Source organism: Pseudomonas hunanensis (assembly GCF_013393325.1).
Classification (GTDB): domain Bacteria; phylum Pseudomonadota; class Gammaproteobacteria; order Pseudomonadales; family Pseudomonadaceae; genus Aquipseudomonas; species Aquipseudomonas putida_P.
The window spans coordinates 1-451,049 of the sequence record NZ_QJRC01000095.1 but is presented as its reverse complement, the minus strand read 5'-3'; the positions used below and the strand labels follow the sequence as shown (position 1 = coordinate 451,049).

At 62.1% G+C, this 451,049-nt stretch carries 425 protein-coding genes, 9 pseudogenes and 1 riboswitch (1 of these 435 running past the window's edge); of the genes and pseudogenes, 226 read left to right on the top strand and 208 right to left on the bottom strand.

Annotation, left to right across the window (positions count from 1 at the left end; genetic code table 11):
* Window positions 1-282: the 5' end (the start) of a LysR family transcriptional regulator gene (locus DM807_RS18835; RefSeq protein ID WP_012272580.1), read on the bottom strand. 633 nt of this gene lie to the left of the window's left edge; 282 of the gene's 915 nt are visible here — the first part of the coding sequence; it begins with the start codon at window positions 280-282; the stop codon falls past the left edge of the window.
* A gap of 206 nt (window positions 283-488) precedes the next feature.
* On the opposite strand from DM807_RS18835, the gene DM807_RS18830 reads away from it, so the two are divergent.
* The 3 genes from DM807_RS18830 to DM807_RS18820 all read left to right on the top strand — a co-directional run bounded on the left by DM807_RS18830 (window position 489) and on the right by DM807_RS18820 (window position 4,769).
* Window positions 489-1,511, top strand: a complete 1,023-nt coding sequence (locus DM807_RS18830) for a zinc-dependent alcohol dehydrogenase family protein (RefSeq protein WP_012272579.1) — start codon at window positions 489-491, stop codon at window positions 1,509-1,511.
* A 520-nt stretch (window positions 1,512-2,031) separates the two neighbouring features.
* A complete protein-coding gene (locus DM807_RS18825; RefSeq protein WP_179027708.1) occupies window positions 2,032-3,417 on the top strand; it encodes a hypothetical protein in 1,386 nt (461 codons plus the stop codon).
* The gene (locus DM807_RS18820) at window positions 3,417-4,769 is read left to right on the top strand and encodes a GntR family transcriptional regulator (RefSeq protein ID WP_012272577.1); all 1,353 of its coding nucleotides are present in this window, start codon (window positions 3,417-3,419) and stop codon (window positions 4,767-4,769) included. The genes DM807_RS18825 and DM807_RS18820 overlap by 1 nt, the downstream gene beginning before the upstream one ends.
* 111 nt (window positions 4,770-4,880) lie before the next feature.
* Here the strand turns inward: DM807_RS18820 and DM807_RS18815 are convergent, their stop codons facing one another.
* Together DM807_RS18815 and DM807_RS18810 are read right to left on the bottom strand one after the other, a co-directional pair.
* Window positions 4,881-6,182 carry an MFS transporter gene (locus DM807_RS18815; protein WP_012272576.1) on the bottom strand — a complete coding sequence of 434 codons (1,302 nt, stop codon included), beginning with the start codon at window positions 6,180-6,182 and terminating at the stop codon, window positions 4,881-4,883.
* Between the two features lie 66 nt (window positions 6,183-6,248).
* Window positions 6,249-7,562: an L-fuconate dehydratase gene (locus DM807_RS18810; protein ID WP_012272575.1), complete on the bottom strand. Its 1,314-nt coding sequence runs from the start codon at window positions 7,560-7,562 to the stop codon at window positions 6,249-6,251.
* A 101-nt stretch (window positions 7,563-7,663) separates the two neighbouring features.
* Between DM807_RS18810 and DM807_RS18805 the strand changes: the two genes are divergently transcribed.
* The 9 genes from DM807_RS18805 (at window position 7,664) to DM807_RS18765 (ending at window position 20,354) form a co-directional block, all read left to right on the top strand.
* Window positions 7,664-8,611 carry a LysR family transcriptional regulator gene (locus DM807_RS18805; protein WP_012272574.1) on the top strand — a complete coding sequence of 316 codons (948 nt, stop codon included), beginning with the start codon at window positions 7,664-7,666 and terminating at the stop codon, window positions 8,609-8,611.
* A 27-nt stretch (window positions 8,612-8,638) separates the two neighbouring features.
* On the top strand, window positions 8,639-9,592 hold the full coding sequence (locus DM807_RS18800) for a LysR family transcriptional regulator (protein ID WP_012272573.1): 954 nt from the start codon (window positions 8,639-8,641) through the stop codon (window positions 9,590-9,592).
* A gap of 185 nt (window positions 9,593-9,777) precedes the next feature.
* Window positions 9,778-11,319, top strand: a complete 1,542-nt coding sequence (locus tag DM807_RS18795; protein WP_012272572.1) for a UxaA family hydrolase — start codon at window positions 9,778-9,780, stop codon at window positions 11,317-11,319.
* A gap of 35 nt (window positions 11,320-11,354) precedes the next feature.
* Complete coding sequence (locus tag DM807_RS18790; RefSeq protein ID WP_179027707.1) at window positions 11,355-12,413, top strand: Ldh family oxidoreductase; 1,059 nt, start codon at window positions 11,355-11,357, stop codon at window positions 12,411-12,413.
* Between the two features lie 20 nt (window positions 12,414-12,433).
* Complete coding sequence (locus DM807_RS18785; RefSeq protein WP_179027706.1) at window positions 12,434-13,651, top strand: fumarylacetoacetate hydrolase family protein; 1,218 nt, start codon at window positions 12,434-12,436, stop codon at window positions 13,649-13,651.
* 99 nt (window positions 13,652-13,750) lie between these two features.
* On the top strand, window positions 13,751-15,052 hold the full coding sequence (locus tag DM807_RS18780; protein ID WP_244965071.1) for an MFS transporter: 1,302 nt from the start codon (window positions 13,751-13,753) through the stop codon (window positions 15,050-15,052).
* Window positions 15,053-15,280: 228 nt separating this feature from the next.
* Window positions 15,281-16,930 carry a VRR-NUC domain-containing protein gene (locus DM807_RS18775; RefSeq protein WP_069942473.1) on the top strand — a complete coding sequence of 550 codons (1,650 nt, stop codon included), beginning with the start codon at window positions 15,281-15,283 and terminating at the stop codon, window positions 16,928-16,930.
* Entirely contained in the window at window positions 16,927-19,188 is a 2,262-nt protein-coding gene (locus tag DM807_RS18770) for an ATP-dependent DNA helicase (protein WP_179027704.1), read from the top strand. The genes DM807_RS18775 and DM807_RS18770 overlap by 4 nt, the downstream gene beginning before the upstream one ends.
* A 134-nt stretch (window positions 19,189-19,322) precedes the next feature.
* Window positions 19,323-20,354, top strand: a complete 1,032-nt coding sequence (locus DM807_RS18765) for a hypothetical protein (protein ID WP_244965056.1) — start codon at window positions 19,323-19,325, stop codon at window positions 20,352-20,354.
* A gap of 31 nt (window positions 20,355-20,385) precedes the next feature.
* On the opposite strand, the gene DM807_RS18760 is transcribed toward DM807_RS18765, so the two are convergent.
* The gene (locus DM807_RS18760) at window positions 20,386-21,567 is read right to left on the bottom strand and encodes an NnrS family protein (protein ID WP_179027703.1); all 1,182 of its coding nucleotides are present in this window, start codon (window positions 21,565-21,567) and stop codon (window positions 20,386-20,388) included.
* Window positions 21,568-21,781: 214 nt separating this feature from the next.
* On the opposite strand from DM807_RS18760, the gene DM807_RS18755 reads away from it, so the two are divergent.
* The 9 genes from DM807_RS18755 (at window position 21,782) to ureG (ending at window position 28,533) form a co-directional block, all read left to right on the top strand.
* Complete coding sequence (locus DM807_RS18755; protein ID WP_012272565.1) at window positions 21,782-22,696, top strand: site-specific integrase; 915 nt, start codon at window positions 21,782-21,784, stop codon at window positions 22,694-22,696.
* Window positions 22,697-22,969: 273 nt separating this feature from the next.
* On the top strand, window positions 22,970-23,803 hold the full coding sequence (locus DM807_RS18750) for an urease accessory protein UreD (RefSeq protein WP_012272564.1): 834 nt from the start codon (window positions 22,970-22,972) through the stop codon (window positions 23,801-23,803).
* A 9-nt stretch (window positions 23,804-23,812) separates the two neighbouring features.
* Complete coding sequence (locus DM807_RS18745; protein ID WP_003253929.1) at window positions 23,813-24,115, top strand: urease subunit gamma; 303 nt, start codon at window positions 23,813-23,815, stop codon at window positions 24,113-24,115.
* Between the two features lie 19 nt (window positions 24,116-24,134).
* On the top strand, window positions 24,135-24,452 hold the full coding sequence (locus tag DM807_RS18740) for an urease subunit beta (protein WP_012272563.1): 318 nt from the start codon (window positions 24,135-24,137) through the stop codon (window positions 24,450-24,452).
* Entirely contained in the window at window positions 24,449-26,152 is a 1,704-nt protein-coding gene (ureC, locus tag DM807_RS18735; RefSeq protein WP_012272562.1) for an urease subunit alpha, read from the top strand. Before DM807_RS18740 ends, ureC begins: the two co-directional genes overlap by 4 nt.
* Before the next feature lie 10 nt (window positions 26,153-26,162).
* Entirely contained in the window at window positions 26,163-26,660 is a 498-nt protein-coding gene (ureE, locus tag DM807_RS18730; RefSeq protein WP_012272561.1) for an urease accessory protein UreE, read from the top strand.
* An 18-nt stretch (window positions 26,661-26,678) separates the two neighbouring features.
* Window positions 26,679-27,224, top strand: coding sequence for a HupE/UreJ family protein (locus DM807_RS18725; RefSeq protein WP_012272560.1), 546 nt, complete (start codon window positions 26,679-26,681; stop codon window positions 27,222-27,224).
* Window positions 27,224-27,898, top strand: coding sequence for an urease accessory protein UreF (locus DM807_RS18720; protein WP_012272559.1), 675 nt, complete (start codon window positions 27,224-27,226; stop codon window positions 27,896-27,898). The genes DM807_RS18725 and DM807_RS18720 overlap by 1 nt, the downstream gene beginning before the upstream one ends.
* An 11-nt stretch (window positions 27,899-27,909) precedes the next feature.
* On the top strand, window positions 27,910-28,533 hold the full coding sequence (gene ureG, locus DM807_RS18715; protein WP_010953755.1) for an urease accessory protein UreG: 624 nt from the start codon (window positions 27,910-27,912) through the stop codon (window positions 28,531-28,533).
* Between the two features lie 18 nt (window positions 28,534-28,551).
* On the opposite strand, the gene DM807_RS18710 is transcribed toward ureG, so the two are convergent.
* The 11 genes from DM807_RS18710 to mcpP form a co-directional block, all read right to left on the bottom strand.
* The gene (locus tag DM807_RS18710) at window positions 28,552-29,280 is read right to left on the bottom strand and encodes a DUF899 domain-containing protein (RefSeq protein WP_179027702.1); all 729 of its coding nucleotides are present in this window, start codon (window positions 29,278-29,280) and stop codon (window positions 28,552-28,554) included.
* A 94-nt stretch (window positions 29,281-29,374) separates the two neighbouring features.
* Window positions 29,375-31,576: a sulfatase-like hydrolase/transferase gene (locus DM807_RS18705; RefSeq protein WP_179027701.1), complete on the bottom strand. Its 2,202-nt coding sequence runs from the start codon at window positions 31,574-31,576 to the stop codon at window positions 29,375-29,377.
* Window positions 31,577-31,712: 136 nt separating this feature from the next.
* Window positions 31,713-32,993 carry a hypothetical protein gene (locus DM807_RS18700; RefSeq protein ID WP_012272556.1) on the bottom strand — a complete coding sequence of 427 codons (1,281 nt, stop codon included), beginning with the start codon at window positions 32,991-32,993 and terminating at the stop codon, window positions 31,713-31,715.
* A 46-nt stretch (window positions 32,994-33,039) separates the two neighbouring features.
* Window positions 33,040-33,792, bottom strand: coding sequence for a hypothetical protein (locus tag DM807_RS18695; protein WP_012272555.1), 753 nt, complete (start codon window positions 33,790-33,792; stop codon window positions 33,040-33,042).
* A gap of 45 nt (window positions 33,793-33,837) precedes the next feature.
* Window positions 33,838-34,518, bottom strand: coding sequence for a C39 family peptidase (locus DM807_RS18690; RefSeq protein WP_012272554.1), 681 nt, complete (start codon window positions 34,516-34,518; stop codon window positions 33,838-33,840).
* 62 nt (window positions 34,519-34,580) lie between these two features.
* Complete coding sequence (locus DM807_RS18685) at window positions 34,581-36,032, bottom strand: autotransporter outer membrane beta-barrel domain-containing protein (protein WP_012272553.1); 1,452 nt, start codon at window positions 36,030-36,032, stop codon at window positions 34,581-34,583.
* A gap of 49 nt (window positions 36,033-36,081) precedes the next feature.
* The gene (locus DM807_RS18680) at window positions 36,082-36,660 is read right to left on the bottom strand and encodes a hypothetical protein (RefSeq protein ID WP_012272552.1); all 579 of its coding nucleotides are present in this window, start codon (window positions 36,658-36,660) and stop codon (window positions 36,082-36,084) included.
* Window position 36,661: 1 nt separating this feature from the next.
* On the bottom strand, window positions 36,662-37,102 hold the full coding sequence (locus DM807_RS18675; RefSeq protein ID WP_012272551.1) for a hypothetical protein: 441 nt from the start codon (window positions 37,100-37,102) through the stop codon (window positions 36,662-36,664).
* Between the two features lie 297 nt (window positions 37,103-37,399).
* Window positions 37,400-37,969, bottom strand: coding sequence for an AAA family ATPase (locus DM807_RS18670; RefSeq protein WP_012272550.1), 570 nt, complete (start codon window positions 37,967-37,969; stop codon window positions 37,400-37,402).
* Window positions 37,966-38,532 carry a nicotinamide riboside transporter PnuC gene (pnuC, locus tag DM807_RS18665; RefSeq protein WP_012272549.1) on the bottom strand — a complete coding sequence of 189 codons (567 nt, stop codon included), beginning with the start codon at window positions 38,530-38,532 and terminating at the stop codon, window positions 37,966-37,968. The genes DM807_RS18670 and pnuC overlap by 4 nt, the downstream gene beginning before the upstream one ends.
* Before the next feature lie 194 nt (window positions 38,533-38,726).
* Window positions 38,727-40,361, bottom strand: a complete 1,635-nt coding sequence (mcpP, locus tag DM807_RS18660; RefSeq protein ID WP_060514105.1) for a methyl-accepting chemotaxis protein McpP — start codon at window positions 40,359-40,361, stop codon at window positions 38,727-38,729.
* 299 nt (window positions 40,362-40,660) lie between these two features.
* On the opposite strand from mcpP, the gene DM807_RS18655 reads away from it, so the two are divergent.
* Complete coding sequence (locus tag DM807_RS18655; RefSeq protein ID WP_012272547.1) at window positions 40,661-41,491, top strand: undecaprenyl-diphosphate phosphatase; 831 nt, start codon at window positions 40,661-40,663, stop codon at window positions 41,489-41,491.
* Window positions 41,484-41,897 (top strand): DUF1294 domain-containing protein, encoded by a 414-nt coding sequence (locus DM807_RS18650; RefSeq protein ID WP_069942478.1) that lies wholly within the window; start codon window positions 41,484-41,486, stop codon window positions 41,895-41,897. Before DM807_RS18655 ends, DM807_RS18650 begins: the two co-directional genes overlap by 8 nt.
* Window positions 41,898-41,935: 38 nt before the next feature.
* On the opposite strand, the gene DM807_RS18645 is transcribed toward DM807_RS18650, so the two are convergent.
* Both DM807_RS18645 and DM807_RS18640 read right to left on the bottom strand, forming a co-directional pair.
* On the bottom strand, window positions 41,936-42,295 hold the full coding sequence (locus tag DM807_RS18645) for an MmcQ/YjbR family DNA-binding protein (RefSeq protein WP_012272545.1): 360 nt from the start codon (window positions 42,293-42,295) through the stop codon (window positions 41,936-41,938).
* Window positions 42,288-43,190, bottom strand: a complete 903-nt coding sequence (locus DM807_RS18640) for a LysR substrate-binding domain-containing protein (protein ID WP_012272544.1) — start codon at window positions 43,188-43,190, stop codon at window positions 42,288-42,290. Before DM807_RS18640 ends, DM807_RS18645 begins: the two co-directional genes overlap by 8 nt.
* 133 nt (window positions 43,191-43,323) lie before the next feature.
* Here DM807_RS18640 and DM807_RS18635 point away from each other — a divergent pair, with 133 nt between their 5' ends.
* A complete protein-coding gene (locus tag DM807_RS18635) occupies window positions 43,324-43,935 on the top strand; it encodes an FMN-dependent NADH-azoreductase (RefSeq protein WP_012272543.1) in 612 nt (203 codons plus the stop codon).
* A gap of 61 nt (window positions 43,936-43,996) precedes the next feature.
* Here DM807_RS18635 and DM807_RS18630 read toward each other — a convergent pair whose 3' ends face one another.
* The 3 genes from DM807_RS18630 to DM807_RS18620 all read right to left on the bottom strand — a co-directional run bounded on the left by DM807_RS18630 (window position 43,997) and on the right by DM807_RS18620 (window position 47,871).
* Window positions 43,997-45,199, bottom strand: a complete 1,203-nt coding sequence (locus DM807_RS18630) for an NAD(P)/FAD-dependent oxidoreductase (protein ID WP_069942480.1) — start codon at window positions 45,197-45,199, stop codon at window positions 43,997-43,999.
* Window positions 45,200-45,279: 80 nt separating this feature from the next.
* Window positions 45,280-45,879: a helix-turn-helix domain-containing protein gene (locus tag DM807_RS18625; RefSeq protein ID WP_069942481.1), complete on the bottom strand. Its 600-nt coding sequence runs from the start codon at window positions 45,877-45,879 to the stop codon at window positions 45,280-45,282.
* A 39-nt stretch (window positions 45,880-45,918) separates the two neighbouring features.
* Window positions 45,919-47,871 (bottom strand): oxidoreductase, encoded by a 1,953-nt coding sequence (locus DM807_RS18620; protein WP_179027700.1) that lies wholly within the window; start codon window positions 47,869-47,871, stop codon window positions 45,919-45,921.
* 177 nt (window positions 47,872-48,048) lie between these two features.
* On the opposite strand from DM807_RS18620, the gene DM807_RS18615 reads away from it, so the two are divergent.
* The 5 genes from DM807_RS18615 to DM807_RS18595 all read left to right on the top strand — a co-directional run bounded on the left by DM807_RS18615 (window position 48,049) and on the right by DM807_RS18595 (window position 51,387).
* A complete protein-coding gene (locus DM807_RS18615; protein WP_179027699.1) occupies window positions 48,049-49,092 on the top strand; it encodes an ABC transporter substrate-binding protein in 1,044 nt (347 codons plus the stop codon).
* Between the two features lie 240 nt (window positions 49,093-49,332).
* On the top strand, window positions 49,333-50,217 hold the full coding sequence (locus tag DM807_RS18610; protein ID WP_012272538.1) for an O-acetylserine/cysteine exporter: 885 nt from the start codon (window positions 49,333-49,335) through the stop codon (window positions 50,215-50,217).
* Between the two features lie 70 nt (window positions 50,218-50,287).
* Window positions 50,288-50,608 (top strand): YbjQ family protein, encoded by a 321-nt coding sequence (locus DM807_RS18605; protein ID WP_012272537.1) that lies wholly within the window; start codon window positions 50,288-50,290, stop codon window positions 50,606-50,608.
* A gap of 138 nt (window positions 50,609-50,746) precedes the next feature.
* A complete protein-coding gene (locus DM807_RS18600; RefSeq protein WP_003253897.1) occupies window positions 50,747-50,935 on the top strand; it encodes a hypothetical protein in 189 nt (62 codons plus the stop codon).
* 140 nt (window positions 50,936-51,075) lie between these two features.
* Entirely contained in the window at window positions 51,076-51,387 is a 312-nt protein-coding gene (locus DM807_RS18595; RefSeq protein ID WP_179027698.1) for a hypothetical protein, read from the top strand.
* A 46-nt stretch (window positions 51,388-51,433) separates the two neighbouring features.
* Here DM807_RS18595 and DM807_RS18590 read toward each other — a convergent pair whose 3' ends face one another.
* The gene (locus tag DM807_RS18590) at window positions 51,434-51,766 is read right to left on the bottom strand and encodes a hypothetical protein (protein WP_012272535.1); all 333 of its coding nucleotides are present in this window, start codon (window positions 51,764-51,766) and stop codon (window positions 51,434-51,436) included.
* Window positions 51,767-52,067: 301 nt separating this feature from the next.
* Window positions 52,068-53,210 (bottom strand): class C beta-lactamase, encoded by a 1,143-nt coding sequence (gene ampC, locus DM807_RS18585; protein ID WP_179027697.1) that lies wholly within the window; start codon window positions 53,208-53,210, stop codon window positions 52,068-52,070.
* Window positions 53,211-53,316: 106 nt separating this feature from the next.
* Here ampC and DM807_RS18580 point away from each other — a divergent pair, with 106 nt between their 5' ends.
* Entirely contained in the window at window positions 53,317-54,321 is a 1,005-nt protein-coding gene (locus DM807_RS18580) for a bile acid:sodium symporter family protein (protein WP_179027696.1), read from the top strand.
* Between the two features lie 46 nt (window positions 54,322-54,367).
* Here the strand turns inward: DM807_RS18580 and DM807_RS18575 are convergent, their stop codons facing one another.
* Both DM807_RS18575 and DM807_RS18570 read right to left on the bottom strand, forming a co-directional pair.
* Window positions 54,368-54,961 carry an eCIS core domain-containing protein gene (locus tag DM807_RS18575; protein WP_012272532.1) on the bottom strand — a complete coding sequence of 198 codons (594 nt, stop codon included), beginning with the start codon at window positions 54,959-54,961 and terminating at the stop codon, window positions 54,368-54,370.
* Entirely contained in the window at window positions 54,948-55,511 is a 564-nt protein-coding gene (locus tag DM807_RS18570) for a TetR/AcrR family transcriptional regulator (protein ID WP_179027695.1), read from the bottom strand. The genes DM807_RS18575 and DM807_RS18570 overlap by 14 nt, the downstream gene beginning before the upstream one ends.
* Window positions 55,512-55,600: 89 nt before the next feature.
* Between DM807_RS18570 and DM807_RS18565 the strand changes: the two genes are divergently transcribed.
* Together DM807_RS18565 and DM807_RS18560 are read left to right on the top strand one after the other, a co-directional pair.
* Window positions 55,601-56,332: an SDR family oxidoreductase gene (locus DM807_RS18565; RefSeq protein ID WP_060493133.1), complete on the top strand. Its 732-nt coding sequence runs from the start codon at window positions 55,601-55,603 to the stop codon at window positions 56,330-56,332.
* A 29-nt stretch (window positions 56,333-56,361) separates the two neighbouring features.
* Complete coding sequence (locus DM807_RS18560; RefSeq protein ID WP_012272529.1) at window positions 56,362-56,976, top strand: 2-hydroxychromene-2-carboxylate isomerase; 615 nt, start codon at window positions 56,362-56,364, stop codon at window positions 56,974-56,976.
* Here the strand turns inward: DM807_RS18560 and DM807_RS18555 are convergent.
* The 5 genes from DM807_RS18555 to DM807_RS18535 all read right to left on the bottom strand — a co-directional run bounded on the left by DM807_RS18555 (window position 56,949) and on the right by DM807_RS18535 (window position 60,752).
* Window positions 56,949-57,248 (bottom strand): DUF7693 family protein, encoded by a 300-nt coding sequence (locus DM807_RS18555; protein ID WP_012272528.1) that lies wholly within the window; start codon window positions 57,246-57,248, stop codon window positions 56,949-56,951. The two genes, DM807_RS18560 and DM807_RS18555, sit on opposite strands and share 28 nt — an antisense overlap.
* A gap of 2 nt (window positions 57,249-57,250) precedes the next feature.
* Complete coding sequence (locus tag DM807_RS18550; RefSeq protein WP_003248033.1) at window positions 57,251-57,796, bottom strand: cupin domain-containing protein; 546 nt, start codon at window positions 57,794-57,796, stop codon at window positions 57,251-57,253.
* An 81-nt stretch (window positions 57,797-57,877) separates the two neighbouring features.
* Entirely contained in the window at window positions 57,878-59,083 is a 1,206-nt protein-coding gene (locus DM807_RS18545) for an MFS transporter (RefSeq protein ID WP_012272527.1), read from the bottom strand.
* Between the two features lie 86 nt (window positions 59,084-59,169).
* Window positions 59,170-59,703, bottom strand: a complete 534-nt coding sequence (locus DM807_RS18540; RefSeq protein WP_012272526.1) for a cytochrome b — start codon at window positions 59,701-59,703, stop codon at window positions 59,170-59,172.
* Window positions 59,700-60,752 (bottom strand): catalase family peroxidase, encoded by a 1,053-nt coding sequence (locus DM807_RS18535; RefSeq protein ID WP_179027694.1) that lies wholly within the window; start codon window positions 60,750-60,752, stop codon window positions 59,700-59,702. The genes DM807_RS18540 and DM807_RS18535 overlap by 4 nt, the downstream gene beginning before the upstream one ends.
* A 124-nt stretch (window positions 60,753-60,876) precedes the next feature.
* Here DM807_RS18535 and DM807_RS18530 point away from each other — a divergent pair, with 124 nt between their 5' ends.
* Together DM807_RS18530 and DM807_RS18525 are read left to right on the top strand one after the other, a co-directional pair.
* Window positions 60,877-61,398, top strand: coding sequence for a sigma-70 family RNA polymerase sigma factor (locus tag DM807_RS18530; RefSeq protein ID WP_012272524.1), 522 nt, complete (start codon window positions 60,877-60,879; stop codon window positions 61,396-61,398).
* The gene (locus DM807_RS18525) at window positions 61,395-62,147 is read left to right on the top strand and encodes an anti-sigma factor family protein (RefSeq protein WP_012272523.1); all 753 of its coding nucleotides are present in this window, start codon (window positions 61,395-61,397) and stop codon (window positions 62,145-62,147) included. Before DM807_RS18530 ends, DM807_RS18525 begins: the two co-directional genes overlap by 4 nt.
* A gap of 39 nt (window positions 62,148-62,186) precedes the next feature.
* Here the strand turns inward: DM807_RS18525 and xthA are convergent, their stop codons facing one another.
* Window positions 62,187-62,999 carry an exodeoxyribonuclease III gene (xthA, locus tag DM807_RS18520; protein ID WP_012272522.1) on the bottom strand — a complete coding sequence of 271 codons (813 nt, stop codon included), beginning with the start codon at window positions 62,997-62,999 and terminating at the stop codon, window positions 62,187-62,189.
* Between the two features lie 162 nt (window positions 63,000-63,161).
* Between xthA and DM807_RS18515 the strand changes: the two genes are divergently transcribed.
* From DM807_RS18515 to DM807_RS18505, 3 genes are read left to right on the top strand one after another with little or no spacing between them, the layout of a single operon-like run.
* Window positions 63,162-63,812, top strand: a complete 651-nt coding sequence (locus DM807_RS18515; RefSeq protein ID WP_012272521.1) for a GNAT family N-acetyltransferase — start codon at window positions 63,162-63,164, stop codon at window positions 63,810-63,812.
* A gap of 52 nt (window positions 63,813-63,864) precedes the next feature.
* Window positions 63,865-65,607: an autotransporter assembly complex protein TamA gene (locus DM807_RS18510; RefSeq protein ID WP_012272520.1), complete on the top strand. Its 1,743-nt coding sequence runs from the start codon at window positions 63,865-63,867 to the stop codon at window positions 65,605-65,607.
* Complete coding sequence (locus DM807_RS18505) at window positions 65,604-69,278, top strand: translocation/assembly module TamB domain-containing protein (RefSeq protein WP_179027693.1); 3,675 nt, start codon at window positions 65,604-65,606, stop codon at window positions 69,276-69,278. The genes DM807_RS18510 and DM807_RS18505 overlap by 4 nt, the downstream gene beginning before the upstream one ends.
* A 19-nt stretch (window positions 69,279-69,297) precedes the next feature.
* On the opposite strand, the gene DM807_RS18500 is transcribed toward DM807_RS18505, so the two are convergent.
* The 4 genes from DM807_RS18500 to DM807_RS18485 all read right to left on the bottom strand — a co-directional run bounded on the left by DM807_RS18500 (window position 69,298) and on the right by DM807_RS18485 (window position 71,724).
* A complete protein-coding gene (locus DM807_RS18500) occupies window positions 69,298-69,852 on the bottom strand; it encodes a DUF2589 domain-containing protein (RefSeq protein WP_012272518.1) in 555 nt (184 codons plus the stop codon).
* Between the two features lie 74 nt (window positions 69,853-69,926).
* Window positions 69,927-70,571: a DUF2589 domain-containing protein gene (locus tag DM807_RS18495; protein WP_012272517.1), complete on the bottom strand. Its 645-nt coding sequence runs from the start codon at window positions 70,569-70,571 to the stop codon at window positions 69,927-69,929.
* A gap of 64 nt (window positions 70,572-70,635) precedes the next feature.
* Window positions 70,636-71,016 carry a Mor transcription activator family protein gene (locus tag DM807_RS18490; RefSeq protein ID WP_012272516.1) on the bottom strand — a complete coding sequence of 127 codons (381 nt, stop codon included), beginning with the start codon at window positions 71,014-71,016 and terminating at the stop codon, window positions 70,636-70,638.
* A 249-nt stretch (window positions 71,017-71,265) separates the two neighbouring features.
* Window positions 71,266-71,724 (bottom strand): hypothetical protein, encoded by a 459-nt coding sequence (locus tag DM807_RS18485; RefSeq protein ID WP_012272515.1) that lies wholly within the window; start codon window positions 71,722-71,724, stop codon window positions 71,266-71,268.
* A gap of 151 nt (window positions 71,725-71,875) precedes the next feature.
* Between DM807_RS18485 and DM807_RS18480 the strand changes: the two genes are divergently transcribed.
* Window positions 71,876-72,064: a hypothetical protein gene (locus DM807_RS18480; RefSeq protein WP_003248064.1), complete on the top strand. Its 189-nt coding sequence runs from the start codon at window positions 71,876-71,878 to the stop codon at window positions 72,062-72,064.
* 36 nt (window positions 72,065-72,100) lie between these two features.
* Here DM807_RS18480 and DM807_RS18475 read toward each other — a convergent pair whose 3' ends face one another.
* Complete coding sequence (locus DM807_RS18475; RefSeq protein ID WP_012272514.1) at window positions 72,101-72,475, bottom strand: hypothetical protein; 375 nt, start codon at window positions 72,473-72,475, stop codon at window positions 72,101-72,103.
* A 196-nt stretch (window positions 72,476-72,671) separates the two neighbouring features.
* Here DM807_RS18475 and pvdQ point away from each other — a divergent pair, with 196 nt between their 5' ends.
* A complete protein-coding gene (gene pvdQ / locus DM807_RS18470; RefSeq protein WP_179027692.1) occupies window positions 72,672-74,981 on the top strand; it encodes a bifunctional acylase PvdQ in 2,310 nt (769 codons plus the stop codon).
* 66 nt (window positions 74,982-75,047) lie between these two features.
* On the opposite strand, the gene DM807_RS18465 is transcribed toward pvdQ, so the two are convergent.
* Window positions 75,048-75,770 (bottom strand): UDP-2,3-diacylglucosamine diphosphatase, encoded by a 723-nt coding sequence (locus DM807_RS18465; RefSeq protein ID WP_012272512.1) that lies wholly within the window; start codon window positions 75,768-75,770, stop codon window positions 75,048-75,050.
* On the bottom strand, window positions 75,767-76,267 hold the full coding sequence (locus DM807_RS18460; RefSeq protein ID WP_012272511.1) for a peptidylprolyl isomerase: 501 nt from the start codon (window positions 76,265-76,267) through the stop codon (window positions 75,767-75,769). Before DM807_RS18460 ends, DM807_RS18465 begins: the two co-directional genes overlap by 4 nt.
* A 248-nt stretch (window positions 76,268-76,515) precedes the next feature.
* Here DM807_RS18460 and DM807_RS18455 point away from each other — a divergent pair, with 248 nt between their 5' ends.
* Window positions 76,516-78,219: a glutamine--tRNA ligase/YqeY domain fusion protein gene (locus DM807_RS18455; RefSeq protein WP_179027691.1), complete on the top strand. Its 1,704-nt coding sequence runs from the start codon at window positions 76,516-76,518 to the stop codon at window positions 78,217-78,219.
* A gap of 9 nt (window positions 78,220-78,228) precedes the next feature.
* A complete protein-coding gene (cysS, locus tag DM807_RS18450; protein ID WP_060514113.1) occupies window positions 78,229-79,611 on the top strand; it encodes a cysteine--tRNA ligase in 1,383 nt (460 codons plus the stop codon).
* Window positions 79,612-79,644: 33 nt separating this feature from the next.
* On the opposite strand, the gene DM807_RS18445 is transcribed toward cysS, so the two are convergent.
* From DM807_RS18445 to csiR, 3 genes are all read right to left on the bottom strand, one after another.
* Complete coding sequence (locus DM807_RS18445) at window positions 79,645-81,036, bottom strand: sensor histidine kinase (RefSeq protein WP_012272508.1); 1,392 nt, start codon at window positions 81,034-81,036, stop codon at window positions 79,645-79,647.
* Complete coding sequence (locus tag DM807_RS18440) at window positions 81,014-81,694, bottom strand: response regulator transcription factor (protein ID WP_012272507.1); 681 nt, start codon at window positions 81,692-81,694, stop codon at window positions 81,014-81,016. Before DM807_RS18440 ends, DM807_RS18445 begins: the two co-directional genes overlap by 23 nt.
* Window positions 81,695-81,768: 74 nt before the next feature.
* On the bottom strand, window positions 81,769-82,464 hold the full coding sequence (gene csiR, locus DM807_RS18435; RefSeq protein ID WP_012272506.1) for a DNA-binding transcriptional regulator CsiR: 696 nt from the start codon (window positions 82,462-82,464) through the stop codon (window positions 81,769-81,771).
* A gap of 196 nt (window positions 82,465-82,660) precedes the next feature.
* Here csiR and glaH point away from each other — a divergent pair, with 196 nt between their 5' ends.
* The 6 genes from glaH (at window position 82,661) to proP (ending at window position 90,317) form a co-directional block, all read left to right on the top strand.
* Window positions 82,661-83,638, top strand: a complete 978-nt coding sequence (gene glaH, locus DM807_RS18430) for a glutarate dioxygenase GlaH (protein WP_012272505.1) — start codon at window positions 82,661-82,663, stop codon at window positions 83,636-83,638.
* A gap of 114 nt (window positions 83,639-83,752) precedes the next feature.
* Window positions 83,753-85,003, top strand: coding sequence for an L-2-hydroxyglutarate oxidase (gene lhgO / locus DM807_RS18425; protein WP_012272504.1), 1,251 nt, complete (start codon window positions 83,753-83,755; stop codon window positions 85,001-85,003).
* A gap of 150 nt (window positions 85,004-85,153) precedes the next feature.
* Window positions 85,154-86,545 (top strand): GABA permease, encoded by a 1,392-nt coding sequence (gene gabP / locus DM807_RS18420; RefSeq protein ID WP_060493701.1) that lies wholly within the window; start codon window positions 85,154-85,156, stop codon window positions 86,543-86,545.
* Window positions 86,546-86,632: 87 nt separating this feature from the next.
* The gene (locus tag DM807_RS18415) at window positions 86,633-87,526 is read left to right on the top strand and encodes a PA4780 family RIO1-like protein kinase (protein ID WP_012272502.1); all 894 of its coding nucleotides are present in this window, start codon (window positions 86,633-86,635) and stop codon (window positions 87,524-87,526) included.
* Between the two features lie 173 nt (window positions 87,527-87,699).
* The gene (hemB, locus tag DM807_RS18410) at window positions 87,700-88,674 is read left to right on the top strand and encodes a porphobilinogen synthase (protein WP_012272501.1); all 975 of its coding nucleotides are present in this window, start codon (window positions 87,700-87,702) and stop codon (window positions 88,672-88,674) included.
* 140 nt (window positions 88,675-88,814) lie between these two features.
* Window positions 88,815-90,317, top strand: a complete 1,503-nt coding sequence (gene proP, locus DM807_RS18405; protein WP_179027690.1) for a glycine betaine/L-proline transporter ProP — start codon at window positions 88,815-88,817, stop codon at window positions 90,315-90,317.
* Here proP and DM807_RS18400 read toward each other — a convergent pair whose 3' ends face one another.
* The 6 genes and pseudogenes from DM807_RS18400 to DM807_RS18375 all read right to left on the bottom strand — a co-directional run bounded on the left by DM807_RS18400 (window position 90,318) and on the right by DM807_RS18375 (window position 100,350).
* Complete coding sequence (locus DM807_RS18400) at window positions 90,318-91,019, bottom strand: YoaK family protein (protein ID WP_012272499.1); 702 nt, start codon at window positions 91,017-91,019, stop codon at window positions 90,318-90,320.
* 9 nt (window positions 91,020-91,028) lie between these two features.
* On the bottom strand, window positions 91,029-91,658 hold the full coding sequence (locus DM807_RS18395; RefSeq protein WP_060493702.1) for a riboflavin synthase: 630 nt from the start codon (window positions 91,656-91,658) through the stop codon (window positions 91,029-91,031).
* Between the two features lie 133 nt (window positions 91,659-91,791).
* Entirely contained in the window at window positions 91,792-93,948 is a 2,157-nt protein-coding gene (locus tag DM807_RS18390) for a hypothetical protein (RefSeq protein WP_179027689.1), read from the bottom strand.
* A gap of 256 nt (window positions 93,949-94,204) precedes the next feature.
* Complete coding sequence (locus tag DM807_RS18385) at window positions 94,205-97,189, bottom strand: autotransporter outer membrane beta-barrel domain-containing protein (protein ID WP_179027688.1); 2,985 nt, start codon at window positions 97,187-97,189, stop codon at window positions 94,205-94,207.
* Between the two features lie 89 nt (window positions 97,190-97,278).
* Window positions 97,279-99,345, bottom strand: a pseudogene (treS, locus tag DM807_RS18380) (maltose alpha-D-glucosyltransferase).
* A gap of 87 nt (window positions 99,346-99,432) precedes the next feature.
* Window positions 99,433-100,350 (bottom strand): LysR family transcriptional regulator, encoded by a 918-nt coding sequence (locus tag DM807_RS18375; RefSeq protein ID WP_012272494.1) that lies wholly within the window; start codon window positions 100,348-100,350, stop codon window positions 99,433-99,435.
* A gap of 120 nt (window positions 100,351-100,470) precedes the next feature.
* Here DM807_RS18375 and DM807_RS18370 point away from each other — a divergent pair, with 120 nt between their 5' ends.
* The 3 genes from DM807_RS18370 to DM807_RS18360 all read left to right on the top strand — a co-directional run bounded on the left by DM807_RS18370 (window position 100,471) and on the right by DM807_RS18360 (window position 103,177).
* A complete protein-coding gene (locus DM807_RS18370; RefSeq protein WP_012272493.1) occupies window positions 100,471-101,229 on the top strand; it encodes a 5-oxoprolinase subunit PxpA in 759 nt (252 codons plus the stop codon).
* Window positions 101,230-101,321: 92 nt separating this feature from the next.
* Entirely contained in the window at window positions 101,322-102,209 is an 888-nt protein-coding gene (locus DM807_RS18365; protein ID WP_179027687.1) for a 5-oxoprolinase subunit B family protein, read from the top strand.
* A complete protein-coding gene (locus DM807_RS18360; RefSeq protein ID WP_060493706.1) occupies window positions 102,206-103,177 on the top strand; it encodes a 5-oxoprolinase subunit C family protein in 972 nt (323 codons plus the stop codon). The genes DM807_RS18365 and DM807_RS18360 overlap by 4 nt, the downstream gene beginning before the upstream one ends.
* A 136-nt stretch (window positions 103,178-103,313) precedes the next feature.
* On the opposite strand, the gene DM807_RS18355 is transcribed toward DM807_RS18360, so the two are convergent.
* Together DM807_RS18355 and DM807_RS18350 are read right to left on the bottom strand one after the other, a co-directional pair.
* Complete coding sequence (locus DM807_RS18355; RefSeq protein ID WP_060493707.1) at window positions 103,314-104,162, bottom strand: TIGR03915 family putative DNA repair protein; 849 nt, start codon at window positions 104,160-104,162, stop codon at window positions 103,314-103,316.
* On the bottom strand, window positions 104,153-105,373 hold the full coding sequence (locus DM807_RS18350) for a putative DNA modification/repair radical SAM protein (RefSeq protein ID WP_012272483.1): 1,221 nt from the start codon (window positions 105,371-105,373) through the stop codon (window positions 104,153-104,155). Before DM807_RS18350 ends, DM807_RS18355 begins: the two co-directional genes overlap by 10 nt.
* A 145-nt stretch (window positions 105,374-105,518) precedes the next feature.
* Between DM807_RS18350 and mqo the strand changes: the two genes are divergently transcribed.
* Entirely contained in the window at window positions 105,519-107,084 is a 1,566-nt protein-coding gene (gene mqo, locus DM807_RS18345) for a malate dehydrogenase (quinone) (protein WP_060514120.1), read from the top strand.
* Here the strand turns inward: mqo and DM807_RS18340 are convergent.
* From DM807_RS18340 to DM807_RS18320, 5 genes are read right to left on the bottom strand one after another with little or no spacing between them, the layout of a single operon-like run.
* Window positions 107,065-108,591 (bottom strand): ArnT family glycosyltransferase, encoded by a 1,527-nt coding sequence (locus DM807_RS18340; RefSeq protein WP_069942497.1) that lies wholly within the window; start codon window positions 108,589-108,591, stop codon window positions 107,065-107,067. The two genes, mqo and DM807_RS18340, sit on opposite strands and share 20 nt — an antisense overlap.
* 4 nt (window positions 108,592-108,595) lie before the next feature.
* Window positions 108,596-108,868 carry a lipid-A-disaccharide synthase N-terminal domain-containing protein gene (locus DM807_RS18335; RefSeq protein WP_012272480.1) on the bottom strand — a complete coding sequence of 91 codons (273 nt, stop codon included), beginning with the start codon at window positions 108,866-108,868 and terminating at the stop codon, window positions 108,596-108,598.
* Window positions 108,865-109,608: a glycosyltransferase family 2 protein gene (locus tag DM807_RS18330; protein ID WP_069942498.1), complete on the bottom strand. Its 744-nt coding sequence runs from the start codon at window positions 109,606-109,608 to the stop codon at window positions 108,865-108,867. Before DM807_RS18330 ends, DM807_RS18335 begins: the two co-directional genes overlap by 4 nt.
* 34 nt (window positions 109,609-109,642) lie before the next feature.
* Complete coding sequence (locus tag DM807_RS18325) at window positions 109,643-110,617, bottom strand: NAD-dependent epimerase/dehydratase family protein (protein WP_179027686.1); 975 nt, start codon at window positions 110,615-110,617, stop codon at window positions 109,643-109,645.
* Window positions 110,605-111,942, bottom strand: a complete 1,338-nt coding sequence (locus DM807_RS18320; RefSeq protein WP_060514122.1) for a UDP-glucose dehydrogenase family protein — start codon at window positions 111,940-111,942, stop codon at window positions 110,605-110,607. The genes DM807_RS18325 and DM807_RS18320 overlap by 13 nt, the downstream gene beginning before the upstream one ends.
* Window positions 111,943-112,186: 244 nt before the next feature.
* Here DM807_RS18320 and DM807_RS18315 point away from each other — a divergent pair, with 244 nt between their 5' ends.
* Window positions 112,187-113,233, top strand: a complete 1,047-nt coding sequence (locus DM807_RS18315) for a class I SAM-dependent methyltransferase (RefSeq protein ID WP_060493712.1) — start codon at window positions 112,187-112,189, stop codon at window positions 113,231-113,233.
* 57 nt (window positions 113,234-113,290) lie between these two features.
* Here DM807_RS18315 and DM807_RS18310 read toward each other — a convergent pair whose 3' ends face one another.
* The 6 genes from DM807_RS18310 to yghU all read right to left on the bottom strand — a co-directional run bounded on the left by DM807_RS18310 (window position 113,291) and on the right by yghU (window position 120,308).
* Window positions 113,291-114,535 carry a saccharopine dehydrogenase family protein gene (locus tag DM807_RS18310; protein ID WP_016394970.1) on the bottom strand — a complete coding sequence of 415 codons (1,245 nt, stop codon included), beginning with the start codon at window positions 114,533-114,535 and terminating at the stop codon, window positions 113,291-113,293.
* A gap of 33 nt (window positions 114,536-114,568) precedes the next feature.
* Entirely contained in the window at window positions 114,569-115,666 is a 1,098-nt protein-coding gene (locus DM807_RS18305) for a carboxynorspermidine decarboxylase (RefSeq protein ID WP_060493713.1), read from the bottom strand.
* Window positions 115,667-115,851: 185 nt separating this feature from the next.
* Window positions 115,852-116,769: a pyridoxal-phosphate dependent enzyme gene (locus DM807_RS18300; protein WP_060514123.1), complete on the bottom strand. Its 918-nt coding sequence runs from the start codon at window positions 116,767-116,769 to the stop codon at window positions 115,852-115,854.
* Window positions 116,766-117,440 carry a helix-turn-helix transcriptional regulator gene (locus tag DM807_RS18295; protein ID WP_012272473.1) on the bottom strand — a complete coding sequence of 225 codons (675 nt, stop codon included), beginning with the start codon at window positions 117,438-117,440 and terminating at the stop codon, window positions 116,766-116,768. The genes DM807_RS18300 and DM807_RS18295 overlap by 4 nt, the downstream gene beginning before the upstream one ends.
* A 184-nt stretch (window positions 117,441-117,624) precedes the next feature.
* Window positions 117,625-119,328: an amidase gene (locus tag DM807_RS18290; protein WP_012272472.1), complete on the bottom strand. Its 1,704-nt coding sequence runs from the start codon at window positions 119,326-119,328 to the stop codon at window positions 117,625-117,627.
* A gap of 140 nt (window positions 119,329-119,468) precedes the next feature.
* Complete coding sequence (gene yghU, locus DM807_RS18285) at window positions 119,469-120,308, bottom strand: glutathione-dependent disulfide-bond oxidoreductase (RefSeq protein ID WP_012272471.1); 840 nt, start codon at window positions 120,306-120,308, stop codon at window positions 119,469-119,471.
* Window positions 120,309-120,507: 199 nt separating this feature from the next.
* Here yghU and DM807_RS18280 point away from each other — a divergent pair, with 199 nt between their 5' ends.
* Window positions 120,508-121,554, top strand: coding sequence for an alpha/beta hydrolase family protein (locus tag DM807_RS18280; protein WP_012272470.1), 1,047 nt, complete (start codon window positions 120,508-120,510; stop codon window positions 121,552-121,554).
* Here the strand turns inward: DM807_RS18280 and DM807_RS18275 are convergent.
* From DM807_RS18275 to DM807_RS18265, 3 genes are all read right to left on the bottom strand, one after another.
* Window positions 121,516-122,697 (bottom strand): MFS transporter, encoded by a 1,182-nt coding sequence (locus tag DM807_RS18275; RefSeq protein ID WP_179027685.1) that lies wholly within the window; start codon window positions 122,695-122,697, stop codon window positions 121,516-121,518. The genes DM807_RS18280 and DM807_RS18275 overlap by 39 nt on opposite strands.
* A 196-nt stretch (window positions 122,698-122,893) precedes the next feature.
* The gene (locus DM807_RS18270) at window positions 122,894-124,480 is read right to left on the bottom strand and encodes an ABC-F family ATPase (RefSeq protein WP_012272468.1); all 1,587 of its coding nucleotides are present in this window, start codon (window positions 124,478-124,480) and stop codon (window positions 122,894-122,896) included.
* A gap of 32 nt (window positions 124,481-124,512) precedes the next feature.
* Window positions 124,513-125,727 (bottom strand): site-specific integrase, encoded by a 1,215-nt coding sequence (locus DM807_RS18265; protein WP_179027684.1) that lies wholly within the window; start codon window positions 125,725-125,727, stop codon window positions 124,513-124,515.
* 38 nt (window positions 125,728-125,765) lie between these two features.
* Between DM807_RS18265 and DM807_RS18260 the strand changes: the two genes are divergently transcribed.
* Window positions 125,766-125,936 carry a hypothetical protein gene (locus DM807_RS18260; RefSeq protein WP_176729441.1) on the top strand — a complete coding sequence of 57 codons (171 nt, stop codon included), beginning with the start codon at window positions 125,766-125,768 and terminating at the stop codon, window positions 125,934-125,936.
* Window positions 125,937-126,164: 228 nt separating this feature from the next.
* Window positions 126,165-126,557: an NUDIX hydrolase gene (locus tag DM807_RS18255; protein ID WP_179027683.1), complete on the top strand. Its 393-nt coding sequence runs from the start codon at window positions 126,165-126,167 to the stop codon at window positions 126,555-126,557.
* Window positions 126,558-126,617: 60 nt separating this feature from the next.
* Here DM807_RS18255 and DM807_RS18250 read toward each other — a convergent pair whose 3' ends face one another.
* From DM807_RS18250 to DM807_RS18225, 6 genes are read right to left on the bottom strand one after another with little or no spacing between them, the layout of a single operon-like run.
* Window positions 126,618-127,022, bottom strand: coding sequence for a phage protein NinX family protein (locus DM807_RS18250; protein ID WP_179027682.1), 405 nt, complete (start codon window positions 127,020-127,022; stop codon window positions 126,618-126,620).
* Entirely contained in the window at window positions 127,019-127,279 is a 261-nt protein-coding gene (locus DM807_RS18245) for a phiTE_015 family protein (RefSeq protein ID WP_179027681.1), read from the bottom strand. The genes DM807_RS18250 and DM807_RS18245 overlap by 4 nt, the downstream gene beginning before the upstream one ends.
* Before the next feature lie 5 nt (window positions 127,280-127,284).
* Complete coding sequence (locus DM807_RS18240) at window positions 127,285-127,542, bottom strand: hypothetical protein (protein WP_179027680.1); 258 nt, start codon at window positions 127,540-127,542, stop codon at window positions 127,285-127,287.
* Window positions 127,539-127,904: an HNH endonuclease gene (locus DM807_RS18235; RefSeq protein ID WP_179027679.1), complete on the bottom strand. Its 366-nt coding sequence runs from the start codon at window positions 127,902-127,904 to the stop codon at window positions 127,539-127,541. Before DM807_RS18235 ends, DM807_RS18240 begins: the two co-directional genes overlap by 4 nt.
* A complete protein-coding gene (locus tag DM807_RS18230; protein ID WP_218647992.1) occupies window positions 127,895-128,584 on the bottom strand; it encodes a morphogenetic protein in 690 nt (229 codons plus the stop codon). The genes DM807_RS18235 and DM807_RS18230 overlap by 10 nt, the downstream gene beginning before the upstream one ends.
* Window positions 128,581-128,904, bottom strand: a complete 324-nt coding sequence (locus tag DM807_RS18225; RefSeq protein WP_179027678.1) for a hypothetical protein — start codon at window positions 128,902-128,904, stop codon at window positions 128,581-128,583. Before DM807_RS18225 ends, DM807_RS18230 begins: the two co-directional genes overlap by 4 nt.
* Before the next feature lie 161 nt (window positions 128,905-129,065).
* Here DM807_RS18225 and DM807_RS18220 point away from each other — a divergent pair, with 161 nt between their 5' ends.
* Window positions 129,066-129,365, top strand: a complete 300-nt coding sequence (locus DM807_RS18220) for a hypothetical protein (RefSeq protein ID WP_179027677.1) — start codon at window positions 129,066-129,068, stop codon at window positions 129,363-129,365.
* A 377-nt stretch (window positions 129,366-129,742) separates the two neighbouring features.
* Here the strand turns inward: DM807_RS18220 and DM807_RS18215 are convergent, their stop codons facing one another.
* Window positions 129,743-130,003, bottom strand: a complete 261-nt coding sequence (locus tag DM807_RS18215) for a hypothetical protein (protein WP_179027676.1) — start codon at window positions 130,001-130,003, stop codon at window positions 129,743-129,745.
* On the bottom strand, window positions 130,000-130,620 hold the full coding sequence (locus DM807_RS18210) for a Lar family restriction alleviation protein (protein ID WP_179027572.1): 621 nt from the start codon (window positions 130,618-130,620) through the stop codon (window positions 130,000-130,002). The genes DM807_RS18215 and DM807_RS18210 overlap by 4 nt, the downstream gene beginning before the upstream one ends.
* 130 nt (window positions 130,621-130,750) lie before the next feature.
* Between DM807_RS18210 and DM807_RS18205 the strand changes: the two genes are divergently transcribed.
* Complete coding sequence (locus DM807_RS18205) at window positions 130,751-131,935, top strand: HNH endonuclease (protein ID WP_179027675.1); 1,185 nt, start codon at window positions 130,751-130,753, stop codon at window positions 131,933-131,935.
* 110 nt (window positions 131,936-132,045) lie between these two features.
* On the opposite strand, the pseudogene DM807_RS27755 reads toward DM807_RS18205, so the two are convergent.
* Window positions 132,046-132,138, bottom strand: a pseudogene (locus tag DM807_RS27755) (DNA cytosine methyltransferase); the annotation flags it as partial.
* 7 nt (window positions 132,139-132,145) lie between these two features.
* Window positions 132,146-132,925 (bottom strand): DUF2786 domain-containing protein, encoded by a 780-nt coding sequence (locus tag DM807_RS18200; RefSeq protein ID WP_179027674.1) that lies wholly within the window; start codon window positions 132,923-132,925, stop codon window positions 132,146-132,148.
* A 148-nt stretch (window positions 132,926-133,073) separates the two neighbouring features.
* Between DM807_RS18200 and DM807_RS18195 the strand changes: the two genes are divergently transcribed.
* Complete coding sequence (locus DM807_RS18195; protein WP_179027673.1) at window positions 133,074-133,799, top strand: hypothetical protein; 726 nt, start codon at window positions 133,074-133,076, stop codon at window positions 133,797-133,799.
* Window positions 133,800-133,855: 56 nt separating this feature from the next.
* Here DM807_RS18195 and DM807_RS18190 read toward each other — a convergent pair whose 3' ends face one another.
* From DM807_RS18190 to DM807_RS18165, 6 genes are all read right to left on the bottom strand, one after another.
* Complete coding sequence (locus DM807_RS18190; protein ID WP_179027672.1) at window positions 133,856-134,671, bottom strand: DUF2303 family protein; 816 nt, start codon at window positions 134,669-134,671, stop codon at window positions 133,856-133,858.
* 26 nt (window positions 134,672-134,697) lie between these two features.
* Entirely contained in the window at window positions 134,698-135,045 is a 348-nt protein-coding gene (locus DM807_RS18185; RefSeq protein ID WP_014756073.1) for a hypothetical protein, read from the bottom strand.
* 88 nt (window positions 135,046-135,133) lie between these two features.
* On the bottom strand, window positions 135,134-135,592 hold the full coding sequence (locus DM807_RS18180; protein WP_179027671.1) for a hypothetical protein: 459 nt from the start codon (window positions 135,590-135,592) through the stop codon (window positions 135,134-135,136).
* The gene (locus DM807_RS18175; protein ID WP_179027670.1) at window positions 135,589-135,858 is read right to left on the bottom strand and encodes a hypothetical protein; all 270 of its coding nucleotides are present in this window, start codon (window positions 135,856-135,858) and stop codon (window positions 135,589-135,591) included. The genes DM807_RS18180 and DM807_RS18175 overlap by 4 nt, the downstream gene beginning before the upstream one ends.
* Window positions 135,859-135,877: 19 nt before the next feature.
* Window positions 135,878-136,261, bottom strand: coding sequence for a response regulator transcription factor (locus DM807_RS18170; RefSeq protein WP_179027669.1), 384 nt, complete (start codon window positions 136,259-136,261; stop codon window positions 135,878-135,880).
* 127 nt (window positions 136,262-136,388) lie between these two features.
* On the bottom strand, window positions 136,389-136,589 hold the full coding sequence (locus tag DM807_RS18165) for a hypothetical protein (protein WP_179027668.1): 201 nt from the start codon (window positions 136,587-136,589) through the stop codon (window positions 136,389-136,391).
* 441 nt (window positions 136,590-137,030) lie between these two features.
* On the opposite strand from DM807_RS18165, the gene DM807_RS18160 reads away from it, so the two are divergent.
* Window positions 137,031-137,348 carry a DUF1654 domain-containing protein gene (locus tag DM807_RS18160; RefSeq protein WP_179027667.1) on the top strand — a complete coding sequence of 106 codons (318 nt, stop codon included), beginning with the start codon at window positions 137,031-137,033 and terminating at the stop codon, window positions 137,346-137,348.
* Window positions 137,349-137,378: 30 nt separating this feature from the next.
* On the opposite strand, the gene DM807_RS18155 is transcribed toward DM807_RS18160, so the two are convergent.
* On the bottom strand, window positions 137,379-138,260 hold the full coding sequence (locus DM807_RS18155) for a LexA family transcriptional regulator (protein ID WP_179027666.1): 882 nt from the start codon (window positions 138,258-138,260) through the stop codon (window positions 137,379-137,381).
* Window positions 138,261-138,365: 105 nt separating this feature from the next.
* On the opposite strand from DM807_RS18155, the gene DM807_RS18150 reads away from it, so the two are divergent.
* A complete protein-coding gene (locus DM807_RS18150) occupies window positions 138,366-138,560 on the top strand; it encodes a Cro/CI family transcriptional regulator (RefSeq protein ID WP_244965055.1) in 195 nt (64 codons plus the stop codon).
* 256 nt (window positions 138,561-138,816) lie between these two features.
* On the opposite strand, the gene DM807_RS18145 is transcribed toward DM807_RS18150, so the two are convergent.
* Window positions 138,817-139,224, bottom strand: a complete 408-nt coding sequence (locus tag DM807_RS18145; protein ID WP_179027664.1) for a hypothetical protein — start codon at window positions 139,222-139,224, stop codon at window positions 138,817-138,819.
* A 239-nt stretch (window positions 139,225-139,463) separates the two neighbouring features.
* On the opposite strand from DM807_RS18145, the gene DM807_RS18140 reads away from it, so the two are divergent.
* The 38 genes and pseudogenes from DM807_RS18140 to DM807_RS17955 all read left to right on the top strand — a co-directional run bounded on the left by DM807_RS18140 (window position 139,464) and on the right by DM807_RS17955 (window position 171,971).
* Window positions 139,464-140,192, top strand: a complete 729-nt coding sequence (locus DM807_RS18140; protein WP_179027663.1) for a DnaT-like ssDNA-binding domain-containing protein — start codon at window positions 139,464-139,466, stop codon at window positions 140,190-140,192.
* Window positions 140,189-140,872 (top strand): replication protein P, encoded by a 684-nt coding sequence (locus DM807_RS18135; RefSeq protein WP_179027662.1) that lies wholly within the window; start codon window positions 140,189-140,191, stop codon window positions 140,870-140,872. Before DM807_RS18140 ends, DM807_RS18135 begins: the two co-directional genes overlap by 4 nt.
* A 27-nt stretch (window positions 140,873-140,899) precedes the next feature.
* Entirely contained in the window at window positions 140,900-141,196 is a 297-nt protein-coding gene (locus DM807_RS18130; RefSeq protein ID WP_179027661.1) for a nuclease domain-containing protein, read from the top strand.
* Window positions 141,193-141,621 (top strand): VRR-NUC domain-containing protein, encoded by a 429-nt coding sequence (locus DM807_RS18125; protein WP_179027660.1) that lies wholly within the window; start codon window positions 141,193-141,195, stop codon window positions 141,619-141,621. Before DM807_RS18130 ends, DM807_RS18125 begins: the two co-directional genes overlap by 4 nt.
* Complete coding sequence (locus DM807_RS18120) at window positions 141,618-142,907, top strand: tyrosine-type recombinase/integrase (protein WP_179027659.1); 1,290 nt, start codon at window positions 141,618-141,620, stop codon at window positions 142,905-142,907. Before DM807_RS18125 ends, DM807_RS18120 begins: the two co-directional genes overlap by 4 nt.
* Window positions 142,904-143,224 carry a hypothetical protein gene (locus tag DM807_RS18115; protein WP_179027658.1) on the top strand — a complete coding sequence of 107 codons (321 nt, stop codon included), beginning with the start codon at window positions 142,904-142,906 and terminating at the stop codon, window positions 143,222-143,224. Before DM807_RS18120 ends, DM807_RS18115 begins: the two co-directional genes overlap by 4 nt.
* An 11-nt stretch (window positions 143,225-143,235) precedes the next feature.
* Window positions 143,236-143,922, top strand: coding sequence for a hypothetical protein (locus DM807_RS18110; RefSeq protein WP_179027657.1), 687 nt, complete (start codon window positions 143,236-143,238; stop codon window positions 143,920-143,922).
* Complete coding sequence (locus tag DM807_RS18105) at window positions 143,923-144,363, top strand: DUF2513 domain-containing protein (protein ID WP_179027656.1); 441 nt, start codon at window positions 143,923-143,925, stop codon at window positions 144,361-144,363. It abuts the gene before it with no gap.
* 97 nt (window positions 144,364-144,460) lie between these two features.
* Window positions 144,461-144,784, top strand: coding sequence for a phage holin, lambda family (locus DM807_RS18100; RefSeq protein WP_179027655.1), 324 nt, complete (start codon window positions 144,461-144,463; stop codon window positions 144,782-144,784).
* Window positions 144,784-145,122, top strand: a complete 339-nt coding sequence (locus DM807_RS18095; protein WP_179027654.1) for an HNH endonuclease — start codon at window positions 144,784-144,786, stop codon at window positions 145,120-145,122. Before DM807_RS18100 ends, DM807_RS18095 begins: the two co-directional genes overlap by 1 nt.
* A 156-nt stretch (window positions 145,123-145,278) precedes the next feature.
* Window positions 145,279-145,779 (top strand): terminase small subunit, encoded by a 501-nt coding sequence (locus DM807_RS18090; RefSeq protein WP_069942532.1) that lies wholly within the window; start codon window positions 145,279-145,281, stop codon window positions 145,777-145,779.
* 3 nt (window positions 145,780-145,782) lie between these two features.
* Window positions 145,783-147,462, top strand: coding sequence for a terminase large subunit (locus DM807_RS18085; protein WP_069942533.1), 1,680 nt, complete (start codon window positions 145,783-145,785; stop codon window positions 147,460-147,462).
* 150 nt (window positions 147,463-147,612) lie between these two features.
* On the top strand, window positions 147,613-148,911 hold the full coding sequence (locus DM807_RS18080) for a phage portal protein (RefSeq protein ID WP_069942534.1): 1,299 nt from the start codon (window positions 147,613-147,615) through the stop codon (window positions 148,909-148,911).
* Between the two features lie 16 nt (window positions 148,912-148,927).
* The gene (locus tag DM807_RS18075) at window positions 148,928-149,785 is read left to right on the top strand and encodes a head maturation protease, ClpP-related (protein WP_069942535.1); all 858 of its coding nucleotides are present in this window, start codon (window positions 148,928-148,930) and stop codon (window positions 149,783-149,785) included.
* Between the two features lie 2 nt (window positions 149,786-149,787).
* Window positions 149,788-150,969: a phage major capsid protein gene (locus tag DM807_RS18070; protein ID WP_069942536.1), complete on the top strand. Its 1,182-nt coding sequence runs from the start codon at window positions 149,788-149,790 to the stop codon at window positions 150,967-150,969.
* A 47-nt stretch (window positions 150,970-151,016) separates the two neighbouring features.
* Window positions 151,017-151,544 carry a hypothetical protein gene (locus DM807_RS18065; RefSeq protein ID WP_179027653.1) on the top strand — a complete coding sequence of 176 codons (528 nt, stop codon included), beginning with the start codon at window positions 151,017-151,019 and terminating at the stop codon, window positions 151,542-151,544.
* A 4-nt stretch (window positions 151,545-151,548) separates the two neighbouring features.
* A complete protein-coding gene (locus DM807_RS18060; protein WP_060494748.1) occupies window positions 151,549-151,890 on the top strand; it encodes a head-tail connector protein in 342 nt (113 codons plus the stop codon).
* Window positions 151,887-152,213, top strand: coding sequence for a phage head closure protein (locus DM807_RS18055; protein WP_179027652.1), 327 nt, complete (start codon window positions 151,887-151,889; stop codon window positions 152,211-152,213). The genes DM807_RS18060 and DM807_RS18055 overlap by 4 nt, the downstream gene beginning before the upstream one ends.
* Before the next feature lie 8 nt (window positions 152,214-152,221).
* Window positions 152,222-152,392 (top strand): hypothetical protein, encoded by a 171-nt coding sequence (locus DM807_RS18050; protein ID WP_179027651.1) that lies wholly within the window; start codon window positions 152,222-152,224, stop codon window positions 152,390-152,392.
* 3 nt (window positions 152,393-152,395) lie between these two features.
* On the top strand, window positions 152,396-152,896 hold the full coding sequence (locus DM807_RS18045; protein WP_069942539.1) for an HK97 gp10 family phage protein: 501 nt from the start codon (window positions 152,396-152,398) through the stop codon (window positions 152,894-152,896).
* Complete coding sequence (locus tag DM807_RS18040; RefSeq protein ID WP_069942540.1) at window positions 152,889-153,275, top strand: DUF3168 domain-containing protein; 387 nt, start codon at window positions 152,889-152,891, stop codon at window positions 153,273-153,275. The genes DM807_RS18045 and DM807_RS18040 overlap by 8 nt, the downstream gene beginning before the upstream one ends.
* Before the next feature lie 56 nt (window positions 153,276-153,331).
* Complete coding sequence (locus DM807_RS18035; protein WP_069942541.1) at window positions 153,332-153,832, top strand: hypothetical protein; 501 nt, start codon at window positions 153,332-153,334, stop codon at window positions 153,830-153,832.
* Between the two features lie 39 nt (window positions 153,833-153,871).
* Complete coding sequence (locus DM807_RS18030; protein WP_069942542.1) at window positions 153,872-154,201, top strand: hypothetical protein; 330 nt, start codon at window positions 153,872-153,874, stop codon at window positions 154,199-154,201.
* 337 nt (window positions 154,202-154,538) lie between these two features.
* Window positions 154,539-154,979: a hypothetical protein gene (locus tag DM807_RS18025; RefSeq protein ID WP_141729044.1), complete on the top strand. Its 441-nt coding sequence runs from the start codon at window positions 154,539-154,541 to the stop codon at window positions 154,977-154,979.
* A 77-nt stretch (window positions 154,980-155,056) separates the two neighbouring features.
* The gene (locus tag DM807_RS18020) at window positions 155,057-158,257 is read left to right on the top strand and encodes a phage tail tape measure protein (RefSeq protein ID WP_179027863.1); all 3,201 of its coding nucleotides are present in this window, start codon (window positions 155,057-155,059) and stop codon (window positions 158,255-158,257) included.
* Window positions 158,258-158,302: 45 nt separating this feature from the next.
* Window positions 158,303-158,887 carry a hypothetical protein gene (locus tag DM807_RS18015; protein ID WP_179027650.1) on the top strand — a complete coding sequence of 195 codons (585 nt, stop codon included), beginning with the start codon at window positions 158,303-158,305 and terminating at the stop codon, window positions 158,885-158,887.
* Window positions 158,887-159,492 carry a hypothetical protein gene (locus DM807_RS18010; RefSeq protein ID WP_069942545.1) on the top strand — a complete coding sequence of 202 codons (606 nt, stop codon included), beginning with the start codon at window positions 158,887-158,889 and terminating at the stop codon, window positions 159,490-159,492. Before DM807_RS18015 ends, DM807_RS18010 begins: the two co-directional genes overlap by 1 nt.
* A gap of 2 nt (window positions 159,493-159,494) precedes the next feature.
* On the top strand, window positions 159,495-159,893 hold the full coding sequence (locus tag DM807_RS18005; protein WP_060494409.1) for a DUF6950 family protein: 399 nt from the start codon (window positions 159,495-159,497) through the stop codon (window positions 159,891-159,893).
* Window positions 159,890-161,938 (top strand): annotated as a pseudogene (locus DM807_RS28260) (phage tail tip protein J-related protein); the annotation flags it as partial. The gene DM807_RS18005 and the pseudogene DM807_RS28260, both read left to right, overlap by 4 nt.
* Before the next feature lie 462 nt (window positions 161,939-162,400).
* On the top strand, window positions 162,401-167,068 hold the full coding sequence (locus DM807_RS18000; RefSeq protein ID WP_434169844.1) for a phage tail tip fiber protein: 4,668 nt from the start codon (window positions 162,401-162,403) through the stop codon (window positions 167,066-167,068).
* The gene (locus DM807_RS17995) at window positions 167,068-168,129 is read left to right on the top strand and encodes a hypothetical protein (RefSeq protein WP_179027648.1); all 1,062 of its coding nucleotides are present in this window, start codon (window positions 167,068-167,070) and stop codon (window positions 168,127-168,129) included. Before DM807_RS18000 ends, DM807_RS17995 begins: the two co-directional genes overlap by 1 nt.
* A gap of 9 nt (window positions 168,130-168,138) precedes the next feature.
* On the top strand, window positions 168,139-168,663 hold the full coding sequence (locus tag DM807_RS27750; protein ID WP_244965053.1) for a hypothetical protein: 525 nt from the start codon (window positions 168,139-168,141) through the stop codon (window positions 168,661-168,663).
* The gene (locus DM807_RS17980; RefSeq protein ID WP_244965052.1) at window positions 168,663-169,262 is read left to right on the top strand and encodes a tail fiber assembly protein; all 600 of its coding nucleotides are present in this window, start codon (window positions 168,663-168,665) and stop codon (window positions 169,260-169,262) included. The genes DM807_RS27750 and DM807_RS17980 overlap by 1 nt, the downstream gene beginning before the upstream one ends.
* A 61-nt stretch (window positions 169,263-169,323) precedes the next feature.
* The gene (locus DM807_RS17975) at window positions 169,324-169,554 is read left to right on the top strand and encodes a hypothetical protein (RefSeq protein WP_179027647.1); all 231 of its coding nucleotides are present in this window, start codon (window positions 169,324-169,326) and stop codon (window positions 169,552-169,554) included.
* Window positions 169,555-169,613: 59 nt separating this feature from the next.
* Window positions 169,614-170,060 carry a structural protein P5 gene (locus tag DM807_RS17970; RefSeq protein ID WP_179027646.1) on the top strand — a complete coding sequence of 149 codons (447 nt, stop codon included), beginning with the start codon at window positions 169,614-169,616 and terminating at the stop codon, window positions 170,058-170,060.
* Window positions 170,057-170,575, top strand: coding sequence for a DUF2514 domain-containing protein (locus DM807_RS17965; RefSeq protein WP_179027645.1), 519 nt, complete (start codon window positions 170,057-170,059; stop codon window positions 170,573-170,575). The genes DM807_RS17970 and DM807_RS17965 overlap by 4 nt, the downstream gene beginning before the upstream one ends.
* Window positions 170,576-170,740: 165 nt before the next feature.
* Window positions 170,741-171,535, top strand: a complete 795-nt coding sequence (locus DM807_RS17960) for a DNA adenine methylase (protein WP_179027644.1) — start codon at window positions 170,741-170,743, stop codon at window positions 171,533-171,535.
* A gap of 211 nt (window positions 171,536-171,746) precedes the next feature.
* Window positions 171,747-171,971, top strand: coding sequence for a hypothetical protein (locus DM807_RS17955; protein ID WP_123109291.1), 225 nt, complete (start codon window positions 171,747-171,749; stop codon window positions 171,969-171,971).
* A 62-nt stretch (window positions 171,972-172,033) separates the two neighbouring features.
* Here DM807_RS17955 and DM807_RS17950 read toward each other — a convergent pair whose 3' ends face one another.
* Together DM807_RS17950 and DM807_RS17945 are read right to left on the bottom strand one after the other, a co-directional pair.
* Window positions 172,034-172,354, bottom strand: a complete 321-nt coding sequence (locus DM807_RS17950) for a hypothetical protein (protein WP_179027643.1) — start codon at window positions 172,352-172,354, stop codon at window positions 172,034-172,036.
* A 28-nt stretch (window positions 172,355-172,382) separates the two neighbouring features.
* Window positions 172,383-173,102 (bottom strand): SOS response-associated peptidase family protein, encoded by a 720-nt coding sequence (locus tag DM807_RS17945; protein ID WP_179027861.1) that lies wholly within the window; start codon window positions 173,100-173,102, stop codon window positions 172,383-172,385.
* A 102-nt stretch (window positions 173,103-173,204) separates the two neighbouring features.
* Between DM807_RS17945 and DM807_RS17940 the strand changes: the two genes are divergently transcribed.
* From DM807_RS17940 to DM807_RS17920, 5 genes are all read left to right on the top strand, one after another.
* Window positions 173,205-173,633: a LexA family protein gene (locus tag DM807_RS17940; RefSeq protein WP_054886490.1), complete on the top strand. Its 429-nt coding sequence runs from the start codon at window positions 173,205-173,207 to the stop codon at window positions 173,631-173,633.
* On the top strand, window positions 173,623-174,897 hold the full coding sequence (locus DM807_RS17935; RefSeq protein WP_179027642.1) for a Y-family DNA polymerase: 1,275 nt from the start codon (window positions 173,623-173,625) through the stop codon (window positions 174,895-174,897). The genes DM807_RS17940 and DM807_RS17935 overlap by 11 nt, the downstream gene beginning before the upstream one ends.
* The gene (locus DM807_RS17930) at window positions 174,891-175,100 is read left to right on the top strand and encodes a hypothetical protein (protein WP_179027641.1); all 210 of its coding nucleotides are present in this window, start codon (window positions 174,891-174,893) and stop codon (window positions 175,098-175,100) included. Before DM807_RS17935 ends, DM807_RS17930 begins: the two co-directional genes overlap by 7 nt.
* 373 nt (window positions 175,101-175,473) lie before the next feature.
* Window positions 175,474-176,487: a MerR family transcriptional regulator gene (locus DM807_RS17925; RefSeq protein WP_179027640.1), complete on the top strand. Its 1,014-nt coding sequence runs from the start codon at window positions 175,474-175,476 to the stop codon at window positions 176,485-176,487.
* Window positions 176,488-176,545: 58 nt separating this feature from the next.
* On the top strand, window positions 176,546-177,400 hold the full coding sequence (locus tag DM807_RS17920) for an SAM-dependent methyltransferase (protein ID WP_179027639.1): 855 nt from the start codon (window positions 176,546-176,548) through the stop codon (window positions 177,398-177,400).
* Between the two features lie 275 nt (window positions 177,401-177,675).
* Here the strand turns inward: DM807_RS17920 and DM807_RS27955 are convergent, their stop codons facing one another.
* The 3 genes and pseudogenes from DM807_RS27955 to DM807_RS17910 form a co-directional block, all read right to left on the bottom strand.
* Entirely contained in the window at window positions 177,676-178,224 is a 549-nt protein-coding gene (locus DM807_RS27955; RefSeq protein WP_179027638.1) for a DUF4145 domain-containing protein, read from the bottom strand.
* 414 nt (window positions 178,225-178,638) lie between these two features.
* A pseudogene (locus DM807_RS27745) lies at window positions 178,639-178,904 on the bottom strand (site-specific integrase); the annotation flags it as partial.
* Window positions 178,889-179,578: an SOS response-associated peptidase gene (locus DM807_RS17910; RefSeq protein ID WP_069942563.1), complete on the bottom strand. Its 690-nt coding sequence runs from the start codon at window positions 179,576-179,578 to the stop codon at window positions 178,889-178,891. The pseudogene DM807_RS27745 and the gene DM807_RS17910, both read right to left, overlap by 16 nt.
* Window positions 179,579-179,822: 244 nt before the next feature.
* Between DM807_RS17910 and DM807_RS17905 the strand changes: the two genes are divergently transcribed.
* The 5 genes from DM807_RS17905 to DM807_RS17885 all read left to right on the top strand — a co-directional run bounded on the left by DM807_RS17905 (window position 179,823) and on the right by DM807_RS17885 (window position 182,239).
* A complete protein-coding gene (locus DM807_RS17905) occupies window positions 179,823-180,110 on the top strand; it encodes a hypothetical protein (protein WP_060493082.1) in 288 nt (95 codons plus the stop codon).
* Between the two features lie 376 nt (window positions 180,111-180,486).
* The gene (locus DM807_RS17900) at window positions 180,487-180,627 is read left to right on the top strand and encodes a hypothetical protein (RefSeq protein ID WP_171577247.1); all 141 of its coding nucleotides are present in this window, start codon (window positions 180,487-180,489) and stop codon (window positions 180,625-180,627) included.
* A 156-nt stretch (window positions 180,628-180,783) separates the two neighbouring features.
* Window positions 180,784-181,152: a hypothetical protein gene (locus tag DM807_RS17895; RefSeq protein WP_179027637.1), complete on the top strand. Its 369-nt coding sequence runs from the start codon at window positions 180,784-180,786 to the stop codon at window positions 181,150-181,152.
* Window positions 181,153-181,305: 153 nt separating this feature from the next.
* On the top strand, window positions 181,306-181,836 hold the full coding sequence (locus DM807_RS17890) for a DapH/DapD/GlmU-related protein (protein WP_012272462.1): 531 nt from the start codon (window positions 181,306-181,308) through the stop codon (window positions 181,834-181,836).
* A gap of 94 nt (window positions 181,837-181,930) precedes the next feature.
* Window positions 181,931-182,239 (top strand): hypothetical protein, encoded by a 309-nt coding sequence (locus tag DM807_RS17885; protein ID WP_179027860.1) that lies wholly within the window; start codon window positions 181,931-181,933, stop codon window positions 182,237-182,239.
* Window positions 182,240-182,477: 238 nt separating this feature from the next.
* Here the strand turns inward: DM807_RS17885 and DM807_RS17880 are convergent, their stop codons facing one another.
* The 3 genes from DM807_RS17880 to DM807_RS17870 form a co-directional block, all read right to left on the bottom strand.
* Window positions 182,478-182,693, bottom strand: coding sequence for a hypothetical protein (locus tag DM807_RS17880; RefSeq protein ID WP_012272459.1), 216 nt, complete (start codon window positions 182,691-182,693; stop codon window positions 182,478-182,480).
* A 103-nt stretch (window positions 182,694-182,796) separates the two neighbouring features.
* A complete protein-coding gene (locus DM807_RS17875; protein ID WP_179027636.1) occupies window positions 182,797-182,997 on the bottom strand; it encodes a hypothetical protein in 201 nt (66 codons plus the stop codon).
* A gap of 111 nt (window positions 182,998-183,108) precedes the next feature.
* On the bottom strand, window positions 183,109-183,423 hold the full coding sequence (locus DM807_RS17870; RefSeq protein ID WP_060493085.1) for a hypothetical protein: 315 nt from the start codon (window positions 183,421-183,423) through the stop codon (window positions 183,109-183,111).
* Between the two features lie 259 nt (window positions 183,424-183,682).
* Here DM807_RS17870 and DM807_RS17865 point away from each other — a divergent pair, with 259 nt between their 5' ends.
* The gene (locus tag DM807_RS17865; protein WP_071984425.1) at window positions 183,683-184,042 is read left to right on the top strand and encodes a hypothetical protein; all 360 of its coding nucleotides are present in this window, start codon (window positions 183,683-183,685) and stop codon (window positions 184,040-184,042) included.
* Between the two features lies 1 nt (window position 184,043).
* Here DM807_RS17865 and osmE read toward each other — a convergent pair whose 3' ends face one another.
* Together osmE and DM807_RS17855 are read right to left on the bottom strand one after the other, a co-directional pair.
* Complete coding sequence (gene osmE / locus DM807_RS17860; RefSeq protein ID WP_012272455.1) at window positions 184,044-184,400, bottom strand: osmotically-inducible lipoprotein OsmE; 357 nt, start codon at window positions 184,398-184,400, stop codon at window positions 184,044-184,046.
* A gap of 65 nt (window positions 184,401-184,465) precedes the next feature.
* Window positions 184,466-185,701 carry an NADH:flavin oxidoreductase/NADH oxidase family protein gene (locus DM807_RS17855; RefSeq protein WP_179027635.1) on the bottom strand — a complete coding sequence of 412 codons (1,236 nt, stop codon included), beginning with the start codon at window positions 185,699-185,701 and terminating at the stop codon, window positions 184,466-184,468.
* Between the two features lie 112 nt (window positions 185,702-185,813).
* Here DM807_RS17855 and DM807_RS17850 point away from each other — a divergent pair, with 112 nt between their 5' ends.
* The 7 genes from DM807_RS17850 to DM807_RS17820 all read left to right on the top strand — a co-directional run bounded on the left by DM807_RS17850 (window position 185,814) and on the right by DM807_RS17820 (window position 191,778).
* Window positions 185,814-186,230: a MerR family transcriptional regulator gene (locus tag DM807_RS17850; protein WP_012272453.1), complete on the top strand. Its 417-nt coding sequence runs from the start codon at window positions 185,814-185,816 to the stop codon at window positions 186,228-186,230.
* A gap of 156 nt (window positions 186,231-186,386) precedes the next feature.
* Window positions 186,387-187,367 carry a quinone oxidoreductase family protein gene (locus DM807_RS17845; RefSeq protein WP_012272452.1) on the top strand — a complete coding sequence of 327 codons (981 nt, stop codon included), beginning with the start codon at window positions 186,387-186,389 and terminating at the stop codon, window positions 187,365-187,367.
* Between the two features lie 13 nt (window positions 187,368-187,380).
* On the top strand, window positions 187,381-188,229 hold the full coding sequence (locus tag DM807_RS17840; protein WP_012272451.1) for a TauD/TfdA dioxygenase family protein: 849 nt from the start codon (window positions 187,381-187,383) through the stop codon (window positions 188,227-188,229).
* Window positions 188,230-188,274: 45 nt separating this feature from the next.
* Window positions 188,275-189,327 (top strand): beta-keto acid cleavage family enzyme, encoded by a 1,053-nt coding sequence (locus DM807_RS17835; protein ID WP_012272450.1) that lies wholly within the window; start codon window positions 188,275-188,277, stop codon window positions 189,325-189,327.
* A 192-nt stretch (window positions 189,328-189,519) separates the two neighbouring features.
* Window positions 189,520-190,800, top strand: a complete 1,281-nt coding sequence (locus DM807_RS17830; RefSeq protein ID WP_012272449.1) for an MFS transporter — start codon at window positions 189,520-189,522, stop codon at window positions 190,798-190,800.
* Window positions 190,801-190,804: 4 nt separating this feature from the next.
* Window positions 190,805-191,458: a DsbA family protein gene (locus DM807_RS17825; protein WP_012272448.1), complete on the top strand. Its 654-nt coding sequence runs from the start codon at window positions 190,805-190,807 to the stop codon at window positions 191,456-191,458.
* Window positions 191,455-191,778 (top strand): Rieske (2Fe-2S) protein, encoded by a 324-nt coding sequence (locus DM807_RS17820; protein WP_012272447.1) that lies wholly within the window; start codon window positions 191,455-191,457, stop codon window positions 191,776-191,778. Before DM807_RS17825 ends, DM807_RS17820 begins: the two co-directional genes overlap by 4 nt.
* A gap of 24 nt (window positions 191,779-191,802) precedes the next feature.
* Here the strand turns inward: DM807_RS17820 and DM807_RS17815 are convergent, their stop codons facing one another.
* Window positions 191,803-192,810 carry an AraC family transcriptional regulator gene (locus tag DM807_RS17815; protein WP_179027634.1) on the bottom strand — a complete coding sequence of 336 codons (1,008 nt, stop codon included), beginning with the start codon at window positions 192,808-192,810 and terminating at the stop codon, window positions 191,803-191,805.
* 193 nt (window positions 192,811-193,003) lie between these two features.
* Between DM807_RS17815 and DM807_RS17810 the strand changes: the two genes are divergently transcribed.
* The 9 genes from DM807_RS17810 to DM807_RS17770 all read left to right on the top strand — a co-directional run bounded on the left by DM807_RS17810 (window position 193,004) and on the right by DM807_RS17770 (window position 205,465).
* Window positions 193,004-193,582 carry an RBBP9/YdeN family alpha/beta hydrolase gene (locus tag DM807_RS17810; protein WP_060493090.1) on the top strand — a complete coding sequence of 193 codons (579 nt, stop codon included), beginning with the start codon at window positions 193,004-193,006 and terminating at the stop codon, window positions 193,580-193,582.
* A gap of 74 nt (window positions 193,583-193,656) precedes the next feature.
* On the top strand, window positions 193,657-195,612 hold the full coding sequence (locus DM807_RS17805) for a DUF1302 domain-containing protein (RefSeq protein ID WP_179027633.1): 1,956 nt from the start codon (window positions 193,657-193,659) through the stop codon (window positions 195,610-195,612).
* Window positions 195,613-195,650: 38 nt separating this feature from the next.
* Window positions 195,651-197,009 carry a DUF1329 domain-containing protein gene (locus tag DM807_RS17800; protein WP_179027632.1) on the top strand — a complete coding sequence of 453 codons (1,359 nt, stop codon included), beginning with the start codon at window positions 195,651-195,653 and terminating at the stop codon, window positions 197,007-197,009.
* 21 nt (window positions 197,010-197,030) lie between these two features.
* Entirely contained in the window at window positions 197,031-198,026 is a 996-nt protein-coding gene (locus DM807_RS17795) for a WD40/YVTN/BNR-like repeat-containing protein (RefSeq protein WP_179027631.1), read from the top strand.
* 15 nt (window positions 198,027-198,041) lie between these two features.
* Window positions 198,042-200,507: an efflux RND transporter permease subunit gene (locus DM807_RS17790; RefSeq protein WP_012272441.1), complete on the top strand. Its 2,466-nt coding sequence runs from the start codon at window positions 198,042-198,044 to the stop codon at window positions 200,505-200,507.
* On the top strand, window positions 200,500-202,278 hold the full coding sequence (locus DM807_RS17785) for an acyl-CoA dehydrogenase C-terminal domain-containing protein (protein ID WP_060514551.1): 1,779 nt from the start codon (window positions 200,500-200,502) through the stop codon (window positions 202,276-202,278). The genes DM807_RS17790 and DM807_RS17785 overlap by 8 nt, the downstream gene beginning before the upstream one ends.
* 11 nt (window positions 202,279-202,289) lie before the next feature.
* On the top strand, window positions 202,290-203,930 hold the full coding sequence (locus tag DM807_RS17780) for a fatty acid--CoA ligase (protein ID WP_179027630.1): 1,641 nt from the start codon (window positions 202,290-202,292) through the stop codon (window positions 203,928-203,930).
* A gap of 163 nt (window positions 203,931-204,093) precedes the next feature.
* On the top strand, window positions 204,094-204,894 hold the full coding sequence (locus tag DM807_RS17775) for a hypothetical protein (protein WP_060493093.1): 801 nt from the start codon (window positions 204,094-204,096) through the stop codon (window positions 204,892-204,894).
* Window positions 204,895-204,964: 70 nt separating this feature from the next.
* Entirely contained in the window at window positions 204,965-205,465 is a 501-nt protein-coding gene (locus tag DM807_RS17770; protein WP_012272437.1) for a methylated-DNA--[protein]-cysteine S-methyltransferase, read from the top strand.
* A gap of 4 nt (window positions 205,466-205,469) precedes the next feature.
* Here the strand turns inward: DM807_RS17770 and DM807_RS17765 are convergent, their stop codons facing one another.
* The 3 genes from DM807_RS17765 to DM807_RS17755 form a co-directional block, all read right to left on the bottom strand.
* Window positions 205,470-205,712, bottom strand: coding sequence for a hypothetical protein (locus tag DM807_RS17765; protein WP_012272436.1), 243 nt, complete (start codon window positions 205,710-205,712; stop codon window positions 205,470-205,472).
* Window positions 205,709-206,452: a carbon-nitrogen hydrolase family protein gene (locus DM807_RS17760; protein WP_012272435.1), complete on the bottom strand. Its 744-nt coding sequence runs from the start codon at window positions 206,450-206,452 to the stop codon at window positions 205,709-205,711. Before DM807_RS17760 ends, DM807_RS17765 begins: the two co-directional genes overlap by 4 nt.
* 75 nt (window positions 206,453-206,527) lie before the next feature.
* Window positions 206,528-207,043, bottom strand: a complete 516-nt coding sequence (locus DM807_RS17755) for a DUF3016 domain-containing protein (RefSeq protein ID WP_012272434.1) — start codon at window positions 207,041-207,043, stop codon at window positions 206,528-206,530.
* 75 nt (window positions 207,044-207,118) lie between these two features.
* Here DM807_RS17755 and DM807_RS17750 point away from each other — a divergent pair, with 75 nt between their 5' ends.
* Window positions 207,119-207,844: a serine/threonine protein phosphatase gene (locus DM807_RS17750; RefSeq protein WP_179027629.1), complete on the top strand. Its 726-nt coding sequence runs from the start codon at window positions 207,119-207,121 to the stop codon at window positions 207,842-207,844.
* Here the strand turns inward: DM807_RS17750 and DM807_RS17745 are convergent.
* Window positions 207,792-208,406, bottom strand: coding sequence for a LysE family translocator (locus tag DM807_RS17745; protein WP_179027628.1), 615 nt, complete (start codon window positions 208,404-208,406; stop codon window positions 207,792-207,794). The genes DM807_RS17750 and DM807_RS17745 overlap by 53 nt on opposite strands.
* Window positions 208,407-208,521: 115 nt before the next feature.
* The gene (locus tag DM807_RS17740) at window positions 208,522-209,331 is read right to left on the bottom strand and encodes a helix-turn-helix transcriptional regulator (RefSeq protein ID WP_060514554.1); all 810 of its coding nucleotides are present in this window, start codon (window positions 209,329-209,331) and stop codon (window positions 208,522-208,524) included.
* A gap of 131 nt (window positions 209,332-209,462) precedes the next feature.
* Between DM807_RS17740 and DM807_RS17735 the strand changes: the two genes are divergently transcribed.
* Window positions 209,463-210,086 carry a LysE family translocator gene (locus DM807_RS17735; protein ID WP_060493096.1) on the top strand — a complete coding sequence of 208 codons (624 nt, stop codon included), beginning with the start codon at window positions 209,463-209,465 and terminating at the stop codon, window positions 210,084-210,086.
* Here the strand turns inward: DM807_RS17735 and DM807_RS17730 are convergent.
* The 15 genes from DM807_RS17730 to DM807_RS17660 all read right to left on the bottom strand — a co-directional run bounded on the left by DM807_RS17730 (window position 210,083) and on the right by DM807_RS17660 (window position 227,683).
* Window positions 210,083-212,539, bottom strand: a complete 2,457-nt coding sequence (locus DM807_RS17730) for an autotransporter family protein (protein WP_179027627.1) — start codon at window positions 212,537-212,539, stop codon at window positions 210,083-210,085. The two genes, DM807_RS17735 and DM807_RS17730, sit on opposite strands and share 4 nt — an antisense overlap.
* Before the next feature lie 120 nt (window positions 212,540-212,659).
* A complete protein-coding gene (locus DM807_RS17725; protein ID WP_012272428.1) occupies window positions 212,660-212,935 on the bottom strand; it encodes a peptidylprolyl isomerase in 276 nt (91 codons plus the stop codon).
* Between the two features lie 32 nt (window positions 212,936-212,967).
* Window positions 212,968-214,926: an acetoacetate--CoA ligase gene (locus tag DM807_RS17720; protein WP_179027626.1), complete on the bottom strand. Its 1,959-nt coding sequence runs from the start codon at window positions 214,924-214,926 to the stop codon at window positions 212,968-212,970.
* Window positions 214,927-214,993: 67 nt separating this feature from the next.
* Complete coding sequence (gene eco, locus DM807_RS17715; RefSeq protein ID WP_012272426.1) at window positions 214,994-215,473, bottom strand: serine protease inhibitor ecotin; 480 nt, start codon at window positions 215,471-215,473, stop codon at window positions 214,994-214,996.
* Window positions 215,474-215,528: 55 nt separating this feature from the next.
* Window positions 215,529-216,299: a 3-hydroxybutyrate dehydrogenase gene (gene hbdH / locus DM807_RS17710; RefSeq protein ID WP_012272425.1), complete on the bottom strand. Its 771-nt coding sequence runs from the start codon at window positions 216,297-216,299 to the stop codon at window positions 215,529-215,531.
* Window positions 216,300-216,309: 10 nt separating this feature from the next.
* The gene (locus tag DM807_RS17705; protein ID WP_060493100.1) at window positions 216,310-217,701 is read right to left on the bottom strand and encodes a GntP family permease; all 1,392 of its coding nucleotides are present in this window, start codon (window positions 217,699-217,701) and stop codon (window positions 216,310-216,312) included.
* Between the two features lie 269 nt (window positions 217,702-217,970).
* A complete protein-coding gene (locus DM807_RS17700; protein ID WP_179027625.1) occupies window positions 217,971-219,359 on the bottom strand; it encodes a sigma-54 interaction domain-containing protein in 1,389 nt (462 codons plus the stop codon).
* A 19-nt stretch (window positions 219,360-219,378) separates the two neighbouring features.
* Complete coding sequence (locus tag DM807_RS17695) at window positions 219,379-220,395, bottom strand: ABC transporter permease (protein ID WP_012272422.1); 1,017 nt, start codon at window positions 220,393-220,395, stop codon at window positions 219,379-219,381.
* Window positions 220,395-221,453 (bottom strand): microcin C ABC transporter permease YejB, encoded by a 1,059-nt coding sequence (locus DM807_RS17690; protein WP_060514558.1) that lies wholly within the window; start codon window positions 221,451-221,453, stop codon window positions 220,395-220,397. The genes DM807_RS17695 and DM807_RS17690 overlap by 1 nt, the downstream gene beginning before the upstream one ends.
* Window positions 221,450-223,378, bottom strand: coding sequence for an extracellular solute-binding protein (locus DM807_RS17685; protein ID WP_179027859.1), 1,929 nt, complete (start codon window positions 223,376-223,378; stop codon window positions 221,450-221,452). Before DM807_RS17685 ends, DM807_RS17690 begins: the two co-directional genes overlap by 4 nt.
* Window positions 223,379-223,389: 11 nt before the next feature.
* A complete protein-coding gene (locus tag DM807_RS17680; RefSeq protein WP_003258780.1) occupies window positions 223,390-223,671 on the bottom strand; it encodes a peptidylprolyl isomerase in 282 nt (93 codons plus the stop codon).
* A gap of 79 nt (window positions 223,672-223,750) precedes the next feature.
* Window positions 223,751-224,812, bottom strand: a complete 1,062-nt coding sequence (locus tag DM807_RS17675; RefSeq protein WP_179027624.1) for a 3-deoxy-7-phosphoheptulonate synthase — start codon at window positions 224,810-224,812, stop codon at window positions 223,751-223,753.
* A gap of 554 nt (window positions 224,813-225,366) precedes the next feature.
* The gene (locus tag DM807_RS17670) at window positions 225,367-225,918 is read right to left on the bottom strand and encodes a YbhB/YbcL family Raf kinase inhibitor-like protein (RefSeq protein WP_012272418.1); all 552 of its coding nucleotides are present in this window, start codon (window positions 225,916-225,918) and stop codon (window positions 225,367-225,369) included.
* Window positions 225,919-225,966: 48 nt separating this feature from the next.
* Window positions 225,967-226,275, bottom strand: a complete 309-nt coding sequence (locus DM807_RS17665; protein ID WP_012272417.1) for a hypothetical protein — start codon at window positions 226,273-226,275, stop codon at window positions 225,967-225,969.
* Window positions 226,276-226,387: 112 nt separating this feature from the next.
* Window positions 226,388-227,683, bottom strand: a complete 1,296-nt coding sequence (locus DM807_RS17660) for an MFS transporter (RefSeq protein WP_012272416.1) — start codon at window positions 227,681-227,683, stop codon at window positions 226,388-226,390.
* 426 nt (window positions 227,684-228,109) lie between these two features.
* Between DM807_RS17660 and DM807_RS17655 the strand changes: the two genes are divergently transcribed.
* Window positions 228,110-228,985: an AEC family transporter gene (locus DM807_RS17655; protein WP_060493105.1), complete on the top strand. Its 876-nt coding sequence runs from the start codon at window positions 228,110-228,112 to the stop codon at window positions 228,983-228,985.
* Window positions 228,986-229,101: 116 nt separating this feature from the next.
* On the opposite strand, the gene DM807_RS17650 is transcribed toward DM807_RS17655, so the two are convergent.
* From DM807_RS17650 to DM807_RS17560, 19 genes are all read right to left on the bottom strand, one after another.
* Entirely contained in the window at window positions 229,102-231,519 is a 2,418-nt protein-coding gene (locus DM807_RS17650; RefSeq protein WP_179027623.1) for a TonB-dependent receptor, read from the bottom strand.
* A 101-nt stretch (window positions 231,520-231,620) separates the two neighbouring features.
* On the bottom strand, window positions 231,621-232,583 hold the full coding sequence (locus DM807_RS17645) for a FecR domain-containing protein (RefSeq protein WP_179027622.1): 963 nt from the start codon (window positions 232,581-232,583) through the stop codon (window positions 231,621-231,623).
* Window positions 232,583-233,089: a sigma-70 family RNA polymerase sigma factor gene (locus DM807_RS17640; RefSeq protein WP_179027621.1), complete on the bottom strand. Its 507-nt coding sequence runs from the start codon at window positions 233,087-233,089 to the stop codon at window positions 232,583-232,585. The genes DM807_RS17645 and DM807_RS17640 overlap by 1 nt, the downstream gene beginning before the upstream one ends.
* Window positions 233,090-233,176: 87 nt before the next feature.
* The gene (locus tag DM807_RS17635; protein WP_060493108.1) at window positions 233,177-235,693 is read right to left on the bottom strand and encodes an excinuclease ABC subunit UvrA; all 2,517 of its coding nucleotides are present in this window, start codon (window positions 235,691-235,693) and stop codon (window positions 233,177-233,179) included.
* A 114-nt stretch (window positions 235,694-235,807) separates the two neighbouring features.
* On the bottom strand, window positions 235,808-236,905 hold the full coding sequence (tssA, locus tag DM807_RS17630) for a type VI secretion system protein TssA (protein ID WP_060493109.1): 1,098 nt from the start codon (window positions 236,903-236,905) through the stop codon (window positions 235,808-235,810).
* Between the two features lie 83 nt (window positions 236,906-236,988).
* Window positions 236,989-237,507 (bottom strand): Hcp family type VI secretion system effector, encoded by a 519-nt coding sequence (locus DM807_RS17625; protein ID WP_012272409.1) that lies wholly within the window; start codon window positions 237,505-237,507, stop codon window positions 236,989-236,991.
* 143 nt (window positions 237,508-237,650) lie between these two features.
* Entirely contained in the window at window positions 237,651-240,146 is a 2,496-nt protein-coding gene (gene tssM, locus DM807_RS17620) for a type VI secretion system membrane subunit TssM (protein WP_179027620.1), read from the bottom strand.
* A complete protein-coding gene (gene tagF, locus DM807_RS17615; protein WP_060493111.1) occupies window positions 240,143-241,051 on the bottom strand; it encodes a type VI secretion system-associated protein TagF in 909 nt (302 codons plus the stop codon). Before tagF ends, tssM begins: the two co-directional genes overlap by 4 nt.
* The gene (locus tag DM807_RS17610; protein ID WP_179027619.1) at window positions 241,048-244,845 is read right to left on the bottom strand and encodes a type VI secretion protein IcmF/TssM N-terminal domain-containing protein; all 3,798 of its coding nucleotides are present in this window, start codon (window positions 244,843-244,845) and stop codon (window positions 241,048-241,050) included. Before DM807_RS17610 ends, tagF begins: the two co-directional genes overlap by 4 nt.
* Window positions 244,846-244,875: 30 nt before the next feature.
* Window positions 244,876-245,592 (bottom strand): type IVB secretion system protein IcmH/DotU, encoded by a 717-nt coding sequence (gene icmH, locus DM807_RS17605; RefSeq protein WP_012272405.1) that lies wholly within the window; start codon window positions 245,590-245,592, stop codon window positions 244,876-244,878.
* Window positions 245,589-246,932 carry a type VI secretion system baseplate subunit TssK gene (tssK, locus tag DM807_RS17600; protein WP_179027618.1) on the bottom strand — a complete coding sequence of 448 codons (1,344 nt, stop codon included), beginning with the start codon at window positions 246,930-246,932 and terminating at the stop codon, window positions 245,589-245,591. Before tssK ends, icmH begins: the two co-directional genes overlap by 4 nt.
* The gene (gene tssJ / locus DM807_RS17595) at window positions 246,929-247,651 is read right to left on the bottom strand and encodes a type VI secretion system lipoprotein TssJ (RefSeq protein WP_012272403.1); all 723 of its coding nucleotides are present in this window, start codon (window positions 247,649-247,651) and stop codon (window positions 246,929-246,931) included. The genes tssK and tssJ overlap by 4 nt, the downstream gene beginning before the upstream one ends.
* Before the next feature lie 24 nt (window positions 247,652-247,675).
* Window positions 247,676-250,273, bottom strand: a complete 2,598-nt coding sequence (tssH, locus tag DM807_RS17590) for a type VI secretion system ATPase TssH (protein WP_012272402.1) — start codon at window positions 250,271-250,273, stop codon at window positions 247,676-247,678.
* Entirely contained in the window at window positions 250,270-251,340 is a 1,071-nt protein-coding gene (gene tssG / locus DM807_RS17585; protein ID WP_060493115.1) for a type VI secretion system baseplate subunit TssG, read from the bottom strand. The genes tssH and tssG overlap by 4 nt, the downstream gene beginning before the upstream one ends.
* Window positions 251,304-253,124 (bottom strand): type VI secretion system baseplate subunit TssF, encoded by a 1,821-nt coding sequence (gene tssF, locus DM807_RS17580; RefSeq protein WP_179027617.1) that lies wholly within the window; start codon window positions 253,122-253,124, stop codon window positions 251,304-251,306. The genes tssG and tssF overlap by 37 nt, the downstream gene beginning before the upstream one ends.
* The gene (tssE, locus tag DM807_RS17575; RefSeq protein ID WP_012272399.1) at window positions 253,124-253,606 is read right to left on the bottom strand and encodes a type VI secretion system baseplate subunit TssE; all 483 of its coding nucleotides are present in this window, start codon (window positions 253,604-253,606) and stop codon (window positions 253,124-253,126) included. The genes tssF and tssE overlap by 1 nt, the downstream gene beginning before the upstream one ends.
* Before the next feature lie 26 nt (window positions 253,607-253,632).
* On the bottom strand, window positions 253,633-255,135 hold the full coding sequence (gene tssC / locus DM807_RS17570; RefSeq protein ID WP_012272398.1) for a type VI secretion system contractile sheath large subunit: 1,503 nt from the start codon (window positions 255,133-255,135) through the stop codon (window positions 253,633-253,635).
* A gap of 14 nt (window positions 255,136-255,149) precedes the next feature.
* Complete coding sequence (tssB, locus tag DM807_RS17565) at window positions 255,150-255,689, bottom strand: type VI secretion system contractile sheath small subunit (RefSeq protein WP_012272397.1); 540 nt, start codon at window positions 255,687-255,689, stop codon at window positions 255,150-255,152.
* A 64-nt stretch (window positions 255,690-255,753) separates the two neighbouring features.
* Entirely contained in the window at window positions 255,754-256,503 is a 750-nt protein-coding gene (locus DM807_RS17560) for a hypothetical protein (RefSeq protein ID WP_179027616.1), read from the bottom strand.
* Window positions 256,504-257,410: 907 nt separating this feature from the next.
* Here DM807_RS17560 and tre1 point away from each other — a divergent pair.
* From tre1 to DM807_RS17500, 12 genes and pseudogenes are all read left to right on the top strand, one after another.
* Window positions 257,411-258,898, top strand: coding sequence for an NAD(+)--protein-arginine ADP-ribosyltransferase Tre1 (gene tre1 / locus DM807_RS17555; protein WP_060514566.1), 1,488 nt, complete (start codon window positions 257,411-257,413; stop codon window positions 258,896-258,898).
* Complete coding sequence (gene tri1 / locus DM807_RS17550) at window positions 258,895-260,010, top strand: ADP-ribosylarginine hydrolase Tri1 (RefSeq protein WP_012272394.1); 1,116 nt, start codon at window positions 258,895-258,897, stop codon at window positions 260,008-260,010. Before tre1 ends, tri1 begins: the two co-directional genes overlap by 4 nt.
* A gap of 192 nt (window positions 260,011-260,202) precedes the next feature.
* Window positions 260,203-262,044 carry a type VI secretion system Vgr family protein gene (locus DM807_RS17545; RefSeq protein WP_179027615.1) on the top strand — a complete coding sequence of 614 codons (1,842 nt, stop codon included), beginning with the start codon at window positions 260,203-260,205 and terminating at the stop codon, window positions 262,042-262,044.
* A 21-nt stretch (window positions 262,045-262,065) separates the two neighbouring features.
* Window positions 262,066-262,659 (top strand): DcrB-related protein, encoded by a 594-nt coding sequence (locus tag DM807_RS17540; protein ID WP_060493879.1) that lies wholly within the window; start codon window positions 262,066-262,068, stop codon window positions 262,657-262,659.
* The gene (locus DM807_RS17535; protein WP_082421418.1) at window positions 262,656-263,876 is read left to right on the top strand and encodes a PAAR domain-containing protein; all 1,221 of its coding nucleotides are present in this window, start codon (window positions 262,656-262,658) and stop codon (window positions 263,874-263,876) included. The genes DM807_RS17540 and DM807_RS17535 overlap by 4 nt, the downstream gene beginning before the upstream one ends.
* Before the next feature lie 11 nt (window positions 263,877-263,887).
* Window positions 263,888-264,607 (top strand): hypothetical protein, encoded by a 720-nt coding sequence (locus DM807_RS17530; protein ID WP_179027614.1) that lies wholly within the window; start codon window positions 263,888-263,890, stop codon window positions 264,605-264,607.
* A gap of 174 nt (window positions 264,608-264,781) precedes the next feature.
* Window positions 264,782-265,901: pseudogene (locus DM807_RS17525) on the top strand (type IV secretion protein Rhs); the annotation flags it as partial.
* Window positions 265,902-266,564: 663 nt separating this feature from the next.
* Window positions 266,565-267,158 (top strand): annotated as a pseudogene (locus DM807_RS17520) (hypothetical protein); the annotation flags it as partial.
* Window positions 267,159-267,355: 197 nt separating this feature from the next.
* Window positions 267,356-268,531, top strand: coding sequence for a M20 aminoacylase family protein (locus DM807_RS17515; protein WP_012272389.1), 1,176 nt, complete (start codon window positions 267,356-267,358; stop codon window positions 268,529-268,531).
* 83 nt (window positions 268,532-268,614) lie between these two features.
* The gene (locus DM807_RS17510; RefSeq protein WP_179027613.1) at window positions 268,615-269,925 is read left to right on the top strand and encodes a citrate-proton symporter; all 1,311 of its coding nucleotides are present in this window, start codon (window positions 268,615-268,617) and stop codon (window positions 269,923-269,925) included.
* Window positions 269,922-271,379: an amidase gene (locus DM807_RS17505; protein WP_179027612.1), complete on the top strand. Its 1,458-nt coding sequence runs from the start codon at window positions 269,922-269,924 to the stop codon at window positions 271,377-271,379. Before DM807_RS17510 ends, DM807_RS17505 begins: the two co-directional genes overlap by 4 nt.
* A 65-nt stretch (window positions 271,380-271,444) precedes the next feature.
* Window positions 271,445-272,218 (top strand): IclR family transcriptional regulator, encoded by a 774-nt coding sequence (locus DM807_RS17500; protein ID WP_012272386.1) that lies wholly within the window; start codon window positions 271,445-271,447, stop codon window positions 272,216-272,218.
* Between the two features lie 26 nt (window positions 272,219-272,244).
* Here the strand turns inward: DM807_RS17500 and DM807_RS17495 are convergent, their stop codons facing one another.
* Window positions 272,245-273,117, bottom strand: a complete 873-nt coding sequence (locus DM807_RS17495) for a helix-turn-helix domain-containing protein (RefSeq protein ID WP_179027611.1) — start codon at window positions 273,115-273,117, stop codon at window positions 272,245-272,247.
* Window positions 273,118-273,294: 177 nt separating this feature from the next.
* Here DM807_RS17495 and DM807_RS17490 point away from each other — a divergent pair, with 177 nt between their 5' ends.
* The 5 genes from DM807_RS17490 to DM807_RS17470 all read left to right on the top strand — a co-directional run bounded on the left by DM807_RS17490 (window position 273,295) and on the right by DM807_RS17470 (window position 277,878).
* Window positions 273,295-274,122 carry an SDR family NAD(P)-dependent oxidoreductase gene (locus DM807_RS17490; RefSeq protein ID WP_179027610.1) on the top strand — a complete coding sequence of 276 codons (828 nt, stop codon included), beginning with the start codon at window positions 273,295-273,297 and terminating at the stop codon, window positions 274,120-274,122.
* The gene (locus tag DM807_RS17485; protein WP_179027609.1) at window positions 274,119-275,837 is read left to right on the top strand and encodes an FAD-dependent oxidoreductase; all 1,719 of its coding nucleotides are present in this window, start codon (window positions 274,119-274,121) and stop codon (window positions 275,835-275,837) included. The genes DM807_RS17490 and DM807_RS17485 overlap by 4 nt, the downstream gene beginning before the upstream one ends.
* Entirely contained in the window at window positions 275,837-276,160 is a 324-nt protein-coding gene (locus DM807_RS17480) for an NIPSNAP family protein (RefSeq protein ID WP_012272382.1), read from the top strand. Before DM807_RS17485 ends, DM807_RS17480 begins: the two co-directional genes overlap by 1 nt.
* Window positions 276,161-276,194: 34 nt before the next feature.
* Window positions 276,195-277,544 carry an MFS transporter gene (locus DM807_RS17475; protein WP_179027608.1) on the top strand — a complete coding sequence of 450 codons (1,350 nt, stop codon included), beginning with the start codon at window positions 276,195-276,197 and terminating at the stop codon, window positions 277,542-277,544.
* 124 nt (window positions 277,545-277,668) lie between these two features.
* Window positions 277,669-277,878 (top strand): hypothetical protein, encoded by a 210-nt coding sequence (locus tag DM807_RS17470; protein WP_370739302.1) that lies wholly within the window; start codon window positions 277,669-277,671, stop codon window positions 277,876-277,878.
* 36 nt (window positions 277,879-277,914) lie between these two features.
* Here DM807_RS17470 and DM807_RS17465 read toward each other — a convergent pair whose 3' ends face one another.
* The gene (locus tag DM807_RS17465) at window positions 277,915-278,826 is read right to left on the bottom strand and encodes a LysR family transcriptional regulator (RefSeq protein WP_012272379.1); all 912 of its coding nucleotides are present in this window, start codon (window positions 278,824-278,826) and stop codon (window positions 277,915-277,917) included.
* 15 nt (window positions 278,827-278,841) lie between these two features.
* Window positions 278,842-279,498: an HAD family hydrolase gene (locus tag DM807_RS17460; RefSeq protein WP_179027607.1), complete on the bottom strand. Its 657-nt coding sequence runs from the start codon at window positions 279,496-279,498 to the stop codon at window positions 278,842-278,844.
* A 101-nt stretch (window positions 279,499-279,599) separates the two neighbouring features.
* Here DM807_RS17460 and lexA point away from each other — a divergent pair, with 101 nt between their 5' ends.
* The 4 genes from lexA to DM807_RS17440 are packed head-to-tail and all read left to right on the top strand — an operon-like array spanning window position 279,600 to window position 285,330.
* Window positions 279,600-280,208 carry a transcriptional repressor LexA gene (lexA, locus tag DM807_RS17455; protein WP_085985452.1) on the top strand — a complete coding sequence of 203 codons (609 nt, stop codon included), beginning with the start codon at window positions 279,600-279,602 and terminating at the stop codon, window positions 280,206-280,208.
* Entirely contained in the window at window positions 280,208-280,828 is a 621-nt protein-coding gene (gene imuA, locus DM807_RS17450; protein ID WP_012272376.1) for a translesion DNA synthesis-associated protein ImuA, read from the top strand. Before lexA ends, imuA begins: the two co-directional genes overlap by 1 nt.
* Before the next feature lie 6 nt (window positions 280,829-280,834).
* Window positions 280,835-282,253, top strand: coding sequence for a Y-family DNA polymerase (locus tag DM807_RS17445; protein WP_179027606.1), 1,419 nt, complete (start codon window positions 280,835-280,837; stop codon window positions 282,251-282,253).
* Window positions 282,250-285,330: an error-prone DNA polymerase gene (locus tag DM807_RS17440; protein WP_179027605.1), complete on the top strand. Its 3,081-nt coding sequence runs from the start codon at window positions 282,250-282,252 to the stop codon at window positions 285,328-285,330. The genes DM807_RS17445 and DM807_RS17440 overlap by 4 nt, the downstream gene beginning before the upstream one ends.
* Before the next feature lie 58 nt (window positions 285,331-285,388).
* Here DM807_RS17440 and DM807_RS17435 read toward each other — a convergent pair whose 3' ends face one another.
* Both DM807_RS17435 and DM807_RS17430 read right to left on the bottom strand, forming a co-directional pair.
* Window positions 285,389-286,210, bottom strand: coding sequence for an aldo/keto reductase (locus DM807_RS17435; RefSeq protein WP_012272373.1), 822 nt, complete (start codon window positions 286,208-286,210; stop codon window positions 285,389-285,391).
* Window positions 286,198-287,103 (bottom strand): LysR family transcriptional regulator, encoded by a 906-nt coding sequence (locus DM807_RS17430; RefSeq protein ID WP_069942606.1) that lies wholly within the window; start codon window positions 287,101-287,103, stop codon window positions 286,198-286,200. The genes DM807_RS17435 and DM807_RS17430 overlap by 13 nt, the downstream gene beginning before the upstream one ends.
* A 140-nt stretch (window positions 287,104-287,243) precedes the next feature.
* Here DM807_RS17430 and DM807_RS17425 point away from each other — a divergent pair, with 140 nt between their 5' ends.
* The 9 genes and pseudogenes from DM807_RS17425 (at window position 287,244) to DM807_RS17385 (ending at window position 295,613) form a co-directional block, all read left to right on the top strand.
* On the top strand, window positions 287,244-287,942 hold the full coding sequence (locus DM807_RS17425) for a CoA transferase subunit A (RefSeq protein ID WP_004374230.1): 699 nt from the start codon (window positions 287,244-287,246) through the stop codon (window positions 287,940-287,942).
* Window positions 287,943-287,976: 34 nt separating this feature from the next.
* Window positions 287,977-288,633 carry a CoA transferase subunit B gene (locus DM807_RS17420; RefSeq protein ID WP_012272371.1) on the top strand — a complete coding sequence of 219 codons (657 nt, stop codon included), beginning with the start codon at window positions 287,977-287,979 and terminating at the stop codon, window positions 288,631-288,633.
* A 152-nt stretch (window positions 288,634-288,785) separates the two neighbouring features.
* Window positions 288,786-290,203 (top strand): annotated as a pseudogene (locus DM807_RS17415) (short-chain fatty acid transporter).
* 79 nt (window positions 290,204-290,282) lie between these two features.
* Entirely contained in the window at window positions 290,283-290,825 is a 543-nt protein-coding gene (locus DM807_RS17410) for a helix-turn-helix domain-containing protein (RefSeq protein ID WP_012272369.1), read from the top strand.
* A 251-nt stretch (window positions 290,826-291,076) separates the two neighbouring features.
* Entirely contained in the window at window positions 291,077-291,253 is a 177-nt protein-coding gene (gene eppA, locus DM807_RS17405) for an EPS-associated small membrane protein EppA (RefSeq protein ID WP_012272368.1), read from the top strand.
* A 261-nt stretch (window positions 291,254-291,514) separates the two neighbouring features.
* Complete coding sequence (locus DM807_RS17400; RefSeq protein WP_012272367.1) at window positions 291,515-292,072, top strand: polysaccharide biosynthesis/export family protein; 558 nt, start codon at window positions 291,515-291,517, stop codon at window positions 292,070-292,072.
* A 25-nt stretch (window positions 292,073-292,097) separates the two neighbouring features.
* On the top strand, window positions 292,098-293,213 hold the full coding sequence (locus DM807_RS17395) for a hypothetical protein (protein ID WP_012272366.1): 1,116 nt from the start codon (window positions 292,098-292,100) through the stop codon (window positions 293,211-293,213).
* A gap of 19 nt (window positions 293,214-293,232) precedes the next feature.
* Window positions 293,233-294,795 (top strand): GumC family protein, encoded by a 1,563-nt coding sequence (locus DM807_RS17390; protein WP_012272365.1) that lies wholly within the window; start codon window positions 293,233-293,235, stop codon window positions 294,793-294,795.
* Between the two features lie 11 nt (window positions 294,796-294,806).
* Window positions 294,807-295,613: a CpsD/CapB family tyrosine-protein kinase gene (locus DM807_RS17385; RefSeq protein ID WP_012272364.1), complete on the top strand. Its 807-nt coding sequence runs from the start codon at window positions 294,807-294,809 to the stop codon at window positions 295,611-295,613.
* A gap of 132 nt (window positions 295,614-295,745) precedes the next feature.
* On the opposite strand, the gene galE is transcribed toward DM807_RS17385, so the two are convergent.
* The 3 genes from galE to DM807_RS17370 form a co-directional block, all read right to left on the bottom strand.
* Window positions 295,746-296,720, bottom strand: coding sequence for a UDP-glucose 4-epimerase GalE (gene galE, locus DM807_RS17380; RefSeq protein ID WP_012272363.1), 975 nt, complete (start codon window positions 296,718-296,720; stop codon window positions 295,746-295,748).
* 105 nt (window positions 296,721-296,825) lie between these two features.
* Entirely contained in the window at window positions 296,826-299,426 is a 2,601-nt protein-coding gene (locus DM807_RS17375; RefSeq protein ID WP_179027604.1) for a cellulase family glycosylhydrolase, read from the bottom strand.
* Between the two features lie 4 nt (window positions 299,427-299,430).
* The gene (locus tag DM807_RS17370) at window positions 299,431-300,957 is read right to left on the bottom strand and encodes an O-antigen ligase family protein (RefSeq protein ID WP_060514983.1); all 1,527 of its coding nucleotides are present in this window, start codon (window positions 300,955-300,957) and stop codon (window positions 299,431-299,433) included.
* A 95-nt stretch (window positions 300,958-301,052) separates the two neighbouring features.
* Between DM807_RS17370 and DM807_RS17365 the strand changes: the two genes are divergently transcribed.
* From DM807_RS17365 to DM807_RS17315, 11 genes are all read left to right on the top strand, one after another.
* Window positions 301,053-302,429, top strand: coding sequence for an oligosaccharide flippase family protein (locus DM807_RS17365; protein WP_012272360.1), 1,377 nt, complete (start codon window positions 301,053-301,055; stop codon window positions 302,427-302,429).
* A 236-nt stretch (window positions 302,430-302,665) separates the two neighbouring features.
* Window positions 302,666-304,132: a GMC oxidoreductase gene (locus tag DM807_RS17360; RefSeq protein ID WP_012272359.1), complete on the top strand. Its 1,467-nt coding sequence runs from the start codon at window positions 302,666-302,668 to the stop codon at window positions 304,130-304,132.
* A 104-nt stretch (window positions 304,133-304,236) separates the two neighbouring features.
* Window positions 304,237-304,854, top strand: a complete 618-nt coding sequence (locus DM807_RS17355; protein WP_012272358.1) for an acyltransferase — start codon at window positions 304,237-304,239, stop codon at window positions 304,852-304,854.
* Window positions 304,847-305,803, top strand: a complete 957-nt coding sequence (locus DM807_RS17350) for a glycosyltransferase family 2 protein (protein ID WP_179027603.1) — start codon at window positions 304,847-304,849, stop codon at window positions 305,801-305,803. The genes DM807_RS17355 and DM807_RS17350 overlap by 8 nt, the downstream gene beginning before the upstream one ends.
* A gap of 8 nt (window positions 305,804-305,811) precedes the next feature.
* Window positions 305,812-306,336: a serine O-acetyltransferase gene (locus DM807_RS17345; protein WP_012272356.1), complete on the top strand. Its 525-nt coding sequence runs from the start codon at window positions 305,812-305,814 to the stop codon at window positions 306,334-306,336.
* A 5-nt stretch (window positions 306,337-306,341) separates the two neighbouring features.
* Window positions 306,342-307,319: a glycosyltransferase family 2 protein gene (locus DM807_RS17340; protein ID WP_060514984.1), complete on the top strand. Its 978-nt coding sequence runs from the start codon at window positions 306,342-306,344 to the stop codon at window positions 307,317-307,319.
* A 9-nt stretch (window positions 307,320-307,328) separates the two neighbouring features.
* Window positions 307,329-308,333: a VirK/YbjX family protein gene (locus DM807_RS17335; protein WP_179027602.1), complete on the top strand. Its 1,005-nt coding sequence runs from the start codon at window positions 307,329-307,331 to the stop codon at window positions 308,331-308,333.
* A 49-nt stretch (window positions 308,334-308,382) separates the two neighbouring features.
* The gene (locus DM807_RS17330; RefSeq protein ID WP_069942609.1) at window positions 308,383-309,585 is read left to right on the top strand and encodes a glycosyltransferase; all 1,203 of its coding nucleotides are present in this window, start codon (window positions 308,383-308,385) and stop codon (window positions 309,583-309,585) included.
* On the top strand, window positions 309,582-310,769 hold the full coding sequence (locus DM807_RS17325; protein WP_012272352.1) for a glycosyltransferase family 2 protein: 1,188 nt from the start codon (window positions 309,582-309,584) through the stop codon (window positions 310,767-310,769). The genes DM807_RS17330 and DM807_RS17325 overlap by 4 nt, the downstream gene beginning before the upstream one ends.
* A complete protein-coding gene (locus tag DM807_RS17320) occupies window positions 310,769-311,521 on the top strand; it encodes a WecB/TagA/CpsF family glycosyltransferase (protein WP_060494289.1) in 753 nt (250 codons plus the stop codon). Before DM807_RS17325 ends, DM807_RS17320 begins: the two co-directional genes overlap by 1 nt.
* A gap of 177 nt (window positions 311,522-311,698) precedes the next feature.
* Entirely contained in the window at window positions 311,699-313,120 is a 1,422-nt protein-coding gene (locus tag DM807_RS17315; protein ID WP_060494290.1) for an undecaprenyl-phosphate glucose phosphotransferase, read from the top strand.
* Between the two features lie 10 nt (window positions 313,121-313,130).
* On the opposite strand, the gene DM807_RS17310 is transcribed toward DM807_RS17315, so the two are convergent.
* A complete protein-coding gene (locus DM807_RS17310) occupies window positions 313,131-314,072 on the bottom strand; it encodes a LysR substrate-binding domain-containing protein (RefSeq protein ID WP_012272349.1) in 942 nt (313 codons plus the stop codon).
* Between the two features lie 146 nt (window positions 314,073-314,218).
* Here DM807_RS17310 and DM807_RS17305 point away from each other — a divergent pair, with 146 nt between their 5' ends.
* Window positions 314,219-315,595, top strand: coding sequence for an L-serine ammonia-lyase (locus DM807_RS17305; protein ID WP_179027601.1), 1,377 nt, complete (start codon window positions 314,219-314,221; stop codon window positions 315,593-315,595).
* A gap of 69 nt (window positions 315,596-315,664) precedes the next feature.
* Here the strand turns inward: DM807_RS17305 and DM807_RS17300 are convergent, their stop codons facing one another.
* The 4 genes from DM807_RS17300 to DM807_RS17285 form a co-directional block, all read right to left on the bottom strand.
* Window positions 315,665-316,342 carry a DUF3313 domain-containing protein gene (locus DM807_RS17300; protein ID WP_012272347.1) on the bottom strand — a complete coding sequence of 226 codons (678 nt, stop codon included), beginning with the start codon at window positions 316,340-316,342 and terminating at the stop codon, window positions 315,665-315,667.
* Between the two features lie 169 nt (window positions 316,343-316,511).
* A complete protein-coding gene (locus tag DM807_RS17295) occupies window positions 316,512-317,807 on the bottom strand; it encodes an NAD(P)/FAD-dependent oxidoreductase (RefSeq protein ID WP_012272346.1) in 1,296 nt (431 codons plus the stop codon).
* 13 nt (window positions 317,808-317,820) lie between these two features.
* The gene (locus DM807_RS17290) at window positions 317,821-318,909 is read right to left on the bottom strand and encodes a polyamine ABC transporter substrate-binding protein (RefSeq protein WP_060514988.1); all 1,089 of its coding nucleotides are present in this window, start codon (window positions 318,907-318,909) and stop codon (window positions 317,821-317,823) included.
* Window positions 318,910-318,974: 65 nt separating this feature from the next.
* The gene (locus DM807_RS17285) at window positions 318,975-320,333 is read right to left on the bottom strand and encodes a glutamine synthetase family protein (protein ID WP_012272344.1); all 1,359 of its coding nucleotides are present in this window, start codon (window positions 320,331-320,333) and stop codon (window positions 318,975-318,977) included.
* Between the two features lie 183 nt (window positions 320,334-320,516).
* Here DM807_RS17285 and DM807_RS17280 point away from each other — a divergent pair, with 183 nt between their 5' ends.
* Window positions 320,517-321,416, top strand: coding sequence for a helix-turn-helix domain-containing protein (locus tag DM807_RS17280; protein WP_012272343.1), 900 nt, complete (start codon window positions 320,517-320,519; stop codon window positions 321,414-321,416).
* A 59-nt stretch (window positions 321,417-321,475) separates the two neighbouring features.
* Window positions 321,476-323,386 carry a DEAD/DEAH box helicase gene (locus DM807_RS17275; protein WP_179027600.1) on the top strand — a complete coding sequence of 637 codons (1,911 nt, stop codon included), beginning with the start codon at window positions 321,476-321,478 and terminating at the stop codon, window positions 323,384-323,386.
* Window positions 323,387-323,424: 38 nt separating this feature from the next.
* On the opposite strand, the gene DM807_RS17270 is transcribed toward DM807_RS17275, so the two are convergent.
* Window positions 323,425-324,810 carry an aldehyde dehydrogenase family protein gene (locus DM807_RS17270; RefSeq protein ID WP_012272341.1) on the bottom strand — a complete coding sequence of 462 codons (1,386 nt, stop codon included), beginning with the start codon at window positions 324,808-324,810 and terminating at the stop codon, window positions 323,425-323,427.
* 107 nt (window positions 324,811-324,917) lie between these two features.
* On the opposite strand from DM807_RS17270, the gene ptrR reads away from it, so the two are divergent.
* The 4 genes from ptrR (at window position 324,918) to DM807_RS17250 (ending at window position 327,883) form a co-directional block, all read left to right on the top strand.
* The gene (gene ptrR, locus DM807_RS17265; protein WP_012272340.1) at window positions 324,918-325,787 is read left to right on the top strand and encodes a putrescine utilization regulator PtrR; all 870 of its coding nucleotides are present in this window, start codon (window positions 324,918-324,920) and stop codon (window positions 325,785-325,787) included.
* Between the two features lie 133 nt (window positions 325,788-325,920).
* On the top strand, window positions 325,921-326,364 hold the full coding sequence (locus DM807_RS17260) for a hypothetical protein (protein WP_012272339.1): 444 nt from the start codon (window positions 325,921-325,923) through the stop codon (window positions 326,362-326,364).
* Between the two features lie 54 nt (window positions 326,365-326,418).
* The gene (locus DM807_RS17255) at window positions 326,419-327,165 is read left to right on the top strand and encodes a phytanoyl-CoA dioxygenase family protein (RefSeq protein ID WP_069942667.1); all 747 of its coding nucleotides are present in this window, start codon (window positions 326,419-326,421) and stop codon (window positions 327,163-327,165) included.
* Window positions 327,166-327,361: 196 nt separating this feature from the next.
* On the top strand, window positions 327,362-327,883 hold the full coding sequence (locus DM807_RS17250; RefSeq protein ID WP_012272337.1) for an acyloxyacyl hydrolase: 522 nt from the start codon (window positions 327,362-327,364) through the stop codon (window positions 327,881-327,883).
* A 71-nt stretch (window positions 327,884-327,954) separates the two neighbouring features.
* Here DM807_RS17250 and DM807_RS17245 read toward each other — a convergent pair whose 3' ends face one another.
* Entirely contained in the window at window positions 327,955-328,845 is an 891-nt protein-coding gene (locus tag DM807_RS17245; protein ID WP_060514990.1) for a universal stress protein, read from the bottom strand.
* A gap of 288 nt (window positions 328,846-329,133) precedes the next feature.
* Between DM807_RS17245 and mntP the strand changes: the two genes are divergently transcribed.
* The 3 genes from mntP (at window position 329,134) to DM807_RS17230 (ending at window position 331,509) form a co-directional block, all read left to right on the top strand.
* The gene (gene mntP, locus DM807_RS17240; RefSeq protein ID WP_012272335.1) at window positions 329,134-329,700 is read left to right on the top strand and encodes a manganese efflux pump MntP; all 567 of its coding nucleotides are present in this window, start codon (window positions 329,134-329,136) and stop codon (window positions 329,698-329,700) included.
* 62 nt (window positions 329,701-329,762) lie between these two features.
* Complete coding sequence (gene hisN, locus DM807_RS17235; protein ID WP_012272334.1) at window positions 329,763-330,554, top strand: histidinol-phosphatase; 792 nt, start codon at window positions 329,763-329,765, stop codon at window positions 330,552-330,554.
* A 223-nt stretch (window positions 330,555-330,777) separates the two neighbouring features.
* Entirely contained in the window at window positions 330,778-331,509 is a 732-nt protein-coding gene (locus tag DM807_RS17230; RefSeq protein ID WP_179027599.1) for a hypothetical protein, read from the top strand.
* A 2-nt stretch (window positions 331,510-331,511) separates the two neighbouring features.
* Here the strand turns inward: DM807_RS17230 and DM807_RS17225 are convergent, their stop codons facing one another.
* Both DM807_RS17225 and DM807_RS17220 read right to left on the bottom strand, forming a co-directional pair.
* Complete coding sequence (locus DM807_RS17225) at window positions 331,512-332,396, bottom strand: alpha/beta hydrolase (protein WP_012272332.1); 885 nt, start codon at window positions 332,394-332,396, stop codon at window positions 331,512-331,514.
* A gap of 93 nt (window positions 332,397-332,489) precedes the next feature.
* Window positions 332,490-333,470, bottom strand: coding sequence for a LysR substrate-binding domain-containing protein (locus tag DM807_RS17220; RefSeq protein WP_179027598.1), 981 nt, complete (start codon window positions 333,468-333,470; stop codon window positions 332,490-332,492).
* Window positions 333,471-333,831: 361 nt separating this feature from the next.
* Between DM807_RS17220 and DM807_RS17215 the strand changes: the two genes are divergently transcribed.
* From DM807_RS17215 to DM807_RS17140, 16 genes are all read left to right on the top strand, one after another.
* The gene (locus tag DM807_RS17215) at window positions 333,832-334,992 is read left to right on the top strand and encodes a quaternary amine ABC transporter ATP-binding protein (protein WP_179027597.1); all 1,161 of its coding nucleotides are present in this window, start codon (window positions 333,832-333,834) and stop codon (window positions 334,990-334,992) included.
* Between the two features lie 43 nt (window positions 334,993-335,035).
* Window positions 335,036-335,989 carry a glycine betaine/L-proline ABC transporter permease ProW gene (gene proW / locus DM807_RS17210; RefSeq protein ID WP_012272329.1) on the top strand — a complete coding sequence of 318 codons (954 nt, stop codon included), beginning with the start codon at window positions 335,036-335,038 and terminating at the stop codon, window positions 335,987-335,989.
* A gap of 70 nt (window positions 335,990-336,059) precedes the next feature.
* Window positions 336,060-337,088, top strand: coding sequence for a glycine betaine/L-proline ABC transporter substrate-binding protein ProX (gene proX / locus DM807_RS17205; RefSeq protein ID WP_060493653.1), 1,029 nt, complete (start codon window positions 336,060-336,062; stop codon window positions 337,086-337,088).
* Window positions 337,089-337,166: 78 nt separating this feature from the next.
* On the top strand, window positions 337,167-338,222 hold the full coding sequence (locus DM807_RS17200; protein WP_012272327.1) for a GlxA family transcriptional regulator: 1,056 nt from the start codon (window positions 337,167-337,169) through the stop codon (window positions 338,220-338,222).
* A gap of 223 nt (window positions 338,223-338,445) precedes the next feature.
* Window positions 338,446-339,402: an AraC family transcriptional regulator gene (locus tag DM807_RS17195; RefSeq protein WP_012272326.1), complete on the top strand. Its 957-nt coding sequence runs from the start codon at window positions 338,446-338,448 to the stop codon at window positions 339,400-339,402.
* Window positions 339,403-339,529: 127 nt separating this feature from the next.
* Window positions 339,530-340,888, top strand: a complete 1,359-nt coding sequence (gene benA / locus DM807_RS17190) for a benzoate 1,2-dioxygenase large subunit (protein WP_060493655.1) — start codon at window positions 339,530-339,532, stop codon at window positions 340,886-340,888.
* Window positions 340,885-341,370, top strand: coding sequence for a benzoate 1,2-dioxygenase small subunit (gene benB, locus DM807_RS17185; protein ID WP_012272324.1), 486 nt, complete (start codon window positions 340,885-340,887; stop codon window positions 341,368-341,370). Before benA ends, benB begins: the two co-directional genes overlap by 4 nt.
* Window positions 341,371-341,442: 72 nt before the next feature.
* A complete protein-coding gene (gene benC / locus DM807_RS17180; protein WP_012272323.1) occupies window positions 341,443-342,453 on the top strand; it encodes a benzoate 1,2-dioxygenase electron transfer component BenC in 1,011 nt (336 codons plus the stop codon).
* 145 nt (window positions 342,454-342,598) lie between these two features.
* Window positions 342,599-343,360 carry a 1,6-dihydroxycyclohexa-2,4-diene-1-carboxylate dehydrogenase gene (locus DM807_RS17175; RefSeq protein WP_012272322.1) on the top strand — a complete coding sequence of 254 codons (762 nt, stop codon included), beginning with the start codon at window positions 342,599-342,601 and terminating at the stop codon, window positions 343,358-343,360.
* Between the two features lie 57 nt (window positions 343,361-343,417).
* Window positions 343,418-344,746, top strand: a complete 1,329-nt coding sequence (locus tag DM807_RS17170) for an MFS transporter (protein ID WP_012272321.1) — start codon at window positions 343,418-343,420, stop codon at window positions 344,744-344,746.
* A gap of 28 nt (window positions 344,747-344,774) precedes the next feature.
* Window positions 344,775-345,689 carry a catechol 1,2-dioxygenase gene (catA, locus tag DM807_RS17165; protein ID WP_012272320.1) on the top strand — a complete coding sequence of 305 codons (915 nt, stop codon included), beginning with the start codon at window positions 344,775-344,777 and terminating at the stop codon, window positions 345,687-345,689.
* 120 nt (window positions 345,690-345,809) lie between these two features.
* Window positions 345,810-347,009 (top strand): benzoate/H(+) symporter BenE family transporter, encoded by a 1,200-nt coding sequence (locus DM807_RS17160; RefSeq protein WP_060514999.1) that lies wholly within the window; start codon window positions 345,810-345,812, stop codon window positions 347,007-347,009.
* A 54-nt stretch (window positions 347,010-347,063) separates the two neighbouring features.
* The gene (locus DM807_RS17155) at window positions 347,064-348,314 is read left to right on the top strand and encodes an OprD family porin (protein WP_179027596.1); all 1,251 of its coding nucleotides are present in this window, start codon (window positions 347,064-347,066) and stop codon (window positions 348,312-348,314) included.
* A gap of 74 nt (window positions 348,315-348,388) precedes the next feature.
* On the top strand, window positions 348,389-349,447 hold the full coding sequence (locus tag DM807_RS17150) for a metal-dependent hydrolase (protein ID WP_179027595.1): 1,059 nt from the start codon (window positions 348,389-348,391) through the stop codon (window positions 349,445-349,447).
* 69 nt (window positions 349,448-349,516) lie between these two features.
* Window positions 349,517-350,428 (top strand): LysR family transcriptional regulator, encoded by a 912-nt coding sequence (locus DM807_RS17145; protein ID WP_012272316.1) that lies wholly within the window; start codon window positions 349,517-349,519, stop codon window positions 350,426-350,428.
* Between the two features lie 100 nt (window positions 350,429-350,528).
* A complete protein-coding gene (locus DM807_RS17140) occupies window positions 350,529-351,509 on the top strand; it encodes an LLM class flavin-dependent oxidoreductase (RefSeq protein WP_179027594.1) in 981 nt (326 codons plus the stop codon).
* 47 nt (window positions 351,510-351,556) lie between these two features.
* Here the strand turns inward: DM807_RS17140 and nemA are convergent, their stop codons facing one another.
* The 4 genes from nemA to DM807_RS17120 form a co-directional block, all read right to left on the bottom strand.
* Window positions 351,557-352,654: an alkene reductase gene (nemA, locus tag DM807_RS17135; protein WP_179027593.1), complete on the bottom strand. Its 1,098-nt coding sequence runs from the start codon at window positions 352,652-352,654 to the stop codon at window positions 351,557-351,559.
* 95 nt (window positions 352,655-352,749) lie between these two features.
* On the bottom strand, window positions 352,750-353,760 hold the full coding sequence (locus DM807_RS17130; RefSeq protein WP_179027592.1) for an aldo/keto reductase: 1,011 nt from the start codon (window positions 353,758-353,760) through the stop codon (window positions 352,750-352,752).
* Window positions 353,761-353,832: 72 nt separating this feature from the next.
* Window positions 353,833-355,353 (bottom strand): FAD-dependent oxidoreductase, encoded by a 1,521-nt coding sequence (locus tag DM807_RS17125; RefSeq protein ID WP_069942619.1) that lies wholly within the window; start codon window positions 355,351-355,353, stop codon window positions 353,833-353,835.
* Window positions 355,354-355,539: 186 nt separating this feature from the next.
* A complete protein-coding gene (locus DM807_RS17120) occupies window positions 355,540-356,868 on the bottom strand; it encodes an MFS transporter (RefSeq protein ID WP_012272311.1) in 1,329 nt (442 codons plus the stop codon).
* A gap of 163 nt (window positions 356,869-357,031) precedes the next feature.
* Here DM807_RS17120 and DM807_RS17115 point away from each other — a divergent pair, with 163 nt between their 5' ends.
* Together DM807_RS17115 and DM807_RS17110 are read left to right on the top strand one after the other, a co-directional pair.
* The gene (locus DM807_RS17115) at window positions 357,032-358,129 is read left to right on the top strand and encodes a sugar diacid recognition domain-containing protein (protein ID WP_012272310.1); all 1,098 of its coding nucleotides are present in this window, start codon (window positions 357,032-357,034) and stop codon (window positions 358,127-358,129) included.
* A 125-nt stretch (window positions 358,130-358,254) separates the two neighbouring features.
* Window positions 358,255-359,400: a glycerate kinase gene (locus tag DM807_RS17110; protein ID WP_060493664.1), complete on the top strand. Its 1,146-nt coding sequence runs from the start codon at window positions 358,255-358,257 to the stop codon at window positions 359,398-359,400.
* Window positions 359,401-359,406: 6 nt separating this feature from the next.
* Here the strand turns inward: DM807_RS17110 and DM807_RS17105 are convergent, their stop codons facing one another.
* Window positions 359,407-360,306 (bottom strand): LysR family transcriptional regulator, encoded by a 900-nt coding sequence (locus DM807_RS17105; RefSeq protein WP_012272308.1) that lies wholly within the window; start codon window positions 360,304-360,306, stop codon window positions 359,407-359,409.
* Window positions 360,307-360,433: 127 nt separating this feature from the next.
* Between DM807_RS17105 and DM807_RS27740 the strand changes: the two are divergent.
* Window positions 360,434-361,003: pseudogene (locus DM807_RS27740) on the top strand (SDR family NAD(P)-dependent oxidoreductase); the annotation flags it as partial.
* Between the two features lie 45 nt (window positions 361,004-361,048).
* Window positions 361,049-362,158: an SMP-30/gluconolactonase/LRE family protein gene (locus tag DM807_RS27735; protein WP_223296415.1), complete on the top strand. Its 1,110-nt coding sequence runs from the start codon at window positions 361,049-361,051 to the stop codon at window positions 362,156-362,158.
* Here the strand turns inward: DM807_RS27735 and DM807_RS17095 are convergent.
* The 5 genes from DM807_RS17095 to DM807_RS17075 form a co-directional block, all read right to left on the bottom strand.
* A complete protein-coding gene (locus DM807_RS17095) occupies window positions 362,148-363,098 on the bottom strand; it encodes a site-specific integrase (RefSeq protein WP_179027591.1) in 951 nt (316 codons plus the stop codon). The genes DM807_RS27735 and DM807_RS17095 overlap by 11 nt on opposite strands.
* A gap of 65 nt (window positions 363,099-363,163) precedes the next feature.
* On the bottom strand, window positions 363,164-364,036 hold the full coding sequence (locus DM807_RS17090; protein ID WP_069942620.1) for a phosphate/phosphite/phosphonate ABC transporter substrate-binding protein: 873 nt from the start codon (window positions 364,034-364,036) through the stop codon (window positions 363,164-363,166).
* Window positions 364,024-366,351, bottom strand: a complete 2,328-nt coding sequence (locus DM807_RS17085; protein ID WP_060493667.1) for a putative bifunctional diguanylate cyclase/phosphodiesterase — start codon at window positions 366,349-366,351, stop codon at window positions 364,024-364,026. The genes DM807_RS17090 and DM807_RS17085 overlap by 13 nt, the downstream gene beginning before the upstream one ends.
* 81 nt (window positions 366,352-366,432) lie before the next feature.
* Complete coding sequence (locus DM807_RS17080) at window positions 366,433-367,416, bottom strand: SCO family protein (RefSeq protein WP_060493668.1); 984 nt, start codon at window positions 367,414-367,416, stop codon at window positions 366,433-366,435.
* A 61-nt stretch (window positions 367,417-367,477) separates the two neighbouring features.
* Window positions 367,478-370,873 carry an Ig-like domain-containing protein gene (locus DM807_RS17075; RefSeq protein WP_012272302.1) on the bottom strand — a complete coding sequence of 1,132 codons (3,396 nt, stop codon included), beginning with the start codon at window positions 370,871-370,873 and terminating at the stop codon, window positions 367,478-367,480.
* A 251-nt stretch (window positions 370,874-371,124) separates the two neighbouring features.
* Window positions 371,125-371,239, top strand: a riboswitch (TPP riboswitch).
* A gap of 79 nt (window positions 371,240-371,318) precedes the next feature.
* On the opposite strand from DM807_RS17075, the gene DM807_RS17070 reads away from it, so the two are divergent.
* Window positions 371,319-371,966, top strand: coding sequence for a TenA family protein (locus DM807_RS17070; protein WP_060493669.1), 648 nt, complete (start codon window positions 371,319-371,321; stop codon window positions 371,964-371,966).
* Between the two features lie 2 nt (window positions 371,967-371,968).
* Window positions 371,969-372,628, top strand: a complete 660-nt coding sequence (tenA, locus tag DM807_RS17065) for a thiaminase II (RefSeq protein ID WP_060493670.1) — start codon at window positions 371,969-371,971, stop codon at window positions 372,626-372,628.
* 118 nt (window positions 372,629-372,746) lie between these two features.
* Here tenA and DM807_RS17060 read toward each other — a convergent pair whose 3' ends face one another.
* The 8 genes from DM807_RS17060 to DM807_RS17025 form a co-directional block, all read right to left on the bottom strand.
* Window positions 372,747-374,363 carry a dipeptide ABC transporter ATP-binding protein gene (locus DM807_RS17060; RefSeq protein ID WP_179027590.1) on the bottom strand — a complete coding sequence of 539 codons (1,617 nt, stop codon included), beginning with the start codon at window positions 374,361-374,363 and terminating at the stop codon, window positions 372,747-372,749.
* A complete protein-coding gene (locus DM807_RS17055) occupies window positions 374,360-375,202 on the bottom strand; it encodes an ABC transporter permease (RefSeq protein WP_012272298.1) in 843 nt (280 codons plus the stop codon). Before DM807_RS17055 ends, DM807_RS17060 begins: the two co-directional genes overlap by 4 nt.
* A complete protein-coding gene (locus DM807_RS17050) occupies window positions 375,199-376,158 on the bottom strand; it encodes an ABC transporter permease (protein WP_179027589.1) in 960 nt (319 codons plus the stop codon). The genes DM807_RS17055 and DM807_RS17050 overlap by 4 nt, the downstream gene beginning before the upstream one ends.
* A complete protein-coding gene (locus DM807_RS17045; RefSeq protein ID WP_179027588.1) occupies window positions 376,155-377,762 on the bottom strand; it encodes an ABC transporter substrate-binding protein in 1,608 nt (535 codons plus the stop codon). The genes DM807_RS17050 and DM807_RS17045 overlap by 4 nt, the downstream gene beginning before the upstream one ends.
* 9 nt (window positions 377,763-377,771) lie before the next feature.
* Entirely contained in the window at window positions 377,772-379,091 is a 1,320-nt protein-coding gene (locus tag DM807_RS17040) for an LLM class flavin-dependent oxidoreductase (protein WP_069942625.1), read from the bottom strand.
* 50 nt (window positions 379,092-379,141) lie between these two features.
* Window positions 379,142-381,577 carry a TonB-dependent receptor plug domain-containing protein gene (locus tag DM807_RS17035; RefSeq protein ID WP_060492358.1) on the bottom strand — a complete coding sequence of 812 codons (2,436 nt, stop codon included), beginning with the start codon at window positions 381,575-381,577 and terminating at the stop codon, window positions 379,142-379,144.
* Between the two features lie 174 nt (window positions 381,578-381,751).
* Complete coding sequence (locus DM807_RS17030) at window positions 381,752-382,720, bottom strand: ABC transporter substrate-binding protein (protein ID WP_012272293.1); 969 nt, start codon at window positions 382,718-382,720, stop codon at window positions 381,752-381,754.
* Window positions 382,721-382,730: 10 nt separating this feature from the next.
* Entirely contained in the window at window positions 382,731-383,555 is an 825-nt protein-coding gene (locus DM807_RS17025; protein WP_012272292.1) for a class II aldolase/adducin family protein, read from the bottom strand.
* A 490-nt stretch (window positions 383,556-384,045) separates the two neighbouring features.
* Here DM807_RS17025 and codB point away from each other — a divergent pair, with 490 nt between their 5' ends.
* From codB to DM807_RS17005, 4 genes are all read left to right on the top strand, one after another.
* A complete protein-coding gene (gene codB / locus DM807_RS17020) occupies window positions 384,046-385,311 on the top strand; it encodes a cytosine permease (RefSeq protein WP_179027587.1) in 1,266 nt (421 codons plus the stop codon).
* Complete coding sequence (locus tag DM807_RS17015; RefSeq protein ID WP_060515526.1) at window positions 385,308-386,525, top strand: PucR family transcriptional regulator; 1,218 nt, start codon at window positions 385,308-385,310, stop codon at window positions 386,523-386,525. The genes codB and DM807_RS17015 overlap by 4 nt, the downstream gene beginning before the upstream one ends.
* A gap of 4 nt (window positions 386,526-386,529) precedes the next feature.
* Window positions 386,530-387,771, top strand: a complete 1,242-nt coding sequence (gene codA / locus DM807_RS17010; protein WP_012272290.1) for a cytosine deaminase — start codon at window positions 386,530-386,532, stop codon at window positions 387,769-387,771.
* A gap of 233 nt (window positions 387,772-388,004) precedes the next feature.
* Window positions 388,005-388,985: a DNA-binding protein gene (locus DM807_RS17005; protein ID WP_012272289.1), complete on the top strand. Its 981-nt coding sequence runs from the start codon at window positions 388,005-388,007 to the stop codon at window positions 388,983-388,985.
* Window position 388,986: 1 nt separating this feature from the next.
* Here DM807_RS17005 and DM807_RS17000 read toward each other — a convergent pair whose 3' ends face one another.
* Window positions 388,987-389,496, bottom strand: coding sequence for a GNAT family N-acetyltransferase (locus DM807_RS17000; protein WP_069942628.1), 510 nt, complete (start codon window positions 389,494-389,496; stop codon window positions 388,987-388,989).
* Window positions 389,497-389,513: 17 nt separating this feature from the next.
* The gene (locus DM807_RS16995) at window positions 389,514-390,227 is read right to left on the bottom strand and encodes an MgtC/SapB family protein (protein WP_012272287.1); all 714 of its coding nucleotides are present in this window, start codon (window positions 390,225-390,227) and stop codon (window positions 389,514-389,516) included.
* Between the two features lie 396 nt (window positions 390,228-390,623).
* Between DM807_RS16995 and DM807_RS16990 the strand changes: the two genes are divergently transcribed.
* The gene (locus DM807_RS16990; protein ID WP_041166491.1) at window positions 390,624-391,091 is read left to right on the top strand and encodes a sterol desaturase family protein; all 468 of its coding nucleotides are present in this window, start codon (window positions 390,624-390,626) and stop codon (window positions 391,089-391,091) included.
* A 15-nt stretch (window positions 391,092-391,106) separates the two neighbouring features.
* Here the strand turns inward: DM807_RS16990 and DM807_RS16985 are convergent, their stop codons facing one another.
* The gene (locus DM807_RS16985; RefSeq protein WP_012272285.1) at window positions 391,107-392,000 is read right to left on the bottom strand and encodes a bile acid:sodium symporter family protein; all 894 of its coding nucleotides are present in this window, start codon (window positions 391,998-392,000) and stop codon (window positions 391,107-391,109) included.
* Between the two features lie 184 nt (window positions 392,001-392,184).
* Here DM807_RS16985 and DM807_RS16980 point away from each other — a divergent pair, with 184 nt between their 5' ends.
* From DM807_RS16980 to ku, 6 genes and pseudogenes are all read left to right on the top strand, one after another.
* A complete protein-coding gene (locus DM807_RS16980; RefSeq protein ID WP_012272284.1) occupies window positions 392,185-393,048 on the top strand; it encodes a Dyp-type peroxidase in 864 nt (287 codons plus the stop codon).
* An 89-nt stretch (window positions 393,049-393,137) separates the two neighbouring features.
* Window positions 393,138-394,049, top strand: coding sequence for an aldo/keto reductase (locus tag DM807_RS16975; protein ID WP_012272283.1), 912 nt, complete (start codon window positions 393,138-393,140; stop codon window positions 394,047-394,049).
* Window positions 394,050-394,053: 4 nt separating this feature from the next.
* Window positions 394,054-395,337 (top strand): NTP/NDP exchange transporter, encoded by a 1,284-nt coding sequence (locus tag DM807_RS16970; RefSeq protein ID WP_060515529.1) that lies wholly within the window; start codon window positions 394,054-394,056, stop codon window positions 395,335-395,337.
* A 204-nt stretch (window positions 395,338-395,541) separates the two neighbouring features.
* A pseudogene (locus tag DM807_RS16965) lies at window positions 395,542-395,667 on the top strand (con-10 family general stress protein); the annotation flags it as partial.
* A gap of 137 nt (window positions 395,668-395,804) precedes the next feature.
* Window positions 395,805-396,392, top strand: coding sequence for a 5'-methylthioadenosine/S-adenosylhomocysteine nucleosidase family protein (locus DM807_RS16960; RefSeq protein ID WP_012272280.1), 588 nt, complete (start codon window positions 395,805-395,807; stop codon window positions 396,390-396,392).
* An 88-nt stretch (window positions 396,393-396,480) separates the two neighbouring features.
* On the top strand, window positions 396,481-397,302 hold the full coding sequence (gene ku / locus DM807_RS16955; protein ID WP_012272279.1) for a non-homologous end joining protein Ku: 822 nt from the start codon (window positions 396,481-396,483) through the stop codon (window positions 397,300-397,302).
* Here the strand turns inward: ku and DM807_RS16950 are convergent.
* From DM807_RS16950 to ligD, 5 genes are read right to left on the bottom strand one after another with little or no spacing between them, the layout of a single operon-like run.
* Entirely contained in the window at window positions 397,297-397,995 is a 699-nt protein-coding gene (locus tag DM807_RS16950) for a glycosyltransferase family 2 protein (RefSeq protein WP_060492369.1), read from the bottom strand. The two genes, ku and DM807_RS16950, sit on opposite strands and share 6 nt — an antisense overlap.
* A complete protein-coding gene (locus DM807_RS16945) occupies window positions 397,992-398,591 on the bottom strand; it encodes a class I SAM-dependent methyltransferase (RefSeq protein ID WP_069942631.1) in 600 nt (199 codons plus the stop codon). The genes DM807_RS16950 and DM807_RS16945 overlap by 4 nt, the downstream gene beginning before the upstream one ends.
* A gap of 10 nt (window positions 398,592-398,601) precedes the next feature.
* Window positions 398,602-399,354 (bottom strand): PIG-L deacetylase family protein, encoded by a 753-nt coding sequence (locus DM807_RS16940; RefSeq protein ID WP_179027586.1) that lies wholly within the window; start codon window positions 399,352-399,354, stop codon window positions 398,602-398,604.
* Window positions 399,351-400,394: an acyl-CoA dehydrogenase family protein gene (locus DM807_RS16935; RefSeq protein ID WP_179027585.1), complete on the bottom strand. Its 1,044-nt coding sequence runs from the start codon at window positions 400,392-400,394 to the stop codon at window positions 399,351-399,353. Before DM807_RS16935 ends, DM807_RS16940 begins: the two co-directional genes overlap by 4 nt.
* 40 nt (window positions 400,395-400,434) lie before the next feature.
* A complete protein-coding gene (ligD, locus tag DM807_RS16930; RefSeq protein WP_012272274.1) occupies window positions 400,435-402,936 on the bottom strand; it encodes a DNA ligase D in 2,502 nt (833 codons plus the stop codon).
* Between the two features lie 127 nt (window positions 402,937-403,063).
* On the opposite strand from ligD, the gene DM807_RS16925 reads away from it, so the two are divergent.
* On the top strand, window positions 403,064-403,528 hold the full coding sequence (locus tag DM807_RS16925; protein WP_060492371.1) for a hypothetical protein: 465 nt from the start codon (window positions 403,064-403,066) through the stop codon (window positions 403,526-403,528).
* A 45-nt stretch (window positions 403,529-403,573) separates the two neighbouring features.
* On the opposite strand, the gene DM807_RS16920 is transcribed toward DM807_RS16925, so the two are convergent.
* From DM807_RS16920 to DM807_RS16910, 3 genes are read right to left on the bottom strand one after another with little or no spacing between them, the layout of a single operon-like run.
* Window positions 403,574-404,527 carry a lysylphosphatidylglycerol synthase domain-containing protein gene (locus DM807_RS16920; protein WP_179027584.1) on the bottom strand — a complete coding sequence of 318 codons (954 nt, stop codon included), beginning with the start codon at window positions 404,525-404,527 and terminating at the stop codon, window positions 403,574-403,576.
* Window positions 404,527-405,729, bottom strand: a complete 1,203-nt coding sequence (gene clsB / locus DM807_RS16915) for a cardiolipin synthase ClsB (protein ID WP_060492373.1) — start codon at window positions 405,727-405,729, stop codon at window positions 404,527-404,529. The genes DM807_RS16920 and clsB overlap by 1 nt, the downstream gene beginning before the upstream one ends.
* Window positions 405,726-406,499: an endonuclease/exonuclease/phosphatase family protein gene (locus DM807_RS16910; protein ID WP_012272270.1), complete on the bottom strand. Its 774-nt coding sequence runs from the start codon at window positions 406,497-406,499 to the stop codon at window positions 405,726-405,728. Before DM807_RS16910 ends, clsB begins: the two co-directional genes overlap by 4 nt.
* A 152-nt stretch (window positions 406,500-406,651) precedes the next feature.
* Between DM807_RS16910 and DM807_RS16905 the strand changes: the two genes are divergently transcribed.
* The 4 genes from DM807_RS16905 to DM807_RS16890 all read left to right on the top strand — a co-directional run bounded on the left by DM807_RS16905 (window position 406,652) and on the right by DM807_RS16890 (window position 408,306).
* Window positions 406,652-407,026 (top strand): low affinity iron permease family protein, encoded by a 375-nt coding sequence (locus DM807_RS16905; protein WP_012272269.1) that lies wholly within the window; start codon window positions 406,652-406,654, stop codon window positions 407,024-407,026.
* Window positions 407,027-407,048: 22 nt separating this feature from the next.
* Window positions 407,049-407,600 (top strand): ATP-dependent Clp protease proteolytic subunit, encoded by a 552-nt coding sequence (locus DM807_RS16900; protein WP_012272268.1) that lies wholly within the window; start codon window positions 407,049-407,051, stop codon window positions 407,598-407,600.
* A gap of 120 nt (window positions 407,601-407,720) precedes the next feature.
* The gene (locus DM807_RS16895) at window positions 407,721-407,930 is read left to right on the top strand and encodes a con-10 family general stress protein (RefSeq protein ID WP_012272267.1); all 210 of its coding nucleotides are present in this window, start codon (window positions 407,721-407,723) and stop codon (window positions 407,928-407,930) included.
* Window positions 407,931-408,036: 106 nt separating this feature from the next.
* Entirely contained in the window at window positions 408,037-408,306 is a 270-nt protein-coding gene (locus DM807_RS16890) for a DUF6555 family protein (protein WP_012272266.1), read from the top strand.
* 48 nt (window positions 408,307-408,354) lie between these two features.
* Here the strand turns inward: DM807_RS16890 and paaZ are convergent, their stop codons facing one another.
* From paaZ to paaF, 15 genes are all read right to left on the bottom strand, one after another.
* The gene (paaZ, locus tag DM807_RS16885) at window positions 408,355-410,409 is read right to left on the bottom strand and encodes a phenylacetic acid degradation bifunctional protein PaaZ (RefSeq protein ID WP_179027583.1); all 2,055 of its coding nucleotides are present in this window, start codon (window positions 410,407-410,409) and stop codon (window positions 408,355-408,357) included.
* A gap of 38 nt (window positions 410,410-410,447) precedes the next feature.
* Window positions 410,448-411,680, bottom strand: a complete 1,233-nt coding sequence (locus tag DM807_RS16880; RefSeq protein ID WP_179027582.1) for an OprD family porin — start codon at window positions 411,678-411,680, stop codon at window positions 410,448-410,450.
* A 39-nt stretch (window positions 411,681-411,719) separates the two neighbouring features.
* Complete coding sequence (locus DM807_RS16875; protein WP_244965051.1) at window positions 411,720-413,282, bottom strand: cation acetate symporter; 1,563 nt, start codon at window positions 413,280-413,282, stop codon at window positions 411,720-411,722.
* Window positions 413,279-413,587: a DUF485 domain-containing protein gene (locus tag DM807_RS27580; RefSeq protein WP_012272262.1), complete on the bottom strand. Its 309-nt coding sequence runs from the start codon at window positions 413,585-413,587 to the stop codon at window positions 413,279-413,281. The genes DM807_RS16875 and DM807_RS27580 overlap by 4 nt, the downstream gene beginning before the upstream one ends.
* A gap of 169 nt (window positions 413,588-413,756) precedes the next feature.
* Window positions 413,757-414,833 (bottom strand): 1,2-phenylacetyl-CoA epoxidase subunit PaaE, encoded by a 1,077-nt coding sequence (paaE, locus tag DM807_RS16870; RefSeq protein ID WP_012272261.1) that lies wholly within the window; start codon window positions 414,831-414,833, stop codon window positions 413,757-413,759.
* A gap of 15 nt (window positions 414,834-414,848) precedes the next feature.
* A complete protein-coding gene (paaD, locus tag DM807_RS16865) occupies window positions 414,849-415,382 on the bottom strand; it encodes a 1,2-phenylacetyl-CoA epoxidase subunit PaaD (protein WP_012272260.1) in 534 nt (177 codons plus the stop codon).
* Window positions 415,369-416,127, bottom strand: coding sequence for a 1,2-phenylacetyl-CoA epoxidase subunit PaaC (paaC, locus tag DM807_RS16860; RefSeq protein WP_179027581.1), 759 nt, complete (start codon window positions 416,125-416,127; stop codon window positions 415,369-415,371). The genes paaD and paaC overlap by 14 nt, the downstream gene beginning before the upstream one ends.
* Window positions 416,128-416,135: 8 nt before the next feature.
* On the bottom strand, window positions 416,136-416,417 hold the full coding sequence (gene paaB, locus DM807_RS16855) for a 1,2-phenylacetyl-CoA epoxidase subunit PaaB (RefSeq protein ID WP_004374528.1): 282 nt from the start codon (window positions 416,415-416,417) through the stop codon (window positions 416,136-416,138).
* Window positions 416,418-416,442: 25 nt separating this feature from the next.
* Entirely contained in the window at window positions 416,443-417,432 is a 990-nt protein-coding gene (gene paaA, locus DM807_RS16850) for a 1,2-phenylacetyl-CoA epoxidase subunit PaaA (protein WP_060492378.1), read from the bottom strand.
* A 205-nt stretch (window positions 417,433-417,637) separates the two neighbouring features.
* A complete protein-coding gene (gene paaK, locus DM807_RS16845) occupies window positions 417,638-418,957 on the bottom strand; it encodes a phenylacetate--CoA ligase PaaK (RefSeq protein ID WP_012272257.1) in 1,320 nt (439 codons plus the stop codon).
* A gap of 121 nt (window positions 418,958-419,078) precedes the next feature.
* Window positions 419,079-420,299 (bottom strand): 3-oxoadipyl-CoA thiolase, encoded by a 1,221-nt coding sequence (gene pcaF / locus DM807_RS16840; protein WP_012272256.1) that lies wholly within the window; start codon window positions 420,297-420,299, stop codon window positions 419,079-419,081.
* Window positions 420,292-420,732: a hydroxyphenylacetyl-CoA thioesterase PaaI gene (gene paaI, locus DM807_RS16835; protein WP_012272255.1), complete on the bottom strand. Its 441-nt coding sequence runs from the start codon at window positions 420,730-420,732 to the stop codon at window positions 420,292-420,294. Before paaI ends, pcaF begins: the two co-directional genes overlap by 8 nt.
* Complete coding sequence (paaH, locus tag DM807_RS16830) at window positions 420,725-422,242, bottom strand: 3-hydroxyacyl-CoA dehydrogenase PaaH (RefSeq protein ID WP_179027580.1); 1,518 nt, start codon at window positions 422,240-422,242, stop codon at window positions 420,725-420,727. The genes paaI and paaH overlap by 8 nt, the downstream gene beginning before the upstream one ends.
* Before the next feature lie 2 nt (window positions 422,243-422,244).
* Entirely contained in the window at window positions 422,245-423,036 is a 792-nt protein-coding gene (gene paaG, locus DM807_RS16825) for a 2-(1,2-epoxy-1,2-dihydrophenyl)acetyl-CoA isomerase PaaG (RefSeq protein ID WP_012272253.1), read from the bottom strand.
* A 33-nt stretch (window positions 423,037-423,069) separates the two neighbouring features.
* Window positions 423,070-423,843 (bottom strand): 2,3-dehydroadipyl-CoA hydratase PaaF, encoded by a 774-nt coding sequence (paaF, locus tag DM807_RS16820; protein ID WP_060515272.1) that lies wholly within the window; start codon window positions 423,841-423,843, stop codon window positions 423,070-423,072.
* Window positions 423,844-424,197: 354 nt separating this feature from the next.
* On the opposite strand from paaF, the gene paaY reads away from it, so the two are divergent.
* Both paaY and paaX read left to right on the top strand, forming a co-directional pair.
* Window positions 424,198-424,797, top strand: a complete 600-nt coding sequence (gene paaY / locus DM807_RS16815) for a phenylacetic acid degradation protein PaaY (RefSeq protein ID WP_012272251.1) — start codon at window positions 424,198-424,200, stop codon at window positions 424,795-424,797.
* 77 nt (window positions 424,798-424,874) lie between these two features.
* Window positions 424,875-425,798 carry a phenylacetic acid degradation operon negative regulatory protein PaaX gene (paaX, locus tag DM807_RS16810; RefSeq protein ID WP_179027579.1) on the top strand — a complete coding sequence of 308 codons (924 nt, stop codon included), beginning with the start codon at window positions 424,875-424,877 and terminating at the stop codon, window positions 425,796-425,798.
* 137 nt (window positions 425,799-425,935) lie between these two features.
* On the opposite strand, the gene rfaD is transcribed toward paaX, so the two are convergent.
* The 6 genes from rfaD to DM807_RS16780 all read right to left on the bottom strand — a co-directional run bounded on the left by rfaD (window position 425,936) and on the right by DM807_RS16780 (window position 430,635).
* Window positions 425,936-426,967: an ADP-glyceromanno-heptose 6-epimerase gene (gene rfaD, locus DM807_RS16805; RefSeq protein WP_179027857.1), complete on the bottom strand. Its 1,032-nt coding sequence runs from the start codon at window positions 426,965-426,967 to the stop codon at window positions 425,936-425,938.
* A gap of 267 nt (window positions 426,968-427,234) precedes the next feature.
* Window positions 427,235-427,432: a hypothetical protein gene (locus DM807_RS16800; RefSeq protein WP_069942638.1), complete on the bottom strand. Its 198-nt coding sequence runs from the start codon at window positions 427,430-427,432 to the stop codon at window positions 427,235-427,237.
* Between the two features lie 271 nt (window positions 427,433-427,703).
* The gene (locus DM807_RS16795; RefSeq protein ID WP_179027856.1) at window positions 427,704-428,453 is read right to left on the bottom strand and encodes an amino acid ABC transporter ATP-binding protein; all 750 of its coding nucleotides are present in this window, start codon (window positions 428,451-428,453) and stop codon (window positions 427,704-427,706) included.
* Window positions 428,454-428,464: 11 nt separating this feature from the next.
* Window positions 428,465-429,124 carry an amino acid ABC transporter permease gene (locus tag DM807_RS16790; RefSeq protein ID WP_012272245.1) on the bottom strand — a complete coding sequence of 220 codons (660 nt, stop codon included), beginning with the start codon at window positions 429,122-429,124 and terminating at the stop codon, window positions 428,465-428,467.
* Between the two features lie 9 nt (window positions 429,125-429,133).
* Window positions 429,134-429,781 (bottom strand): amino acid ABC transporter permease, encoded by a 648-nt coding sequence (locus DM807_RS16785; protein WP_012272244.1) that lies wholly within the window; start codon window positions 429,779-429,781, stop codon window positions 429,134-429,136.
* 65 nt (window positions 429,782-429,846) lie between these two features.
* Complete coding sequence (locus DM807_RS16780; protein ID WP_060494144.1) at window positions 429,847-430,635, bottom strand: ABC transporter substrate-binding protein; 789 nt, start codon at window positions 430,633-430,635, stop codon at window positions 429,847-429,849.
* A gap of 287 nt (window positions 430,636-430,922) precedes the next feature.
* Between DM807_RS16780 and DM807_RS16775 the strand changes: the two genes are divergently transcribed.
* On the top strand, window positions 430,923-431,363 hold the full coding sequence (locus DM807_RS16775; protein WP_012272242.1) for an Lrp/AsnC family transcriptional regulator: 441 nt from the start codon (window positions 430,923-430,925) through the stop codon (window positions 431,361-431,363).
* A gap of 52 nt (window positions 431,364-431,415) precedes the next feature.
* On the opposite strand, the gene DM807_RS16770 is transcribed toward DM807_RS16775, so the two are convergent.
* Window positions 431,416-434,463: an aminotransferase class III-fold pyridoxal phosphate-dependent enzyme gene (locus tag DM807_RS16770; protein WP_179027578.1), complete on the bottom strand. Its 3,048-nt coding sequence runs from the start codon at window positions 434,461-434,463 to the stop codon at window positions 431,416-431,418.
* 143 nt (window positions 434,464-434,606) lie between these two features.
* On the opposite strand from DM807_RS16770, the gene DM807_RS16765 reads away from it, so the two are divergent.
* Entirely contained in the window at window positions 434,607-435,047 is a 441-nt protein-coding gene (locus tag DM807_RS16765) for an Lrp/AsnC family transcriptional regulator (RefSeq protein WP_021784634.1), read from the top strand.
* 15 nt (window positions 435,048-435,062) lie between these two features.
* On the opposite strand, the gene DM807_RS16760 is transcribed toward DM807_RS16765, so the two are convergent.
* The 5 genes from DM807_RS16760 to dksA all read right to left on the bottom strand — a co-directional run bounded on the left by DM807_RS16760 (window position 435,063) and on the right by dksA (window position 438,815).
* Complete coding sequence (locus DM807_RS16760) at window positions 435,063-436,415, bottom strand: sensor histidine kinase (protein WP_069942640.1); 1,353 nt, start codon at window positions 436,413-436,415, stop codon at window positions 435,063-435,065.
* Window positions 436,391-437,056 carry a response regulator gene (locus tag DM807_RS16755; protein WP_179027577.1) on the bottom strand — a complete coding sequence of 222 codons (666 nt, stop codon included), beginning with the start codon at window positions 437,054-437,056 and terminating at the stop codon, window positions 436,391-436,393. The genes DM807_RS16760 and DM807_RS16755 overlap by 25 nt, the downstream gene beginning before the upstream one ends.
* A 67-nt stretch (window positions 437,057-437,123) precedes the next feature.
* On the bottom strand, window positions 437,124-437,549 hold the full coding sequence (locus DM807_RS16750) for a hypothetical protein (protein WP_069942642.1): 426 nt from the start codon (window positions 437,547-437,549) through the stop codon (window positions 437,124-437,126).
* 20 nt (window positions 437,550-437,569) lie between these two features.
* Window positions 437,570-438,334, bottom strand: coding sequence for a COG4705 family protein (locus DM807_RS16745; protein WP_069942643.1), 765 nt, complete (start codon window positions 438,332-438,334; stop codon window positions 437,570-437,572).
* Between the two features lie 76 nt (window positions 438,335-438,410).
* On the bottom strand, window positions 438,411-438,815 hold the full coding sequence (dksA, locus tag DM807_RS16740; RefSeq protein ID WP_012272235.1) for an RNA polymerase-binding protein DksA: 405 nt from the start codon (window positions 438,813-438,815) through the stop codon (window positions 438,411-438,413).
* Between the two features lie 390 nt (window positions 438,816-439,205).
* On the opposite strand from dksA, the gene DM807_RS16735 reads away from it, so the two are divergent.
* Entirely contained in the window at window positions 439,206-439,643 is a 438-nt protein-coding gene (locus tag DM807_RS16735; protein WP_060515278.1) for a DUF4440 domain-containing protein, read from the top strand.
* Here the strand turns inward: DM807_RS16735 and DM807_RS16730 are convergent.
* From DM807_RS16730 to DM807_RS16720, 3 genes are all read right to left on the bottom strand, one after another.
* Entirely contained in the window at window positions 439,622-440,263 is a 642-nt protein-coding gene (locus DM807_RS16730) for a dTMP kinase (RefSeq protein WP_060494149.1), read from the bottom strand. The two genes, DM807_RS16735 and DM807_RS16730, sit on opposite strands and share 22 nt — an antisense overlap.
* 115 nt (window positions 440,264-440,378) lie before the next feature.
* On the bottom strand, window positions 440,379-441,482 hold the full coding sequence (locus tag DM807_RS16725; RefSeq protein ID WP_179027855.1) for a P1 family peptidase: 1,104 nt from the start codon (window positions 441,480-441,482) through the stop codon (window positions 440,379-440,381).
* Window positions 441,483-441,494: 12 nt separating this feature from the next.
* Window positions 441,495-442,859 (bottom strand): APC family permease, encoded by a 1,365-nt coding sequence (locus DM807_RS16720; protein ID WP_060494150.1) that lies wholly within the window; start codon window positions 442,857-442,859, stop codon window positions 441,495-441,497.
* Between the two features lie 195 nt (window positions 442,860-443,054).
* On the opposite strand from DM807_RS16720, the gene DM807_RS16715 reads away from it, so the two are divergent.
* Window positions 443,055-443,846, top strand: a complete 792-nt coding sequence (locus DM807_RS16715) for a helix-turn-helix transcriptional regulator (RefSeq protein WP_060494151.1) — start codon at window positions 443,055-443,057, stop codon at window positions 443,844-443,846.
* A 1-nt stretch (window position 443,847) separates the two neighbouring features.
* Here the strand turns inward: DM807_RS16715 and DM807_RS16710 are convergent, their stop codons facing one another.
* On the bottom strand, window positions 443,848-444,636 hold the full coding sequence (locus DM807_RS16710) for a helix-turn-helix transcriptional regulator (RefSeq protein WP_012272229.1): 789 nt from the start codon (window positions 444,634-444,636) through the stop codon (window positions 443,848-443,850).
* 161 nt (window positions 444,637-444,797) lie between these two features.
* Between DM807_RS16710 and DM807_RS16705 the strand changes: the two genes are divergently transcribed.
* The 3 genes from DM807_RS16705 to DM807_RS16695 all read left to right on the top strand — a co-directional run bounded on the left by DM807_RS16705 (window position 444,798) and on the right by DM807_RS16695 (window position 449,742).
* Window positions 444,798-445,619 carry a carbon-nitrogen hydrolase family protein gene (locus DM807_RS16705; RefSeq protein WP_179027576.1) on the top strand — a complete coding sequence of 274 codons (822 nt, stop codon included), beginning with the start codon at window positions 444,798-444,800 and terminating at the stop codon, window positions 445,617-445,619.
* Between the two features lie 97 nt (window positions 445,620-445,716).
* Complete coding sequence (locus DM807_RS16700; protein WP_179027575.1) at window positions 445,717-447,039, top strand: APC family permease; 1,323 nt, start codon at window positions 445,717-445,719, stop codon at window positions 447,037-447,039.
* Window positions 447,040-447,198: 159 nt separating this feature from the next.
* Window positions 447,199-449,742 carry an HWE histidine kinase domain-containing protein gene (locus DM807_RS16695; protein WP_179027574.1) on the top strand — a complete coding sequence of 848 codons (2,544 nt, stop codon included), beginning with the start codon at window positions 447,199-447,201 and terminating at the stop codon, window positions 449,740-449,742.
* 140 nt (window positions 449,743-449,882) lie between these two features.
* Here DM807_RS16695 and DM807_RS16690 read toward each other — a convergent pair.
* Window positions 449,883-451,049: acetolactate synthase large subunit (locus DM807_RS16690; RefSeq protein WP_179027573.1), on the bottom strand; the 1,167-nt coding region annotated here is incomplete at its 5' end.

Genomic DNA, 451,049 nt, shown 5'->3' with positions numbered 1-451,049 from the left:
GTCGAATTCGGCGGCGCGGCTGACCGCCGTGGAAATCGAATCCAGCGCCGGCGACAGCAGGGCGAAGATCTCGTGGGCCCGTGCCGATGGCTCCATGCTGCGGCCGGTGCGCACGAACAGCGGGTCGTCGAACAGGTTGCGCAAGCGCGACAAGGCTGCGCTGATGGCCGGTTGGCCGAGGAACAGTTTTTCCGCGGCACGGGTCACGCTGCGCTCGTGCATCAGCGTTTCGAACACGATCAGCAGGTTGAGGTCTACGCGACGCAGGTCGTTTCGATTCATCGGTGTGCTTCGCCTAAAGTGGGGCAGGGGTGAATCTTAAGGCCAAAGGCTGTTACCCTGCACGGGTTTAGGGGGACCAATCGCAGGGAAAGTCAGGTGCCCAATCGATGACAAGCATGTCGACTATTAATGACCACTGATGGTCTAACGAGCAAAGCCCGGATAAAGTCAGTGGTAATTAGAGGTTCACAAAGGCGAGGTATGCGATGTCCCGCATGATCCGTTTCCACAAGTTCGGCGCTGCCGATGTGCTCCGTTGCGAGGAGCAGGCCGAACCGTCACCCGCTGTCGACGAGGTACAGATCCGCGTCGAGGCGATTGGCGTCAGCTGGTATGACGTGCTTTGGCGCCAGAACCTGGCACCATCCCAGGCACGCCTGCCAGCGGGGATCGGCCACGAAATGGCTGGGGTGGTGACTGCGGTCGGTGAAGGGGTCGAAGACATTGCCGTCGGTGATCGGGTTGCCAGCTTCCCGGCCACCAGTGCCAACGACCACCCGGTGTATGGTGATGTCATCGTGCTGCCGCGCACTGCCATTACCCGCTACCCGGATGTACTCACCCCCATTGAGGCCAGCGTGCACTATACGCCGCTGCTGATCGCCTATTTCGCCTACGTCGACCTGGCGCGGGCCAAGGCGGGTCAGACTGCGTTGGTCACCGATGCCAGCCATTGCGCCGGCCCTGCTTTCGTGCAACTGGGCAAGGCACTGGGGCTGAAAGTGTTCGCCGCCACCAAGGAAGCGGAGCAGCGTGAGTACCTGCTGGGCCTGGGTGCCGACAAAGTGATCGTTACCGAAGAGCAGGACCTGCTGCTGCAGATTGGCAAGTACACCGATGGCCGTGGTGTGGACATGGTCCTCGATGGCATGGGTGGGCCGCAGATGTCGCTGCTGGGTGATGTGCTGGCACCGCGTGGCAGCCTGGTGCTGTATGGCCTGCAAGGCGGCAACCAGACGCCGTTCCCGGCCTGTGCGGCATTTCAGAAGAACATTCAGTTCTATGTCCACTGCATCGGCAACTTCACCGGCAAACCAGAACTTGGTATCAGCCAGGATCAGGTGGCACTGCAGCGTGCCTTGCGCGATATCAACCAGTTCACTGCCGACCAGTTGCTGACACCGCAGATCATCAAGGTGTACCCGTTCGAGCAGGTGGTGGACGCGCATCGCTATATGGACCAATGCCCGTGTGGCGGACGTGTGGTGCTGGACATGGCACAACACTGACGGTTCTTTGTGTTATCGGAAAGCCCGGGCAGCGTCCCGGGTTTTTTTATGCGTGGGGTAAAATGATTTAAGTCTTAAAAAGTAGGAGCGTTCCTACAATTAAATACGACACGGACTACATTCTGGTCGATGACTTTCGGGGTGTTGGAAATATTGCGCCAAGTATTCAGGCTTGAACTCTTTTTCTCTGGGGTGCAATGTGGGGTCGCACTTTTGCTGAATGGTTTTTTTACCGTGAACTGTGTCTTCAATTCGCTCTGAATTCCTCTCGATAATGGCCCAATGATAGTTTGCGCAAGGAGCGTGGAATGAGCATGGCTATGCCTGGAGTAGGGCGGTGTGTGGCAGCGGCTGGCCGTCGCAGTGGTGGTTATTTTTCGATGGCTTGGCGACAGTGAAGGGTTACGTCATTACTTTCATTTTGTTGTAGGAAATTTCTTCTGGAAAAGTTCAGGGTATGTCGACGCGCCAGTGTTTGGCTCGGCATTCGCTGGCTGCATGAAGTTGATGAGGTGATTTCGTGACTGCTATTCACGACCAGGCAATGCATTATATCTACCAGCAAGTGCTCGAACGCTTGCTGAGCCACATGTCCCAGGCACAACGTGCTTCCCTGCAGTTGCTGATACAACGGCTGCTGGTTGCTGCCGGCGGGCCCGAATACATCGGTACCTTCCGTTTGCAGGTATTGCAAGGCAGTGATCCCCAGGGCATCCGGCTGCTTGCCATGCTGCGTGCCGCGCAACTGAGTATTGCCCTGCGTGCCCCGGAAACCTTCCAGTTGCGGGTGCTGGTGGTCAGCCTGCCGGTTGTCGATGGTGCCACGCTGGAGGCTCACGAGCGCAGTTTCAGCGCCTTGTTCATGCAGGATGACCCGCGGGTGCAATTGCAGATGATCGAGGGGGGCACGGTTGTGCCGTTCAGCCGTCGGCCCTCGGCAACGCCCGAGCATTGGATACTGGCAAAGGACGCCATGTTGATGTTCGGCCACCTGATCGATGCCAGGCCCGAAGCCCTGCTGGGTAGCCGCTTGCACCTGGAACTGGCGGGTGCCGTTGGTTTTGCGCTGCTGGCAGAGGCGCCCGCCGATGCATTGGTCACGGCTATACCCGCCTTTCAGCGCCGTCGATACCTGGCGTGGGCGAGGCGTAGCCTGCGCCTTGCCGGGGAGCGCGGTCCGTATGCGGTACACCAGTGCCTGGCGGCGCTGGTGAATGGCTTGGGCCGGTTACATGGCGCTGCCGGTGGCGCGCAGGGTAGCCTGGCAGAGCCGGCATTGGGTGCTGCACCGGAAGGGGCGACGGTGCGGCTGTTAGCCCTTGATGACTTGCTGCCGCACTTGCTTGAAGAGCAGCCGCTTGATGCCATGCTGGGGTGTGGTTTCGAGGCCGTCCCGGATGCTTTGCCACTGTCGGAATTCGTCGACTCGCTAACCATGGCACAGTTGCACCAACTGCGTGCGCGCAGTCTGGAGCCACAGGCTGGTCGTCCAGCGCTGCGGCTGGCAGGGCAGGTGGCCGGTAGCAAACAGCGCGAGGCACATCAGTTGCAACTCGGCAAAGCCTACGGCATCAATCAGACCCAATTGGTGTGCTTGCTGTTCAGCCCCTTTGCCAGGCAGGGGAAAAACCTCGAGCGGTTCTTGCAGTGTCGGCATGCCGACATGCTGGTAGCGTTGCCGTACCTGCACAGGGCCTTGCAAGGTAAACCCTGCCCCGATGCGGTAAAAGCCTGGTTGGTGAACACAAGTGGCATGCCGCTGGGCCAATTGCGGGCGATTTATGCCGGGCAGTTGCCGCTGACTGCCTGGCGTCTGCTTAACTATCTGGCCCGCCGCGATGTGCACCTGAGGTTGTTGCCGCGGCAGGCGTCGGGGCGGCGGCGCGGCTTTGTGGGGCTGCCTTGATGGGGCGAGCGACCGCCGGCGAGTTCGCGTATCGCAAGGTGTATCGCTACCTGGAAGCATTGATCGATCAGGCTGCTGGCGATGGCCCATGCCGGTTACCGTCATTGCGTGCGCTGTCCCGGCGGCTGCGGGTGTCGTTGGCCACGGTACAGAATGCCTATAGCCTGCTGGAAGAAGAGGGCCGCGTGCACTGCCGGCCGAGGTCGGGCTATTACGTGGATAACGCTGGCAAAGAACAGGCCGTGGCTACGCACAGGCAGCCTCCCTTGCCGGCGCAGCCGCTGTTGGAGCGCATTCTGCTAGGCCACGAGCGGCGCCTGGCCCGCCAACGTGACTGCAGCGTTGCACCCTGGGATGCGCTTGGCAGCACCCGATTGCGCAATGCCATTGCTGAACGCTATACCCGCTCCTCCAGCCAGTACTGGCGTGCCGATGATGTGCAACTGGCCCCCGATGTGCTGGCGTTGATCGAGACACTGCTCGCGGCGCTGGCCTTGCATGGCGGTACTGTGCTGGTACATTCGCCCTGTTGCTGGCAGGTTTTACGCGCCTTGGCGCGTGCTGGCATGCGCGTATTGGAGGTGCCACTGGATGCTCAGGGCAACCCAGACCTGCCTGCCTTGGCCAGGTTGCTGGGGAGCGAGCCGGTAAACATGCTGGTCATGCCATCGTGCCTGGGCATGCCACAAGGGCGGCTGCTTTCACCGTACTATCAGCAGCAGCTTGGTCTATTGCTTGGCCAGTACCCTGTGTGGTTGCTGGAAAACGACCTGGACAGCGAACTCTGTTACAGCGGGCCACCGAACAAACGCTTGCGCGACTGGGTGGACCCGCGTTGGCTGTTGGTGATGGGCACGTTCGAGGCTGCGGTGGGGCCCGAAGCGCCGTATGCCTATTTACTGAGCCGTGACGCCGAGTTGGCCAAGGCGTTCGCCGAGCGAGCATTTCGGCTGGCGCCGCTACGCTTGCAGGCGCTTGCGCACATGCTGGGCAAGGGGGAAATCGAGACGCAATGGGTACAGTTACGCCTGGACCTGCAAAGGCGCACGCAATGCCTGGCGCGTGTGCTGGCGTTGCAATTCGGCCAGCGGGTGGTGCTGGAGATGCCGCAAGGCGGGCAGATGCTGTGGGTGCGCTTCCGTCAGCCGCTGGTGTGGGAGGGTATTAACGCAGCGTTGGCAGGCTCACCGTTGCATGTGCTGTCCGGCGAGCAGTTCAGCCTGCAGGGGCGCTACACGCAATACCTGGCATTGATGTGGTTGGGGGGGCACCCGGATGATCTGCAACAGGCGGTAACGCGCTTGGCACAGGCGTTGGAGCCGCGTTGCGGGCGTCGTACTCGCAACCTGTAGCAGTAGCCTTGTGCTGCGAAAGGGTCGGCATGCCAAATAACTGCATGAGGCATTCATGGCTTTTTCGTAACACAAGGCTGCTCCTGGCAGGGGCGTGAAATTGCGTACTACTTAGTGTTGTTCCTGCCCTTGGCGCAAACGGGTACTGACCAGTGCCGCCAATACGAGCAATGCTGCAATGATCCATAGACCATGGCGGGTGCTACCGGTGGTCTGCTCGATCAACCCCATCACCGACGGCCCGACGAAGCCACCCAACAGGCCACAGGTGGTGACGAAGGCCAGGCCCGCCGCCAGTGCGTTACCGCTCAGACGGCTGGAGGGGAAGACAAAGATGATCGACTGCACCACGAACAACATCAGTGCGGTAAGGGAAAAACCGATCAGGCCAATGAAGGAGCTGCTCAGCGATGCCAGCAGCAACCCGGTGGCCATGGTCAACAGGCCGAAGAACAGCAGCGTGCGGCAGCGGCGCGGTGAGGTGGCCAGGCGTGGGAAGGTGGCGGCGCCTATGGCAGCGGCAATCCAGGGCACTGCTGTCAGCAGGCCGACCTGGAAGGGTGATAGGGCAGCGTAGGTGCTGATGATGCCGGGCAGGAAGAAAATCACCGTGTAGATGGTGATCTGGTGCACGAAGTACACCCCGATCGCCAGCCAGATCTGCCGGTCGCGGAACATCTGCCCCAGCTTGCTCTGCTGCGGTGCGGCAGCCCGTTCGGCGGCCAGGCGGCGTTCGATGTCCTGGGCGTCGGCGGCCGACAGCCAGGGCGCCGAGGCCGGGCCGTCCGGCAGCTTTTTCCACACCACGAAGGCCAAGGCCACGGCAGGCAGGCCCTCGAGCACGAACAGCCACTGCCAGCCGTGCCAGCCCAGCACACCATCCATTTCCAGCAGGGCACCGCCCAGCGGGCCACTGAGGATGTTGGCCAGGCACACGCCCAGCAGGAAGTAACCGGTGGCGCGGGCGCGCTGTTCGCGGTCGAACCAGTAGGTCAGGTACAACATTACACCGGGGAACAGGCCCGCTTCGGCCACCCCCAGCAACAGGCGCATGATGTAGAACGACGTTTCACCCTGGACGAAGGCCATGCCCGCCGAGAGCAGGCCCCAGGTAATCATGATGCGGGTGATCCAGAAGCGCGCGCCCACCCGGTGCATGATCAGGTTGCTGGGCACTTCGGCCAGGGCATAGGTGAGAAAGAACAAGCCAGCGCCCAGGCCATAGGCTGCTGCCGAAAGGCCCAGGTCGATGCCCATGCTCGCTTTCGCCAGGGCGATGTTGGTGCGGTCAAGAAAGCTCATCACGTAGACGACGATGAGCAGTGGCATCAATCTGCGTAGCAGCAAGCTGTTCAGGCGCTGTTCGTTCGTGGCGGCAGGGGCCGAAGCCGCTGCGCGGGTGAGGGTTGTCATTGTTTTTTTCCCCATGAAAAGTGCTGGTGGCGTGCCGTGTGGCCACGGCACACCCAGGTCTGTGGGTCAGGAGCGGTTGATGTCGAGCCACACTGCGCCATTGGGGTACTGGTAGCGCTCCAGGGTCTCGGCGTGCATTTCAATGCTGTAACCGGGGCGTTGTGGCGGCATGTAGCGCCCGCGTCGGATCACCACCGGGTCGATGAAGTGCTCGTGCAGGTGGTCGACATACTCCAGCACCCGGTTGTGCAACGAGGCCGACACCGCGATGTAGTCGAACAAGGCAATGTTCTGCACATATTCGCACAGCCCGACGCCACCGCCGTGCGGGCACACCGGCACGTCGTACTTGGCCGCCATCAGCAGTACGATCAGCACTTCGTTCAGGCCACCCAGGCGGGCTGCGTCCAGCTGGCAGAAGTCCAGCGCACCGGCCTGGAACATCTGCTTGAACATCACCCGGTTATGGCAATGCTCACCGGTGGCCACGCCAATCGGCGCGATGCGCTGGCGTATGGTGGCGTGGCCGAGGATGTCGTCGGGGCTGGTCGGCTCTTCGATCCACAGTGGTTCGAAGGCAGCCAGGCGGCGCATGTTGGCAATAGACTGCTCCACGCTCCACACCTGGTTGGCGTCCATCATCAAGGTGCGGTCCCAGCCAATTTCTTCGCGCAGGATGCTGGCGCGGCGGATGTCCTCTTCCAGGTCGGCACCGATCTTCTGCTTGATATGGGTCCAACCGTCTGCCACGGCCTCGCGGGCCAGCGTGCGCATTTTCTCTTCGCTGTAGCCCAGCCAGCCCGGTGCAGTGGTGTAGCCTGGGTAGCCTTCACGCAGCATCTGCGCCTCGCGCTGGGCTTTGCCCGGTGCCTGACGGCGCAGCAGGGCGATGGCTTCTTCGGGTGTGAGCACATCGGTGACGTAGCTGAAGTCCAGGCAGTGCACCAGCTGTTCGGGTGTCATGTCGGCCAGCAGCTTCCAGACGGGCTTGCCCTCGTGCTTGGCCCACAGGTCCCATACGGCATTGATGATGGCGGCAGTGGCCAGGTGGATCACGCCCTTTTCCGGGCCCAGCCAGCGCAGCTGGCTGTCGCTGACGGTAAAGCGATGCCAGAAAGCGCCCATGTCGGCGGTGATTTCTTCAAGGGTAAGGCCGACGATAAGGGGGGCCAGCGACTGCACCGCTGCCGCGCAAATCTCGTTGCCACGGCCGATGGTGAAGGTCAGGCCGTGGCCTTCAAGGGCTGCTGCGTCAGTGTGCAGCACCACGTAGGCCGCCGAATAGTCGGGGGCGCTGTTCATGGCGTCGGAGCCATCCAGCGACAGCGAAGTGGGGAAACGGATGTCACGAACGCTCAGGTGGGTAATACGTATGCTCATGGTCGGCTCTTGTTCTGTTCAAGCACTGGGAGCGCTGACTGTAGGTTGTCGAGCGATACAGGCATAATCGCCAAATCTTAACCAGCGATACCGGATTCGATATGTCTCGCTCGTCAACCGACAATACCCAGGTGCCTGCCAGCCTCGGCGCACTGAAGATCTCCAGCCGGCAGATCACGTTGCTCAATGCCTTGGGCGAATTCGGCAACCTGCGCCGTGCGGCGGCCGCGATGCACACCACGCAACCGGCTGCCAGCCTGTTGCTGCAGCAGCTCGAGGAGCGCCTGGGGGTGCGTTTGTTCGAACGCCTGCCACGGGGTATGCAAGCGACGCTGTATGGCGAGGTGATGATCCGCTATGCGCAGAACGCGTTGCATGAGTTCGAGCATGCCCAGGCGCAAATTGCCGAACTGGCGCGCGGGGCTTCCGGCCTGGTGCGGGTGGGCAGCGTCATGGGCCCGGTACCGGGTGTGCTGACCAAGGCGGTGCTGGCCTACAAACGCGACCACCCCAACGTGCGCATCGCCCTGGAAGTAGGCACCAGCGATACTTTGCTGCCCGCCTTGCTGCGTGGCGACTTCGACATGGTGGTGGGGCGCCTGCCGGACCAGAGCGACAGCCAGGCGTTGAACATCGAGCTGTTCGAAGGCGGTGAACAAATGCGCGTGATTGCCCGCGCAGGCCATCCCTTGGCTACAGTCGCCTGCCTGCAGCTAGCCGATCTGGTGCACTTGACCTGGATTCTGCACCCCATCGGCAGCCCGATGCGCCGCCGCGTCGAAAGCGCATTGCAGGCCGGGGGCATGGTGCAGTCGCTGGATATCGTCGAAACCGCCTCGATCCTGGCGACCACTGCCATGCTCGAAGCGTCTGAAATGATCGCGGTGGTGCCCAATGACGTGGCCCAGCACTATGCCCGCTATGGCATGGTCGCCATCCTGCCCGTGGAACTTCCTCTGGCCATGGCCAACCTTGGCGTGCTGACCCTGCGTTCGCGGCCCAACTCGGTTGCCCTCGATACCTTGCTGGGCTATTTGCGCGCTCAATAACTTTCACCCGCACGAGGCCCTGCGTCTATGCCGCCGGACATGACCCATTCCAGTTTTTGCAACTGGATCCGCTACAAGCACCTGGTGCTGATCGATACCCTGGCGCGCACGCGCAACATGCACGCTACTGCCACACGCATGAACCTCAGCCAACCAGCACTCAGCAAGATGCTGCGTGACCTTGAGGAGCAGTTCGGCTTTGCCCTGTTCGAACGCCTGCCACGCAGCATGCCGCCCACCGAGCTGGGTGAATACGTGGTGCGTTACGCCCAGGGTGCGCTGGCCGAGTCGCAACAGTTTGTCGACCAGGTCAACCGCCTGCGTAACGGCGGGCATGGCTTTATCCGCGTTGGTGGGATCTTTGCCGCAACCGCCTTGGTGCTGCCGCAGGCCATCGCCGCCATCAAGGCACGCAGCCCATTGCTGTCGATTGAAGTGGTGGAGCATTCCAGTGATCACCTGCTGACCATGCTTGAGCAGAACAAGCTGGACATCATGATTGGCCGTTTCACCGAAGAGCGTTTCAGCCAACTGTTCGACTTCCAGCCGCTGGAGCCCGAGCCCTTCAGCCTGGTAGTGAACAGCGAGCACCCGCTCAACCAGCTCGACAGCACGCCACTGGAAGCACTCGGCGACTGGCCGTGGGTGCTGTACCCGGTGGGCACGCCGATCCGCAACCGCCTGGAGCAGGCGTTTCGGGTGGCCGGTATCGCAACGCCCGCCGACAGCGTGGAGACCATCTCCATGCCGATGTTCCTGCAACTGCTGCAATCAGCCCCGATGATCGCCATGTTACCGCGCTCGATGGTTGCTGCGCAGTTGGCCAGCGGGCAGTTCAAGGAGCTGCACAGCCCCTTGCATGTGCCGGCGCTGGAGTATGGTGTGGTCACCCGCAAGGATGAACCGCTGAGTGCTTCGGCCCGCGCGTTTGTCGAGATCTTGCTGGAGGGCGCACAACGTCGCAGGGCAGCGCTAGCATAGGAAGCGGGGGGCTGCTGCACGACCCAATGGCCCCCATAGTCGATTGAAGATTTCGCACCGATATCTTGTTGCGATAACGCCAGGTTATCGTTCGATCGGATCATCTCATTGGGAATGTTGCGCAAGGCTTCTTACAGTGGCGACAGCCATAACAAGAAGTCAGCCGCACCGCCCTGAGAGGTCCCATGCAACTGATTGCCAAATCCGGTGACCCAGCCGTCATCCGCCTCAACCCGCTGGACAATGTGCTCATTGCTCGCCAGGCCCTGCCGCAAGGGCTGCGCCTGGATGCCGAGGCGATCACCGTGCGCCAGCCAATTCCCTCGGGCCACAAGCTCGCCACCGAGCGTGTGGAGCAGGGCCAGCCGCTGCGCCGTTATGGGCAGATCATCGGCTTCGCTTCGCAGGCTATCGACGCTGGCGACCATGTCCATGTGCACAACGTGCAGATGGGCGATTTTGCCCGTGACTATGCCTTTGGTGTCGATACCCGCACTCAGCCGGGCAGCACCGCACAGTTTCAGGGCATCGTGCGCGCCGATGGCCGGGTCGCTACCCGCAACTACATCGGCATTCTTACCTCGGTGAACTGCTCGGCGACCGTGGCCCGCGCCGTGGCCGACCATTTTCGCCGTGACATCCATCCCGAGGTGCTGGCCGACTATCCGAACATCGACGGCGTGGTGGCCCTGACCCACGGTGCCGGTTGCGCAGTGGACCCCAGCGGCGAAGCCCTTGGCCTGCTGCGCCGCACCTTGGCCGGGTATGCCGTTCACCCCAACTTCGCTGCCGTGCTGATCATTGGTTTGGGCTGCGAAACCAACCAGATCGAAAGCCTGCTGGAAACCCAGGGCCTGCAGGCCAGCGCGCAACTGCGCGCATTCACCATCCAGGGGATTGGTGGCACGTCGAAAACCATCGCAGCCGGTATCGCACAGGTCAAGACGCTGCTGGCCGAGGCCAATCAGGTGCGGCGTCAGCCGGTCAGCGCCCGGCACCTGGTAGTCGGCCTGCAGTGTGGCGGCTCCGATGGTTACTCGGGGATTACCGCCAACCCGGCATTGGGCAATGCTGTCGACCGCCTGGTGGCAGCCGGTGGCACCGCGATCCTCTCCGAGACCCCGGAAATCTACGGTGCCGAGCACTTGCTGACGCGCCGCGCGGTAAGCCGTGAGGTGGGCGAAAAGCTGGTGGCGCGCATCCGCTGGTGGGAAGACTACTGCCAGCGCATGAACGCCGAACTGAACAACAACCCCTCGGCCGGCAACAAGGCAGGGGGGCTGACCACCATCCTCGAGAAGTCCCTGGGTGCGGTGGCCAAGGCTGGCTCCAGCAACCTGGTCGATGTGTACCAGTACGCGGAAGCCGTGCGTGCCCAGGGCCTGGTGTTCATGGACACCCCTGGCTACGACCCGGTATCGGCCACCGGTCAGGTGGCCGGGGGGGCCAACCTGATCGCCTTCACCACCGGCCGTGGTTCGGCCTACGGCTGTGCCCCGGCACCGTCGATCAAGCTGGCGACCAACAACCGGGTGTTCGAGCACCAGCAAGAGGACATGGACGTCAATTGCGGTGGCATCGCCGACGGCTCTACCAGTATCGAGGAGCGCGGCGCATTCATCTTCGAACAGATGCTGCGCATTGCCTCTGGAGCACGCAGCAAGAGCGAACAGCACGGCTATGGACAGAACGAATTCGTGCCCTGGCAGATTGGGGCAGTGACCTGATCGACCGCTCCCGTCCCCTTTTCGAGGTAACTGCCATGACTCAAAACACGCAGTACGACGCGCAAGCACTGACCACGTTTGTCGAGCGACTGTTCACCAAAGCCGGTGCGGATGCCGATGTCGCCCAGGCGGTGACCCGGGTGCTGCTCGAAGGCGAATTGCTCGGCCATCGTACCCATGGCCTGAACCTGGTCAGCCGCTACATCGACGGTATGCTCAGCGGGCACGTCAAGGCCCGCGCGCAGGCGCTGGAACAGGTCGCGGACAGTGGCATTTCCAGCTTGTTCGACGGCCATTATGTGTTGGGGCCGTATTGCGTCAGCCGGGCCCTGGACTGTGCGGCCAAGGGCGCGACCGCACAGGGCATCGGTATTGCAGTGGTGCGCCGTGCGGCGCATATAGGCTGCCTGGCTGCCTATCTCAAGCCCTACACCGACCAGGGCTTGGTGGCCATGGTTTACTCTTCGGACCCTTCGGTGGGGCTGGTTTGCGCCCATGGCGGCATTGACCCGGTGTACACCCCCAACCCGATTGCTGCCGGTATCCCGACCCAGGGCGAGCCGATTCTGCTCGATGTCAGCATGTCCACCGTCACCCTCGGCCTGGTCGGCCAATGCCGCGATGCCGGCAGCCGCCTGCCGCACCCGGTAGTGGTGAGCAATGACGGGCAACTGAGCGACGACCCAGGTGATTTCTTCACTCGCCCGCAAGGCAGCATCCTGCCCTTGGGTGGCCAGGCCTTTGGCCACAAAGGCTTCGCCCTTGCGCTGCTGGTTGAAGCCCTGACGTCGGGCTTGGGCGGCCACGGGCGCAAGGATGCACCAGAGCAGTGGGGTGCCTCGGCTACTGCCGTGGTCATCGACCCGCGCTTCTTTGGCGGCCTGGAAGCGTTCACCGATGAAACCAGCTTCCTGGGCCGACTGGTACTTGCCAGCCGCCCGCTCGACCCCGAGCGCCCGGTGCGTTTGCCTGGGCAAGCTGGCCTTGCCCTGCGTCGCCAGGCCCTGGAGCAGGGCGTGAATCTTTCGCCTCAGGTGGTGGCCGACTTTGACCGCCTGGCCGGGCAGTTGCAACTGCCGGCACTTTCCCATTGATGCACATTAAGGGTACACCGATGATTGAACGATCGAACGCCAATCAACCGCTGACGCTAAAACATGATGCCAGCGTGTTCGATAACGGCAGCTGGGTAGGGCGGGTCTGGTTGCCGGACCAAGGGCCGGCGGTAGTGCTGGTGAAAGGCGGTGCCGTCTACGATATCAGCACCCACGTGGCGACTGTATCGGCGCTGCTGGAAGTGGCCGACCCGGTGGCCTACCTGCGTGCCTTGCCGTTGGCCGAACCCTTGATTGCGTTGCCGGCATTGCTGGGCAACAGCGACCCCGCCCAGCGCGACCCACGCCAACCCTGGCTGCTGGCGCCGATCGACCTGCAAGCGGTAAAGGCCGCAGGCGTGACCTTCGCCACCAGCCTGCTGGAGCGTGTGGTGGAAGAACAGGCCAAGGGCGACCCGGCCAAGGCTGACGCTATCCGTGACACCCTGGCCAGCCGCATCGGGGCCGATTTGTCGCAGATCGTACCTGGCTCGGCCCAGGCCGAAGCGCTACGCAAGGTGCTGGTAGAGCAGGGCCTGTGGTCGCAGTACCTGGAGGTGGGCATCGGCCCGGATGCCGAAGTGTTCACCAAGGCCCAGCCGCTGTCGGCCGTTGGCCACGGCGCCGACATTGGCATCCACCCCAAGTCCAGCTGGAACAACCCAGAGCCCGAAGTGGTACTGGCGGTGTCGAGCGATGGCAGCATCAAGGGCGCCATGCTCGGCAACGACGTCAACCTGCGTGACTTCGAAGGGCGCAGCGCCTTGCTGCTGTCCAAGGCCAAGGACAACAACGCGTCCACTGCACTGGGCCCGCTGCTGCGGCTGTTTGACGAAAGCTTCGGTCTGGACGATGTGCGCGCCGCCGAGGTGGACCTGCGGGTCGAAGGCATGGACGGTTTCATCCTGTCCGGGCGTAGCTCAATGCGGCAGATCAGCCGTGACCCGCAAGACCTGGTGCAGCAAACCCTCAACGAGAATCACCAATACCCCGACGGCCTGGTGCTGTTCCTCGGTACCCTGTTCGCTCCCAAGCAGGACCGCGATCAGCCGGGTAACGGCTTTACCCACAAACCGGGTGACGTGGTGAGCATCAGCAACCCGCAACTGGGTACTCTGTGCAACCGCGTGACCACCAGCGATCTGGCACCGCAGTGGGCCTTTGGCCTGCGCGCGCTGATCGACAACCTTGGCCAACGTGGCCTGTTGGAGGTTGCAGCCACCGCGCGCCAGTTTTGAACGACACGCTGCGTCAGGGAGGGGCGCAGCAGCATCGAGGGATCGTCAAGGCGCTGATAGCGCGGCAACAATAATAAGAAAGGTCATCACATGAACCCTATGAAGAAGTACCAGCGCATCACCGTCGTGTTCCTGCTGCTGATCGGCATCGTCAACTACCTGGACCGTAGTGCGCTGTCGATTGCCAACACCTCCATCCAGAAAGACATGATGATCAGCCCGTCGCAGATGGGCATTCTGTTGTCGGCGTTTTCCATTGCCTATGCCTTTGCCCAATTGCCCATGGGCATGATCATCGACCGCCTGGGCAGCAAGATCGCCTTGGGTGCCTCGTTGCTGGGCTGGTCGGTAGCCCAGGCAGCGTTTGGCATGGTCAACAGTTTTGCCGGATTCATGGGCCTGCGGGTATTGCTGGGGATTGGCGAGGCGCCGATGTTCCCATCGGCGGCCAAAGCCTTGTCGGAGTGGTTCGACGCCAACGAACGCGGCACCCCGACCGGCGTGGTCTGGTCGTCGACGTGCCTGGGCCCATGCCTGGCGCCACCCTTGCTGACGCTGTTCATGGTCAACTTCGGCTGGCGCGGCATGTTCATCATTACCGGTGTGATCGGCGTGGTACTGGCGGTGTGCTGGCTGACCTTCTACAAGAGCAAGGCCCGTTACCTGGCAGAGCTTGCGGCCGAAGGCAAGCCATTGCCGGGCGAGCACCAGGCGCCGGTAACCGCTGCAGCCACGCCGAAGGCATCCTACTTCGCCGGCTGGCTCGCCCTGTTCAAGCACCGCAGTACCTGGGGCGCGGTGCTGGGTTTCATGGGGGTGATCTACATGCTCTGGTTGCACCTGACCTGGCTGCCAGGCTACTTCGAGCGTGAACATGGGCTGGACCTGTACAAGACCGCCTGGGTCGTGTCGCTGGCCTACGGTTTTGGTGCCGCGGGTACCATCGTTGCCGGGCGCTTCTGTGACTGGCTGGTAAAGCGTGGCATGAGCGTGCTGGGTGGCCGCAAGTTCAGTGTCATCACCGGCCTGGTGCTGGCCGCGCTGTTCACCTTGCCCCTGTCCTTCGTCACCGGCCTGACCGGCTGCATCATCCTGCTGTGCCTGGCGCTGTTCAGCATCAACATGGCCAGTGCCACCGCCTGGATGATCGTCAACACCATTGTCGACAGCCAGCGCGTGGCGTCGTTTGGCTCGATCCAGAACTTTGGTGGTTACATCGCCGGTTCCGTGGCACCGATCGTGACCGGGTTCAGCATCCAGTATTCGGGCTCGTTCACCACGGCGTTCATGATCAGCGCGGTGGTGGCGTTGTGCTCGGCAGTGGCGTACTTCCTGCTGCTGCAGGCGCCGATCGGCAGTGCCAAGGTCGAGGCAGAGGGGATGGTTCCAGCAACCAAGTAGTTTGATACGTCACGCAACCCCTGTAGGAGCGGCCTTGTGTCGCGAAAGGGCCGCCAAGCGGCCTCAGTGATATTGGCGTTGTTCTCGATATCCGGGGGCTGCTGCGCAGCCCATCGCGACACAAGGCCGCTCCTACACAAAGCACCATCGAGCTGACCCACGGCGCTTGTCAGGCATGCTTGTCTGTATGTATAACCAGTGCCTGTTACCACAAACTGACCTTAGCCCGTGATCGCCCATTCCGTCGACGACCCGTTCTACTACCTGTACAACTTCCGCCAGGTTGTGCTGTGGGTCGAACAGCGCTACCAGGACCTGCTCGATGACCAGGAACTGGCTTTCATCCGCGCATTCAGCCAACTGCAAGCACCAGCCCAAGCCTTGATGGTGCGTATGGTCATGCGCAAAGGCGAGTTGTTTCGCAGCGACCGGCTCGACTACGCCGAAATCGGCGACACTGCGCTGGCGCTGCAGCCATTGCAGGCCCTGGGCTGGGTGCGGGAACCCGAGCAACTGGAACTGGAGCAGCTGTTCGCCTTGCTACGCAAGGACGAACTGGCCCGTTGTTTCGCCCGACAACTGAGCCGCCCGCGTGCCGCCAAGCATGAGCTGTTGGCACAGCTGAAGCCACTGGAGCTACGGGCCCGGCCTTTGGCCGAATGGTTTCCCGACAGCGAGGTGCGCATCCTTCAGTGGTGCTTGCAGCCTCTGTGCGACCGGGTGCGTTTGTTGTTCTTCGGCAACCTGTACCAGGACTGGTCAGACTTCGTCCTCGCCGACCTTGGCCTGCTGCGCTACGAGCAGGTGCCGTTCAGCAGCGATTCCCGAGCCTTGCAACGGCGTGACGAGCTCGACCTGGCCATGGCGTTGCACCAGTGCGCCGAGCGCCTGGAGCAGGGTGGCGACCCAGTGTCGATCCTCGCGACCCTGCAAGGGCTGAACAGTGAAAACCCTTGGCTGGCCCGGCGCCATGCGCGGCTGCAATTCGCCTTGGGCCAACAATGCGAGCGCCAGGGGGACTGGGATCTGGCCATGGCCGTGTACGCGCAGTGCGACCATGCCCAGGCACGCATTCGCCAGGTGCGGGTACTGGAGCGCAGCGAACAGTGGCCCCAGGCCCATGCACTGGCGCTACAGCTGGCTGCGGCACCGGCCAATGCGCTGGAAGTGCAGGCCCTGGAACGCATGCTGCCACGCCTGGCGCGCAAGCTTGGCGGCCCGCCACAGCGGCGCCAGCGTGTCGCGCCGCTGGAGCTGATCGAACTTGAACTGCCCCGCGAGCACGCGGCACTGGGCGTGGAAGAAGCCGTGCGTCAGCACCTGGCGCTAGAGGGGGGGCAGGCACATTATGTGGAGAACACGTTGTTCAACAGCCTGTTTGGCCTGTTGTGCTGGGAGGCCATCTTCGCCCCGGTGCCCGGCGCATTCTTCAACCCGTTCCAGGCTGCGCCACAGGACCTGCACGACAGCGACTTCCAGCAACGGCGCAGTGCACTGTTCCAGCGCTGCCTCGGGCGGCTCGATGACGGCAGCCATCACCAGGCGATTCTCGACTGCTACAAGGGCAAGCAGGGCCTGCAGTCGCCGTTCGTGTTCTGGTCCATGCTCAGCGAAGACCTGCTGCAACAGGCTTTGGCTTGCCTGCCGGCCGCCCAACTGAAGCAGTGCTTTCTGCGCCTGCTGCAGGACATTCGCAGCAACCGCGCCGGCATGCCGGACCTGATCCAGTTCTGGCCCGAGCAGGGCCGTTATCGCATGGTCGAGGTCAAGGGGCCCGGTGACCGTCTGCAGGACAACCAACTGCGCTGGCTGGAGTTCTGCAGGCAACACGGCCTGCCCGTCGCGGTGTGCCATGTGCGCTGGAGCGAAACGCCTTGAGCTACAGCGTGGCAGTGCGTGCCTTGTGCGAGTTCAGCGCCAAGGTCGGTGACCTGGACCTGCGTTTCACGCCGTCGCCCACCGCCCAGGAAGGCATTGAAGGGCATCAGCGGGTAGTGGCCCGGCGAGCTGCGGGCTACGAGTCCGAAATCACCCTCGAAGGCCAATTCGAAACCCTCAAGGTGCGGGGCCGCGCAGACGGTTATGACCCTGGCAGCAATCGCCTGGAAGAGATCAAGACGCACCGAGGCGACCTGGCGCGTCAGCCGGCCAATCACCGCCAGTTGCACTGGGCACAGGCCAAGGTCTATGGCTGGCTGATGTGCCAGGCACGCCAACTGCCGAGCATCGAGGTGGCGCTGGTGTACCTGGACGTGGACAGCGATGGCCAAACGTTGTTCAGCGAGCACTACACGGCTGCCGAGTTGCGGGAGTTCTTCGAAATCCAATGCCAGCGCTTTCTCGGCTGGGCCCACTATCAGCATCGACGCCTGGGTGATCGTGATCAAGGCCTGCAGGCACTGAGCTTCCCCTATCCACAATTCCGCCAGGGCCAACGGCAGCTGGCTGAAACCTTGTACAAGGCGGTGAGCACCGGCCGTTGCCTGATGGCCCAGGCCAGCACTGGCATTGGCAAGACCCTAGGCACCTTGTTCCCGCTACTGAAGGCAATGGTGCCGCAACAGCTGGACAAACTGTTCTTCCTCACCGCCAAGACCCCAGGCCGGGCGTTGGCCCTGGACGCCATCCGTCAGATCACCGATGCCACGCCGCAACCTGCCTTGCGCACACTGGAGTTGATCGCCCGCGACAAAGCCTGTGAGTACCCGGACAAGGCTTGCCATGGCGAATCCTGCCCATTGGCTGCGGGTTTCTACGACCGTTTGGCGGCAGCACGCGAGGCTGCGGCCGCACAGCCGTTGCTCGACCGCGCCAACCTGCGCGAAGTGGCGTTGGCACACCAGGTATGCCCGTACTACCTGGGCCAGGAGATGGCGCGCTGGGCCGACGTGCTGGTTGCCGACTACAACTACTACTTCGACGCGCATGCCTTGCTGTTTGGGCTGACCCAGCTCAACCAGTGGCGCGTAGCGGTGCTGGTGGACGAAGCGCACAACCTGGTCGAGCGTGGGCGCGGCATGTACAGCGCCAGCCTTGACCAAGGGCAACTGCTGGCCTTGCGCCAGAGCAAACCGCCCGGGCTGGTCAGTGCGCTGGACCGCCTAAACCGGTACTGGAACGCGCTGTATAAAGAGCAGCGTGCGCCGTACCACGCCAGCGAGTCGCTGCCCGACGGGCTGTTGCGTGCTTTGCAGCAGTGCATCGGGCTGATTCAGGAGCAAATGAACCAAGCGCCGGCACACGTGGACCCGCAGGTATTGCAGTTCTTCTATCAGGCCTTGCAGTTCAGCCGGGTTGCCGAACTGTTCGATGAGCACTTCCTGTTCGACATCAGCCAGCGCCAGGGCACGCGCAAAGGGCGGCTGGCCACACTGTGCCTGCGCAACGTCACCCCGGCGCGCCTGCTGGCCCCACGTATGCAGGCGGCGCGCAGTGTGACGCTGTTTTCCGCCACGTTGAGCCCACGGCACTTCTACAGCGACCTGCTAGGGATGCCCGCTGACACCGCCTGGCTCGAAGTGTCCGCGCCGTTTCGTGCCGAACAGCTGGAAGTACGCATTGCCAGCCAGGTGTCCACCCGCTACCAGCAGCGCCAAGCCTCCCTGGCACCTATCGTCGAGCTGATTGCCCGACAGTATGAGCGCATGCCGGGCAACTACCTGGCGTTCTTCAGCAGTTTCGAGTACCTGCAACAGGTGGCCCGGCTGTTGGCCGAGCAGCATGGCCAGATTCCACTGTGGGCTCAGGAACCGGGCATGGACGAGGCGGCCCGCCAGGCATTCCTCGATCGCTTTGTCACCGATGGCCGAGGTGTGGGCTTCGCCGTATTGGGCGGTGCTTTCGGCGAAGGGGTGGACTTGCCAGGCACGCGGTTGATCGGCGCGTTTGTCGCCACCTTGGGGTTGCCCCAGGTCAACCCGGTCAACGAACAGTTCAAGCAGCGCCTTGGGCGGCAGTTTGGCGCGGGGTTCGACTATGCCTATCTCTACCCGGGCGTGCGCAAGGTGATCCAGGCGGCTGGCCGGGTTATCCGTGGCGACCAGGACCGCGGGGTGTTGGTGCTTATTGACGAACGTTTCGCTGAGCCCAGGGTTCAGCAGATGTTCCCTGGGTGGTGGCCGGCGGCTATCGTCTAGCGGTTTCTTGCCTTGGGCGATCACTCGCAATTCGACTGACTTGTAGGACGTATCTGAATTTCAACGGGTGACGATTACAACTCCCTTGCTGATGTTAGGTTTTCCAACCTGGACCATGCACAGGGAGTTTGTTTATGCGAGCCAATCTGGAAGGACAAGGTCAGGCAGTCGACGCATTGCCTGGTACGCTGGAGCCTGGCTTTTACGTGGTTCCTCGACGCATGTCGTTCCCCCAGGTGCTGCTGCAACTGGCCGAGCACGCTGCCACGTTGCCGATTTCCCTGTTACAGCGGCTCAACCCGACGTTCGAACAAGGGTTCAAGGCAGGTGAAATCTTCGTCATGGGTGACCCTGACAACGAACATGCCTGCGCGCGCGAGGAGCGAGAACTGATGGCAGCTGCACAGCACGCGCGGTGCGCGCTGAAGGTGCTCGATTTCGCTGAAGCGGACTTCATGATGCAGCACCAGGCCGATATCGCCGGTTTGCTCGGCAACGCCAGCCTGTCCATGGGCGTGGGGAGGGGCAAGCTGGATCAAGGCTTGGAGCGGGTCAGTCATACATTGATGGGTATCGAGCAATTGCACATCAACTACAGCCCGGCTTTCTTTGCCGAACGCCGGCAGTTACTGCAGCAGCTGGATGGTCAGCTGAAGGCGGCATTCCTTAACAAGCAGTTGAATCTGGGGCGCTATGAACGGCTGAAGAATCGTTTGAATATTTCGACCAAGTGCCTGGTGCACCATTGGTCGAAAGCGGGAGGCCCGGGGCAGATTGCGGGGTATGCGACGCATTTGGATAAGGTGGCGCGGCTCGGTAAGTACCTTAAAGAGGGTGGGCATGCTGCAATTGGGCTCGGAGGTACTTCGTCTTGCATGAACATTCAGAAGGTTTGCCGGGCCGGTGAGACGCAGGTGTGCAAAAAGACCCGAATGACAGAGGCAGTTAGTTTTGCCGGAAGCCTTGGGTTAAGTGCGCTCGTTTCCACTGGCGCTGGATTGGCCGCCGGTACGTTATGCGCGGCTTTTGCGGTTGGGGCTGGCGGCATCAGCGTTCCAGTGTGTGGGATTCTACGGGTCGGAGCTGAAGGGGCTGTTGGCGGCCTCGAGAGGGAAGTGCTTGGTGAGAAGGTAGGTGAATTCATCTACGCGGCTACAAGCGATTGACGTTAACGACTGGCCCATTTCGGCGAGCCCGTTAGCCCGGCATGCCGTCTGTCCTCGGCTGCAACAGGATGGGGAGATAATGGCGCAGGAATAGCAGCAGTGCCAGGCACCAGCACAGTGCCGAAAGGCTAACCCCCAGCGATGAGAACAGCGGCAGAACCACCCGCGCCAAGGTCGCCAGTTGCATCAGGGCAAAAGCCCAAACCATGCTGGTTGGCACCTGCAATGGCCTGCCGGTGTGGCCCAGGCTGACCCGCGCCATCATGGCCAGGATCAGCCCGGTCATGGCCCCGACCGTCAGGGCATGGGTCACCAGGCTAGGGTTCAGTGCCACCCCGGCGTGCCACAGTGCCATTCCCAGGCAGGCGAGGGCGATCCAGGCGTAGGCCAGGTGCAGCGACCACAGCAGCGGTACGTGCCACAGGCCACGGTCGTGCCACAGCACCAGGCGGGCCGAGTGCAGCGTGAACAGTGCAAAGAACAGCACCGCCAGGCTGGCACGCGGTGTATCGGCAAGGCCACTGACAAACGCCAAAGGTACGGCCACGCTGAACAACAAGCAGGCCCGGTCCAGCCATGGGCGGGCAGGGGCCGCGCTCATGTTGCCCAGGCCTCGGCGGGTAAAGAACGGAATGACCCGGCCGCCGAGCACGGTCATCATCGCCGCCACCAGCCACAACCCGGCAAACACGCCCCGACGTTGCCACAGTTCGTCCTGGCGCAGCCAGCCGGCCAAGGTTAGCCACTGGCAGGCGGCGATCAACATTACCAGGCCGACGATCGGGTAATTGTTGCGCAGGCGCCGTTGCACGATCGGTCGCGCCAGGCTAAGCGCCACCAGCGGAAGGAAGCTGCCTTCGATCAGCACCAGCAAGCCACCCGGTAACGGCAGGAACCAACTTGCCCGGCCCAGCAGCCAAAGCAGGAACACACCCTGCAGCGCCCGCCCGCTCAAGCCAGGGATGCCACTCCAGTTCTGCACGGCGGTCAGCAGGAAACCCGCGATAACGGCAGCGGCGAAGCCGTAAAGCATTTCGTGGCGGTGCCAGGCGAGCATGCCGCCCGGCGGGGCAGGGGCCAGCGCCCCGGTCAGTACACCGACCCACAACAACAAGGCGACCAGCGCAAATAAACTGCCCCCCAGGAAGAACGGGCGAAAACCCAGGCCCCAGACGGCCTGGCGTGGGCGTGAAGCGATCGGTTGCACGAGCATGGGCGGTCCTTGGTTCGTTCAGTAGGCTTCAATTGGGGTAAGATCACGATCCGTGCCAATTGCAAAGCCCTTGAATATCAAGGTGATGGCACTGCTCAGGGTCCGAATGACATGCGCGTTTCGCGGTCATTGGGACTTGCTTGTATGTCGTTTTGACTTGCGTCAGGGTTTGCCGGTTTGCTCCCGGCTGACGCTTCGCTACAGGATTCACGCTTTGTCCGACCTCTCGAAAAATCCGCTGCTGCAGTACATGGCCCGCCTGGCCCCATCCAGCCAGCAAACCATGCGCTACATCCTTCAGGACGCCGCCGATCGGCTCGGCTTTGTCGACTGCAATATCGTCGATGTGCCCTGGCATCGGCTCGAGCCCGGCCATGTGATCGCGCTGGTGGCGGCGCTGCGGGCCGACGGTTACGCGCCCAACAGCTCATCGCTGTATGTCAACGCGATTCGCGGGGTGATGAACGAGGCCTGGCGCCAAGGCCTGATCGACCATGAGCTGCTGTTGCGCATTCGCGAGGTCAAACCGGCCACGGGCACCCGCCTGCCGCCAGGGCGCAACCTGCGGCGCAGCCTGATTCGCGAGTTGATGGACGTGTGCGCGGCCGACCCCAGGCCACAGGGGGTGCGTGACGCGGCGATCATTGCCTTGCTGTACGGCACAGGCATGCGCAAGTCGGAGTCGGTCGACATCGACCTCGACCAGGTCGACTTCCAAGCGCGCAGCTTGCAGGTGGTGGGCAAGGGCAACCACCAGTTGGTCAAGTACGCACCGCCGTGGGCGTTCGAGAAGTTGCAAGCCTGGCTTGACCTGCGCCGCCAGGACCTGCCTGCCGGGGCGGAAGATGACCCGTTCCTGTTCAACCGCATCCGTCGTGGCAGCCACATCACCCGAGCGCGAATCACCAAGCATGCGATCTACTACATCGCCCGCCAGCGCGGCGCGCAGGTGGGGGTGAAGATCATGCCGCACGACTTCCGCCGGGCGTTCATTACCCGTGTGATCGAAGAGCACGACCTGTCGATCGCGCAGAAGCTGGCGCACCATGCCAATATCCAGACCACGGCCATCTATGACCGGCGTGATGACAACGAGCGCCGGCGTGCGGTGGACCGCTTCGACTACTGAGCTTTGATTGTTTGGGCTGCAGAGCAGCCCCATCTGCACGTATAGCACCGAAACAGGGCCCAAGCGCGCCCCCGCTTTGTGCGCCATCTCCTGTATGCCCGATGCCAGAGCGGTCGCGGCAAAAGTTTCATCATCGTTCACCTGCGAAGTTGGCCCGCAACCTGCTATATCCAGCCTGCGAATTTGATCGAGTGGTCAGGCCGTGCGCGCTAGCAGCCGCCCGCGCCGTACCCTCTAAACGGCCAGCAGGCCACGTATTTCAGGGGCCGCAGGATGTCGCTCGCGGAGCAGATCGAACAACAACAAGGCGATGCGGGCTGGAGCGCTCACTTGCAACTGCGCTTTGTCCAGCGTGGCGACGTGACCCGCCTTGGTGCGTGGAAACATTTCGGACCTCTTTTGGTGCAGCGGCCTTTCTATCCCGAAGGTTCGCCGTGCCATGTCTATGTATTGCACCCACCGGGAGGCATCGTCGCCGGCGACCGCCTGGAGCTGAACATTCACCTGGAGCCGGGCAGCCACGCGCTGCTGACCATGCCCGGCGCCAGCAAGTTCTACCGCAGCATCGGCCCGACCGCGCGGCTGACCCAACGCTTTCACCTGGCCGCTGGCAGCACCCTGGAGTGGTTGCCGCAGGACAGCATCTTCTTCTCGGGCGCCCGCGCCAGCCTTGCCAGCCGTTTCAGCCTTGAGCCGGGCGCCCGCCTGCTGGCCTGGGAAACCCTGTGCCTGGGCCGCCCGGTCATGCACGAGCGTTTCGACCACGGCACCCTGGACAGCCTGTTGCACATCGAACTGCCCGACGAGGTTGGCCTGCATGAGCGCCTGCGTATCGCCGGCGGGCATCTGGACAAGCTTGGCGGGCATCCGCTGCTTGCCACCTTCTGTGCCGCACCGGCCGATCAGGCCGTGCTGGAGCAGGTCCGCTCATTGCTCGACGAACTGGGCAACCCGGCTGGCGCGACCCTGCTCGGGTCGCTGCTGGTGATCCGCCTGCTCGACCACGACAACCAACACCTGCAACGCACCCTGCAACGCCTGTGGCATGTACTGCGCCCGGCCATCCTCGGCCTGCCAGCCTGCCCACCGCGTATCTGGGCCACCTGAGAGAGCCCCATGGAGCTTACCCCGAGAGAGAAAGACAAACTGCTGCTGTTCACTGCCGCGCTGCTGGCCGAGCGTCGCCTGGCCCGTGGCCTGAAGCTCAACTACCCGGAAGCGGTGGCGCTGATCAGTGCCGCTGTGCTCGAAGGTGCCCGCGATGGCCGGACGGTCGCCGAGCTGATGAGCCTGGGGCGCGAGGTGCTGACCCGTGAGCAGGTGATGCCCGGTATCGCCGAAATGCTCCACGACGTGCAGGTCGAAGCGACCTTCCCGGATGGCACCAAACTAGTGACCGTACATGACCCCATCGTCTGAAACTACCAATGAGGGCAGCATGATCCCAGGTGAAGTCCAGGTCGCCGCAGGCGACATCGAGTTGAACAGTGGCCGTGAAACGGTCAGTGCAACGGTGGCCAACCATGGTGACCGACCGGTGCAGGTCGGCTCGCACTACCACTTCTTTGAAGTCAACGAGGCGCTGGTGTTCGACCGTGCGCCAACCTTGGGCTTTCGCCTGGATATACCGGCCGGCACGGCCGTGCGCTTCGAGCCGGGCCAGGCACGCACCGTGCAACTGGTGGCCTATGCCGGAAAACGTGAGGTGTACGGCTTTCAGGGCAAGGTGATGGGCGCACTGGAGGGCAGGGCATGAGCCGTATTTCCCGCCAGGCCTATGCCGACATGTTCGGCCCTACCGTGGGCGACCGCGTGCGTCTGGCCGATACCGCGTTGTGGGTTGAGGTAGAGAAGGACTTCACGGTTTATGGCGAAGAGGTGAAGTTCGGCGGCGGCAAGGTCATCCGCGATGGCATGGGGCAGGGCCAGATGCTGGCTGCCGAGGCCATGGACCTGGTGCTGACCAATGCCCTGATCATCGACCACTGGGGCATCGTCAAAGCCGACATCGGTATCAAGCACGGGCGCATCGCGGTGATCGGCAAGGCCGGCAACCCCGATGTGCAGCCAGGGGTGAACGTGCCGGTCGGGCCGGGGACCGAAGTAATCGCGGCCGAGGGCAAGATCGTCACCGCCGGTGGGGTGGACTCGCATATCCACTTCATTTGCCCGCAGCAGGTGGACGAGGCCCTGAACAGCGGTGTCACCACGTTCATCGGCGGCGGCACCGGGCCTGCCACCGGCACCAATGCCACCACTTGCACGCCGGGCCCCTGGTACCTGGCGCGCATGCTGCAGGCCGCCGACAGCCTGCCGATCAACATCGGTTTGCTCGGCAAGGGCAACGCCTCGCGGCCTGAAGCGCTGCGCGAACAGATCGCGGCCGGTGCAGTTGGCCTCAAGCTGCACGAGGACTGGGGCTCGACGCCAGCGGCCATCGACTGCTGCCTGGGTGTGGCCGAGGAAATGGACATCCAGGTCGCGATTCACACCGACACCCTCAATGAGTCGGGCTGCATCGAAGACACCTTGGCGGCCATTGGCGACCGCACCATCCACACCTTTCACACCGAGGGGGCCGGTGGCGGCCATGCACCGGACATCATCCGCGCGGCGGGGCAGGCCAACGTGCTGCCGTCCTCGACCAACCCGACCCTGCCGTACACGATCAACACCGTGGACGAGCACCTGGACATGCTCATGGTCTGCCATCACCTGGACCCGAGCATCGCCGAGGACGTGGCCTTTGCCGAATCGCGCATCCGCCGCGAGACCATCGCCGCCGAGGACATCCTCCACGACATGGGCGCCTTTGCCATGACCTCGTCCGACTCCCAGGCCATGGGCCGGGTTGGCGAAGTGGTGCTGCGCACCTGGCAGGTCGCGCACCAGATGAAACTACGCCGTGGGCCGCTGGCACCGGACACCTATTACAGCGACAACTTCCGGGTCAAACGCTACATCGCCAAGTACACCATCAACCCGGCACTCACCCATGGCATCGGCCACGAAGTGGGCTCGGTGGAGGTGGGCAAGCTGGCCGACCTGGTGCTGTGGTCGCCGGCTTTCTTCGCGGTCAAACCGGCCCTGGTGCTCAAGGGCGGGATGATTGTCACGGCGCCGATGGGCGACATCAACGGCTCCATTCCAACGCCACAGCCGGTGCACTACCGGCCGATGTTCGGCGCGTTGGGCGCGGCACGCCATGCCACGCGCATGACCTTTCTGCCCCAGGCTGCCATGGACCGTGGCCTGGCCGAGGAACTGAACCTGCGCAGCCTGATTGGCGTGGTCAACGGCTGCCGTCGGGTACGCAAGCCCGACATGGTCCACAACACCCTGCAGCCCCTGATAGAAGTCGATGCGCAGACCTACCAGGTGCGTGCCGATGGTGAGCTGCTGGTGTGCGAGCCGGCCAGCGAACTGCCGCTGGCCCAGCGTTACTTTCTGTTCTGAAGGAGCACCGATGATTGTCTTGACCCGCCGTATCAGCGACCCCGGCACGCTTGCTGTGAGTGGCACCGTCACCCTCGATGTGGACAGTCGCATCAAGAGTCGTTTGCGGTTAACCCTGGACGATGGCCGCGAGGCCGGCTTGATGCTCGAACGCGGCCACCTGTTGCGCGGCGGTGAACTGCTGGCCGATGCCGATGGCACCCACCTGATCCGCGTGTTGGCGGCGCCCGAGGCAGTGTCCACGGTGCGCTGCGCCGACCCGCACTTGTTGGCCCGCGCCGCCTACCATCTGGGCAACCGCCATGTGCCGCTGCAGATCGAACCCGGCCTGCTGCGCTTTCAACACGACCATGTGCTGGACGACATGCTGCGTGGCCTGGGCCTGACGGTCGAGGCCGAACAGGCCCCGTTCGAGCCGGAAGCGGGCGCTTACCAAAGTGCACCCCATGGCCACAGCCATGCTCATGGCCACGATCACCCGTTCGTACGCCTGCCTGCCCATTCCTGAACTGCCCTGGAGCAACCGATGAAAAAGACTTTCGCCCTGTTTCTGCTGATGCTGGCGCTGCCAGCCTTTGCCCACCCTGGTCATGACAGCAACCCGCTGCAGGACGGCCTGTTGCACCCGCTTACCGGGCTCGATCACTTGCTGATGCTGCTGGGCACTGGGGTGCTTGCCGCGTTGACTCGGCGCAGCCTGACGTTGCCCCTGGCTACGCTGGCTGCAATGTTCGCAGGCGCTGTGTGCGGGCACCTGTTCGGCGATGTGCTGGGCATGGAAGCCCTGATTGCCGCGTCGCTGCTGGTGGCTGCCGGGGCGGTGCTGCTGCCGAGCCGCCAGTTGCTGCTGGCAATGGCCATGCCGGTGTTTGCCTTGTTCCATGGCTGGGCCCACGGTGTAGAAGCCACGCCAAGCGCGTTCTGGCAGTTCAGTGCTGGCTTCGTCACCGTCAGCGGTCTGCTGCTGGCGGCCGGCTTCGCGGTCGGTTGCCTGCTGCGCCGCCACAGCGGCCTGCAAAAGGCTTTTGGCGGTGGCCTGCTGGCCGGCGCCGCGTTGGTACTGGCCGGTTGATGAACAGCGACCTGGCGTTGCTGCGCCTGCTGCAGCTGGCCAGCCCCGGCTTGCCGGTGGGCGGCTTCACCTACTCGCAAGGCCTGGAGTGGGCGGTCGAGGCCGGCTGGGTGCGTGGCGTGGACGGCTTCGTTGCCTGGCAACGCGAGCAGGTTCACGACACCCTGGCTTGCCTCGACTGGCCGGTTCTGGCGCGCTTGTACCACGCATGCCAGGCCGAAGATGCCGCAGCGTTCGGCCATTGGAGCCGGTTCTTGCTGGCCAACCGTGAAACGGCCGAGCTGCGGCTGGAAGAACAGCAGCGCGGTGCGGCATTGGCGCGGTTGCTCGACGGCTGGCAATTGGGCCAGGCACCGGCCTGGCGCGCCAGCCTTGAGTTAAGCCAGCTGGGCGGCATGGCCTGGCTGGCCGCGCACTGGGCCATCCCGCTGCGCCAATTGGCATTGGGCCATGGTTTTGCCTGGCTGGAGGGCGCGGTCATGGCCGGGGTCAAGCTGGTACCGTTCGGCCAGCAGGCTGCCCAGACCTTGCTGCGCGACCTCGGCAACGAATTGCCCGCTGCGCTCGACCAGGCACTGGGCCTGGGCGACGACCAGCTCGGCGGTGGCCTGCCACTGCTGGCCATTGCTTCATCGCGTCACGAAACCCAATACACCCGTTTGTTCCGTTCCTGAGGACTGCCTGCATGCAAAGCTATCAACAACCCCTGCGCGTCGGTGTCGGCGGCCCGGTCGGCTCTGGCAAGACCGCGCTGCTGGAAGCGCTGTGCAAGGCCATGCGTGATCACTACCAGATTGCCGTGGTGACCAACGATATCTACACCAAGGAAGACCAGCGCATCCTCACCGAGGCCGGCGCCCTGGAGCCTGAGCGCATCGTTGGCGTGGAAACCGGCGGCTGCCCACATACGGCTATTCGGGAAGACGCTTCGATGAACCTGGCGGCGGTCGAAGCGCTGGCACGCAAGTTCGGTAACCTCGAAGTCATCTTCGTGGAAAGCGGCGGTGACAACCTCAGCGCTACGTTCAGCCCGGAGCTGGCTGACTTGACCATCTACGTGATCGACGTGGCCGAGGGCGAAAAGATCCCCCGCAAGGGCGGGCCGGGCATTACCAAGTCGGACTTCCTGGTGATCAACAAGACCGACTTGGCGCCTTATGTAGGGGCTTCATTGGAAGTGATGGAGCGCGACACCCAGCGCATGCGGCCGCAGCGGCCCTGGACCTTCAGCAACCTGAAGAAGGGCGAAGGGCTGCAGGCGGTGATCGACTTCATCGTCGAGCGCGGGATGCTGGGTGTGCGTGGCTGACATCGTGCGGCCCCTGTATCAGTTGTGACAGCAGTGTGCCTTGTCTGGCTGCCCTTCATAGCGGTCATGGTGCCGCACCCAGTCCATGGTCCCGCCTTCATTGCGTCCCAGTGGCGCAATGTCGAGGAAGTTGTAGGTATTGACCAGGATGTCCAGCCCGCGGGCGTAGGTTGAGTAGGTGTGGTACACGCTGCCGTCCGCTTCGCGGTAGAACGCACTCAAGCCAGGCAGCTCGCTTTCACTGCCGTTATACGGCTCATAGTTGTACTGCCGTTCACCCTCGTTGCCGACACTTACGCCAAAGTCTTCGTTGAAACCGCTGCCGTGTGACGAGTACCACGGGAACTGCCAGCCCATGCGCCGACGGAACGCCTGGAACTCGGCATACGGTGCCCGCGATACCGCAACCAGGGACACGTCGTGGTGTGCAAGGTGCAAGTTGGCACCGTCAAAATGGTCAGCCAGGAACGAACAACCGGGGCAGCCCTCGCTCCAGCCCTCGGCGAACATGAAATGGTAAAGCAGCAATTGGCTGCGACCCGCGAACAGGTCGGCCAGGCTCAACTCGCCGTCCGGCCCGTTGAAACGATAGTCGTGTTCGACTTTGACCCAAGGTAGGGCGCGACGGGCTGCGGCCAGCGCGTCGCGGTGGTGGGTAAAGGCTTTTTCGTGCAGCCAGAGTTGCCGGCGAGCTGCCAGCCACTGGCTGCGAGAAACCACCGGTTGCCTGCTGTCGCTAGTGCTCATGGTGCTGTCTCCACGCTGGGGATTCACACCTTAGTCGAGCACGCCCAGGTCGAATCGACAGGCACCGGTGGCCGGGCGATGAGCGGTACCTTGCTCAGCCCGAGTGGGCGATATGCCCCTCGGCAAGCTCATCGGCGCCGTCATCCTCGCCAGACAGGGCGGTGATCACGCTGAAATCGCTGACTTCCACCTTGCCGCCGCCATAGCCCAGCAAATGGAAGGAAAACGCCTTGCGCTCGGTCGGGTTGTCGAAGCTGAACTCCATCTCCAGCGGCTCGTCGGCGGTGACCTTTACCTCGTGTGGCAGGCCCAAGGGTACGTCCTGCTCCAACTGCTTGGCCTTGAGCTGGATATAGGCCGCACGTTTAGGGTCCAGCGAGCGTACCTTGACCCGCACACGGGTGTGCGAGCCTTCCGGCATTTCCAGGTACTGTGCGCCAATCAGGTTGTCGGCCCAGTCATCGTGGATGCGCTTGCGCAACTTGATCGGCGAAGGGCCGCCGAATTGGTAGCGCAGGTTGAGCGGGGTTTGCAGCAGGGATTGGTCGAGCACCCCGGCCAGGGCGCCGATCTGCTGGCCCAGCAGGCTGTCGCCTGGCCCAAGATAGCGGGCCTGGTCGGCGATGAAGCCCTCGCTGGCATAACGCCGGCAGCGCTGCTGGAAGTCACATTCGGTGAACACGCCCTGGCCGTTGTGGTAGCGCAGCATGCCGTTGGTGTAGGAGATCATCTCGCGGCCGGTGTCGTAGTCCCGGTACAGCGAGCGACCGCCAAGCGCGACAGGAATGGGCAGTGCGAAGTAGTCGAGCAACGAGGTGGCCAGGTCGATGTGGCCGTAGGTGCCGCGCTTGATGGTCGGTAGCTGGGCCTGCTCCGGCGCCAGGGTAAGGTTGAAGCCCCAGGACGAAGCCAGGCGCACGCCATCGATGCCATGGGACTCGTCGGACGTCAGCACCACCAGCGTGTCCTTGAGTACGCCCTGGCGTTCGAGGTTGTCGAGAAATGCCCCGACGGCGTCGTCCAGGTAGGCGACCGCTGCCTGTTTCGGCGTGTCGTAGCGCTCGAGGTACTCGGCCGGCGCCGAGTAGGGCTGGTGGGTGCCCACGGTGAGCAGGGTCAGCATCCATGGCTTGTCCTGCTTCTGCAACTGGCCGACGTAGCCCAGGGCACCCTCGAAGAAGGCGCGGTCATCCTTGCCCCATGGGAAGTCCAGGTAGTTCTTGTTGCGGAACCACTCCAGGCCATGCACCGAATCGAAACCGATGTGCGGCATGATGCGGTCCTTGGCCATGAAGCGCAGGCCCGCGCCTTGCAGGTAGTGGGTAGTGAAACCGGCCTGGCGCAACTGTGCTGGCAGGCAAGCCTGGTTGCGCTCGTTCTGGGTCAGCAGCTCCACGCCCTTGGGCGTGCCATTGGCCAGCTTGTCGTAGTCGCCGCACAGCATCGCGTACAGGCCGCGGATGGTCTGGTGGGTGTGCAGCACGTAGTCCGGGGTGTTCATGCCGCGCTCGGCCCACTTGCTGAGCTTGGGCATCAGGTCTTCGTCGAAACGACTGTTCAGCGCCTGGCGGTTGGGCCGCAGGTAAGCGCCGGGGATGCCTTCCATGGTGATGACCAGCAGGTTGCGGGCAGTTCCCGGGCCGGTAAACAGCCTTTGCCCATGCAGGTCGGATTGGGTCAAGCCGCTGCTGGCCAGCGGGGTGAAGGGTTGCGTACGGCCAAGCCAGCCTTCGACCTGGCGTTGCAGGTTGCCAGCCCCGGCAGACATCAGCTGGTGGGTGAGGTTGTATTGCCGCCACTGGTCGGCATCGGAAGGCACCAGTTGCTGGCTGCCCCAGTGGGCGCCAAACAGCAGTACGGGGATGGCCCAGGCCTTGCGCGGCAGTGGCTGGCCACGCTGTGCGCGGCTGCGCCAGGCACAGGCCAGCCAGGCCAGCAGAGCACTGCCCAGCACCCAAGGCAGCCAGGCATGGGCCAGGCCGCCACCGGTGGAGTTCTCCATGAACTGCGGGTCGAGCAGGTAGGTCAGGTCGGCGCTGGTGGGCAACCGGCCCACCGCGCTTACGAGTTCGGCCGAGGCTACCCACAGGGCCGCCCAGGCCAGCAGCACGGGCAGTGCCAGCCACCACGGCCGGCGGTGCAGCAACAGCACCAGCAGGCTGCCGAGGGCGAGGTCGGACAGGTAACCGAGCGGGTTGGACCAACCCAGCATGGCGCGCGTACCCAGTGGGATCACCAACACCAAGGCTGCCAAAGCGGCAAGCCGGGTGCGTGGGTGGTCGGACAGGTTCTTCACAAAAACTTCCCTTTTGCCATTAAATCGTCATGCATCTGTGCTTGATGATAACAGGCCGGGGCAGGGAAGGCGGGCGGTTACAAGGCTGGTAACCAAAAGCCGGGCCCGTTCGCACGGGCTCGGCCGATGGCGAGTCTCAGAAGTAGTAAGGGAATTTCAGGCTGAAGGAGAAGTCTGGGGCATCGTCGGTCAGACCAATGGACAGGTTGGGCACGATGGTCAGGTTGTTGGTGGCGGCGAAGGTCAGGCCGATGTTGAAGTTGGCGGCGTTGTAGTCACTGTTGGAGATCGATTGCCAGTCACCGCCATCGGGTTTGATCTTGCTCTTGCGGGCGAACTGGTCGGACACCGAGAACGACATGCTCATCTTCTCGTTCAGGGCAAAGGCGATACCGCCGCCGATCTGCCACGAGTCGCCGAGCTTGACGTCACCCGGCACCTTGCTGTTGACCTGCGGGCTGATGTCGCTGAACGAGTCCTGCATGTTGTAGGTGTAGGACAGGCTGCCGAACAGCACAGCCGGGTCGAAGGTCTTGACCAGCGAGATACCCGGTGTGATCGACCATACGCCGTTGCCGGTGGGCAGGCTTTCCGGCACCGACAGGTTGCTGTTGCCGTCTACCTCGCGCAGCTTGATGCCATACGGGTCCTTGCCGGTCGGCGCCTTGACCCGCAGGGTGGCGACGGCGTCAGGCCAGGTTTCGTCCTCGTCGAGGAACTTGTAGGCCACTCCAACGTTGACATCGCCAATTTCCGGGTCGCGAGTGACGGTTGCATCGGAGGTACTGGCCCCGGCGCCACCGGCGCCGCCAGACGAGTAGGTGGACTCGCGGTACACCACGGGCACGTTGATATCGAACTGCCAACGCTGCGCCAGGTTGTAGCGCGCAGTCATGTCCAGGGTCCAGTTGTCGGCCTTGATCCGGTCAAGGTTGATGCTGCCCAGAAAGATCGAGTCCAGCGCCAGGAAGCCATTGAGCGTAAGCGCCCGGGTATCGTAATGGGTATACGTGACGCCTGTTTCGAAGCTGAACTTGCCGCCGCCAAAGAACCCGCTGGCTTCGTCATAGAGGTTGGAAACGCTTTGCGCCGGTTCGGAATCGGCCGTCAGCGCCTGCCCGTACGAGCTACCAGTGGTGCCAGGCGTGCCAGAAGCGACAGTCTGCGCACCCTTCACCCCCTCGGCGGGGGACTTGACCAGGCGTTTGGGCGGCGCCGCTGCAGGGGCCTCCTCAACCTGGCGCACGCGTTGCTCCAGCACCATCAGTGCCTGTTGCTGTGCCTCGTACCGACGTTTGAGTTCGATCAGTTCCTGTTTCAGCGCTTCGACCTGAGGGTCGGCGGCTGCGTAAAGTGCTGTGGCGGGGGCCAGGGTAGCGAAACACACAAAAGCTCTAAGCGTAAAAGATCGGTACATGGAGTTGCCGTCCCTTCCAACTACTTTTGATGAGACTGAGCGTAGATCAGTATCCGAAGGTGCGAAGACCTTTGAGCTGGTCAAGGCTGCCGTTGAGCGAAGCCGCGGTCGGCACGCTCTCACGCATCACGACATTCAATGATGTGACGTTGCTGACCAGGTTGCCGTTGCCGAGCAGTGTCGAGTTCTGCATCAGGCCGCCTTGGGCCAGCCGCTGCATGCTGCTGCCTTGGTTATTGCTGGCATTGATGTTGAGTTGCACGCCCACACCGCTGGAAGACACACTGAGCGCACCAGCGCCGTTCTCCCCAACCAGGGTCTGGCCGGCGGCCAGTACCTGCCCTTGCTGTTGTACGGCGGGAGCCTGGTTGGCCTTGGTCACGTTGATGTCGACGTTGTTGTAGGCGGCATTGTTGTCGCCGGCCGCGCGTACCACCTGGGTCACACCCTCGGTGGTGGCAAGGCCGTTGCCACCTGTGACCACGCCAGTCCCGGCGGCGGAAGCACCGCTCGGTGCCGTGCCGGTGCCTTTTTCATCAATCATCGAGACATAGAACTGAGGCTTGATGGTCGACTGCTGAACCTGCAGCGTTGACGTTGCCCCGATCACATCGCCCTTGGCATTTTGCCAGGTGCTGGACATGACGATGCCGAAGCTCACGATTCGTCCGGGCATCACGTAACGGCCGCGCAGGTTCGCCAGCTCCTGGTCCTTCAGTTCGATGGGTTTGAACGCCTCTGCGTGGCTGGGCAAGCTGGCTGCCAGGCAGGCCATGGCCAGCCACAATGAAGTCTTCATGAAATGCTCCCTGGAGCATCATGCTCCTTGTCATTAGAACAGTCGTTAGAAGAAGTCGCTTTTGATGAAGCCGAAGTCCAGTAGCTCGGTGTCCTTCACTGGGGTGAAGTTGTTCACCCGGCCCTTGGCGGTCAGTGGCAGGGGCGGGTCGAGCAGGACGTTGTTCTTGTCGTAACCTTGGCCGATCACGGCGAAGATGATGCCGTTCCAGCCTTTGAGGAAATCGTCGATCTTGTAGCGCCTGTGGCCCAGCACCGGGTCACCGACGTACACCCAGCCTTTGTCGACCTTCTGCATGACCACGAAGTGCTTGTAGCCGCGCACATCCATCAGCACCACGACCGGAATGCGCACGCTGTGCAGGGTGTCGGGGGCCACCCGGTAACCGCGGGCACGCATCCCCAGGCTCTCGACGTAGCGTTTCATGTCGAGCATCGAGAAGCCTTGTGTGCGCACCAGGTCCTGGTCGGCGTGGGCCAGCATGCCTTCGATGATCTGGTGTTCGTCCACATCCAGCCAGTAGGCCTGGCGCAGGATGGTCGCCAGCGCGGCGGCGCCGCAGCTGAAGTCGGTCTTTTGTTGCACCAGGTCGGCGAACTTGCGCTCGCGAACGCTCTGGATTGGTTTGAACACCACAGCACCGCCCGGCAGGACGGACAGTGGCATTTGTGCAGCTTCGCTCACGCTGGCCAGGCACAGCAGAAACGCCAGGGCGATAATGCGCATGATCGGATGCCTTCCGGTTCTGTTGAAGAAAGGCCCCCCGAAGGGGGCCTCAAGCACAACGGTCAGAACGAGGTGTTGGAGATGGCCAGCGAGTTGCTCTGCTGGTTGCCCACACCGGCTGCCACGTTCACGCCCAGGTTGCCGCTGCCACCGTTCACCGAACCGCTAAGGGTTGCAGTGTTGGTAACAGGGTTGGCCCAGCCGGTCGGGGTCAGCACTTGGAAGGACACGGTATTGCTCAAGTCGTAAGCACTGCTTTCGCTGTAGCTCTTCGACACGTCGTTCGAGGATTGTTTCGATTTTTCGCCAGACTTCGAGAAGTCAGACGCCGAAGCATTCTCGTACGAAGAATCGTGAGACTTGGTGTACGAAGAATCCTTGGACTTGTCATACGACGATTGATGCGACTTGTCGTAGTTGGAGTCGAAGGCTTTCTCGAACGACGAGTCGTAGGCACTTTCGTGCGACTTGTCGACCGAGACATCCAGCGATGCGTTCAACGAACCGTCGAAGGTGCTGGAGCGGGTGCGCTCGCGACGGCCATCATCGGTGGTGAGGGTGCGGGTAGCGTTGGCTGCTGCATCCAGCGATGCGTTGAGGTTGGCGCTGCTCGACGAGCTGTTGCTGCCGCTGGCTGAGCCGTTCAGGCCCCAGCTGTTGGAGCCACTGGCGCTGGAGTTGTTGGAGCCGCTGGCGTTCGAGCTGCTCGAACCGCTGGAATTCCAGCCACTGGAGCCGCTGGAGCTGGCGCTTTGCGCGCCGGCCACGCTGAAGCTCGACGACGAGCTGCGGTCGTCGGTCGAGTTGAACGTGCCATCACGCGAGCTCGAGCCGCTGGCCGAGGTGGTGATGGTGATCGTATCCACACGGTAGGTGCGGTCGGCGCCGTTGTTTACCGTCAGGCCTGGCCCGTCCTGATTGGCCGAAGCGGTGGCGGTGGCGTTACCCAGTGGGGCGCCGGTGTTGGCGATGGCCATGGTGTTTTTCTGCTGGTTGAGGTCGCCGCCGGCGATGTTGATGCCGATGTTGCCCTCAGCCCCGCTGGCCGAGCCGCTCATCACAGCCGAAGACTGGGTCGAGTAATTGTCGACCCGGTTGTTTCTGCTGGTTTGCTCGACGTCGGCGGTGGCGTTGGCCATGCCGAACACGAAGCTGTTGTCCAGGCTCGACTCGGAGCCGGCGTTGGCAATGGCCGCGGCGTTATCCTGCTGGTTACCGTTACCAGCCGCCACGTTGATGCCGACGTTGCCGCTGGAGCCTGTGCCAGAGTCACTCATCTCGGCTTCGTTGATGGTGCCTTGGTTGGTGATGCGGTTATCGGTGCTGGATTGGGTATCCCAGGCATTGGCCGTTGCATACACAGGGATTTTGGTGGGTGGAGGCGTGTGCTGACCATTGTTATGGTGGCCGTTATGGTGGTCATTACGCCGATCGTTTTGCCCAGCTTGTACAGCAACAGCCATGACCGCAGCAATTGCGAAAACCAGAGGCTTGATTGCCATCGAGGGTTTCATGGTGATTCTCCGTACTCTATTAGGTTAAGTGTCGTTCTTAACTGAAGGGTCAATCCGCGACCCGGATGCTCAAGGTGTTGGCCATGCGGTTTCCCACCCCGGCACTCTGGTTCAACTGGATCACGCCACGGCTACCGGTGAAGGCCTGATCACTGGTGGTGACCTGGCGATAGCCGGCTGGAATGTCAGTTGCTCCGGAGTTGTTGATCAGCGCCACGTTCTGTTGCATGAGGACGCTGTCGTCGATGCTTTGCGGCTGCGCACCAATACTGATGCTCAGTGCGTTGGCTTGCTGGGTGTTGGCGCCGGCGCTCTGGTTGACCCCCAGGGCGCCACTGCCGTTGCTGAAGGCGTTGCCCTGGATGGTCGAGCGGGCATCCATCGCGGGGTCGGCGGGGGTGTTCAGGCGTTGGCGGATCTGCGTGCTGGCGTTTGCTTCAGGGCCGACGGCGATGGCGCGCGCATTGACCTGTTGCTGCTTGTCGCCAGCGGCCTGGTTGACCGACAGGTTGCCCTGATAGCGGCTACCGGAGCTGTCGATGTCGGCGTTGTTGATGACTGGAACCAAGGATTGCGCGAAGGCCGGTGCGCTGCACAGGGCGGCCAGAATCAGCAGCATGTGCTTCATCTCACTTGCCCCCGCCGGTCAGGATCTGCAGCGGCGCGAGGCCACGCTGCACACTTGAGTTGACCATGTTGGCGATGCCGTTACCTGAGCCACCGGTGCCGCGCCCGCCCGACAGATTGGGTAATTGGTTCTGGTTACCGAGGTTACCGCCCAGGTTGTTGGTCTGCTGGGTGATCATGTTGCTGATGCCTGCGCCGCTGCTGATGCTGGCGAAGTCGCCATCACTCAGTTCGTTGGTTTGCTTGAGCACGTAGGCAGAAGGGTTGGCGTTGACCGTGGTAGGGCTTGGGTCTGGGATCAGGGGAGGGATCGTCGCGTTGCGTACCTGCACGTCGCGCTTGATGATGATGATCCCGTTGTCCGCTTGGGCCGTCAGGCTCAATGACCCCAATACGCAACCTACCAACAGCAGGTGATGGAGGCGTTTGTCTCTTTTCCTCACGACGGCAACTCCTTCTTTGAGCGCTGGCCCTGTTCAGCGATGCGAACAACAGAGCAGAAGGTGTGCCGTTTTTGAGAAGCGTTTGCAGATCAAGCGGTTAGCCTGGATGGCTAACAAACTGCGGCGTATTCTGTCTCAGTGATGAAACAGCCGGCCGCAAGCGTTGCTAGGCAAGCCAGCAGTGGCCTTGATTGGAAGGGTTTTTGCAAGGGTGTTTCATGAGCTTGACACTGTGCCCGAAGCGGGGGAAAGCCCCGCAATTTCGGGGGCTTTGCCCCAACGGAGTGTGTCAGGGGCTTAACACTCGGTCGGGCAGGCTGGCGTATCGCTATCAAGCAGCGTAGCAACTGCTTGCAAGGCCAGCAATTGGCGCTGCGGCCAATTGCCCTCAAGTATCTGGTGCGGCTGATTGTGCCGCTTCAGCCAGGCCAGGCTGTCGTCGAAAAAGCGTTGGCGGTCGCCAAGGTCGGGCTGGCAACGCTGGCCATCGCCAACCCAATCCACCCCTTGCGGGCTAAGCAACAGGTGCAGGTCGTAACGCCGCGCCAGCAGTGCCTGTTCAAGCCAGGTCGGGCAGTCATCGAACAGCGCTTGGCTCCAGAGCATATTGCTGAGCAGGTGGGTGTCCAGAATCAGCAGCGGCGGTGCCTGCTCGCGTGCCCGGTCTTCCCAGGCCAGTTGCCCGCGGGCGATGGCGGGAATGTCGGCGTAGCAGGTATCGCGGCGTTCCTGGTCGATGAAATGGCGCACGTACTCGGCCACTACCACGCCACCGAAATGCGCCTGGATCACCCCGCCAAGCCAGCTTTTGCCGCTGGACTCGGGGCCGCATAGCACCAGTACCTTCATGGCCTGCTCTGCGTTCATGGCTGCACCAATGCCGGGTCACGGCGCCATTCCAGCCAGCCGCGCAGGGCAATCAGGGTGAGTACGGCGAAGAAGCCTGCGGTGAAATACAGCTGCTGGTGCAGGTATTGGCCTACATAGATGATGTCGACCACCACCCACAATGGCCAGCACTGCAGGCGTTTCTGTGCCATCCACAGTTGCGCCACCAGGCTGAAGCCGGTCAGGGTGGCGTCCAGCCAGGGCAGGGCAGCATCGGTCCAATTGGCCATGGCCGCGCCCAGGGCGGCGCTCAGCAGCACCCCGGCGGCCAGGCCGGTGAACAGCGCCGGGCGTTGCAGGCGGGAGACCTGGCGGGCTTCTTCTGCGTGCTCGGGGCGCTTCCACTGCCACCAGCCGTACAGTTGCAGGATGGCGTAGGCCACTTGCAGCAGCATGCCCGAGTACAGCTTTACCTCGTAGAACAGCCAGCCGTAGATCAGCACCATGACCAGACCGATCGGCCAGCACCAGGCGTTCTGCTTGACCGTGAGCCAGACAGCGGTGACGCCGAGGACGGCGGCGATGAGTTCAAGGCCGGACATCGGCGATCCTTGGAGAGACTATCGGGGAAGGGGCGCGATTGTAACGGGTCGGCCGGGGAAGGTGTAGGGCCGTGAGGGAGCGGCCTTGCGTCGCGAAAGGGCCGCAAAGCGGCCCCAGGATTACGGCGTCAGCGCATAGATTGCCGGCCTTTCGCGGCACAAGGCTCCCACAAGGGCTGCGCTGCGTTCTATCGCTATACCCGAAACTGCCGCAGTAACTGCTCCAATTCCTCGCTCAACTGCCCCAACGCCATCCCGGCATCGCTGGACTGCCGCGCCGCATCAGCGGTCTGCTGGGACAGCCCTGCGGTGTCCAGCACGTTGCGGTTGATTTCTTCGACCACATGCGCCTGCTGCAAGGTGGCACTGGCGATGGATGCATTCAATGCAGTGAGGTTGTTCAGTGCCTGGTTGATGGCGTCCAGGCTTGCTCCGGCCTCGCGGGCTTGCTCGACGGTCTGGCGTGACGCCTCGCTGCTGGTGTCGATGGCCTTGACCGCAGCGTCCGACTGGCTTTGCAGGTGCTCGATCATGGTGTGGATTTCGGCCGTTGACTGCGCCGTGCGCTGGGCCAGCAGGCGCACCTCGTCGGCGACCACGGCAAAACCGCGGCCTTGCTCGCCGGCCCGTGCCGCCTCGATGGCCGCGTTCAGCGCCAGCAGGTTGGTCTGCTCGGCAATGGAGCGAATCACCTCCAGCACGCCGCCAATGCGTGTACTGTGCCCGGCCAGGTCGCGGATTACCTGCACGGCCTGCTCGATGGTCAGCGACAGCCGATCGATTTGCGCCAGGCTGCCGTGAATGGCCTGCTGGCCGTGCGTCACCTGCTGCTGTGCGGTGCGCATTTCCCCGGCGGCTTGTTCGGCAGTCTTGGCCACGTCCTGCACGGCGTAGGTCACCTCATTCACCGCCGTGGCCACCTGGTCCATCTGCAGCGATTGCTGGGCGCTGTGTTGTTGTGCGGCGCCCGCATTGTCGCCGACGTGCCCAGCGGACTGGGCCAGCGCATGGGCCGCCCCCTGCAGTTGGCCGACCACGCCTTGCAGCTTGCCGTTGAAGCGGTTGAAGTGCTCGCCCAGGTGGGTGATTTCATCGCGGCCATGGGTGTCCAGCCGTCGAGTAAGGTCGCTTTCGCCGCTGGCGATGTTGCCCATCGCCTGCACCGCTTCTTGCAACGGGCGGGCGATGCTGCGGGCAATCAGCATGACCAACAGCGCCATCAACAGGGCAATGCCCACGCCGACCAGCGAGGCGTCGCGTAGCTGGCGAGCGAACTCGGCCTGTACGTCATCGACGTACACGCCCGAACCGATGATCCAGCCCCACGGTTTGAACAGCTGTATATAGGAGGTTTTAGCGACCGGCTCGCTGGCGCCGGGCTTGGGCCAGCGATAGTTGACGGGGCCGGCGCCCTGCTGGCGGGCCAGGGCGACCATTTCGTTGAACACGGCAAAGCCATCGGGGTCGCGGATGGCGGAAAGGTCCTGGCCGTCGAGCTTGGGGTTGGCCGGATGCATGATCATCTTCGGCCCCAGGTCGTTGATCCAGAAATAGTCGTCGTGGTCGTAGCGCAGCGCTCGCACCACTTGCAGTGCTTGCTGCTGGGCGGCTTCGCGGCTGAGCGTGCCGGCCGCCTCCAGGCCTTGGTAATAGGCCAGCACACCGGCGGCGGTCTGCACCACATGACGGGTCTTTTCTGCCTTGGCCTGGTACAGGTCACCGTGGATCTGGCGCAGCATCAGCAGGCCCAGCACCACCAGCATGGCCACCGCCACTACAAGGATCAGCCACAGGCGACGACTGATCGACATCGATCTCAGAGTGTTCATCCACCAGCTCCCGCATTGTTCTTTTTATTGAGGTGCATCGAAGCATGCTTTGCAGCAAGCCCCCACTCGACTAATGGCTAAGTGCTATCTTCGTAATAGTCTGCAGCAGGTCGCGTAAAGCGATTGCAAAGGCGCTCTGCTAGGATTTCGGCCGCGCAAGATGAAACCTTTAACAAGCGTGAACTTTTCTACTGGCGTTGCGCCCAACAGTCGCTGTAAAACAGCCGGGCCGCGTGCGGCAATCACAAGCAAATCAAGAACAAGGGGCCTGCAACGAGCAGCGCTCCATCGGGGGAATGATGGATTTTTGGACTGCCTTCCAGGCAATCATCTTGGGCGTGGTCGAGGGGTTGACGGAGTTTCTGCCGATCTCCAGTACCGGCCACCAGATCATCGTCGCCGACCTGATCGGTTTTGGCGGCGAACGGGCCATGGCTTTCAATATCATCATCCAGCTGGCGGCGATCCTGGCGGTGGTGTGGGAGTTTCGCGGCAAGATTCTCGAAGTGGTCTTCGGCCTGACCAGCCAGCCCAAGGCGCGCCGCTTCACGGGCAACCTGCTGTTGGCGTTCATGCCGGCGGTGGTCCTGGGCGTGCTGTTCGCCGACCTGATTCACGAGTACCTGTTCAACCCGATCACCGTGGCAACGGCACTGGTGGTCGGCGGCGTCATCATGCTCTGGGCCGAGCGCCGCGAGCATCGTGTGCAGGTGGACCATGTGGACGACATGCGCTGGAGCCATGCGTTGAAAATCGGCTTTGTCCAGTGCCTGGCGATGATCCCGGGCACGTCACGCTCCGGCTCGACCATTATCGGTGGCCTGCTGTTTGGCCTGTCGCGCAAGGCAGCGACCGAGTTCTCGTTCTTCCTGGCAATGCCAACCATGGTCGGTGCAGCGGTGTATTCGGGCTACAAGTACCGCGACCTGTTCCAGCCCGCTGACCTGCCGGTGTTTGCGATTGGCTTCGTGACTTCGTTCATCTTCGCCATGATCGCCGTACGGGCGTTGCTCAAATTCATTGCCAACCATAGCTACGCGGCATTCGCCTGGTACCGTATCGTGTTCGGCCTGCTGATTCTGGCGACCTGGCAGTTTGGCTGGGTTGACTGGTCGACCGCACATGGCTGAGGCACTGCGCGGGCAACGAGCCGAAGGCGTGCGCAATGTGCGCCTGAAGCTGTTGCTGTTAGGCCTGCTGTGCCTGTTGCCAGGCCTGGGTGCGGCGCGCATGGCCTGGAACGACCAGGCCTGGTGGCCGCTGGCGCTGTACCCGGCGATGAGCCTGATCAGCCTGTTGCTGTACTGGCAGGATAAACGGCAGGCGCGTACCCAGGCCTGGCGCACACCGGAAAAAGTGCTGCATGCCAGTGAATTGCTGGGCGGCTGGCCGGGGGCGCTGTTGGCGCAGCAGCTGTTCCGACACAAGACCCGCAAGGTCTCGTACCAGTTGGTGTGCTGGGGGATTGTGCTGGTGCACCAAGTGTTCTGGGCCGACTGGCTGTTTTTTGAAGGGCGCTATCTGCCCTTTGCTTGAGGTTTACCTGTACCGGCCTTTACGCGGGTACAGGTCGATCACATGACCAGCCCCACCTGCAACCGCTTGGGCAGGCGTCGCACCACCAATTGATGCGAGCGCTGCAATAAGTCACACAGCTCATCACGCCCCATTGGGTAGGGCAGTGCCATGCTGACCCACTTCGCCCGCGCCAGGTATGGCGCCGGCCGAACCCCAGGGCGGTCGCAATAGCCGAGAAACAGCTCGTCGGCCACCTTGAACGACAAGCCTGCGCCGGCCAGGTCGAGTACCGCGAACATCTTGTTGCCCGCCACCGAGAACACCCGGATGCCGCCCCATTTGTAGTCTTCCCGCGCACCCGGCAGGCTCAGGCAAAACGCCGCCACCTGGGCTTGGCTCATCTTTCGCTCAGACATACCGCTCTCCACAGGCTTCGAATGATGCCGCCAGGTGATCGATCCACACCCGCACTGCAGGCAGCAAACCACGCCGATGGGGATACACCGCCTGCAGATAGCCACCCGGTAGCGACCAGTCTGGCAGCAGGCGCACCAGTTCGCCGCGCTCCAGTTCTTCTTCACAAAACATGCTGGGCAACGCAGTGAAACCCAGGCCGGCTCGTACAGCAGCATTACGTACTACGAAATCATCGATCGCCAAGCGTGGCTCCAGGGCGATTTCCTGCTGCTTGCCATCGGGGCCGAGCAGGCGGAAGTGCACCAGCCGGTCTGCCTCGGCGGCGCCCAGCACCGGTAATGACGCCAACTCGCCTGGTTCACGAATGTGGTCAGCGAAACCGGGCGCGGCCACCAGTTGCATTTGCGCCTGGCGCAGGCGGCGGGTAACCAGGGCCGGGTCTTCGTCGCCCAGGTCGCGTACGCGCAACGCCACATCGATACCTTCGGAAATCAGGTCTACCCGGCGGTTGATCAGCACCATGTCCAATTGCACCAGCGGGTACTGCTCAAGAAAGCGGCTGATCACATCCGGCAGGAACGCATGCGCCAGAGCTACCGGGCATGACACGCGCAAACGCCCGCGTGGTTCGCTGCTCATGCTGGCCACGGTTTCATCGGCAGCTTCGGCCTCCAACAGCATGGCCTGGCAATGATGCAGGTAGCGCTCACCTACCGCGGTGAGCTTGAGTTGCCGGGTGGTGCGTTGCAGCAGGCGTGTGCCCAGGCGCTCTTCAAGTTCGGCGATACGCCGTGACAGGCGCGACTTGGGGATGCCTAGCTGGCGCCCGGCGGCGGCGAACCCGCCGGCTTCGACCACGCGTGCGAAGTAAAAGAGGTCGTTGAGGTCTTGCATGGGAATGTCTCACTGTTCCACCTGTGGGACAAACTAACGCATTTTTGCCAGCTTATCAGCCATTGCTCACCTCGGTAGGATTCTCCCCATCGTGATCGCCCACTGATGCGGTCTTCAATAACAGGAGAGTCCCATGAAACTGTTGCACATCGATTCGAGCATCCTGGGCGACAATTCCGCCTCCCGCCAGCTGAGCCGCGAAGTGGTCGAGGCCTGGAAGGCTGCAGACCCAAGCGTCGAGGTGGTTTACCGCGACCTGGCGGCCGATGCCATCGCCCACTTCTCTGCCGCTACCCTGGTAGCTGCGGGCACCCCTGAAGACGTGCGTGACGCCGCCCAGGCTTTCGAAGCCAAGCTGAGCGCCGAGACCCTGGAAGAATTCCTGGCTGCCGACGCTGTTGTGATTGGCGCGCCGATGTACAACTTCACCGTGCCGACCCAGCTCAAGGCCTGGATCGACCGCGTCGCTGTCGCCGGCAAGACCTTCCGCTACACCGAAGCTGGCCCCGAAGGCCTGTGCGGTGACAAGAAAGTGGTGCTGGTTTCCACCGCCGGTGGCCTGCACGCTGGCCAGCCGACTGGCGCCGGGCATGAAGATTTCCTGAAAGTGTTCCTGGGCTTTATCGGTGTCACCGACCTGGAAATTGTTCGCGCCCATGGCCTGGCCTATGGCCCGGAGCAGCGCAGCCAGGCGATTGATGCTGCACAGGCGCAGATTGCCAATGAGCTGTTTGCTGTGGCCTGATTCAACGGCCCTGCTCGGAACATGAAGGTTTTCGCGCCCCCACAGCGGGGGCGCGACAGCCTTACGCTACCGGGATCGCCGGATCAGCCGCAGCCAGTGCTGCTGTGCGATCGGCTGCTGGCGGGTAAATCCACACGGTATTGATTTGCGATTTCAGTATTTTGGCCTCGGCCTTGTCCTGCGGTGGTGACACCGTACGTTCCCATCCCTCGGTATACACCGCACCCCAGGCGCCCAGGTCAAGGCAAGTCACGTACTTGGGCTGGCTGTAGGTCTTCGGCGCCACGCCAACCAGTTCGGCGGCCGCATTGTTGCCCGCATGACGCCCCAGCGCAATCGCGTGCTGGCAAGACATCACCGCATGGTTGCCAAGTTCGTCACAGGCGGCGTAAGCCACGTCTCCAGCGGCATACACCGAATCACTACCCTTGACCTTGAGGTTGCCATCGACGTGCAGGCGCCCCTGATGGTCGCGCTCGCCACTGATCTGCTCGGTGAGCGGGTTGGCCTTGAAGCCCACAGTCCAGATCACCGTACCCGCGTCGATGCGTTGGCCGTTGTCCAGCAGCACGCCGGCAGGGTCTACCGAAGCCACCGTAGCGCCACAGATCCATTCCACGCCCAACGCCTCGCTTGCCTGCTCGATGCTCGGGCGGATGCCGTCACCCAGGGCCGCGCCAATTCTTGCGCCTCGGTCGACTATCACCACACGCAACGCAGCGTCTTCACCCAGTATCGCGCGCAAGCGGGCCGGTAGTTCGGTGGCGGTCTCTATGCCGGTAAAGCCGCCCCCGGCCACCACCACGGTATTGCGTGCCGGCGTGTCGGGCAGCCTTTCCAGCGACTTGAGATGGGTTTCCAGGCGTGCGGCACTCTCGAGTTTGTCGACATCGAAGGCATGTTCGATACCGACCCTGTCAGGCCGGTTCAGCTCGCTGCCACAGGCCATGATCAGGCGGTCGTAGGGCAGGGCGCACGACGTGCCGCTGGGGGTGCGATAGCTGACTCGGCGCGCCCCTTCATCAATATGGCAGGCGGTGCCTTGCACGAAGCGGACATTGACGGCATCGAACAGCGCCTGCAGCGGCGCGGCCATGGTGTGTACGTCGGGCTCGTAGAAACGCGGACGCACATGCAGCTCGGCCTGAGGCGCAAGCAGGGTGACCTCGACATCCTTGCTGCCGTTGAGGTCAAGCTGACGGATGGCGCTGAGCGCGCTCCACAGGCCGGCAAAGCCCGCGCCAATGATCAGGATCTGCTTCATGGTTGTGCTCCTTTGAAGTTCGGATGACAAGGTAGACCCAATTGCGGGTCAACGGTGTTACCAGCGCCTGCAGGAGTGCTTCAGAATGTTGGCGGTGTGATTACCCAGATCACCACGGCATCCACGTCACCGGGGTTGCCATAGCGATGTGGTTCCTGGCTCGAGAAACTGAAGCTGTCGCCCTCACTCAGCTGGAAATGCCGCTCGCCCACCCACAGCTCGAAGGTGCCGCTCAGCAGGTAGCCGGCTTCTTCGCCGTCATGGCTGTAGCTTTGCTGGCTGTAGGTGCCCGGGGGGAAGCGTGAGTGCAGGATCTCCAGCTGGCGGTTGGGCTGCGGGGTGAGCAGTTGATCGACGATGCCGTCTTCATAGTGCACGCTCAGGCGGCTGTTGCGCCGCACCACATAGCCCTGGTCCTCGGGCGCGGTGGTGGCTTCGCTGGCGAAGAACCACTGGATGGTCACGCCCAGGCTGCGGGCGATGTTGAACAGCGCCGGGATAGACGGGTAGGAGAGGTTGCGTTCCAGCTGGCTGATGTAGCCCGCAGTCAATTCACTGTGTGCGGCCAGCTCCGCCAGGGTCATGCCGCGGCGCTTGCGCAGGCCGCGGATGCGTGTGCCGAGAAACTGCGGCGCGGCGCCCCCGGTTTCGCTGGCGGGGGGCTGGGGGAGTTGGCTCATGCACGTCGGTCCATCGCAAAAGCCGCAGTATGTACAGCCTCAGAGCGCCCAGGCAACTGTCAGGCCATCGTGAATGGCCTCTTCGGCCGTGCGCGGCGCCAGGCAGTCGCCAATCCGTCGTACCTCCACCAGGCCTGCCAGTTCAGTGGCAAGGCGGTCTTCCGGTTGATGGCCCAGGCACAGCACCAGGGTGTCGATGCCTTCGAAGATCATTGGTTCGCCGCTGGCGGTGTGCTGCAGGTACACCGTATTGTCGTCGCTGCCATACAGGCGGGCATAAGGGGTGATGGGGATGCCCAGGCGATGCAGCTCGCCGGCCAGTTGATCGCGTACATAAAGCGGCAGGCTTTCGCCGCAATTGGTGCCGTTTACCGCCAATTGCACCTGATGGCCCTCGCGTACCAGGCGTTCGGCGATACCGGGGCCGATCCAGTCGCAGCGCCAGTCGACCACCAGCACCGAACGCCCCAGCTTCACTTCATTGCGCAGGACTTGCCAGGCGTCCACCACCTGCAGCTCCCCGGTACGCTCGAACGCCGGCCAGTATGGGGTGGCACCGGTTGCCGCGATGACCAGGTCCGGGCGCTCGCGTTCGACCAGGGCGCGGTCGACCCGGGTATTGCGCACTACCTCTACACCGGCCAGGGCCATTTCCCGCTGCAGGTTGGTGCTGGCACCGCCGAACTCGCTACGCCGTGGCAGCAGCTGGGCCAGCAACACCTGCCCACCCAGCTGCGGGCCGGCCTCGTACAGGGTGACCTGGTGCCCGCGCGCGGCGGCCACGGCGGCGGCCTTCATACCGGCAGGCCCGCCACCTGCGACCATGATGCGCTTGGGCGAAATGGCGGGCGTAAGTTGCCCGTATTGCAGCTCACGACCGGTTTCTGGACGCTGAATGCAGGAAATGGCCAAACCACGGTGGAAGTGGCCGATACAGGCCTGGTTGCACGCGATGCAGGCACGTACGTCCTCGACCTGGCCGCGTTCGGTCTTGCTCGGCATCAACGGGTCGCAAATCAACGCTCGGGTCATGCCGCACACATCGGCCTGGCCGCGCGCCAGGATCAGCTCGGCTTCCTGGGGCTGGTTGATGCGCCCGGTGACGAACAGCGGTATATCGAGCTGTTGCTTGAAGGTGCCGGCCTCGCGGGCCAAGTAAGCCGCCTCGATCGCCATCGGCGGCACGATATGCACGGCGCCGCCCAGCGATGCCGAGGTGCCGGCGACGATATGCAGGTAATCGAGCTGGCCCTGCAAGGCCACGGCGGCCGCCAGTGACTCGTCTTCGCTCAGGCCCTGGGTGTCGCGCTCGTCAGCGCTGATGCGCAGGCCGATGATGAAATGTTCGTCGGTGGCGGCGCGCACAGCGGCCAGCACTTCGCGCAAGAACCTCAAGCGCTGCGCCAGTTCGCCGTTGTAGCCATCGCTGCGCAGGTTCACCCGCGGGTTGAGGAACTGCGCGGGCAGGTAGCCATGGCTGGCGACCACCTCGACGCCATCCAGCCCGGCCTGGTGCAGACGGCGGGCGGCGCTGGCGTAGCCCTGGACGATTTCGTCGATCATCGCCTGGTCCAACGCGCGCGGCATTACCCGGAAGCGCTCATTGGGCACTGCTGAGGCCGAGTAGGCCACCGCCAGCAGGCCGTCCGCCGACTCCATGATCTCCCGCCCGGGGTGGAACAGCTGCGACAGCACCACGGTGCCGTGCGCATGGCAAGCCTCGGCGAGCTGGCGGTAGCCATCAATGCACGCATCGTCGGTGGCCATCAGTACGTGTGAGGTGTAGCGGGCACTGTCGTGCACCCCGGCGACCTGCAGCACGATCAGGCCGACACCACCGGCAGCACGGTCCCGCTGGTAGGCGATCAGCTTGTCGTTGACCAGGTTGTCGGTGGGCAGGCAGGTGTCGTGCCCGGTTGACATGATGCGGTTCTTCAAGCGTTTGCCGCGGATCTGCAAGGCTTCGAACAGGTGAGGGAAGGCGGTTTGCATTCTGGCGGCTCCGGTGCGGTGTTGTTCTTGTTTTGATTATGAAAGTGTAGCTTCAGTAAAAAATCAACTTGTTTTTTTACTGGTGCACGACTAGGTTTTCGTCACCCTCTCAGCGAGGGTGTGACCTCACAACAACAAGAAAACGGGCCCGTAGGGCACCAGCAGAGGGAAACTACGATGCAGCTATTTCCACGTGTGACCAGCCTTTGTGCAGCCTTGCTGGCCCTTGGTCTGGGCAATGCGCATGCCGCGCCGCAGATGGTCGTGGTCGGTTACGGCGGCGCAGGCCAGAAAGCCCAGGATGAGGCGATCTTCAAGCCCTTCAGCGCCCAGGATGGCAGCAAGCTGATCCAGAGTGAGTACAACGGCGAGATGGCGCGCATTCAGGTAATGGCCGACACCGGTAATGTCGACTGGGACGTAGTGCAGATCGAGGGGCCGGACTTGATGCGCGGCTGCGATGAGGGCGTCTACGAGCACTTGGACTGGCAGCGCCTGGGCCATGCCGCCGAGCTGGTCCCTGACGCGGCGCAGGACTGTGGTTCGGCTGCGCTGGTGTGGAGCGTGGCCATCGCCTATGACCGTAGCAAACTAGCCCAGGCGCCGGCCTCGTGGGCCGATTTCTGGGACGTGAACAAGTACCCGGGCAAGCGGGGCCTGCGCAAGCGCGCGGTGTACAACCTGGAGTTCGCTCTGTTGGCTGACGGGGTCAAGGTCGAGGACGTTTACCAGGTACTGTCCACGCCGGCGGGTGTCGAGCGGGCGTTCGCCAAACTCAGTGAACTCAAACCCTACATCCAGTGGTGGGACGCCGGCGCCCAGCCAGCGCAATGGCTGGCGGCGGGGGATGTGGTGATGACGTCGATCTACAGCGGGCGTATCGCTGTGGCCGCGCAGCAGGGCAGCCCGCTGGCCGTGGTCTGGCCTGGCAGCCTGTACGGCATGGACTATTGGGCAATCATCAAAGGCTCGCGGCATGTCGACCAGGCGAAACGGCTGATCGCCTACGCCAACCAGCCAGATACGCAGGTGCGGTATGTGCAACAGATCCCCTATGGGCCGACCAACACCCAGGCAGCCGCCAAGCTTGACCCGGCCTTGGCCAGCTGGGTGCCTACGTCGCCGCAAAACCTGCAGGGGGCGCTGGCGATGAATGTGGAATTCTGGGTCGATCATGGCGAAGAACTGGAGCAGCGCTTCAATGCCTGGGCCAGTAAATAGCGCTCAGCACAGGCACAACCATGATGACTGCAACAAAAAAGCCAGCGGCAGGCGCTGGCGGCCTGGCTACGGATGCTGAGCAAGGTCTCGCCCGATTATCAAGCATGAACGTGCCGATACTGGCGAGTAGGAACAGTCACTGTTGCGCAACCCTTGGCCACAACTGTGCTGGTCCCAACTCAAGGAATAGCCTTATGCTGTAACGAAATATGTCTAGAAAGTTTGCAGAAGGAAGTCGCAATGCCGCTCAAGGACCTGCTCATCGCCCTGGTGGTGATTGTCGCCTGGGGAGTCAACTTCGTGGTCATCAAAGTTGGCCTCGATGGCTTGCCGCCGATGTTGCTGGGGGCATTGCGCTTCTTGTTGGTGGCGTTCCCGGCGGTATTGCTGGTCAGGCGGCCGAAACTGCCGTGGCGCTGGTTGATCGCCTACGGCGCGACCATTTCGCTGGGCCAGTTCGCGTTCCTGTTCCAGGCCATGTACAGCGGCATGCCGCCAGGGTTGGCTTCGTTGATCCTGCAGTCGCAAGCCTTCTTTACCCTTGGTTTCGCTGCGCTGTTCCTCGGTGAGCGGCTGCGCCTGGCCAGCGTGCTTGGGCTGTTGGTAGCGGCCAGCGGCCTGGCGTTGATCGGCAGCGAGGACGGCGGCCACGTGCCAATGCTGGCGCTGGTGCTGACCCTGTGTGGCGGTGCCATGTGGGGGCTGGGCAATATCATTACCCGGCGTTTTGGCTCGGTTGACCTGGTGGCATTGGTGATCTGGGGTGGGTTGATCCCGCCGCTGCCATTCCTGGCGCTGTCCTGGTGGCTGGAAGGCCCTGAACGCATCGGCCATGCCCTGGCCAACATCAGCTGGAGTTCGGTACTGGCCCTGGCGTACCTGGCGTTTGTCGCCACCATGCTTGGCTACAGCCTGTGGAGCACACTGCTGTCGCGTCACCCGGCAGGCAAGGTGGCACCGTTCTCGTTACTGGTACCGGTGATCGGCTTGAGCTCGTCGGCGTTGCTGCTGGGCGAACGCCTGACCACTACCCAGGGCTGGGGCGCATTGCTGGTGATGGCTGGTTTGCTGGTAAACGTGTTTGGTGCGCGGATCGGCCAGCGTTTGCGGGCTGCCATGGCATAAAGGGCTTAAATTCATTGAGCTGCGCTCTGTTAGAATCGGTCTCTTTTGGCCAGACCTGCGGAGCGCATTCATGATCATTTCCACCACCAGCCAACTCGAAGGCCGCCCGATTGCCGAGTACCTGGGCGTGGTCAGCTCCGAATCGGTGCAAGGCATCAACTTCGTGCGCGATTTCTTTACACGCTTTCGCGATTTCTTCGGCGGCCGTTCGCAAACCTTGGAGAGCGCGCTGCGCGAGGCCCGCGAGCAGGCCACCGAAGAACTCATGGCACGGGCACGCCAGTTGCAAGCCGATGCGATAGTGGGGGTGGATTTCGAGATCAGCATGCCGTCGGTACAGGGCGGCATGGTCGTGGTATTTGCAACCGGTACGGCAGTGCGCCTGAAGTAGAGCCGTCTGCCACTGGTCGGCGGCAAGGTGCTTGTCCGAGCGGTCTGCAAATGACCAGCTAGTCTCACTTTCACAGGCCGCGTTTCCTGGGCAACTTTTCTGGTTGCCGGCGCGACCGCCACTGGAGGGAGACAGGGCATGAGCGAATCCTTTTTCGAAGACCTGAACGATGCGTTCCCGATCAACAGCCAGGTGCGTTGCGGCCAGGCGGCATTCCGCCTGGGGTTCGCCCACATGACGCTGGATGATTCCGAACAGCTCCAGCCTGCACATCTGCAGCGCAGCAAAAAAGGCCGCTTCATGCCGCGGGTACCACTGAAGAAGTAAGCCCGCTCCAGCAAAGCCCCGCCCAATGGCGGGGTTTTTTTTGCCATTCGTTGATACGCCTCATGGTATTGCCGGGTAACGCTCGCCGGATGGCCAAGGCTGTGGTTTTCTGATGCGGCATTCCAGTAACGGAGGATTGAATGCTCATGCGAGTCAGGGAACAGACCTATTGGCAGTGGGCCGACGCCCAGCTGCACAGCCGCTGCCACGACGAAGCACTCAGCGACGGCACCATACTGGACGTACAGGTGCGCTTGTCGCGCCTTGGGGCGACGCAGCTGTTTCTGGGTTTGTACGCCGGGGATGGGCGGGCGTTGCTGGAAGAGTATTACCCCGCCCGGCCAGGCGAGACCATGACCCGCGCGCTGGTATGGGGTGTCGACCGCGCCCGAGCGATGGCAACGGGCGCCTTGCCCTTGCCGGAAACCCGCCTGCAGCGGCGCCAGGCATGAAAAAGCCCGGCCTATGCTGGCCGGGCTCTGGTAAGGGTGCGAACCCTCAGTTAAGCGGTTCGATCACCTTGACTGCCTGCTGCTCACGGGCAGCGGGCCATTCTTGTTGCAGGGTCTGCAGCACGCGGCCAACGAACTCGGTGTCGGCGGCGGCCTTCTTGCCGACGTAGCCTTGGCCACGGCGGTAGACCTTGAAGCGGGCACGCATGCTGGGCAGGTGCTCTTCAAATTCATCTTCGACGGTGTTCGGTGGCAGGCGGTCGAGGCGCACTTCACCGGTTTGGCTAACCCACAGCAGGTGGTCGTCGAGGCTGTCCTTGCGGATGGCGAACAGCTGAGCCAATTGGTCGATAGTCGGATTGTTGTTCAAGTTCATCATAAAGCCCCCATTACCCATTCGTAGGTGATTTTCACAGTTGGCGCTACCACGGTGTAGCGCACTACCAAGGCTGCTACAGCAGCATCGCAACAGGGGCTTTCTCACGCTGCCTTTTGGACAGTTTCCCTCTCCACGGACGGCCTGCGTTACCGCGCAGGCCGTCTGGAACACCCTTGCCACCGCTCCCGATCGGGGAGACGGCTTCATCATGCACAAGCGCGATGAACGGCGTCAACCATTTTGTAGTGAATATTTTCGAGCACTACATTCCTGTCGTTTTGTTCGACAATCGCGGCTTCGGCTACAGCCCGGACAGTATTTCGAAGGCCGCGCGAACCCGCGCTTCGTTCGGATAATTCCGGTTGGCCAGCAGCACTACTGCCAGCTGTTCGGAGGGGACAAACGCGGCATAGGCGCCGAAGCCATTGGTTGAACCTGTCTTGTTGTACCAGGCTGCCGACAGCGCGGGCAGGGCCGGTTGCAAGCGTGTGGTTGCCTGCGGTTCACGGATCAGCCGTGGGCTGTTGCCATCGACCAGGGTGCTCAACGTAACCGGGTAGGGGTAGCGTTCCCAGCCCAGGCCTTGGGTCATGGCGCCGACCTGGAAGTAGCCCTGCTGGGTAATGGCCGTGGCTTTCACCAGCGCCGCTGGCAGGCCCTGTGGCTGCATCTGCAGGCGCACATAGCGTAGCAAGTCGCTGGCGCTGGTCTTGATACCGTAGGCCTCGTCGGCATAAGGGCCGGGGCCGACGCGCACTGGCTTGTCGGTGGCGTCGTAGCCTTGGGCATAAAGGCCGTGGGCACTGGCTGGAACCTGCAAGTAGGTGTTCTCCAGGCCCATTTTCGCCAACAGGCCTTCGCGCATCAGCGTGGCGAACGGTTGGTGCTGTGCGCGGGCGGCCAGGTCACCGAACAAGCCCAGGCTGGGGTTGGAATAGCAGCGTTGGGTGCCGGGTTTGGCGCGAGGTTGCCAGTGGCGGAAGAAATCGACCACCTGCTGTGGTGTTTGCACCGTATCCGGGAACTGCAGCGGCAGGCAGTCGGCGCTGTAGGCGCCCAGTTCCAGCACGGTCGCGTCGCCAATGGGTACGCCGGCCAGTGCTGGATGATAGCGCTTTGCCGGGGCATCGAAGTCCAACTTGCCTTCGGCACTGGCCAGTGCGGCGAGGGTGGCGGTGTAGGTCTTGCTCAGCGAGCCGATCTCGAACAGCGTGTCGCGGCTTACCGGCACGTTGTCGGCCTTGCTGGCCACGCCGTAGCTGAAGTAGTGCGCATGGTCGCGGGCATAGATGGCCACGGCCATGCCGCTGATGCCTTGTTCCTGCATCAGCGGGCGGATGATCTGGTCGACCTTGGCCTGCAACTGGTCGTCGGCCTGTGCGCAGGCGTGACCCAAAGTGAGGGTAATGGCGGCTGCAAGTGCAGCCAGGCGAGGGCGGGGCATGGCGGGTCCTTTTATGGCACGTGTCCGTTGAGCGATACCGCTGGGGGTTCCGGCGTTAGCAGCGAAAAGCCGCAGACCTTATCGTCTGCCCTTGCACAATGACAAGATGGACACAGTGATGAAGTTTCTACGCATGTTATTCGACAATTTCACCCTGGCCTTGCTCGGGGTGGTGCTTATCGCCACCGTGCTGCCTTGCTCGGGCGATGGCGCGGTGTATTTCGGCTGGCTGACCAACCTGGCCATCGGCCTGCTGTTCTTCCTGCATGGCGCCAAGCTGTCGCGTGAAGCGATCATTGCCGGTGCCGGGCACTGGCGCCTGCACCTGCTGGTGTTTGCCTGTACGTTCGTGCTGTTCCCGCTGCTGGGCCTGGCATTCAAGCCGCTGTTCGTGCCACTGGTGGGTAACGAGCTTTACCTGGGCGTGCTCTACCTGTGCGCCTTGCCGGCTACCGTGCAGTCGGCCATCGCCTTCACCTCGTTGGCCCGTGGCAATGTGCCGGCGGCGATCTGCAGTGCGGCGGCTTCCAGCCTGCTGGGTATCTTCCTGACGCCGTTGCTGGTGATGATGTTGCTGGGCGCCAGTGGTGATACGGGCTCTGGGCTGGATGCGGTGTTGAAGATCACCCTGCAACTGCTGGTGCCGTTCGTTGCTGGCCAGATTGCGCGGCGCTGGATTGGCGCCTGGGTCAAGCGCAATGCGCGTTGGCTCAAGGTGGTGGACCAGGGGTCGATCTTGCTGGTGGTGTACACGGCCTTCAGCGAGGCTGTGGTGACCGGCCTGTGGCACACCGTATCGCCGCAGCACCTGGCCGGCTTGTTCGTGGTGTGCGGTATTTTGCTGGCGGTGGTGCTGTTTGGTACTCGCCTGCTTGGCAAGGCATTGGGCTTCGACCTCGAGGACCGCATCACCATCCTGTTCGCCGGTTCCAAAAAAAGCCTGGCTACCGGCGTACCCATGGCCCAGGTGTTGTTCGTGGGCAGTGGTATTGGCGCGATGATCTTGCCGCTGATGCTGTTCCACCAGATTCAGCTGATGGTGTGTGCTGTGCTGGCGCAGCGTTACGCCAGCCGTGAGCAGGTGGCGCAAGAGGCTTCGGCGGCGCCCTGACTGTCACGTAGCAGCAGATGCCGCACCCGCGCAGCGGCAACTGCGGCTATCTGGCCTGCCCGGAAGTACGCTCGCGCAGCGCCTTGCTCACCTCGGCCTCGATCTTGTAAGCGGGGCCTTCCAGGTCGTCATAGTTGCGCGTATAGCGTCGGGCAAACTCCTCCACGCCCAGTTCCTGGTACTGCTGCACATGCTTGAGTTCGTGCGCCCACAAGGCCACGTTGTCCTCGGCATCGTTGGCACGGCGGAAGATGATCGTGTCGATCAGTGTCACGGCGTTCACATCGGGGTTCTGCAATAGCGCATTGGCTGCGCTCATCTGTTGCTCATCCCCCACCCGAAAGCGCGCCGCATCGAGCACGGCAAAGTCGTACCAAGGTTCAAGTTGCGCCCGAATATGCAACGGAATCGGCTGCACTCCGCTGGCCGTGGCCTCGTCGCGAGCCTGGCGCAAGGCGTAGGTCAGGCTGGACGAGGCCATCACCTCAACATCCTTGAGGATCTGCCCGGCCTGGCCAGGGTCGATCGGGGCGCAGAAGCAGCCCATCAGGCACACCTGGTACTGGCCTGGCGGGCAGGCCTGTTCGGCGAACGCTGGCAGGGCCAGCAGCAACCCCAGCAGGGCACTAATCCGCCTCATGCAAGGCCTGTTCGACAAATTGGCGGCTGGCGTCCAGTACCTGCGCTTGTACGCTTTCACTGGCCAACATGCGCCCGACCAGCAGCGCGCCGACGCACTGGCTGATCAGCACCCAGGCCAATTGTTCATCCTCCAGGGTTGTGCTCCAGGCACGGTGCAGTTCCAGCAGCCAGTGCTCAGCCACGTCACGCACCGGTGCTTCGGCGCGGGCAATTTCCACTCCCAGTGGCGGCAGTGGGCAGCCACCCTCGGCATTGTGCAGATGGGCCAGGCTCAGGTACTGCTGCAGGCAGCGGCCCAGGCGCTCGCGGTTGGCACCTTGGCTGGTCAGGCGTGTCAGCGGGCTGTTGCACAGCTCCTGGCGTACTACCTCGGTGAACAGGTCGTCCTTTGACGGGAAGTGGTTGTAGAAGGCACCGCCGGTCAGGCCAATCGCCTTCATCAGCCCTGCCACGCCGGTACTGGCGAACCCTCCGCGTTTGGCCAGCGCGCCGCTGCTGGCCAGCAACCGGTCGCGGGTTTGCTGTTTGTGTTCGTTGGAGTAGCGCATTCACATGCCTCTGCAAGCGGGCTTGACGAAGACCGCGATCATAACATAGCGTTCGTTTACTAAACGATCATTCACCAATGGAGGCGGGCATGACAGAACAACAAAAAGTGGTGCTGGTGATCGGGGCAGGGGACGCCACCGGGGGCGAGATTGCCAAGCGCTTTGCCCGTGAGGGCTACATCGCCTGCGTAACCCGGCGCCAGGCTGAGAAATTGCAGCCGCTGCTGGAGGAGATACGCGCCACTGGCGGCCAGGCCCACGGGTTTGGCTCTGATGCGCGAAAAGAAGATGAGGTAGCTGCACTGATCGAGACCATCGAGCGCGATATTGGCCCAATCGAAGCTTTTGTCTTCAATATCGGCGCCAATGTGCCGTGCAGCATTTTGGAAGAAACCCCACGCAAGTACTTCAAGATCTGGGAAATGGCCTGCTTTGCCGGCTTTCTGACGGCCCAGGCGGTGGCCAGGCGCATGGTCCAGCGTGAGCGCGGCACGATTCTGTTCACCGGTGCCACTGCCGGTACCCGCGGCGCGGCTGGTTTTGCTGCCTTCGCCGGGGCCAAGCATGGCCTGCGTGCCCTGGCGCAGAGCATGGCGCGCGAGTTGGGGCCACGCAACATCCATGTCGCCCATGTGGTGGTGGACGGTGCCATCGACACGGCCTTCATCCGCGACAGCTTTCCCGAGCGCTATGCCCTCAAGGACCAGGATGGCATCCTTGATCCGGCACACATTGCCGACAGCTACTGGTTCCTGCACGCCCAGCCCCGCGATGCGTGGACGTTCGAGCTGGACCTGCGCCCCTGGATGGAACGCTGGTAAGCCCCTATCACCCCGCAAGGACCCTAAGCATGAACAAGACTGTCGATTTCTATTTTGACCTGGGCAGCCCGGCCAGCTATCTGGCCTGGACCCAACTGCCGAGCCTGTGTGCCCGCCAAGGTGCCACACTGCGCTACCAGCCAATTCTGCTTGGAGGGGTGTTCCAGGCCACCGGCAACGCCTCGCCGGCGACGATCCCGGCCAAGGGGCGCTACATGTTTACCGACCTGGCACGCTTTGCCGCACGCTACGAGGTACCGTTCGGGATGCCATCAGGGTTCCCGATCAATACCCTGGCCTTGATGCGCGGCGTGCTGGGTACCCAGTTGCGTTCACCGGAGCGGTTCGAGGCCCTGTTGTCGGCGCTGTTCAATGGGCTATGGGCACAACGCCGCAACCTGGGCGATAACGCAGTTCTGGATGAGACGCTGACCCAGGCAGGCTTCGACCCGCAGGTATTTCACGGGTTGACGGCTGACGGTGAGGTAAAAGCTGCGCTGAAGCAGGCAACCGAGGCGGCTGTGGCGCGCGGGGTGTTTGGTGCGCCCACCTGCTTTGTGGGCGATGCGATGTTCTTTGGCCAGGACCGCCTGGACTTTGTCGAAGAAGCGCTGCGTCAGGGCGCCAGCAGCTTCTCCAGCTGAGTGCGCTCCCACAGGCTGAGCAGGTCGGTGGGGTTGGTGCCGTAGCGCTGCCAGTCCTCGAGCCCGGCCTGTTCACCGTCGGGGGCCTGGCAATGAATGCAATGTGCCAAGCCTTCGGCATCCAGGGCCAGCGTCAATCGCCAGCCCTGGATGTCGACATCGACCAGACCGCCATCGTGGCGTGCACTCACCTCCAGGTGCTGCACACCAAGGGCCGCGTTGCGCAGGCGCTGGTAAATATCCCGAGTGTTCAGTGCACCGCTGCGCGCCAAGATCAGAAATTGGCCGGCGTGTTGGCGCTGATGATCTCGGCCTCGTCCGGGCCGATGTTCTTGAAACTGTGCGGCAGGGTAGTGGGGATGTAGTAGCCGTCGCCCGAGTTGAGCACGCTGACCTGCCCATCGACCCACAGCTCTACGGTGCCGCGGGTGACCAGGCCACATTCTTCGCCCTCGGCATGCACGATCGGCTCGCCCGAATCGGCGCCGGGTGCATACAGCTCGCGCAGCATGCGCATCTGCCGGCCTTCGACGCTGGCGCCGACCAGCAGCATGCGCAGGCCGTTGCGGCCCAGATCCGGTTGTTCGCCACCCCGGAACACGTAGCGCTCTTCACGCACCGGCTCGTCGAAGCTGAAAAACTCCGCCAGGCTCATGGGTATGCCTTCGAGCAGCTTTTTCAGGGAGCTGACCGAAGGGCTGACGCGATTCTGCTCGATCTGCGAGATCGTCGAATTGGTCAACCCGCTGCGGCGGGCCAGTTCCCGTTGGGAGAGGTTGTTGCGTTCACGCACCAGTTTGAGTCGCGTCCCCGTGTCCATAGCCGCCTTGTAATCAGAGGTGTCAATAATAATGAGCGATGCGCATTAAAACACACTCTGCGCGCTTGCGCGCTGTGCTTGTCAAACCCGCTGTTCACGTGGCATCGGCCACAGTCCGACGAGCAGCAACAGCACGGCTACGGCCAAGAATGGCAGGCGCGGATCAAGGGCATATACCAAGGTGCCGGCCAGCGGCCCGATCACCGCACCCATGCCCTGGGCAGCTCCCACGGAGCCGGCTGTGGCGCCCTGCTCGGAGGCGTGCATGGCATTGGCTGCCAGTGCCGAAAACGCTGGGAACACAAAGCCCATGCCGGCTGCCGCAACAAAGTAGCAAGCCCATAGCCAAGGGGCCGTGGTGGCCAGCGACCCGCAGGCAAAGCCCAGTGCCGATACCGTGGCACCTACCCGGATCATCTTCAGCGGTGGCCACTCCAGCTGGCGCAGCAATACCTGCGCCAGCATCAGCGCTACGCCCACCGTGGTCAGCGCGATGCCGGCAGCCTGGGCCGCTTCGGCGGGGCCCAGATGCAAGCGGTCGAGGGCAAAGAAACCGACGATGATCTGCGACACGGTCACGCTGAGCATGGCGCTGAATGCCACCAGCAACGGCCTGCGCAGGCGCGGGTCGTTCAGCCGCACCGGGCTGGGGGCGTGGGCGTGCGGCAGCGCCTGTGGTTTTAGGGTAAAGAGCAGCACGAGGAAGGCCGTGGCCGGTAGCAGCGACATGATGTGGAACGGCAGGCTCAGGCTGTGCCGTGCCAGTAGCGCCGCCAGCGCTGGCCCGACCACCAGGCCGACGGCGTTGGCCGCGCCCAGCGAGGCCATGGCCCGGGCCCGGCGTTGCGGCTCGACATGGTCGGCTATCAGCGCATTGCAGCCCACTGGGATGGCGGCGTAGAAGGCGCCGATGCAGCCGCGGGCGACGATCAGGCCGATGAACGCCAGGGTCGCGCCCGGCAACCAGCGCAGCGCGCCTTCAACGAACAGGCATAGCAGCCAGTAAGCCAGGGTGAAGCCGGCGCTGCCCAGCAGCAGGATGCGCCGGCGGCCGAGGCGATCCGATAGTCGCCCCCAAGGCCGGGCCAGCAGCACCCAAACCACGCCAGCCACGGTTACGGCGGCGCCAGCTTGCCAGGTGGCCATGCCGAGTTGGCGGGCAATCGGGCCGATCAAGGCGACGAAGGCCATCATCGACATGGTACAGGCCATGTTGGCCAGCAGCAGCGGGCGCAAGTCCAGGGTGCTGGCAGGTAGCAGGGTTGCAGGATCCTTTGCGACGTTCATAGGGCAGTCCAGGGCAGTACGGCAAATAGAAAGCCGATCTTATTAAGAATGATTATTGATTGTCGAACGCCCCGGCATGCAGCAGGTCATTCGCTGCGGCGCAAGGGGCCAGGCCACATGCTACGCAACACACCGTCGCGGCGCACCCATGCATGCATCAAGGCTGCACCCACGTGCACCAGCACCGTGGCGAACAGCAGGTAGCCGGCCCAGCCATGGGCCTGACGCAGCACGGCATACAGCTGCAGGTTGTGCGGGGCGATGGCGGGTAAACCGAGCGGGCGCGGGTAGTCGCCCGCCGATAGCATGGCCCATCCCAGCAGCGGCATGGCCAGCATCAGCCCATAGAGCAGCAGGTGCGAGGCCCCGGCGGCCCAGCGCTGCAGCACTGGCAGGTCGTGTGGCAGCGGTGGGTGCGGCACGCTCAGGCGCACGGCGATGCGCAACAGCACCAGCACCAGCAGGGCCAGGCCGGTGGCCTTGTGCAGGCTGATCAGCAGCGGGTGGCGTGGCGACAGGTCGGCGACCATGCTCACGCCGATGAACAGCATGGCCAGGATCAGCACGGCCATCAGCCAGTGCAACAGACGGGCGAAGGGGTGGAAGGCTTCGGGTTTCATGGACGGGCTCCAGTGCTGAGCGATTCACGGCTGCGGCGGTTGAAGGATTCCGAATAGGCGGCGGACCGGGCGGCGAGGATCGGGTCGCCGGACGCTTCGATACCCCGTGGCAGAATCAGCGGGTCGAAGTTCAGGTCGCGGCAGGCCCCTTGCTCTGGAGCGTCGACGTGCTCCAGCACCAAGGTGCCGGCGTCCACGCTACGACGCTCGGCGGGCCAGAGGCGGGCAGGGTCATCCACGGCATCGCCCGGTTCGGCCAGCACCAAACGCAACGTCCAGCGCAACGGGGCCTGGGCCAGGCGTTGCTGCAGGTCGTGTTGCAGGAACTGTTTGTCATCAACCTGGCCAGGTAGTGCGGCAAACGCGGTTTGTGGCTCGAGCTGCCAACGCACCGGGTGGGCCGTGCCAGCTGAGTCGATCAGGCGGAAGGCATTGATGCTGTGATACTGCGTGCTGGCGAAGCTGTCACTTGGCTTGTAGCTCGCCGCCCACTGGCGAAATGCCGCGCTTTCGGGGTGGGCGGCGAAGAACGCTTGCATCTTGGCCGGGTTAGGTTTGCCGGTGGCCGGGTCGGGCGCGCCCGCGAGCACTTGCTCATAGAACCCTTGCGGGGTACTGACCGCCAGCACCGGCGGGTTGTTCATGCCGGTACGCCAGACCTGGCCGTCGTCGGTGCTGAGTTGAACTGCCAGGCTGCGCACCGGGATGCCTGTATCCGGGGCGAACGGGTTGGCACCGCCGATGGCGAAACGGCCGATAACTGGCACCCGTTGCTGGCTGAAGGCGCGTGCAATGGACAGGTTGGCGGCCTGCCCGCTGGGCTGGAAGTAGCCGCTCACGCACAGGCCCTTGGCGTGGTTCTTGCGGTAGCCCGGGTAGTGACCGGCCTGGGCCTCGAAGGTGTCGATGATGCGCTGTGGCGTCAGCCGGGGTTCGCCGAGCCAGCCGGCGGCATAGGCAAAGCCGACACCTGCGGCCAGCATCACGGCGCCAATGGCTGCCAGGCGCAGCGCTTTGGCCGGGCCGTGCAAGGGTGAGTTCATGGTCATCGTCCGGTTCAGGGAAGGTGCCAGTACGACGGAGCAGGGAAAAACTTATTCCATCGCCGGGAATAGAATTTGTTCACAGGCGTCTGCCCTTTACACTGACAATCCCAAAGGCCGGTACCTAGCGATGCATGACCTGGACGACCACCAGTGGCGCGAACTGCTTGCCCGTCTGCGACGCTTTGCCGTGTGGCTGACCCGCGAACCGGGCAGCGCCGACGACCTGGTGCAGGCAACGGTCGAGCGGGCCCTGAGCCGGCGCGACCAGCAACGTGACGCCGATGCCCTGCGCGCTTGGTTGTTCACCATTCTTTATCGACAGTTTCTCGACGGTAAACGCCGCGAGCGTCTGCATGCGCGTTGGTTGTCCTGGTTTGGCGGCAGCGGGCACGACGAGGAGCCTGTCGGTGACAACCTCGAAGCCATCGTCCTGGCCCAGGCCGACCTGCAGGCGTTTGCCCGGCTGACGGCGGAGCAGCGTGCCTTGTTGCTGCTGGTCAGCATCGAAGGCCTGAGTTACAAGGAGGCCGCCCAGGCTTTGGGCATCCCAATCGGCACTGTGATGTCGCGCCTGTCGCGCGCGCGCAATGCCTTGCGCGAATTGACCGAGGGCAACCCCCAGCCACCGGCCTTGCGGAGACTGAAATGACCCGTCTGATCCCCAGCGAAGACGAACTGCATGCTTATGTCGATGAGCGCCTGGAGCCTGTGCGCCGGGCCCAGGTGCAGGCCTGGCTGGAGGCCAACCCGCAGGCGGCGGCACGGGTGGAAGGTTGGCGTGCCGATGCCCGCCGGCTACGCGCGGCGTTGGCCGGGTTTGATGACCTGCCTGGTGCCGCGCAGCTGGAATTGGGCCCGTTGCGTCGGCAATTGCGCCAGCGCCGGCAGCGGCGTTGGGCCGCTGCGGCGGTGGTGATGTTAGCGCTGGGTGTGGGTGGCTTAGGCGGTTGGCAAGTGCGCGATGCAAGCTTGGCGCGCGTTGACTTGCCCATGGCCGACGCTGTGCAGGCGCATCGCTTGTTTGCTGGCAGTGAAGCCTTGGATATCCAGGCCAGTGACCCAGGGCAGTTGCGCGACTGGCTTGGGCGCCATTTCAGCCGCGTGGGCCAGCTGCCGGACCTGGCGGGCTACGGCTTCAAACCGGTGGGTGCGCGCTTGCTCAGCAACGAGCAAGGGCCGGCGGCGTTGCTGGTGTTTGAAGATGGCAAGGGCCAGCGCATCAGCCTGTTCCTGCGCTCACCCGGCGAGCAATATCGGCGCATGCCGGACGGTCAGCGGGTCGACGGTCAGCTGGAGGCACGGTATTGGTCGCATGGAGCGTACAACTTTGCTTTGGTCAGCGCGGCGGACGATGTGCGCGGAGCGGGGGTGGGGGAGGCGTTGCGGTTGGGGTTGTGAGTGAGGCCAAGGCATGCACCTTGGCGCCCACCCTCCGACTCAGCTCAATTCCAGCCAGATCGGCGCATGGTCCGACGGCTTTTCCATTGCGCGCAGTTCATAGTCCACACCTGCTGCCTTGATGCGTGGCACCAGATGCTGCGAGGCCATGATCAGGTCGATGCGCAGCCCGCGCTTGGGGTCGTCCTCGAAGCCGCGGCTGCGGTAGTCGAACCAGCTGAAGCGGTCCGTCACCTCCGGGTACAGGTGACGGAAACTATCGACAAGGCCCCAGCCTTTCAAGCGTTCCATCCACTCGCGCTCTTCCGGCAGGAAGCTGCACTTGCCGGTCTTCAGCCAGCGCTTGGCGTTGTCCGCACCGATGCCGATATCGCAGTCCTGCGGCGAGATGTTCATGTCGCCCATCACCAGCAGTGGCTGGTCGTTGCGGAACTGGCCTTCGAGCAGGGCCTGCAGGTCGCTGTAGAAGCGCTGCTTGGCCGGGAACTTGGTGGGGTGGTCGCGGCTTTCACCCTGGGGGAAATAGCCGTTCATGATGGTGATCGGGTTGCCGTCGGCATCAGGGAAGGTGCCCCAGATAAAGCGGCGCTGGGCGTCGTCTTCATCGGTGGCAAAGCCTTTGTGCAGGCTCAGCGGCGCCTGGCGCGACAGCAGCGCCACGCCGTAGTGGCCTTTCTGGCCATGGTAGTGCACGTGGTAGCCCAGTGCCTGCACGTCGGCCAGCGGGAACTGATCGTCGCTGACCTTGGTTTCCTGCAGGCCGATCACGTCCGGCTGGTGCTTTTCGATCAGCGCCGCCAGCTGGTGCGGGCGGGCCCGCAGGCCGTTGATGTTGAAACAGACGATCTTCATGGAAAGACAATCCCGGTAAAAGCCGCGATGCTAGCCGACATCGTCCATCATCACCAGCATGGCGGCATGGTCATCCTGCTGCTAACGTGCTCCAGGGGGTGAACGAAGCGCGCAGGGGCACCTCCAAGGCACTGTACGCCCATTCCAGGAGGTCTGCCCGCAATGCCCGAAACCACAGCCGCTCCGGCCCGTGTCTGCTTGCTCGATGATGGTTACAGCCGCGAAGCGCGTTCATTGCTGTACAACGCTTACCGCCATGAGCCTACCTTCGCCTACATCTTCGAGGCCCAGCGCCCCGGTTATGAGCGGCGCTTGCGGGTGATGGTGCGCGAATGGGTGCGCCAGCACTTCTATCTGCAACTACCCGCCATCGGCTTGCTGGTAGAGGATCGCCTGATTGCCCTGGCCCTGATCGTGCCGCCACTGCGCCGCCTGGGCGTGGCCGACAGCTGGGCCTGGCGCCTACGCATGATGCTGGGTACAGGCCTGCGCTGCACGCGGCGCTACATGGACTACCAGGCCGCGCTGGCCACCTGCCTGCCCACTGACCGGGTGCATGTGCTGCCATTGCTGGGGGTGCACCCGCAATTCCAGGGCAAGCACTACGGCGAGCAATTGTTACAAGCTGTGCACGACTGGTGCGCGGAGGACCCAGGCACCCAAGGGGTCGTGCTGGATACCGGTAACGAGCACTACCTGGCTTTTTATCAGCGCCAGGGTTATGAAGAGATAGGCGAGGTAGCTGTAGGACCAATCCGAGAAAGGGTGTTCTTTCATCCTAATCCAATCTCTTCAAATTCCGCTTTTGCCTGAACAGGCCGCCAGGCGGCTCCCTTGAGCGCCTGGCTCTGGTAGCATTCGCCGCATGACGTATTCAGGAAGATTCACCTGGGGCCTGGTTTTCTGGGCCGCCAGTTTCGCAGCGTGGGGCCAGAGCGAGTTGCTGGTGAAGGTAAAACCGGCCAACAAGGCGCTCAAGGCCAATGTCGAAGGCTATATCGGCACCTTGGGTGACCGCGATGAAGAAGCACTTTTACGCTTCAGTCGCGGGGCCGAGGAGCAGGCGCGCAAAGCGGCGCAGGCACTTGGTTACTATCAGGCACAGATCGATACCGAGGTAAAACCCGCCAGCGACGCTGACCATTCCCCGCAACTGATCATCAGCATCAACCCTGGCGAGCCCATTCGCCTGCGCAACGTGACTGTGCGCATCGAGGGCCCGGCCAGCGAAATGAAGGCCTTCCGCGTGCCTGACAGCAAGGCGCTGCGCGCGGGTGAGCAACTCAATCACGGCCTTTATGAGGATGCCAAACGGCTGATCCAGAACCAGGCGTCGCGCTACGGTTTCTTCAGTGGACGCTTCAGCAGCCAGCGCCTGGCTGTGGACCCGCAGGCCGGCGTGGCCGATATCGAACTGGTCTACCAGAGTGGCCCGCGCTATCGCCTGGGCGCTGTCACCTTCGGGGGCGACACGCCGTTGGATGACGATCTCTTGCAGCGTATGGTGTCATTCAAACCGGGCACCCCCTACGACTCGGAACTGGTCGCCGAGCTGAACAATGACCTGCAATCGAGCGGCTATTTCGAAGGTGTGCGCGTAGACGCGGCGCCTACTGCCGCCGTAGGTGAAGAAGTCCCGGTGGATGTCCGTCTGGAAACCCGTAAACCACGCACCCTGGGCCTGGGCCTGGGTTTTTCGACTGACGTCGGGCCGCGCGGCAAGGCCAACTGGACCCGCCACTGGGTCAACCCGCAGGGCCACAGCTACGGTTGGGAAACCGAGCTGTCCGCACCACGGCAGAACGTTGGCCTGTGGTACGACATTCCCCTCGACCCGCCGCTGACCGACAAGCTGCGCTTTGCCGGTGGCTACCAGAATGAAGAGCTTGCCGGTACCGACACGCTCAGCAAGCTGTTGACGGTCGGCCCCGAGTGGCACAGCAAGCTGCCCAGTGGCTGGCAGCGGGTGATATCGCTCAAGTACCAGCGCGAGGAGTATCGCCTGGGCGACGACTCCGGGTTGAGCAACTTGCTGATGCCTGGCGTGAGCTATTCCTTCCTGCGCAGCGACAACCGCATCGACCCACACAACGGCTATCGCCTGCAATTCGATGTGCAGGGCGCCAAGGAAGGGCTGGTTTCCGATACCAACCTTCTGCACGGCAACGTATTGCTCAAAGGCCTGACCACGCTGGGCCAAAACCACCGCTTTCTCGGTCGCGTGCAGTTTGGCGGCAGCGCGACCAATGGCTTCAAGAACAGCATTCCGCCTTCGCTGCGCTTCTTCGCCGGTGGCGACCAGAGCGTGCGCGGCTACGACTACCAGACCCTGTCGCCGAAGAACAGCGACGGCGACCGCATTGGCGGGCGCTACCTGGTGGCTGGCAGCGTCGAGTACCAATATTCGCTGACCGAAAAGTGGCGGGTTGCGACGTTCGTCGACCAAGGCAACTCGTTCAACAACCTGGAGCTGCCCAGCCTCAAGACCGGTGTTGGCTTTGGTGTGCGCTGGGTGTCGCCGGTGGGGCCGTTGCGCCTGGACCTGGCCAAAGCGCTGGATGACGAAGGGGGCATTCGCCTGCACTTTTCCATGGGGCCCGAGCTGTGAAACGCGTGATCAAATACATTCTGCTGGGCCTGCTTGGGGTAGTCGCGAGCTTGGGCCTGGCACTGGGCCTGCTGCTGGGGACCGAGGCTGGCAGCCGCTGGGCACTGGGCAAGGTGCCCGGGCTCGAAGTGGCCGATTTCCAAGGGCGCCTTGCGGGCAGTTGGCAAGCTAGCCAGCTGATCTGGGCCGACGCCGGCAGCAAGGTAGAGGTACAGGCGCCGATGCTGGCTTGGTCGCCTGCTTGCTTGCTACGCGCCAGGTTGTGCATCGACCGGTTGCAGGCCGAACGCATCGACATGGCCTTTGCGCCAAGCCCCGAACCCACCGACAACGCACCGCTGCAATTGCCGACCCTGCGCTTGCCACTGGCTATCGAGCTGGGCGAGGTCAAGGTTGGTCAGCTGCGCCTGGATGGCAGCGAACTGCTTGGCGACTTGCAGCTCGCGGCGCACTGGACCAACAGCGGGATGCGCATCGACAGCCTGCGGCTGCAGCGCGACGACCTGAATTTAAACCTGCAAGGCGACCTGCAGCCCGAAGGTGACTGGCCGCTGCAACTGCAGGCGCAACTGCAGTTGCCTGCGGTAGAGGGCAAGCCTTGGCAGCTGGCACTGACTGCCAGCGGTGAATTGCAAAAAACCCTGAAACTGGCTGGCAGCAGCAGTGGTTACCTCGATGCCACGCTGAGCGGCCAATTGCAGGCATTGGCCGAACACCTGCCAGCTACCTTGCAGATCCGCTCCGAGGCATTCAAGCCGGCTGGCACGTTGCCCGACACTTTGCAGCTGAACCAGCTGAAGCTCGACGCCCAGGGCGATTTGCTCAAGGGCTATCACCTGTCGGGCACGGCCAGCCTGCCCGCCGAACAATCGCCGATCGCCCTGGCCTTGTCCGGGTTGGTGGACAGTAAAGGCGCCAGGCTCGATGCCTTGGACCTGACCGCCAACGACAACCAACGGGTCAAGTTGCAAGCGACGGCTGACTGGCAGCAAGGCCTGAGCGCCGATGCGCAGCTGGACTGGCAGGATTTCCCGTGGTTGCGCCTGTACCCCTTGGAGACTCCGCCTGAGGTCACCCTCAAGCGCTTCAATACCCAGGTGCATTATCGCGATGGCAATTACCAGGGCACCTTCAAGGGTGAGCTGGACGGCCCGGCGGGGGCGTTCAGCCTGGCCAGCCCGTTCGAAGGCGACCTGAGCCAGGTGAAACTGCCACAGTTGGCGCTGACTGCCGGCCAGGGCAAGGCCGCCGGCAGTGTCGCCGTGCGTTTTGCCAACACGCTGGCCTGGGATGTCGACTTGCAGCTTTCCGCGCTCGATCCGGCCTATTGGCTGGCCGAGCTACCGGGCACCCTGGCGGGGCCACTGCGCAGCAAAGGCGAGCTCAAAGGCGAGGCGCTTACCCTCGATGCCCAGCTCGACCTTAAAGGCCGCCTGCGTGGCCAGCCAGCCGTACTCAAGGCCGAAGCCCAGGGGGCAGGGCAAAACTGGACCCTGGGCGCACTGGCTATCCAGCTGGGTGACAACCGCATCAACGGCAGTGGCAGCCTGCAACAACGGCTGGCCGGGCGAATCGACATCGACTTGCCGCGCCTGGGCCAGTTGTGGCCGAGGCTGCAAGGGCAGGTCAAGGGGCGGCTGGATGTCGCCGGGACGCTGCAGGCTCCGCAAGGTACCCTGACCTTGCAAGGTCAGCGCTTGGCCCAGGCCGAAAACCGCCTGCAGCAGCTGGACCTGGAGGCGCGCCTGGACAACGCTCAACGCGGCGTTGTCGAGCTCAAGGCCACAGGTATTCACCTGGGTGACACGGCCTTGGGCACGCTGCAGGCCAACGGCAAAGGCGACATTCGCCAACAGGCCGTGACTCTGGCGTTGGACGGCCCGCAACTCAAGCTCGACCTTGGCCTGGATGGCCAGTTGAACAAGGGTGACTGGCGCGGTCGTCTGGCCAGCGGGCGGATTCAGGCCGGCGGCCAGGATTGGCAGTTGCAGGCCCCGGCACGCCTGCAGCGGCTGGCCAGCGGTCAGCTGGACTTCGGGGCTCACTGCTGGCGCTCCGGGCAGGCCAGCCTGTGTGGCGAGGACCAGCGCCTGGCCCCCGAGCCCCGCCTGCGCTACCACCTCAAGCAGTTCCCGCTGGACAGCCTGGCCCAGTGGCTGCCGAAGGACTTTGCCTGGCAAGGCCTGCTCAATGCCGATATCAACCTGGACATCCCGGCCAGCGGCCCCAAGGGTACTGTCGTTGTCGATGCCAGTGGCGGCACCCTGCGGGTACGCGACAAGGGCCGCTGGATCGACTTCCCGTATCAGGCCCTGCGCCTGGACAGCACGCTGGCACCGCGACGCATCGATACGCGCCTGGCGTTTCGCGGTGAGCGTCTGGGGGAACTGAGCGTCAACGCCCGGCTCGATCCGCTAGGCAAGAACAAGCCATTGTCGGGTGATTTCCGCCTGGCCGGGCTAGACCTGTCGGTGGCCCGTCCGTTTGTGCCGATGGTCGAACGCCTGGCCGGGCAGCTCAATGGCAGTGGCCGGCTTTCAGGTACTTTGCTGGCGCCGCAGGTCAACGGTAACCTGATGCTCAGCGGTGGTGAAGTCAGTGGTGCAGAGCTGCCGGCCAGCCTGCAGGACCTGTCACTGCAGGCACTGATCAGCGGTGAGCAGGTGCAGCTCAACGGCAATTGGCGCAGTGGCGAGGCTGGGCGTGGGCGGTTGAGCGGCAACCTCACCTGGGGCCAGGCGTTGGGCATGGACGTGCGTTTGCAAGGCCAGCAACTGCCGGTCACGGTCGAGCCCTATGCCGCACTGGAGGTGGCCCCAGACCTTACCTTGCGCCTGATCGACGACAAGCTGGCGGTGACCGGCAAGGTTCAGGTGCCCAAGGGCAAGATCACCGTCCGCGAGCTGCCGCCGTCCACCGTCAAGGTGTCGGATGACACGGTAATCGTCGGTCACCAGACCGAAGAGGGCAAACCGCCCATGGCGATGGCCATGGACATCGACGTCGAAGTGGGCCAGGACAAGCTGTCGTTCAGCGGCTTTGGCCTTACCGCCAACCTGCTTGGCCATGTGCACATTGGTGATAACCTCGACACCCGTGGCGAGCTGAGCCTGGCAGACGGCCGCTACCGTGCCTACGGTCAACGCTTGACCATCCGCCGAGCGCGGCTGCTGTTCGCCGGCCCAATCGACCAGCCGTACCTGGACATCGAAGCAATCCGCAAGGTTGACGATGTGATTGCTGGTATCCGCCTGAGCGGCAGCGCCGAACAGCCCACCACGAAGGTGTTCTCGGAGCCGGCCATGAGCCAGGAGCAGGCGCTGTCGTACCTGGTACTGGGGCGGCCATTGGGCACCTCCGGCGAAGACAACAACATGCTCGCCGAGGCGGCCTTGGGCTTGGGGCTGGCCGGCAGTGCCGGCATTACCGGCAGCCTGGCGTCGAGCCTGGGCATCGACGACTTCCAGTTGGATACCGAAGGGTCGGGCAACAGCACCAGCGTGGTCGCCAGCGGCAACCTGACTGAAAAGCTGAGCCTGCGTTACGGGGTAGGGGTGTTCGAACCCGCCAACACCATCGCCTTGCGTTACAAGTTGAGCAAGAAGGTCTACCTTGAAGCCGCCAGCGGGCTGGCGAGTTCACTGGATATCTTCTACAAACGCGACTTCTAGGCCTGCGCCGGGGCGGTCGTCAACGGACGATGGCCGCCTCGATGAACTCATTGGTGTCGGTTGGGGGCGGCGATTGGGTAGCGCGTACCGGGACGATCAGGCTGGTGTATTCCTCGATCAACCGGTTCAGCGCCTCCGGCGGCTCACTCGCCTGGAACTGCATGCGGATCTGCACTTCGTCTGGGTCCCGGCTTTCACCCTGACGGCCCTGGCCGCCGATGGTCACCTTGAAGCTGGCGGCCTTGCTCTCGGCTGCCGTCAGCAGCGCCTGTTGCGCTTCAGTACCTTTGACCCTTACAGACAAATCGACCTGCATGCGCTCCAGGGCCAGGCCCTTGGGTGATACCAGGGCGAACAATGGAACGCGCATGATGTGCTGGCCGTCCATCGCCACCTCGACCATCTTGGCCTTCATAGGGGCGCCCAACGCCTCGGTGTCGCATTCGAAGAACTGGTCGAAGAGGTTGATGTACTGCTGGGCGATCAAACTGTTGGTGGCGCTGGCGGCCTCTTGCAGGCCTCGGGTGATCTCGCGCAGGTCGATGGAGGTCATGGGGGCAGGGGGCTTTTGCAACGATCCGACTCCTCAAGCCAGGTTATGCCCCTCTCATTGCGGGAAGAGGGGCTCGAGGGTGAAGTGCAAGGGTCTTAAGGGGTCGGTAGTTTTTCAGGCTCAGGCCCTTTCAAGGTATCGGCCTGGGAAATTTCGTCCGGGCTTTCCAGCGCGGCCGTTCTGACAACGGTTGGCTTGGTCGCGGCGTCAGTCAGAAACTCGATTACCCTCATCATCGCTTCGGGCGGTTCCTGGCGTTTCAAGGTCGTGTTGAAGGCATAGCGGGCGCGGGTATCTGTCTTGCGGGTTTGCGTGGACTTGTGGCTCACGCTGCCTTTCACGTTCAGCTTGAACGGCCCCCAGCCCAGGGAGGCGGTCGTTTCTGCATTCATGTCCTTGCTGGATACATCTTCGGACATCTGGCTGATGACCAGCTCGAACTCGACATTACCCTCTTCAATGGAAATGTTCGGGTGGGTAATGGCCGCCAGCAGCGGCACTTTCATGGTCTTGCTGACTACACCCTTGTATTCGCCTTGTTCGTCGACGATGGTTTCGTCGTAGTCGAACTGGATGGCGACGGCCTTGCCATCCTGGACGCACACCTGCATCAGAAAGTCGGCGTACGATTTACTGGCAGTCACCTGCGCCTGGACCATGGCCTGCAAGGGGCCAGCAATCAGGCGGTCCATCGGCAGGGCGTTGATGACGGAGCCAATCAGGCTGTTATCTATCGACATATAAGGAAACTCATCTTCTGGTGGGTTGAGGCGGCCGCATAAGGGCTGCTACGGTGCTTGGGTATCAGCGAGTGCAAGGCTCCTGGCGCCGGATGTTGCCGATCTGGCGCAGGCTCAGGCCGTACTTGTTCGCCAGCAGGCTGCGTGACAAGCCGTTGGCGCTTTCCTTCTGGATCTGCTGGTTGCGCAGTTGGCGCAGAAAGTGGTCAGCCTTGGGAATTTCCAGTGCGACCCCGGCAAAGCGCTTGATCAGTGCGTCTAACGCTTCGGCTGGCAGCACGTCGGCGAGCTTGGTGCGCTCGCGGTGCTTGGGAATGTATTTGGGCCTGCCGCCGTAGGCGCAGGTGAGCTGGTAGGCGTTTTCGATACCGATACACTCGATCAAGGCCTGCAACGAGTGGGGCAGTTGGCTGATATCGATCTGGCTCAAATCTGGCAGTTGCATATGGCGCTCCTTCGGGATGGGTGGATGTGCGACCCGATCACCCACGGCGTTATGTCGAAGGTGTGAGCAAATTCTGTGCGACAGCCAAGGCGCGTCGCTAGGCGACATAGGGGCTGGGGGTTGTAGCTTCGGTGAGTAGGTTTTGCAGGCAACGATATCTGGCGGTGTAGGAAATCGCGTTGACTTCCGGCTGTACCGTAAGGCGACCCATCTGGTTACTCCCATTGATGCGAATGGGTCAGGCAACCATCAGTCGCACGGATAGCTGCTCAGCAAGCTGGCGCTAGCCAGGTAGGCGTGAGGGGTGGCGCGCATGCCTTGGGGCAATGTGCGCCAATCGACCAACAGGCAAAGCGCATGCAACGGCTGCCCGTTGCGCTGGCCAATGGCCGGGCCGGCAAAGCTGCGGCGGTACAGTGCCTGTGTCTGGCGCAGTGCCTGTACCTGGTCGGCCTGGGCCAGGGTTTGCCGAGCCAGGTCGGGTAACCGGGCCGCAGGCACGCTGAAATGTACCGGCGCAGCACCAGCCTGCAGGTAGCCGGCCTGGCGGACACGTTGCCACAATTGTTGCCATTGGCTGGCACCGGCATGGGTAGCCAACTGGTGGCCCAGTTCGAGCAGGTGTTCGTCAGGCGTCTGCTGGGTGTCCAGCGCATGAAGGGAGAGGGGGGACAGAAACAGCGATGCGAACAGCAACGTTTTGTACATGGTGCCTCCGGCATGGGTGCTTGGAACTCCCATGCTTTCAGGCCCGCGCTGCCCCACCCAGCAGGAAATACAGCGCTGTGGGCAGTGACCGTTGTATCATTGCCGCCGCTCGTTGCGAGCCATTTGCCCCTGATGTTGCAAGGAACCTTCGATGACACACGTGCAGCGCCTCAAATATTCACTTTTGATCATCCTGGTGGTACTGGGCCTGATGCTGGGCCTGTCCCATCTGCAGAAGCAGGGCACAATCAGTGAACAGACCTTCCAGATGCTGGCCATCGCCATTGCCGTGGTGGTCGTGGTGATCAACGGCATTCTGCGGCGCAAGGTCAAGCCCTGATCTGCGCGGGCCGGCCAGGCATGGCCGGCCATGCGCTCAGCGCGAGAGTGTTTGCTCCAGTACGGCACGCGCCTGGGGGTTGAGGCTGTAACATTTGTCGCTACCCAGCTGGATGACGCCTTCGGTGCACAGGCGCTTGAGTACTTCGCGCACACTGAGGAACGACAACGGGATATCCAGTTGTTCCAGTTGTGCATGCACACCGCGCACGCCAATACTGCGGCCATTGCGGTCGGCGGCGTGCAAAGCGTCGATCACCTTGAGGCGGATCAGGCTGGTGCGCAGGCCGAAGGTGCGCAGCAGCTCGCGGATCTGTTCATTGCCGATGCGTTCTTCAGAAAAAGCGTCCTGTCCATTGGGCGCTTTGCCTGGGACGCGCCCGGCCTGGATCGAGGGTTGCGGGTTGTACATGTGAATGCTCCTTTTCGTGGACGAACCCGAAATGTGGTTGCCTCACTTACTAGGACGAATGAGAACGCAAAAACTGCAACCCACTCGTAAAAAAAATGCCTGCTCCTCATCAAGACGTTCCATCGCCTTGTAATACGTAAAATTTTCATCTGGCCATTCGTCTGATCGGGATGACCCCCGAATCCGAGGAGTGCCCGTGTTTCCACTTTCCCGTCCCATGACGTGCGCCGGCCTGGCCGCTGCCCTGGTGGCCTTCAGTATCGGCGTACAGGCGCAGCCCGCCGTAGCCGATACCAGTGCCCAGATCCGTCGCACCAGTTTTGGCGTGCCGCATATCGTGGCCAAGGATGAGCGCGGCCTGGGCTATGGCGTTGGCTATGTCTATGCCCAGGACAACCTGTGCCTGCTGGCCAATGAAGTGCTGACCGTGAGCGGTGAGCGATCGCGCTTTTTCGGCGCCAAGGGCAAGACCCTGGAGCAGCGTGACAACCTGGCCAGCGACCTGTTTTTCACCTGGCTCAACAGCCCGGCGGCGGTCGATGCGTTCCTGCAGGCACAGCCAGCGCCGGTACAGGCACTGCTGGCGGGTTATGCCAGCGGCTACAACCGGGCATTGGCCGAGCGCCGTGGCCAAGGGCTGCCCGCCGAATGCGGCGAGGGTGAGTGGGTGCGGCCTATCAGCAGCCAGGACCTGGTCAAACTGACCCGCCGGTTGCTGGCCGAGGGCGGTGTCGGGCAGTTCGTCGAGGCGCTGGCGGGGGCACACCCTCCAGCACTGACCCGCCAGGCATCCTCAGCGGGTTTTGCCGCTGCGCTGGCCCGGCAGGAGCGGTTCGCCTCGGAGCGCGGCAGCAATGCTGTGGCAGTAGGTGCGCAGCGTTCGGCCAATGGCCGCGGCCTGTTGCTGGCCAACCCCCACTTCCCGTGGATGGGCGGCATGCGCTTTTACCAGATGCAACTGACCATTCCAGGCCAGCTCGACGTGATGGGCGCAGCATTACCGGGCCTGCCGATGATCAACATCGGTTTCAACCAGCACCTGGCGTGGACGCACACCGTCGACACCTCTAAGCACTTCACCCTCTACCGCCTGCAGCTCGACCCCAAGGACCCGACGCGCTACTTGCTCGATGGCAGGTCGCTACCGCTGGCCCGGCAAACCATCCGTGTGGCGGTCAAGGCCGAGGATGGCAGCCTGAGCCAGGTAGCGCGGCAGGTCTACAGCTCTCAGTTCGGCCCGGTGGTGCAATGGCCAGGTCGCCTGGACTGGGATGTGCATGCGGCCTACAGCTTGCGTGACGCCAACCTTGAGAACACACGTGTATTGCAGCAGTGGTACCAGATCAACCGTGCCGACAGCCTCGCGGCATTGAAGGGTTCGGTCGAGCAGTTGCAAGGCATCCCTTGGGTCAACACGCTGGCCGTGGACCAGGGTGGGCGGGCTTTGTACCTGAACCAGTCGGTCGTGCCCTATGTCGACCAGCAACTGCTGGATACCTGCAGCAACCCGCAGGCGCAAGGGCGCGTGGTGGTGCTGGATGGTTCGCGTAGCGCCTGCCAGTGGAAGGTGGACGCGCAGGCGGCGCAACCGGGCATTTTCCCGGCCCGCTTGCTGCCGAGCCTCGAGCGTGAAGACTTCGTGCAAAACTCCAACGACCCGGCCTGGATGGCGAACCCTGCACAGCCGCTGACCGGCTACTCACCCTTGGTCAGCCGCAATGACCAGCCGCTGGGCATGCGTGGCCGTTTTGCCCTGCAGCGTTTGCAAGGCACCGCCCGGTTGGGTGTGGATGAGCTGCAGCGCATGGTCACCGATGACGAGGTCTACCTGGCCAGCCTGGTGCTGCCGGACCTGCTGCAATGGTGCAAGGGTGCCAGCGCGGATGTGCAGGCCGTGTGCAGCAGCCTGGCTGCCTGGAACGGCAAGGCCGACCTGGACAGTGGCATTGGCCTGGTGCATTTCCAGAATCTGTTCACTGCCTTGGCCGAGCACCCGGAAAGCTGGCGGGTGGCGTTCGACCCGGCCGACCCGCAGCACACCCCGCGCGGCCTTGCGGTCGAGCAAGCCGCGGTGCGTAAGCTGGTACACGATGCAGCACTGGCGTCGATCAAGCAGGTAAGTGAGAGTGGCGTGGCCGGGGAGGCGCGTTGGGGGCAGGTGCAGCAGGCGCTTGATGGCACGCCGGTACCGGGTGGCCCGCAGGCGCTGGGGGTGTACAACGCGATTTACAGCGTGCCGCACGGGCACGGCAAGCGGCTGGTGGTCAGTGGTACCAGCTACCTGCAACTGGTCAGCTTCACCGACAAAGGGCCAGAGGCGCGTGGGCTGCTGGCGTTCTCGCAGTCCAGCGAGGCCGCTTCGGCGCACGCCAGTGACCAGACCAAGGCCTTCGCGGCCAAGCAACTGGCGCTGATACCGTTTACCGAGGCACAGATCAAGGCGGACCCTGAGTACCGGGAATTGGTGATCAGTGAGCGGGACAAGGGGGCAATGGCGCAGCAGTAAGGCATGCTGGCCACTTCGCGGGTCACCCCCGAAGTGGCCAGTGCTGGCAACCCGCTGGTGTCGGGGTCAGGAAAACTCGAACGGCGCCAGCTGGAACCCTTGCTCGTCAACCTGCAGGGCCCAACCCCGGCGGTCCCAGTCGCCCAGCACGATGCGCCGTGCTGGCTGCCCATCGACCATCAGCTTGTGGATCGCCGGGCGGTGGGTATGGCCATGCACCAGCGTGCGCACGCCATGCGCCGCCATCACCTTCGGTACTTCCTCCGGCGTGACGTCGACAATTTCGGTGGATTTCATCCGCGTTTGCGTGCGGCTTTCGCTGCGCAGCTTGCGCGCCAGCTTGTAGCGGGACGACAACGGCAGGTGGCGCAAAATCCACAAGCTCAGCGGGTTGCGCAGCAAACGGCGCATTTTCATGTAACCCAGGTCGCGGGTGCACAAAGTGTCGCCATGCATCAGCAGCACCTGTTCACCGCCCAGCTCGATCACGCTGGGGTCGCTCAGTAGCGTGCAGCCTGCGGCGTCGCAGAAGGCCTGGCCAATCAGGAAATCACGGTTGCCGTGCATCAGGTAGATGGCCGTGCCGCTGTCGCTCAGCCGGCGCATCGCCTGGCAGATCGACTGCTGGAAGGGCGTCATGGCATCGTCACCGATCCACGCTTCGAAAAAGTCGCCAAGAATGTACAGCGCCTTGGCGTGGCGGGCACGGCCATCGAGCAGATCAAGAAACGCCCGGGAAATATCCGGGCGTTCTTCTTGCAGATGCAGATCGGAGATCAGCAGTATCACTCAATGATCTCGGCTTTCTCGATGATCACGTCGTCTTTCGGTACGTCCTGGTGACCCGCTTTGGAGCCGGTGGCGACTTTTTCGATAGCGTCGACAATTTCACGGCCTTCGATCACTTCGCCGAACACGGCGTAGCCCCAGCCCTGCACGTTCTTGCCGCTGTGGTTGAGGAAGTCGTTGTCGGAGGCGTTGATGAAGAACTGCGCCGAGGCGGAGTGCGGCTCCATGGTGCGGGCCATGGCGATGCTGTACTTCTTGTTCTTCAGGCCGTTGTCGGCTTCGTTCTGGATGCTGGCGCGGGTTTTCTTCTGGCTCATGCCGGCCTCGAAGCCGCCGCCCTGGATCATGAAGCCCTTGATGACACGGTGGAATACGGTGCCATCGTAGTGGCCTTCCTTGACGTACTGAACGAAGTTTTCGGTAGTCAGAGGCGCTTTCTCGGCGTCCAGCTGCAGGACGATGTCGCCGTGGTTGGTGCTCAGTTTGACTTTGGACATGCTGAAACTCGCTCTTTCAAGGCAATCAGAAATTAGGGTGCGCAGTGCGCGGGTTATCACCTGACGCAGGATCAGGCGAACTCGACACATGGCGCGCACTGGCCATTTTGCCAGGCTGCGGCAAAAAGCCGTGATAAATCACATCAGTTTGTTTGGGCCCGACTGTCAGCAGCTTGACTGCTTCGGCTATGATAGGCCCTTTGATTCAATCGGCCTACCCAGGCTGGACACACGCATTCAAGGATCCTATGAGCAAGCCCACTGCCGACAACGCGCCCAACGCCGCTGCCAAAGGCGCCCCCGCTGTCCCTGCGAACTTCCTGCGGCCGATCATCCAGGCCGACCTGGACTCGGGCAAGCACAGCAGCATCGTCACCCGTTTCCCGCCGGAGCCCAATGGTTATCTGCACATCGGCCACGCCAAGTCGATCTGCGTCAACTTTGGCCTGGCAAAGGAATTCGGCGGCGTCTGCCACCTGCGTTTCGACGATACCAACCCGGCCAAGGAAGACCAGGAGTACATCGACGCCATCCAGAATGATGTCAAGTGGCTGGGTTTCGACTGGGCCGGCGACGTGCGTTATGCCTCCGACTACTTCGACCAGTTGCACGACTGGGCGGTCGAGCTGATCAAGCAGGGCAAGGCCTACGTCTGCGACCTGACCCCTGAGCAAGCCAAGGAATACCGCGGCAACCTCAAGGAGCCGGGCAAGAACAGCCCGTTCCGCGAGCGCAGCGTGGAAGAAAACCTCGACCTGTTCGCCCGCATGAAGGCCGGCGAGTTCAAGGACGGCGAGCGCGTGCTGCGGGCCAAGATCGACATGGCCTCGCCGAACATGAACCTGCGTGACCCGATCCTGTACCGCATCCGCCATGCCCACCATCACCAGACCGGTGACAAATGGTGCATCTACCCCAACTACGACTTTACCCACGGCCAGTCGGACGCCATCGAGGGCATTACCCACTCGATCTGCACCCTGGAATTCGAAGGGCATCGTCCGCTGTACGACTGGTTCCTCGACAACCTGCCGGTGCCGGCACATCCGCGCCAGTACGAGTTCAGCCGCCTGAACCTGAACTACACCATCACCTCCAAGCGCAAGCTCAAGCAGTTGGTGGACGAGAAACACGTCGACGCCTGGGACGACCCACGCATGTCGACCCTGTCGGGCTTCCGTCGCCGTGGCTACACCCCGGCCTCGATCCGCAATTTCTGCGAAATGATCGGCACCAACCGTTCCGACGGCGTGGTCGACATGTCGATGCTGGAGTTCAGCATCCGTGACGACCTGGACCGCACCGCACCGCGCGCCATGTGCGTGCTGCGCCCGCTGAAAGTGGTCGTCACCAACTACCCCGAAGGCCAGGTCGAGCAGCTTGAGCTGCCACGTCACCCGAAGGAAGACATGGGTGTGCGCGTGCTGCCGTTCTCCCGCGAGCTGTACATTGACCGCGACGACTTCATGGAAGAGCCGCCGAAGGGCTACAAGCGCCTGGAACCGGCTGGTGAAGTGCGCCTGCGTGGCAGCTACGTGATCCGCGCCGACGAAGCCATCAAGGATGCCGACGGCAACATCGTCGAGCTGCGTTGCTCGTACGACCCGGACACCCTGGGCAAGAACCCTGAAGGCCGCAAGGTCAAAGGCGTGATCCACTGGGTGCCGGCCGAGGGCAGCGTCGAGTGCGAAGTGCGCCTGTACGACCGCCTGTTCCGCTCGCCGAACCCGGAAAAGACCGAGGAGGGCGGCAGCTTCCTGGACAATATCAACCCTGGTTCGCTGCAAGTGCTCAGCGGTTGCCGTGCCGAGCCGTCGCTGGCGCAGGCGCAGCCCGAGGACCGCTTCCAGTTCGAGCGCGAAGGCTACTTCTGCGCCGACCTGAAAGACAGCCAGCCGGGCCGCCCGGTGTTCAACCGCACTGTCACCCTGCGTGACTCCTGGGGCAGCTGAGGAACCACCGTGCTTACCATTTACAACACCCTGAGCAAAGCGAAGGAAACCTTCAAGCCGCTGGATGGCAACAAGGTGCGCATGTACGTGTGCGGCATGACCGTGTACGACTACTGCCACCTGGGCCATGGTCGCAGCATGGTGGCCTTCGACCTGGTCACCCGCTGGCTGCGCAAGAGCGGCTATGACCTGACCTACGTGCGCAACATCACCGACATCGATGACAAGATCATCAATCGGGCCAACGAGAACGGCGAAACCTTCGACGCGCTCACCGCCCGCATGATCGACGCGATGCACGAAGACGAGCGTCGCCTGAACATCCTGCCGCCGGACCAGGAGCCGCGTGCCACCGACCATATCGCCGGCATGCACGCGATGATCCAGACCCTGATCGACAAGGGTTACGCCTACGCCCCGGGCAATGGCGACGTGTACTACCGCGTCGGCAAGTTCGTCGGCTATGGCAAGCTGTCGCGCAAGAAAATCGAAGACCTGCGCATCGGCGCACGCATCGAGGTCGACGAAGCCAAGCAGGACCCGCTGGACTTCGTGCTGTGGAAAGGCGTCAAGCCGGGCGAGCCGAGCTGGGAGTCGCCATGGGGCCCAGGTCGTCCGGGCTGGCACATCGAGTGCTCGGTGATGTCCACCTGCTGCCTGGGTGAGAGCTTCGACATTCACGGTGGCGGCAGCGACTTGGAGTTCCCGCACCACGAGAACGAGATTGCCCAGAGCGAGGCGGCCACTGGCAAGCAGTACGCCAACGCCTGGATGCACTGCGGCATGATCCGTATCAATGGCGAGAAGATGTCCAAGTCGTTGAACAACTTCTTCACCATCCGTGACGTGCTCGAAAAGTATCACCCGGAAGTGGTGCGCTACCTGCTGGTGGCCAGCCACTACCGCAGCGCGATCAACTACTCGGAAGACAGCTTGCGTGATGCCAAGGGCGCGCTGGAGCGCTTCTACCACGCCCTGCGCGGCCTGCCACGGGTGGCGGCCAAGGGTGGCGAAGCGTTCGTCGAGCGCTTCAGCGTGGCGATGAACGACGACTTCGGCACCCCTGAAGCCTGCGCTGTGCTGTTCGACCTGGTTCGCGAGATCAACCGCCTGCGCGACAGCGACCTGGAAGCGGCTGCCGGCCTGGCTGGTCGCCTGCGCGAGCTGGGTGATGTGCTGGGTGTGCTGCAGCTGGAAGCCGATGACTTCCTGCGTGCGGGTGCCGAAGGCAAGGTCGATGCTGCCGAGGTGGAAGGCCTGATCCAGGCGCGTCTGCAGGCGCGTACGGACAAGAACTGGGCAGAGTCGGACCGTATTCGCGACCAGCTCACCGCCATGGGCGTAGTGCTGGAAGACAGCAAGGGCGCGACTACCTGGCGTCTGGCTGACTGATCGGCGTATAGGGGCCGCAAAGCGGCCCCGCTTTTACTTGGCCAGCCCCGCGAGCGGGCAGTGCAGCACTAACCTGGCCCCACCCAGCTCGCTCTCTCCAATCTCCAGCCCGAACCCATGCAGGTCGACGATCGCCGCAACGATCGACAACCCCAGCCCGAACCCGGCATGGCGGTGGCCTTCATCACTGCGGTAGAACCGCTTCAGCACCGCAGTACGCTCTTCTTCGGGAATGCCCGGCCCGCTGTCCTCGATGGCCAGGTGCACGCCGGTATCGTCCTGTGTCGCGAAAATCCGCACCTGCCCACCCTCGGGCGTAAACTTGATCGCATTGCCTACCAGATTGGCCAGCGCCTCGAACAGCAGTTCGCGGTCACCGTGCAGAGCCGGCAGCTGTGCGGGCTGGTGCAATTCCAGATGAATGCCGCCATCCTCGGCCAATGGCAGGTAAAAGTCGTGCAGTTCGACCAGCAGTTCATGAGGGTCCAGCTGGACGAAACCAGCCCGGCGCTGGCGGTCTTCCAGCTCGCTGATGCGCAGCAACCCACGAAAGCGCGCCATCAAGGTGTCGGTTTCGCCAATGGCCTGGTCCAGCGCCTCGGCTTGCGCGGAATCCACGTCGCTTTGCTGGCGAATGCGGTAAAGCTGGGCGCGCAGGCGGGTCAGCGGGGTGCGCAGGTCATGGGCAATGTTGTCGCACACGCCTTTGACCTCGTGCATCAACCGCTCGATGCGGTCGAGCATGGCATTGACGATGGCGGCCAGCATGTCCAGTTCGTCGCGCCTGGCTGACAAGGGCAGGCGGTGAGTCAGGTCACCCGCGACGATAAGCTCGGCCTGGGCCTGGATCGCACGGATACGCTTCAGCGGGCGGCGGCGCAACAAATACCAGCCGGCAAAGCCTGGGATCAGCGTCAAGGAGATACCCCAGAGCAGGGCATCGAGAATGATCCGGGTAACCACGAACAGTGAGCCGTTGTCGCGGAACAGTACCAACCAGCGGCCATCCTGTACCTTGATCGCTACCGCATCGCAGCTGTCGCGGGGCAGGTGTGGGTCGTCGGCATCCAGGCAGCGTTTCAATTCATGGATCTTGCCGTCCAGCCTGAGCTCCGGGGGCAAGGCTCGCACACTGCCGCCAATCGGGTTGAGCTGGGTGTCGAACAAGCCATAGGCATCGAAGCTGCGCTCCTCGAAGGCCTGGCTGGCGATCAGGGCGTCGTCCAGTTGTTTGCCGCTCATGTGCGCGAACAGGTGCTGACGCTGCAGCATGGAGTGGCGGGTGAGTTTGTTCAGGTAGCTGGACACCTCGAAGTACAGCACCCCCATGAGGATGCTGCTCCAGGCCACGAACAGAAAGCTGTACAGCGCCAGCAGGCGGCTGGTCGAGGAACTCCAGCCTTTAGACGGGTTCAGCAATGGCATAGCCGGAGCCCCGTACCGTACGGATCAGCGGCGATTGGCCGGGGGAGTCGATTTTCTTGCGCAGGCGGCCGATGTGCACGTCGATCAGGTTGGTGCCCGGGTCGAAGTGGTAGCCCCAGACTTCCTCGAAAATCATCATCCGCGTGATTACCTGGCCGCTGTGGCGCATCAGGTATTCCAGTAGCTTGTACTCGGTGGGCAGCAGGTTCAGCGTGTTGTCACCGCGACGCGCTTCGTGGCTGATCAGGTCCAGTTGCAGGTCGGCGACCTGCAGGCGGGTCTGGGTCATGGGCACGCTGTTGCGGCGCAGCAACACCTCGACCCGCGCGGCCATCTCGTCGGAGGCGAACGGTTTGGTCAGGTAGTCGTCACCGCCGGCACGCAGGCCGCGCACCCGCTCATCGACGTCGGAGAGGGCGCTGATCATCAGGATCGGCGTGGCGATCTTGAGGCTGCGCAGGGTGGTGACGATGGTCAGGCCATCGACCTCGGGCAGCATGCGGTCCAGGGTGATCAGGTCGTAGCCGCCGGCAATGGCCTTGGCCAGGCCCTCACGGCCGTTGTCGGCCCAATCCACCTCCAGGCCGTGGCTGGTAAGTTCGGCGACGATTTCCTGGCCGGTGACGGCGTCGTCTTCGATGGTCAGTACGCGAGGCATGCTGGTTCCTGGGCATCTAATAGAGATTTGATTGTGCCAAAGAATAGACAACCGGCGATTTAAGAAAAATTCATCTAGCGTGCGCCGATACCTTCAGCATGCATGATCTGCGCAATGATCGGCACCGGGGTCATCAGGTGCGAGCGCATCATGGCGCTGGCGCGCTTGGCATCACGGGCGAGAATCACCTCGACCAGCGCTGCATGCTCCTGGCGCTTGAGCTCCAGCGCCTGCTCGGAAAACACCGTCTGCGTCAGCCACAGATGGCGGTAGCGTTCGGCCTGGTCGAACAGGTAGGTGCGCGCTTGCAGCAGGTGCTTGGAGCCGCAGCCCGAGGCGATGGCGGTATGGAACGCCTTGTGCCGTTCGTCCCACACGTCCAGGCGCTGTTCACGGGTTTTCACCTCCACCACTTTGGCCAGGGTGTGCGAGTGGGCCAGCACCGAGGCCTCCCAGGCGTCGTCGCCGCGTTCGATGGCCAGGGCGATGATCATCGCTTCCAGGTTGGCGCGGGCATCATAGATGTCGTTCATCTCGTCCAGCGACATGGGCGCCACCCGGTAGCCTTTCTGGCTTATCGCGTTGACCAGGTGCTCTGCCACCAGTTGTGACAGTGCTTCGCGCAGCGGGCCCACGCCCAGGTCGTAGCGTTCCTTGAGGGCGCTCATCAACAGTTTTTCACCGGGTTTGAACACGCCGCGGATGATGTCCTTCTTGAGCCTCTCATACCCGCTGAATGCTGAGTTTTGTCGGGGGGCGAGCGCTTCCAAGATCCTGTTCCTCAAAACGTTTTGCCGATCATACCGAAACCCTCTGCCGACGAAAAACAATGGACAAAAAAGTCTAATGTCGCTGAATGATAAAAATGTAGACATTTTGAGTTTGTAGCGATATTTTTACCTCGCCCGCACTGCTCCAGGTCACTACCGGACAGCGCCACACAACTTTTTTTGCCAGGACACTGCCATGAACGCCTTTACGCAGATCGACGAACTTGTCATGCCGCTGCCGCTCGAACCGCAGGGCTATACCATTGCCCCCTCGAAACAGTCGCCGCGCCTGCTGGAACTGACCTTTGCCCGGGAAACCGTCGAAGCGTTCGTGCAGGCGGTTGCCCAATGGCCGGTACAGGCACTGGAGTACAAGTCGTTCCTGCGTTTTCGTGTAGGCGAAATCCTTGACGAGTTGTGCCAGGGCACCTTGCGCCCGGTGTTGCTCAACACCATCCTCGACCGCGCCAGCGGCGGCATGCTGATTACCCCTGTCGGCCTGGACGACGTGAGCCAGGCCGAGGACATGGTCAAGTTCACCACCGCCTGTGCACACCTGATCGGCCGTTCCAACTACGACGCCATGAGTGGCCAGTTCTACGCGCGCTTCGTGGTGGTCAACAGCGATAACTCCGACAGCTACCTGCGCCAGCCGCACCGGGTCATGGAACTGCACAACGACGGCACGTTCGTGAACCAGATCACCGACTACGTGCTGATGCTGAAAATCGACGAAAAGAACATGGAAGGCGGCAACTCGCTGCTGCTGCACCTGGACGACTGGGAGCAGTGCGACGAATTCTTCCGTCACCCGATGGCACGCCGCGAGATGCGTTGGACCGCACCGCCGAGCAAGAAGGTGGCCGAAGATGTGTTCCACTCGGTATTCGACACCGATGCCGAAGGCCGCCCGACCATGCGCTACATTGACCAGTTCGTGCAGCCGGAAAACTACGAGGAAGGCATCTGGCTGAACGCCTTGTCCGATTCGTTGGAAGGCAGCGAGAAGAAGGTTTCGGTACCGGTGGGGGTGGGCAGCTTCCTGCTGATCAACAACCTGTTCTGGCTGCATGGCCGCGACCGCTTCACCCCGCACGAGGGGCTGCGCCGCGAACTGATGCGCCAGCGTGGTTACGTCGCTTTCCCTAAACCGCTGTACCAGCGCGGGCAATAATGACAGGGCGCGGGGCGGGCGCCCGCCCACGCGTCTTTGCACAAAACGATGCCACCTGGGCCCGCGCGGGCCTCGGTGAGCAAGCCAGGCAATGCCTGCGTGTGAGGTAAGGCTGTGTACGATTTCATCATTATTGGCGGTGGCATTGTGGGCATGTCCACGGCCATGCACCTGATCAAGGTCTACCCGGACGCAAAGATTCTCCTGCTGGAGAAAGAGTCTGGCCCGGCCCGCCACCAGACCGGCCACAACAGCGGCGTGATCCACGCCGGTGTGTATTACACCCCCGGCAGCCTCAAGGCGCGCTTCTGCCTGGAAGGCAACAAGGCCACCAAAGCCTTCTGCACCCAGCACGGCATCCGCTTCGATGAGTGCGGCAAGCTGCTGGTAGCCACGAACGACCTGGAAATGCAGCGCATGAAGGCGCTGTGGGAGCGTACTGCGGCCAATGGCCTGGAACGCTACTGGCTGTCGGCTGACGAATTGCGCGAGCGCGAGCCCAACATCGTTGGCATGGGTGGCATCTTCGTGCCGTCCAGTGGCATCGTCAATTACGCTGAAGTCACTGCTGCCATGGGCGCCGAATTCCAACGTGCTGGTGGTGAAATCCGCTATGGCGCCGAGGTGGTCGGCCTGCAGGAGCAGGCCAGTGAAGTGATCGTGCGCACTCAGCGCGACGAGTTCCGCAGCCGTTTCCTGGTGACTTGCTCGGGCCTGATGGCCGACCGAGTGGTGAGCATGCTGGGCCTGCGCACCGAGTTCGTAATCTGCCCGTTCCGTGGCGAGTACTACCTGCTGCCCAAACAGCACAACCAGATCGTCAACCACCTGATCTACCCGATCCCCGACCCGTCGATGCCTTTCCTGGGTGTGCACTTGACCCGCATGATCGACGGCACCGTCACCGTTGGCCCCAATGCTGTACTGGCGATGAAACGCGAGGGCTACCGCAAGACCGACGTCAGCCCCAGTGACTTGTTCCAGACCCTGACCACCCCTGGCATCCTCAAGGTGCTGGCGAAGAACTTCCGCCCGGGCCTGATCGAGATGAAGAACTCGCTGTTCAAGGGCGGGTACCTCAAGCAAGTACAGAAATACTGCCCGAGCATCACCAAGGCCGACCTCACGCCTTATCCGGCTGGTGTGCGTGCCCAGGCAGTATCGCGTGATGGCAAGCTGATCGACGACTTCCTGTTCGTCAACACCGCGCGCAGCGTCAACGTGTGCAACGCACCGTCGCCAGCTGCCACCTCGGCTATCCCGATCGGCGCCTACATCGTCGAGAAAGTTTGCGAGCAGGTCAGCCTGCAGGGCGGCAGCTTCCCCAAAGCAGACCTGGCTGCCAACCAGCGGGCGGCTAGCTGACACCGCCGTAGCACCTCTTGCGGTTTCGTTTTACTCAACCCGAACTGCCCTACTCACCATTTAGGGCAGGGCGGGCTTTTTCGCGCCTGCGTCGGTGACGTGCAGCCGGCGGCCCCAGCGTGGGCATGACAAAAACAACAAGGTAGCGCCATGCAAACCCACAAGAACAATTTGAGTCATGGATTGAAATCACGGCATGTGACCATGCTGTCCATTGCCGGCGTGATCGGCGCCGGCCTGTTTGTCGGTTCTGGCCGCGCCATCGCCGAAGCAGGCCCGGCCACCATCCTGGCCTATATCCTGGCAGGCGGGCTGGTGGTATTGGTAATGCGGATGCTGGCCGAAATGGCGGTTGCCTCGCCGGATACCGGCTCGTTCTCGACTTACGCCGACCTCGCCATCGGCAAATGGGCCGGCTACACCATCGGTTGGCTGTATTGGTGGTTCTGGGTGCTGATCATCCCGATCGAGGCCAATATCGCCGCTACCATCATCAACTCCTGGGTCCCGCAGATGGAGATCTGGGTCTTGTCGTTGGTGATCACCTTGCTGCTGACCGCCACCAACCTGTTCAGCGTGAAGAACTACGGCGAGTTCGAATTCTGGCTGGCACTGGTCAAGGTGGTGGCCATCGTCAGCTTCATTGCCCTTGGCGTTTGCGCTATTTTCGGCCTGTTGCCGGGGTCCGGCGTCAGCGGCGTTTCGCGCCTTTGGGATACCGGCGGCTTCATGCCCAACGGCTTTGGTGCGGTGCTGAGCGCGATGCTGATCACCATGTTCTCGTTCCTCGGGGCCGAGGTGGTGACCATTGCCGCCGCCGAATCCGACGAGGCGGGCAAGCATATTTCCAAGGCCACCAATTCGGTGATCTGGCGGATTACCCTGTTCTACATCCTGTCGATCTTCATCGTGATCGCACTGGTACCGTGGACCGACCCTCGCTTGGCTACCGAAGGTTCTTATGTCACGGTGCTGGATACACTTGGCGTGGCTAATGCCAAGGCCATCATCGATTTCGTGGTGCTGACGTCGGTGACCAGCTGCCTCAACTCGTCGCTGTACACCGCCTCACGCATGGTTTATTCCCTGAGCCGGCGCGGTGACGCCCCGGCCTGTGCCCAGGTAACCAGCCGCAGTGGTACGCCGGTGGTGGCGGTGCTGTTGTCCACGGGTGCTGCATTTCTGGCGGTGATCGCCAACTACCTGGTACCGGCCAAGGTGTTCGGCTTCCTCATGGCAAGTTCCGGCGCCATTGCCCTGCTGGTGTACCTGGTCATCGCCATTTCCCAGCTGCGTCTGCGCCAGCGCCTGACTGCACAGGGTAAGACGTTGGGCTACCGCATGTGGTTGTTCCCGTGGCTGACCTGGGGCGTGATCCTGTTCATCAGCGGCGTACTGGTACTGATGCTGTTCCGGCCGGATCACCGCCTGGAAGTGGTGTCGACCATGGTGCTGGCGGTGCTGGTGGTGTGTTCGGGGCTGCTGGTGACCCGGCGCCGGGCGCGCGCGGTGGTGGTGGGGGGCGTAGGGCAGGGCGCCTGATGCGTCCGGCCTGAAGACAGACGAGCAAGTCGCATCAGGCTGTGAGAGGATGTCCGCCAACAAAGCCAGGACCCTGAACGCAGCCTGATGAAGACACCTAAAAGAATCGAACCCCTGATCGAAGACGGCCTGGTCGACGAAGTACTACGGCCGTTGATGAGTGGCAAGGAAGCCGCTGTGTATGTGGTGCGCTGCGGCAGCCAGGTGCGCTGCGCCAAGGTTTACAAAGAAGCCAACAAGCGCAGTTTCCGCCAGGCCGCCGAGTACCAGGAAGGCCGCAAGGTGCGTAACAGCCGCCAGGCACGCGCGATGGCCAAGGGCAGCAAGTTCGGCCGTAAAGAAGCCGAAGATGCCTGGCAGAACGCTGAAGTGGCGGCGCTGTTCCGTTTGGCCGGCGCTGGTGTAAGGGTACCCAAGCCCTACGACTTCCAGGACGGCGTGCTGTTGATGGAACTGGTGACCGATGCCGATGGCGATGCGGCCCCGCGCCTGAACGATGTGCACCTTGAAGCCGAAGATGCCCGCGTATTCCATGCCTTTGTCATTCGTCAGATCGTGCTGATGCTGTGTGCCGGGCTGGTGCATGGCGACCTGTCCGAGTTCAACGTGCTGCTTGGCCCGGACGGGCCGGTGATCATCGACTTGCCGCAGGCAGTGGATGCGGCGGCCAACAACCATGCCTTCAGCATGCTGCAGCGCGACGTGGACAACATGGCCCATTATTTCGGGCGCTTTGCCCCGGAGCTGAAAAGCACCCGCTATGCGCAGGAAATGTGGGCGTTGTACGAGGCCGGCAAATTGCTCCCTGACAGCCCGCTGACTGGGGTGTTCGAGGATGACGAGCACGAGGCTGACGTGACCGGGGTAATGCGGGAGATCGACGCCGCCCGGATGGATGACGCCCGCCGTCGTGCGGCGCGCGCCGAGGCGGAGCATGGGCCGGCCAAGGCAGAGGAGCCGACGCCGCCCTGGCTGCAGTAACCGCTTGACTCACCGGCCTCTTCGCGGGCTCGCCCGCGAAGAGGCCGGCGCATGAGCGCACACGACCGAAGCAGCCCTTGCCATTGACGCAAGACATAATCTCGTCATTTGGCCTTTTCACTGGCGCGCGACAGGCATAAGGTATACGCCGTTCAAAATGCCCTGGAGCTGTCATGTCCAACCAATTCCCGTCCGTTCGTCCCCGCCGCCTGCGCCAGAACGAGTCCCTGCGCACGATCTTCCAGGAAACCGAGTTCCGCCTGGAAGACCTGATCCTGCCGATCTTCGTCGAGGAGGGTATCGATGATTTCGTGCCGATCACCAGCATGCCCGGTGTCAACCGCATCCCCGAGAAGCTGCTGGCCCAGGAAATCGAGCGCTATGCCCGTGCCGGTATCAAGTCGGTGATGACCTTTGGCGTCTCGCACCACCTGGACGCCACCGGTAGCGACACCTGGAACGAAAACGGCCTGGTCGCGCGCATGTCGCGCATCTGCAAGGACACCGTGCCGGAAATGGTGGTGATGTCCGACACCTGCTTCTGCGAATACACCAGCCACGGCCACTGCGGTGTGCTGCATGACCACGGTGTGGACAACGACGCCACCCTGGCCAACCTGGGCAAGCAGGCGGTCATCGCGGCGGCGGCGGGTGCCGACTTTATCGCCCCGTCGGCGGCGATGGACGGCCAGGTACAGGCTATCCGCAGCGCGCTGGATGGTGCCGGTTTCCACGACACTGCGATCATGGCCTACTCGACCAAGTTCGCCTCGTCGCTGTATGGCCCGTTCCGCGAGGCCGGCGGCACTGCGCTGAAAGGTGACCGCAAGAGCTACCAGATGAACCCGATGAACCGCCGCGAAGCGGTGCGCGAGTCGCTGCTCGACGAGCAGGAAGGTGCGGATGTGCTGATGGTCAAGCCGGCCGGTGCCTACCTTGACGTGATCGCCGACATTCGCGCAGCCTCGCGCCTGCCGCTGGCGGCGTACCAGGTGAGTGGCGAGTACGCGATGATCAAGTTTGGCGGCCTGGCCGGCGCCATCGATGAAGGCCGGGTGGTGCGTGAAAGCATCGGCGCGATCAAGCGTGCCGGTGCCGACTTGATCCTGACTTACTTCGCCATGGACCTGGCCCGCGAAGGTATCTGAAGCCCAGCCTTCAGCAAACAAATGCCGCTGCTATTGCAGCGGCTTTTTTATGCCAATGCACAAAAAATCAGTAAGCGCTGAATTATTTAGTGTCCCGTTGTATCTGATCCCTTAGAGCATTCATCGACAGGGATACGGGTATGAAACCTCGCAAGAAAAGCGTCCAGCCAATCGGCCTGAAGGACATCACCATCGTCGACGACGCCAAGATGAAGAAGGCGATCACCGCCGCTGCGCTGGGTAACGCCATGGATTGGTTCGACTTTGGCGTGTACGGCTTCGTCGCCTACGCCCTGGGCAAGGTGTTCTTCCCCAATGCCGACCCCAGCGTGCAGATGATCGCGGCCCTGGCCACCTTCTCGGTGCCGTTCCTGATCCGGCCATTGGGCGGGTTGTTCTTCGGCGCCTTGGGCGACAAGTTCGGGCGGCAGAAAATCCTCGCTGCGACCATCGTGATCATGTCGCTCAGCACCTTCGCCATCGGCCTTATACCGTCCTACGCCAGCATCGGCATCTGGGCGCCGATACTGTTGTTGCTGGCCAAGATGGCCCAGGGTTTTTCAGTGGGGGGCGAGTACACCGGTGCCTCGATCTTCGTTGCCGAATACGCCCCTGACCGCAAGCGCGGTTTTCTCGGTAGCTGGCTGGACTTCGGCTCGATTGCCGGGTTTGTGCTAGGTGCTGGAGTGGTGGTGCTGATATCCACCATTCTCGGTGAAGAGAAGTTCCTTGAATGGGGCTGGCGGCTGCCGTTCTTCCTGGCCCTGCCGCTGGGCATCATCGGCCTTTACCTGCGCCATGCGCTGGAAGAGACACCCGCGTTTCAGCAGCATGTCGACAAGCTGGAGCAGGGCGACCGTGAAGGCCTGGCTTCTGGGCCCAAGGTGTCGTTCAAGGAGGTGGCTACCCAGCACTGGCGCAGCCTGGTGACCTGCATTGGTGTGGTAATCGCCACCAACGTCACCTACTACATGCTGCTCACCTACATGCCCAGCTACCTGTCGCACAACCTGCACTACAGCGAAGACCATGGTGTGCTGATCATCATCGCGATCATGGTCGGCATGCTGTTCGTGCAGCCGATGATCGGCCTGCTCAGCGACAAGTTTGGCCGTCGGCCATTCATCATCGTTGGCAGTGTTGGCCTGTTCGCCCTGGCCATTCCGGCATTCATGTTGATCAACAGCGGCGTGCTGGGGGTGATTTTCGCCGGGCTGCTGATCATTGCTGTGCTGCTGAACTTTTTCATCGGCGTGATGGCCTCCACGTTGCCAGCGATGTTCCCTACGCACATCCGCTACAGCGCCCTGGCCGCTGCATTCAACATTTCGGTGCTGATAGCCGGGCTTACTCCGACCCTCGCTGCCTGGCTGGTGGAGAGTACCGGCGACCTCTACATGCCGGCCTACTACCTGATGGTAATCGCCGCCATTGGCCTGCTGACCGGCCTGACCATGAAGGAAACCGCCAACAAGCCGCTGCGCGGCGCGGCACCGGCGGCATCGGACATCGAGGAAGCGCGTGAGCTGCTGCAGGAGCACCACGACAACATCGAGCAGAAGATCGAGGACATCGATGCGCAAATCGCCGAACTGGAAGCCAAGCGCGAGACGCTGGCCCAGCAGCACCCGCGCATCGAATGATCAGCGCGGCATGTAGCCACGCTGCCAGGCGCGCGGGATGAACCGCGACACCAGGGCCAGCATGCAGGCCAGCGCGCAACTGCCGGCCAAGGCCTGCAGGCCCAGGTGTTGTTGCAACCAGGCGCCGAGCGCAGCCCCCAGCAGCATGCCGGCCCAAGGCACCAGCTGCACCCGCCAGCCGTTGCGCCGCTCACCCAGCAGCCAGCGCCCCAGGCCACGGCCGAAACGCGACAGGGCGCCGGTCACGTAGGTCAGGCCGATGGGCAGGCCATTCACCTGTTCGACCACAGCATTGATCATGCCCATGGCCAGCGTTGCGGCCAACAGCGCCGGAAAGGTGGCTGGCAATGGCCACGCTGCCGCGAACGCCAGCAGTGCGGCAACCACCAGCAGCACCGGCCAGGCCCGACGGCCCAAGCCACGCGCCATCAGCACGCCCAATGCATTGCCCGCGACAAAACCCAGCACTGCGCCACTCAGGCGCAGCACCAGGGCCAGATCTGCCTCACTGATGGCCACTGCCAGGCGTGTGGTGTTGCCACTCATGAACGACACGAAGTCGCCCAGTGCCAACAGGCCAATGGCATCGGTCATGCCGGCCAGCACCGACAGCGCGGCGACCAGGCCGAGGCCGACGCGGCCACGCAGTACTTGCAGGCGTAAACGCTTGGCCGTGCGCGCGGTGAGGGCGTTAGGCAGCATGTGCAGGCCTCAAGGCAGCTGTTTTTCGCGGGCCAGGGTGCCTTTGATGGTGCGCTCCACCACATCGACCAGCACCATGGTCTGGTGGTCGACCTCGATGTTTAGCAGCTCGCCGGCCTTGTAGCTGGCGAAGGTGGTCTGACGCAGGGTTTCCGGGATCAGGTTGATGGTGATGACGTTGTCCTCCACATCAGCGACGGTCAGGCTGCAGCCATTGACCCCGATGAAACCACGCGCAAACACGTACTTGCCCCATTCCGGCGGCATGCGGAACTTGATGAAGGCGCCGGTTTCCTTGATCGACAGCTCGACGATTTCGGCAGTGGTGGCGATGTGGCCAGCCATCAGGTGGCCGCCAACTTCGGCGTTCATCTTCGCTGAACGTTCGATGTTCACCCCTTGGCCGGCCTTGAAGTTACGCAGGTTGGTGCGTTCGAGGGTAGCGGTCATGGCGTCGAACCTGACCTGGCTGCCGTCGATTTCGGTGACCGACAGGCAAGTGCCTTCGACGCTGACGCTGGCGCCGATCTTCAGCGCTTCGAGCAGTTCTGGGGTGAGGTCGATGGTGAACTGGTTGTGGCCCGGGTAGGTGGTCACATCAAGCAGAGGGCGGACGGCCTGGACGATGCCGGTGTACATGGAGTTGCTCCTGGGCGCGGAAAAGAAAACACCCGAACGCTATGCCCGTAGCGCTGTAAATGCAAGGCTTTGCACGACCTTGCTTTTCTCCTGCCAATTCGTAAAAACACCCGCCTGGCTTCCCTCCGTGCAGTCATGCGTAAGAACCAGCCCCTCGGCGGGACAACGTTCCATCCGCAGGAATGCTGATAAGTAGTTCAGGCGCGGATGCAATTGGCAACCACACTTCGTTCAGGTTGAAATACAGCGTGACGTCTAGTTTTAAGATTGCGCTTTTTGAGGATGGGGTCGTGTGATTGAACCACTGCATGAATCCATCCGCCAATTGCTCGACCAGCGTGGCGAAAGAGTGGGCGTTGTCGGCGATAGTTTCAGAGTCACCGTTCGCAATACTCACATTGTCTACCAGCAGAATCGGAACCTCGCACCAAGCGTCCAATGCAGCAGCACTGGGGGCGGTAATCTGAGAGCGCAAACCCATGGCTATACTGAGGCAACATTCCCGGGGCCGTGCACGGCTTGCATTGGCGAACGGCGTCAAGGCAAGCTCGATAGCAGTGAACAAGTTGCCATCGCAGGCGAACTGGCGGCTTGGTAGGATGATATTTGGCACAACGGGAGCGCTGAAAGCAGATGCCGGCGACTGATAGACCAAGGCTGAGTTGGTCCGCGCCCCCGCAGAACCTTCAAGATTCGCGTTTCGCACAATCCACCAGGTCGAGCAAGCACTCTGGTATGTTCCGATATCGATATTCGCCCAGACGAATTCGAAGGAAGGCTCGTCCATCGCTGAAAGCGCTTGATCATCGTACTGTGCCACATACCAGCATGAGTCGTTATTGAGTGCCGCTACTTCACCTGCAAACGCTACGCCGCAGGGGTGTTGGCCATTGATGGTTGGCCAGCCCATCTTCGAAAGACCACACCCTGCCTCCACTTGTGAGCTTTGAGCGAACAGGCGCAGCGTCTTGCGCCCATTGGAGGCGCACGCGAAATCCAAAACATACAGAGCGCTTGCCTGATCAGCGGGAGGAGGAGCCGTTGACGCACTCGGCACAGTTGCGCATGTGGGCCAACGCCAGTTAGCCCATGTTTGGATGACGTGTTCAAACTGATTCAGCAATGCAGTAGTTACCCGTTGCTTTGCGGGACCATCGGTATGCCGTTCTGATGCCTCTTGTTGCAATGCCTGCATCTGTGGCCACAAGACCGGCCAGGCAACATTGAATGACGCAAGCGCGGCAAACATTTCCTGGTGATCACCCATGTCAGTTGAGTCGCAATCCTGTAGCGGCTCATCGATTGGCTTGTTGTAGGCCAGTCTTACCCACAGCTGGTCTTGAGCACCGTGTGCGGGCAACTCCACTTGCGCCTCATAATTCCACTGCAGCGCTGTGCAGGCAGAGGCCTGGACACGCGCCTCGTGGGACAGTTTTGCTCGTTGACTCAACAGCGACGGTTGATGAGGGAATTCCCGCCTAGGCATTGGTACTTCAAGCATGGACATCGTTGTGAACTGGGGACCAGCCTGGTGACCCAGTACACAACGATTTCCATGCGAGTGCGTATAGCCAAACTCCATGAGTGTACCTATGAAACGCGGGACGCTCGATTCAGCTCGCAATGGAACCGGCGTGCTGACAGCGGCTGGTATTTGTACAATCGAGGCATGCAGATACGCATTTGAGAACGACGTTTGCACATGCTGCTCAAACTGATCCCGTGCGGCGCTCAGGTCGCCGTCTGACTGCATGGCGAAAACCGGAGCGACACCTGTGGCAAGCACTTTGGCAAGGGTTTCCTTCAACGTTACAAGCCGCTGATAGACGGTATCGTCGAACGCGGTGGGTGCGCCGTTGGTCATCAAGGCGAGGAAATCGTCGAATGCGGACATGAAGGATTGCGCCCAGATGTCGAGGTCTAAGTCCCTGAATGTGAGCGTGTTGTAAGTCGGTTCCAATGTGCAGGTTTCATAATTTGGTACCACTGCCGTGCCGCTTATCAATCTATTGCTGATGGGCAACAGGGTGAAATAGCTTGCCGTTCTGCTCCGTGTAACAAAGTCCACATGGTAGGGCTCACCCCAGCGCATGCCCCATAGTGACACCTGCGGCGTGAGCAGCTTGGCGAACAAGCCCGCATAGCGGTCGAGTGCCTCGCGCATTTGCTGGCAGACACAATTATCGTTGTTCGCAGTACGGCAACCGCTCATGCACGAAGCGGGTTGCTCGCATGGTAATTGTTGCCAAGTCACGCCTGGTACGCTGTACATTGCAGTCAGTGTGTACATGTGCCTGTATTCAGCTCCATCGAATTACTGGTTTATCGAGCGCTTGTTGCCAGGGGAAAATCTTCGCGTACCGATTTTCTCTCACTGGGGCGCTCAGCAATGCCGACTTTTGAGGGGGTAGATGGCCTGGCGACTGCCATCACATTAGGTCACGGACACTGTGCAGACAAACCAAAACCAGAAATTCTCAAGCGCAATGTTGACTGTACGAATAGTGGGCAAGGCCACTGCCGTACGCAGTGACCGTACTCTGAAATCAGAATTTCAACTGCCACTGCCCAACCACCGCATGGTTACGGCTGTTGCTGCCCAGTTCACCGCTATACCCGATGCCTACGCTTTGCCGCGCACTCAGCCCCAGGTCCAGCCCGGCCTCGACCAGCAAGCTGTCGCGGTCGATCGCACTGCCTTCGACACTGAACGCATCACCCCCTGCGATAAACGCCTGCCGCGTGCGGGTATCGATGCTGCCGTAAGTGTGCCGCCAGCCCAGGGTCGCCCGTGGCGTCAGGCTCATGCCGTTGTCCAACTGCCCCAGGTGCGCCAGGCGCACACCGAAGGTGCTGCTGACGTTGTCCTGGGTATCGGCGTCCACGGCCAGCGCCGCATCGCCGCCTTGTTCCCGGTAATTGTCGCGGTGGTAGCGCTGGTAGCCGAGGTTGGCGAACGGCTCGGCGCTCAGGCGACCGCTGCCCATGGCGTAACCCAGCTCGATGAAGGCCTGCTGACTGTCGGCGTCGTAGTCACCCTTGAGGCGCTCTTTGAAACCGGCAAACGCCACGTCGCGCTTGCTGTCGCCGTCGTGGCTGCTGTACGCCGCACCCAGGCGCACGGCCAGTGGGCCGCTCTGATGCTGGGCGTAGACGCCAGCGTGCCAGCTGCGCACCGTGCCATCCAGGCCAGTGGCGTCCAGGCGGGTGTGCGAGTAGCCACCCAGCAGGCCCACGCGCCAGTCACCAGCCAACGCCCAGTCGACGCCCAGCACACCACCGCCGGTACGCTGCTCCAGTGTGCTGGCGCCATGGCTGCCATCGACCTTGCCGTAGCTGCCCAGCGCCTGTGTCCAGACGCGCCCCTGGGCAGTCGGGTCGTTGAGGTTGCGCGCTTCACGCGGCACGCCGGTGGCGGCCAGCGCCGGGCCGTCGCTGTCGTTCAGGCCAACCAGCAGGCCGCCAGCGCTGCCCATTGCCTGCATCGCGCCGAGCATGCTGCTGCCGACCTGCGACGCGCCAGCCAGGGTGGCGGCCGCGAGGTTGGCGGTATTGCTGCCGGACAGCTGCTCGATGGCATTGCCGGCACCGGCTGCGGTGGTACCGAGCACGGCGTTGTACAGGTTGCTGTTCTGCCCGAGGCTGGCCAGGCTGCGCGCGGCGACAGCCGCGTTGGCGGACGGTGCATAGTGCTCGAAGGCTACGTCGTTGCGGGTGTAGTCCAGACCTACCGAGGTGTTGTTGTAGCGCAGGGTAGGGGTGAGGAAGGCATAGTCGCTGCTGACTTGGGTGAAGGTGCCGTTCACGGCACCGGCGGTCAGCACGGTGTAGTGGCTCTGCCACGGGTATTCGCCGGCGCTTGGCTGCACATGCAACGTGGCGCCATCGAGGTTGGCAGTACCGCTGACATGGATCGGTGCACTGCTGCCGTCAGCGTTGACGCCATACACCAGGCTTGAACCCTGGCCAAAGCTCAGATCGCCCGCAACGGCGGCGACGCCCAGGCCGGTGTTGGTGAGCAGGGTGCCGTTCACTTGCAGCCCGCCGACCGACCCGCCACCGGCATACGTGGCGCCTTTTTCAATCAACATCGAGCCGAGGATGCTGCCCTGATTGATCAGCGTGGCGCCCGAGTTCACCACGCCACCTTGGCTGAAGTCTTCGAGGCTGGTCAGGGTCCAACTGCCGCCGCTGACCTTCAAGGTTTCGAAGTTGGCGCTGTTGCCGAAGTTGCCAGTGCCGTTCAGGGTCAGGCTGTCGATGCCAACACCGCCATCGACCAGGCCGTTGAACGTGCCACCAGTCAGCACGGTGAGGCTGTCGTTGCCGGCACCCATGCTCAGCGCAAGGCCGTTGCCACCGCTGATAGTCCCGCTGTTGATCACGCTGTCGTCGTACTCGCCGATCAGCTTGATGCCAAAGCCGCCTTCGCCCTCGATGCGTCCGGCGTTGCTGATAGTGGTCGCGGCCACACCGGCACCTTCGGCGCCGTCATCGACCAGGATGCCGTTGTCGACACTGCGAATGACCCCACTGGTGGTATTGACGATGCTGCCACCGCCCATGGCAATGCCTTCGCTGCCATTTGGCCGGCCACCACTGTCGACGCCCTTGGCGCCCAAACCCTGGATGGTGCCGGCGTTGTATACATGGCCGATGTTGTCGATATCGACGCCATCGCCGTCGCCATTGATCTTGCCGTCGGCGATGGCACCGGTGATGGTGCCCCAGTTGTACACCGTGCCGCTGCCGTCGGAGCCGAAACCCGAACCGTTGCGCCCGGTAACGCTGGCGCCCTCGTAGTTGTACAGCGTGGCATCGGTCTTCAGGTCGACGCCGTGGCGGTCGGCGCTGATGGTGCCGTGGTTGTACACGGTGACCCCGGTAGAAGTGCCGATCTTGATGCCGTCCCACTTCTGGTCAAGGCCGTTCTTGTCCTGTGGCGCGGTGTCGGTGTAGATCAGCCCGTAGTTGGTGATCGTGGCGTTGGAGCCGGTCTTGATCGCGTCGTTGCCTACGGCGTGGATCACGCCTGTGGCCTGGTTCTCCAGGGTGGTGGTGAACGCTGGATTGTTCAGCGTTTCGAGGTCGATGGCCTGGCCGTCGACGGTGGACGCGATGGTGCCCGCGTTGATGATGCTCAGGCTACCGCCGGCGGCAGGGTTGGTCTGCAAGCGCAAGCCGTCGTTGCTGCCTTGGATCAGCCCCCCGGCGTGGTTGGTGATGACGAAGTGGCTGAGGTCTTCGCCGTCGCCCTTGCTGTCAATGCCACGGCCATCGGTTGAGCGGATGATGCCGGCGTTATCGACGCTCACCGTTGCACCACTGGTGTGCTTGGGCAAAATCACGCCGTCGTCGTCACTGGCCACGATGCTGCCACTGGCCGTCACTATCAAGGTGTCGGACTTTTTCAGCTCCAGGGTGTCGGTGCTGGCGCGGTCGATCAGGTAATCCTTGGCAAAGGCGCTGGGGGCGAAGGCAGCACAGGCCAGGGCGATGCACAGGGCCAGGCGGTTGGGCGTGAAATGCATTGGGCGACCATGGGTGAGTGTTCAGGGGCGCCCAATATGGCCATTCGATATTACGATTTGATTGATCGGGTGGGTGTTTTCATCGCCAATTACACATGTCCGCTACTGTTGACGATGCGCAGGCACAGCGCCTCGTACGGGTCCAGGTTCACCATCAACCGCCCATCTTCGCTCAAGTCGCCTTCGACCGTTTCGTTGATCATGTCCACCACCGGCCCAGGCGTGAACCCGTCCAACAGCAGCTCCTCGGCAATCGTTTCATGGCCAAAGTTCAACGCACTGATCTGGATGCCGCGCCCGGCTGGCAGCTCATGCACCATCACCAGCAGCCCCGGGCTGATGACCTCGGGTACCAGCACCTGACGGCTGGTGGCAATGCCATAGGCCTGGCGTACCGCTAGCAGTTTCTTCACTTTGCAGGCAAACGAATCAACCGCTTCCAGCTGGCTGTCGAGGCTGCCGTACAGTGCCCGTGCACGCGGCATGCCACGCACTGACGCCTCGGCTTGCGGGTCAAGCCCGGCAAGGTCATAGCCGCCCCGGTGAATCCAGCGGGTATCGCCATCGAGCATGCGCTCGGCCACGGCTTCGGCGGGCAAGGGCAGGGCGCCGACCAAGTCCCAGCCAGACAATGCGACCACCCCGGGCTGCATGGCGTTGTACATGACCAGCAGCAGGTGCACCTTCTGGATCAGTTCGATGTCAGCCGTGCCAATCTGCTCGAGGTCGCGAATGCCCAGTGCGGCAGCGATCAGGCTGGCGGTGGTGCAGGCGATGCCATTGGTGACGAAACGCAGGTTGTAGGGCGCATGTTCGCCCGACAGCCGTTCGTAGATCTCTTCGCGGATGTGTTCGCGCAGGATGCTGCCAGGCAGGGTCTGGCCTTTGTACAGGTACATGTCGTGGGCATGCAGGGTCCAGAAGTGCACCAGTTCCACCGTCAGCTCGTCGTGGTTCTGCAGGGCATGGATCAGCGAGGCCGGGTCGATGCCGAAGGCATGCATTTCTTTGAGCATCAGGCGCAGGAACGCGGTGTCGCCGGTCAACAGCGCATGCTGATAGGCCGGCCGGGTAATGAAATCGTAGGACAGGTCGGCACCGCCCTTGGACATCTGCGCAATGTCATCAAGGGTCAGGTTGAGCTCCTGGAAGCTGAAACCACCGGCCTTGCGGATCATGCCGCCGATCAACTGATTGCCGACGATCGACAGCGGATGGCTTTCCGACCAGGCGGTGCCGCTGGCGCGCGTTTCCACGCCGAGAAAGCCGTTGGCGTCCAGGCGCAAGCCGCGCGCACCCAGGCAATCCAGGGCGTGCAGCGCGTCGCCAATGATCATCTGCTGGGCGGCGAAGGTCGGGTCCAGCCAGTTCAGCGACGGTTGGCCTTCCTTGAAGTAGTGCAGGTACACCCAGCGCCGGGTCTTGCCGTCGACGCCTGTGACCGGTGGCGTGGCGCTCCAGTCGGTTTCCTTGACGCCCGGCTCGAAGAAAATGACCCGTTGCAACTGGCCGACGATGTAGTGGCGGGCCTTGAGCTCGTCGCACTGAGCTGGCAGCAGGTTGACCGCGTCGCGGCCGACGGGCACCTCGGGCAGCAGCGGCCAGTCTTCTTCGCGCACCTCGACCATGTGGTACAGCCCAGGGTAGGGGCCGTGGGCAAGCTCGGCGAGGCGGAAGTCGGCCCCCTTGCCGGTGTGCGAGGGGATCAGGTCGTCAATGGTCACGGCATTGTGCGCGGCGGCCATGCGGCTCATCTGGATCAACTCCTGCTCGCTGCCGTACAGCGGGTCGATGTCGAAACTGATGCGGTCGAAATTGCCATCCACGCTGGGGGTGAGTTCGCGGCCGCGGATACCCCCGGAGCGCTTGATCGGGCCGGTGTGCAGGCCCTGTACGCCGATTTCCGACAGGCGCTTCCACAGCGCTTCGTGGGCCAGGGCACCCAGCACCGAGCAACCCTCGGGGGCGATGATGGCGTCAGGGTAGACGGTCAGCCACACCGAGGCGATTTCGGTGGCGCGCCGGGGCTGGGCTTCGGCATAGGGTTGTTGCCACAGGCGTGACTGGCCTGAATACAGGCTGGCGCGCGCCTAAGAGGCCTTGAGCATGGCGCGGTCTTCGAGCCATTTGACGTATGACGGGTCGGGCTGGGTCATTGCGCGTCCTCTTTGCGTGTCGGCACCGGCTCAGCTTAGGACGGTTATGGCGGCTGATCGTTCGGCTTGCGATCGGTTTTGCCTTCATCAGCGCCGAGCCGACAATTGTTGCGGCGCCAGAAACGCATCGTGGAAGTAGTTGCGCACGGCCTGCATCGCCGGGCTGAACGCGCGCTCCCGGTGCCAGGCCAGGCCCACGCTCATTGGTGTGACCGGGTCACTGATGGTGACCGTCTCGATACGCTTGCCCTCAAGCGACCAAGGCCGGTGCACCAGGTCCGACAGGATCGCCACGCCGCTGCCGTTGGCGACCATGCTGCGCACGGCCTCCACCGAGCTGGTGCGTACCCGTACACTGGGCCGTTGCCCGGCCTGTTCCCAGTAGCGCATGGCACTTTGCTCGGCCTCATCGACAGTCAGCAGAATGAACGGCTCACAGGCCACATCGGCCAGGCTCACTGCCGAGCGTTCGCACAACGGGTGATGCCCTGGCAGCCACAGCCGGCGTTCGGAGTTGAACAGGGTTTCCGAGACGATGTCGGGGTGGGTGAGGTTGGCGGTGAGTACCACCGCCATGTCGAAACGCCCCTCCAGCAGGCCTTGCTCGATAGCGCTGCGCTCCTGCTCGTACAGCTCCAGGGTTACGTCCGGGTGCCAGTGTTCCAGGCGTTGCAGGTGGTGCGGCAGGAAGTAGCCGATCACTGTGTAACTGGCCGCCAGGCGCAACAGGCCGCTGGCGCGCACGTCCGGTAGCGGGCTGTTCAGCGCGTCGTCGACACTGCGCAGGATGACGTAGGCGCGGTTCAGAAAGTGCCGGCCGGCCTCGGTCAGGCTCATGCCTTGGGCCGAGCGCTGGAACAACAGCACGCCGAGCATCGCTTCAAGCTCCTTGATGGCCGTGGTCACAGCCGACTGGGAGATGTTCAAGTGAATCGCCGCTTGGGAAATCTGGCCGATTTCGGCGGTGGCGACGAAGTAGCGGACCTGGCGCAGGGTCAGTGACACGGTAGGCTCCCGGTGTATCTGTTTTTCAGAAGACACCCTATCTGTTTATAGATCTTCCCAAGGGGGTACAGAGAATCTAACGTGGCATGCATGCAGTCACAAGTGCCAGGAGATGCCGTCATGCAAGCAGTGGATTTCAATTCGGACATGGGTGAGGGCTTTGGCCCCTGGACGATCGGTGATGGCGTCGATAACGAGCTGATGGGCTACATCAGTAGCGCCAACATCGCCACCGGCTTCCATGCCGGTGACCCTGGCACGATGCGCCGCACAGTCGAGCGCGCCAAGGCCCTGGGTGTTGCGGTGGGGGCGCACCCAGGCTTTCGTGACCTGGTCGGTTTCGGTCGCCGGCACATCAATGCTCCGGCGCAGGAGTTGGTCGACGACATGCTCTATCAACTGGGCGCGCTGCGTGAAATTGCCCGCGCCCAAGGCGTGCGCCTGCAGCACATCAAGCCGCACGGGGCGCTGTACATGCACTTGGCGCGTGACCAGGAGGCAGCGCGCTTGCTGGTGGAAAACCTGCGAGTGATCGAGCCCGAGCTGATGCTGTACTGCATGCCGGGTTCGGTGATCTGCCGTATTGCCCAGGAACTGGGACAGCCGGTGGTTCGCGAGTTTTACGCAGACCGCGAGTACGACCTGAGCGGGTCGATCGTGTTCACCCGCAATGTGCGGGGGTATGAGCCCAAGGCTGTCGCCGAGCGCGTCTTGCGCGCTTGCCAACAAGGCGTGGTACGCACCGTCGAAGGCCAGGACCTGGCCATCGAATTCGATTCCATCTGCCTGCACAGTGACACCCCAGGTGCGCTCGACCTGGTCGAGGCCACGCGCAAGGCGCTGGATACGGCCGGCATCGTGGTGCGTGCGCCACGCTGAAACCGTTGGGCATCCGGCAAACAGACAAGCCGCAGCCCGTGCATTTTGTTTTTGCCTGCCTTTCTATAAAGATTCCAAGAAAAGGAACAGTCATGGCCGAACCGCTTGCTACAACCCCGATCCGCTACAGCTTCGGCGCCGACGAGCACCTGTTTGCCGAAGTCAGCGAAAGCATGTCACTGGAGGCCTTTTTCAAGGGTATGGCCGTCACCCGCGCGGTGGAGCGGCTGGCCCTGGATGGCGTGCTGGATGTGTGCCTGGCCAACGCGTCGTTCCAGATTCGCTTCGACCCGGACCGCATCGCCCCCGAGGCGTTGCTTGAGGCCGTGCGCGGCGCCGAAGCGCAGGCGGTGGCGGAGCGCTCGTTGCAGACGCGGATCATCGAGATCCCGGTGTTGTACAACGACCCCTGGACCCATGAAACGCTGATGCGATTTCGCGACCGCCACCAGGACCCGGCCAGCACCGACCTGGAGTACGCCGCACGCATCAACGGCCTGGTCGATGTCGAGGCCTTCATCGTCGCGCACAGCGGCGCGCCGTGGTTCGTGTCGATGGTCGGTTTCGTCGCCGGCCTGCCGTTCATGTTCCAGATGGTCGAGCGCGAGCGGCAGTTGCAGGTGCCCAAGTATTTGCGCCCGCGTACCGACACGCCGAAGCTCACCTTGGGCCATGGCGGCTGCTTTGGCTGTATCTACTCGGTGCGCGGGGCAGGCGGCTACCAGATGTTCGGTGTTACCCCAGCACCGATCTACGACCCGCAGCAAACCTTGAACTACCTGAAGGACCACATGGTGTTCTTCCGCCCGGGCGACATCGTGCAGTTCAAGCCCATTGACCGCCGGGCCTACGACCAGGCGGTGGCGGATGTGGAGGAAGGCCGCTTCGACCTGCGCATTCGCCCGGTGGCGTTTTCTCTGGATGCCTTCCTCGCCGACCCGGTCGGTTACCCCAAATCGTTGCAGGAGGTGCTGGTATGATCAAGGTGCTCAAACCCGGCCTCGCGACTTCCGTGCAGGACCTGGGCCGCGAAGGTTACTACCACCTGGGCATCCCACCGTCCGGCGCACTTGACCAATACGCCTTGAGCGCGGCCAACCACCTGGTGGGCAACCCGGCCGGCGCTGCGGGCCTGGAATGTGCGTTGGTGGGGCCGGAGCTGGAGTTTCAGCAGGACGCACTGGTGGCCGTTTGCGGTGCGCAGATGCCCGCGTTGCTCGATGGCCGCGAGCAGCGGCCGGATACGGCGTTTGCCGTGCGCGCCGGGCAAGTGTTGCGTTTCGGTTTTCCTACCGCAGGTGCTCGGGCCTACCTGGCAGTGGCAGGCGGCATCGACGTGCCCGAAGTACTGGGTAGCCGTTCCACCTACGCGCTGGGGGCCTTGGGCGGCTTTCATGGGCGCAAGTTGATGGCGGGCGACCTGCTACCGGTCGGCGTGCCCAGCGGCAAGACCCGTGCCGGTGCAAGCCTGCCGATGGCCTTGCGTCAGGCCTTGGGTGGCGAGGTGGTGTTGCGGGTGGTGCCTGGGCTGTACTTCCACCGCCTGACCGCACCTGCGGCACAAAGCTTTTTCACCGAAGCCTGGACAGTCGGCTCCGAGGCGGACCGTATTGGCTATCGCTACAAAGGCGGCAGTGCCTTGAGCTTCCAGCCACGGGAGCAGCCGTTCGGTGCTGGGTCGGACCCGTCGAACATCGTCGACAGCTGCTACCCAATCGGCTCGATCCAGGTGCCAGCGGGGTTGGAACCGATCATCCTGCACCGCGATGCTGTGTCCGGTGGCGGTTACGCCATGATCGGCACCGTGATCAGTGCCGACCTTGATTTGATCGGGCAGATGCAGCCTAACCAGCAGGCGCGGTTCCTGGCGGTTAGCCTGGAGCAGGCGCTGGAGGCGCGGCGGTCGTACAAGAAGAAGCTTGGTTGCCTGGATAGGCTCTTCGCCTGACGTCGAGGCAAAGCCGCGGTGCTTTTTTGTGGCAGCGGCCTTGCGTCGCGGTAGGGCTGCGCCGCACCCCTAAAAGATCAGCCTCGCTGCTGGAATCAGCGCCCGCTTTGCGGACCATCGCGGCACAAGGCCGCTCCTACACCGACCGCGTGTGCATGCTGATTTGCTTGCCGGATTGAGCGGCCACTTCAAGGGCCTGGCCGTCCCGCTGCTTGCCCTGGCGCGCCAAGCCTTCCAGCTGCGGTATCAGCATGCCTTCCGGCAAATGCCGCCAGAACCGCCCGGGCATGTGCAGGCGCAAGGCGTCCGGGTTGAGGCGGGCCGGGTTGAAGGTATGGCGGTAGTACGTGCGCCAAAGCTCGGCGCCAGGGTCGTCGGCGTTGCGCGCCCACTGGCGCCAGGCTTCGGGGCACTGGCGCTGGTAATCGAACACTTGACCGTCAAAGCGAATGCCATCCTGTGGTGTAGCGATAAGCCAGCGCAAACGCCCCAGGCGGTCGGCGAAATGCGGGCTGGCACTTTGCAGAATGTCATGCGCCGGCTCGTGATAGGCCACCAGGTCCAGCTGCAAATGCGCGACCAGTTCATCAGGCAACGGCACGAAGCGCACGAACGCATGCAGGTGATGTGCTTCGCGGCTCACCTGCTTGATGCGCCGTTGCAGCTCACTGCCCAACCTGTCACCCGCCAGCATGGCTGTGCGGTCGCCATGGGCGACGCGCCAAAGCACTTCGTACAGCAGGTTCCAACGTTGCTCTCCACGGTAGCGGGAGGCCTGTTCCAGTTGGCTCAGCAAGGCTGCCGGGACTTTGGCGCGAAAAGGGCCGGGGCCTTCCGGGGGGGCAGTCGGTATGGCCAGCAGGTCCGCCATCGGGCCTTGCGACCAGGTGACTTCGGACGGGTCGATGCCATGCCCCAACAACACCCGAGCCTGATCGCGCCAAGTGGCGAACAGGTCGTCGCAGTCGAGCGCGATCACCCCCATAACCCCATCTGTACCGGTGCTTGCGGCTCACGCAAACGCGCCCGCAGCAGGCCGCTGCGCAGTTCGGCCTGGGCCGGGCGATAGTCGCTAGTGACGATGAACGGCCGAGCCTTGTCCAGCACGCAACGCAGCTGGATCAGGTCGTCATAGCGGATACGCCGTTCCCGGCGCAGGGCGACCAGGCGTTGCACACTGCGCAGGCCGATGCCGGGGATGCGTGCCAGTAACGCTGGCTCGGCGCGGTTCACATCCAGCGGGAAGACCTCGCGGTTGGCCAGCGCCCAGGCCAGCTTGGGGTCGATGTCCAGGGCCAGGTTACCGCTCTGGCCCAGCAGCTCGCCAGCCTTGTAGCCATAGCCACGCAGCAGGAAGTCGGCCTGATACAGGCGGTGTTCGCGCAGCAGCGGAGGTGCGGCGAGGGGCACGCTGCCTGGGCTGTCGGGGATCGGGCTGAAGGCGGAGTAGTACACGCGCTTGAGGCCGTAGCCCTGGTAAAGCGACTCGGCATTGCGCAGCAAGGTGCTGTCGTCGGTGCTGTCGGCGCCGACGATGACCTGGGTGCTTTGCCCGGCCGGGGTAAAGCGTGGCGCCTTGGGCTCGTTGGCCACGGCTTGCTGGCCTTGGTGAATCACGCCCATGGCCTGGCGAATGGTGTGCGCCTGTTTTTCCGGCGCCAGGCGTTTGAGGCTGGCGTCGGTCGGCAGCTCGATGTTGACGCTGAGGCGGTCGGCCAGTCGCCCGGCCTGTTCGATCAGCAGCGGGTCGGCGTCGGGAATTGTCTTGAGATGAATGTAGCCGCGGAAGTTGTGTTCTTCGCGCAACAGCCGGGCCACGCGGATCAGCTGCTCCATGGTGTAGTCCGCCGAGCGGATGATGCCAGAGCTGAGGAACAAGCCGCTGATGCAGTTGCGCCGGTAGAAGTCCAGGGTCAGGCGTACCACTTCCTCGGGGCTGAAGCGCGCGCGTGGCACGTTGCTGGAGCGGCGGTTGACACAGTACTGGCAGTCGTACAGGCAGAAGTTGGTGAGCAACACCTTGAGCAGCGATACGCAGCGGCCGTCGGGGGTGTAGCTGTGACAGATGCCCATGCCATTGGTGGCCCCCAGGCTGTCGGCACCGCGCGAGTTACGCTTGGGCGCACCGCTGCTGGCGCAGGAAGCGTCGTACTTGGCGGCGTCGGCGAGGATGCCGAGTTTGGCAATGAGTTGCATGGTACTGTCTCGCAATACTGAATATTCATACAGTATTTTGAGATGTGATGGATTGCAAGTGCTTGTGCGCCGGCCATACCTGAGCAAATCCGTCAGCTAAGCTTGTGGCTGAACTTATGGATAGGCACGAGGCACGGGAGAGGTTATGAAGATCACCATCAAGCCGAAACTGGCGCTGGCCGGGCTGGCCTTGGCAATCGGCATGCTCAATGCCCAGGCTGCGGAAACCAGAAAGGTCGATGTGCTGCTGGTGGGCGGCGGCATCATGAGTTCTACCTTGGCCGTGTGGCTCAACGAATTGGAGCCAGGCTGGTCGATGGAGATGGTCGAGCGCCTGGACAAAGTGGCTGAAGAAAGCTCCAACGGCTGGAACAATGCGGGTACCGGCCATTCGGCCCTGGCTGAGTTGAACTACACCCCGGAAAAGGACGGCAAGATCGACATCAGCAAAGCGGTGGAGATCAACGAGTCGTTTCAGATCACCCGGCAGTTCCTTGCTTGGCAGGTGAAGCAGGGGGTGCTGAAGAACCCGCATTCGTTCATCAACACCACCCCGCACATGAGCTTTGTCTGGGGCGATGACAATATCCGCTTTTTGAAGAAGCGCTACGAGGCCCTGCAGGCCAGCCCGCTGTTCAAGCCCATGCAGTACTCCGAAGACCATGAGCAGATTCGCAAGTGGGTACCGCTGATGATGGAGGGCCGCGACCCTAACCAGAAGCTGGCGGTGACCTGGACGCCGATTGGCACCGACGTCAACTTTGGCGAGATCACCCGGCAGTACGTGGGTTATCTGCAGACCCGACCGAACTTCGACCTCAAGCTGTCGAGCGAGGTGCAGGACATTACCCGCAACGGTGACGGTTCCTGGCACGTCGAGTACAAGAACCTCAAGGATGGCAGCAAGGCGGCCACCGATGCCAAGTTCCTGTTCATTGGTGCCGGCGGTGCCGCGTTACCGCTGCTGCAGAAGTCGGGTATCGACGAAGCCAAGGACTATGCCGGTTTCCCGGTCGGCGGCTCGTTCCTGGTCACCGACAACCCGGCCATCGCCCAGCGGCACATGGCCAAGGCCTACGGCATTGCCGCCACCGGTGCGCCGCCCATGTCGGTGCCACACCTGGACACCCGGGTGCTCGATGGCAAGCGCATGATCCTGTTCGGGCCGTTCGCCACATTCTCGACCAAGTTCCTCAAGCAAGGCTCGCTGCTCGACCTGCTTGCCAGTACCAGCGTGCACAACGCTTGGCCGATGGTGCGGGTAGGGGTCCGCGAGTTCGACCTGGTGCAGTACCTGATCGGCCAGGTGTTGCAGTCCGACAATGATCGCTTCGAAGCACTGCGCACCTACTTCCCCGAGGCGAAGAAGGAAGATTGGCGGCTGTGGCAGGCGGGCCAGCGGGTGCAGATCATCAAGAAAGACGAAGCTCTCGGTGGCGTGCTCAAGCTCGGTACCGAGGTGGTGACGTCCAAGGACGGCAGCATCGCCGGCTTGCTGGGGGCCTCGCCTGGTGCTTCGACCGCACCGCCCATCATGCTCGATGTGCTGAACAAGGTGTTCAAGGACAAGGTGGCCTCGCCCGAGTGGCAGGCGAAAATCAAGCAAATCATCCCGTCCTATGGCATTCGCCTGAACGACCACCCGGACCAGGTGCAAAAGGAGTGGGCGTATACCAACGAGGTGCTGCAGCTTAGCCCTCCTGCGCCTTAGCCCAGGTGAAGTGGTAGACGTGGTCGGGGGCAGTGGCGCGGCACTGGCCGTTGTCGGCATCGGCACCGACCACATACCACTCGGCCCGCGAGGTCTCGCCCAGCTTGCGGGCCTTGTCGGCGTTGAAACAGCGGCCCAGCTCGGTGGCTGGAACCAATGCGAACGCAGAGGGGTGCTGGCGCAGCCAGTAGGCCGCCGCATCGGCTTTGGGTTGGCCCGTGAAGCCGAAATGCACGATGGGTTGCCGGGCGAACAGCCAATGGCCCTCGCGCCAGTTGACCAGCACCAGTTCAGCACCGTCGGTGGCTTGAGCGGCGTCGCTCATCAGCGTGTCATGCGGGTTGCGGCCTTCCTTGATCGGCTCGACGAAGCCTCGGGCGAACCACAGGGCGAACCATGTCAGGGCTACGGTAGTGAAGGCCCTGCGCCAACCCGGCCGGCGCTGCCACCAGCGCTTGAGCAGCCAAGGCACCAGCGGCGCCATGGCCAGTACCAGGCCAGGCAGGGCCGGGAAGATGTAGAGCTTGCGCTTGCCGCTGCTGAGGCTGAAAAACAGCAGCACCAACGCCACCCAGCCGAGTAACAGCAGGAAGCGGCCATCGCGTTTTTGCAGTTGCCGGCGCCAGGCCGGTATCAGCCAGGGCAGGGCCAGTATCAGGGGCAGCCAGTACTTGGGGATGACCTTGACGAAGAAGTACCAGAACGGCTCGCGATGGTCCCAGGCATTGGCGTAGCGGCTGGCGGTCTGGCGCAACAGGATTTCTTTCAGGTAGGCCAGCTCTGCCGCGCCACCGCCCTGGGCGATCGACACCAACAGTGGCAGCAGCCACACCGCGCAACCGGCCAGCAACCACAGCAGCCCCAGGCTCCAGCGCCATCCCTGGCCCGGCATCGCGACCACGCCGTGCCAGCGCTGGCGTACTGCCCAGGCGTAAGGCAGCAGCATCAGCGCCGGGACAAAACCCACACCCTTACTGATGATGCCCAGGCCCATCGCCGCGCAGGCCAGGTAGAACCAGCCCCAGGCGGGCCCCAGCAGCAGGTGGCGCAGCATGCCGTAGAAGCCGAGCGCCACCCACAGGCACAGAAAACTGTCGATCTGCCCGGTGCGCAGGATGCTGTAGCTCTGGTAGGTGGCCAGGAACAGCAAAGCTGCGATTACGCCGATGCGCCGGTTCCACAGGCGCCGCCCGAGGTCATGCAGCACCCAGGTGATGGTCGCCGCCGACAGCAGCCCTGGCAGATAGAGGGCAACCTTGGGTGAGCCGGTCAGGTAGCTGAACAGTGCCACGGTCCACATGAACAACGGTGGCTTGTCGCCGTAGATCTCTGCGGCCCGGTGCGGGATGAACCAGGTGCCGCTCTGCAGCATTTCCAGGGCCACGCCGAGAAAGCGTTCTTCATCGACATTCATTGGCTGGCGCCAGCCGATACCGGCGCCCACCAACAACACGGCGAGGGCGATCAGGGCCAGGCGTTCGGCCGCAAGCGTCTTGAACTTTGGCAAAGGCCTATTCCTTCTGTTCCTGATGGCGGGCAATCAGCTGCAGGTTGCGCAGGTAAACCAGAAAGCCGAAGCTTTGGCCGATGATGAATACCGGGTCCTGGCGGTAGATGGCGTAGGTCAGCAGTAGTGCGCTGCCGAGCATGCTCAGGTACCAGAAACCCACCGGGATCACGCTGCGGCGCTTGAACTCGCTGTACAGCCACTGCAGCACGAAACGCCCGGTGAAAACGGCCTGGCCGGCAAACCCGACGATCAGCCACAGGGTTTCGCGGGTCATCCTTCAAGCTCCTGCGGGTGGCTGTCCAGGCGGGTTCGGCGGATCAGCCACCACACCCCGATCAGGTCGAGGATGCCGACCAGGGCGCGGTCCAGGTTGCCGTATTTGGAGACACCCGCGTGGCGTGGCCGGTGATTGACCGGGTGCACCAGCATGCGGCCGTTGTGGCGCAGGATCAGTGCCGGAATGTAGCGGTGCATGTGGTCGAAGTAGGGCAGGCGCAAGAAGGCTGCACGCTCGATCAGCTTCAGCCCGCAGCCGGTGTCGGGCGTGGCGTCCTTGAGCAGGCGGCTGCGCAGGCCATTGGCGAAGCGCGAGGCCCAGCGTTTGCTGGCGCTGTCACGCCGGTTGACCCGGTGCCCGGCCACCAGCTTGACGCCGCCGGTCAGGCCCTGGTTGGCACGCACCAGGGCCAGCATGCCGGGGATGTCCGCCGGGTCGTTCTGGCCGTCGCCATCCAGGGTCGCCAACCAGTGGCCGTGGGCCGCCTGGGCGGCATGCCACAGAGAGGTGCTCTGGCCCTGCGAGCGTTCGTGACGCAGGATGCGCAATTGCGTGTAGCCCTGGTTTTTCAGTTGCTGCAGTACGCTCAAGGTGCGGTCGCTGCTGCCGTCATCGACCACCAGCACCTCGTAGCGCTCGGCGGTGAGTGCAGCGCGTATCTCCATCAGCAGTGATGGCAGGTTGTCGACCTCGTTCTTGGCGGGGATCAGTACCGAGAGGTCAAGTGGATCTGTCATGAGGCTACCTGTGATCATGTTGTTATTACGTGGATCAAACCCGGTAGAAATCCCGGTACCAGCCAACGAAAGCGTTGACGCCGTGCTCCAGCGACGTGCCTGGGGAGTAGTCGATCCAGCGTGCCAGTGAGCCAACATCGGCCCAGGTCTCCAGCACGTCGCCTGCTTGCAGCGGCAGGTAGTCGCGCTGGGCCTTGATGCCCAAGGCGGCTTCCAGGCATTCGACGAATTGCAGCAGCCTTACCGGCTGCCCACGGCCGATGTTGAACAGTTGGCAGGGCGGCTGCCCCTCGGTCGGCCGGGGTGGTTTCAGGCGCAGGCGCACGATGCTTTCGACGATGTCGTCGATGTAGGTGAAGTCGCGGCCCATCAGGCCGTTGTTGTAAACCTCGATCGGCCGTCCTTCGAGCATGGCGCGGGTGAACTTGAACAGCGCCATGTCGGGCCGGCCCCAGGGGCCGTAGACGGTGAAAAAGCGCAGGCCGGTGGTTGGTATCCGATACAGGTGCGCGTAGCTGTGCGCCATCAGTTCATTGGCACGCTTGCTGGCGGCGTACAGCGAAACCGGCTGCTCGACCGGGTCATCGATGCTGAACGGCAGCTTGGCATTGGCGCCGTACACCGAGCTGCTGGAGGCGTAGATCAGGTGGCGTGGTGGCTGCTGGCGGCAGGCTTCGAGGATGTTGAGGAAACCGACCAGGTTGGCCTGCCCGTAGGCGCCAGGGTTGTCCAGCGAATAGCGCACCCCGGCCTGGGCCGCCAGGTGGATCACTTCACTGAACGCCTGCCTGGCGAACAGCTGTTGCAGGTCGGCGCTGTTGGCGATATCGAGGGTTTGGAAGCGGAAATTGGCGAAGCCGAACAGCCGTTGCAGGCGCGCCAGTTTCAGCTCGACGCTGTAGTAGGCATTGAGGTTGTCGATGCCGACTACATCGATGCCTGCCTCGCACAGGCGGCGAGCGAAATGGAAGCCGATGAAGCCGGCCACGCCGGTAATCAGTACGGGCATGCTGGCTGCACCTGGCCGCGACCAATACCGTAATAGGTGAGGCCGGCGGTGGCCATGTGCTCGGGCTCGAACAGGTTGCGCCCGTCGAATACCACCCGGTCGGCCAATTGTTGCGGCACTTTTTCCAGGTTGAGCACGCGGTAGTCCTGCCACTCGGTGATGATTACCAGCGCATCGGCACCCTCCAGTGCATCGTCCTTGCAGGGCACCAGTTGCAGGTCGGCGCGCGGGCCGTAATGCCGCAGGATTTCTTCCATCGCCTGCGGGTCATGGGCCTGTACCCGCGCGCCAGCGGCCCACAGGGCCTCCAGCAGGACCCGGCTGGAGGCCTCGCGTATGTCGTTGGTGTTGGGCTTGAACGACAACCCCCACAAGGCAAATACCTTGCCCCGCAGGCCACCGGGATAATGCCGCTGGATCTTGCTGAACAACCGGCCCTTTTGATGTTCGTTGACCGACTCCACCGCACGCAGCAACTGCGGCTCGAAGCCTTCAGCCTCGGCGCTGCGGCGCAGGGCTTGCAAGTCCTTGGGGAAGCACGAGCCGCCAAAGCCGCAACCGGCGTAGATGAAGTCATAGCCAATGCGCGGGTCGGAGCCGATGCCACGGCGCACCATCTCGATATCGGCCCCCAGGTACTCGGCCAGGTTGGCGATTTCGTTGATGAAGGAGATCTTGGTCGCCAGCATGCAGTTGGCCGCATACTTGGTCAGCTCGGCGCTGCGCGCATCCATGGTCATAAGCTTTTCGCGGTTGCGGCTGAACGGCAGGTACAGCTCGCGCAGCAATTCCACTTCGGCCGGTTCGGCGCCGCCGATGATGATGCGGTCCGGACGCATGCAATCATCCACGGCCGAGCCTTCCTTGAGAAATTCCGGGTTGCTGATGACCTGGAAATGACTGGTGTCGGCCACGGCCTGGGCTATACGCGATTTGATGCGGTGCACCGTGCCGACTGGCGCGGTGGATTTGTTGACGATCACCTTGGCGCCGTCGGCATGTTCGAGGATGCTGTCGACCACGGCAAAAACGTGCTTCAGGTCGGCGCTGCCATCGGCTTGTGGCGGAGTGCCGACTGCGATGAACTGCAGCCTGGCGTAGTGAACTGCTGCCCTGGCATCCGTGGTGAAACGCAGGCGACCGCAAGCCAGGTTTTTCTCCAGCAGCGGCGCAAGGCCGGGCTCGAAGATCGGGCAATGGCCTGCACTGAGGTTGGCAACTCGTTCGGCATCGACATCCATGCACAACACCGAATGGCCCACCTGGGCCAGGCACACTGCCTGGGTGAGGCCGACATAGCCAGTACCGAAAACCGTGACTTTCATCTAACAGCTCCTTGATAAGAAAGCTGAAAAAAAATGTCACATTGTTGTTTAGGAATTGTTACCCAGCGGATGATTCCGTGGGCTGCGCGGCCGCGATGCCACTTCACCTGGGGAGACCATCTAAACTTACAGACGGCTCGCGGTCATGTGTTTCAACGCGATCCGTAACCCTTGAACCGACCACCGCCTCCCAGGAGCGGATGTCCCTCGCTGGCGATGGCCTTCTTGCAGAGGAGGGCAGGTCATGGACGAGGCAAGGCTTCACGATTTCATGGGCAAGCTGGTGAACGACATGGGCGCAGCGGCGACACTGGCCAATGTCATCCTCGGCGATGAGCTGGGGCTGTACCGGGCCATGGCCGACAGCCAGGCGGTTACCCCCGAGCAACTGGCGGAAAAGACCGGCTGTCATCCGCGGTTGGTGCGCGAATGGTTGAATGCACAGGCGGCATCGGGCTATGTGGTGCATGACAAGGGCCGCTTCGTACTGCCTGAAGAGCAGGCCATGGCCCTGGCGCTGGAGGATTCCCCGGCTTACATGGCCGGCGGTGCAGCCGTGGTGGCGGCGCTGTTCCATGATAAGGACAAGCTGGTAGCCGCCATGCGCGGCGATGGCGGTCTGGCCTGGGGCGACCACCATCCGTGCATGTTCAGCGGCACCGAGCGGTTCTTCCGGCCGGGGTACCGCACCTTTCTGGTGGCCAATTGGCTGCCGGCGCTGGAGGGTGTGGTGGCCAAGCTGCAAGCGGGCGCCAAGGTGGCAGACGTGGGGTGCGGCCATGGTGCCTCGACGCTGGTCATGGCGCAGGCGTTTCCGGCGTCGACCTTCGTGGGGTACGACTATCACGGGCCTTCGATCGTCACCGCCAACCAGCGTGCACGTGAGGCGGGCTTGGTGGAGCGGGTGGGTTTCCAGCAGGCCAGCGCCAAGGACTACCCTGGGCATGACCACGACCTGGTTTGCTTCTTCGACTGCCTGCACGACATGGGTGACCCGGTGGGGGCAGCCAAGCATGCCTATCGTGCTTTGAAACCTGACGGCACGGTGATGTTGGTAGAGCCTTATGCCGAGGACTCGCTGGACGGCAACCTGACGCCGGTCGGGCGGTTGTTCTATGCGGCGTCGACGTTCATCTGCACGCCAAACTCGTTGTCGCAGGAAGTGGGGCTGGGGTTGGGCGCGCAGGCCGGCGAGGCGCGTTTGCGGGCAGTGTTCGAGGAGGCGGGGTTCAGCCGGTTCCGGCGGGCGACGCAGACGCCGTTCAACCTGATTCTGGAGGCCCGCAAGTAGGGGCCTGGCCTGCAAAAGCAGAAGGGGCGCCCTGTTGGCGCCCCTTCTGTTTACGGCTTAGGCTTCAGCGTCCCAAGGACGATCGCCTTTTTCATCTTTGACGCGGGTCGGCAAGCCCATCACATCCAGCGCCTTGAGGAACGGCTCTGCTGGCAGCTCTTCGACGTTGACCATGCGCTTGGCATCCCATTCACCACGGGCAACCAGCAGGGCGGCAGCCACTGGCGGTACACCGGCGGTGTAGGAAATGCCCTGGCTGTCGGTCTCGGCGTAGGCTTCTTCGTGGTCGGCCACGTTGTAGATGAACACTTCGCGCGGCTGGCCATCCTTGGTGCCTTTTACCAGGTCACCGATGCAGGTCTTGCCGGTGTAGCCAGGGGCCAGCGAGGCTGGGTCTGGCAGTACGGCCTTGACCACTTTCAGCGGTACCACTTCCAGGCCTTCGGCGGTTTTCACCGGTTGCTCGCTGAGCAGGCCCAGGTTTTTCAGCACGGTGAACACGTTGATGTAGTGCTCGCCGAAGCTCATCCAGAAACGCACGTTCGGCACGTTGAGGTTCTTCGAAATCGAGTGAACTTCATCGTGGCCGGTCAGGTACAGGTTTTGCGAGCCTACTACTGGCAGGTCGTCGGTACGCTTGACCTCGAACATGGTGTTGCTGGTCCACTGGCTGTTCTGCCAGCTCCACACTTGCCCGGTGAACTCGCGGAAGTTGATTTCCGGGTCGAAGTTGGTGGCAAAGTACTTGCCATGCGAACCGGCATTGACGTCGAGGATGTCGATCGAATCAATGCTGTCGAAATACTGCTGCTGCGCAAGTTTTGCGTAGCTGTTCACCACACCCGGGTCGAAACCGACGCCGAGAATGGCGGTAATGTTCTTTTGTTGGCACTCTTCGAGGTGTTTCCACTCGTAGTTGCCGTACCACGGCGGGGTCTCGCAAATTTTGCCCGGCTCTTCGTGGATGGCGGTGTCCAGATAGGCGACACCGGTATCGATGCAGGCACGCAGCACCGACATGTTGAGGAAGGCGGAACCCACGTTGATCACGATCTGCGATTCGGTTTCGCGGATCAGTGCCTTGGTCGCCTCGACATCGAGGGCGTTGAGCGAGAAGGCCTGGATGTCGGCGGGTACCTTGAGGCTACCCTTGGCCTTGACGCTGTCGATGATGGCCTGGCATTTGGAGATGTTCCGTGACGCGATAGCGATACGACCCAGTTCGTCGTTATGCTGTGCGCACTTGTGGGCCACCACCTTGGCGACACCTCCTGCACCAATGATAAGAACGTTCTTCTTCAATTTACCCTTTGCTCCTTACTTGGAAAGCCGGTCTTACGACAGGCTGGAAACGTAGTCTTCAAAACCGAACTCGCGGACGACTTCGACGCTGCCGTCGAGTTGCTTGACCACGATGGACGGCATTTTCAGACCGTTGAACCAGTTTTTCTTGACCATGGTGTACCCCGCCGTGTCGATGAACGACAGGCGATCGCCAATGGCCAACGGACGATCGAATTGGTACTCGCCGAAGATGTCACCGGCCAGGCACGACTTGCCGCAGACCATATAGGTGTGCTCGCCGTCGTTGGGGGCCATCTTGGCGTTGAGGCGGTAAATCAGCAGGTCGAGCAGGTGCGCTTCGATCGAACTGTCGACCACGGCCAGGTGCTTGCCGTTGTACAGGGTGTCGAGCACGGTCACTTCCAGCGAGGCGCTGTTGGTGATGGCGGCTTCGCCGGGCTCCAGGTACACCTGCACACCGTAGGTTTGCGAGAAGGCCTTGAGGCGCGCGCAGAAGGCGTCTACCGCATAGTCTTCACCGGTGAAGTGAATGCCGCCACCGAGGCTGACCCACTCGACCTTGTGCAGCAGGTGGCCGAAACGCTCTTCGATGTGCGTGAGCATCTTGTCGAACAGGCCGAAGTCACCGTTCTCGCAGTTGTTGTGGAACATGAAGCCGGAGATCTGTTCGATCACCTGTTCGATCTTGGCCGGGTCCCATTCGCCCAGGCGGCTGAACGGGCGGGCCGGGTCGGCCAGCAGGTAGTCGGAGCTGCTGACCTGCGGGTTGACGCGCAGACCACGCACTTTACCTTCGGACTGTTCGGCAAAACGCTGCAGCTGGCCGATCGAGTTGAAGATGATCTTGTCGCAGTTCTCGAGCATCTCCTCGACCTCGTCGTCGGCCCAGGCCACGCTGTAGGCGTGGGTTTCGCCGGCGAACTTCTGGCGGCCGAGCTTGAGCTCGAAGAGGGAGGACGAGGTGGTGCCGTCCATGTACTGCTGCATCAGGTCGAACACCGACCAGGTGGCGAAGCACTTGAGGGCGAGCAGCGCCTTGGCACCGGAGTGTTCACGCACGTAGGCGATCTTCTCCATGTTGCTGAGCAGCTTGGTTTTATCGATGAGGTAATACGGCGTCTTGATCATTTAAAGGCCCCCGGCCAGGCCGGCCAAAAAAAGGACACGCATTGTGCCTTCACTTGCCGCAGACCGAAAGGGTGGGATACGCATTTCGTCAGGGTTGACGCCATTGCGAGGGCAATTTCGGTTGCGGCGGGCCTAGTAGATCAGGTGCATATGACTATCGTAATCACCACCGACAGGTGGCAGCTTCAATCTGCCTGCCGCAACCACGCCTGAATTTGCTCAAGCGTTGCCGTAGCGCCGCCACACACCACCACCAGCACATTCTGGTATTGCGCCAGGGCGCCCGGCGCATACGCTAATGCCAATGCTGCGCCACAGGCGGGTTCCACCAGCAGGCGATGGTCCAGCAGGAATCGCTCACAGGCCTCCAATGCCGCACGATCGGTGACCAGGTGGCTGTGTACCGGGTGTTGCTGTGCGCAGGCTAGCGCCTGATCGGCGACCCGCTTTGCCCCCAGCGAGGTCGCCACCGAGGCGATGCGCTCCAGCTCAACCGAATGTCCCGCCTGAAGGGCCGCGTGCAGCGACGCGGCGCCATTGGTTTCCACCGCCAGCACCGGTACATCACCCCAGCCATTGCGCTGCAGCCCCTCCACCACGCCGCTGAGCAACCCGCCACCGCCTACCGACAGCACCACGGCGTCCGGTTTCACGCCGGCTTCGGCGACTTCATCGATCAGGCTGGCATGCCCGGCCCACAGCAGCGGGTCGTCAAACGGGTGGATAAACGCATCATTCGGCCCTACCAAGGTCTGCGCCAGTGCGTTCGCCTCCTGCCAGGAACTGCCATGCACCACCACGTTGGCGTCTTCCAGGCGCAGCAACTCCTTGGCCCGCTCGGTAGTGGTCTCGGGGACGACCACGGTCACCGGCACACCCAGCTTGCGGCCCGCATAGGCCACCGCCAGGCCGGCGTTGCCGCCCGAGGAAGAGATGAACTGCCGAGCGCCACGGGCTTGATGCACTTCGCAGGCGTGGCCCACCCCACGCAGCTTGAACGAGCCGCAAGGTTGCAGAGCATCGAGCTTGAGCCAGATGTTTCGGCCCGCGACCAACGACAGCGAGCGGGATTCGATCAGGGGTGTGTGGATATGCAAGGTCATTGGCTGGCTCCGCGCAGTTGTTCAAGGTAGTTGTAAATGGTGTAGCGGGTTACGCCGAGGGCACTGGCGGCCTTTTCCACGCCGCCTTTGACGATGAACAGGCCGCGCTCCTGCATGACCTGTACGGCCTCGACCTTGGCCTGTTTGTTCATCCGGCCCTGGCCGCTGCGTTGCAAGGCAGCCTGAATGATCTCGCTCATCAGCAGTTCCATGTCGGCGGGTTCGTTGACGGCAGGCGTGGCCCCCAGCGGTTGGAACTGCTGGAGAAAGCTCATGGCGGCGTCCAGGCCGGTGACGTCGGTGTTGACGCAGAGGCTGGCGAAGGGGTGGCCGTTGCTGTCGCGAAAGATTGCGGTGGCGCTGCGCAGCGTGCGGCCCTTGAGCGTGGTGGGGTAGTCGGGCAGTACCACCGGCTCGCAGCCATGCTGCTCGGCCGAGGCCTGCATCAGCGCCTTGAAGCCTTGGTCCTGCTCCGGGGCGGCGAGGATCGGGCTGCCGACGCTACGGCCGGAGAGATGGCCGTTGACGATCGCCACCACGGAATGCTCCGGGTGGTCCAGGTCGTGCAGCAGGATTTCCATGTTGCGTGCGGCAACGCTGCCCAAGGCCTGGATGGCGGCTTTGAGCACGGTGAGGGTGAGGTGGCGTTCTTCAGCGGGGGAAATGGGCATGACAAATCGCACAATTCAACTTTTTGTGCATTTTTACACAAAAAGTTGAATTGTGCGATTTGCTTTTTCAGGCCCATTCGCGGGTGAACCCGCCCCCACAGGATCGCCACAAGCCTTGAGACCTGCGCAGTACCTGTGGGAGCGGGTTTGCCCGCGAATGGGCCGCAAAGCGGCCGCTGTAAATTCAGCCCAGAGTTGGAGTGCGCGGCGGGATCATGCGGCGCGAGCCGGTCGCCTCGAAGGCCGCACCAAAGCTCAGCAGCGCATTGTCGCTGTAGGCTCGGCCGGCAAAGGTCAACCCCACCGGCATGCCGATATCGGCCATCACGCCCATTGGCACGGTCACGGTCGGTACGCCCAGATGGCGGATCGCCAGGTTACCGTTGGCCACCCAGATGCCGTTGCTCCAGGCGATGTCCGCCGACGCCGGGTTGACGTCGGCGTCAGCCGGGCCAACGTCCGCTACGGTTGGGAACAGCACCGCATCCAGGCCCAGCTTGTCCATCCAGTCTTCCAGGTCCAGCTTGCGGGTCTGCTCCAGGCCGCGCAGGCCATCTGGCAGGGTCTCGATCTGGTCCCAGGTCTTCAGGCCGCGCTTGGCCATGTTGACGTACTCGTCCATGCCCGCCGCCAGGTCGTCCTCGCGGTTGGGCAGGGTGCCTGGGTCGTGTGGGAAAATCTGTGGGCCATCGACATCGGCCAGGCGGTTGAGCTTGGGGTCGTCATTGGCACGCAGGAAGTCGTCGAAGCCCCAGCCCGAAAGCTCCCACAGTTCGTCATGGAGGAACTCCTTGCTGACGATACCGCGGTTGTAAACGGTCGGTGCGCCCGGGCGGTCGCCTTCGCAGTTGGACACCAGCGGGAAGTCCACTTCCAGCACTTGCGCACCGGCCGCTTCCAGGGCCTGGCGCGCTTGCTGCCACAGGTCGATGACCGTGGCGCGGGTGTTGATGCGTTGGCCAGTCGGGCCGCCGATGCCCGGTTTTTCGGAGGTACCGGCCTCGGTGTCGGCATTGATGTACATGCGTGGCACGCCAAAGCGCTTGCCCTTGAGCGCGCTGGCATCTACCGCCAGGTCCAGGTACGACGCCGGGCGCACCTTGGAGGCCGCCGGAATCGGCACCCACGGTTGCAGGCGCCACAGGTCGCCGCGCTTGTCGACGTCATCGGCGACCACCACGTCGAGAATTTCCAGTAGGTCGGCCATGGTGCGTGCATAAGGCACCACCACGTCCATGGTCGGGGTCAGCGGCCAGTTGCCACGCACCGAAATCACCCCGCGCGATGGGGTATAGGCGCACAGGCCGTTGTTGGACGCCGGGCCACGGCCGCTGGACCAGGTTTCTTCGGCCAGGCCGAAGGCACTGAAGCTGGCGGCGGTGGCGGTGCCGGCGCCGTTGGACGAGCCCGAGGCGAACGGCGCGGTCAGGTAGTTGGCGTTGTAAGGGCTTTCGGCGCGGCCATAGACACCGCGCTGCATGCCACCGTTAGCCATGGGCGGCATGTTGGTCTTGCCCAGGCACACGGCACCCGCGGCGCGCAGGCGCTCGATGGTGAAGGCGTCGCGCTGGGCGACCAGGTTCTTGAAGGCAGGGCTGCCGGAAGCGGCAGTCAGGCCCTTGACCAGGTAGCTGTCTTTGGCAGTGTAGGGAATGCCGTCCAGTGGGCTCAGCACCTGGCCCTTGGCACGGCGGGCGTCGGAGGCCTCGGCCTCTTTCAGCGCCTCCGGGTTGCGTACCACTACGGCGTTCAGGGCCGTGGCCGTGTCGGCGCCATCGTAGGCATCGATACGTGCCAGATAGGCCTTGACCAGCTCGACCGCCGTCGTGCGGCCCGACTCGAGCGCGTCGCGCAGCGCGGCAATGGAAACCTCGGTTACCTCGATCATGCGTTCACCAAAAAAATGTGCAGGTGGGGGCTAGTGCGAGGAGTGTACAAGAAGGGCTTGGTGGGCGCAGGTTTGCGCAGGGGCAAATGGTTTTATGCAGGCGGGCATTGTCGGGGTCGCGCAGCGACCCCGGCCAGCAGTTAATCCAGGTCTGCCGCTGAATGGCGCTCCGGCACCTGGCTGTCTTCATCGCCCCAGGTACGGTTGACACGGGTACCGCGTTGTACCGCCGGGCGCAGGGCAATTTCCTCGGCCCAGCGCTGTACGTTGGGGTATTCGTCAACCGCCAGGAACTCAGCGGCGCCGTACAAGTTGCCGCGCACCAGCTGGCCATACCAAGGCCACACGGCAATGTCGGCGATACTGTACTCCTCGCCGCCCAGGTAGCGGCTCTCGCCCAGACGGCGGTCGAGTACATCCAGTTGACGCTTGGCTTCCATGGTGAAGCGGTTGATGGCGTACTCGAATTTTTCTGGGGCATATACGTAGAAGTGGCCAAAGCCACCGCCCAGGTAGGGTGCAGCGCCCATCTGCCAGAACAGCCAGTTCAGGCTCTCGGTACGTGCAGCTGGCGATTTTGGCAGCAGTGCACCGAACTTGTCCGCCAGGTACAGCAGGATCGAACCCGATTCGAATACCCGTACAGGCGGTTCGACGCTGCGGTCGAGCAGGGCAGGGATCTTCGAGTTGGGGTTGACCTGGACAAAGCCACTGGAAAACTGGTCGCCTTCGCCGATGCGGATCAGCCAGGCATCGTATTCGGCATTGGCGTGGCCCAAGGCGAGCAGTTCTTCAAGGGCAATGGTGACCTTCACCCCATTGGGCGTGGCAAGGGAATACAGCTGCAGCGGGTGCTTGCCTAGCGGTAGCTCCTTGTCGTGAGTCGGGCCGGCAACCGGGCGGTTGATGCTGGCGAACTGGCCGCCGGACGCTGCGTCGTTGCGCCAGACCTTGGGTGGCACGTAGGCGGGCTTGCTCATGCATGAATCTCCTTCATTGGCGCGAAACGGTCACGTAAGACGTGGACCTGCATCTATGCCACGGGTTCGACGCAATGCGCAAATGCATAGGGCGCAAGCGCGACATGCATGACGGCGTTTTCATCCAGTTTTCATCCGGCACAGGCCCGGCCGGTTTTATGCTGGGCCATCACTTCGCCCTGCAAGGAACCGCCGGCCGATGACCATTCCTCGCTGCTTGTTGGCGCTGGCTCTGCTCGGCGGCCTGTTGGCCCGCGCCGAAGCCGCGCCCTGGGTTGCCGGCCTGCACCACATGACCCTGGCCGACCCGGTCGATAGCCGCCCGATGCAAGCGTTGGCGTTCTACCCGGCCAATGGCGCAACCCGGAGCAGCCGCATAGATGGGTACCCGGTCGAAGTGGCCGAAGAAGCGCCCGTTGCCATGGGCCGGTTCCCGTTACTGGTACTGTCTCACGGCAATAACGGCAGCCCGTTGGCCTTGCACTACCTTGCCACGTCGTTGGCGCGCCAAGGGTTCGTGGTGGTCGCGGTGGTGCACCCAGGGGACAACGCGCGCGACCACAGTCGCCTGGGCACCCTGAGCAATCTTTATGGGCGGCCGCTGCAAGTCAGCGCCGCCATTAGCGCTGCACGCGATGATGCCGTGGTCGGGCCCTATCTGAATGAAGGCAAGGTGGGCGTGATCGGCTACTCGGCAGGCGGCGAAACCGCGTTGATCCTGTCTGGCGCGCGCCCTGATCTGGATCGGTTGCGTCAGTATTGCCTAGAGCGCCCGAATGACGCTGACGCCTGCAAGACCCACGGCATACTGATCGCCGACCGCAGCGAGCTCGCGCCTGAGGCTGATCCGCGAGTGGGTGCTGTGATGTTGATGGCGCCGCTAAGCCTATTGTTCGGTCGTCATGCACTGGCCGGGGTGCAGATACCCGCGCTGATCTACAGCGGCGACAGCGATCAACTGGTGGCCGTGGACCGAAATGCCGAAGCCTTGGCCCGCAAGCTGCCAGTCACGCCAGACTATCGCCTGTTGGCCGGTGCCGGGCATTTCGTGTTCATGGCCCATTGCGATGCCGAGCAATATGCGCGGATGCCGGCGCTGTGCAAGGACGCCGACGGCGTCGACAGGCGGCATATCCATCGCTCGCTGCAACGTGAAACGGCAGCATTTTTCAGCCAGGCTTTGGGGGCACCAGAGCCCGCCGAACGCTCAGCTGCGACGGGCACGCCGCGCCAGCAGCAACGTTAGGCCGACCCCGGCCAGGGCGAGCAGGGCCGCCACGCAGAAAATCGAGGCATAGCCCAGGTGCACGGCTACGGCCCCCATCACGGGGCCGGCGATGGCCAGCGCCATGTCGAAGAACACCGCATAGGCACCCAACCCCGCGCCGCGGCTGCTGCTGGGCACCTGCTTGATCGCCTCCACGCCCAGTGCCGGGTACACCAGCGAGAGCCCGAAACCGGTCAGCCCGGCGCCAACCAGCGCCCAGGGCGGCGAGGGCGCCAGCCACAGCAGGCACAGGCCGAGCACTTCGGTGGCCATGCAGGCTACTGCCACGTTGTAGCCACCAAAGCGGTTGACCGCGTTGACGAACAGCAGCCGCGAAATGATGAAGCACACACCGAACGCACTCAGGCACCAGGCCGCGCCTGCCCAGCCGCGCTCGAGGTAGTAGAGGGTAACGAAGGTGGTCAGGGTGCCGTAGCCGATCGAGGCCAAGGTCAGGCCCAGGCCACACGGCGCAACCCGGCCGAACGCTGACCAGAAGGGCAGACGCTCGCCGCGTACCACTACCACGCCGGGGCGCTTGCGCAGCACCAGCAGAGCAAGGGTTGCCAGTACCAGCAAGGTCGGCCCCAGTACGCTGAAGTCCAGCCCGTCCACGGCCAGTACGCCCAGCGGTGCACCGATGGCGATAGCGCCATAGGAGGCGATACCGTTCCATGAGATCACCCTGGCCGTGTGCTCGGGGCCGACCTGGCTGATGCCCCAGCTCAAGGTGGCCACCCCGATCAACCCTTGGGCGACACCCAGTAGCAAACGCCCGCCGAGTAACAGGGTCAGGCTCAGCAGTGGGGCGCTCAAGGTCCAGGCCGAGAACAACGTCAGCACACCGCAACCGGCAATCCCCAACAGGCCGAAGCGGATGGCCCGTTTACCACCCAAGGTGTCCGCCACCTTCCCCGCAAACGGGCGGCTAAGCAGCGTGGCCAGGTATTGCAGGCCAATCGTTACCCCAGCGATCACTGCGCCAAAGCCGAGTTGGTCGTGCACATAGCTGGGCAGTACTGCAATCGGCAAGCCGATGCAGAGGAAGGCAATGAAGGTGTAGAAAACGATCGACAGGATCTGCAGCGTATTGCTGGTGGGGGCGGGTTGTTGCGCGGTCATGGGCTCTTCGCGGGCGGGCGGTTGGGCGTGGCCCCATCATGGCCGCTGCGCGAAATAAATGAAAGCAGGCTAACGAATTACTCGTCGGGGGATACCCACCTTCAGGATTGGTAGCAGGTACTTCACCTGTAGGAGCAGCCTTGTGCTGCCAAGAGGCCGGCCCAGCCACCTCAGATGGCCAGGCCTTACCCGTCAATCAGACCAATACGCCCTGGCTACGCAGGTAATCGTCATAGGTACCGCTGAAGTCCACCACGCCATCGGGCGACAGCTCGATGATGCGCGTGGCCAGCGACGACACGAATTCGCGGTCGTGGCTGACGAACAGCAGGGTGCCTGGGTAGTTTTCCAGCGCCAGGTTCAGCGCCTCGATCGATTCCATGTCCAGGTGGTTGGTCGGCTCGTCCATTACCAGCACGTTCGGCTTCTGCAGGATCAGCTTGCCGAACAGCATGCGACCTTGCTCACCACCGGAAATCACCTTCACCGACTTGAGGATTTCGTCGTTGGAGAACAGCATCCGCCCCAAGGTGCCGCGGATCACTTGCTCGCCGGAGGTCCACTGGCCCATCCAGTCGAACAGGCTCAGGTCGTCTTCGAAGTCGTGGGCGTGGTCCTGGGCGTAGTAGCCCACCTCAGCGCTGTCGGTCCACTTCACCGAGCCTGCATCCGGGGTCATTTCGCCAACCAGGGTGCGCAGCAGGGTGGTTTTGCCAATACCGTTGGGGCCGATGATTGCAACGCGCTCGCCCGCTTCGACGGTAATGTCGAAGTTCTTAAACAGCACCTTGTCGTCGAAGGCTTTGGCCATTTTTTCGACGACCACTGCCTGGCGGTGCAGCTTTTTCGTCTGCTCGAAGCGAATGAACGGGCTGACGCGGCTGGACGGCTTGACCTCGGCCAGTTGGATCTTGTCGATCTGCTTGGCACGCGAAGTCGCCTGCTTGGCTTTCGAGGCGTTGGCCGAGAAGCGGCTGACGAAGGTCTGCAGCTCGGCGATCTGGGCCTTTTTCTTGGCGTTGTCCGACAGCAGTTGCTCACGCGACTGGGTGGCCGCGGTCATGTACTCGTCATAGTTGCCAGGGAACAGGCGCAGTTCGCCGTAATCCAGGTCAGCCATGTGGGTGCAGACGCTGTTGAGGAAGTGCCGGTCGTGGGAAATGATGATCATGGTGCTGTTACGCGCCGTGAGGATCGTTTCCAGCCAGCGAATGGTGTTGATGTCCAGGTGGTTGGTCGGTTCGTCGAGCAGCAGCACGTCCGGGTCCGAGAACAGCGCCTGGGCCAGCAGTACACGCAGCTTCCAGCCCGGTGCCACTTCGCTCATCGGGCCGAAGTGCTGCTCCAGCGGAATACCCAGGCCCAGCAGCAGTTCACCGGCACGGGATTCGGCGGTGTAGCCGTCCATTTCAGCGAATTCGGTTTCCAGCTCGGCGACGGCCATGCCGTCTTCCTCGGTCATTTCCGGCAGCGAGTAGATACGGTCACGCTCGGCCTTGACCTTCCACAATTGGCCGTGGCCCATGATCACCGTGTCGATCACGGTGAATTCCTCGTAGGCGAACTGGTCTTGGCGCAGTTTACCCAGGCGGGTGTTCGGCTCGAGCATGACCTGGCCACCGGACGGCTCCAGGTCACCGCCAAGGATTTTCATGAAGGTCGACTTGCCGCAACCGTTGGCGCCGATCAGGCCGTAGCGGTTGCCGTTGTTGAATTTGACGGAAACGTTTTCGAACAGCGGCTTGGAGCCGAACTGCATGGTGATGTTAGCTGTGGAGATCAAGTGCTTGTCCTGCGGGGGTTCCAGAGGTGTATTTAGGCCTTCGTGTCAGTTTTGGGCCAATTTTGGGCCAATTCGACTCGGGGCGGCAGCTTCTCCAGCTCCCTCCAGTCCGAGGAGGAGCTGATCCATTTCGCGTAGGTAGAAAGCAACATCTCAACGCTGTGGCCAAGCTGGTTCGCTATGAACGCAGGGTTCATCCCAGACATTAGGCACATGGTTGCGTAGGTGTGGCGGGTGTCGTACTGACGGCGTTCACGGATGTTCAGCGCCTTGAGCGCTGATTTGAAGTGGCGGATTGTAACACTTGGCTCGTTGATCCACAGCCCACCTTTGCTCGGTTGGAACACAAATGGGCTTACAGGGTGGGCCGATTTGGATGCCATGCGTCGAAGTGTCGCCATCCGCTGGGCCTGATTGATGGCGTTCAGCGCGCGCTCGTTGAGCAACACCACCCGGTGATACTTGGTCTTCGTACGTTCCTCAGGCGCCCGATTGACGATGATTCGGCGAATCGTTGCTGATCGCTGATCCAGGTCGACATCCTCCCACTTCAGGCCCATGGCTTCGCCAGGCCGGACCCCGGTGAAGAAGCAGAACTCGAAGAACGCAGCGTAGATCTGGCAGTATTTCTGAAGAGTCGTGTAGAGGTGCGAGATAATCGTCTCTGCCTCCGACCTGGTGTAAGGGTCCACAACTTTTTTTACAACCCTAGGTTTGTCGAGCGATGCGGTAGGGTTCTTGGTGATCAAACCGTCGAAAACCGCTGTTTTGAACACGCTCGCCAGCTTGATGATTGCATTGCGCTTGACCCCGACCGACGTCCATTGGATCTGCGAGATAACTCCACGAAGCATGGTAGGCGTGATCATGTCGATCCGGCGTAAGCCGAGGTAGGGCATCCAATAGATGTTGAAGACGCTCTTGTAGTTGTCCCGGGTGCCCTGAACGATGTCTCGACTATCCAGCCACATCTGTGTGTAGGCGCCCAGGCTAGGAATAGTATCTGCAGCTTGCCGTGCCGCCTCCGAGCCCGGGAAGAGCTCGGCGTACTTCTCGTCATCAAGCAAGTTGTGCCGAATGAGGTTGACTACTTGATCACGTAAACGGCTGGCAGCTTTGATCCCCTGCGCTGTCGGGGGATGTGCGACGGTTTCCCCGCGACGCTCACCGTTCCAAGTGAAACGGATTCGGAGCGAGTCTCCTCGGATTTCAATTCCAGGGGGCAGACCCACAGGCTTTCGAGCCATTCCTCATATCTCCATCTGCTGTACATGATGTTGCGGCCGTGTCTATTCCAGACGCCCTCGGGGATCTTCCCGCGCTGGCGCCTGGTTTGAAGCGCACGCAGCGTAATACCCAGCAGGTCGGCCATCTTCTCTTCCGTCACCTTGTCCATTTCGTGGGCAGCGGCTTGTTCTTGCTCGGCGTGTTCATCGCCTGGCTTTTTCCTTTTTGAATGCATAGGGTCTCCACGCCGCCGGTGGCGGCAGATTGGTGGTGTCACCGATACGTTTCCGCCTGGCTGGCGGACTTGAGTAGGTACGGGGAGGGGTTAGGTGGGCTCCTAGAGTTTGGGCTCGTGCATATGAACTCTGTGTAACATCTGCTTGTCATCGAAGAAGTGAGGAAGCATTTGAAATGCGTTGGGGGTTCTCGGCGCCCACAAATCGTGATGAACAAATAGATGCCACAAAGACAACAGAAGCCAACCAAGGAAAGAGCCACAATCATCTGCTTGCGTAGTGGCAAGGTATTGCTGGTGCGCAGAAAGGGCGGGAAGTGGAACTTTCCTGGCGGCGTAATCGAACTAGGTGAAACCCCGCAACAAGCTGCTACTCGCGAACTTGAGGAGGAGACAGGTTTGCACTCCCACAATTTGCTCGAACTCTGCAGCCTGGAAGCCGGCAACACGCTTCATCATGTCTTCACTGCATGTGTTAGCGATCTAGATCGGGCTGCCCCGCGTAATGAAATTGCCGCCTGTAAATGGGTGTCACGTGGCGACCTAAGCCGCACATCGCTCAATCCTGCAGCCGTTGCATTGCTGTCGAAAGAGCTTCCGGCTCTTTCGGCATAGATCTTGGTTACCTCTGACCATCCCTGTAGACCAGGAGGGTGATGTACATCAGGGGTAGGATCATTGGCATAGCTGATTGGGTACTTGGACGATGAGGCCAAGCTTGTTCAAGACTATGCACCTGCAAGCTGCGATAAGGTGTGTCTCACCGTACATCCCGTCTCGGAATTCGGTTGGCACGCCATCGTCGTTGCACAGATAGCAGTGAATTCGTCCTCGCCGCTCGACTGAAAGGTCGACGTTGTACTTGTGAAGAAGCGATCCCCCCACAGCCCAGTTTTCGTGCGGGTCATAGCGCGCATCGTGGATGGTGACCTCGCCGGTGTAGCGAACGAATACCCGCCAGGGAATCCCGTTATAGCCCGGTGGTGCCAGTTTAACGTCCAGTCCTTCTGCCTTGCCTACGGCCCAGGCCAGTTGTTCTCCCACCAGGTCGGCCGTCTTCACTTCGATCAGGTCGGTCATGGCGCCACCTTCAGGCCCTGGGCCTCGATCGCGGATTTGCAGGCACGGATGATCTGATGGGATGGCAGAAGATGATTGACCGGCAGCTTGACCGTCACAGCCCCGCGGGAATCTATCCAGGCGCTCCAGGCTGCGTTGATCTCTTTGATTGAGTAGCCGCCTTCGTACCGAACGGCCTCGATGCTGGCCACCTGGCTATTCCACTTATCTGCGGCCCAGGCTTCGAATTCTTGACGGATTGCGAATGGGTTCGTCACAGCTGTTACCTCTCATCAATCCAGCGCCCAGGCGCCAGAGCGGGTGTTGGTTCGGGTTGGGTTTCGTGCGGGGAGAGCTGGCGCTGGTTGCCGGCATGCAGCTGGCTGTCGGGGATGCAGCTGATGCCGCCGCGAACGCCTTGTTCGTAGAGCCAGCAGGTAGCACCCCGGGCATCGTCGTGGAAGACGGTGACCCCGCTTGGTATTTGGCCTGCGCTGGCGCCGGTGGCCAGCAGCAGGAGGCAGAGGGCGAGGCGGGTCATGGCTGCTGCACCTTTTCGAAGTGGAAGGTCACTACGGCGCCGGTCTCGGCGATCAAGCCGTAGACCTTGGCCAGGCGGTAGATGGGGTGGTACTGGTTCAGGCTGTTGACGTGGCCGGCCAGCCAGCGGCGCCAGTCCTCCAGCTGCATGCGTGACTTGCTCAGGTTGCAGGGCACGCAAGCAGGCATCATGTTGGCTAGGTTGTGGTTCTGCAGCTGCTCGGCCACCCGATCGTCAGGGAGGCGAATCACCGGCTCGAAGTGGTCGGCGTGCCAGCGCACGCCCAGGTCGTTGCCGCAGTAGGCGCAGCGGCCGCCGTACTTCATGCGGACCTGCTCGCGCTCGGCTTTCTTCAGGCGCATGGCTCGACCCTCTTGAACTCGACGACCCAGACCCAGGGGTTGGCCTCCCAATCCCCGCCTGTGGAGTTCCACAGCTCAGCGAAAGCATCAAAGGCCTGGGTGACGGGCTTGAATTCGTACATGGAGCGGGCCAGTCCTTCTTTGCAGATCTGGCCGATGGTGATGTGCTGCAGCAGCTCGATTCGAACGTCCGTGATCTCCAGCAGAATGCGGCTGGCCCAGCGGGGCATGTGGATGCTTGGCCTTGCACGCCAAATCCGGTCCGGGTCGGCGGCAGAGTACGAACCGTTGCGCAAGGCACGGGGATAGTGGCGGTTCGGCTCATTTGGCGGCTCGCCATCAGCTCGGTAGTGAATGCGGCGAGAGCCATTCCACTTGTCACAGTCGCCCTCGGGGTATGAGGAAGTCCATTCACCTGCCTGCCAGAAGCTTTCTCGCCCCCACAACAGGTCACCTGGTTGGCCATAAGGGCAGAGGTCGGCGTAATAGCCGGCGCTGTTCGGGTGCACCTTGCCATCCGCAGGCAGCTCATGGCACTCGTCCAACTGAACGCCGTAGCCAATTTCCTTGAGTGACCGTGCGCTGACCACGCGGCGGGTAACCGTTTTTCGGCCATCCAGTACAGCACTGGCCATCGGCCCGTTGAACAGCATCGGGCGCTCCTTCGCTTGGATTGTCATGTTCTAACCTCACCAGTGGTAGCGAAACGCTGAAGAATTGGCAGCAGGGCAGTGACCTGCTCGCGGCTCAGGTGCATGCGAGTACTCAGCAGCACTTGGTCGGGGATTGGGTAGGGCACCCAGCCCACGGTTTCCTTGGTTTCCACGCCCAAGGCAGCGGCTTGGATGGCCATGATCTGGGGTTCAGCGCTTTCGACGCCGAGCCAGATGGCCTCGCGCTCCGCAAGGCTGCTGAGCTGGACGTTGCAACGCGCTCCGTAGAGGTCAGAAAACTCGAGCAGGGCAAAGCCCCGGCCCGTCGTGCTCGGTACGATTTCCATGGATTGGCCTTGGCCGCCATATCGCGGCAGTGAATAGAGGGGAGAGGGGATTGCCGGTTGTCCGATTCAGCTCACATCGTGACTAAATGCGGTTGCGACCTGTTCGGCTTTGGCTAACTTGAAAATAATCACTATCCCACTGACGGTTGCAGGAGGGCTGTATGCGAGTGCGCGGAGATGTTTATTGGACTTGGGCAGACCCAACGCTCCATCACCGATCCCACGAAGAAACACTTAATGACGGCACATACATCGATGTGCAGGTGAGGCTTTCGCGCATCGGTAGCACGCAGATGTTCATCGGTGTCTATGCGCCTTCAGGCATGGCGCTGCATGAAGAGGCTTTTGACTCTCGACCGAATGAGTCGATGACCCGTGCGCTTGCCTGGGGGGTTGGCCGAGCGCGTCGAGTTGCCGATGAAGGCGAGTCTGCAGCGGACCCTATCGCCGCTTCGAAATAATAGAGGGGAGAGGGGTCACAGCTGAGTACTGGGATTCAGCGCTATGCTTCCAGATGTCTATGCTTGTTCGAAATGAGAAGTGAGTACATTCGATGCAAGTATCGGGATGCGTCATCTGCAGCGACATCGCGGAACTCACCGCCCATATGGATGGTTACTTGGTTGTGTTTTGCAGAAGCTGTGGAACCTACCAGGTCGACGACGCGGCCTTGTGGGAGATCCTGACTGGAAGAAAGCTCGACGTCAGTGCTAGTCGCAATCTCTTGGCCCTTCAGAGACAAGAAGAATGCGAGATACTTTGGCTCACCATAGGAAATGCCCCCTGGCTTGATGAATGAATCCATGGTCGCCATCCCATTGAATAGAGGGGAGAGGGGTTACAGCTTGGGAGTACAGCTGTTCTCGTGCGGGGCGGAGTCTTCCGCGCGCATGAACGCTGCCATGTTGCCCATCTGATCAACGATGAAGCGCTCTTCATCAGCGGCGGCTGCGATGATCCTTTCTCGGCGCTTCTTGCAGAGCAGGCAATCGACTTCGACCCAGTCGCCTGATAGCTCGCTGGCCTCACCCAGCCAGCTACCGCAGGGCGCCTGCTCAATGTCTTCCAGATCGGTGAATGGTGCGAAGTGCGTCTTCACGACTTCACCTGCGGCTCTGCGATTACAGATAGAGCTGCGACCTTTGCAGCCCATGGCCGAATGAATTCGCGCCCCGGGTTGATACAGGTTCCATCCGGTTCAAGCTTGAATGCGTCGAGAACTTCACGCATCAACGCATTTAGCTCGGCCAGTTGGGCGCGCTGATTCGATATGCGCATGCTCTGTCGCATGATCTGCGCGTCAGAGTGCTTGATGACCTCGCGCAGCTGCTCGATCTTGACGCTACCGGTCAGCGGCCCGAACGGAATCATGGGAAGGCCAGTCGCCGCCGCATCCCTCTCTGCCTCTTCTTTGGTCCACCAGAAGGCAGTACCAACCATCCAGGCTATAGGCTCGGGGTGGGGCTGTCCGGCAGAGCGTTTGTTCCACTCTTTCACTGCCTGGTCACGGCCTGGCTGCTCCTCGCATTCGTGCTGTTGAACCCCAACAGGCCCGCGAGCCAGGCAGGTCGAATACTCGTCAATTCGGCCTTGGCAGATGACGACGGAGGCATCGCTATCGAGCTGCTCAACGAAGGCGTCTTGTTGGCCGCAGTAAGGGCACGGGCTCAGGTTCGCGGCCATCTCGGAGTTGTTTGATCGGTTTTCTGTGGGCATGTGAATACCTCGAGCCATATCGTGGCAGTGAGTGGAGAGGAAGGTCTGTATGAATGGGAGGATTGCTGCTAGTGCGTGATGGCAATATGATTTCTGCTTTTGCGTTCAGAGGTGACTGGTGAGTAAGTACATGCCCCTGGCCGATTTTCTTCGGTCCCAGACTGTTAACTCCGTTGAACTGACCTTCGCGCAAATTGATGAGCTAGTGGGCGGTCTGCCACCGGTCGCGAGAAATCACAACGCTTGGTGGGCAAATTCCAGGACTGATGATTCACACACCTGGGCGCATCTTTGGATTGAAGCTGGTTGGGAGCGCAAGTCCCTTGACCTGAGTGCAGAGGTTGTAGTTTTTGAACGGCACTCACGCGAGCAAGAGATTTCAGGCTTCTGGTGGGTCAACCATAAGCAGACTTACCAAGCCGAACTTGAAGGGGGCTACATCTGGTCACCCACAAAAAATAAAAATGGCGCTCGGAACCAGACATACATCAACCTGACGCTGGTTAGAGCCGGCGACGTTGTCATTTCCTACGCTGGAGGGCAGATCCGGGCTATCGGCGTTGCGACTTCTGTTTATACCGAACAGGCGAAGCCGGAAGCTTTTGGTCAAGCCGGCCAGAATTGGTCTGATACCGGGTGGTTAGTTCCTATTGAGTGGACCGAACTGGACAAGGCTGTTTTGCCTAAGGATCACATTGCTGCTATTTCAAGCCTCTTGCCTGCGAAAAACTCCCCTTTACAAGCTAATGGCAACGGTAACCAGGGATGTTACCTCGCTAGTATCTCGCCCGAGCTAGGCTCCTTCGTTCTCCGCCTATCCAATAGCGCTGGGAGCGCGATTATCGAGCGGGTTCATGAACTGGAAGACCAGGTAAGAGCGGACGAAGCCGAGCGTGAAATCCAGCTCAATCAGGAACTGGTTGCTACTGAGCGCGAACAGTTGGTCCGCTCGCGTGTCGGCCAGGGAGTATTCCGTCTTCAGGTACTGGATCGTGAGAAGTCGTGCCGTCTGACTGGGGTTTCCGATAAGCGATTCCTGATCGCTAGCCACATCAAACCTTGGAAGGATTGCTCGAACATTGAGCGTTTGGACGGTAACAATGGACTCATGTTGGCGCCACATGTGGATAAGCTATTTGACCGAGGCTGGATAACGTTTTTGGATGATGGGGAATTGCTGGTTGCCGATCCTGCGAAGGAGGTTGTGTCAGCATGGGGATTGGCGTCTGGCATGAATGTTGGCGACTTCACGGTGGAGCAGAGAAGCTATCTAAGCCATCACCGGTCTGAGGTCTATAAGGGCAAGCTGCAGTGAGAAGCACATTGCCGGCGATTCCTGCGGTGGTCTGGTAAGCGCCGAGGGTTAGGCTCGGTGGACGTTAAAGCCAAACAAGCACCAGATGGGACACTCCCATTCAGCGTCAAGTAGTTTGCTGCCCATAGAACCTGGACGCCTGCGGCGCGCGCGCCGGTGCTCCATCCGCCGAGGCCGGCGAACAGGTCGATTGCTGTGGTCATGTTTTCCTCATGCGCTCGCCAGCTGGAGCTGGGCTTCCCCGCCCGTAGCCAGGCCGGGGTTCAGCTCAACTCGCCGACCGGCCAGCAGGCCGGCGATCTGTGCGTCTAGATCCAGCTCAATCTTTGGCACCTTCCGGGCTTTGCCGATCTCCTGACCTTCCAAGTACTGCTCGATCAATGCGTTGTCCTGCGCTTCAACGGCGACAAGGTCTCGACCATCCGAGTGGTGGGTAAGCGCCAGGTCTTCGTCTCCGCGAGGAAGCAGTTCATGGATCTTGCCGTGGACCGCCGACACCCAGGCGAGAGCGAAATGATCACCGGCGGTCTCGGGAGAGTAGGCGCTGCGCTGCTTGCCTGAACGGACGAGCGCAACGTACTCACGGCGCGCCAGGGTCAGCTTTACCAGCAGAGCCTCGTAGGCATACATCGCAATCTGCGGAGCTGGAGAAACCCCAACAAACAGCGCCCGATCAACCCTGCGGCGTGACGATTCGCACCAGTGCCGGTAGGACAGAGGCCTGACGCCAAACACTTGGGCTACGATGCTGCTTAGGTGGCGGTCCCAGGTAGGACGGCGATTGGCGCGCGACTTTTCCGACTCCACCTCGCTGACGTCGCTCAGTCGCACATCCAGTTCGGTGAGGCGGTACTCACGCATCAGCGCTTGAGCCTGGCGCATTGCTGTGGCCGCCTCGTTTTCGTTCGAGCTTTTGGATAGCGCCAAGCAGCGCTTGATCTTGCGGATGACCCGCTCGAGCTTGCTCCCGTCATGCTGTTGTTCGGTCATGTTGTGGTCCTTGCGTGCAGGCGCCGCCCTCGCGGGGGTAGCGTTCATCGTTTGAGGAGGAGGCACTTATGGAAAAGGCGTCCTGGATGGCTATGTTTCGAAAACGGATGTAGATTTCGCCGATAGTCTCGATTGCAAAGGAGTCGAAATGGGCGAGGGTAGCAAGGTAATTACTGATTACGCGCTAAGTGGCTGGGCTGGGTTTGGCTGGCCGCACATGGCATTTTTTAGTGTGCTTTTTTTCTGCATATTTTTTAGGAAACATATTTCTAAATTGTTTGATCGAGTTTCGAAAATAAGCGCAAGTGGCGCTGAGTTTGCCAATGCACCCAGCCCGATAGATGTTCAGTCCGCACCTGAAGTTCCATCTGAAAATCCATCTACAGGTGGTGATCCTGAGAGCACATCGAATAGTCCACCTGTAAGGGCTCTAGGGCACGGCATACCTCTTGCTCCATTTGGGGTCAATCACACCAGGGCTATAGCTAGTGGATACATCGAGCAGGAAATAATTAACGTCCCGGAGTCGGATCTAAAAGATTATCTGGTTTCTCATCTGTCTATGATGCGAGTTCTATGGGATTTCGAATCAATTTATTCAGCTATATTCGGCGGTCAAATCGCCTTACTCAAGCATCTAAATGTTCGGATGCTAGCAGGTGTCTCTAAACAAGAGGTGGAAGCTCTATGGGACGACCACAAGGCTTCGCTGGCACCCCACCTAGATCAGTGGGCCCTTGATCAATACCTGAATTTTCTATTCTTGCGGGCACTCATTGAGGTCAATGGTACAAATTACAGAATCTCCATAAAGGGGCATGAATTTTTGGTCTGGATGACTCAATGTTCTAAGCCCGAAGAGAAGCAGTGGTAGGTAACGTATTCCACCTAATGGACAGTTCTGCCCTGCTTAGCAGGGCAGACTTTGGCTTACTTGGCGTCGAAGGTGCCCAGGGAGAGCTTCGCGGCGGTACCGACTTTGGCGTCGAGAACAGCCTTGAACTCCTGAGCGATGGCCTCGCGCTGAGCTTCCTCGCCGATCCAGCGCAATTTCAGCACAGGTTGCGCGCCGCCGGTGATGACTGAAACGCGCAAGCGGATCACTTGCTCGCCCAGGCCCTCAAACGGAATGACCTTGAAGTCCAGCCAGGTCGGCAGGGTTTCTTTGCTGCTCGCCTCGATCTGGTCCATGGTGCTGCGGCTGGCGCGGGTTTCACCTACGGCGTGGTCGCTCTCGGACGATGCCTTCACGGTGATGGTGCGAACTGCAGCGATCGCTTTGGCGATGCTCATGGTCTGGCCATTCTCATCTGTGGCCGACAGGTGCTGGTTCCAGTCTTCGATCCAGTCGCTCATAGCCTTCTGCACCAGGCTCTGGCCGCACACTGCCTGAACAGCGGCGAACGCAGCGGAAGCCTTGAGGCGCAGCACGGCGCGGTCATCGGCATGGCCTGGCTCTTCAGCGGTGCCGATGTTGAACAGAACGATGCAGCTCATGTTGTCCTGATCGATGAAACCGCGCGCTGATGGCGCCGACCGTTCGACAACGTAGGCGCTGTAGTCAGCCAGCGAGTGGGTGGCGTAGGTGCCACGGAAGCGGTTACGGCCGGCCTGGTAGCGTTCCAGGTCAACCACGTTGAAGTTCTGCGGGACAACGGCAACCTCGCCGAGGGCAGGCAGCGTGATGCGAGCTGCAGCGACGGCGTTTTCTTGGATCAGTTCGAGAGCTTCTTTGCTGAGGGACATGCGCTTTTCCTTGTAGGTGCAGTGAGTTACGAGCGTGGGTGTACAGGTGCTTCGTCACGGGTGAAGAGCTGGTCGTGTTTTTCGGGGAACAGAGAGATGTTGCCGCCGGTACCGACGTACATCGGTGTGTCGAGGCTGGTGTTCTCGCTGCGCGTGCCGCGCTTGGTTGGCACCTTGTAGTCGAGCTTGTGCTTGATCTTGACCTGGTGGGAGTCACCGATCTGGCTGAAGTCCAGGGTGATGGTGATCTTTCCGGCCTTGCCGTGATCGACAACGCCCGCAGCTACCTCGGAGAGGGCGTGGCCAATTTGGCTGGCGAAGGCGCCGCCATTGAGCTCCTGCAGGAACTCGGTGGTGTCAGTGGGCTTGGACATTGCTGCGTCTCCTGATGAACGATGCCGCTGGGCGGCAGATTGATGTGTTGCTGGCGCCGGCCGTGGCGGGCGCGTGCGGTGGTGCGGTTCATGCTGCTTTCTGCTGATTCCAGGCCCCGACAGCGGCAAAGATCTTTGCGGCCTCTGCTTCGTCGAGCGTTGTGTCGGTGGGTATGGCGATCCAGCCGGCCGCGACCAAGTGGTTAGGGTTGGCCGTGGCCCGCAGGTCGGTGTAGGTGGCTTCGATAACGTCGGTCAGGTGCTCGGCCCGGTAGTTGCCCTGCGGCGCGACCTCGATCGACTTGTGGTACCGCTCGCCGAGCTCTGTCCGGCACAGTACGCTCAAGTAGATGGTCCATCGGTGCGGGATGTCGCACACGGCATCAACAACCTGGCGCACGCAGATTTGCTTGAGGTTTTTCCAGTTGATCAACACCTGCTGGCCGCTGGGGTCGATGTTCACGACGGCTGCGTGGTTGGCCGAGACCAAAGCCCGGCAGGTCCGCTCCAGCCGTGAGCGCATGTTGTGCGGCTTGCGCTTGCTCATTGCATGCCGCCTTGCTTGCTCGCAGCGCCTGCCTCCATTGCATCCACAAACCGCAGAGCCGCCCGGTAGCTGTAGGCGAAGCCATGTTTGGTGCCGGTGGCGATCTCCAGCACATCCCAGGTCGTGCCGTTACCAGATGCCTGGTAGCGCGGTGCGCCTTGGCTGACCTTGGCATGGGCCTCGGCCCTCACTGACTTGCTGCGCTCGAGCAGGGCCGCGAGCACGGCAAGCTTCTGCTCGAAAGCAGGGTGCATTGCTGTCTGCATGAGGTGATCCTCGGTGGGGTCAGGCGTGGTATTCGAAGGCTTCGGCCTTGCGAACGATTCGAACTTGGGCGGTGCGGCGCTCCGGGGCGCGGCGATCGCGGCGCATGGGGTCGCTGTCGTTGATCACCGCGTGCATGGTCATGAGGGCGACGAGCGCGATGCAGAGCGGGCTGATGATCTGCTGGCGCATGGCTTTGGTGACCGCCTCGATGCGGCGGCCAGCTTCCAGCTTGAACAGCGCGGCCTCGATTCGATTGGCTACGGTGCCCGGGCTGACCGCCATCCTGCGGGCGATTTCTTTGGTGGTGAGGCCTTGGGCCACCCACAGCAGTGCTTCGAGCTCACGTGGAGCCAGCGCCTTGCCGAGCTGGCCAATCCATGAGCCGCAAGTGATCGTTTCCATGAAGTGTCCTCGGTGGGCTGCACTGGTCGTGACGCTCGCTGCCGCGTACCTCCCGGACCAGGGGAGGGCGAACGTCACGACCGATGCAGCCTGGTGATGGGGAACCAGGTGGACCGGGCAGTTTCCGTCAGGCTGACGTAACGCAGGGTGACTGGCTCAGGGCTTTCTTCTGCTGCTCGAGCAACCTGTCGATTAGCTGCTGTCGATCGCCAACAGAAAGGCTCCAGGCGCCGTAATACAGCCCTTCAGCGATGCTCCCGTCGAACTCAGTCGTGCTGTCTTCGCCCCAGATCTTGTACTTGATGCGGTTAGTTGGCCGCTTCGCCATCGTCTTTCCCTCCAGGGCGGTTGATTTCCCGTCTGGCCCTGTCGCCAAGGCCAGCCAGTGAAATCTGTCTTCCGCACCATGCGTATTGCCGCGGCTATCCCCACCTGGCCGGGTCACACATTTCGTGTTCGGTGTTCTTCCCGGCTGGCTGCATGGTTTGGCGTCCTCCCATGGGGGAGTCCGGCAGCTATCCAGAGGCTGCGTGGTCGACGACTTAGCTTGTCCCGACCCAGGTAATGGCCTGGGTGCGTCGAGGTGGTCACGTCTGGTTGTGTAAAGAGCGGTGGCTTATCAGGCCCGCCGAGGAGTGAGTAGCGCCTCGATGAACAAAGTTAACCATCGGTATGCTTTTGTCGTCAATACCGATGGTTAATTTATTTTTTCTGGGCGTGCGCTATGATCCGCATTACTGGATGTACATACAGTCATTAAGGAGGTGTCATGGCCAAGCAGAATAAAACGGCGCCAACGCAGCAGCGCCAAGGAATGACCGAGCTAGAGCGGTTGGGATTGAGGGTGGCCAACATGATCAACCACCCCAAAGCGCAGGAGCAGCGCTGGGTGGCCATTCATCGACTGGACACAGACGGCGATGTTGAGTGGGGCGAGATCATGCGCGTTCTTAACGAAACGGATGGCCTGGAGATCACTCAGTTGGAGGAGGGCGGAGTAAAAATCGAGTGGGAGATGCAGAGCGACGATGACCGGGAGGCTCCGATCGAAGAGCTGGAGGCGCTCGAAGAGGAGGCGCCGATCTAAAGTTAAAAAGCCCGCTCGCGGCGGGCTCCATCAGGCTTTCTTGGCGTTCCAGATTAACAGGACCTTCGCATGGATCGTGACATCGTCGATCCTGGCTTGCTGGTCCTTGTGCTTCTCGTTGTCCGAGATCAGCCAGAAGTGGTCCTCATCGAAGAACTGTAGGCGCTTGATGTATAGGTGGCCGTGCCAAGTCAGGACGTAGATGCCGTCTCCGACGAACTCATTCACCCCCCGGTCAACGATCAGAGGATCTTTGTCGTTGATCGTACCCTCCATGCTCTGCCCCCAGCCGAAGATCATGGCCAGCGCAGACTGAGAGCTATAAGTGACCCCTTTCTCGTGCAGCACCGATTCCTTCACGATCACGTTCCGCATGACCTCGGTGTAGTCCGGTGGCACCTGGCCGTGCCCCATCGAAGCGCGGATGTCGTACTGCGGAATGAAGATCTCGTCCTTCTTCACCTTCAGGCCGGAGAAATCAGCAGATACGACATTGTTTGGGCGATCTTCGATTAGAGAATCAGCAACCGCAGCGGCGATCTTCTGCTGGGCGTCCTCGTCGAGCTTCTTTCCGGCATGTTGCTTCAGCATCGCCATCACTTTTTCTGCCGCGCCTTTCTTGTGTTCCTGATCGCCGTTCGGAAGCGAGCGCAGTGATCGGATTTCGTCCGCCAGGCGTGGGCTGAACTGTTCAACCGGAACCTCCAAAAGTCTTGCCAACACAGCAGCGAACTTGGCGTTCAGCGGGTTGAGGCCTTTGAAATAGAGGTTCACGGCTGCCGGCGTCATGCCTGCTTCATCGGCGATTTTCTTCTGGCTCAGCTTTAGCTCGTTCTTGCGGGCCAAGAACAGCGCGTGTGCGGCCTCGCATTCAGCCAGACGGTCAGGAGGGAGGATTCGTTTCTTGGTCATGGCGCGAACATATACCAATGGTTAAAGAAATGGGAGAAACCATCGGTATGGACAGATAATCAACCGATGGTTAATATTCTTGGCATGAACAACCGAGGCCTGATCATGAGCGAGACCCCCCTCGACAAATTCGTTGCTGAAAAAGGGCAGTCCGAAGCTGCCAGGCTTCTCCATGTGACGGCACCTGCCATTCACAAGGCTCTGGTCGCAAAGCGGGATATCAGTGTTTTCGAGCTCCCAGGTGGCGGTTATGCAGCTGTCGAGCGGCGCCCGTTTCCATCTCAGCGATCCGCTGCCTGACGTCGTTAGCCGTCTGGTGGTGGGAATTATGAGAGATCTGGCATTGCGCCAGTAGATGACCAAAACACCTGTGAATGTAACCAGTAGGAGAGGCTTATGAGGGCGAAGCGGAAAAAGGTTCTAGCGAAGTCGTTGTTGCGTCGAAACGAGCAGGCCAGGAAGTCCTACTGCGCTGCGATGCTTTCGCGCGGGGTTTTGGCCGTGAGCCCAAGCATGAGCTACCTGGACCCAACGGTGGATAGGGTACTCCCAGTGATCAGCTTTGGCGGGCAGACCGCTCGAGATCTTTGTAGCAATCAAGCTCCAGCACCCAGTTGCGAACCGGGTCCCACTCATAGTCCGTCAACTCCATGCACGCAAGTTCCTCGTGAATCAGCAGCTGAAGATCCTCAAGAGTCAGCTCAGCCAATTGGCTCGGGTGCCAGTGATGCTTGTTGATCAAGTACAAGCGGCCCGATTCCAGATGATTTGGCTGGAGCCATGGGCTGTCGTACCGCTGGGCCAGTCTTTCGCAGAAACACTGGAGCTTGTAGGCCCCGAAGCCCAATCGGCAAGCCCTCGATTCCCACGACTCCTTGGTTTTGGGTGCCGCCTTTGCCGCCGCCTCTTGGGCTTTAACAGCGTCCGCCCACATCACTCCATAGATGTGCTTTGGAATTTCCATGTCCGGTCTCCTTGGGCCTTGTTGTGTGGAAGCAAAAAGCTACCACGGATGCGCCGGACGCCCATAACGCCCGAATCGCGGGCATAAAAAAACCGCCTGGCAGGGCGGTCTTCTGAAACATCAACGAGGCCGATTATGCACCGCACAGACGATGCAGGCAATACCGCGTATTCCGCGTCAGTTTTCGGCATTTCGCCAAATCTGACGCGTCAGGCTGTCAGTCATGGAGGGCGTTCGTAATGGCACGTATCCGCACCATCAAGCCTGAGTTTTGGACCAGTGAACAGGTCATGGAGTGCTCGGCGATGGCTCGACTCCTGTTCATCGGGATCTGGAACTTCTGCGACGACGCAGGCAACCACCCAATGTCCCCCAAGACCATCAAGGCTCTCGTTTTCCCTGGCGACGACATCACTGCGTTAGCGGTGGAAGGGCTGCTCGCTGAGCTGGTATCGAACCGACTGATCACCATCTACGAGGCGGCATCGAAGCAGTACCTGCACGTCAACGGATGGCACCACCAGAAGATCGATAGACCTACTGTAAAGCACCCTGAATTCGTTGAGCCTTCGCCGAGCGCTCGCCGAGAAGTCGGCGAAGGCTCGTCTAGCGGTGATCGAGTCCTCACCCCCGGAAGGGAAGGGAAGGGAAGTAATACACACTCTCCGCGTGAGCCGTTTGCGATGTTCCTCGACTGGATTCCCGACCAGGTTCAGCTTGAGGCTTACGCCAAGCGTTCCGGGGTAGCTATCGAGGAGTTCTCGGAAAAGGCCATTTCGGGTTTTGTCGTCCATCACGACGCGAAGGGGCTGGCCAAAACTGAGAGCCAGTGGATCGCCGACCTGGTTGGGTGGAGAAAGCGTGACCTTGCGAATGCCGCGAAGGTCGTTCCTCTGCGGGCAGGATCTGGTGGCCAGCAGCTCGACGACAGTGATACGTCGTGGATCGAGCAAGGAAGCGCCCAATGAACCCAGTCGCAGTTGTAACTCATGGCCTGTGGGCCAAGATTCAGTCCGGCCAGCACGTCTCTGCTGGATACGAGCTGCCCGATGACGTGAAGGCAGAGCTCAACCGGAAGACAGCGAAGGTGATCAACGATCTGTTCCGTGATCTGCGATCGATCTGCACCGCCTGGAAGCAGGCTTGGCCAGACCAGGCCACATACGACGCGTCCAAGCAACAATGGCTGACCGCTTTTCTTGAAGCCGGCATCTGCAATCCCGAGCAGTTGCAGTTTGGGCTGATGCGCTGCCGCCAGTCTGGTGCAGCGTTCATTCCTCCACCCGGTGAGTTCATCCAGTGGTGCCAGCCGTTGCCCGAAATGCTCGGCCTCCCAGCACTGGCGACCGCCTTCCGAGAAGCGACTCGCAATGCCCATCCTGCGATGGCTGGCCGGGGTAAGTGGAGTCACGACGCGGTGTGGCACGCGGCCAAGGAGTGCGGCTTCGAGAACCTCAACAAACTGCCGTCCGATGCCAGCTCGAAGCTATTCGAGCGTAACTACGCCATCGCGGTTCGTCGGCTTATGACCGGTGAGCCGTTGCAGAAGATGCCACTGGCACTTCCCGCCGAGGCTGCCGCCCGCCGTACCCCGCAAGTCGGAAACTCTGCCCTGGCAGCCCTTCGTGCCCGCTTGGCGGGACGCTGATCAATCAACCTGCAAGGAGGCGACCCTGTGCGCCAAACAAAACTGACCAAGGCTGCTCGTGGCCGGGAGTGCCAGGTGCGCATTCCGGGCGTGTGCAACGGCAACCCCGAAACCACCGTCCTTGGGCACTACCGCTTGGCTGGCACCTGCGGTGTTGGCAAAAAGCCGCACGACATGCAGGGCGCCTGGTGCTGCAGCGCCTGCCATGACGCCTGCGACGGACGCAGCAACACTGTAGATCGAGACACTGCTCGCCGGTACCACGCCGAGGGCGTAATGCGCACCCAGGCTGCACTGATCAACGAGGGGGTGCTGGTCGCATGAGTCCTCCCGCCGTTCGCACGAACAAGACCAAGAAGCCGAGGGCCAAGCGCGTCGACCGCGAGGGCCTGGAACAGGCCGCCCTGATGAAGGAAATCGAGCTCCGGTACCCGGAAGTGTTCGCAAACCTGCATCACACCCCAAACGGTGGCTACCGGAGCAAGGCCGAGGCGGGGCGGCTCAAGGCCCAGGGGACGAAGGCTGGCATTCCTGATCTGCAGCTGACCATGGCTCGGGGTGGGTACTTCGGCCTTTTCATTGAATTCAAGGCCACCATGAAGCCCGCGGATGTATCCCTAGAGCAGCATGCCTGCATTGGCCGACTGAACGATCAAGGCTACCTGGCCGTTGTGTGCCGGGGGCATTTCGACGCCATGGAGTGCCTGCGGGCGTACATGGCCTTGCCGAAAACGGAGGTTGCAGCATGACAAATACCGCCGCTGTGAAAATCAGCGATGCAGAGATTCGCCGGCAGGCCGCCGGTCAGGTGCGTGACCTGCGCGCTTTGGGTAACCGCGGCCTGTACTTCCGGTTTCACCGGTCCCGCGAGCGCGGGTCCTGGTACCTGATCCACAAGGGCAAGTGGAACCTGATCGGATCTTACCCAGAACTTAGCGCTGCCAAAGTGGCCGCGGCACTGCCGGATATCCGCCTGCGTCTGGAGGCGGGTGAGGGATCGAGCCTGTCGAACTGGGTGCTGACCGGCGAGCTGCTGGCCTGGTTCGCTGAACGCATGTCCCGTGACCGCAGCCTCTCGGCCAAGCGCAAGAGCACAGCGGCTTCGGCGATCAAGCAGCACCTGGTGCCGCGCCTTGGCCAAGTGCCTTTGGCTGAGATCGACAAGGCGCTGCTCGACCGCGAGCTGATGTGGCCGCTGCAGGAAGGCCTGTCGATTGACTACGTCCGCTTGGTGTACCAGCTGCTGGCCCTGGCGTTCCGGCAGGCTCTGAAGCTCGGGCTGATCAGCACCAACCCCATGGTCGGCGTCCGCTTTGGCGACTTTTCCAAGGCCAAGGTTACGGTCAAACCGTCGCGGCTGCGCGGCGTCCATCTGGGAGAGTTGCTCGCGCATCTGGCCAAGGTGAGAACCGAGCGTGAGTCTGATTGCGTGCTGGCCGTGCTGATGCTCTGCCACGGCACCCGACTGGGCGAAACGCGCCTGGCCCGCTGGAGCCATATCAGCCTGGCCGGGCGTGAGTGGTTCATTCCGGCTGAGCACACCAAGACCGGCGTCGAGCATCGCCTGCCGCTGACTGAGCAGGTGTGCCAGCTGCTGGTCGACTACCGCGAGAGCCAGCAGAAGCAAGGGTACAGCGGCGTCTACCTGTTCCCGGCGAAATGCGGTCAGCCCATCAGCAGCTCGATGGCCTGCGCCGTATTCGCCGAACTGGGGCAGGGTGAATGGACCAGTCACGACCTGCGCAAGCTGGCCCGTACTGGCTGGGCTGATCTGGGGATCGATCATCTGGTGGGCGAGCTGCTGATCAACCACGCCATGGGCCACAACGTGAAGGTGTACATCCAGTCCGGCGTTATGGCCCGCAAGCGCGAGGCGCTGGAGACGTGGCACGCACACCTTGACCAGCATGGATTCGGACTGATTCACGGCTTGACCGGTATTAGATCCGGAGATTCTGGTAATTCCGCCGAGCCCGCGCAGGGAAAGGGCTGCAACGACATTGCGGGACCAACCATAAGCGAGGATTCAAAGTGACAGGGAAGAGCCACGGCCCCGCCTTCAAGAAGGCAGTGATCGAGTTGGCTCAGTGCCCTTTGTGCCGTGGGAGAGCGGTCATCAAGGGTGTGTTTCACGAACTGCCATGCGACCACTGCAACGCCTCGGGCTGGGTAGCGGCTGCAACTGGCGAGGCCTTGGCCTTGGATGAACTGGTGACCCAGCTCAGCCTCAAGCTGCAGGCCGCGACACGGCAGATCGAGCAGTTGAAGAACCATCAGGCATCCGGGCCTGATGCGACATATCAGGGAAGCAACCGGCGCGGCGCCGGCGGCACCAACTACACCGGCGATTGAGGGGAAAGGACATGATCTACAACAGCGTATCGGGTGCAGTAGTTGCCGCTCTGGCGGCAGGAGAGAAGGGCGCTGCGAAAGGCCAGGCATGGCAGAAACTCTACAAGTCAGCAGAGGAAGAGGGGGGGTGCCTGGCATCGCTGGGCGGTCACTCGGGTAGCTTTGACCGGGCTCAGGTGGATTACTGGCTGGCTGCGCGTCTGCACCACTTGCTTATCCCGCGCCACTGGAACGCCCTGAATGCCAAGTACGCAACCAGTAAGGCCAAGCGGCTTCAGGGCATCACAACCATCGCGCCGATGATCGCTAGCCCTGCGCCGCAGTTATTCATATACAAGGCGGTGACCACCTGGGCCATCCCGAAGCCGAAGGGAGCCCGACGTAAGGGGCCTCGTTCGGTCGTCGTGGATATCCCGCTGGATGCGCCGGAGTGGCGTCGCGAGAACCTGGTTAACGCTGCAGTGGCGGCCGGTCAGGCCGAGCGGAAGAAGGCAGAAGCGCTAGCAGACGATCTCATCATCCTTCCCGATAGCTTCTACGACATGAACACCTGGGATCTGGATGGCACGCCGGAGCCTACGCGTTACCGCTGGCGTGCCGGTATCAAGGATAAGCTCGACGGGATGATCGACGATGCGCTTGCCGCTGTGCGGGAGATCCTGGAAGCGGAGGAGTTGCTAGTGAAACAGGCTGCGTAATTGTCTGTTGACATCAGTGAGAGAGTGAGAGAAATTAACGCTATCCTGTCATTCCTGCGCGTGTTGAGGACTGATCAAGAAAGCCCGGCCGATGAGTCGGGCTTTTTATTTGCCTTTTTGTTATGGTGGCTACTGGCCATTAAAAGCAACTGGGAGTTACACATGCATCGCGATTTAGAGCTGACAGCAGCGTTGCTTAACGGCATTTCCAATCTTGAGTTTAACGCACAGATATCGCTCTCCGAGATCATGCAGGGCTTGGAGTCCGACAACTTTAACCCTCAAGGTGGACGTGGCGTAGTGCTTGAGCACATTTCTCGTCTTGTATCAGCTGGTTTTGTTGAAGGCCGAGTTACTAATGACGGCTACCTACTGAAGGATGCCGTTGTGTGGCGTTTGACCTGGGAAGGGCAGGACCTGCTGGATAGCCTCACGAAGTAACACGTTAGGTTTCAAAGTTAGCGAAGCAAATACTTCTACAGCCTGCGGATACGCAGGCTTTTTTTTGCCAAGTATTCCTCTATGAGGAGTATGAGAGATGCCAAACATGCCCGAGAAGGATCCTGGCCTGTGGGCCGCTGTGCTCGCCTGGGTGCTGGCTCACCAGCCTCAGTTGTATACCGGCGGAATGGCCGCTGCGGTGGCTATGTGCCGCGTCATCTACGGTGGCGGCCACGGGCGCAAGATATTCCTTGAGGGAACGATCTGTGGATTGATCGCCATCAGCTTGCTGCCGGTGCTGGAGTACTTCGCGCTGCCACCCAACCTGTCCGTCTTCGCTGGTTGCCTGGTTGGCTTCATGGGCGTGGAGAAGCTTCGCGACTACTCCGACCGATTCATGAGTAAGAAGGTGGAAGGCTGATGGCCAGGCTCAAGACGCTCGGTTCTCGCATCAAGGAGAGCGCAGGTTCACGGGTCAAGGTAGTCGCCCCCGGCAGCTGGCGAAGCGGCATGACCAGCACCCAGCGTGGCTACGACTATCGATGGCAGAAGGCGAGAGAGCAGTATCTGCGTGACAACCCATTGTGCGTGTACTGCGAGCGGAACGGCCGCACAGCTGCGGCCGGGGTTGTCGACCACATCGTTGCTCACCGTGGAGACATGGTTCTCTTCTGGGATCAGACCAACTGGCAGAGCCTCTGCAAGCCTTGCCACGACTCGGTCAAGCAGGCCGAGGAGGCTGCCGGCCTGGGCGGCTGACCTCAGCGGATCGGCGAAACCCGGCGCGGCGACGTAGAAGCACGTCAGTGACGTGCCGTGAAAAGGGTAGGGGGGTCAAAAGCTAGGGATTCTCATCTAGCTAGACCGCCACCGACCCCACGTAGACATTTTTCTCCCCCCTAAAGGTTTTTGTTAATGGTGTTAACAGACAAACAGCGACAGTTTGTTGACGCTAAGGCCCGGGGCGCGTCCAACAAAGAAGCAGCGGAAGCCGCGGGCAGTAAGCCCTCGACGGCTGCTGCAGCTGGTTCGCGCTGGGCCAATGATCCGAAGATCGCATCCGCAATTCTGGCTCGTAGAGCAGAGCTCAGTGTTAACCCTGAGCCGAAAAGGCGGCGCAGCAAAGCGAAGGCCGATGAAGCCAATGAAGACCCCGTCGAGATCAATGAGGCCGACGGAGAGTTCCTAAGTTGCCTGCCTTCAACTGATGATCCATTGGTGTGGCTGCTCGCGCTGATGAACGAGCCCCGGGCGAAAGTCTTCGACCGGCGCAACGCTGCGCAGACCGCCGTGCCGTATATCCACGGGAAGAAGGCCGAGGCGGGCAAGAAAGAGCAGAAGGCGGAGGCCGCGAAAGAGGCTGGCAAGGGCAAGTATTCTCAAAGCAAGCCGCCCCTCACTGTAGTCAAGGGGTGACGCATGCTTTGGACCACGGCCTGCCCAGACTGGTGGCGGCGCCTGGCTGCCAGCGAATCAATCATCCCTGAACCGCTTTTCCCCCAGGAAGCAGAAGAGAGTCTTGAGGTTTTCAAGGGGCTGCGCATTGTCGATGCCCCAGGTAGCCCAACCATTGAAAGTGCATGCGCCCCATGGGTACTGGCTTTCGCAGGGGCTGTGTTCGGCAGCTACAACAGCGAGACAGGTGAACGTCTCATTCGGGAGTTCATGCTTTGCATCCCGAAGAAGAACAGCAAGTCGACCATCGCCGCCGCGATCATGCTGACGGCCCTGGTCCGAAATTGGCGCATGTCAGCCGAGTTCATCATCCTCGCCCCGACCAAAGAGATTGCCGACAACGCCTTCGTGCCGGCGAAGGACATGGTCAACAACGACGACGAGCTGAAGGACCTGCTGCATGTGCAGCCACATCTTCGGTTGATCACTCACCGTGAGACCGGCGCCACGCTGAAGGTGGTCGCCGCCGACAGTGACGTGGTGGGTGGCAAGAAGGCCGTTGGCGTGCTAATCGATGAGGCCTGGCTGTTCGGCAAGAACCCGAAAGCGGCTGACATGATTCGAGAGGCCACGGGTGGCCTGCTATCCAGGCCAGAAGGCTTCGTCATCTGGCTGACCACGCAATCGAACGAGCCGCCGGCTGGTGTGTTCCGGTCGAAGCTGAACTATGCGCGCGGCGTGCGCGATGGCCGCATCAACGACAATCGTTTCTTGCCGATCATCTACGAATTCTCGAAGGAGATGATCGACAGCGGGGCAGCCCGCAGGCCGGAGAACTTCCACCTGGTGAACCCCAACATGGGGTTCTCGGTCGACCGCCCGACGCTTGAGCGCCTGTTCATGCAGGCGGAGATCGATGGAGAAGCAGAGCTACGCGGCTTCCTGGCCAAGCACCTGAATATCGAGATCGGTCTTGCTTTGATGTCCGACGCTTGGGTCGGCGCTGAATTCTGGGAACCGCAAGGCGCTACTTGGCTCAGCCTGGACGAAATACTGAAGCGGTGTGAGGTGATCGATGTTGGCGGTGACGGGGGCGGCCTTGACGATTTACTTGGCCTTGCAGTCCTAGGGCGGGAGACGGGGTCGCGTAGGTGGTTCCACTGGGCTCATGCCTGGGCCCACCCTTCAGTGCTTGAACGGCGCAAGTCGGAAGCCCCCCGACTGAAAGACCTTGAGTCAGCTGGTGATCTGACCATCGTGAAAAGGATCGGCGACGACGTTGAGCAGTTCGCAGCCATAGTGGCCCGCATCAATGAGACTGGTCTGTTGGACAAGGTTGGGCTCGACCCCGCTGGCATTGGCTCTGTTCTCGATGCCTTGGCTGACGCGGGAGTCGAGGAAGACAAGATCGTCGGTATTTCACAGGGCTGGAAGCTGACTGGTGCAATCAAGACGACAGAGAGAAAGCTCGCGGAAGGAACCCTGCTGCATTGCGGTCAGCCGCTTATGGCCTGGTCATGCGGTAACGCCAAAGGCGTGCCGTCGGCCAACGCCTTCCTGATCAACAAGCAGGCCTCGGGCACCGCCAAGATTGACCCATTGATGGCCACATTCAACGCCGTTTCACTGCTCAGCCTCAATCCAGAAGGACGCGGGGGAATGGACAACTTCATGGCTGGTATTCGGGACCCACTGATCGCATGAACGCATTTCATATTTTCATCGCCTGCGCAGTGGTCGCTTTCTGCTTGGCATGCAGCGGGGTCTGGCTGTTGGCTGGTACCGGCTGGGCTTTGTTGGCGGGATCACTGAGCTTCTTCTGCATCGCCGGCTTCATCCGCAGAGGGCTTGTCAGTGATTAAAACCCTATCCCAGGCATTGGGCGCTGCTGCCACCAAGCCATCAGCCAGTATGAGTGAATGGCTGGGCAAGACTATCAAGCTGTCGGACGGAGGTTTCTGGAGTGCCTTTAACGGCGCCCAGTCCAGTAGTGGTAAGTCAGTCAGCGTCGACAAGGCCATGCGCTTGTCCACCGTGTGGGCATGTGTCCGTATCATCTCGACCTCCGTAGCCGGTTTGCCGTTGAGCATCTACCGGCGGATGCCCGATGGTAGCCGAGAGAGTGCCCGCGATTTCCCGCTGTACGACGTTGTGCACAACAGCCCCAACGAAGACATGGCTGCCTTCCATTTCTGGCAGGCAGTCGTCGCCTCGATGCTGCTGTGGGGCAACGCCTACTGCGAGATCCATCGCTCTGCTGGGCGCGTCATCGCTCTGGACTTCCTGATGCCGTCGAGAGTTGACCTTGAGTTCGACGACGATGGACGACTCAGGTATTTCTTCAGGCCCCGAAAGGGAGCCCGCCGAGAGATCCAGCGGCAGGACATGCTTCACATTCCAGCCTTCACCCTGGATGGGCGAGTTGGCCTTTCTGCGATTCGGTACGGTGCTGATGTGTTCGGTTCGGCGATGTCCGCTGACGATGCCGCCAACAGCACCTTCCGGAACGGCATGATGCCGACAGTCGCGTTTTCGGTCGACAAGACGCTCAATCCGGCTCAGCGCGTCGAGTTTCGCGAGTACGTGAAGACGATCTCCGGGGCGTTGAATGCTGGCAAGAGCCCTGTGCTTGAGCAAGGTGTGAAGCCTGAAATGATCGGCATCAACCCTGCTGATGCGCAGCTGCTGGAGTCGAGAGGGCACAGCATCGAGGAAATCTGCCGCTGGTTCGGCGTCCCACCTTGGATGGTGATGAAGACCGACAAGGGCAGCAACTGGGGCACCGGCCTGGAGCAGCAGCAGATCGCGTTTCTCACGTACTGCATCATGTCCTTCACGGCGCCGATCGAGCAGTGCGTGAACAAGTGGTGCATGACGGCGGTTGACCGGATCAAGTTCTACGCCGAGTACTCACTTGAAGCGTTCCTGCGTGCGGACAGCGCCGGTCGGGCGGCCTATCTCAGCACGATGGGGCAGAACGGCTACATGACCCGAAACGAGGGTCGGCGGAAAGAAAACCTTCCGAGCATGCCAGGTGGCGATGTACTGACCGTGCAATCCAACCTGGTGCCACTTGACCAGCTGGGCAAGCAAAACGATAGCCAGGCCGCAAGGGCCGCTCTGATGAACTGGCTCGAACAGCCGGAAAAGTAAATCACGGGAGTAATCCATGAAGCACAAGATCCAGTCTCGCGGCCTGCGCAGCGAGATGAGCCCGCGCGCGCTCGACAAATGGAATCCCGCGATCCAGGCGGCCGTTGAAAACACCTCGGACACCATCACGGTGTACGGGGTGATTGGTGAAGACTGGTACGGCGAGGGCGTCACGCTGAAACGAATCGATACCGCCCTGCGGGCCATCGGCGAGCGGGATGTAACCGTCTACATCAACTCGCCTGGGGGTGACATGTTCGAAGGCATCGCCATCTACAACCGTCTGAAAGAACATAGCCACAAGGTCACCACCAAGGTGCTTGGCATGGCTGCCAGCGCCGCATCGATCATCTACTTGGCCGGAAGCGACCGGCAGGTGGCCAGCAGCGCCTTCCTGATGATCCACAACTGCTGGACGTTCCTCGCGGGCAACCGTCATTACCTGCGCGATGTGGCTGATGACATGCAGGAGTTCGATGCCGCGATGGCCGACCTCTATGCCGAAACCAGCGGCCAAGCTGTCGACGACATGGCCGAACTGATGGATGACGAGACCTTCATCCGTGGCAAGCGAGCTGTGGAACTGGGCCTGGCTACCGGCGTCCTGTCGTCAACCGAGATCACCGAGCGCGAGACCGAAGAGTCGACGCAGAGCAATGCACTCAAGGCCATGGACGTCGCATTGGCGAAGGCTGGAATGCCTCGTTCTGAGCGCCGCGAACTGTTCGCCAATTTTAAGTCCGGCATGCCTCGCGCTGCCGGCGGGGGTACGCATAACGCTGCCCCGTCCGACAAGCCTAGCGCTGTCGCGCCAGACCTCTCCGCCTCTCTGAGCGCGGCAACCAATCTCCTCAATTCTCTGAAAGGAAAGTGACCATGGACTTTGAAGCCCAAGTCAAGGAACTCAACGCCAGCCTGAAGGGCATTGGCGATCAGATCAAAAGCCAGGCCGAGGCGACCGAGAAGCAAATCAAGGCTTCCGGTGAAATGAATACGGAAACTCGCGCCAAGGTCGATGAACTGCTGACCAAGCAGGGCGAGCTGCAGGCCCGCTTGGGCGAGGCCGAGCAAAAGCTTGTGAATGCAAGCCGGGATCGCAACCATCAGGAAGAGCCGCAGAAATCGGTAGGCGCTCTCGTAATCGAAAGCGAAGAAATGAAGGACATGAACTCGTCCTTCCGCGGCTCTCGTCGTGTCTCCGTGCCGCGCGCGGCGATCACCACCGCAACCGGCGGTGACCTGGTGCAGACTCAGCGCTTGCCGGGGATCATTGCCCCGCCTCAACGCCGACTGACCGTACGCGACCTGGTTGCACCGGGCACCACCGAATCGAACTCCATCGAGTACGTGCGTGAAACCGGCTTCACCAACAACGCCCGTACTGTGGCGGAGACCACGGCCAAGCCGTATTCCGACCTGACGTTCGGCCTGGCCACTGCGAACGTGCGGACCATCGCCCACTTGTTCAAAGCCAGCCGCCAGATGCTGGACGATGCCAAGGCACTCCAGAGCTATATCGACGGTCGTGCACGCTATGGCCTCAACATGGCGGAAGAAGCTCAGCTGCTTTATGGCAATGGCACCGGCGTGAACCTGCAAGGCCTTATGACCGTTGCTCAACTGTACGCCGCCCCGGCTGGGGTAGCCGTAGTGGGCGAGCAGCGCATTGACCGCCTGCGCCTGGCGCTGCTGCAGGCCGAACTGGCCGAATTCCCATCCGACGGCATCGTGCTCAACCCGATCGACTGGGCCGCTATTGAGCTGACCAAGGATGGGGAAGGCCGCTACATCATCGGCCAGCCACAGGAAGGCACCAACGCGAAGCTCTGGAATCGCCCTGTGGTTTCTACCCAGGCCATGACACAGAACGACTTCCTCGTCGGTGCGTTCAAGCTTGGCGCCCAGATCTTCGACCGCATGGAAATCGAAGTGCTGATCTCGACCGAGAACAGTGATGACTTCGAGAAGAATATGGCAACGATTCGTGCTGAAGAGCGCCTGGCCTTCGCCATCTACCGCGATGAAGCGTTCGTTACTGGTCCGCTGATCACTCCTTAATTCCTTGCGCTGGGGCGTCAGGAATGGCGCCCCACAGGAGTATTTCCATGGCACGTAAACAGGAAAAACCAGAGTCCACGGTTGAGCCGAAGGATACTGCCTCGACCACTGAGTCGAGCGGCAGCCAGCCTCAAGATGGAGCGTTATCCCTCTCGCCTGGTGAAGCCGCCTCGCCAAATCCTGGCGAGGCGGGCGCTCCCGCAACTGATTCAGTCTCGGGCGCAGAGCAGACACCGCCAGAAGCACCGGCAGAATCGGGGGGCGGATTGGGCGTCGCCGCAGGGGACCTGGGCGCCAGTGCCGGAGCTCCCGCTACGGAAGCAGGGGCATCGGTAGGTGATGGCCAGAGCGGGCCGACGGTGATCGAGGCTGGCGACGATACCGACCAGCCAGCTGCAGGGGATCTGGTTGCAGCTAACCCAAATCCAGTGACTCTTCAGATCTACCCGATGCGATCCTACATGGATGAGGGCGAGCTTCGCCGTCGGGGCGGTCCAGCCTATGTGGTGCCACGCAGGCACGCGGAGGAGCTTGTGAAGCGAAAGTTGGCATCGCTCGAACCGCTGAAGGAGTGAAGACATGCCGGTGATCAGTTTGACCACAGCCCGTCATCACCTGCGAGACCCTGACGATGATGACGAGTACCTGGAGCTCCTGATCGAGGCGGCTGAAGGGCAGGCGATGGACTATCTGAACCGCCGCGTCTATGTCGATCAGCAGGCGCTGGATGATGCTGTCGCCGCCGGTGATGCTGGCGAGTCTCCCATGCTCAGCAACAAGCAGATCCAGGCCGCATGCTTGCTGATCCTCGGCCACCTTTACGCCAACCGTGAGGACGTTGTGATCGGGACCATTGCCACCGAATTGCCGAAAGGTTCGGTCGCGCTCCTGACCCCGCACCGTGTCGGGTGGGGGGTATGAGAGCCGGGCCGCTACGTCATCGGTTCGAGGTGACCCACCGACATGAAGAGCGCAATAAGTCCGGGGGAGCCACAGTGACATGGCTTCCTGCAGCCCGCCCTGAAATGTGGGGCGAAGTCCGCACCCCTTCTGGGCGCGTAACGGCAGTTGCTGAAAAGCTGAGCGCTGTTGTCACGGCCGAAATCATCGGCAGGCCGCGATCAGACATCGTTGCCGGGTCGCGTCTGACGCGTCGCGGGGTCACTTACCAGGTCGAGGCAGTTTTGCCGGACAACGAGAACACCCTGATGAGGCTGCTCTGCTCATCAGTACCGAATCCATGAGGTGAACCATGAAAATTCGAGCATTGGGCCCGCTGACGGGGGCGTCTGGCGATCGTGAGAAAGGCGAAGAGTTCGAAGTCGCCAAGGAGTACGGCGAGGGGCTGATTGCTCGCGGCTACGCCGAGGTGGTGGAAGAGAAGGCCGCCAAGCCGGCGAAGGCCGACCAGGCCAAAGAGTAAGCCATGGCCCGCCGGTCAAGCATTCGCGGCGATATCCGGCTACGCCGTACGCTACGCAACATCCACCGGACGATGGACAACGAGCTGCAGCCGGCGATGCTGGAGGCGGCGAACCGCATACTGGAAACCCAGCGGCAGTTGATGCCCAAGGACACCGGTGCGGCCGCCGCAGCGCTGAGGGTGTACGTCTCGCCCAGTGGCCTGGACGCCCAGATCGGGATCCGCGGCAAGCGAGACAACCGGCGGTTCTTCTACCTGCGGTTCATCGAGTACGGGACCAAGGGTTACCTTGGAGGAAAGCGCGCTGGCAACCGCAATCGGAAGGCCTCTAACAAGAGCGACGGCACGCACTTCTTCGGCAAGTATCCCGCCATGCCGGCCAGGCCTGCCCACCCGTGGCTCCGGCCGTCGATGCAGGTCAACCGGGAGTACGTTATGGCAGACATCGAAGCTGCGGTGCGCCGCACGCTGCGAAAGGCAAGCCAGGGGGTAGGCAATGGCTGATCCATCACTGGCACTGCAGGAGGCGATCTTTGCCAGGCTTCAGGCCGAAGTCAGCTGCCCGATTTACGACGGCGCGCCGCTGAATGCCGACATGCCGTACGTCTCAATCGACCGGGAGGTCTCAGTCAACAGCAGCCCGATCTCAGGCCGCAAGCGCGAAACGCGCCTGCTTTACCTGTCGGTTTGGTCCGATGCTGTGGGCCAGGCCGAGGTCAAACGCATCAACGGCGAAGTCATTGCTGCTCTGGACGAGCGCCGCCTCCCGCTGGAGGTGGGCCGTGCGGTATCCATCCGGGTCGAGCAGGCCGACGCTCAGCGCGACGCCGACGGCATCACTTACCAAGGCTCGATCACCGTTCGCGTGATCACTACCCACTGAATCACCCACCGGGCCGCTCTGCGGCTTTTATCCAATGTGCCTTTGGAGGAACACCCATGGCCGACGACAACCTTAATACAGCCGCCGGCTGCCGCTTCTTCATTGGAGGCAAGACCGGCGCGGACACCCAGACTGAATACGAGGCCGACACCTACGTCGAAGTGGGCGAAATCGAAGACCTGGGTGAGTTCGGCGATACCTTCAGCACCTCGAACTTCACCTCGCTGAAGGATGGACGTGTGCGCAAGTACAAGGGCACCGCCGATGCCGGCGACATGACTATGACCGTGGGCCTGGACAACGGCGATGCTGGCCAGATCGCCATCAAGACCGCGCACAAGGACCGCAGCAAGGGCGACTACAACATCAAGATCACCCTCAACGATGGTGACCCGGATGCCTCGCCGGCGATCAAGCCGACCACCTTCTACTATCGCGGGAAGGTGATGAACAACACCGTCGCACCTGGTTCTGCCGACAACGTCGTGCGGCGCAACGTCACCATCGGCATCAACTCGGACATCCTCGAGCTGCTGCCGGCACCGGTCACCCCATGACACCCGGGGCTTCGGCCCCGGCAACACAGGACCTGATCCATGAACAATACGTTGCACGGTACCGTCACCGTGAAACTGGATGACGAAGAGTTCACACTCAAGCCCACCCTCAAGGCCGTTCGCGCAATCGAAAGCCGCTTTGGTGGCCTGCGCGGCGCATCTGGAGCCCTGCATGCAGTAGGCGTGGATGCGGTGGCTTTCATCATAGCCGCCGGCGCTGGCCTGGAAGGGAAGGCTGCCGAAGCGCTGCCCGAGAAGGTCTGGCAGGAAGGCGTGGCCGGGCTGACACCGTCAGTCACCAGGTACCTTGGCGCGCTCTACAATCCGCGTGGCGGTGACCAGGGAAACGACCAAGCCGGGATGGTGTAAGCGCCGTCGAGGACGGTAGCTACGTCGACCGGCTCTACTCAATCGCAACTGGATGGCTGGGCTGGGCCCCGAGCGTGGCCTGGTCAACGCCGCTGCCCGAGCTGTTCATGGCCATGGATGCCAGGATTGAGTGGGTGCAGATGACTAACCCATTCGGCACCGGGAAGAAGCAGGGGGCGAAGGAAAACCCAAGTGCATTGAGTGTCGCTGACAAACTCCGGCGGGCTTTGACAGGTCGTAAAAGTTGAAGCGATCCCCCGCGGCATACGATTTTCACAACCTTTTTGCAGATCGCTCGCAATGGTAGATTGCCCTCTTATTTCAGGGAGGGGTACGCATGCGGAAAGCTGTTTGCATAGGAGTATTGGCATTTATGATCGCCGGCTGTGAAACCACGCCGGTGCACCCAGATCATGCGAAACAAGTGCCGCTGTCAGACGTCCATGCATTCGGGCAGCAACGGGGCGCTGAAGACGCGAGGATCGTATTTACTCAAGATGCCGGTGCGATAAGTTGTTTTGGTGCCGGGATGTCAATCTACCTCGACGGGATGCTTGCTGCGGAAACCAGCCAGGGGCGAAGCGTTAAGCTTTACCATGCGCCGGGGCCTACGCAGTTGAGTATCAAGAATAACGCCATGTGTGCAGGTGGCGGACAAGCAGGCCTTCTGTTGGACCTGAAGCCTGGATATTCGTATCAGGTGCGTGGTTATCGCGATATGTGGGACAAGCCATCGCCGATGTTGACTGCTCCACCACCGTACAAGTATGCAAAGTAGTCGGATCCTGTCTGTTAAGCAGGATGAACGATGATCATAAACCCGCCTCGGCGGGTTTTTTGTTTTTGGGGATTCAAATGGCTGACCAACAAGTCCAGGGGATGCTAGTCCAGATCGAGGCAACCACCGCGCAGTTACGACGCGAGCTAGCCAATGCAGATCAGTTGGTATCTAAGACCAGTCAGGCGATTGATCGTAATCTGGCCTCAGTTGATTCTGCTTTTGATCGAGCTGGTGCAGCTGCTCAGGGCGCCGGAGCACTCATGCGCGGTGCGTTTGCCGCGGTAGCCGGCGCAGGGCTTATTGGAGGCATCATCAAGCAGGTTGATGCCTACGGTCAGATGTCCGACCGGATGAAGGCGGCAGCCGGAAGAGCCGGTGAGTACCAGATGGTGCAAGAGCACCTGATGCAAACGGCTCAGGAAACTTATCGCCCGTTGACCGAGGCCCAGGAGCTGTACATCCGCACTGCCGATGTAATGCGCAGCCTGGGATTTAACACCAAGCAAACACTGGACATCACGGACAGCTTCAGTTTCCTGCTGGTGACCAATGCCGCGGCGGCTGACAAGGCTGGTTCCGCACTGGATGCATACTCCAAGGCATTGCAGACAGGCAAAGTCGAGGTTGACGGCTGGCGGTCAATTCAGACAGCCATGCCCACAATTGTCGACGCGATAGCCACCGCGACGGGCAAGAGCGCGGACGAGGTTCGCAAGCTCGGCAACGAGGGCAAGCTGTCTCTGGAAGACATCAACACTGGTCTTCTGCGCACGGTTGAAGTGAACCGCAAAGCTGCAGCGGACATGTCCACCAGTGTTCAAGATGCCTTGAACAATATCGGCAATGCCACAGGAACATTCCTAGGGAAACTGGAAGAGCAGACCGGCGCTGTCGCGGGGTTATCCAAGTTCCTTGTGGTGCTGGCCGATAACGTTGACCTAGTGGCCGTGGCGATGGCTGGAGCTGGTGCTGCGGCCCTGACCACCTATGCCGCGAAAGCATACACAGCGGTTGGAGCGTTGCTTGCCCAGCGTAGTGCAACACTCCATGCCGCCAATGCTGCAATCGTGGCAGCGGATGCTCAGAGGGTTTTCGCGCAGGCTCAACTACAAGAGGCTCAGGCGTCCGTGGCTGCGGCGACGGGACTGCAGCGGCTGGCACTGGTTCAAAACCAACTCATTCCGAAGCAGGCCGCACTCACCGCCTCAACTGAGGCGCTGACTATCGCCCAGGCGAACCTGGCGCGGGCGACTACCACAGGTGGACTTCTGGCCGCGCTCGGCGGGCCCATGGGTTTGGCGTTGCTCGCCGGCACTGCGGCGGCCAGTCTTCTGTTGCTGAGGGACAACGCCGATCACGCTAGCGTTAGCTTGGACGAACTGCATAAGCCTGTTTCACAGCTGCGCGAAGAGTTTGCCAAGCTGAACAAGGATCAGCGTGAGGCATCGCTGATCAAGTGGCAGCAGGAACAAATCAGCGCAACGGACAAGGTCAGAGATGCATACGGCGACCTTGCCCAATCGATTCGTAGCGCCACTGTGACGGCACCCGCCCGTGACTCGGGTGGACAATATGGCCAGCAACTGCGCGAATTCCAGTCGGTTATTGATCGGCTAAACGAGGCTCGTGCTTCAGGTTCGGATTTGGCGCCCATCCTCAAGGAGGTAGGGGAACGCCTTCATGTTCCGTCCGGAACCGTCCAAGGGTGGATTACCCAGGCTGGAGTGGTCAGTGATGCGGATCAGCGCTCGGGGTTGATCGCCGAGACACTGCGCGTCCTTACCGGAGTGACGGAACAGAATACAGCGTCGACGCAGGCAAACAATGCTGCGAAGGCCGGCATGAGCAGCGCCGGTCAGACCTATCTCGAAACTTTGCAGAAGCAGCTGGCCGGGCTGCAGGACAACGGCGATGCGATCAAGATTGCCAATCGGCACATCGCTGAAAATGCCGACCTCACAGATACCGATCGGAAGGCCATCCTTTCGGCCGCTAGCGCAATCGAGGCGCAGAAGAAGGCCAACCAGGGCGCGAAGCAGGAAACCAAAGATGCCACTACGGCACAGACGAAGCTGACGCAGCAGCTTAAGGAAGCGGCAACTGCTTATGAGCAGTTGAAAAAGGCTTACGACCCTGTGGGTGCTGCGTCCGATGAATTCCAGAAGCAGGCCAAGAGTCTTGACCTGCTGCTCGCCCAGAAGAAGATCACCACCGGAGAGTACGGCAAGGCCATTGGCGCGCTAGCCGAGCAGTTCAACTCCGCGGTGCAGGCTTCGACGGGCTTGTCGCGTGCGATGAAGTACCAGGCCGACCTTGAGCGTCAGTTGACGATCGCTCAGCAGCAAGGCGATGCGGCCGCTGCTGCGGTGGGTATGGGTGACAAAGCCTCTAGTCGCGCTCAAGCAAGGCTGGCGCTGGAGCAGGACAATAACAGCAAAATTCTGGCCTTGCGCGAGGAACTGGCGACTGCTTCGTCCAGCAAGCAACGGCAGGAGCTCGAGCAACAGATTGCATTGAGGCAGGAGTACGGCGCCAAGCTGGTAAAGGTGCAGGAGGACAGCTTTGCCAAGATTGACGCGGCGCAGTCCGACTGGACGAACGGCGCCTCGGCGGCCATGCAGAACTACCTCGACAGCGCTGCCGACGTAGCAGGGCAGACCCAAGATCTGTTTGGTAGCGCGTTTAGCTACCTCGAAGATGGCGTCACCCAATTTGTGAAAACTGGAAAATTCGAGTTCAAGGGTTTCGCCGACTCGATCATTGAAGACCTGATTCGCATCCAGGTGCGCCAGGCCGCCGCCGGCTTCCTCGGCTCGGCGTTCGGTTTCCTTGGTGGCGGCAGCTCGGCAATGGGGCAGGGCACCATGACCGGATTCAGCGAAGGCTCGTTCGTCGCGAATGCAAAGGGCGGCGTTTACGACTCGCCTAGCCTGTCTGCCTTCTCCGGCGGTGTGTACGACAGCCCGCAAATGTTCGCTTTCGCCAAGGGGGCGGGGGTTTTCGCCGAGGCCGGCCCTGAAGCAATTCTGCCGCTTCATCGGGGGCCGGATGGTTCGCTTGGGGTCATGGCCGCCGGGGCTGGAGGTGGTGGCGGGGAGTCGTCGATCACCTTCGGCGGAGTCACCCAACATATCCAGGTTGGCGGGCAAGCCAATGCCGCCACCATCGCCGATGTTCGGCGAGCTGCTGAGCAGGGCGCGCGGGATGGCTACGAGCTGATGCTGCGAGACTTCAAGACCAACGGTGCCGGGCGGCAGATGCTGCAACGGCGGTAACTATATCCGGCCCGCTTCGGCGGGCTTTCTTTTGGGAGTGACCCAATGGCGGAGCCATGGCCCGAGGACCTGGAGCCCACAGAGGTCACCTGGGGCGTCGTTTACAACAACCGAGGGTTCACCTCCTCGCTGTCGAATGCCCAGCAGGTAGTGGCTCAGCCGGGCGCCTACTGGAAGTGCTCAATGACCTTCGGTGTCCTGTACGACGAAGACGAGCGGGAACTGACATCGCTGCTGGGCCGCCTGCAGGGCATGTTCGGCACGGTGAACATTCCGTATCTCACCCGGACGCGCACGGACAACATCGGTGCACCGACGGTTGCCGTGGCCAATGCCCAGGCCAGCCTCATGCAACTGCAGGGCTTGCTGGCCAGCCGTCCGGTGTTCAGTCGGGGAGATCTCATCACGATCAAGGGCGAAATGTTCGAAGTCGTCGAGCGGGCCACATCCGACGCCACTGGCAAAGCCCTGGTCTCGGTGAACAAGCGTATCCGCAAGGTGATCCCGGCCGGCACTGTAGTCGAGTACAGAAACCCCTATTGCGAGATGCGCCGCATGGACGACACCAATGAATGGACCACCCAGCCAGTGGTCTCGAATTCGACCCTGCAATTCCGCGAGGCATTCTGATGGCCAATGGCGTATTCCCCTTCAGTCAAACCGTCGTCGACATCATTGCCAAAGGCAATTTCATGGCGGTCTATGCCTGCCAGTTGGACTTCCCCGATGGCATGGTCTTCGCGCACACCGGCACCGGTGACCTGGTGATCGACGGCATCACCTACCAGGGAGTTGGCAGTTTCGGGGCGGTTGGCCAGTCGCAGGAGAGCAGCAACTCAGGCTCGCCCATGTCCGTGGATCTGACCCTCAACGGCCTGGACGCCCAGATCATCACTGAGACTTCGCTCAAGGGGTGCCGGGGTCGCAACGGTAAGCTGATGTTCGTGGTGTTCGATCGGGACGGTACCTATGCCGCCGACATCCTGTTCAGCGGGCGCATGGATGCCGCCAAGTTCTCCTACGCGGGCAACGGCGAGGAGGGCAACAGCATCACTGTCCCGCTCATCGATCGTATGGCCGAGTGGAACAGGACCGGTACCGAGCGCTGGACCGATGAGAACCACCGGGCGCGCCGACAGGACGACCGCTTCTTCTTCGCCATCGCGCAGATCGCCGACTGGCCTATCTACTGGGGCGCCTCCAAGGATGCTCCGAAGTTCACCTACGAGACATAGCCATGCGAAAGCGCGATTGGACGACACAGCTTGCCAACACGATCAAGGCCGCCACCGAGCGGCCTTTTTCATGGGGCGAATTTGACTGCTGCCTGTTCGCCGCCGACTGCGCCCTGGCGGTGTGCGATGTCGATCCTGCCGAGGCCTACCGAGGCGGCTACACGTCCGAGGCTGGCGCCAAACGCCTGCTGAAGAAGCTGCACGGCTCGTTGGAGGGGGCTTGGGATGCCTGCTTTGCCCGGATTCAGCCGGGCCTGATTCAGCGGGGCGACATTGCCCTATACGACGGCCCCAATGGGCGTGGCGTGGCGGTGTTCTGGGCGGATGAGTTCTGGTCGGTGTCCCCGGACGGTGTCGGAAGGATCGAGTGTGAGCCGTTGACGGTGTGGAGAGTTGAATGAGTTCAGCAGTCAAAAAGGTTGCCCAGGTCGCCATCGGCGCAGCCATCGGCTTTATCCAGGGCGGCCCATGGGGGGCGGTCGCTGGCGCGGCGATGGCGTTCTATGTCGCCTCCCAGCAGGACAAGCTCGACACCGGTTCGCTGCGTTCGGGTGAACCCTCCAGCCAGACCCTGCGCTCGTCCAAGGCCGCTGCCCGGTACGTGCTGGGCCGTGTCAGCACCGGCGGTGTTCTGGCCTGGGGGCAGGAGCAGGCGGGCGACCAAACCGACGGCGAATGGCTGCACATGGTCTATGTGCTGTCGGAGGGGGAAATCGATGCTCTGGAGCAGATCTTCCTGGGCGAGGAAGTCGTCCAGGCCTATGGCGAGCACGCCAGCTACGAGCTGGTCACCAATCCGATTCAGGTGAATGCCTTCCTCAAGGCCAATAGCCCGGATTGGCGCGACACCCAGATCGGCCGTGGGCTGTCCTTCGTGCGGCTCTCGTTCAGGTACAGTGCCGAGAAGTACCCCTCCGGTATCCCGGATGTGCGCTTCGTGCTGCGCGGGCGCCGTGACATCTACGACCCACGGACCCGCGCTACCGGTTACAGCGAAAACACTGCGTTGCATATCCTCTGGTTCCTGCGCAATCGTTGCGGTGTGCCAGATGATGAAATCGTATTTTCCAGCTTCGCCAACAGCGCGAGCGTGTGCGACGAGATGCTGGCCAACGCCGACGGCAGCACCTCGGCGCGGTACCGTTCGGGCTGCGTCATCGGCGCCGACGAGTCGCGCACCCAGGTGATGCAGAAGCTCGAGGCGGCGTGTGGCGGCAAGCTGATCCGCGTTGGCGGCCGTTGGATGCTGCAGGTGGGCGCCTACTACGGCCCATACGACTTCGAGATCACTGAAGACATGGTGGTCGGTACCGTCACCGGTAGCACCGAGCCGACCAACGACTCAGCGATCAACACCGTGCGCGGTACCTTTGTGGACCCTTCGCAGGCCTGGGCCGAGACGGACTATCCCGAGGTCTCGGTCAGCCAGTGGGTGGTGGCCGACGGCGGCGAGGCGGCAGAGACCCTGTCCTTCTCCTACGTCAGCAACCCCTACCAGGCCCAGCGCCTGGCCAACATCGAACTGCGCCGGCGCCGTGCAGGCGGCACTTTGTCGATCCCCATGAACTTCATGGGCTACAACTGCCGACCAGGCCGCTCGGTGAAGGTCAACCTACCGTCGCTGAACATCATCGGCGAATTCGTCGTCACCGACTGGTCGATGAGCCCCGATAGCGGCTGCAATGTGTCGGTAGCGCAGAACGAGCCGGCGATCTTCGATGACGCCGTGGGCCAGCCGTATAACCCGATTGGCTTTATCAGCATGCCCACTGGCGGCCTGGGCAGCCCTACCGGGCTCACCTGGTCGACCGAAGACAATGCCGAGGTAGTCCAGGGAACACTGTCGTGGGTCGCTCCCTACGGCGTTGTTACCGGGTACGCCATCACGGTGCGTCAGGGCACGGCCGCCGTGCAGGCGCAGCAGGTACCGGCCACTACGCTCAAACTACCGCTGTCTGGTCTGCCGTCCGGCAACTACACCATGAGCGTGGCTGCGCTTGGGCCGCTGACCCGCTCGGGAGAAGCCAGCATCACGGTGAACATTGATGGCCCACCTGTGCCCGAGGCGTGCGTGGTTCAGGCCACCATCGACACCATCACACTGTACCCGAGCAACCCGCTGCACGGCCTGAACGGCGGTACCTACGAGTACTTCTACTCGACTGACCCGCAGGCCACCCAAGGCGAATACCTGGGGCAGGGCCTGACGCTGAACCACACCGGCCTGGCGTTTGCGACCAACTACGCCTACTTCATCCGCTCCAAGAATGCCTACGGCGTCAGCGCCTTCCTGAAGGTGGTGGCCTCCACGTCAACCGACGTGAAGACCATGCTTGATGCTCTCAAGGACAAGATCGAGGGCGGCCAGTTGGCCCCCGTGCTGCGCCAGGAAATTTCGCTGATCTCCGGTCCGCCTACCCAGAGCGGCTCGGTCGCCCAGCGGATTGCTGCTGAAGCGACAGCGCGCGGTCAGCAGATTGCTGCCGAGACCACGGCCCGAGGCCAGGCCATCGCCGCTGAAACGACGGCCCGGAACCAGGCCATTGCCACAGAGGTGGTTGACCGCAACAAGGCGATCGCCGTCGAAACCCAGGCGCGCACCAAGGCGATCAGCGATGAATCTGCTGCCCGCGCTCAGGGCCTGCTTTCGGAGGCCCAGGCTCGCGGTGCGGCGATCACCAGCGAAGCCCAGGCCCGCCAGTCGGCGGACGAGTCGCTGGGCCAGAAGATCGACACCGTCACGGCTTCGACCGGCAACAACGCGGCTGCGATCCAGGCCGAGGCCACTACCCGGGCCAATGCCGACTCGGCGCTGGGTCAGCGTATCGATACCGTGGTGGCCAACACCGCTTCGAACGCTGCGGCGATCAGCAACGAGACCACGGCGCGAACCACTGCCGATGCGGCGATGGCCTCGCAGATCGCGAGCCTGCGCGCCGAGTCTGGTGGCTACGATCCGGCACTGAACTACGGTTTCGCTTCGACCGTCGAGGGCTGGAGTGGCACGCGCTGTACGCTGGCTGTCGAGAACGGTAGGCTGATCGTGACCACCGACGGTACTGGTGCTGCATACCTCAACTCACCGGTTGTTTCGCTCAAAGGCCGTGACCATGACCGCATTCGCTGCCGCATCACCCGGCGCGCGGGTTCGGGCTGGAATGGCCAGGTCACCTACGTTACGGCCAACCACGCTTCGTCTTCGTCGTACCGCAAGTTGATCGCCGACCCAGGGTTGGCGGTCGGCCAGACCCTGGTGCTCGAGTGGGACATGTCGCAGTTGACCAACGGTGGCAGCGACTGGTCGGACAGCAAAATCACCAGGTTCTACCTGTGGCTTAGTTCGGCGGCCGGCGATGTGTTCGAAATCGACTGGATTGCCGTCGGCCAGATCGCGCCGTCGGCTTCGGTGGCCTCGGTCGTTGACGAGCGTACTGCGCGGATCAGTGGTGATGAGGCGAACGCCTCGGCCGTCACCGCGCTGGGCAGCAGCCTGACCACCACCAACCAGAACGTCACCGCTGCCCAGCAGGCCGCCCAGGACGCGGCCACGCTGGCGGGTGGAAAGGGCAAGGTGGTGGTGCAGGCAACTGCGCCGACCGTAGCTGACCGCCTGGCACAGAACCTGTGGATCGACACCACCGGCAACGCCAACACCCCGAAACGGTGGAACGGTACTGCCTGGGTGGCTGTGACAGACAAGGTGGCCACGGATGCCGCCGCGGCTGCGCAGTCGGCGCTGTCGCAGCTGGCGGGGAAAGCCGATGCGTCTGCACTGCAGGCGCTCAGCACCACGGTGACGAACCAGGGCAACACACTGTCGAGCCAAGGCAGCAGCATCACCGAGCTCAACAACGGCTTGCAGACCACCAACGGCAACGTTGCCACGGCTCAGCAGGCCGCCCAGGCTGCCGCCAGTTTGGCCGGAAGCAAGGGCAAGGTGCTGTATCAGTCGGCGGCGCCGGCGGTGGCCGACCGGCAGGCTGAGAACCTGTGGATCGATACCACTGGCGCGGCGAATACGCCGAAGCGCTGGAACGGCAGTGCCTGGGTGGCCGTCACCGACAAGGTGGCGACTGATGCCGCTGCGGCGGCGGCCAGCGCGCTGGCGCAGGTGGCGAACAAGGCGGATGCCTCGGCGCTCCAAGCGCTGAACTCGACCGTGTCCAGCCAGGGCGCCACCCTGACCAGTCAAGGCGCCGCGCTGACCCAGCTCAAGGCCTCGATCGGGCAGCAGCCCGATAACCTGATCCTTCGGGGCAGTTTCGAGGATGGTCTGGTTGAGCCTTGGACGAACAACCCGGGAATCACCAATGTCTCGGCGCATCCATCGGCAGGAAAGGGGATCTCGTTCTACGACAACAGCTTCTGCGGTCTCGGCTTCAATGTGGTGACGAAGGGGGGCGAACAGTTCGACCTGGCTGCCGACATTTGGCCGAACTACATGACGGCGGGGCAAACCACCCGCCTGCAGATGCAGTTCTACGACAAGACCAACACCAACCTGGGCTACTTCACTGCCTTTACGGTGCCGGCCGGGACGACTGGCTTCAAGACGAACAGCGGCCGCATCACAGCGCCGGAGGGAGCAGTCTCCGCCCGGTTCGTGACCCGGACTGAGCCGGCAGACGGCACCGGGCGGTCGCTGTGGTGCAACATCCTGGCGCGTCGGGTGACAGCAGCTGACGCGGCCAATGCTGATGCGGTGAGCAACCTCACCAGCGCGGTCACCCAGCAGGGCACCACGCTGACCAGCCATGGCCAAGCCCTGACCCAACTGAACAACGACCTGCAGAGCGTGGCGCAGGGGAAGGCAGATGCTTCGGCACTGCAGACCCTGAGCAACACGGTCACCAGTCAGGGCAACACCCTGAGCAGCCAGGGCGCAAGCATCACCCAGCTGAACAGCGGTCTGCAGACCACCAACGGCAACGTGACGACGGCGCAGCAGGCTGCCCAGGCCGCGTCGGACAAGGCTGGTGCCAAGGGTGAGGTCATTTACGGCACCGCAGCACCGGCCACGGACAAGCGCCTGGCGCAGAACCTTTGGATCGATACCTCAGGAGGGGCGAATACACCTAAACGCTGGACGGGATCAGCCTGGGTAGCCGTGACGGACAAGGCGGCAACGGACGCAGCCGCCGCAGCAGCCAGCGCCTTGGCGCAGGTAGCCACCAAGGCGGAGTCCGCTGCGCTGCAGACGTTGAGCAACACCGTGACCAGTCAGGGCAATACGCTGACCAGCCAGGGAAATGCACTCACCGGGCTGCAGGCTTCGGTCGGCGCCCTGGCCGGCAACGGGGCCAACCTGCTGAGCGATGAATACAGCTGGCTGACCTCGACCACGCTGCCTGCGTTGAACTCGTCCGCGAGCGTGACGCGGGTGGGCGTTGCCGTTCCAGAGGCTGACTCGGGCTTCGGCTTGCAGGTGGGCGGTTTTACGACGGCAGGGCACTACCTGATGCTCAGCCCTACCAACAACGCGGCCGGGTACAACGTGCGGATCGAACCGGGGGTATACCTGGTTTCGCTGTACATTCGCGGTAGTGCAGCGGGCAGTATGCGGGCACGGCTCTTTGATGGCACCGGTTCTAGTTCGGCCAACGTACCGTACACCACGACCAGGACAAGGATCACCCTGCCGATCACGGTCACTGACAGCACGCGCGCCGCTATCACGCTCTACCTGAACCAGACCGTTGTCGCCGACCTGAGCTTGGTGATCGACTCGGTGATGATCGAGAAGCGGATCGGGGAGAGCAACACCCCGTCGCCGTTTGTGGCCGGGCCGTCGGCGCGTGCAGCTGGCGCTCTGGCGGCGGCTAACCAGGCGCTCGACGTCCGGGTGACGCAGACCGAGGCCGGGTTGTCATCGACCAGTGCAGCCGTAACGAGCCTGGGCAACAGCCTGCAAACCACCAACGGCAACGTCACCACCGCCCAGCAGGCGGCACAGGCGGCAGCTGACTTGGCGGGCAGCAAGGGCAAGGTGCTGTACCAGACCGCCACGCCGGCCGCCGCTGACCGGCAAGCGGAGAACTTGTGGATCGACACTACCGGCGCGGCCAACACCCCGAAACGATGGAACGGTTCGGCCTGGGTGGCAGTGACCGACAAGGTGGCCACCGACGCGGCGGCGGCTGCGCAGTCGGCGCTGACGCAGCTGGCTTCCAAAGCGGATGCGTCAGCGCTGCAGACCCTGCAGTCGACAGTCACTAACCAGGGCAACACGATCACCAGCCAGGGCACCTCGCTGACCCAGTTGAAGGCTTCGCTGAGCCAGCAGCCGGACAACCTGGTGCTGCGCGGAACGTTCGAAGATGGCCAGGTTGATCCATGGACGGGGAATCCGGGGATCGCTGGATTGACGGCGCACCCATCTGCCGGCAAGGCGATCGCCTTCTATGCCAACAGCTTCTGCGGCACGGGACGGTTCATTGTCTCGGGTGGTGAGCAGTTCGACCTGTCGGCGGATGTGTACCGCGCGTACATGACGGCAGGGCAAACCGGCAACTTCCAGCTGCAGTTCTTCGACAAGACGGACACCAGCCTGGGTTACTTCAACGCCTTCACCTTTTCGGCGGGCGGTGGCTTTCAGACGTTCTCCGGGCGGATTACTGCGCCGGCGGCGGCAGTGTCGGCACGCTTCGTCACGCGGATACAGCCGGCAGACGGCACCGGGCGGTCGCTGTGGTGCAACATCGTGGCGCGCCGGGTAACCGCTGCTGATGCGGCCAACGGCGAAGCGATCAGTACTCTGGGCACTACGGTTTCCCAACAAGGCACGGCGCTCACCAGCCAAGGGCAATCGCTGCTAAGCCTGACCAACCGTATGACCGATGCCGAGGGTGTGAATAGCGCCCAGGCAACGGCCATCAGCCAGATGGACACCACGGTGAAGCAGCAGGGCAGCGCGATCACCGCGCAGGCCAGCCGCTTGGATGGACTGTATGTCCAGGTGAACCCGGAAATGGAGGGTGACAGCACCGGCCTGGCCGGCGCTACGGGTGGGTTGGTGGGTGTCTGGACCGAGCAGTCGGCCAGGATCGAGGACGGCATTGCCATCGGACGGCAGGTCGAAACGGTCCAGGCGCAGATCGGGGAGACGAATGCGTCGGTGCAGCAGGTCAACGAGGTCGTAGCCGGTGTCGATGGCCGAGTGTCGGCTCTTTCATCCTGGAAGACCGAGACGAACAGCAAAGGCAAGAAGGTAGCCACGGGCATCGTCCAAGGAAGTGATGGGACTATTGGCGAGATTCTGTTGTCGGCGGACCGTGTGGCGATTATCAACGGGTTGGAGGGCCCGGAGGCAAGCCTGTTCGTCTTCCAGAATGGTCAGCTGTTCCTGAACTCAGCATTGATCAACCAAGCGTTCATCCAGAGCCTGGTCGTGGGCATGACACTTCGATCTCAGGCCGTTAACGCCCAAGGTCTACCACTGATCGAAATCAACCTGGCTTCAGGATCGTTCACTGTGCGCGGCCAGGATGCCAACGGCTCGACGCTGCTCAACAACGGCGGTCTATACGTCTACGACGCCAATGGCACCGAGCGTACAGCAGTGGGGAGGCTTACCTGATGGCTGATCTTTATGGGCTTCGGACGCGGGATGCGGCCGGGGCCATCACGCTAGATACCAACATCACGTCGGTGCGATCACTGAAAATGATGCAGGTCACCGGAAATGGAGAGTTCGATCAGTACATCTCGATCCCCGAGATCCAGGCGCAATCCTTCGTGGTCGTTGACACCCTGCGTGACCAAGGCGAGTACACATATTCGCCGCAGGCTTGGTACTCGCCCGGGCAGTTGCACTTGCGTCAACCAGGAAACCTGACCTGGCAAGTGATGATCTTGTCGCAGGGGGGCGAGCCCTTCGCTGCGCCTGGCAGCTACGGCATTCGTGCTTTCAATAATGATTTGCGAATGCAGATTGATTCTGTCAATCGGGCGCTGGCGGTTAGGTACAGCGGTGGCTTTCAAATCGGGGTTTATTGGCGACCTGGTATGCAAGCACAACTGATCGAGTGGGGTGATGTTACGTTTCCTGCGCCCATTACAACGTATGAGCGTCCGCTCATCTTTCTTAATGCTGCTAACTACATGATGGTTGGTAATTTCTATGTGAAGGGGGTGCCCGGCAATTGGACCGGCTTCAGGCTTAAGTCCTACGCAAACAAGCCTGGTCACGGTAGTGTTGCTGATGACTACATGCAGATCAGCTGGTATTGCGCGAGCTACACGGCGCCAGACATTCCTCCCGATGTATATGGGGCTTCAGTTCGTGATCCAAGTGGTGTCCGAACCTTTGTCACCACAGCCAACCTTGCATTGCTGAACGGTCAGCCAGCATCCAATTCCTTTATTCAGGCAGGTGATCCGCTGACTGGCGGTGCGTGGTATGCACCCAGCAATCAAATGCCTTGGACCGGAAGCTACCAGGACTATGTCCTCGCAAATGCACTGTTTTCCGTAACGAATATTGGGCAAACAAGTCAGCCGCTTCGCGCTAACTTTGGTGGATTTCTGCCTGGTAACAGGTCGGTGTTGCAGATGTACTGTGACAACGGATCAGGTATCAACCCTGTTACTGCGAACGGCCGAACCCTTTTTGCCTCCAGGCCGATGAAGCCGCTTTAAGGACCTACTATGGCAAAACAGACAATCAACCTTGGTACCGCACCTTCCGGCGCCGGCGGAGATGACCGGCGAAGCGCCTGGGTGAAGGCGATTGCGAACTTCGATGAGCTTTACAACTTCATTGCTACAGCCTTCAATAGATCCAATATCCTCGGGGCCGTCGGTCAATCGGGAGGGGTTCCAACTGGCGCAATTTTTGAAAAGGGCAGTAACTCGAATGGTGAATACACAAAGTTCGCCGATGGTCGAATGATTTGCACTCATACAATTGCGCTCGGAACGATCGCGGTAACGCGTTTGATCGGTGGTGTCTATTTTGACGCGAACGGCCAAACTGGAAGGTCGTTCCCTGCGGCGTTTTTAGCCCCGCCAGTTTGTCGGATGGGTGCATTTGCGTCAGCTGATGGTACGGCTTATTTGATTGAGGCCGGTGCGCCGTCTGCGACCTCCACCCAAGCATATTCAATTGTTGCCGCTACCAGCGGGAACAAAAGCATGAGTATGAGTTATATAGCAATCGGACGGTGGTACTGATGATTATCAAACTTTCCCCAGTGCGTTCTGACTCGGAGCTGACCGTGTTTAAGCAAGGCGACAGCCTCACGGTCAACGGATTGACCGTAGACCTCTCGCAGCTCCCTGACGGTGCGACCATTCCTGCCGATGCAATCGGTTGCGAATGGATCATTAATCAAGTTGATCGGATCAATGGGCAACTGACCGTCAGCCTGAGTCTGCCACATGGTCCCGACGCTCCGGAGGCTGCCCGATTCCCGGCTGACATTATCGACCCGGCAGATGGCAAGGTAGCGCTGCCAATTCCTGACGCCTTGCTGCCGTCGCCGAGCAAAGGCTACGCAGGCGTTGATTGGTCGCAGGTGGTGACCGCCGAGGATCAGGCTCAAGTGGAGGTTCAGCTCAAGCACGATAGCGGCATAGCTGAAGTTGCCCGGCGCAGGCTGGCGGCAGACGCGGCTATCGCGCCGCTACAGGATGCGGTTGACCTGGACGACGCCAGCGCCGAGGAAGCCGATAGGCTCAAGGCCTGGAAGCGATACCGCATTTCCCTCAGCCGATTGCCTGAGCAGACCGGCTGGCCAATCGAAATCGAATGGCCGGAACTGCCGGCCTGATTCGCTGCTACACCCCAACCCAACCGCCACCCGGCGGTATTTTTTTGCCTGGAGAAAACTCATGCCATACGTCGCTATCAACCTCAGCAACGCCTACGACGCTGAGAACAACACTCGCTTCGCCACCCCGGAGGAAGCGGATGCCCGCGCTCGCACGATCCTGAACCAGTTCCCAGCCGCGCAGGTGTTTACTGCCCAGGTGCTGAAGGAGTACAGCGCCAAGGTCTCGATCACCGCGAAGGAGCCGGCGGAGCCCGTGGCCGAGCCGTCGCCTGAACAGCCCGCCGCTTAATCCGCTGCAATCATCCCAAGCCCGCCCAGTGCGGGCTTTTTTATGCCTGGAGAAAAGCTATGGCAACCCCACGCGGTGTACGCAACAACAACCCCGGCAACATCGATTTCAATCCACGGAACGCCTGGCAGGGCCAGCTGGGCATTGAGGTGAATGTGGCCATGCCGCGATTCGCCCGGTTCGACCAGGCCGAGAACGGCATCAGGGCGCTGGGCAAGCTGCTGCTGAACTATCGGGGCAAGGACGGTATGCCTGGCGTCGGCCGGCCCGGCATCGACACCCCGCTGGAGTTCATCAGCCGCTGGGCGCCGTCCAGCGAGAACAACACCCTGGCCTACGCCCAAGCCATTGCAAAGCGTTTGGGCGTAGGTGTCCGCGACTCCATCGACATCTCCAAGCCGCAGGTGCTGCGCGAGACTGTGGTCGGCATCATCGTCCACGAGAACGGCGGCAACCCCTATAAGTCCGAGGTGATCGATGAAGGCATTCGGCGGGCTCTGGCATGAAGGGCTGGGCCATATTGGCTGTTGCTGTGCTGCTGGCGTCCAATTGGGGCGCCTACCAGCACGGTCGATCTGTGGAGCACGCCAAAGCTGGCCAGGCATCAGCGCAACGGGATAGCGGTGACAGATTGGCCGAAGTGATCGGCGAACGCGGTGCCCGGCAGGAAGAACAACGACGCGCTCAGGCGCAGGAGGAAGCGAGGACCGATGCCCAGGAAGAAAGAACGATTGCTGATGCTGGCGCTGCTGGTGCCGATGCTGCTGGCCAGCGGCTGCGCAGCGACGCCACCCAATTCGCTGCCGCCGTCAGTTGCCCCGGCACGGATACCGCCGCTATCGCCCGAGGCCAGGCAGCCACCCGCGCCGCCATGGTGCTTTCCGACCTGCTCGCACGGGCTGACGAACGAGCGGGAGAGCTGGCGACAACGCTTGACCGAGCCAGGATTGCCGGCCAGCAGTGCGAGCGTGAGTACGACGCCCTTGTCGCAAAGCGGGCGGTAGTAAGCGCCCGGGAATAAATTCGAAGGCTTCATGCAAAGAGAGCGGCCACCGGGGATGCGTCAACATCCCTGCTGACCGCCGAACCCGCAGACCATACCTGCAAGCCCAGCCAAGGCTCCCGCTCTGTGCACAAAGCACGGCGAGCCTAGCACCTGTTCATCCATACAGTAAAGGTTTGCAAATTGACTAACCCAATCATCCCTTGGATGGGCGGCAAGCGCCGCCTGGCCGATCGCCTAATTCCGCTTTTCCCAGCCCATGAGTGCTATGTCGAGGTCTTCGCCGGTGGCGCTGCCCTCTACTTCATGCGGCCTCAACCCGCCCCGGTAGAGGTCTTGAATGATCTCAACGGCGATCTGGTCAACCTGTACCGGGTGGTGCAGAACCACTTGGAGGAGTTTGTCCGGCAGTTCAAATGGGCGCTTTCGTCCCGGCAGATTTTCGAGTGGCAAAAGATGGCGAGACCGGAGACGCTGACTGATATCCAGCGCGCCGCCCGGTTCTTCTACATGCAGCAGCACGCCTTCGGCGGCAAGGTCACTGGGCAAACGTTCGGCACCGCAACCACCGGACCTGCCATCAACCTGCTGCGCATCGAAGAGAATCTGTCCGCCGCCTGGCAGCGGTTGGCCGGCACCTACGTCGAGAACCTTTCTTGGCTCGACTGTGCGCAGCGCTACGATCGCGCACACACCTTCTTCTACATGGATCCGCCTTACTGGCAGACCGCCGGCTACGGGGTCGATTTCCCGTTCGAACAATATGAGCAGATGGCTGAGTTCATGCGTGCTTGCAAAGGCAAGGTTATGGTCAGCATCAACGATCATCCAGACATTCGAGCAGCCTTTGCCGGGTTCCACTTCGAGCGGCTGGATATCCGGTATACCACCGCGAACCAGCGGCATGGCCAGGCCGATGTTACCGGTGAGCTGGTGATCATGAACTGGGAGCCGTCACAACTCGGCCAGTTGTTCTGATAGGCGAGTCTGGTGGAATTGGGGGGAATAAATCCCCCCAATGGTGTGGAATGCTGTTGTGTCATGCTGCGTTGAAGCTGCCGATTTTATTGGGTTTTACAAAATAGGCTCAAAAATAGGAGGTCGAAAACGGAATCGACATCCGTTGTGCCTTGGGCTCGATGGCATGCGACGAGCTAAGATGAGCTGACCAACTGATAGGAACATGGCAGTGGACAAGCGTACATTCATTGGCATGGTCGAGGCCGGCGAGCCGCTAATTCAGCAGGCCGTCGACGCCTTGCGTGAGTACCACCAAGCCCAGGACTGTGGCGCGCCGCCTGAAGAGGTCGAGCGCTTACGCTTGCTGGCCGAGTCACTTTTCCAGGTTGTATCCGACTACCAGCTGCGTGTGATAGCCAAGGCGCGCGGCAGGTATCTTCCGCCGCTCCACTGAGCGCATTCAGTTTTTTATCCGCGGAGAGGGCAATCTGTACTGCAGATTACCCTCCTGATGCTTTAAAGCTTGTACTGAATGGTGTAGGACTCATCCACTCTTGGTTCAATCGTGATCGGAATGCCGAAGAGCTTCCCCCGACAATCGCTGACAACACAGCGGTACACCGCCCCATGCTGGAGTTGAGCCCATAAGCCTTCGTCATGTATCGCGATACCCAGCACACGGTTGTTCGGATCCTCTCTGACTTGAGCAACGTGGTGGTCCAGATCGCACCCGAATTCAGGGGTTGTAAACTCTGGGTCGTAGCCGATCAGCACACCGTGCCTTTTCAGATCGTCCCTGATGCGCTCAATCACGTCGTCTGCTTCTTGCTTTAGCATGATCGTTATCTCGCGGTGCCTGTACTCATCAAAACTCTAGCTGACCCTGATGATTTTCGTCGCTTATCGGCGTAATCAACGACTCACCCTCATTCCTGACATTTCCCACTGCCTTGCCGACTGGATACCACCGGAATTTCGCAGCCGGCGTGCTACCTTGCTCCACGATCACCGCAGCTCGCTCCGGTGATGTAGTTGGGTCGATCCATTCCCGGGCGAGCACAGGAGCCAACACCAAGGGTTTCCTGTCGTGGATGTCGATCAATCCCTGATCCGCTGCTGCGGTGATGATCACAAATCCATCGCGCTTGTCTGGTTCGGTGTTCTGGTGCACTTCTGCAAGTGCAGCGAAATAGAGTGGGGCACCGTCGGCGCTTGTGATGTAGTACGGCTGCTTCCGCTTCGGATCCGCTGGGTCGGGTATCCATTCAAACCATCCGTTCGCCGGCGCCAGGGCTCTGCCAACTGGCCACAGGTCTTTGAAGAATTTCCCCGCTACCACCGTTTCGGCCCGAGCATTGATGGGGTCAGGCCGCTTCCCCTTCGCCCAAAACGGCGACCATCCCCACTTGACCCGATCCACGCTCAACCCATCTTCTACCTGGCGAACGATTTCTACGCGAGTGGACGGCGATACGTTGTATCGGTTGATCGGCTCGTGGTCGTAGCCATTGATCACCACTATGTCCAGCGACAGCTGGCGCAGGTAGTGATCCATCGACTCGTAGATCGAGTACCGTCCGCACATTTCCCACCTCTCGTCCGTCAGAATTTTTACCGACCAGGATTGACCGGGCACCCGATGCTGGATCTACTGTATATGCATACAGTTTGCATTGGACCTTCTGTCATGACCATCACATTTTTGGGTACGCCAACCGGCGGCACCGAACCGCTGCCACTCTATTCGTTTCACGTACCGGCCGGATTTCCCTCGCCTGCAGCGGACCACCTCGAAGGCCATATCTCCCTTGATGAGCTATTCGACCTCCGCGCACCCCATGTGTATCTGGTGAAAGTGGAGGGCGACAGCATGCAAGGGGCAGGGATCTACTCGGGTGACATCGTCATCGTCGACCGCGGTCGTGAGGCGGAGCATGGGGACATTGTCATCGCTGCGGTCAATAGCGAGCCGGTCTGCAAGCGTCTGCATCGTCGCGATGGCGTGGTAATCCTGAAATCGGAAAATCCAGCGTACCCGCCACGGTACATCATGGAAGGCGACGAGCTCGTCGTCTGGGGCGTTGTGCGTTACAGCGTTCGTGACCATGCGCAGTGACCAGGTGTTCGCGCTGATCGACTGCAACTCGTTCTACGCGAGCTGCGAGCGCGTGTTCCGGCCCGACCTGGCCAAGACCCCGATCGTCGTGTTGAGTAACAACGATGGCTGCGTGATCGCCAGGTCATACGATGCTAAACCCTTTGTGAAGATGGGCGAGCCGTACTTCCAGGTGAAGGACAAGCTGCGCCGACACGGCATCAAGGCTTTCAGCAGCAACTATGCGCTATACGGAGACATGAGCGAGCGCGTCATGACGCTTATCGAGTCGATGGTGCCTGCCGTCGAGGTGTACAGCATCGATGAGTGCTTTGCAGACCTGTCCGGCATTCAGGACAACCTGACCCAGTTCGGGCGAAAAGCGCGATCAAGGATCTTTCAGTGCACCGGTGTTCCCGTGGGTATTGGGATCGCCAGCACGAAGACGCTCGCCAAGCTGGCCAACCACACTGCCAAGCGGCTACAGGCGCAGACCGGCGGGGTGGTCGACATTACCGATCCATTTAAGCGCGATTGGGTGCTGCGCAATACTGAAGTGAAAGAGGTCTGGGGCGTTGGCCGGCGGATGTCTGCCCATCTCGAGTCGATGGGCATTCACACTGCGATGGATCTGGCCCAGGCTGATGCCTGGACGCTGCGACAGAAATTCAGTGTGGTGGTCGAGAAGACTGCTCGAGAACTGGCGGGGACGCCCTGCCTGGAGCTGGACGAGGCCGAGCCTCCGAAACAGGAGATCTGCTGCAGCCGAATGTTCGGCAAACGTCTCACTGAGCTGGCACCCATCAAGCAAGCGGTAGCCACTTACGTTGGCCGAGCTGCGGAAAAGCTTCGGGCCCAGGGCTCAGTGTGCAAGCGCATGCGCGTCAGCATCCGCACCGGGATGTTCAACCCGGATGAGGCACACCACGCACAGGGTGCGCTGGTGGAGCTGCCATATCCAACCTGCGACACACTACTGATGACCCGGTTGGCCACCGATGCGGTCGGGCGAATTTTCCGACCCGGGTTTCGCTACAGCAAGGCCGAGGTGCTGCTGATGGACCTGCGGCAACCAGGTGAGTTCTCAGAGGACTTGTTTGCACTCAAGCAATCGGTGGGATGTGACCGACTGATGCAGGTGATAGATGACATCAACGAGCGCTGGGGCAGGGGGACAATGCGAGCCGCCAGCGTGCCGTCGACACCGGACTGGGGAATGAGGAGGGAGATGATGAGCCAATCCTATACGACGCGGATCGATCAGCTGTGGACGGTCAAATGTTGAGCCTGCCAGCGGCTTGGTTGGCCGAACTCAATGACCAGTCGGCGTTGGTGGCGGATCCTGATGGCCGAGCAGCGGTGCTTGCCGAACTCGCGATATCTGCGCACCGGCGGCGCGATGTTGATACCGATCAGTTGGCTGACATGCTGGAGTTTACCGAGGCGGCCAGGCTGTGGGCGCTGGTTGAGGACGAAGAGGCAGCTTGAGCCGTTGATGAACCGGCGGCTCTGAGAAGTTAGCTGTCGGTGGTGAATGGCTGCTATCGACCTGCAGCAGACATCTGAGCATGCCCCTGAGAATCTTCCCTGAACCAGTATGTGACCTTCAGGCGCCCTTCGTAGAATCAGCAGTTTTTGGCGGCAGTCGACCGATGAACATCACCTTCCGCCGATCACGACCAATGACTCGTGCCAACTCTGCAATGACGCAGTACATAAAGATCAGGGTGGTCAACAGGATCTGAATCGCCCAGAAGCGTGGCCAGTTCATCGACGACCATAAAGAACGCAGGACTATGGGCTGCACGGTGCTCCATGGTTCGTATAATACGCCGCTCACATATTCGGGAAATTAGTGTAGATGGAAATACCAGCACTCTATCAGGTAGGGACTCTAGCGCGCCGCTGCAATGTAACCATTAGAACCCTCCATCACTATGATGCAATAGGTCTCATCAAGCCAGTAGCACGCACGAAGGCCGGGTATCGTCTCTACGCTGTGTCAGCAGTTGAGCAAATCAACGCAATCCAAACACTCCAAGAGACAGGACTATCGCTGGAGAGCATCAAACGTCTCCTGAGCACTGCTAGCCAGCAGAGCATAGAAGCCATTTCAGTCCAGCTCGCTCGGATTGATGAAGATATGGCGTTGATGAAACAACGTAGAGAGAAGCTGTCTGTTCTTGCCGCTGGGCTGACTGCGGGCATCGTTAACGATCGCTTGCCCTGGCCGAACGCCGTAACACTACTTGAACACTATCGCAAAGAGTTCACGGAAGCTGAGCTACTGAAAATTCTTGGCCGCTGGGCCCTTGCTCGAAACTTGTTCGAAGGCCTGATAGAAGAGCTACGGGTGGTAATGACGCAGGGTTTGGACTACCACAAGCCGAAAGTCCAGCGTTTGGCCGCACGCTGGATGGATGCAGCAATGCTATGGATGGATGGAGACATTGAGGTGGCAAGGCGCTGGAGCAATCTGCATGAAAAGGAACATCGTCAGCCTGACCACGTCGGACTGGACACTAACCTGCTTGCCTACATCACTCCAGCCATAGAGTTGCGCATGTATGCATTGCGACGCCATCTAACCGAAGAAGACATTCTTAGCCTGGATAAAAGACTCGCCAAGGAGTGGGATCAATTCGGTCGCCGCGCCGACCAGTTGCGCAAGGCCGGGGATTCAGCAAGTCCGCTGGAAATTGACGGCCTCATAACGCAATACCACTCCCTTGTGAACAAGATGACTAGAGGCGATTACGCACTCGCCAGAAAGCTCCAGATGGCCTACCGCTGTGAGCCTATCTTGCAGATCGGGCATCCGGTCCCTGCACGCGTTCGTGAATGGCTTGGCAAGCTCCTTCAGAAATATGCTTGACCCTCACGCCAAGGGGAGGCTTTACAGTGCTTGCGAAACCACTCACCGGAGCACTACTGTGACCTCGAAGGATCTCCCCAACCGCCCCTCCTCAGCGCTACGCGTGGCAATGGCGCGTGCCGTCCATCAATTACTGGACGACCCGGTCGTTTTTGACGATCCTTATGCGCTCGAGGTGTTGCCTTTACCCGTCCAAAGCATGCTGCAAAAAGATCCGTTTCAGTTCAATGAGCCCGTGATGCGTTCTTTGCGGGCAGCCGTTGTCGCACGTAGCCGCTACAGCGAGGACTTGCTATTGAACTCCAAGAATGTGGACCTTCAGCAATATGTGATTCTTGGGGCTGGACTCGACACCTATGCGCTACGTAACGAGCATGAGAGCCTGATCGTGTTCGAGGTAGACCTCCCCGCTACCCAAGAGCAAAAAAGAAAAGCAATAGGCGCATTAATTTCGGGCGCCAGCTCGATACGGTATGTTCCGTGTGACCTGCGCAAAGACTCATTGCTACCATGCCTGATTGAACACGGGCTGGAAGCGCAACAACCCGTCTTTGTTGCATGGCTTGGCGTGACCCCATATCTCAGTAGAGAACGGATCGTCGAAACGCTAGAGTCGTTGGCCTCCTTGCCTGAGGGAAGCCAAATAGTTTTCGATTATCGGGTCTCAACAGAGCTACTTCCTCCAATTGAACGAGCAATTGAAAGTCATGCTGCGAATCTGTTTGCTCAAATGGGAGAGCCATGGCTCTCAAGTTTTGACCCGGGGGAAATGAGCTCTCTACTAAGCTCAGTCGGTTTCACCTTAAGGGAGAATATAGATTCTAGCGCAATCAATCACCGATATTTCGCACGCCGTAAAGACGGTCTACAGGCGACCGGGGCGGGTTTCCGTCTGCTTCACGCGGTGCGCTAACTACTCACGTCTCAAATATTGAAGCATTACCGCTTCTCGGTAATGATGCCTTAAGACAACGGCTTTGCCTCACTTTCTTGATGCCAAGTGTGGACGGACCGTGGTTGGCAGAGCATCTGGGTGGGGGGCTGAAGCTGTCTAAAACTGCTCGAAAGCTCCTCGGCTTTACTGGGCCGAAATCGCTGAAACTGGCCGACTGTATTAGACAGGGACGATGCACAGGCCGCTTGTGACGCGGCCTGACGCTTGAATCTCACACTACTGCTGCAGTACGGTCAGGCTTTAGGCAGAGAGACCGAGTTGGGAAACTCATAGACGAATTTCAGCAGCATCTCTGTGAAGGTGATCAGCTCTTCAGCATCGTCTTTACTCATCAATGCAATCTCATGGGTGGCTTCGTTCCCCTTCTTTCTGATGTGATCAACCCAGCTCCTACCGTTAGGCGGGATGTAGCCCTTGTTTGCCAAAAAATCGATGTAATGAACGAACGATTTGCCTTCAGCGGCACCTTCCTGAACCCCAATGTTCATGAGAAGTTTTCGGCACAGAAGCACACAGGCCGTAAATGCTCCCGCACCAGCGCACGTTCTTGCTTCCTGATACAAGCCACCGATGTCGAGAGGCAGATGTCCAACTGGCCTGCCAGGTAACGTCCCGGGAAGCTGCGAGACCCCGTGGAAAAAGGTGGGTTTGTCGCAGTGGGGACAGAGGTAAAGGTATTGGTTCGCGTGCGACAGGTATCCTGAGGCACTTGCGACCTGGTTCGTGCAATAGCCACAGATAAAACTTTTGGGTGATAGTTGCTGGGGTTGGTACCAATACACTGATCGAACTCCCTGACGATACTAGCGGCTCGGATTAGGTAAACCCGAGCGAGATTGACGCTTGAGGATAGCCAGAACATCGACGGAAATCGATTCCAAAACTGAAACGGCGACCCTTGCAGTATGCGGCCTGTAGCCGTGCCGTTTCGTCTTTGTTTTGGAATCGATTTTGCAGTGCAGTCCGCATGGGGTGGGGGTTTGTCCTACGGTCTTGAAATCCGTTGAGTCGCACCTGGTGCACGACTGGATCTCCACCTGAAGTCTTGGGCCAATTCTTGGGCCAATGTAAGCGTTTTGGTGCGGCGAGGAGAGGCTGAAACCCCTGAAAACAGGCACTCTACGCCGCACAAAACCGCGAAAATAATCGCATGGTGATGTTAGCGGTGGAGATCAAAGGGCTTACCTATCAGTAACTTACGACGCTGGGCTTTCAGCTGATACCGATTTGATACCAATCTTGAGGTTTTCCAGCTCGCTCCAGTCGGAGCTTGAGTTAAGCCAACGGGCATACGTCGACAGCAGCATCTGAACGCTGTGACCCAGCTGTTGGGCGATAAATGCGGGGTTGAGGCCGGACATTGAGCGTATTGTCGCATAGGTGTGACGGCAGTTGTATGGGGGCGACGCCTGATCCCCAATTCATTCAGCTCGGGCACCCACGGTTTTACGTATTCGGCATTGATAGGGGCCGATCAATCGGGAGGATCAGTCCGGCGCCCTGATTACGCACATTGCCGACGGCAGTGCTCACCCGATACCACTCGAAGGCCTCGGCCGGTTCGCTTAGGTTGAGCACCAGTTGCTCTGCATGCTCGCTTGGCATGCCCGCCGCGATCCACTCGCATGCCAGTTCTGGCGAAAGCACGACAGGCCTGCGGTCGTGCACGTCAACCATTCCTCCCTGGGCGTCGGCGGTAATGATCACGAAGCCGTCGTGCTCGTTGCCAGCAAACTGGCCGATGGACGCGCAAAGGGCAGGGCGCCCGTCACGCCGATGGATGAAGTACGGCTGCTTCTTCGGGCCGCCTTCATCTTTCCACTCAAACCATCCGTCCACTGGCGTGATTGCCCGGTGTGGCCAGATCGCACGGAAGAACGCGCCGTGCGCCACCTTTTCGACCCGAGCATTGATCGGCGCAGCACGGTCAGTCGCCCAGTGCGGCCGCCATCCCCACCTCACCAAGTCAGCGCGCGGGCCTGCATCATCCTCCCGCAGCACTGCCACCGGCATGGTCGGCGCGACGTTGTACCGTCCGAGCGCCTGGTCGCCGACATTGTTGCGCCAGGCCTCTGGCATGCTCAGGGTCTCAACGAAGTCATGGATCCCGCGGTACTGGCTCAGCCTTCCGCACATTCCCATTCCTCCTACTGGAGCACAAAGGATAGCCCGCCGGGCGGTGCTGGCCTGCTCGCAATAGTTTTTGAGCCGGCTGGAAATGGCTGCACGTTGAGACGCAGGTTATCTGGAGCCACGGGTAGCAGCCATTTGCCCCATGGCAGGCTCGTCAAACGGGTGGGCCTTCTGCACAATGAGGCCGTGCAGGTAGTGCAGCGTGGTTTATCACTCGCACCCCGACAACCACAGGAGGACACCGTAGATGAAGCGTTTGTTACTTGGCATCTTGCTCCTGGCGTCGGGCACTGCCCACGCCGGCATTCCGCTGTTGAACGCGACGTGCCCCGGAAACATCGAGGTTCATGCCGACAAGGGCGGGCCGATCTATATCAATGGCAAGGAAGGCAAACTGAAAAAATTCAACGACAACTACTACGAAGCCAAAGGCAGCGGGTTAACGGTATCGTTGTCGATCAATCCGGATGGCTCGCCTGACGTCTCATATACCGGCAAGAACAAAGCCAATGGTGTATGCCAGGTCAAGGACTAATTGCCCCACCTGTTTGCTTGGCTCCACCGGCGCCCGCAGGCTCCACCCAGTAGATGGAACGGGAATTGCTGTAGTCCTGAGACATTGATCATGCGGAGTACGCAGAAATGACTCAGGATGACCGCTATTACATGATTTTCGGCGTGGTTGCTGTGTTGGTGCTGGACCTGGCGGCAACTTACGTGTTTCTCAATGCCATTGCCTGACCCCGGTTATGGGTACGCCATACGCGTAATCGGGGCCAACCGCAGCCAGGGCCGCCGGGTAAATGAAATTATGCATGGAAGATGACCAACGGCCTGCGCCTGCCTGAACATCCCAACCCCGTGCGGTCCAACTCAGGGAAGGCATGGCTTCGCCCGCCGGAGGTTCGCACATGAAACGCAAGACTGCATGGGTTGTGGTGTTGTCCGGTTTGTTGTTGCTCAGTGGTTGTTGGCCGTACTGGCACGACGGCAGGCATCACCGCCATTACTATGACGGAGACCGTGGCGGGCAGGAATACCGTCGCTACTGATGCAGGGCGCGAGGGGGGCGCCCCAGAACCTATATAGCAAACAAACCTAATGCCCGGTTGTCATTGAGCAGTAACATGGGCATACGAAAACCAAAAAATGGGCAGGCTGCTTGGCAACACTTTCCCAGTTTTCGATGGGGGGCAGGAGCGTGTCGCGTGAAGAGCTCAAGATCGCTTGCCGGCGCAATACTGGTGTCCGGGTTTGCCACGTTGTTAATGGCAGGCTGCGCACAAAACCCTGAAGTGCGTGACAGCCACGATTATACCGCTGGCACGACCGCGAAAAGCCCACCCGCGTATCTGGGGTGCGTCAAAGGCGAACTTCCAGGACATGTGAAAACCTATGAAGTCGATGGCGATAACTCGGTCAAGCTGTTCATCGAAAGCACCGACCCCGACAAGGCTGATGGTCTTGTAGAATTGCGCGGCACGGGAACCCAGCACCAGTTCACGGCTTATCAACGTGATGCCTGGTACGACCACGGCAGGTTGCTGGATGCCGCGCTGATGTGTTCAAAAGCGTGATCATTCAACCGCCGAAACAAAAAAGCCCGCCGTCCAGAGCGGGCTTTTTGCCAATGGGCCGCGTAAACTCGCGTGCTCAAGAAATGGCAGGAGGCACCGATAAGCTGCCTGCTAGTGTCTCGCTGACGCGATCAACACCATTACCACTGTCGGATGTCTCGCTTGCTCCTATTCGTCGCAAAACTCAAAAAACACCTGTCTCCGCGTCAGTTCATGCGCCTGCTGGATACCCATGACCTGGGTAAAAAACAGTTGAATCGCCTATTGGCCAAAACCGGTGTCCGTACCCAAAGCCATGTAGTCATTCGCCCGCCGTTCTACTTCGAGCGCGGCAACCTTGAATTGGGGCAGGGCGCTTTCATCAACAGCGGGTGCGTGCTCCTCGACGAAGCAACTATCCGCATCGGCCGCATGGCCATGCTTGGCCCGCAGGTGCGTTTGTGTACGACCAGCCACGATATCAACCCCCAGCGGCGCAAGGACAATGACTACATCGCCCCGATTACCGTGGGCGACAATGCCTGGATTGGCGCGGGTGCCGTGGTATTGCCTGGCATCAATATTGGCCATAACAGCGTGATCGCGGCGAACAGCGTGGTAACCGAGGATGTTCCGCCCAATGCGCTGTATGCCGGCTCACCGGCAAAGTTCAAGAAGTGGCTGGTGGAGCCGGAGCTGGCTTGAACCGCGCCGTTTTTGCATTTGCTGGCCCCGCCCGCGATAATCGTCGCATTTGAATGGAGAACAGCGGGTGGAAGCAAGAAGCGTTGTCGCCGAAATGTTCATTGGGATCCCGACGCATTTTTGGGTGTTGCCGGTTGCTGGCCTGGTTGCTTACTACGGCCTGAAGTGGTCCGCCAGGCTCGGCAATCGTGCCACTTGGCTGCAAGCCTCGACCTACTTGTCATTGCTGGCGCTGGCTGTGCTGCCCAACGGCTTTTATGCCCTGTTTCCGCCCGCGCCTGACCCGGATGTGCTGTTGAATCACGCACCGCTGCCCAACTATGCAGGGCGCTTCTACCTCGATGCATTCTATGTCTTCAGTGGTTGGGCGCTGAGCAAAGTGTTGAAGCTCAATTTCAGCTGAGTCGCTGTCCGGTTACCACATGGTAACTGGAGCATTAATTGCAAGCCCCCAGAGAAAGTGGTGCATTTGGGGGAAACGGCAATGCTTACTGAAGACCTGTACGTCATGGCCCTGTTTGTAGGCAGTGTACTGGCCTTGGATGTTGCGGCCATCGTACTGTACCGGGGAGCCAAGCCCTGACCCCGCGTTTGGGGGCGGCGCCTTGAACCGGGTAGATTTCCCGTTCAGATGCCTATCATCAAGCACCTTCAATGTCGTCGATTCTTGCGGCCACGGCGCGCAACTCGTGCGCCACCACATCGATGGACCTGATGTGCGCGGTGACATCGAGCTCGCTCGGAGAGCTACCTCGCGCCTCCATGAACCTGGCGTGGCCACTCATGGCTTGGCTGAGTTTGTCCAGGTGCTCGGCAGTTCTGACCAGGTCTGACTTGATGTTGTGCAGCGTCTCCATAGTGCTAAAGGCCTTCCTTGTCTTCTGCTTCGACGGGCCTGTGAGCATCGCCTCAGGGCGGGGTGAAACGCAATAGCTGTGTGAAAGGCGCTTGCTTGGAACTTCAGCTTTTCTCCTGCACCTGCAGCACCGAGCCCTTGTCGTCGGTCACCAGCAAGCCGCTGGTGTGGGTGCCGTTGGATTGTTGCTCGGCCAGTAGCACATCCGAAGAACGAAAGATGCTACGGCCCTGTTCACCGGTTTTAAGGGTGATGAGTTTGCCGTTCTGATAGAAGAACAGCGTGCTGTTGGCGTTATTTTGCATGGTAGGTTTCCTTGCCGAGTCGTAGTGATGCCCCATGGGCAGTTTCACTTTCTCAGCGTTCCGCCGCCCACGCTACTGGCAGAAATATCAGGTGTGCGCCAGTCATCGCGCTCAGGCTTCGTCTTGCAAACGCCCGGGGCTGAAGAAAAACGAGGCCACTACCACCGCTGTTATCACCCCTGTTGCATCGGCAAGGAACAGCAGTAGGGCACTGACGTCACCAGGCGCCATGTGATTGCCCAACGCAAAGTCCACGCCATGTGGGCATGCGGCGATCATTAGCAGCATGGCGGCCAGCAGGCCAGAGAGGACCTTCATGTAGGCCCTGCCGAATGCCAGGCCATAAGCCCAGAACACGAAGATACAGAGTACCGCCAAGCCGGTGGAAGTTACGTATTGGGCGAGTATTTCCAGCCACCACAACATGGGATTCTCCTTGGCGAAGCGCGCTGATCAATGCGGGTGGGTGAAGCCGGCCGGTGATTGCCGTTGCCGGATGCTAATCAGAAGCAGGGAAGAACGAATTCGTTCCCTCGCTTAAAACAATTCATTACTTTCAACCAGCCTTAGTTAATCAGCCGGCGTGTTGTTTGGTTGTCGTTGGCGCGTTGTGACTGTGTCAATTGCGCGAAAAAAACGCAGCAAGACCTTGGTTGATTAGAAACTCGGCGCAACCCCCGTTAGAATGCGGCGTATCCCTAATGGCCAATTGCAAATGCCTATTTTTCGTATCTTTGTCGCTTCTGCGCTAGTCGCCAGCCTTGCCGGCTGCGCAACGCCTGGCAAGCCCACTGCCAGCAAACTGACCAAAAAAACGCCGCAGCAGTACGCCGCCTGTGTCTTGCCCAAATGGCAGGCGCTGGCGCCCCAGGCCACGCAGAAGTCGATAGCCCATGGCTACCGGCTGACGGCATCCAGCGCGGTGGCAAGTGACGATGTGCTGGACGTGGTCGACTCCCGCGATGGCAGCCGCGCGACTTTCTACAAGGGCAGCTTTCTGTCTGGCGACAAATTGCGTCAAGCTGCCAAGGACTGCCTGGACTGAATCAGTAGCCCGAGCCGCTTGAGCCGCCCATGCTGGGCAGGCGGGCCTTGTGCTGGGCATTGCTCCATTCGGCGCAGGTCATGAAGGCGGTCTTGTCCACCTTGCCGTTGCCGTCGAAGCTGACGCTGTAGGGTTGCCGTTTGCCGGCCTGGGTCAGCATGTAGTCGAAGCAGGTGCCGGGCACCACGGTACGGTCGGTCTCGGCATCAGGTTTGCCGCCTATTTGCACGACCTGGTCTTTGCTCATGCCGGTACCGACCTTGGCCACCAGTGGCTGGTCTTGGTACTGCGCAGAGTTGGATGAGCAGGCAGCAAGCGCAGCCAGGGCGAAGAGCAGCGCGTGATGGGGTTTGTTCATGGCAGTGCTCCGGTAGAGAACGGCGATGAAGGCAGGCCAGGCGAGTTGAGGCGGCAGGTAGCCCCTCATCCAGCCCGGCTTCTCATCATACGCCTGTACTGCCTTACCCGCAGTAACGTGCAGCCTTGCTCCAGCAACAAGGCGCGCAACGGTGACGCATGCGCCTTGGGCCTGTTGCCTGCTGCCAGCCGGCGCATCTGCAGTTTCACCAAGGCCATGTACGCCAGTGCGGCAAACGCCTTGCGCTTCCAGCGAATCGGCTGCAGTTCGGCGCTGGCTGTCGCTTCGCCGTTCAGCCAGCGCTGGGGCAAGCCAGGCTCTACAGCCAGGGCTGTCGCTATTCCGGCCATGGCCACGCCACTGGCGAGCACGTGCTCGACCACCGGCAGGCGGCGAATACCGCCGGTGACCATCACCGGCATCTTCGCAATGGCGGCGATCTCTCGGGCAAACTCCAGGAAGTACGCCTCGCGGGCCAGGGTCCGGCCGTCACGGGCGTCGCCCTGCATGGCCGGTGCTTCATAGCTGCCACCGGACAGCTCCACCAGGTCTACGGGCAATTGGTTCAGCCACAGCACCACCTGACGGGCATCTGCAGGTTCAAAACCGCCGCGCTGGAAGTCCGCTGAATTCAGCTTCACGGCCACGGCGAAGCCGGGCGAAACCACCTTGCGCACGGCTTTGACCACCTCCAGCAATAACCGCGCGCGGTTCTCCAGGCTGCCGCCCCAGCGGTCCCGGCGCTGGTTGCTCAACGGCGACAGAAACTGGCTCAGCAAATAACCATGGGCGGCGTGCACCTGTACACCACTGAAGCCGGCCTCTTCGGCCAGGGCCGCAGTACGAGCGAAGCGCTCGATCAGTGCGGCGATCTCGGCTTCGTCCAGTGCCTTGGGCAGAGGGAACAGTTTGGACAGGCCGCCCATGTCCAAGGCGATGGCCGATGGCGCTACCGTGGGCTGCCCAAGGTTGGCCTGCATCTGCCGCCCTGGGTGGTTGATCTGCATCCAGAACTGCGCGCCATGGGCACGGCCTGTACGGGCCCAGTCGCGAAATCGCTGCAGCGGCTGGCTGGCGTCGAGCATGACACCGCCCGGGCCGGTCATGGCGCAGGGGTCGACCATCACGTTGCCGGTGAGCAACAGCCCGGCACCGCCTTCGGCCCAGGCCTGGTACAGCCGCAGCAATGAGTCGGAAGGGGTCTGGTCCGGGTTGGCCAGGTTCTCTTCCATCGCCGCCTTGGCGATGCGGTTGGGTATGACACTGCCATTGGGCAGCAGCAGGGGTTGGAACGGCGTCATGGCGATCTCCGAATGGGGGCTACCACGCATCGGTTACTGCATGCGTGGGCTAGGTTCGGGAAAAGGCTAAGGTTAAAGTCAACTTTAAGGTCAATAGCGCAAGGGTATCGAGATGAAAATTGGTGAACTGGCGCGACGTACGGGGCTCAGTGCGTCGCGTATCCGCTTCTACGAAGCCACCGGGTTGATTGCCGCCCGGCGCCTGGGCAATGGTTACCGGGACTACCCTGAGCAGGTGGTGCGGGCGCTGGAAATCATTACCTGTGGCCAGCAGGCGGGGTTCAGCCTGGATGAAATGCGCAAGCTGACCGACGCCTCCGGTGCAGCCCCGGCTGATCATGGTTTGTTGCTGGCAAGCCTCAAGCGCAAAGTGGCAGAGATCGAGGCGATGCAGCAGCGATTGGCGCAGAACCGGGCACAGCTGCTGGCGGTAATTGCCGGTATCGAAGACAAGCCGCAGGGGATGGATTGCGAAGAGAATGCCCAGCGCCTGATTGCCGGCTTTGACAAGCATCCAGCAGGCTCATGAATAAAGCAGGTTGGCCGAACGCTGGGCGATGAACGCGCTGTCATCAAATGAAAACCCGCTGTCGTCCGATGCGAAGCACCCTGCAAGCCAAGGGCATACAGTCCAATCACCCAGAACTGACGCCTGGCGTCCAGATCGATGATTGGAGAGACAAGCATGTCCAAAGTCGTACGTTTCCATCAGACCGGTGGCCCCGAGGTACTGCGCTATGAGGACGCCGAAGTGGGCGAGCCCGGCCCGGGGCAGGTGCGATTGCGCCAGGTGGCGGTTGGCCTGAACTACGCCGACACCTACTTTCGCAACGGCACTTACCCGATCCCGCTGCCCAATGGCATCGGCGTGGAAGCTGCCGGGGTAGTGGAGGCGGTGGGCGAGGGGGTGACCCAGGTGGGTGTCGGTGATCGGGTCACCTACACCGGGTTCCTCAATACCCTGGGTGCTTATTGCACCGAACGCCTGATCCCCGCTGCGGCGCTGATCAAACTGCCGGAAACCATTGCCTTCGAGACCGCTGCCGCCATGACCATGCGCGGCCTGACCTCGGCCTACCTGTTGCGCCGCCTCTACGCCTTCAAACCCGGTGACAGCGTGCTGCTGCATGCGGCTGCTGGCGGCGTGGGCCTGATTGTCGCGCAGTGGGCACGGCTGCTGGGCTTGAACGTGATCGGCACCGTGTCCACCGAAGCCAAGGCCGAGGTCGCCCGCGCCCATGGCTGCAACCACATCATCAATTACAGCGTCGAGGACGTGGCCAGCCGTGTACGCGAGCTGACCGACGGGGTTGGGGTGAACGTGGTGTTCGACAGTGTCGGCAAGAACACCTTCACCGGCTCGCTCGACTCGCTCAAGCGCCGCGGGCTGATGGTATGCGTTGGCACGGCGTCGGGCACCATCCCGCCGTTCGACCCGCAGTTGCTGGCGATCAAGGGTTCTCTGCAGCTCACCCGGCCGGCCCTGGCCGACTTCATAGCCGACCCGGCAGAAAAGGCCGACCTGGCCGGCGAGTTGTTCGATCACGTCAGCAGCGGGCGCATCCGTATCGAAATCAACCAGCACTACGCCCTTCAGGACGCGGTTCAGGCCCACCGTGACCTGGAAGCCCGCAAAACCACCGGCTCGTCGATCTTCGTCATCTGAAGAGGGCAACAGCATGCACATCGAACAACTGACTTGCGCGATCGGTGCCGAGGTGAGTGGCGTCAACCTGGCCGACGCGATTCACGACGACGACCTGTTCGCCCAGCTGCGCCAGCAGTTGCTTCAGCACCGTGTGCTGTTCCTGCGCGACCAGCACTTCAGCCGTGCCGAACACGTGGCCTTCGCCCGTCGCTTCGGCGAGCTGGAGGACCACCCGGTGGCAGGAAGCGACCCGGAGCACCCGGGCCTCGTGCAGATCTACAAGCGCCCGGACCAGCCCAATGACCGCTACGAAAATGCCTGGCACACCGATGCCACCTGGCGTGAAGCACCGCCCATGGGTTGCGTGCTGCGCTGCGTCGAATGCCCACCGGTGGGCGGCGACACCCTGTGGGCGAACATGGTGCTGGCCTACGAAAACCTGCCCAGCGAGGTGAAGGCCAACATCGAAGGCCTGCGCGCCCGCCACAGCATCGAGGCCAGCTTCGGCGCCGCCATGCCGTTGGAAAAACGGCTGGCACTCAAGGCGCAATTCCCCGATGCCGAGCATCCGGTGGTACGCACCCACCCGGAAACCGGCGAGCAGGTGCTGTTCGTCAACGCCTTCACCACCCACTTCAGCAACTACCACACGCCGCAGCGGGTGCGTTTCGGCCAGGACGCCAACCCCGGCGCAGGCGACCTGCTGCGTTACCTCATCAGCCAGGCTTACCTGCCCGAATACCAGGTGCGCTGGCGCTGGAAGCCCAACAGCGTGGCAATTTGGGATAACCGCAGCACCCAGCATTACGCCGTCATGGATTACCCACCGTGCCATCGCAAGATGGAGCGCGCCGGGATCAAAGGCAGCCGCACCTTCTAAGCCAGCCGCTGGCAACCGCACAAAAACAATAGCGAGGACTACAGCATGCAATTCTTCGACGATTCGTTGCACCCGGAAAACATGGAAAAGGTGGTGATCACCGTGGCCCCCTATGGCCCTGAGTGGATGCCCGAAGATTTCCCTGAAGACATTCCGCTGACCATGGACGAGCAGGTGCAAAAGGCCGTCGACTGCTACGAGGCAGGCGCAACCGTGTTGCATTTGCACGTGCGTGAGCTGGACGGCAAAGGCTCCAAGCGGCTGTCCAAGTTCAACGAGCTGATCGCCGGAGTCCGCGAAGCGGTGCCGGACATGATCATTCAGGTTGGCGGTTCGATTTCCTTCGCCCCGGAAGGCGAAGGCGAGGCAGCCAAGTGGTTGTCGGACGACACCCGGCACATGCTCGCCGAGCTGACACCGCGCCCCGATCAGGTCACCGTGGCCATCAACACCACGCAGATGAACATCATGGAGCTGCTGTACCCCGAATACCTCGAGGGTACCTCGCTGGCCAGCCCCGCAATCCACGCCGCCTACAGCGAAATGACCGTACCGGCCGGCCCGGCCTGGGTCCGTGAGCACCTGCGCCGCCTGCAGGCCAGCAACATCCAGCCGCATTTCCAACTGACCGGCATGCATGCCCTGGAAACCCTCGAGCGCATCGTGCGCCGTGGTGATTACATGGGCCCGCTGAACCTGACCTGGATCGGCATTGGCGGCGGTTTCGACGGCCCCAACCCGTTCAACTTCTTCAACTTCATCCACCGCGCACCGGACGGTTGCACCCTGACCGCCGAATCGTTGCTGAAGAACGTGCTGCCGTTCAACACCATGGCCCTGGCCATGGGCCTGCACCCGCGCTGTGGCAACGAAGACACCATCATCGACCAGCACGGCAAACGCTTCACCTCGGTGCAGCAGATCCAGCAGACCGTGCGCGTGGCCCACGAACTGGGGCGCGAGATTGCCAGCGGCAAGGAGGCCCGGGCCATTTACCGCATCGGGCAGCAGTACGACAGTATCGAGCAGACGCTTAAAGCCAATGGCATGGCGCCGAACCGCCAGGCGGGTGAGAAGGGTGTGCCGCAGCGTACTTGATACAAACGTTGGCACGGCCAGATGAGTGCGGCCTTGCGTCGCGATAGGGCTGAAAAAGGTGCATCTGCACTGAAATCCTGGGGCTGCGTTGCAGCCCTATCGCGACACAAGGCCGCTCCCACAGGGGCCGACCAAGCTTGAGCAGTAGTGCATAACAACAAGAAAAACCCACACCACACCCAAGGAGGCAACATGGCCACCTATCTCGCCAGTGCCGAAGACTCCGGCACCGACACCGCCCACAGCGTCCCCCGGCGCTACGCCTGGGTGGTGTTTGCCCTGACCTTCGGCCTGTTGATCTCCGACTACATGTCGCGCCAGGTGCTCAATGCGGTGTTCCCGCTGCTAAAGGGCGAATGGGCGCTCAGCGACAGCCAGCTCGGCTTGCTCAGCGGCATCGTCGCGCTGATGGTCGGCCTGCTGACCTTTCCACTTTCCTTGTTGGCCGACCGCTTCGGCCGGGTACGCAGCCTGGTGTTGATGGCAGTGTTGTGGAGCCTGGCCACGCTCGGCTGTGCCCTGGCGGAAAACTACCCGCAAATGTTCATTGCGCGCTTTTTGGTCGGGGTTGGCGAGGCAGCCTATGGCAGTGTCGGCATTGCCGTGGTGGTCGCAGTGTTCCCCCGCGACATGCGCTCGACGCTGGCCGGGGCGTTCATGGCCGGCGGCATGTTCGGTTCGGTGCTGGGCATGGCCTTGGGCGGCGTGCTGGCCCAGCATTTGGGCTGGCGCTGGGCATTTGCTGGCATGGCATTGTTCGGCCTGGTGCTGGCGATGGTGTATCCGATGATCGTCAAGGAGGCGCGCATTGCACCCAAGTGCGCGCAGCAGGCGCTCGACAAGGCCAGCCGCCCGCTGCGCACGCTGTACAGCAGCCGGTCGGTCATCGCCGCCTATGTCGGCAGCGGCCTGCAACTGTTCGTCGGTGGCACCCTGATCGTGTGGATGCCCAGTTACCTCAACCGCTATTACGCCATGGGTACCGACCGTGCCGGGGCAATCGCCGCCGTCATCGTGCTGTGCAGCGGTATCGGCATGATCCTCTGCGCCATGCTCTGCGACCGCCTTGGGCGACAGCGCCCGGACCGCAAGATCAGCCTGGCCATCGCCTACTGCCTGGGCAGTTGCATGCTGCTGAGCATTGCCTTTGCGCTGCCTGCCGGCACCGCGCAACTGGTACTGATTTGCCTGGGCATGATGATCGCCGCCGGTACCAATGGCCCGTCCAGCGCCATGGTTGCCAACCTTACCCATGCATCGGTGCATGGCACGGCATTCGCCACCCTGACCCTGGCCAACAACCTGCTGGGCCTGGCCACCGGGCCACTGATCACGGGCCGGGTGTCCGACTTGATCGGGCTGCAGGCCGCGCTGCAATTGGTGCCGCTGATCAGCATCGCGGCGGCGGCCGTGTTCTTTATCGCCAAGCGTCACTACCACCGCGACATGGACCGTCTGCGCTCCAGGAGTTGAAACTGTGAAACAGCTGTTGTCCATCGAAGTGTTTTTCGATTTCGTCTGCCCTTGGTGCCTGATTGGCCAGCGGCACCTGCAAGCGGCCTTGTTGCTGCTGCAGCGTGAGCAGCCACAGGTCCAGGTGCAGATACACTGGCGGGGCGTTCAGTTGCTGCCGGGGCTGCCTGCCAACGGGGTGCCTTTCAATACCTTCTACCTGCAACGCCTGGGCAGCGAGCAGGCGGTACGCGAGCGCCAGGCTCAGGTGCGTGCTGCTGCCAGTGTGGTGGGCGAGGACATCGATTTTTCGCGCATCCGTCGCATGCCCAATACCGGCAATGCCCACCGCTTGATGCAACGGGCCGGCAGCCTGCTCAGCGCGCCGCAGCAGGAAGCGTTGCTGGCGCAACTGTTCATTGCCTATTTCCACCAGGGCCGCGACCTGGGTGATAGCCGCACATTGCTCGGCATCGCCCAGGGTTGCGGGCTTGAGCCCGGGCAGGTGATCGACTGTTTGCGTGACGATGGCAGCCCGTTCCTTGACGGTGCAGGGCGAGCGGGCAGCGCCGTACCACGCTATCGCTTCAACCAGGGCCCGCTGCTTGCCGGGGTGCGGCCAGCCGAGGCGCTGTTTGCCGCCATGAATGACGCCTTGCAAGCGGTGGTGCAGGCATGAACCGGCGTATCGCACTGAGCCCTCAGCAACTGCCGGAGCGCAATGGCCGGGTGCTGCTGGCCTGCGAGGGCCGCAGCGTGGCCTTGTTCAATGTCGCCGACACGCTATACGCCATCGACGACAGTTGCCCGCACCAGGGCGCGTCGTTGTGCGGTGGGCGCCTGGAAGGGCGGGTCATTCAGTGCTGTGCGCATGGTCTGCGCTTCGACCTGGCCAGCGGCTACCTGATCAACTCCAAGGCCTTGAAAGTCGCCAGCTACCCGATCGAGCAACAGGATGGGCAGGTCTTTATCGTGCTGGACGGCGAAGCGGCGTCTTGAACCGCCGCCAAGACCACCATGGGCTCATGGCTGCGGCGTGTGCTGAACCCGCCAAACAGCCGGTGGCATGCCGAACTGGGCGATGAACCAACGGGTGAACGAACTGGGCATCGAGTAACCGAGCATGTCGGCGATGCGCCCCAGCGAGTAGCCGGGGTTTTCCAGGTAGCGCATCACCAGGTCGCGGCGCACGTTGTTGATCAGGTCCTTGAACGTCAAACCATTTTCTTCCAGCCGCCGCTGCAATGTACGCACGTTCATGCCCTGGGTCTGCGCCACCTGCTCGATGGTGGCACGGCCCATGGGCAGCAGCAGGTAGATGGTTTTACGCAGTTCCAGTTCCAGCGACGGTACGCCGCTGGCCGGCAGCGTGTCGAGGTAGCGCCGTGCCAGGCGGGCCATGGCTTCGTTGGCCTGCGGGCTGGCGCTGTCGAGGTCGGCGGCGGGGCAGACGATACCGTTGAACTCGCTGCCGAACACCAGCGTGCAGCCGAAGATGCGCCGATGAATGGCGGGGTCGGCGGGGGCCGCATGCGTGAAGTTGGCACTGATCGGGTGCCAGTGGGCGCCCAGCAGTGCCGCGCACAAGCGCATCATCACGCCGATGGCCAACTCGGTGGCCTGGCGGCTGCAGGGCGCGCGTTCGTTGATCACCTCTTCGCGAATGATCACGGTCTTGCCGGCTTCTTCGATATGAATGGCCAGCGCGTCATTGAGCAGGTGGCGGTATTGCACGATCACCTGCAGCGCATCGCGCAGGTTGCGTTGGTGGCTGAGCAACAGGCTGATTTCGCCGAAGTCCGATAGCTGGCGCAGCTCGGCCATGCGCAACCCAAAACTCTCGCACTTCGTGGCGCTGGCGGAAGCTTCCAGCAAACTGATGACGCTGGCCACCGGGATACGCCGGTTGGGGTCGTCGAGCAAGGCGGCGTTAAGGCCGACCTGCGCAAGCAGTGCATGGGGGTTGAGGCCCAGATGGCGGGACACTTCCAGGTAGTTGGTCAAGCTGGCGGCACGAACGAGAGCAGGCATTTTTTATTGTTGTCCCTAAAGCCGGGGTTTGCAGGGCCACTGGTTTTATAGCCTGCGTGTCATCAATTGAAAAGCAAAGCCCTGTTTATGTGGTTGTCATCAAATGAAAAGCGCCTGACGCCCAATGTAAAGCACCCCGGTGGAGGCCTGTTTACTGTGAACTTCAAGCGCTAAACCGCACACGAGGTTCACCGTGGAAAAACTGCAAACCACAGCCACCGTGCTGATTGTCCCTGGCCTGCGCGGCCACGTGGCCGAACACTGGCAGACCCTGCTTGCCGGCCGCCTGGCCAAGGTGCGCAGCGTACCGCCGCTGGAAGTCGACGGCCTGTGCTGTAACGCGCGGGTCGAGGCAATCCAGCGCGAGCTGGAACAGGTCGATGGCCCGGTGCTGCTGGTGGCACACAGTGCCGGCACATTGATGGTCGCCCACTGGGCGGCGCGCTACGGGCGGGCGATCAAGGGCGCATTGCTGGCGGCCCCACCTGACCTCGACGCCCACTGGCCCGAGCATTACCCAAGCCCGGCCAGCCTGGCCGAGATGGGCTGGTCGCCACTTCCACCTACGCCGCTGCCCTTTCCCAGCATTGTCGCGGCCAGCAGCAATGACCACCTCGCCAGCTACGCCGCTGCCGGTGAGCTGGCCCGGCGTTGGGGCAGCGAGCTGGTCAACCTGGGCGCCGTTGGCCACCTCAACCCGGCTTCCGGTTTCGGCCCTTGGCCGTTGGCCGAGGCGTTGATCCGCCGACTGGACGCCGCAAACCTGCAGTAACGCATGGACGCCCCAGCCACGCCCGCAACAGACGGGCGGCGTAAAAAACAATAACAATACGTGGAGCCATCGTAATGCCAGAACACCGCATTCACCGTGCTGTGAAACCACAGCGCTGCCTGCTCGCCTGCGCCATCGGCCTGCTCACGCTGCCCGCCGCCCAGGCGTTCGAAGTCGATACCGGCCATGAAGACTGGGCCGTGCGCTTCGACAATACCGTCAAATACAACTACGGCGTGCGTACCGAGAGTGCCGACAAGCGCCTGCTGGGCACGCCCAACAGCAACGACGGCGACTACAACTTCCGCAAGGCCGGCACCAACATCACCAACCGGGTCGACCTGCTGACCGAGCTGGATGTGGTGTACCAGGGCAACAGCGGTTTTCGCGTCAGCACTGCCAGCTGGTACGACAAGGCCTATGACAACACCGGCTCCAACAGCAACCCATTCGTCAACGGCAACGGTGACCAGTCGGGTATCAACCCCAGCCTCAATGGCCTGCCTGGGACCAGCATCCCGCTAGGCAGCCCACACCTGAGCAACTACGCCCAGCGTTACTACAGCGGCCCGTCTGGCGAAGTGCTGGATGCCTTCGTGTTCATGAGCCGTGACGTGGGCGAAGCGTCGCAGGTCAGCGCCAAGCTGGGCCAGCACAACCTGTTCTGGGGTGAAACCTTGCTCAACCCGGTGCATTCGCTGAGTTATGGCCAATCAGGCCTGGACCTGGCCAAGCTGGCGGCCTCGCCGGGCACCGAGGCCAAGGAGCTTTTCGTACCCCGCAACCAGCTGTCGACCGCGTTCCTGGTCAACTCCGAGCTCACCCTGGGTGCCCAGTACTTCTTCGACTGGGATGCCGCCCGGCTGCCTGAAGCCGGCACGTACTATGGCGGCTCTGATGTGGTGGGTGAGGGCGCGCAGAGCTTCCTGTTGGGCCACACCGGTACGCCGGGGTTGATCCCGGTGCGCGGTGCGCTCACCACCATTCGCCGCGGTCATGACCTGACCCCCGGCAAAAGCGGTGACTGGGGCATCATGGCCAAGTGGTCGCCAGAGTGGCTGGGCGGCACCCTCGGCTTCTACTATCGCAAGACGTCCGAGATCCTGCCCCAGGCCTGGCTCGATGCGCGCGGCATGACCGTGGCCAACGGCCCATTCGGCAACCCACCGGGCAGCCGCCAAGGCGCGATCGGCAACCTCTACAACTCGCTGCAAAGCACCACTTACCAGTTTGCCTACGCCGACAACATCGACATTTATGGGCTGAGCCTCTCCAAGGATGTGGCGGGCATCAGCGTCGGCAGCGACCTGAACATCCGCCACAACATGCCGCTGGCGAGCATTCCGGCAATCGTCAGCGCCCCCGGCCAAGGCGGCCTGGGCGGCGGCTTTGGCCTGCTGCCGGCACGGCTGCCCAGCAGCGGGGTGATCTACGACGTGCCCAAGGATGGCGACAGCCTGAGCGCCACCGGCGACACCTTGCACTTCACCCTCAACGGCCTGATGACGATTGGCGACACACCGCTGTTCGACTCGGCAACCCTGCTGGGCGAACTGTTCTACAGCAACCTGCTCAAGCTCGATAGCCACAACGAAGCTTTGTACAAAGGCAAGAGCAGCTACCGCGGCATCGACAAGGCCACCCGCGACAACTGGGGCATCGCCGTCAATTTCACCCCTACCTGGTACCAGGTGTTTCCGGGCATGGACCTGAGCATGCCGCTTTCGGTCAACGTCGGCATCGACGGTGTATCGCCGGTGCAGGGTGGCGGTGCCGAGAACACTGGCAACTACGCGGTGGGTTTCAGCGCTGCGATCTACAACCAGTACTTCGTCGACCTCAAGTACGTCGACAGCTTCGGTGAGACCAAGGCCTGCAAGGACGGCCAGACCGACGGCAGCACCCCCAATGCCCTGGACGGCGAACAGGATTACACCTGCTACGGCGGCGGCTACGCCTCCTTCTCGGGGGGTGGTGCCACCACTGAAGACCGTGGCGCCCTGTACCTGACCGTCAAGACGACCTTCTGAGTCATGTTTCCTACCGCCTACACAGGAAGACAACCATCATGAATTTCGTACGTACCCTGCTTGCCTCGTGCCTGTCGCTGGCCGCGCTCAATGCCGCCCAGGCGGCCGTTTCCCCTGACCAGGCTGCACACCTGGGCAGCAACCTGACCGCCATCGGCGCCGAAAAGGCCGGCAATGCCGACGGCTCGATCCCGGCCTACCAGGGCGGCCTGCAAACGCCCCCGGCCAGCTACCAGAGCGGTGCCAGCATGCGCCCGGACCCGTTTGCCAGCGAGAAGCCGCTGCTGGTGATCGATGGCAAGAATGCCGATCAGTACAAGGCTCAGCTGACCGCCACCACCCTGGAACTGCTCAAGCGCTATCCCAGCTACCGCGTCGACGTGTACCCGACGCATCGCAGCGTAGCGCTGCCGCAGGCGGTGCTCGACAACACCCGCAAGAACGCCACCGCTGCCAAAAGCCAGGAGGGCGGCACTGCGGTAGACAACGTGCTGCCGGGTATCCCGTTCCCCATTCCGCAGAACGGCGCCGAAGCCATGTGGAACTTCCTGCTGCGTTACCAGGGCGTGAGCATGACCGCCAAGTACGACTCGTGGAACGTCGACGCCGCCGGCAAACCATCGCTGTCGACCACTGGCCAGGCCAACATCAGTTACCCGATTTACGAGGACATGGCCAAGCCGATCGGCGCCAAGGACACCTACTACCAGATGAAACTGGTGTACACCGGGCCCGCACGCCGTGCCGGTGAAGCGATGATGCTGCGCGACGCCGCAAACCCGCTGGTGCAGCCACGCAACGCCTGGCAATACCTGCCAGGCCAGCGCCGGGTGAAGCTGGCGCCCAACCTGGCCTACGACACGCCCAACCCGGGCACCTCCGGCTCTGGCACCTACGATGACGTGTTCGTCTTCAACGGCGCGCTGGACCGCTACGACTGGACCCTGGTGGGCAAGCAGGAAATGTACGTGCCGTACAACACCTACCAGCTGACCTACAACACCGACGTCAAGCAGGTGATCACGCCCAACCACCTGGCACCGCAGTTCGTGCGCTGGGAAAAACACCGCGTCTGGGTGGTGGAAGGCAAGCTCAAGGACGGCGCACGCCACATCTACCACAAGCGCCGCTTCTACCTTGACGAAGACAGCTGGATCGCCATTGCCTCCGACCAGTACGACGCCCGTGGCCAGCTGTACCGGGGCTCGTTCGCCTTCCTGACCCAGAGCTACGACAAGCAGACCCCGGACGCCACGCCGTTCATGATCTACGACCTGATCGGCGGCACCTACAACCTCAACGGCGTGGTCGGTGCCTATGGTGGCATCCGCTACATCGAGCCGCTGTCGAAAACCCAGTGGTCGCCCGAGTCACTGGCCGGCAATGGCATTCGCTGAACCATGGAGCAGAGGTTGCCAATGTCTGTCTTCAAACGATGCAGCGTGGTGATGTTGGCCCTGGCCGCGCTGCAGGGCGCGGCACAGGCGGCGCCATTCACCGATGTGCTGGATGTGCCCGCCATGCCCAGCACCCTGGCCAGCAGCAGCGCCCTGCGTGATGTGACCTTGGCCGGGCAGCGCCTGGTCGCGGTCGGCCCACGCGGGCATATCCTCTATTCCGACGACCACGGCGCGCACTGGCAGCAGGCCCAGGTGCCGGTCAGCGCCGACCTGAATGCGGTGAGCTTTGCCACGCCTGAACTGGGCTGGGCGGTCGGCCATGATGGCGTGGTACTGCACACCCGTGATGCTGGCGTGCACTGGCAAAGGCAGCTGGATGGTCGAGCGTTGGCTGAACAGCTGCCCGGCGCTGGCACCGACAATGCCTTGCTCGATGTGTGGTTCAGCGATGCTTGTCATGGCTACGCGGTGGGCGTGTTCAACCTGCTGCTGCGCACCACGGACGGCGGCGAGCACTGGCAGCCCTGGCTCGACCACAGCGACAACCCGCAAGGCCTGCACCTGACCAGCCTGGCCGCAGTGGCTGACAACCTGTACATCACGGGCGAGCAGGGCTTGCTGTTGAAGTGGAACGGCGAGCGCTTCAGCCGCGTCGATACCCCCTACGCCGGCACTCTGTTCGGCGCCATCGGCAAGCCCGGTGTGCTGCTGATATACGGCCTGCGCGGCCACGCTTATCGCAGTACCGATGGCGGCGAGCAGTGGCAGCCGGTCGACACGGGCGTCAATACCAGCCTCACCGCCGCCGGTATCGATCGCGACGGGCAGCTGTGGCTGGCCAGCCAGGCCGGCGACCTGTTGCTCAGCCGCGACGACGGCGCCAGCTTCCGCCCGGTGCCACAAAGCGCCCGTGGCCCGGTGACCGCACTCGCCAGCGATGCCGACAACGGCCTGGTGCTGGTGGGCGAGCGGGGCGTGCGCAACCTGTTCGGTAACCCCACGCCGCACCCATAACAAGAGAAGACCCTGATGGCCGCTAACCGCCAAGATACCCTTCCGGTAATCCGCAACCTTGCCGATTTCGACCCGCGCTCGGGCAATGGCCTGGAACGCCTGGTGTTCAACCACCGCCTGCCATTTCTGCTGTGCATGCTGTTGGCGACACTGGTGCTGGGCTTCATGGCGCTGACCCGCCTGGAGCTGCGCCCCAGCTTCGACAAGATGCTGCCGCAGAGCCACCCCTACATCCAGAACTACCTGGCCAACCGCACCTCGTTGCGCGGCCTGGGCAATGCGGTGCGAGTGGTGGTGGAAAACACCCAGGGCGATATCTTCGACCCCGGCTACCTGCAGACCCTGCGCCACATCAATGACGAGCTGTTTCTCAGCCAGGGCGTGGACCGGGCCTGGGTGAAGTCGCTGTGGAGCCCGGCGGTGCGCTGGACCGAAGTTACCGAGGAAGGTTTTCAAGGTGGCCCGGTCATGCCCGACGGCTATCAGGGCGCGGCTGGCGACATCGAACAGCTGCGGCAAAACATCGAGCGCGCCAACATCGTCGGCAGCCTGGTAGCGCGCGACTTCAAGTCGAGCATGCTGGTGGTGCCGCTGCTCGACCAGGACTCAGCCACCGGCAAAGGCCTGGACTACCATGCCTTTTCGCAAAAGCTCGAACAGTTGCGCAGCCAGTACCAGGCCAGCGGCCAGTACCGCATTCATGTGATCGGCTTTGCCAAGCTGATGGGCGACCTGATCGACGGATTGATCCAGGTGATGGCGTTCTTTGCCCTGGCGGTGCTCACCAGCCTGGTGATCATCTACTGCTACACCCGCTGTGTGCGCAGCACCTTGCTGGTGGTGCTGTGTTCGCTGACTGCGGTGGTATGGCAGCTGGGTATCGTCGCCTGGTTGGGTTATGCCATCGACCCGTACTCGATCCTGGTGCCGTTCCTGATCTTCGCCATCGGCGTGTCGCATGCCGCGCAAAAGATGAATGGCATCCTCCAGGACATAGGCCGTGGTACCCATCGGCAGATTGCCGCCCGTTATACGTTCCGCCGCCTGTTCGTGGCAGGGGTCACCGCATTGCTGGCCGATGCCGTGGGCTTTGCCGTGCTGATGCTGATCGACATTCCGGTGATCCAGGACCTGGCAATTACCGCCAGCATTGGTGTGGCGGTGCTGATCTTCACCTCATTGCTGTTGATGCCCGTGGCACTGTCCTATGTCGGTGTGGGCCGCCAGGCTGCCGAGCGGGCGCTGCGCATCGATGCCCGCGCGGATCAACACCGTGGCTTCGGCCGGCTGTGGGACTTGCTTGACCGCTTCACGCAACGCAGGTGGGCCAGCGCTGCGCTGCTGGTTGCCCTGGCCTTGGCCGCCCTTGGTATCTGGGGCAGTCTGCAGTTGAAAATCGGCGACCTCGACAGCGGCGCCCCCGAGCTGCGCGCGGATTCGCGCTACAACCTCGACAACGCCTACATCACCCAGCATTACGCACTGTCCAGCGACACCTTCGCAGTCATGGTCAAGACCGCCCCCGAAGGCTGCCTGCAATACCAGACCTTGATCCTCGCTGATCGCCTGGCCTGGGAGCTGCAACAGTTGCCGGGTGTGCAGACCACCGTGTCGCTGGCCAACGCCGTGCGCCAGATCACCGCCGGTACCTACGAAGGCAACCCGCGCCTGAACAGCCTGCAGCGCAACCAGGACGTGCTCAACTACGCCGCGCAGCAAGCCTCGGTCAACGCACCGGAGCTGTTCAACAACGATTGCTCGCTGATGCCGGTGATCGCCTACCTCAAGGACCACCGCGCCGACACGCTGGCCCAGGTCGCCGCAACGGCCGAGCGCTTCGCCCAGGCCAACGGCAGCGCCGAGCATCAGTTTCTGCTGGCGGCCGGCAGCGCCGGTATCGAAGCCGCCACCAACGTGGTGGTGCGCGAGGCCAACCACCGCATGCTGTTGCTGGTTTACCTGGCGGTGACGCTGTTCTGCCTGATCACCTTCCGCAGTTGGCGTGCCACGCTGGTGGCGATTCTGCCGTTGATGCTCACCTCGGTGTTGTGCGAGGCGCTGATGGTGGCCATGGGCATTGGTGTCAAAGTTGCCACCTTGCCGGTCATCGCCTTGGGCGTGGGTATTGGCGTGGATTACGCGCTGTACCTGCTTAGCGTGCAGCTGCATTACCAGCGCGCCGGCCTGAGCCTGGCCCAGGCTTATCAGAAAGCCGTGGCTTTCACTGGCCGGGTGGTAGGGCTGGTCGGTATCACCTTGGCGGCCGGCGTGGTCGGCTGGGCCTGGTCACCGATCAAGTTCCAGGCCGACATGGGCTTGCTGCTGACCTTCATGTTCCTGTGGAACATGCTCGGCGCGCTGGTGCTGATACCGGCGCTGTCGCACTTTCTTCTGCGCGGCGTGGGCCCCCAGGCAACTGCCGAAGCCCAGGCCAAAGCCCATTCGAAAACCCAAGAAAGCGAGTGTTCGCCTCATGTCTGATTACCTTCCGCCACTGCGTGACATGGATTTTCTGTTGAACGAAGTGTTCGACATCCCGACCTGGTGGGCGCAAACGCCCGCACTGGCCGAGGTGGTCGACGGCGACACGGCCCGGGCCATACTCGAACAGGCCGGCAAGCTGATCGCCGAGCGGGTAGCGCCGCTCAACCGCAGTGGCGACGAGCAGGGCTGCCGCTGGGAGGCTGGCCAGGTACGTACTCCCGATGGTTTCGCCGATGCCTATCGGGCATTCGCCACCGACGGCTGGGTAGGTGTGGCCGGGGCCCCGGAATACGGTGGCATGGGCATGCCGAAGGTGATCGGTGCTCAGCTCGAGGAGATGCTCAATGCCGCCAATCTATCGTTCGGCCTGTACCCAATGCTGACCGCCGGGGCCTGCCTGGCACTGCTCAACCATGCCAGCGAGCCGCTGAAGGCGCTGTACCTGCCGCCGATGTACCAAGGCCGCTGGACCGGCTCCATGTGCCTTACCGAACCGCACGCTGGCACCGACCTGGGGCTGATCCGCACCCGCGCGGAGCCCATCGCCGAAGGTTGCTACCGCATCAGCGGCACGAAGATCTTCATCACTGGCGGCGAGCAGGACCTGACCGAAAACATCATCCACCTGGTGCTGGCGCGGCTGCCCGATGCGCCCGCTGGGCCCAAAGGTATCTCGCTGTTTTTGGTGCCCAAGGTGCTGGTCGACGCCGACGGTGCGCTGGGCGAGGCCAACGCGGTAAGTTGCGGCTCTATCGAGCACAAGATGGGCATCAAGGCCTCGGCCACCTGCGTGATGAACTTCGATGGCGCCACCGGCTACCTGGTCGGCGAGCCGAACAAGGGCCTCAATGCCATGTTCACCATGATGAACTACGAGCGCCTGGGCGTGGGCATCCAGGGCCTGGCCCTGGGCGAGCGCTCCTATCAGGGCGCCATCGCCTATGCCCGTGATCGCCTGCAAGGCCGCGCGCCGACAGGCGCCGAAGCACTGGCGCAGCATGCCGACCCGATTGTCGTCCACCCGGACGTACGCCGTATGTTGCTGACCATGAAAGCGCTGAACGAAGGTGGGCGGGCGTTTTCAACCTACGTTGCGTTGCAGCTGGACCTGGCCAAGTACAGCGATGACCCGGCTGCCTGCGCCAAGGCCGAAGCCAAGGTGGCGTTGCTTACACCGGTGGCCAAGGCCTTCCTCACCGACATGGGGCTGGAGACCACCGTGCACGGCCAGCAGGTACTGGGTGGCCACGGCTATATCCGTGAGTGGGGCCAGGAGCAGTTGATACGTGACTGCCGCATCACCCAGATCTACGAAGGTACCAACGGCATCCAGGCCCTCGACCTGGTCGGGCGCAAGCTGTTGGGTGATGGTGGCAAGGCTTACCTTGGCGTGTCTGACGAAATGGTCGCCTTTGCCGAGGCGCTGCCGGTGGAGCACGCCGAGTTCGCTGCGCCACTGCTGGCTGCCGTGCACAACCTCGACGAACTGAGCGCTTGGTTGCTCGACCGTGGCCAAGGCAACCCGCGCGAGCTTGGCGCGGCGGCGGTGGAGTACCTTCAGGTGTTTGGCTACACCCTCTACGCCTACCTGTGGGCGCGCATGGCTGTGGTGTGCCTGGCCCATGCGGCACCTGAACCGTTCCACCTGAGCAAGCTCGGCACCGCGCGCTTCTACTTTGCCCGCCTGCTGCCACGCATCCACTCGCTCAGCGCCAGCGTGAGGGCCGGCAGCGATAGCCTGTACCTGCTCGAGGCCGGGCAACTGTGAAGGCCACCCACATGATCACTACCCGCGTCATGCCCCCGGCCGAGCAGGCCTATGCGTACCCGCTGCTGATCAAGCGCCTGCTGTTGTCGGGTGTGCGCTACCAGCCCAACCAGGAAATCGTCTACGCCGACAAGCTGCGCTACACCTACACCACGTTGCTGGAGCGTATTCAACGGCTGGCCAACGTGCTGAGCGCTGCCGGGGTCCAGCCTGGCGACACCGTGGCCTTGCTCGACTGGGACAGCCACCGCGCATTGGAGTGTTTCTTCGCCGTACCCATGCTGGGCGCAGTGTTGCATACGGTAAACGTGCGGTTGTCCAGCGAGCAGGTGCGCTACACCATGAACCACGCCGAGGACCGGCTGGTGCTGGTGCACGACGACTTTCTGCCGTTGATGCAGCAGCTGCGCGCCGACCTGCCGACAGTGAAGGGCTTCATCCGCCTGAGTGACGGCGGTCACGCCGCGCAAGGCGTGCCTCTGCTGGGCGAGTACGAAACCATGCTGGCGGCTGCAGAACCGTACTTCGAATTCCCGGACTTCGACGAAAACTCGCTGGCCACGCTGTTCTATACCAGCGGTACCACCGGCAACCCCAAGGGTGTGTACTTCAGTCACCGGCAACTGGTGCTGCATACCCTGGTCGAGCAGGGCACTTTGGCCGCGTGCGGTGAGGTACCGCTGCTGCGCACCGGCGATGTGTACATGCCGATCACGCCCATGTTCCATGTGCATGCCTGGGGCGTGCCTTACGTGGCGACGGCACTTGGCATCAAGCAGGTCTACCCGGGGCGCTACGAGCCCAACCGCCTGGTGCGCCTGTTCCATGAGGAGGGAGTGACCTTCTCCCATTGCGTGCCAACGGTGCTGCAGATGATGCTCGACAGCGAGCAAGGGCGCCGCACCGACCTTGCCGGCTGGAAAATGCTGCTGGGCGGCAGCGCGCTGACCCTGGGCCTGGCCCAGCGCGCCAGCGAGCGCGGCATCAGCGTGCACTGTGGTTACGGCATGTCGGAAAGCTGCCCGCTGCTCAGCATCACCTACCTGAGTGCCGAGCTGCTGGCAAAGCCCATGGCGCAACAATTGCCGTTGCGCATCGATGCCGGTGTGCCGATTGCCATGGTGGACCTGCGTATCGTCGACAGCGAGGGCCGGGAGGTGCCGCACGACGGTGAAAGCCTGGGTGAAGTCGTGGTGCGCGCGCCTTGGCTGACCCAAGGCTACCTGCACGAACCGGAGCAAGGCGCAGCACTGTGGCTGGGGGGCTGGATGCACACCGGTGACCTGGCTTGTATCGATGCGGCGGGCGTGGTGCGTATCCGCGACCGGATCAAGGACGTGATCAAGACCGGTGGCGAGTGGGTCAGCTCGGTAGCGCTGGAAAACCTGATCAGCCAGCACCCGTTTGTCGCCTCGGTGGCTGTCGTCGGTGTTCCTGATCCACAGTGGGGGGAACAACCCTTGGCCCTGGTGGTCTGCTGTGAGGGTGTGCAACTGGACCAGCCGTCATTGGCCAGGCACCTGCAGCCGTTTGTCGACAGCGGGCACTTGAACAAATGGGCGATACCACGGCAGTTGCGTTGTGTGGACGAGATCCCCCGGACCAGTGTCGGCAAGATCGACAAGAAACGCATCCGCCAGACGGAAGTCTAGCGTTGGCTTGCGTTTTTCTGGGGCTGCGCAGCGGCCCCAAAACCCCGCCAAACAAGGGATGGCGGTTGACTGATGTTCAGCTAGGTAAAGTTAGGTAAAAGCGGCCACGGCGTATACACGGATCAGTATTGTGGTTTGTACTGTCCAGTTAAAGATGCCATTGATGAACACACTTCCGTCGCAGCCAAGCGCTGAACGCGGGGCGTTCTCCCATTTCGAGGCGTGTCGCAACACCCAGCAGGGCCCCGTGGTGATACTTGCCTCCGGTGCGTCTGCCAAGCATTTTCCATTGGGCGAATTCGCCCATTTGCCCATCATCGCCATGAACGGCTCGGTTGCCATGACCGCCGAACACGGTATAAAACCGTTCTTTTACGTGTGCACCGACAAAAGTTTTCGCCTGCAACAGCCGGCCTTGTTCGCCACGGCCTTGCGCGACAGCGAGCGCCTGGCACTTTGGCCCGAGCAGTATGCGGGTGCCAATGTGCCAGCGGATACCGAGTGTTATGCCTTGCACAAAGCCGACACGCCAGGCCTGCTGGACGGTTTGCGTGGCCACGGTGACAGCTGCGTGTGCAACCGCGCACTGTGGAGCAAACGTAGCCGTTCGATTGCCTTCAGCAAAGACCTGGCCCATGGTTTCTTCGATGCTCGCACAGTGGCGTACGTGGCCTTGCAGCTGGCTTACCACCTGGGCTTCGAAGAGGTGCTGCTGGTAGGGGTAGACCTCGATCAGAGCGTCGGGCGCTTCTACGAGAACGGCAACGGCGAGTGTTCGCCGTGCGGGCTGGACCAGCATTGGGACAGCCGCATTCTGCCGTCGTTGACACTGATGGCCAGAGAAGTGGTCAACGAACATTTTCATGTCTACAACCTGTCGGCGACTTCGCGTATTCCTGACGATCTGATCCCCAAGGTCAACCTCAGCCAGGCGCGGTGCATTGCCGGCTGCGCAATGACTTGAGCAAGAAAGCGGGTGCATCAGTAACTGTGGATGCGTACAGTAAGTTGATCGCAACCAGCAGGAGCCCGCTATGTCCAGCGCTTTCACCTTCATGCAATCGCCCGTCGGCACGCTGACCCTGGTGGCCCGTGGCGACAGCCTGGCAGCTGTGCTGTGGGAAGAGGAGCGGGAAAACCGCGTACGCCTGGGCGCCCTGCACCGTGATGACCAGTGCCCGGTACTGGTGGAAACCGCTCGCCAGCTCGGCGAGTACTTTGCCGGCAAGCGCCAGCGTTTCGAACTGGCGCTGGACTTTGCCGGCACCGAGTTCCAGCGGCAGGTGTGGGCCGCGCTGCTGGCGATACCGTTCGGCGAAACCCGCAGCTACGGCGATATCGCCCGGCAAATCGGCAACCCCAGCGCGGTGCGTGCCGTAGGCGCCGCCAATGGCCGCAACCCGATTTCGATCATCGCCCCGTGCCACCGGGTAATCGGCGCGTCGGGCAGCTTGACTGGCTTTGCCGGTGGCCTCGCGGCCAAGCAGTACCTGCTGGCGCTGGAGGGCCGGCAAAGCCTGGCGCTGGACTTCTAAGGCTTCAGCCGAACCAGCTGGCGACCAGGCAGACCAGTACGGCCAGCACCGAGCCAGCCATCAGGGTGTAGTGCCGATGCGCTCGACGCGCAAGGGGCTCGACCTCCCGCAGGTACTCGCCGGGCGTAGGTGCATCGGGCCGGTGGCGCAAACCCTCGGCCACATCGGCAAGTTGGCCCTGAATCAGCAAGCCGACCAGGTAGTAGGTGCAGGCATAACTCAGCAACGCAAGAAACAGATAGATCATGCAGGGTGCGGGTCCAAAGGCAGCGCGCTTGCGCTGGCATTACGGGTGTCGAGTACGATCAGCCCTTCACTGTGCTCATCCAGGCTGGCCAGCAAGCGCCCCTGGCTGTCCCACGCAGCGGAGCCGCCGGCGCCGATGAAGGTGTCAGCCGGCCCCACGCAGTTGGCCATCAATACCGGCATGCCAAGCTCACGCGCCACTTCTGGGTAGTGCGCGTGTCCCTCGCGGATGCCTTTGGCGGTTTTCGCCACGCTGACCAGGTACAGGTCGGCACCGTGCTCGCGGGCCATGGCCGCATGTGCCATGAACATCGATTCGTAACAGATTGCCGGCGCCACCCGGTGCTCCCCCATCTCCAGCAGCAAGGCCTGATCGCCTGGGGTGAAGTAGGGCAGTTCATCATCGTGCAAGCGCCGCTTGGCATAGGCCTGGCGGGGTGCCCCAGGGCTGAAGATCGGCATGCCGATGCGTATGCCGTCCGGCGTTGGCAGTGGTAGGCCCACGGCAATAGTGATGCCCAGGCGGTCACAAGCGGCCTGCAGCGGGTCCAGCCGTGTGGAGGCCACCGGCAGGGCGGCCTGGCGCGCCACACTCGGCTCGTAGCCGGTCAGCGACAGTTCGGGAAACACCACCAGTTCGGCACCCAGGGCCGCAGCCTGCTCGATGCAGGCCAGGTGACGCTGGAGGTTGCCTGGCAAATCGCCCTTGAGCGATGCCAGTTGTACGGCGCACAGTTTCATGAGAACCATTCCCTGGTACAGGTTGAAGGGCCGAGCATACTATCGGCACCAACACCTGTACCAGTGAAGGGTTTTTCAGGAAGCCGAGTGCGTCGCGAAGCGTTGGCGGAACCAGTCGCTGAGCATGGCCTTTTCGGCATACAGGCGGTCACTGCTGCTGGCGACCCGGCCCGGGCGGCTCAGGTACATCTTGTCGCTGACCCGCTCCTGCGCCTGCTGATCGGGTTTGCCAGGTTGGCTGAGGGTGTAGGTGAGGTCGATGGTCGGCCAGGTGATCTCGCGCATGAAGCGCACATCGTAGGCCTGGCTGTGCCAGGGCTCGAAGCGCCCGGCCAGGTCGATGTCGCGGATGTCGATGACCAGTTGCTGGCCCGGTTGCAGGTAGCGCTGGCCGAGCTGCTGCAGGTATTGGCTGAGGGTTTTCATGACATAGGCGTCGGCACCACGTTCATAACCGTGGCTGTCGAGGCTGGCATCGCGGAATTTTTCCGGGTGGTCGAAACGCACCTCGACCTGCGCGGCCGGGGCACCTTGTGCCATGCTGTCCAGTGACAGCGCCATGAGCACGGCACACACGAGGGCGGTACGCATGATGCACCTCCGGGGCAGATTGCGTGTGCTCCCATTTTACCCCTGGCGTGGCGCTACCAGCAGAGGAAGATTGTAATGGGACGGTTTCGGCGGCTGATCGCCAATATCCGGGGACGGGACCTGGCGGTCGGCGATATCCATGGTCACTTCCAGCGCCTGCAACAGTGCCTGGATGCGGTCGGGTTCGATCCAGCGGTGGACCGCCTGTTCAGCGTGGGTGACCTGGTCGACCGTGGGCCGCATAGCGAGGCAGCACTGGAATGGTTGGCACAGCCCTGGTTCCATGCCGTGCAAGGCAACCACGAGGCCCTGGCAATTACCCGCGTGCGCGGTGGGCGGCTGGACCTGGACATGTACCGCGCCGCTGGAGGTAGCTGGTTTCTCGACCTGCCACGGGGCGAGCAATTGCGCTTCGTGGAGCGCTTCGAGCAACTGCCGATTGCGATAGAAGTAGAAAGTGCGGCCGGGCTGGTGGGCCTGCTGCATGCCGACAGCCCGTTTGCCGACTGGGCAGTACTGCGCACCTGGCTGGAACTGGAGGACGACCCCAAGGTGCGGGAAGTGTGCCAGTGGTCGCGGCGGCGGCTGAAGGAAGGCGACACCCAGCCGGTGCAGGGCCTGCGTGCCTTGCTGGTCGGCCACACGCCGGTGCTGGAGGCCAAGCAGTTGGGCAATGTCTGGCACCTGGACACGGGCGGGTGGGCCAGTGGCCATTTCACCTTGATGGACATGCGTACCCTGAAACTGATCAGCCCCGCGCCAGGTGCAGCAACAACGCCCCCGCCAAAATCACCAGCATGACCCCCGAGGCCCGCTCCAGCCACGGCAGGCTGCGGGCGAAGCGCCGCAATACTCGCTGGTTGCCAATGGCCACGGCAACCGCTAGATCCCAGAGCAGTACGATGCTGAACATCCACACGGCGTAGGCCGTTTTCCAGCCGACGCTGGCACTGGCGACCATGCTGGCCAGGCTGGCATAGAACAGCGCGTTCTTGGGGTTGAGGATGCCGGACAAGAAGCCCATGCCCACATTGCGCCACCAGCCTTGAGCCCGCTGGCTGCCAGCGACTGTGCCCAGGCTGGTTTGCCCGGCATGGCGCAGAAACAGCACGCCGATGTACAGCAGGTAGCTGGCGCCGGCCAGCTGCAGCGTGGTGAACAACAGGCTGCCTTCCTGCAGTACCGAAAGGCCGGTGAAGGCCATGGCGATGAATGCGCCGTTGGCCAGGGCGATGCCCAGGCAAGCACCGCTGGCAGTGCACCAGCCGCTGTTGATCGAGCTGCGCGCGACCAGGAAGAAGTCCGGGCCGGGAGAAAGCAGGGCGAGAAAGTGGGCGAGGGCGATGATCAGAAACTGTTGCATGGGTGGGGCTGCTCTGCGGAAAAAACCGCAGTCTGCTGCCCCGCGTGTTGGGCGTATTGAAGAATATTGCAAACCCCAAAAAGCCAACGCGGCCCCTTGGGGACCGCGCACGCCTTCAATCGCCTCGGTACTGCCCCGGTGTCACCCCCACATGGGCCTTGAACACCCGCTGGAAATGGCTTTGGTCGGCAAACCCAAGCTGGTAGGCCACCTCTGCCAGTGCCAGCCCTTTACTCAACAGCTTTCGGCCGCGATTGACCCGGGCATTGAGTAGATAAGCATGGGGCGTAAATCCGGTCGCTGCGCGAAATGCTCGGATCAGCTGATAGCGCCCAAGCCCAGCCTCCCGCGCCAGTGCTTCCAGGCTCAATCGCGCTGGGTCGAGGTGCTCGATACGCTCGAGCACCTCACTCAATGTCGCGGCTTCCAGGGCAGGGGCCGCTACCAGTGGTGGGTGCGCGGAAAAATCCAGGTCCCCCAGAAAGGCAACCAGCGCCGCATCCTTCTCACTGTTGCTGGCGCGGGAAAACAGCAAACTGTTCAGCTCGCAGAACTGCCGATAGACCTGCGGCGCCCGGCAAATGCGTGCTGGCTCGCCGGCCTCGGTGCCGCTCAGCCCCGACTCCAGGCGCAGCTGCGTCAGCCAGTCGGCATCCACATGCAGCATCTGGTAGCTCCAGGCCTGCCCAGGCTCGGGGTTGCAGGCATGCACACGGCGGGCCGGGACCAGTACCAACGTGCCGGGTGTCAGGCGCTCTTGCCCACCGGCAGCCCCGGTGAAATGGCTGTGGCCGGCATCCACCGCACCGATGGAAAACGTCGGGTGGCTGTGGGCCTTGTAACAGGCGCGGCTATTACAGGCGCGGCGGCTTTCGACATGCGCCAGGGCCGGGTCGCGCCACACGACGGCGTGGGAACGGGGCATTACAGGCTCCTCGGTAGTGTCGGCAGGGTAACAGCTGGCGCATACCCGTACAGTTTTTATCGCTGGCTGTAACTTGACCGCAAGGCGCGACACACGCCGAAATAGGCGCCTGTTGTCAGAGGAAAACAAGAATGGACCTTTCAAGCCTGCTGCTTTTCATCCCTGCCTGCTTCGCTCTGAACATGGCGCCGGGGCCGAACAACCTACTGTCGCTGCACAATGCCAGCCGGTACGGCCTGCGCACCGCCTGTGTGGCTGGTGGGGGGCGCATCCTCGCCTTCAGCGGCATGATCGCCCTGGCCGCCATGGGCCTGGCGGTGGTGCTGCATACCAGCGAATACCTGTTCCTGACCATCAAGGTAGTGGGCGCGGCGTACCTGTTCTACATCGCCTGGCAACTGTGGCGCGCACCGGTGGGCGAGGCCGTGGTGGCCAGCGACCACCCACGCGGCACCTGGCGCCTGGCGCGGCAGGAATTCTGGGTGGCGGCTGGCAACCCCAAGGCCATCCTGATATTCACCGCCTTTCTGCCGCAGTTCGTTTCGGTTGGCAGCACTACGCCTGTGAGCGAGCAGTTCCTTTGGCTGGGCGTATTGTTCCTGTTGCTGGAATGGGCGGCGATCGCCATCTACTCGGGCCTGGGCGCCTACATGCAGCGCTGGTTCAGCCAGCCCGGGCCACGGCGCATGTTCAACCGGGTCAGCGCCTCCCTGCTAGGTTGCGCTGGCCTCGGTTTGCTGGCGGCGCGGCGCTAGAACTGCCAGCGAACACCCAGGTTCACGCCGCTGGCTTCCTGCTGGCGGCTGTCCAGGTTGGCGGTGTACTGCACGCCGCCATGCAGGCTCAGTGCTTCGCTGACCTGCGCCACCACGCCACTTTCCAGTTGCACCGCGGTATAGCGGTAGTCGGTCTTGATCTTGTCTACCCCATCGAAGGTCAAGGTGTCGCGGCCACCGTCGCCGTGCCATAGGTTGACCTGCGCATAGGGCTGCAACAGGCGGCCGCTGCTTCCTGTGAACGCACCTTCCATACGCACACCCAGGCGGCCGGTCAGCTCAACCTGGGCGTCATGGCTAATGCGCGAGACGCTGTCGCTGGCGCTGTCGAGCGATACCTTTTGCGCGATCAACTGAGCTTGCGGCTCCACGGTCCAGCGTTCGGACAGGGCGATAGGGTAGCCAGACTCCAGCGAAGCGGTCCAGGCATGGCCATCGATGTTCAGCTTGTCGCCACGGTCGGAGCGCGCCCAGCCATCCAGGCGGGTGTACTGCAGCACCGTATCCAGGTATTCGCCTTGCGGCCCAACCAGCGTCCAGTAGGCGCCCACACTGTCGCCATCGAGCTTGAGGTCTCCCACCCGGCGGTCCTGCACGGCCAGGGCGAAACCTTTGACGTCGGCGTCCAGGCGGCTGTGGCTGACGTACAGGCCGACATGCTGGCGGTAGCCGTTGTCGCCCACCTTGGCATACAGGTCCTGGCCCACCTTGAAACCGTACAGGTCGCCATCCAGGCTCGGGTTGACCGTACCGCTCCATTGCTGGCGCAGTGCGCCGCCATAGGCCTGGCCCCAGCTGGCGGGCAGGGCGCCGTCAGCTTTGAGCAACTGCTGGTCACCCTGGCGCTGGTGGAATGTTCCTAATGCCTGACGGGCGATGATCGCGGCACCTCTTGGCGCCGCGGCATACACCGGGACTTCTGGGCGATACAGCGGCAGGCTTTCGCCCTGCACTGGAGCAGGCAGGTCGACCTGGCCGGGCGCTGGCGCAGCAACGGGTAGAGTGGCGGCTGGGGCGACCACCGGTGGCGTGCCCGGTTCGTTTGGCTGGCTGGGTTCGGTTGGCTGTGTAGGTTCGCCAGGTTCCGGCACGGGTTCCGGTACAGTAGCCGGAGCAGGTGGCGCGACCAGGGTGGAGCGCAGGTACCAGCTGTTTTCGCTACCTGCCGTCACGCCCCCTTTGAACAACCGGTAGTCGAAGGCACCGGCCGAAAGCGTCTGGGTCTGCACGAATGCGGTGGCCGTGCTGGTAGCGCCATCGCGGGCTTCGACCACCTGGATGCCGTTTTGCGTGGTTGCCGCACCTGCACCCTTGAAGTTGTTGATGAACATCTGGGTGGAGCCACCAATGGCCCCCCGGCTGACCACCAGGCGGTCGGAAGCTGCGTCATCGCCTGCCAGCACGCTGTTCAGGCGCAGGGTGCCGTTGTTGCCGGTGTAGTCGCCCTGGAGGGTCAGGCGGCCCCGCGCGTCGTTGCCACTGCTCAGGTCGATGGTGCCGGCGTTCACGACCGATGCCTTGTTCTCAACTTGAATACTGACGATGCTGCCCTGGCGGCTGATCAGCGTGCTATTTGCATCGATTTGCAAGGTGCCGGTGCCCGTGGCGGGGATCACGCGTGGCTGGGTGGCGCCCACGTCTCCCAATGTCAGCGTGTCGTTGAGGGTAAGCTGGCTGCCTTGCTTGAGGGCGATGGACTCCCAGTTGACGTACAACGCACCTTTGCCGACCTGAGCCTGCTCGAACGTCAACGTGTCGGTACCGGTGCCGCCGTCCAGGGTAACTGTTGAGTTGCCGAGGTCCAGGGTGCGTACCGTGGCTGTGTCATTGCCGTTCTCCAAGATGACTCTTTTACCGACCTGTCCCCCCGTCCAGGTAAACACATCGTCATCGTTGCCAGTCCGTATTTCGCCTTTGAGCGTGCCGCCGCTGATGGTTATCTTGTCAACGCCGCTGCTGGTACTGATATCACCGCCGATGGTGCCGCCAGTCATAATGATCGTGTCGTTGCCAAGCCCGCTGACAACATTGCCAACAACGAGGGTTTCGACCCCGAGATCCTGGGAAATTTCAAGGAAATTGTCTGCGAGCTTGAGGTCTATTCGGCCAATGCTGCCGCCTTTGAACGAGGCCGAGTCACCGTCTTCGAATGCGCCCGTGATGGTGCCGCCGGTCATGCTGAACGTGTCGAAGTCACCGCCTTGATTCAACGACCCTAGCGTGCCGCCAGACATGTTGAATGTGTCTTGGCCATTACCTTGCTGCAATGACTGAACCGTTCCGCCCGTGAGGGTAAATTCATCAGCGGCATTCGTCTGCACAAGGGCGCCAAGGTTTTCACCGGCTGAAACCGTCAGGGATTGGGAGTGAGCCAACAAAGGCAACGTCAGTAGGGGCAATGCGACAGGCAGCAGCAAGCGGTGGCATCGCATAGACAGGTCTCCGTGCCCATTGAAGGAGCCACAACCTGAAGCGACGCTTCGGCCCTGCCTGCTTTGTATGCAATGTGCGGTGATGGAGCAACTGGCAAAAATGCTAGGTGCCCCCTGCTGTCAATCGCGGTAGAAGGTTTGTACCAGGTGGTAGCCGAACTTGCTCTTGATCGGCCCGTGTACCACGCGTAACGGCTTTTTGAAGATCACCTGGTCGATAGCGCCGACCATTTGCCCAGGGCGCACTTCGCCCAGGTCACCGCCGCGCTTGCCCGAAGGGCAGAGAGAGAACTTTTTCGCGAGCACATCGAAAGCCTCGCCATTGGCGATGCGCTGCTTGAGCTTTTCGGCTTCGTCAGCGGTCTTGACCAGAATGTGGCGGGCTTGGGCTTTCATGGGCTACCTGTGCATCGGAAAAAAGGACGGCATTATGCCTGCTCGCGCAATTCCACGCGATCACGAAACTGCTCCAGTGCCTCTGGGTTGGCCAGGGCATCGGTGTTCTTCACCGGCAACCCGTGCACCACGTTGCGAATCGCCAGCTCCACCAGCTTGCCGCTGACGGTGCGCGGTATGTCGCTGACCTGGGCGATCACCGCAGGTACGTGGCGGGTCGTGGTGTACTGACGTATCACCTGGCGAATGCGCTGGCGCAGGGCGTCATCCAGTTGCAGGCCTTGGTGCAGGCGCACGAACAGCACCACCCGCACATCCCCGTGCCAGTCCTGGCCGATGGCCACGCTTTCCATTACCTGCTCGACTTTCTCCACCTGGCGGTAGATTTCCGCCGTGCCAATGCGCACGCCGCCAGGGTTGAGCACGGCGTCGGAGCGACCGTGGATCACCATGCCCCCGCTGGCACGTTGCTCGGCATAGTCGCCCTGGGCCCACACCCCCGGAAACTGGCTGAAGTAGGTGTCGTGGTAACGGCTACCGTCCGGGTCATTCCAGAACCCCAGCGGCATGGAGGGAAAGTGGTGCGCGCACACCAGTTCGCCTTTTTCGTCCACCACGGCATGGCCTTGCTCGTTCCACACTTGCACCGCCATCCCCAGGCCCTTGCACTGAATTTCGCCACGGCGCACCGGCAAAGTCGGGTTGCCCAGCACGAAGCAGGAAACGATGTCGGTCCCACCCGACATGGACACCAGCCACAGATCGGCCTTGATCTTGCCGTACACGTAGTCATAGCTGTGAGGTGACAACGGCGAACCGGTGGACAGCAGCAGCCGCAGGCTGCCCAGGCGGTGGCTGGCGGCAGGTTCAAGGCCCGCCTGCTCCAGTGCTGCCAGGTACTTGGCACTGGTGCCAAAGGCGTGGATGCCTTCGGCGTCGATCAGGTCCAGCAGGCGCTCGGGGCCAGGGTGGAACGGTGAGCCGTCGTACAGCACCAGCGTGGCCCCCACCGCCAGGCCGCTGGCCAGCCAGTTCCACATCATCCAGCCGCAGGTGGTGTAGTAGAACAGCACGTCATCGGCCTTCAGGTCATTGTGCAGGCCGTGTTCCTTGAGGTGCTGCAACAGCACGCCACCGGCACGATGGACAATGCACTTGGGCACGCCGGTGGTACCACTGGAGTAGAGAATGTACAGCGGGTGATCGAAAGGCAGCGGGGTGAAGCGGGGCTCGCCGCCGGGTTGGAAGAAGTCATCCCACAGGCTGACGTTGGTTGCCTGGAACTCGTCGGCGCGTGTACCGCTGCGGGTATGGGGCACCACGATCAGCTGCTCCAGGCCGGGCAACTGAGCGCACACCTGGTTGACCTTGGCTACTTGGTCGATGGCCTTGCCGGCGTATTGGTAACCGGCGCAGACAATCAGCAGCTTGGGTTCGATCTGGCCGAAACGGTCGATGATGCCGTGCACGCCAAACTCGGGCGAAGAGGTGGACCAGACCGCGCCAATGCTGCTGCAGGCGAGCATGGCGACCAGTGTTTGCCAGGTGTTGGGCATGACGGCGGCCACCCGGTCGCCGGGGGCGATACCAATGGCCTTGAGCGCCGTTTGCAGCCCGGCGACCTGTGCGGCCAGTTCAGCATGGGTGAACACTTCACGTTGGCCGTCTTCGCGCACGGCGACCACGGCCGGGCGGTCGTCACGGCGGCGCAGCAGGTGTTCGGCGAAGTTCAGGGTGGCATTGGCGAACCACTGTGCATCGGGCATCTGCGGCCCTTCGCTTAGCACTTGGCTCGGCGGAGTATGCCAATGAACGTGGAAATACTCGGCAAGGGTTTGCCAGAAGGCGGGCCGCTGCTCGATGCTCCAGCTGTGCAGCGCATGGTAGTCGTTCAGTTGCAGGTTGTAGCGCAGGTTGACCCGGCGGCGGAAGGCATCCATCCGGCTGGCCTCGATTTGCGCCGTAGAGGGGCGCCAGAGCACATCGTTCATGCCGAACCTCCTGAAGCCTGCAAAGCCCTCATCGCCGGATTGCCGGCGATGAGGGCACCCTCAAGATTTACTCTACGTTGGCCTTTTGCACATCCTGCGACGCCGACCACACGCGGTAGCGCACTTCGACATCCTTGGGCACATAGACCACCACCGGCAGCTTGCTGTTGTAGCGCAGCAGGAAGCCGTCACCGACCACCGGTACGAAGGCTTCGGTCTTTTTGCCATCTGGGCAGGCCATCAGCGTACTGGCCGGGCCGCTGACTTTGTCCAGGCGGTAGTAGTTGTAGCCCCAGCCTTCCAGGGTGCGTTCTTCCAGGCTGCCGCCCAGGCGCTGGCGATTGCAGTCGACCTTCAGCGTTTTGCCAGCGAGGATTTCGAGTTTATAGGCCGATTCATCGGCCTGGGCCGGCAGGTGGATGACCTGCCGGGTGAAGCCTTTTTCCGCTTCTGGGTAGGGGGCGACGTCCTTCAGGCTGGCAGCCATCGCAGGTGCGGCGGCAGCCAGGGTCAGGGCCAGAATCGCGGTCATCGGGGTTGGGCGCATAGGGCCTCCTTGCAGATAAACGAATGCGAGACCACCGCCAGGCCCAGGCCGCCCGTCACTGGGCCAACCAGCCACCATCGACGTTCCAGGCGGCGCCGCGAACCTGGCTACCGGCCTCGCTGCACAAGAATAGTACCAGTTCACCCAAGTGCTCGGGGGTAACGAAGGCCAAGGACGGTTGCTTTTCTGCCAATAGATCGTGTTGCGCTTGCAGTGGATCGCCACCGTTGGCGGCACGATCGTCGATCTGTTTCTGTACCAGCGGGGTCAATACCCAACCTGGGCAGATCGCGTTGCAGGTGACCTTGCTGGTGGCGGTTTCCAGGCCTACCACCTTGGTCAGCCCGACTACACCGTGCTTGGCCGCCACGTAGGCTGCCTTGCCGGTCGAACCCACCAAACCATGCACCGAAGCGATGTTGATGATGCGCCCCCAGTTGCGCGTGCGCATGCCCGGCAGCGCCAAACGGGTGCCGTGGAATACAGCCGACAGGTTCAGGGCAATGATCTTGTCCCAGCTTTCGGTGGGGAACTGCTCCACCGGCGCCACATGCTGAATGCCGGCGTTGTTGACCAGAATGTCGACGCCGCCAAATTGGCCTTCTGCCAGGTTGAACAAGGCCTCGATCTGGGCCACGTCCGACAGGTCTGCCGGGTGATGGACCACCTTCACCCCGTGCCGGGCAATCTCGGCCATGGCCGGTGCCGGGTCGCCAAAGCCGTTGAGCACGATGTTGGCACCCGCGCGGGCCAACACCTGGGCGATGCCCAGGCCGATGCCGCTGGTGGAACCGGTGACGAGTGCAGTCTTGCCGTTGAGGGTCATGCGAAGCTCCTTAAACGATGCCGGTGGCATAGAACGTGGCGATGACCACGAACACCGCCAGGGTCTTGATCAGAGTAATACCGAAAATGTCCTTGTAGGCCTCGCGGTGAGTCAGGCCGGTAACGGCCAGCAAGGTGATCACCGCGCCGTTGTGTGGCAGTGTGTCCATACCGCCACTGGCCATGGCGGCTACCCGGTGCAGCACTTCGAGCGGGATGTTGGCGGCATGTGCGGCGGCGATGAAGGTATCGCCCATGGCCGCCAGGGCGATGCTCATGCCGCCCGAAGCAGAGCCGGTGATGCCGGCCAGCAAGGTCACGGTGATGGCTTCATTGACCAGTGGGTTGGGGATGCCGCGCAGGGCATCGGCCAGTACCAGAAAGCCCGGCAGCGAGGCGATCACTGCGCCAAAGCCGTATTCCGACGCGGTGTTCATCGCCGCCAGCAGCGCGCCGCTCACCGCGCTTTTGGTGCCTTCGGCCAGGCGTGTGCGAATGGCGCCGAAGGCGCACACCAGCACCATCAGGATGCCCACCAGCAACGCCGCCTGCACGGCCCAGATGGCGGTGAGCTTAGCCACGTCGCTTTGTACCGGCGCGCTCATGCCTGGCAGTTGCAGGCTGTGGCTGGGGCCGTACCACTGGGGGATCCAGTGGGTGAACAGCAGGTTCATCACCCCCACCAGTATCAGCGGCGAGAGTGCCAGCCAAGGGTTGGGCAGGGTCAGGTCGGCAGCGGTTTCTGGCTCGTTGCGCAAGTCGGTGCCATAACCTTCACCGGCGCGCTGGGCCTTGTTGCGTTGGCGCTGCAGGTAGGCCATGCCGGTAAGGAACACGAACAGCGTGCCGATCAGGCCCAGCCAGGGCGCAGCCCAGGCGGTGGTGTTGAAAAAGGTGCTGGGGATGATGTTCTGGATCTGTGGGGTGCCGGGCAGGGCGTCCATGGTGAACGAGAAGGCGCCCAGGGCGATGGTGGCCGGGATCAGGCGTTTGGGGATGTTGCTTTGGCGGAACATTTCGGCGGCGAACGGGTACACCGCGAACACCACCACGAACAGCGACACACCGCCGTAGGTGAGCAGGGCGCAAACCAGCACGATCACCAGCATCGCCTGGCGCGTGCCGAGCAGGCGGATGGCCGCCGCGACGATCGAGCGAGAGAAACCGGACAGCTCGATCAGCTTGCCGAACACCGCGCCCAGCAGGAATACCGGGAAATACAGTTTGATGAAACCGACCATTTTCTCCATGAACACCCCGGTGAATGCGGGGGCCACGGCGGATGGGTCGGTAAGCAGGACGGCGCCGAGGGCGGCGATGGGGGCGAACAGAATTACGCTGTAACCGCGGTAGGCAGCCAGCATCAGCAGGGCCAGAGCGGCGAGAGCGATGAGCACGGTCATCGGGGTGGGTCTCCTGGGTGAGTCTTGTTTTTATCGGTTTGCAGGAGGTAGCGGGAATCGTGCCAGTTTTTAAGTCATTGAAATATAAAGAAAAATTGTTTTTGTTGAGCGTTTTGTCTCTCTTTTGAGATTTTGAGGCCGCTTTGCGGCCCATCGCGACACAAGGCCGCTCCTACAGAAGGGCGCGTTTCCCTTGTAGGAGCGGCCTTATGTCGCGATCGAGGGCGAAGCCCTCGCGACAATCTCAAAATTGAAACATAAATCTCCAATCAGAGACCGAGTGCCACCATTTTCTTGTACAGCGTTGACCGACCCAGCCCTAGCGCTGCCGCAGCTTGCGGCACAACGCCCCCATGCTCTGCCAATGCCTGGCCAATCAGCTGGCGTTCAAACGCTTCGCACGCCTCGCGGTAGGTCTGCCGCACAGGCGCAGGCGCATCGGCCAGCGGGCTCAAAGGCCCCAGCGCCGCCCGCAAATCCGCCGCTTCCAACCGGGGCTGATCCGCCAGCAATGTTGCGCGCTCCAGTACATTGCGCAGTTCGCGAATGTTCCCCGGCCACGCATGCATCGCCAGCAGGTGCTGCGCGTCTGCCTCCAGTTCGTACCGGCTACCCAGTTCACCCAGTATGGCCTCGCACAGCGCCGGCAGGTCCTCCAGCCGCAACCGCAGCGGCGGCACATCGATCGGCAGCACATTCAGTCGGTAATACAGGTCGGCCCGGAACGCCCCACGGGCCATGGCGGCCTGCAAGTCGATGGAGGTGGCGGCGATGATGCGCACGTCGCTGCGCAGCATCTGGTTCGAGCCTACCGGCTCGTATTCCTTCTCCTGCAGCACCCGCAGCAGCTTGCTCTGCAGGGCCAGCGGCATGTCGCCGATCTCGTCGAGGAACAACGTGCCGCCCTCGGCCAGCTGCAACTTGCCACTGCGGCCTTTGCGGTCGGCACCGGTAAATGCACCTGGCGCAGTGCCGAAGAATTCGGCTTCCAGCAGCGTTTCGGGGATTGCCGCGCTGTTGATACTGACAAAGGCTTTGTGTGCCCGCGCTGATGCGGCATGGATGGCGTGGGCCAGCAGCTCTTTGCCGGTGCCGGTTTCGCCCAGCAGCAACACCGGCGAATCGCTGGCCGCGCCACGCCGGGCGCGGCGCTTGGCTTCCAGGCAGGCAGCGCTGCTGCCAACGAACTGGGCGAAGCTGTACTTGGCCTGGCGGGCGCGCAGTTGCGAGCGGGTCGAGGCCAGTTCCTGCTGCATGCTGGAGTAGCGCTTGAGCAGCGGTGACAGGCTGCGCAGTTCGTCGAACAGGGCAAAGCCGATAGCGCCGATCAGCGTGCCTTGGTCATCGTGGATGGGCAGGCGCATTACCACCAGCGGCTCATTCGGGGTGTCGAGCATGTCCAGCAGAATCGGCCGGCCATTACTCACCACCTCGCGCATCAGGCTGCTGGGGATCACTGTTTCACACGGCTGGCCGATGGCACTGGCCGCGTCGGCCAGGCCAAAGCGTCGGGCGTAGCGCTCGTTCATCCAGACGATGCGTGCCTGGCGGTCGACGATCACCGTGCCTTCACTGGACTGCTCGATGATCTCGAACAGCGAGCGGATCGCCAGTTGCCGTACTTGTGGGTAGTCCTTGAGGCTGTCGCTGTCGTGCATGGGTAAAAATCCTGAAAAATCATCCTCGAGGATCGAACGCCTCGCGCAGGGCATCCCCGATAAACACCAGCAGCGACAAGATCACCGCCAGCGCAAAGAACGCGGTAAAGCCCAGCCATGGCGCCTCCAGGTGCTGCTTGCCCTGGGTCACCAGCTCACCCAGCGAGGCGCTGCCCGCCGGCATGCCAAAGCCAAGAAAGTCCAGCGCGGTCAGTGTGGTAATCGCCCCGGTCAGCATGAACGGCACATAAGTCAACGTGGCATTCATGGCATTGGGCAAGATATGCCGCAGCATCACCTGGCTGTCCGGCAGCCCCAGCGCCCGGGCGGCCTTTACATACTCAAGGTTGCGCCCACGCAGGAACTCGGCGCGCACCACGTCGACCAGGGTCAGCCAGGAAAACAACGCCATGATCCCCAGCAGCCACCAGAAATCCGGCTCGACAAAGCCGCTGAGGATGATTAGCAGGTACAACACCGGCAACCCCGACCATACCTCCAGCAAACGCTGGCCGAGCAGGTCGACCCAGCCGCCGTGGTAGCCCTGCAGAGCGCCGGCCACCACACCGATGAGCACGCTGACCACGGTCAGGGCGAAGGCGAACAGCAGCGATACCCGCGTGCCGTACAGCACCCGCGCCAGCACGTCACGGCCCTGGTCGTCGGTGCCCAACCAGTTGCTGGCACTGGGCGGGCTGGGGGTGGGTACCAGCAGGTCGTAGTTGGGGGTATCGGCGCTGAACGGGATAGGCGCGAACAGCATCCAGCCGCCCTGGCCTTCGATCAGTTGGCGCACATAGGCGCTGCGGTAATCGGGCTGAAACGGCAGTTGCCCGCCAAACTGCTGCTCGGTGTAGCGTTTGAGCGCCGGTACATACAGCTGGCCTTTGTAGCCCAGCAGCAGTGGCTTGTCGTTGGCCACAAGCTCCGCCCCCAGGCTCAACAGCAGAAGGCCGGCGAACAGCCACAGCGACACCCAGCCCAGGCGGTTGCGGCGAAAGCGTTGCAGGCGACGGCGCGATATGGGCGAGAGCATCAGTGCGCCCTCGTGTCGAAGTCGATGCGCGGGTCCAGCAGGGTGTACGACAGGTCCCCGATCAGGCGAATCAGCAGGCCAGCCAGGGTGAAGATGAACAGCGTGCCGAACACCACCGGGTAATCTCGCGACACGGCTGCTTCATAGCTCATGCGGCCCAGGCCATCGAGCGAGAAGATCACTTCGATCAGCAGCGAACCGGCGAAGAATACCGTGATCAATGCCTGGGGCAGGCCAGCCACCACCAGCAGCATGGCATTGCGCAACACATGGCCATACAGCACACGGCGCTCGCTGAGGCCCTTGGCCCTGGCAGTCACCACATACTGGCGGGAAATCTCGTCGAGGAAGGCGTTCTTGGTCAGCAGCGTGAGGGTGGCGAAACCACCGATCACCAGGGCGCCGACCGGCAACACCAGGTGCCAGAAATAGTCCGCGACCTTGCCCAGCAGGCTGAGCTCGTCGAAATTGTCCGAGACCAGGCCACGCACCGGGAACCAGTTGAGCGAGGTGCCGCCGGCGAACAGCACGATCAGCAACAGGGCGAAGAGGAACGAGGGCAGGGCGTAGCCAATCACGATCAGCGCGCTGCTCCAGGCATCGAAACGGCTGCCGTGGCGCACTGCCTTGCGAATACCCAGCGGGATCGACACCAGGTAAGTGATCAGCGTGGCCCAGAAACCCAGCGACAAGGTAACCGGCAACTTGTCGAGGATCAGGTCGGTCACCTTCGCTCCGCGAAAGAAGCTGTTGCCAAAATCCAGCCGGGCATACTGACCCAGCATCAGCCACAGGCGTTCGGGGGCGGACTTGTCGAAACCGTACTGGCGCTTTATCTCATCGATCAGTTTCGGGTCCAGGCCACGGGTGGCGCGGGATTCACCATGCACAACCTCAGCCCGCGCGCCGGGTGCGCTGCCACCGAGGCCCTGCAGGCGCGCCACGGCCTGCTCCACCGGGCCACCCGGCGCGGCTTGGACGATGGCGAAATTGACCAGCAGGATTGCCAGCAGCGTCGGAATGATCAGCAACAGGCGGCGCAGCAGGTAGGCGGTCATGGCGAGGCCTTCCGGCGTTCGGCCATTTGCTCATTGGTCAGCGCGGTGGGGCTTGCCTCCCACCAGGTGTCCAGGCCTTCGTCATAGGCGGCCTGTACCTTGGGCAGGCCGAAGCGGTTCCACCAGGCGGTGGAGCTGCCCGGTGGGTAGTAGTTGGGGATCCAGTAGTAGTTCCATTGCAGTACCCGGTCCAGCGCATGGGCATGATGCAGCATGTCGGCCTGAGTTTCGGCCCGCACCAGGCCGTCGATCAGGCGGTCCACGGCGGGGTCCTGCAACACCATCAGGTTGTTCGAGCCAGGGTCGTGCGCGGCCGTCGAGCCGAAGTAGTTGTACAGCTCGGTACCCGGCGACAGGGTGACCGGGTAGCCGGTGACGATCATGTCGTAGTCGCGCGCCATCAGCCGGTTGACGTACTGGGCCGAATCGACGTTGCGGATGTTCAGGGTGACGCCGATCTGGGCCAGGTTGCGCTTCCACGGCAACAGCAGGCGCTCCATACCCGACTGGCCGTTGAGGAAGGTAAACGCCAGCGGTGTGCCCTGGCTGTTCACCAGGCGGTCGCCTTCAGGGTGCCAGCCGGCTTGTTCGAGCAGGGCAAGGGCCTGCAGCTGCTGCTGGCGGATGATGCCCGAACCATCGGTAACCGGGGCGGTGAACACGGTGGTGAAGACTTCGTCCGGCACCTTGCCGCGCAGTGGCTCAAGCAGCTTCAGCTCGCTGGCATCGGGCAGCTTGCGGGCAGCCAACGGGGTGTTGGAGAACACACTCTGTTGGCGGATGTACATATTGCGCATCATCTGCCGGTTGCTCCACTCATAGTCCCACAACATGCCCAGCGCCTGACGCACACGGCGGTCCTTGAACTGCGGCTGGTCGAGGTTGAACACGAAGCCTTGGGCCACCTGCGGCTTGGCCGGGCCCAGGTGGGCGCGTTGCAGACGGCCGTCGTCCAGTTGCACGCCGTTGTAGCCCAAGGTGTAGGCGGTGGCGGAGAACTCGCGGTTGTAGTCGTAGCCACCGCCTTTGAGCACTTGGCGCGCCACTTCGGTGTCGCCGAAGTACTCGATGCGCCACTTGTCGAAATTGTAGCGGCCACGGCTGGCGGGCAGCTCACGCGCCCACCAGTTCGGGTCGCGCTCGAAGGTGATGCTGCGGCCATTGTCGATGCGCCCGATGCGGTACGGCCCGCTGCCGACCGGTTTGTCGAAGCCGGCACCGTTGGCGAAGTCGCGCTGTTGCCAGTCGTGCTCGGGCAGCACCGGCAGGCTGGCGAGGTCCAGCGCCAGGGTGCGGCCGTGCTTGGGTTTGAAGTCGAAACGCACGCTGCGCGGGCTTTCCACGGTAACGCCGGTGACGTCGGCGAACTGGGTGCGGTACTTGAGGCTGCCCTTGCTCATCAAGAGTTCGAAGGTGAAACGTACATCGTCGGCACGCACCGGCTTGCCATCGGCGAAGGTGGCGCGCGGGTCTATTTCGAAACGCAGCCAGACGTCATCGGGCCCGCGCTCCATGCGTCGGGCAATCAGGCCATACACGGTGTAGGGTTCATCGAACGAGCGCACGGCCAGAGGCGCGTAGAGCAAGCCATCGACTTCGCTGACGCCGATACCCTTGTCGATGTAGGGGAGGATGTGGTCGAACTGACCAATCTCGATGGCCGAGCGGCGCAGGATGCCACCTTTGGGTGCGTTGGGGTTTACATAGTCGAAATGCTGGAAGCTGGCGTTGTAGCGGGGGGCTTCACCGTAGACGGTGAGGGCGTGGGAGGGGGCGGCCTGCGTGTTGAATGCGAAACAAAGCAGGAACAGGCAACACAGAACCTGTAGGAGCGGGTTTACCCGCGAATGCGTCCATCCATGCAACCTTGTTGCCTGATCTGGCGCATTCGCGGGTAAACCCGCCCCCACAGGGGACATGAGCAGCTACTGGCTACTTAGTCCTGGCGGCTGGTCACTTCCAGCAGGTGGTAGCCGAACTGGGTCTTCACCGGGCCTTGCACGGTGTTGACCGGGGCGCTGAACACCACGGTGTCGAATTCCTTGACCATCTGGCCTGGGCCGAACGAGCCCAGGTCGCCGCCCTGGCGGCTGGACGGGCAGGTAGAGTTGGCTTTGGCGATTTCAGCGAAGTCGGCGCCTGCTTCGATCTGGGCTTTCAGTTCGTTGCATTTCTCTTCGCTGCTGACCAGGATGTGGCGGGCGGTTGCACGGGCCATGGGTACTGCTCCTTGGGGTAAAAAAGCAAGCCTAGCGCACTTGCTTGGGGTATGTCTCGCCAGGCTTGCAACCATCGGCCTAGAGTTTTTGTGCCGCCTCGCGCAACAGGGATTCGGTCGAAGCCCAGCCCAGGCAGCCATCGGTAATCGACACGCCGTATTTCAGTGCGCCCTTGCCCAGCGCCTGGCAACCCTCGAACAGGTGCCCCTCGATCATCACGCCGACCAGCGAACGGTCGCCGGCCAGACGCTGCGCCAAAACATCATTGAAGACGGCCGGCTGGCGCGCCGGGTCCTTGCCGCTGTTGGCGTGGCTGCAATCGACCATGATCCGTGCCTGCAGGCCGGCTTTGGCCAATGCCTGGCGGGCCATGGCGATACTGTCGGCATCGTAGTTCGGGCCTTTGTGGCCGCCACGCAGTACCAGGTGTGTGTCCGGATTGCCCAGGGTATCGATGATTGCCGGGTGGCCCTGCGCATCCATGCCGAAGTGGCGGTGCGAGTGGGCAGCGCTGCGCATGGCGTCGCTGGCGATGGCAATACCGCCGTCGGTGCCGTTCTTGAAGCCCACCGGCAGCTCCAGGCCACTGACCATTTCGCGGTGGATTTGCGATTCGGTGGTGCGTGCGCCAATCGCGGCCCAGGCCAGCAGGTCATCGAAGTAGCCGGCGGCCATCGGTTGCAACAGCTCGGTGGCGATGGGCAGGCCGCGCTCGATCATGCTCAGCATCAGCCCACGGGACAAGGCAAGCCCCGAGTGCATGTCGTCGCTGCCATCCAGCTGCGGGTCGTAGGCCAGGCCTTTCCAACCCACTGTGGTACGCGGTTTTTCGACGTAGGCGCGCATCACCAGCAGCAGCTTGTCGTCGACTTCGCGGCTGAGGGCGGCCAGGCGGTCGGCGTATTCCAGGGCTGAGCGAGGGTCGTGAATCGAGCAGGGGCCGACGATGACCAGCAGGCGCTGATCGCGGCCTTCGAGGATGTTGCGGATAGCCTGGCGATGGGCCTGGACTTGCTGGGCCAGTTCGCTGGGCAGTGGCATCTGCTGCTTGAGCAGGTGCGGGCTGGGCAGGCGTTTGCTGACGGTGGTGTTGGCCGCTTGCGGCTGGGTCAGGGGCAGGGCGAGGTTGGAAGCTTGCATGGCGTTTTTCCCTGGGCGGACGGCGGGTTCAAGCCCGCGTGGTCGGCCCTATCGAGGTGTTCGACAGATCGTTGAATTCGTATTGGCTGCTGCATTGCCACCTGTAGAGGACCGATCGGAGGCGGCAGGCTGGCCCGAACGGGATTGGCTAAATCGCCAGGCATAGGTGTTTGCGTAGTAGTAAGTGGCGTAGTTCATGAATCTGTCCTCAATGTGAATCGGTGTTGTTCAAAGGCCTGAAAAGCAAAACCCCCGGTCGGGGAGCCGACCGGGGGTTTGAGTATTCTCATGTTCGGCGGCCCCTCGAAGGTGGGCGCCGTGTGGGTATCGGCGCCTAGTGGCTAAACCAATACCCAAAGTAATAGCTGGCAGGTGCCACGCAGCCGGCAACGGCCAGCACAGGGCGCAGGCTGCGACCGGTGTGGTTGGCGTGGTTGCGGGTGTGTTTCGGCATGTTGCTCTCCAGTGAATGACCCCGAGCTTACTTCAGTTGGTGCGGGCCATTCAATGGATAAATGCTATGGAGCTGATCATTTATTTTTGTACTGAATGGTTCAATGGCCGTAGCGCCCGACCAGGCTCTGCGCCCCCAGTGCGTGGCCTTGCAGCAGCTCCAGCAGGCCGTTGCGGTCCAGGTCTTCGGGCAATGTACCTAACGGCAGGTCGGTGGCGATCAGGGTCAATGCATAGTGGTGCGGGTTGTCGCCGGCGGGTGGGCAGGGGCCACGGTAGCTGCGGGTGCCCCTCGAGTTTCGGCCCACGGTCAGGTACTGCCCGCTCAGCCCGGCCATACCTTCCTTGAGCCCATCCTGTTCGGGGTCGATGTTGTAGGCAACCCAGTGCACTACGCCGACACCCTTGCCGCCGTCTGGGTCGAACATGATCAGGGCCAGCGATTGGGTGCCTTCGGGCAGGTTGTCCCAGCTCAGTTGCGGGGTGCGCTCCTCGCCGGCACCGCAGGCCGGGTCCAGGCCAACCTGCTGCAACGCAATCACGCCACCATCGGTGAACGACGAGGAGCTGATCGACAGCGCGCCTTGGTTGCTGCTGTTAGCCAAGGCCGCGCAAGGCATCAGGGCGGCGAGCAGCCAGGGTTTGAGGTTCATGGCAACTCCTTGGCAGGGCGTTGGAGCGCAGTGTAGCCCAGGCCCGCGTCAGTGGCTGTCCTGGTCCTCGGCGGTGCCACCGCTGTACCCGGCGCCGGAGCCCGTGGCTTCGCCAGTGCTGTTGGAACCGCCGCTGGCGCCGTCGGCGGCATCGGTATTGCTGCCGGTGTCGCTGCTGTCGTTGCTTTTGCCACTGCCGGGGCTGTTGACGCTGCTGTCATCACCGGCGGTCTTGCCGCCAGACTGGTCGGTTTGCGGGCGGCTGTCGGTATGGGTATCGGTGGCGGCGAACGTAGTGCCGGCGAGGCTGGTCAGGGCCAGCGCCAGACACAGGGAGAGCGGGCGAATGCGGATCATGGGACGTCTCCTTTGCGGATGATCTGTCATTCGTTTGGCTGGGGGTGTGAGGAGGGGTGCCTTCTGGGCGACGAGTGGTCGCAGGGGAGGGGCCGCTGTGCGGCCCCTGGGGTCAGTGCGTTTCGCTACGGGCAGCCTGCACGGGCTCCACTGGCTCCAGCGGCGGATGCTCCTGGGCCGCATGCATCAGGTCTTCGGTCACCCTCAGCTCGGCGCCGGTTGGCGAGAAGGTCGTCGAAGCGGTGAACGGGGCTGGGTGCTCCGCGGCCGGGCGCTTGCCACGGCGCCACATGAAGAAGCACACCATGGCCAGGTTGACCACGGCAAAGGCCCAGAACAGCCCGGCCTCGCCAAATTCGCTCATCATCGGCGAAATGGCCACCGGCGCCATGGCCGAACCCAGCGAGTTGATCAGCAGCAGGCCCTGAATCATCGGTACCAGCGCATCGGAAGGCGCGCGGTCGGCCGCGTGGCTGACCGCCACCGGGTACAGGGTGAACACGCCGCCACCGAGCAGGAACAGCATGGCCGGCAGCAGGAACGAGTCCGACGGCAGGAACACCGTGATCAGCGACAGCACCACGCACAGGGCAGCCAGGGCAATCAGCACATCTTGGCGGTCCTTGCGGTCGGACCAGCGCCCGACCGGGTATTGCAGCAGCATGGCACCCAGGATCACCCAGGCCATCATGTTGCCAACTTCCCCTACCTCCAGGCCGATGCGTTGCAGGTACAGCGGCAGCAGCGCATAAATACCGGCAATGGCCACGCCCGAGCCGAAGCAACCGACCAGGCCCGACGGCGCCACACCCAGCAATTGGCGGGGCTTGAGGGGTTCGACCTGGTCCAACAGCGGCGACACCCGCGGCAGGATCACGATTGGCAGCACCGACAGGGCGGCCAGTACGCCAGCCAGCATGAAGGGTGCGGTTTCGCCCAACTGGGTAATTTCGCCAAGGCCGGCCTGGGCGATTACCCCGGCACCATAGAACGCGATCATGTACAGCGCCAGCAAGCGACCACGGATTTTCGCGTCACCGGCCAGCAGCAGCCAGCTTTCGATCACCAGGAACACGCCGACGGCCGCCCAGCCATTGATCAGGCGCAGCACAGACCACCAGGTGACGTCATAGAACAGCCCCTGCAGCAGGATGGTCACGGCGATCAGCGAGGCGAAGCTGGTATAGGCGCGGATGTGGCCGATGCGCAGGATCAGCCGGTCGTTGAAGATGGCACCAAGGGTCAGGCCGATGAAGTAGGTCGACGAGACGATACCAATGGTGGTGGCGGACTCACCGGCAGCGCCCAGGCGCAGGGTGGTCAGGGAAGACATGAAGCCGTTGCCCAGGGCGATGATGAACAGCCCGAGCAGGGGCGCCAGCGCCATGGCCAGCAAACGCGGAGACATACGTACCTCTAGTTGGATGAGCGGAATGAGCGCCTTCTCGGACGCGCACACCGGCTCGGCCCAACAAGGGGCGAGTGGCGACACGGATGCGACCTGGGCAAGACTCAACCGCTGGGCCTTTTGGGAAGGGGCCGGGCGGGGAGGGTTGAGCCTATTTCACATGTGCGTTCATGTGTTCAGGCGCTGACTCTGTCTTTGCTGCTGGTTGCCACCGTTCAAGGCGACGGGCGAAAAGGAAGCGGGATTCTACGGGCTTGGAAGCTTTTGCCCAAGGGGCAACGGTATGCGACGAGACGCCGCAGTCTGTGGGCGACATGAAAGTGTCTTTTACAGACAATCTTGAGGGCTGCTCCGACAGGGGTGAGGTTATCTGGGCAATCTTGCAGACTGCTGCATAATGCTGAACCCACACCAAGGAAGGCCCCCATGTTCGCGTCGTTGTTTGCAGTCCTGGCCCCGGTATTCATCGTCGCCGGCATCGGCTATATCTGGGCCCGCAAGGGCCTGGACTACCCCACCGAGTTCATCGCTCGGGTGGTGATGACCGTTGGCACACCGTCATTGGTACTGTCCACCCTCAGCCGCACCGAGCTGGACCCCGCCGCCTTCACCAGCATGGCCATGGCCTGTCTGCTGTGCACCCTGGGCATGGCCATGGCCGCTTTGCTGGTGTGCCGCGTTTCGGGGATGCACTGGCGGGTACTGCTGCCGGCGTTCATGTTCCCCAACACCGGCAACATGGGGCTGCCGATCAGCCTGTACGCCTTTGGTGAACATGGCCTGGCCCTGGCCGTGGCGTTCTTTCTCACCCTCTCGATCGTGCAGTTCACCATTGGTATGGCCATTTCCGGCACTGCCGCTTCGCTCAAGGCTTTGCTGCGCAACCCCATCGTGATCAGCCTGGCCGGTGCCATGCCGATCATATTTCTGGACTTCGAGCTGCCGCGCTGGCTGGCCAATACCGCGGACTTGCTGGGTGGCATGACCATTCCGCTGATGCTGCTGACCCTCGGGGTATCGCTGGCCAGCATTCGCCTGCGCCATGTTGGCAGTGGCATGCTGCTGGGTGGTTTGCGCATTGGCCTGGGGGCCGGGGTGGGCTGGGCGGTGGGCGCAGCGCTGGGTATGGAGAGCCTGGAGCGTGCAGTGCTGGTGGTGCAGTCGGCGATGCCGGTAGCCGTGTTCAACTACCTGATGGCGGTACGGGCCAACCGTGAGCCGGAGCAGGTGGCAAACCTGGTGATGTGCTCGACAGTGCTGTCGTTTGCCTGGTTGCCGGTGGTGTTGGCCTGGTGGATGTAGGGCAGTGGCCACGACATCTTCCGGCCCTTTCGCAGCACAAGGCTGCTCCTACACGCACTGCCTCGCATTTGCAGGCGATGCCGTCGCTGTAGGAACAGCCCTGTGCCGCGAATGGCTCAGAAGTCTACACTGGCCGACAATCGCAGCACTCTCGGCGTACCTTGGGTCAAGTAGTTGTTGGAAGTCGACGCCGAAGCCCAGTACGCCTTGTTCGCCACGTTCTCCACGTTGGCGCGCAATGTCACTTGCTTGTCATCGACCTTGAAACGGTAGCGTGCGCCCAGGTCCACTCGGGTCCAGGCCGGAATGCTCAGGCTGTTGGCCGCATTCACATACTGGCCACCCGTGCGCAGCAAGCGGGCACTGAGCGCGGCGCCTTGAATGCCAGGCACGTCCCAGTCGGCACCCAGGTTGTACTGGAAGCGTGGCACGCCAGCGGCGCGGTTGCCGTCGTTGCTGCCATAGGCCGTGTGCTTCTGCTCGGTGTGCATGAATACCGCGCCTGTCAGCAGGCGCAAGCCGTCGACGGGCTCACCAAACAGGTTCAGTTCCACGCCTTTGTTGACCTGCTCGCCGTCCATGCTGAATGTGTCCAGCGCAGCGCCCGGAGCGCGGTAGGTGACGCTGTTGGGCTGTTCGATGCGGTACACGCCCAAGGTGGCGCCAAAACTGTTCCAGTCCAGTTTCACCCCAGCCTCGACCTGCTTGCTGCGCTTGGGCGGGAACACCTCGTTGGCATTGCTGACACTCGACGGTGCCGTCGGGCCCTGGGCCAAGCCCTCGATGCGGTTGGCATAGAACGACACATGCTCCCAAGGCTTGATCACCAAGCCATACACCGGTGTGGTGATCGACTCGTCGTACGGCGTGTTGCGCACCCCCGTGGCGGTCGCCCAGCTGTCGACGCTGATCGATTGCCGGCGCACACCCACGGTCAACAGGACGCGGTCATCAAGAAAACCCAGGGTGTCGGACAATGCGACGCTCTTGTTGCGGTTTTTGCCGACGATGCGCGGGTCGTGCAGGTCGCTGCCAAAGTAGGTGTCGGTGGGGCGCGGCACTTTCACCGGGTTGTACAGGTTGCTGTCATAACGCTTGCTGGCAACCAGTGCCTCGTAGGCCGAACGCTGTTCACCCCACATGCCTGACAGGCCGAAATTGACCCGGTGGCTGACCGGGCCGGTGGCAAAGCGGCCATTGAGCCCGGCGACGGCGCTTTTGTTGTCCTCGTCGTGGGGCGAATACAGAAAACCGCCGCGCGCGGTGCCGTTCGCGTCGCTGACGTACAGCGAGGAGTATTCGCCGTTCTCACGCGTGTGCTTGGCGCCGGCGCCGGCATACAGCATCCAGTTGTCGTTCAGGTCGTACTCGGCGTTGAGCATGCCGTAGGTGTCTTCCAGCTGCGACCAGCTCCAGGCTTGCGAATAGTTGTCACGCGCTGAAGGCGCGTGGGGCACCTTGCTGCCGGTGGGGTAGATCACCGCGCGGCCCTGGTTGATGCGTTCCTTCTGGTAGCCCAGATCGGTGGACAAGCGCAGCCGCTCGCCACGGTAATCAAGGGCCACGGCAACCAGGGTGGAATGCTGGGCTTCGTCGTCCACGCCAGTGCCGCCGTCATGCTGGGCCAGGTTGATGCGGGCGCCGAAACGATTGTCCTCACCAAACCGCGTGCCCAGGTCGAGATGGCCGCCAATGTTGTCGCCAGTGGCATAGTCGAGGGTAACGTGCCGTGTGGGGGTATCTTCGGCGCGCTTGGGCACCAGGTTGATTGCACCCCCAATGCCGCTGCCTTGCGGTGCGACCCCATTGAGGAAGGCACTGGACCCTTTGAACACCTCGACTCGCTCGAGCGCTTCGGTGGTCACGATCTGCCGCGGCAGTACGCCGTAAAGGCCGTTGTAGCTGATGTCGTCGGTGTTCAGCGGCAAACCGCGAATGGTGAACACTTGCGAGAAGTTGCCGAAGCCCGCCGACTGGCGCACCGACGCGTCATTGAGCAACACGTCACCCAGGGTGCGGGCCTGCTGGTCGGCGATGGTCTTGGCGGTGTAGCTGGTAACGCTGAACGGCACGTCGCTGATGGCCTGGTCGCCGAGCACGCCCAGGCGCGCGCTGCGGGCTACCTGGCCACCTTGCCAGGTGTCGCTGCTGGCGGCCAGGTCGCTGTTGATGGTGGTCGCACCCAGTTCCAGGGCATTGCCCAGGTCGACCGTCGGCGCCAAGGTATAACCGCCGCTGTCGGTGGTGATCAGGCTGTAGCCACTGCCGGCCAGCAGGCGGGTGAAACCTTCCGGGACGCTGTGGTTACCCTGCAGGCCCTGGCTTTGTAGGCCGTTGAGCAGGGCCGGGTCGAACGACAATGGTACTCCGGCGCTGGCGGCGAAGCGCGCCAGCACGTCGGCCAGTGGGCCAGCGGCCAGGTGATAGGTGCGCGGGGTGGTGTCGGCGGCCATCGCCGTGGGGGCCAGGGCGGCCATGGCGATGGCAAGGCTCAGTGCCTTGAAGGGCAAGCGGTACGGCTGGCGGGGCGTCATGCAAGCATCCTGTGGGTGCAGAAAATGAAGGTTCTGCACTCATCACCGGACGACGCAGGTAAAGGTATCACTGACTTTTTCGCGGTCCCTGTAGGGGCGTGTCAGCTTAGGGGCTCCACCGTCACCCAGTAACGGGTCAAACCCTGGATTGATACAGGTAGGGTGTCACCCAGCAGCCGCAAGCTGGCGTCGGTGTCTGCCACTGGAAAGGCGCCCGATACCTTCAGCTCGCGCACTGCCGGGTGGCAGCGCAGCACGCCTGGGCGATAGCGACCTAACTCCAGCAACAGGTCGGCCAGGCGCATGTCGCGCGCCAGCAGCATGCCGTGCTCCCAGGCCAGGTCACCGGTTTCCAGCGCTGAGGCGGGCAGTACTCGGTCGGCATCGAAAGCGCTGCGCTCGCCAGCCTTGAGCAACAGGCTTGCGGCATGCAGCGGGCGTGTAGCCACTTCGCCTTCAAGTACGGCCACCCGGGTCAGCGCGCCATCGATACGCACGCTGAAGCGTGTGCCCAGCGCAGTCGCCTGACCATGCAGGGTGCGCACTAGCAGCGGCCGCGCCAGGGTGGCAGGGTCCTTGGCGCTGGTGAGCAGAATCTCGCCCGCCAGCAGGTCGATGCGGCGCTGTTGGGCGTCGAAGGTGATATCGATGGCTGTGTCGGTGTTCAGCAGCACCTGGCTACCGTCGGCAAGTGTCAATGCGCGTTGCTCGCCGACCGCGGTGCGCGCATCGGCGGTCCATTGCTGCCAAGGGGTTTCACGCCAGGCCAGCCAGGCCGTGGGTGCTGCCAGCAGCCACAGCCCCAGGCGCTGCAGGGCCTGGCGACGGCTTACCGCCCCGTTGCGGCTCAGGCGGCGCAGGGTTTCACCGGTAACCGGGGTGGGCAGGCGGCGGAAATCACCGAGGATGGCCTCGGCACGCTGCCACGCCTGGGCGTGCTGGGCGCTGCGTTGGCACCAGGCCAGGACCGCACGGCGATCGTCCTCGGTGGCGTTGCCCGACTGCAGCTGCACCAGCCAGTCAGCGGCTTCGCCAAGGATCAGTGGGTCGATGCGCTGCACCATCAGTCGATGCTCAGGCAGGCAAGGAAAGCCGTGCGCATGTCGCGCTTGATGGTGATCAGCGAAACCTGCAGCTGTTCTGCAATTTGTGCGTAGGTCAGCCCGTCCAGCTGCGACAGCAGGAACACCTGACGTACACGGGCCGGCATGTCGCGCAGCATGGCGTCGATGCGGTACAGGGTTTCGAGGATCAGCCAGCGCGTTTCCGGCGAGGGCACCTCGGGTTGCGGCAAGTGTGCGATGGCTTCCAGGTAGGCGCGCTCGACTTCCTGGCGGCGCCAGCGGTCGACCACCAGGCCCTTGGCGATGTGGGTCAGCAAGGCCCGGGGTTCATTGCCGAAAAAGCTGTTGCCCTGCCGGCTGAGCAGGCGCACGAACGTGTCATGAGCCAGGTCGGCGGCATCGCAGGCATTGCCCAGTTTCCGCCCCAGCCAGCCCTGCAGCCAGCCATGGTGCTCGGTGTACAGCGTCTGGACTTGCAGGTTCAGGGTAGGGTCGGCGGGCGGCATGACGGGCGCGAGGCTCCGGGCGAAGGGTGCAATTAAGAATTGATCGCATTCTAAGCGCCATCCACGGAGCCTGGCAATGCGCAGGCACTACAAGGCTTTGGCCAGAAACGCCGCTGTACGGCTTTCGCTACAGCCAGCCACGACTTGCGGGATGCCGCTGACCACCACCTTGCCCCCGGCATCGCCAGCTCCCGGCCCAATATCGATCACCCAGTCGCTTTGCGCCACCACACGCATGTCGTGCTCGACCACTACCACGCTGTGCCCGCCCTCGACCAGGCGGTTCAACTGCACCAGCAGCCGGTCGATGTCCTGCGGGTGCAAACCGTTGGTGGGCTCATCCAGCACATACAGCGTTGCCCCGCGGGCGATGCGTTGCAGTTCGGTAGCCAGCTTGATCCGCTGCGCCTCGCCACCGGACAGCTCGGTGGCCGGTTGGCCCAGGCGCAGGTAGCCCAGGCCGATATCCTGCAGCACTTGCAGGCAACGTCGCACCGGTGGCTGTTCGGCAAATACCTGCAGGGCTTGGTCGACGGTCATCTGCAGCACTTGCGCGATGTTCATGCCTTGCCAACTCACCGCCAGGGTTTCGGGGTTGTAGCGGGCGCCATGGCAGGTTGGGCAGGGCGCGTAGACACTGGGCATGAACAGCAACTCGACGCTGACGAAACCTTCACCCTCGCAGTTGGCGCAGCGGCCCTTGGCAACGTTGAAAGAAAAACGCCCAGCGTCGAAACCCTGCGCCTTGGCCTGCTCGGTGGCGGCGAACAGCTTGCGTACATGGTCGAACAGGCCGGTATAGGTGGCCAGGTTGGAGCGCGGTGTGCGGCCGATTGGCTTCTGGTCGACCTGCACCAGGCGCTTGATGCTGCCAAGCCCCGCACTCACCTGGCCGCTACTGGCCTGATCAGGTTCGTCTTCCAGGCTGTGTTCTTCGGGCTCGCCACGTTGCTCGGCATGACCCAGGTGTGCCCCTACCAGTTCCAGCAGGGCCTGGCTGACCAGGCTGGACTTGCCAGAACCGGAAACACCGGTAACGGCGGTGAAGCAGCCCAGCGGGAAGGCAGCGCTGAGGTTATCGAGGTTGTTGCGCGTGATGCCTTCAAGCTTCAGCCAGTCGCAGGGCTGACGGGGGGCGCGTTTGGTCTGGGGCGGGGCGCTGAACAGGTAGGCACGGGTGCATGACTGCTCGACCTCGGCCAGGCCCGCAGGCGGCCCGCTGTAAAGAATGGTACCGCCATGCTCACCGGCAGCCGGCCCTACATCCACCAGCCAGTCGGCGCGGCGCATGGTGTCCAGGTCGTGCTCCACCACATACACCGAATTGCCTGCATGCTTCAGGCGTTGCAAGGCTTCGAACAGCGCTTCGCTGTCGGCTGGGTGCAAACCGGCCGATGGCTCGTCGAGCACGTAGATCACGCCGAACAACTGTGAATTCAGCTGGGTAGCCAGGCGCAGGCGTTGCAGCTCGCCGGAGGACAACGTCGGGGTGCTGCGCTCAAGTGCCAGGTAACCAAGGCCCAGGCCGAGCAATGTGTCGATACGCTCCAGCAGTTCGTTGGCGATGCGTTGGGCGGCCAGGCGCTTTTCCAGCGTCAGCTCATCCTGCTGCAGTGTCAGGTAGTCTGCCGCCGCCACCTTGCGCAACACTTCGGCCAGCGCCTGCAACGGCAGGTGCGACAGCTCGGCGATGTCCAGGCCGGCGAAGGTCACGCCCAGCGCGTCGCGCTTCAGGCGCTTGCCCTGGCACAGCGGGCAGGGGCTGGGGCGCATGTACTGAGCCACGCGCTTGCGCATCTGCGCGCTTTGCGAGTGCATGAACGTATGCAGCACGTAACGCCGTGCACCCATGAACGTGCCTTGGTAGCTGGGCTCCAGTTTGCGCTTGAGTGCGTCGCGGGTCTGCGCTGGGGTCAAGCCGGCATACACGGGCGCGGTAGGCGTTTCTTCGGTGAACAGGATCCAGTCGCGTTGCGCCTGGGGCAGGTCGCGCCAGGGAATGTCCACGTCATAGCCCAGCGTCACCAGGATGTCGCGCTGGTTCTGCCCCTGCCAGGCCATCGGCCACGCGGCCACCGCCCGCTCGCGGATAGTCAGCGACGGGTCGGGGACCATGGTCGCTTCGGTCACTTGGTAAACCCGGCCCATGCCGTGGCACTCCGGGCAGGCGCCCTGAGGTGTGTTCGGTGAAAAGTCCTCGGCGTACAGCATTGCTTGCCCGGCCGGGTAGTGGCCCGCGCGCGAGTAGAGCATGCGGATCGAGCTGGACAGGGTGGTGACGCTGCCCACCGAAGAGCGGGCACTTGGCGTACCACGTTGCTGTTGCAGGGCCACTGCCGGCGGCAGGCCGTCGATGGCATCCACGTCGGGCACGCCAACCTGGTCGATCAGGCGCCGGGCATAGGGCGCTACCGATTCGAAATAGCGGCGCTGGGCCTCGGCATAAAGCGTGGAGAAGGCCAGCGATGACTTGCCCGAACCGGACACGCCGGTAAACACCACCAAGGCGTCGCGAGGGATATCGACATCGATGTTCTTCAGGTTGTGCTCGCGGGCGCCACGGACGCGGACGAAACCGGTGGGAGTGGGTGAGCGTGGCGGCATCTGAGCGGTCCTTGGCAGTTTGGAGCGCTCACGTTAGCAGCATTTGCCGAGGCTGTACTGGCCTGCGCCTTGGCAAGTCGGTGCGCGAAGAGGCCGGGTCAGCCCGAACGAGTATCAGGACCTTGGTTCGCGAGTGCCTAGCACATCACGAATGTTGTCCACCACGTTGCTGTCTTTGATCACATCGCTCAGCCAGCCCTCCAACGGCATGTTGCCCCACTTGATCGCACGTTCGATCAAGTAAGGTACCGGGCTCTGCGGCTCGCTTTGCTTGAAAAACTGGGCGATGCCCGCAAGCATGGTGAAAGCCTCGTCGCGGGTCAGTGGTGTCGTGCGCATAGGGGCAGGCGCAGAGGCCTGGACGGGCGTGTTCATCGGTTCACCTGCTGCGTCAGTAGAGACAAAGATGGCCTCGGGTTCTGCTACCGCCACCGCTGCGGGGTGCAGCTCGACGCCGCGATCCTTGAGCAGTTTCTCCGCCAGCTGGCTGGCGCGCGACAGCATGTCGGCAAGGCTGGCGAAGCTGGGCGCCTCGTGGCCGAACAGGCGGTCGGCGCTGGCCTGCAGGCGTTTGCACGCATTCAGACTGGTGCCGATCTGCAGCGCCTTGGCACGCAGGTGATCAGTGTCGCTCAGCGCTACCGAGCGCTGGAAAATCTCGGCGTTGATCTTGCCTTCGTTCAGTGCTGTCTGCATTGCCTTGGGGTTCTGCAGGGCGAGGTTTTCGACGTGGCGTGACTCGTCATAGCGCAACACGCCAAAATGCTGCCCTTGGGTAATGGGCAAGCCACCGGCAATGTCGGTGAGCGTGGTCTTCAGCCAGGACAGCCGCGCCGCGCGCTCGTCCAGGCCGTCTTCAAGCGTTGGGAACAGGGTGTCCCAGAACGTATCCAGAAGCCGTTCGGTCAGCTCTAGGCCAAAAGTGATGCCTTCGAAGTGCTCACGCTGGGCCAGGCCCTCGCTGAGCCAGGCCACCAGCATCAAGTCTTTGCTTTGCTGCGCCAACCCTTGAGCCGACAGGTTGATTACCTGCTCCCAGTCGGCAGTCTTCAAGTCGGTTTGCCAGTCGCCCTGGGTCAGGTAGTCAGGGTCCGCCCGGCGGGCTTCCTTGATCTGGTCGAACAAGGCAGAGAAGCTCAAGTCTTCGCCACTGCCACCTTCGATGGGTGCGGCCAGTGTGGCCAGCGAGAGGTCATTGAGGATTTCAGGCATATAACACTCTGGACATGGCTGATGAACAGCGTGCCAGAAAACTGGCACGCCGCGCAGTACAGGCCGCCGAAGCGGCCCATGGCTTAGGCGAACACTTTGTTCGCGGTACGGTCCCAGCCACCGACGATGTTGCCGCCGGCCTGGCCGTCGGTGCGGTTCTGCTGGGTGTAGGTGGTCTTGATACGGGCAAAGTTGAAGCTGATTTCTTCTACAGGCAGGTCGCTGACCGCCTTGTCTTCACCGCCTTGGTTGCCACCGGCGATGAACTTGACCGACGACACCACGACTTCTTCCATGTCGATGGTCAGGTAGGTGACCTTGTCGCCACCGGCGCGGTTCACGTTCAGCTTCAGCTTGGCGATGTGCTTGCCGGTGCAGCAGTGCTCGAACAGCTTGGCCGAAGCCTTGTCGACGGCCTTGCGGATCTTGAAGTCGCTCAGGGCAACACGCTCGGAAGACGCACCACCCGAGGAGCTGGCGGTAGCCGAGGTTGCCTGGGTGGCGCCGTACTCGTAGCCCAGCACTTCGATCCAGTCCTTGTGTTTTTCATCCAGTACTTCGCCTGGGATGCCGTCGATTTGGATATACGCGTCAAATGCCATTGTGAAACTCTCCATTAACAACGTGTAAAGGGTTGCTCATGCGCCCCTTGGTTTTGACCTCGCCGGGCATACCGGCAGAGGTAGCTTGCCGCCACCCGGGCCTCCTCCTGTGAGGCCCGGGCGACCGGTTCTTGCGGCGTGGCTCAGTTCAGCCCACGCACTTCGATTTCCACCCGGCGGTTGGGCTCCAGGCACTTGATCAATTGCGCCCGCGGTTGTTGCATGTCGCAGTTGACCAGTGGTTTGCGGCTGCCTTCGCCTTGCGCGACCACCAGCTCGGCGGGCACGCCCTTGCCGACCAGGTAGGTGCGGATGGTTTGCGCCCGTTGCTTCGAAACCTGCAGGTTGCCCTGGCTGTCGCCGAGCTGATCGGCGTGGCCAGAGATGACCACCTTGCCGATGTTCGGGGTGTTCAACAGCTTGCTGGCAATCGCGCTCAGTTGGTTCTGGCCTTCGTTCTTCAGGCTCTGGAAGTCGGCGCGGCCAAAGGCGAACAGGGTGTCGGATTCCAGCGTGATGGTCTCGATCGAGCGCAGCGACTGGGCCCGCAGGCTGTCGATGTAGTTGCGTGAGCTGGACATCAGGAAGGCGTTGTCGAGGATGCGTGGCACGTCCGGCTCACGGATCTGGTCGCTGTAGAAGGTGATCTGGCGGCTGGCGTACAGGTAGTCCTGGTCGCCGCTGGCGTCGCTACCGGCTGCGGCCATGCGCTTGCCGGTGTGGCGGGCGATGGCCGGGTACCAGTAGTCCGGTAGGTGCGCCTTGAGGAACGCAGGGTCAGCCTTCTCGCGCATTGCCTGCGAGAGCATCACGTAGGTGTCCAGGGTCGCTTTGCCGAAGTCGGCGATCGACTGGGCGCGGTTGTCATGCGGCAGCGCCTCGGCCTCGACGCTGTCGACGCCGCTTACCGGCTGCAGCTCGCGGGTGTTGCGTTGGTAGACCTTGAGCGTGGTCAACAGGTACAGGGTACGGGTCAGGTTATCGGCCGTGGGCTTGAGCATCACGTTCTGCAGCGTGGCGAAGTAGCGGCTGCGCAGCAGCGGCTCGACCGCATGGCCCTGGTACAAGCCCAGGCGCATGCCAAGCGGCACGCCCTGCTCGTGGTGTTGCTGATAGTAGTGCGCGGCCCAGAAGCGCAAGCGGTCAAGGCTTCTCCAGGCGGTGTACTGGCCGCTGCCAGCCTGGTCGTCGGCCTTGGCCTGAGCCAGCTCGCCGGCAATGCTGGCCAGGGTGGCGCGGTTGTTCAGGTACGACCAGCCCCACAGGCTGCAGAGCACCAGCGCTGCCAGGCCGGCGGCGCCAACCCACCCGGCCTTGCGCCGGCGCTCGCGGTGGTTGCTGGTGTACAGCGCCACCAGGTGCTGGTCGGGAATGATGACCTTGCGGAACAGGCTGTTGATGAACAGGGGGGCTGGCTGGCTGCCGGCAGTGCCAGAACCTTCAACCTGCTCAAGTGCGAAGCGTTCGGCCACATGCTGGCCGTGGCTGCCCCACTGGGCCTCGTCGGCTTGCAGCGCAGCGGTGAAATAGAACCCGCGCAGCAACTCTGCATTCTGGTAGGGGTTGGCACGCAACAGGCTGTCGACGAATTGCTGCAGGCGCGGCTTGAGCGCGGCCAGCTCCAGCGGGAAGCGATAGGCCGCGTTGTTCTGCCGAGTGACCTGAATGTCCTGGTGTACCAGTTGTTGGCCGGCCACCTGTCGCCAGTAACTGGCCAGCTCGTCCATCGCGTTGCCAAAGCGCTGGCCCCAGTCGGCCTGCTCGTAGCCCTTGTGCGAGAAGGTTTTGCCCATCACTTCACCACGCGCAGCGTCGTCCAGCTGGCGATAGAACGGCGTGAAACCGGGGATCAGATCGCACTTGGTGAAGACCAGATAGATGGGCAGGCGCACTTCGAGCAGTGCGCAGCTTTCCTGGATGCGTTCGCGCAGGCGTTTGGCCACGCGCTCCTGGTCCTCGGCCGAGCCATGCAGGATGTCGGCGATGCTGACGCTGACGATCAAGCCGTTGAGCGGGCGGCGCTGGCGGTGCTGGCGCAGCAGTTGCAAGAAGCCACGCCACTTGCCGGCTTCTTCGGGGCTGTTCATGTAGCGCCCGGCGGTGTCCAGCAGCACCGCTTCGGAGCTGAAGAACCAGTCGCAGTTGCGCGTGCCGCCCAGGCCTGCGACCCGTGCGCCTTCGCGCTCGGCGTAGGGGAAGTTCAGGCCCGACTGCAGAATCATCGTGCTCTTGCCCGCGGCCGGCTGGCCGATCACCAGGTACCAGGGCAGGGCATACAGCGCGTCCTTGGCCGAGGCGCCGCGCGCTTTGTTGCTGTGCAGGCGCTCGATGCTCTGCAGCAGGCGCTCGCGCAACAGGCTGACCTCTTCCCGGTCGGCCGGGGTGGCGCTGAGTACGGCCTGGTCGGCGTCGTCGCGCAGCAGGCCTTCGAGGCTGTGGTGCTGGCCAGCACCGCGGTACAGCAACAGTACATAGCCCGCCGACAGCAGCAGAAACGCACCGATACCCGCCAGCAAGCTGTGCAGCGAGGCAAAGCCCAATGCACGGCCGATGGCCCAGACCAGGAAGATCGCCAGGAAGAATGCCACACCCAGCAGGTAGGGTTGGTAGCGCAGGCAGTAGTACTTGATCTTGTTCATACAGGCGTCGCATCCAGTGCATCGACGAACTGGTCGATGACGTGTTCAAGAGGTCGGTCGTAATTGTGCTGCCGTGGTGCGCCTGGTAGCGGGTTGAGCAGCTTCAGGTGCTGATGTGTGTCGGCGCATTCACTGAGCAGGCGGTAGGCGCTGTTGGCGTGGCGCGACGGGAAGCAGTACAGCCGCGGGTGCATGAAATCGTCGACCAGCAGGCTTACCGCCGGCACGTCGGGTTGCCGGCTCATGCGGGTGAGCCAGGTCAGCCAAAGGTCGGCCGTAGGGTTTTTAAGGCCACGTTCGGCCGGCAGCGGCAACTCGATACCGCCTGCAAAATCGCCATGCAGCGCGGCCCGGCTGATCTGCAGGTGGGCCAGGGCGGTGGCGCTGTCGAAATTTGGCCAGGAACCGTGTAGGGCTCGGGCGACATCAGTCAGGCTGTAATCGTGGAGAAACTTGGTGTGCACGCGGCGGAACAGGTCAAGGTCCTGGCCCTGTAGCGGGCGCAAGGCCTTGATCCGCTCGAACAGGCTGGCGCTGCCAGCGCCTTGCACGGCCTGGTGCAGCAATGGCTTGATCTGTGCGCTGAACAGCTCGCCAAGGGTGTACGGGTTGACCTGTGCAGTGCCTGCTTCACCCTTGAGCAACTGGAAGATGAAAAACGGGTAGCGCCGTTGACTGGCATCGCGCGAGCTGAGCAGGCCACCCAGCAGCCAGTTGCCGTTGCGTGCGCGGTAGTTGAAGAAACACACCGGCAGCGCGTCGAACAACGCCTGCCAGTCATCGCAGTGGCGCATGGCCGCCAGCGATGACTGCAACCAGGCGTCGAACTCGCAGACTTCCTCCGCCGCGCCATGCAGGCTGACGAAGTCCGCGCTCGACGGTAGCTTGCCGAAACAACCGATCATTGGCCGCCCCTGTCGTTCAGGGCGCTCAGCGCCTTGACGTCACCCAGGTCGGTCAGCTTGACCCCGCCAAAGTTGCGCACCACAAGGCTCACGCGACCACTGGCGGTGTTCCAGCTGAAGCGTTGCTGAATGCCATCCAGGTCGTCTACGCGGGCGCTTTCGTTCATACGCAGCAAGCCCCAGCGCCCCGGGAAGTCGAACACGGTCACCCGCGCACCGCTCAGGGTCACTACGTCCAGGCGTGCGCCAGGTGCGTTGCTGGTGCCCGGCCAGGCGAAGCGGTTCCAGCTGCTACGGCCGTTGCGGTAGTGCTGCTCCTGGCCGTCGAGGGTGAACACGATGTCGGTGAAGTTGGCCGACGGCTCCAGCATGATCTCGAAGCCGTTGTCACGGTCAGACAGGCTGGCGATCACCTGGCCCACCGAGCTGGCCTTGTCGATGCTGTTGAGCATGCCAGGGTTGACCAGCGCTGGCCCCTTGCTGTCGCCCACACCCAGGCCCTCACCGCCGGCCAGGTTGCCGATTTCGTTACGTTTGAAGGCGGGCAGCAGGCCGCTGTCCGGGTCGACGAAGCGTTGCAGGTCTTTCACCGACGCTTCATTGTTGCTGCCGCCGGCAATCGGGTAACGGTGCGCCATGACCTGTTCCCACGGTTTGGCAATCTGTTGCGCCCAGGCCTTGGCGATCTGCTGGCCGGCCGGGTCACGCAGGGTCGCCCAGGCGTACTGGATGGGCAGGCTGAACAGCCCCTGCAGTGAGCGGGACAAGCCGTCCTGGCTGGTGTCGACGCTGCTCTCCACATAGTTGCGTACGGTGGTGACTTCGCTTGGCTGGCCTTCCAAGGTTTCGCTGATCAGCTGCTTGCTGCTTTTGCCCACATCCTGCGAACGCTGGATGTTGTTCATGCGTACCTTGAGCTTGCGCAAGGCGGCCAGGTAGCGGTCCATGATGGTGCTGTCGGCGCCTTCGGCGTTGTTTTGCGCAAACACTCGCGCCACCGGCTCGAAACGTTTGGCCAGGCTGCCGTCGTCCACCGCCGGCAGGGCCGGGGCAACGCTGGCGGGCAGGGCGTTCTCGGTGTCGAACAAGCCGGTGACCTTGCTCCAGAAACCGTCATCGCGAGCGGCGCCAGGGGCCGGGATCGCGTGCTTGGTCGGCAGGTCCCACTGGGTGTTGTCATTGACCGCCGCCAGCAGGTTTTTCACAGGCGAGTTCTGCACGTCACTGAGCAGGCCCAGTTGCTCGGTGGCCGAGGCCAGGTCGGTGAAGTGGCGCACACCGACGCTGCTGACCATCTTGTACCAGGCCTGGGTGTAGTCGCGCTTGTAGCGGGTCATGAACTCGCGCACGAAGTTGGCTTTTTGCACGAGCGCGTCGCCGCCTTCACCGTCCAGCACCCAGTCCGACTCGTTGCGCAGGTTGCCCGACACCAGCTTGATCAGTTCGGGCTTGACGAAGGTGTCCCAGCCCTGGCGCGTGTAGATTGCTGGCACGCCAGCGGACCCGTACAGCAGCGCACGGCCCGGTTGGGGCACCAGGTCGTTGAGGCTCAACGTCGGGAACTGGCGGCTCGACTCAAGTTGCAGGCGCAGGTATTCACGATCGACCAGCGAGCTGGAGATCATGAATGCCTTGAGGTTCTGCCGGGTCTCGTCGATAAGTTGCTCGTTGCGCGGCAGTGCCGGCGCCTGGCCTTGCTCCAGCAACTGCACGTAAAGCGGTGCGTTTTCTTCGATTACCCCGGCGTCGGCCGGGGCCCCTTCAGCGGCTGCACCTGTCCAGGCCTGGGGCAGGCTGGCAGCGACGAAGGCCGGATCTGGATGTATCTGGGGCTCGGTCAGCAGCAGGTACAGCTTGAGCGTGTTGTAGGCGTCGATGATCGAGGCCACCTGCTGTTCGTCAAGTCGGCCGAGCATTTCTTCGGACAACGACAGGCCACCGGTGGTGGCGGACAGCTCGGCGGCATCGCTGGCGGTGGCCAGGTTGACCTTGGCGGCGTAGCCACCCAGGCGGGTGTTGGCTGCTGTGGCCTTGGCGGCCAAGGCAGGGGCGAGAGGCTTGCCGTTGCGTTTTTTAGGCAGCGGCGCTGGGGTGAACTCCAGTTCCTGGTTGATGCCGTTGGCGAATGTGTTGAACGCGCGCATCTGCACTTGCAGGCTGCGGGTGATCGGCTCAAGCGCCTGGCTGCGCAGTTGCGCCAGGTATGCGGCACTGCTCACCTGATGGACTGCTTCACCGTGGTAAAGGCCAGCAGCCAACGGCAGGGGGACGCCTTGCAGGCGATGGGCTTCGACTACCGCCATCTGTTCGCGCAGCACTTCCAGGCCCTTGCCTGCGGCCAGCAGTTGCTCGCGATCCTGCGCATGTTCGATCTGCGCCAGTTGCCCGCGCAAGCCATCGAGCCACTGCCGGTTGTTGATGAACGACAATGCCTGCCAGCCAATGAACAGGACACCCGTGGCAACGGCCAGGCCCAGTAACAGCGGGCTGAACGTGGCCTGCCGGCCCAGGCGTGACTGGTACAAGGTCAGGTCGCGGTCCGGGAATATCACCTGGCGGAAGGTGTCGGTGATGAAGTAGCTGCGGTTGCCCACGGGCTTGCCAGCACGTTCGGCAGGCTCATCGTAGGCCGCTTGCAAGGCGAACTCGTCGGCGATGACGTCTTCATAGACTTGTCCCAGCTGCTGCCCGGTCTGCAGCGCACTGGTGAAGTACAGGCCACGCAGCAGCAGCGGGGTCCCGCCGCGATGGCCACGCGTGAAGTGGTCGAGGAATTGCTCGAGTACATCGCTGAGGGCGGCGAAGTACTGCGGGAAGTTCAACAGCGCACTGTCGGCCTCGGCGCCGAGGGCGATCATCTGCGCATCGACGTGCTGGCGAACGTGACCCTGCAAGTTCTTCAGGCGCGTCTGCAGCACGGCGTGCAGGCCACTGTTGCGGATTTCCGACAGGCCAAAGGTCATGCCCAGCGGTTGCTGGCGCTCATGCAGGTCGAGGCCGTCGAATGCCTGGCTGAAGCCCGGTAACTGGTCGGTCTTGCTCAGCATCAGGTAGACCGGCGGGTTGGCGTCGAGGCATTCGGCGTATTCTTCTACCCGTGCCACCAGCTGCGCCGCCAGGGCATTGCGCTCATCGCTGTTGGCCGCCAGCAGCTCGGGCAGGCTGACCACCAGCACCAAGCCATTGATCGCCGCCTTGCCGCGTTGCTTGCGCAACATGCGCAGGAAGGCCGAGAACTCACTGGCTGACTGGTCGTCGCGCAAGTAGCGCCCGGCGGTGTCGATCATTACGGCGTCGGGGCTGAAGTACCAGTCACAATGCTGGGTACCGCTTTCACTGTCGTTGGCCGTGGCGATGCTGGCCGACAGACCGGAATGGGTCAGCAGCGAGGTCTTGCCGGCAGCGGACATGCCCACCACCAGGTACCAGGGCAGGTCGGACAGCGCCGCCTTGCCGCCGCCACCGGCTGAGCGATCGGTGCGCAGCATGGCGATGGCGTGCTTCAGGCGCTCGCGCAATACCTGTTGGTCTCGGAACTCACCCGTGGCGTTCCACGAGCGGTCGACTTCGATTTGCAGCAGGTTCTCCAGGTTGTGCTCGGCGCGGATGCGCTGGTACTGGCGCAGCACGATCACCAGCAGGAAGCAGGCACTGATGATGGCCAGCGCTTCAGGTACGTGATGACGCAGCCACGGCACCAGCGGCGCGACCAGCCAGCCAATCAACAGGCTCGCCAGCCACAGCAATGGCAGCAGCACCCAGAAACTCTTCAACAGACGCAGTAATGTTTTCATGTCTTCCTGACTCGGCTACCTGATGTGTGCTCAGGCACTGAACAGCTGGCGGATTTGTTCGGACAGGGCGGCAACGTCCTTGTCCAGCAACCAGTCAAGCGTCAGGTACACGGCGACGCAGACCAGCGCGATCAGCGCCAGATACACCCACAGCGGCACTTCATGGCGCAGCATCTGCGACACCTGGTCGGGCAGTGCCCAGTCCGGTGACAGCGCTTTGGGCGCCTTGCGGTAGCGGGCAATGTCCTGGCCCAGGGTATTGGCCAGGTAACGCAGCTGGTCTTTCTGGCCAAGGCTGAACTTGCCCTCGAAGCCCAGGGCCAGGCACAGGTGGTAGACCTCGAGCACATCGACGTTTTGCTTGGTGTCAGCACGCAGCGCTTGGACTTTTTCGAAGAAACCTTCCCCGGCCAGGTGCACACCGAAATAGCGGAACTGCAACGGCTGCAGCTCAAAATGCCGACGCAGCGCGTTGTCGCCTGAGCGCAGCACGCTTTCATCAAGGAACGCGCACAGCGCGTACTGAGTGTCCTTGACCTGCTCGACGCTGTAGTTGGCCGCGCGAGCATCCCGCTCCAGGTTGGCGAAGAAGCGTTCTACGCTGCCCTCGAAGGCCGGCACCGAGGTGACCTGGCGGCCGCGACGTACGATCAGCGCCATGCTGATGAAGTCCTGGACCAGGTCCTTGAGCGTCGGTTTGTCGTTGGCGGCCGCGACGGCGCCCTGTTGCAGTACGGCTTCGGTCATTTGAGCACCGCCATCAGTTCAAGCTTGAGGTTGGTAAAGGCGCTGGGCGCATAGAAGCAGATGGCCTGGGCATTGATCATTCGCTCATACACAGTGCCGTGCGGCTCGATGGCGAAATACTGGTTATCCAGGCGCACCGGAATCGCGTTCGGTAACCGCGCGGCATGATTGAGGGTGACGCCAGGCATGGCGCTGTTGACCACCACCTCGATGTCTTCCGGCGAGCCGACCTTGAACGCTCGGGGCACCAGTTCCAGCAGGCTGGCACCGGGCATGTCGGCGTGCACGGCAATATAGAAGTCGGCTTCGGCCAGGCGTGGGTCGTGCAGCTGGCCTTGCCAATGGGACGGTTTGGTCTGGGTCAGGTTGATGACGATGCACTGGTTGGGCACCACGTTGTCGAGCATTACGCGGATCATTTCGTCCAGTTTCACCAGCGATGCCGCAGGGTCCTGGTGGTCGTACTCGGGGATGTCGCTGAGCTGGGTGTCCAGGGTGAAGGTCAGCAGCCCGCCGGCCAGGTCGGCGAGGAACAGGTACAGGCGCTCCGGGTGCAGGCGCGTATGGGCCAGCAGATGCGCCAATTGCGGGTGGGCACGGTTGACCGTGTTCAACAGCCAGAACAAGGTGACGTCGCTGGAGCCGAACTCGGCGATCTGGTCGGCGCGCTCGCGGCGTCGGCCGGACAGCGCCTTGCTCTTGGCCTGCAGGGCACCGAGCAGGCGTTTGCCGAGGCTGGTGATGGTTTCGTGGCTGCCCAGGTGCAGGGTAGGGTGGACGAAATGCGGGTCGAGGTTGAAGCCGCCCATGCTGTTGCGTGTCAGCTTCGCCAGCGGGCAGTAGCTGTAGCCATCGAGGCTGTCGCCGTCGACCAGCATGACCACGTTCAGGCGCAGGCTGGTGATCTCGTTCTCCAGCTCACCTTCATTAAGGTCGGGCAGGGTGTCGAACTGCTTGCGAAAGCGCCGTGCGGCCTTGTGCTCGTGGCCATCCTCGACGTAATTGAGGCCGAATGGCTCGGGCAGCTTGAGCGCGGCATAAACCTTCAGGTCGTTGGCCTTGAGCAGGTCCTTGAGGTCACGCGCGGCCGGCAGCGGATCGTGCTGCGGAGCGTCGTACAGGCTGCCATCAGGGAACACCAGCTTCAGGCGCTTGAGCTGCAGCGAACCGTTGGCCAGGGCGTCTTCGTCCACCTGCAGCGCCTGTACACCCCAATGGAAAGGAGTACTGCGCAGGGTCGCCTCAGCCAACTGGTGCTGGTGGAACTCGTCCTGGTACTGGAAGTGCTGGGGCAGCAGGAACATGCCTTCCGACCACATCACCCGGCTCTGCTTGCTCATTTGACGCTATCCACTAAAGAGTTGAAGGTTGAATCCATGGCGTTGCTGGCCGACTGGCTGGCGGCGTCGCTGGCTTTTTGGATGACCGCGTCCTGCACCTTGTCGGTGAGCGTCGGGGCGGCATCCTTGGCCTTCTGCGCCGCCGCGAGCTGGTCGGCAGTCGGGGGTTTGTTCAGCACATCCACGCCCCGCATGGCACTGATTTCGGTTTTATCCACCAGTACCCGCAGCCCGTCGGATGAGAACCAGATGCCGTCCTTGCGCAGCGAGTTTGCGTCGAAGGCGACTTTCCAGCGTGCGCCTTGTTCATCACGGAAGAACGCCGCCACGCCGACGTAGCGAGCGCTATTGGCCAGAGGCCACTGGTCGATCTGGCCAATGCCCGGTAGCAGGGTGATCTCGCGGGCTTCCACCAGGGTATTGCCCAGTGCCTTTTCCGGGGTATCCCACAGGGTTTCGGCATCGGTTGCGGCGAAGCGCTCAAGGTCGGTCAGCTGGTACACGCGCATCACCACCGACAGCGGCTTGCCCTCGGTATCGGGGTTGAGCTGGTTGCCGCCGTCGGAGGTCAGGATGACCTTCTCGCTGTCAGCCAGCATGTCGGCCGCCCAGCTGTCCTCCATGCGTTTGCCGATACGGTCGGTGACCCCGCAGCCCGCCAGCGCCAGCAGCAGGGCGGCGGTGGTCAGGCGCTTGAAGGCGATGTGCTTGTGTTGCATGACGGCTAAACCTCCGGGTACTGGTCAGGCCAGGCGATAGGCGAAATCGCCATCGCTGCCCAGTTCGATCACAAGGCGCTCGATCGGTGTGTCCTGGGCCATGCGTTCGAGCACACGCTGGGCGAGCTCGGGCATCAGGGTTTGCGACAGGATGTTGTCGATGTTGCGTGCGCCGCTGTCGACCTCGGTGCAACGGGCGGCGATGGCTTTGACCAGCGCCTCGTCGTAGCCCAACTCGGCCTGGTGGTTGCGGGCGAAGCGCTTGGCGATACGCTCGAGCTTGAGGGCGACGATGCGCTCGAGGATCTGGTCCTGCACCGGGTAGAACGGCACGATGTTCAGGCGGCCGAGAAACGCCGGCTTGAACACTTGGTTGAGCTCGTTGCGCAGGCCTTCGACGATGGCCTCTGGCGTTGGCAGCTCGGTGGCATTCAGGCAGGTTTGCATGATGCGTTCGGTGCCGGTGTTGGAGGTGAGGATGATCACTGTGTTGCGGAAGTTGATCTCGCGGCCTTCACCGTCGTCCAGCACGCCCTTGTCGAAGACCTGGAAAAACAGTTCGAGTACGTCGGGGTGGGCTTTTTCCACCTCGTCCAGCAGCACCACGCTGTAGGGTTTGCGGCGTACCGCCTCGGTCAGCACGCCGCCTTCGCCGTAACCGACGTAGCCGGGGGGCGAGCCTTTGAGGCTCGACACGGTGTGGGCCTCCTGGTACTCGGACATGTTGATGGTGATCAGGTTGCGCTCGCCGCCGTACAGCGTATCGGCCAGGGCCAGGGCAGTTTCGGTCTTGCCGACGCCGCTGGGGCCGAGCAGCAGGAACACGCCGATGGGTTTGTTGGGGTCTTCCATGCGCGCACGGGAAATCTTGATGCGTTTGCCGATTTCCTGCAGGGCATGGTCCTGGCCCAGTACGCGCTCGCCCAGCAGGGCCGGCAGGCGCTGTACGGTATCGATTTCGTCGCGCAGCATCTTGCCCAGCGGGATGCCGGTCCAGCCGCTGATGACCTGGGCAATGGCGCCGCTGTCGACCAGGGCGTGGACCAGTGGCTGGTCACCTTGCACACGGGCCAGTTCGGCGCGCAGGGTATTGAGCTGCTCGGCGTCGGTGTCGTTGGCGGCATCCAGTGCCTTGAGTTGCTCGACCAGTTCCAGCTCCTGTTGCCACTGCGCGATGAGCTGCTGCTCGCGCTGCTGTTCGGTCTGCAACGCGGCCTGCAGCTCGCCTAGGCGACGGGCATGGTCATGGCCTTTGCCCGCTTCGTGGCCAAGAACGGCGATTTCTGCCTGCAGGTTGTCGATCTGCCGACGGCAGTCTTCCAGCAAGCCTGGCTGCGACGACTGCGCCAGGGCGATTCGGGCGCAGGCGGTGTCGAGCACGCTAACGGCTTTGTCGGGCAGCTGGCGGCCGGTGATGTAGCGGTTGGACAGGCGCACCGCTTGTACCAGCGCTTCGTCCATCACCGCCACCTTGTGGTGCTCGCGCATCTTGCCCAGTAGCCCGCGCAGCATGTGAATGGCTTTGTCTTCATCAGGTTCTTCGACCTTTACTACCTGAAAGCGGCGGGCGAGGGCGGCGTCTTTCTCGAAGTACTTCTTGTATTCGGCCCAGGTGGTGGCGGCGATGGTGCGCAGTTCGCCACGGGCAAGGGCCGGCTTGAGCAGGTTGGCGGCATCGTTCTGCCCGGCCTGGCCGCCAGAACCGATCAGGGTGTGGGCTTCGTCGATGAACAGGATGATTGGGTGCAGGCTGCGCTTGACCTCTTCGATGACCGCTTTCAGGCGGTTTTCGAACTCGCCCTTTACCCCGGCGCCCGCCTGCAGCAGGCCCAGGTCAAGGGTGTGCAGGGCCACATCCTTGAGCACCGCTGGTACATCGCCCTGGGCGATTCTCAGGGCCAGGCCCTCGACCACGGCGGTTTTGCCGACCCCGGCTTCACCGGTGAGAATCGGGTTGTTTTGCCGGCGACGGGTGAGGATGTCGACCATTTGCCGCACTTCGAACTCGCGGCCCAGGACTGGGTCAATGCGGCCTTCGCGGGCACTTTGGGTAAGGTTGACGGTGTACTGGTCCAGCGCTGGGGTCTTGCCCCCAGCTTTAGTGCTGCTGGCAATCGGTGCTGCGGGGCTGGCCAGGGGGCTGGCCTGCCGCGACTCGGCGCTACCTTCGACCAGTGCGGCAAGGTTCAGGCGCAGGTCATTGGCATTGATCTTTTCCAGCTCCGGTGCCGAAGCCATCACCACTCGGCGCAGTTCGGCATCATCAAGCAGGGCTTGCAGCAAGTGGCCGCTGCGTACTTGGCCAACGCCATACTCGATCGATGCCAGCAACCAGGCCTGCTCGATCATGCGGGTGATGTGCGGCGACAGCGCTGGGGTACGGGTATTGCCTTTCTTGAAGGTGCCCAGGGCGGTGACCAGTTGCGCCTGCAGGCGCTCGGTGACGACCTCATAGTGGCGCAGGATCGGTGCCAGGTCATTGTCACTGCTGTCGAGCAGTTGCAGCAGCAGGTGCTCAACCTCGACATCGTAGTGATGCTCCGACAGGCACAGGGCCGCCGCGCTTTCGGTGGCCGTGCGGCTGGTTTCGTTTAGCTTGGCGAACAGAGACTTCAGGTTCACAAGGCGACCCCATCGTAAGGAATGTGGAAAACGGCGCAACGCGAAGGCTCCGCGTCACGGCCAGGGCGTTTGAGCCAGCCCATCCAGCCCAAGGCGACATTGCCTTTGCGGCCGAGCTGGGCGCGTGGCACTGCCTCGCGCTTGAGGCGCGGGGCGATTTCGAAGTCCAGCCCGGCACCTATATAGAAGCGCACCAACTCGACCAGCTTGCGATAGCACTCGGTGCCCGGCTGAAAACGCTGGTAATCGGCCAGGCTCAGTGGGCCCAGCTCGATGCGAATGCACGATTGGTAATCCCAGGTTCGCTTGCCCGCTACGGCGCTTTGGCCGAGCTGGGCGTTGCGCCGCCCAAGCTGGGTGCGCTGTTCAGGCGGCAGGTGCAACCAACGACCGGCGAACTGCTTGACGTGGATCGGCAACGAGAAATAGAAGCCGAGCATCCGTTCGAGGTTCAGCGCATTGCGCGGCTTCTGGCTGAGCAGGCCGGCAAAATAGCTGAACAGCTCACGACGCAATACTGACGGTTGTTCTTCGAACTTCAGTTTTTGCGCGCGCGGCCCGAAGCCCGCCAGGTTGAGCAGGTAGCCATCGAAACCCGAGGTGCCATTGCGCTCGTGCTCGATATGGAACTTGTATTTTTGCCAGGCCTCGTAGAACAGCGTGGTCATACGGTGCGAGAAGATGTCGAGAAACGCATGGGCGGCATCGTCGCGGTATTGCACATGGCGCTCGAGCAGCAACTCGGTATACGGGCGCGGCAGCACGCCCGACGGCCCGACCAGGCCCATGAAGGTAACCTGCACTTCCGACAGTGGCAGGCCAGCCGGCGATAGCTTGCCTTCGCGCTCAAAGTGCAGGTCGCTGACCTCGCTGGCCGGAAATGCCAGCGACAACTGGGTGCGGAAACGCAGCGGGTCTTCATGGGGCCGGGTTGCCAGGTCCATGCGACCGGTGCGGCTGTAGTGCAGGCGGAGCAGGCGCACCAATTGAAAGAATTCGAATCGGTGCGGCTCGGCTCGGGCCTGATCGATCAGACCAGGGGCTGATCGCCAGTGCGTGCTGGCCATTGGACGATTCTCTTTTCTCGTTGTTGGGTACGCAGGGTCAGTTGGGTGAAGCTGTTCATCGAGCAGTACTGGCCGAAGAAGTGGTCCAGCACCATGCCGAACAGGAACACGCCGCTGCCGGTGTATTGGTGCTCGTCGAGGGTGAGGGTAATGCCTACGCCCCGCACAAAATTCGGCCGCGGATGGCCGATGCGCGCAACCACTGGCTCGCTGCTGATGGCCTTGATGCCATTGATCTGTTTGCGGATGGCCGACACGTTGCGGTAGTTGTAGAGCGACAGCAGTTCCAGCAGCACTTCGCGGCCTTGGCTGACCAGCGACATATGGTTCAGCGACAGGTGCGCGATCAGCCGCCAGATCAAGCCTTTGCCCAAGGGCACGCGCACGGTGGCAGTGGGCTTGCGCAGGCAGCGGATGTCCTTGATTACCGAGTTGGCGGGAATGTTGAAATCGCCACGCTCGCCACCGAACGGCAGCATCAGCGGCACATCGCGGTTGCTGCAGGTGAGGCCGATGCTGAGGGTGTCGCTGCTGGCGCCGATCAGCTCCAGGTCACGGTCGACCACGCGGATGCTCATGGCCGTGGCGTCACCCTGATTGCGCCGACGGGCGACCCAGAAGCTGCTGTGCGGGTCCTGTTCGCCACGGGGCTCGAAAAACGGCAGGCAGGTGGTGACCTGGTCGATGCCGCCAAGTTTGCGCACCCGGCGCACGCGGTCGATCGACACCACTTCGGCAGCGTTGTGCAGCCGGGTATCAGGCGTGACCGGGTACTCGTGCTGGGTGTGGGTCAGCTTGATCGGCTCGGCCTGCTGGCGGAACAGATTGATGATTGGCGTGCAGTTGAGCTTGAAATTGTTGCGCCCGATGTTCTGCGTCAGCCGCGCCAGGCGCTCGCTGAGGTCGTAGTCGGAAAAATAGAAATTGATCTCGACCTGCTCGATAGCCTTGCCTTGCAGGATGCGTGCAAAACCACTGAGGTCGAAGAACATGAGTTTGTCGGGGAAGGTGAAATACTCGTGCAGCAGCCGGTAGCCCAGGAACGAGCGCTCGGAGTAATCCACCAGGCCTTCGTCACGGGTAAAACCCACGGCCTTTAGCGCACCGGCTGGCAGCGCGACTTCACGGCTGCGGCCCTCGTCGTGGAAGCTCAGGGTGGCCTTGGCCAGGTTGTTGAACAGCAACTCATATAGATGCAGCATCAGCGTGGCTTCGCCGTCGAGGAAAAACCGCAGGCGGTCCATTTCCATCTGCCCGAACAGGGCATCACCTGTGGCGGTCAGGCGGATACGCAGGCGTGCGACCAGGTCGGCGCTGTGGCCGTTGAATGCCGAGCGTTCCATTTCGGCGAACGAGGCCTGCTGCACGGCAATCGGCCACAGCTCTACGGGGTAACAGGTGCGGAACTTGCACACCACGCCCTCGACGGCATTGGCATGCATTTCGGTATGGCGCGCCACGTGGTATGCCTCGGTGACTTTCTCATGCCTGCCCAGGCTCAACTCGGCAATCGACATGGACGGGGTCGGGCGCAGGTAATGCGGGTACAGCACCTCGAGGAAGGATTCGACGATTTCCGGGAACTCGTCATCGAGCTTCTTGTGCACCCGCGCAGAAAGGAACGAGAACGCCTCGATCAGGCGCTCGGTATGCGGGTCCTCGCAGTTGTCGCCCTCGATCAGCAAACGAGAAGCGATTTTCGGGTACTGCGCAGCAAACTCCTGGCCGAGGAAGCGCAGGTGCGACAGTTCCTTTTCGTAGTAGGGCAGCAGTTCGTCGAGCATCAGTTGAGGTTCTGCACTTTGTATTCCTGGGTGTTGACCTGCAGCACGGCGTCGAACGACACCTGGCGGCTGATGTCCTGCAGACGCAACACGGCGTCCACGCGGAAGGTCAACATGCGGTGGCCGTCCTGCTGGGCCAAGAGCTGCACACGGACCCGGCGAAAGCGCCGGTCGCCGGTGCTTATCGCACGCTCCAGCTGCTGCTGGATAAGGCGACGATCGTGTGGGTCGAGCACGCTGCGGCTGATGAAGTCAGGCATGCCGTATTCAAGGATGGAACCACCGAGTTGGCTGAAACCGTCGAGCGCCTCGGCGACCAGCGATTGGCGGGTATTCACCAGCACTTCCAGGTCGCGGACGATGCTGGCCTTGTACTCGGCCAGCGAGCAGGTACGCTGCGCGGCCGGCTCGGCCGACTGATAGGGACGGTCGTCCAGCAGTCGGTCGAGCAGCGAGGGCAGCAGGCGGGCCTGGTTACTCATGTGTCATCCCTGTACACAGCGGGCTGTCAGCCGCGCGCGCCTTGTGGCAGCTCGGCGACCAGCCGCAGCGAGGCGGTCAGTTCGTCCAGTTGGTAGTGCGGGCGCAGGTACGTGACGGCCTTGTACACGCCTGGCTTGCCTGGCACCTCGAACACCTCGGCGCGGGCCTCACGCAGCGGGAACTTGGCCTTGGCTTCCTGGCTGGCGGTATCGTCGAGCAGCACATAGCTGGCCAGCCACTGGTTGAGGAAGCGCTCCACGTCCATGCGCGAGGCGAAACTGCCGATCTTGTCGCGCATGATCGCCTTCATGTAGTGGGCGATACGCGAGGTGGCGAAGATGTATTGCAGTTGGGCCGACAGGCGTGCGTTGGCATTGGCGATGTCGGTGTTGTACTGCTTTTGCTTCTGCGCCGACTGGGTGCCGAAGAATGCGGCATAATCGGTGCCCTTGCAGTGCACCAGGGGGATGAAGCCCAGGTCCGACAGCTCTTTTTCGCGGCGGTCGGTAATGGCGATTTCGGTCGGGCACTTGAGGGCGATTTCGCCATCGTCGGTGTTGAAGGTGTGGGTCGGCAGGCCTTCGACCAGGCCGCCCCCTTCCACGCCGCGGATGGCTACGCACCAGCCGTAGCGGGCGAAGGCATCGGTGACGCGGGTGCCAAGGGCATAGGCGGCGTTCATCCACAGGTATTTGTTGTGGTCACGGCCGTCGACGCTTTCGACGAAGTTGAATTCCTCCACCGGCGTGGTATCGGGGCCATACGGCAGGCGGCCAAGCACATGGGGCAGGGTGAGGCCGACGTAGCGAGAGTCTTCCGATGCGCGGAACGATTTCCACTTGGCGTATTCGACGGTGTCGAAGATCTTCGCCAGGTCTCGCGGGCCGGACATCTCGGTGAACGAGTCCCAGCCGAACAGTTCAGGGGAGGCGGCGGAGATGAACGGCGCGTGCGCCGCTGCGGCCACGTGCGAGATCTCTTCCAGCAGGTACATGTCTTCGGGGTTGCGGTTGAATTCGTAGTCGCCGATCAGCATGCCGAACGGCGCGCCACCGAAAGTGCCGTACTCTTCTTCGTAGACTTTCTTGAACAGTGCGCTCTGGTCGAATTCGCTGGCAGCCTTCAGATCACGTACCAGGTCTTTCTTGGAGGCATTGAGCAGGTGAATTTTCAGCGTGGTGCTGGTTTCGGTCTGGTCTACCTGGTACTTCAGGCCACGCCAGGAGGCTTCCAGCTGCTGGAACTCGCGAGCGTGCATGATTTCGTTCATCTGCTCGGAGAGCATCGCGTCGATTTCGGCGATACGCGAGTCGAGCACGGCGATCAGGTCCTTGCTCGGGGTCATCTCGCCTTCGAGCACCTGGTTCACCAGTTCGCCGATCAGGTCGCGGGTGCGGTTGCGTTCGGTGTCGGAACGGGCCACGCGGCTTTGCGAAATGATGCTGTCCAGCAGCGAGGGCTGTGGGGCGAAGTTTTCCACTTCGACCAGTTCGCCAGCCTGTTGCGGTGCGGTTTGCTTGTCGGTCATGTTAAGGCTCCTGCTCAGGCGCGATCGCTGCTGGATGGGTCTTTCACTTCGGCTTCACGGCCGAATTCCTTGCCCAGGGTCTTGAGCTTTTCGGTGTTTTGCAGCACGTCCATCAGCAGCTCTTCGAGCTTGTCGTTGCCGCCCATCTTGTTGCGCAGGTCGGCCAGCTTGTTGCGCACTTCCAGCAGCTTGCGCAGTGGTTCCACCTGCTTGACCACGTTCTGTGGCTCGAAGTCTTCGAGGCTGTTGAAGTTCAGCTCCACGCCCAGCTGGGTGCCGTTCTTGGCCAGGGTGTTGTCGACGCGGTAGGTCAGGCGTGGCTTGATGCCCTTGAGCACACCGTTGAAATTGTCGCGGTCGATGAAGACGAACTTGCGGTCCTTGAGCTTGGGCAGCGGCTCCAGCGGGTTGCCGGAAAAGTCGCCCAGTACGCCGACGACGAAGGGCAGCTCCTTTTTCTCGATGGCATCGCCGATGTCCACGTCGTAGGTGATATGGACCCGAGGCGCGCGGACGCGGTCGAGTTTGTGCTGAGTGCTTTCCTTCTTCGCCATCGTGTTCTCCAGTGCGAGCAGTTCGCTGCGAATCATTGCGCGGCCCGGTAAGGGGCGTTGCGGGTTACAGGCCTTCGATCGTCAGCAGCAGGCGCTGACGGATGTCGTCGTTCATTTCCAGAATGTTGTCGCGGCCCACCAGCTCTTCGAAGCTGGTGTTGCCGGCAATTTGCGTGCTGCTACGGATGACCGAATCGTCGGGAAGTTCCGAACGCACCGGCGAGCTGATGACGCAGAACGGCAAGTCACCAAAGCCCTTGAGGCGCTCGAAGCTCAGGCTGTAGCGCAGGCCTTCGAACAGCCGGCCAAGGCCTGGCGACTTGCTCAGGCAGTAGAACAGCACCAGGTAGTGCACCACGAAGCGGTACAGCTCGGCGCTGCTGCGGTTGGGGTCTTTGATGACGTTGCGAAACCGCGCCAGTTCGAAGGTGTGGAAGCCCACCACCCAGCGTGTCGGGCTGGTGATGCGGATGACCTGGCCGCTCTGTGCGAGGGCCTTGTCGTACTCCAGCGGGAACAGTTCGGGGGTGGTGCTGATCAGGTTCAGCGGCACTTCCAATTCGCTGACCAATTGGAATGGCGCGGCCGAGCCGATGCGATCGTAGAGTTCGATCAGGGACTGGAAATGGCCCTGGGTTTCGCGCCCGCTGCTGCGTTGGGCGCCTTGCAGGTATTCGCCAAACAGGGTTTGCGGACGGATCAGCGGCGCCACGGTGGCAAGGTAATCCGCCGCCTGCGCCTTCAGCGCATCGGAGATCGCCCGCGTCTGGCTACGCAGCTTGATCAGTACTTCGACATCGAATGTCTGGGTCATCGGTGCATCGTCCATGTGCCTGCTTGATCGTCCTGAAACGCCAATGGCGCGGACCTGAAATAGAGCCTTCGGCGGCGGTAAATTTGAGTGCTGGCACATGAATATTGTGTTGCCAGCAATGCCGAGTAGGGCACCTCACTGCGGAAGAAGTTCCGGCGAAGGGGGCGATTTATTACTCGTATTGTGACGCGGCGCAATAATGGCGCTGTGATATTGGCGATGGGGCCGGGGCGCGGGGAACGGCGGCTCAAGCCCTAAATTTGGGGGGCGAGTAGGGCCGGAGATCGATGAAAATTATCGGCAAAAATATCTTTCAAAAAGTGAATCAGGTCCCATTTTTTGCGGCGACCGAGTGCTTGGCGGGGTGATGACAAGGCAAGGTGGAATGATGGCAGTGCGACGGAATATGGCGTGGCTAGAGGCACCTGTGAAGGGATGCTATCGCCCGTCAACCTGTTGAACTAGAGGCGAGAGGCGTTCATAGCTGTCGAGGTTGTGCGGCGACATTCAATCGGGGCGTTGGATCTTCACGCCGGGACCGGACTGAATGGCCACGTAATACGCGTTCTCCAACCCAACGGACACAATCCGACTTACTTAATCGCGGACGCGTCTACTGCTCCAACAACCCGTAATACGCCATTTGGTAAAGGCATTTTGACGTTAGCTCCATGGCCCTATAGCGCAAGGCCATCATTTGACAGCCTCTGTCAAGCACGTTTTCATTGGGCGATTTCCAGCTTGATGCAGGATGCATTGACATGATTACGGACGCCCTCGAATCGGTGCTCACGCGGCAGACTTCGCGTAGCAGGCATACGCTATCAGTTGGCTCAGTTGTGTTTCCTTCAGGCTCGCCAAGGTGTGTGTCAATTACGCCATTCTTCAACGGACTGTGATCTAGAAAATGGACCTTTTAGCTAACGTCCCTAGCTGGAGTGACATCGAGCGCAGCCTCGATCAGAAATTCAGCGCGGTGAACCAGAGCATCCACCAGGGGCTGCAGAGCGCCAATGACAGCTGGCACGGTTTCTCTCGGCGCGTTAGTGATGGCGCCGGCCAAGCCTATGGCTACCTGGGTGGCCATCGCATCGACAATGTGCAACAGGCACTGGCGATGTCGTATCCGATCTTCCAGGAAGACCTCAAGCGCAAATGGGCTTCGATCGGTATCGAACAGATTTTGCCGGTGCTGCTGCAACTGGTGAAGGAAGTGTCGATGATCCTCGGTGGGAGTATTGCCGTGGGCTCTGCTGCAGGCGGTGCGATCGGTGCTTTGGCCTTTGGCGTCGGCGCGGCGCCCGGCGCCGTGGCAGGGGCGGGCATCGGTCTGGAGGTCGGTAACCTGATCCTTCTTGCGTTGGGCCTGTCGGCGATCGCCGAATACTTCATCAAAGGGCTGCCGGTTTGCCTGGCCACTCTTCAGGAGGGTATCGCTACGGCCTGGAATGCCGAAGAAGGCGTCAAGCCTGCCGGGCTGGACCCTACTGGAGGGTCGGTGGCCGTTATCCAGGAGCGAACCGAACGCGCCGCGCGGCAGCTGGCCCGCGGGCAGGAACAGCTGGTGTTGTTGTTACTGATGGCCATCGTCACCTACCTGCTGCGCGGACAGATGAAGGCAGGCATCATGGGCAGCATGGAGAACATTGCCACGCGCAGTGCCAAGCTGCAGGCCGACATTGCCAACAAGCAGTTTGGTGCCTGGCTCGCCAAGAACGAAGCCAAGCTGCTGGCTCACCCAGACCTGCAGATCAAGGGCCCCACCCCCCTCAAGAAACCTGAGCCGCTGCAGCCTTCTCGTCAGCCGGAAAAAGCCTCGGCACCGAAGCCTGTAGCAAAACCGGCAGTCATGTCTTTGCAAGAGGCCGTGGGTAGTCAGACTGCAGACCGCTGGATATCCACGGGCAGGCGCATCGCCGACTTCACCGACCCTAAGCGTTCAGCCTTGCTCACGGACGATCAGATCGGCGCGCTGCATGGCTACACCACCAACGAAGGCTATCAGTGGATCAACCCGGCGCTGCGCGGGCAGACCCCGCTTAGCCCGCAGATGGAGGCCTTCGTCACGCATGCCAACGAAGGCCTCGCAAAGCTACCGTCCTACACGTTGGGGGATACCTTCCGCGGTACTACGTTGCCGGAGGATGTCATGTCGAGGATGCAAGTCGGTCTGCCAACCAGTGATGCAGCGTTCCTGAGTACTTCTGCAGACCGTGCCCTGGCATTCAACGGTAATGTGAAGATGACCTTGCAGGGCGTGACTGGCAAAGATATCAGCTTTCTGTCTGGCCACAGGGAAGCTGAGGTATTGTTTGGGCCAGGCACGCGCTTCAATGTTGTCGACAGGGTCGACAATGGCTCCGTCACTCAATTTATTCTCAAAGAAATCCCATGATCGATCTAAGAAGCCCAAACGCATTGCTGTCCGACTACGTCGAGCGCTACGCGCACCTGTCGCCGGAGCCCTCCCGGCAGCTGCAGCAGAGGATGGACTACAACGTGCGGGCAGACGCCCCAGCAGAGCCGGCGAGCAAGCCGCGCTGGTTGCAGTCCAGGGCCTGTACCTTGACGCCAGAACAGGCACTGGACCGCGCCAAAGGCGCGTTGCTGGGCCTGGCCATTGGCGATGCGGTAGGCACCACGCTCGAGTTCCTGCCGCGCGACCGGGAGCATGTGAACGACATGGTCGGTGGCGGGCCATTCAGGCTTGCTGCCGGCGAGTGGACCGATGACACTAGCATGGCGCTTTGCTTGGCGGATACGTATGTAAGCCAGGGCAAGTTCGACTACGCCACCTACGCAAATGCCTTGGTGCGCTGGTATCGACACGGGGAAAACAGTGTCAATGGCCGTTGTTTCGACATCGGCAACGCTACACGTAACGCGCTTGAAGGCTGGTTGCGCGAAGGCATCGGTTGGCAAGGCAACTACGACCCGTCCACTGCAGGTAATGGCTCGATCATACGCCTCGCGCCCACGGCCATCTTTCGTCGACATTCACTGTCTGCGAGTTGGTGGGAAAGCGTCACGCAGAGCAGCGTGACCCATAACGCCGATGAAGCGGTGAACTGTTGCCAGTTGCTCGCCGCACAACTGCATCTGGCACTGAACGGTGCAGACAAGGAAGAAACCCTTGCACCTGCGGTGCGCTCGCTGCGTCCGCGCCCGATGATCATCAATGCTGGCGAGTACAAACAGAAGAGCCGCGATCAGATCCGCTCTTCTGGTTATGTGGTCGACACGCTGGAGGCAGCCCTGTGGGCTGTATGGAACAGCAACAACTTCCATGACGCGATTCTTCTGGCCGCCAACCTTGCCGATGATGCTGACAGCGTCGCGGCCACAGCCGGCCAGCTGGCTGGCGCGCTGTACGGTGTGTCAGGCATGCCACCGGAGTGGGTGGAGAAGGTCGCCTGGTCGCAGCATATCCAGAAGCTGGCACAGGAACTGTTCGACCGCGCACCGCAGGTGGATGAACTGGATGCACTGTTGTACGGGAAGCGATAACGGCAGGCTCAGGAAATTGCCCTGACGTGCAAAAGCGTGACAGCTGTCGCGTTTCTGTCAACGCGCCGCGGCACTTTTTCGGGTGCTGTCGGTCGCATGAAATCGCGGTGCGCCTGCCTGGCATCCCGCATGAACAAAGTTGTAGCTAAGCATCGCAAGCGCGTGCTGGCCCTGTTTTCAAGGAGATTTCGCATGATCATGGAACTGGCCTCCGCGCTGCTATCGCCGCAGAACCGCCGGCTGTTCAAGTTTCACAACCTGGCCAACCCTGAGCAGGAACTGTTGCTGGAAACCTTCAAGGGCGTCGAGGGCCTTTCGCGGGCGTTCAACTACGAACTGCTGCTGATCTGCGAAGACTCTGGCGTGCCGCTTAAATCCATGATGGGCCAGCACGTGAGCATCGAGATCGAGTTGGCCGAAGGTGCTCCACGCCACATCACCGGTTACCTTACGCGCTTTGCCAGCATTGGCAGCGATGGCGGCATGGCCCGTTACACCGCCACCCTCAACCCCTGGTTTTCGATGCTGAAGAACCGCTTCGACACGCGGATCTTCCAAGGCAACACGGTCGAGGAAGTGGTCACCGAAGTATTCGCCCTGTGTCCGGCTTTCTCCCGCCACGAGTTCCGCCTGACCCGCCCGCAGAAGCGCTACACCTACATCACCCAGTACCGCGAAACCGATTTCAATTTCGTCCAGCGCCTGCTGGAGGAAGAGGGGATGTTCTATTACTTTGAGCACACCGCAGAAGGCCACACCATGATCATCTGCGATGACTCCAGCACGCTGGTGGACATCCCCGAGCAACCGCAAATCCGTTTCCACAGTGCCTCGGTCACCGAGACCGCTGACTCCATCACCCAGTGGAGCGGCAACCGCCAGCTGCAGTCCGGCAAGATGGCCACGCAGACCTTCGATTACCGCCAGCCCAACAACCGCCTGCCGGTGGCGCTGAACAGCGTGAACAAGCAGGGCGATGTCGAGAACTTCGAGATCTACGACTTCCCCGGTCAGTACACCCACGGCACCTACGATGAAGGCGAAACCCTGCTGCGCCTACGTATCGAAGCGCTGGAGCTGCGCGGCAAAAAGTTCGAAGGCGCCAGTAATTGCCGTGCCATGAAGCCCGGCTATACCTTCGAACTGCTGCAGCACTACAGCCACGATCAAGGCGCCGTAGAGGACCGACAGTTCCTGCTGATGAGCGTGGAAAGCGAAGGCCACAACAACTACCTCAGCGGCCAACAGGCGAGCTATTTCAACACGTTCAGTTGCGTGCGCAAGAAGATCCCGTTCCGCCCGCAACTGAGCACTCCCCGGCCGACCATCGCCGGCCCGCAGACGGCCATCATCGTTGGCCCACCCGGCGAAGAGATATTCACCGACGAACTGGGCCGGGTGAAAATCCAGTTTCACTGGGACCGTAAAGGCCAGCACAACGACCACAGTTCGTGCTGGGTACGCGTCGCCCAGTCCGGCGCCAGTGGCGGCTTCGGCAGCATCCAGATCCCGCGTGTGGGCGATGAAGTGGTGGTGGTGTTCCTCGACGGCAACCCGGACCGCCCGTTGATCATGGGCAGCCTGTACAACAGCAGCAACACCCCGCCGTGGGCACTGCCGGCGAACAAGACCCAGAGTGGGTTCCTGACGCGCTCTACCAAAGGCAAAGGGTCGAATGCCAACTTCTTCCGCTTCGAAGACAAGGCCGGCGCCGAGCAAATCATCATGCATGCTGAGCGCAACCTGGATACCGAGGTTGAGGCAGATGAGAGTCTCAAGGTGGGTGGCAATCGAACGATCAATGTCGAAGGTAAGCATTCCGAGACGATCAAGCTGGAAACCAGCATTGCGGTGGAAGAGGGGTCGTACTTTGTGACCGTGGATCAAGGGGCGGTGAAAATTAAGGCGGCAACGTCTATTACGCTTGAGGTCGGAAACAGCAAGCTGGAGATGAATTCGGATGGCACGATTACCCTGTCAGGTATCACTGTGGACGTTGCAGGCAGCACGATAATTAATCTGAACAAGTCTTGATTAGCGACAAGGAAAGGTCCCATGCGCGGTAATATCTACGACCGATTAGCTGAGCGACGCGAGCGCGAAGAGCGCGTTGAACGTGAGCGTCTGGAAGAGGGCGCTCTCAATGTAGAACCTCCTCCGCCGGAGCGCTTTCTTACAAATGAATTGAGCTTCGTTCGTCCAGAGAACTTAAAAGACAAGACTTTTCATGTTTTTACATTGACGGATATAGGGCCAAGCCCGTTCTCGCTCGTTGTTGGGCGTTCGCCTGCGGAGCAGGATGCAGACTTGGAGACGCTTGCACAACAACTGCTGGGTGAATTGAAAAAGACGTTGTCCCATGTTCAGTGGATCGAGCCGGTTACCCCGGTAGAGGTGGCTGGGTTGGAGGCGCGGCGTGTAGAGTTTCGCTGGCGGCAACAAGGCCAACCGGTTCATCAAGTACAGCTGATTTTTCTGCATCACGATGAGCACAAGCGCCCTTTGCTCATGCAGATTACCGGTACGAGTAACAATGCCAAAGGCATGACAGAAGATGAGCGTAGTGCTTTCAATACTTTAGTTGATAGTCTTCAATTGCGCATTCCGCCTACGAGAGAGGGGGATGTTCAACAGGTCGAGTCGGCATGACTGCGGCTGCCGCGAGATTAGACGATCCAATCGAGCACTCTAGCGCCTTAGGCGGACTACTTGCTGGTTTGGCGATTGGTGCAGGTGCAGTGCTCATCGGTATTGCCGTGGTTGGTACCGGCGGGCTTGGGGCGGTAGCCCTCGCTGCGATGGTGGGCGCGGGAGCCGCTACTGGCGCTGGAATTGGTCAACTGATTGGTAGCTTATCGTTCGCCTGTAGTGAAACGGGACAAATACGATCAGGGTCGGGCAACGTTTATATAAATGGGAAACCTGCTGCGAGGGCGCATCTGGATGATGCCGAGTGCTCTGATCATCCCGGGATCCCTAAGATATTAGCTCAGGGCAGCGATTCGGTATATATAAATGGTCAGCCTGCGGCTCGAGTAGGTGACAGAACAGTTTGCGACGCGAAAATAAGTGCGGGCTCTCCCAATGTATATATAGGTGGGGGCACCGAGACGACGGATGCCATTGACCCGGAGGTCCCTGTCTGGTTGGAGCGTGCAGTCATGGGGGTGGGACTGGCAAGTGCATTTGTGCTGGCAAGTCCTGTTTTGGTGGTCGCAGGGTTGGTGGGTGGTATAGCGGGTGGCATGGCAGGGCATTGGGCCGGCGGCGAGCTGTTTGGAGAGGGCTCCGACGGCCAGAAGTTGATGGCGTTTGGTGGTGCTCTGCTTGGAGGGGGGATCGGCGCCAAGGGCGGGAAGGCGTTTGATGCTCGCTATGAAATTAAAGTCCAAGGCTTTGGCTCAAACTTAGGAAATGTAAAAATTGTTCCTAGATCTAAGCCAGATGTTGAAGCTCCACCCATGTCCAGGCCTGTGCGTGGGCCAGATGGTAGATTTATAAAGTCAACAGATGGCGCCAGGCTTAATAGGAAGACAGAATACCCCAGTGGCTATCGAGCAGGTGTAAAAGAAGAAGTTTTAGATGCTAATACAATCCAAAGTGGAAAACATGCTGGAAAAGTAATGACTGCGGATGGTGATAAGGTATACAGGAACGACCCGAGGTTGACCATAGAGCATAACAAACCTGTTGTTGAGCATTGGAATGAAGTCGGCTATAATTCAACTCGAGCTGAGAGAAATGACTTCTATAATGATACCGGCAATATGAGCCTGAAGTTACGCTCCGCTAACAGTTCCGAGGGTGCCAAGATGGGGGCTAGCGGGGTTAGATATAGACAAGACGTTGGTCCAAACTACGAGTGAGGCATATTGCTATGATATCACGAAATGATCTACTTGAAGAATACGATTCCGTTAGAGATCTTGTTGGTGGCGTTTGCTTTTTTCAGGATGAAATGCGGGATTATACATACAATTATTGGTTAAAATCATCCGATGATCTAGATTTGATTGTTGTTTCTCAAGACGAGATAAAAGATTCGCTAGCGCTCAATGTTTTAAATTCTATTCCGCCAGAGGTAAGTCGAGTATCTCCCTCAATATTTGAGTTGTGCTCATCTGAAAGAGGCTTCACTCATGTAATCGTTGTTCCTAGCAATTTCCATGGTTACCTGAAAGGTAATGATGGGGTGGTTAGAGATGATCTTTTTTTATGCTTGCCAATCTTTAGGTGCGAATTTTCCGGGCGCGAGACTGTTGAAGAGTTCAAAGAGTTGCGTCTGCATTACGTGCCAACATTAAATTGGCAGAGGCAGCCTTGCCCTAAACTTCGGGTTTATTTTGATAATCCCAAAACCGGTGGTGGTACCGATGAGGCCGGGGCATTCCTCAAGTGGCTAGATTTATTGAGGGAAATTGACGCTCTTAACGGAGTTTCTAGTGGTTTTATTGAAGTGACTAATTGGTCCGATGAAATCATTGAGATTATCTCTCCCGGCGAAGGTGAGTATGTCTTGATTAGAGATAGAAAGGATGAGCAGCCATTGCCAATTAAAGGTCTGCTTGATGAAGTTAAAATTTTCGCTTTCGCTTGATCAGTGTTGATGTTCGATTTGGCCGAATTCTGGGGTGGGTATTCCCACTCTAGTTGACTCGTTTGCTTTAAGTTCGATGCGACCTCTACTGGGGCAATTACCAAGGTCTCACCCAGCGTTGTCATCAACAGCCGAAAACTCGCCAATGCCTTGGGCCTGATCGCACTGGTCTAAGAAGACAACGCCACCTACAGCTTTGCCTACGACGTGTCGGACCGGCTGAGCGAAGAGGTGCGGGTGGATAACCTGACCCGGCGTTTCAGCTACAACGTTGGCGGCCACCTCACGCGGCTGGATGAGATTGGCTATGGCGAAAACGCTGAAGGTCCAGAGCGTCACACGCTGTTCGAGCGCGATGCTATCGGCCGCTTGATCAGCAAGCTCAATCGCGACACCCAGCAGCAGTTCACCTATGACGATGGCGACCGTTTATTGAGCATCGAGCGCAAGCCCAGCACTGTCGGCAAGCAGCTTGGGGTGACTGAGGAAAAGCTTGAATATGCCTACGATCTGCTGGGCAGGCTGACCCAAGAGATTACGCCCGACGGCACGCTCGGCTATGCGTACGACCCACTCAGCAACCTGACCACGCTGACCCTGCCAGATGGCCGTCAGGTCAACCACCTGTATTACGGCAGCGGGCATCTGCACCAGTTGAACCTGGACGGCCAGGTGATCAGCGACATGGAGCGTGACGACCTGCATCGCGAGGTGTACCGCACCCAGGGCAAGCTCACCAGTTGCTTTGGTTATGACACCATGGGGCGCAAGGCCTGGCAGTTTGCCTCGACGCTACCCGCTGACAAGCTTTCCCAGGTACATAACACCGGCATCAATACGTCGCTGCTGGTGGAGCACGCGTATAACCCGATCCACCGGCGTTACCAGTACGACCCAGCAGGAGAACTGGTGCGCACGCTCGACAAACTGCATGGCGAGATCAAGTACGAGTACGAAGCCAACGGCCAGTTGCGCAGCCGCGATACCGGTTCACTGATCGGCAGTGAAGAGTTTCGTTATGACGCGGCGGCGAACCGCCTGGACTTCTGCGCGGCAGTTTGACAAGGTCAAGGACAACCGGATCAGGCAGTGGCGCGATCAGGAGTACCGCTACGACCCGTGGGGCAACCTGATCGAGAAGCGCTCGGGGCACAGCAAGTTGCAGCATTTCAGCTATGACTGCGAAAACCGGCTGGTGCGAGCGGAGACGCTGGTCAATGGCAAACTGTTAAGGAGGGTGGGAATGAATTGGTCTGAGTCTTTAAAGCAGCGTATTGTGACTGAGTTAAATGGCTATGATGTGTATTTCGCATCTTGTGACGTGCCCCTTGAAGTAAAATTTCCCAAGCAGTGGCTTGGCTTTGGTTTTTTAGATGATGAAAAAAAACATATCCCGGCGGAGTGGGTCGATTTTTCTGAAAAGTTACCATGGGTAAGCGCGTGGCTTGATAAGTGCGTGCTAGGCACTGTTTTGGCCGTAAGTGATAAGCCGTATCTTATGTATGTTTACGTCGATGGTGGTGATTTGTGCTTCTATATGGGGGGCGCTCCAGTAGGTATTGAAAGTTCGAGTTTAGATGACTGTCCTGACCTGCCTGCGGATTTTAAGCAGTTTTACTCAAAGCTGCATAATGGCTTTGGTTTTTACATCGGTTGTACCATGGGTCCATCGAGACTGGAGGATTTCGTTCAAATAAAGGACCTGTGTGACGAAGAGTATCCAGCGCTTCCCGATATGTTAGGCGTATTTTCTAGCGGGGCTGGTGATTACTTGGCTATAGGTGAGGGGGCATTTAAGGGTGAGGCGTTTATTTGGTGGCATGAAAAGCCAGATACTCCTACGAAAGGAATCGATGTTTGGGATGTAATGGATTCGTGGATGTCAATATTTTTGGAGAATTCAGAGTCAAACGAGAACTTTCGGGCGTAATTTTTAGTTATTTTGCGAAAATATTTAGTGCGAGCCATGAACCACACCTACTCAAGGTGGAACCCAAGGTTAAGCGCTACCGGCGGCCTCCGTGCGCACCTGCATTATGACAACCCGCAGGGGCGCCTGACCGACATCAAACGGCTGGTCAACAATGAGGCGGTCGAGACACTCGCGCAGTATCTCTACTACGAACACGGCCAGCTGACCGCCGTGATAAATCATAACGGCGACCCGTTGGGGTGCAAGACTGCCTATGACTATCACCACCTGACCACGCTGGTGACCAAGGTCAGTTATCTGGATAGCAGCACCTGGCAGGCACGCTACGACGACAAGGGCAACCTGCTCGCCGAAATCGATGCACTGGGCCAGATCACCGAGTACCTGAACAGCGACGACGGCCTGCCACACACCATCATCGATGCGACCGACAAGTCCAAGCACCTGTGGTGGAACACCCTGGCCCAGGTGGAGCGTTAGCAGGACGAGTACGACAAGGCCGTCCGCCTGACCGCACTGGTCAACGAGAACAACGCCACCTACAGCTTTGCCTACGACGTGTCGGACCGGCTGAGCGAAGAGGTGCGGGTGGACAACCTGCCCCGGTGTTTCAGCTACTAAGCCCCGGAAATTTGACCACTCCATTGCTCACACCACTTCCCGCCTCCGCGACTGGTTCCGCTGGGTGGAACCACATTCGTTTGTTATCCCTCGTCACTCGCGCTTATCTGTCAGCCAAGCACGACCTGCCTCACCCGTCGTGACCTCAAGGCGAACAACAAGAACGGGAAACCACCCGCGCGAGGAGACTCTACATGTCCCGACATCAGCACATTCTGGCCTGGCTGAACGATGTGGCCAGCGACCTGCACGCGATCCGTCACGATATCCATGCCCACCCGGAACTGGGGTTCGAAGAAAGCCGCACTTCGGCGCTGGTCGCCCGGCTGCTCCTGGAATGGGGCTATGAAGTACACACCGGCATCGGCAAGACCGGAGTGGTCGGCGTGCTGCGCAATGGCAGCAGCCCACGCCGCCTGGGCCTGCGCGCCGACATGGACGCGTTGCCCATCCACGAAGCAACGGGCGCGGCCTACAGCAGCCAGCATCAAGGCTGCATGCACGCCTGTGGCCATGACGGGCACACCACCATGCTGCTGGGCGCGGCGCGCTACCTGGCGGCGACCCGGCAGTTCGACGGCACGCTGACGCTGATCTTCCAGCCGGCCGAAGAGGGCCAGGGTGGCGCCGAGGCAATGCTGGCCGACGGCCTGCTGGAACGCTTCCCCTGCGATGCACTGTTCGGCATGCACAACATGCCTGGGCTGCCGGCCGGGCACCTTGGCTTTCGCGAGGGGCCGATGATGGCCTCGCAAGACCTGCTCACGGTGACCCTCGACGGGGTGGGCGGCCATGGCTCGATGCCGCACCTGACCGTCGACCCGCTGGTGGCAGCGGCCAGTGTGGTGATGGCGCTGCAAACCGTGGTGGCGCGCAATATCGATGCGCAGGAGGCGGCGGTGGTCACCGTCGGTGCGTTGCAGGCTGGCGAAGCGGCCAACGTGATCCCGCAACAGGCGCTACTGCGCCTGAGCCTGCGCGCGCTGAACGCCGAAGTACGGGCGCAGACCCTGGAACGGGTGCGGGCGATCATCGTCAGCCAGGCCGAAAGCTTTGGCTGCCGCGCCAGCATCGAACACCGCCCGGCTTACCCGGTGCTGGTCAACCATGCAGCGGAAAATGCCTTCGCCACGCAGGTAGGGGTAGAGCTGCTCGGTGCCGAGGCGGTGGATGGCAACACCCGCAAGCTGATGGGCAGCGAAGACTTCGCCTGGATGCTGCAGCGCTGCCCGGGCGCCTACCTGTTCATTGGCAATGGGGTATCGCGGCCGATGGTGCACAACCCGGCCTATGACTTCAACGACGACATTCTGCTGACCGGCGCCGCCTACTGGGGCGCGCTGGCAGAGCGCTGGCTCGCGCCCGCCTGATCGGCCTTTTTTGACGACTGCCGCTGGAACCTGGGCGCGACCGCGCCTGGGCGATCACCCAATCATTGTGTGGAGTGTTCCCTATGCAGACTTCGAGCACCGGCGTGTCGCGTACCCGGCAAGTGGTCGCCGCCGTTATCGGCAATGCCCTGGAATGGTATGACTTTATCGTGTACGGCTTTTTGGCCAGCATCATTGCCCGGCAGTTTTTCCCGTCCGACGATGAATACGCTTCGCTGCTGATGGCCTTGGCCACCTTCGGCGTCGGCTTTTTCATGCGCCCGGTGGGTGGCGTGTTGTTGGGCATGTATTCCGATCGCAAGGGCCGCAAGGCGGCCATGCAGATGATCATCCGCCTGATGACCGTGTCGATCGCGATGATCGCCTTTGCCCCCGACTACCTGGCCATCGGCATGGCGGCGCCGCTGTTGATCGTGGTCGCGCGCATGCTGCAGGGCTTTGCCACGGGTGGCGAGTATGCCAGCGCTACGGCGTTTCTGGTGGAAAGCGCGCCGGCCCACCGCAAGGGGCTATATGGCTCGTGGCAATTGGTAGGGCAGTGCCTGGCGGTGTTCTCCGGCGCGGCCATGGTGGCCCTGGTTACTCACCTGTGCACGCCTGAAGCGCTGGACAGCTGGGGCTGGCGTATTCCCTTCGTGCTGGGCCTGCTGATCGGCCCGGTGGGGCTGTGGATTCGCAAGCATATGGAAGAGCCCGAGGAGTTCGTCGAGGCGCGCCGCCAGGCCAAGGGGCAGTCGCCCAGCCTGTGGCAGGTACTGCGTGAACATCGGCGTAGCCTGCTGGTGTCGATGGGCCTGGCCTGTGGCGCGACGGTGTCGTTCTACGTGGTGCTGGTGAACATGCCGACCTTTGCCCACAAGAACCTTGGGCTGCCGCTGGACCAGGTGCTGCTGGTACAGATGCTCGCGGTCGGGCTGATGACCGTGGTGATTCCGTTGTCTGGCGCGCTGTCTGACCGGCTGGGGCGGCGCCCGGTGCTGATGGCCTTCACCCTGGCGTTCTTCGTGATGGTCTACCCGCTGTATGTGTGGGTGGCCGCCGCGCCCTCCGTGGAGCGGCTGCTGGTCATGCAACTGCTGCTGTGCACCGCCATTGGCGGCTTCTTTGGCCCGGCACCTACCGCCTTGGCCGAGCAGTTCCCGGTCGAGGTGCGTTCCACTGGCGTGTCGGTGGCCTATAACGTAGCGGTAATGGTGTTCGGCGGCTTTGCCCCGTTGATCGTGACCTGGCTGAGCAAAGTGCTGGGAACCCCGGTGGCGCCATCGTTCTACGTGCTGTTCGCCTGCCTGCTGACGCTGTTGGCTACCTGCTGCCTGAAAGAAGCACCCCGAGCGGGCCAGCCTGCCACTTTCAACCTTGGAGTAAAACCGTGAAGCCGCTAGCCATCGACCCCATCGTTGCCCTCGATGCAGAGGCATTGTCCCAGGCCATTCATGGCGGCCAGCTGTCGTGCCGGGAGGTGATGCAGGCTTACCTTGCGCATATCGAACGCTTCAACCCGCAGGTCAATGCGCTGGTATCGCTGCGCCCGGCCGAGGTGCTGCTGGCCGAGGCCGACGAGCGCGACCGCGAACGTGCCCGTGGCCACTCGCGCGGCTGGATGCATGGCATGCCGCAGGCGATCAAGGACCTGGCCGCCACCGCCGGGCTGCGCACCACCCTGGGTTCGCCGCTGTTCGCCGAGCAGGTGCCCGAGCAGGATGCGATCAGCGTGGCGCGGGTGCGGGCTAGCGGGGCGCTGATCGTGGGCAAGAGCAACGTGCCTGAGTTCGGCCTCGGCTCGCAAACCTACAACAGCCTGTTTGGCACCACTACCAATGCCTACGACTCAGGGCGGGTGGCCGGTGGCAGCAGCGGCGGGGCGGCTGCGGCACTGGCCATGCGCTTGCTGCCGGTGGCCGACGGCAGCGACATGATGGGCTCGCTGCGCAACCCGGCGGCGTTCAACAACGTGTTCGGCCTGCGCCCGTCACAAGGCCGGGTGCCGCATGGGCCGGCGCCGGAGTTGTTCGTGCAGCAGCTGGCCACCGAGGGGCCGATGGGCCGCAGTGTGGTCGATGTGGCGCGGTTGTTGTCGATACAGGCTGGCGTCGACGCGCGGGTGCCGCTGTCGTTAAGCGAAGGCCGGCGCGATTTCACCGACGCCTTGCAGCGCGACTTCCGAGGTGTGCGGGTCGGCTGGCTGGGCGACTACAACGGTTACCTGCCGATGGATGACGGGGTGATGAGCCTGTGCGAGTCGGCGCTGGCCGACTTTGCCGAACTGGGCTGCCAGGTCGAGGCCTGCCAGCCGGCATTCGACCTGGCACGCTTGTGGCAATGCTGGCTGAGCCATCGCCACTTCCTGGTGCACGGCAACCTCGGCGCGGCCTATGCCGACCCAGCCAAGCGCGCACTGCTCAAGCCCGAAGCCCAGTGGGAGGTGGAAGGTGGCTTGCAGATGAGTGCGGCGGCGCTGTACCAGGCCTCGTTGGACCGCAGCGATTGGTACCGCGCCTTGGCCAAGCTGTTCGAACGTTACGATTTCCTGCTGTTGCCCTCGGCCCAGGTGTTCCCTTTCGATGCACGCCAGCCATGGCCGACGGCGGTCGGCGGGCGGGCGATGGACACCTATCACCGTTGGATGGAGGTGGTGATCGGGCCAACCCTGGCCGGCTTGCCGAGCATCAGCGTGCCGGTCGGGTTCAATGCTGGCGGCCTGCCCATGGGCCTGCAAATCATAGGCCCGGCCCAGGCGGACCATGCCGTGTTGCAGCTGGCGTATGCCCATGAGCAGCTCACCCGCTGGGTGGAGCGTTGCCCGCCACAATGCCTGCAGGGTTCATGACAGCACTGGGCAGGCGCGGTTCTTGCTGGCTATCCTGACCATCCCGCTACAAGGAGGTCATACCCATGGGCATCACGGCAGACAGCGGCGGCGTGCGTTCGGTGGAGCGGGCGCTGGCCATTGTCGACCTGCTGGGCGAACACCAGGCACTGGGCCTGGAAGAACTGCATTACCTGACGGCGCTGCCCAAGGCCACGGTGTCGCGCATGCTTGCCACCCTGCAGGAGCAAGGCTGGGTGTACCGTGGCCTGAGCGACAGGCGCTACCGGCTGTGCGCGCGGCGCCTGTTCGGTGACCGCCAGTTGCGCTTCAAGCGGCGCCTGGTGGAAAGCGCCGCGCCCATGCTGCTGGAGCTGAGTGAACGCACTGGGCTGGTAGCGGACCTGTCGTGCTTCGACGGCCAGCGGCTGGAAGTGATGGAAAGCGCCATTCCCCAGGTGTTGCGCAAGCGTTACCCGCACACCTGCCAGATCGTCGGGCACCATGCCAGCCTGTTCCATTCGGCGATGGGGCGGGCCTGCCTGGGTGAGCTGGCGGAGGACGAAGTGCAGCGCCTGGCGGCCCATGCGCGGCTGGGTGACGACACGTTGCTGCGCGATATCGAAGAAGAAGCCCACAAGGGCTTTGGTCAGCGGACCGAGGGGCACTGGGAGTACCCGGTGCGCCTGCCGTTCCTGATCCGTGCCATTGCTTTGCCGGTGCATGCCGAAGGGCGCCTGGCTGGAAGCATTGCCTTGCACTGGCCGCTGGACCAGGCGCCGGTGGAGCGGGTGTTGAATTTACACTTGAGCAGCCTGGCGACCACCGTCGGCGAGGTGCAGCGGGCCTTGGCTGTTTGATCGTTCCTGCGCCGGCCCTGCAGGTGTCAATGGGCTTCACGGAAAGCACTCGGGCTCACCCCAGCCTGCTTGCGAAAGAACCGGCTGAAATACCCCACATCGGCAAACCCCAGTTCGTGGGCGATCTCTTTCACACTCAGGCTCGAATGCCCAAGCATGCGCTTGGCCTCCAGCACCTGGCGGGCATTGATCACGTTCATGGGGGTCATGCCCAGGTGCTCCTGGCATAACCGCCCCAACGTCGCCAGGGTCATGCCCAGTTCGGCGGCGTAGTCTGCCAGTGGCCTGTGCGCGCGGTAGTGCATGTCCACCAGCTCGCGAAAAGCGGTCAACTGCTGGCTGCGCCTGGACACCGGGCGCTGCTCTCCCTGGGGCAAGTGCGGCTCATGGCGCAGCACCTGGATCATCAGCGTCAGCAATAGCGCCATGCTGCTGGCCACATGCTCGCGGGCGCGGTTGTGGTATTCCTCGCGCAGGGCCCGGCACAGTGGCAGCAACGGGTCTTCATCAGCGGCCCATTTCGGCAGGGCGACCACCTGCGGTTTGCGAAGTTGCACCAGCAGGTTGGGCGCCAGCACCTGGGCGATGCTCTCCAGCGGGTGTTGCGCGGCAGTGATCACCTGGCCCTCGACCTGGCCGGCCCAATGAAAGCCATGCACCACTTGCGCCGGCACATACACCACGCAAGGCGCATGAACCTGCAACCGGTCACTGTCGAACAGCACTTCACCGCCACCGCTTTGCAGGTACAGCAGCTGCAGCAAGCCTTCGTGACGGTGTGCGGCGATTTCCCAGTTGTGCGCGCCAGAGCGCTGGGAAATCTGCTCCACGTGCAGGGCTTCGTGCCACACCGGCTGTGCGGTTTCACCGTACAGGGCGTAATTGGGGATTTTGTTCATGTTGTTGTAATTGTTCTGTTCGGTACCTGATCACTGTGCCACAGCTGTACGCAGGCTTCAGGGCACAAAGGAAAAAATGACGGGAATGTGGGGCTGGTTGCAGGTTTTGTCCATTCTGCCGATGGGCCTGCCGGCCATAGGCTGTTGTCCAGAACAAGCGACACTCTGGAGAACAGCATGAACAACAATAAGATTGCCTCTCAGTGGCTGGGCCTGGACTCGGCCGTATGCGTGGTAACCGGCGCCGCCGGCGGCATTGGTGCCGCGCTGGCCGCAGCCTTGGTGGAGCAGCAGGCCCACGTGGTGCTGCTGGACCGCGACCTGGACAAATGCCGCGAACTGGCGGCCACCTTGGGTGAGCACAGCACGGGCGAAGTCAGCGCCCTGGCCTGTGACATTGCCGACCCGGCCAGCGTGGAGCAAGCGGCTGCCCAGGTGCAGGCACTGCATGGGCGCTGCGATGTGCTGGTCAACAATGCCAGCGTGCTGCGCCCCGGCGCGCTGGACACGCTGAGCCTGGAGCAATGGAACCAGGTGCTGGCGGTCAACCTCAGCGGCTACCTGTTGTGTGCCCAGGCCTTCGGCCGCTCGATGCTGGCTCGCGGCCAGGGCCGCATCGTGCATGTAGCCTCGATTGCCGCCCATTACCCGCAACCCAACAGCGGTGCCTACAGCGCGGCCAAGGCTGGCGTGAGCATGCTGTCGCGGCAGCTTGCCGTGGAGTGGGGGCCGCGGGGTGTGCGCAGCAACGCCGTGTGCCCGGGCTTGATCCGCACGCCCTTGTCGGCGGCGTTCTATGCCGACCCGCAGGTGGAACGCCAGCGTAGCGCCATGACCGCCAACCGTCGCATTGGTGAGCCGCAGGATATCGCCGAGGCCGTGCTGTTTCTGGCCAGCCGCCGCGCCGACTATATCAACGGCGCCGAGCTGACCGTGGATGGCGGGCTGGAGTGCATGCCCATGGCATTGATCCCGCGCCCGGGCTTCGAGGGGGCTGGCCAATGAATACGCGTAGCTGCGATGTACTGGTAATCGGCGCGGGGGCTGGCGGCCTGGCGACAGCCATCACGGCGAAAAAGCTTGGCCTGGATGTCATCGTCATTGAAAAGGACGACTGCTTTGGTGGCACCACGGCGTTTTCCGGTGGCGTGTTGTGGGTGCCGGGCAACCCGCACGGGGCCGAGGACAGCCATACAGCGGCCATGACCTACCTGCGCAACGAAGCCGGTGCCTGTTTCGATGCGGCGGGGGTGGAAGCCTTCTTGCGCTACGCGCCGCAGATGGTGGCGTTTTTCGAGCGCGAAACGGCGGTCAAGTTCGTGCCCACGCTGTACCCCGATTACCACCCACAAGTGGAGGGCGGTGTCGATGTGGGCCGCTCGATACTGGCCGCTCCTTACGACATTCGTGGCCTGGGGCCGGACATGGCGCGCCTGCGCCCGCCGCTGAAGACCATCACGTTCATTGGCATGATGTTCAATTCGTCGAATGCCGACCTCAAGCATTTCTTCAATGTCACCCGCTCGCTGACTTCGTTCGTGTATGTGGCCAAGCGCCTGATAACCCATTTGAAGGAGCTTGCCCTGTACCGACGTGGCACCCAGGTCACCAGCGGCAATGCCCTGGCAGCGCGGCTGGTACGCTCGGCACTGGACCTGGGCATCCCGATTCTCACAGGTACACCGGCGCGGCAACTGCTGCATGAAGAGGGTCGAGTGACAGGGGCATTGGTCGGGCAGGCTGACAGCGAGCAGCGCATTCAGGCCCGGCGTGGGGTGGTACTGGCTTGTGGCGGTTTCTCCCATGATTTGCAACGGCTGCGCCAGGCCTACCCGCATGTGCGGCGTGGCGGCGAGCACTTTTCGCCGGTGCCGGCGGGCAATACCGGTGACGGTGCGCGCATGGCCGAGGCGTTGGGGGCCAAGGTCGATATCCGCCTGCAGGCAGCCGCCGCCTGGATGCCGGTATCGAAGGTGCCAGTGGCTGGCGGGCGGCACATTGCCTTTCCGCATTTGCTCGACCGCTACAAGCCAGGTGTGATCGGTGTGCTGCGTTCGGGGCAGCGTTTCACCAACGAGTCGAATTCTTACCATGACGTGGGCGCAGCATTGATCGAAGTCTGCGCCGGTCAGGCAGAAACCGCCATGTGGCTGGTGTGCGACCGCCGCACCCTGGCCAAGTATGGCCTGGGCTTTGCCAAGCCTGCACCGATGCCGTTGGGGCCCTTGTTGCGTAATGGTTACCTGCTCAAGGGCAAGACCCTGGCCGAGCTGGCGGGCAAGGCCGGTATCGACGCGCAAGGGCTGCAGCAGACCGTGCGCGAATACAACCTTGGCGCGGTGCAGGGCGAAGACCGCCAGTTCGGTCGCGGCAGCACCAGCTTCAACCGCTACCTGGCCGACCCGCAGCAACAGCCCAACCCGTGCGTGGCGCCGGTGGGCGAAGGGCCGTACTTTGCCGTGAAGGTGATCATGGGCGACCTGGGCACCTTCGACGGGCTACGCACCAGCGTGGTCGGTGAAGTATTGGCGGCCGATGGGCAGGCCATCGACGGCCTGTACGCGGTGGGTAACGACCGAGCCAGCATCATGGGCGGCAACTACCCCGGTGCCGGCATCACCCTGGGGCCGATCATGACCTTTGGCTACATCACCGGGCGCCATCTGGCGGGTGTCGAGCAGGGCCTGGCGGCTGCGGGCAAAGCGCGGGAGGTGGCGTGATGGACAAGCCTGTAGTCGACCACCGCATCTACACCATTCGCCCGCGCTGCATGGCGGCCTTTCTCGAAGCCTTCGACCAGTTGGCGATGCCGATCCTGCTGCGCCACCTCGGCGCACCCCTGGCGTTCTACACCAGCAGCATCGGCCCGTTGAACCAGGTGGTGCACTTGTGGGGCTATGACAGCCTCGATGATTTTGAAAAGCGCAGCGCGGCGCGGGATGCCGACCCGGACTTTGCTGCCTATCTGCATGCCACCCGCGACCTTGTGGTAGCGCAGGAGACACGGATCATAAGGCCTGTGCGCTTGCCCAGCCTGGGCTGAAACACCGTCATAAAAACAACAACAGGTGATACCCATGAACAACACGCTCGACGTGCGCCAACTGATCGACCAGCAACCCATCGGCCGCTACCAGAAATGGGTGGTGTTCCTCGGCTTTCTCATCATTGCGCTGGACGGCCTGGACGTCGCCATCATCGGCTTCATTGCCCCACAACTGAAAAGCGATTGGCACCTGGGTGCGCAAAGCCTGGGCCCGGTTTTGAGCGCCGCGCTGATCGGCCTGGCGCTTGGCGCGCTGATTGCCGGGCCCCTGGCGGACCGCTACGGGCGCAAGGCGGTGCTGCTGTACAGCGTGCTGCTGTTCGGCATCTGGACCTTGGCCTCGGCCTTTTCACCCAACTTGGAAACCTTGGTTGCGCTGCGCTTTCTCACGGGCCTGGGCCTGGGGGCGGCCATGCCCAATGCCAGCACCTTGGTCAGTGAATACGCTCCAGCACGCAGCCGCTCACTGCTGATTACCCTGGCGTTCTGCGGGTTCTCCCTGGGGGCGGCGATGGGTGGGTTCGTCAGCGCCTGGATGATCCCCAACCTGGGGTGGCGCAGTGTTCTGGTGCTGGGTGGGGTGTTGCCGCTGCTGGTCCTGCCGCTGCTGTATTGGCGCCTGCCGGAATCGGTAACGTTCCTGGTCAGCAAAGGTGCAGAGCGCAAGCGCGTTATGGCCATTGTCCGCCGCTTGGCACCTGAGCATGTCAACGCCGACACCACCTTTGTCATGCTCGGCAACGCCCCGGCTGCAGGTGGAGCCATCGGCACCATCCTCTCACCGCGCTATCGCTTTGGTACCTGCATGCTCTGGGCGGGCTATGTGTTGGCGCTGTTTCTGGTCTATCTGTTCAGCGGCTGGCTGCCGACGCTGGTGAAGGAGGGCGGTGGTTTTTCGGTCTCGGAAGCGGCCATTGTCACGGCCTGTTTCCAGATAGGCGGCCCGGTGGGGGCGATTTCAGTGGGTTGGGCCATGGACCGTTGCAATCCGCAGCGGGTGTTGATGCTGACGTTTCTGTTCAGTGGCGCGGTTATCTTCACGATTGGCCAAGTGGTGGGGGATTTCGCCTGGCTGTGCGCCATAGCCTGCGCTGTGGGCTTTGGGCTGAACGGCGCGAGTGTTGGCATGAATGCATTGGCGGCGGCCTTTTACCCTACGCAAGCGCGGGCGACCGGGGCCAGCTGGATGAGCGGCATTGGGCGCATCGGCGCCGTGCTCAGCGCCTTCGCCGGGGCTCAGATGCTGGCGTTGGGCTGGAGTTTTGCACAAGTGTTTGCATCATTACTGGTCCCTGCCGGGTTGGCGGCTTTGGCCGTATTGCTGCAAGGGTGGCATGTGAGCAGGGCTTCATCCGTCACAAATGCGACGTATTACCAATAGTATTTACTTCCCATTACCTTTACTCCAGACTCCGCTCCGCCTGCAGGGAGGAACGTGCAGGCATACGGCAAGGTGACCGGGAAAAGATCAACCGCACCTGGAGTAGACCCAGTCGAGCGTGGTCGTGATCACCGACGAGCAACTGCGTGAGAAGGAAGACCACAACCTGGTAGTTGTGTTTGCGCGCACGCCCGGTGTGTACAACCAGTCTGGCAACTACCAGAGCACGTCGCCATCCGAGTATGAGTCTGATGACGCCGGGCAGGTCACCGATGAGCGTCGCAGCGACAATTATTGGCTGGTCAACTTCAATACCGAGCGTTACGACCTTTGAGCCCATGAATCTGCACCGGCCGTTGCTGGCGCAGGTTCAGTTATCTCGGCTGTACATTCGGCACTCTGCCAACAACGCCAACAAGTTTGGCTCCCGCTCGCGCGCCTTCAGAAACACCACGCCAATGTGCTGCTGCAGGCGATATTGCGGCTTCAAGGCAATCAACCTGACGCGGTTCTCGTACACCGCCGCGATGCGCCCAGGCAGCAGGGCGAAGCCCACGCCTGAACTGACCATGCTCAGCAGGGTGAAGATATCGTTCACCTGCATGGCCACCTTCGGCTCGAACCCGGCCTGCTGGAACACCCGGGCGCCATCGCGGTGTGTGGCGAAGCCCTGGGTCAGGGTAATGAAAGTGGAGTCGGCGAGGTCAGCCAGGTCTACCTCGGCCTGCCCGGCGAAGGGCGAATCAGTAGGTACGGCAAGGAAAATGTCGTCGGAGAACAGCGGCAGTTGCTCGCAGGCCGGGTCGCTGGCGCTCTCGTCGAGGGAGACGAGGATGGCCTCCAGTTCGTGGTTCTTCAGGCGCTGCAGCAGATCGACGTTGGAGCCCAGGGTCAGGTCGATGTTCAGTTCGCTGCGGCGCAGCTTGAGGCCCATGACCAGCTTTGGCACGGTTTTCACGGTCAGCGAGTAGAGTGCGCCCAAGCGGAAGCGCTCGGCGTAAAAACCGGCTGCTTCGCGGGTTTGACGCACCATCTGCTCGGCGTCCTGGATCAGCTGCCGGGCTTTCTTTTCCAGCACGTAGGCGCTTTCCAGCGGGATCAGCTGGCGGCCTTCGTGCTTGAACAACGGGCAGCGCAGCGCGCTTTCCAGCGAATGGATGGCACGGTGCACGCTGACTGCGCTGGTCGACAGCTCGGCGGCGGCGCGGCCGAGGTTGCCGGTGCGCATGAAGGCGAGGAAGGTTTCCAGCTTTTTAAGGGTCAGTTCTTCGTCGATCAGCATGGGGGCCCCAGATGCTTACTGCATGGACTCGATCAGGGCCCACAGTGCAGGGTCGTTGAAGTCATCTATCACCAGCTGTGCACCCGCCGCCAGCAAACGTTCAGCGGTCTGCGTCGTTGCCACGCCCACGGTAAAGATCCCCGCGCCACTGGCAGCGGTCACCCCCGGCAATGAGTCCTCGAAAGCCAGCGCCTGCCTGGCCTCGGCACCCAGCTGCTGCAGCCCGGTGAGGTAAGGCAGCGGGTCTGGCTTGGGCCGCGCCAGTTCCTCGGCCACCAACACATGTTCAAAGCGCTGGCCAAGGCCCATGGCGTTCAGCATGTGCTCGGCGTTCAGTCGCGGTGCGTTGGTCACCACACACATGCCGATGGCATGGGCCTGGGCGTGCTCCAACAGGCGCAGCAGGCCTGGCATGGGTTCAAGTGACGGCGACAGGTCGCGGAACAATGCCTCCTTGCGGTCGGCCAACGCCTGGCACTGTTCGACACTGGCGCCGTTGAACAGCTCGGCGAACAGTTCACCATTGGCGCGGCCACTGACCTGAGCATCGAACTGCGCCTGGCTCAGCTCACGGCCGTCGTGCTCACGCAGCATTTGGCGAAAGGCCTGCAGGTGCAGGGTGTCGGTGTCGGTAAGGGTTCCGTCGAGGTCGAACAGCAGGGCGGTCAGCATGGGATATCCAGATCAAAAAAACACAAGCCAAGGGATCATAACCAAAGTGGACGACAAAGGGGGCTGGTCAGCGCGCCACGAAAAGAGTACAAATGTGCTCCATGGACAATCTTACCCCCAAGCGCCGCGCCATTTTCGAATTCATCCGCGAGCGCATTGCCGAGCACAGCCAGCCGCCAAGCCTGGCCGATATCGCCACGCGCTTCGGTTTTGCTTCGCGCAGCGTCGCCCGCAAGCACATTACCGCCCTGTGCCAAGCCGGTTACATCGATGTCACGCCTAACCAGGCGCGGGGCATTCGCCTGGCCGAACCGTTGCGCCGGCCGGAGATTCTCGAAATCCCGGTGCTGGGCCAGGTAGCGGCAGGCGCCCCCATAGGCCCGGACCTCGATATCCACGAACAGTTGCTGCTCGACCCCAGCATGTTCCGCCGCACCCCTGACTACCTGCTTAAAGTGCGTGGCGACTCGATGATCGACGACGGCATCTTCGACGGTGACCTGGTCGGCATCCTGCAACAGGCCGACGCCCGTGACGGGCAGATCGTGGTGGCGCGCCTGGACGGCGAAGTGACCATCAAGCGCCTGCAACGCCAGGGCGGCAATTACCGGCTGTTGCCCCGTAACCCGGCCTATGCGCCCATCGATGTGCAGCCAGAACAGGAATTCTTCATCGAAGGCGTATTCTGCGGCCTGCTGAGGCGCGACTGATGGGCGCGGTGGTCGACCTCGACAGGCTGCTCGACCAGCGCCGTATCTGGCGCGGTCGGCAGGCCGAGGCGCGGCCACTCGGGTTGCAGCCAACCGGCCATGCGGCCCTCGACGCCCGCTTGCCCGAAGGCGGCTGGCCGGCGGCAGCACTGAGCGAGCTGTTGCTGGCCAGCCCCGGCTGTGGCGAGTTGCACTTGCTGTGGCCAACCCTGGCCCGGCTGAGTGCAGATGCCAACCGCGTAGTGCTGGTGGCACCGCCCTTCATTCCTTACGCACCGGCCTGGCAGGCAGCAGGTGTGGACCTGCGCTGGCTGGTACAAGTGGACGCCGAACCTGCCGATGCCCTGTGGGCCGCCGAGCAGTGCCTGCGCTCGGGCAGTTGTGCGGCGGTGCTGTGCTGGCCGGAGCGCGCCGATGACCGCGCCCTGCGGCGCTTGCAGGTGGCCGCCGAAACCGGTCAGGCGTTGGCATTCGCCTGCAGGCCGCAGCAGGCGGCGCACAACCCTTCACCGGCAGCACTGCGCATTGCCGTCGACACTCGGCCGGCACAATGGCGCGTGCTGAAAAGCCGTGGTGGCATGCCTCCAGCGCTGCCCATTGCCTGCCCAGGGCGGGGCTGATGCGCCATGCTCTGGGCTTGCATTCTGCTCCCCCAGCTTGCGCTGGATACCGTGCTGCGTGAGCGTGACGACCTTGATACCCCCTTGGTACTCATTGGCGGGCCGACTCAGCGACGTGTGTTGCAGTCGGTCAACATGGCCGCCGCTGCACTGGGCCTGCGAGCCGGGCAAACCCTGACTGCAGCGCGTGCCCTGGCGGATGGCTTCACCTGCGTCGAAGTCGACCCAAAACGCATCGACCAGGTGCAGCAACTGCTGGCAGCCTGGGCTTACCGCTTCAGTGCCCAGGTCAGCCTGCATTACCCTCGGGCGCTGTTGCTGGAAGTAGGCTCCAGCCTGCAACTGTTCGGCCCCTGGCCTTTGTTCGAGGCGCGCCTGCGCCAGGAGTTGGCAGAACTGGGCCTGCGCCAACGCATCGTTCTGGCTAGCAACCCGGTGGCGGCTCGCATGCTTGCCAATGGGCACGATGGCTTGGCCGTGAGCGATGCCGAGGCCACCCGTGCAGCGCTGTTGAGCATGCCCATCACACGTGTCGGCTTGCCGGCAGAAGCCGCCGAAGCTTTTGCCCGCATGGGCCTGCGCCAGCTGGGCCAGGTAGTGGCCTTGCCGCGCGACACGTTGGCCAGACGCTTTTCTGCCCAGGTGCAGTTGCACCTCGACCAACTGCTAGGCCTGCGCAACCTGGGGCTGGACTTCTATCGGCCACCGGACCGCTTTGAAACCCGTCTCGAACTGAACTTCGACGTCGAATCGCACCAGGCGCTGTTGTTCCCACTGCGGCGCATGCTCAACGACCTTGCTGCCTTTCTGGCCGGGCGCGACTGCGGGGTGCAGCGCTTTTGCCTGTATCTGGAGCATGCCGAGGGGCCAGATACGGTGCTCAAGGTTGGCCTGCTGGCGGCCGAACGCGATGCGTCGATGTTGTTCGAATTGGCCCGTGGCCGCCTGGAGCCGCTACGCATACCCGCACCGGTGCGCAACCTGCGGCTGGTGGCCGAAGACTTGCCACCGTTCGTGCCACAGCATCAGGCGTTGTTCGACCCTCGGGCGCAACAGGCGCAACCCTGGGAGCAATTGCGTGAGCGGCTGCGCGCGCGCCTGGGGGATGAGGCCGTCAAGGGGCTAAGCGCGGCAGCCGATCACCGCCCCGAATGCGCCTGGCAACTGGCAGAGCAGGGCGCTCAAGGCCACATGCCGGTTGCCCCAGGCAGTCGCCCAGGCTGGCTGCTGCCGGCACCGATGGCGCTGGATGGCGCCGGCTATCAGGTGCAGGGTTACGCTGAACGCATCGAATCCGGCTGGTGGGATGGCGGCGATGTGCGACGCGATTACTACCATATCGAAACCCGTGACGGCCTGCGCGGCTGGGCCTACCGCGACTTGAGCCAGGCCGGCCCACTGTGGTTGCAGGGTTGGTTCGCATGAACACGCCGGGTTATGCCGAGCTGCATTGCCTGTCCAACTTCAGCTTCCAGCGCGGTGCGTCGAGTGCCGATGAGCTGTTCCGGCGCGCGCGCGAACAAGGCTACCAGGCCTTGGCGATTACTGACGAATGCACGTTGGCCGGTATCGTGCGCGCCTGGCAGGCCGCCAAGGCGCATCAGCTGCGGCTCATCGTCGGCAGCGAGGTGCAGTTGCACGACGGGCCCAAGCTGGTGCTGTTGGTCGAGAACCTGACCGGCTACCAGAACCTGTGCGCACTGATCACCCGTGCCCGGCGGCGGACAGAGAAGGGTGAGTACCAGTTGTTTCGTGACGACCTGCAGCAGCACCATCAAGGCCTGCTGGCCTTGTGGGTGGCCGACGACAGTGTTGATAAAGCCACCGGTGAATGGCTGCGCAGTGTATTCGCCGAGCGTCTGTGGCTGGCCGTGCACCTGCACCGGGGCTGTGACGATGCCATGCGCCTGCAGCGCCTGCAGGCACTGGCGGCTGATGTGGGCGTGCGCGCCGTGGCCTGTGGCGACGTACATATGCATGTGCGAGGCCGCCGTGCCTTGCAGGACTGCATGACTGCCATCCGCCAGCATTGCCAGGTAAACGAGGCCGGGCGCTTTCTGTTTGCCAACGGCGAGCGGCACCTGCGCAGCCAAGCGCAACTGGGGGAACTGTACCCGGCCAACTTGCTGGCAGAGACCTTGACCATTGCCCAGCGCTGTCAATTCGACCTCAGCGAATTGAAATACCAGTACCCGTGCGAACTGGTGCCCGAGGGCCACACCCCGGCCAGCTGGTTGCGTGATCTGTGCGAGCAGGGCTTGCCGTTGCGCTGGCCAAACGGGCCAAGTGAAAAGGTGCGCGATGTGCTGGCCAAGGAACTGGCGTTGATCGAAGAGCTTGGTTACGAAAGCTATTTCTTGACCGTGCACGACATTGTCGCTTTCGCCCGCAGCCAGCGCATTCTGTGCCAGGGCCGTGGCTCGGCAGCCAACTCGGTAGTGTGTTTCGTGCTGGGCATCACCGAACTCGACCCTATGGAGCATCACCTGCTGTTCGAGCGATTTCTGTCTCGCGAACGCAACGAGCCGCCCGATATCGATGTGGATTTCGAGCATGACCGACGCGAAGAAGTGATCCAGTACGTGTTCCGCCGCTATGGCCGGCACCGTGCAGCACTGACGGCGGTGGTCAACACCTATCATGCCGCCGGAGCTGTGCGGGATGTGGCGAGGGTGCTGGGGCTGCCTGCCGACCAGGTGGATGCATTGGCCAAGTGCTGTGGCCGCTGGAGCGACCGTATACCCGATGAGCAGCGCCTGGCCGAGGCCGGTTTTGAGGCCGGCAGCCCTTCGCTGCGGCGGGTGCTGGTACTTGCTGGTGAACTGATCGGCTTCCCCCGGCACCTGTCGCAACACCCAGGTGGCTTCGTCATCTCCCAGCAACCGCTCGACCAGTTGGTGCCAGTGGAGAATGCGGCCATGGCGCAGCGTACGGTGATCCAGTGGGACAAGGACGACCTGGACATGGTCGGCTTGCTCAAGGTCGACGTGCTGGCGCTGGGCATGCTCAGTGCCTTGCGCCGTTGCTTCGACCTGCTGCAGCGCCACCGTGGCCGGCAGCTGACCCTGGCGACCATCCCCAGCGAAGACCCAGCCACCTACGCCATGATCAGCCGCGCCGAGACCATGGGTGTGTTCCAGATCGAGTCACGCGCGCAAATGGCCATGTTGCCCAGGCTGCGGCCCACCACGTTCTACGATCTGGTCATCGAAGTGGCCATCGTCCGCCCCGGTCCGATCCAGGGCGACATGGTTCATCCGTACCTGCGCCGGCGCCTGAAACAGGAGCCGGTGACGTACCCGTCCGCGCAACTCAAGGCAGTCTTCGAACGTACGTTGGGTGTACCGCTATTCCAGGAGCAGGTGATGGAACTGGCCATGGTCGCAGCCGACTATACGCCGGGCGAGGCTGACCAGTTGCGCCGCAGCATGGCGGCCTGGAAGCGCCATGGTGGCCTGGAACCGCACCGCGAGCGGCTGGTACAGGGCATGCTGCGCAACGGTTACGAGCTGGCGTTTGCCCAGCGCATCTTCGAGCAAATCAAGGGCTTTGGCAGCTACGGCTTCCCTGAATCGCATGCGGCCAGTTTTGCCCTGCTGTGCTACGCCAGCAGTTGGTTGAAGTGCCATGAGCCGGCGATCTTCACGTGTGCGTTGGTCAACAGCTGGCCGATGGGCTTCTACAGCCCTGACCAGTTGCTGCAGGAGGCTCGCCGCCAGGGTATCGAGGTGCGGCCCGTAGACGTTTGCCACAGTGAATGGGACTGTACCCTCGAGCCTGATGAGCATGGCACATTGGCCATTCGCATGGGCTTGCGCCTTGTGCGTGGCCTGGCCGAAGCCGATGCCAGGCGTTTGCAGCAGGCAAGGGCGCAACGGCCATGGCGCGACGTCGAAGACCTGTGCCTGCGTGCCGGGCTCGACTCACGGGCCCGAGCCCGCCTGGCCGATGCCGGAGCGCTGCGGGCCTTGGCCAGCGATCGGCATCAGGCACGCTGGCAGGTGGCAGCGGTGCAGCCGCAGCTGCCGTTGTTCGCCGACGTGCAAGCCTTGCCGGAAGTGGCGGTGGCTTTGCCTGCACCTACCGTGGACGAGGACCTGGTAGCCGATTATCAAACCCTCGGTACTACGCTTGGCCCGCATCCACTGGCCCTGCTGCGCTCACGCCTGAGGGCGCTGGGGTGTCGTAGCTCGAGTGAGCTGCAAGGTGTCGAGCATGGCGACACCATTGCCGTGGCCGGGTTGGTAGTAGGCCGCCAACGGCCCCAGACCGCGAGTGGAGTGACCTTCGTTACCCTGGAGGATGAGCACGGGATGGTCAACGTGGTGGTGTGGCGGGACATTGCCGAACGGCAGCGGCGGGCCTTGGTGGGGGCTCAGCTGCTCAAGGTCAGTGGGCGGCTGGAGCAGGAGAATGGTGTGCGGCACTTGATTGCACGGCGGCTGGAGGATGTGAGCCCGCTGTTGCAAGGGCTGGATGTGCGTAGCCGGGATTTTCATTAACCGTACGCTAATTGTATGAGCGGCCCAAGGCCGCTCATACAATTAGCAGTGCTACCACTCAGACCATCGCTAACCGCTGCTTGCGCGTGGGTGCCGGGAACGCCCGATCAATCGCTCGCAGGTCTTCGCGGGTCAAGGTCAGCGCACCCGCAGCCGCATTCAGCCGCACATGCTCGGGCGTCACCGCCTTGGGGATGGCAACCACCCCGTCATCACGGGTCACCCAGGCCAGGCTGACCTGGGCCGGTGTGGCGCCATGGCGCTCGGCGATTTCTGCCAGTACCGGGTGTTGCAACAAGCGCCCGCCTTGGGCCAGCGGGCAGTAGGCCATGGTCGGTAATGCACGCTTTTCGCACCACGGCAGCAAGTCGAATTCGATGCCACGTTGGGCCGGGTTGTACAGCACCTGGTTGGTGGCACAGTCAGGGTTGTGCAGTTCGCGCAGGTCATCGACGTCGAAGTTGGACACGCCCCAGCGCTTGATCTTGCCTTGCTCGCGCAAGCGTTCGAAGGCTTCGACGGTTTCCTCCAGCGGGTGCTGGCCTCGCCAGTGCAACAGGTAAAGATCGATGCAGTCGGTGCCCAGGCGCGTGAGGCTACGTTCGCAGGCGGCCGACATGTTGCGGCGGCCGGCATTGTGCGGGTAGACCTTGCTGACCAGAAACACCTGCTCGCGGCGCCCGGCAATGGCCTGGCCAACGACTTCTTCCGCCCCCCCTTCGGCATACATCTCGGCGGTGTCGATCAGGTTCAGGCCCAGCTCGATACCCTGTTGCAGGGCCGCCACTTCGTCAGCCTTGCGCGCAGGGTCTTCCCCCATGTACCAAGTGCCCTGGCCGATGGCCGGGACCTGCGTACCTGCCAGTTTCACATAACGCATGTCACCTCCGGGATGCGGGTATTGGAAAGCAGAACTTCAAGCAGCGCTTGCGCTGCGGTGGAAAGCTGGTGCTCGCTGAGCGCAATCACGCCAATGCGCCGCTCGACGACAGGCTCGACCAAGGTCACGCAACGGGCGCCCAGCTCCTGCATCTGGTTGATGCACAGCGCCGGCACGGCACTGACCCCCAGGCCGCTGGCGACCATGCGGCCAATGGTTGTCAGCTGGTGGCTCTCGAAGGCCACTGCCAGCTTGCCGTGTTGGGCCGCCACATTCTGCTCCATCAGCAGGCGCACCGCCGAAGGGCGTTGCAGGGCCACGAAATCTTCGGCCATCAGCTGTGCCCAGCTGACCTGGGGCAGCAGTGCCAAGGGTGAGTCGGCGGGCAGCACTGCAACGAAGCGGTCCATGTACAACGGGTGAAAGTCCAGCCCATCGATGTTATCCGGCTCGAAGCCGATGCCCAGTTCGACGCGGCGATGGCGAACCAGTTCCTGTACCTGTTCGTTGATCACGTCATGCACGGTGACGTTGACCTTGGGGTAGCGTTGGCGAAACACCTTGAGCGAATGGGGCAGCAAATTGCCGGCGAAGGCCGGCATGGCCGCCACCGACACGCGGCCCAGTTGCAGGGTGAAGCGCTGGCGCAGCATCTCTTCGGTGTCGTCCCAGTCGGCCAGCAGGCGCCGTGCCAGTGGCAGTAGCACTTCGCCTTCGGCGGTCAGGCTGACGCTGCGCGTGGTGCGGCTGAGCAGGGCGCCGCCAAGGTTTTCTTCCAGGGCCTTGATGGTCAGGCTCAAGGCCGGTTGCGAAACATGCAGGTGTTCACCGGCCTGGGCGAAGCTCTGGTACTTGGCCACGGCGACAAAGGCGCGCAGTTGCTTGACGTTCATGTCGGGCCTATTGTTTGTTTTGTAAAAGTTATCAATCGATGACGAAAACAAAATTAACAAATCAGTCGCTTGCGGTGAAGATGTCTGCACACGCTCACCGACAGCCTCGTCGGTTCAACAACTACAAAAGGCGGATCAGCATGGCCGGACTGGACAAGCGCGTTGCAACTTATGAACAGGCCCTCGAAGGCCTGACCGACAACATGACGGTACTGGCCGGTGGCTTTGGCCTGTGCGGCATCCCGGAAAACCTTATCAGCGAAATCAAGCGGCGTGGCGTCAAGGGCCTGACGGTGGTCTCCAACAACTGCGGCGTCGACGGCTTCGGCCTGGGTGTGCTGCTGGAAGACCGGCAGATCCGCAAGATGATCGCCTCCTACGTGGGCGAAAACGCCGAGTTCGAGCGCCAGCTGCTCAGCGGCGAACTGGAAGTGGAACTGACCCCGCAGGGCACCCTCGCCGAAAAAATGCGCGCAGGAGGGGCCGGCATCCCGGCGTTCTACACTGCCACCGGCTACGGCACACCGGTAGCCGACGGCAAGGAAGTGCGCGAGTTCAAGGGCCGCAAGTACATCCTCGAAGAATCTATCACCGGTGACTTCGCCATCGTCAAGGGCTGGAAGGCCGACCACTACGGTAACGTGGTGTACCGCAACACCGCGCAAAACTTCAACCCGCTGGCGGCCACCGCCGGCAAGATCACCGTGGTCGAAGTGGAAGAAATCGTCGAGCCGGGCGTGCTGCTGCCCAGCGAAATCCACACCCCGGGCATCTACGTGGACCGTGTCATCGTCGGCACCTTCGAAAAGCGTATCGAAAAGCGCACCGTCAAGGCCTGAGCGCCATCACCAGAACAACAAAGAGATCCTGACCATGGCACTGACCCGCGAACAGATGGCACAACGCGTCGCCCGTGAACTGAAGGACGGCTACTACGTCAACCTGGGCATCGGCATTCCGACCCTGGTGGCCAACTATGTACCGGCCGATATGGATGTGATGCTGCAGTCGGAAAACGGCCTGCTCGGCATGGGCGAATTCCCGACCGAAAGCACTATCGATGCCGACATGATCAATGCCGGCAAGCAAACCGTCACCGCCCGCCGCGGTGCCTCGATCTTCGATTCGGCACAATCGTTCGCCATGATCCGTGGTGGCCACGTCGACCTGACCGTGCTGGGTGCTTTCGAGGTGGACGTGCAGGGCAACATCGCCTCGTGGATGATCCCGGGCAAGCTGGTCAAGGGCATGGGTGGCGCCATGGACCTGGTGGCTGGCGCCGACAACATCATCGTCACCATGACCCACGCCTCCAAGGATGGCGAGTCCAAGCTTTTGCCCCAGTGCAGCTTGCCGCTGACCGGTGCCGGTTGCATCCGCAAGGTGCTCACCGACCTGGCCTACCTGGAAATCGAAGACGGCGCGTTCATCCTGCGCGAGACTGCGCCGGGGGTGAGCGTCGAGGAAATCATCGAGAAAACCGCCGGCAAGCTGATCGTGCCGGATGATGTGAAGGAAATGACCTTCTAAGGCATTACACGATCCTACCCTGTGGGAGCGGGCGTGCCCGCGAATGCTGCGGTGAATTTACCGATGCATTCGCGGGCATGGCTGTTCCCACAGGGTTTTGTGTTTTCTGGCAACACGTGTCACCTCATAAAACCAATAAAAGGAATTCAACTGTGGCCGCTGAAATTCAAGACAGCCGTTCCGCGCGCTTTGCCTTGCGCTGCTCCAACTGGGCCGAACGCTGGTTCCCCGATTCCTGGGTGTTCGCCGCCTTGGCGGTGCTGCTGGTGTGCATTGGCGCACTGGCCATGGGGGCCAAGCCGACCGACACCGCCAAAGCGTTTGGCGACGGTTTCTGGAGCTTGATCCCGTTCACCATGCAGATGGCCTTCGTGGTCATTGGTGGCTATGTGGTTGCCAGTTCGCCGCCCGCCGCGCGGCTGATCGATCGCCTGGCGCGCATCCCCGGCAACGGTCGCTCGGCCGTGTGCTGGGTAGCGCTGATATCGATGCTGGCCTCCTTGCTCAACTGGGCCTGTCGCTGGTGTTCGGTGGTTTGCTGGTACGCGCCCTGGCGCGGCGCACCGACCTGAAAATGGACTACCGCGCCGCCGGTGCGGCTGCCTACCTGGGCTTGGGCGCGGTGTGGGCGCTGGGCCTGTCATCGTCGGCGGCGCAGCTACAAGCCAACCCGGCCAGCCTGCCACCCTCGATCCTGTCGATTACTGGGGTGATCCCGTTCACCGAAACCATTTTCCTCTGGCAGTCCGGCGTGATGTTGGCGGCGCTGGTGGTGGTCTCGCTGGTGATCGCCTACGCCACCGCCCCGGGCCCGAACAGTGCACGCAGCGCTGAAGACTGTGGTGTCGACCCCACCTTCACGGCGCCGCCCGCACCGCAACGTACCCGCCCAGGTGAGTGGCTGGAGCACAGCCCCATCCTGATTCTGCTGCTGGTGGCCCTGGCCGCTGGCTGGCTGTACCAGGAGTTCGCCACCAAGCCGGCGATTACCGCTATCTCCGGGCTGAACACCTACAACCTGTTGTTCATCATGCTCGGTGCCTTGCTGCACTGGCGCCCGCGCAGTTTCCTTGACGCGGTGGCGCGTGCCGTGCCGACCACCACGGGGGTGCTGATCCAGTTCCCGCTGTACGGTTCGATCGCCGCCATCCTCACCCAGGTGAAGGGTGTCGACGAACAGACCCTGGCCCACCATATTTCGTTGTTCTTCACCCAGATTGCCACCCATGACACCTATGCCGTGCTGATGGGGGTGTATTCGGCGGTGCTGGGCTTCTTCATCCCCTCGGGCGGTGGCAAGTGGATCATCGAGGCCCCCTACGTGATGCTGGTGGCGAATGACCTGCAGTACCACCTGGGCTGGGCGGTGCAGATCTACAACGCTGCCGAAGCTTTGCCGAACCTGATCAACCCGTTCTACATGCTGCCGCTGCTGGGCGTACTGGGGCTCAAGGCGCGCGACCTGATCGGCTTCTCGTTCGTGCAGTTGCTGGTGCATGTGCCGTTGGTGCTGGTGTTGCTGTGGGCACTGGGTACGACGTTGCAGTACGTACCGCCAGTGATGCCTTGATTGAAGGCCATCCCCGCAGGCTTGGCGTCAGCTTTCAGACGCGTATCATGGCTGCCTCAGCCTGGGAAACACGCGTTACATGTCTATTCGATTGAAACTGCTGCGTAAGAAACTGGGGATGACCCTGGAAATGCTCGCCGAAAAGACCGGCATGACCAAAAGCTACCTGTCCAAGGTCGAGCGCGGCCTCAACACGCCCTCGATCGCGGCGGCGCTGAAACTGGCACGGGCGCTGAACGTCAATGTCGAAGAGCTGTTCGCCGAAGAACAGGCTGGGCAGAGCCGCTACAGCCTGGTGCGCCATGGCCAGCGCCAGGCGTTGGTAGGCGATGGGCAAGGGCCGGGATACGCGGCCCTCACCAGCCAGGTCGGCCAACGCAGCCTGCTGCCGTTCCTGATCCAGCCACCCTCCGAATTCAGTGACCCCACGTTCAAGGAACACCAGGGCGAGGAGTTCCTGTTCGTGCATGCTGGCCAGGTGGAAGTGGACTTCATGAACGAACGGGTGCTGCTGGAACAGGGCGATGCCCTTCATTTCAACGCCCAGACGCCGCACCGGCTACGCTCGGTAGGTGTCACGCCGGCGCAGTTGCTGGTCGTGGTTCACCACGCAGACGAGTGAAACCTCTGGGGGCAGGGCATGCCCCCTATGCGTTCTCAGCCGTGAAACGCAGCCTCCGCCCTGATAGCGCGCCCTTGCATAAATTGCATGTCGATATTTTGACGAAAGCCCCCATCGCCCATTGAATTTTATTATGGTGTCGGATCATTGACGTAATGTCATTGTGCCCATAAGCTCAAGTCAACAAAGAAACAACTCCCGCCACACCGCGCTAATAACTATTTGATTTTTCCTGTTTTCTGGAGGGGTGTATGCGCACGACTCTGATTATCAAATCGATGTTTTTGCTGGTAATGCTGAGTGGCGCTGCGCGCGCGGCAGATTCGTATATAAATCAGAACAGTATCATTCCTGTTTCAACTGCCGGCTGGTTCTTTGCCTTTGCCGTCATCGGCTTTGTAGCCGTTGCCAACCGCAGAAAGATCTGAACCGCATGCCTGGCATGTGAAGGGATGCATGCCGCAAGCGCAAGACCTGGCTTGTGAATTCTTCAACCGTTGCTATATTCCCAGTAGCCTGTATAGGCCCATGTCTGCAGGGTGTTGCAGCCCACGTCTACAGCGTCAAGGTAAGGGCCTCCAGGAAGGTCGAGGCCATCGCGGCAGCGGTACGTCGCGAAGCGGAGCGAGAGTTGGTGTGTTGTTCTCATTCAGTGCTCTTTGTCGGGCCATTTGGCCGGAGGGACCCTCATGGTGCGTTCAATGTTTGCCGCGTTCTGCCTGCTGACGGTGTGGTCTGGCGCCGGTAACGCCGACCAGAGCAGTGCTGCCTATCTGCTCAGCCCCGGCGATGTGGTGATGGTTTCGGTGTGGCAGGAAGACAGCCTGCGTCAAGAAGCCACCGTTCTTCCCGATGGCAGTATCACCTTCCCCCTGGCCGGGCGCATCAATGTCGCCGGCCTGGATGTGACGGCAGTCGAAAAACAGGTGGCTGCCAAACTCGAAAAGTTCCTTCCCGACCCTAACGTCAGCGTTGTCGTCAAGAGCATCGCCGGCAACATGGTCTACGTACAAGGCAAAGTGATCAAGCCTGGGCCGGTGCAAATGGCAGGCCCTACGGCGGTGCTTCAAGCTTTGAGCATGTCGGGTGGCCTGGACAAGTTTGCTGACGAAAGCGAAATCAAGGTGGTCCGTGGCGCAGGCGCTTCCCAAAAGATCCTGCCCGTGCGATATAAGGACCTGGTGTCTGGGCGGGACATGTCCACCAACATCCAACTTCAGGCTGGCGATACGCTGGTCGTTCCTTGATCTTGCCTTTTAATAAGAACATTTAATGCCTCTTCTTAGAACAACTAGCATTGCAACGGCAATCTTGGCCTTGCCGTTTACGGACGCGGTCCTGGCGGCAAATTGGCAGTCTACGGTGGCGGTACCGACATCCGTCGAATACGACAGCAACCCTTTGTTGCTGACCTCGGGGGAGAAGGGCATAACGCGCACGATCATTGCGCCTGATTACACCCTGATCGGTACGTTCGACCGTGACGAATTGAGGTTGGGGCTGGGCATGCATGTGTTGCGCTCGTCCGACACGGATATAGTCGATGACCGTGAAGATCCCGATATCAGCCTGGGCTGGCAGCGCACCACCGAGCGTGGGCGGTTCGGCCTGGTGGCGCGCTACAACGAAAGCTCGACGCTGTCGGGGACAGTGCTGGACACCGGGGTGATCACCACCGACGGTACGCAAAAGCTCTACACCCTGACGGGCAACTGGAGCCAGGCGGTAACTGAACGCAGCACCTTGAGCAACGAAACCACTTACAACCGTGCCCGTTATGACATCAGTACGCTGACGGGCTACGAGGAGCTGGCGAACGTATTTACCTGGACTTACGCCTGGAGCGAGCGGGCCGATGTGTACACCCGCTTTGGCGCACGACGCTATGAGCCTGAGCAGGACCTTACCGCGACCGCCTCCAACAGCTACACCCCTGCAGTCGGCGTCAAGTACCAGCTTGCCGAAGGTTTGAGCGCCGATGCCCACATTGGCGTCAACCAGGTGTCTGGTGACGACGGCGGCCGGCGTGGGGAGGGTGGGGTTGCGTTGCTGTACACCGGCCCGCGTGCCGATGCCAGCTTTACCGCCGAACGCAGCACGGTGGCCAGCGCCGAAGGCGGTTTCGCCGAGCTGGACCAGGTGCGTGGTGTATGGAGCTACGCGGTGGCCGAACTGACTCGGGTGGGCGCCGACGCGGCCTGGCAAGACAGCAAAGGGCAGTCGCCCAACACGCTGCAGACTTACAGCGTATGGGCCAGCCGCCAGTTTTCGCCTTACTGGGACCTGCGCCTGTCACTGATGTACAAGGAACGGCAACAGGACCATGTACCGGATGCGACCGCAACGATCGTTGGTTTGACGTTGACGTACAGGTACCCCGACATCTGAACCGCAGGCAGGTGGCCCCATGAAGTCTGACTACGAGCTCTCCCTCAGAGATTACATCGCCATTATCAAGGACAGAGCCCTGGTGCTAGGGGTGAGTGCCGCAGTCATTCTTGTCGCGACCGTCGCCGTCGCCTTGATGGTGCCGCCGATCTACCAATCGACCGGCACCATTCTGGTGGAGTCGCAGCAGATTTCGCCCGAGCTGGTGTCGACCAACAACACCAGCTTTGCCGATGAGCGCATCGAGGTGATCCGCCAGCGGGTGATGACCCGTGAAAACCTGCTGCGCATCATCGGCAAGTACGACCTGTTCGCCGACAAACGCCTCAGTGAAAGCGACAAGATCGACCAGATGCGCAACGCCATCGTGGTCGAAACCCTCACCACCTTTGTCCGTGGCCGTGGTGAAGCGACCGTGGCGTTCAATGTGTCGTTCGAGCACAAGCAAGCGCAAGTGGCCAAGGAAGTCGCCGACGAGTTGGTGACGCTGTTCCTCAACGAAAACCTCAAGCAGCGCACCGAGCGGGCCAACGAAACCACCGAGTTTCTTACCCAGGAAGCCAACAAACTGGGCGCCGAACTGGCCAGCCTGGAAAACCAGCTGGCCGATTTCAAGCAGGCTCATGCCAATGCGTTGCCCGAGCACCAGACCCTGCGCATGAACATGCTGTCGCGTTCGGAGCTGGAGTTCCGCGAAGTCGACCGTGACTACAAGGCTGCCCAGGAAGAGCTGCGCTACCTGGAGCTGGAACTGTCCGCGGCCAATGCTGGCCTGGCGACCAAAACGACTGAGGGCACCAGGCCAGCCTCTGCCGACCAACCCCAGGACCTGCCAAGCCTGAAGGCCGAGTATGCCCGGCTGCTGACCCGCTACAAGGACGCCCACCCGGATGTGGTGGCGATCAAACGCAAGATCCAGGCGCTCGAAGCCAGTGGCGATCGTACGGCGGCAGCGTCCACGGTCAGCCTCGACGTGGCCCGTGTGCGCGCCAAGATGAGCGCTGCCCAGGAGCGGATTGCCTCACTGTCCGAGCAGAAGCGTGAGCTGACCAAGAAGATGGAAGGCTACGAAGCCGAGATCCTCGAAGCACCGCAGGTCGAGCGCGGGTTGGTGACCTTGATGCGTGACCACGACAACGCACGTAAAAAGTATGAAGAAATCCGCGCCAAGGAAATGGGCGCGAAGATTACCGAAAGCCTCGAGCAGGAAAACAAGGCCGAACGCTTCGTGCTACTGGAGCCCCCTCTGCTGCCTGAGAAGCCGATCAAGCCAAACCGCAAGAAAATCGCGGCGCTTGGCCTGGTGCTGGCACCTGCTGGCGGCGGTGCGCTGGTGATGCTGATGGAAATGCTCAATCAGCGCGTGCGCGGTGTTGGCGCCCTGGAAAACCTGCTGGGTAAACGGGTTTTGGTTGCGGTGCCCTATATCGATACCAGGGCCGACGTGGCCAGGCGCAAGCGCTGGCGCAACCGGCTGATCCTGGCGGCACTGGCGTTGGCGGCTATCATGGTAGTGTTGGTGCACATGTTCTACATGCCACTGGATGTGCTGTTGTTCAAAGTCATGTCTCGGTTTGTATAGGGAAAGCAGTGATGGACAGGACCAAGCCGGCTGTTGGCAATAATCTTCATCAGGTTACCCCAGGCACACCCCAGGCACTGTCTCCCGCCCCCGGTACGGCGCTGGCAGAAGTGCCGGGGCAGTTCGACTACGTGAATACCAAGGTGGTGCCCCTGCGTGCGGACCACCTGGAGCGCCACCGCATCGTGGCGTACAACAAGAACTCCAACATGAACGGGCCGATCGACCTGCTGCGCACGCAGGTGCTCAGGGCCATGGAGGAAAACGGCTGGCGCACGCTGGCGATCACCTCGCCAACGCCTGAAGCGGGCAAGACGGTGCTGGCGATCAACCTGGCCATGAGTATTGCCCACCACACCACCAAGACGGCGTTGCTGGTGGACTTCGACCTGCGCCGGCCCAAGGTTGGCAGCACCCTGGGCCTGCCCATGGAGCAGGCGTTGAACGAGTTCCTGACGGACAAGGCCGAGTTGCAGGAATGCCTGGTCAACCCGACCTTGCCGCGCTTTGTGGTGCTGCCAACGCGGGTGCCAGTCCCGCTGTCCACCGAGATGCTGTCGTCGCCCAAGGTGAACAACCTGATCAGCGATTTGCGCAACCGCTACGAGTCGCGTATTTGCATTTTCGATTTGCCACCACTGCTCAGCTCGGACGATGCGATCACCGTGATACCCAAGTTCGATTGTGTGTTGCTGGTGGTGGCCAACGGGATGAACAACAAAAAGGAAATCGAGGATTGCCTGCATCACCTGGCCACGGTGAACCTGATTGGGACGGTGTTGAACAAGGCGGACGAGCAACCGCGGACCTATTACTGATTGTCGGGCTGCTTTGCAGCCCATCGCGACACAAGGCCGCTCCCACAGGTGCAGCGCAAAAATCGACCATTTGCGCTGCACCTGTGGGAGCGGCCTTGTGTCGCGATGGGGCGCAAAGCGCCCCCAAGATCCTCAGCCCTGCTGCACAGTCCAGGGATACTGCAACTCCCACTGCCAGGCATGCCGCACAATCTGCTCCAGCGAGGCAAACTCTGGCCGCCAGCCCAGTACCTGTATCGCCTTGCTCGCATCAGCCACCAGCCGTGGCGGGTCGCCAGCGCGGCGCGGCGCATCGAGGGCATTGATCTGCCGCCCGGTCACCGTCCGCGCCGTATCGATCACCTGCTGCACCGAAAAGCCCAAGCCGTTGCCCAGGTTGAACGCGGTACGCTCGCCACCTGCCAGCAAATAGTCCACTGCCAACGCATGGGCCGCCGCCAGGTCTGCAACATGCACGTAGTCACGTATGCAGGTGCCATCCGGCGTATCGTAGTCGCGGCCAAACACGGTCACCGCCTCCCGCCGGCCAGATGCCGCCTGCAGGATCAATGGAATCAGGTGGGTTTCCGGGTCGTGACGTTCCCCCAGCTGCCCTTCGGGGTCAGCGCCTGCGGCATTGAAATAGCGCAGGCAAACCGACTTCAAGCCATAGGCACGGTCGAAGTCCTCAAGAATCTGCTCGACCATCCATTTACTCAGCCCATAAGGGTTGATCGGCCCCTTGGTGTGCGCTTCATCGATCGGCACGTACTGTGGGTTGCCATAAACGGCGGCACTCGAAGAAAACACCAGGTGCTTGATGCCGGCATTCACCATGGCCTGCAGCAGGGCAAGGGTGGCTGCGACGTTGTTCTGGTAGTACTTGCCGGGCGCGCTGACCGACTCGCCCACTTGAATGAACGAGGCAAAATGGAACACCGCATCGAAGCGACAGACGCCAAACAGCACATCCAGTGCGGCCTCGTCGGCGATGTCGAGCTTGGCCCACTGGATGCCCGGGCCAGGCCAGACCAGGTCTGCCACCACCACTTCGTGGCCCACAGCAAGCAGGTGCTTGACCATGTGCGAGCCAATGTAACCCGCGCCACCCACCACCAGAAATTTCATCCCTACCTCCTGGAAACTGCTGTTTACAGACGCAGCGAACCCTCCCTGAAACGTGCAGGTGGGATGATCAGCGACAGGTGACCTGAGCGTAGATGGCCATATGCTCTATTTCAAGAACAGCCAGTTGGACATGTAGTGACCGTCGAAGGTAAGGGTGTATTGCCCATCCTTGTACGCCGCCGGCAGTGGCTTCAGTTGTGCCTGCGCATCGCGGGCGAACAGTTTCAGGCCAGCGGGCGCTTTGAGGGTCAGGCTGCCTTCAAGGGGTTCGACATTGAAGGGTGTCTTGTCATCGGCCTTGGGCATGGCACGGGTGCCCAGAGAAAGCAGCAGCTCACGCGACTGGCCCAAGGGTTTACCGTCCAGGCTCTGCACCACGACGCTGGCATAAGGTGTTTTCGAATTAACCTCAATGGCCCCCAGGCTGATCGAGCGGCCGCCCAGCCAGCCGGTGGCGGCCTGGGTCAACGGCGTGTCGATGGTGTAGAGGCCTTGTTGCCAGTTGCGTTTGAGCTCGCCAGTGTCGGTTACCGACTCGGTGGCATCGGCGGGCAGCAGCGATTGCCCTGGGTCCTGCAGTACCTGTGCGCCTGCTGGGATAGCCGCAGGCTTCAGCCAAGGCAGTTCCGGTGTTTGTGGCAGCGCGATCTGCAACTGGCCCGTTTCCATGGCCGTGCGCAACAGCACTGAATTGCGTGGAGTGATTTCCTGATCGTAGAGGGTGGCAGGTGTTGGTGCGAACACGTAGCGAGTGGTGGCTGGCTTGACGTCCGCACGGCGGTAGAGCAGGGCGGCGGCGGGTAGCGTGGCGATCATCGCCGGGTCGTTGTAGGCGTGCCAGTTGTCCGCGGTGCGCCAGCCGGGGTTGAACCCCTGTTGGCTGTAGGCGTATTGCATCATCGCGTCCCAGCCCTGGTGGCTGGCGGTACCGGCCACGTATAGCGGCAGTGAGTGACGGTCGGGCAGCGGGAAGGGTTCAGCGTTCCACTCGGTGACAGTAAGTGGTTTGCCGACCACTTGGGCGGCGCCTATCCAGTCGATCATGCCGTCGCTGGTCAGTGGGTTCTTCTCCAGCTGGCCATTGGCACCGTAGCTATGGGCATCGATGACATCCCCTGCGGTAAGCGCCGGCAACGCGCTCAAACCGTTGCCGCCCCAGGTGCTGGTGGTCGCGATCGGTACTTTTACACCGAGGCCGCGCAAGTGGGCGATCATGTCGGCATTGAAGCGCTGCTCCAGGTCATTGAGAAACAGCTTGGACGGGCCATGCTCCCAGGCACGCCAGGTGAGGTCGGCGGGCAGGTCATGTTGCCTGGCGAAGGCCTTGGCGGCCGACATGTAGCGTTCGCTGTGGCGTGGTACATCCTTGTCTGGCAACAGGGCGTTGCCGTAGTGCTGGGTGAGGTCGTTCTCGTTGGTGATCAGCACGGCGGCGATGGCCGGGTCGTCCTTGTACGCCAGCCCAGTGTACTCGTTCACATGGGTCATGTACTGCTCGGCAAAGCGCTTCATCGCTTTCTGGATACTGTCGTTCACGTAGGCGTAACCCTTCAGGTCAATGCGACCTTCCTTCTCGGGCAACTCCTTGAAGTCTTCAATGTTGTCGTTGGCGGTAAATGCACGCTGCACATGCATGTCCAACCAGATGTAGATGCCTTCGTCCTTGAGCGCTTTGATCCACAGGTCTAGCTTGCGTAACGATTCGGCGCTGAGCTGCTGGGTATCGCGCACCAGGGTGCCGTCGCCGAACACGTTGGGGCTGACCCAGGGCGAGTCGTGGTGATGCAGGCGCACCAGGTTGAAACCCAGGGCCGACAGGCGCTTGGCCTGTTGGCGGATTTCTTCGTCCGGGCTTTTGAACAGCGAGTAGGCAGACAAGTTGGTGCCCCAGAAGCGTACCGGGGTGTTGTCGGCGAACATCAACTGGTCACCGACCGCCTTGACGAAGCCGCGCTTGCCGGCGGGCTTTTCTGCGGCGTTGAGGAATGACAGGTCCACCGGTGAGGTGCGCCAGTCCAGTTGGTCATCGGGCCAGCTGGCAGGGTCGGCCAGCCCGAAGCGCTCGTTGGGGGTGGGGCCCAGGTCGATGTCGCCGGTCACGTTGAGCACGGCCTTGAGCTGTTGGCGGCCGGCGGCGATCGGGTCCTTGTAGAGGAATGCACGCAGCTCGGACGGGTTGCCGCGCTCGAAGTAGACCTTGGCCAGTGGCGGGTCGAAACGCATCTCGATGCGCCGGCCCTGGTCGGCCTTGCCCCACGTCCAGCCGCGGTTGTCGGGCAGCAGCTGCGGGGCGCCCATGTCGCCGGCGATTTGCGCCGGGTCGAACTGGAACACCATGCCGCCTCCCATTACACCGCGCTGCTGGCTGTGGGCGTCGAGGTCGAAGGCCCAGCTCAGGGTTTGCGCCTGTTCCTTGCGGATATCTGCCTGCAGGTCGAAGTCCAGTTCCTTGTTCTTGCCCTTCAGCGTGTAGTGGTAGGGGCCATTGACCTTGAAGTCGGTATAAAAGCCAGTCCAGCTCCAGTTGGCGGCCCAGAAATCGAACTTGGCCTTCATCACCGGGCCGCCACCGCGTGTCACGGTAGGCAGGCCATTCTGCTCATCGACACTGACCTGCCAGTCTGAGCCCCAGCCGGCCAACGGTAACAGGGCCAGGCCGGCAAGGGCCGAAAGGCGCACGAAATGACGCAAGGTAAGCACGTTCATGAAATTACCTGGGTAGTAGGCCGGGTTCGGTCAGTTCCATGGCCTGGCTGTTGTGCAGCCGGCGCACCATCTGGATGTAGGCCACGCCCAGCCCGGCGACTGACCAGTACACCACCGGGATGAAGGTGATGCTGCTGACGGTGAAGATGATCACCAGAATGCCGATCAGCGTCGCCAGCAACACCCGGCCGAGCTGTCTTCGCTCGTCATCCTTGTCGGGGAAGCTGAGCATGGCTCTGCGGATGCCCCTCAGCACCACGGCAAAGAACGCCACGAACAGGCCGAGCCCGACCAGCCCGACCCTCAGTGCCAGGTTGATGTAGGTGTTGACGATGTCGATGATGCCTTCGCCCTGGATCATCGACTGCATTTCCGGGGTGTTGCGGAAGTCGAACGAGCCGAACAGCGGGTTGCGCTGGATGACGATCCAGGAGTTGTCCATCAGTCGCTCGCGGTAGGTGATGTTCTCTTTTTCGATGTTGCCGATGTACGGCAGCAGGTCTAGCACCTTGTCACCGCCAGGCACGACGGTCAGCAGCGGCAACGCCAGCATGCCGGCCGCGCCTAGCAGCGCCAGACGCTTGACGGCGCCTTTGCCCAAGGCAATGAACACCACCACGATGACCACTACGCCGATCCACGGGCCACGCGATAACGGCGCGAACAGCCCGGCGGCCAGTAGCAGGGCGCCCATGGCCCTGTGCAGCGGGCGCTGCACATAACCCTGGACGAACAAGAACAACCCAATCGCCACGCTCATCACATAACCCAGGGCAATCGCCTGGCCGGTGGTGACGCTGGCCCGCAGCGCGCCGCCGCGGCTCAGGTAACCGGACATGCTCCATGGTACGCCCATGGCGTCGACCAGGGCGCTGTACAGCAGCCAGTGGCGCACATATTCAGCCACGGCAATCAGCGCCATGACGAAGGCGGTGAGCACGAAGGCCAGCAAGGTGTCCTTGAAGTCGCTGATCTGACGCAGGCCACGGCTGGCCACGTAGTACGGCAGGAACACATCGACATACAGGTACAGCGCCTGGCGCAGGGTGTCGGTGGGCGTGGTTTCGCGCAAATACAGCACGCTCATCAGCACCAGGCCGGCCGCTAGCAGCTTGTCGGCCCAGGTGCGGCCAAAGCGCAGCGTGTCAGGTTGGCGGCGTAGTTGCAGCGCGGCCGGCAATAGCACACACAGGGTCAGCAGGCGGATGTGGTTGAGGTCGACCAGGTAATTGACCACGCCAAACCCCGGCACCTGCACCGACGCTGGCGGGATCAGGAACAGCAGCATGTAGAACAGCGCCATGGGGTTGTGCTCGCGGCGCCCGGCAAGCAGCAAAATGACCGCGCCCGCCCCCAGGTACAGCCAGAAGCTGTGAGAGGCAAAGGCCAGCACGGTCAGCAGGAACCACAGATTGCGCCGGCGCTTGTAGTCGCCAAGCGGAATCAGGTCGGTGGCAGGCCGCCGCGCCAGCAGGAAGACCACGCTCGCCAAAAACAGGATGACGATCAACGCACGAAAATGTTCAGGCATCGGCTATGTACACCTTTCCTTCGGTGGGCAACGGCTAGCATCGTGGCTAATTGAAACTATAGTGACTTTTAGCCAATCAGTCAGAGAATGAAGTCATGCCGTCGATTGATGCGTCAGCCACTGCGAGCCTGCGCAAGCGGGCCCTGAACGCCGGGTCGTGGAACCTGGTCTCGCAGGTGGCTTCTCAGGTGATGCGCCTGGGCGGCAATCTGATCATGGCCCGCTTGCTGCTGCCGGAAATGTTCGGGGTGATGGTCATTGCCACCACCGTTTCGGTACTTCTGCATCTGCTTTCCGATGTCGGCCTGCGGCAGAACATCATCCAGAGTCACCGCGGTGACGACCCGGATTTTCTCAACACCGCCTGGACCGTGCAGATCATTCGCGGTTTCCTGCTGTTCGCCCTGACCCTGCTGCTGGCACTGGGCGCCTGGTTGGCTCAACTGGCCGAGCTGTGGCCAGCGGACTCTACCTATGCCGCCCCGGTGCTGCCGATGGTGCTGGCGATAACCGGGCTGTCGGCGGCCATCTGGGGGTTCCAGTCCACCAAGATAGATGTGGCTGTACGAACTTTCCAACAAAAGCGCGTGGTGCTGGTCGACCTGGCCTCGCAGGTAGCCGGCCTGGTGGTGATGCTGGTGCTGGGCTTGCTGACCCACTCGATCTGGGCACTGGTGGTCTCGGGCCTGGTGTCGGCGGTGGCCTGGACCGTGCTGGGCCATACCGCCCTGGAGGGGCCGAACAACCACCTGCGCTGGGACCGCACGGCGCTGACCGAACTGATCGTGTTTGGCCGCTGGATCTTGTTGTCGTCGATGGTCGGCGTGCTGGCCATGTACGGTGACCGCATCTGGTTTGGCGCCAGCATGTCGGCGGCGCAACTGGGGGTGTATTCGATTGCGGTGCTGATCCTTGGCGCGGTGCAGACAGCGCTGATGAAAATAGTGGGCGCCGTGGCGCTGCCGGCGTTCAGTGAAGCGGCCCGGGCTGACGACAAGGAACGCCTGAAAGCGCTGTATCACCGCTTCCGCCTGCTGGTCGACCTGCTGGTGCTGTTTATTTGCGGTGGTTTTCTGACCGCCAGCCCGCTACTGATCGGCTGGATGTACGATGATCGCTACCGTGAAGCTGGCCCGATGCTGGCAATTCTTTCGCTGTCGTTCATCGTTATGCGCTATACATTGGCTCATCAGGTGTGGATTGCCTTGGGCCTGACCAAGTATCAGGCCATGGACAACATCATTCGCCTGGTTTCGCTGTGGGGGCTGCTACCGCTGTTGCTGGCGATTGGTGGTGTGGAGTGGGCGATCTGGGGGGTTGCCCTGCATGCCGTGCCAACGCTGGTGCTGGTTGTGTATGTGAACTGCAAACTGGATATGTTCAGCCTCAAACGTGAGCTGGTGGTGCTGCCGATGTTGCTGGTCGGGGCGCTCTGCGGGGCGTTGCTGACGGCCTTTTTCGACTGGCTGTAAAGCGGCGCGCTGGGTGTAACTTTCATGGGTACAGGTCACGGGATCATGGGGAAGCTCACTTTTTGTACTGCGCAATTGGGCCGTAGAGGCTTTCTCCAGAGTTGTGTCTTGCTCGGTGTGGGTGGCGCGGTGTTTGGCGCCTCGGCGGCCGTTGCTGGCAAGCCGCTCGAAAAGCCTGGGTTCGTGGTCATCAACGGTTGGGTATTGCCGTCCCGTTATTTCCGGAACGAGCCAGCATGATCAAGGACTATCAGCAGCAGAAGGCGCTGCGCGACAACTACGATTTCTGCATCATCGGTGCCGGGCCGGCGGGCATTACCCTGGGCTTACGCCTGGCCGCCGCTGGCTGGAACGTGATGCTCGCCGAAGGCGGTGGGCGCGAATATGCGCCGCATTCGCAAAGCCTGTACGCCTGCGCATCCACGGGCCTGGAGCTGTATCCCGAGGAAACTCGCCTGCGCTATCTGGGAGGCACGTCCAACCACTGGGCAGGGCGCTGTCGGCCGTTCACCCCTTCGGACTTTACCATCGCCCCTCCGGGTGATTTACCGGGTTGGCCTATTCCTTATTCGGAGATCGAAGGTTACCTGCCGGCAGCCATGGATATCGTCGACCTGCCTGCCGGCTCGGATTTTCGCGCCATGAACACCGGCCTGACGGGTGGTGACTTCGAGGCAGATCGGTTTCTGCTCAGCACGCCGACACGCTTTGCGCAAAAGTACGCCACGGCACTGGAGCAGACCAAAGGCCTGGACGTGTTCATCAACTGCAACTGCGTGGACCTTGAGTTCGACAAAGCTTCCGGCCACCTGGCGGCGGTGGTGTTGTCCGACTATGAACGCAATCGTCAGCGCCTGGTGGCCAGAAACTTCATTCTGGCCACGGGGGCCATCGAGAATGCCCGGCAGTTGCTTAACAGCGAGACGCTGGTGGCGGCCGGTGTGGTGAACAAGGAAGGGCTGGCCGGCGGGTGTTTCATGGAACACCTGAACATCGACCTGGGCACCTTCATCCTCAAGTCCGGGCAGGACCCGGAGCCCCGCCAGTACTACACCACCGATGCCTTCGTCGACGAGTACAAGGCCGGTAAAGGCAATGTCACCGCCGCTTTGCTGGCGGATGTGCAAACCTATGGCCGTACTGCCGAGGTCAAGCACTTTCTGGAGAACCTGGCCTGCGACATGGGGGTTGCCAGCAAGGTCGCCTTCGTCGCCAAGTTCAGCTGCCCTGGTGACGGCGTGATCAGCACCATGATCGAGCAGTTCCCCAACCTGCACAGCCGCATCTCGCTGCTGGAGGAAAAGGACGCACTGGGCGTAGCCAAGGTCAATGTCAACTGGGCGCTCAGCGCCGATGACCGGCATACCATCAAGTGCATTGGCAGCGAACTGGCCAAGCAGTTCGCCGACATGGACCTGGGCTTCGTCAAGCTGAACGACTTCGTTTATGACACCTCGATTCCGCTGAAAATGGCGCCCCATGCCCACCACATGGGCACCACGCGCATGGCCGCTTCGCCGCAGTTCGGTGTTGTCGATGCCAATTGCAAAGTGTTCGGCACCGAAAACCTGTATGTCGCCGGCAGCAGCATCTTCGCCAAGGGCGGCGCTTCCAACCCGACCATGCCGCTGTTGCAATTTGCCGTGCGGCTGGCCGACCACCTCGATAGCAAGATGAGAGCGGCCAGCGGCGCCGCTGCGTGATGCAGGTTGTACATGGGTTGAGTGCGCTGCGGTCAGCACCTAGAAGAACGAGACCGGAACGCCTCAGGACACTCCAGATTGTTCGAATCGCGAGGCCAGGCAGTATGAAGGGATGGATACGCAAGGCAGTGGCGCACTATGCCCATGCAACGGGGCGAGGGGGCAGGTTCTACAGGAGGTTCTGCAACCCTTCCGGGCTTGAGTGGGGCGCCTACCTCGCCAAGTGGGGTAATTTTCACTCGGTCGGCAGCAACTTCTTCGTCAACACAGGCTGCAAGTTTCTTGACCCTTCGCTGGTACGCATCGGTAACAGCGTGGGGTTGTCCGACTGCACGTTGATCGGTCATGACGGGGTGGTATTGCTGATCGAGCACCGCTTCGGCAAGCACCTCGATTCGGTTGGCTTCATCGATATCAAGGACAACTGCTTCATCGGCCATGGTGCGATCGTGATGCCCCGCGTGACCATCGGGCCAGAGTCCATCGTAGCCGCAGGGGCGGTGGTGACCAAGGATGTGCCGCCAGGCACCGTCTATGGTGGTAACCCGGCCGTGTTTATCTGCACGACCGAGCAGTTGATTCAACGGGTCGAGGCACGTTGCGAATCCTACCCGTGGATCGACCTGGTGAAGCAGCGCAAGGGAGCCTACGACCCGGAAGTTGAACCGTTGTTGATGGCGCAGAGGCGCCAGTATTTCTTCGGGGACAGCAAGAATGGGTAGCAAACCCGTGGACGTCATGGTGGTCAACTTCAATACTGCCGGGCTGCTGCAGCCGATGTTCGATGCGCTGCGCCGGGCCGATAGTGAACGGCTGGCCAGTTACCTGGTGGTGGACAATGCCTCGCGCGATGACTCGGTGCAGCGCATGGCCCAGGTGTGCCCCGAGGCACTGCTGCTGAGCAACAAGCAAAACGTGGGTTTTGGCCGGGCCAACAACCAGCTGCTGGCGCACCTCAAGGGCAAGTACGCCTTGCTGCTCAATACCGATGCCTTCGTTGCCGCCGACTCCCTGCAAAAAACCCTCGACTACATGGATGCTCACCCGGAATGCGGCGTGTTGGGGGTGCGTCTGGAGGGGCGCGATGGTGATTTGCAGCCCAGTTGCCGTTACTTCCCCACGCCGCTCAATGTGTTTGTCGGGCGTACCGGGCTGGGCCGCTTCTTCCCTGGCTTGAAGATGGTCGACGAAATGAACTGGGACCATGCCTCGGTGCGCGAGTGTGACTGGCTGCCTGGCTGCTTCTACCTGGTACGCCGCGAAGTGCTCGACACGGTGGGTTTGTTCGACCCACGCTACTTCCTTTATTACGAAGAGGTGGACCACTGCAAACGGGTGAAGGAGGCTGGCTGGAAGGTGGTGTTCTACCCGCATACCACGGTGGTGCACATCGGTGGCGAAAGCTCCAAGTCGGTGGCGGAACTGGAAGCGGCCAGCCGGCAGATCTCGTCCTACCAGATCGAAAGCGAGTTGCTGTACTTTCGCAAGCATCACGGGTTGGCGGGGCTTGCCCTGCACATGCTGTTGGTCACCCTGGGCGACCTGGTGCTGGCACTCAAGGCGCTGTTGAAGCGACGCGGCTGGGGCGCGATACAGGCCTGCTGGCGTCATTGCCGGGCAACCTGGTCACTGTTGTACAAGACCCGGTACGCCAGCCAACCGACAAGGTAGGTGGAGCCATGTTCGAGAATATTCGGGCCGACCTGCGGGCCCATGGCGGGGATTGGGGCGCCCAGGGTTTCTGGGTATTGCTGGTGTACCGCTTTGGCCGCTGGCGCTATACCGTGCGCCCGGCACTGCTGCGCAAACTGTGCTCATTGATCTACAAAGTACTGTTCAAATTCGTCCAGATCATCACCGGTATCGAACTGCCTTGCGAAGTGGTGATCGGGCGCAACTTCGTCATCGACCATTTTGGCGGCATTGTCGTCAGTGGCTATGCCCGCTTTGGCGACGACTGCCGCATCCGCAACGGCGTGGTGGTGGGCCTGAAGAATGTCGAGGAGCCGATTGCCCCGATATTCGGCAACAACGTCGATATTGGCACCGGTGCCAAAGTGCTCGGCAGCATTCGCATTGGCAACAACGTGATCATCGGCGCCAATGCTGTCGTGCTGGTGGATGTGCCTGACAATTCTTTGGCGGTGGGGGTACCGGCCATCATCAAGGCTCGGCAACCGGCTGCTGCAGCGCCAGTCGAGTGAGGCCCATGGCGACTGTGATCGGTGTGGTAGTGATCGGCCGCAATGAAGGCCAGCGCCTGGAGCGCTGCCTGCGTTCGTTGGCCCAGGGGGCGGACAAGGTCATGTATGTCGACTCGGGTTCCACCGACGGTTCGCTGCAGTTGGCCGCCAACCTGGGGGTGGAGGTGCTGGCGCTGGACATGAGTACCCCGTTCACTGCGGCACGTGCTCGCAACGAAGGCTTCGCCGCCTTGCAGCAGCTGTTGCCACAGATGCAACTGGTGCAGTTCGTCGATGGCGACTGCGAGGTGGATGCCAGTTGGTTGGCCACCGCGCAGGCATTTCTTGAGCAGCACCCTGCAGTGGCGGTGGTGTGTGGTCGCCGGCGTGAGCGCTTCCCTCAGCGCTCGGTGTACAACCTGCTGTGTGACCTTGAATGGGACACCCCTGTCGGTGAGGCCAAGGCCTGTGGCGGCGATGCGCTGATGCGCGCAGATGCCTTTGCTGCGGTTGAGGGCTTTCGCCCTGACCTGATCGCGGGAGAAGAGCCAGAGCTGTGCGTGCGTTTGCGGGCCTACGGTTGGAAAGTCTGGCGCCTGGCCGCCGAAATGACCCTGCACGACGCCGGCATGACCCGCTTCAGCCAATGGTGGCGGCGTAGCCTGCGCGCTGGGCATGCCTATGCCGAGGGTGCCTACTTGCATGGCCAGCCACCCGAACGGCACTGGCTGCGCGAGTCGCGCCGGGCCTGGATATGGGGGCTGGGCATACCCGTGTTGATCGTACTGGCCTGCCTGGTGTCAGGCGGCTGGGGCCTGCTGTTGCTGTTGATCTACCCACTGCAGGCGCTGCGCCTGGCCCGCCGTGGTGGCAAGTCGGCGCGCGAGAACTGGCTGCAGGCGGTGTTTCTGGTGTTGGGCAAGTTCCCGGAAATGCTCGGCCAGCTGAAGTTCCTGCGCCACCGCCTGGCGGCTGGTAAATCGGCTTTGATCGAGTACAAGTGAGAGAAACCCATGATGCTCGGCACCCTCGTGAAAAGCGTGTTCACCTTGCAACCGGGTTACTCGTTGCGGGCGTTGCACAACAAGTACAAGTTGACGCGGCAGATCGCCAGGCAGTGGCCTGAGCTGAACGGGTTCATGCGGCGCATGACCTCGGCGCTGGGCCCGGATGGTTTGCATCGGCTGGGTGTGGATTGCATTGGTGTCGTTCAATGGCCTTACATCAGCCAATGTTGGGAGGCCCCACAGCGTTTGGATGTGGTGGCTACGCACTTCGAACTGGTGGCTGGGCAGTTTCCGGCGTTGTTACTGCTGGGGCGCGACGAAAGCCTGCGGCTGTGTGACCTGTCCAGCCATTCGCCGGGCTGCAGCCTGGTGCTGGACCGGCCGATCTGGTTCAAGCGCGAAGGCGAGCTGGTGTTGAACCTGTTCCAAGGCGATCTGCGCGTGGCATCCCTGGCCTTTACCCTGGGCCATGGCCAGGGTGGACCAAGCCTGTTCATCGGTGCGGTGCAGGGCATCCATAAAGGCATCGACAGTGAAACTTCGCTGGCCATCTACCGCGACCTGACCAAGGACTTCGAAGGGCTGCGCCCACGCAGCCTGCTGCTCGAAGCATTGAAATGCCTGGCCAGGAGCTTGGGTGTGACGCGGCTGTATGCCGTCAACGATACCTGTCGGCACCATCGACACCCGTATTTTGGCAACGACAAGGGCCAGGACCTTGCAGCCAACTATGACGTGATCTGGCAGGAGCACGGCGCCACCGTGTCTGACCGTGAGGACTTTTTCACCCTGCCGCTGGCCCCGGCGCAACGGGCGCAAGCCGACATCCCGGCGAAGAAACGGGCGATGTACCGCCGCCGCGAGGCGTTGCTCGACGATGTTTTTACCCGCTTGCAGGCAGCATTGCCAAGCAGCAATCACAACCTTGGACTACAAGGAAAACAGGGGGATGCATTTGCTGTGAGTGCATCGGCAGTGGACAGACCTCCCGTGGTCGACAGCCTGAAGTGAAGGTTGCCAGGGAAGGTACGTCATCAAGCGGGTTTGGATCTGGATTCGTATGCGCATTGCTTACTTCATCAATCAGTACCCGAAGGTCAGCCACAGTTTCATACGTCGCGAAATTCTGGCGCTGGAGCGCCAGGGGATGGATGTGCAGCGTATAGCGCTGCGCGGGTGGGACGCCCAGGTGCAGGATGCCGAGGATGCAACCGAACGGGACAAGACCTGCTACGTACTGCAAGACGGACTGAAGGGGCTGCTGGGGCCTACGTGGCAAGTGCTGCGTGCGCAGCCGCGGCGGTTTTTCCAGGCGCTGTGGCTGGCCATGCGCCTTGGTTTACGGGCCGATCGTGCCTGGCCCTACCATCTGGTCTACCTGGCCGAGGCCTGCCAGGTGCTGCAGTGGTTGCAGGCAGGGGAGGCGACACACGTGCATGCACATTTCGGTACCAACTCTACTGAAGTGGTGATGCTGGCCAACGTCCTGGGCGGGCCGGCTTACAGCTTCACCGTGCATGGGCCGGAAGAGTTCGATAAACCACAGTTCCTGCACATGGGTGAGAAGGTGCGGCGTGCCGCCTTTGTCGCGGCGGTAAGCTCGTACGGGCGCAGCCAACTGTACCGGTGGGTGGCCCACGAGCATTGGGGCAAGGTGAAGGTGGTGCATTGCGGCCTGGAACGTGGTTTCCATGATGTGGCGCCGGTTAACGTGCCTTGCGCACCACGCCTGGTGTGTGTCGGGCGCCTTTGCGAACAGAAAGGCCAGTTGTTGCTGCTTGAGGCGGCGCACCGCCTCGCGGCCCAATCAATCGACTTCGAGCTGGTGCTGGCAGGTGACGGGGAAATGCGCGAGGAGATCGGGGCGTTGATTGCCCGACACGGCCTGCAGGCGCAGGTGCGCATCACCGGCTGGATCAGCAGCGCGCAGGTGCGCGAAGAAATCCTTGCCGCCCGTGCGCTGGTGCTACCCAGCTTCGCCGAGGGCTTGCCCGTGGTCATCATGGAAGCCATGGCCTTGCGCCGACCCGTGCTGACTACCTATGTGGCGGGTATCCCTGAGCTGGTACGCCCTGGCGAGAACGGCTGGTTATTCCCTGCCGGTGCCGTGGACGAGCTGGCGGCAGCCATGGCCGACTGCCTGGCGCAACCGGCCGAAGTGCTGCAGCACATGGGCGAAGCGGCCTACCAGCGAGTCTTGCAGCGGCATGACATCGACACCGAGGCGGCCAGGCTGGCCGGCTATTTCAAGGCATACGCATGATAAGTGTATTGGGTTGGTTACTGGGCCTGCTGGCGATCATCGTCCTGGTGCCGGTGTTGGTGCTGTTGCTGCAGGTGTTGCTGGCCTGCCTGCCGGCGCGGTCGAAGCCCCAGGGCACTGGCGGGCGCCCGTCGGTAGCGGTGTTGGTGCCTGCCCACGATGAGGCTTCGATCATTCGCGCGACGTTGGCCAGTATTGTCCCGCAACTGCTGGACGGTGACCGCTTGCTGGTGGTGGCGGACAACTGCTCGGACGACACTGCCCAGCTCGCGCGAGAGGCTGGTGCGCAAGTGGTCGAGCGCTACGATACGCGTTTGCGCGGCAAAGGCTACGCCTTGGACTTTGGCGTGCGTCACCTGGCTCAGCGGCCACCCGAAGTCGTCATCGTGGTGGATGCCGACTGCCAGGTGGGTGAAGGGGCAATCGACTGCCTGGCGCGCCGCTGCCGCGAAGTTGCCCGCCCAGTACAGTCGCTGTACCTGATGCGTGCCCCGGCAGGTGCTGGGTTGAAGGTGCAGGTGGCCGAGTTCGCCTGGCGCGTCAAGAACCTGGTGCGGCCACGCGGCTGGTCGCGCCTGGGCCTGCCATGCCAGCTGATGGGTGCAGGCATGGCGTTTGGTTGGCATGACCTGAGCCTGATCAACCTGGCCAATGGTCACCTGGTCGAGGATGTGAAGCTTGGCCTGGACCTTTGCCAGCAGGGCAAGCCCCCTGTGTTCTGCCCCGAGGCATTGGTTACCAGCCAGTTTCCGCTCAGCCAGCAAGGCCTCAACAGCCAGCGCACGCGCTGGGAGCACGGCCATCTGGGTTTGATGCTGGCCGACGCGCCCAAACGGGCGCTGGCTGCCATTACTCAGCGCAACGGCAGCCTGGCGGCCATGACCCTGGACTTGCTGGTGCCCCCCCTGGCGTTGCTGGTGTTGGCCTTGCTCGGGCTTAACCTGCTGGCCTGGCTGGCGTACCTGCTGTTTGGCCTGGCGGCACCGGCGTGGCTGGCACTTGCCGCCTTGGCCATGCTGGGCTTGGCCGTGGTGTTGGCCTGGGCGCGTTTCTGTCGTGAGCTGATACCGTTCTCGGTACTGTTGTACGCGCCGTTCTACGCGGCCAGAAAGGTCCCCTTGTACTTGAGTTTCCTGATCAAACGCCAGGTTGAATGGGTGCGTTCAAAACGGGATGACGACTGATGGCACAGTGGCCACATCGCTGGAAGCGTGTTATCGAAAAGCTGGAAGTGGTCGTCGACGACGCTGCCGCGCAGCACCTGCTCGAGCGCCTGGCCACGCCGGAGTCGGCCACCGTGCTGGGCTTCGTCAATGCCCATGCGATGAACCTGGTGGTGCGCGATGGCGCCTACTGCGGGGCACTAACTGCCGCGGATGTGCTGCTGCGTGATGGTTCTGGCATGGCGATCCTGTATCGCCGGTTGGGGCTGGAGCCTGGGCTGAACATGAACGGCACCGACTTCATTCCCCGCCTCATGGCTGCATACCGTGGGCGCAAAGTCGCTTTCTGGGGCACACGGCAACCTTATCTGGGCCAGGCGGTACAACGCTGTGAAGCCGAGTTTGGCATTGTGCCGGTGTCAGTTCACGATGGTTTTGCCAACGTTGAAACCTATCTGCAGCTGGCCCGCGAGCAGCAGCCCGAACTGATCGTACTGGGCATGGGCATGCCCAAGCAGGAAGCGGTAGCGGCAGAATTGGCAGCCATTGGCGTGCCCTGCCTGATCGTCTGCGGCGGGGCGATTCTGGACTTTCTCGGCGGCAAGGTCAGCCGGGCCCCCGAGTGGTTGCGGCGTCTGGGTGGCGAGTGGCTGTACCGGTTGTTGCGCGAACCCAAGCGCCTGTTCCTGCGTTATGTGGTGGGTAACCCGCTGTTCCTGTTGCGCACGTTGTTGTACCGGCGGGCGGCGGTTTCGGCCAGGCGCACCGTATGAATCGGCCAAAATGCGTAGCAGCGGCGATTCCGGGCACGCCAGCGGCGGGTGGCTGCTACAGTGAGATCAATGGCTTGGGGGCCCCGCGAACCTGCTTCACTGGCTTTGCATAAGCTGGTTTCAAGACTTGCTGTTTGATGGAAGGCACTTGCTACGCTCAAATTGATGAGGTCTGAAATGGTTTTCGAACCCAGAAGCAGTCGTTCCTTACTCCAGAGAAGAAGCAGTGTCAGTAACGCCATTCAGGCCGGCCTCGATGGCATTGCCGTGACCGGTATCGCCTGGTACCTGATCTACGACCAGTTCGGCTACATCACCTCCGATTACGTGATCATGCTGCTGTTGCTGATTGGCGCACTGGCCGTGATTTATGATCATTACGCCATTTATCGCACCAACGTGGGGCTTTCGATCAAGGCCTTCCGCCTGTTCAAAGCCTGGTCGGCAACCTTTTGCTTCCTGGTGGTCATGGCCTTCCTGACCAAACAGAGCGAAACCTATTCGCGGCTATTGGTGGGGCAGCTATTCGTCATTGGCTATATCGCCCAGTTGTTTTTGCATTTTGCCGTACGCGAACTGCAAAAACGCTTTAGCGCGCATGCGCGCCTGGACAATGCGCTGATCATTGGCGCCGGCGACCTGGCCAATTTCCTGTACCAGAAGATCAGCAACAACCCCTGGTTTGGCGAGCGGGTGCTAGGTTGTGTACTGATCGACAAGGCCGATGAGCAGGGGCGCGAGAATGCCGAGGGCAAACAGCGCCTGCCAGTGTTGGGGCACATTGCCGACCTCGACGAACTGGTGGCCCAACATGCAATCCGCACCGTGTACCTGGTAACGCCATTGGGCGGCTCCGAAGTCATCAATGACGTGTATTTCAAGTTGCTCGACAAGTGCATTGCGGTCAACTGGGTACCGGATATCTTCTCGTTGCGCCTGATCAACCACAGCGTGCGGGAAATTGCCGGCATTCCGGTGCTGACCTTGTCGGAAACGCCGCTGACGGGCATGAGTCTGTTCTTGAAAAACCTCGAGGACCGGGTGCTGGCAGCCTTGATTCTGCTGTTCGCATCACCGGTGCTGTTGGCGGTTGCGTTGGCTATCAAGCTCGACAGCCGCGGCCCGGTGTTCTTCCGCCAGGAGCGCACCGGTTGGACAGGGGAATCATTCCGTATCTGGAAATTTCGCAGCATGCACGTTCACCAGCCAGAGAATGGCGAGGTCAAACAGGCGCAGAAAAACGACCCACGGCTCACGCGTATTGGCGCGTTCATCCGCCGTACCAGCCTGGATGAACTGCCGCAGTTGTTCAATGTGCTGACCGGGGAAATGTCGCTGGTCGGGCCCAGGCCACATGCCTTGCAGCACGACACCTTGTATTCGCAGGATATCGTCGACTACTTTGCCCGCCACAACATCAAGCCCGGCATGACAGGCCTGGCGCAGGTGCGCGGGTTCAGAGGGGAGACCAAAGACATCGAGCAAATGATCCAGCGGGTGGACTCGGACATCGAGTACATCAACAACTGGTCGTTGTGGCTGGACTTCGTGATCCTGGTGCGCACGCTCAATGCGTTCACAGGTAAACAGGCCTATTGAACCTGTTGGGCTATTCCTTGTTCAGCGGATGCAGCTCCCTGAACACACGCGCTTCCTCCACCAGCCAGTCATGCACTGCCCGCGCGCCTGGCTGGTTCAAGCCACCTGGCGGGTAATGCACCACATAACGCTTGTGGTTGGCGATTGGCACACCAAACGGCACGATCAAAGCGCCGCGCTCCAGTTCGTCGTTGAGTAGCGTGCGCCGGGCGATCGCTACGCCGATGCCGGCAATCGCGGCCTCGATGGTCAGGTGGTTGCGGTTGAAGGTATGCCCACGCCGCACATCCAGCCCGACGGCGCCAATGCCTTCCAGATAGAACTCCCACTCGGCATATTCCGAACTACCGCGCCAGGCAGTGATGTCGTGCAGCAGCGGGTAGTGCGCCAGATCGGCGGGCCCGTGTAACGGCGGGCGCCCGCGCAACAGCATGGGTGAGCACACCGGGAAGATCTGCTCGTCCAGCAGTGGCGTCGAGAGCATGCCGGGGTAACTGCCATCGTTCAGGTCGATGGCCAGGTCGAAGTCACCCGGGGTCAGCGCCTGGGCGCTGTCTTCGGCTACCAGACGCAGTTCGATATCCGGGTAACGCTGTTGAAAACGCGGTAAGCGAGGCGTGAGCCATTTGGCCAGGAACGAGGGGATTGAACGGACGCGCAACGTGCCGCGAATTTCTCCTGCGTCCAGCCGCAGCAGCTCGGCCTCGATGCTGCCATAGGCCTCGGCCACAGTCTGGGCGAGGCGTTGCCCCTCGGCGCTCAGTTCCACGCCCCGCGCTCGACGCAGAAACAGCCGATAGCCCAGGCGTTCTTCCAGCTGACGCATCTGCTGGCTGACCGCGCCCGGGGTGATGTGCAGTTCTTCGGCGCAGCGGGTGAAGGACAGGTGCCGGGCTGCGCAGGCGAATACATGCAGCCAGACGAACATCTGACCATTGAGTTGTCGTCGCATCGTTTAGTACCACTAAAGCCTTGCTTAGAAAGTTTCGTTGGTCATCCGTGAGTCAGCGCGTCAGTATCGCGCAAAATCGCAATATCGCTCAATTTCTTCAGACAACCGTACTGTGGATGCATATCAGGGTACGGTCAGGCATTAGCATGGCTATCAGTGTTTTCGACCTTTTCAAAATCGGCATCGGGCCGTCCAGTTCTCACACCGTCGGCCCGATGCGGGCGGCCGCTACCTTTGCCCAGGCCCTGCGCGAGCGGGGGCTGCTGGCGCGGGTAACGCGCGTGGAGGTGCGGCTGTATGGCTCGCTGTCGGCGACCGGGGTTGGCCATGCCACCGACCGTGCGTGCCTGCTTGGCCTGATGGGCCAGTGGCCAGACCGCATCGACCCAGCCACTATCGAATCGCGTATAGGCCAGGCCCTGCAGGAGCACTGCCTGATGCTCGATGGCAGCCATCCGCTGGCCTTCGAATATGGCCGTGACATGCTGCTGCTCGACGAGAACCTGCCTTATCACCCCAATGCCATGAGCCTGGAGGCCATGGACGGGCAGGGTAGCCTGTTGTGCCAGACGTATTATTCGGTGGGCGGCGGTTTCATCGTCGAGCAGGCCGAGATCGATGCGCCGGCAGGCGAAACGAATGCAGTGCGACTGCCCTATGAGTTCGACAGTGGCGCCCAATTGCTGGCTTTGTGCAAGGGCCATGACCTGAGCGTGGCGCAACTGATGATGGCCAACGAATGCGCCTGGCGCCCGGAGGCCGAGGTCCGGGAAGGGTTACTGCGCATCTGGGCGGCCATGCGTGAGTGCGTGGCGAACGGTCTGCGCAATGAGGGCATCCTGCCAGGCGGCTTGCACGTCAAGCGTCGCGCCGCGCGGCTGCACCGCAGCCTGCAGGAACTGGGCAAGCCCAACGTGATTGGCTCGACCCTTGGCGCCATGGAATGGGTCAACCTGTTCGCTCTGGCGGTCAATGAAGAGAATGCCGCCGGTGGGCGTATGGTTACCGCGCCCACCAACGGTGCCGCCGGTATTATCCCGGCGGTATTGCACTACTACATGAAGTTCAATCCCAACGCCTGCGACGCTGATGTCGTGGACTTCCTGCTTGGCGCAGCGGCAGTCGGCATCTTGTGCAAGAAGAATGCATCGATCTCCGGTGCCGAAGTGGGTTGCCAGGGGGAGGTCGGCTCAGCCTGCTCGATGGCCGCTGCCGGCCTGGCGCAGGTGCTGGGGGCTACGCCGCCGCAACTGGAAAATGCGGCCGAGATTGCCCTGGAGCACAACCTTGGGCTGACCTGCGACCCGGTGGGCGGCCTGGTGCAGGTGCCGTGCATCGAGCGCAATGCGATTGCTGCAGTCAAAGCGATCAACGCTGTACAGATGGCGCTGCGGGGAGATGGCGAGCACTTCATCTCGCTCGACAGGGTCATCCGCACCCTGCGTGATACCGGTGCGGATATGCATGCCAATTACAAGGAAACCTCGCGCGGCGGTTTGGCTGTTGCGTTTGTTGAGTGCTGAGTTTTAACGCAGTCGCTTGCAGGCGTGCTCCTGCAAGCGACCGCATTGAACAACCGGGTCAAAACCGCATCAGCGAGCTTTCTGCTTCGCCGCCAGGAAGCTCGCACGCATGTCCTTGGCCCAGCCATCGAGCACTGGCTTGACATCATTCAAGGTCAGCTTCTGGGTATCGTTTTCCAGCTCCTGGCCGGTACCTTTGCGTACCACCTGGGCCAGTACCTTCTGGCTGGCACCATCGAGGAATGCTGCTTCCACGCCGACATCCACCTCCTGATCACGGCCACCCATGGCGGTGTTCACCCCCGCCGAAATCAGCGCGATAGGGATCACCTCGTACGGCTTGAGTCCCTCGTTGCTGGTAGACACCGCGGTGATTGCAGGGCGCACCACGATCACCCCGGGGCCTGGCCCCTTGGCCAAGGGCACTACGCTACCCATTTCACGGCGCAGAGCTTCATTGAAGTAGCGGGTGATCTCCTGCAAGGTCTGCTGCGAGATCACCGCTGTCGGCTGCGGCTTGGGGTAGAACTGGCTGGGCTCGATGAACACCTGGCTGTACTGGTTGACGTTGACCTTGGGGTCGATCCAGCGCATTACCGGGTCACCCGACGGGCTCTTGGCCTCCTGCAGCCGGCTGTAATCCTTGAGGAAGCCGGAGTAATCCTTGGGGTCCACGCGATTGCTGGAGCAAGCGGCCACCGCAAGCAGGGCGGCGCACAACAGGGTAATGCGAGGCAGTGATTTCATGATGAAGAGGCATCCTTGAGAGGTCGGCCTCAACAACGCTAGCAGGTGCGTGACAGTTGGCCAGTGGGTTTAATCCCAAGTGCTCGTCTTGGATCATCTGGTGCCTGGAAGACCGAGCGCCGCCCGCGCGGCGCTCGATCTCCCGGGCGCCGCAAAATCCACCCCGAACTCACCCCAGCGCTTCGCGCAACCGGTACCACAGCATGCCCAGTGCCAGCAACGGCGAGCGCAATGCCTTGCCGCCAGGGAAGGTGAGGTGCGGCACGGCGCTGAACACATCCAGGCCGTGGCTGTGACCAAGGGCGATGCTTTCTGCCAGCAGCTTCGCTGTCCAGTGCGTCACGTTCAGCCCGTGCCCGGAATAGCCCTGGGCGTAATAGACGTTGGGGTGCTGGTTCAGGCGCCCGACCTGGGGGAAACGGTTGGCGGTGATGCCGATCATGCCACCCCATTGGTAGTCGATGCGCACGTTGGCCAGTTGCGGGAATACCTTCAACACCTTGGGCCGCATGTACGCGGCAATGTCCTTGGGGTCACGCCCGGAATAGTGGCAGGCCCCGCCAAACAGCAGGCGCCGGTCGGCGGTGAGGCGGTAGTAGTCCAGGCCGACCTTCTGGTCGCACAGCGCCATGTTCTGCGGAATCAGGCTGCTGGCCAAAGCTTCGGGCAAGGGCTCGGTGGCCACTACATAGCTGCCGGCCGGCAGCACCTTGCCGCTCAGGCGCGGCTCCAGCTCGTCGAGGTGGGCGTTGCAGCCCAGCACCAGGCTGCTGGCGCGCACCTTGCCACGGGCGGTGTGCAGGGTCACGCTGGGGCCGTGCTCGATGCGCAGTACCGGGCTTTGTTCGAAGATGCGCACCCCCAGGCTGTGGGCTGCGCGGGCTTCGCCCTGGACCAGATCAAGTGGGTGCAGGTGGCCCGAGCCCATGTCCACCAAGCCGCCAGCGTACTGGTCGCTGGCAACGACCTCGTTCAGTTGCGCAGCACCGACCAGGCGGGTTTCATGGCGATAGCCCAGGGCGGCCAGGTCGTCCTGCTCATCCTTGAAGGCGGCGAACTGCGCCGCTGTGTTGGCCAGCTCGCAAAAGCCCCAGCGCAGGTCGCAGTCAATGCCATAGTGGGCGATACGGTCGGCCACCAGCTCCACCGAATCGATGCCGGCCTGCTTGAGGTAGCGCACACCGTCCTGGCCGACATGCCGGGCAAAGCCGCTGACATCATGGCCAATACCGCGAATCAGCTGGCCGCCATTGCGACCACTGGCGCCCCAGCCGATGCGCCGGCCTTCCAGCAGCACCACCGAGAGGCCGCGCTCGGCCAGCTCCAGGGCCGTATTGACCCCGGTCAGCCCGCCGCCCACCACGCACACGTCGGCTGTCAATTCGCCGTCCAGGCTAGGGTAGGGTGCCGCGTCGCGCGCCGTGGCGGCGTAGTACGAAGCGGTGTGTTGGTTGTTCAAAGGCATGGGCGTTCTCGACTCAGCGGTTGGACTTGATCTTGCTCCAGGAACGGGTCATGACGCGCATGATCTTCGGGCTCGGGGTGCTGGAGATGTACAGTTTGTCCAGCACCTCCTGGGGTGGGTAGATTTCGGGGTTGTTCACCAGCGATGCATCCATGTAGGCGTTGGCGTCCGGGTTGGCGTTGGCATAACCGACCGTGGCGCTGACCTTGGCAATCACCTTGGGGTCGAGCAGGTAGTTGATGAACGCCAGGGCTTGCTCGGGGTTGTTGGCGTCCTTGGGGATGGCCAGCAGGTCGAACCACAGGTTGCTGCCTTCCTTGGGAATGCTGTAGGCCACCTTCACGCCGTTTTTCGCCTCCACAGCGCGGTTGGCGGCCTGGAACACGTCGCCGGAGTAGCCGAACGCCACGCAGACATCACCGTTGGCCAGGTCGGAGACGTACTTGGAGGAATGGAAGTAGGTGATATAGGGGCGCAGTTCGAGTAGACGGGCCTCGGCCTTTGCATAGTCGCCCGGTTTTTCGCTGCGTGGGTCCATGCCCAGGTAGTTGAGGATGGCCGGGAACAGTTCGTCGGGCGAGTCCATGAATGCCACGCCACACTGCTTGAGCTTTTTCAGGTTTTCCGGCTCGAACAGCACCGCCCACGAATCGATATGGTCCACACCCAGGGCTGCCTTGACCTTGTCGACGTTGTAGCCAATGCCATTGGTGCCCCACAGATAGGGTACGGCGTACTGGTTGCCGGGGTCATTCTGTTCAAGCTGCTTGAGCAGCTTGGGGTCCAGGTGCTGCCAGTTCGGCAGCTTGCTGCGGTCCAGCGGCAGGAAGGCACCGGCCTGGGCCTGGCGGGCGAGGAAGTGGTTGGACGGCACCACCACGTCGTAGCCGGTGCGCCCGGCCAGCAGTTTGCCTTCCAGGGTTTCGTTGGAGTCGAACACGTCATAGACCACCTTGATTCCGCTGCTGGCCTGGAAGTCGGCCAGGGTGGTGTCACCGATGTAGTCGGTCCAGTTGTACACGCTGACCGAAGGGGTGGCGTGGGTGGTGGTGGCGAACAGCAGGGTGAATGCGGCGGGGATCAGGGCTTGCAGATGACGCATGGGGACACCTCGTTGGTCTTGTTCTTCGAGTTAGGTGCAGGGGGCTGCAAAGCCCCCATGGTGGATCAGACGCTCAGCATCAGGAATTCACGCTCCCACGAGCTGATCACACGCTTGTAGTTCTCGTGCTCGGCCCGTTTGACTGCCACGTAGCCCTGGACGAACTGCTTGCCCAGGTACTGCTGTACGGTCTCGCAGTCTTCCATGTGCTGCAGCGCGTCCTCGATGGTGATCGGCAGGCGCAGGTTGCGCCGTTCATAGGCGCGGCCCTGTACCGGCGCGCTCGGGTCGATCCGCTCCACCATGCCCAGGTAGCCGCACAGCAGGCTAGCGGCGATGGCCAGGTACGGGTTGGCATCGGCGCCTGGCAGGCGGTTTTCCACGCGCATCGCCTCGGGGCTGGACGTGGGCACGCGCAAGCCGGCGGTGCGGTTTTCTTCACCCCACTCGACGTTGACCGGCGCCGAAGTGTCCGGCAGGAAACGGCGGAACGAGTTGACGTTGGGCGCGAACATCGGCAGCAGTTTGGGGATGTACTTCTGCAGGCCACCGATGTGGTGCAGGAACAGCTGGCTCATGCTGCCGTCTTCGTTGGCGAAGACCGGTTTGCCGGTGGCGATGTCGACCACGCTCTGGTGCAGGTGCATGGCACTGCCCGGTTCGTCGGTGATCGGTTTGGCCATGAACGTGGCGGCCACGTTGTGCTTGAGTGCCGCCTCGCGCATGGTGCGCTTGAACACGGTGATCTGGTCCGCCAGGTCCAGCGCGTCGCCGTGGCGGAAGTTGATCTCCATTTGCGCCGGGCCGTCTTCGTGGATCAGCGTGTCCAGGTCCAGGCCCTGGATCTCGCACCAGTCGTAGACGTCTTCGAACAACGGGTCGAATTCGTTGGCGGCATCGATCGAGAACGACTGGCGGCCGCTTTCGGCACGACCGGAACGCCCCAGTGGCACCTGCAGTGGCAAATCCGGGTCTTCGCAGCGCTTGGTCAGGTAGAACTCCATCTCTGGTGCGACAATCGGCTGCCAGCCCTTGTCGGCGTAGAGCTTGAGGACCTTCTTCAATACGTTGCGCGGCGACAGCTCGATCGGGTTGCCTTGTTTGTCGAAGGTGTCGTGGATCACGATGGCGGTCGGCTCGATGGCCCACGGGATCTGGTACACGGCGGTCGGGTCGGGGCGGCAGACCATGTCGATGTCGGCAGCGTCGAGCAGGTTGTAGTAGATGTCATCGTCAACGTAGTCGCCGGTGACCGTCTGCAACAGCACGCTTTCAGGCAGGCGCATGCCGCGCTCGTGGAGGAACTTGGCGGTGGGCGCGATCTTGCCGCGGGCAATGCCGGTCAGGTCGCTGATCACGCATTCGACTTCGGTGATCCGGTGTTCTTTCAGCCAGGTGGACAGCTGATCGAAGGGGGCGTTCATACAGACCTCTTGGTTGGGTTTTAGTGTGGGAGCCACTTCGCTGACGAAAGTCGTTACACGGTTTCGAAGGCGCTGCGCTTCCCAGGTGACGCGCTGGAGACTATCTTGGTCGCAGCCCCCCGGGGCAATCTATCCACTTTCTCCAGTATCGAATGCACCAAAAGAGTGCATACAGGAAGATGCGTGACAATCGCCAATGCGTTGCAGGTCCAGGCTTTCCACACCACCGACGTCACCGAACAAGTGCGCGCCACCCCTGGGTGGCAGCAGCAGTACCGGCAGATGTCACCGGGGCATTTCAGCGGTGAGCTGCGTTGCCTGGGGCTCGATGGCGTGGAGGTGTACGAAGAGCGGCTCAACACCCGGGTGGAGCAGTTTTTCCGTGCGCCAACGGGTTCGCTGGCGTTCTGCTTCGACCGCAGCGAGAACAGCCTGTACCTGCTGAACGAACAAAGCCGCAATATCTGGATCACACCGGAGAACTACCAGGAGGTGGCGGTCGTGTTCGACCAGGCCTTCCTGGCCCGCCATGGGCTGGACCCGCAGCGCCTGGAAGGGTTGTTCATGGTGCCGCTGGGCAGCGGCCAGAATGCACTGTTCGGCAGTTGGCTGAGCGCAACGCTGACCCGGTTGGGCGAGGCCGATTGCCCGCTGCAGGGGCAGGCCCTGGCAGAACAACTGCTCGAAGACTGCTTGTTCATACTCGACAACGCCTGCCAGCGCTTGCAGGGCGTGGCTTTGGGGCGGCGTGACGAGGAGCGGGCGATCATGCGGCGGGTCAGCGAATGGGCGGCCGACTGCCCGGAGGAGACGCTGAACCTGGTGGAGTTGGCTGAGGTGGCCGGGGTTTCATTGCGCCAGTTGCAGCAGGCCTTCAAAGCGTTCACCGGTATGCCGCCTGCGCACTGGTTACGGTTACGCCGGCTCAATGGTGCGCGGCGTGATCTCTTGCGCGGGGGTGGGGTGACGGTGGCCGAGGTAGCAATGCGTTGGTCGTTTTGGCATTTGGGAAGGTTTTCAGAGAGTTACAGGCAACTGTTCAAGGAGTTTCCCAGCGAGACGTTGAAGCGGGGCAGGGGTTAAAACCAGCATTCCTCACTGAAAGTTGCTATCGTGCCGCCCTGTTTCCACCCGAGGTGCCGATGTTCTACCTGCCTTTGCCCAGCGACCAGGCCGACCGCCTCGCCAACGCGCCTGACAGCGACTTCTTCACTACTGCCAGCATGCTTGATGCCGCTGCGGTACTGTTTATCCAAAATCTGCCACGCCAGCCCGCCACCGCCTCGGCCGACGCGCAGGAGCGCCGTTTTGCCGAAATCGTGCGCATCGCCAACGAAGTCGAAGGCGTCGCGCCTGGGCGATTCCAAGGTCAGGTGGCGCAGCATTTCGATCATGAGGCGTTCGCCATGGGCCTGGGTATGCTCGGCGAAAATGGCATTGCGCTGCTGTCGGCCGAAGTGGCGTATCAGGCAGTCGAGCTGCTCGATGGCGAGGGCCAGTGGAACTTCCAGTTCGCCGACAGCTACCGCCAGCGTGCCACCCCGCTGCATCCGGTGCACCTGCCGTCGTTGGCCAACGACCTGATGCTCAGCGACCAGCAGAACCGTCTGCTGCGTGAGTTCCTAAGTGGCGTCGACGAATCGGTGGCCGTGCAAGGCTTCGCCGGCACCGGCAAGACCTTTCTGATTCACCAGTTCGCCCGCCTGCTGGAGCCACAGCGCACGTTGCTGCTGGCACTGACCGAAGGCCAGTTGCGCGCCCTGCAGGCGCGGGTCAAGGACGCTTCGGCGTACACCGCGCTGACCTTCGGCCAGCTGGCCGACGAGCTGCTCAACCGCGACCTCACCAGCAACGGCTGGCGCCTGCGTGACCCTTATCGCACCAAACTGTCATGGCGCCCGCAGGACGCGCAGGTGGTGCGCTGGCTGGCCATCCCCGACATAGGGCCGCTCGCTGCGCGTGATGTGGTCGCCTTGTGCATCCGCGCCGTGCGCACGTTCTGCCACAGTGCCGATACCCAGTTGCAGTTGCACCATTTGCCCTGGGCCGGGCCGGGCACCTCGCCGCTGGATCAAGAGGTGCTGCTGGAAAAGGCCCGTTTGTACTGGCAGGAGCTGATTCGTCCGTCGGCGCGGGACATCCAGCTGCCGGTGCGTGACTATCACCGGGTGAAACTGTTGTCGCTGACGGATCATGTGATTGACAGCCGCTACACCCACGTCATCGTCGATGAGGCCCATGAGCTGTCTGCACCGATGCTTGCCGTGCTCGATCGCAGCCCGCAGTCGATCATTGCCCTGGGTGACGAACTGCAGAACCTCAACGGCCTCAGCCCGCATCATGGCAGCTTCATCCGCCAGCGCTGCATCGACCATTCGCTGCGCGCCGGGCCGGCAATGGACAACGTGCTCAACCCGCTGATCCAGGCGCACCCTGCCGCGATTCAGGCGGCCTTCAGTGGCAGCGCCGAGCATTACACCCGGGTCAGTTTCTTCGATACGGTGACAGTGCCGCAGCAGCCCACGGCGCTGATCGTCGACGACGAATGGGGCCTGTTTGGCTGGTTCCAGCGCCTGACGCATCAGGGCGTGCCGTTCATCTTGCTGAAAAGCGCACGTAAGGACTTCGAACTGTTCGTCGAGGACTGTATCGAGCTGTACCGCTACGGCACTCGGGCGCGCCATCCAATGCTGTTCCGTTATCCCAGCTGGCAGGCGTTGGAGCAGGACAAGGGTGACGACAAAGCGTTTCTCGCGGTGGCCAGCATGCTGCGCAAGGGCTATACACCGGAGCACTTCGCCAAGGCCAAGAGCCGTTACCGCTGGGACAAGGCGCCGAAATTGTTCCTGGGCCGGGTGCGGGATGTGAAGAACATGGAGTTTGCCCGGGTGATGGTGTCGCCAGAGCTGATGGTCGCGCCCCAGGTGGCCGGGAACCGCAATGAGCGGGCGCGGATGCTGGCGGGTTTGTATACCGCCTGTTCACGGGCGCGGCATGAATTGATCGTGCCGGGAGGGATGCTGGACTGGGTCAAGGACCAGGTTCGGGATTGAAGCAGTTGGGGCCGCGAAGCAGCCCCAATGCCTTTGAATCAGTTACGGTCCAGCCACACGGTCTGGGCATTGGTGAACTCACGCACACCAAAGTGCGACAGTTCACGGCCGAAACCGCTCTTCTTCACGCCACCAAACGCCACACGGGGGTCGGAGGCGCAGTAGCCGTTGATGAACACGCCACCGGTATCCAGCGCGGCGGTCATGCGCTCGGCCAACCCATAGTCGGCGGTGTAGATGGTCGATGCCAGGCCAAACTCGCTGTCGTTGGCCAGTTCCACCGCATGGTCGGCATCGCGTGCGGTGATGATCGCCGCCACCGGGCCGAACAGCTCCTGCTTGAATGCGGTCATGTCCGGGGTAACGTTGGCGAACACCGTGGGGGCGTAGAAGTTGGCCACGCCTTCGACCTTGTTGCCGCCCAGCAGCAGGGTGGCGCCTTCGGCCAGCGTCGCCTGGACCTGGCCATCCAACTCGTCGCGCAAGTCATAGCGGGCCATCGGGCCGATGTAGGTGTCGTCTTCAAGCGGATTGCCGACTTTCAGCTGGCGCGTGGCTTCTACGAACTTTTGCGTGAATTGCTCGACAATGCTTGCTTCCACGATCAGGCGCTTGGCGGCAGCACAGACCTGGCCGGTATTCTGGTAGCGGCCGATCACCGCAGCCTTGACGGCAGCATCCAGGTCGGCGTCAGCCAGCACGATGAACGGGTCGGAACCCCCCAGCTCCAGCACGCACTTCTTCAGTGCTGCGCCGGCCTGGGCGCCAATCGCCATGCCGGCACGAACGCTGCCGGTCAGGGTCACAGCGGCGATACGCGGGTCGTTGATGGCGCGGGTGACGCCATCCGGGGTCACGTTCAGCACTTCGAACACGCCCTCCGGCAGGCCGGCGTCCTTGAACAGCTCACCCATAAGGTAAGCGCTGCCCATCACGTTCGGGGCGTGCTTGAGCACGTAGGTGTTGCCCGCCAGAATCGCCGGCACGGCGCCGCGCAGTACCTGCCAAACCGGGAAATTCCACGGCATCACCGCCAGGATGGGGCCGAGTGGGCGGTATTCGATACGGGCTTTTTCCACCTGGGTTGGCTCGGCGGCAAGCATGGCTGGGCCGTGTTCGGCGTACCAGCGGCACAGGCCTACGCATTTGCTGACTTCACCGCGTGCCTGGGCAATCGGCTTGCCGATTTCGCGGCTGATCATTTGCGCGAAGGCTTCGGCCTTGGTTTCGAGGGTGCTGGCCAGGGCGAGCAAGTACTCGCTGCGCTGACCCAGCGACACCTGGCGCCACTGGCGGTAGCCAACCTTGGCACGTTGCAGCGCCGCTTCCAGTGCGGCGTCGGTGTCGAATGGGTAGGCGCCGATCTGCTCGCCGCTGTACGGGTCGAGGGAGATGGCGTGGGTCAGGCTGCTGATCGCGCTCATGGCGGGACACTCTCGTTGTTGTTAATCAATGACGCCAGACTAGTGGGCTATGGCTTTAATGAAAACTGAATAATAATGAGCGAAACATTCACGTTTGGAGAAAGGCTGTGGACCTGGTGCAACTGGAGATCTTCAAAGCCGTGGCAGAGCAGGGCAGCATCAGCGCTGCCGCGCAGCACATCCATCGGGTGCCGTCGAACCTGACCACGCGCATCAAGCAGCTGGAAGAAGACCTGGGCGTGGAGCTGTTCATTCGCGAGAAGAGCCGCCTGCGCCTGTCGCCTGCAGGCTGGAACTTCCTCGAATACACGCGCCGCATTCTGGACCTCGTACACGAGGCGCGGCTGACCGTAGCAGGTGAAGACCCACAGGGCACCTTTGCTCTGGGCTCGCTGGAAAGTACCGCAGCGGTGCGTATTCCGGCCTTGCTGGCGGCGTACAACCAACGCTACCCCAAGGTTGACCTGGACCTGTCCACCGGGCCTTCCGGGACCATGCTCGAAGGCGTGTTGTCTGGCCGCTTGGTGGCCGCGTTCGTCGACGGCCCGGTGCTGCACCCGACGCTGGAGGGCATACCGGTCTTTGAGGAAGAGATGATGGTGATCGCCCCGTTGAACCATGCACCCGTAACCCGCGCCCAGGACGTAAACGGCGAAAGCATCTACGCCTTCCGTGCCAACTGTTCGTACCGTCATCATTTCGAAAGCTGGTTCGTGCAGGACCAGGCAGTGCCGGGCAAGATCCACGAGATGGAGTCCTACCACGGCATGCTGGCCTGCGTCAGCGCCGGTGCCGGCCTGGCCATGATGCCACGCAGCATGCTCGACAACATGCCCGGGTGCAGCACCGTCAGCGCCTGGCCGATGTCGGAGGACTTCCGCTACCTGAAAACCTGGCTGGTATGGCGCCGAGGCACAGTATCGCGCAGTTTGAGCATGTTCGTGAAACTACTAGAGGAAGGGCGCACAACCAATTGATAAACAGCTAAATTTACGTTTATTTGATAGCTTAGTGCCGAATATCACGATGACGACCATGCATCAGGACGAACACCACCCCCCTGAGAGGATCAGATAATAGGTAAGCCATCCTCTAAAGGAGGGTCGTACCATGCGTAACCATCACTATGCACTCGGCGCCGCGTTGCTGTTAACCCTGGCCTTGCCATGGACCCTGGCTGCCGCCGCCGATCTCAATGCCCCCATCGACATGCAGGCCGTGCAGTTGCAACCGCAGGAACAGAACGGCGTGCATTACTTGCAAGGCGGTATCGGCCAGGATGAGGCCAATGCGCTGCGCAAGACATCTGGTTATGACCTGCATGTGGAGCTTTCCACTGGCCCGGAAGGCAAATTCCAGAGCGGGGCTTCAGTCGATATCCAGAACGCAAAAGGCCAGCCTGTACTGAGCATCACGGATGCCGGGCCGCTGCTGTATGTGCAGTTGCCTCCTGGCAAGTACAAGATCATGGGCAACGCCCAGGGTGAGACGGTGCAGCAATTGGTGACCGTGAATGGCAAAGCCCCCACAACCGTGAACCTGAACTGGCGTTGATGGATAAACGGGCGGGAGTACAAATGTGCTCCCGTCATGGCGGAGCACATCGTCATGAACCTGGACCTTCAGCTGGAGATGTTGGACGAGCGGGGCTATGTGCTGCTCCCCGGTGTGCTCGAACCCCTGCGCATCGCCTTGTTGCGCTGCGCCATCGATGACCTGCAGCCGATTCACTGGGACTACCAGGGGCTGCTGGAACACTACAAGTGTGTGTTCAACCGCAACCCGTTGTGGTTGCCCTTTCTCGACCTGCCGCCTGTGATAGCCCTGGCTGAAGCGGCGCTGGGCGCTGATTGCCATCTGATCGGGCAAACTGCCTGGCGCAGCCATCCGGGTTACCCGGGCATGGCCTTGCACCTGGATTATCTGCCCATGCAATTGCCTGATTGGCTAAGCGCGCAAGGCGACTTCACCCAACCCGCACAAATCCTCACTGCGCAGCTGTACCTCAGCGACATCGACCACGGCATCGGCCCGACCTGCATCGTACCCGGCAGCCACCGCGCGGCGCGGCCACCCCAGGCGGGGGAAGATCACTGGCAGGGGCGTGAAGCACAGGCCGTGTTGTGCAAGGCGGGCGATGCACTGGTGTTTCGCAGCGACGTCTGGCACAGCGCCGGGCCCAATTGCAGCCAGGCTCGCGAGCGCGACATGCTGCAGGTGCACTATGGCCGGCGCATGGTCGCGCAGAAGTTCTCGCCGTACTTGAACTGGCGCTTCAACCCGCAGGTGCTGGAGGAAGCCACGCCTCGGCAAAGGCGTTTGCTGGGTGAGCATGAAGAGGCGGAATACGACTGAAGTGCTGTGCACGGCAAGGCACATCTTAAGCAAGCGATTTAGCCAATAGTGGCAATACACTTTCAACTTTCTGATTATCTGGACAATAATCAAAAAACTATTACTTCGTGTGACCGGTCTGGATGCGCCGGTCCACCCTAAAAGATCGAGGGGCCTAAGCCCCCGCTTGCCGTGTAGACCATCAGGAGAGTCGTTGATGAAAACCCGTCTCGCAGCTTCGCTGGCCGCTGCAGTGCTGGCCTTTGCAGGGGCCAACCTGGCCCAGGCCGCGCAGGTATCCGGTGCCGTGGGCGCCACTAGCCAAGGCGACATGACCTACCGTATCGGCCTGTCGTTCGACTGGGACAAGAAATGGCTGGAAAGCAGTACCGGTTACGTGACCGGTTACTGGGATGCCGCCTACACCTATTGGGAGGGCGGTGACGCCAGTGGCGCACACTCGCTGTCATTCAGCCCGGTGTTCACGTACGAGTTCAGCGGTTTCACCTACACACCGTACATCGAGGCTGGTATTGGCCTGGCGGCGTTTTCCAAGACCGACGTGGGCGACCAGCGTCTGGGCTCGTCGGTCAACTTCGAAGACCGCATCGGTTTTGGTCTGAAGTTGCCGGGCGAGCAAAAAGTCGGGATCCGCGCGATGCACTACTCCAACGCTGGGCTCAAGCAGCCTAACGACGGGATCGAGTCGTACTCGCTGTTCTACAGCAAGGGTTTCTGACACAAGATAGGAGCAGCCTTGCGCTGCTCCTATTCATTCCCGCGAAGAGATCGGTTCAGGCTTACCCACATTCAGCGCACGGCCTTGATCGCCAGCACGTTACACAGCGGATGCTCCAGCACATGCGCCGTGGTCCCACCCAGGAACGTCTGCATCGCGTCATGCCGGTGGCTGCCCATCACGATCACATCGGCCCTGCTGTGGCCGACGAACTGAGCAATGGCCTTGATCGCTGCGCCCTCCAGGAAATGCCTGCGTTCCAGCGGGATCTGATGATGGTCGCCCAGGCGGTTGAACGCTGCTCGCTGCGCAGTGCGCACGCTGCCCTCGAAGCCGGGCATGGTCACCGTGCCAGCACCGAAGTCGGCAATGTGGGTCTTGGCCGCGTCGCACACATGCAACAGGTGCAGCTCGGCGTTGCATTGCAGGGCCAGGGCGTGCGCGCAGTGGATTACCTGCTCGTCCAGGTGCTCGCCTGCGCCATGGCTGTTCAGGTCCACCGCGGCGGCGACTTGCCGGGGCAGGGGCAGGCGGATGTCGCTGACCAGGTGCACGGCGACCGGGCTGTCCTTGAGCAACTGCCAGTCCAGTGGCGTGACCAGCAGGCGTTTGAGCACCGGTTCGTGCTGTACGTCCTTGACCAGCAGGTCGCAGCCCAGCCGTTCGACCCGCTCCAGCACGCAGCCTAGTGGGTCGCGGGTCAACAACAGCTCGGTGGACACGTCGAGGCCGGCGTTGCCCAGTTGCTCGGCCTCGTCCGCCAGCCATTGGCGGTTGTCGCTGAGCAGCCGCTCACGCTCGCGACCATCGCTCATCAAGCCAAAGGTGTCGACGTCGTCGACGATCACATTGATATCCAGCAGAGCACCACTGGATTCCGCCAGCGCCGCTGCGCGTTGCAGCGCTGGCGTGTGGCGCATTTGCGGGCCGAGCATGACGAACAGACGCTTGAACTGGCTCATCTCACACCTCCACGTGTGGCAGCCCCCCGGTCACCTGGTTCTGTTCAGTCTAGTCCTGTGTGGCCGGTAAAGCCGTTCACGCTTTTTTCACCTGGGGCTGTTATCATCGCCGCACTCTTTGGGGAGTAGCCTGCCTTCGCACCCAAGCGAAGGCGCACCGGTCAACATATTTGGCAACCTGCCATGGCCTGTGCATCCAGCTGGATTGGCGAGACCAACGACCTTTCTGTAGCCAAGCCGGGCCTGCAGGGAGCTGTCGTTGACTCGTAGCCCGGCGGAGCCTGATCGTTGAATCCCATTTCCCTCGTTTTCCTTGCCTTCGCCATGTCCACGGATGCCTTCGCGGCTGCCATCGGCAAAGGTTCCAGCCTGCATAAACCCCGTTTGGCCGAAGCCCTGCGCACCGGCCTGATCTTTGGTGTCATCGAGGCCATAACCCCAGTCATTGGCTGGCTGCTGGGCCAGGCGGCCAGCCAGTACGTGGAGCAATGGGACCACTGGATTGCCTTCTTCCTGCTGCTATTGCTGGGCGCGCACATGGTGCATGCCGGCCTGAAGCCGGATGAGGAAGAGGAAGAAAAGCAAAGCCAGCACTCATTCTGGATTTTGGCGGTGACGGCGGTGGCGACCAGTATCGATGCCCTGGCGGTGGGCATTGGCCTGGCGTTCGTCGATGTGAACATCTGGGTGGCGGCTGCGGCGATCGGCCTGGCGACCATGACCATGGTCACCCTCGGCACCATGCTGGGGCGGGCCCTGGGTTCGGTGGTAGGCAAGCGTGCCGAGATCATCGGCGGCATCGTGCTGATGCTGGTGGGCGCGACCATCCTGTATGAGCACCTGACGGCTGTTTGAGTGCGGCTGGCACGGCGTGTCGGGTATGATGCTGGCCCCATCATTGTCACGAGGCCTGCCCCATGTCCCTGAGCGCTGAACAGATCGGCGAATTCCGTACCTTCGCCGAGCGGTTGGCCGATGCTGCCGCTGTGGCGATCAAGCCGTACTTTCGCGCCAGCCTGGAGGTCGAGGACAAGGGCGGGCGCCTGTACGACCCGGTGACGGTTGCCGACAAGGCCGCCGAGGACGCCATGCGCGAGTTGATCCAGGCGCGTTACCCCGAGCATGGCATCCTTGGCGAAGAAGCCGGGGTGGCCGTCGGCAGCAGCCCGCTGACCTGGGTGCTCGACCCGATCGATGGCACCCGCGCCTTCATCACCGGCCTGCCGCTGTGGGGCACGCTGATTGCCCTTAACGACGGCACGCGCCCGGTGGTTGGGGTGATGAACCAGCCGTTCACCGGCGAGCGCTTTGTCGGCACCCCCGAAGGCGCCTGGCGCAGTGGCACGCCCTTGCAGACCCGTGCCTGTGCCGACCTGGCTTCGGCCACGCTGATGTGCACCACGCCAGACATGTTCGACACCGCCGAGCGCAAGGCCGCGTTCGAGGCCGTTGCCGGCAAGGCGCGGCTGATGCGTTATGGTGGCGACTGCTACGCGTACTGCATGCTGGCTTCGGGCTTTGTCGACGTGATCGTCGAGGCCAGCCTGCAGCCGTATGACGTACAGGCGCTGATGCCGATCATCGAAGGGGCGGGGGGGGTCATTACGGCCTGGGATGGCAGCTCGGCGCAGAACGGTGGTTGCGTCGTAGCCTGTGGTGACCCGGCGCTGCATGCGCAGGTGGTGGAGATGTTGCGTCACGCCATGTGATGGGTGTGTCTCCTATACGGGCCTTTTCGCGGGTAAACCCGCTCCCACAAGTGGGGCACAGTTTTCAAAACTAGTGCTGAACCTGTGGAAGCGGGTTTACCCGCGAAGAGCCCTTACAGGATACTGCTTTCCTGATCACCGCACTTTTTCCAATTTCCGGGCTCTATGCTTGGCCAGGCTGCTCTGATCCCCAGAGCAGCCGCCGTATATTGACCCGGTGCCGATGGTTGCAAGACACCCCAAATTCTTCCCCCGCCTGCTGCTGGCCGGCGCCCTTGCGAGCCTTTGTGCCTGCACGCAGGAACAGGGCCGCGATATGGTCAGCCAGTTCGGCAATGGCAAACCCAGCGAGCTGTTCCAGACCAGCGTCGACCGCCTGGCCACGTTGTCGATGCGCGACAATTTGCAAAGCCTGTACCTGCTGATGAACAAGCTGTACCTGCGCAACCCCAACCAGTGGAAGATGTCGGGCTACGTCGACGCCGCCACTGCCGAGCGCCAGATCCGCATCGCCATCGAGCAGCGCCGGCCGCTGCCGCAACTGGGCAACCGCCGCGACCTGGCGGCATTGAGCTACGCCCTTAGCCCCGAGTTTCGCGGCGACCGCGTCGGCGCCTTCATCTACGCCATCGGCAGCATGCTGATCACCGCGCACGGCGGGCGTACCGAGTTCTACATGACCGACACCATCGACCCGCTGTTCATCAACAACGCTGCGCGCAATATCGAAAAGGCGACGTGGATGCTCAGCCAGCGACAGGACGCCAATGGGGTGCTGCTGTTGTTCTCCAACGAAATCTCGGAGGAGGGCAGCAACCTGAGTTTTGCCGTGGAGTTCGGCAAGATCGTCGCGCGGCTGGATTTGCTGGCCGAGCTGCTGGATGAGCGGTATCGGCGGATTGGCTTGAATTATGCGCAGAGCCTGTTGCTGATGAACTTTCTGCCGGTGCAGTAACTTCAGAGCAGCGCTTGTATGGCGCGTTTATAGCGCTGCCCGGCCAGGCTCATGCTGTTGTTATGGGTTGCCCCGGGCACCAGCAGCAATGTCTTGGGCTGGTGGGCTGCTTCATATAATTGCTGGCTGAAACGCGCTGGCACGAATCGGTCATCCAGGCCGTGTACCAGCAGCACAGGCAGGCCAACCCCCTTGATCTTGTCCAGCGAGTCGAACTTTTGCGACATCAACCAGCGCACTGGCAAGGAGGTATTGGCCACTGCCGCCGCGACATCGCCCAGTGAAGTGAAGGTCGACTCCAGGATTAACCCGCGTGCCGGCACACTGGCACCGTTGTTCTGTGATTCGCGTGTCAGCTCACTGGCCAGTTCCACCGCCACCGCGCCCCCCAAAGAATGGCCGAAGATCAGGCGTTTGCCGGCATCTGGCTGCAGCTGGGCGAAGCGCTCCCAGGCAATGCGTGCATCTTCGTAGACCGTGGCCTCGGAAGGTAGGTCGCCACGGCTTCGGCCAAAGCCACGATAATCCACGGCCAACACCGAATAACCCATGGCATGCAGCTGTTCTATGCGGAACAACTGGCCGGTAAGGTTCCAGCGCACGCCGTGTAGGTAAAGGATGGCCGGCGCGTTGGCGCGTTTGGCCGGCCACCACCAGGCGTGCAGGCTCTGGTTATCGCTGAAGCTGTGCGGGCGCAGGTCGAGTTCCTGCACGCCGCTGGGCAGCCCGCGAAACCAACTGGCTTGGCCAGGCTCGATGCGGAACACCAGCTCGCGCTCCTTGTACTGCAGCACGGCGCAGCTGGTGGGCAGGCCGATGACCAGCAGAATGGCGCACACCCAGGGGAGCCAGCGGCGGCGCAGGTGGGTGACGAAGAGAGTAGGCATGTGGGCTTTCTAGCAGAAGCACTGTGCTGGGTGTCGAAAAAGTGACGGGATGGCAGGTTGGTTTGGTTGCAAGCTGTTTCCGAAAGCGCAGGGTTACCGATTACCCAACGACTCCAACAACGGCTGAAACTCGTCCAGCAACCAGTCCCGCAAGCACAGGCAGCTGGCCTCATGCTCCTTGTCTTCATTGAATGCCAGGAAGTGAAAGGTGTCCTTGAGCACCAGTTCTTCTGCCACTGGCCTTACCAGCATCCCCTGTGCCACCAGCGACTCGACCAAGTGATGCCAGCCCAACGCCACGCCCTGGCCGCCAAGGGCCAGTTGCACCAACAGGTTGTAGTCGTTGGCATTGAAGAAATGCGGTGCGGTACTGGCGCGGCTTTTCAGGTCGACGTCATGGAAGGCCAGCCACACATTCCAGTCCACATGTTCGGCGACTTGCGAGCGGCCATAGGGGCTGAGGTTCAGCAAGGTACCATCGCGCAACCCTTTAAGGGTTCCTACCTCCGGGTGCTGCGCCAAATACTGCGGCGTGCACACTGGGTAGATCACGTCATGGTTGAGCGGGTGCGAGCTATAGCCTGCCTGCACCTTGCCCAACTTGGTGATGTAGATGTCCGGGCGCACCCCGGGCTCCATCGACAGAAAGTTCTGGGTGGTTACCAGGTTGATGTCGATGTCCGGGTGCTCGGCGAAGAACTTCGGCATGCGCGGCCCCATCCACAAGGCGGCAAAGGCCGGTGAACAGCACAGGGTGACTACCTGCTTGGTATTGGTGTTGCTGCGGATACGCTCGGCCGCCTGGGAGATGTTGACGAACGATAACTGCACCGCATCGAAGAAGATCGAACCGGCCACGGTCAACTCCACCGCACGGCCCACACGGGTGAACAACTCGGCGCCCAGGTAGGTCTCCAGCTCGCGGATTTGCCGGCTGACTGCAGCCTGGGTGACGCACAGCGCCTCGGCGGCACGGGTGAAGTTCTGGTACTTGGCGGCGGCGATGAAGACTTTGACCGCACGCAGCGAGGGCATCTTGATCAGCGTCTGATCGGGTTCGGAGTGTCTGACCATGGGTAGGGGGGAGGTCCTTCATCTAGCCAATCACGCCACTCTAGCCTGTTCCTCGCCAACAGGTAAATGTGCGGGCGGCTCTACCTACGGCCTCAGCGCCCGACTGATAACTTCAGGTAATGGTTAGCGCCATGCAAATGTCGTTGGACCCCCTCTGGCGCAAGGCCTAACGTTAACGCCACGGCGCGACATTCGAGACATCGATGTCGGATAACTTTTTGAAGCAGGACATTCTGCGTGCCGGTTTTGACTCACGTTCGAATTTGAACGGACTGCCAAGCGTACTCGCACTGATCGCTACCCGCCTTATTGAAAGTGCGATGTTGATTGATTGGTTAATAAGCATAATAAAGAGGGTCGTATGAGCCATGCCGATGAGATTCTTTCGGTAAACAACATCTTCAAGGTGTTCGGTCCCAACCCGAACATGGCCATGGAGATGCTCCGCAAGGGCGCCGACAAGAACGAAATCTTCAGCAAGACCGGCCACGTTGTCGGCGTGTTCGATGCAAGCTTTTCCGTCAAGCGTGGCGAGATTTTCGTCATCATGGGCCTCTCGGGCTCGGGCAAGTCGACCATGGTGCGGCTGTTCAACCGCCTGATCGAACCCACTTCCGGCAGCATTCACCTCAACGGCAAGGAAATTACCGGTCTTTCAGACAAAGCCTTGCTGGATGTGCGCCGCAAGGAAATGGGCATGGTGTTTCAGTCCTTCGCGTTGATGCCGCATATGAGCGTGCTTGAGAACACCGCCTTCGGCCTGGAAATTGCCGGTGTACCGGAAGCCGAACGCCACAGCCGCGCCCGTGAAGCCTTGAGCCAGGTTGGCTTGGCCGGTCACGAGAACAGTTACCCGCACCAGTTGTCTGGTGGCATGCAGCAGCGTGTGGGCCTGGCCCGGGCGTTAGCCAACGACCCGGCGATCTTACTGATGGACGAGGCGTTTTCCGCACTCGACCCGCTGATCCGCAGCGAGATGCAGGGCGAACTGATCCGCCTGCAGGCTGAGCAACAACGCACCATCATCTTCATTTCCCATGACATCGAAGAAGCCATCCGCATCGGCCATCGCATTGCGATCATGGAAGGTGGCCGCGTGGTCCAGATCGGCACCCCACAAGACCTGATCAACCAGCCGGCCAACGACTACGTGCGTACTTTCTTCAAGAGCTTCGACAGCTCGCGGGTGCTCAAGGCCGGCGATGTGGCCAGGTTCGACCCGGCCGTGGTGTGCAAGGTCAATGGCAAGGCGCCGAGCTTCCAGGCCGGCGTGCCGTTTGGCTACCTGGTCGACGAGCGCGGGCAGTTGCTGGGCGTGGTCGACACCGACGTCAACGGCGCCACTGCCAGTGACCGCTACAGCCTGCACGAACAGCGCCCGGTGTACACCGACACGCCGCTGCACGAAGTCCTCGGGATTGCTGCCGACCTGCCGTACCCGGTGCCGGTGCTCGACCGTCAGGGCGCCTTCAAGGGCACGCTGTCGAAGAACGAGCTGCTGCAGACCCTGAGCCGCAACTAATCCAAGAAGCGCCCGTAGCGTTTATTAGAACAGGTAAGCCCTCATGTCCGAATTCAGCCTGCTTGACCCGTTCCAGGCGGCCACCATCCCCTTGGGCGACTGGGTCACCGCGACCCTGAACTTTCTGGTGCACAACTTCCGCGAGGTGTTCCGCGCCATTCGCTGGCCAATCGACCAGGTGCTCAATGGCATCGAGTTCACCCTGCAGAGCATCCCGCCCACCATCGGCATCCTCCTTTCGTCATTGCTGGGCTGGCAGCTGGCAGGCAAGCGCATGGCGGTACTGTGCTTCATCACCCTGACCTTGCTCGGCCTGATCGGTGTGTGGTCGGAGTCGATGACCACCCTGGCCCTGGTACTGACGTCGGTGTTCTTCTGCGCGGTCATCGGCATTCCGTTGGGTATCGTCTGCGCCCGCAGCAACCGCCTGGAAAGCATTATCCGCCCGCTGCTCGATGCCATGCAGACCCTGCCGGCGTTCGTTTACTTGGTCCCGGTGGTGATGCTGTTCGGCATCGGTAATGTACCTGGCGTGCTGGTGACCATCGTGTTCGCCCTGCCGCCGCTGGTGCGCCTGACCAACCTGGGTATTCGCCAGGTGCCGGAAGACAAGATCGAAGCCGCCCGCGCTTTCGGCTGCACCCCACGGCAGATGTTGACCCGCGTGCAACTGCCGCTGGCCACTTCGACCATCATGGCTGGCCTCAACCAGACCCTGATGCTGTCGCTGTCGATGGTGGTCATCGCCTCGATGATTTCGGTCGGTGGCCTGGGCCAGATGGTACTGCGCGGCATCGGCCGGCTGGACATGGGCCTGGCCACGGTCGGTGGCGTGGGGCTGGTGCTGCTGGCGATCTTCCTCGACCGCCTGACCCAGGCCATGGGCGCCCGCACCAGTGCCGACCCGAGCCTGCGCTGGTACCACACTGGCCCCGCAGGCGTGGTGATGCGCCTGTGTGGCGCAGCGCCCGTGAAAGGGCGGCGCAAGACCGCCTGAGCACAGCAAGACACTTGATACGTTCGATCTGCCGCACTTGAAGATAAAAATCAGAAGAAGGTAAGCGACGATGCACGAATCCAAATTCACCCGCAGCATCCTCAAATGTGCCACGGCATTGACCCTGGTGGCCGCTGCGCTGGGCGCAAACGCTTCGGCGGACAAACCGGGTGATGGCGTGAAGGTAACGCCGATTTTCCCCTCGATCGCCGAAGAGCGTTTCCGCGGTGAAGTGGCCATGGAAGGCCTGCGCGAGCTGGGCTACAACGTGCAGGAACCCAAGGAGACCGAATACGGCGTGATGATGGTGGCCTTGGCCAACGGCGATGCCGACTTCACCGTGCACCTGTGGGAAAAACTGCACGACAAGTTCTACCAGCAGGCTGGCGGCGACGATGTGATGGTCAAGACCGGCAACATTCTGCCGGGTGTCGCCCAGGGCTACTTGATCGACAAGAAAACCGCCGACCAGTACAACATCAAGTACATCACCGACCTGAAAAAGCCGGAAATCGCCAAACTGTTCGACACCGACGGCGACGGCAAGGCCGACATGACCGGTTGCAATCCGGGCTGGGGTTGCGAGCTGGTGATTTCCCACCACATGAAGGCCTACGACCTGGACAAGAGTGTCAACGTCAACCAAGGCTCGTACTTTGCGCTGATGGCCGACACCATCGCCCGTTACAAGGAAGGCAAGCCGATCCTGTATTTCACCTGGGTGCCGCAGTGGATCGCCAGCGTGCTGGTCGAAGGCAAGGATGTGGTCTGGCTGGAAGTGCCGAAGACCGACCTGCCTGATGGCAAGAACGACGTCGACACCACCTACCACGGCAAAAACCTGGGCTTTGCCATCGACAAGGTGGTGGCCGTGCTGAACAAGGACTTTGCCGAAAAGAACCCGGCGGCGCTGAAGTTCCTGTCGCTGGTGCAGATCAACACCGACGACGAGAGCAACCAGAACCTGAAGATGCAGCAGGGCGAGAAGAAGCCCAAAGACATCGAGCGCCATGCCAAGCAGTGGGTTGCCGCCCACCGCCAGCAGTTCGATCAGTGGCTGCAAGCCTCACGCGACGCAGCGGCCCAGGCCGGCAAGTAACCTGTTCCAGCACTGCTGGCTTCTTCGCGGGCAAGCCCGCGTGGAAGCCAATGCAACTCCCGCAGTTGAGTTAAAGCCATGAGCCACTTCGAAAGCATCCTCAAAAGCACCAACCTGGCCCACCTGGCCCCGGCCATCCGCACTTCGCTTTCAATGCCGTGCCAGCGCGTGGCCTTCGTCCTGCGCGAGCACTTTTCGATGATGGCCTTCACAGCTGCGATGGACAGCCTGGTCACCGCCAACCTGATGAGCGCCACGCCGTTGTTCCAGGTTCAGGTGGTGGGTGAGGGCGCCCAGGTGATGAGCGACCTGGGCATCGCCTTGCCGGTCAACACTCAGCTCGCTGACCTGGATGTGCACGGCCTTGACTGCCTGCTGGTGTGTGGTGGCTTTCGCGTGCGCCTGGAAGCCGCGCCGCAACTGCGTGCCAAGTTGCGCCAAGCCGACCAGTACGGCTGCCAACTGGGCGGGCTGTGGAACGGCGCTTACTTCCTGGCCGAGGCTGGCTTGCTCAATGATCACGACTGCGCCTTCCACCCCGATGGCCGAGCGATGATGAACGAGCTGTTCCCCAAAGTACGTATCAGCCGCCAGGCCCATGTGCTGGACCGGCGACATATGAGCTGCGCCGGTGCCAGCAGTGCCTTGGACATGATGTTGGCAATGCTTGAACAGTGCGGTGGCGTACCCTTGCGCCGGGCCGTGGAGCAGATGCTGGCCTGTGACCGTGCGCGGGTCTTGAGCGACGCACCTGCCAGCGCCCCGGAAATCGACCCCAGCCTGCCCAAGGGGGTGCGCCTGGCCCTGGAATTGATGCATGCCAATATCGAAGACCCCATTGGCATCGACGAAATCGCCGAACATGCCGGCTTGTCTCGCCGGCACTTGGAGCGGCTGTTCCGCCGCCATGTGCAGGCCACACCACCGCGTTACTATCTGGAGCTGCGCCTGACCCATGCGCGCCAACTGTTGCAACACACCAGCAAGTCATTGACCGAGGTGGCAGTGGCCAGCGGGTTCATCAGCTTCCCGCATTTCTATCGGCGGTTTCGTGAGTTGTTTGCCGTTGCTCCGCGCCAATATCGTGCCCGTAGCCAGGGGTGGGCAGGGCGGCAGGAAGAAACTGTTCGATAAACGAACACAGGCTGCACCTGGCCTGTCCGTTATCCGCCCATCCAATCCCATCGCCGCATTGCCCAACCCCCGCCTTTTTGCTGTAGTGTGCCCATCCACCGGTTGTCGCCTGCCCCCGCGACCCGCAACCGGCCCGATAGAATGACCGTGACGACCGCAACCACAGCCCACAAGGCAGTAGGACGCGGCGACCAGAACAATAACGATACCGAGTGCCTTGCCTATGGAAAGCCGCCTGCTGAGCGAACGCAGTAGCGTGTTTCACCACGCCGACCCTTATGCTGTGTCCGATTATGTGAACCAGCATGTGGGCCAGCATTGCATCGGTCTGTCGCGTACCACCCACCCTCAGGCCAGCCTCAGCCACCGCAAGTTCGCCGAACTCGACTTGTGTCGTATCAGCTACGGTGGCAGCGTGCGCGTTACCTCGCCAGCACTGGAAACCATTTACCACCTGCAAGTGCTGCTCAACGGCAATTGCCTGTGGCGCGGGCACAAGCGCGAACAGCACCTGATTCCAGGGGAGCTGCTGCTGATCAACCCGGACGACCCAGTTGATCTGACTTACTCAGAAGACTGCGAGAAGTTCATCCTCAAGGTGCCGACCCGCTTGCTGGACTCGATCTGCGATGAACAGCGCTGGCATCGGCCAGAAGGCGGCGTGCGGTTCTTGCGCAACCATTATCGGTTGGATGAACTGGACGGGTTCGTGAACCTGCTGGCGATGGTTTGCCATGAAGCGGAAGTGAGCGATTCGCTACCCAGGGTGCAGGGCCATTACAGCCAGATTGTCGCCAGCAAGCTGCTGACCCTGATGAGCACCAATATCCGCCGCGAAAGCCTGGGATCGCCTGGCGTAAGCCTTGATCGGATCATCGAATATATCGATCGCAACCTCAAACTTGAGCTGCCAGCCGAGGCGCTGGCAGAGCAGGCGTGCATGAGCCTGCGGTCGTTGTATGCGTTGTTCGACCGGCATCTTGGTACTACGCCCAAGCAATATGTGCGTCAGCGCAAGCTGGAGCAGGTGCGTGCCTGTCTGGGAGATGCCAGTTGTGCAGTGCGTAGCGTGACTGAACTGGCCTTGGATTATGGCTTCCTGCACCTGGGGCGCTTTTCCGAAGTGTATCGGCACCAGTTTGGTGAATTGCCTTCGGAAACTTTCCGTAACCGGCGCTGAACTTCGCCACCCCCTTCGCGTGCAAGCCTGCACAAAACGGATACTACTGCGCACAAACCGGATACTCCCGCCTAATACCAGCGCCCAAACTGACCAGGTCTAAACAATAACAATGGAGACCCTGGCCATGTCCCTGGGATTCGACTACCTCAATGCCATGCTCGAGGACGACCGTGAAAAGGGCATCTACCGCTGCAAGCGCGAGATGTTTACCGACCCACGCCTGTTCGACCTGGAGATGAAACACATCTTCGAGGGCAACTGGATCTATCTGGCCCATGAAAGCCAGATCCCCGAAAAGAACGACTTCCTCAGCCTGACCATGGGGCGCCAGCCGATTTTCATCGCGCGCAACAAGGACGGTGAGCTCAATGCCTTCCTCAATGCCTGCAGCCACCGTGGCGCCATGCTGTGCCGGCACAAGCGCGGTAACCGCTCCAGCTACACCTGCCCATTCCACGGCTGGACGTTCAACAACAGCGGCAAGCTGCTGAAGGTGAAAGACCCGAGCAATGCCGGCTACCCCGACAGCTTCAACTGCGACGGCTCCCACGACCTGACCAAGGTGGCGCGCTTCGAGTCGTACCGGGGCTTTCTGTTCGGCAGCCTGAACGCCGATGTAAAACCGCTGGTGGAACACCTGGGCGAGTCGGCCAAGATCATCGACATGATCGTCGATCAGTCGCCGGAGGGTCTGGAAGTGCTGCGCGGTGCCAGCTCGTACATCTACGAAGGCAACTGGAAGCTCACCGCCGAAAACGGCGCCGACGGCTACCACGTCAGCTCCGTGCACTGGAACTACGCCGCTACCCAGAACCAGCGCAAGCAGCGCGAAGCGGGTGACGAGATCAAGACCATGAGCGCCGGTTCCTGGGCCAAGCAGGGCGGCGGCTTCTACTCCTTCGACCACGGCCACCTGCTGCTGTGGACCCGCTGGGCCAACCCCGAAGACCGCCCGGCCTACGAGCGCCGCGACCAGCTGGCCGCCGACTTCGGCCAGGCCCGCGCCGACTGGATGATCGAAAACTCGCGCAACCTGTGCCTGTACCCCAACGTTTACCTGATGGACCAGTTCAGCTCGCAGATCCGCGTTGCCCGGCCGATTTCGGTGAACAAGACCGAAATCACCATCTATTGCATCGCGCCGAAAGGCGAGAGTGCCGATGCCCGTGCCAAGCGCATCCGCCAGTACGAAGACTTCTTCAATGTCAGCGGCATGGCCACCCCGGACGACCTGGAAGAGTTCCGCTCGTGCCAGACCGGCTACGGCGGCGGCACCGGTTGGAACGATATGTCCCGCGGTGCTAAACATTGGGTCGAAGGCGCTGATGAGGCCGCCAAGGAAATCGAACTCGAACCGCTATTGTCCGGCGTGCGCACCGAGGACGAAGGCCTGTTCGTGCTGCAGCACAAGTACTGGCAGGACACCATGATCCAGGCCCTCAAGGACGAACAGCAACTGATCCCCGTGGAGGCCGTGCAATGAGCCTGTATGAAACCGTGCGCGACTTTCTCTACCGCGAAGCGCGCTACCTGGACGACGCCCAGTGGGACCAGTGGCTGGAGCTGTACGCCAGCGACGCCACCTTCTGGATGCCCAGCTGGGATGATGACGATACCCTGACCGAAGACCCACAGAGCGAAATCTCGCTGATCTGGTACGGCAACCGGGGTGGCCTGGAAGACCGGGTGTTCCGCATCAAGACCGAACGCTCCAGCGCGACCGTGCCCGACACCCGCACCTCGCACAACATCAGCAACATCGAGATCGTCGAACAGGGCGAGGGCAGCTGCCAGGTGCGTTTCAACTGGCACACCCTGAGCTTCCGCTACAAGACCACTGACAGTTATTTCGGCACCAGTTTCTACACCCTCGACCTGCGCGGCGAACAGCCGCTGATCAAGGCCAAGAAGGTGGTGCTGAAAAACGACTACGTGCGTCAGGTCATCGACATCTACCACATCTGACACAAGGTTTTGCGAGCACTGCCCGGTGCGTCCTGCGACGCGCCGTGGGCCGGCTCGCCCGCGAGGTGCAACATGAGCTACCAGATCGCACTGAATTTCGAAGACGGCGTTACCCGTTTCATCGAGGCAAGCGGCCACGAGACCGTGGCCGATGCCGCCTATCGCCAGGGCATCAATATTCCGCTGGACTGCCGCGACGGTGCTTGCGGCACCTGCAAATGCAAGGCCGAATCCGGGCGCTATGACCTGGGCGACAACTTCATCGAAGACGCCCTGAGCGAAGACGAAATCGCCGAAGGCTACGTGCTGACGTGCCAGATGCGCGCCGAAAGCGACTGCGTGATCCGCATTCCGGCTTCGTCGCAGCTGTGCAAGACCGAGCAAGCCAGTTTCGAGGCGGCCATCAGCGATGTGCGCCAACTGTCGGCCAGTACCATTGCCCTGTCCATCAAGGGCGAGGCCCTCAGCCGCCTGGCATTCCTGCCGGGGCAGTACGTCAACCTCAAGGTGCCGGGCAGCGAGCAAAGCCGCGCCTACTCGTTCAGCTCACTGCAGAAGGACGGCGAAGTCAGCTTCCTGATTCGCAACGTGCCGGGCGGGCTGATGAGCAGCTTCCTCACCAACCTGGCCAAGGCCGGCGACAACATGAGCCTGGCCGGGCCGCTGGGCAGCTTTTACCTGCGGCCAATCCAGCGCCCGCTGTTGCTGCTGGCGGGAGGGACCGGGCTGGCACCGTTCACTGCAATGCTGGAGAGGATCGCCGAGCAGGGCAGCGAGCATCCGCTGCACTTGATCTATGGCGTGACCAACGACTTCGACCTGGTCGAACTCGACCGCCTGCAAGCGCTGGCGTCGCGCATCCCCAACTTCACCTACAGCGCCTGCGTGGCCAACCCGGACAGCCAGTACCCGCAGAAGGGTTACGTGACTCAGCACATCGAGCCACGCCACCTCAATGACGGCGATGTGGACGTGTACCTGTGCGGGCCGCCACCGATGGTAGAAGCGGTCAGCCAGTACGTGCGTGAGCAGGGCATTACCCCGGCCAACTTCTACTACGAGAAGTTCGCGGCGGCGGCCTGACTCCTTTACCCCGAACACAACACTGCCCCCTGTAGGAGCGGGTTTACCCGCGAAGAGGCCGGCCGGTACAGCGGTTATGTCTTGTCGGACGCATTCGCGGGTAAACCCGCTCCCACAGGGATCGTGGTGAACCGGAGAGATGGATATGAACAATAGATTCCAAGGCAAGGTCGCCCTGGTCACCGGTGCCGCTCAAGGCATCGGCCGGGGTGTGTGTTGGCGGCTCAAGGCCGAGGGCGCGCAAGTGGTCGCGGTAGACCGTTCCGAGCTGGTCCACGAACTGGCCGGCGAGGGCATGCTCACCCTCACTGCCGACCTGGAGCAACACGCTGACTGCGCCCGAGTCATGGCCAGTGCGGTCCAAGCCTTCGGCCGCCTGGACATCCTGGTCAACAACGTTGGTGGCACTATCTGGGCCAAGCCTTTCGAGCACTACGAAGTCGAGCAGATCGAAGCCGAAGTGCGCCGCTCGCTGTTCCCGACCCTGTGGTGCTGCCATGCCGCGCTGCCGTACATGCTCGAACGCGGCAGCGGCGCCATCGTCAACGTCTCGTCCATCGCCACCCGTGGCGTCAACCGTGTGCCCTATGGCGCGGCCAAAGGTGGCGTCAACGCGCTGACCGCGTGCCTGGCCTTTGAAACCGCCGGCCGCGGCATCCGCGTCAACGCCACCGCGCCCGGCGGCACCGAAGCACCGCCCCGGCGCGTGCCGCGTAACAGCGCCGAGCAGAGCGAGCAGGAAAAACGCTGGTACCAGCAGATCGTCGACCAGACCCTCGACAGTAGCCTGATGCACCGCTACGGCAGCATCGACGAGCAGGTGGGCGCCATTTTGTTCCTTGCCTCTGACGAGGCTTCGTACATCACCGGCGTGACCCTGCCGGTAGGGGGCGGCGACCTCGGCTGAGCAGCAACCTCACGGCAACAGCTTTCCTCCACAACAAAAACAAGAGCGACAGATGCCATGCGAACCCTTGACGTACACCCGATCATCGATAATGCGCGCTTTACCCCGTTTCACTGGATGGTGATGGCCTGGTGCGGCCTGCTGCTGATCTTCGACGGCTATGACCTGTTCATCTACGGCGTGGTACTGCCGGTAATCATGAAAGAGTGGGGCCTGACCCCGTTGCAGGCGGGTGCGCTGGGCAGCTATGCGCTGTTCGGCATGATGTTCGGCGCCTTGGCATTCGGCAGCCTGGCCGACCGCATCGGGCGCAAGAAGGGCATTGCCATCTGTTTCGCCTTGTTCTCGGGGGCGACCATTCTCAATGGCTTCGCCAGCAGCCCGAGCGAGTTTGGCATCTACCGCTTCATTGCCGGCCTGGGCTGTGGCGGCCTGATGCCCAACGCCGTGGCACTGATGAACGAGTACGCGCCCAAACGCCTGCGCAGCACGCTGGTGGCGATCATGTTCAGCGGCTATTCGCTGGGCGGCATGCTGTCGGCGGGCGTTGGCATCTTCATGCTGCCGCGCTTTGGTTGGGAATCGATGTTCTTCGCCGCTGCGGTGCCACTGTTGCTGTTGCCGGTGATCCTCTACTACCTGCCGGAATCCATCGGTTTTCTGGTGCGTCAGGGCCGTAGCGATGAAGCGCGCAAGCTGCTGAAACGGCTGGACCCGAACTGTGACGTGCAGGCCGATGACGTGCTGCAGGCGGCTGATCGCAAAGGCAGCGGGGCGTCGGTACTTGAGCTGTTCCGCAACGGCCTGGCGATTCGCACCCTGGCGCTATGGCTGGCGTTCTTCTGCTGCCTGCTGATGGTCTATGCGTTGAGTTCCTGGCTGCCCAAGCTGATGGCCAACGCCGGTTACAGCCTGGGTTCGAGCCTGTCGTTCCTGCTGGCCCTGAACTTTGGCGGCATGGCCGGGGCGATCCTTGGTGGCTGGCTGGGTGACCGCTACAACCTGGTCAAGGTGAAGGTGGCGTTCTTCATTGCCGCTGCGCTGTCGATCAGCCTGCTGGGGGTGAACAGCCCAATGCCCGTGCTGTACCTGCTGATCTTCATCGCCGGCGCCACCACCATCGGTACGCAGATTCTGCTGTATGCCGGCGCTGCGCAAATGTACGGCTTGTCGGTGCGCTCCACCGGGCTGGGCTGGGCTTCGGGCATCGGCCGCAACGGCGCCATCGTCGGCCCGCTGCTGGGCGGCGCGCTTATGGGTATCAACCTACCGCTGCAACTCAATTTCATAGCCTTCGCCATCCCTGGCGCCATCGCAGCGCTGGCCATGGCCGTGCACTTGGCCAGTGGTCGGCGCCACGCTCAGGCCGTTGCGGCGCAGGCCTGAACCGAAAAGAACAAGATGAGGTAAACCCATGACCGTGAAAATTTCCCAAACTGGCGAAGTACAGCAGTTCTTTGCAGAGGCCGCAGGCGTTGGCAACGATGCCGGCAGCCCTCGGCTCAAGCGCATCGTGCAGCGTGTGCTGCAGGACTCTGCGCGGCTGATCGAAGACCTGGAGATCAGCGAGGACGAGTTCTGGCATGCCGTCGACTACCTGAACCGCCTGGGTGGCCGCGGCGAAGCCGGGCTGCTGGTGGCGGGCCTGGGCCTCGAGCACTTCCTTGACCTGCTACAGGATGCCAAGGACCAGCAGGCCGGGCTGGTCGGCGGCACCCCACGCACCATCGAAGGCCCGCTGTACGTGGCCGGTGCACCGATTGCCCAAGGTGAAGTGCGCATGGACGACGGTAGCGAGGAGGGCGTAGCCACGGTGATGTACCTGCAAGGCCAGGTGCTCGACCCGCAAGGGCAGCCGCTGCCAGGCGCCACGGTGGACTTGTGGCATGCCAATACCCGTGGCACCTACTCGTTCTTCGACCAGAGCCAGTCTGAATACAACCTGCGTCGGCGCATCGTCACCGATGCCGAAGGGCGTTACCGCGCACGCTCCATCGTGCCGTCGGGTTACGGATGTGACCCGCAGGGGCCAACCCAGGAGTGCCTGGACCTGCTGGGCCGCCACGGCCAGCGCCCGGCGCATGTGCACTTCTTCATCTCGGCGCCGGGTTACCGGCACCTGACCACGCAGATCAACCTGTCGGGGGACAAGTACCTGTGGGATGACTTTGCCTATGCCACGCGCGATGGGCTGGTGGGGGAAGTGGTGTTCGTCGAAGGCGAGGCGGGGCGGCATGCCGAGTTGAAGTTCGACTTCCAGCTGCAGACGGCCCTGGGCGGCGCGGATGAGCAGCGCAGCAACCGGCCACGGGCGTTGCAGGACGCCTGAACCACCGAGTTGGCTGCTACGGGGCTCGCTCGCTCCCATAGGGATCGCGCGAGCCCCCGAAACTGCCAACACAGAACAAGAGCCAGCCTCCAAGGCCGGCCGATGCCTTGCGAGAGTCTCATGACAACCTTGATCAAGGACAGCTCGCTGTCCGCCATCATCGCCGGCTGCATCGCCACGATGATCTCCTACGCCGGCCCGCTGGTGATCATCTTCCACGCCGCCGAAGCCGCCGGCCTGTCGCACCAGCAACTGTCGTCCTGGGTCTGGGCCGTGTCCATGGGCAGTGCCGTGCTCGGTGCGCTACTGAGCCTGCGCTACCGCGTACCGGTCGTGATCGCCTGGTCCATCCCAGGGTCGGCGCTGCTGGTCACCGCCTTGCCGCAACTGGGGCTGGAGCAGGCCGTGGGCGCCTATCTCGTGGCCAACCTGGTTCTGCTGCTGATTGGCATCAGTGGAGCCTTCGACCGCATTATTGCGCGGCTGCCGGGCTCCATTGCCGCCGGCATGCAGGCCGGCATTCTGTTCAGCTTCGGCATCGAGGTGTTTCGGGCCTTGCCGTTGCAACCCATGCTGGTGTTGGCGATGTTCATCACCTACGTGCTGATGCGCCGGGTGCAGCCGCGCTATGCAGTGGCTGCGGTGCTGTGCGTGGGCACCGTGGTGACCGTGGCCAGCGGTGCGTTCCGTAGCGAAGCACTGGTGCTTGAACTGGCCTCGCCCCAGTGGGTCTCTCCGCAGTTCAGCCTGGCGGCTGTGTTCAGCCTGGCGCTGCCGATGGTGCTGGTGGCGCTTACCGGGCAGTTCATGCCGGGCATGGCGGTACTGCGCAACGCCGGCTACCCCACGCCTGCCAGCCCGCTGATCAGCGCCAGCGCCCTGGCCGGGGCACTGCTGGCGCCATTCGGCTGCCACGGGCTGAACCTGGCGGCGGTCACCGCCAGCCTGTGCACCGGCCATGAAGCCCATGAAAACCCGAGGCGGCGCTACGTGGCGGCGGTAGCTGGCAGTGCGCTGTACCTGCTGCTGGGCATTGCCGGGGCCACCTTGATGTCGCTGTTCGCAGCCTTTCCTGCCGCACTGATCGCCGCCCTGGCCGGTCTGGCCCTGTATGGCGCCATCAGCGAGGCATTGGCCCGCAGCCTGGCAGAACCGGCCGAGCGCGATGCCGGGCTGTTCACCTTCCTGGTCACCGCGTCTGGGGTGGCTTTCCTGGGCCTGTCGGCGGCGTTCTGGGGGCTGTTGTTCGGCCTGCTGGCTCACGCACTGCTCCGGCTGCGCCAGCCACGTGCCCAGGAGGTGCTGCGCCGTAACCCATGACCTGCCGTGTTCCCAACGCTTTACCCATAAAAACAAGATCAAGAGAGCTTCGGAATGAATCACACCCCTTGCGTTGTCCTGGGCCTGACGTTGCTCAGCCAGCCACTGCTGGCTGCCGAAGGCGGCTTCTTCGAGGACTCGAAGGCCACCTTGAGTGCCCGTAACTACTACTTCAGCCGCGATTTCTCCGACATCGTCGGGGCCAACAGGCAGTCCAAGGCCGAGGAGTGGGCCCAGGGCTTCATCCTCGACTTCAAGAGCGGCTACACCCCAGGCACGGTCGGCTTTGGCGTGGATGCCCTGGGCCTGCTTGGCATCAAGCTCGACAGCAGCCCCGACCGGGCCAACACTGGCCTGCTGCCGGTGCATGGCGATGGCCGCGCTGCCGACGAGTACAGCCGCCTGGCACCCACCTTCAAGGCACGGCTATCAAAAACCGAGCTGCGTATAGGCGAGCTGCAACCGAACCTGCCGGTGCTGACCTTCAGTGATATTCGCCTGCTGCCACCGACCTACCAGGGCGCCAGTTTGAGTTCGTCGGAAATCGACGGGCTGACCCTGCAGGCCGGTCACTTGAAAAGCACCCACCTGCGCAACGAGGGCGGCGATGGCAAGATGAACGCGATGCTCGGCCATGTGCCGATGCGCCAGGCTGAGAGTGATGCGTTCAACTACGTGGGTGGCGACTACGCCTTCAATGCCAACCAGAGCAGTGTCAGCCTGTGGTACGGGCAACTCGAAGACATCTACGAGCAGGGCTTCGTCGGCCTGAAGCACAGCAAGCCAGTGGGCGACTGGGTACTCAGCGCCAACCTGGGGTACTTCACTGCACGCGAGGATGGCGATGCTTTGCTGGGCAATATCGACAACCAGGCCTTCTTCTCGATGTTCACCGCCCGGCATGGCGGCCACAGTTTCCATGTGGGTTACCAGGGCATCTATGGCGACAGCCCGTTCCCACGGGTATTCGCCAACATTTCGCCGCTGGGTAACGAGGTGCCGACCTATGAGTTTGCCTATACCGACGAACGCTCGTACCAAGTGCGTTACGACTACAACTTCGCCGCCATGGGCGTACCGGGGCTGACGGCGACCGTTCGCTACATAACGGGTAACAATGTCGATACCGGGCTGGGTTACGAAGGGCGTGATCGCGAGCGTGACCTGGATATTGGCTATGCGGTGCAGAGCGGGGTGCTGAAGGGGCTGGGGATTCGGGTGCGCAATGCCATGGCGCGGTCCAACTACCGCAGCGACATCGACGAAAACCGCCTGACGCTGGTCTACACATGGCAACTGTTCTAGGCCATCCGGGGGAATTGCGCATCAGGGGTGTATGAAGGTAGCTTCCGAATACGACTCTTTCAGGAATGCCAACCTTGGACTCCATCACCCAAGCCGTACTGGGCGCGGCCCTGCAAGGGACCGTGCTCGGGCGCATTCAGGGCCGCCGCTCGCTGCTGTATGGCGCCGCACTGGGTACGCTGCCAGACCTGGATGTGATCATTCGCTACGCCGACCCGGTGTCGCAGATGACGTACCATCGCGGTTTCTCCCACTCGTTGTTCGTGCTCACCGGGCTGGCATTGCTGTTGGCCTGGCTGGTCAACACATGCTGGCCCGGCAAGGGTTATACCTTGCCCAGGCTTTTTCTGGCGTTTTGGCTGGTATTGGTCACCCACCCGGTGCTCGACGCCTTCACGGTCTACGGCACGCAGTTGTTCTGGCCTTTGCAGACCACGCCGCAAAGCTGGGCGGCGGTGTTCATCATCGACCCGGTCTACACCTTGCCGCTGCTGGTTGGGGTGATATACGCCATCATCAAAGGGATGACCGGCAAGGCTACACGCCTGCTGACCCTGGCATTGGCATTGAGCACCTGCTACCTGGGTTTCGGCCTGGCCGGGCGCATGGCGGCCGAGCAGCGTTTCCAGGCAGCGCTGGACCAGCAAGGTATCGTCGCGAATGAGGTACGTGCCGTGCCGATCGCATTCAACAGTTTGGTCTGGCGGGTACTGGCCAAGACGCCGAATGGCGATTACTACGAAGGCATCAGCAGCGGGTTTGACCGGCAAGTGCCTGAAATGCAGCGTTTGCCGCGCAACCTGGCGCTGGCGCAAGCATTGAAGAACGATCCTTTGCACCAGCGTTTGCGTTGGTTCACCGATGACTGGTTGCGGTACGACCAGATAGGCGACGCGCTGGTGGTCACCGACCTGCGCATGGGCATCCCCGGGAACTACACCTTCCGTTTCAACATGGCGCACCGTGATCACCAAGGGCACTGGGTGGTCGATGTACCTTCGCAGTGGAAAGGCAGCGGGCCTGGTTCGATGCTTGATGGTGATGATCTGCTGCTCATCTGGCGGCGCATTGTCTATCAGCAACCACCCCTGCCGCTGGCCAGCTGGACAGACCGCTACCTTGAAGGTCGATAGGGGCCAGCACCTTGTATTGGCTGGAATTGCACCCATCTAAGGCGGTCTCATCAGCGTCAGGATAACACCATGGAACCCAACCGCTTCGGCGACATCGCCGCCTTCGTCAGCGCCGCGAAGGCTGGCAGCTTCACCGCCGCCGCTGCCAGCCTGGGCCTGACCCGTTCAGCGGTGGGCAAGAGCATCGCGCGCCTGGAAGCACGCATGGCGGTACGCCTGCTCAATCGCACCACGCGCAAACTGAGCCTCACCGATGAAGGCCTGGTGGCGTTCGAGCGCTGGCGGCAGATTCTGGATGACCTGGACGAAGTTGAAAGCACCATGGCCCAGCGCCGTGGCAAACCCACCGGCACCCTGCGCCTGACCGCGCCGCTGTCGCTCGGCCAGCGCCATGTACTGCCGATTCTCGACCAGTACCTCAAGCAATGGCCCGAACTGCGTGCGGACATCCGTTTTACCGACCGTTTCGTCGACCTGGTGGAGGAGGGCGTGGACGTCGCCGTGCGCATAGGTGCCCCCAAGGAGGACTCGCAGTTGCTGACTCGCACGGTGGCCTGGCAGCAGTTCGTGACCTGCGCATCGCCTGCTTATCTGGAAAAACGCGGCGTACCTCAAGTGCCCGGTGACCTCTACGGCCACGACAAGATTGCCTTCCTCGCGGGCGAAAAGGCCATGCCCTGGCGCTTTCACACCGAAGCCGGCCTGCACCTGTGCGAAGACCCCGGGCGGCTGAACATAGACAGTTCCGAGGCCATGCTCGACGGCGCCCGGGCCGGTTTCGGGCTGATTCACCTGCCCACCTACATCACCGGCGACGACCTGCGCGCCGGCACCCTGGTGGAAGTACTGCATGGCTACCGGCCACCGGCAGACCCGATTCGCATCGTGTACCCGAGCAAACGCCACTTGTCCCCTCGGGTACGCGGCTTCATCGATTTGCTGGTGGCCAGCTGGGAACCGGGCGTGCCCTGGGAATACTGATTGGGGAATGACAGGCCCCTATGCCGGGCCTGAAGCTGGGTTTATCGCTGGCGGCGGAGCATAGAAACTGTCAGCCACTGATAATCCCACTGGAGACCCCATGACTGCACTGTCCGTACTGGATCTGGTCATGATCGGCGAAGGCAAGACCTTCGCCGACGCGATCGAAGAATCCCGCCAGCTGGCGCGGCATGTCGAGCAACAGCACTACAGCCGTTACTGGATCGCCGAACACCATGACATGCCGGGCATCGGCTCGGCTGCCACTTCGCTGGTGATCAACGAAATTGCCAATGCCACCCAACACATCCGTGTCGGTGCCGGTGGCATCATGCTGCCCAACCATGCACCGTTGGTGGTGGCCGAGCAGTTCGGCACCCTCGACACCTTGCACCCAGGCCGCATCGACCTGGGCCTGGGCCGTGCGCCAGGTACTTCCGGGCCGACCGTGCGCGCCTTGCGCGGTGCCGCGCCGGAGCGTGATTTCAGCCAGGACATCGCCGAGCTGCGGGATTACCTGGCCGACAATGGTAAACGCCGAGTGCGTGGTGTGCCCGGCAGCCACGATGTGCCGGTGTGGATCCTTGGTTCCAGCCTGTTTGGCGCCGATCTGGCGGCCAGGCTGGGCCTGCCTTATGCCTTCGCCTCGCACTTTGCCCCGCGTTACCTGCTGCAGGCAATTGCCCATTACCGGGCCAACTTCCAGCCTTCCGAGCAGTTGGCCAAACCCTATGTGATGGTGGGCATGAACCTGTTCGCCGCCGCCAGCGATGCCGAGGCGGACTACCTGGCCAGCTCGCACCGCAAGTGGATGCTGGACCTGCACGTCGGGCGCTTGGGCTTGTTGCCCAAACCGCAGGAGGGCTATGTCGAACGCCTGCCTGAGCATGAGCGTGCGGTACTTGAACAGGTCATGGCCTGTACGGTGGCCGGTGGGCCACAGCGGGTACGGGAAGGGCTGCGCTCGCTGATCGAACAGACCGATGCGGACGAGCTGATGATCGACTGCCGCATCCATGACCCGCTGGCGCGGCAGCGCTCGCATGCCTATGCAGCGCAGGCGCTGGCTGAACTGCGTTAAAGCTGCTGGCAAGAAAAACGGGAGCCAGCTGAGCTCCCGTTTCAGCATCAAGCCTGCTTCAGGAACGGATAGTCCGTGTACCCTTCAGGCCCATTGGCGTAATCGAACTGCGCCCTGTGCTCATTCAACGGCGCCTGCACCCGCAGCCGCTCCACCAGGTCCGGGTTGGCGATGTAGCTGCGCCCAAACGCCACGGCATCGATCAAGCCGCGTGCGATCAGGTCTTCACCTTTCTCGGCGGTGTAGGCACCTGCTGCGATGATCACCCCTGGGTAGGCCGCGCGTATCGCCTGGCGGAATTCGTCACGCAGCGGCTTGCCGCCAGCCCAGTCCGGCTCGGACAGGTGCAGGTAGGCAAGGTTGCGCTTGGCCAGCTCGCGGATCAGATACAGACCAGCGGCTTCCTGGTCTTCGCCATTGTCCACGCCATTGAAGCCACCCAGCGGGAATACACGGATACCCACACGTTCGGCGCTCCAGCTGGCAATGGCTGCGTCCACCGCTTCAAGCACGATGCGTGCACGGTTTTCGACACTGCCGCCGTAGCGGTCTTCGCGCTGGTTGGCGCTTGGCGTCAGGAACTGATGCAACAGATAACCGTGCGCAGCGTGCAACTCGATGAAATCGAAGCCAGCCGCGCGGGCATTGACCGCTGCCTGACCGAAGTCGGCAACGATCTCGGCGATTTCCGCTTCGCCGAGCGCCCGTGGCGCCGAGGTTTCCACGCGCATCAGGTTGCCTTGCTCGTCACGCAGGGTCGTACGCGCACCGGCCGGCAGCGCCGATGGCGCCACCGGCGCTTCGCCGCCAGGTTGCAGCGAGGTGTGCGACACCCGCCCGGTGTGCCACACCTGAACGGCGCTGTGGCCGCCATCAGCATGAATACCTTGGTTGATGTGCTGCCAGGCAGCGATCTGTTCGGCGCTGTGAATGCCGGGCGAGCCGGAGTAGCCCTTGGCCTGGAAGGAGATCTGCGTGGCCTCGGTGATGATCAACCCGGCGCTGGCGCGCTGGCGGTAGTACTCGGCCATCAGCGCGGTGGGTACGTCGCCCGGTTCCAGGCTGCGCAGCCGGGTGAGGGGGGCCATGAACACACGGTTGGGCAAGGTGAGTGGGCCGATTTGCAGCGGTTGCAAGAGTTTCATTGCAGCTCCAGAGGTGAAAAACCAATGGTGCGCACGATACCGAGGTGATTGGGGAAAGGGGGGACCGGGAGCCCGGCGTTGGGCTCCCCAATGGCTCAGCTACGCGCCATCCGCCCGCTCACATAATGGGCCACATCATTGAACCCCGGTGTCGACGCATGCCCAGGCGTCACCAGTGAATCGATGAAGGCTTCATCCTCTGCGGTTATCTTCACCGCCAGTGCGCCGCCGTAGGTCTCCCACTGCTCTTCGGTACGTGGCCCGACAATCGCAGAGCTCACCAGTTGGTTGTTCAGCACCCAGGCAATGGCGAACTCGACAACGCCCACACCCTTGGCCTCGACATACGCCTGAATCTGCCGGGCAATGGCCAACGATTCCTGGCGCCACTCCACTTCCATGATGCGTTTGTCCTGGCGCCCTGCGCGGCTACCGGCATCCGGTACGGCACCTGGCGCGTACTTGCCACTGAGCACGCCTCGGGCCAGCGGGCTGAAGGGCACTACGCCCAGGCCATGGGCCGCTGCGGCGGTGAGTTGCTCGGGCTCGGCCTGGCGGTTGACGATGTTGTACAGCGGCTGGCTGACCACCGGCTTGGGTATACCCAGGCGCTCGGCAATGTGGCAAACCTCGGCAATGCGCCAACCACGGAAGTTGGACACGCCCCAGTAACGGATCTTGCCCTGGCGCAGCAGGTCGCCAACGGCCTGCACGGTCTCTTCCAGCGGCACCTTGTGGTCTTCGCGGTGCAGGTAGTAAATGTCGAGGTAATCCATGCCCATGCGGGTCAGCGTGGCCTCCAGGGCATTGAAGATGTGCTTGCGCGACAGCCCGCTGCGGTTGGGCAGGCCGTCGGCCGGGCCGAAGCCGACCTTGCTGGCGACGATCCAGTCGTGGCGATGGCGCGCCACGGCTTCACCGACGATTTCTTCCGAGCGCCCAGCGTTGTACACATCGGCGGTATCGATGAAATTGACGCCCTGGTCCCAGGCCTTGTCGATGATGCGCAAGGCGTCCTCGGTGCTGGTCTGCTCGCCGAACATCATGCTGCCCAGGGTAAGGGCGGAAACCTGCAGGCCACTGTGGCCGAGTGGGCGGTAGATCATGCGCGGGGGTCCTTTTGCAGTCGGCTGATCCACCTGTTTTACACACAACCGGGACGCATTGAAAGGCGGCCTTCAGCCAATCAGCTGCAATGCCTCCTGCAGGCTCAATGGCCGCTTCATGCGTTGCGACAGCGCCGCCATGGCATCGGAGTAACCCTTGGCGATCACGGCCTCGACCCGTTCATCCACACACTGCAGGGCAATGAAATCGCCGTTCTCGGGCTCACCGACGAACTCGATCCGGTTCCAGTCCTGGGCATGGCCGAGTACTTCATAGGTGCGGCCGTGCTGGTAAGTCCAGAAGAACGGCACATCGGCATAGCGGCGTTGTTCGCCAAGCATGTTGGCGGCAGCGATCACCCCATGTTGCTGGGCCAGGCGCCAGTGCTCGATACGCACTGGCCGGCCACTGAACGGAAAGGTGGCGATATCACCTGCAGCCCACAGCCCATCGGCAGCGCGCATTTCTGCATCGACTCTCACGGATTTGTCCTCGGTCAGCGGCACACCTTGAAGGAAGCCAGTGGCCGGTTTGACGCCAGTCCCCAGCAGCACCAGGGGTGTCTGCAGCCGTTCACCGTTGGCCAACTGCACGGCTTCGACGCTGCCCTGGCCCTCGATGCGTTGAACGTCAGTGGGGCCGTGGAAAGTGACACCTTTGCGTTCATGCAGCTCACGGATGCTGCGGCCGATACGTTCACCCAACTGCCGGGCCAGTGGGGCTTCATGGCGAGTGACCACGTGTACTTGTACGCCATATTTGCGCAATGCCGAGGCGGCTTCGAGGCCGATAAAGCCGTCACCGACGATCACCACGGGTTGGCCAGGCTCGGCAGCGTCCAGCAACTGGGCGGCATCCTCCCGAGAGCGAAGGGTGAACACCCCGGGCAGATCAACACCGGCAATGTCTGGGCGCAGGGCTTTGGCGCCGGTTGCCAGCAGGCAGGCGTCATAGTCGATCTGCTGGCCATCGGCGAGCGTAAGTTGGCGTTTCTGGCTGTTCAGTGTGCGCACCTTGCCATGCTTGCGCTCCAGATGGCCCTTGCGCAGGGCGTCGGCTTCGAACAGTGCGGGCACCTCATCGGGCGCCATCTGCCCGGCAATCACGAATTTGCTCAGGGCCGTGCGGTCGTAGGCTGGCTGGCGTTCCTGATCGACCCACACCAACCGGCCAGCGAAGCCATGGGCCAGCAGGGTGGCGACCGCAGCGCTGCCGGCGGCACCGGCACCGACCACCACGAAACAGCGAGCATCGCTGTGCCTGGGCGGCTCGATCACTGGCAGTGGTTGGTCATCGACCCAAATTTCATCGTCCTTGACCCAAGCCTTGTAGCGTCGCAGGTCGGCCAGCGCAGGGGGTTCACAAACAACCCCGTCGTCTACGGCGAAAGCCGCTTTGTGCCAGGGGCAGACCAGCAGACCGCCGCAAACCACGCCTTCATCCAGAGGGGCACCTGCATGGGGGCAATTGCCTTGGTAGGCATGCACCTGATCGCCCTGGCGGATGAGGATGAGTTCTTCGTTGCCGGCCTGTACGCGCAGGGGGCGGTGTTCGTCGAGCTGGGCCAGGCGGGCCACGGCGTGCTGGGTCATGGGGCTACTCCAAAGGGGCCTTTGGAACCATTTGACGCCTGGGGTGAGGAGGAAATGCGTTGAGCTGACGATCGGTGGACAATCCGGCCTGGGCGGGCCTCGTCGCGGGTAGGCCCAACCCCACAGGATCACCTCAGTCTTTGAGGTTGTGGTATCCCTGTGGGGCCGGGTTTACCCGCCAATGCCTCAATTGGCCCGTGCAGTATTCAACGCACCCGCGCGGGTAACGCGCAAGGCCACCAGGCTACCCAGCACGATCAGCGCCGCCAGCGAATACAGCGCGGCGTCGGTGGAGCCGGTCTGGTCCTTGATGAAGCCCACCAGGTAAGGGCTGAGGAAGCCGGCCATCTGGCCCACCGAGTTGATCAACGCCAGGCCCGCGACCGCTGCACCGGCACTGAGTAACGCGGTTGGCATTGGCCAGAACATCGGCAGGCCGGTTAGCGCGCCCATGGTGGCGATCGACAGGCCAAGAATGGCGATGGTGGGGTTAGCCGCAAAGTTCACCGCAATCAACAGGCCGACGGCACCCATCAGCATCGGCACCACAAGGTGCCAGCGGCGTTCGTTGCGCAGGTCTGCCGAGCGCCCGCAAAGGATCATGAACACACCGGCCAGCAGGTACGGGATGGCACTGAGCCAGCCGATCAGCAGCGGGTTGTCGAAGCCCATGCCCTTGATGATCGATGGCAGCCAGAAGTTGATCGCGTACACGCCGCTCTGGATACAGAAGTAGACGAAGCCAAAGGTCCAGATCAGCGGGTTGGTCAACACCGCCAGCACGCTGTCACCGGTGGTGGTCGGCTTGCTGGCGGCATCGGCCTCCAGGTCGGCGGCGATCAGTTGGCGTTCGCTCGGGCTCAGCCAGGTGGCTTTCTGGTAGCCGTCACTGAGCAGGAACACCGCCAGTACGCCCAGTGCAACAGTTGGCAAGCCCTGGATCAGGAACATCCACTGCCAGCCGGCCAGGCCGTGCTGGCCGGCGGCGAAGTGCTCGAGAATCCAGCCGGAGAACGGCCCGCCGAGCAGGCCCGACACCGGGATCGCCGACATGAACAGGGCCATGATGCGCCCGCGTCGGGCCGCCGGGAACCAGCGCGAGAGGTACAGCACCACACCCGGGAAGAAGCCGGCTTCGGCGGCACCGGTGAGCAGGCGCAGGGTGTAGAACTCGGTTGGGGTGGTGACGAACAGCAGGCAGGTGGAGAGGCTGCCCCAGGCGATCATCATCAGCGCGATCCAGCGCCGTGGGCCAAAGCGGTTGAGCGCCAGGTTGCTCGGCAAACCGCACAAGACGTAGCCGATGAAGAAGATGCCAGCGCCAAGGCCGTACACCGTTTCGCTGAACTTAAGGGCGTCGAGCATCTGCAGCTTGGCAAAGCCGACGTTGACGCGGTCCAGGTAGTTGAACAGGTAGCAGATGAAAATGAACGGAATCAGCCGCAGGGTGATGCGCCGGTACAGCGCGTTGCGGGTGGTGTCCGTGCCTTGGTCAGGGGCGGGGCTGTGTGCCATGATCGGGTTCTCTGTTGTTATGGTTTTCGCCGCGTCGCCTGTTCCGGCGCTCGCCCTGACGAGTCTCGGGGACTGCGGCTAGCCTGTCTTTGTGCTTTTGCACAGTGCTCGGCCCAAGCTGCTGTGCCCGAGCCCAAAAGCCTAACACCTAAAGGACCACGCAATGTTCGAACTCGACCATGACCTGGCGCAGGATATCGTTGACCGGGCGATGGCCATCCTGCCGTGCAACGTCAATGTCATGGACAGCCAGGGCCTGATCCTGGGCAGTGGCGAACCGGAGCGCATCAACACCCGTCACGAGGGGGCACAGCTGGTGTTGGCCAACGGCCGGATCGTCGAGCTGGATACCGACGCAGCCAAATGCCTGAAGGGCGTGCAGCCGGGGGTCAACCTGCCGTTGATGCTCGATGGCCGGCTGATGGGCGTGCTGGGCCTGACCGGTGACCCGCAGCAGGTGCGCACCTATGGCGAACTGGTACGCATGACCGCCGAAATGCTGCTGGCCCAGCGCAATCTACAGGCAGACCAACAGTGGCGAAGGCAGCGCTGTGACGACCTGCTGGCGCTGTTGCTGGGCGGCAGCGGTGACTCCCCGCGCTTGCTTGACGAAGCCCGCCAACTTGGCCTGAAACCCCAGCTACCGCGGGTGCCGTGCCTGTTTGAAATTGCCTCGGGGTCAACGGCCGAGGCGCTGGCCGCGTGGTTGACGAGCCGATACCCGGATAGCTGGTGCGTAAGCCCGGCGCGCCAGTCGTTGTTGTGGTGCCGCCCGGCAGGAGTAGCACTGGATGAGCTGCGCCTGCTGGAGCGCCTGCAACGCCATGGCTGGGAGGTCGAACGGCTGGCCCTGGGCAGTGTTGCTCAGAGCCTGGAGCAGGTACGTCGGGGTTACCGCCGGGTACGTGACCTGTTGGCCTATGGCCGCGAGGTATTGCCCACCCAACGCTTGCTTAGCCTGCAGCGTTACCGGCTGCCGGCACTGCTGTGGCGCCACCGCAACGATGACGCACTGGATGAGTTGCTGGAGCCGCTACAGCGTATTCGCAGCAAGGACGGCAGTGGCCAGTTGCTCACCACCCTACGCGCCTGGTGTGCCCATGACGGCCAGAGCCAGGCCTGTGCCGATGCCCTGGGCATTCACCGCAACAGCCTGCGCTACCGCCTGGAGCGGATTGCCGAACTGGGCGAGGTCGACCCGTTGCGTATGGAAGGGATGCTTAGCTTGTACCTGGGGCTACAGCTGTTGCCGGCAGACTGAAGCGCAAGCAGGGTGCGTCACGAAGGCATCCGCCCAAACAACCTGCCCGGCGTTTTGTGCATTTGACCGAGGCGACCCAAGCGGGCACCTGTCAGCATGCCGCTCATCAGGACAGGAGAAACCCCATGAAGATCGTCATTGCCCCCGACTCGTTCAAGGACAGCCTCGACGCTGCAGGTGTCGCCCGCGCCATCGCTGCGGGCCTTGGCCAAGTGTGGCCGGACGCTGAACGGGTCGAGTGCCCGATGGCCGACGGCGGCGAAGGCACCATGGAGGCGATCCTTGCTGCCAGCCATGGCGAACTTCGCCGTCAGGCCGTGCGCGGGCCACTGGGGCACTGCGTCGAGGCCGGTTGGGGCTGGTTGCCACAAAGTCGCACGGCGATCATCGAGATGGCCCAGGCCAGTGGCCTGCAATTGGTGCCAACCGGCCAGCGCGATGCATGCCGCAGCAGCACCTGGGGCACCGGCGAGCTGATCGCAGCGGCCCTGGCCGCTGGCGCGCAGCGGGTGGTGCTGGCCATCGGCGGCAGCGCCACCAATGACGCCGGCAGTGGCATGTTGCGCGCGCTTGGCCTGCGCCTGCTGGATGCCGACGGCCATGCGCTGGAGGAGGGCGGCCTGGCCCTGGCCAAGTTGGCACGTATCGATGCCAGCGACCTCGATCCGCGCTTGGCCGAGGTGCAATTTGAAGTGGCCGCAGACGTCGACAACCCGCTGTGCGGCGTCAACGGGGCATCGGCGATCTTCGGCCCGCAGAAGGGTGCCAGCGCGCAGCAGGTGCAGGCGCTGGACCTGGCACTGGGGCATTTTGCCGACCATTGTGCACGGCTGCTGGGGGAAGATGTACGTGACTATCCGGGTTGCGGCGCCGCAGGTGGCATGGGTTTCGCCGCGCGGGCCTTCATGGGCGCGCAGTTCCGCCCAGGCGTGGAGGTGGTGGCCGAGCTGGCCGGCCTCGATGCGCTGGTACAGGGCGCGGACCTGGTGGTAACCGGCGAAGGCCGTTTCGATGCGCAGACGCTGCGCGGCAAAACCCCTATGGGGGTGGCTCGAGTGGCCAAGCGCCATGGAGTGCCGGTGGTGGTACTGGCCGGGACCTTGGGTGAGGGCTATCAGCAGTTGTATGCCCATGGGGTGGATGCTGCATTTGCCCTGGCCAGCGGGCCGATGAGCCTGGAACAGGCGTGTGCCAATGCGGCTGAATTGTTGCAGGCTCGGGCTTGCGACATTGGGCGGCTGTGGCGTAGCGCGACCCAAGGCCACGCCTAGAAAGCCTTATGCCTGCGTGTTGAACATGGCAATGAAGTTGGCCAGCGCCGGCGAAGCGTTCTGGGCGCTCCACTTCATGTACAGCCCAAGGCCTGGGGCCGGTTGATCATCGATCGGCCGGATCGGGCGAAACCGCACGCGCTCGCGCGGCGTTGAACTGGCAAACGATTCCGGCACCAGCGCCACGCCAAAACCGCAAGCCACCAGGCCAAGCAGGGTATGGATCTGCGCGGCCTCCTGTACCACCTTTGGGTAGAAACCCGCCGCCTCGCACAGGGCTACCAACTGCGCGTGATAGCCGCCGCCCAGTGCTTGCGGGGTAAAGACGAAGTCTTCCTCGGCAAACTCGCGCAGGTCGATTTCTTCGTGCTGAGCCTTCGGATGGCTTGCGGGCAGGGCCATGACGATCTGCTCGTCAAGCAGCAACCGTGCTTCAAGGGTGCCCACCGGCAGCGGCAACCTGCGCATGAAGCCGATGTCCGCCTCGCCGGCCAGCAACGCTTTGGCCTGCGAGGCCGATGGCATCTCGCGGATGGTCAGTTGCACGTTTGGATAGGTCTCGCGAAAGCTGCGCAGGCTGCTGAGCAGCGAGTCGTAATAGGCGATGGAAATGGCTGTGATGGTCAGCTTGCCGCTGACCCCCGCGGACACATTGCGGGCGTACTCGATCCCCTGTTCCAGCTCAGCCAAGGTGCGGTAAGCCGTATCTAGAAAAGCTGTACCTGCCGCCGTCAGACGAACACCGCGCTTGTTGCGCAGAAACAGGCCAAAACCGAGCTTTTCCTCGAGCCGATTGATTGCCTGGCTCAATGGCGGTTGTGCCATGTGCAGGCGCTCGGCGGCCTTGTGAAAATGCAGCTCTTCGGCCACGGCGATGAACTGCCTCAGCAAACGTGTTTCGATCATCCTGCATTCCTAACAGCACGGCGATTTGGCGGTGATATCTGTGAGATATCAAAGTTGCATGCTTTTAATATTAAGTCATTGATTTTTTTGTTGATATCGTAAAAAGGAGAATTGAAGGTAGCCAGAAATGCCCGTTACAGACCCTTTCCACAATAAAGTTGCGGTCATTACAGGTGCCGCACAGGGCCTGGGCCTGGCCTACGCCATGGCGTTGGCCGAACGCGGCGTGCGGGTAGTGATCAGCGACCTGGGCACCGACCGTTCGGGGCAAGGGCAGGACGCCTCGGCGCTCGAGCACGCACTGGCGGCCATGCGCGCCAAGGGCTTCGCGGTGGTTGGGCACGCAGGGCAGCTGGAAAACGAGGCCGCGTGCAAGCAACTGGTCGAGCTGGCCGTCGCGCATTTCGGTGCGCTGGACATCCTCATCCACAATGCCGGTTGGGTCGACTATCAGCGTATCGAGGCCCAGGACGACGCCTTCTTGCAGCGCGCCTTGGGCATCAACGTGCAGGCACCGGTGTGGCTGGCCAAGCATGCCTGGCCACACCTCAAACGCTCCGCAGCACCGCGGATAGTGCTGACCACCTCCGACCGCGCCATGTACCAACGCTATGCCCAGCCTGGCCTGGTGGCCTATGCCGCTGGCAAGATGGCCCAGGTCGGTATCATGAACGCCCTGAGCATGGAGGGCCAGGAGCACGGCATCCTGGTCAATGCCATTTCACCGGTGGCCAAGACCCGCATGTGGGGCATCAGCCAACCGCCAGAAGAGCTGAAACCCGAGTGGGTGACGCCGGGTGTGCTGTACCTGGCCAGTGCGCTGTGCCATGACACGGGTTACATCTTGCGCGCCAGCAACGGCCAGTTCACCGCCACACGTTTCAACGAAAACAGCGGCGTCAGCTACCCCCGAGACCTGGGCCGTGTGCAGGCCAGCGACCTGGCGCAGGTGGCTGAGCGCTGGAACCGCATCAAGGAATGCAACTACGTGCCAGTCAAAGTCGCCAACACGCGCGCGGACTTGGGTGAAAGCCTGGTCTGGGATGAGCGCAGCGGCGTGTTGTACTTCGTCGATATTTCTGGCGGGCGCATCAACTGCCTGACGCCCGATGGTGAAGTCGAGAGCCTTTACGAATCAGCCGCCCGCATTGGCGCCCTGGCACTGACCGACCGGGGTAACCTGATCTTCACCGAAGATGCCAGCGTGGCCATCTTCGATGTGCCATCACGCAAGGTGTGTCAGCATTCGGCATCGGTCCATCCACGCTCGACCTACCGTTTCAACGACGGCGCCTGCGACCCGCAAGGCCGCTTCGTGACCGGGTTGATGGACGATGCCTACAGTGGCAATACCGGGGCATTGTTCCGCTTCGACGGGCAGTTGAGCGACCAGGTGATCCACGACGACATAGCGTTGCCCACTGGCATTGCCTGGTCGCAGGATGGCCACACGGTGTACTTCGTCGATTCGGCGGCGCGTGCGATCTACCGTGCCGAGTACCTCGTCGAGGGCCGGCTGGGCGAGGTTACGCTGTTTGCCGAAACGCCCGCCGAACTGGGGCGGCCGGATGGCTTGGCGCTGGACCGCGACGGTGGGTTGTGGGTGTGCCAGTACCATGGCAGTTGCCTGCTGCACTACGATCGTCACGGCCACCTGACCGACCAGGTGTTGATGCCGGTGCCGTGCCCCACCAGTTGCTGCTTTGGCGGCCCGGGGATGAACACCTTGTACATCAGCACCGCGCGCTTCGACATGAGCCCCGAAGACCTGCACCACTATCCCGATGCTGGCGACCTTTATGCCATACGCCCGGAAACGGGCGGCGTGGCCCGGCACAGCTTCAAGGAATAAGCCGTTGCGCCTGACTGGTCGGTAGCACGGCCAGTTCGCCAAAGCGCTGCGCCGCGTCGATGTAGCGCAGCGCCGACTTGGCGTCTTTCCAGCCCACGTAGCTCATCAACGACTTCAATTCCCAGCCATTGGCGGTTGCCCAAGTGGCGAAGCCACGCCGCAGCGAGTGGCCGGTATACAGCGCCGCCGGTACCCCGGCACGCTCCAGCATGCGCCGCAGCAGGCCGACCAGGCTGTTGCTGTTGAGCGCGCTGTCGCCAAGGTTGCCCCAGCGGTCGAGCTTGCGAAACACCGGCCCATGGGCAATGCCGGCGACTTCCAGCCATTGCAGGTAGGCCGTGACCGGGCACAAGGCTTTGAGGGCAGGGGTACGATGTTGCACACCCAAGGCTTCGCGGTCGCCCTTGCTGCGTGGCAGGAACAGCGTGATGCCGACACCGGCCTCGGCCTGGATGTGCTCGATGCGCAGGCGTGCCAGTTCATCACCGCGAAAACCGCGCCAGAACCCCAGCAACAGCAACGCGCTGTCACGACGTGCCCGGCGCAGGGCGGCCAGGTCGTGGTGTTCACGGGCCTGGCGGGCTTCTTCTTCAAAACACGTCACGGCGGTTTGCAAATGTTGCAGCAACAGCGGGGCAGCCTGTTTGGGGGGTGTCGGGTGCAGGGTGCGGATGCCGCGCAGCACCTGACGCACCAGCGGCGCCTTGGTTGGGTCGGGGAAGCCTTGGGCGACGTGCCATTGGCTGAGCGCGGCCAGGCGTTGGCGCAGGGTGCTGAACGCATGCTGGTCGGCGTGGTCAACCAGGTAGCGGGCGATGCTCTCGGCGGTGGCCGGGAGAAAACCGCCCCAGTGGCTTTCGAAGTGCTCGATGGCGGCCTGGTAGCTGCGCCGGGTGTTGTCACGGGTGGCGGCGCGAAGGTAGCGCTCGATATCGGTCATGGTGCGGGTGTCGATGGGTAATGGAGCACACCATAACGCGTATCAAGGGATATTGCATGCCAGGGTCAGCGCGGCAGCGCGGCATCCATCATCCGCTGCAGCGGCGCATATTCGGCTTGGCTGACTGGCACCAGCCCACTGGCATCCTGCGATTGCACGAACGCCGCCAGGGCCTGCGGGTCTTCGAGCATGGCGTGGCGAATACGCGCCCTCAGCGCCGGGCACAGGCTGGCACTGAACACGTATGGGTCGTAGTAGATCGGCCGCGAGCGCCACAGTGCCTTGAGCCGTGTCGGCGCCATGGCGTGCCGGGCCAGATAGGCATCGGTGCGCTCGCTGGCAACGAACGCCGCATCCACTCGGCCCTCCAGCAGGGCTTCCAATGCCTTGTCGTGATTACCGGCATACACCAATGCGCCAAAGAACCGCGACAAGGGCATGCCTACCCGGGCGGCGAATTCGACGCTGGGCACCAGGCTGCCCGAAGTGCTAGCCGGGTCGGTCAGGGCCACACGCTTGCCCCGTAGGGCCTCGATGTCTTCTGGCGTGTCGTCACGGGTCAACAGCAGTGCCTGATAATGGTTGCCCGCCGGAGTGTACGGGCCGGCACTCAAGGTAAAGGTGGCAAACGGCTCGATACGCGGGTCGCGACGGTGTGCCAGCACATACGAAGCCGGGCCGAGCCGGGCGATGTCCGCGCCCCCCGACACAATGGCATCCACCACGCTTTCGTAGGAGGCCGCGATCACCAGTTCCACCGGCACCCCAGCAGCCTGACTCAGGCGCTGCAACAGTGGCTGGTGCTCACGAGTCATGTCTTCGGCGCTTTTGATCGGGATAACGGCCAGGCGCAGGCTGTGCGGGGTGCAATCGGCCAACGCGACATTGGCTGACAGGTTGAGCGCCATCAGGCATACCAGTGTTTTCAGTACACGCATGCCTTGTCCTCGACGCCGTTGAAGGGCGGGTAATCGCATAACTGTGCCGGCGACAGCGGTCGGCTGAAGTGATAGCCCTGGGCGATATCGCAGCCGGCAAGCTTCAGGTACACCACCTGCTCACGGGTTTCGACACCCTCGGCCACCACTTCCAGGCCCAGGCGTTTGGCCAGGATGATGGTGGAGGACACGATAGGGCTGTCGTCATGGCTGTTGGACAGTGCCGCAATCAGCGACCGGTCGATCTTCAGCTTGCTTAGCGGCAGCGAGTGCAGGTGGGCAAAACCAGCGTAACCGCGGCCGAAATCGTCCAGGCTGATGCCCAGGCCCGCACCGCGCAGGGTGTGCAGATGGGTCACCGCCGTGCCTTCGGGGTCGAGGATGGTGGTTTCGGTAATTTCCAGCTCCAACTGCTGTGGCGCGATGCCGTGATGCTGCAATTGGCTCAGCAGGCGGGCAGCGAAGTCGCCTTGGCGCAACTGCAGCGCGGATACATTGACTGCCAGCCGAGTTTCCCGGCCCTGGGCATCCCAGCTCGACAACGCTTCACAGGCCAGGCGCAGCACCTCCCAGCCCAGTTCGACGATGAAACCACTGCGCTCGGCCAGGTCGATGAAGCGGTCCGGGTACAGCAAGCCGAACTCTGGGTGGTCCCAGCGCACAAGGGCTTCGTAGCCCAATACCTGCTGGGTGTCGAGGCGAATCTGTGGCTGGTAGTGCAGCACGAACTGACGTTCGGCCAGGGCACTGCCGAATGCCTGCTCGAGGGTGAAGGCCTGGATGTCGGCCAGGTTCAGCGAAGGGTCGAAGAAGCGGTATTGCGCACGCCCGGCCTGCTTGGCCGAATACATCGCGGCGTCGGCGCTGCGGATAAGGCTGTCGATATCCTGGCCATCGCGTGGGCAAATGCTCACCCCAACGCTTGGGCTGGTGTTGACCTCCTGACCATCCAGGGCGTAAGTGGCTGACAGTTTTTGTACCAGTTCGCGAACCCAGGCGTTGATCTGCTCTTCGCTGCGCTCGCCGGCCAACAGCACTACGAATTCGTCGCCGCCAAAGCGCGAAGCCTCGTCACCGGGTTCCAGCAGCCGCTGAATGCGCCCGGCCACAGCTTGTAGCAGCAGGTCGCCAATCTTGTGCCCCAGCGAATCGTTGATCGACTTGAAGCGGTCCATGTCGATGAACAGGATCGCCATCAGCCGGCGCTTGCCACGCTGTCGCGTCAGCGCCTGGCCGGCCACCTCGACGAACTGGCGGCGGTTGTGCAGGCCACTCAGGTGGTCGGTGGCGGCGGCATGGCTGCTGCGCCGGTGTTCGTCCTCGAGGCGCCCGATCAGTTGCTGGTTGACCTGCTGGGCATGTTCCAGCGCATCGAATGCCTCCTGGCGTTTACGCAGCAGGCGCAAGGTCCATAGCAGGCTGGCAAGAATCATCAGTGTCATGCTCAGGTTCAACCAGAACTGCCGGGAATAGGCCAGCGCCGAGGGGGCGAGGATTTCATCCTGGCGCTGGCTGACCACCACACTGAAGCCGCGCTCAGGTACATGGCGGTACAGGCTTTGGTAAGCGTCGCCCGCCACGTACTGGGTCATCATGCCCGCTTCAGTGTCAGTGCCAGGCAGCTCGGGCTGCAATGAATCGCCAGCCACCACCACGCCGCTGGTATCGATGCGCAGCCGCTCCAGGCCGTCTTCCTGCAGCAGGCGCACCAGGCCGCTGCTGCCCAGGTCGATATGCTGGAACAGCACTGCCAGGTAGCCAATATCCAGTTGCACGACCAGGATGTTGTCGATTTCTCGGCCGGCCGGGTCGGTCAGCGGCAGCAGAAAGGGCAAGCGCCAAGTGGGCAGGGCGGTGGGTTGGCCGGGGGGCTGAATGCTTGGCAGGAAGGGTTTGAAACCGTAGCGACCTGCATGGCGCCGCAACTGGCGCAACCAATCGGCAGGTAACTCGGCGACCTCGTCGGCATGGCTGGCCGACAGCAGCCGGCCTTGCCGATCGTACAGGCTCATGCGCTTGAACACCGGGTCTTCAGCCAGGATACGCGCCAGGCTGAAGTTACCTTGACGCAGCACTTTCATGTCGTCCTGGGTAACCCGGCCCACCGCTTGGGCACGGTCAACCAGCTGGCGCAGGCTTTCGCCGACAATACTGGCCAGGTTCAGGTGTTCGGCGGCCTTGGCCGACAACGCATCCTGGCGGGCGGCGGCTTTCTGCGTAACGTGCAACCCCCAGAGAAAGGCCAGGGTCGCTGCACAGAGCATCAGGATCAGCAGCCGCAAAAGGCTGGAAGAGGAAAGCGAACGGCGTATCACTGCTGATAGTTCCCGACCCTGGGTGATGTTCGGAAAATACGACAGTAAGATGACAACCTAATGACTGATGGCCAATCGCCTTTAGGGGTTTTCCCTATTCGCCACGGGTGTCTGCAGACGTGCGGTTTCTTCTTCGATGTAGCTCATCAATGCGCTGACTTCGGCATCGCCGAGGCGCATGTTGGGCATGGCCAAGCGGTTGTATTGCTCATACAGCAGCATGGCCAGCGGGTCTTTCTCGGCCAGCATCTGGTCGGGCTCCTTCAGCCAGCGGGTCAGCCAGTTGGCGTCACGCTGACGCGTCACGCCCAGCAGGTCGGGGCCGATGCCTGGCTGGCCTGGCTCGATGTTGCCCAAGGTGTGGCAGGACGAGCAGCGGGTGCGGAAGATCTGCTCGCCACTGCTGGGCGGACGCACCTGCGGGGCCTGGGCATAGTCATTGGCCAGGGCGCTGGCCTGCTTCCAGTTGTGCAGGCTGTTGCCCAGACGGTCGGCGAGGATATACGGGCTTTCGAAGGGCGAAGCCTTCATCCAGCGGCCAGTGGCCTGGTTACCGATGATCAAGCTCAGGTTGTGGTCTTTGGAGCGGCCGTTTTCCAGGCCATCGATCCACAGCCCCAGGCTGCGGCGCAGTTGCTCGATATCGTCGGGTTCGCCGGTCAGCAGCGTCCAGCCAGGGCCTATGCCGAACTTTTCGGCATAGCGTTTGAGGGTGGCGGGGGTGTCGTTGTAGGGGTCGATGCTGATGGAATAGAGGAAGATATCCTTGCCGACACGGTCACCGAGGATTTTCTGTACCTGCCGCAGGCGGGCGGTTTCCACCGGGCAGGAATCGGAACAGCCGGTGAAGATGAAGTTGATGGCGACCACCTTGTCCTTGATCAGGTCGTCGAAGAAATGCACTTTTTCGCCGTCCTGGGTCAGCAGGGGTATGTTGGGGAAATAGCTGGCACCCCAGGGCGTGGCGGCTTCTTCAGCTACCGGTTGTGGCGGCTGCAGTGGCCAAAATGGAATGCTGGCGGCGAACAGCGCGAGTACCAGCAGGAAACGCCATGAGCCGTGCATGATGCGATCCTCGTTGCTTGGTTGAAGTGGGGCCGCACAGCGGCCCCGTTTCACGCGTCGGTTACTTGATGCTGATCGGCACCGTCACACTTTGCCCCAGGGCCGATTTCACGGTCACCGTTGCCGGCGTTGCCGGGCCCGTGCCGGTGGTGGTCACCGACAGTTTCCAGCGAGCACCGGAGGTGGCGACCGTCAGCGTGGCATTGCCCAGATTCAGCGGGCCGCTGGTAGACGCTGCAGTCACACTGATGCTGTTGCCGGTCGCCACCGAAGTCGTGCCCGCCACGTCCCAGGTGTAGCGGTTGCCACTGCGCACCTGCACCGTGGCACTGGTGACCTGGACCTGGTCGACCGCGGCTGCCGGGCTCACGGCAATGCTGACGGTGGCCGGGGTTACCGACTCGGCACCCTTGGCATCACGCGCGGTGTAATTGAAGCTGGCAGTGAACGGCGTCTCGACAGTGGCCGGTGGGGTATAGGTCACCGTGGTGCCATCCGTGCTGACGGTGCCCTGGCCAGAGTCCGGTTGGCTGAGGCCGGTCACGGTCAGCGGTACGTTGCCGTCCGGGTCGGTGTCATTGGCCAGCACGTTCAGGGTGATCGGTTTGCCAGCGGTCGTTGCAGCACTGTCGTTAGCCGCCACAGGTGGTTTGTTGGCCGGGTCGTCGTTGTCGTCATGGCCTTTGGTGCGGAAGGTCGGCAGGCCAACCGACGCCATGTATTGCACGCCATCCCACCCTGGCAGCGGTGTCGGCATCACCTGGAACTGCCCTGGGTGTTCAATGTCCCAGCGCAATAGCATCGACGAGTCTTCATGCTGGGTGTTGTGGCAGTGCTCCATGTAGGTACCGGCGAATTCGCGGAAGCGGATGGCCATTTCCACCTCTTCCGAAGAATCGGCATCCGGCCCGATACGGTATACGTCCTTGCGTGCCCATTTTTCCCATTCTGGCGGGGCCTTGCCGTCACGGCTAAGAATCACGCCTTCCTCGAAGTGCACGTGTACCGGGTGGCTCCAGCCATTACCGCCGTTCTTGATCTTCCACACTTCCAGGGTGCCGTCGCCACTGAAGCCGCCGTCGGTGGACTGGTTGGCCAGTTGCGGTGCCGCACTGATACGCCGTGGGTCCATGCTGTAGCCAAAGCCACCGTCGGTCTTGATGGTCCAGGGGGTGGTGTCGGTGCCATCGGAGCGGCCAAAGATGAACTCACGGTGGCGGGCATCCTTGATCTTGGCCAGGTCGGTAGCCGAGTTGCGATCAATGGGCAGCGGCAGCATTTTCAGGCCTGCAGCTTTGCCTGGCTTGGCTGGCTCGTAGGCCACCGGGTCCATGCTCAGGTCCTGGCCGGTGTATGGCTGCACCAACAGTTGCAGGAACTTGCCGACCGCTGGGTCGCCTTTATCCCACTGTGGGCCTTTGCTGGTCTGCTTGATCACCGCCTTGTATTTTTCCGACAGTACGTCGGCCAGCGAAATGGTGCCTTCCGGGCCCTTGCCCGTGCGGTGCTCTTCCAGGTTGACGAAGTACAGCTTGTCGCCCGCCTTGATGCCGTTCTTGGCGAAGTTGATGATGATGTCGTAGCGCTCGGCGATGCCTTGCAGCGGCAGAATGCCGTTGTTGTCCTGCAGGTTGCCGTCACCGTTGAGGTCCAGGGTGCCGTCGAACGGCACGGCGTGCTCCATGATGTTGCCGTCGTTGGCGATCATGTGGAACGGCACTCGGGCATACGATACGTTGGAGCCGGAAGGGCCTTTGAACTCGCCACTGGTGCCGGCAATTTCCCGCACCACGGCAAACTTGAAGTAGCGCGACACCGAGCCGTTGAGGATACGGAAGCGGTAGCTGCGTGCACGCACCTTGAGTTTGGGCTGGTACTGCCAGTTGACCAGGATCTGATCACCCAGGAAGCCATCGGTGTTGAACGGGTTGAACCACAGTTGGCCGTTGGCATCCCAGGCCTTGTCGGCTATCACCAGGTTGACGTCGTAGTCACGGTTACCCCACGGCATGCCCGAACCGCTGGGGAAGCGCAGGTTGACGCCGTCCTGCAGGGCTTCGTTGCCACGGTCCAGGGCGCTGTAGTAGTTCATCATCACGGCGTTGCCTTTGTAGACGTTCTGCGCCGTGAAATCCATCATGTGGTCGTGGAACCAGTGGGTGCTCATGGTTTCACGCCAGTCGCCGCGAATCTTGATGCTGCCGTTCTGGCAGGTTTTCAGGCCCGGTGTGCCGTCGTTGACGAACAGGGTTTCGCCCGGCGAGCAGGGGAAGGCCGCACGCGGGTCCTGGGCACGGGTGTTGATGGTGTCGTAGCCGGCCAGTTGCACCGGCCAACGGTAGTCGTAGTACTGGCCGGGGAAGAAGTAGGCGTTGGCGAAACCATCGCTTTCGGCCGGGGAATGGCCGTTGTGCTCGTGGGTCGAGATGGTGTGCAGGCCAAAACCGCCGTTGGCCGACGGGTCGATCGGCAGGGCATTGTAGTGGCGCATCAGGATCGGCTGGCCGTAGCGCACCATCAGCAGCTTGGGCGGGAAGGTGCCGTCGAAGGTCCACAGCGACTTGTGGTTCTGCAGCGGGAAGTTCGGGTGGAAGCGGGTATCGATGCCCTTGGTGGTGCCCAGCGTGGTCGGGATATCGGAGGTCTGGTAGTACAGGCCACCTGGGGCGAATTCCCCGACTGTGTAGTTGTGCATTTGCCTGCGATCGCGCAGGCCAAGGTTGATGCGCGCGCCAGCCTGCGCGGTCTTGAATGCCGCCTGCGGATAAAACTCGTTCCAGCGCTGGTGCGACCAGCCTTTTCCTGGTGGACGGCCTTCGGCGGGCGAACCGACCGGGTGGCGGTTGAGGAACATCTCGATCTGTGCTTTCCACGGGTTTCGATCAAGCACGTTGGAGAACTGGGTCGGGAACGGGTACAGGCCCGGTTGCTTGAGGAAAGCTTCCAGTGCTGTGCCACTGGGGCCGCTGCGGGCCACTACGTTGGGGTCTTGAGCCGGGGCCGCGCCCAAGGTGGGCACCGGGAAGGTCAGGTCTGGCGGCGGCAGTGTCGGGTCGAGTTTTTCCGGGCCGAACTCTTCGAAAAGCAGCAGTTGCTGGGTGAAGGGTTGCGCACCGAACAACGGGCTGGGCTTGCCGTTGGTGGGGTACCTGTCCGAGGTTTGCAAGGCGGGTGGCAGCACGTTGTCGGTACGCACCGTATCGCGGTTGCCGTACACGCCATCGGTCAGCTCCAGCGAGCCTTCGTTGGCTTCTGGCAAGGTGCTCAGGTTGAGCAAGGCCGGGGTCGGGTCGTCCGGCTGGTCGGTGTAGGCCGAGGGGTCCGTCGGCGGTGGCGGGCTGTTGTCGTCCAGCGGGCTCGCCATGGCCGTGATCAGCCCAAGGCTGAGCATCAGCGCGGTGACGGAAGAGAGCTGGAATACATACCGGTTCGGGTGAATCACGGCAGGTGTTTTCATTGCCTTATGCCTCGCTCACGGCTGTATGGCTGAGGGCCATCAATGGCGTTTTGCCTGGTCTTTGGGCCTGAGCAACGGCTGTGCCAACAGGTATTTCAGTAATGCTTTGTCATACAAAACCTTGCGGCGCCTAGGGTGCGCTAAATAATGGCGCGTCAAGAATGGGCCTAAGTCCCCAAAAGCGGGTGACCCAATGCCCACTCACTGGGTGGATCGGGGCGTGACAGCCCCGACGCACTGGGGTATACCTGTTCGCCACCAAGGGGAGCCCGGCAATGGGCTGAGAAACCGCTGAACACTGCAGCGCGGTGACCCTTCGAACCTGATCCGGATCATGCCGGCGAAGGGATGGGGCTTGTAACCTGCCTTTTTGCCGGCCTCACTGCGAGGCCCAGTCCATGTCAACTGCCAAGGTCTCGCTGTCACCCTCATCAAGGACAGCAACATGACCGAACGTTTCAGCCAGTCCCTGCACCGCCAGAACGAGCCGACCTGGTCGGCAGCCGTTGGCCACCGTTTCGTGACCCAATTGTGCGACGGCAGCCTGCCGGACCCGATCATGGTCAACTACCTGGTACAGGACCACCGCTTTCTTGACAGCTTCCTGACCCTGCTGGGCGCGGCCATCGCCACCGCCGACACGTTCGAGGCCCGCCTGCGTTTCGGCCGCTTCGCCGGGATGATCTCAAGCGACGAGAACACGTACTTCCTGCGCGCCTTCGAGGCCCTGGATGTCAGCCCGGCGCAACGCGATGAACCAGCCGATACCGCGCCTACCGCAGGTTTCAAGGCGATCATGCGCGAAGCGGCAGCCACCCGGTCCTACGCAGCGGCCCTGGCGGTGCTCAACGTTGCCGAAGGCCTGTACCTGGATTGGGCGCTGAAGGCACCGAAACCGATGCCGGAAAACTTCGTCCATGCCGAGTGGATCACCCTGCACGACAACCCGGCATTCCAGGACTTCGTCGCCTTCCTGCAGGCCGAGCTGGACCGCGTCGGCCCGCAACAGGCCGCGCTGGCAAGTGACTTCTACCAGCGCACGGTAGCGTTGGAGCTGGCCTTCTTCGATGCCGTCTACCCGGAGGGCCAGTGAGCATGGATATCTTCGAGCGCCTCAAGACCGCTGCCGCGCCGCAGTGGAACCGCTACGTGGACCATGACTTCGTGCGGCAGATGGGCGAGGGCACGCTGAGCGAGCAAGCGTTCCGAACCTACCTGGTGCAGGATTACCTGTTTCTGATCCAGTTCGCCCGCGCCTGGGCGCTGGCCGCCTACAAAAGCCGCCGCCCGGCCGACATCCGTGCCGCGCAGGCCGGGCTGGCGGCGATCCTGGACGAAACCGAGTTGCATGTGCGCCTGTGCGCGCGCTGGGGGTTGACTCAGGCTGATATCGAGGCCGCACCAGAGCACCAGGCGACGGTGGCGTATACCCGTTACGTGCTGGACTGCGGCGCCGCCGGCGACCTGCTGGAGCTGCATGTGGCACTGGCACCTTGCGTGATCGGCTATGCCGAGATCGGCCGAACCTTGGCCGAACGCATCGGCGATTTGAGCAACCACCCGTACCGCGAGTGGATTGGCGAATATGCCGGGGAGGGCTACCAAGGCGTGGCGGCGGCCGCGCGCAAGCATCTGGATGAACTGGCTGCGCGAAGCATGACAGAGCAGCGGTTTGCTGAGCTGGTGGGGATTTTCGGCCAGGCGTCCAGCCTGGAAGCGGATTTCTGGCAGATGGGGTTGGACGGGGCTGCGTAGGCCGTTACGGCCGCTTTGCGCCCCCATCGCGGCACAAGGCCCTTGTAGGAGCGGCCTTGCATCGCGATGGGCTGCGAAGCAGCCCCAGCATCGGTGATCCAACCCAATCGCTGCAGGCTCACCCCACCTCACGCACCAAGGGCCGCTCCCCCTGCAATACCCGGCCCAATCCTGGCATATCCTCCAGCAAGCTCCGCGTGTAGTCACTCGCGGGCCGCTCGAACACCTGCTCGGTCGGCCCTTGGTCCACCAGCCGCCCCTGGCGCATCACCAGCACCTGATCGCTGATGCCGCGCACCGTCGCCAGGTCGTGAGAAATGAACAGGTAGGTCAGCCCCAGCTCAGCCTGCAAACGCTGCAACAACGCCAACACCTGTGCCTGCACGGGCGCATCCAGGGCCGACAGCGGCTCATCGAGCACCAGCAGCTCCGGTTCAGCCGCCAAGGCACGAGCGATAGCCACACGCTGGCGCTGCCCACCAGACAACGCTCCAGGCCGACGCAGCAGCAACTCGGCGGGTAACCCGACCCGCTCCAGCAAACCCAGCACCCGCTGCCGATCGTCTCGTCGCGCGCCAATGGCAAAGGCGCGCATCGGCTCACTGACGATCTGCAGCAGGTTGTGCCTAGGGTCCAACGCAGCCCAGGGGTTCTGGTAGACCAGTTGCACTCGCCGCCGGTAGGCATGCAATTGGCGCCGACTGGCGCCCAGTATTGGCTGGCCGTCGAACAACACGCTGCCTGTACTGGCTTGCTCCAAGGCCAGGATGATGCGGGCAGTGGTGGACTTACCCGAACCTGACTCGCCCACCAGGCTGGTGGTACTGCCACGGGGCAGGGTGAAGCTGACACCGTCGACCACCGGCGCGGCATGCCGGTTGAAACGGCGCATCAGGCCACTGACCTGCAACAGGGGTTCGCCAACTGCGCTGGCTGGGCCAGTACGCCGTTGCTGCAGGCGTGCCAACGGTGAGGCCGCCAGCAGCTGCCGCGTGTAGGGATGCTTGGGTGCATGCCATAACTGCGCGGGCGTGCCGCTCTCCAGCAGTTGGCCGTTGCGCATCACCAGAATGCGATCGGCACGGTCCAGCGCCACCGCCAGGTCATGGGTGATGAGCAACAAGCTGCTGCCGCGTGCGCGCACCAGTTGCTGCAGGCGGTCTAGAATCTGCCGCTGCACGCTGACATCCAGGGCGCTGGTGGGTTCGTCGGCGATCAACAGCGGTGGGTCGTTGGCCAGGGCGATTGCGATCAACACCCGCTGGCACATGCCACCCGACAGCTCATGGGGGTAGCGGCGGGACAGTTGCTCGGCATCCCTGAGGCCCACCTGCTGCAGCAGTGCCAGCCCGCGCGCACCGGCTTCACGGCGCGGCACGCCATGCACGGTCATGGCTTCGACCAGCTGTGCACCGATGGTCTTGACCGGGTCCAGCGAGGTGCCGGGGTCTTGTGGCACGAAGCCGACCAGGCGGCCACGGCGTTGGCACCAGTCACGTTCAGCAAATTGTTCCAGCGCCTGGCCTTGCAGCCACAGTTGGCCTCGCTGCCGCGCCGCGGCTGGCAGCAGCCCGGCGAGGGCCGCAGCGGTAGTGGATTTGCCCGAACCGGACTCGCCCACCAGGCAGACAATTTCACCTGCGGCAATTTCCAGGTCCAGCGCCTGTACGGCGGCTTGCGGGTTGCCTGGATAATCGACGCTTAACTGCTGGATACGCACCAATGGGGTGTTCATCGCACATCTCCCTGTAACTGTTGCAGCCCATGGGCGAGTTGATGAGTGGCCAGCACCACGGCGGCCACCACCAAGCCCGGCAATGTGGTGTACCACCAGGCCACGACCATGTAGTTGCGGCCTTCGGCGATCAGCAGGCCCCACTCCGGTTGCGGTGGCGGTGCGCCAAAGCCGAGAAAGCTCAACGCCGACACAGCCAGCACGGCACTGGCGAACTCCAGTGCGGCCAAGGCCAGTAGCGGCCCGGCGGCGTGCGGCAACACATGCCGCCAGAGGTTGCACCAGCTGCCCACACCGGCCACCTGCGCCGCCTCGACAAAGCTGCGGCTGCGCCAGCGCAGCACTTCGCCGCGGGCCAGCCGGGCGAAGATGGCCACGGATGACAGCCCTACGGCTACGGCGATTTCCAGCGTGCCGAAGCCCAGCGCCGTGACAATCGCCATCGCCAGCAACAATGCGGGAATGGCCATCAGCACCTCCACCAGCACTGCCAGCGCACGATCGGCCAGGCCACCGAACCAGCCGGCGATGCCACCCAGCAGACTGCCGACCAGCAAAGCGATCAGCACGGCGATGCTGGTCGCCTGCAGTGACAGCGCCGCGCCATGGACACAGCGCGCGTACAGGTCGCGGCCAAGGTGGTCGGTGCCGAACCAGTGCCGGGCGGAAGGGGCTTGCAAGGCCTGACTGGGATCGGCCAGCAACGGGTCGGCGCGGCTGAACAGCTCTGGCCAAAAGGCCCAGCCCAGTACCAGCAGGAACAGGACGACACTCAATGCCAGTGGCAGGCGAGGCCAGCGTTTCGCTTGTACAAGGCCATAGGCGGTTTTTACGCTCATGCCCGGCCTCCTTGGCCAATACGTGGGTCGAGCAGGGGGTAGAACAGGTCGGTCAGCAAGTTGGTCAGCACGTACAAGGCCGCAGCCAGCAACACCACACCCTGAACCACGGCGATGTCCTGGCTGGCCACTGCGGCCTGGGCCAGGCGGCCGATACCCTCACGCGAGAACACGGTTTCGGTCACCACCGCCCCGGCCAGCAGGTTGCCCAGCAAGGTGCCGGCCAGGCTCAGCAGCGGTATTGCTGCATTGTGCAGCACGTGCCCGCACAACAAGCGCCAAGGCCCTAGCCCTTTGCTGCGCAATGCCTGGACAAATGGCTGGCGGCTGACACTGGCCAGTGAACGTCCCAGTACCTGAGCGATCATCGCCGCACAAGGCAGGGCCAGGGTTAGCGCCGGCAGCACCAGGCTGGCCGGGCCTTGATTGCCCATGGCCGGCAGCCAGTGCAGCTGGAAGGAAAACAGCTGCAACAGCACCAGGCCAACCCAGAAGGTCGGCAACGACACCACCACGGCCGGGGCGTTATGCAAAGCGCTCTGCAACGTGCGCTGGCGTACCTGATGCGCCGCCAGGGCCAAGCCGATGCCCAGTGGCACGGCCAGGGCCAGTGCGGCGAACGCCAGGGACAAGGTGGCGGGCAACGCGTCTGCCAGGGCCTGAGCCACTGGCTTGCCGCTTTGCAGCGAATGGCCCAAGTCCAGCTGCAACAGGCGCCAGAGTGCACCGCCGTACTGTTGCCACAAGCTGCCATCGAGGTGATAGCGAGCGCGCAGTTCGGCCACCTTTGCCGGGTCTACCGCGCCTGGCTCGCCGCTCTGTGCCAGCAAGATCGCCACCGGGTCACCGGGCAACGCGTAGAGGATGACGAACGACAGGGAAAATGCAGCCCACAGCACCAGCAGTGCCTGGGCCAGCCGCCACGGTACGGCGTAGCGATAAGTCAGCGTGGTCATGGTTTGGTGGCCTCTGGTTGTGCCAGCCAGGTGTCATAAAACTGCAGGCGGGTCGAGGCTTCGTAGTGCAGGCCGCGCACGGCATGGCGAAACGCTGTGACCGTTGCAGCCTCCACCAGCGGAATGACATGGCCTTGCTCCAGTAACGCCTGGCTGGCTTGAGCGATCAGCTCGCCACGTTTGTGCGCATCCAGGCTGGCTGCCGAATCGAGCAGGGCCTGGTCCAGTGGCAGCGCGCCACGCGCGTTGACGTTGCGACCTGCGGCGAGGAACACGGTGCGCAATACGTCCGGGTCGGCGCGGGTCAGGTTGAAGAACCACAGCTGGTAGTTTTGCGAAGTCTGCAGCAGGCTCACCTGGCCAATGGTGGACTTGTTCAGGCGCAGCTCCACACCAGCCTGGCGCAGTTGCTGCTGCACCAGTTCCAGCACCGGGGTGGTGGCCTGCCAGTAGTCGAGGGCGAAGCTCAGGCGCTGGCCATCGCGCTGGCGCCAGCCATCGGCACCTTTGGCCCAGCCCGCAGCATCCAACAGCTTGGCGGCACCTTCGGGATCGAAGGCGAGGCTGGCACTGAGGTCCTGGTAATACGGCGTGCTGCTGGCCAGTACCGAGCTGGCCGGTTTCTGGTAGCGCGAGATCACCGCCTGCAACTGGCTGCGGTCGATGGCCTTGTTCAGTGCCCGGCGCACATTGGCGTCGTCCAGCGGCGGGTGCGACTCGTTGGGTGTCAGGTTGAAGACAATGCCAGGGTTGGAACGGGCGATCGACGGCACGCCCTGAGCTTGCAGCACGGCCTCGTCCTGCACTGGCACGCTTGTGTTGACGTCGATCTGCGCGGACAACAGGCTGCCCAGGCGCACGCCGGATTCCGGCAGGATGTGGAACTCGATGGCGTCGAGCCAGGCGCGGCCCTGGTGCCCGGCCAACGACGATGGCCAGGCATAGTCGTGGCGGGCCTCGATACGCACCAGGCGGTTATGTTCGAAGCGTTTGACATTGAACGGCCCGCTGCCTACCAGCGCACCCTGGCAGCGTTCCTCGGCGGAGCGCTTGAGGGTGGCCGGGGCTAGCAACCCCAGGCTCATGGTAGAGCTGGCCTGGAGGAATTGTGCGTTGGGTTGGTGGAAACCAATGCGCACGCTAAGCGGCCCGAGCACTTCAATGGTATCCAGGCCGGCCAGGTAGGTACTGGCCAGCTGCGCCTGGGCACCCAAGGCGACGATAGCCTCGAAATTGGCCTTCACCGCCGCCGCATCCAGCGGGCTGCCATCTGCGAAGGTGGCGCCTTCGCGCAGGTGGAAAGTGAACTGGCGCGAGTCGTCACTGACCTCCCAGCGCTCGGCCAGCCACGGCACGATTGCAGCACTTTGCGGGTCTTGATCGGTAAGCGAGTCGACCAGTTGCCGGCCGACGTTGAGGGCAGTGTTGTTGCCCGCCTGCTGCGGGTCGATGCAGTTGGGGTCGCCGTCAAAGGCTACCCGTAGCACGCCGCCTTGCTGCGGGGTGGCTACCTCAGCGCTGCTGGCCGGTTGCGCCGGTTTGTCGTCGCAACCGGCCAGGGCCAGGGCAATGGCCAGGCTCAATGAAGCCAAAGGTCGGAACATGAACACTCCTTAGAAAAAGCGGTTGGCGCGGTAAGGCAGGCCGAGGTTTTCCCGCAGCGTGCTGCCGGCGTATTCGCGCTGGAACAGCCCGCGCCGTTGCAGCTCAGGCACCACGCCGTCGACAAAGTCGTCGATGGCCGAGTGCAGGCCGCTGAACATGATGTTGAAACCGTCGGCGGCGCCGGCCTCGAACCACGCCTGCAGATCGTCGGCAATGCTCTGCGGGGTGCCGATCAGGATGCGGTGGCCACCGGAGGTGAGTTGGTTGAACAGCTGCCGCACCGTCGGCCGCTCGCGGCGGATCAGGTCGTACACCAGCTTTTGCCGGCTTTGGTGGGTGTTGGTGGTGAAGTGCTCCGGCGGCAGGGGCACCACCTCATCGAATGGCAGTTCCGACAGGTCGTAGCCAAGGCTGGCGAAACGCGAAATGGAGCTGAGAAAAGCCTTGGGCTCCAGCAACTGCTGCTGGCGGTCGTACTTGGCCTGGGCGTGGGCGAGGGTCTTGCCCACCACCGGCGCGACGCCGGGGAGTACCTTGAGCTCGTGGCCCCCACGGCCGAAGCCGGCAGCGGCCTGCTTGGTTTCGCGATAAAACGCCTTGCCCTGTTCCAGGGTGTGCTGGGCGGTGAAGATCAGTTCGCCCACCCGCGCCGCCAGCCGTTTGCCGGCTGCGGAGGCGCCCGCCTGGGCCACCACGGGATGGCCTTGCGGCGAGCGCGCGACGTTCAAGGGCCCACGCACCTGAAAGTGCTCGCCCTGGTGGTTGAGCACGTGCAGCTTGTCGATGTCCAGCCAGGTACCGCTGGCCTTGTCCTGAACGAAGGCATCGTCGGCCCAGCTGTCCCACAGGCCGCTGACCACATCGTAGAACTCTTCGGCGCGGGCGTAGCGGTCATCGTGCTCGACATGCTCCTGGCGGTTGAAGTTTTCGCCGCCACCCAGCGAGGTCACCAGGTTCCAGCCAGCGCGGCCACCGCTGAGGTGGTCGAGCGCGGCAAACTTGCGGGCGATGTTGTAGGGCTCGTTGTAGGTGCTGCTGGCGGTGGCGATCAGGCCGATATGCCGGGTGCTGGCCGCCAGCGCCGGGGCAAGGATCAGCGGGTCCCAGCGCACGCTGTTGGGGCCGCGCTGCAAGGCCAGGTCGAGTTTGACATCGAGGGTGTCGTTGAAGAACAGCGAGTGGAAGCGCCCGGCCTCCAGCTTGCGGGCGATGTACTGGTAATGCTCGAGCTGCCTGAACGTGTCCAGCGGTGCTTCGGGCAGACGCCAGGCGCTGCCGCTGAGGGTACCGGGGATAAAGGCGCCGAGAACAAACTGGCCTTGGCTCATAAAGGTTCTCCTGGCGCCCGCCAAGCGCGGCGGGCGCACGGTCGGTGGGGTCAGAAGTTGTAGGCGATGCGCGTGTACCAGAAGCCGCCGTAAGGGTCGAACGGCGAGATCGAGCCAAATTTCGGGAAGCCGTTGATGTCGCCCGCGGGGTAGCCGTTGTTGTCGGCGCGTACATCGAACAGGTTGTTGGCACCTACGGCGATGTCGAAGTTGTCGGTCAGGGCATAGGCCACTTCCAGGTCAGTGAGCCATTTCGCGCCGTAGGTCACGTCATAGTCAGGGTTGGCGTCACGGGCGATGACCTTGTCGTAGCGGGTCAGTGCAGCATTGATGGTGAAACGTTCGATCTGCCAGTTGGCGCTGAGGATCAATTTGGTCTTGGGGTTGGCAACGGTCAGGTAGCCCTGTGCCACGCGGTCGAACAGTTCCAGGTTATTGCCCGCAGCCCGCAACGATGCCGGCGTCTCCTTGATGTCGTCGATCTCGGTCTTGTTGTAGTTGAAACCCACGCCGTACTTGGCCCGGCCATAGCGGCCGTAGTCGACGCGGTAGTCGGCCACCAGGTCGACCCCGCGGGTGGTGGTGTCGGCGGCGTTGGTGAAGTACTTGACCCGGTATCCGGGCCTGTAGCCGTTGTCGAGCAGTACCTGGTCGACGCCGTTGCCATAGAGGAAGCCGGTGAGGGCAATGCGATCGCGGATTTCGATCTGGTAGGCATCCAGGGTCAGGCTGGCCTGGGGCAGAGGCTGCCAGGTAAAGCCGATGCTGATGTTGCGCGATTTCTCCGGGCTAAGGTCTTCAGCCCCCAGTGCCTGGGCCAGTGGCGAGTCGACACGCACGGTCTTGGCCTCGACGAACTGCGCCACGCCATTGACGAGGGTGTACTGGTTGGACGTCTGGGCGTAGACCGACTGGGACAGCGATGGTGCGCGAAAGCCGTTGCTGAGGGTGCCGCGCACGGCGAAGGTGGAGGTGAAGTCGTAGCGTGCGGAAAGCTTGCCGCTGCGTGTGTTGCCGCTGCTGTCGTCGTACTTCTCGAAACGCGCGGCCACCCCCAGCCACAGTTTGTCGGTGGGGTTCAGGCCCAGGTCGAGGTAGCTGGCGTAGCTGTTGCGGCTGAGCTGGCCTTCGTCTTCGGGGGTCAGGGTGATTGCGCCCTGGGCGCCGACTGCACCCGGCTGGCCAGCCAGTGGGCCACTGGGGTAGATGTAACCGCCATTGATGTACGAAAGCGGGTCATCGGACTCGGTCTTGTAGCGCTCATGACGATGCTCCAGGCCCCACGACACCTGCAGCGGCTTGGCCAGGCCAACCTCGAAGGCGCGAGTCAGGTCGAGGTTGTTGGTCCACTGGTCGAAGTAGTTGGTGTAAGTGTCGAAGCGCGTCGGGCTGGTCGGGCCGAGCGAGGCGTTAAGGGTTTCGTCGGCACCGGCCTGGCCCTTGTCACGGCCAAAGGTAGAGCTCAGGTCCCAGTGCCATTCGCCCAGCTCGCCACGGCCGCCGGCGGCAGCCTGGTAGTCGGTTTCTTCCAGGGTATAGAAGGGCGCAGTACCGTCCGGGTAGATCTCGGGGATGATGTTGGTCGAGTTCGGGCGGCGGTAGTTTTGCCCGCCACGGGCATCGCGTTTGCTGAACGTGGAGAACGAGTAAAGAGTCAGGGCGTCATTGACGGGCAGCTCGGCGTTGTAGGACAGGTTGATGGCCTTGATCTTTGGCAGGCCATTCTTCTGCACATGGCGGTCGGCGCTGTCGTTGCGTGGGTCGCCGGCGAAGTACAGGTTGCCGGTGGCCTCGCGCGAGCGGGTGGCAGTCTGTACCGACTTGGCGTCCAGGGCGTAGTTGAAGAAGCCGCCGTTGTCGCCCAGGGCCAGGCCCTGGTTGAGGGTTTGCCGCAGGTTATCGCCATCGCCCTTGTAGTACTGGCCGTACTGGGTGCTGACCGAACCACCGTTGTCGCGCTGCTTGAGGATGATGTTGATCACCCCGGCGATGGCATCGGAGCCATACTGCGCCGAGGCACCATCACGCAATATCTCGACATGGTCGATGGCGCTGATGGGGATCATGTCGAGGTCGACGGGGTTGGTGCCGTAGGCGGCGGTGGAGTCGAGGTTGATCACGGCACTGTTGTGGCGGCGCTTGCCGTTGACCAGCACCAGTACGTTGGAACCGTTCAGACCGCGCAGGCTGTAGGGGCGGGCGACGCTGTCATTGGACGTACCGGAAGGGCGTTGGGAGAACGATGGCAAGGTTTTCTGCAGCGCACCGCGCAGGCTGGATTCGCCAGTCTGTTCCAACTGCTTGCTGTCGATCACGTCGATCGGTGCCGGGCTGCTGGTGACGGTACGCACATCGCTGCCCCGCGAGCCGGTGACGATCACCGTGTCGAGTGCAGCGTCAGCCTCGGCCGCCATGGCCAGCGGGGTGAGCAGGTAGCCGGCGAGCAAGGCGGGGGCCAGCGTTAAAGGGGTAAACACAGACTTCATGACTGTTCCTTGGGTTCGATTGGCAGATCAGGCCCTGGATGTGCGATCGAACGGGCTCTCATGGGTGTTGCACGCAGTGCAGGCGCAGCCCGGTCCGCGGGAGGTGCGTTGCTCCCGGGGTCGATGTGCCTTGGAGTCGTCCGGCGCGCGCCGGTGCGTTTGCCGCAGCGGGGCCTAGCCGCTGAGCAGAAGGTTGAAGCGATCGTCCCAAAAGCGACGTACCTGCAGTGGCTGGCGCAGCAGGCCGCTGTCATGGAACAGGTCGGCGATACGCTGCTGGGCCGCGATAGCGTCTTCGCTGACCGGCAGCAGGCGGCTAGGCAAGCGGCGTTGCTCGTATTGCTGCAAGTAGAGTGCGCGGGGGATACCGGTCAGGCGCTCGTTACGTTCCGCCCAGGCCTGAGGGTGCTGCTCGACCCAGGCCCACGTGGCTTTTTCGCGTTGCAGAAAATCGCGAATGGCCGCTTGCTTGCCCGGCTGCTGCAGCACCTGGGCGCTGGTAGCGATCAGGTAGTTGCTGCACGGGTAGCGGTTGGCCTCGGCCAGCACCACGCCGTTCATGCTGACCTGGGCCTGCAGTGCGCCGATGCCGCCGGCGACGAGGGCGTCGAGATGGCCGTTCTGGAATGCCACCAGGGCATCGCGGGCTGGCATTGGCCGGGCCTGGATGTCAGCGAGGGTCAGTTGCTGATCGCGCAAAAGGTTCAGCAGCAGGTAATGGGTGTCGGTGGCACGTACAAAACTCACCCGCTTGCCCTTGAGGTCGGCCAGGGTATCGATCCCCCTGCCACGCTTGACGATCACGCTGCTACGGTTCTGCTCGCCTTGATAGCTGGCAATCAATACCAGCGGGTTACCGGCAGCGCTTGCAAACAGTGGCAATACCGGGCTCATGAAGGCGTAGTCCAGGCTGTTGCCGGCGAAGGCCTCCAGTACCATGGCCCCACCAGGCACATCCACCCACTGCAGTGGATAAGGTGTAGCGGCTTGCCCGGCATCGGCGAGGAAGCTCGCCGCCTGGCCTTTGTAGCGCCACACCCGCAGGGCCTCGCTGGCGTTGGCCAGCTGTGGGCCGAGCCCCACGGCCAGGGCTGCAGCGGCGCTGCGTTGCAGCAAGGTGCGGCGGCTGATGGAGTAAGCCATGCACTGCACCTCAGTCCAGGAGGTCGGGCTGCTGCTGGACGATACGGTCCCACAGCGGCACAAAGTTCAACCAGGCGAACAGTTCGCGTTGGGCCGGGTTGCTGGCCCCTTCGAGCTGTTCCGGTACGCGCGGCTGCCCGGCAGCATAAGCGAGCAAGTGCGCGCGAGCGGTGTCGTCGGCGAGGATGAAACGCCAGGCTGCGCTTTCGACCGACTGGCCGGTGACCCACAGCCCATGGTTCTGCCAGACCAGCAGGTTATGCCCGGCGAAGGCTTCGACGAAGGCCCGGGCAACCAGGTCGCGGTCTTGCAGCAGGCCACCGCCGGCATCACGCAGGGCGTTGCGGTCGAACAACACCTGCTCGCCACGGAAGGCCGAGGCTTCGGCCGTGATCGGCTGGAACAGCTGGCCCAGCGATGACCAGACCCGGCCATGAAAGCTGTGCAGGTGGGCGATACCGATCACTTCGGGGCGTGCCTGCTGCAATTGGTAATGCAGCTCGAGCGCGCTGGTGTTGAGCAGGCCGTTGCCTTCGACGACCTGGCCTTGGCCATCCACGCGTAGCAAGTCTGAGGTACGGATTTGCGTAAATGGCACGCCCAGCGGGTTGATCCAGTAGTGGTCAGTCTCGATCGGGTCGCGGGCGGTGAAATGGCCCGCCAGGCCCACTTCGAAGCCCAGCTCGGCAAACAACCTGTACGAGGCGGCCAGGCGTTGCTTGCGGTGCAGGCGTTCGGCAGACAGGTCGCTGAAGGTAGGCGGGGCACTTAGCTGCAAGCGATGGTTATGGTTTGGCAGGTTGGTGATGCTGTGGCGCGGGGTTACTTGGGACATGGCGCTAACTCACGGAGGAAGTGATCGTCAATCCGGTCATCCGCACTGCCACTGGTGCCCCGTTTCGGGCTGCTCGCAGGTGGATGAATCGGGGCCTCCACCGTGCGAGGGGTCGGGTCTGGAAGGACTGTAACAAGGGGGTGAGTAAGGCAGAAATACTGTTTTGATCTATTTTTATTATTATTTTTCAGAATATAAAAATATGCTTGATATTTGATTGGTGCATTTTGACTGTACCGCTTGCGTGCTCATGCTTGCGCGACGCCCGGTTGGCTGGGTGATTAGTTCCCAGCCCAGAACCGCTTTGGTGCATGAATGCCTCAAAATAAGTCGTCAAGCACACTTTAATATCCTCATATAGGCGCTTTAATGTTCATGTTGCACATGAATATCTAGGCTTCCCGCCCGCTTTTTCCTGGATTGCGGCCCTGGAAAAAGCGGCCCGCATATTGCTCTTTCTGCTCCCAACTACAATCCGGAGCCCCGTGCAATGAGCTCACCCAGTGAATTCCCCCTAAGCGAAGCCCCGCAGTCCGCCCGCAAGGGCCTGCTACCGATCGCGATGGTCCTGTTCAGCTTCACCTTTTTTACCGGCACGATGTTCGCTGGCGGCAAGCTGGGCATGGCCTTCGGCTTTGTCGACATGTTGTGGGTGGCAACCCTCGGCAACAGCCTGCTGGCCTTGTATGCCGCAGCGCTGGCGTTCATCGCCTCGCGCAGCGGGCTTAACACGGTGTTGATGGGGCGCTTCTGTTTCGGTGAGGCGGGCAGCCGGCTTTCGGATTTTCTGTTGGGTTTCGCTGAACTGGGCTGGTATGCCTGGGGCACGGCCACGGTAGCCATCGTGCTGGTCAAGCTGCTGGGGTTGGCAGAGGGCTTCAGCGTACCGCTGATGGTGCTGTTCGGGCTGGGCTTCAGTATCACTGCCATCATCGGCTTCAAGGGGCTGGACGTGCTGTCGCGGGTGTCAGTGCCATTGATGTTCGTGCTGCTGTTGGTGTCCATGTACATCGCCACCCGCGATGCCGGTGGCTTTGCCGGCCTGGCCGCCGTGATACCACACGAAACCATGACCTTTTCAGCAGCGGTGACCATGGTCTTCGGCACCTTCGCCAGTGGTGCCACCCAGGCCACCAACTGGACGCGGCTGTCACGCAGCGGCCGGGTAGCGGTGATCGCCAGCGTGGTGGCATTCCTGCTTGGCAACGGCCTGATGGTGGTGGCCGGTGCCTGGTGCGCGATGGTTTACCAGCAGGCCGATATCGTCGAGGTGATGATGCTGCAGGGCCTGTCGTTCGCGGCGGTGGTGATGCTGTGCTTGAACCTGTGGACCATCCAGGGGCCGACTATCTATAACGTGTCGGCCGCCGCCTGCCACCTGCTACGCAGTGAGCGTCGGCGCACGGCAACACTGGTGGCAGCCGGGGTTGGCATCGTGCTGGCGATTGGCGGCATGTATGAAATGCTGATCCCGTTCCTGGTACTGCTGGGCTCGATCATTCCGCCGGTGGGCGGGGTCATCATGGCCGACTTCTGGTATCGCCACCGTGGCAAGTACCCGGCACTGAGCACGGTAAGCCTGCCACGCTACAACCTGACGGGCCTGTTTGCCTATGCCGTAGGTGCGGTACTGGCCTACGCCTCGCCTTGGGTCGCTCCGCTGGTGGGTATCGGCGCCTCGGCGCTGTGCTATATCGTCATCCATGAGCTGGGTGCACGCCGCCGGGCGCCTGGCCAGGCGGGCGTCGAGCCGTGAGCCTGGCGCTGGACGAGATCCTGCATTTACCCGGCCTGCACGAAATGAGCGTGCGGGCCGGAGCGCGCAACCTGCAACGGCGAGTGCGCTGGCCTTACGTGGCGGAAAACGAGGGCATCGCCGAATGGGTGATGGGCGGTGAACTGGTGTTCGTCACGGGCATCAACCATCCGCGCGGCGAGGCCAACCTGCTGAGCCTGGTAGAGGACGGCGAGGCCGTGGGCATTGCCGGCATGGTGATTCTCACTGGCGGCAGCTTCATCCAGAGCATCCCGGCGTCCGTTATCGCATATGCAGAGCAACTGGGCTTGCCGCTGATCGAGCAGCCCTACGCGCTGAAGATGGTGGTGGTCACCCACCTGATCGGCACGGCACTGGTGCAGATGAGCCAGGTGCGTCGCTCGCGCAACGACATCCTTGGCCAACTGCTCACGGGCGACTACCCGAGCCTGGCGATTGCAAGGCAGCGAGCAGCGCACCTGCAACTGGCGCTGGACCACCCACGGCGCCTGCTGGCTTTGCGCCTGGCGGGCGTAGATAGCTTGTTCGAGCGCCACGGGCTGGCTCACGGTGAGCGTACCTGGCAGGCTACCCGTCAGGCCCTGGAGGACCAACTCGAAGCCTGGTGCCGTCAGCGGCCAGGCAGCGTAACGGCGCAGTTACCGGGCGACCTGTTCGTGGTGCTACTGGCCGACACGCCCGACCTGGCCGAGACGTTGGCGGTGCTGTACCGGCAACTGCAGGCCGCGACGGGTGAACTGAGCCTGTACATGGGCTTGTCGAGCCTCGCCGAAGAGTGTGCGCACTACCGCCAGGCCCTCAACGAGGCGCGCCAGGCGCTGGATGTGGCGCAGCACCTGCGCCCAGCCAACGGCTTTTGCAACTTCAGCGAACTGGGCGTACTGCGCCTGCTGCAAGGTATTGTCGACCGCTCGCTGATCGACGACTTCGTCAGCCGCACCCTCGGGCCGCTGATCGCCCCTGGGCGCAAGCAGGCCAATGCCCTGGTGCATACCCTCGACGCCTTGCTCATGGAAAACGGCAATGGGCTGAAGGCCGCACAGCGCTTGGGGTTGCACCGCAACACCATCAATCAGCGCATCCAGCGCATCGAACAACTGAGCGGGCAGTCTCTCGACGACCCGCTTTTTCGCATGAATGCTTCGGTCGCCATGCTGGTATGGCGCATGAGCGAAGCCCACGGCAAGGAGTAACAGCATGAACATTATCAACGCACGCCTACGCGGCAAACCCGGCCTGTTCCGTATCGAACTGAACGGCGCGCGCATTGCCGCCATCGTGCCCCAAGCCGAGGTGGTGGCGCTCGCGGGTGTCGATGACCTGGACGCCGGGCAAAACCTGGTCGTGGCGCCCTTCGTGGAGCCGCACATCCACCTGGACGCCACACTGACTGCGGGTGAACCCAGGTGGAACATGAGCGGCACCTTGTTCGAAGGCATCGAATGCTGGGCTGAACGCAAGGAAACCACCACCCATGACGACATCAAGACGCGCGCGAAAAAGACCATCGGCATGCTGGTCGACCACGGTATCCAGCATGTGCGCACCCATGTCGATGTCACCGACCCGAAACTCACTGCGCTCAAGGCAATGGTCGAGGTGCGTGACGAAGTGCGCGAGCAGGTCGACCTGCAGATCGTCGCCTTCCCCCAGGAAGGGATCGAGTCGTACGCCAACGGACGGGCGCTGATGACCGAAGCGGTGGCCATCGGTGCCGATGTGGTCGGCGGTATTCCGCATTTCGAGAACACCCGCGACCAGGGTGTATCGTCGGTGAAGTTCCTGATGGACCTGGCCGAGCGCACCGGCTGCCTGGTGGACGTGCACTGCGACGAAACCGACGACCCGCAATCGCGTTTCCTCGAAGTGTTGGCCGAAGAAGCCCGGGTACGCGACATGGGGGCGCGGGTTACGGCCAGCCATACCGTGGCCATGGGCTCGTATGACAATGCCTACTGCTACAAGCTGTTCCGCCTGCTCAAGTTGTCTGGTATCAACTTCGTGTCGTGCCCGACCGAGAGCATTCACCTGCAGGGGCGCTTCGACAACTACCCGAAACGCCGTGGCGTCACCCGCGTGGCCGAGATCGACCGCGCCGGGATGAACGTGTGTTTTGGCCAGGACTCCATCGTCGACCCGTGGTACCCGCTGGGCAACGGCAACATTCTGCGCATTCTCGAAGCAGGGCTGCACATCTGCCACATGCTCGGCTATGAAGACCTGCAGCGCTGCCTGGACCTGATCACCGACAACAGCGCCCGCACGCTGAACCTGGGCGAACGCTATGGCATCGAAGTGGGGCGCCCCGCAAACCTGTTGCTGCTGTCGGCGCCGGATGATTACGAGATGGTGCGCAGCCAAGGGCATGCACTGGTGTCGGTGCGCAATGGCAAGGTGCTGATGCGCCGCACGCCTGCGCGGGTCGACCGCTCGTTCTGATACGCCACTACGCCACTACGCCCCTATGCAACGCCCCGCAGGCCCCGTGCCTGGCGGGGCGTTTTGCTTTTGAACATACGGTTATTCGCGATCGTTTTGCCAATTTTATGCCTGACATGCGATAAGCCGTGATTATTCAACCTTAGTAATTGATTGCAGCTGCGCTTTTAAGTCGCCATAATTGGTACGTAATTACATATTACATAACACAGTACAAAATCGTAGGAGCAAGCATGGCACGCGGCGGTATCAACAAGGTGGTAGTGCAGCAGGCCCGGCAGGCGCTGATTGCCCGGGGCGAGAACCCCAGCATCGATGCCATACGTATCGAGCTGGGCAATACCGGCTCTAAAACCACCATTCACCGCTATCTGAAGGAGTTGAACGGCCAGCAGCCGGTGGCCTCCGAAGGCGGCGCTGCGCTGAGCGATGTGCTGAGCCGCCTGGTCGGGCAACTGGCAACCCAGCTGCAGGACGAGGCCGATTTGAAGATCGAGCAGGCCGAGAGCACCTTCACCCAACAGCGGGAAACGCTTGAGGCGCAGCTGGAAGTCGCCCAGCAGGCGCTGAATGCAGCTCATCAGCAACACAAGATCGATGCAGCGGCCTTGGCCGCCGAGACAGAAAAACGGCTGTCCACGCAAAGCACGTTGCAAGCGGAACAACTGCGCAGCGCCAGCCTTAACCAGTCGCTAGGTGAATTGCAGGTGCGCCTGACCGACAAGGACGAGCAGGTCAAGTCGCTGGAAGACAAGCACCGCCATGCCCGCGATGCTCTGGAGCACTACCGCAATGCCAGCCGTGAACAGCGCGAGCAGGAACAGCGCCGCCATGAAGCGCAGTTGCAGCAGATGCAGGTGGAAATACGCCAGCTACAGCAAGGCATGATCGTCAAGCAGGACGAGCTAACCCGTCTGCACCGCGATAACGAGCGGTTGCTGGGCGAGCACCGCCAGGCCGCCAGCGAGTGTCGGGCGCAGGGCGAGTTGCTGGAACAGCGTGAAGCGCAGATCCAGGGCTTGCGCACGATCCTGGCCCAGGCCCAGGGCGCCAGCGAGGAAATGCGTCGCCAACTGGAGGAGCAAGCGCAAAACCTGGAGCACAGGCGCGACGTGTGCGCCGAGCAGGCTCGCCAGTTGCAGCGGCTCGAGGAGCGCGTGAAAGAACGGGACGAGGCGCTGGCCCAGTGCAGAGCGGCCTTGCCAGCCCCATAGGTTAATGGCCGACGCAGAGGCGCATTGCACAACGTCCTTCGAGACCGTGAGCGTGCTCACTGGCCAGAATGCCCCGGAGTCGATCGTTCAGCAGCCTTTCATGCAGCCGCTCAAACCCAAAACGGGCATAAAACGGCGCATTCCAGGGCACATCGACAAAGGTGGTCAAGGTCAGCTCGCGCACACCGGCGCAGCGTGCGGCATCGACCACTTGCCGCAGCAAGCGGCGCCCGACACCTTGCCCTTGGCCCTCCCGGCACACTGATATTTCATGAAGGTGCAGCGCTTGGTCCGCAAGCCTGGCGCAGGCAAAACCGACAATGCGCCCAGCCGGATCCTCAGCGACCCAACTACCACCTTCCTCGACGAAAGCCCTGTGTGCAGCGCAGTCCATCACATCACCTTGCGCCAGCCAGGCCAGTGCCGGCCAGCCGACAAAAGCCTGGGCTGCCGATCGCTCGACGCCTGGCAGCCATTGAATGTCGCGCTCAAGGGTAGGGCGGATAAGCATGAATCACTCCTGTCGTTCTAATCAGCCGCCAACACCTGCGGCTGTAACTGCCAGCGCACCGAGCTTACACCTTTCTCCAGGCTGACCCGGCTGACCAGCCGCTCCAGCTGCGCCGGCGCCTGCGTGGTGCCCAGCAGTTCGGCACGTACTTCCAGGCGTGCAGGGTTGTCCAGGTCTGCGCTCTGCAGTGACTGCAGCCGCAGTTGCGGGTCGCCCAGGCTATGCAGCATCAGGCTGCGCACCTGAATCTCGTCCTCGGCGCGGCAGACGATACGTACTTCGAAGTGCTGCTCCACCTCGCTGGCCGGCACCACGTCCTGACGGTCCAGGCGCTGGGCGATGTCGCGCAGCAGGATATTGGCGCACAGCACCACCAGGCTACCCAGCGCAGCCTCCAACAGCAGCCCAAGGCTGCACAGCACGCCGACCGCAGCCGTGCACCACAAGGTGGCTGCGGTGTTCAGGCCACGCACGTTGAAACCGTCGCGCATGATCACGCCGCCACCCAGAAAGCCGATGCCCGACACGACATAGGCGGCCACGCGCGACGCATCGGCAGGCGCCATGCCTGGCACTGCCTGGGTCATCAGCACGAACAGGCAGGCACCGGTACTGACCAGTGCATTGGTGCGCAGCCCGGTCAGGCGTTGGCGCAATTGCCGTTCGGCACCGATCAACGCCCCCAGCAGCAGGGCAATGGCAACGCGCAGTAAAAATACTTTCCAATCCATAGCAAACCTCTTCCGCAGGCAAACGCCCGCATGAACGCCATCAGTTGGCGCGGTTGAAAAACCAGAAAAATGCGCAGGACCACGAGGAGGGAAGGAGGTGCGGGGTTACAAGAAACCACCGTCTTGCCAGAGCGGCCAGACAGTGCAGGACACTGCCGGGCTAGCGCGCCACGTGGGCCTGTCGCAAGCGACTGGGGCTACTGTCCAAGGCAGGTCTCCTGTTGAGGAAGGCAAAATTGCGCCGCGGACCATACGCCGCGTGGCAGGGCAGGTCAAGGGCAAAAACATGACAATGGCTTCATCCGCGAATGGCCTGCAGCCGGTCACGCCCGCATGGAAAAATACCTGGGCAGCCGGTACCCTTGCGCCTCCCTTTGCCATCACCCGGACCGTTCCATGCTGTTCAATTTCGCCGTCCTGTTCGGCACCCTGGTGGCCATGGAGGGCGTTGGCACGCTGGCTCACAAGTACATCATGCATGGCTGGGGCTGGTGGCTGCATCGCTCGCACCATGAGCCACAACTGGGCATGCTCGAAACCAACGACCTCTACCTGGTGGCCCTGGGGCTGATTGCCACGGCGCTGGTGGCGCTCGGGAAAAGCGGTTTTGCGCCGCTGCAGTGGGTGGGCGGCGGCGTGGCAGGGTACGGGGTGCTGTATGTGCTGGCCCACGACGGCTTCTTTCACCGGCATTGGCCGCACAAGCCACGGCCGGTCAACCGCTATCTGAAACGCTTGCACCGGGCGCATCGGTTGCACCATGCGGTGAAGGGGCGCACGGGGAGTGTGTCGTTCGGGTTCTTCTATGCGCCGCCCCTGAAGAGGTTGACGGCGCAGCTTCGACGCAAGCGCAGCCAGCCGTGATAAACCGACAGGGGTTCAATTCGCCGTTTCCCCTTTGGGTTGCGCCGCCACCTGCCCTCGGCTGACCCACCAGCCGAACCCAGCCGCAGTAAAGAACATGATCAGGCTGTACAACGCAGCCGGCACTGCCATGGTCGCGTTGTTCAGCAGCGACGGGCTCAATGCAAGGGCAATGGCCAAGGTCCCGTTATGGATGCCGATCTCCATGCCGATGGCAATCGCCTGGCGCTTGGGGATGTTCAGCAGCCGTGGCACCCAATAGCCCACCGTCAGGCTCAGCAGGTTGAACAGCAGCGCGGCCAGGCCTACCACCGGTGCGTACTCGACCACGGTCTGCCAGTCCTTGGCCAATGCCAAGACGATGGTGAAGGCCAGGAACAGCGCCGCTACCAGTTTCATCGGCTTTTCCATGCGCGCAGCGAATGCCGGGGCGAAATGGCGAATCAGCATGCCCAGCGCCACCGGCAGCAAGACAATGGCAAACACCTGCATGACCTTGGCGAACTGCAATGGGATAGCCTGGTCCGAAGCCATGAACCAGCTCAGCGACAGGTTCACCAGCAACGGCATGGTCAGGATCGCAATCAGCGAGTTGACCGCCGTCAGGGTAATATTCAACGCCACGTCACCATGAGCCAGGTGGCTGAACAGGTTGGCCGTGGTGCCGCCTGGCGAGGCGGCCAGCAGCATCAGCCCCACTGCCAAGGCAGACTCCAGACCAAAGCCGTTGGCGATCAGGAAGCACACCAGCGGCAGCAGCAGGATCTGACAGGCCAGGCCTACCACCACCGGCTTGGGGTACTTCACCACGCGAGCGAAATCAGCCAGGGTGAGCGACAACCCCAGGCCGAGCATGATGATGCCCAGGGCAAGCGGCAGAAAGGCTGTGAGCAAGGGCGAGGCGGTCATGGGCGGTCTCTCGGGCGAAGGATCTCGAGCAGTGTAGGCCGGCCCTGATTGATAGCTAATCGCAAAGGGCCAGCACTTGGTAACCGTTTGTTACCAAGCGCAGCGCGTGGCGAGGCTGCATGCCGCATTGCAGCGGGCCTGTGGGCGCAGTAGCATGCCGCTTTTAACCGAGGATTAGCCTGTCATGCCGTTCCAGCAAGGTCTGCTTGCCACCCCGGTGCCGGCCCACGCCCGCCACCTGTTCTTCACCCTGCAGTCGCCCGAGGCGTTGCCTGCCGCCCTGGATGCCTTGCTGCCACAGGTCGATGGTGAACAGCTTCTGCTCGGTATTGGCGCCCCGCTGGTCAAGGCCATGGGCCGTGATGTGCCAGGCTTGCGCGCCTTCCCGCTGCTGGATGCCGCCGTGGAGAACCCCAGCACCCAACACGCCCTGTGGCTGTGGTTGCGTGGCAACGAACGTGGCGACCTGCTGTTGCGCGCCCAGGCGCTCGAGCAGGCGCTGGCACCGGCATTGCGCCTGGCCGACAGCGTTGATGGTTTCCTGCACCGTGGCGGCCACGACCTGACCGGTTACGAAGACGGCACCGAAAACCCGGTGGACGAAGCTGCCGTACAAGCGGCCATTGCCGCAGATGGTTCCAGCTATGCCGCGTTCCAGCTGTGGAAGCACGACCTGGAGTATTTCAAGTCGCTGCCCCAAGCTGATCAGGACAACATCATCGGCCGCCGCCTGAGCGACAACGAGGAACTCGACGATGCACCCGAGTCCGCACACGTCAAACGTACGGCTCAGGAAAGTTTCGAACCCGAGGCGTTCATGGTCCGTCGCTCGGTGGCCTGGGCCGACCAGCGCGGCGCCGGCCTGGCCTTCGTCGCCCTGGGCCATAGCTTCGATGCGTTCGAAGTACAGCTGCGACGCATGAGCGGCCTGGAAGACGGCATTATCGACGGTCTCTACCGCTTCAGCCGGCCACTCACAGGCGGCTACTACTGGTGCCCGCCGATGGCTGAGACGGGTGTCGACCTGAGCCAACTGCTGCGGGCCTGATCACTAAACATCCAGATACAGAAACACCCGCTGGCGTGGGTTAGAGCGGCTAGCCTTGAAAGTTTCCGATTCATGACGGGAGCTTTTTCATGTACGCACGTCGTGATGTCCTACGCACAGGTGCCACGTTGGGCTTGCTGACCGTCGTCAGCCCCTGGCTGCATGCTGCCACCCCGGTGGGCTTGCTGGCTCGCAAAGTGCCGTCCACCGGTGAAGCCTTACCGGTGATCGGCGCGGGCACTTCCGGCAGCTTCGAGGTGGAGGCTGGCTCGGCTCAGTACCAGCAGCTCAAAGCGGTGCTCAAGGCGTTTTTCGACGGTGGCGGGCGGGTGATCGATACCTCGCCCAACTATGGCGGCGCCGACAGCATTCTTGGCCAATTGCTGGAGGAGGGCGGCTGGCACCGGCAATGCTTCATCGCTACCAAGATCGCCGCCGACAACCGGGCTGACGCCGAAAGGCAGTGGGCCGGCAGCCTCAGAAGCCTGCGCACCGACAAGGTCGACTTGCTGCAGATCCACAACCTGCGCGACTGGCAGACCCAACTGCCCTATGCCCGTGAGCTGAAGCAGCAAGGCAAAACGCGTTACGTCGGCATCACCCATTACCTGAACAGTGGCCAGGACGAAGTCGCGCGAATAGTGCGTAGCGAGCCGCTGGACTTTATCCAGATCAACTATTCGGTCAACGCCCCCGACGCCGCCCGTGAGCTGCTGCCGCTGTGCCAGGACAAGGGCGTTGCCGTATTGATCAACCGTGCCTTCGACGATGGCCGCCTGTTCGCCCGGGTCAAGGACCAGGCCTTGCCGGGCTGGGCCGCTGAAGCGGGCATCGGCAGCTGGGCGCAGTTGTTTTTGAAGTTCGCCATCAGCCACCCGGCAGTGACCACGGTCATCCCCGCCACCGGCCGGCCCGACCGCCAGCTTGACCAGCTCAAGGCCGGGCATGACCCCATGCTCACTCACGCGCAGCAACAGGCGCTGATCAAGCAGTTCGCCTGACACCATGGAGGCGTGGCGGCGGCGTCTGGACCAAGGGCTGAACATCCAGCCCGGCGAAGGGCCGGCGGTCATCGCCGGCTTGCTGTTGTTCTACCTGTTGTTCACCGGTTACTTCATGCTGCGACCGGTGCGCGAAACCATGGGGGTTGCCGGTGGCGTGGACAACCTGCAATGGCTGTTCACCGGCACCTTCATCGCTACCCTGGCGTGCCTGCCGCTATTCGGTTGGTTGGCCTCCAAGGTGCAACGCAGGCATATCCTGCCCTGGGCCTACGGTTTCTTCGCCAGCAACCTGCTACTGTTCGCGGCACTGTTTGCCGGCAATCCAGACGACCTGTGGACTGCCCGAGCCTTCTACATTTGGCTATCAGTGTTCAACTTGCTGACGATCTCGCTGGCCTGGAGCGTGCTCGCCGACTTGTTTTCAACCGCGCAAGGCAAGCGCTTGTTCGGCCTGCTGGCGGCCGGGGCAAGCCTGGGTGGGCTTAGCGGCCCCCTGTTCGGCGCCTTGTTGGTCGCACCGCTGGGCCATGCCGGTTTGTTGGTGCTGGCCGCGGCATTTCTGATAGGCAGTATCGTCGCGGCCTTGTTCCTGCAACGCTGGCGGGCGCGCCAACCGCTGCCGGCGCAAACAGAACGTCTGGCCTCGCGCCCATTAGGCGGCAACCCGTTTGCCGGCGCCACCGCCGTGCTCCGTTCGCCGTACCTATTGGGTATCGCGTTATTCGTGGTGCTGCTGGCCAGCGTCAGCACCTTTCTGTACTTCGAACAGGCGCGCATCGTCAGTGAAACCTTTACCGACCGCACCCGGCAAACCCAGGTTTTCGGCCTGATCGACACCGTTGTGCAGGCGCTGGCCATCCTCACCCAGGTGTTCATTACCGGGCGCCTGGCTCGTCGGCTAGGCGTTGGGGTGTTGCTGGTGGCAGTGCCGGTGGTGATGGCAGCAGGCTTTCTGTGGTTGGCACTGGCGCCGGTGTTCGCCGTGTTCGTTGTAGTGATGGTGGTGCGCCGTGCCGGCGAGTATGCGCTGGTGCGGCCAGGTCGCGAGATGCTGTTCACCGTGCTGCCCGCCGAGGACAAGTACAAGGCCAAGAACTTCATCGACACCGTGGTCTATCGTGGCGGCGATGCCCTGAGCGGCTGGGTCAAGCGTGCGCTGGACGTCATCGGCGAGCACCCGCAACTGGCGATGTTGATCGGCGCGCTGATTGCCCTGAGCTGGGCAGCGACAGGTGGCTGGCTGGGTCGCCACCAGGCTCGTATGGATAGCCCGCCGCGCGACTGACAGGCGCGCCAAATATGGCGTTGCCGCTTATTTAACGCCACCGGTCCGAACCCTTCGCAATAAAACGAATCCCGCGATATCGCCGAACTCCGAACCTGTGTACGGCAGCTTGCCGTGCATTCCGAAGTCACATGAGGTTTGAGCACCATGGCCACTAAAGACAACAGCCGTACCGGCAATCAACAAGGCAGCCAGGGCGGTAACAAGAACCCAGGTAATTTCGCCAATGACCGAGAAAAGGCTTCTGAAGCCGGACGCAAGGGCGGCCAGTCTTCGGGCAGCAACATGCCGCACGATCGCGAGTCGGGTCGCAAGGGCGGCCGCTCGTAATTGACCGACGCAGTGCCGGGGCGACCTGGCACTGCAATCAGCGAAAAGGGCGGCACTCAGCACCGCCAGGCTTGCAATTAGCCGGGGTTGACCGACAATGGCCGCGCCCCTTGCAGCCACGCGGAAACACCTGCTCAATGATGCTGATCAAGCAATTCCCCGACATTTCCCTGAATGACACGCTGTTCGTTTTCGCCCTCGAGGCCGAGGCTGGCGATGTGTTCAACGAGGTGAACACCGTGTTCACTGGCATTGGCAAGGTCAATGCGGCTATTGCGCTCACCAAAGCGATCGCAACGCGCAAGCCCAAGCTTATCGTCAACCTTGGCTCAGCTGGCAGCCAGCGCCATGGCAAGGGCCAGGTGGTGTGCTGTAACCGCTTCGTGCAACGCGACATGGACGTGACCCCACTGGGCTTTGCCCGCTACGAAACACCCTTGTCGGATATCCCGGTAGTACTGGAGCATGGGGCAGTGATCCCCGGCCTGGCCCTGGAAGCCTGTGGCAGCGGTGACAGCTTCGAAATCAACCACGGCGATGCACCTTACGACGTGGTCGATATGGAAGCCTATGTGCTGGCGTTGATCGCGCGTGACGAAGGCATTCCGTTTGTTTGTCTGAAGTATGTTTCCGACGATGCCGGCAGCGATGCGGCGGGGGATTGGTCGGTGCAGGTGCACCTCGCGGCCGAGGCGTTCAAGCGGGTCCTGTTCAGCCAGGCTTGACTGCTGGTCGGTGCCCGCGCCCGCCGAGAAACCATTGACGCCCGCCGCAGTCACTTCTGGTATCGGCAGGCAATCTTCGGAGCACTTCATGGCTCGGGCAATCTGGAAAGGCGCCATCAGTTTTGGCCTCGTGCACATCCCCGTGGCACTCCATACCGCCGTGCGTACCGAGCGGGTGGATTTCGACTGGCTCGACAAGCGCAGCATGGAGCCTGTGGGCTATAAGCGGGTGAACAAGGTGACCGGCAAGGAAATCGACAAGGACAACATCGTCAAGGGCGTCGAATTCGAGAAGGGCCGCTACGTCGTAATCAGCGAGGAAGAGATCCGCAAGGCTCGGCCCGAAGCGACCCAGACCATCGATATCTTTTCCTTCGTCGAAGCTGGCGAGATCCCACTGCAGCATTTCGATACGCCGTACTACCTAACCCCAGACCGCCGTGGTGGCAAGGTGTATGCCTTGCTGCGCGAGACGCTTCAGAAGACCGGCAAGGTGGCACTGGCCACCGTGGTTCTGCATACCCGCCAGCATCTGGCGCTGCTGCGCCCCCTGGACGACGCGCTGGTGATGATTACCCTGCGCTGGCCCGAAGAAGTACGCGGGCTGGAGACGCTGGAACTGGACAGCAGCGTGACGGACAACAAGGTGGAGAAGCGCGAGCTGGACATGGCCAAGCGTCTGGTGGAGGACATGAGCGAGCCTTGGAAGCCCGAGGCGTATCACGATGCCTTCCGCCAGACCATCATGGACCTGGTGGAAGAGAAGGCCAGCAAGGGCAAGATCGAGTCTGTGGTGAACGGCGACGCTGCGAGTGCTGAAAAGGGTGCGGACATCCTCGACCTTACCGAACTGCTCAAGCGCAGCCTGGCAGGCAAGAAGCCGGCGAAGAAAGCGCGCAAGGCGTCATGAGGTTTTAACCGGAGGGCTGTCGGGGGCGCTTTGCGAGGCCTGTGCCTGCAACCTCGCCAGATAATCACCAAACCCTTCGCGGGCGCGGCTGTCAAGCCGGCTGCTGGTGGCCACGCTGTGCCTGGCGGTCCAGACGATCTGTGCGCCGCAGGCCTGAAGGTCACTGACCAGTTGCACATCTTCATGCGCCGCCAACGGTTTGAAGCCGCCCACCCGCGCGTAGGCATCGGAACATACCCCCAGATTCGCGCCGTGCACATGCCGGTGGCCTTCGCGCGCTTCATAGCGGCTCTGGTACACCTTGCGCAGGGCGGCTGTGTGCCAGGGTTGCCAGTAGTCGATGTGCACCGTGCCGCACACCACATCGGCGCTGCAGGCCAGCTGCGACATCAGCCAGTGTGCCGGTACCCGGCTATCTGCATCGGTGCAGGCCAACCACTGCGCGCCGCGTTCGAGCATGTGCGCCGCACCCACCCGGCGCGCCATGCCGACATTCCCGGCATCCACCATCAAGGCCTGGACACCGAAACGCCTTGCCACCGCAGCGCTTGCGTCACTGCAGCGGTCGAGTACCACCAGCACCTCCACGCGGTACCCCGCCTGCTGCGCCTGCTGGGCAGCGACCAGCACCGCCCGCAGGCAGCGTCCCAGCCGGCGCGCCTCGTTATGCGCAGGGATGACCACGGCAATCATGGGCAGGTCTCGTCGAGGTCGACCACGCTGGGCTGGCAGGACCAGTATTCCAGCACGAAGTCCGCCTCTTCATGCTGGAACTGCTGATACAGCGGCAGGTGCCGGGCGAGCATGCGGTGCACTTCACGGCCATCCTGCGGGCAACCGACGATGGGATGCTTCCAGTGGCACGCCAGCAGCCCACCGTCGTAGGTCAGGCTGGCCGCTGATTGCTCGATCACATGCAGCCAGTCGGTGGGGTCGAGGTAGTAGCCCACTTCGCTGAGCACGATCAGGTCAAAGCGCCCGCTCGGCCAGTGCGTAGGTAACCGGGCCAGTTCCACCGAGGCATTGGGTACCTGTGCAAGCCGCACGCGGGCCAGGTTCACAGCGGTCGGGTCCAGGTCCTGGCAGAGCAGGTCGGCGCAGCGTTCGGCCAGCAGCGCACTGAGCTCGCCATTGGCACAGGCTGGCTCGAACACTCGCTGATAGCACTGCCGAGGCAGGCTGGCCATGACCAACTCGCGCTTGCGTTTCTCGTACCAGCGAGTACGGAAGGCCCAAGGGTCTTCGTTGGTGGCGTAAAGCTCGGCGAAATACTGCGAATCGAGGCTCATGAAGGCTCCACTACAGAAAGACCAGTTCGAAAGGTTGCAGCAGACAATCCAGCAGATTGGACGGCAGCACTGGCTGTTCGTCGTCCCGTCCCAGCTGGCTGACGTGAGCGGCCAACGCCTTGCGCTTGCGTGCCAAGCGGCTTTCATCGAGTTGCAGACGGTGGGCACGGGGCCACGGCAGACGTGGATCGTCAGGCTCTGCCCAATGCCATGCCCAAACCGGTACCTCGGCCAATTGCACCTGGCGGGCCGCCGCCGCATGCGCGGCAGCGCGGCCGACGGCCTCGTGATCGCAATGCCCGTCATTACGCCAGGTAGCCATCAACAGGTCATCGGGCCGCAGCACCTGGGTCAGGTGGCTAACCAGAAACGCTTCTTCACGCGGCAGCTGGCCGTCCTTGAGATGCAGCCTGCGCCAGTCCATCTGGTTTGGCTCCAGGCCCAGCTGCTTCAGGGCCTGGCGGCTCTCCAGAGGGCGCTGGCGACGCAAGCGGTGCTCGCTCCAGTGGCTGGAACCTGGGTGACTGCCCTCACCATCGGTGGCGGAAATCAGCACCAGTTCTTCTTCGCGACCGGTGAACCCCGCCAGCAGGCCGCCGGCCATGAGTATTTCGTCGTCCGGGTGGGGTGCAATCAATACCAGGCGGCGCCCTGGCGGGCAAAGCTGGCGCGGATCGAGCCAGGTAGCACGGGCCAGATGCGCGGCCTGTTGCCAGGATGCCCAAGGCGTGCCACTGCTCGACTGAATCAGATTCTCGTTCATAGCTGCCAGGCTCCGGCCGGCCCCTGCGCCAACTGCTGGCCCAACACCGCCAGGTCACGCTCGGCATGACTTTGGCGAATGAACACCGGCAGATCGGCGCTCAGCCGAGCAAAATGGCTGCTGCGGCAGAAGGGTGTGGCGCCCAGCGCTCGCCCGACATGGCTGATCACCTGTTCCACCGCCTGTTCTACCTGGGCACGGGTACGGCGCACTTCGAAACTGGCATCTGCTGCAGGCTGCAGGTCGATCCAGGCGGCGCACTCGCGCAGCGCTGCGCGGGCACCGTACAACGCAGCGTCAACGGCCCCCAGATGGGCATCGGCATGCGGGTCGGGGCGGGGCCTGCGGCAGTGTTCGCGCAGGTAGTCCGCCAGCGCTTCAGCCGCGCCGAACCAGCAGGCGGCGATGCCTGCACCGCCGTGCCAGAAGCCTGGGCGTGCAAGGTATTGGCCGGCCTTGCCGATGAGCGTACCAGGAGTGTCGTTGAACGACAGTTCGACGCTGGCAGTCGTGCCCATGCCTACAGCCTGCCAATGCTCGATGTTCAAACCCTGGCTCGGTTGCGACAATTCGATGGCCACCAGTTGCGGTTGCTCCGCCACATCCCAGGCGGTGATCAACGCCCGGTCGATCTGCAAGGCGCCTGAACACCAGGCCTTGCGGCCGTTCAATAGCACCTGTTTACCTTCGCGAGCCGTGATCCGCGTACGGGCATCAGGCGGTTCGGCGGCCCACACGCCCCAGATGCCGTCGCGCGCCTGGTACGCGGCACCACACTCGGCCAGAATTGCCAGGGCATCTGTGTGGCCTTCATAGAGTTTGGCCAGAGCCAGGTCGCAACCCGCCACGCGGGCCAAGGTCTGCCAGCGACGCAGGGTGTTGCCTTGCCCCGGCAAGGGCAGCAGGTCCAGGTGGTCAGCTTGCAGCGCCTGAATCAGCTGCGGCAGCTGGGTGTCGAGGTTAAGCGCTTGCTGGCGTTCGCCAAAGGCGCGCAACAGGCGGTCAAGGGTGGTCAGGTTGAAGTCTTGAACGATGCTCATGGGCGTGTCTCCCGGGTCATGTCCATTCGCTGTTGCGCCATCACGAGAGCCCCAGTTGCTTGCGCATGCGGGCAGTGATGGACTGGCGCACCTTGCCCAGGTCGGCCCATGGGTCTTCGACTGCTGCGAGACGCTCGCGCACGTTGGCGATGTTCCACGTGTTGGCGGCCTTGAGCTGCACCAGCTCCTCGCGCCATATGGGCACCGAAACAGGCAGCCCCTCTCGGGCTCGCAGGGAGTAAGCGCACGCGGTGGTGGCGCCTTTGCTGTTGCGCAGGTAATCGATGAAGATGCGCCCAACACGGTTTTTCGGCCCAGAAACCGCGCTGAGACGGTCCGGGAACAACGTGGCCAGGTAGTTGACGATGGCGTGGCTGAAGCCTTTGACTTCGTCCCAGCCGGCGCGCCGGGTCAACGGCACTACAACATGAATGCCTTTGCCTCCACTGGTTTTCAGGAACACCTTCAGGCCTAGCTCGTCAAGCAGGGTAAGGGTGAGCTGAGTTGCCTCCAGCATGGCCTTCCAGGGCAACGCGGGGTCAGGGTCCAGGTCGAGCACGAAGCGGTCGGGTTTGTCGAAGTCCTTGTCCGTGGCGTTCCAGGTGTGCAGTTCAAGCATGTTCATCTGCACCGCGCCTAGCAGCGTGTCTGGGCGATTGATAACCATCGCCGCCTGGCCGGCCTCGGCCTTTTCGTAGCTAAGCACGTTGGGTATGTGCAGCTGGCCCGCGTTCTTTTGGAAGAAGAGCTCGCCGGCCAGGCCGTCCGGTGCGCGAACCAGCGCCACCGGGCGGTGCTTGAGCTGTGGCAGGATCCATTGGCTGATGTCGGCATAGTATTCGGCGACTTCGCGCTTGGTCGCACCCAGGGTGGCGTCGATCACCCTGTCAGGATGTGTCAGGTGCAGTTCATCCGGGGTTTCAGACGTCTTGGCCTGCTTGCTGCGCTTGGGCACGGTCTTGGCGGGCATGGCGCGCTCCAGGTCGATAGCTGTTGCCGCCTTGTCGTCGCGCAGGCCGTGGAAAACCGAGTGGCGCACGATGCCATCACGGGTCATCTGGGCATAGGCGACTTCAGCGAGCAGTTTCGGTTGCAGCCAATGCACACCACGGGCTTCGGCACCGGTGGGCGGCCTGGCCACGGCTGGCTTGGCAGTTTCCAGAGACGTCAACCGGGCAAGCAGGGTGGCCAGGGTGGTATCACTGAAGCCGGTACCTACCTTTCCGGCATAGCGCAGCTCACCACTGTCGTTGTCGTGCAGAGCCAACAGCAAGGCCCCGAAGCCGCTGCGGCTGCCTTTGGGGTCGGTGTAGCCGACGATCACGAATTCCTGGCGTTGCTTGCACTTGAGCTTGACCCAGTCCGAGCTGCGGCGGCCACTGTACGGGCTGTCGACGCGTTTGCCGATCAGCCCTTCGAGCTGCAGACGGCAGGCGCTGTCGAGCAGGGATTCGACAGGCTGGTCAAAGTCGGCAGAAAACTTGAGTACGTCCGACTCATCGTGCCCAAGCAGTTGGCGCAAGGTGTCGCGGCGGCCCTGCAGCGGTACCTGACGCAGGTCCCGACCACCAAGAAACGGCAGGTCGAACAGGTAATAGGCAATGCCTTCGTCATGCTCGGTATCGAAGGCGTTCTGCAAGGCTTGGAAGTCTGCTGCGCCATTTTCGTCAACCACCACCATTTCGCCATCGAGCCAGGCCGAACCGACACCCAGCGCGCGCAAGGCAGCGACCTGCCGGGGCATTTTGCTGCTCCAGTCGTGGCCATTGCGGGTGAACAGGCGGATGTCTTCGCCGTCGATGCGGGCCATGATGCGGTAGCCGTCGAACTTGACTTCATAGCGCCAGTCGCCGCTAGGCGGGGAATCCACCAACGTTGCAAGCTGCGGCTGTAGCTGCGCTGGCAACGGCGCATGCTGGCCTTTTCCGGTGCGTTGACGGTTGGTGCGCGGTGTAGTGGCCTTTTTTGCAGCGGCCTTGCGTGGCAACAAGGTGCGGTCGCTGAGCACGCTGTCAGGCTGGGCCTCGACAATGCTGTAGTCAGCTTCGCTGCGCGCCTGGCCATCGTGGGACTTCACCAGCATCCATTGCTCCTTTTTGCCGGCCAGGTGGGTGCGAAACAGGTTCCACACACCACTGAGCTTTTCACCCTGCAGGCGAAAGCGCAGCTTGCCTTTGGCATAAGCCTCACGGGCATCGCCCTCGGGCTCCCATATGCCACGGTCCCAAACGATCACATCGCCTGCACCATAGTGGCCTTCGGGGATATGCCCCTCGAAGTCGGCGTAGTCCAGCGGATGGTCCTCCACATGCACGGCCAGTCGGCGCACCTTGGGGTCCAGCGACGGCCCCTTGGGGATCGCCCAGCTCTTCAGGGTGCCATCAAGCTCCAGGCGGAAGTCATAGTGCAGGTGGCTGGCGTCATGCTTCTGGATGCAGAACAGCAGGGCGTGGGCCTGTTTACCACGGCTGCGCCTGCCGTCTGGCTCGGGCGTGGCGCTGAAGTCACGCTTGCGCGCATATTCCTGCAGGGGCTTGGCCATGGAGGGCTCCGGGTGGTTCGCAGTCTCTAAGGTGGGAGGCGCTGCAGTGAGGGGTAGTTCAAAAAACTCTGAATCTTCAACAGGCAGACGCAGTCGACCGAATGAAGCCAACCGACGGAGAACCCACATGGCCAGAACAGATAAACCCAAGCCGTATACCCCTACAGAAATCGATGACACCGAAGACCGCATGGGCAGCGTCCACGAGTTGGACTTCGATGAGCGCCTGGATGAGCGACAAGGACGTGTGGGCGACGAACGACCGGCCGACGACGTCGCTCGGGAGTTTTCACCACGGCGTGTGGCCGAAAGCGGCATGACCGGCGGCGAGGCGCTGAGTGATAGCCTGCATGAAGACAACGTCACCTATGACGATTTGAGCCCGGACACTTTGCTGGACGAAACAGGTGCCCGCGACCCGTATGAGTCTGGCGACAGTGAGGGCCCGGCGGATCAGACCTTGCGGCAGGTGAACGCCGATGAGATCGGGGGCGGCATAGGCTTGGACGAGGCCGAGCTGGCGCGGTCCGCGCCGCTGGACGGCATACCGTGGAGCGATGATGCGGTCATTGACGAGGACAGCAAGCCTTGAGCGAGCCAAGCCGCTGAGCGGCTGGATGTTGCCCTGAAGCCAGTGTCAGGTTTGGGCGGGTGTGTCGTCCTGGCGCATGGCTTTGGCGCGCTTTTCCAGGATCAGGTAGCAGATCACCGCCAGCAGCAGCGGGATCAAGTAGTACAGCGTGCGATAGCCCAGCAGGGCAGCCACCAGCGTGCCCTGGGCCATCTGCCCGTGTAGCAGAGCCAGAAACACTGCCTCCAGCACGCCCAGCCCGGCCGGGATATGCGCGACCACACCAGCCACGCAGCTGATCAGCAGAATGCCGAGTATCGAGGGGTAAAACGCGTTGCCCGGCAAAAGCCAGAAGATCAGCAGCGCCATCAGTGCCCAGTTGCTGGCGCCCAGCGCCACCTGGCTCAACGCCAGGCGCAGCGACGGTAGCGTCACTTCGTGATCGCGCCAGCACCAGGTGCGCTTTTTGGCAAAACCACAGGCCAGCAGATAACCGCCGGCGATCGCCAACAGCAGCAGGCCGATCAGGCGCAAGCTTGTAGCGCCCACCGCCCAGTTACTGGGCAGCTCGACCAGGTCCAAAGCAAATACTGTGCCGCCCAGTAGCATGTAGCCCATCCAGTTGGTCAGCAGGCCCAGGGTTAGAATGCGTGTGATCGTCGCCGTGTCCAGGCCAAGGCGCCCGTATAGCCGGTAACGCAAGGCGACGCCGCCCACCCAGGTGGTGAAATTGAGGTTGAAGGCGTAGCACACGAACGCGATGGGCACTACCTGCCGGGCAGGCAAGTGGTGGCCGGTGTAAGCCCGTGCCAGCAGGTCGTAGCTGGCGAACGTGAGGTAGCTGCACAGCGCAATCGCCAAGCCTATGACGAGGGCACCAGGTTTGTAGGCCAGCAAGGACTGGCGCACTTCGTTCCAGTCCAGGTTGCGCGCCAGCAGGTACAGCAACACAGGGATGAGGACCAGGAACGCCAGCGTGAACAAGCGTTTGCCCCAGCTTTGCCAGCCTTTGCGCGCCATCAGGTGCTGCCCTCGTGCAAGTCGCCTTGCGGCTCGGCTTCCGGCTGCACCGAGCGCAACCGCTGACGGTGCGCCGGGAACCAGCCGGCAATGCGCGGAAAATGGCGAATCACGTGGAAACATACGAAAATCAGCGGTGCCCGCCACCAGTAACCGCGAATCATGCGCTCCAGGGTGACTGGCTTGCAGTGTTCGTTGGCCAGGGCCTGCAGGTGCTGATTCAGTTGCTGGTTGAAGGCTCGGTCACGGATGAACAGATTGGCCTCCAGGTTGAATGACAGGCTCAGTGGGTCGAGGTTGCTGGAACCGACGGTGGCCCACTGGTCGTCCACCAGCGCCACCTTGCCATGCAGCGGCCGCTGGCAGTATTCGTTAATCACCACGCCGTCGCGCAGCAGGTAGTTGTACAGCAGGCGTGAGAGTGCGCGGACCCAGCGCATGTCGGGTTGGCCCTGCAAAATCAAACGCACTTCCACGCCACGCCGGGCTGCATTGCGCAGCTCACGCATCAGCCGGTAGCCTGGGAAGAAATACGCATTGGCGACCACGATGCGCTGCTTGGCCCCCCGAAAAGCCTGAAGGTAGTGGGCTTCGATATCGGTACTGCGCAGCCCGTTGTCGCGCTCGACCAGCACGGCGCTGCTGGCCCCGGCAGGCTCGGTAACCGGGCGAACCGCGCTGGGTGGCTGCAGCACTGGCGACATCAGGCGCTTGCTGGCGGCATGTACCTGTGCAACCACCGGGCCGGTGACTTCCACGGCATAGTCCTGCTTGGCCATGGCACCAAAGTCGCCCAGGTGGTCGGCGCTGTAGTTGATGCCTCCGATGAAGGCCCGCTCACCATCGACCACCACGATCTTGCGGTGCAGGCGCCGGAACAGGTTGGTACGCATGCCCACTAGCCGCGGCTGCGGGTCGAACGCGTGGAAGCTCACGCCCACATCGGTCATCGCCGAAATGAACGCGCCTGGCAGGTCGGCGGTGCCGTAGCCGTCTACCGCCACTTCCACACGCACGCCGCGCCGGGCCGCATCGATCAGCACCTGCTGCAGTTGCTGGCCAACCTTGTCGTCGAAGATGATGAACGTTTCCAGCAGGATTTCTTCTCGCGCCTGGGCCATGGCCTCGAACACGCGGGGGTAGTACTGCTCGCCATTGATCAGCAACTGCACGCTGTTGCCGTCTACCCAAGGTCGGTTCACAGGTTGATCTCCGCAGCCAGTGGGACGTGGTCGGAGAGGTGCGACCACGGGTATTTCGACAGCACCTGGGCAGCACCGGGCACGGCGTTGCGCAAGTAGATGCGGTCCAGGCGTAACAACGGCAGGCGCGCGGGGAAACTGCGCGCTGGCTTGCCGAAGGCCTCTATCAGGTGCTCGCAGAGCACGGCGTCGGCCTTAAGCCGCCAATCGTTGAAATCGCCGGCGACGATCACCGGCGCTTGGGGCGGCAGGCTGGCCAACAGGTCCAGCATCAGCGTGACCTGGCGCTGCCGGTGGGCCTCACGCAGGCCCAGGTGTACGCACACCGCATGCACCTGGTCATGGCCCGGCACTTCCAGCTGGCAATGCAGCAAGCCGCGCTGTTCGTTGCCCTGCACTGAAACATCCAGGTTGTTGAAGTGGCTGATGGGGAATTTCGACAGCAACGCGTTGCCGTGGTCGCCATGCGGGTACACGGCATTGCGCCCATAGGCGAACTGCGGCCACATGCTGTCGGCGAGAAACTCGTATTGCGGCGTTTCTGGCCAGGCCGCATGGCGCTGAGCATGTTGCTGGTGGCTGCCGTGCACTTCCTGCAAGAACACCAGGTCAGCGCCGGTGGCGCGCACCGCCTCGCGCAACTCGGGCAGGATGAAGCGCCGGTTGAAGAAGGTGAAGCCCTTGTGCACGTTAAGCGTCAGCACATTGAGCCGGCGCACCGTGGTGACTGTGTCGATGCTACGGTTTGGGGCGGGCAGGGTCTTGTCCACAAGGCGCCTTCCATTCAGTTGCTCTGAATGTGCGACTGGTGGAGCCCCCGCTGGGTTCAGCGCACGTGACCAATGGGAAGTGCTGATGTCGGGTTGAACTTTAGAGCGGCTGACGTTTCCACCGGTTATCCGCTTCGTGGAAGGGTGCCAGCATGAAATTCGACCGCTTCGCCCACTGGCTGGCCAATTGGGCCGGACGCCCGCTGAGCTTTGGCATCGCCTGCCTGCTGATCTTGACCTGGGCAGTGACCGGGCCGCTGTTTCACTTCAATGACACCTGGCAACTGGTGATCAACACCTCGACCACCATCATCACCTTCCTGATGGTGTTCCTGATCCAGAACACCCAGAACCGCGACAACGACGAACTGCACATCAAGATCGACGAACTGCTGCGCACCACGCGCCGGGCACACAAGGCGCTGCTGGACCTGGAGGATATGGACCCCGCCGAGCTGCACGCCCTGCGCAAGCAGTACCGACAAATGGCCGGGCAGGGCAACGATGCGCAGAACACCAAGGAATGACCTGCCAACCCTGGAGGCAAGCATGGCCAGACATATCATCCACTTTACCGGGCCGATCAATTCCTCGACCTGTGGCAACCTGATCAGTACCTGTTCGCGGGCGTTGCAGCAGGGGGCCGAGGTGTTGCAACTGAACATCGCCACCATGGGCGGCGAATGCAGCTATGGGTTCACTTTGTACAATTTTCTGCGGGCGTTGCCAGTGGAGGTGCATACCCACAACCTGGGCACCGTGGAATCCATGGGCAATATCCTGTTCCTGGCCGGAGAACGGCGCACGGCGTGCAGTTTCAGCAAGTTCCTGTTCCATCCGTTTCACTGGACTTTGCATGGTTCGGTGGACCATTCACGGATGGCCGAGTATGCGATGAGCCTGGATTACGATCTGCGGCTCTATGCGCAGATCGTCACCGAGCGGACCGAGGGGGCAGCCGAGGTGCTGGATGTGCCACGCTACCTGATGGCCTATCCGCGGATTCTAGGGCCACGCGAGGCGATGGAGAACGGGCTGATTGATGCCATTGACGAAATGCCGATCGGGGTGGAGGCCGTTCAGTGGAGTGTGCATGCCTGAGTTTCGTGCCATTGGTCAGCTGCCGGCAAAACCATTGAGCAGACTCATCATTCAGAGGCTCGGAAGCTAGGCATGGCAAAGATTCATGCGACCAGCGAACCCATCGCAAGGAGAAACGACATGGCGCAAGACCAAGAGCGAACCCGCCAGCGCGGCGGCACCAAGGAAACCAACCCAGGCAACTTCGCCAATGACCGGGAACGGGCTTCGCGCGCTGGCCAAAAGGGCGGCAAGGCCTCTGGCGGTAACTTCGCCAACGATCGCCAACGGGCTTCGGAAGCAGGCCGCAAGGGTGGGCAGAACAGCCACGGCGGGAGCCGTAGCCAATGAGTGACAGCGCTCGCAGATGATGCCAATTGTTCGCCGAAATTTTGAATTTTCTGGCCATGGCCTGATCAATCAGGGTGTCATCCATGGAGAAGAGGAGGCCCCAGCGATGCCAGGCCCACAGCTGTACATCATCGATTACCAACTGCATGGCCAGCCGCGCAGTTTCATCATTCGTCTGGAGCGGCTGGACAATGCCGAAGCCTGGCATTGGGCAAGTTGCGATGCGGGCATCGGCATCATTCCCAAGTTTGGTCGCGAAAAGATCAAAAAGGTCAGCCGGCCCATGGCCGAACGCTATGGGATTACCGCCGTGAGCTGGCGGGTTTCGGGAAGCAAGCCAAACCAATCGGCGGGAGACCCGGCGGCGACAGGGTAATTGGCCTCTGCGCGGCTGACTCGCGAAGAGGCCAATAGCTTCAACGGGTCATTGTGGCTTTTTCAGCACCAATGTCAGGATGTCATAGCTGGCCACCAGCTCACCCAGCTGGTTGGTCACCTCGATATCCCACGCCACCACACCCTGCGGCTGCCCCAGCGGGCTGGTCTTGCCTTGGTCGATCTTGCGCTTGCAGGTCAGGCGCGCCTGGATGGTATCGCCAATGCCCACCGGGTTGATGAAGCGCAAGGTATCCAGCCCATAGTTGGCCAGCACCGGCCCGGCACCGGGCGACACGAATAACCCGGCCGCCGCCGACAGCACGAAGTAGCCGTGGGCGATGCGTTTACCGAACTGCGATTCCTTCGCAGCGATTTCGTCGAAGTGCATGTAGAAATGGTCGCCCGACAGGCAGCCGAAATTGACCAGGTCAGCTTCCGTCACAGTGCGCCGATGGGTGAGCAGCGACTCGCCGATGCGCAGTTGCTCGAAGTAGCGGCGGAACGGGTGCACTTCGGTTTCGATCACTTCGCCACCACGCACGTATTCGCCGGTGACCGCCGTGAGCATGCTCGGCGAACCTTGTATGGCGGCGCGCTGCAGGTAGTGCTTGACCGCCCGCAGGCCACCCAGCTCTTCACCACCACCGGCCCGGCCCGGGCCGCCGTGCTTGAGTTGCGGCAGTGGCGAGCCGTGGCCGGTGGATTCCTTGGCGGCCTCGCTGTCGAGAACCAGCAGGCGGCCATGCCAGGCAGCCGCCGCCGGGATTGCCTTGGCAGCCACGCTGCGGTCGGCGGTAACCAGGGTCGCCACCAGGCTGCCTTTGCCACGCGCCGCCAGCGCCAAGGCCTCGTCGAGGTCGTCATAGGCCATTAGCGTGCTGACCGGGCCGAACGCTTCGATATCGTGGGCGCCACCTTCGGCATGCGGGTCGCGGGCTTGCAGCAGAGTCGGGGCGAAGAAGGCGCCCTCGGCCACGCCCTCGCCACGCGGGGCAAAGCCGTCGCTGGCGCCGAACAATTGGTCACAGCTTTGCAGCAGGCTGCGCACGCGCTCGGCCACGTCATGCTGCTGATCGTGGGAGGCCAAGGCGCCCATGCGCACGCCTTCCACCGACGGGTCACCGACCACGACTTTGCTCAACCGCTCGCGCAGGCGCGTGGCGACCGCATCGATATGCTTGGCCGGCACGATGGCGCGGCGGATGGCGGTGCATTTCTGCCCGGCCTTGGTGGTCATTTCACGCACCACCTCCTTGATGTAAAGGTCGAACTCTTCGCTGTCCGGGGTAACGTCCGGGCCAAGAATGGCGCAGTTCAGCGAGTCGGCTTCAGCTGTGAACGGTACCGAATTGCGTACTAGATTCGGCGTGACACGCAATTTGGCGGCCGTGTCGGCGGAACCGGTGAAGGTCACCACGTCCTGGCCTTGCAGGCGGTCGAGCAGGTCGCCGGTACTGCCGATCACCAGTTGCAGACTGCCTTCGGGCAGCAGGCCGGAGGCATTCATCAGGCGCACCACAGCCTCGGTCAGGTAACTGGTCGAGGTCGCTGGCTTGACGATGCATGGCATGCCGGCCAGGAAGGTCGGGGCGAATTTTTCCAGCATGCCCCAGATGGGGAAGTTGAACGCGTTGATGTGCACCGCAACGCCTGCACGCGGCACCAGAATATGGCTGCCGGAGAAGTGGCCTTGCTTGCCCAACGGGATGGCTGGGCCTTCGTGCACCAGGTTGCCTGATGGAAGCTCGCGGCTGCCGATGCCGGCATAGGAAAACAGCGTGGCGTTGCCGCCTTCGATGTCGATCCAGCTGTCGGCACGGGTTGCACCGCTGTGGTGGGACAGCGCGTAGAGCTGCTCCTTGCGTTCGGCCAAATACAGGGCCAGGGCTTTGAGGCGTTGGGCGCGCTGCTGGAAGTCCATGCCCATCAGCGAAGCCAGGCCCCGCGCTCGCGCGTAATCCACAGCTTCGGCGAAGTCCGGGCGCTCTTCATGGCTGTAGGCCAGCACGTGGCCGTCAAGGGCGCTGCGCAGGGCCTGGGCGCCGTGCTGGCCGAGCCAACGGCCGGCGATGAAACTTTGCAGAGTAGGGGCGGCAGACATGCTGTTCTCCATGCTGTTCAAATGTGAGGGGGGCGCTGTTACCACAGCGCCAGGGTGTAACCGATGATCAGGCGGTTCTCGTCCACGGCGTTGGTCAGGCCATTGCCGGAGCGGAAGGTGACGTTGCGCCAGCGCAGGCTGACGTCTTTGAACGGGCCGCTCTGGATGACATAGGTGATGTCGGTATCGCGCTCGCGCTCGCGGCCATTGCTGACGGTGGCGGTTTGCGCATGGCGGCCGTCGGTGTAACGGGACATGAAGCTCAGGCCAGGGATACCCATGGCAACGAAATCGTAGTCGTAGCGCACTTGCCACGAGTCCAGCCCGGCCCGGGTGAAGGTGTTGTAGGTGACCAGGTTGACGGTGAACGGGTCGCCACCGTTGACGAACGGGAAGGCGCTGTCACCGGACATCTGCTGCCAGGTGGCGGTGAACTTGTGCGCCCGTACACCCAGGGTGAACATGGCGTTGAAGTTGCGGTTATCGATGTTGCCGGCACGCTCGGCGCCATCATTGCGGCTGTCGAAATAGCGCAGGTCGCTGCGCAGGCTCACCCCTTCACTCAATGGGCGGGTATCGATCAGGCCGACGAACTGCTGGCGATAGATGTCCTCAAGCTTGGCGTAGTAGTAGCTGACGCTGGTTTGCGGGGTGATGGCGTAGCTACCACCACCAAAGTCCAGGTGGTCGCTGGTCGCGGCGCCGTAGCCGATGTCATCGCGGCCCGAGGAATCGCGCAGGTTGGCCTTGGTCAGGCGGCCGGCATTGAAAGTAAGGCCTTCGAGGTCCTGGCTGGTCAGCAGGCCACCCTGGAAGGTGGATGCCAGCAGTCGGGTGTCGTTGTACACCACCACCGGCAGAATCGGCTGCAAGGTGCCCAGGCGCAGGGTGCTTTTGGACACCCGCACCTTGCCGGTCAGGCCCAACTCACTGTAGTCGTCGACGGGTTCATGGCTGTTCGGGCCGAAGGGCAACAGGCCGGTGTTGCGACGGTCCCGGCTGGAGTCGAGCTTGATGCCCAACTGGCCCATGGCGTCGACGCCAAAGCCGACGGGGCCTTCGGTGAAGCCCGACTCCAGCTTGGCGGTGAAGCCCTGGCCCCATTCCTCGGCCTTGGCCTGGGGCGCATTGCTTTGGCGGAAGTCGCGGTTGATGTAGTGGTTGCGCAGCTCCAGGCGTGCATGGCTGTCGCCGATGAAGTCCGCCAGCGCCGGCATTGGCAGGGCGAGGGTGGCCAGCCAGGCGGCTGACATGAAGTGCGTGCGGTTCATTGTTGTTGTTTTACCCGACATGGTTGTTCGTCCTTGAAATCAGTGCTTGCTGGCGCCGGCAGCGCCGATGCCGGTCATGGAGCGGATGAACTGGCCCAGGTAGCGGCCACGTTCCTCGACGGCACGTTCGGAGCTGTCGGTAACCGAGAACACCCAGGCACTGAGGAAGGCCAGGCTCATGGAGAACAGTGCCGGGTTGCTGTAGGGGAACAGCGCCGTCTCGTTGTGCAACACGTTGACCCACACTGCTGGGCCCAGCACGACCAACAGCACCGCCGAGACCAGGCCGGCCATGCTGCCGCACACCGCACCGCGGGTGGTCAGGCCTTTCCAGAACATCGAGAGCAGCAGCACCGGGAAGTTGACCGAGGCGGCTACCGCCAGCACCAGGCCGGAGAGGAAGGCGATGTTCTGCGACTCGAACATCAGGCCGAGGATCACCGCAAGCAGGCCGATGACCAGCGTGGCAACACGCGACACGCGCATTTCCTCTTGCTCGGTCGCCTTGCCTTTGCGCATCACGCAGGCATACAGATCGTGGGAGACCGCCGATGCCCCGGACAGCGCCAGGCCGGCGACCACGGCCAGGATGGTGGCGAAAGCCACGGCAGAGATGAAGCCGAGGAACAGGTTGCCACCCACGGCCTGGGCCAAGTGCACGGCGACCATGTTGCCGCCGCCGATGATGGCGCCGGTGGCATCGCGGTAGGACGGCTCGGTGCCAACCATCACGATGGCGCCAAAGCCGACAATGATCAGCAGCAGGTAGAAGTAACCGATGAAGCCAGTGGCGTAGAACACGCTCTTGCGTGCTTCCTTGGCATCACTGACGGTGAAGAAGCGCATCAGAATATGCGGCAGGCCGGCGGTGCCGAACATCATGCCTAAACCGAGAGAAATCGCGTCCACTGGGTTTGACAACAAGCCGCCCGGGGCCATGATCGCCTGGCCCTTGGCATGCACGGCCACGGCGCTGGCAAACATCGCTTCGGTGCTGAAACCAAAGTGCTTGAGCACCATGAAGGCCATGAAGCTGGTGCCCGACAGCAGCATTACGGCCTTGATGATCTGCACCCAGGTGGTGGCAAGCATGCCGCCGAAGGTGACATAGGCGACCATCAGCACACCGACCAGCATCACGGCGTACAGGTAGCTGATGCCGAACAGCAGCTCGATCAGCTTGCCGGCGCCGACCATCTGCGCCACCAGGTACATCAACGCCACCACCAGGGTGCCAAAGGCCGAGGTCAGGCGCACCGGGGTTTGCGCCAGGCGGTAGCTGACCACGTCGGCGAAAGTGTACTTGCCCAGGTTGCGCAGGCGCTCTGCAATCAGGAACAGGATGATCGGCCAACCGGCCAGTACGCCCAGGGCATACAGCAGGCCGTCGTAGCCGTTCATGAACATCATCGCGGAAATACCCAGGAACGACGCGGCGCTGATCATGTCACCGGCGATCGCCAGGCCGTTCTGCATACCGGTCAGCCCCCCGCCAGCGGTGTAGAAGTCGCTGGCTGAGCGGGTGCGCATGGCAGCCCAGCGGGTGACCATCAGCGTGAAGCAGACGAACACCATGAACATCGAAATGGCGGTCCAGTTCATTGTGCGCACTCCTGCTTGACCTTGTCGTTGAGCGGGTCGAGCACGTTGTTGGCGCGGTGCACATAGATGCCGGTAAGGGCGAAGGACAGCAGCACCATCAGCACGCCCACCAGCATGCCGACAGTGGTCACGCCGCCGCTGAGGGACTGGCCCAATGTGCTGGGCGAGAACGCCACCAGCAGGACGAAGCCGTAGTAGATCACCAGCATGGCCAGGGTCAGGCTGCCATTGAGACGGCGCTTGCGCCGCACCAGGTGCTGGAAGTCGGGGTGGTTGGCGATGCTTTCTATGCGTTCGGGTGTCATGGGTTGCGATCTCTGGGTGTTGTAATTGTTTTGTTGAGGTCACGCGGGTGTGGCGGTGTTGCTGATGGCCTCTTCGCGGGCTTGCCCGCTCCCACAGGTAAGGCGTTGCTCTTCGCCTTTGTGCGATCCCTGTGGGAGCGGGCGCGCCCGCGAAACAGGCGACGCGGTGTCAAAGCTGGTCGAAATCGAGCACCACCTTGTCGCTCACCGGGTAGGTCTGGCACGACAGCACGTACCCGGCCGCCACTTCGTAGTCTTCAAGGGCATGGTTGCTGTCCATTTCCACTTCGCCCTCGATCACTCGGCACTTGCAGGTGGAGCACACGCCGGCCTTGCACGAGTAGGGCAGCTCGGCGCCGATGGCGTTGCCGGCGTCCAGCACGTTCTGGGTGTTGCGCGGCAGGTCGAAGGTCAGCGCGCGGCCGTCGCTGATCACGGTGATATGGCTGAGCGCCGCGTCCACCTGGCGCGCAGCTTCGCGGGCCTCGCGTCGGGCTTCGTTGCCGGCAGCGGCGAACAGCTCGAAATGGATACGCTGTTTTTCCAGGCCGTTGGCTTGCAAGCTGTCACGCACCGTTTCGGTCATTGCCTGCGGGCCGCAGATGAATGCGGCGTCCAGGCCGGGCACGTCCAGCCAGCGCGAGAACAGCTGGCCGCACTTGTCGGCGTCGATGCGGCCGTTGTACAGGTCAACGTCCTGTTGTTCGCGGCTGAACACGAAAATCAGGTTCAGGCGGTCGAGGTAGGTGTTTTTCAGGTCTTCGAGCTTGTCGCGAAACAGCGCGCCCGAGCTGGAACGGTTGCCATACAGCAAGGTGAAGCGGCTGTTCGGCTCGCTGGCCAGGGTCGTGGCAATGATCGACAGAATCGGCGTAATGCCACTGCCGGCCGCCACTCCCAGGTAATTGCCCTGGCGAGTCGGGTCCAGCGGCACGAAGAAGCTGCCCGATGGCGGCATCACTTCCAGCTGCTGGCCGGCCTTGAGCACTTCGTTTGCAAACGCGGAAAAACGCCCGCCTGGCACACGTTTGACGGCCACACGCAGCTCGCCGTCCTGCACCGCGCTGCAGATGGAGTAGGAGCGGCGGACTTCTTCGTTATCCAGCTGGGTACGCATGACCAGGTACTGGCCCTGGGTGAAGCGGAATTGGTCCTGCAGGTGCTCGGGTACATCGAAGGCGATCGACACCGCATCACGGGTCTCGTTGCGCACTTGCTTGATGGTCAGGCTGTGAAACTGGCTCATGGCGTTCTCCACGGCTCAAATGCATTTGAAATAGTCGAACGGCTCCAGGCACTCGCGGCAGCGGTAAAGCGCCTTGCAGGCCGTGGAACCGAACTGGCTGAGCAATTCGGTATGGGTGCTGCCGCATTGCGGGCAGCACACCTGAGGCGCTTCGCCAAGCAGGCTGCGTTTGCTGGCGCTGCCTTGCGGCGGTGCGATGCCATAAGCACGCAGGCGCTCGCGGCCCAGCTCGCTGATCCAGTCAGTGCTCCAGGCCGGGGTCAGCCGGCGCTCAAGCGCTGGTGCGGCGAAACCGGCCTGTTCCAGCGCCTGGCGGATATCACCCTCGATCACCTCGGTGGCCGGGCAACCGGAGTAGGTCGGGGTGACCACCAGGTGCAGGTGGCCGGCCCGCCAGTCGAGGTCGCGCACGATCCCCAGGTCGACCACGCTGACCACCGGGACTTCCGGGTCCATGACCTGGCCCAATACCGCCCAGGCGCGTGCCAGGTCGCCCCCTTGCAGCGCCCGCGCACCGCGGTCGCCGGCAATCAGCTCACCAGGTTGCATCGGGGTAGGCCCTTGGCAGGAACTGCATCTCGGCCAGCAGCAGGCCCAAGTGCTCGGTGTGCAGCCCTTTGCGGCCATCCAGGTAGAAGTGGCTGGCGGCCTTGGGCAGCGGCAGCTCGACCGAAGTGAAGGTCGTTGTGACCTGTTGGAGCCAGGCGGCACCGACAGCGGCAGGGTTGGCGCCGATACCGGCTTCGGCCAAATGCACTTCGTTGTCGCTGCCGGTCGTGAGTTCGACAGTGAAACGCCACAGTGACGGGATAGCGGCGAGCATGCGCTGGCGGCTTTCTTCGGTGCCATCACCCAGGCGTTGTACCCACTCGCTGGAGCGGCGCAAGTGGTAGGTGACTTCCTTCAGGGCCTTGGCGGCGATGCCGGCGACACGCGCATCGCTGGACTCGACCAGCCCCTGAAGCACGGCGAAGTGCCAGGCGTCGTAGAGAAACTGCTTGGTCATGGTCACGGCAAAGTCGCCGTTGGGTTGCTCGACCAGCAGCAGGTTGCAGTAGGCGCGCTCGTCACGGCGCAAAGCCAGGGCATCGGCATCACGGCCGTCATCGAGCAGCTCGGCGGCATACTCCAGCCAGTTGCGCGCCTGCCCGACCAGGTCGAGGCCGACGTTCATCAAGGCCAGCTCTTCTTCGATGGCAGGCGCACGGCCACACCATTCGCAAAGGCGCTGGCCCTGCACCAGGGCACTGTCGCCGAGCAGCAGCAGGTAAGGAACAAGGGCTTCTTTATGCATGGCCAACCTCACATGTGTCCGACTTCGTCGGGCAGCTCGTAGAAGCTGGCATGGCGATAGACCTTATCGTCCGAGGGGGCGAACAGCGGGTCTTTCTCGTCGGGGGAGGAGGCGGTGATCAGCGCCGAAGGCACCACCCACAGGCTCACGCCTTCGCTGCGGCGGGTGTACAGCTCGCGGGCGTTCTCGATGGCCATGGCGGCATCGGCAGCGTGCACGCTGCCGACATGCTTGTGGTTAAGGCCGTGCTTGCTGCGCACGAACACTTCGTAGAGGGTCCAGACAGACATTTTCGATCTCCGCATCAATCGCCGCTCAGGCGGCGTTCTTGTTCTGTTGCTTGCGCGCGTAGGCCACGGCGGCCTCGCGTACCCAGGCACCGCTCTCGATGGCGTTGCGCCGAGTGGCGACACGTTCCAGGTTGCACGGGCCATTGCCCTTGATCACTTCGTAGAATTCGTCCCACTGGATTTCGCCGAAGTCGTAATGGCCGCGTTCGGCGTTCCACTTCAGCTCAGGGTCCGGGGCAGTGCAGCCAAGTAGCTCGAGCTGTGGCACGGTCTGGTCGATGAAACGCTGGCGCAGCTCGTCGTTGGTCTGGCGCTTGATCTTCCAGGCCATCGACTGGGCGCTGTTGGGCGAGTGCTCGTCGCTGGGGCCGAACATCATCAGCGCTGGCCACCACAGGCGGTTGATGGCGTCCTGGACCATGTCCTTCTGGGCCTGGGTGCCATGACGCATCATGGTCAGGAGCATTTCGTAGCCCTGGCGCTGGTGGAAGCTCTCTTCCTTGCAGATACGGATCATGGCGCGGGAGTAGGGGCCGTAGGAGGTGCGTTGCAGCACCACCTGGTTGACGATGGCCGCGCCATCTACCAGCCAGCCCACTGCGCCCATGTCGGCCCAGCTGAGGGTGGGGTAGTTGAAGATGCTTGAATACTTGGCCTTGCCGCTGTGCAGCTTGGCCACTTCTTCGTCGCGGTCGGCACCCAGGGTTTCCATGGCGCTGTACAGGTACAGGCCGTGGCCGGCTTCGTCCTGGATCTTGGCCATCAACTGCAGCTTGCGCTTGAGGCTGGGGGCGCGGGTGACCCAGTTGCCTTCGGGCAGCATGCCGACGATTTCCGAGTGGGCGTGCTGGGAGATCTGCCGGATGAGGGTTTGGCGGTAGGCCTCGGGCATCCAGTTCTTGGCTTCGATCTTGATTTCGGCGTCGATCTTTTCCTGGAAGTTGCGCTCCTCGGGGGACATTTCTTCCAGCGATTTGACGCGCTTGACTCCGGTTTCCACTAGCTGTGCGTACATGAGTTCAGACTCCTGCTGAGGCATGAGTCATTTTTAAGCGATACAAAACATAACGTCAAACTATTTTATGTGTATCGAATAAGATTTGTGTATCACATTGCCCACCGACGGGGGCTGCCTTGCAGGCCAATCGCGACGCAAGGCCGCTCCAACAGGCAAAAAAAAGCCCCGGACCATGCCGGGGCCGAAAAGGCAGCCGAATGACTCAGCTGGCCAACCGTTTGTCGAACACGTGGCACGCCTTGCCTTCTGAGCGCTTAAGCGTGCCGCAGGGTTGCAGGTGCACCTGGGTGCTGATGCCGATGTAGGTCTTGATCTGTTTGCTCAGTTCCCCGATAACCAGCTTGCGCTGGCCTTCATCGAGGTGCTGGCACTCCGCACGCAACTCCACATGCACCTCGACACTGTCCAGGTTGCCATTGCGATACAGATGAATCTCATAAAGCTCTGAAAGCTGTTTTATTTTTAATACCTGCTCCTCGATCTGCGTGGGGAACACGTTGACCCCGCGAATGATCAGCATGTCGTCACTGCGGCCGGTGATCTTGCCGATTCTGCGCATGGGCCGGGCGGTGCCGGGCAGCAGACGGGTAAGGTCACGGGTGCGGTAGCGCACCATCGGCAGCGCTTCCTTGCTCAGTGAGGTAAACACCAGCTCGCCCAGCTGGCCGTCCGGCAACACTTCGCCGGTGACTGGGTCGATGATTTCGGGGTAGAAGTGGTCTTCCCAGATGGTCGGGCCGTCCTTGGTCTCGATGCATTCCATCGCCACCCCTGGGCCCATGATCTCCGACAAGCCATAGATATCGAGGGCGTTGATACCCAGACGCTGCTCGATCGAGCGGCGCAGTTCATCGGTCCAGGGCTCGGCACCGAAAATGCCCAGGCGCAGCTTGAGGTCGTGCGGGTCGATGCCCTGGCGCTCGATCTCGTCGGCCAGGTTGAGCATGTAGGATGGGGTGACCATGATGATATCGGGCTGGAAGTCGCGAATCAGCTGCACCTGCTTCTCGGTCTGGCCGCCGGACATGGGGATGACTGTACAGCCCAGGCGCTCGGCGCCGTAGTGTGCACCAAGCCCACCGGTGAACAGGCCATAGCCGTAGGAAACATGTACCTTGTCGCCTTTGCGCCCGCCACCGGCACGGATCGAGCGGGCGACCACATTGGCCCAGGTGTCGATGTCGTTCTGGGTGTAGCCGACCACCGTCGGCTTGCCGGTGGTGCCACTGGAGGCATGCAAGCGCACCACGTCTTCCTGCGGCACTGCGAACATGCCGTAGGGGTAGTTGTCGCGCAGGTCGTTCTTGCCGGTAAAGGGGAACTTCGCCAGATCTTCAAGGCACTTGAGGTCATCGGGGTGGGCGCCGCACTCGGCAAAGCGCTGACGGTACAGCGGCACGTTGTCATAGGCGTGCTTCAGGCTCCAGCGCAAACGCTCCAGCTGATGCTGGCGCAGGGCGTCGACGCTGGCGGTTTCCATCGGGTCCAGCAGGGCACGATCGGCATCATGGTACATATTCATGGCTTCACTCGAATTGTTCTTGTACGCCGCGCGCCTGCGGTTGCAGGCCGCGCGGTGAGTGTCATGGAGGCAGCATATACGGCTGCGTTCAGTTCGGTAACAGGCGGATGGTGTGAACCGCTCAGAGGCGCTCGATGACCATGGCAATGCCCTGGCCAACGCCGATGCACATGGTGCACAAGGCGTAACGACCGCCCGTCTCTTCCAGCTCGTGCAGCGCCGTGGTCACCAGCCGCGCACCGCTCATGCCCAGCGGATGGCCCAGGGCAATCGCGCCACCGTTGCGGTTGACCCGCGCGTCGTCGTCGGTGAGGCCTAGCTCGCGCAACACGGCCAGACCTTGTGCGGCGAAGGCCTCGTTGAGCTCGATGACATCCAGGTCAGCCAGCGACAACCCAGTCATTTCAAGTACCTTGCGGGTTGCCGGCACCGGGCCGATGCCCATCAGCCGCGGCTCAACCCCGGCCACGGCCATGCCGAGGATGCGACCGCGCGCTTTCAGACCATGCAGGCGGGCAGCGTCGCTGCTGGCCAGTAGCAGGGCGCAGGCGCCGTCATTGACCCCTGAGGCATTGCCGGCGGTTACGCTCCCCCCCTCTCGGAATGGAGTACCCAGCTTGGCCAACTGCTCCAGCGTCGTGTCGCCGCGTGGGTGCTCGTCATGCTCGACCACTTTGGCCGGGCCTTTGCGCTGCGCAATCTCGACCGGCACGATTTCCCGGGCCAGGCGACCTCGGGCCTGCGCTGCGGCAGCCTTGTGCTGGCTGCGCAGGGCGAAAACATCCTGGTCGGCGCGGGAAATACCAAACTGCTCAGCCACGTTCTCGGCAGTTTCCGGCATCGAATCGGTACCGTAGGCGGCCTTCATCCGTGGGTTGACGAAACGCCAGCCGATGGTGGTGTCGAACAGTTCCGCCGTGCGGCCGAATGCCTGTTCCGACTTACCCATTACAAACGGCGCACGCGACATCGACTCCACGCCGCCAGCCAGCATCAGCCCGGCCTCACCACAGCGCAGGGCGCGGGCCGCATTGCCAATGGCATCCAGGCCAGAACCGCACAGGCGGTTGATGGTAGTCCCCGGCACTTCGAGCGGTAGCCCGGCCAGCAGGCTGGCCATGTGGGCCACGTTGCGGTTGTCTTCGCCTGCCTGGTTGGCGCACCCGAGGATCACGTCATCAACGGCCTTCCAGTCCAGTTCGGGGTGGCGCTGGATCAACGCCTTGAGCGGGACGGCCGCGAGGTCGTCGGTGCGAACGCTGCTCAAGGCGCCGGCATAGCGGCCAATGGGGGTGCGCACGGCGTCGATGATCAAGGCATCGGCGAGGGTCGGTTCAGTCATCTTGCGTCTCCTGCGCCAGCACGGTGCCGCGCACTTTGTAGGATTTGCCATGGAACATCGCCACCAGCTCACCGCGCTGGTTGTCGATGCGCACGTCGTACAGGCCGGTACGGCCTTTGCGGCTGACTTCGCTGGCGTGAGCGGTGAGCACGTCATCGCGCAATGCCGGGGCCAGGTAGTCGATGCTGCAGCCCAGCGCCACGGTGGCTTGGTCGTAGCTGTTGCAGGCGAAGGCAAACGCCGAATCGGCCAAGGCGAACAGGAAGCCACCATGACAGGTGCCATGGCCCTGAATCATGTCGGCACGTACCGGCATGCGCAGGCTGGCCCGGCCCGGCCCGGCATCCAACAGGCTGATGCCCAGGCCCTGAGTGGCCTGGTCGCGGGCGTACATGGCGTCGGCACAGGCTTGTGCCAGTTCCACTTCAGTCATGCAGGGTGCCTCCTTTGGCTTCGCAGCGGCGCAACAGCAGGGAAGGGCGGTAGCGACTCTCGCCATAGCTGCGTTGCAGGTTGTCCAGTACGCGCAGGGTGTGGCCAATACCGATGTTCGCGGCCCAGGCCAGAGGGCCGCAGGGGTAATTGACGCCGGCGCGCATGGCCAGGTCGATGTCGGCAGCGCTGCCGACACCCTGCAACACGGCATCGGCGGCTTCGTTGGCGAGCATCGCGACGGTGCGCAGTACCACCAGGCCTGGCAGGTCGGCGACGCCGGTCACTTTAAGGCCTGCGCGCTGCAGCAGGGCAACGGCTTGGTCGCGGGCACTTTCGCTGGTATCGGCCGACCAGCTAATGGCGATACGCGTGGCGCTGCCGTAGTCCAGCGCGAGGTCGAGCAGCACCAGGTTGCGCAGGCCGTCTTCACGGGCGCGTTGGCTGGCCAAACGGCCGTCGGACAGGGCCAGGGTGGCATCGCCCACCTGGATCAGGCCGCTGCCGGCGCGCTGGGTCAGGGCAATGCCGCTTTGGCGCAGGCGTTCGGCCAGCGGTTGCATCACGCCCAGGCAGCCCTCGACAACGCAGGCACCTGCAATGGCGAGGCTGTGCAGTTCGGCAGGCTGGGGGCGTTCGGCGCCCTCGGCATAGCTATAGAAGCCCTGGCCGGTCTTGCGCCCCAGGCGACCGGCGTCCACCAGTTCTTTCTGCACCAGTGATGGCTGGAAGCGGAAATCACCATAGAACGCATCGAAAACCGAGCAAGTGACAGCGTAATTGACGTCGTGGCCGATCAGGTCGGTGAGTTCGAACGCCCCCATGCGGAAGCCCCCGGCCTCGCGCAGCAGCGCATCGAGGCTGGCGCAATCGGCGGCACCTTCTTGCAACAGGCGCAGGCTTTCGGCATAAAACGGCCGCGCCACACGGTTGACGATAAACCCCGGTGTAGAGCGCGTGTGCACCGGCTGTTTGCCCCAGGCCTGGGCAGTGGCATAGATGCATGCGGCAACTGTCGGGGCGGTTGCCAGGCCAGACACCACTTCGACCAGCGCCATCAATGGAGCAGGGTTGAAGAAGTGCATGCCGACCACGTGCTGCGGGCGCTCAAGACCGGCAGCAAGGCTGGTGATGGACAGCGACGACGTGTTGCTGGCAAGAATGCAGTCGGCGCCGCACAGGGTTTCGAGCTGACTGAACAGCGCCTGTTTCACCTGCAGGTTTTCGACGATGGCTTCAATCACCAGGCCGGCATCGGCCAGAGCTTCGAGCGTATCGACCGGGCACAGACGGGCGCTGATCGCTTCCCGTTCAGCGGCCTGCAGCTTGCCCTTTTCCACTTGCCGGGCCAGCTGCCGATCAATACCCGCCACTGCCTGGGCAGCTGCCCCCGGGCGGTTGTCATAGAGCTTCACTGGGTGGCCGGCCTGGGCCGCCACCTGGGCGATACCGGCGCCCATGGCACCGGCACCGATCACCGCCACCTGCACATTGCTTGCGAGTGCGCTCATGTTCAGCGCCCCTTGAAAACTGGCGTGCGCTTGTTCATGAAGGCACTCACGCCTTCGCGGTAGTCCTCGCTGCGCCCGGCCAGGCGCTGCAGGTCGCGCTCCAGCTCCAGCTGCTCGTCAAACCCATTATCGAAACTGGCATTGAGGCTGCGCTTGATCAGCGCCAGGCCGTAGGTGGGCTGGGTGGCAAGCTGGCGGGCGAGGGCGAGGGCTTCGTCTCGCAGTGCGGCATCATCCACCACCCGGTGGATCAGCCCCCATTGCTGGGCCTGCTCGGCGCCAAGGCGCTCACCCAGCATGGCCAGGGCCTTGGCCCGCGCCATGCCAACCAGGCGCGGCAGCAGCCAGGTGCCGCCAGAGTCCGGCACCAGGCCGATCTTGCAGAAGGCCTGGATGAAGCTGGCGGAGCGGGCGGCCAGCACCAGATCGCAGGCCAGCGGGATATTTGCGCCAGCGCCGGCAGCCACGCCGTTGACCGCACAGATCACTGGCAGCGGCAGGTCGCGCAGGGTGCGCACCAGCGGGTTGTAGAACTTGTCGATCGACTCGCCCAGGTCCGGTATTTCGGCGCCGGGGGCAACGTTGCGGTCGGACAGGTCCTGGCCGGCGCAGAAGCCCCGGCCTTCAGCCGTCAGCAACAGCACCCGCGCTTCACTGCTCTGGCGTACTTGCTTGAGTGCTTCGCGCACCTCCATGTGCATGGCGGTGTTAAAGCTGTTCAGTTGCTCGGGGCGGTTCAATGAAAGGAGGGCAACGCCGTCCTCGATGGAAAACAGGATGTGCTGGAAAGTCATGACAACTCGCTCCGTCAGTCGAGGGAATGATGTTTAGCGGCCCTGGAAACGAGCCTGGCGCTTTTCCTGAAAGGCCCGGATGCCTTCGTCCCGGTCGGCGGTACCGGCCAGCAAGGTGAACGCATGGCGTTCGAAGCGCAGGCCGCTGGCCAGGTCGGTATCACCGGCCTTCAGTAGCGCCTCCTTGGCCAGGCGCACGGCAAGCGGCGCCTTGGCAGCGATGCTGCGGGCGACCTGCATGGCGCGCTCGACGGTAAGTTCGGGCTGGGAAATTTCGCTGACAAGGCCCGCCTGCTGGGCGTGGCGAGCGGTGATTGCTTCACCGGTCAGAACCATCTGCATGGCCAGCGGCTTACCGACGGCACGCAACAGGCGCTGGGTGCCGCCGGCACCGGGAATGATGCCGAGGTTGATTTCTGGCTGGCCGAAGCGGGCATCGGTGCCAGCGATGACGATGTCGGCGCACATCACCAGTTCGCAACCGCCACCCAAGGCGTAACCATTGACAGCGGCAATCAGTGGCTTGGTGAATGCAGCGATGCTTTGCCAGTGGGCTACGCGCGGATCATTGAGTATGCCGACCAGGTCGCGCTCGGCCATTTCCCGGATGTCGGCACCTGCAGCGAATGCCTTGGCGCTGCCGGTAATCACAACAGCGCCGATCTGTTCGTCGCCAGCGGCTGCCTGTAACGCAGCAGCCAGTTCTGCCAGTAGCTCGGTGCACAGGGCATTCAAGGCCTCGGGCCGTTGCAAGGTAATGAGCTGAACGCCGTGTTCGGGCGCCTGCACAGCGAGATATCGCGGCATGTCGGGTTCCTCTGGCTGCACGCACGGCACATCGTGGGGCCGGCATTTCTTGGAATTGTTTGCAGGGGCGTGATGCGGGATCACGACCAGGTGCGGCCAGTATATGCATTTCGCGATACATAAATGCAACATTCAAAAATGCATCTCGTATCCCTTTGTTGTATTTTTTGCCAGCATCATCGACCTTATAAATTCTTGATGAAACGTTTGATCAAGGCATTTAGGCAGACGATTTGCCACTTTCTTTCAGCTTACTTGGCCTGACTGAAGCGATACACGATCTACCCGGTTGACGACGAAATGTCTTGTGATACAAGATCGAATGGCATTTCAAATCATTTCAGGAGCTTTGCCATGCCTTGCTATCGACTGGACGGCCTGACGCCCGTGGTTCACCCCACAGCCTACGTGCACCCCAGCGCGGTCCTGATCGGTGACGTCATCGTTGGCCCTCGTTGCTACATAGGCCCTCTGGCGTCGCTGAGGGGCGATTTTGGCCGCATCGTGCTAGAGGAGGGCGCCAACCTTCAGGACACCTGCGTGATGCATGGCTTCCCAGGCGGTGACACCGTAGTGGAGCGCAATGGGCACGTCGGCCATGGTGCCGTGCTGCACGGATGTCGCGTGGGTGAGGACGCCTTGATCGGCATGAACGCGGTGGTGATGGATGGCGCCCACGTAGCGCCACGCTGCATCGTTGCGGCCACAGCGTTCGTCAAGGCTGGCTTCGAATGTGCCGTGCAGAGCCTGGTGATGGGTTCGCCGGCTCAGGTCAAGCGCCCATTGACCGATCAGGAGCTGGCCTGGAAGCAGCGCGGCACCGCGCAGTACCAGCATCTGGCGCAGCGTTGCATGAACAGCATGGTCGAATGCCCGCCGCTGGCCGAGGCAGAACCGGGGCGCCCACGCATGGAAGACTCCGGTGTCAGGCCCAAGGGCCAGGCAAGCGCATGAACCTGGCAGTGACACGCCATGGCCAGGCGGCCCGCCGCACAGGTATAGTCGGTGCTTTCTCCGCGCACAGTTCGCCCATGAGCAATCTTGCCCCACTGAACAATTTGATTACCCGCTTTCAGGAGCAGACGCCGATTCGCGCCAGCTCTCTGATCATCACGTTGTACGGCGATGCCATCGAGCCCCACGGCGGGACAGTCTGGCTAGGTAGCCTGATCAATCTGCTGGAGCCGATCGGCATCAATGAACGGCTGATCCGCACATCGATCTTTCGCCTGACCAAAGAAGGTTGGCTTACCGCTGAAAAGGTTGGCCGGCGCAGTTACTACAGCTTGACGGGCACTGGCCGCCGACGTTTCGAAAAAGCCTTCAAACGCGTCTACAGCCAGAGCCAACCCGCTTGGGACGGCGCCTGGACGCTGGTGTTGCTGTCACAACTCGAGGCTGGCAAGCGCAAGGCGTTGCGTGAAGAGTTGGAATGGCAGGGGTTCGGCGTCATGGCCCCGAACCTGCTGGGCTGCCCAAGGGCTGACCGTGCCGACCTGGCTGCCACGTTGCGCGACCTTGAAGCCAGTGACGACAGCATCGTCTTCGAAACCCACACCCAGGAGGTTCTCGCGTCCAAGGCCATGCGCGCTCAAGTGCGAGAAAGCTGGCGTATCGAGGAGCTGGGGGAGCAGTACAGCGAGTTCATCCACCTGTTCAGGCCGCTGTGGCAAGGTTTGAAAGAGCAACAACTGCTGGATGCGCAAGATTGCTTCCTTGCGCGCACACTGCTGATACACGAGTACCGCCGCCTGCTGCTGCGCGACCCGCAACTACCGGACGAGCTGCTGCCAGGAGATTGGGAAGGAAGGGCTGCGCGACAACTGTGCCGCAATCTCTATCGGCTGGTGTTTGCCAAGGCAGAGGAATGGTTGAACGCTGCGCTGGAAACCGCAGACGGACCATTGCCGGATGTGAACGAGAGCTTCTACAAGCGTTTTGGTGGGTTGGCCTGAAGAAAAAGTGCAGGCATTAACCTGACCTTTTATATAACTACGCTAAATGACTATTTAGTGTAGTTATCGTCAATAATTCACCAATAAATTGCACCAAAGCAGGTAAAAGCATCTGCCAACCACACAAATACGCAACATCAAGCTGCCGCCGCTTGCTTGAAAGGAGCGGGCGGCGGGCTTTGGTTACCCTGCAACCAGTCACAGTAGCGGGCCACGCCTTGCTGGACTGTCAATGTAGGCGCCTTGTAACCAGCAGCGCGCAAGCGCTCCAGGTCGGCACAGGTGTAGCACTGGTATTTGCCACGCAAATGATCAGGAAATTCGCTGTACTCCAGTACCCCCTCAAGCAAGGCCATATCAAGCGACAAAGGGGGTAGGTCTTGCCGTTCGCGCAGCCGATTGATCACAGCCAGAGCAACGTCGTTGAATGGCTGGGCACGACCACTGCCAACATTGAATATGCCACTGAGTTGTGGTCGCTCAAGGAAGAACATATTGACCTTGACCACATCCTCAACAGAGACGAAATCCCGCAGATGGCCACCGCTGGGGAAGCCCCCATAGCTACCGAACAAGCTGACTTTTCCGCGAGCCTGGTACTGATTGAAGCAGTGCAAGGCCACTGAGGCCATCGGGCCTTTATGCTGCTCATGGGGCCCGTAGACATTGAAATAACGCAAGCCTACGACCTGGCTGCGAGCCGCCGTCAGTTGCCGGCGCACCTGTTGATCGAACAGAAACTTGGAATAGCCATAGACGTTCAGCGGGCGTTCACACTCACGCTGTTCGCTAAAGATGCGTCCTGCGCCGTATACGGCGGCCGATGATGCATATAGCAGCGGGATTTCCTGGTGCTGTGCAGACGTCAGCAACTCACGGCTGAACCGGTAGTTGTTGTCCATCATGAAACGACCGTCGCCTTCGACGGTGCTTGAACACGCACCCTGGTGCAGAACGGCGCGCACCTTGCCAAACTGGCCGCGACCGAACCGGTCGAGAAAATCGTCCTTGTCCAGGTAATCGGCAATTTCACTGTCGGCCAGGTTGCTGAACTTGTCGCCATCGGTCAGATCGTCGACGGCAATGATATTGGTCTCGTTGCGTTGGTTGAGTGCCTGAACGAGATTGCTGCCGATGAATCCCGCGGCGCCGGTTACGATGATGGTCATGCCAGATTCCCCGTGAGGGTGCGGAGCCCGCATTTTACTCAAGGCAATGTGAGCCAACCTTAACCTGGATCAATTAAGCCAACGGTTTGAATGAGTGAGGAGCTTGTGCTGGCTTAACATCTGGCCGTCCACGGTACGGCACTGAAATATGAAGTTACTCATAATGCATATTATGTTAAATCGTGTATTTGAGGGTTCGCCACAGGTGATTTGATCGCTCAACAAACTCCGGAGCCGGCCCGGTATATCCACCGGGCCGGTACGCAATCACAGATTGGCAAGCACGCGATCAATGACTGCGAGCACTTCGCCCTCGCGTAGTTGCTCAGTCACCGCAACGATATCGGCGTAGAACGCGCGGTCTTCATTGGCCACTGGCACGCGCAGGATCTCGATGGCTAGCACCGACTCCAGCTTGCGCGACACTTGGTACGCCTTTATGGCTGCGTTGAAGGCAAAGCTCACCGGGTCTTCTTGGTTGCCACATCGGAGATCTTCGCCAGGTTGGTCATTGCGTTGCACAGCGTGTCCGCCGCCATATGGCCGCGGCCACGTCCGCCGCCTGGGCCGCCTGGTTGGCGTTAGTGAATTGTGCGATGCGTGGTGGAACCATTACTGATCAGGATTTGGTATGCCGGCTTATTGGCCAAACGCGGGGTTTGCTTCTGCACATCCCCTAGGTATCTGGAAGCGACAACTTAAAAAATAGGAGGCTTCGACTCATTTTTCCGGTGAACTAGCGGTCATGCAGATGCTTTTTCAGAAAAGCCCGGGTGCGGTCCTGAACTGGGTTGCTCAGGATTTTACTCGGAGTACCCTGCTCCACGACCACCCCGCCATCCATGAACACAATCTGATCGGCCACCTCCCCCGCGAAACGCATCTCGTGGGTGACGATCAGCATGGTCATGTGTTCGGCCGCCAGTTGCTTCATGACCAGGTTCACTTCCTCCACAAGCTCGGGGTCCAGCGCCGAGGTCGCCTCATCGAACAACATGACCTTGGGTTGCATGGCCAGCGCACGGGCGATGGCAACACGCTGTTTTTGCCCCCCAGACAAACGTGATGGGTACTCGTCGATCTTGTTAGCCAACCCGACCTTCTGCAAGTACTCCAGGGCTAACGCCCTGGCCGCACTTTTCGAGTAGCCTTTCAACTTCACAGGCCCTATCGCGATGTTTTCACAGACGGTAAGGTGCGGGAACAGGTTGAAGTGCTGGAACACCATGCCCATCTGTTGGCGCACCCGGTTGATATGCTGTTCGAAGGCGCGGCCTTTCAAGGGCCGGTTGACCTGATCGCCGTCAAGCCAGACCTCACCACCATTAAGCACTTCGAGATGATTGATCGAGCGCAGCAAGGTACTTTTACCCGAGCCGCTGGGGCCAATGATGGCGACAATCTGCCCACGCGACACCGACAGGTCGATACCCTTGAGCACTTCAAGTGCACCGTAGGCTTTACGAGCGCCCTTCACTTCCACCATAACGTTGTTGTTCATCGTGACATCTCGACCTTTGCTTCAATAAGATGCAACCCAGCCTCGAGCACCAGGTTGGCCACGTAGTAGATCACCGCCACGGCGATGTAGAACTCAAAGGGGCTGTACGTTTCGCTGACTGCCAGTTGGGCGCTGTAGACCAGTTCGGCGATACCAATGATCGATACCAGCGACGTGTCTTTGAGCAAGACAATGAGGTTGTTCCCAAGCGGCGCAATGGTTTTTCTGAGCGCCTGCGGAACGATGATGTAGCGCTGGGTCATTGCCTTGCTCAGGCCAATCGAGCGCGCGCCTTCTATCTGGCCAGGGTCAACTGCCTCGATCCCCGACTTGATCACATCAGCGTTGTACACCGCAAAGTGCAGGCTCAGCCCGATGATTCCGGCAGCCAGCGCCGGAATATCGATTCCCACCTGAACCAACCCGTAGTAGATCAAATACAGTTGCAGCAACAAGGGCGTGCCCATCAACAGCCAGGTGACGAAACGCACAGGCAATGCCATGGCCCTGGGCGCATACAAGTCGATCAGGGCAAACAGCACGCCCACCACCACGCTGATGACACTGGAACAGAGAAACATGACAACCGTCCACCACAGGCCGGTCGCCAGCATTTCATAGTAAGGCGTGATGACACTCAGGTTTAATCCTTCCACGGGTACTCCTCACTTGGTCGCGTATCGCCGGTCCAGTACTTCCACCAAGTACTTGACCGAGTAGACCATGACGATATAAAGCAACGCCGACACCATGAATATCTCGAACGGTTTGTAAGTTGAGCTGATGAAGCGCTGCGCGGTATATGTCAGTTCAACAACCGAAATGGCCGACACCAGGGCAGAGCCCTTTATCAGGCCAATGGCATTGACGCCAAGCGGCCTGATCATGAGTTTCAGTGCTTGTGGAATGATGATGAACAACAGCGTCTGCCTGCGGCTGAAACCAATTGACCGTGCGCCCTCCTCCTGGCCAGGGTCGACGTTGTCGATAGCACCTCTGATGGACTCGGACATATACGCAGCGATATTCATGCCTAAGCCGATCACCGCAGCAGAGAATGGCTCCAGCTCTATGCCTATCTGTGGCCCGCCAAAGTAGATAATGAACAACTGCACGAGGCAGGGCGTACCGCGAAATACGCTGACGTAAATCTTGGCTGCCCATCGCAGGATAATGACTGGCGATAACCTGCCTGCCACGAGAATGATTGCCAGGCCCAAACCCAGTAATAATGAAAGTAATGAAATTTGCACAGTTACCCAAGCGGCTTCCATGAAAAACGGGTAGGTACGGAGGATCAATGACAGGTCCATAAAAACCACTCACAAAGTTCAGCCAACCTGGCCCAACCTGTCGGCCAGGCCACTGCAGGTGTGCATCAGCGGATGTCGCTACCCACCCATCTCATGGAGATTTCTTTATAAGTGCCATCGGCCAGGATCTCGTCCAGGGCCTTCTGCAACTGGGCCTTGAGTTCAGGGTTGTTCCTGCGGATGGCAATGCCGAGGCCTTCACGGCCACCCTGCTCGTCGGGCAGGTTGATGATGCGCACTTTCTGACCGGTTTCCTTTACCGCAACCATGACCGGAATGCTGTCCATCACTACCGCATCGATACGCCCGGCATCCAGGTCGACCAGCATTTCCGGCAACCCTTTATAGGTGCGCACTTTAAGATTGCCGCGAGCACGCGCCCATTTGTCATGCGAGTCGCCCAAGGTAACGCCAACGGTGACGTCCTTGAGGTCATCCAGCCCCTTGATCGGAGAGCCTTCCTTTACACCGATGGTACGGCCTGCATGGTAATAAGGCCCCACGAAATCAACGGCTTTCAGCCGCTCGGGAGTAATGGTCATCGAAGCGATGACGGCGTCATACTTTTTGGCTAACAGCCCGGCAATAATGCCGTCGAAGGGGGTGGTGATGATTTTTATCTTTACACCCAAGCGCTGGGCGAGTGCTTCACCAATGGAGGCGTCGAAACCCACAATTTCATTCTTTTCGTTGGCGAAACTGAAGGGAGCGTACTGGCCGCTCATGGCCACGCGCAGTGTTTTTGATTCTTGAACTGCCTGCAAGTCATCGGCCTGCGCCACGCCCTGAGAGAACAATGCAATTACTGCCACTGCGCTGGATGCAAGTAGCATCCTGGTTTTTCTTACCCGCATCGAGGCACTCCTTGGAAGTTTGTATTTCTTATTGTCTGGGGCGCTGATGGCCCCTCCTTCACAAAGAGCTTTGCACACGGACACCTTGAAATCACCCTGCAATGTGCGTGTTCGGGTGGCACATTGCCGGGATCGACCGACATAATGTCGGCGCTACTTCGACCGGTTTCAAAACTGGAGTAGTGTCTTGCAATGCACCAAAAACTAGCAAGTATTCGGCTGGCGTGCCTCCTGCACTTCACTGGGGCATCCGGCCATTTACCGGTGAACAGGCAGGAGTGCCAGCATTGCGCGAATTAGACATCAAAGATCGGGAAATCCTCGAGATACTTTCCAAGGAAGCACGCGTGGCACTCAAAGCGCTGGCGGCAAGAATCGGCCTGTCGCGAAGTGCTACCAGCGAGCGGGTTTTGCAGCTGGAGCGTAGCGGGGTCATTCGCGGCTACCGTGCCGACATTGGTGAAATCGATGCCAATGTAATACGGGCGATTATCCTGGTAGCACTGAAACGTACACCAGCACTCGGGCTGCTGGACCTGCTGGCACAAAACGCCCAGGTGAAACGGGTTTCATCGGTCAGCGGGCAACTCGACCTGGTGGTCGAAGTAGAGGCGAGGACGATCGATGACTTGAACCGGGTACGAGACGCTGTGGCGTGCCATGACTCTGTAGACGACATCACTACGGCGGTGGTGCTACGGCGCGATATTGACCGCCAAAAAGCCTGAGCACACGACAAAGGGCGTGCCCCTCGGCACGCCCTCCTGCCCAGCCGATAGGCTATTTCAGCGCTGCGATGAAGCTGTCTTTCAGCACCTCGAGCAGGAAATCGGCATTGGCCCGGCTGAAAATCATTGAAGGCCGCATTTTCAACACATTGTCATGCGGGCCCTCGGTGCCGATCAACACGCCGCGCTCCCTGGCGCCGTCGGCTACTTTCCTGGCCAAGGCCGTGGCCGGCACCTTCGACTGACGGTCAGTGACCAGCACAATGCCGAGGAACAGGCCCAGGCCGCGCACATCACCAATCACATCAAATTGCTGCTGCAGCTTGCGGAAACCATCGAGCAGGTAATTGCCAACGTTCAAGGCATTTTCCTTCAACTGGTCGCGCTCGATCGCATCGAGCACTGCCAGGCCTACCGCGCACGACACAGGGTTGCCGGCGAAGGTATTGAAATACTCCATACCGTTGTTGAAGGCATCGGCAACCTCGCGCGTGGTCACGACCGCCGACATCGGGTGGCCGTTACCGATCGGCTTGCCCATGGTGACAGCATCCGGCACTACGCCCTGAGTCTCGAATGCCCACCAGTGGCTGCCGACGCGGCCAAACCCGACCTGTACCTCATCGGCCAGGCACAGCCCACCTTCGGCGCGCACCATGGCGTATACCTCCTGCAGGTAGTGTTCGGGCAGGAACACCTGCCCCGCCACGCTGGGAATCGACTCGGCAAGGAAAAAGGCGGGCTTCTTGCCTGCCTTGCGCATGGCATCCAGTTGCTCTGCTACCGACTCGGCAAAGCGCTTGCCGTGCTCTTCCACTGGCCAATGCTCGGGCGCGTAGTAGCTGTCCGGGACCACCGCCTCGTAAACATGCGCCGCCCTGCCTTTGCCGGCCTTGCGCTTGTACTTGTATGGGCTCAGGTCGATGAGCTCCTGGGTGGTGCCGTGGTAGGCCCAGTCCAGCACGATTGCCTGGTCACTGCCTGTGTAGTTGCGCGCCATGCGCAGCATCAGGCTGTTGGCTTCACTGCCCGAACAGCCAAAGGACGCAACGCAAAGCCCCTCTGGCAAGGTGCCGGTCAGGCGTTCGGCGTATTCGACGATGTTGTCATGAAGGTAGCGGGTATTGGTGTTCAGTCGCGCAGCCTGACGGGTCAAGGCTTCGACCACATCGGGATGGCTATGGCCCAGGTGGCAGACGTTATTGAAGCAGTCCAGGTAGGCCCGCCCGAAGTTGTCGATCAGCCATACGCCATCGCCACGCACGAACTTGATCGGGTCAGTGTACGAAATTGACAGGTTCGGTAGCAGCAACTCCTTGCGCTTGGCAATGATCTGGGCCTTGGTCATGCCCTGCTGGTCGTAGGTCTCTGGCGGAATGCCGGCCAACATCGAGGCATCAGGGAACAAGTCAGCCCACACGTCACGGTACTCTGGCTCACCAACGCCAATGACCTCGCTCGCGGTCAGCTGGGTATCGGTGGCCATCTGTAGATGCAGGTGGGGGATCCAGCCGCCATTTTCATGGTCGGTGCCCATGTAACCGACCAGGTCGCCAGCCTCTAGCTTGTCACCGGCTTTCAAGCGGCCGAGCGCCTCATGGGCCATGTGCCCCCACAAGGTCAGAAATGGCGGGCAACCTGCCGGTGCGTGCTCGATCATCACCAGGCCACCATACCCAAGCGGGTCTGGTTCTACCTCGACGCTTCTGACGGTGCCGGCGACCGGTGCGTACAAAGGCGTACCCGCCGGCATCACCAGGTCGACCCCCACATGCAAGGTACGGCGCTGCCCCTTGATGAAACGGGACTCAAAAGCACTGTCGGTATAGATGGTGCGCAACTCGCCCCATGGCCCGATGGCCAGCGGCACCTTGTGCGCGGCAGAGAACGTGTCCCACCAGCGGGTCGCATCCGCAGGACGTTGCTCGGCCGAAGCGATGGTCATTTCGTGGCTGGCGTCGCCAAACGGCGCGATCACTTTGTTGAGGATGGCGGCTGAAGGGCGCACCAGGTCGGCGAACGCTTTGTGGTTATCCGCAATCCAGCGGCGGATTTCCCCGGCACCGTCGATGGCATCGAAACCACAGGCCTTGCGCAGGATGCCGGTGGCCAGCCGTGGGTTCATCGCATCAAGCTGTTCCAGCAGGCGCCAGGCAGGTGCTTCACTGATCGCCAGGTAGGGATTGTCGCCTGCCTGATCGTGCCGCGAAGCAGAAAACGTCACGCTGATGACCAGGCGCATGGCAATCAGGTTGAACAGCACATCAAGCTCTTGCGCTTGCAGCGGGTACTTTTCATGGAAGCCGGCCACCAGCGCAGCAGCAGCGCCGATCGGGTCGTCCATGTCGAGAATGGCGTAAGCGCTGGCGATCGCGACTTCGGCAATCAGCACGCTATGCACTGCGTCGCCAAAGTCGATGAAGCCAGTCACGTTGCTGGTGGATTCGGCATCGACCAGAATGTTCCAGTCGTTGGCGTCGTTGTGGATCACCTGGGCGCGAAGTGAAGCCAGCCTGGGCTGGACAGTCTGCTCGAACTGGGTGATGAAACGTTCGGCAATGGCCCGCCGCTCGGGGCTCTTGATGCAGTGCAGGCGTGATCGAGCGCGCGCCGCATGGCGCAGGTCCCAGTCCAGTTCACGAACGGCGCCCGGGTGCATGAAGCCCTGCAGGGCGCGGTCAAGCTCACCGAGTGCCTGGCCGAAGTTTCTCATCAGCGCAAAGGAGCGCCTGGCCTCGGCGAGCGGCGTGCCGGCCAACCAGCTGACCAGGCGCACCGCGTGCTGTTCACCTGTGGCGCTGGTCACCGTCGGTAGGTAATCGCCCGCCACGCTGGCCCGCAGGTGGGGCACGCCCAAGTGCGCGCCATGCACGGCCAGGTGATCGAGCAGCGCGGTTTGAAACTCGCTTTCTACCCTGGGCTCGCTGGCATTGACGATTTTCAGGATCCAGCCTGCATCCATGCCCGTCTTCAGCCGGTAGTTGCGATCACGCTCCCCGTCCAGGGGCGTTGCAATGCCGGTGACATTGAAGAAATCTTTTGCAAGGCCCTCTGCATCGCTTGCCGAAAACCGAGGTGCCGGGTGGGAAAGGTCTGTCATATCATCACGTTCCGAGCGAGCAAATTGTTTTTTCAATAGCTTGTCATGCACCACCGAAACCGACACCCTGCATACGGTCGGGATCGACAGGCATTATGCCGGTTCCGGCCGGCATAAAGACGGCGAGCTTATTGGGTGGTGCAATGCGTGACCTGGACGCAAAAGATCGTGAGATTCTTGAAGTACTTTCGAAAGATGCGCGTATTGCGCTGAAGGCGTTGGCCGGCCGCATAGGCCTTTCCAGAAGCGCCACTACCGAGCGCGTCGCCAACCTTGAGCGCAGCGGGATCATCCGTGGCTATCGGGCGGACATCGGCGAAATAGACGCCAACGTGATAAGGGCGATCTTGCTGGTGACGTTGCAGCGCACACCTGCCATGGGGCTGCTCGACCAGCTGGCAACGGACGCGCGCGTGCGGCGGGTTTCATCGGTGAGCGGGCAGCTTGACCTGGTGGTTGAAGTGGAGACCCGGACAATCGACGACCTCAACCAGGTACGCGACAATGTGGCACGTCACGAATCAGTGGATGACATTACCACGTCGGTGGTCCTGCGCCGGGATATCGACCGTCAGGGCGCCTGACACCCTGACGGATCGTCAACCGCTGTTTGTCACCCAACGCAAACATACCCGCCAGCCCTGGCGGCGCGCCGCATCGGTGTACCCCACGTCCACCTCGCCTGCGCAACGCTGAACAATGGTCCGTACTATCGACAGCCCCAGGCCGGAGCCTTCCCCCACCGAGCCAGTGCCACGATAGAACGGGTCGAACACGCGCTCCCACTCTTGCGGGTCAATGCCCGGGCCATCGTCGCTGACACTGAGCGTGACTTGGCCGACGCCCTGCTCCACACGCAGGTCGACATGGCCCGCCACAGGGGCATGGCGAATGGCGTTCTCGACCAGGTTGCTGATCACGGTTCTCAACTCGACTTCGCGTATGGGCAAGCGTGCATCGTCACCTTCCAGGCCAATGTCGAGCTGCTTCTGCTCGGCCAAGGGCATCAGATCTTCCAGCACCCGACGGCAGACTTCATGCAGGGATACCGCAGGTGTCGGCAGCGCGCCGAGCTGGGCGCTCGCCAACGCCAACAGTTGCTCGATGAGCTTGCGGCTTCTGGCGATACCAAGCCGCAGTTGGGCCACTTGGGCCTGGGCGCGGGCCGTCATTGCTTCGGGTTCAAGGCCTTCCACCTGCAGTGAAAGGGCTGTAAGGGGGGTGCGCAGTTCATGGGCTGCATCGGCGACAAAGCGCTTCTGGCTCTCCAGGGTGCGGGCAACACGCGCCAGCAGCCGGTTGATTGCCTGGATGAAAGGGCGTATTTCGATAGCCAGCATACGCTCATCAATCGGCCGCAGGTCCTGATCATCACGGCGGTCGAGCATTGCCGCCAAACTCGCGACAGGCCTGAACAGCTCGCGAATCAGGTTGGCCACCACCACCAGCAAAATGGCAAAGAGGATGGCGAATGGCAGCAATGCACGCCATGCGCTATCGCGGGCATCGCGATTACGGCTGTCAATTTCCTGCGCAACGGCAAAACGCTTGCCGGAAGAATCGGTGTTCACCAGCACACGGAAAGGTTCGTTGCCGACATTTACGGTAGTCAAGCCATTGGCCACAGCGCCCGGAATGGGCAACGGCAACAGGCTGTCATCAGCATGGCTGACGGCCTGTCCATCAGCCAGATACTGGATGACGATGCGGGTTTCTTCATCGTCGCCTGGGACAGAATGCTCGTTGGCTGGGTAATGAAATGCCAAGCCTTGGCGCATGTACAATGCCGCAACCTGGCGCAGGCTGTTGTCCTGCAGCTCAAGCGCCTCATCGAAGGCCGAGAAGTAACTGAATACCCCACTCATTGTCGCAACCAGCAGTATCGCCAGGGACAACCCTAGCGACAGGCGTAGCTGCAGGGACTGGTTCAGGCGCCTTTTGAGACCATCCATCCCAACCCCCTGATATTGCGAATCACATCCTTGCCCAGCTTGCGGCGCAAGGCATGGATGAGAAACTCCACCGCGTTGCTTTCAACCTCGTTACCCCACCCGTATAGCCGGTCCTCCAGTTCTGCCCGCGACAGGATCGCCCCCGGGCGGATCAGTAATGCCTGAAGCAAGGCGAACTCTCGGTTGGAAAGCTGAACAGGCGGCTGAGCCATCACCCTGGCGCATTTGCTGACAAGGTCCAGGCTGACCGTGCCGTTGCCCAGCTCAGGGGTTGCACGCCCGCCTTTGCGCCGCATGACGGCGCGCATCCTGGCAAGCAATTCGGCCATTTCAAAGGGCTTTTGCAAGAAATCATCCGCCCCGCCATCCAGCCCGCGCACGCGCTCATCAAGCTCCGCGCGCGCGGTAATGATCAGCAGGGGAACGGGGTTGTCGGCGGCACGCAGCTGTTGCAGCAATTGCAGCCCATCTTGTCCGGGCAACCCCAGGTCGAGCAGCACCTGGTCGTAGGCCTGCGTGCGCAAGGCCGCCTCTGCGGTCGGGCCATCGGCTACCCAGTCCACCGCGTAACCCGCTGTTGCCAGCGCGTCCTGCAGTGCCTGGGCAATCATGCTGTCATCTTCGACCAGTAACACCCGCATTGCCTTCCCCAAAATGAGCACGTGATGGAACAATAGCCGAGTGCACGGTGACTGATTGCGCCTCGCTTCAACCTTGTCGTGGCCTTTGCAGGTTGTCGAAAGCTTTCAACAGGGCATCCATTGCCGCTTTGCAGTCATCCTGCTGCGGCTGGCCTGCACGCAGTGCATCGAGTGCCCGATCGATAGCCTTGTCCAGTACATGCCAGTCGCTGGCCGCGCGTGGCTTGATCCCGGCCTCGGCGTCGTCCCAGCTTTTTTCCAGGTCTTTGATGCGGGCCTTGGCAGCAGGCAGGTCCTGGGCATCGACCTTGGCCGCCACGTCCTCGGCAATGGCCCGGAAAGGGCTGAGGTCGCCCAGCTTGGTCGCTGCTTGGGCACCCGCAGGTGCCTGCTGTGTTTGTTGTTGATCCGGCTTGGAACACCCTTGGGTTAGCAGCAAGCCAAACGTGCAGGCGATTGCCAACGTCGCTATGCGTAAACGATGCGAAATCATGGGTAACTACCTTTTTTTGATCAACGGGCGAGCCGTTTGGACTGTTCGGCGCTGAACTGGGCAACGCCGACCAGGATGAAGATGACGCAAAGGAACAGTGCACTGGTCCAGGTGGCCCCCATGCCGAGGCCGCCATATGCGTGCGATTGAGTCAGCAGGTCGCCCAGGGAAGCACCAAGTGGTCGAGTCAGTATGTAAGCCACCCAGAACACCAGCACCGTACTGGCGCCCAGTCGCCAGGCGAGCACGCAAACGGCGATCAATACGGCAAAGATCACCACGCCGATATCAAAGCCAAGCCCCAACGCTTCGGTAGCCAGGTCACCGCCAGCAGTGCCTAGCGCGAAAGTACAAAGCACGGTGGTCCAATAGAAAAGCTCGCGCCTGGCGGTAACGATCTCGCGTATCGACAGGTTGCGCTCCAGCACGTACCAGATCGCAAAGTTGGCAGCCAGCAACACCGAGAAAAACGCTGTGCTGGCGTAAAGGCTGATGTCCAGCTCGTCGGTCAGGATGTCGGTGATCTGGGTGCCCAGAATGCTCACCAGCACCACGCACAGCCAGTAAATCCAGGGTTCACAGTGGCGCTTGCGCAACTGCAAGGCCAACGCACCCGCCAGCAGCACGGCCATCACCGCACTGGTGATGGCCAGCCCCCAGCCTACGTCGACGGCGAGAAAGTCGGCGAATGTTTCGCCCACCGTGGTGGACATGATCTTGATGATCCAGAAGGACAGCGTCACTTCCGGTACTTTGTTGAGCCAAGTGCTGTTCGGCGCATTCATCGAGTAACCTCCTCAGGTTCCAAAGGGGTATCCGAGTGCGAGGTTACCGTTGAACACTTAGATCAGGCTGAGCGCCTCAGTCATCGCGTATGTGCCGCTCCCTGCGCTCTTGCCGCTCCTTGGCCTCAATGCTCAGCGTCGCTGTTGGCCGCAGCAGCAAGCGTTTCAGGCCGATGGGCTCGCCAGTGTCCTTGCACCACCCGTATTCGCCCCGAGCAAGGCGCTGGAGGGCTTCGTCGATCTTGTCCAGCAGCTTCTTTTCCCGCTCGAGCAGGCGCAACTGCCATTGCCGTTGCTCCTCCACAGTGCCCAGGTCGGAAGGGTCACTGCTTGGCTCGAATGTGCGCATGAGTTCGAACTCGCTGGAGATTCGCGCTTGTAACACTGTGCGCTGCGACAGCAGCAGGTCACGGAAGAATGCCTGCTGCGAGGCATCCATATAGGCCTGTGCAGGCATGCGAAGCAGCTCCTGTTCGTTCATCGCTATCACTCCCGCGTCAGGTTCAAAAGAGTCAGCGCCGCTGTGCATTGAATGCCAGTGGCAACCCTTGACAGTGTTCGTTCAACACAACGCCGAAAGTGCATGCAGCACCAGCGGCAACCTCCGATGCTGCTGGCGATTTTCTCGATGCGTGCGCAGGTAACCCGGACGTCTGCATCGAAAACCTTGCCTTCGTTCACCAAGCGGGCATTCCTGACAAGGATTCGGCTAATGCATGAGCCTTCTTGTGGTTCCTGCTCACCACGAGCTGTTCGCACTTGAGGGACATGATCTGAAACTTGTCTCGATAATGTTATGTTATAACACATTATCTCATCCCGGCATGAACATGCCACCCATCCCTTTTGAACCTTATGTGAGCAAGCCCCCATGAGCGCTACGCCTACCGCAGCCCAGAACATTGAACCCTATGCCGACACCGAACTGGCCTGCCTGGCGGGTGCCAAGGCGGCGCTTTATCGGTGGGCTGCAACGGTAGCCACGCGTGACGTGGACCAAGTGCTGGCACTGTATGCGCCAGACGCCATTCTGGTGCCGACCTTGTCCAACCAGGTGCGCGATTGTGATGACAGCCGACGCAACTACTTCGACAACTTCCTGGCCAATGATGGGCTGGTGTGTGACGTTCAGGTGTTCAAGAAGCGCGTCAGCCGCAAGCTCGGCACCGTGGTGGTCGGCGGGCTCTACACCTTCGTCTACCGCAATGGCGGTGAGCAGCACGTGGTGCCGGCAAGGTTTTTGTTCACCTTTGAACGCATTGATGGGCAATGGCTGATCACAGGCCATCACTCATCGGTCGAGGCTTGAGTCCATTTCGTTCGCAGTACTCGATCAATCTCGCCAACCAGTTGCCGTGTGGCCGCCTCGATCGTCCCTTCATTGCGGCACAGCACCCAGCCGTGCGCTGCAACCGCCCGCTCGAACGCCTCGGTACAGGCCACCTGCTCATCCAGGTTGTGGATAACCGTGCTGCCCAGCCCGCGCGTGCGGGCCGCAGCCCTTGCCCATGAAGTTTCTGGGGCGGTGACAACCCCGACATGCAAATCTGGCACTTGCACGCTTCGTTCAAGGTTCAGGCGCAAGATATGGTCAAACGGCACAGTGCGGCGGAACGCAGCGTCAGAGGGGTACCAGCGATCAATCAGGATGATGCTGTCAGCTGGCTGCCTGGGCAGTACATGTCGGGAAATCCACGCACGGCTTGCAGCAAAGCGTTCGCACACCCTGAACTCCAGGTCCTGGCAAGGGCTTCTGGCGAGCTGGTTGACCAGGGCCATGGTTTCGCGCCGGTAGGGGTCGTTGTTTCTTTCGCAAAGACGAATCACCTTTTTTCCTTCCACCCTCAGGGCCTGGGTAACGGCTTCCAGCAGCGTGGTCTTGCCGGTGCCCTTGGGCCCATCGATGGAAACAAATAGCGGGCGGTTCATCTTTCAATACCTGTTGGCTCAGGCGCGGGATGAGACCACCGATCACCGCCTGCATACAAGCAATTATCGAAAGGAGAACATCTGTACTCCCCAGGTTTACGCACTTCCCCAAGTATCAACCTTGAGCCTTCCAGCCCACTTGTTCGAGGGCCATCAGCAAGCGTGCACCCTCAAGGCCAGGCACCTCTCGTCCATCTCCTGCCAGCATCGACCTGCCTGCCAGGATCGCGTTGACAATGGCTTCCTCCACGGCCTCGGCCGCCGCGGCGAACAGCGGCGAAATATGGTCGTTGTTGACCATCGCCACTTGCGCGGTCACCGGCAGATCGCGGCGGTTGTAATCGGCAGGCGCCAGCCCGGTGTTCCCCGTCGAGAAGGCCAGGAAGATGTCGCCACTGGAGTCATCGGTGCCGCCCCCGGTGCGGGCAATGCCCAGCGCAGCACGTTGCGCCAGGCGTTGACATTGATGTGGCAGCAACGGTGCATCGGTGGCCAATACCACCACGATCGAGCCCATGCCAGGGGTGTCCTGCTGGTCAAATGGCGAAGGGAGGCCAAGCAACACCCGGCCCACGGGATAGCCATCCACCCGCAACTCACGACGCTGGCCATGATTGGCCTGAACGAAGGCGCCCACCGTCCAGCCACCCTGCTCTGCCAGCAACACCCGTGACGCCGTACCAATCCCGCCTTTGAACTCATGGCAGATCATCCCGGTGCCGCCGCCTACGCCACCCTCGGCCACCGGCCCGCTGCATGCTGCCCCCAGCGCTTGCTGAACCAGGTCCGCGTTGACATGCTGGCCCCAGATGTCGTTCAACACGCCGTCGTAGGTCTCCATCACCACCGGCATGCACCAGTAGGTCGATGCGTCCGCCAGGGTCGCATGCTCGTGGGCGATCAGCGCGTCGCGCACCACCCCAACGCTGTGCGTGTTGGTGGTGGCAAGGGCGGTCGTCAACAGGCCCGCTTCACGAATCCACTCCAGGCCTGTGGCATCGCCATTGCCGTTCAATACATGGCAGCCGGCAAAACAAGGCTGATGGCGCGCCGGGCCTTCGCGGGGCTCGATGACACTGACACCGGTACGCACAGGTTTTCCGTCATGGGTCGTGTTCAGGGTGGCGTGGCCAACCCGTACACCCGGTACATCGGTGATTGCGTTGTACGGGCCCGGTTGGCCAAGGCCCAGCGTGATACCGAAGTCGCGTGCTCGCATCATGTCTCTCGCTCAAAGTTTCTGAAACGCCGGGCTCAACCTGCCATATGTGCCATACAGCAACATGGAGGTAAGCAGAAGCCCGACAATGATGAAGATGTCCCGGGCCGAAGCCGCACTCAGCAGGGTCGTCAGCAGGTAACCGGCACCGGTCACGGCAGCCAGTGCCGGCAACGGCCACAGCGGCATGCGGTACGGGTGCTCGCGATCACGGCGCAGTACCCGGCTGAACAGTGCGCACAACCCCACGACCAGGTACACACAGAGGATCAGCAGTACGGTGAAAGACGTGAGTTCTGCCAGGTTGGAGCTGAAGGTCAGGGCCGTGGAAGGCACGGCAAGGAACAGCGTGGCCAACCACGGCGACTCCCACTTGGGATGAATGCGGGTGAATGTACGGTTCAGGGCCGGCATCCACAACGCATCCCGCCCGCTGCTGTAGATCACCCGCCCACTCTGGATCACCAGGGCGATGATGGCGTTGAACACCGACAGGAAAATCCCGCCACTCACCAGGCGCGACAGCGTTTCGTTGCCATGCGCCGTCAGCAGGTAGCCAATCGGGTCCGGGCTGGCCAGCATCGCCTCCAGCGAGGGCGCGCCGATCAGCAGTGCCAGCAGCGGGATCACTTCGATGGCCACCACCAGCACCAGTGACCACAGCACCGCCTTGGGGATGCCACGCCCGCCGCACTTCATGTCTTCTGCCAGCAACACTGCGCCGCCAAAACCATTGAAGGAAAACAACGCCGTGCCGACCGCACCAATCACCAGCGCCCAGGGCGCCGCATGCAGTATCCCGTTATCGAGCACCAGTGGGCTGACCAGGCTGGTGAGCGGTTGCTGGGCATGGCCGAAGCCCAGCACCACGATCACCATCAGCGCCGCTACCTCAAGCAACAGGCAGATGCCGGTAACCCATGCGTTCAACTTTATATTGAGGATACCCAGCAGATACCCCAGGGCGACAATCACCAGGGCCACCGCCTGCCCATCAAGCTGGGAGCCCAGCGCCGCATTCAAGTACGTGGCAGCCCCGGTTGCCAGTACCGGTGGAATGAACACCAGCATCGCCAGCACGGTAAGAAAGGTGGCGTAACCGGCCATGCCGCCAAATACCCGTTTGGCAAACACGTACTCTCCCCCGGCAGCACTGTGGGCGCGCCCCAGTTCGGCATAGCAAAGTGCAAACATCAGCGCCAGCACGCCACCGAGCATGAAGGCCCAGATCACCCCGGTACCTGCTTGGGCGATGGCAAATGGCGCGATGACGAAGACCGAGCTGGCGGGGGTGACCGAAGATACGGTGATGGCGACGACATCAGCGACGCTCAGCGTCGGTTTCAGTTTCGAGAGGGGTGCACTACAGGACGTCATTTGTTCATCCTCACGTTGTTGTTAGTGTCAGGAGGCAGAACCAGGAAACGAAACATGGCGAGCTCGACGGCCCGCTTGATGGGGATGAAATCTATGCGCCAGCACCCAGTCGGACAATTCCCACTAAGGGGTACCCCCGGTTGACAGCTGTGGCAAAGCGAGCGCCAATGCCCTACCGCTTTCAGGGACGCCGTCGTGGACATTCTCTTTCATGAAGTTGCCGCTCATACCGCGTTGGCCAGAGCGATCGAGCAGATTGGCAGCCCGCGCTTCTGGCGCCAGCTGATCCTGGTGCTACGCCACTGGGTGCCGTTCGACAACGCACTGGCGATTCACTTCGCGGCCCATGGCGCGCCCCAGGTGCTTGAGGAATACGACGCCGCGCCAGCGCCGGCCGCAGGTGAGCTGTACCTGGACGGCCTGTACCTGCTGGACCCTTTCTACCAGGCCGCCCGCGAAGGCTTGGCCAGTGGTTGCTACCACCTGGAAGAAGTGGCCCCGGACCATTTCTGGCAAACGGACTATTACCAGAACTACTTCCAGGACCATGTGCTGGTGGACGAAATCCAGTTTCTGTTGCAGTTGCCGGACGGGGTGTTGTCACTGTCGCTGGGCATGCGCCGCGCTTTCGATGCAACGGAACTGGGCAAGTTCAACCTGGTCAGTGCCTGGGTGCTGGCCCTGCTTCAGCAGCACTGGGCGCGTAGCGACATCTCGGTGCCCGTGCGGCCACCGGTTGGCGATGCCTTGGCCAGGTTTGCCCAAGGCCTGTTGTCCGAGCGCGAGCTGGAAATTGCCCGCCTGATACTGCGCGGCTACTCGTCGAAGGCGATGGCGCAACGGCTGGGGATCTCGCCGGAGACCATCAAGGTGCACCGGCGCCACCTGTACGCGAAGCTGAACATCTCATCCCACCCGGAACTGTTTTCGATGTTCATCCGTGAGCTGGGGTTCACCGATGAACGCGCGGAGCCTACATCACCTTGAGTCAACCCAGCTGGGCCTGAAGAAACAGCGAAAACAACTCCGATTGCGACTTGATCCCCAGCTTGCTGTACATATGCTTGCGGTGCACCTTTACGGTTTCGACAGAGATTTCCAGCTTGCGCGCAATCTCCTTGCTCGAACAGCCGCTGAGCATCAGCCGGCCCACTTCCAGCTCACGTCCGGTCAGCGGCGACTGCATCTGCTCAACCTTCTCCTCCATGCGGCTTTGCCAGTGCGGCGCAGGCTTGGTGGCCGCCTCCAGCAACTCTCGCTCGAAAGCCATGCGCTGGCGCATCAGGCCAGACACCCAAGGCCGCAACAGTTCCAGCAGGGTGACCTGTTCAAGGGTGAAACGGCGTTTGCAGCCAAGTGAAAGGCAAAGCGTGCGTTGCGCATCCAGTTGCACGTTGAACTGAATTTCATCCGCTACCACGTTGAGGCGAAAGTAGCGCTGGTAGTAATCGGTCTGCTCGAAGCACTCGGGGGCGACGTCCGCCAGCCGCACCAGGCCAGATGCCGCAGCTTCGCGGCTGGCCACATAGAAGGGGTCCAGCAGGTACAGGCCGTTCAAGTAATCCTGGAACAGCGGATCAGGGTTGCCGTCCTCGCTGGGGCATTCGGCAAACACCTGCGGTTGCCCCGCCGAAAACAGCAGCGCGACCCAACTGTCGCAGGGCACGTATTCGTTCAACAGCCGCACCAGGGCAGGCCAGAAATGCGCTTTATCGAGCGTTTCGATCAGTTGGCCCACCGCTCGGTGCCAGGCAATGTCGTGCAGCGTAAAATTCATCCTCTACCCCTGCAGGGTTACCACGTGGGCGTAATACCCCCAGCGTGATCACCACCCCATAATCCGGGCTAGCTTACGCTGACCGAACCTTTACCGGGGTCGTTTTTTACGCCCCATGCCGCTTGCGCATGGTGGTTGAAGCAGACAGTCGAGGAATCCACATGAAGGTCGAACTGGTGCAACTGGCCGGTCGCGATGGCGACACCGCACACAATTTGCAGCGTACCATCGAGGCAATCAACAACTGCCACGCAGGTACCGACCTGCTGGTGTTTCCCGAAACCCAGCTGACAGGCTTCCCTACCGAAGACAACATTGGCCAGGTCGCCGAAACGCTCGATGGCCCGAGCATCACGGCCATTCAGCAGGCAGCCTGTGCGCGGGATGTTGCTGTAGTGGTGGGCATGGCCGAAGCCGCCGTCGACGGCAACTTCTACAACACCACCGTGCTGGTCACGCCGGAGGGCGTCGCCCTCAGCTACCGCAAGACCCACCTGTGGGCATCGGACTCCGGCGTGTTCACCCCAGGGGATCGCTATGCCACCACCCTGTTCAAAGGCGTGCGTGTCGGTTTGCTGATCTGCTTCGACATCGAATTCCCCGAATCCGCCCGCGCCCTGGGCCAGCTCGGCGCCGAGCTGATCATCGTCACCAACGGCAACATGGACCCGTATGGCCCAACTCACAAAACCGCCATCAGCGCACGTGCCATGGAAAACCAGGCCTTCGCGGTCATGGTCAACCGGGTCGGTGACGGTGATGGCGGCCTGGTCTTTGCCGGTGGCAGTGCCGTGGTCGACCCCTACGGCCAGTTGCTATGCGAAGCGGGCCGTGGCGAGTGCCGCATGACCGTCGAGCTGGCCATGGAGCAACTGCAACAAGCACGGCGCGACTACAGCTACATCGCCCAGCGCCGTATTCGCCTGCCAGGTGAACTGCTCGAGCATGAAAACGGCCTGCGCGAATTGATCATCCCCGCCTGATACTCCGCCATTCAAGCCCCCTCACGGGCAAGCAAGGCCGCCAAGAACGGCAGCACGTTCGACTCTGAATAACAATCACAAGCTGGAGCAAGCAGTAATGGCCACACTCAAGCGAACACTTTCGCTGGGTTCGGTGGTGCTTTTCGGCATCGCCTACATGACCCCGATCATCGTCCTTGGTACCTTTGGCATTCTGGCGGATACCACCGCAGGGATGGTGCCCGCAGCCTACCTTGCGGCCGCCATCGCCATGCTGTTCACCGCCTTGAGCTATGGCAACATGGCGCGCGCCTTCCCGGTTGCCGGGTCCGCCTATACCTACGTACGCAAGTCGATCAGCCCGCAACTGGGCTTCATCACCGGTTGGGCGGTGCTGCTCGACTACCTGTTCCTGCCCATGGCGATCTGGCTGATTGGTGCCGCCTACCTGCACTCGGCTTTCCCCAGTGTGCCGCAGGCCATCTGGGTTCTGGCGTTCATCGCTGTGACCACCACCATCAATGTGATTGGCCTGCGCCTGGCGAAAACCGTAAACGGCCTGCTGATGCTCATTCAGCTTCTGGTGCTGGCGGCGTTTGTCGCCCTCGCCGTGCACTACGTGTGGGGTGATCCCACGGTACCGCTATGGACCCTCGAGCCCTTTTACAACGAAGGTGCCCAGTTGCCGCTGATCATGAGCGGTGCCGCGATCGCCTGTTACTCCTTCCTCGGCTTCGATGCCGTCAGTACTCTGACTGAAGAGACCAAGGAGCCACGCAAGAACATCCCAAGGGCCATCCTGCTGATCACCCTGATTGGCGGCGGTCTGTTCATCGCCTGCAGCTACTTCGTGCAGCTGGCCCACCCGTCTACCGACTTCATCAACGCAGATGCGGCAGCCTATGAAATCGCCCAGAACATCGGCGGCGACCTGTTCGTGAGCGTTTTCCTGCTGGGGCTGATCGTTGGCCAGTTCACCTCTGGCCTGTCGGCTCAAGCCAGCGCCTCCCGGCTGCTGTATGCAATGGGCCGTGACGGTGTGTTGCCCAAGTCGTTCTTTGGCAAGCTGAGCGAGCGCTTCAGCACACCAGTGCCCAGTATCATCCTGTGCGGGGTCGTCGCCCTGCTCGCCTTGCGCATGGATGTGACCACGTCCACTTCGTTCATCAACTTCGGCGCCTTCCTGGCCTTCAGCCTGGTCAACCTGGCGGTCATCTTCCATTACTGGCTGGCCATGGGGCAACGCGGCGGCACAGCCGTACTTCTATACTTGGCATTCCCACTGGTGGGCTTGGTGTCCAACGTGTGGCTGATGGCAAGCCTGGATCACCTGGCAATCTACCTGGGGCTGGGATGGTTGTGCCTGGGCATGCTTTACCTGACCGCAATTACCCGCGGTTTCAGCAAGCAGCCACCCGAGATGCATTTCGAAGAAGCGTAGTGAATCACGTAGCAGGTAAGGGGCCGGAGCATGCAAACCTCTCGGCCTTGCTTGCAAGCGCGCTTTCACCTGCCGTGCCCAAATGCGGCAATGCCTGCTAGTCTGACGGACGATGGAGGCCGTGCTGGCTGCCTCCCCTTTAGCCACAGGCACCGGCCAATGACCTTCAACCCCCAAGTAAACCTGACCAACTGCGACCGCGAGCCCATCCAGACGCCCGGCAGCATCCAACCCCACGGCTGCCTGCTGGCCTGTGATGCATCGGCGACCGTGGTCCTGCGCCATTCAGTCAACGCCCCGGATGTGCTTGGCATAACAGGCGATATCAACGGCCAGAAGCTGCAAGCGGTGCTAGGGGACGAGGTAGCCCACACCTTGCGCAACGCGTTGGCCCGTACTCGCGAAGCCTCGCGCCCTGCACTCAGCTTCAGCGTTAGGCTGCCTAACGGCCAGGCTTTCGATGTCGCCGCCCACCTGTTCAAAGGCACTGCGATCCTGGAGTTCGAACCGGCCGGCGCCAGCATCGCCGAGCCTATTGAACTGGCGCGAACCCTGATTGCCCAGCTGCGCGAAATCGACCAAACCAGCAAATTGTTCCGCGACGCCGCCCGCTTTGTCCGGGCAGTGCTTGGCTATGACCGGGTGATGATCTACCAGCTAGGCACCGACGGTGCCGGCAAGGTGGTCGCAGAGGCCAGGCGCAGCGACCTCGAAAGCTTCATGGGCCAGTACTTTCCCGCGTCCGACATCCCGCAGCAGGCCCGTGCGCTTTATCTGCGCAACCCGATCCGGGTCATTTCCGACGCCCAGTTCAAAACGGTGGCCATCGAACCTGTCCTCGATCCGTCAGGCGAACCGCTCGACCTGTCCTACGCGCACCTGCGCAGCGTGTCGCCGATCCATTGCGAGTACCTGTGCAACATGGGCGTGGGCGCCTCGATGTCGATATCGGTGATCGTCAACGGCGAACTGTGGGGAATGATCGCCTGCCACCACTATGCACCCCGCACCCTGGCCATGGGGCAGCGGGTAGCCGCGGAGATGTTCGGCGAGTTCTTCTCCCTGCACATCGAGACCTTGCGCAGCCGGCAGAAGCTCGAAGCTGCCGTGCAGGTTCACAAAGCGCTGGACAGCATGCTGCGCGACGCCAACCAGACCGCTGACATCGATACGTTCTTCCACGCACGCCTGCCACGGTTGATGTCGCTGATCCCCTGCGATGGCATCGGCATGTCGCTACAAGGCCGCTGGTCAACCGTCGGCCTGGCGCCGCCTAAAACGGCCGTCCCCGATTTGCTGCGCCTGGCAGACATGGTCAGCGAAGGCCGGACCTGGGCGTCCAACCGTCTGTCGATGGTATTACCTTCAGCCCAGGCATACTTTACCGAAGTATCGGGCGTCCTGATCATCCCGATGTCGCAGCAGCCGAGGGATTACCTGATCTTCTTCCGCAAGGAGGTGGTCGAGACGCTCGACTGGGCCGGGGACCCGAACAAGACCTACGACAGCGGCTTGCTGGGCGACCGCCTGACACCCCGCAAAAGCTTTGCCATCTGGAAAGAAACCGTTCACCAGCAGTCGCTGCCCTGGACCGAACAGGACCGCCAGTTTGGCGACTCCATCCGTACCGCCATCGTCGAAGTGGTGCTGTACAACAGCGAACTACTGGCCAGCGAGCGCACGAAGGCGGAAGTGCGCCAGCGCATCCTCAACGAAGAACTCAATCATCGGGTCAAGAACATTCTGTCGTTGATCGGCGCTCTGGTTGCCCACCCGACCTCGGAAAGCCAGACACTGCAGGACTACGTGGCGACACTGAAGGGGCGCATCCAGGCGTTGTCTCTCGCTCACGATCAAGTGGTACGTGGTGATGGTGGCGGGCGACTGGCCAAGCTGCTGGAGGCAGAGCTTTCACCCTACCGCACCGCCGCTGGGGTGATCGAGCTGCAGGGCCCGAATGTTACCCTTGATGCCCGCGCCTATTCGGTCATGGCTTTGGTGCTGCACGAGCTGGCAACCAATGCCGCCAAATACGGCGCGCTGTCGCGGGCTGGCGGCAAGCTTGCAGTGAGCTGGGCCATCGACGCTACCAACGCCTGCGCCATCAGTTGGCGTGAAAGCGGCGGGCCAACGGTTCGGCCACCTACCCGCAATGGCTTTGGCTCGGTGCTGATCGACCGCAGTATCCCGTTCGACCTTGGCGGCACGAGCGCGGTGGAGTATCACGCCGAAGGCCTGCAAGGGTTGTTCAAGATTCCTGCAATGCACCTTTCCGTGGCCGAGGCTGCCGAACCCGCGAGCCTGGCTGCGCCCATCGCACGTGCCAAGGATATCTTCGCAGCGCAAACAGGGCTGAGTGTGCTGATCCTCGAAGACCAGCTGGTGATCGCGATTGGCCTGGAACAGATTCTCAACGATGCGCAGATCAAGGACGTGATCACCGCCAGCTCCGAAGATGAAGCCTTGCGCTTGATTGCCAGTCGCACACCGGATGCCGCGATATTGGATGTCAACCTGGGCACTGGCACATCCATTTCTGTGGCCGATGAACTGGTGCGTCGGCAGATTCCGTTCCTGTTCGCCACCGGCTATGGCGACAGCATCAGCATTCCCGAGCACCTGCAGCACGTGCCCGTCACACGCAAGCCCTATGACGCCAATGCCATTCTGGCCAGCTTGAAACGGTTGCTCGATCTGGGCTGAATGGTTGTAGCAGCCTCGTGCTGCGAAAAGGCCCGTACGGCTGACAGTGATGTGTCGGCTATACGGGCCTCTTCGCAGCACAAGGCTGTTACAACAAGGGCACGGCGCCAGCCATGAAGTGGCGCCAGCCCTGTCAGGCGTTATACCGCCAGCGCGCGCTCACGCAACTCGCTGTTGAGGATGCGGTCGTTCTCGCTGTAGTCGACCGGGCAGTCGATCACGTGCACGCCTGGGGTCTTGATGCAGTGTTCCAGCAGCGGCAGCAGGCCTTCGGCGCTTTCCACGCGGTGGCCATTGGCACCATAGGCTTCGGCGTATTTGACGAAGTCCGGGTTGCCGTAGTCCAGGCCGAAATCGGTGAAGCCCATGTTGGCCTGCTTCCAGCGGATCATGCCATAGCCGTCGTCACGCAGGATCACCACGGTGATGTGCATGCCCAGACGTACCGCAGTTTCCAGCTCCTGGCTGTTCATCATGAAGCCACCGTCACCGCACACCGAAATCACCGGGCGGTCCGGGTGCACCAGGTGCGCGGCCATCGCCGATGGCAAGCCGGCGCCCATGGTCGCCAGGGCGTTGTCCAGCAGCACGGTGTTGGGCTTGTGCGCCTTGTAGTTACGGGCGAACCAGATCTTGTAGATGCCGTTGTCCAGGGCAACGATGCCTTCGGACGGCAGTACACGACGGATGTCGGCCACCAGGCGCTGCGGGTAGACCGGGAAGCGGTTATCGTCGGCACCTTCGGCGATCTGTGCTTCGTTGGCTTCACGAATGGCCATCAGGCGGGTGAAGTCCCAGTGCGACGTGTCGTTCAGCGCTTCGCTGATCTGCCACACGGCGTTGGCAATGTCGCCGATCACTTCAACCTGCGGGAAGTACACGGCATCGACTTCAGCGGAGCGGAAGTTGATGTGAATGACCTCGGTGCCGCCACGGACCATGAAGAATGGCGGCTTCTCGATCACGTCGTGGCCGATGTTGATGATCAGGTCGGCCGCTTCGACGGCGCGGTGAACGAAGTCACCCGACGACAGCGCAGCGTTGCCCAGGAAGCGCGGGTGGCGCTCGTCGACCACACCCTTACCCATCTGGGTGGTGATGAACGGGATACCGGTTTTGTCGATCAGTTGCTTGAGGACCTTGGCGGTCATCTTGCGGTTGGCGCCTGCGCCGATCACCAGGATCGGGTTACGGGCGTTCAGCAGTTTCTCGACGGCTGCTTCGATGGCCACGTGCTCGGCCAGCGGGCGGCGGTGCAGGCTGCGCGGGATCGGCAGTGCATCAGTCTGCTCGGCGGCGATGTCTTC

Excerpts from the sequence above, each read along its gene's own strand:
- hemB (WP_012272501.1), top strand. The coding sequence starts at position 87,700 with ATGTCCAACCAATTCCCGTCCGTTCGTCCCCGCCGCCTGCGCCAGAAC.
- DM807_RS18040 (WP_069942540.1), top strand. The coding sequence starts at position 152,889 with ATGGCTGATCCATCACTGGCACTGCAGGAGGCGATCTTTGCCAGGCTT.
- DM807_RS16950 (WP_060492369.1), bottom strand. The coding sequence starts at position 397,995 with ATGATTGCCGTGGTCATCCCTGCGCATAACGAGGCGCGCCGGCTGGGA.
- DM807_RS18035 (WP_069942541.1), top strand. The coding sequence starts at position 153,332 with ATGGCCGACGACAACCTTAATACAGCCGCCGGCTGCCGCTTCTTCATT.
- proX (WP_060493653.1), top strand. The coding sequence starts at position 336,060 with ATGCACGAATCCAAATTCACCCGCAGCATCCTCAAATGTGCCACGGCA.
- pcaF (WP_012272256.1), bottom strand. The coding sequence starts at position 420,299 with ATGACTGAACCGACCCTCGCCGATGCCTTGATCATCGACGCCGTGCGC.
- DM807_RS16745 (WP_069942643.1), bottom strand. The coding sequence starts at position 438,334 with ATGAATGCGCCGAACAGCACTTGGCTCAACAAAGTACCGGAAGTGACG.
- catA (WP_012272320.1), top strand. The coding sequence starts at position 344,775 with ATGACCGTGAAAATTTCCCAAACTGGCGAAGTACAGCAGTTCTTTGCA.
- DM807_RS16985 (WP_012272285.1), bottom strand. The coding sequence starts at position 392,000 with ATGACCGCCTCGCCCTTGCTCACAGCCTTTCTGCCGCTTGCCCTGGGC.
- pnuC (WP_012272549.1), bottom strand. The coding sequence starts at position 38,532 with ATGTCCGGCCTTGAACTCATCGCCGCCGTCCTCGGCGTCACCGCTGTC.
- codA (WP_012272290.1), top strand. The coding sequence starts at position 386,530 with ATGAACATTATCAACGCACGCCTACGCGGCAAACCCGGCCTGTTCCGT.
- DM807_RS18760 (WP_179027703.1), bottom strand. The coding sequence starts at position 21,567 with ATGCTCGTGCAACCGATCGCTTCACGCCCACGCCAGGCCGTCTGGGGC.
- codB (WP_179027587.1), top strand. The coding sequence starts at position 384,046 with ATGAGCTCACCCAGTGAATTCCCCCTAAGCGAAGCCCCGCAGTCCGCC.
- DM807_RS17865 (WP_071984425.1), top strand. The coding sequence starts at position 183,683 with ATGCGGCGTATCCCTAATGGCCAATTGCAAATGCCTATTTTTCGTATC.
- rfaD (WP_179027857.1), bottom strand. The coding sequence starts at position 426,967 with ATGACCATCATCGTAACCGGCGCCGCGGGATTCATCGGCAGCAATCTC.
- DM807_RS17320 (WP_060494289.1), top strand. The coding sequence starts at position 310,769 with ATGGCACAGTGGCCACATCGCTGGAAGCGTGTTATCGAAAAGCTGGAA.
- DM807_RS17420 (WP_012272371.1), top strand. The coding sequence starts at position 287,977 with ATGGCACTGACCCGCGAACAGATGGCACAACGCGTCGCCCGTGAACTG.
- DM807_RS17340 (WP_060514984.1), top strand. The coding sequence starts at position 306,342 with ATGGCGACTGTGATCGGTGTGGTAGTGATCGGCCGCAATGAAGGCCAG.
- DM807_RS16905 (WP_012272269.1), top strand. The coding sequence starts at position 406,652 with ATGAAATTCGACCGCTTCGCCCACTGGCTGGCCAATTGGGCCGGACGC.
- DM807_RS18255 (WP_179027683.1), top strand. The coding sequence starts at position 126,165 with ATGCCACAAAGACAACAGAAGCCAACCAAGGAAAGAGCCACAATCATC.
- DM807_RS17680 (WP_003258780.1), bottom strand. The coding sequence starts at position 223,671 with ATGGCCCGTGCAACCGCCCGCCACATCCTGGTCAGCAGCGAAGAGAAA.
- DM807_RS17855 (WP_179027635.1), bottom strand. The coding sequence starts at position 185,701 with ATGACGCCGTTCCAACCCCTGCTGCTGCCCAATGGCAGTGTCATACCC.
- DM807_RS27735 (WP_223296415.1), top strand. The coding sequence starts at position 361,049 with ATGTGGGGCATCAGCCAACCGCCAGAAGAGCTGAAACCCGAGTGGGTG.
- DM807_RS18490 (WP_012272516.1), bottom strand. The coding sequence starts at position 71,016 with ATGCAACTGCCAGATTTGAGCCAGATCGATATCAGCCAACTGCCCCAC.
- DM807_RS18480 (WP_003248064.1), top strand. The coding sequence starts at position 71,876 with ATGACACACGTGCAGCGCCTCAAATATTCACTTTTGATCATCCTGGTG.
- ureG (WP_010953755.1), top strand. The coding sequence starts at position 27,910 with ATGCAAAGCTATCAACAACCCCTGCGCGTCGGTGTCGGCGGCCCGGTC.
- icmH (WP_012272405.1), bottom strand. The coding sequence starts at position 245,592 with ATGACCGAAGCCGTACTGCAACAGGGCGCCGTCGCGGCCGCCAACGAC.
- DM807_RS18740 (WP_012272563.1), top strand. The coding sequence starts at position 24,135 with ATGATCCCAGGTGAAGTCCAGGTCGCCGCAGGCGACATCGAGTTGAAC.
- DM807_RS16770 (WP_179027578.1), bottom strand. The coding sequence starts at position 434,463 with ATGACAGACCTTTCCCACCCGGCACCTCGGTTTTCGGCAAGCGATGCA.
- DM807_RS17500 (WP_012272386.1), top strand. The coding sequence starts at position 271,445 with ATGGGCATCACGGCAGACAGCGGCGGCGTGCGTTCGGTGGAGCGGGCG.
- DM807_RS17230 (WP_179027599.1), top strand. The coding sequence starts at position 330,778 with ATGGTTGCAAGACACCCCAAATTCTTCCCCCGCCTGCTGCTGGCCGGC.
- DM807_RS17295 (WP_012272346.1), bottom strand. The coding sequence starts at position 317,807 with ATGCCTTTGAACAACCAACACACCGCTTCGTACTACGCCGCCACGGCG.
- DM807_RS16710 (WP_012272229.1), bottom strand. The coding sequence starts at position 444,636 with ATGAATTTTACGCTGCACGACATTGCCTGGCACCGAGCGGTGGGCCAA.
- DM807_RS17080 (WP_060493668.1), bottom strand. The coding sequence starts at position 367,416 with ATGCACGGCTCATGGCGTTTCCTGCTGGTACTCGCGCTGTTCGCCGCC.
- DM807_RS16890 (WP_012272266.1), top strand. The coding sequence starts at position 408,037 with ATGCCAGGCCCACAGCTGTACATCATCGATTACCAACTGCATGGCCAG.
- DM807_RS17385 (WP_012272364.1), top strand. The coding sequence starts at position 294,807 with ATGGACAGGACCAAGCCGGCTGTTGGCAATAATCTTCATCAGGTTACC.
- DM807_RS18095 (WP_179027654.1), top strand. The coding sequence starts at position 144,784 with ATGGCCAGGCTCAAGACGCTCGGTTCTCGCATCAAGGAGAGCGCAGGT.
- DM807_RS18070 (WP_069942536.1), top strand. The coding sequence starts at position 149,788 with ATGGACTTTGAAGCCCAAGTCAAGGAACTCAACGCCAGCCTGAAGGGC.
- DM807_RS16945 (WP_069942631.1), bottom strand. The coding sequence starts at position 398,591 with ATGAGCCTCGATTCGCAGTATTTCGCCGAGCTTTACGCCACCAACGAA.
- DM807_RS17780 (WP_179027630.1), top strand. The coding sequence starts at position 202,290 with ATGATCACTACCCGCGTCATGCCCCCGGCCGAGCAGGCCTATGCGTAC.
- DM807_RS17035 (WP_060492358.1), bottom strand. The coding sequence starts at position 381,577 with ATGAAGTCTGTGTTTACCCCTTTAACGCTGGCCCCCGCCTTGCTCGCC.
- DM807_RS18815 (WP_012272576.1), bottom strand. The coding sequence starts at position 6,182 with ATGACAACCCTCACCCGCGCAGCGGCTTCGGCCCCTGCCGCCACGAAC.
- DM807_RS17310 (WP_012272349.1), bottom strand. The coding sequence starts at position 314,072 with ATGCGACGACAACTCAATGGTCAGATGTTCGTCTGGCTGCATGTATTC.
- DM807_RS17540 (WP_060493879.1), top strand. The coding sequence starts at position 262,066 with ATGCGCGGTAATATCTACGACCGATTAGCTGAGCGACGCGAGCGCGAA.
- DM807_RS16940 (WP_179027586.1), bottom strand. The coding sequence starts at position 399,354 with ATGAACGAGAATCTGATTCAGTCGAGCAGTGGCACGCCTTGGGCATCC.
- DM807_RS17610 (WP_179027619.1), bottom strand. The coding sequence starts at position 244,845 with ATGAAAACATTACTGCGTCTGTTGAAGAGTTTCTGGGTGCTGCTGCCA.
- DM807_RS18155 (WP_179027666.1), bottom strand. The coding sequence starts at position 138,260 with ATGACCAAGAAACGAATCCTCCCTCCTGACCGTCTGGCTGAATGCGAG.
- DM807_RS18620 (WP_179027700.1), bottom strand. The coding sequence starts at position 47,871 with ATGCAAACCGCCTTCCCTCACCTGTTCGAAGCCTTGCAGATCCGCGGC.
- DM807_RS17350 (WP_179027603.1), top strand. The coding sequence starts at position 304,847 with ATGGGTAGCAAACCCGTGGACGTCATGGTGGTCAACTTCAATACTGCC.
- DM807_RS17800 (WP_179027632.1), top strand. The coding sequence starts at position 195,651 with ATGAATTTCGTACGTACCCTGCTTGCCTCGTGCCTGTCGCTGGCCGCG.
- DM807_RS18605 (WP_012272537.1), top strand. The coding sequence starts at position 50,288 with ATGATCATTTCCACCACCAGCCAACTCGAAGGCCGCCCGATTGCCGAG.
- DM807_RS16750 (WP_069942642.1), bottom strand. The coding sequence starts at position 437,549 with ATGATTTCGCATCGTTTACGCATAGCGACGTTGGCAATCGCCTGCACG.
- DM807_RS18745 (WP_003253929.1), top strand. The coding sequence starts at position 23,813 with ATGGAGCTTACCCCGAGAGAGAAAGACAAACTGCTGCTGTTCACTGCC.
- DM807_RS17070 (WP_060493669.1), top strand. The coding sequence starts at position 371,319 with ATGACCGAACGTTTCAGCCAGTCCCTGCACCGCCAGAACGAGCCGACC.
- tre1 (WP_060514566.1), top strand. The coding sequence starts at position 257,411 with ATGGACCTTTTAGCTAACGTCCCTAGCTGGAGTGACATCGAGCGCAGC.
- DM807_RS18690 (WP_012272554.1), bottom strand. The coding sequence starts at position 34,518 with ATGCGCATTATCGCCCTGGCGTTTCTGCTGTGCCTGGCCAGCGTGAGC.
- DM807_RS18015 (WP_179027650.1), top strand. The coding sequence starts at position 158,303 with ATGGCGGAGCCATGGCCCGAGGACCTGGAGCCCACAGAGGTCACCTGG.
- DM807_RS17225 (WP_012272332.1), bottom strand. The coding sequence starts at position 332,396 with ATGCCTACTCTCTTCGTCACCCACCTGCGCCGCCGCTGGCTCCCCTGG.
- DM807_RS17875 (WP_179027636.1), bottom strand. The coding sequence starts at position 182,997 with ATGCAAAATAACGCCAACAGCACGCTGTTCTTCTATCAGAACGGCAAA.
- DM807_RS17635 (WP_060493108.1), bottom strand. The coding sequence starts at position 235,693 with ATGCCGCCACGCTCACCCACTCCCACCGGTTTCGTCCGCGTCCGTGGC.
- DM807_RS16995 (WP_012272287.1), bottom strand. The coding sequence starts at position 390,227 with ATGGATTGGAAAGTATTTTTACTGCGCGTTGCCATTGCCCTGCTGCTG.
- DM807_RS17315 (WP_060494290.1), top strand. The coding sequence starts at position 311,699 with ATGGTTTTCGAACCCAGAAGCAGTCGTTCCTTACTCCAGAGAAGAAGC.
- DM807_RS17880 (WP_012272459.1), bottom strand. The coding sequence starts at position 182,693 with ATGGAGACGCTGCACAACATCAAGTCAGACCTGGTCAGAACTGCCGAG.
- DM807_RS17120 (WP_012272311.1), bottom strand. The coding sequence starts at position 356,868 with ATGGCACACAGCCCCGCCCCTGACCAAGGCACGGACACCACCCGCAAC.
- DM807_RS18475 (WP_012272514.1), bottom strand. The coding sequence starts at position 72,475 with ATGTACAACCCGCAACCCTCGATCCAGGCCGGGCGCGTCCCAGGCAAA.
- DM807_RS18510 (WP_012272520.1), top strand. The coding sequence starts at position 63,865 with ATGACGTATTCAGGAAGATTCACCTGGGGCCTGGTTTTCTGGGCCGCC.
- DM807_RS16900 (WP_012272268.1), top strand. The coding sequence starts at position 407,049 with ATGGCCAGACATATCATCCACTTTACCGGGCCGATCAATTCCTCGACC.
- DM807_RS18265 (WP_179027684.1), bottom strand. The coding sequence starts at position 125,727 with ATGGCTCGAAAGCCTGTGGGTCTGCCCCCTGGAATTGAAATCCGAGGA.
- DM807_RS18790 (WP_179027707.1), top strand. The coding sequence starts at position 11,355 with ATGACTCAAAACACGCAGTACGACGCGCAAGCACTGACCACGTTTGTC.
- benC (WP_012272323.1), top strand. The coding sequence starts at position 341,443 with ATGAGCTACCAGATCGCACTGAATTTCGAAGACGGCGTTACCCGTTTC.
- DM807_RS17245 (WP_060514990.1), bottom strand. The coding sequence starts at position 328,845 with ATGAGCCAGTTCAAGCGTCTGTTCGTCATGCTCGGCCCGCAAATGCGC.
- DM807_RS18515 (WP_012272521.1), top strand. The coding sequence starts at position 63,162 with ATGCCCGAAACCACAGCCGCTCCGGCCCGTGTCTGCTTGCTCGATGAT.
- DM807_RS18590 (WP_012272535.1), bottom strand. The coding sequence starts at position 51,766 with ATGATGAACTTGAACAACAATCCGACTATCGACCAATTGGCTCAGCTG.
- tenA (WP_060493670.1), top strand. The coding sequence starts at position 371,969 with ATGGATATCTTCGAGCGCCTCAAGACCGCTGCCGCGCCGCAGTGGAAC.
- DM807_RS18545 (WP_012272527.1), bottom strand. The coding sequence starts at position 59,083 with ATGAACGTCGCAAAGGATCCTGCAACCCTGCTACCTGCCAGCACCCTG.
- DM807_RS18360 (WP_060493706.1), top strand. The coding sequence starts at position 102,206 with ATGATCAAGGTGCTCAAACCCGGCCTCGCGACTTCCGTGCAGGACCTG.
- DM807_RS16785 (WP_012272244.1), bottom strand. The coding sequence starts at position 429,781 with ATGGACCTGTCATTGATCCTCCGTACCTACCCGTTTTTCATGGAAGCC.
- tssG (WP_060493115.1), bottom strand. The coding sequence starts at position 251,340 with ATGGCCAGCACGCACTGGCGATCAGCCCCTGGTCTGATCGATCAGGCC.
- DM807_RS16980 (WP_012272284.1), top strand. The coding sequence starts at position 392,185 with ATGCCGTTCCAGCAAGGTCTGCTTGCCACCCCGGTGCCGGCCCACGCC.
- paaK (WP_012272257.1), bottom strand. The coding sequence starts at position 418,957 with ATGAATATGTACCATGATGCCGATCGTGCCCTGCTGGACCCGATGGAA.
- DM807_RS18165 (WP_179027668.1), bottom strand. The coding sequence starts at position 136,589 with ATGGCGAAGCGGCCAACTAACCGCATCAAGTACAAGATCTGGGGCGAA.
- paaI (WP_012272255.1), bottom strand. The coding sequence starts at position 420,732 with ATGACTGAAGTGGAACTGGCACAAGCCTGTGCCGACGCCATGTACGCC.
- DM807_RS17965 (WP_179027645.1), top strand. The coding sequence starts at position 170,057 with ATGAAGGGCTGGGCCATATTGGCTGTTGCTGTGCTGCTGGCGTCCAAT.
- DM807_RS18485 (WP_012272515.1), bottom strand. The coding sequence starts at position 71,724 with ATGTACAAAACGTTGCTGTTCGCATCGCTGTTTCTGTCCCCCCTCTCC.
- DM807_RS16755 (WP_179027577.1), bottom strand. The coding sequence starts at position 437,056 with ATGCGGGTGTTACTGGTCGAAGATGACAGCATGATTGCCCAGGCACTG.
- paaF (WP_060515272.1), bottom strand. The coding sequence starts at position 423,843 with ATGCCGCGATATCTCGCTGTGCAGGCGCCCGAACACGGCGTTCAGCTC.
- DM807_RS17345 (WP_012272356.1), top strand. The coding sequence starts at position 305,812 with ATGTTCGAGAATATTCGGGCCGACCTGCGGGCCCATGGCGGGGATTGG.
- paaC (WP_179027581.1), bottom strand. The coding sequence starts at position 416,127 with ATGCATAAAGAAGCCCTTGTTCCTTACCTGCTGCTGCTCGGCGACAGT.
- DM807_RS17535 (WP_082421418.1), top strand. The coding sequence starts at position 262,656 with ATGACTGCGGCTGCCGCGAGATTAGACGATCCAATCGAGCACTCTAGC.
- DM807_RS17980 (WP_244965052.1), top strand. The coding sequence starts at position 168,663 with ATGATTATCAAACTTTCCCCAGTGCGTTCTGACTCGGAGCTGACCGTG.
- DM807_RS17250 (WP_012272337.1), top strand. The coding sequence starts at position 327,362 with ATGAAAACCCGTCTCGCAGCTTCGCTGGCCGCTGCAGTGCTGGCCTTT.
- paaH (WP_179027580.1), bottom strand. The coding sequence starts at position 422,242 with ATGAGCGCACTCGCAAGCAATGTGCAGGTGGCGGTGATCGGTGCCGGT.
- DM807_RS17625 (WP_012272409.1), bottom strand. The coding sequence starts at position 237,507 with ATGGCATTTGACGCGTATATCCAAATCGACGGCATCCCAGGCGAAGTA.
- DM807_RS17515 (WP_012272389.1), top strand. The coding sequence starts at position 267,356 with ATGTCCCGACATCAGCACATTCTGGCCTGGCTGAACGATGTGGCCAGC.
- DM807_RS17260 (WP_012272339.1), top strand. The coding sequence starts at position 325,921 with ATGCGTAACCATCACTATGCACTCGGCGCCGCGTTGCTGTTAACCCTG.
- DM807_RS17130 (WP_179027592.1), bottom strand. The coding sequence starts at position 353,760 with ATGATCTACCGCCCACTCGGCCACAGTGGCCTGCAGGTTTCCGCCCTT.
- DM807_RS18785 (WP_179027706.1), top strand. The coding sequence starts at position 12,434 with ATGATTGAACGATCGAACGCCAATCAACCGCTGACGCTAAAACATGAT.
- DM807_RS17195 (WP_012272326.1), top strand. The coding sequence starts at position 338,446 with ATGGAAAGCCGCCTGCTGAGCGAACGCAGTAGCGTGTTTCACCACGCC.
- ampC (WP_179027697.1), bottom strand. The coding sequence starts at position 53,210 with ATGCCCCGCCCTCGCCTGGCTGCACTTGCAGCCGCCATTACCCTCACT.
- DM807_RS17030 (WP_012272293.1), bottom strand. The coding sequence starts at position 382,720 with ATGGCTTACTCCATCAGCCGCCGCACCTTGCTGCAACGCAGCGCCGCT.
- DM807_RS17025 (WP_012272292.1), bottom strand. The coding sequence starts at position 383,555 with ATGTCCCAAGTAACCCCGCGCCACAGCATCACCAACCTGCCAAACCAT.
- DM807_RS18145 (WP_179027664.1), bottom strand. The coding sequence starts at position 139,224 with ATGGAAATTCCAAAGCACATCTATGGAGTGATGTGGGCGGACGCTGTT.
- DM807_RS17000 (WP_069942628.1), bottom strand. The coding sequence starts at position 389,496 with ATGCTTATCCGCCCTACCCTTGAGCGCGACATTCAATGGCTGCCAGGC.
- DM807_RS17530 (WP_179027614.1), top strand. The coding sequence starts at position 263,888 with ATGATATCACGAAATGATCTACTTGAAGAATACGATTCCGTTAGAGAT.
- DM807_RS16895 (WP_012272267.1), top strand. The coding sequence starts at position 407,721 with ATGGCGCAAGACCAAGAGCGAACCCGCCAGCGCGGCGGCACCAAGGAA.
- DM807_RS18235 (WP_179027679.1), bottom strand. The coding sequence starts at position 127,904 with ATGCGCCTGAAGAAAGCCGAGCGCGAGCAGGTCCGCATGAAGTACGGC.
- DM807_RS18415 (WP_012272502.1), top strand. The coding sequence starts at position 86,633 with ATGAAGACACCTAAAAGAATCGAACCCCTGATCGAAGACGGCCTGGTC.
- DM807_RS18800 (WP_012272573.1), top strand. The coding sequence starts at position 8,639 with ATGCCGCCGGACATGACCCATTCCAGTTTTTGCAACTGGATCCGCTAC.
- DM807_RS17355 (WP_012272358.1), top strand. The coding sequence starts at position 304,237 with ATGAAGGGATGGATACGCAAGGCAGTGGCGCACTATGCCCATGCAACG.
- DM807_RS18170 (WP_179027669.1), bottom strand. The coding sequence starts at position 136,261 with ATGGAAACGATCACTTGCGGCTCATGGATTGGCCAGCTCGGCAAGGCG.
- DM807_RS17425 (WP_004374230.1), top strand. The coding sequence starts at position 287,244 with ATGGCCGGACTGGACAAGCGCGTTGCAACTTATGAACAGGCCCTCGAA.
- DM807_RS17660 (WP_012272416.1), bottom strand. The coding sequence starts at position 227,683 with ATGTCTCCGCGTTTGCTGGCCATGGCGCTGGCGCCCCTGCTCGGGCTG.
- DM807_RS18060 (WP_060494748.1), top strand. The coding sequence starts at position 151,549 with ATGCCGGTGATCAGTTTGACCACAGCCCGTCATCACCTGCGAGACCCT.
- DM807_RS17060 (WP_179027590.1), bottom strand. The coding sequence starts at position 374,363 with ATGAACACCCCATTGGTGCGTATCCAGCAGTTAAGCGTCGATTATCCA.
- DM807_RS17370 (WP_060514983.1), bottom strand. The coding sequence starts at position 300,957 with ATGCCTGAACATTTTCGTGCGTTGATCGTCATCCTGTTTTTGGCGAGC.
- DM807_RS17140 (WP_179027594.1), top strand. The coding sequence starts at position 350,529 with ATGACTGCACTGTCCGTACTGGATCTGGTCATGATCGGCGAAGGCAAG.
- DM807_RS17665 (WP_012272417.1), bottom strand. The coding sequence starts at position 226,275 with ATGATCCGCATTCGCCCGCTCTCCCTGTGTCTGGCGCTGGCCCTGACC.
- hbdH (WP_012272425.1), bottom strand. The coding sequence starts at position 216,299 with ATGACCCTCAACGGCAAGACTGCACTCGTCACCGGTTCCACCAGCGGC.
- DM807_RS18320 (WP_060514122.1), bottom strand. The coding sequence starts at position 111,942 with ATGAAAGTCACGGTTTTCGGTACTGGCTATGTCGGCCTCACCCAGGCA.
- DM807_RS16990 (WP_041166491.1), top strand. The coding sequence starts at position 390,624 with ATGCTGTTCAATTTCGCCGTCCTGTTCGGCACCCTGGTGGCCATGGAG.
- DM807_RS17155 (WP_179027596.1), top strand. The coding sequence starts at position 347,064 with ATGAATCACACCCCTTGCGTTGTCCTGGGCCTGACGTTGCTCAGCCAG.
- DM807_RS17375 (WP_179027604.1), bottom strand. The coding sequence starts at position 299,426 with ATGAACGTGCTTACCTTGCGTCATTTCGTGCGCCTTTCGGCCCTTGCC.
- DM807_RS17905 (WP_060493082.1), top strand. The coding sequence starts at position 179,823 with ATGAAGCGTTTGTTACTTGGCATCTTGCTCCTGGCGTCGGGCACTGCC.
- DM807_RS18725 (WP_012272560.1), top strand. The coding sequence starts at position 26,679 with ATGAAAAAGACTTTCGCCCTGTTTCTGCTGATGCTGGCGCTGCCAGCC.
- DM807_RS18160 (WP_179027667.1), top strand. The coding sequence starts at position 137,031 with ATGGCCAAGCAGAATAAAACGGCGCCAACGCAGCAGCGCCAAGGAATG.
- DM807_RS17645 (WP_179027622.1), bottom strand. The coding sequence starts at position 232,583 with ATGGTGCAGCGCATCGACCCACTGATCCTTGGCGAAGCCGCTGACTGG.
- DM807_RS17675 (WP_179027624.1), bottom strand. The coding sequence starts at position 224,812 with ATGCAAGCTTCCAACCTCGCCCTGCCCCTGACCCAGCCGCAAGCGGCC.
- DM807_RS17805 (WP_179027633.1), top strand. The coding sequence starts at position 193,657 with ATGCCAGAACACCGCATTCACCGTGCTGTGAAACCACAGCGCTGCCTG.
- DM807_RS17215 (WP_179027597.1), top strand. The coding sequence starts at position 333,832 with ATGAGCCATGCCGATGAGATTCTTTCGGTAAACAACATCTTCAAGGTG.
- DM807_RS18655 (WP_012272547.1), top strand. The coding sequence starts at position 40,661 with ATGGATTTTTGGACTGCCTTCCAGGCAATCATCTTGGGCGTGGTCGAG.
- DM807_RS17725 (WP_012272428.1), bottom strand. The coding sequence starts at position 212,935 with ATGAAAGCCCAAGCCCGCCACATTCTGGTCAAGACCGCTGACGAAGCC.
- DM807_RS18560 (WP_012272529.1), top strand. The coding sequence starts at position 56,362 with ATGAACAAGACTGTCGATTTCTATTTTGACCTGGGCAGCCCGGCCAGC.
- DM807_RS18580 (WP_179027696.1), top strand. The coding sequence starts at position 53,317 with ATGGACACAGTGATGAAGTTTCTACGCATGTTATTCGACAATTTCACC.
- DM807_RS18280 (WP_012272470.1), top strand. The coding sequence starts at position 120,508 with ATGACCATTCCTCGCTGCTTGTTGGCGCTGGCTCTGCTCGGCGGCCTG.
- DM807_RS18670 (WP_012272550.1), bottom strand. The coding sequence starts at position 37,969 with ATGAACGCAGAGCAGGCCATGAAGGTACTGGTGCTATGCGGCCCCGAG.
- DM807_RS18370 (WP_012272493.1), top strand. The coding sequence starts at position 100,471 with ATGCAAGCAGTGGATTTCAATTCGGACATGGGTGAGGGCTTTGGCCCC.
- DM807_RS18710 (WP_179027702.1), bottom strand. The coding sequence starts at position 29,280 with ATGAGCACTAGCGACAGCAGGCAACCGGTGGTTTCTCGCAGCCAGTGG.
- DM807_RS18065 (WP_179027653.1), top strand. The coding sequence starts at position 151,017 with ATGGCACGTAAACAGGAAAAACCAGAGTCCACGGTTGAGCCGAAGGAT.
- DM807_RS18335 (WP_012272480.1), bottom strand. The coding sequence starts at position 108,868 with ATGACCCGCGAAACCCTGTGGCTGATCGTCGGGTTTGCCGGCCAGGCC.
- DM807_RS17075 (WP_012272302.1), bottom strand. The coding sequence starts at position 370,873 with ATGAAAACACCTGCCGTGATTCACCCGAACCGGTATGTATTCCAGCTC.
- DM807_RS18820 (WP_012272577.1), top strand. The coding sequence starts at position 3,417 with ATGGGGCGAGCGACCGCCGGCGAGTTCGCGTATCGCAAGGTGTATCGC.
- DM807_RS17095 (WP_179027591.1), bottom strand. The coding sequence starts at position 363,098 with ATGACCGATATCGAGCGCTACCTTCGCGCCGCCACCCGTGACAACACC.
- nemA (WP_179027593.1), bottom strand. The coding sequence starts at position 352,654 with ATGAAACTCTTGCAACCGCTGCAAATCGGCCCACTCACCTTGCCCAAC.
- DM807_RS16935 (WP_179027585.1), bottom strand. The coding sequence starts at position 400,394 with ATGAGCATCGTTCAAGACTTCAACCTGACCACCCTTGACCGCCTGTTG.
- DM807_RS18290 (WP_012272472.1), bottom strand. The coding sequence starts at position 119,328 with ATGATCGAGGTAACCGAGGTTTCCATTGCCGCGCTGCGCGACGCGCTC.
- DM807_RS17110 (WP_060493664.1), top strand. The coding sequence starts at position 358,255 with ATGAAGATCGTCATTGCCCCCGACTCGTTCAAGGACAGCCTCGACGCT.
- DM807_RS17400 (WP_012272367.1), top strand. The coding sequence starts at position 291,515 with ATGGTGCGTTCAATGTTTGCCGCGTTCTGCCTGCTGACGGTGTGGTCT.
- DM807_RS17105 (WP_012272308.1), bottom strand. The coding sequence starts at position 360,306 with ATGATCGAAACACGTTTGCTGAGGCAGTTCATCGCCGTGGCCGAAGAG.
- DM807_RS18225 (WP_179027678.1), bottom strand. The coding sequence starts at position 128,904 with ATGGAAATCGTACCGAGCACGACGGGCCGGGGCTTTGCCCTGCTCGAG.
- DM807_RS17945 (WP_179027861.1), bottom strand. The coding sequence starts at position 173,102 with ATGTGCGGACGGTACTCGATCTACGAGTCGATGGATCACTACCTGCGC.
- DM807_RS18135 (WP_179027662.1), top strand. The coding sequence starts at position 140,189 with ATGAACCCAGTCGCAGTTGTAACTCATGGCCTGTGGGCCAAGATTCAG.
- DM807_RS17695 (WP_012272422.1), bottom strand. The coding sequence starts at position 220,395 with ATGCTCTCGCCCATATCGCGCCGTCGCCTGCAACGCTTTCGCCGCAAC.
- DM807_RS17845 (WP_012272452.1), top strand. The coding sequence starts at position 186,387 with ATGTCCAAAGTCGTACGTTTCCATCAGACCGGTGGCCCCGAGGTACTG.
- DM807_RS17275 (WP_179027600.1), top strand. The coding sequence starts at position 321,476 with ATGTTCTACCTGCCTTTGCCCAGCGACCAGGCCGACCGCCTCGCCAAC.
- DM807_RS16735 (WP_060515278.1), top strand. The coding sequence starts at position 439,206 with ATGAGCGCTACGCCTACCGCAGCCCAGAACATTGAACCCTATGCCGAC.
- DM807_RS18805 (WP_012272574.1), top strand. The coding sequence starts at position 7,664 with ATGTCTCGCTCGTCAACCGACAATACCCAGGTGCCTGCCAGCCTCGGC.
- DM807_RS16760 (WP_069942640.1), bottom strand. The coding sequence starts at position 436,415 with ATGGATGGTCTCAAAAGGCGCCTGAACCAGTCCCTGCAGCTACGCCTG.
- DM807_RS17650 (WP_179027623.1), bottom strand. The coding sequence starts at position 231,519 with ATGACGCCCCGCCAGCCGTACCGCTTGCCCTTCAAGGCACTGAGCCTT.
- DM807_RS17490 (WP_179027610.1), top strand. The coding sequence starts at position 273,295 with ATGAACAACAATAAGATTGCCTCTCAGTGGCTGGGCCTGGACTCGGCC.
- DM807_RS18460 (WP_012272511.1), bottom strand. The coding sequence starts at position 76,267 with ATGTCCAAAGTCAAACTGAGCACCAACCACGGCGACATCGTCCTGCAG.
- DM807_RS18400 (WP_012272499.1), bottom strand. The coding sequence starts at position 91,019 with ATGCTGCCTAACGCCCTCACCGCGCGCACGGCCAAGCGTTTACGCCTG.
- DM807_RS17330 (WP_069942609.1), top strand. The coding sequence starts at position 308,383 with ATGCGCATTGCTTACTTCATCAATCAGTACCCGAAGGTCAGCCACAGT.
- DM807_RS16765 (WP_021784634.1), top strand. The coding sequence starts at position 434,607 with ATGCGTGACCTGGACGCAAAAGATCGTGAGATTCTTGAAGTACTTTCG.
- DM807_RS17735 (WP_060493096.1), top strand. The coding sequence starts at position 209,463 with ATGGACCTTTCAAGCCTGCTGCTTTTCATCCCTGCCTGCTTCGCTCTG.
- DM807_RS17705 (WP_060493100.1), bottom strand. The coding sequence starts at position 217,701 with ATGACCGTGCTCATCGCTCTCGCCGCTCTGGCCCTGCTGATGCTGGCT.
- paaA (WP_060492378.1), bottom strand. The coding sequence starts at position 417,432 with ATGTACGCACAGCTAGTGGAAACCGGAGTCAAGCGCGTCAAATCGCTG.
- DM807_RS16730 (WP_060494149.1), bottom strand. The coding sequence starts at position 440,263 with ATGAACCGCCCGCTATTTGTTTCCATCGATGGGCCCAAGGGCACCGGC.
- DM807_RS18680 (WP_012272552.1), bottom strand. The coding sequence starts at position 36,660 with ATGAAGCACATGCTGCTGATTCTGGCCGCCCTGTGCAGCGCACCGGCC.
- DM807_RS17170 (WP_012272321.1), top strand. The coding sequence starts at position 343,418 with ATGCGAACCCTTGACGTACACCCGATCATCGATAATGCGCGCTTTACC.
- DM807_RS18610 (WP_012272538.1), top strand. The coding sequence starts at position 49,333 with ATGCCGCTCAAGGACCTGCTCATCGCCCTGGTGGTGATTGTCGCCTGG.
- DM807_RS17115 (WP_012272310.1), top strand. The coding sequence starts at position 357,032 with ATGTTCGAACTCGACCATGACCTGGCGCAGGATATCGTTGACCGGGCG.
- DM807_RS17910 (WP_069942563.1), bottom strand. The coding sequence starts at position 179,578 with ATGTGCGGAAGGCTGAGCCAGTACCGCGGGATCCATGACTTCGTTGAG.
- DM807_RS17475 (WP_179027608.1), top strand. The coding sequence starts at position 276,195 with ATGAACAACACGCTCGACGTGCGCCAACTGATCGACCAGCAACCCATC.
- DM807_RS16695 (WP_179027574.1), top strand. The coding sequence starts at position 447,199 with ATGACCTTCAACCCCCAAGTAAACCTGACCAACTGCGACCGCGAGCCC.
- DM807_RS18600 (WP_003253897.1), top strand. The coding sequence starts at position 50,747 with ATGAGCGAATCCTTTTTCGAAGACCTGAACGATGCGTTCCCGATCAAC.
- DM807_RS18000 (WP_434169844.1), top strand. The coding sequence starts at position 162,401 with ATGGCCTCGCAGATCGCGAGCCTGCGCGCCGAGTCTGGTGGCTACGAT.
- DM807_RS17325 (WP_012272352.1), top strand. The coding sequence starts at position 309,582 with ATGATAAGTGTATTGGGTTGGTTACTGGGCCTGCTGGCGATCATCGTC.
- DM807_RS17040 (WP_069942625.1), bottom strand. The coding sequence starts at position 379,091 with ATGAGCCAAGGCCAGTTTGTTCTCGGCGCCTTTATCCCCGGTACCCTC.
- DM807_RS18645 (WP_012272545.1), bottom strand. The coding sequence starts at position 42,295 with ATGTCTGAGCGAAAGATGAGCCAAGCCCAGGTGGCGGCGTTTTGCCTG.
- benB (WP_012272324.1), top strand. The coding sequence starts at position 340,885 with ATGAGCCTGTATGAAACCGTGCGCGACTTTCTCTACCGCGAAGCGCGC.
- DM807_RS17335 (WP_179027602.1), top strand. The coding sequence starts at position 307,329 with ATGATGCTCGGCACCCTCGTGAAAAGCGTGTTCACCTTGCAACCGGGT.
- DM807_RS18045 (WP_069942539.1), top strand. The coding sequence starts at position 152,396 with ATGGCCCGCCGGTCAAGCATTCGCGGCGATATCCGGCTACGCCGTACG.
- DM807_RS17720 (WP_179027626.1), bottom strand. The coding sequence starts at position 214,926 with ATGAACGATGTGCTCTGGCGCCCCTCTACGGCGCAAATCGAGGCCAGC.
- DM807_RS18150 (WP_244965055.1), top strand. The coding sequence starts at position 138,366 with ATGAGCGAGACCCCCCTCGACAAATTCGTTGCTGAAAAAGGGCAGTCC.
- DM807_RS17900 (WP_171577247.1), top strand. The coding sequence starts at position 180,487 with ATGAAACGCAAGACTGCATGGGTTGTGGTGTTGTCCGGTTTGTTGTTG.
- DM807_RS18355 (WP_060493707.1), bottom strand. The coding sequence starts at position 104,162 with ATGGGGGTGATCGCGCTCGACTGCGACGACCTGTTCGCCACTTGGCGC.
- DM807_RS17485 (WP_179027609.1), top strand. The coding sequence starts at position 274,119 with ATGAATACGCGTAGCTGCGATGTACTGGTAATCGGCGCGGGGGCTGGC.
- DM807_RS17255 (WP_069942667.1), top strand. The coding sequence starts at position 326,419 with ATGAACCTGGACCTTCAGCTGGAGATGTTGGACGAGCGGGGCTATGTG.
- glaH (WP_012272505.1), top strand. The coding sequence starts at position 82,661 with ATGAACGCCTTTACGCAGATCGACGAACTTGTCATGCCGCTGCCGCTC.
- paaG (WP_012272253.1), bottom strand. The coding sequence starts at position 423,036 with ATGACTTTCCAGCACATCCTGTTTTCCATCGAGGACGGCGTTGCCCTC.
- DM807_RS17495 (WP_179027611.1), bottom strand. The coding sequence starts at position 273,117 with ATGAACAAAATCCCCAATTACGCCCTGTACGGTGAAACCGCACAGCCG.
- DM807_RS18810 (WP_012272575.1), bottom strand. The coding sequence starts at position 7,562 with ATGAGCATACGTATTACCCACCTGAGCGTTCGTGACATCCGTTTCCCC.
- DM807_RS17220 (WP_179027598.1), bottom strand. The coding sequence starts at position 333,470 with ATGGTCAGACACTCCGAACCCGATCAGACGCTGATCAAGATGCCCTCG.
- paaD (WP_012272260.1), bottom strand. The coding sequence starts at position 415,382 with ATGCAACCTGGTGAGCTGATTGCCGGCGACCGCGGTGCGCGGGCGCTG.
- DM807_RS17395 (WP_012272366.1), top strand. The coding sequence starts at position 292,098 with ATGCCTCTTCTTAGAACAACTAGCATTGCAACGGCAATCTTGGCCTTG.
- tssC (WP_012272398.1), bottom strand. The coding sequence starts at position 255,135 with ATGACCGACAAGCAAACCGCACCGCAACAGGCTGGCGAACTGGTCGAA.
- DM807_RS17160 (WP_060514999.1), top strand. The coding sequence starts at position 345,810 with ATGACAACCTTGATCAAGGACAGCTCGCTGTCCGCCATCATCGCCGGC.
- DM807_RS17970 (WP_179027646.1), top strand. The coding sequence starts at position 169,614 with ATGGCAACCCCACGCGGTGTACGCAACAACAACCCCGGCAACATCGAT.
- DM807_RS18530 (WP_012272524.1), top strand. The coding sequence starts at position 60,877 with ATGCATGACCTGGACGACCACCAGTGGCGCGAACTGCTTGCCCGTCTG.
- DM807_RS17995 (WP_179027648.1), top strand. The coding sequence starts at position 167,068 with ATGGCTGATCTTTATGGGCTTCGGACGCGGGATGCGGCCGGGGCCATC.
- DM807_RS17045 (WP_179027588.1), bottom strand. The coding sequence starts at position 377,762 with ATGTTCCGACCTTTGGCTTCATTGAGCCTGGCCATTGCCCTGGCCCTG.
- DM807_RS17785 (WP_060514551.1), top strand. The coding sequence starts at position 200,500 with ATGTCTGATTACCTTCCGCCACTGCGTGACATGGATTTTCTGTTGAAC.
- DM807_RS18535 (WP_179027694.1), bottom strand. The coding sequence starts at position 60,752 with ATGACCATGAACTCACCCTTGCACGGCCCGGCCAAAGCGCTGCGCCTG.
- DM807_RS18075 (WP_069942535.1), top strand. The coding sequence starts at position 148,928 with ATGAAGCACAAGATCCAGTCTCGCGGCCTGCGCAGCGAGATGAGCCCG.
- mqo (WP_060514120.1), top strand. The coding sequence starts at position 105,519 with ATGAAGATCACCATCAAGCCGAAACTGGCGCTGGCCGGGCTGGCCTTG.
- DM807_RS18030 (WP_069942542.1), top strand. The coding sequence starts at position 153,872 with ATGAACAATACGTTGCACGGTACCGTCACCGTGAAACTGGATGACGAA.
- DM807_RS17640 (WP_179027621.1), bottom strand. The coding sequence starts at position 233,089 with ATGCCGCCCGCCGACCCTACCCTGAACCTGCAAGTCCAGACGCTGTAC.
- paaX (WP_179027579.1), top strand. The coding sequence starts at position 424,875 with ATGAGCAATCTTGCCCCACTGAACAATTTGATTACCCGCTTTCAGGAG.
- DM807_RS17765 (WP_012272436.1), bottom strand. The coding sequence starts at position 205,712 with ATGATCTATCTGTTTCTTGCGTTGCTGAGTTATGCCTGCACCTACTAC.
- DM807_RS17740 (WP_060514554.1), bottom strand. The coding sequence starts at position 209,331 with ATGCCCCGTTCCCACGCCGTCGTGTGGCGCGACCCGGCCCTGGCGCAT.
- DM807_RS18120 (WP_179027659.1), top strand. The coding sequence starts at position 141,618 with ATGACAAATACCGCCGCTGTGAAAATCAGCGATGCAGAGATTCGCCGG.
- DM807_RS18305 (WP_060493713.1), bottom strand. The coding sequence starts at position 115,666 with ATGATCAAGACGCCGTATTACCTCATCGATAAAACCAAGCTGCTCAGC.
- DM807_RS17360 (WP_012272359.1), top strand. The coding sequence starts at position 302,666 with ATGATCAAGGACTATCAGCAGCAGAAGGCGCTGCGCGACAACTACGAT.
- tssE (WP_012272399.1), bottom strand. The coding sequence starts at position 253,606 with ATGAGTAACCAGGCCCGCCTGCTGCCCTCGCTGCTCGACCGACTGCTG.
- DM807_RS17200 (WP_012272327.1), top strand. The coding sequence starts at position 337,167 with ATGAGCCACTTCGAAAGCATCCTCAAAAGCACCAACCTGGCCCACCTG.
- DM807_RS18180 (WP_179027671.1), bottom strand. The coding sequence starts at position 135,592 with ATGAGCAAGCGCAAGCCGCACAACATGCGCTCACGGCTGGAGCGGACC.
- DM807_RS18750 (WP_012272564.1), top strand. The coding sequence starts at position 22,970 with ATGTCGCTCGCGGAGCAGATCGAACAACAACAAGGCGATGCGGGCTGG.
- DM807_RS18570 (WP_179027695.1), bottom strand. The coding sequence starts at position 55,511 with ATGCGCTACTCCAACGAACACAAACAGCAAACCCGCGACCGGTTGCTG.
- mcpP (WP_060514105.1), bottom strand. The coding sequence starts at position 40,361 with ATGAACACTCTGAGATCGATGTCGATCAGTCGTCGCCTGTGGCTGATC.
- DM807_RS17835 (WP_012272450.1), top strand. The coding sequence starts at position 188,275 with ATGCAATTCTTCGACGATTCGTTGCACCCGGAAAACATGGAAAAGGTG.
- DM807_RS18525 (WP_012272523.1), top strand. The coding sequence starts at position 61,395 with ATGACCCGTCTGATCCCCAGCGAAGACGAACTGCATGCTTATGTCGAT.
- DM807_RS17850 (WP_012272453.1), top strand. The coding sequence starts at position 185,814 with ATGAAAATTGGTGAACTGGCGCGACGTACGGGGCTCAGTGCGTCGCGT.
- DM807_RS18635 (WP_012272543.1), top strand. The coding sequence starts at position 43,324 with ATGAAACTGTTGCACATCGATTCGAGCATCCTGGGCGACAATTCCGCC.
- DM807_RS17655 (WP_060493105.1), top strand. The coding sequence starts at position 228,110 with ATGTTCGCGTCGTTGTTTGCAGTCCTGGCCCCGGTATTCATCGTCGCC.
- DM807_RS17365 (WP_012272360.1), top strand. The coding sequence starts at position 301,053 with ATGCCGTCGATTGATGCGTCAGCCACTGCGAGCCTGCGCAAGCGGGCC.
- DM807_RS18780 (WP_244965071.1), top strand. The coding sequence starts at position 13,751 with ATGAAGAAGTACCAGCGCATCACCGTCGTGTTCCTGCTGCTGATCGGC.
- DM807_RS18625 (WP_069942481.1), bottom strand. The coding sequence starts at position 45,879 with ATGAGCCAACTCCCCCAGCCCCCCGCCAGCGAAACCGGGGGCGCCGCG.
- DM807_RS18685 (WP_012272553.1), bottom strand. The coding sequence starts at position 36,032 with ATGAAACCCTCGATGGCAATCAAGCCTCTGGTTTTCGCAATTGCTGCG.
- DM807_RS18085 (WP_069942533.1), top strand. The coding sequence starts at position 145,783 with ATGCTTTGGACCACGGCCTGCCCAGACTGGTGGCGGCGCCTGGCTGCC.
- DM807_RS18210 (WP_179027572.1), bottom strand. The coding sequence starts at position 130,620 with ATGCCCACAGAAAACCGATCAAACAACTCCGAGATGGCCGCGAACCTG.
- paaZ (WP_179027583.1), bottom strand. The coding sequence starts at position 410,409 with ATGTCTGCCGCCCCTACTCTGCAAAGTTTCATCGCCGGCCGTTGGCTC.
- DM807_RS17775 (WP_060493093.1), top strand. The coding sequence starts at position 204,094 with ATGAACACACTTCCGTCGCAGCCAAGCGCTGAACGCGGGGCGTTCTCC.
- DM807_RS17055 (WP_012272298.1), bottom strand. The coding sequence starts at position 375,202 with ATGAGCGTAAAAACCGCCTATGGCCTTGTACAAGCGAAACGCTGGCCT.
- DM807_RS16725 (WP_179027855.1), bottom strand. The coding sequence starts at position 441,482 with ATGCGAGCACGCGACTTCGGTATCACGCTGGGCCTTGGCCAACCGGGC.
- DM807_RS18700 (WP_012272556.1), bottom strand. The coding sequence starts at position 32,993 with ATGTACCGATCTTTTACGCTTAGAGCTTTTGTGTGTTTCGCTACCCTG.
- DM807_RS17440 (WP_179027605.1), top strand. The coding sequence starts at position 282,250 with ATGAACACGCCGGGTTATGCCGAGCTGCATTGCCTGTCCAACTTCAGC.
- DM807_RS17770 (WP_012272437.1), top strand. The coding sequence starts at position 204,965 with ATGTCCAGCGCTTTCACCTTCATGCAATCGCCCGTCGGCACGCTGACC.
- DM807_RS17270 (WP_012272341.1), bottom strand. The coding sequence starts at position 324,810 with ATGAGCGCGATCAGCAGCCTGACCCACGCCATCTCCCTCGACCCGTAC.
- DM807_RS16975 (WP_012272283.1), top strand. The coding sequence starts at position 393,138 with ATGTACGCACGTCGTGATGTCCTACGCACAGGTGCCACGTTGGGCTTG.
- DM807_RS18830 (WP_012272579.1), top strand. The coding sequence starts at position 489 with ATGTCCCGCATGATCCGTTTCCACAAGTTCGGCGCTGCCGATGTGCTC.
- DM807_RS18445 (WP_012272508.1), bottom strand. The coding sequence starts at position 81,036 with ATGCCATTGCTGAACCCGTCTAAAGGCTGGAGTTCCTCGACCAGCCGC.
- tssK (WP_179027618.1), bottom strand. The coding sequence starts at position 246,932 with ATGAGCAAGCAGAGCCGGGTGATGTGGTCGGAAGGCATGTTCCTGCTG.
- DM807_RS18350 (WP_012272483.1), bottom strand. The coding sequence starts at position 105,373 with ATGCAACTCATTGCCAAACTCGGCATCCTCGCCGACGCCGCCAAGTAC.
- DM807_RS17545 (WP_179027615.1), top strand. The coding sequence starts at position 260,203 with ATGATCATGGAACTGGCCTCCGCGCTGCTATCGCCGCAGAACCGCCGG.
- DM807_RS17460 (WP_179027607.1), bottom strand. The coding sequence starts at position 279,498 with ATGCTGACCGCCCTGCTGTTCGACCTCGACGGAACCCTTACCGACACC.
- DM807_RS17930 (WP_179027641.1), top strand. The coding sequence starts at position 174,891 with ATGTTGAGCCTGCCAGCGGCTTGGTTGGCCGAACTCAATGACCAGTCG.
- DM807_RS17760 (WP_012272435.1), bottom strand. The coding sequence starts at position 206,452 with ATGAAACTGTGCGCCGTACAACTGGCATCGCTCAAGGGCGATTTGCCA.
- DM807_RS18090 (WP_069942532.1), top strand. The coding sequence starts at position 145,279 with ATGGTGTTAACAGACAAACAGCGACAGTTTGTTGACGCTAAGGCCCGG.
- DM807_RS18055 (WP_179027652.1), top strand. The coding sequence starts at position 151,887 with ATGAGAGCCGGGCCGCTACGTCATCGGTTCGAGGTGACCCACCGACAT.
- DM807_RS17935 (WP_179027642.1), top strand. The coding sequence starts at position 173,623 with ATGCGCAGTGACCAGGTGTTCGCGCTGATCGACTGCAACTCGTTCTAC.
- ureC (WP_012272562.1), top strand. The coding sequence starts at position 24,449 with ATGAGCCGTATTTCCCGCCAGGCCTATGCCGACATGTTCGGCCCTACC.
- DM807_RS16700 (WP_179027575.1), top strand. The coding sequence starts at position 445,717 with ATGGCCACACTCAAGCGAACACTTTCGCTGGGTTCGGTGGTGCTTTTC.
- DM807_RS17940 (WP_054886490.1), top strand. The coding sequence starts at position 173,205 with ATGACCATCACATTTTTGGGTACGCCAACCGGCGGCACCGAACCGCTG.
- DM807_RS17175 (WP_012272322.1), top strand. The coding sequence starts at position 342,599 with ATGAACAATAGATTCCAAGGCAAGGTCGCCCTGGTCACCGGTGCCGCT.
- DM807_RS18765 (WP_244965056.1), top strand. The coding sequence starts at position 19,323 with ATGCGAGCCAATCTGGAAGGACAAGGTCAGGCAGTCGACGCATTGCCT.
- paaE (WP_012272261.1), bottom strand. The coding sequence starts at position 414,833 with ATGAGCCAGTTTCACAGCCTGACCATCAAGCAAGTGCGCAACGAGACC.
- xthA (WP_012272522.1), bottom strand. The coding sequence starts at position 62,999 with ATGAAGATCGTCTGTTTCAACATCAACGGCCTGCGGGCCCGCCCGCAC.
- DM807_RS18650 (WP_069942478.1), top strand. The coding sequence starts at position 41,484 with ATGGCTGAGGCACTGCGCGGGCAACGAGCCGAAGGCGTGCGCAATGTG.
- DM807_RS18440 (WP_012272507.1), bottom strand. The coding sequence starts at position 81,694 with ATGCCTCGCGTACTGACCATCGAAGACGACGCCGTCACCGGCCAGGAA.
- DM807_RS17305 (WP_179027601.1), top strand. The coding sequence starts at position 314,219 with ATGGCTATCAGTGTTTTCGACCTTTTCAAAATCGGCATCGGGCCGTCC.
- DM807_RS17390 (WP_012272365.1), top strand. The coding sequence starts at position 293,233 with ATGAAGTCTGACTACGAGCTCTCCCTCAGAGATTACATCGCCATTATC.
- proW (WP_012272329.1), top strand. The coding sequence starts at position 335,036 with ATGTCCGAATTCAGCCTGCTTGACCCGTTCCAGGCGGCCACCATCCCC.
- DM807_RS18565 (WP_060493133.1), top strand. The coding sequence starts at position 55,601 with ATGACAGAACAACAAAAAGTGGTGCTGGTGATCGGGGCAGGGGACGCC.
- DM807_RS18455 (WP_179027691.1), top strand. The coding sequence starts at position 76,516 with ATGAGCAAGCCCACTGCCGACAACGCGCCCAACGCCGCTGCCAAAGGC.
- DM807_RS18300 (WP_060514123.1), bottom strand. The coding sequence starts at position 116,769 with ATGACCTTGCATATCCACACACCCCTGATCGAATCCCGCTCGCTGTCG.
- DM807_RS18295 (WP_012272473.1), bottom strand. The coding sequence starts at position 117,440 with ATGCCCATTTCCCCCGCTGAAGAACGCCACCTCACCCTCACCGTGCTC.
- tssB (WP_012272397.1), bottom strand. The coding sequence starts at position 255,689 with ATGGCGAAGAAGGAAAGCACTCAGCACAAACTCGACCGCGTCCGCGCG.
- DM807_RS18365 (WP_179027687.1), top strand. The coding sequence starts at position 101,322 with ATGGCCGAACCGCTTGCTACAACCCCGATCCGCTACAGCTTCGGCGCC.
- DM807_RS18495 (WP_012272517.1), bottom strand. The coding sequence starts at position 70,571 with ATGTCGATAGATAACAGCCTGATTGGCTCCGTCATCAACGCCCTGCCG.
- proP (WP_179027690.1), top strand. The coding sequence starts at position 88,815 with ATGAAACCTCGCAAGAAAAGCGTCCAGCCAATCGGCCTGAAGGACATC.
- DM807_RS17750 (WP_179027629.1), top strand. The coding sequence starts at position 207,119 with ATGGGACGGTTTCGGCGGCTGATCGCCAATATCCGGGGACGGGACCTG.
- DM807_RS16795 (WP_179027856.1), bottom strand. The coding sequence starts at position 428,453 with ATGGTGGAAGTGAAGGGCGCTCGTAAAGCCTACGGTGCACTTGAAGTG.
- DM807_RS18190 (WP_179027672.1), bottom strand. The coding sequence starts at position 134,671 with ATGTCCCTCAGCAAAGAAGCTCTCGAACTGATCCAAGAAAACGCCGTC.
- DM807_RS18220 (WP_179027677.1), top strand. The coding sequence starts at position 129,066 with ATGCGAGTGCGCGGAGATGTTTATTGGACTTGGGCAGACCCAACGCTC.
- DM807_RS27580 (WP_012272262.1), bottom strand. The coding sequence starts at position 413,587 with ATGACACCCGAACGCATAGAAAGCATCGCCAACCACCCCGACTTCCAG.
- DM807_RS17700 (WP_179027625.1), bottom strand. The coding sequence starts at position 219,359 with ATGCACGACAGCGACAGCCTCAAGGACTACCCACAAGTACGGCAACTG.
- DM807_RS17005 (WP_012272289.1), top strand. The coding sequence starts at position 388,005 with ATGGCACGCGGCGGTATCAACAAGGTGGTAGTGCAGCAGGCCCGGCAG.
- paaY (WP_012272251.1), top strand. The coding sequence starts at position 424,198 with ATGCCTTGCTATCGACTGGACGGCCTGACGCCCGTGGTTCACCCCACA.
- DM807_RS17690 (WP_060514558.1), bottom strand. The coding sequence starts at position 221,453 with ATGACCGCCTACCTGCTGCGCCGCCTGTTGCTGATCATTCCGACGCTG.
- DM807_RS18250 (WP_179027682.1), bottom strand. The coding sequence starts at position 127,022 with ATGACCGACCTGATCGAAGTGAAGACGGCCGACCTGGTGGGAGAACAA.
- DM807_RS17840 (WP_012272451.1), top strand. The coding sequence starts at position 187,381 with ATGCACATCGAACAACTGACTTGCGCGATCGGTGCCGAGGTGAGTGGC.
- yghU (WP_012272471.1), bottom strand. The coding sequence starts at position 120,308 with ATGAGCAAGCCCGCCTACGTGCCACCCAAGGTCTGGCGCAACGACGCA.
- DM807_RS16960 (WP_012272280.1), top strand. The coding sequence starts at position 395,805 with ATGATGCTGATCAAGCAATTCCCCGACATTTCCCTGAATGACACGCTG.
- DM807_RS16920 (WP_179027584.1), bottom strand. The coding sequence starts at position 404,527 with ATGGCGCGCAAAGGCTGGCAAAGCTGGGGCAAACGCTTGTTCACGCTG.
- DM807_RS27750 (WP_244965053.1), top strand. The coding sequence starts at position 168,139 with ATGGCAAAACAGACAATCAACCTTGGTACCGCACCTTCCGGCGCCGGC.
- tssJ (WP_012272403.1), bottom strand. The coding sequence starts at position 247,651 with ATGCAACACAAGCACATCGCCTTCAAGCGCCTGACCACCGCCGCCCTG.
- DM807_RS18175 (WP_179027670.1), bottom strand. The coding sequence starts at position 135,858 with ATGCAGACAGCAATGCACCCTGCTTTCGAGCAGAAGCTTGCCGTGCTC.
- DM807_RS18630 (WP_069942480.1), bottom strand. The coding sequence starts at position 45,199 with ATGAAGCAGATCCTGATCATTGGCGCGGGCTTTGCCGGCCTGTGGAGC.
- DM807_RS18615 (WP_179027699.1), top strand. The coding sequence starts at position 48,049 with ATGCAGCTATTTCCACGTGTGACCAGCCTTTGTGCAGCCTTGCTGGCC.
- DM807_RS17125 (WP_069942619.1), bottom strand. The coding sequence starts at position 355,353 with ATGACCCAGCACGCCGTGGCCCGCCTGGCCCAGCTCGACGAACACCGC.
- lexA (WP_085985452.1), top strand. The coding sequence starts at position 279,600 with ATGGACAATCTTACCCCCAAGCGCCGCGCCATTTTCGAATTCATCCGC.
- ku (WP_012272279.1), top strand. The coding sequence starts at position 396,481 with ATGGCTCGGGCAATCTGGAAAGGCGCCATCAGTTTTGGCCTCGTGCAC.
- tssA (WP_060493109.1), bottom strand. The coding sequence starts at position 236,905 with ATGCCTGAAATCCTCAATGACCTCTCGCTGGCCACACTGGCCGCACCC.
- DM807_RS18110 (WP_179027657.1), top strand. The coding sequence starts at position 143,236 with ATGATCTACAACAGCGTATCGGGTGCAGTAGTTGCCGCTCTGGCGGCA.
- DM807_RS18100 (WP_179027655.1), top strand. The coding sequence starts at position 144,461 with ATGCCAAACATGCCCGAGAAGGATCCTGGCCTGTGGGCCGCTGTGCTC.
- DM807_RS17790 (WP_012272441.1), top strand. The coding sequence starts at position 198,042 with ATGGCCGCTAACCGCCAAGATACCCTTCCGGTAATCCGCAACCTTGCC.
- DM807_RS18695 (WP_012272555.1), bottom strand. The coding sequence starts at position 33,792 with ATGAAGACTTCATTGTGGCTGGCCATGGCCTGCCTGGCAGCCAGCTTG.
- DM807_RS17410 (WP_012272369.1), top strand. The coding sequence starts at position 290,283 with ATGTCTATTCGATTGAAACTGCTGCGTAAGAAACTGGGGATGACCCTG.
- tssF (WP_179027617.1), bottom strand. The coding sequence starts at position 253,124 with ATGCTCGACGAACTGCTGCCCTACTACGAAAAGGAACTGTCGCACCTG.
- DM807_RS17730 (WP_179027627.1), bottom strand. The coding sequence starts at position 212,539 with ATGCGATGCCACCGCTTGCTGCTGCCTGTCGCATTGCCCCTACTGACG.
- osmE (WP_012272455.1), bottom strand. The coding sequence starts at position 184,400 with ATGAACAAACCCCATCACGCGCTGCTCTTCGCCCTGGCTGCGCTTGCT.
- ligD (WP_012272274.1), bottom strand. The coding sequence starts at position 402,936 with ATGGCCAAGCCCCTGCAGGAATATGCGCGCAAGCGTGACTTCAGCGCC.
- DM807_RS18315 (WP_060493712.1), top strand. The coding sequence starts at position 112,187 with ATGGACGAGGCAAGGCTTCACGATTTCATGGGCAAGCTGGTGAACGAC.
- DM807_RS17755 (WP_012272434.1), bottom strand. The coding sequence starts at position 207,043 with ATGCGTACCGCCCTCGTGTGTGCCGTGCTCATGGCGCTGTCACTGGAC.
- eppA (WP_012272368.1), top strand. The coding sequence starts at position 291,077 with ATGCGCACGACTCTGATTATCAAATCGATGTTTTTGCTGGTAATGCTG.
- DM807_RS17890 (WP_012272462.1), top strand. The coding sequence starts at position 181,306 with ATGTCTCGCTTGCTCCTATTCGTCGCAAAACTCAAAAAACACCTGTCT.
- DM807_RS18275 (WP_179027685.1), bottom strand. The coding sequence starts at position 122,697 with ATGACCGCGCAACAACCCGCCCCCACCAGCAATACGCTGCAGATCCTG.
- DM807_RS18640 (WP_012272544.1), bottom strand. The coding sequence starts at position 43,190 with ATGCAAGACCTCAACGACCTCTTTTACTTCGCACGCGTGGTCGAAGCC.
- DM807_RS17870 (WP_060493085.1), bottom strand. The coding sequence starts at position 183,423 with ATGTTGTGGTGGCTGGAAATACTCGCCCAATACGTAACTTCCACCGGC.
- eco (WP_012272426.1), bottom strand. The coding sequence starts at position 215,473 with ATGCGCCCAACCCCGATGACCGCGATTCTGGCCCTGACCCTGGCTGCC.
- DM807_RS18595 (WP_179027698.1), top strand. The coding sequence starts at position 51,076 with ATGCTCATGCGAGTCAGGGAACAGACCTATTGGCAGTGGGCCGACGCC.
- DM807_RS18125 (WP_179027660.1), top strand. The coding sequence starts at position 141,193 with ATGAGTCCTCCCGCCGTTCGCACGAACAAGACCAAGAAGCCGAGGGCC.
- DM807_RS18720 (WP_012272559.1), top strand. The coding sequence starts at position 27,224 with ATGAACAGCGACCTGGCGTTGCTGCGCCTGCTGCAGCTGGCCAGCCCC.
- DM807_RS17290 (WP_060514988.1), bottom strand. The coding sequence starts at position 318,909 with ATGCGTCATCTGCAAGCCCTGATCCCCGCCGCATTCACCCTGCTGTTC.
- DM807_RS17975 (WP_179027647.1), top strand. The coding sequence starts at position 169,324 with ATGCCATACGTCGCTATCAACCTCAGCAACGCCTACGACGCTGAGAAC.
- DM807_RS17285 (WP_012272344.1), bottom strand. The coding sequence starts at position 320,333 with ATGAACGCCCCCTTCGATCAGCTGTCCACCTGGCTGAAAGAACACCGG.
- hisN (WP_012272334.1), top strand. The coding sequence starts at position 329,763 with ATGTCCCTGAGCGCTGAACAGATCGGCGAATTCCGTACCTTCGCCGAG.
- DM807_RS17830 (WP_012272449.1), top strand. The coding sequence starts at position 189,520 with ATGGCCACCTATCTCGCCAGTGCCGAAGACTCCGGCACCGACACCGCC.
- DM807_RS16925 (WP_060492371.1), top strand. The coding sequence starts at position 403,064 with ATGGCCAGAACAGATAAACCCAAGCCGTATACCCCTACAGAAATCGAT.
- DM807_RS17510 (WP_179027613.1), top strand. The coding sequence starts at position 268,615 with ATGCAGACTTCGAGCACCGGCGTGTCGCGTACCCGGCAAGTGGTCGCC.
- DM807_RS17745 (WP_179027628.1), bottom strand. The coding sequence starts at position 208,406 with ATGCAACAGTTTCTGATCATCGCCCTCGCCCACTTTCTCGCCCTGCTT.
- imuA (WP_012272376.1), top strand. The coding sequence starts at position 280,208 with ATGGGCGCGGTGGTCGACCTCGACAGGCTGCTCGACCAGCGCCGTATC.
- DM807_RS17950 (WP_179027643.1), bottom strand. The coding sequence starts at position 172,354 with ATGCTAAAGCAAGAAGCAGACGACGTGATTGAGCGCATCAGGGACGAT.
- DM807_RS16970 (WP_060515529.1), top strand. The coding sequence starts at position 394,054 with ATGGAGGCGTGGCGGCGGCGTCTGGACCAAGGGCTGAACATCCAGCCC.
- benA (WP_060493655.1), top strand. The coding sequence starts at position 339,530 with ATGTCCCTGGGATTCGACTACCTCAATGCCATGCTCGAGGACGACCGT.
- DM807_RS18240 (WP_179027680.1), bottom strand. The coding sequence starts at position 127,542 with ATGACCCGCCTCGCCCTCTGCCTCCTGCTGCTGGCCACCGGCGCCAGC.
- DM807_RS17090 (WP_069942620.1), bottom strand. The coding sequence starts at position 364,036 with ATGCGTGTACTGAAAACACTGGTATGCCTGATGGCGCTCAACCTGTCA.
- DM807_RS18795 (WP_012272572.1), top strand. The coding sequence starts at position 9,778 with ATGCAACTGATTGCCAAATCCGGTGACCCAGCCGTCATCCGCCTCAAC.
- DM807_RS18230 (WP_218647992.1), bottom strand. The coding sequence starts at position 128,584 with ATGACAATCCAAGCGAAGGAGCGCCCGATGCTGTTCAACGGGCCGATG.
- DM807_RS17670 (WP_012272418.1), bottom strand. The coding sequence starts at position 225,918 with ATGAACCTCAAACCCTGGCTGCTCGCCGCCCTGATGCCTTGCGCGGCC.
- DM807_RS18025 (WP_141729044.1), top strand. The coding sequence starts at position 154,539 with ATGCGGAAAGCTGTTTGCATAGGAGTATTGGCATTTATGATCGCCGGC.
- galE (WP_012272363.1), bottom strand. The coding sequence starts at position 296,720 with ATGAAATTTCTGGTGGTGGGTGGCGCGGGTTACATTGGCTCGCACATG.
- DM807_RS16720 (WP_060494150.1), bottom strand. The coding sequence starts at position 442,859 with ATGACGTCCTGTAGTGCACCCCTCTCGAAACTGAAACCGACGCTGAGC.
- DM807_RS16880 (WP_179027582.1), bottom strand. The coding sequence starts at position 411,680 with ATGAACCGCACGCACTTCATGTCAGCCGCCTGGCTGGCCACCCTCGCC.
- DM807_RS18140 (WP_179027663.1), top strand. The coding sequence starts at position 139,464 with ATGGCACGTATCCGCACCATCAAGCCTGAGTTTTGGACCAGTGAACAG.
- DM807_RS18205 (WP_179027675.1), top strand. The coding sequence starts at position 130,751 with ATGCCCCTGGCCGATTTTCTTCGGTCCCAGACTGTTAACTCCGTTGAA.
- DM807_RS18330 (WP_069942498.1), bottom strand. The coding sequence starts at position 109,608 with ATGACAGATCCACTTGACCTCTCGGTACTGATCCCCGCCAAGAACGAG.
- DM807_RS17820 (WP_012272447.1), top strand. The coding sequence starts at position 191,455 with ATGAACCGGCGTATCGCACTGAGCCCTCAGCAACTGCCGGAGCGCAAT.
- DM807_RS17445 (WP_179027606.1), top strand. The coding sequence starts at position 280,835 with ATGCTCTGGGCTTGCATTCTGCTCCCCCAGCTTGCGCTGGATACCGTG.
- DM807_RS17560 (WP_179027616.1), bottom strand. The coding sequence starts at position 256,503 with ATGACCCAGACATTCGATGTCGAAGTACTGATCAAGCTGCGTAGCCAG.
- DM807_RS18005 (WP_060494409.1), top strand. The coding sequence starts at position 159,495 with ATGCGAAAGCGCGATTGGACGACACAGCTTGCCAACACGATCAAGGCC.
- DM807_RS18050 (WP_179027651.1), top strand. The coding sequence starts at position 152,222 with ATGAAAATTCGAGCATTGGGCCCGCTGACGGGGGCGTCTGGCGATCGT.
- DM807_RS18200 (WP_179027674.1), bottom strand. The coding sequence starts at position 132,925 with ATGACCGAACAACAGCATGACGGGAGCAAGCTCGAGCGGGTCATCCGC.
- DM807_RS17050 (WP_179027589.1), bottom strand. The coding sequence starts at position 376,158 with ATGACCACGCTGACTTATCGCTACGCCGTACCGTGGCGGCTGGCCCAG.
- DM807_RS17435 (WP_012272373.1), bottom strand. The coding sequence starts at position 286,210 with ATGCGTTATGTGAAACTGGCAGGTACGCAGGTCCCGGCCATCGGCCAG.
- DM807_RS17795 (WP_179027631.1), top strand. The coding sequence starts at position 197,031 with ATGTCTGTCTTCAAACGATGCAGCGTGGTGATGTTGGCCCTGGCCGCG.
- DM807_RS17885 (WP_179027860.1), top strand. The coding sequence starts at position 181,931 with ATGTTCATTGGGATCCCGACGCATTTTTGGGTGTTGCCGGTTGCTGGC.
- DM807_RS17145 (WP_012272316.1), top strand. The coding sequence starts at position 349,517 with ATGGAACCCAACCGCTTCGGCGACATCGCCGCCTTCGTCAGCGCCGCG.
- DM807_RS18575 (WP_012272532.1), bottom strand. The coding sequence starts at position 54,961 with ATGAGGCGGATTAGTGCCCTGCTGGGGTTGCTGCTGGCCCTGCCAGCG.
- DM807_RS17815 (WP_179027634.1), bottom strand. The coding sequence starts at position 192,810 with ATGCCTGCTCTCGTTCGTGCCGCCAGCTTGACCAACTACCTGGAAGTG.
- DM807_RS16705 (WP_179027576.1), top strand. The coding sequence starts at position 444,798 with ATGAAGGTCGAACTGGTGCAACTGGCCGGTCGCGATGGCGACACCGCA.
- DM807_RS18395 (WP_060493702.1), bottom strand. The coding sequence starts at position 91,658 with ATGTACACCGGCATCGTCCAGGCCGTCCGCCCTCTGCTTGATGTGACC.
- tagF (WP_060493111.1), bottom strand. The coding sequence starts at position 241,051 with ATGATCGGTTGTTTCGGCAAGCTACCGTCGAGCGCGGACTTCGTCAGC.
- DM807_RS18325 (WP_179027686.1), bottom strand. The coding sequence starts at position 110,617 with ATGCCCGTACTGATTACCGGCGTGGCCGGCTTCATCGGCTTCCATTTC.
- DM807_RS18390 (WP_179027689.1), bottom strand. The coding sequence starts at position 93,948 with ATGTACACACTGACTGCAATGTACAGCGTACCAGGCGTGACTTGGCAA.
- DM807_RS18550 (WP_003248033.1), bottom strand. The coding sequence starts at position 57,796 with ATGGACACGGGGACGCGACTCAAACTGGTGCGTGAACGCAACAACCTC.
- DM807_RS18010 (WP_069942545.1), top strand. The coding sequence starts at position 158,887 with ATGGCCAATGGCGTATTCCCCTTCAGTCAAACCGTCGTCGACATCATT.
- paaB (WP_004374528.1), bottom strand. The coding sequence starts at position 416,417 with ATGTCTGTCTGGACCCTCTACGAAGTGTTCGTGCGCAGCAAGCACGGC.
- DM807_RS18195 (WP_179027673.1), top strand. The coding sequence starts at position 133,074 with ATGGGCGAGGGTAGCAAGGTAATTACTGATTACGCGCTAAGTGGCTGG.
- DM807_RS17480 (WP_012272382.1), top strand. The coding sequence starts at position 275,837 with ATGGACAAGCCTGTAGTCGACCACCGCATCTACACCATTCGCCCGCGC.
- DM807_RS18540 (WP_012272526.1), bottom strand. The coding sequence starts at position 59,703 with ATGAAACCCGAAGCCTTCCACCCCTTCGCCCGTCTGTTGCACTGGCTG.
- DM807_RS16780 (WP_060494144.1), bottom strand. The coding sequence starts at position 430,635 with ATGCGGGTAAGAAAAACCAGGATGCTACTTGCATCCAGCGCAGTGGCA.
- tssM (WP_179027620.1), bottom strand. The coding sequence starts at position 240,146 with ATGAACAAGATCAAGTACTACTGCCTGCGCTACCAACCCTACCTGCTG.
- DM807_RS18185 (WP_014756073.1), bottom strand. The coding sequence starts at position 135,045 with ATGTCCAAGCCCACTGACACCACCGAGTTCCTGCAGGAGCTCAATGGC.
- DM807_RS17430 (WP_069942606.1), bottom strand. The coding sequence starts at position 287,103 with ATGAACGTCAAGCAACTGCGCGCCTTTGTCGCCGTGGCCAAGTACCAG.
- DM807_RS18020 (WP_179027863.1), top strand. The coding sequence starts at position 155,057 with ATGGCTGACCAACAAGTCCAGGGGATGCTAGTCCAGATCGAGGCAACC.
- DM807_RS18385 (WP_179027688.1), bottom strand. The coding sequence starts at position 97,189 with ATGCATTTCACGCCCAACCGCCTGGCCCTGTGCATCGCCCTGGCCTGT.
- DM807_RS17925 (WP_179027640.1), top strand. The coding sequence starts at position 175,474 with ATGGAAATACCAGCACTCTATCAGGTAGGGACTCTAGCGCGCCGCTGC.
- DM807_RS17465 (WP_012272379.1), bottom strand. The coding sequence starts at position 278,826 with ATGCTGATCGACGAAGAACTGACCCTTAAAAAGCTGGAAACCTTCCTC.
- ureE (WP_012272561.1), top strand. The coding sequence starts at position 26,163 with ATGATTGTCTTGACCCGCCGTATCAGCGACCCCGGCACGCTTGCTGTG.
- gabP (WP_060493701.1), top strand. The coding sequence starts at position 85,154 with ATGCAAACCCACAAGAACAATTTGAGTCATGGATTGAAATCACGGCAT.
- tri1 (WP_012272394.1), top strand. The coding sequence starts at position 258,895 with ATGATCGATCTAAGAAGCCCAAACGCATTGCTGTCCGACTACGTCGAG.
- dksA (WP_012272235.1), bottom strand. The coding sequence starts at position 438,815 with ATGAACGAACAGGAGCTGCTTCGCATGCCTGCACAGGCCTATATGGAT.
- DM807_RS16875 (WP_244965051.1), bottom strand. The coding sequence starts at position 413,282 with ATGAACTGGACCGCCATTTCGATGTTCATGGTGTTCGTCTGCTTCACG.
- DM807_RS17300 (WP_012272347.1), bottom strand. The coding sequence starts at position 316,342 with ATGAAATCACTGCCTCGCATTACCCTGTTGTGCGCCGCCCTGCTTGCG.